We start from the raw sequence: 452,134 nt of genomic DNA, 5'->3' as shown, positions 1-452,134 counted from the left end.
GGTGCCCGGAGCCGGACTTGAACCGGCACGACCTCAAGGCCAGCGAGGTTTAAGCTCGCCGTGTCTGCATTCCACCATCCGGGCAGGGTGATGCGGGTCCGCGCGAAGAACTGGACGCTGTACCGAGCCTATCGGGAACGCCCTGGTCGGGAACGGGCTCTTGAGTCGATGTTGTCTGATTTTATTGGCGCTTGATAGCGCGTCAGGAGCGAGAAGGCGCGGTCGGCCCGTTTCCGGGGGCGATCACCTCCAAAACGGGAATGACGGGATTTCGATGGCCCGTCCGGGCCCTTGCGCCACCCCGGGCCACCCCACCCCCGAAAGCCCCCGTCCGGCCCGGTGCGCGACGCTGCGGGCGGCCTGCCCGCGGTCCCGTGCACCGGCCGGCGTCGGGGTCGCCGTCATACCAGAGGAGGACGTGGGCCGCCCCCCGATCAGACTCCAGTGGGCCGTCGAACGGGCACCTCGGCTGATCCCCCGCCAGGTTCCCGCGGTGACGATGGAAGAGTCCCGCCGTCCCCTGCGGACCGCAGCCCGGTCCGCCGCCCGAGGAGTCTCTTGCCGTGACCGCCATGAACTACGCCGCCCCGCACACCGCCCTCGCCGTGGCGGCCCGGGCCACCGGCCTCTCCAAGGTGTACGGCCAGGGAGAAACCCAGGTGGTCGCCCTCAACAACGTGTCCGTGGACTTCGGCCAGGGCCAGTTCACCGCGATCATGGGCCCCTCGGGCTCCGGCAAGTCGACCCTGATGCACTGCGTCGCCGGACTCGACACCTTCTCCTCCGGCTCCGTGCGCATCGGCGACACCGAGCTCGGCAGCCTCAAGGACAAGCAGCTGACGCAGCTGCGCCGGGACAAGATCGGCTTCATCTTCCAGGCCTTCAACCTGCTGCCGACCCTGACCGCGCTGGAGAACATCACCCTCCCGATGGACATCGCCGGCCGCAAGCCCGACCAGCAGTGGCTCGACAACGTCATCGACATGGTCGGCCTGTCCGGCCGCCTCGGCCACCGACCCACCCAGCTCTCCGGCGGCCAGCAGCAGCGCGTCGCCGTCGCCCGCGCCCTGGCCTCCCGTCCCGAGATCATCTTCGGTGACGAACCCACCGGTAACCTCGACTCCCGCTCCGGCGCCGAGGTCCTCGGCTTCCTGCGCAACTCCGTGCGCGAGCTGGGCCAGACCGTCGTCATGGTCACCCACGACCCCGTCGCCGCCTCCTACGCGGACCGCGTCATCTTCCTCGCGGACGGCTCCATCGTCGACGAGATGATCAGCCCCACCGCCGACGGGGTCCTCGACCGCATGAAGGCCTTCGACGCCAAGGGCCGCACCAGCTGACGTCCCGGCCCTCCGGGCCCTCCCGGCCTCCCGCACGCGCACGCCCGCGCCGCGCCGCGCCGCCCGGCCGCGTCTCCTGCCCGCCCTCCCGGCGGACCACCTCGACTTCTGGATTCCCCATGTTCCGTACCGCCCTGCGCAACGTGCTCGCGCACAAGGCCCGCCTGCTGATGACGGTGCTCGCCGTCATGCTCGGCGCCGCCTTCGTCTCCGGCACGTTCGTGTTCACCGACACCGTCAGCAAGGCGATGTCCGACCAGTCCCGCAAGAGCTACGACGGGGTCGCCGTCTCCGTCACCCACTACGGCCCCGGCCGCGCCGAGGACGGCACCCGCGAGGAGGGCGAGCCCGGCATCAGCCAGCAGACCCTCGACAAGGTCGCCAAGCTGGGCGGCGTCGACTCCGTCTCCGGCCGGGTCTCCGGCTTCGCCGGCGTCGCCGACCCGAGCGGCAAGCTGATCGGCACCGGCTGGGCGAACCAGGGCGCCAACTTCGCCCCCGTCAAGGACGGCAAGGACCCCCGCTACGCCTTCACCGACGGCCACGGCCCGGCCAAGGCCGACGAGATCGCCCTGGACAGCGCCTCCGCGAAGGCCGGCCGCTACTCCGTCGGCGACAAGGTCCGCGTGGCCACCAACGGCCCGGTCAAGGAGTACACCCTGGCCGGCGTCTTCACCACCGAGGACGGCGCGGTCAACGCCGGCGGCTCGCTCGTGCTCTTCGAGGCCAAGGTCGCCCAGGAGCTCTACCTGGCCCCCGGCTACTACTCCGAGCTCGCCGTCGCGGCCAAGCCCGGCGCCGACGCCGGCAAGCTGCTCGCCGAGGTCACCCCGGTCGTCGGCAAGGACGCCAAGGCCCAGACCGGCGCCGCCCTGGCCGAGCGCAACGCCAAGGACATCGAGAAGGGCATGAGCGGCGTCAAGACGGGCCTGCTCGCCTTCGGCTTCATCGCCCTCTTCGTCAGCATCTTCCTCATCTACAACACCTTCACCATGCTGGTCGCCCAGCGCACCAAGGAACTGGCCCTGCTGCGCGCCGTCGGCGCCACCCGCGGCCAGGTCCGCCGGTCCGTGCTGAGCGAGTCCCTGCTGGTCGGCGTCGTCGCCTCCGCCCTCGGCCTCGCCCTCGGCGTGGGCCTGGCCGTCGCCCTGCGCAGCGCCATGGGCAGCTTCGGCGCCAAGATCCCGGCCGGCCCGCTGGTCGTCTCCCCGACCGCCGTGATCACCGCGATCCTCGTCGGCGTGGTCGTCACCGTGCTCGCCGCCTGGCTGCCCGCCCGCCGCACCTCCAAGATCCCGCCCGTCGCGGCCATGGGCAGCGCGCACCTGCCGCAGAGCGCCAAGGGCCTGGTGGTCCTCAACAGCATCGGCGGCGTCCTGACCGGCATCGGCTTCGCGCTGATCCTGTGGGGCTCCTCGAAGGGCGGCGAGACGGGCCGCTGGATCATCGGCGGCGGCGCGTTCTTCACCCTCCTGGGCGTCGCGGTGCTGATCCCCATGCTGTCGCGGCCGCTGATCGCCGTCGTCCGCCCGCTGCTCAACCGGGTCTTCGGCGTCGCCGGCAACCTGGCCGCCCGCAACGCGGTCCGCAACCCGCGCCGCACCGGCGTCACCGCCGGCATGCTGACCATCGGCCTGACCCTGGTCACCGGCCTGACCGTGCTCGGCGTGACCGTCGGCAAGGCCGTCGACCGCTCCACCACGGACCAGATCCGCGCCGACTACATGCTCACCATGGCCAGCGGCGGCGACCTGGACCCGTCGGTGCTGACCGCGCTGGAGAAGACGCAGGGCGTCACGGCCGTCTCCGGTCAGCAGGCCGGGTTCTTCAAGGGCTCCGACGGCCGCTTCCACGCCGCCTCCGGCGTCAACCCGGCCACCATCGACAAGCTGGTCAACTTCAAGGTGGTCAACGGCTCGGTGGCCGGTCTGGCCCAGGGTCAGGTCGCCGTCGCCGACAAGACAGCCGACAAGGCCGGGCTCAAGGTCGGCAGCACCGTCGAGGCCGTCTTCGACGGCGCCGCGGCCAAGAAGACCCTGAAGGTCGCCGCGATCTTCGAGGAGAGCGAGCTCGTCTCCCCGTTCGTCCTGGACGCCAAGCTGCTGCCCGTCCCGGAGGGCGAGAAGGCGCAGGTCCGCGAGGTCTTCGTGAAGATGGCCGGCGGCGAGTCCAAGGCCAACGAGCAGAAGGTCATCGACGCCCTCGGCAACAACCCCGCCATCAAGATCGCGGACAAGCAGGACATCCGCAACGAGATGGGCGGCATGATCAACACGATGCTGAACCTGATGTACGGCCTGCTGGGCATGGCCCTGGTCATCTCGGTCCTCGGCGTCGTCAACACCCTGGCGATGTCGGTCTTCGAGCGGACCCAGGAGATCGGCATGCTGCGGGCGGTGGGCCTCGACCAGGGCCGGGTCAAGAACATGATCCGCCTGGAGGCCGTGGTCATCTCGCTCTTCGGCGCGGTGCTCGGCATCGGCCTCGGCACCTTCCTCGCCTGGGCGCTGGGCCGCACCTTCAAGTCCACGATCCCGCACTACGAGCTGGTGATCCCGTTCGACCGGATCGGCGTCTTCCTGCTGCTGGCCGCCGTGGTCGGCATCCTGGCCGCCATGTGGCCGGCGCGCAGCGCGGCGAAGCTGAACATGCTGACGGCGATCAAGACCGAGTAGCCGCCGCCCGACCGTCGCCGGAACGGCGAGGGACCAGCACGGGCCCCGGGGCACCCCGCCCCGGGGCCCGTCCGCGTATCCGGCGCCGGGCGTACGGCGTACGGGCCTCACGCGCTCCAGGTGCGCAGCCGCAGCGGCAGTCCCGACGCCCCGCCCCGCTCCGGGCGCACGGCCAGCACCTGGTTGACGCCCAGACGGCCCCGCTCGAAGCCCAGTGCGCAGGCAGCCATGTACAGCAGCCACACCCGGGCCCGGCCGGGCGAGGTCAGCCGGACGACATCCGCCCAGTGCTCCTGCAGGCGGGTCACCCAGGCCCGCAGGGTGAGGCCGTAGTGCTCGCGCAGGGCCTCCACGTCCCGGACCTCGAAGCCGGCCCGCTCCAGTTCGCCGACGGTCGTGCCGAGCGGCGAGAGTTCCCCGTCGGGGAAGACGTACGCGTCGATGAACTCGTCGACGCGGTAGGCGGCCTCGTCCGGCTCGGGCCGGCGCGCGATCTGGTGGTTCAGCAGCCGGCCGCCGGGGGCGAGCAGGGCGTGCAGGGCGAGGGCGTAATCGCGGTAGCGGTCGGCTCCCACGTGCTCGGCCATCCCGATGGACGAAATCGCGTCGTACGGGTCGTCCTTGACGTCCCGGTAGTCCTGCACCCGGATCTCGACCCGGTCCGCCAGCCCCTCCTGCGCGACCCGCTTGCGGGCGTACAGGGCCTGTTCGCGGGAGAGCGTGATGCCGGTGACGCGGACGTCGTACGAGCGGGCCGCGTGCAGCGCCATGGAGCCCCAGCCGCAGCCGACGTCGAGGAGCCGTTCGCCGGGCCGCAGGCCCAGCTTGCGGCAGACGAGGTCCAGCTTGTCCCGCTGGGCCTGCTCAAGGGTGGAGCCGGGGCTCCAGTAGGCGCAGGAGTACACCATGGAGGGACCGAGGACCCGCTCGTAGAACTCGTTGCCCACGTCGTAGTGGTGACTGACCGCCCGTCGGTCGCGGTCCTTGCTGTGCACCGCCCCGCCGCGGCGGACGGCCTCCTCGGGCGGCGGCGCGGGCGCCGGCCAGGGCCGGGCCAGGGCCACCAGGTCGCGTACGGCGGCCCGGGCGGCCGGGTCGCGCAGCATCGAGGCGGTGCCGGCGGGCCCGTCGGCGAAGCCGTTCGAGTGAGGCTTCAGTGCGCTCGGGCGCAGGGCGGTGAGCTTGGCCAGACCGGAGCGGCGGGCCGGCGGCCGCATCCCGTTGACCGCGCCGGCCACCGGGACCACCGCGGCCGGGGTGGCGGCGGGGGCGGCCGGGAGTGCGGCGTGTCCCCGCTCCCAGAGCAGGCCGGACACCTTGTCCAGCAGCTCGTACAGGTCCCCGTCGACGGTGATGTCCCCGGCCACCCAGGCGCGGGCCAGGCCCAGTTCGCCGGGCCGCCACAGGATCCGGCGCAGGCCTCGGCGGCGGGCCAGGACCAGGACCGGCCCGGACGGCGGTCCGGCCTCGCTCCCGTCCCAGGCCCGGATCCGGACGGGCAGCGGGGCACCCAGCAGGGTCTCGGTGACAGCGGCCAGCCGCGGCGCGGCGTCGGTCATCGGCGGCACCTCCAAACCATCCGACGAAACGGCTTACCCATCTGGCGTCGGCGCCATGCGGGGCGGTTCGCCAGGGCCCCCGGAAGCCGTAACGCCGCTACCGCGAATGCCCACCGGCGGCGCCCGGGAGGCGGAGGACCGGATGCCGGGTACGCCGAAGGGGCCGCCCGCACCACGGATGGCGGGCGGCCCCTTCGGGGACGTGCTGCACGTACGGGACGTGCGGCCGGTCGGTCAGGACCGGGTCAGGAGGCCTTGGCCTTCTCGGCCGGCGCGGCGGCCGGGGCCGGAGCGGGCTTGGCGGCCTCGTAGAACTCCTCGCGCGGGGTCTCCAGAGCACCGAGGGAGACGACCTCGCGCTTGAGGAACATGCCGAGGGTCCAGTCCGCGAAGACGCGGATCTTGCGGTTCCAGGTCGGCATGGCCATGCCGTGGTAGCCGCGGTGCATGTACCAGGCGAGACGGCCCTTGAGCTTGATCTTCATCCCGCCCATGACGATCATCGCAACGCCCTTGTGGACGCCGAGACCGGCCACCGCACCCTTGTTGGAGTGCGAGTACTCCTTCTGCGGGAAGCCGCGCATGCCGGCCACCACGTTGTCGCCGAGGACCTTCGCCTGGCGCAGCGCGTGCTGGGCGTTCGGCGGGCACCAGGCGTTCTCGACCCCGGCCTTGCGGGCGGCGACGTCCGGGACCTGGGCGTTGTCGCCCGCGGCCCAGATGTAGTCGGTGCCCTGGACCTGGAGGGTCGGGGCGGTGTCGACGTGGCCGCGCGGGCCGAGCGGCAGGCCGAAGCGGGCCAGCGCCGGGTTGGGCTTGACGCCCGCGGTCCACACGATCGTGTTGGAGTCGACCTCGAGGCCGTTCTTCAGCACGACGTGGCCGTCGACGCAGGAGTCCATCGAGGTGCCGAGGTAGATCTCGATGCCGCGGGACTCGAGGTGCTCCTTGCCCCAGGTGCCGAGCTTGGGCCCGACCTCGGGGAGGATCTTGTCGGCCGCGTCGACCAGGATGAAGCGCATGTCCTCGCGCTTGATCGTGGAGTAGTACTTGGCGGCGTCGCGGGCCATGTCCTCGACCTCGCCGATCGTCTCGGCGCCGGCGAAGCCGCCGCCGATGAAGACGAAGGTGAGGGCCTTGCGGCGGACGTTCTCGTCCGTCGTGGACTCGGCCTTGTCGAGCTGCTCGAGGACGTGGTTGCGCAGGCCGATGCCCTCCTCGACGCCCTTCATGCCGATGCCCTGCTCGGCGAGGCCGGGGATCGGGAAGGTGCGGGAGATGGCGCCGAGCGCGATCACCAGGTAGTCGAAGGGCAGCTCGTACGCCTCGCCGACCAGCGGCGTGACGACGGCGACCTTGCGGTCCTGGTCGATGGTGGTGACCCGGCCGGTGAGAACCTCAGCCTTGGGCAGCACGCGTCGCAGCGGGACGACGACGTGCCGAGGCGAGATGCTGCCTGCGGCCACTTCGGGGAGGAAGGGCTGGTAGGTCATGTACGACCGGGGGTCGACGACCGTGACGGTCGCCTCGCCGTAGCGCATCTTCTTCATGATGCGCTTGGCCGCGTACAGGCCTACGTACCCACCTCCTACAACGAGGATCCTGGGACGCTCCGTGGTGCTCATGGAACGAGTATCCAGCACCCCAAGGGGTGATGCTCGTGAGCCCCTTCACAAGAACCGACAGGGCCTCTGCTACACTGCGCCGCCCACGTGACCCAGGTCATGGTGCGAAACGGGAACCAGGGTGTAACGGGATTCGTTGTTCACCCGCCCTGAACTGGCCTCCAGGGCCTCGGGCGGAGTAGACCACCGGGTTCGTGGCTCCATACCGGCCATGCGTGGCGCGTTCGCCGGTTCGCACGAACGCGCACACAAAAGGGACCCCCGGCCCCCGCAAACCCCCCGAACGGCCCTCCACTTGACCCGGTCGGGCCTTTTTCCTTGTGAAGAACTTCACGAAGTTTCTTCGGGGTGAGGGACGTAAGACCTCCGTAAAGGCCCCTCAACCCCCTTGAGCCCCTTACATTCCTCTGCCCCGCCGCCAGCCCTCGGGTTCACCCCTCTCCGGGCGCCCGAAGTGGTGAACCGGCAGCTGCCCCGCACCGAGACCGGCCCGTGTACACACCCACGCGTACACTGCTGTCATGAGTGAGAACGCTGTGACCGTGCGCGAGGCCCGCGCCCATCTCGCGGACCACATCAACCGGGCCGAACAGGGCGCGCCGACCATAATCACCCGTAACGGCGCTCCGGTGGCCGCCCTGGTCCCCATCGCGGACTTCAACGCGCTCGAAGAGGCGGCCGACGAACTGCTCGCCCGCGAGGCGGAGGCCGTGCTGGCCGAAGGCGGTCCGACCGTGACCATGGCCGAGCTGCTGGCCGACCTGTTCAGTGAGCGGGGTGACGGCGCGGCGTGAAGTACGCGTTCCGGTTCACGACCGCGGCGCAACGGCAACTCCGGGCGATCGACAAGCCGGCCGCGATGCGCATCCTCACCGCGCTGACCATGCTCGGTGACGATCCCTTCCGTGAGGATGCCGAGATCAAGAAGCTCAGCGGGCCCTCTGGTCTCTATCGACTCCGGGTCGGCAGCTACCGGATCGCCTATCAGGTACTGGACGGCGAACTCGTCATCCTCGTCGTCAAGGTCGGCGACCGGCGCGACGTCTACCGCTCCGCCTGAGCAGCGCGGAAGCGGAAGAGCGCCCCCGGTGGGGGCGCTCCTACGGGTCAGGCGACGGACCAGGCGATGCCGTCCAGGATGTCGTGTTCCGAGACGACGACCTCCTCGGCTCCGATGCGTTCCATGATCGCCAGGAGGACCAGGGCGCCGGCGCCGATCACGTCGACCCGGCCCGGGTGCAGGACCGGGATGGCGGCCCGCTCGGCGTGGGTGGTGGTCAGCATCCGCTCGGTGATCTCCCGGACGGTGGCGTACGGGACGCGGGCGTGGTGGATCTCCGAGGAGATGTACTCCGGCAGGCCGAGGGCGATCCCGGCGACCGTGGTCACCGAGCCCGCCAGGCCGACCAGGGTGCGGGCCTCGCGCAGCGGGACCGTCTGCTCGGCCAGGTCCAGGGCCGCCTCGATGTCGGCCCGTACGGCGGCGATCTGCTGCGCGGTCGGCGGGTCGGTGACCTCGCCGTCGACGACCAGGTGGCGCTCGGTCATCCGTACGCAGCCCACGTCGACGGAGCGGGCCGCCCGGACGTGCTCCTCGCCGACGACGAACTCGGTCGAGCCGCCGCCGATGTCCACGACCAGGAACGGCTTGTCCATGTGGTCCGTGCCCGCCAGCTCCTTGGTGGCGCCGACGAAGGAGAACTCCGCCTCCTCGTCACCGGAGATCACCTCGGGCTCGACGCCCAGGATCTCCACGACCCCGCGGACGAAGTCCTCGCGGTTCTCGGCGTCGCGGGAGGCCGAGGTCGCCACGAAGCGCAGCCGCTCGGCCCCGAGCTCCTTGATCACCTGGGCGTACTCGCGGCAGGCCGCGAAGGTGCGCTCCAGGGCTTCCGGGGCCAGCCGGCCGGTCCTGTCGACGCCCTGGCCGAGCCGGACGATCGTCATCCGACGGTCCAGCTCCACCAGCTCGCCGGTGGCCGGGTCGCAGTCCGCCACCAGCAGGCGGATGGAGTTCGTACCGCAGTCGATGGCGGCGACCCGGGTCACGCCTCCGGCTCCTTCTGCTCCGCGGCCGCGCCACCGCCGCCGCACGGGGTGACGCAGGGGCCCTTCGCCCACCACTCCGGCAGCATGGCGAGGGCCTCGTCGCCGAACGGGTTGACGCCGGGGCCGGCGGCCAGCGAGTGACCGACGAGCACGTGCAGGCACTTCACCCGGTCCGGCATGCCGCCGGCGCTGGGAAAGCCCTGGAGCACCTCGATGGCGTCGCGGCGCTGGATGTAGTCCTCGTGCGCGGCCCGGTAGGCGGCGGCGAGTTCGGGGTCCTCCGCGAGGCGGGCCTGCATCTCCTTCATCACGCCGTTGGCCTCCAGCGTGCCGATCGCGGAGGCCGCGCGCGGGCAGGTGAGGTAGTACAGCGTGGGGAAGGGCGTCCCGTCGGGCAGTCGGGGCGCGGTCTCCACCACGTCGGGCTGGCCGCAGGGGCAGCGGTGGGCGATGGCCCGCAGCCCGCGCGGCGGGCGTCCGAGCTGCTGCTCGAACGCCTCGATGTCCGCGTCGGTCGGCTCGGTCCGGTCGGTCTGGGGCGGGGGCGTCTGCATGCCTGGAGGAAGTCTTTTCGTTCTCGTCGTTCGGGTGGGGTGGTGCTCTGGTGCTGCTGCCGGTCGGCGGTGCGTCAGTCGCCGGGGCGGTCGGCCTTGTCGACGCCGTCCCAGACGTTCGAGTACCAGGGGCGGTCGGCCCCGGCCTGTCCGGTGCGCCGCTGCTCGGCCACCTCGGCCCCGGGGTCGTTCATGATGTAGCTGATCTCGCCCGGGCGCACGAAGTGCAGGTGTTTGCGGGCCTGCTGCTCCGCGTACGCGTCGTCCTGCCAGCGGGCCTTCTCGTCGCGCAGTCGTTCGAGGCGTTTGCCGGCCGCCGCGGCCGCCCGCTGCTGCTCGGCGATCTCCGAGCGCTGGGAGACGTACTGGCGCATCGGGTACGCCAGGGCGACGACCAGCGTACAGAGGACCAGCGCGAGCAGGGCCGCCCGCCCGGTCAGTCGGCTGCGGCGGACCTGGCGGCGGCTCTGCGAGCGGTAGACGTGGGCCGCGGTCCGCTCGCCGAGCTGCTTGAGCCTGGTCGCGGTGGAGAAGGTGGAGAACCGATCCCGGTTCCCGGCCATTGGTCCGCCTCCCCTGGTGTCCGCGCGCCGACGCGCGCCCTCGTACTCCTACGCACTACGCACTACGTCCCCGCACACGGTACGGGACCGAGTGCGGGGACGTACGGAGGCTCAGGGCCGTCGGCCCTCGAAGCTCTCGGGGCCGTCAGCCCTTGAAGCGGGGGAACGCGCTGCGGCCGGCGTACACCGCGGCGTCGTCGAGGATCTCCTCGATGCGCAGCAGCTGGTTGTACTTGGCGACGCGGTCCGAGCGGGCCGGGGCGCCGGTCTTGATCTGACCGCAGTTCACGGCGACGGCGAGGTCGGCGATGGTGACGTCCTCGGTCTCGCCGGAGCGGTGCGACATCATGCACTTGAAGCCGTTGCGCTGGGCCATCTCGACGGCGTCGAGGGTCTCGGTCAGCGAACCGATCTGGTTCACCTTGACGAGCAGGGCGTTCGCGGAGCCCTCCTCGATGCCGCGGGCCAGACGCTCGGGGTTGGTGACGAAGAGGTCGTCGCCGACGATCTGGACCTTGGAGCCCAGCTTGTCGGTGATGGTCTTCCAGCCGGCCCAGTCGTCCTCGAACAGCGGGTCCTCGATGGAGACCAGCGGGTACGCCTCGACGAGCTCCGCGTAGTACTCGGTCATCTCGGCGGCCGAGCGGGACTGGCCCTCGAACTCGTACTTGCCGTCCTTGTAGAACTCGGACGCGGCGACGTCGAGCGCGAGCGCGATGTCCTTGCCCGGGGTGTAGCCGGCCTGCTTGATGGCCTCGACGATGAGGTCGAGCGCGGCGCGGTTGGACTCCAGGTTCGGGGCGAAGCCGCCCTCGTCGCCCAGGCCGGTGGACAGGCCCTTGGTGTGCAGGACCTTCTTGAGGGTGTGGTAGACCTCGGCGCCCCAGCGCAGGGCCTCGGAGAAGGACTCGGCGCCGATCGGCGCGATCATGAACTCCTGGATGTCCACGTTGGAGTCGGCGTGCGAGCCGCCGTTCAGGATGTTCATCATCGGAACGGGCAGCAGGTGCGCGTTCGGGCCGCCGAGGTAGCGGAAGAGCGGGAGGTCGGAGGCCTCGGACGCGGCGTGCGCGACGGCGAGGGAGACGCCCAGGATGGCGTTGGCGCCGAGCGAGCCCTTGTTGTCGGTGGCGTCCAGGTCGAACATGGCCTGGTCGATCAGGCGCTGCTCGGTGGCGTCGTAGCCGACGAGCTCCGGGCCGATCTGCTCGATGACCGCGAGGACGGCCTTCTCCACGCCCTTGCCCATGTAGCGGTTCGGGTCGCCGTCGCGGAGCTCAATGGCCTCGAAGGCACCGGTGGAGGCGCCGGACGGAACGGCAGCACGGCCGGTGCTGCCGTCGTCGAGGCCCACCTCGACCTCGACCGTGGGGTTGCCTCGGGAGTCCAGGATTTCCCGGGCTACGACGACGTCGATGGACGGCACGAGCATCTCCTTCTGGGATGTGACGCTGGGTGTGCGGTGGCGGGTCAGGCCGTGGCCGGCCTTGCCGCCTAGAGCCTAACCGGCTCCGGGCGGTCGGCTGGCCGACCGCCCGGACCCTGGGACGAAAAAGGGCCCGAATACCCCGCTTCCGGGACATACGGACCCTCATTCGGGCTGCCTCCGACCGCTGTCGGGGGCGCACGCACCACCGCCCGGCGCGTGGGGGGATACGCGCCGGGCGGTGTGCTTCACACGTGCGGTGACCGTCCGCGGAAGTCCGCGCGGGTCACGCACGCGGGGCTTCGCGGGATGTTCAGCCGAGCTTCAGCTTCTGGCCCGGGAAGATCAGGTCGGCGTCGGAGACGATGTCCTTGTTGAGCTCGAAGAGCTTCTCCCAGCCGCCCTTGACGTTGTGGGCCTCGGCGATGGTGCCGAGGGTGTCGCCGGCCTTGACCTCGTAGGAGCCGTTGCCGGTCTTCGGGGCGGGGGCCTCGGAGCGCTCGGACCGGGTCGTGGGGACCTCGGTGCGGGAGGTCTCCTTCTTGGTCTCGGTCTTCTTCGGCTGGGTCTTCTTGGTCGTCTCGGTCTTCGGAGTCGACTTGGTGGTGGTGCTGTTGGTGGTGGTCGAACCGCCACCGGTGTAGGCCGAGTTGGACAGGCCCTTGCCGCAGACCGGCCAGGCGCCCTTGCCCTGGCCCTTGAGGACCTTCTCCGCGATGGCTATCTGCTGCGCCTTGGAGGCCTGGTTGGCCTGCGGGGCGTACGCCTTGCCGCCGTAGCCGGCCCAGGTGGAGGCCGAGAACTGCAGGCCGCCGTAGTAGCCGTTGCCGGTGTTGATGGACCAGTTGCCGCCGGACTCGCACTGCGCGACGCGGTCCCACTCCGAGGACGTGGCGGCGGAGGCGGTGCCCGCGGCCATGAGCGGCGCGGCGACGGCGACACCGGCGACACCGGCGAGGGTCACGATGCGGGTGGTCCGCTCGATGGCGGTGGCGCGACGGTGCTTGCCCTTGCCCGAAAGCAGCATGGAGTTCTCCTCACCGACGCCTGCGAGGTGAGCTGTCGGGTTCGGGCGGATGAGTGCCCGGCCGCGCTGTGACGCGCTGCTTCACCCCAAGCCGGTTCGCGCCGTCTTTCAACGGCTCTTCCCGGCACCTACGTTGGTTCCCCCGCTCCTGCCTTCGGCGCTTGACGCGACGTGTGTTCCCTCCGCCCGCCGGCAGGATTCGGCGATGCGGTCGAAGGGGCCCGCGGTGGCGAGCGGTTCAGACCGTAGACATGACTCTCCCCGATGTTCAACGAGGAACATCGGGGAGAGAAGGCCCCTACTTGCGCTGCTTTTCGGGGTGTTTGCGCAGGTGGGGGCGGGGTTTGCCCAAGCCTTCAGGCGGGACACGCCAGTTGACCGGAAGAGATGCATGTCTCATTTGAACGAACCGGACATTCGACGCTTTCCAGGTGACCCAACTGCACCTATTGCCCGTTTAGATCCAGATTCTGCCCCGGCTTGATCAGGTTGGCGTCACCACCGATGACCTGCTCGTTGGCCTTGTACAGGGCCCCCCAGCCGCCCTTCACGCCCTTGGTGTTCGCGATGGTCGCCAGGCTGTCACCCTCCTTGACCGTGTACGAGGCCGGCGAGGCCTCGACGGCCGCCGCACCACGGTGCTTGCCGGTGCCGAGGGTGCTCGGGACGGCTCCCGGGTCGGTCGAGGCGCCCGGTGCGCCCGGCGTGCCCGGCGCCGACGGGGCGGAGGGGTTCGCCGGATCGGCCGGGCTGCCGCCCGGGGAGCCGCCCGGGTTCGGGGACCCCGGCGTACCGGGCGCGGAGGCGTCCGGGGTGCCGGGGGTGCCCGGCGCGGTCGGGGTGGGCGTGACCGGGTTGGCGGTCGGGTCGCCGGGGAAGACCGGCGGGACCGTCGGGGCCGTGGTGGTCCCGTCCGGGTCGGGCATGACGGGCAGCCCGGTGGACGGTCCCGTGGGCGCGGGCGGGAGCGTGTAGTCCGGCGCGGGGGTCGGGGCGCCGTAGTCCGTGGCCCGGTTGCCGGAGCCGTTCTTGGGCACCTCGGAGTCCGGGCGGCTCTGGGACTGGCCGACGGCCCGGTACTGGCCCTTGGCGCCGGGGTCCACGTCCGCGGCGGGGGCCTCCTTGGACAGCCCGGCCTGGGCGGCGCAGTTCTGCCAGGCCTCGGGGCCCTGGCCGCCGAGCACCCGCTCGGCGACGGCTATCTGCTGGGACCGGCTCGCGAGGTCGGCGCGCTCGGCGAACTCCTCGCCGCCCGCGCTCTTCCACTCCTCCTGGGTGAACTGGAGCCCGCCGTAGGCGCCGCTCCCGGTGTTCGCGCTCCAGGTGCCCCCGCTCTCGCACTCGGCGACCTTGTCCCAGGTGGCGGCTTCTGCCGCGCTCGCACCGGTGGCGGCCAGCAGGGGCATGGCCAGTGCGGAGCCTGTGACTCCGGCGGTGACGACAATCGCGGGTACCTGGCGGGGGCGTCTGTGGCGGCCGTTCCCGGAACGCATGTGCAGCACCTTTCGCATAACGGCTGGGTAACGGCAGAACCTAGCGGCCTTCGAACGATTGTCACAAGTTGAGCAAGAACCTGACTTTCCTTCAGGAAGTGTTCAGATGTTTCGGGGTGTGAATCGGACGGGAAGCGTGCGCAGGCCACGCATGATCAGACCACCGCGCCATCGAAGGTCAGTTGACGGAACCGCAAGTTCCAGATCGGGCAGACGCGTCAGCAAAGTCGCAAGCGCCGTCTGTCCTTCGAGTCGGGCGAGCGGAGCGCCCAGGCAGTAGTGGATCCCGTGCCCGTACCCCAGGTGCTGGTTGTCGGCGCGGGAGAGGTCCAGGGTGTCCGGGTCCGCGAACCGCTCCGGGTCCCGGTCCGCGGCGGCGAGCACCACGAGGACCGGGTCGCCGACGGCGATGTCCCGGCCCCCGAGGGTCAGCGGTCGGGTGGCGAACCGCCAGGTGGCCAGCTCCACGGGGCCGTCGTAGCGCAGCAGCTCCTCGACCCCGGTCTGCAGGAGGTCGCGCTCCCCGGCGGCGAGGGATTCCTGCAGGCGGGCGCGCTGGCCGGGGTTCATGAAGAGGGAGTGGACGCCGTTGCCGATGAGGTTCACGGTGGTCTCGAAGCCGGCGAACAGCAGGATGAAGGCCATGGCGGTGGCCTCCGCCTCCGTCAGGTGGTCCCCGTGGTCGCTCGCCCGGATCAGGTCGGAGATGAGGTCATCGCCCAGATCGTCCCGCTTGCGGTGGATGAGTTCCCCGAGATAGGTCCGCATCTGCTTCACCGAACGGGCCACCCCGCCCCGCGGGCCGCCGCCGTGCCGGATCATCATCCCGGCCCAGTCGCGGAAGTCGTCCTGGTCCTCGCGCGGTACGCCGAGCATCTCGCAGATGGCGTAGATGGGCAGCGGGAAGGCGAACTCGTGGATGAGATCCGCCTCACCCCGCCCGGCGAACGCGTCGATCAGCTGGTCCGTCAGCTCCTGCACCCGCGGTGTGAACTCCGCCACCCTGCGCGGGGTGAACGCCTTCGACACCAGCCGCCGCAGCCGGGTGTGGTCCGGCGGGTCGATGTTCAGCAGGTGCGTCATCAGCTCCGCCTTGCGCTCCCCCGGGATCCCGGTCTTGCCCTTGGCGTGCGCCGGCTCCGCGTGGTGCGCCGGGTTCTTGCTGAGCCGCTGGTCGGCGAGGGCCTGACGGGCGTCGGCGTACCGGGTGACCAGCCAGGCCTCGACCCCGCTGGGCAGTTTCGTGCGGTGCACCGGGGAGTGCTCGCGCAGCCAGGCGTACGCGGGGTAGGGGTCGGTCGCGAACTCCCAGTCGAACAGGGTCGGGCCCTGGGAGGGAGCGGGGTCTTCGGGGGCTGCGGGGGTCGGCTCGTGCACCCGTCGACGGTATCCCGGCCGCCGGACGCCGTCCCCTATGGGCCTTTCGTCGCGACTATCCGCAGATCTGCTGATGCTTGACGCCGCCCCGTCCGCCGTTCCTACTTCCCTCCTGTGGATGTGAGGATCTTGAAAAGCAGCTTCGCGGTGGTGGAGAGGCGGGCCGAGCACGCAGTCAAGTACTTCTACTCCCACCTCTTCTGGCACAACCCCGCCCTCCGCGCGCTCTTCCCGTCCTCCGCCCACGACATGCAGCGCCAGCGCGACCGGCTCTTCGCCGCCCTCACCCATGTCATCGCCCACCTGGAACACGAGAGCCTGCTCCCCTACCTCCACGACCTCGGCCGGGACCACCGCAAGTTCCTCGCCCGCCCCGAGCACTACGCGGCCGTCGGCGCCAGCCTGCTCGCCTCGCTCGCCGAGGCCTCCGGCGCGGCCTGGACCCCGGACGTGGAGAAGGCCTGGTCCGAGGCCTACCAGGTGATCGCCGACGCGATGACCGCGGGCGCCGCCGCCGGCGAGGACCCGCCCTGGTGGGACGCGGAGATCGTGCGCCACCTCACCTACGGCGAGGACATCGGCGTCCTGACCCTGCGCCCCGCGGCCCCCTTCCGCTACCGGCCCGGCCAGTACACGAGCGTGAGCAGCGCGCGCGTCCCGCGGACCTGGCGCACGTACTCCATCGGCAACGCCCCGCGCCCCGACGGCACCCTCGACCTGCACGTCAGCCGCATCGAGCACGGCCGGCTCAGCACCGCCCTGGTCCGCGAGGCCCGTCCCGGCGAGATGCTCCGGCTCGGCGCGGCCGGCGGGGCGCTGACCCTCCGCCGCGGCGACCGGCCCGTCAGCCTGATCGCCGCCGGAACCGGCTGGGCCCCCGTCCGGGCCCTCCTGGAGGAGCTCGCCGACCATCCCCCCGACCGGGCCGTACGGCTCTTCGTCGTGGCCCGGGACGCCGCACACCTCTACGACCGCCCGCTGATCGACGCCTACGCCGCCGCCTTCCGCTGGCTCGCCGTCACCTACATCACGCCCGCCCCCGGGCGGCACCGCGACGAGGCCACCGCCCGGCTGGCGACGGCGCTCGGCCACCGCGGGCGCTGGCCCGACCAGGACGTCTACCTCAGCGGCCCGCCCGTGTTCGTCGACGAGACCGTGCACCTGCTCCAGGAGCTCGGCGCCCGGCCCGGCCGGATCTTCCACGACACCCTGCCCGCCGCCGGCTCCGGCCGCGGGCCGCAGGGGCGGCCGTCGGGCTTCGGCGAGTGGTTCCTGCACCGCCCCGACCCGCACTGGCTGGACCCGTCACGGCGTGCCCCGTGCCACGGCTGAGCGCCCGTACCGCGGGCCGGGCCCGCGCCGCCACCGGTTCCGCGCCGCCGCCGGCCCCCGCCCGTTCCGGGCGCTACGCCTCGACGCCCTCCGCCGCGCGGATCGCGTCCCGGTAGGCGCGGGCCGCGGCGCGCAGCGCCGTCTCGGGGTCGACGCCCGCCGCCTCGGCGCGCGCCGCCATCCGCAGCAGCTCGTACCCGATGCCCTCGCCGTCGGGCAGTTCCACGGCCACGCCGCCCGCCCGGACCCGCCCGGCCAGCTTGGCCGCGAGGGCCAGGCCCGGCTGGCCCAGCGGGACCCCGTCGGTGACCGACTCCCGCTGCTTCTCCACCGCCTTGGTGCGCTGCCAGTGCTCGGCCACGTCCTGCGCGGTCCGCGCCTCGGCGTCCCCGAAGACGTGCGGGTGGCGGTGGATCAGCTTCTCCACGAGGCTGCCGGCCACGTCGTCCACGGAGAACGGCTCGTCCGGGTGCTCCTCGGCGATCCGCGCGTGGAAGACCACCTGGAGCAGGACGTCGCCGAGCTCCTCGCGCAGCTCCTCCCGGTCCCCGTCCTCGATGGCCTCGACCAGCTCGTACGCCTCCTCCATCGCGTACTTCACCAGCCCCTCGTGCGTCTGGCGCGAGGTCCAAGGGCATTCGCGGCGCACCCGGTCCATCACCTGGACCAGGTCGAGCAGCCGCGCGCCGGGCAGGTCGTACGAGCCGGGCAGCAGTTCCAGGTCGGGCATCGCGACCCGGCCGGAGCCGGCCATCCGGGCCAGGCCGTCGGTGAGCCGCTTCTCGCCCTCGCCGGCCGGTATCAGCACGACGGTGCGCCCGCCGGCGCAGGCCTCGACCAGGCCCTGCGCGTCGGGGCTGTCGATGGCGACCTCGACTCCCGCCTCGCGCAGGTACGGCAGCTGCGGGTGGTCCGGATCGGTGCACAGCACCCGGTCCGCGGCGTGCAGGGTCTGCCAGGCCGGCCAGGACAGCAGGCCGGGGGCGACCCGGTGGCTGGCGGTGAGCAGGACGATCCGGCCGGCGGCGGTCTCGTCGGCCGGCTCGGGGGCGGGGGCGGGGGCGGCGGCGTGGGAGTTCACCCTCCGAACCTACCTCCCTCCCCGCCGCCCGCGGCCGGGCCCCGGGCGCTCAGGCCCCGGCGGGGGCCAGCCCGGGCCGGGTCCGCTGGGTGACCCAGGGGGTGACCTGGTCGCCGAGGATGATCTGCTGCGCGTCCCACACCCCGTAGCGCGGGTTCACCTCGATGTGCAGGTCCTTCGCGGCCGAGGCGAGCTGCTCCACGGCCTTGGTCTCGCTGCCGTAGTGGGCGAAGAGCCTGTCGCGCAGCAGCTTGAAGCGGAGGTCCGCCTCCACCTGGCCGGGGGCCAGGTAGGCCTGTTCGAGGGCGGAGGCCTCCAGCCGCTCGGCGCCGCCCGCCCTCTGCAGTTGCTCGTCGCGGAACTCCTCGAGCTCCCGCCGGCTGACGGTGATGCCCGCGTCCTTCGCGGCCCGCTCCAGGACGGCCGCCTGCAGCATCTTGTTGAGCTTGACCCGCTCCAGGCCCGGCGAGGACTGGATCAGCTGGGCCGCGGCCCCACCGGTCCGGTTCTGCGCGGCGCGGACGTCGTTCACCTGGGCCTGGAGCGCGGAGGTGGTGATCCGTTCGCCGCCGACGACGGCCGCGGTACCGGGGTGCGCCCCGCCCGAGCAGGCGGAGAGCAGGGGGGCCGCCGCGAGCAGGGCGGCGGAGACGGAGAGCGCAGTGCGACGGTGCAAAGGAGCCTCCAGGGCCGGGAGATTGTGCGTCGGTGCACAAAGGCCGTGCGGTGATCGATGGTATGCAGTCCGGGTGGTCCGAGCCACCGGTTCGACCAACGATTCCCGGGGTGTCGCGGTACGCCCGCGGCGGCGTCCGGCGCGCGTGTCGGCGTCCAGGGTTGGTGTCCGGGCCACCCTGCGGCCACCCCCGGGTCCCCCGCGGGTGGCAGGGTCGGCCCACCATGCCGACACCGCTCCGCTCCCCGCACCGCCCGCCGCTCCGGCCGCCGGTCCGGTCCCGGCCGGAATCCGCGCGCCGCTCCCCGCGCCGCCCCAGCCTGGCGGGCTCGGCGCTCGCCGCCCTGCTCACCACGGTGGCCGTCTGCGCCGGGGACGCGGCCGCCCGCGTCTTCCCGTACGGGCACCGCCACCGCAGCGTCAACGACCTCGGCAACCAGTTCGTCCCCTTCCACGCCCACCTGTGGGACCTGCTGCACGGGCGGGCCCGCGGCGGGCTGCTGCTCAACTGGCAGTCCGGCTACGGCACGAGCTTCCTGCCGGACTTCGGCACCTACCTGGCGAGCCCGTTCGCCCCGCTCGTCGCCCTCTTCCCGCGGCAGGACATCGACCTCGCGGTGTACGTCGTCACCGTCTCGAAGACGGCGGCCGCGGCGGCGGCCATGGCCTGGCTGCTGCGCACGCAGGCCCGCGGCCCGTGGTGGGCGGCGGGGCTGCTGGGGGCCTCGTACGCGCTGTGCGGCTGGTCGGTGATCGAGGCCGCGTACAACCCGATGTGGCTGGACGGGCTGATCGCGTTTCCGATGCTGTGCCTGACCGGCGAATGGGCGCTGCGCCGGCGCCGGTTCACGGTCGCCGTGCTCGTCGCCGCGGTCTGCTGGACCGCGAACTTCTACACCGCCTACATGGCCACCCTGGGCGCCGCCCTGGTGCTCCTGGTACGGGTGGTGCTCACACGTCCGGAGGTACGGGAGCGGCTGTCGGTGGTGGTCCGGGCGGCGGCCGCCACCCTGCTGGGCATCGCCGTGTCCGCCCCGGTGCTGGCGCCGCTGTTCCTGAGCTCCCGGCAGGCCTACCCCGGGTGGAGCCGGGAGTTCCGGCCGGTGCCGTGGGCGGACGTGTTCGCCCGCCTGCTGCCCGGCACCTACTCCTTCTCCTCCCCCGCGGTCTTCGTCGGGACGGGCACGCTGCTGCTGGTGACCGCCCTCCCCTTCCACCGCGGAGTGCCGCTGCGCTCCCGGCTGTGGTGGACGGGCCTGGTCGCGGCGGTGCTGGTCTCCTTCCAGTGGACGCCGACCCACCTGGCCTGGCACGTGTTCTCCACCCCCAACGGCAGCCCGTACCGGCAGACCTTCGTGCTCGCCGGGATCGCCGTCATCGCGGCCTGGACCGCGCTGGCCGGCGGGCCGCCGGGGCCGCGGGCGCTCGCGGCCGGGGCCGCGGTGCTGGGTGCGGCGGCCCTCGCGGCGAGCGGCAGCCCGCTGGCCACGGGCTGGGGGCTCGCCCTGTTCTGCGGCGGCCTCGCGCTGGCCGCGGCGGCCTGGTGGCTGCTGCGGCCCGCGCCCGCCGCTCCCGAACCGCCCGGCCGGGCATCCTCCCCCGGCCGGGCGCCCTCGCCCGCGCGGCGCCGGCTCACGGCGCCTGCCGTGGCCGTCCTGGCCGCCGTCCTGGCCGGACAGGCCGCGGCCACCACCGCGTTCGGCCACCGGGGCAAGCTGGGCGGGCTGGACGACTACCCCTCCTGGGGCCGTGCCCACACCGCCCGGGCCGCCGCCCTGGCCGGGGCCGACGGCTGGCCCGCGTACCGCACCGACCCCAGCCGCCCGGCGCTGTCGGGCAACGACCCGCTGCTGCTGGGCGGGGAGGGCGGCGCCTACTACAGCAGCCACACCCCGGACGTGTTCACCCGCACCATGGCCGCCCTCGGCGCCGGCTGGACCTCGCGCGGGCGCAACGTGCAGAGCATCGACAACCCGGTGACCGACGCCCTCTTCGGGGTCGGCGCCCGGCTCCGGCCGGACGGCACGGTCGCCCGCCCCGACACGCTCCCGCTGGTCACGCTCCGCCCGCCCGGCCCCGCCCCCGCCTACGGGGAGTCGCCCTTCGCCAACCAGGAACTCCTGTTGGGCGCCCGGGTGTACGAGGACCCGGTCGGGCCCGCGGTGTGCCGCGCGGGCACCGAGGCCTTCCTGTGGGCCCCCGAGTACAACGCGAAGGCCCGCCTCGCCGACGGGCCCGCCTTCCGCCTGAACGGCAACGCGCCCCGCAACCGGGCGGCCCTGCAGCCCCTCGGCCCCTCGCACGGCGTGTCCTCCGCGCTGGTCTTCGAGGCCCCGGCCCCGCCCCGCTGGACGCTGTCCTGCCTGGACCGCGGACGACTGGACGCGGCCGTGGCCGGGCTGCGGGCACGGGCCGCCGAGTCGGTGCGGATCGGCCCGGCGGGCGTCCGCGCCACCCTGCCCCCGGCGTCCGAGGGCACGGCGGTGCTGGCCGCGCCCGCCATCGCCGGCTGGACCTGCAACGGCCGCCCGGCGGCGGCCCACCTGGGCCTGGTCGCCGTGCCCGTGGCCCCCGGCACCACCGAGGTGGTCTGCACGTTCCGGCCGCCGGGCCTGCTACCGGGTACGGCGGCCGCCGCGGCCGCCCTGCTGGCGGTGGCCGGCCTGGCGGTGGGGCGGCGGCGGCGTCAGCGGACCCGGCCCAGCCACTGAAGGGTGCGGCGGACCTCGGCGGAGAACGGGTGTCCGGGGCCGTGCACCCGCTCGGCGTCGAACAGCAGCCGGGCCAGGGTGTCGTGGGCGGCCGCCCGGTCGCCCAGCGACAGCAGCAGGTGCGCTATCCGGCGGCGGACCTCCAGCGGCAGCCCCGGGTCCGGGTTCGCGTAGTGGTTCTCGAACAGCGGCAGCAGCGAGCGGTACTCCGCCAGCGCCGCGGCCGGTTCCCCGAGCTGCTCCAGGCACTGGGCCGCGTCGTAGCGGAACCGCAGCGCCTGCGCGTCACCGGCCGGGAACTCGTCGGCCAGGCGGCGCAGTTCGGGCAGGGCCCGGCGGTACTGGCCGTCGTCCATGAGCGTGGCCGCGTACTGCTTGCGCAGGCTGCGGACCACCGGCGAGTGCTCCCCGTGCTCCGCGGCGGCCGCCGGCAGGATCCCGCCGAGGATGTCCACGGCCTGGGTGAGCCGGCCCTGGTCGAGCAGGCTGCGGGCCTCGTCGACGGCGGCCGGGATGTCCGGCCGGGACGGCGGCGCGGTCGGCTGCGGCGGGATCGCCGCGGCCCGGTCCGGCCAGGGGGCGTGCGGGCGCAGGAAGGGACGGGTGGGGTCGAGGGTCGCGGCCGGGGCGCCCTGCTTGGGCAGCAGCGGCGCGAGGGCCTCGTACACCTGCTGCGCGGACGCGGGCCGGTCCTGCGGGTCCTTGGCCAGCAGGTGCAGCAGGACCGCCTCCAGCTGGTGCGGGATCTCCGGGCGGGTGCGGCGCACCGGGACCGGCGGCTCGTACAGGTGCCGGTGCAGCACGCCGAGCGCGGTGGACCCTGCGAACGGGACGTTCCCGCTGAGGAGTTCGTACAGCAGCACGCCCAGGGCGTACAGGTCGGTGTACGGGCCGACCGCGCCGCCCATCGCCTGCTCGGGCGCCATGTATGCCGGGCTGCCGATCGGCGTGCCGGTGCTGGTGAGGCGGGTGGTGTCGGTGTCCATCACCGAGGCGACACCGAGGTCGAGGACCAGGACGGTGCCGTCGGGGCGGATCATCACGTTCCGCGGCTTGAGGTCGCGGTGCACGATCGGCACCGCGTGCACGGCGGACAGCACCCCGCACAGCTGCGCGACCACCGCCACGGCCCACTGCCACGGGTAGGTGTCGCGGGCGGCGAGGTGGTCGGCCAGGTTCTCGCCCTCGACGTACCCCATGACGAGGAACAGCTCGTCGCCGTCACTGCCCGCGTCGTGGACCGTTACCAGGCCCGGGTGGTCCACCTGCGCGGTGACCCGGCACTCGCGCACGAAGCGGCGGCGCAGCTCGTCGGCGACCGAGCCGGGCCCGGCCACCTTGTCCGGGCGCAGCAGCTTGACAGCCACGCGCCGGTCCAGGCGCTGGTCGTACGCCGTCCACACCTGGCCCATGCCGCCCTGGCCGAGCAGCGAGGCCAGCTGGTAGCGCTCGCCGATGATCCGGTCGTCGTCCGTCACCGGGCCTGGCCCTCACCCTCGGGGCGGGGCGGCGTGGGCGGCGGGGTCTGCTTGCGCAGCAGCTCGCTCAGCTCGTCGAGTTCGGCGCGGACCTGTCCGATGCGCGGCGGGTTGACGGGGCCGGGGCCCGGGGCCGGCGTCTGCGGCTGGGACTGCGGCTGCGGCGGCATGGGCCGGGTCTGGAGGCGGGGCTGCATCGGCTGGGTCTGCGCCTGCGGGTAGCCGTACCCGGGCTGCGAGGGCTGGGTCTGCTGCGGCGGCACGTACGGGGCGGACTGCGACGGGTACCAGGCGGCGCGGGCCGCCCTGTTCTCGTAGTGGCGGATGTCCGCCACCAGGAAGTAGATGCACGTCACCACGCCGGTGCAGATCACGCCGAGGGCACCGGTGTTGCCCTGCCAGCCGTCGGTGTCGGGCGTCGGGTCCGCACCGATCAGCGCGATCCAGCCGACGGTCAGCAGGAAGTTGACGACCAGCAGGACCCAGTCCGCGGTCCGGCGGGTGAGGATCGCCAGCCGAAGCAATGCGGCCCACCCGAGGAAGCCGCAGCTCAGGACGGGAATCAGGGCGAACAGCACGCGCAGTGCCACCACACCCCCGGAGGTGGGCTGGGGGCCATGCTGCGGCGGGAGGCCGGGGCCGTGCATCGCTGCTCCTGACGGACCGTGTCGACAAGTTCAGGTCTGAGGGTATACAGCGTTTCCGGCCGCCATCGAGGGGATGCGCGCAACCGTTGCAGGCTTGCCGCACTGGCGCCCGCGGCGGCGCGTCGCACCCCCGGGCGCGCTCCGGGCCGGCGCATTCTCCGCGCTCGGGCACCGGGCTGCGGCCCGCGACCCGGACATCCGGTCGACGGGGGAACGTACCCGCGGGTTGATCTCGGCGCCTTCGACCATTCGCCCGGGGGGAACTCGCTTTGCCCACCAGGAAATCCGGAGCCGCCGCGCTCGTCGGCGCAGCGCTGCCCGCCTGCGCCGCCTGCGGGCCGCAGCCGGGGAAGGCCGCGTCGGCCTCCGCTTCCGCTTCCGCCTCGTCGTCGCCGTCGCCGTCGCCGGCCGCGACGGCCGACGTCCTGGCGGGCCGCGATCCCGCCGCCGTCCTGCGCGACGCGTACGAGGCCACGGGGCAGGCCCCGGTCAGGACGGCGCAGGTGCGGCGTCCTCCTCCTCAACGGCGACCTCGGCTTCCTGCACGACCACTACGCGCACCGGCCGGGCGGCGACGCGGAACGGGCGGCGGCCCGGGCCGGGCCGCCGCCCGGGCCTCAGGAGCCCAGGACCGTGGTGAGGAACTCGCCCGTCCAGGCCAGCAGCTCGCGGCCGACCAGCGGCTTGCCGCCCACCCGGGCGGTCTTCGGCCGCGGGACCAGCACCTGGGAGGCCGCGGCCTTGACGACCGTCCCCGGGTAGAGGCGCTTGAGGCGCAGCTCCTGCGATTCGCGCAGCTCCACCGGCGAGAAGCGGATGTTGTTGCCCTGGAGGGTGATGTCCCCGACCCCGCAGGCCCGGGCGAGCATCCGCAGGCCGGCGACCAGCAGCAGGTTCTCCACCGGCTCCGGCAGCTTGCCGTAGCGGTCGGTGAGTTCCTCGCGGACCGCCTTGATGTCGTCCTCCGAGTTGGCCGACGCGATCGACCGGTACGCCTGCAGGCGCAGCCGCTCGCCCGGCGCGTAGTCGTGCGGGACGTGCGCGTCGACCGGCAGCTCGATCTTGACCTCCAGCGGCGGCTCCTCCTCCACCCCGCCCTCCAGGGACGCCCGGTAGTCCGCCACCGCCTCGCCGACCATCCGCACGTACAGGTCGAAGCCGACGCCCGCGATGTGGCCGGACTGCTCGCCGCCGAGCAGGTTTCCGGCTCCGCGGATCTCCAGGTCCTTCATCGCCACGTACATGCCCGCGCCCATCTCCGTGTGCTGGGCGATGGTGGCCAGGCGCTCGTGCGCGGTCTCGGTGAGCGGCTTCTCCGGCGGGTAGAGGAAGTAGGCGTACCCGCGCTCGCGGCCGCGGCCGACGCGGCCGCGCAGCTGGTGCAGCTGGGAGAGGCCGAAGTTGTCGCCGCGCTCGACGATGAGGGTGTTCGCGTTGGAGATGTCGATGCCCGACTCGACGATCGTCGTCGAGACGAGCACGTCGAACTTCTTCTCCCAGAAGTCCACCACGACCTGCTCCAGGGCCTGTTCGGACATCTGGCCGTGGGCGGTCGCGATCCGCGCCTCGGGCACGATCTCGCGCAGCCGGGCCGCGGCCCGGTCGATGGACTCGACCCGGTTGTGGATGTAGAAGCACTGGCCCTCGCGCAGCAGCTCGCGCCGGATCGCCGCGCCGATCTGCTTCTCCTCGTACGGGCCGACGAAGGTGAGCACCGGGTGCCGCTCCTCCGGCGGGGTGGTGATCGTCGACATCTCGCGGATGCCGGTCACCGCCATCTCCAGGGTGCGCGGGATCGGCGTCGCGGACATCGTCAGCACGTCGACGTTGGCCCGCAGTTTCTTCAGCTGCTCCTTGTGCTCGACGCCGAAGCGCTGCTCCTCGTCGACGATGACCAGGCCCAGGTCCTTGAACCTGGTCTCCTGGGAGAAGAGCCGGTGGGTACCGATGACGACGTCCACCGCGCCGTCCTTCAGGCCCTCCAGGGTGGCCTTGGACTCGGTGTCGCTCTGGAACCGGGACAGCGCCTTCACGTTGACGGGGAACTGGCTGTAGCGCTCGGAGAAGGTCCCGTAGTGCTGCTGCACGAGGAGCGTCGTCGGGACGAGGACGGCGACCTGCTTGCCGTCCTGGACGGCCTTGAACGCGGCCCGCACCGCGATCTCGGTCTTGCCGTAGCCGACGTCGCCGCAGATCAGGCGGTCCATGGGGACGGACTTCTCCATGTCCTCCTTGACCTCGGCGATGGTGGTCAGCTGGTCGGGCGTCTCCGCGTAGGGGAAGGCGTCCTCCAGCTCCCGCTGCCAGGGCGTGTCCGGGCCGAAGGTGTGGCCGGGGGCCGCCATCCGCGCGCTGTACAGCTTGATCAGGTCGGCGGCGATCTCCTTGACCGCCTTCTTGGCGCGCGCCTTGGTCTTGGTCCAGTCGGCGCCGCCGAGGCGGTGCAGGGTGGGCGCCTCGCCGCCGACGTACTTGGTGACCTGCTCCAGCTGGTCGGTCGGGATGTACAGGCGGTCGCCGGGCTGGCCGCGCTTGGCGGGGGCGTACTCGACGAGGAGGTACTCGCGGGTGGCGCCCTGCACGGTCCGCTGGACCATCTCCAGGTAGCGGCCCACGCCGTGCTGCTCGTGGACGATGTAGTCGCCGACCTCCAGGGTGAGGGGGTCGACGGACTTGCGGCGCCGGGTCGGCATCCGGCCCAGGTCCTTGGTGGCGGTGCGCTGCCCGGTGAGGTCGGTCTCGGTGAGGACGGCCAGGCGCAGCGCCGGGTCGACGAAGCCGGTGGCCAGGGAGCCGCAGGTCACGTGGACCAGGTGCGGCTCCAGGGTGCCGAGGTCGGCTTCCAGGCGGGCCGCGATGCCCTCCCCGCCGAGGACCTCGACGGTGCGGGCGGCCGGGCCGTGGCCCTCGGTGAGGTAGACGGTGCGCCAGCCGTCGGCGAGCCAGGCCTTGGTGTCGGCGAGGGCCCGGGCGGTGTCCCCGCGGTAGGTCTCGGGGGCGTGCATGCCCAGCTTGAGCGTGTCGGCGGCGAGGTCCTCGGCTTCGGCGGCGGCGAACGGGGAGACCGACCACCACATCATGCCGAGCTCGCGGGCCCGGTCGCGGACGTCGGCGATCCCGCGCAGGGAGGCCGCGCCGACGTCGATGGGGGCGTCGCCGCCACCGGCGGTGGCCGCCCAGGAAGCCATGAGGAACTCCTGGCTGGTGGCCACCAGGTCGGCGGCCCGGGTGCGCACCCGCTCCGGGTCGCAGACCACGGCCATGGCTCCGGCCGGGAGGACGTCGACGAGCAGTTCCATGTCGTCGACGAGGACGGGGGCGAGGGACTCCATGCCCTCCACCGCGATCCCCTCGGCGATCTTGTTCAGGAGTTCGCCGAGCTCGGGGTGGTCCTCGGCGAGGGCGGCGGCGCGCTCGCGGACCTGCGGGGTGAGCAGCAGCTCACGGCAGGGCGGGGCCCACAGGCCGTGCTCGGCGACCTCCAGGGACCGCTGGTCGGCGACCTTGAAGTAGCGGATCTCCTCGACCTCGTCGCCCCAGAACTCGATGCGGAGCGGGTGTTCCTCGGTGGGCGGGAACACGTCGAGGATGCCGCCGCGGACGGCGAACTCGCCGCGCTTCTCCACCAGCTCGACGCGGGCGTACGCGGCTGCGGCGAGGGCCTCGGTGACCTCGCCGAGGTCGGCGCTCCCGCCCTGCCGCAGGCTCACGGGAACCAGGTCGGCGAGCCCCTTGACCTGCGGCTGGAGCACGGAGCGGATCGGTGCAACCACCACGGAGACGGGTCCCGCCGCCGGGTCGTCCTTGCTCGGGTGGACCAGCCGGCGCAGCACGGCCAGGCGTCGGCCGACGGTGTCACTGCGCGGCGAGAGCCGCTCGTGGGGCAGCGTCTCCCAGGAGGGGTACTCCGCCACCTCCTCGGGCGGCAGGAACGACCTCAGTGCGGCGGCCAGGTCCTCGGCCTCCCGGCCGGTGGCGGTGACCGCGAGCACGGTCCGGCCGGTCCGTGCGGCCAGCGCGGCGATCGCGAAGGGCCGGGCGGCGGGCGGGCCGACGAGGTCCACGTGCATGCGGTTGCCGTCCCCGGCCGCGGTGACCGCCTCGGCGACGGCGGGGTCCCGGGTGACGGCGTCGAGCAGTCCGTGCAGGCTCATGAAGGAGGCTTTCCGTCCGGTGGAGGGGCAACGCGAAGGGCCCGACACGCATGCGGGCCGGGGTTTCCCACCCTACGCCCGCGGCCCCGACCGGACCTCCCGCAAACGGCAACGGACGGCGTCGGCGGGCGGCGCGGGGCGGGCGTACGGCGCAGGCCCCGGCCACCCTTTCGGGTCGCCGGGGCCTGCGCGCCCCCGTGACGACCGGTGTCCGAGGCGCTCGCCCGGCCGGAGCTGCTCGCGGACGCCGCCGCCGGCCGCGCGGGGCCGTGGCCGCACTGCTCGTCCTGACCCGCCCGCGCTTGTCATGGACGCTGCCGCGGGAGTACACCTCTGGGGTTGGAGATCCGCGTCGTCACCCGGGGGAAGAGATGGCTTCGACACTGCTCGCGCTCGTCTTACTGGCCGCCGTCACGGGACCGGTCGGCTGGCGGCTGCGCCGCCGCCCCGCGCTCGTCACCGGCCGCGACGGCCGCCTGTCCACCTCGACCGCCCTCGCGCTCGCCTGGACGGTCATCCTCGTCTGGCTGCTGCTGACGATCCTCGCCTACGGGCTCACCGCGGGCGGCGGCACCCGCTACTTCACCGGCGAGCCCGGCCCGCTGTCCTCCCTGACCTCGGTCTACCTGCCGCTGCTCGGCGGCCCGTACGTGGCCCTGATCGCCGCCAAGGCGGTCGTCGGGATCCGGCTGGAGAACGGCTCCCTCGCCAAACCCGCGGCGCAGCCGACCGCATCGGGACGACGGCCGCTGCGGGAGCTCATCGCGAACGACAGCGGGCGCACCGACCTCGTCGACCTGCAGTACGTGGCCCTCAGCGTGGTCACCATGCTGTACGTGGTGCTGTTCTTCCTCTCGGACGTGGGCCGCGGGCTGCCGGAACTGCCCGCGCAGATCTGGGCGCTCACGGGGGCGCCGGCCGGCGCGTACCTGGTGAACAAGATGGCGACGCGGCCGAACCCGGTGATCACCGGGGTGACGGTGGCGGACGGGGCCGCCGTCGTCCGGGGCGGGGGCTTCACCCCCGACGCCCGCGTGGAGGTCGACGGGCAGGCCCTGCCGACGCGGTACGACGCGGACACGGGAGTGCTGTCCGCACCGCTGCCCGAGGGGACCGCCGCTCCGGGCGGCGGCACCCTCGCGGTGGTCGTGGTGGCCCGGGGGCTGCGGAGCGACCCGTACGCGTACGCCGGCGCGGCGGCCTGACGCGGCACGCGGCGGAGCGGCGGCCGGTCAGGGGAGCTTCGCGAGGAAGTCGGCGATCAGGGGCGTGATGGCCGGGAGGTGGGTTTCGAGGGCGAAGTGGCCGGCTCCCTCGAAGACGTGGACCTCGGCGTCGGGGGCGTCGCGCAGGTAGGCCTTGGCCCCGGCGGGGGTGAAGAAGGGGTCCCCCGCCCCCCAGACGACCAGTACCGGGACGCGGGAGCTCCGGAGCCAGGCCTGCCAGACGGGGTAGTGGGCCAGGTTGGAGGCGTAGTCGAAGGCCAGGTCGGCCTGCGCGTCGTTGCGGCCCGGCAGGTTGATGTAGTGCAGGTCGAGGGTCTGGTTGTCGGGGTTGAGCAGGGCGGGTTCGGCGACCCCGGTCTCGTACTGGAAGCGGATGCCCTCGGCGGTGAACAGCCCGCGGACCTGCTCCTCCGCGCCGGGGTCGGCCCGCCGGAGGGCGATGAACGCGCGGGCGGCGTCCGAGAGGCCCTCCTCGTAGGCGTTGCCGTTCTGGACGATCAGGCCCGACACCCGCTCGGGGCGCCGCGCGGCCAGGCGCAGGCCGACCGGCGCGCCGAAGTCGAAGACGTACAGGGCGTACCGGTCGAGGCCGAGGGCGTCGGTGAAGCCCTCCAGGACGTCGGCGAGCCGGTCGAAGGTGTAGGTGAAGCCGTCCGGGGCCTCGGTGCGGCCGAAGCCGGGGTGGTCGGGGGCGATCAGCCGGTACGGGATGTCGCCGAGCGCGTCCATGAGCCGGGCGAACTGGTGCGAGGAGGTGGGGAAGCCGTGCAGGAGGAGCAGGACCGGCCCGTCGGCGGGGCCGCTCTCGCGGTAGGCGACGCGGACTCCGTCCACATCGGCGGTGCGGTGGCTCACGTGCTGCTGCATCACATGCCTCCCAAGATGACTTTCCCATTAGTTTTACCGAGGGCGTGTAATGGGTCAAGGGCATCAACTACCGTTAGCCTCATGAACGTCTTCCCGCTCCTCGGTGAACCGCTGGCCCTGGACCTGCTGAACACCCGGCCGGCCGGGCGCGGAGACCTGATCGCCGATCCGGCGGGGCTCGCGGCCTGGCTGGACGAGCAGGCGGGGCGCCTCACGGCCGTCGACCCGGTGGGAGCGGCGGAGGTGGCCGCCGTGCACGCCGTACGGGAGGCGGCGGGGCTCGCCCTCGCGGCCGTACGGGCCGGCGAACGCCCGCCCGTGGCCGCCCTGCGGGCACTGAACGAGGCCTCGGCCGCGGCCCCCGCCCACCGCGAACTGCTCTGGACCCCGGAGTCCGGCCTGACCGCCGCCCCCCGCCGTGACGCGGCGACCGCCGACCGGCTCGCGGCGGAACTCGCCGAGGCCGTCGCCGCCCTGCTCACCGACCCCCGGGTCCGGGAGATCCGGCAGTGCGAAGGCGCGAACTGCGTCCTGCTCTTCCTGCCGGCACACCCCCGCCGACGCTGGTGCGTCGCCTCGGCCTGCGGCAACCGGGCCCGCGTGGCCCGCTACTACGCCCGCCACAAGCCCTGACGGACGTTCCTTCGTTCGAGGGACGGGCCCCGCGGCCGTCAGCCCCCGGCTCCGTCGGCGCTCGGGGCGGCCCGGGGCCGCACCCCGCAGCCGCGCCCCGGTCAGCCCTCCGCCGCGGCCCGCCCCGTCAGCGCGGCGAGGCTGGCCCGCACATGGCTCATGTGCGCCCGCATCTCGTCCTCCGCCTCCGCGTGCTCGCGCAGCACCCGCTCCGTCTCGCGCCCGATCCGCTCCTCCTGCACCCGCGCCTGCGCGATCAGGTCGGCGGCCTGCGCCTCCGCGTCCTCCTGCCCGTGCCGCGCCGCCTCCTCGGCCTCGGCGTACCCGCGGCGCGCCTCCGCGAGGCGGGCCTCGGCCTGCCGTTCGAGCTCGGCGAGCCGTTCGGCCACGTCGGCCTCGCGCCGGGCGATCTCCCGCTGGGCGGCCTCCCACCGGTCGGCCTGGTCCTGCTCCCGCTCCGCGAGCAGTTCGTGGGCCCGCCGCCGCGTCTCCACGAGCCCGGCCTGCGCCTGGGCCCGCCAGGCGGCGCCGTCCTCACGGGCCTCCGCGAGGAGTTCCTCGGCCTCCCGTTCGGCGGCCTGCAGCCCCTGCCGCGCGCGGACCTCGGTCTGTTCGCGGACGGCCTCGGCGTCCTGCCGGGCCAGTTCGGCCGACCGCTCGGCGTAGGCCTCGGCCGCGCTGATCGCGTCGGCCGCGTCGGCCCGCGCCTCGGCGTGCAGCGCCTCCGCTTCTTCGACGACCAGCGCGAAGATCCGGCGGGCGCGCTCGGTGAGGTCCTCGTACTGGTGGGGGACGAGGGAGGCCACGGCTTCCCGTAGCCGCTCGGCCTCCTCCTCCATCTGCTTGGCGAGGACGGTCAGCCGCGCCACCCGCTCCCATGCCTCGTCACGGCCGGCGAACAGCCGTGCGACGTACCGGTCGACCTGGTCGGTCCGGTAGCCGCGACCTCGTACGATCGCGAAACCCTGTCCGTGAGGGGACCATTGTGCAGCCATGCTGGGAGCGCCTCTCTCGCGGGGATTCCTGTCAAGGATGCGTCATTTGCGGCCAGAAGCCGGAATGGCCGGGCCGGGACCCCGTTCCAGGGTCCCGGCCCGGCCACTGAACCGATCATCCGATCAGAGCAGTCCGTCCCACATCTGCTCCAGCAGCACGGACCACCAGCTCTCGGGCGAGGTCAGGGCCGCGGTGTCCAGACCGGCGAGGTTCGCCTGGAAATCGACGGTCCAGCGGCCCGCCTGTTCGGGTGTCAGATGCTGGCGCAGCCGCCACATGTGACCCAGCATCGCCAGCGACCGCACGAACTGCGGCAGGCTCGAATTGACGAACTGCGGCGGCACCGGGGCTCCGCCGGGACCGCCCTCCACCGGAACCGCGACGATGTGCGCGGTCCCGTACTGCACGCACAGCGCCTTGCCGAAGTCACTGCCGATGACGAGGTACGAGCCCGCGTCCGACGCGGGCTGCACCTGCCGCTGCGCGGCGAGCTCGGCCAGCGTCGGCACCGGCTGCCCCGGCACCGCCTGCGCCCAGAAGAACGGCCCGAAATCGACGGGCAGGCCCGCCCACACCAGGGTCTGCGCCACGATCTCCGGCACGCCCTGGCGGGACACGGCCCGCTGGTCGAAGCGGAACACGCCCTGCGGGCCGAACGCCCCGACCAGTTCCGAGCCGATCGCGTCGAGCGGGATCGCGGGCTGCAGTTGGACCTGCGGCAGCGGGGCCCGTACCGGCGCGGGGCGCGCCGGGCCGTCGGCAACCTGGTGCAGCTCGCCCTGATGGGTGAGCAGGTGCCGCATGCCGGCCTGGCGTCCGGCGTGGTCCTTGCCGTACGGGGCCACGCTGGTGATCCGGACCTGCGGCCAGGTCTCCCGGATCATCCGGGCGCAGTAGCCGCCGGGCAGTTCGCACGACTCCAGCTCGGTGTGCAGTTCGAGCACCTGCTGCGGCGGCACGTTCATGGCGCGCAGCTCGTGCAGGATCTGCCACTCCGGGTGCGGGGTGCCGGGCGCCGAGCGGCGGATGATCTGCTGCTCGGAGCCGTCGGGCGCGCGGTAGCGGAGCACGGCCTGGTAGCCCGGGCCGACGGTGGGTGCGCCGGTGGGTGCCGCGGGCCCCGGCACGGGGCCGGGAGACGGGGGCGGTCCGCCGACGACGGCGGGACCGGCCAGCATGGTCGCGGCGTGGTCGATGCCGTGCGGGGGTGTACCGGGCGCACCGGGCCCGCCCGGGGCTCCGGGCGGGCCGGGAGGCGCGGGCGGCTGACCGGCCCCGGGGGCTCCGGGCGGGCCGGGAGGGGCCGGGGGGCCGCCGGCGACCACGGCCGGACCCGCCAGCATGGTCGCGGCATGGTCCAGCCCACGACCGAGCGAAGCCGGAGCACCCGGCGGCCCGGGCGGAGCCGGCGGCTGACCCACACCCGCACCGTTCGACCCACCCGGAACACCAGGCGGACCAGGAGGCGCCGGAGGCCCACCCGCGACCACGGCCGGACCCGCCAGCATGGTCGCGGCATGGTCCAGCCCACGACCGAGCGAAGCCGGAGCACCCGGCGGCCCGGGCGGAGCCGGCGGCTGACCCACACCCGCACCGTTCGACCCACCCGGAACACCAGGCGGACCAGGAGGCGCCGGAGGCCCACCCGCGACCACGGCCGGACCCGCCAGCATGGTCGCGGCATGGTCCAGCCCACGACCGAGCGAAGCCGGAGCACCCGGCGGCCCGGGCGGGACCGGCGGCTGACCCGGCGCGGGAACGGCGGGAGCAGCCGGAGGCGCGGGCGGCGCGGACGGCGCGACGGGGGCCCGGTCGGTGGGCTCCTGGGCCAGCGCCTCGGCGGAGGCGGGCAGGGGCCCGGGCGCGGGCGCACCGGGAGGTGCGGGCGGCACCGGCGGCATCGCCGACGGCGTGGCGGGGGCCCCGCCGGTGGGCTCCTGGGCCAGCGCCTCGGGGGTCCCGGGGCCGGGCAGCGGCGGTGCGCCCGCCCCGAGGTCGACCGCGGGGGCGATCGCCGTCTTCGGGAGCTGGCTGCCGCCGGCCATCAGCGTGGTCTTGGCCTCCGGGGAGACGCCGGCGGGCGGCGCGAGCTCCTCCAGGTCCGATCCGGACAGCGGCGGGGCGAACACGGTCGCCGGCAGCGGCACCGAGCCCTCGTCCGCCCCGGGGTTCACATCCGTTCCGGCCCACGGGGTCGCTCCGGCGGGCACGCCGTCATTGGCCGTCGGCTCGTACGGCACCTCGCGCCGCAGCGGCACCGGCTCCGGCCCGGCCGCGGAGGCGGCGGCCGGCACCGGACCCGCCGGAGTCGCGGACTCCGCGGCCGACCCCACGCCCGAGCCCGGGCCCGAGCCCGAAGAGGCCGGTCCGCCCGGGATCCCCGCCCGGTCCGCGGCCTCCTGCAGCCACTCCGGCGGGCTCAGCATGAACGACGTCTGCTCCGAGTCGATCCGCGGCGACGGCACGGAGGCCTCCGCCGCCGGAGCGGCCGCAGCCCCGTACTCCTCCTCGTACCGGCGGATGACCTCGCCCACCGGCAGCCCCGGCCACAGCGTCACCTCACCGCTGTCCCGGGCGATGACCAGCCGCTGCCGGCCACCCGCGGACACGGGGCCGCCGGGACGGTCCTCCGCCCACACCACGAAGCCGAGCCCGAACTCCCGCACCCGCACCTCGCGGTGCTGGTAGGGGGGCACGTCCCCGTTGATCCACTCCTCGGCACGCTCCTGCGCCTGCGCAAACGTCACCATCGCGCTGTCATCCCTCCACCGGTGCCGCACCCGGCACCGGAACCGGCCCCTCCACGGGAACCGAGCGTGCGAATCCGCCGTCCACCATCAGACCGGCGACGGTCTCCAACTCCGGTGGATTTCCGGCCAGTCGTTCGAGAAAGGCATCGAAATCTGCACCGCACGGCAGCAACAGCCGCTCCACGCGCTCCTGGACGGACCAGCCGTCCCGGTCGCGCCCGTCGTCGTACGGGGAGAACCAGACCGAACCGAGGCCCTCGCCCTTCACCTTCAGTGCGAGCAGGCCGCCCTGCGCGAACGCGACGCACAGGTAGTCCTTCGTCAGGTGGTCGCGCAGACACTTGTTGACGTACACCAGGTCGTTGATCGCCGCCTCCTCACGCACGGTGAAGAACGGCTGGTCCACCAGCACGCCAAGCTCCACGTCCAGGCCGACGCCGACCGGCGCGCAGCCGCCCGCCGCCTTCAGGAACGAGCGGTACGCCTCCGGCAGCCGGTAGCCGAGGTCCTCCTCGATCCCCTGGACCTGCTGCTCCGACACCGAGACCACCGACTTCGGCAGCCCCATGTGCACCGGGCGCAGCTCCTGCAGCGGCCGCGTCCCCCGCTTCTCGTGGTCGACGGGCGCCGTCGCCAGCCCGGCGTGGTGCCGCAGCAGCGCCTTCACCTCGACGGGGACCAGCTCCATCCGCCGTGTCCCGGCCACGTGGTGCCAGGTCCAGCCGTGCGGGGTCGCCACCGGCCCGACGGTGTCCCACAGCGGGTGGCCCGCCGCGCGCATCGCCGCGTTCGCGGACACGTAGTCCGTCAGCCGCAGCTCGTCCACGCCGAAACCCTCGGGCGGCTCGGCGATCTCCACCGCCGCGCGCGCGTACGCGGAGAAGTCGGGATGTCCCTGCGCGCCCATCCGCACGCCGTGGGGATGCCGAGCGGCCCGGACCGGGTCCGGGAAATGCACGACCTGCCCCGAGTACGCGGCGTTGGGTGGCGCGGCGTGCTGGCCGAGCCGACCTGTCGTCATGGCAGTAGCCCCCTGCTGGATCTGGCTGGTTCACCACAGCCTATGTGCTCCGGCAAGGGGGGCAGCCGCCCCCGAGCCACGCACCCACCCGACGGCCGGGAACATCCGAATTGATACGAATATTCGACCCCCGTTCCACACCACCGAGGACATTTGACAGGCTGTCCCCACGGCACGGGGGCGTGCGCGACAGCAGCCATCACCGCAGCCACGGGAGGGAAGACGCGACATGCAGAACACGGCAACACGCACAACGGCAGCCGACACCGGCCCGGAAGCCGCCGGACCCGCCTCGGACCCGCGCCTGCGCTGGAGCGCCGCCGGCGGCCGTTCCGCCGTGCCCGTACCCCGCTTCCGCCGCGACGGCATCCTCCCCACCGTCGCCGCCGCCCTCTCCGTACGCGGCGAGACCCTCACCGGCACCGCGGGCAAGGCCGACCAGCCGCCCGCCCTGCATCCGCTCGTCCAGGACTTCCTCGACACCCTCACCAGCAGCCAGCGCGAACGCTTCACCGGCCGCTGCCCCGAGGCGATACTCCTCTCCCGGCACCTGACCGCCACCGAGCAGGCCCGCAGCAAGCGGGCCTCCCGCAAGCCGCTCACCGCCGGCGAGGCCCGCCGCTCGCTGAAGAACGCCAAGATCACCGCCCGCCGGATCCGCGAGGACGGCGACCCGCTGCACGGCAGCTACGCGCCCCCCTGCCGGTCCTGCGAGGCCCTCCTCGCCCACTTCGGCGTACGACCCGTCGACCTCACACCCGCCTCCGAGAGGGCCTGACCCCCGCCACCATGACCACCTCCTCCGCCTCCTACGACCGTTCCTCGGCCACCCGCTTCCCGGCCGTCGTGGACACCGCCCTGCGCACCGCCGGCTGGGAGCCGGGCCGCTGGGACATCAAGCAGGCCGAGTACTGGGCCGACGCGCTCCGGGACCACGCCACGCCCGCCGGGCACCGGCACACCGTCTTCCCCGCCGCGGTCGAGGCCTGGGCCGAGTTCGGCGGCCTCTCGGTCACCGCGCCCGGGCCCGGCCGCCAGATAGCGCCCGTCCCGGTGCGCCTGGACCCGCTCACCGGGCTGCACCTCGCCCGTACCTTCGCCGACCTCGGCCGCGCCCTGTCCACCCAGCTCTGCCCACTGGGCGTCGACTCCGACGGCGCCTCCCACCTGGCCATCGACCGGGAGGGCCGGGTCTACGCCGTCGACCACACCGGCGACTGGTACCTCGGCTCCGGCATGGACGAGGCCCTCACCCTCCTGCTGACCGGCCTCCAGCCGGCCCGCCTCACCGCCGCCTCCTGACCCGCCCGCCCCGGCGCACCGCACCCCGTGCGCCGGGGTGCGGTGCGCCGGGGCACGGCTCCGGCGGGCGGCCCCGACGCGGCCCTGCGCGGTCATCCCTGTGCGGTCGTCCCTGTGCGGCCGTCCCGTGCGGTCACCCGTGCCCGGCGGCGCCCGGCAGTACCGCCGACACCCGGAAGCCGCCGGCGTCCGTCGGGCCGGACACGAACACCCCGCCCAGCCCGAGCACCCGCTCCCGCATCCCGACCAGTCCGTTGCCGCCGCTGGGCAGCTCGGGCCGGGCCACGTCCGCCGCACCGGGCCCGTTCTCCACCTGCATCGCCACCTCACCGTCCCGGTGGGCGAGGCGCACCACGACCTTCGCGCCCGGCGCGTGCTTGTGGCAGTTGGTGAGCGCCTCCTGCACCACCCGGTACGCCGTCTGCTCCACCTCGGCCGGATACGCACCGCCCGCACCGCGGACGTCGAGGTCCACCGCCATCCCGGCCGCCCGGGACTGCCCTACCAGCGCCTCCAGCTCCGCGAGCGTCGGCCCGTCCTCCGGGCCCTGCGCCGCCGCGACCGCGACCGCCGCCGCCACCGCCGCCGGGGCCGCCCCGGCCGCCCCGGCCGCCCCGGCCGCGGGCGGCTTCGCCGCCGGCGCCGGTGCGCGCAGCACTCCGAGCATCTCCCGCAGTTCGGTGAGCGCCTGCCGGCCCATGTCCCCCACCAGCGCCGCGTTCCGCGCCGCCTTCACCGGGTCCTTGGCCGCCACGGCCTGGAGCGCCGCCGCGTGCACCACCATCAGCGACACCCGGTGCGCGACCACGTCGTGCATCTCGCGGGCGATGCGGGTGCGCTCCTCGCGGCGGGCCCACTCGGCCCGCTCCTCCGCCCGCTCCGCCAGCAGCAGCAGTTCCCGTTCGAGGGAGTCGGCCCGCTCGTGCAGGGATTCCATCAGCCGCCGCCTGGCCCCCATGTAGAGGCCGAGGAGGACCGGCACCACGTTGAGCGCCACCGCCAGGACCCCGGACAGCACGAGCACGACCCCGTGCGTGGCCCCGACGTCCCCGCTGGTGCGCACGTACAGGACGACGAAGGTCGCCACCAGCGCCAGCACGGTCAGCGTGGCGGTGATGCGGCGCGGCACCTCGCTGACGGCGAGCGTGTACAGCCCGACGACGCCGAGCACCATGCCCATCGCCGCCGGTGCCACGGCGATCCCCACCAGCACCACGGCGACCGGCCAGCGCCGCCGCAGCAGCACCACCGACCCGGCGAGGACGCCGAACAGCGCCCCCGCGGCCGCCGGGATCCCGGTTTCATGTGCGAAGGCCACCCCCTGGGCCGCACATTCCGCGGCCGACACCACCGCGATCCCCCCGTCGAGCACCGCGGACCGCGGGCGCTCCCACCACAGGGGCCCGGCACGCCCGGCCCCGCCCTGCAACTCCCCCGTACTGGTCATGCCGTCCAGCGTACGCAGCGGCCCCGTTGCGCCCTTGACCGGAATTCGCCCACCGGTTTCGACTGGGGAACTGCTTGATCGTCCGCTTGTGCGCCGGCTGCGACTAGTACCGTCGCGTCGAAGGCACTTGGTGCGGCATAGTGGGGTCCGTCGGTTCAACCGACGGGCCAAATGTCCAATTTGGTCAGTTTTACCATCCCCTGTGGTGTAATGGCAGCACTGAGGTTTTTGGTACCTTATGTCCGGGTTCGAATCCTGGCGGGGGAGCACGTACGGGTTCGGGCCCTGACCGGAAGGTCAGGGCCCGCCCTCGTTCACGGCCCCTGACCCCCCGGTATCCTTCGGGAGTCCACCACCCGAAGCCGAAGGGCACACCCGTGAGCGCCAACCGCCCGGCAGCCGTCGTCGTACTCGCAGCGGGTGAGGGCACCCGCATGAAGTCGGCCACTCCCAAGGTCCTGCACGAGATCTGCGGGCGGTCGCTCGTGGGGCACGTCGTCGCCGCCTCGCGCGAGCTCGACCCCGAGCACCTCGTGGTCGTCGTCGGCCACGCCCGTGAGCAGGTCACCGCGCACCTCTCCGCCATCGACGCCGGCGTCCGCACGGCCGTCCAGCACGAGCAGAACGGCACCGGGCACGCCGTCCGCATGGCGCTCCAGGAGCTCGGCGGTCCGATCGACGGCACCGTGGTCGTCGTCTGCGGCGACACCCCCCTGCTGACCGGCGAGACCCTGTCGGCCCTGGTCGCGACCCACGGCGCCGACGGCAACGCCGTCACCGTCCTGACCGCCGAGGTCCCGGACTCCACCGGCTACGGCCGCATCGTCCGCGACGCGGAGAGCGGCGCGGTCACCGCGATCGTCGAGCACAAGGACGCCACCGAGGAGCAGCGCGCGATCCGGGAGATCAACTCCGGTGTGTTCGCGTTCGACGGCGCCCTGCTGGCCGACGCCCTGGGCAAGGTGCGGACGGACAACAGCCAGGGCGAGGAGTACCTCACCGACGTGCTCGCCATCCTGCGGGAGGCCGGCCACCGCGTGGGCGCGTCCGTGGGCGGCGACCACCGCCAGATCCTCGGCATCAACAACCGGGTGCAGCTGGCCGAGGCGCGGGCGCTGCTGAACGCGCGGCTGCTGGAGCGGGCGATGCTCTCGGGCGTGACGGTCGTGGACCCGGCGAGCACGTTCGTGGACGTCACGGTGACCTTCGGGCAGGACGCGCTCGTGCACCCGGGCACGCAGCTGCTCGGCTCGACGCACGTCGCCGAGGGCGCCGAGGTCGGCCCGAACACCCGGCTGAAGGACACGCAGGTGGGCCCGAGGGCCCGGGTGGACAACACGGTGGCGGACTCCGCGGTGATCGGCGAGTCCGCGTCGGTGGGCCCGTACGCGTACCTGCGCCCGGGCACGAACCTCGGCCTGAAGGCGAAGGCCGGTACGTACGTCGAGATGAAGAACGCGACGATCGGCGAGGGCACGAAGGTCCCGCACCTGTCGTACGTGGGTGACGCGACGATCGGCGAGTACACGAACATCGGCGCGGCGAGCGTGTTCGTGAACTACGACGGCGAGCACAAGCACCACACCACGGTCGGCTCGCACTGCAAGACGGGCTCGGACAACATGTTTGTGGCGCCCGTCACGATCGGGGACGGCGCCTACACGGCGGCCGGATCCGTGATCACCAAGGATGTGCCGCCCGGCGCACTGGCCGTCGCACGTGGCCAGCAGCGGAATATCGAGGGCTGGGTGGCCCGCAAGCGTCCGGGGAGTGCTGCTGCGTCGGCGGCACAGTCGGCGGCCCAGGACGGGTCCGCGGAGGGCTGAGAAAGCCCTTCCGGGTGAACTGTCCGGAAACAAGTACGCCCGAGACGGCGTACCGTGATAGGTGCACGCAATTCGGCTGGCTCACCGTGTGCGGGACGGACGCACGCGGGGGCGAGCAGCTTTCAACACGTCTGAGGAGACTGTGCTGTGACCGGGATCAAGACGACCGGCGAGAAGAAGCTGATGCTCTTCTCCGGCCGCGCCCACCCCGAGCTGGCCGAGGAGGTTGCGCACCAGCTGGGCGTCCAGCTCGTGCCGACCAAGGCTTTCGACTTCGCCAACGGTGAGATCTACGTCCGCTTCCAGGAGTCGGCGCGCGGTGCGGACTGCTTCCTGATCCAGAGCCACACGGCTCCGATCAACAAGTGGATCATGGAGCAGCTGATCATGCTGGACGCGCTGAAGCGCGCGTCGGCCCGCTCCATCACGGTGATCATCCCGTCGTACGGGTACGCCCGCCAGGACAAGAAGCACAAGGGCCGCGAGCCGATCTCGGCCCGCCTGGTCGCCGACCTGCTGAAGACCGCGGGCGCGGACCGCATCCTGACGGTCGACCTGCACACGGACCAGATCCAGGGCTTCTTCGACGGCCCGGTGGACCACCTGTCGGCCCTCCCGGTCCTCGCGGACTACGTGGGCGCCAAGGTGGACCGCACCAAGCTGACGATCGTCTCCCCGGACGCCGGCCGCGTGCGCGTCGCCGACCGCTGGTGCGACCGCCTGGACGCGCCGCTGGCCATCGTGCACAAGCGCCGTGACAAGGACGTCGCCAACCAGGTGACCGTCCACGAGGTGGTCGGCGAGGTCCGCGGCCGCGTCTGCGTCCTGGTCGACGACATGATCGACACCGGTGGCACGATCTGCGCCGCCGCCGAGGCGCTCTTCGCGCACGGCGCGGAGGACGTCATCGTGACGGCCACGCACGGCATCCTGTCCGGCCCGGCTGCGGACCGCCTGAAGAACTCCAAGGTCAGCGAGTTCGTGTTCACGAACACACTGCCGGACCCGTCCGACCTGGAGCTCGACAAGATCACGGTGCTGTCGATCGCCCCGACGATCGCGCGCGCCGTGCGCGAGGTGTTCGAGGACGGCTCGGTGACGAGCCTCTTCGAGGAGCAGCAGTAAGGACCGGACGGCGGGCCCCGCTCCGGGGCCCGCGGTAGATCCTTTTGGGCGCGGCCTCCCCGCCGGGTAGACTCGACGAGTTGCTCGGCGAGGGAGGCCGCGCCTTTTTCGTGAAGGTGCCGGTGCTCCGTTATCGACGCGCTCTTCGTAGCAGGCCGTTTCGTGGCCGGGTGACCGTTGTCCGTTTTCCGTCACCCACGAGGAGTGATCATGTCCGAGGTCAAGCTCTCCGCTGAGATCCGCACCGAGTTCGGCAAGGGTGCCGCCCGTGCGACCCGCCGCAACAAGCAGATCCCCGCGGTCATCTACGGCCACGGCGAGGCCCCGAAGCACGTCGCCGTCGAGGGCCACGCCCTCACCATGGCGCTGAAGACCCCGAACGTCCTGATCTCCCTGGACATCGCGGGCGACGGCACCGAGCTGGTCATCCCCAAGGCCGTCCAGAAGGACCCGCTGAAGCGCACCGTCGACCACGTCGACTTCCTCGCCGTCAAGAAGGGCGAGAAGGTCACCGTCGAGGTTCCGGTCCAGGCCGAGGGTGAGCTGGCCGCCGGCGGCAACCTGCTGGAGCACGTCCTCGCCACCGTTTCGGTCGAGGCCGAGGCCACCCACCTGCCCGAGGCCCTGACGGTCTCCGTCGCGGGCCTGGAGGCCGGTGCCTCCGTCCACGCCCAGGACATCGCGCTGCCGTCGGGCGTCGCCCTGGTGACCGAGGCCGACGCCGTCGTCCTGCAGGTCGTCGCCGCCCAGGTCGAGGCGCCGGCCGAGGTCGAGGCCGAGGGCGCCGAGGCCTGAGCCTCGCCCTTCCCTTTCAGCTGATGCTGAACGACCGCCGTTCTGTTCCACTGGAGCAGGGCGGCGGTCGTCCACGTTAAGGAGCTTTGTGATGTCGGACGACGCGGCACCCTGGCTGATCGTCGGCCTGGGGAATCCCGGGGCGGAGTACGCGGGCAACCGCCACAACATCGGGTTCATGGTGGTCGACCTGCTGGCCGACCGGATCCGGGGGAAGTTCAAGGCGCACAAGGCGCGGGCGCAGGTGGTCGAGGGCCGGATCGGGCCGCCGGGACCGGCGAACCGCCGCGTGGTGCTGGCCAAGCCGATGTCCTTCATGAACCTGTCGGGCGGTCCGGTGACGGCTCTGCGGGACTTCTACAAGGTGCCGGTGGACCGGATCGTGGCCGTCCACGACGAGTTGGACATCGACTACGCGACGCTGCGCCTGAAGCTGGGCGGCGGGGACAACGGGCACAACGGCCTGAAGTCGATGACGAAGTCGATGGGGCCGGACTACCACCGGGTGCGGTGCGGCATCGGTCGCCCGCCGGGCCGGATGCAGGTGGCCGACTTCGTGCTGAAGGACTTCTCCTCCACGGAGCGCAAGGAGCTGGACTGGTTCGTGGACCGGTCGGCGGACGCCGTGGAGTGCCTGATCACGGAGGGTCTGGAGCGGGCGCAGTCCGCGTACAACTCCTGACGGCTACAGGTCGTTGAGCCCTTCGAAGTCGATGTCGACGGCGAAGGGCCGGTCGACGCTGAACGGCTTGGTGTGGATCCCCTGGCAGACGTAGGCGCGGGTGTGGGGGTCCAGCTCATAGACGTACACGACCGGTTCGATGATCTCGTCGCCCTCGATCTTGACGATCCAGTAGTTCGGAATCCCGGCGGCAGCGTACTTGTGCAGCTTGGTCTGCGTGTCCCGGGCTTCGGACTCGGGCGAGACCACCTCGACGGCAAGCAGGACGTCGGCGGCGTGGAAGTGGGTCTGCATGGGGCTCGTACAGGCGTCTCGCCGTACGACCGAGACGTCCGGCTCGGGCCCGTTGCGTTTGTCGATCACCACGGTCATCTCACGCGCGACCGTCATGTACCGAGGGGTGGTCATACGCAGTCGGGCGACGAGGAAGTCGGTCAGCGCGGAATGGATGAACCGCTGCGGACTCACGAAGACCAGGCTCCCGTCGATCAGCTCGGTGTGGCGCGGGAGGTCCGGCAGCGTCAGCAAATCGTCCACGGTGTACCCGTCCAGCGGGGGCCGCGACCAGTCGTGGACGGACTCAGCGGTCATGGTTGCTCCCATGGACGGAAGTGTGGCCCTGGAGCACAACGGTAGCGGCCGGTATCCGCCTGCGTCATCACGTCGTGTGACGGACGCGGATACCGGCCGTTCGTTCGACCGTACGGGTCAGCCGGTGTTGCGCAGGCCCGCCGCCACGCCGTTGACGCTGAGGAGCAGCGCGCGGGAGAGGACCGGGTCGGCTTCCTCGCCGCGGGCGGCCGCCGCGCGCTGGCGGGCCAGCAGGGAGACCTGGAGGTAGGAGATCGGGTCCAGGTAGGCGTCGCGGACGGCGAAGGTCTGCTGGAGGACGGGCTGCGAGTCGAGGAGGCGCTCGCCCCCGGTGATGCGCAGGACCTCACGGACCGTGAGCTCGTGCTCGGCGCGGATGCGGTCGAATACGTGCTTCAGCTCGTCGGGGACGAGGGTGTCCACGTAGTGGCGGGCGATCCGCAGGTCCGTCTTGGCGAGGGTCATCTCGACGTTGGACAGGAAGTTGCGGAAGAAGTGCCAGCGCTCGCCCATCTCGGCGAGGACGCCTTCCTGGCCGGCCTCGCGGATCGCCCTGAGGCCGGAGCCGACGCCGTACCAGCCGGGGACGATCTGGCGGGACTGGGTCCAGCCGAACACCCACGGGATGGCGCGCAGGCCGTCGAGGCCGGCGCCGGAGTCCGGGCGGCGGGAGGGCCGGGAGCCGAGGTGGAGGTCGGCGAGCTGGTCGACCGGGGTGGACGCGAAGAAGTAGGCGGGCAGGTCGGGGTCCTCGACGAGGGCCCGGTACGCGGAGTGGGCGGCGTCGGAGGCGATGTCCATGGCCGCGTCCCAGCGGGCGAGGTCGTCGTCGGACTGGCGGGGCGCCGTGTGCAGGGCGGAGGCCTGCAGGGTGGCGGCGACGGTCAGTTCGAGGTTCTCGCGGGCGAGGGACGGCACGAGGTACTTGTCGGAGATGACCTCGCCCTGCTCGGTCACCTTGATCTCGCCCTCCAGGGTGCCCCACGGCTGGGCGAGGATCGCGTCGTGCGAGGGGCCCCCGCCGCGGCCGACGGTGCCGCCGCGGCCGTGGAAGAGGCGCAGCCGCACGCCGTAGCGGTGGGCGACGTCGCGCAGCCGGCGCTGGGCGCGGTGGATCTCCCACTGGCTGGTGGTGATGCCGCCGAACTTGGAGGAGTCGGAGTAGCCGAGCATGACCTCCTGGACGTCGCCGCGGAGGGAGACCAGGCGCCGGTAGGAGGGGTCGGCGAGCATCTCGTCGAGGATGACGTCGGCGGCGCGCAGCTCGTCGGTGGTCTCCAGCAGCGGCACGATGCCGATCTTGGCCCAGCCGGCGTGCAGGTCGACGAGCCCGGCCTCGCGGGCGAGGACGGCGGCGGCGAACACGTCGTCGGCGCCCTGGCACATGGAGATGATGTACGACTCGATGACCTCGGGGCCGAACTTCTCGAACGCCTCCTTGATCGCGAGGAAGACGCCGAGGGTCTTGTGGCCGGCCGCGTCGAGCGGGGCCGGGCTCGGGGCGAGGGGGCGGCGGGAGCGGAGCTCCTTGGCGAGGAGCCGCTGCCGGTACTCGCGGGGCATGTCGGCGTAGCGCCAGGACTCCTCGCCGAGGCGGTCGAAGAGCTGGCCGAGGGCGTGGTGGTGGGCGTCGGCGTGCTCGCGGACGTCCATGGTGGCGAGCTGGAGTCCGAACGCGGCGAGGGTGCGGATGGTGCGGTCCATCCGGCCGTCGGCGAAGAGGCCGCCGCGGTGCTCGCGCAGGGAGGTCTGGATGAGGGTGAGGTCGGTGAGCAGCTCGGCGGTGCCGAGGTAGTCGCGGCCCTCCTCGTGCGGGGTGCCCTTGGCGAGGCGTTCGCGGGTGTTCAGCAGCTTCTGCCGGATGCAGGTGACCTTGAGGCGGTACGGCTCCTCGGCGTTCAGCCGCTTGTAGCGCGGGCTGATCTCGGGGAGGCGTTCGAGGTCGGCCTGGAGGGAGGAGAGGAGCTCCTCGGTCGCTCCGGTGTAGCGGATGGAGTTGGACAGCAGGCTGCGCAGGAAGTCGACGAGTTCGAGGGCGTCGGTGATGCCGTGCTCGTGCTGGAGGATCAGCACTTCGCGGGTGACGTTCGGGGTGACGTTGGGGTTGCCGTCGCGGTCGCCGCCGATCCAGGTGCCGAAGGTGAGGGGGCGGGTGCCCGGCGGGAGTTCGACGCCGACGCGCTGGAGTTCGGCGGCGAGGTCCTCCAGGACGTCGCCGACGGCTCCGGCGTGCAGCTCGTCGAGGTAGTAGATGGCGTTGCGGGCCTCGTCGGCGGGCTCGGGGCGGACGACGCGCAGTTCGTCGGTCTGCCAGACGAGGTCGATGTTCTCGGCGAGGCGGAGGTCCTGGCGGCGGCGGTCGCCCGCGCCCGCGGCGGTCTCCTCCAGGAGGGCGGCGATGCGGCGCAGCTTGTTCAGGACGCTGCGGCGGGCGGCCTCGGTGGGGTGCGCGGTGAAGACCGGGCGCACGTTGAGGTTCCGTACGGTCTCGCGCAGGTGCTCGGGGTCGGCGTCCTTGAGCATGTCCGCGGTGCGGGCCAGCAGGCCGCCCTCGGCGGCGCGGTGGGCGCGCAGCTCGCGGCCGCGGTGCACCTGCTCGGTGACGTTGGCGAGGTGGAAGTAGGTGGAGAAGGCGCGCACCAGCTTGGCGGCGGTCTCCAGGTCGGTGTCGCCGAGGAGGGCGGCGGCGGCCTCGCCGTCGGTGCGGGTGAGGGCGCGGACGCGCTCGACGAGGTCGAGGAGGTCGCGGCCCTCCTGGCGGACGATGGTCTCGCCGAGGAGGTCGCCGAGGCGGCGGATGTCCGCGCGCAGCTCTGCGTCGACGGCGGCGACGGCGGCGGACGGGGCCCGGCCCGGGGTGTGGGCGGTGGAGGCCTGGTCGGCACTGCTCACAGGTGCGGCTCCTTGCAGTGGTCGAGCGCTACGGGGAGGTGGGCTCCGGCGTGCGCGCGTGGTGGTACCGCCGCCCGGACGGGTAGGGGTCCCGTTGCGGGGGTGCCTTCTGCGGCGCAGCTCGGCTGCCCGTGCGGACCGCGCTGTCCGACGACACCAGGATAGGTGTCCGGGCCTCGTGCCTCGGTAAACGTCTCGACAGGCGGGCGCCGGCACCGTGCGGCGGGGCGCGCGGGGGTGAGTGTGCCCGCGGGCGCGCCGTGCCGTGTCGTCGCGCTCCCCTTGCCGGGGGGCCGCACTTTGCCATACTTACGTTGCCGTAGGTTACGCATCCGTAGCCGGGGTGCCTGCCTCCTCCCTCCTCCTTCAGGGGACGCCCATGACCACCGGTCCCGACCTGATCGAGGGCGTCTCCGTGCCCTCGGACCCGCCCTCCGAACCGTCCTCCGCATCCTCTTCCGCCTCCCCGCTGCAGTCCGCGACCCGCGGTGGTGAGCACAAGCGGTCGGTGGAGCAGATCGCACTGCTGCTGTTCATCACCGTGCCGTTCCTGGCGCTGCTCGCGGCGGTGCCGCTGGCCTGGGGGTGGGGGGTGAGTTGGCTGGACCTCGGCCTGATGGCCGCCATGTACTTCCTGACCTGCCACGGCATCACGGTCGGCTTCCACCGCCACTTCACGCACGGCTCGTTCAAGGCGAAGCGGCCGCTGCGGCTCGTGCTGGCGGTCATGGGGTCGATGGCGGTGGAGGGGCCGCTGGTGCGCTGGGTGGCCGATCACCGCAAGCACCACCGGTTCTCCGACCAGGAGGGCGACCCGCATTCGCCGTGGCGGTTCGGGGAGAGCCTGCCGGCGCTGGTGAAGGGCCTGTGGTGGGCGCACGTCGGCTGGCTGTTCGACACCGAGCAGACCGACCAGCACAAGTACGCCCCCGACCTGATCAAGGACCCGGCACTGCGGCGGATCTCGCGCGACTTCGTGTTCTGGACGGTGGTGTCGCTGGCGGTCCCGCCGCTGGTGGGCGGCCTGGTGACGCTGTCGTGGTGGGGCGCGTTCACGGCGTTCTTCTGGGGTTCCCTGGTCCGGGTGGCGCTGCTGCACCACGTGACGTGGTCGATCAACTCGATCTGCCACGCGGTGGGCAGGCGTCCGTTCCGGTCCCGGGACCGGTCGGGGAACGTGTGGTGGCTGGCGGTGCTGTCGTGCGGCGAGTCCTGGCACAACCTGCACCACGCGGACCCGACGTCGGCCCGGCACGGGGTGCTGCGCGGCCAGGTGGATTCCAGTGCGCGGCTGATCCGCTGGTTCGAGCGGGCGGGCTGGGCGTCGGACGTACGTTGGCCGTCCGGGGCCCGGATCGACGCCCGACGCAGGGAAAACGCGTCGCACGCGGCATGATGGGGGGCGTGGCGATCGACGGCAGCACTTCCAGCAGCGACAAGCCCAGGCGCGGCCGCCGGGTTCGGATGACGGGCGCGGAGCGGCGCCAGCAACTGCTGGACATCGGCCGGGCCCTGTTCGCCGAGAAGGGTTTCGAGGGCACTTCGGTGGAGGAGATCGCGGCGAAGGCCGGGGTCTCCAAGCCCGTGGTGTACGAGCACTTCGGCGGCAAGGAGGGCCTGTACGCGGTCGTGGTGGACCGGGAGATGCGCCAGCTGCTGGACATGGTGACGGGCGCGCTGACGGCCGGGCACCCGCGGGAGCTGCTGGAGCAGGCGGCGTTCGCCCTCCTGGACTACATCGAGTCCTACACGGACGGGTTCCGGATCCTGGTGCGGGACTCGCCGGTGGCCCAGTCGACGGGTACGTTCGCGTCGCTGATCAGCGACATCGCCACGCAGGTCGAGGACATCCTGGGTCTGGAGTTCAAGACGCGCGGGTTCGATCCGAAGCTGGCCCCGCTGTACGCGCAGGCGCTGGTCGGGATGGTGGCGCTGACCGGCCAGTGGTGGCTGGACGTGCGGCGGCCGAAGAAGGCGGAGGTCGCGGCGCACCTGGTGAACCTGGCCTGGCACGGGCTGGACGGGCTGGAGGCGAAGCCCCGGCTGGTCGGCCACCGCAAGAGCTGAGTACGCATGCGCGGGCTCCGACGGGAGCCCGCGCGGACGGCTCCGACGGCGCCCCGTCACCGCGGCCGCGGTGACGGGGCGCCGTCCCGTTTCCGGGGCGCCTCACCCCGCCGGGTGGGACGGTTCGGGGGTTCGAGCCGGTTGCCGGTGGTCAGCGCTCCTTGACGGCGACGGCGAAGACGCGGCGGAAGGGGAAGACGGTGCCGCGCGGGCCGGGCGGGTAGGCGGTGCGCAGCAGGTCGCGGTATTCGGCGAGGAAGGCGTCGACGGCCCGGGGGTCGTCTTCGAGGGCGGTCAGGACCGGGCGCAGGGCGGTGCCCTTGACCCAGTCGAGGACGGGGTCGGTGCCGGGCAGCAGCTGGAAGTAGGTGGTCTCCCAGGTGTCGGCGGCGCAGCCGAGCTCGGTGAGCCGGTCGAGGTATTCGGCGGCGTCGAGGACGTGGGTGTAGCGGGAGCCGTGGCCGGCGAGCCGGTCGCGCCAGCGCGGGCTGTCGCAGAGCCCGGCGAGGAGGGCGTGGCTGGGGGCGGCGTGGTTGCCGGGGACCTGGAAGGCGAAGGTGCCGCCGGGGCGCAGGCCGTTGATCCAGGAGGCGAAGGAGCCGGGGTGGTTGGGCACCCACTGGAGGGCGGCGTTGGAGACGATCAGGTCGTAGGTCTCGTCGGGGAGCCAGTCGGCGAGGTCGGCGCGGCGGAAGTCGAGGGTGCCGCCGCCGGGGGTGGGTCCGGCGTGTTCGGCGTCGGCGCGCCGGAGCATCTCCGCGGAGAGGTCGAAGCCGGTGGTGTGGGCCCGGGGCCAGCGGTCGACGAGGAGGGCCGTGACGTTGCCGGGACCGCAGCCGAGGTCGGCGATGCGGGCGGGGTCGGCGGGGAGTTCCGGTACGCGGTGCAGGAGGTCGAGGAAGGGGCGCGTGCGGTGTCCTGCGTGCCGGAGGTACTGCTGCGGGTCCCAGGTGGGTACCGCGCGGGTGGCGGCGGAGGGGACGCGTGTCGTGCCACGGATGTCGGAATGCATGGTCGAGCCTCCCTGCTGGCGGGGCGGTCGGAAACGGAAGCCGTTACGGCCCTCTCCATGCCCGCGGCCGCCCCGAATATATCTTGACGCCAAGATTCACGCTCTCAAGATATACCCCTCCGAGACTCTTGCATTCAAGAGACTTCACATCGACAGACCCCTTACACTGATCGGCATGGAGGACGAGGTCGACCGGTTGGTCGCGGCATGGCGGCGGGAACGCCCTGACCTCGACGTGGAACCGCTGGAAGTGTTGAGCCGCGTGAGCAGGCTCGCCCGCCATCTCGACCGCGCCCGCAGGCTGGCCTTCTCCGAGCACGGCCTGGAGCCGTGGGAGTTCGACGTCCTGACCTCGCTGCGCCGCGCCGGCGCGCCCTACCAGCTGTCCCCCGGCCAGTTGCTGACGCAGACTCTGGTCACCTCCGGCACGATGACCAACCGCATCGACCGGCTCGCCAAGAAGGGGCTCGTCGAGCGGCTGCCCGACCCCAACGACCGGCGCGGGGTCCTGGTCCGGCTGACCCCCGAGGGCCGCGACCGCGCCGACGAGGCCCTGGCCGGGCTGCTGGCCCAGGAGCGGGCGATCCTGGCCCAGCTCTCCCAGGCCCAGCGTGCCGACCTCGCCGCCCTGCTACGCCGGTTGACCGCTCCGTTCGACAACATCCCCGGGTAGGTCCGCCGGCCGGACGCCCGCCCGCCGGGCCAGCGCCACGGCCGCGAGCGTGGAGTGCACCCCGAGCTTGCCCAGCACGTTCTGCATGTGCGTGCGGACGGTGTGCGGGGACAGGAAGAGTCGGGCCGCCACGTCCTTGCGGCCAAGCCCCGCCACCATGCAGCGCAGCACCTCGTGCTCGCGCGGCGTCAGGGACTCCACGAGCCGCTCGCTGTCGCTGCGGTGCTTGCGCGCGGCGGTCAACTCCCGCAGGACGCCGGTGAGCAGAGCGGGCGGCAGGTGCGTCTCCTCGCGCAGCACCCCCCGGATGACGGCCAGCAGCCGCGAGAGCGAACAGTCCTTCGCGACCCAGCCCGACGCGCCCGCCTGGAGGGCGTACGCGGCCCGGCGCGGGTCGTCGCGCTCGGCGAGGACGACGGTGCGGACCGCGGGATGGGCCGCCCGTACGCCGGCGACGAGCGCGATGCCGTCCGAGCCGGGCGGAGGGGCCCCGGACCCGTCCCGCTGTGCGGGCACCGTCCCGGCGGCGGCGCCGAGGTCGGCGTCCACCAGCAGCACGTCGAAGCGGCGCCCCTCCGCCACCGCGCGTTCCAGGCAGCGCAGGGCGGCCGGGCCGCTGCCGGCCGCGGACACGTCGACGTCGGGCTCGGCCGCCAGAGCGGCGGCCAGCGACTCGGCGAAGATGCGGTGGTCATCGACCACGAGAACACGGATGCGAACCACAAAACCCCCAAGGGTCGGGGACGGACGACTGCGGGTACGGCGCCCGGACCGGGTGACGGAAGCTGCCGCGGCCGCCGCCGAGACATCTCTGCACTACCCCGGTCCGGACGCCGTACCCGGCGTGTCTCGACCCCTGAATCAACACCGGCCCCCACCGGCGTCACGCATCAGCGTAGAGCGGGGTGCGGCTCGCGGTTGGCCGAATAGCAGAACTTTTCCGAGCGGTTTTCTGGTGGGACCCTCCCGAAGGGCCGTCGACATGGCCTGAATTGAGCGGTTCGAAGGCCCTCTAAGACCCTTTCCGGCCCGGTAGGCGCTCCGGGCAGATGCACGGGGGGCATTTCACCCGGCGTGTGCACGCTGAGCGCCCGCGCGCTGCGCCCGCCCGCGGCGCTCCCGGCCCGGCGCGCTCCCCCGGTGGCCGCCCGGCAACGCACCGCGCCCCCCGCACGGCGGCGTGCGGGGGGCGCGGTGGACCGGCGCGTCCGGTGCGGCCGCTGCGGGCCGCTGCGGGTCGGGGCTTCAGCCGCGCAGGTCGCGGGTGAAGTTCCACGCGTCGGCGATGATGCCCTCGAGGTCGGGGCGGGACGGGGTCCAGCCGAGCTTCTCGTGGGCGGCCTTCGCGGAGGCGACGAGCACGGCCGGGTCGCCGGCCCGGCGCGGCGCGACGACCTCGGGGATGTCCTTGCCGGTGACCTTGCGGACGGCCTCGACGACCTCACGGACCGAGAAGCCGTTGCCGTTGCCCAGGTTGCAGATCAGGTGCTCGCCCTCGGTGGCGGCGTCCAGGGCGGCCAGGTGGGCCTCCGCCAGGTCGGCGACGTGGATGTAGTCGCGCACGCAGGTGCCGTCCGGGGTGGGGTAGTCCTCGCCGAACACCGAGATCGACTCCCGCTCGCCGAGGGCGACCTGGAGGACCAGGGGGATCAGGTGGGTCTCGGGGTCGTGGCGCTCGCCGTACCGGCCGTAGGCGCCGGCCACGTTGAAGTAGCGCAGCGACACCGCCGCGACGCCGTGGGCCGCGCACTCGCCCGTGATCATGTGGTCGACGGCCAGCTTGGAGGCGCCGTACGGGTTGGTGGGCCGGGTGGCGGACGCCTCCGTCAGCAGGCTCTCGGTGGGCTCGCCGTAGGTGGCGGCCGTGGAGGAGAACACCAGCTTGCGCACGCCGGCCGAGCGCATGGCGCCCAGCAGGGCGAGGGTGCCGCCGACGTTGTTGTCCCAGTACTTGGCCGGGTTCACGACGGACTCGCCGACCTGCGAGAACGCCGCGAAGTGCAGGACCGCGTCGTAGGAGGGGTCGAGGTACCGCTCGGCGTCCTGGATGCGGCCCTCGATGAACTCGGCCCCGGCCGGGACGCCCTCGCGGAAGCCCGTGGAGAGGTCGTCGAGGACGGTGACCTCGTGTCCGGCCTCCAGCAGGTGCGCCGCGACGACGCTGCCCACGTATCCGGCGCCGCCGGTGACCATGTACTTAGAAGACGGCGTCTTGCTCACTGGTCTGCTACCTCTCGCAGGGGAACGCACGCGCGACGGTGCGCATGCCGGTCACTGGCTTACCGGATTACGGGCCTCCGGGGAAATCGGCGTCGGTCCGCGGGAGTGCCGCCCGGTCCAGCAGGCCGGTCCGGGCGGCCAGCGCGGCCGCCTCCAGCCGGGAGCCCACGCCCAGTTTCATCAGCACCCGCTGCACGTGCGTGCGCGCCGTGCTCGGTGCGATCTCCATGCCCGCGGCGATGAGCCGGGTGTCCTCGCCCTCGGCGACCCGGACCAGCACCTCCACCTCGCGCGGGGTGAGCAGCCGCAGCAGCCGGCTGCCCTCGTCGTCGGGCGCGGCCGCGGGGTTGAGGAGCTCCGCGAACGCCGCCTGGAGCAGTTGCGGGGAGACCGCGGCCTCCCCCGCCCGGGCCTTGGCCAGCGCCCGCTCGACGCCCTCGATCCGCTCGTCCTGGCGTACGTACCCGCAGGCGCCGGCGGCGAAGGCGGCGGCGATGCCGCGCGGGCTCGGCACGGGGCCGAGGACCACGACCGCGGTCTGCGGCCGCTCCCGTCTGATGCGGACCACGGGCTCGAAGACCCCCGGCTCCGCGGGTGTGGCCGTGCCCAGCAGACAGACCTCCGGAGCGCGGCTGATGACCAGGTCGGCGGCGCCCGCGGCCGGTGCGGCCGCGGCGAGCACCCGGTGTCCGCGCAGTTTCAGGGCCGAGGCGAGCGCCTCGGCCAGCAGCCTGTGTTCGTCGACCACCATGACCCGTACGCCCATTGGGCCCCCACCCTCTCCCCTTCTGCCCCGGCAAGCTACACGCTTGTTCGACGGCGCGCGGCGGATACGGCACGAAAGCCCCCGGAAGGCGGACCTTCCGGGGGCTTCGGCGGGCCGGGACGCGGCCGGGGATCAGCTGGCGCTGAAGGACACGAACAGGTACTCGGGATCCGACTTGTCGGAGAACGGCTTCTTCACGTTGGTGCGGGAGATGAAGAGCTTGCCGTTGTGGTAGCGGAACTCGGAGAACTCGGGCGAGAAACCGGTCTCGGCGGTGCGGCTCGCCTTCTCCGCCGGGTTCTCCATCAGGAGGGTCTCCTTCATCGTCGTCCCGTTGATGGAGACGATCTGGCCGCCCTTGTCGTAGGGCGGCACCTTGTAGGCGATGATGTTCGACCCGTCCATGCGGAGCGGGAACATGGTGTACCGCTCGCCGGCGTCGGCGCGGTCACTGGTCTGCTTGCCGGTCTCCAGGTCGAAGGAGAGCAGCTCGTTGGTGCGGGCCAGCGAGGAGTCCTTGCCCTGGTGCTCGATGGAGGGCAGGTAGACCTTGCCGTTGCCGACCACGATGTTCGTGCACTTCTCGATCTCCGTCGCCCGGCACTTGCCGCCGAAGTTGCCGGAGGCGAGCGAGATGCGCGCCTTCAGCTCGCCCTTGGGGTCGACGACGAACAGGTCGCTGATGCCCGTGGCGTTCTTGGCGGTGCCGCCGACGTCGGCGGCGACGACCAGCGGCTTGGTGGAGATGATCGACGCCCACTCGATGCCCTCGGAGAGCTTGTACGAGGCGGTGGGTGCGCCGGTGGTCGGGTTCAGGCTCTGCGCGTACAGGGTCTGGCTGGGGTAGCGACCGCACTTGCGGATGACGGCGAGGCCCTCACCGCCCGCGTAGCCGGCGTCGTAGCAGCCGTCGGGGTCGACCTTGGGCGTCCACAGCGACTTGCCGTCGGCGAGGTTCCAGGCGGCGCCGCCGCTGGTGCCGGCCGCGGCGACGGTCTGGCCGCTGATGGTGACCTCGTTCAGCGAGGCCGGCTGGTCACCGGTGGCGCTGCCCTTGGCGTTGCCGGACCACAGGAGCTTGCCGGTGTTCAGGTCGATGACGCCGACCTCGGTGCACGGCGGGTACTTGTTCTGCGGCGTGGCCGCGGCCGCCTTGTACAGCACGGCCGTCTTGTCGTCGCTGACGTGCTTGGTCGCGCCGCAGACCTCGCCCGGGAACGGCAGTTCCCACTTCTTGCCGCCGTCGACCACGTTGTACCCGACGACCTTGGACACGTCGGTCTTCACGTAGGTGGAGTCGGTGAGCCAGGAGCCGGGGACGGAGGTGATCTCCTCCGGCGCCGGGCTCGGCTGGTTGTACAGCGGCCGCGACTTGGTGTTGGCGGGCACCTTCTCCGAGCCGGACGCGCCGGCCGGGGCGCTGCTCCCCCCGGACGTGGGGCTCGCCGCGGGCTCGTCGCCGCCGCCGCTGCCGGAGGCGTACCAGAGGCCGCCGGCGACGATCAGGACGACGGCGAGCGCCGCCGCACCGATGATCATCGTCTGGGTGCGCTTGTCACCGCCGCCGCCCGCGCCGGAGGGGACCGGCTGCGGCGGGGCCGCCTGCATGGGCGCCGTGGGGGCGCTGTACGGGTTCGGGGCGGCGGGGCCTTGCTGCGGGTAGCCGTAGCCCTGCTGGGGGTAGCCGTACGCCGGCTGCCCGGGCGGCGCGGCCTGCGGCGGCACGGCCGGCCCGCCCGCGGGCATGGTCGGCGGCACGGCGGGCGGCGGGGCCTGCGGCGGCGCGCCGGCCGGCTGGCGCGGGTCCACCGGCGGCTGCGGCGGGGCGCCGGCCGGGGGCTGCTGCGGCGGGACGGGCGGCGCCGTGGGCGGCGGTGCGCCGAAGCCTCCGGGCGGGGGGCCCTGCGGCGCGCCGAAGCCGCCGGCGGGCGGCTGCTGAGGGGGCGGCGGGGTACTCATCGGTTGCTGTTGCCTCTCGGTGGCGGCTCGGTGGACTCGTTCACTTGCCGAAGACCATCAGGAGCTTCTCGTCCTTGTTCTGCGCGCGCAGGTGGGTGACGGAGATGTACAGGCGGCCACCCACGTAGTCGATCTGCGGGGAGTAGAAGGAGGCCTCGATCGGAGCGGCGGTACCGGACGGGTTGCGCAGCAGGGCGGTGGGCGCGCCGCCGGCGGCCGGGATCGCGACGACCTCGCCGCCCTTGTCCTGCTCGGCGGACCGGTAGGCGATCAGCTGCCCGTTCTCCATCCTGATCGGGGTCAAGATGCGGCTGTCGCCGGCCGGGGTGCGCCACTTGGCCTTGCCGGTGCTCAGGTCGAAGGCGACGATCTCGTTGGCCTTTTTGACGTCCGCGAAGGTCGGCATGTAGAGGGTGCCGCCGTCGACGACGGTCTTGTTGCAGATCTCAAGGGATCCCCCCGCCGCGGGGATGCACTCGTTGGCCCACTTGCCCTCGGCGCTCAGGGTGGCGCTGTGCTTCCCGTCGGGCCCGAGGACCACGATGGCGCGCTGGTTCTTCTCCTGGTTGGCGATGTCGAGGACGACCGGGTCGAGGGAGTAGACGTTGACGGCCTTGTAGCCGTCGGGCAGCTGGTAGGTCCAGGTCTTCTTGCCGGTGACCGGGTCTGCGCCCGAGACCTCGCCCTTGCCGTCCTTCTCCTTGCAGCCGGAGATCGCGATCATCTTGTTGTTGTGGAGGGTGTACGCGCCGGGCTTGCAGCCCTCGGCGGACCCGCTGCCGAACAGCTTGTCACCCGTGCTGATCTTGAAGGCGCTGGCGGAGCCGCCGCGGCTGACGGCCACGGTGTCGCCCGTCATCCCCAGGGTGGGGCTGGTCATGATGTCGAGGAAACCCTCCGAGGGGATCTCCTTGGACCAGCCCTCCTTGCCCGTCTTCAGGTCGACCATCCGCATCCGGCTGCAGAGGGCACCCTCGGTCGTGCTCTCCCTGTACAGGACGACGGTCTTGGCGTCGGCGGTGGTCTGCGGGGTGACGGAGCAGATCGGCGCGGGGAAGGCGAGGGTCCACTGCTCCTTGCCGTCGCCGGCCCCGTAGGCGGTGAGGTTGTTCCACAACCGCTTGACGACGGTGTCGCCGACGACCCACTGGCCCTCGGCGTCGACGCCCATGCCGGGGCCGTCGACCTTGGGGGCCTTGAGCCAGAGGACCCTGTCCTCGCCCTGCTTGCGCCCGGCGTTGAGGTCCTCGTTGACCTGGGAGCCGTTGCCGTTGCCGTCGCCCTTGTCGGGGGTGGCGGACGCCTGGGCGTCGGCGGGCGGGGAGCTCTGGGCGACCGGCGTGGCCGGATCCTTCTCCCCGCCGCCCGCGAGGAGGGCGTACCCGCCGGCACCCAGGACGAGGACGCCGGCGACCGCGACCGCGGCGACGGCGGCGGTCCGTCGGCGGCCGGGCGGGGTGCCGGGGCCCGGGGTCGCGCCCGGCTGCGGGAAGGAGTACGCGGGCTGCCCCGTCGGCGCGGTGGGGGGCTGCGGCTGGGCGTACGGGTTGGGGCCCTGCGGGGGCGCGCCGTACGAGGACTGCGGGGGGCCGGGGAGGTGCCCGTAACCGTCCGGCGCCGGCGGCTGGTTCGGCGGCTGGGGCTGCTCGGTCATCAGCGCGTACCTTCGGCGTCGGGTGTCAGGGTGGGGGAGATGACCTTTCTACCACTGCCGCCGGGACGGCACCGGGCCGGTCGCACCCCTGTTCCCAAGGGCGGACCGGCCTGTGACAGCGTCGTTATCAGGCCAGTTCGGCCACCGCACCCGCGGACCGTCAGGCCTCCTCGGCCAGCTCCAGCCAGCGCATCTCCAACTCGTCCCGCTCCGCGATGAGTTCGCGCAGCTCGGCGTCGAGCTTGGCCACCTTCGCGAAGTCCGTGGCGTTCTCGGCGATCTGGGCGTGCAGGTTGGTCTCGCGGTCCGCCATCTTGTTGAGCTGCCGCTCGATCCGCTGCAGTTCCTTCTTCGCGGCGCGGGAGTCGCCGGCGGACGTCGACTTCGGTGCGGCCGGGGCGGGCGCGGGCGCGGCCGCCTCGATCATCTTCTGGCGGCGCTCCAGGTACTCGTCGAGGCCGCGCGGCAGCATCCGCAGGGTCGCATCGCCCAGCAGCGCCATCACCGTGTCGGTGGTGCGCTCGATGAAGAACCGGTCGTGCGAGATCACGATCATCGAGCCGGGCCAGCCGTCGAGGAGGTCCTCCAGCTGCGTGAGGGTCTCGATGTCGAGGTCGTTCGTGGGCTCGTCGAGGAAGAGCACGTTCGGCTCGTCCATCAGCAGCCGCAGGATCTGCAGTCGGCGGCGCTCACCGCCGGAGAGGTCGCCGACCGGCGTCCACTGCTTCTCCTTGGTGAAGCCGAACTGCTCACACAGCTGACCGGCCGTCATCTCGCGGCCCTTGCCGAGGTCGACGCGGTCGCGGACGCGCTGGACGGCCTCCAGGACCCGCAGGGACGGGTCGAGTTCGCCGACCTCCTGGGAGAGGTAGGCCAGCCTGACGGTCTTGCCGACGGTGACCCTGCCGGCCGCCGGCTGCACGTCGCCCTGGGTACGGGCCGCCTCGGCCAGGGCCCGCAGCAGCGAGGTCTTGCCGGCGCCGTTCACGCCGACCAGGCCGATGCGGTCGCCGGGGCCGAGGTGCCAGGTGAGGTGCTTGAGCAGGGTCTTCGGCCCGGCCTGGACGGTGACGTCCTCCAGGTCGAACACGGTCTTGCCGAGGCGGGCGTTGGCGAAGCGCATCAGCTCGGAGGTGTCGCGCGGCGGCGGCACGTCCGCGATGAGGGCGTTGGCGGCCTCGATGCGGAACCGCGGCTTGGAGGTGCGGGCGGGAGCGCCGCGGCGCAGCCAGGCCAGCTCCTTGCGCATCAGGTTCTGCCGCTTGACCTCCTCGGTCGCGGCGATCCGCTCCCGCTCGGCGCGGGCGAAGACGTAGTCGCTGTAGCCGCCCTCGTACTCGTAGACGCTGCCGCGCTGGACGTCCCACATGCGGGTGCAGACCTGGTCGAGGAACCAGCGGTCGTGGGTGACGCAGACGAGCGAGGAGCGGCGCGTCTGGAGGTGCCGGGCCAGCCAGGAGATGCCCTCGACGTCGAGGTGGTTGGTGGGCTCGTCGAGGACGATGAGGTCCTGGTCCTCGATGAGCAGCCTGGCGAGGGCGATGCGGCGGCGCTCGCCACCGGAGAGCGGGCCGATGACGGTGTCCAGGCCCTGGGCGAACCCGGGCAGGTCCAAGCCGCCGAACAGGCCGGTCAGCACGTCGCGGATCTTCGCGTTGCCGGCCCACTCGTGGTCGGCCATGTCCCCGATGATCTCGTGCCGGATCGTCGCCGTGGGGTCGAGCGAGTCGTGCTGGGTGAGGACGCCCATGCGCAGGCCGCCGCTCTGGGTGACCCGGCCGGTGTCGGGCTCCTCCAGCCGGGCGAGGATCCGGATCAGGGTGGTCTTGCCGTCGCCGTTGCGGCCCACGACACCGATCCGGTCCCCCTCGGAGACGCCGAGGGAGATGCCGTCGAGCAGGGCACGGGTGCCGTACACCTTGCTCACTGCCTCGACATTGACCAGATTGACGGCCATCAGACGCGCTCCAGGTGGGGTACCCCCGGAGGGGTCCGGGGGAGGGTGTGGATCAGCCCCTCAGCCTAACGCTCCGGGACGGGGCGGAGCGTTCCACCAGGTACCAGCCGCCGAGCGCCATGGCGATGGCGGCGGGAGCGGTGACGGGGAGCGCGACGAGGGTGGCGGTGCGGCCCTCGAACAGCCCGCCCAGGCCGGTCATGGACAGGCCGAGGATGCCGAGCAGGCACAGGGTGGTGCCGGCGGCGGCGCGCGGCGACGAGCCGGTCGCGGCGGGGGCGGACACCGGGACGGGGGCGGGGGCGGGTGCAGGTGCGGAGGCGGGGGCTTCGAAGCGGCGGAAGGCGGCGACGAGCAGCCCGGTCAGCGCGGCGGCGAGCAGCAGCCGTGCGGGCACCTGGGCCCACCAGTCGGCCGAGGCGGGCTCGGGCAGCCGCAGCCCGAGGGCGAGCTGGGCGGCGTACACGGCGAGCATGGCGGTGAGGTGCCACAGGAAGGCGGTCATGGCGATCCCGTTGGCGGCGACCACGCCCCGCCACACCCGGGGCCGGGCCAGCAGCCGAGCGGCGGGCGCCCCGAGCAGTTCGACGGCCCCGACGAGCCACAACCCGTGGCAGAGCAGGGCGAGGGTGGGCGGCGCCATGTTGGACAGCTTCTCTCCGGGCATCCCGACCATGGACAGCGGGTACGGCCCGTACGCGACGAGCAGCGCGGCCCCGCAGAGTCCGGCGGCGGCGAGGGCGGCGGGACGCAGGAGCCGGGACCGGCGGTGCGGCGCCCGGCCGGCGGGGGTGAGGCGGCCGTCGGCGCGCAGGAAGCCGAGCTGGTGCACGGCGAGCCAGACGAAGGCGAAGTTCAGGAACTCGACGTAGGGCACTCCGGCCCCGAACCGCAGCAGGTCGACGGCGGCCGCGGCCCCGGCGAGCGCGGTGAAGGCGCCCCAGCCCCACCGCCGGTGCAGCCGGAGCAGGGGCGGGGTGAGGGCGACCATGGCGAGGTAGACGCCGATGAACCACAGCGGCTGGGTGACCATCCGCAGGGCGGCCCCGGAGAGCCGCCCGTCCCCGCGGCCCGCGGCCTGGACGGCGAGCGCGGCGGCCGTCCAGACGAGGACGAAGACGAGGGTGGGCCGCAGCAGCCGCCGCAGCCGGGCCTGCAGGAACACGGCGTAGACGCCGTCCCGCCCGTCGGCCTTCCGTTCGAGCGAGCGGTACGACAGGGCGTGGGAGAAGCCGCCGACGAAGAAGAACACCGGCATGACCTGCAGCACCCAGGTCAGGGCCTGGAGTCCGGGGACGAGGGCGAGCAGGTTCCCTATTCCGTCCCCGGTCACCGCGGCCATCAGCCAGTGCCCGAGGACGACGGTGGCGAGCGAGGCGACGCGCAGCAGATCGACGTACCGGTCCCGCGTCGCGGGGGTCGCCTCGGCCAGGTCCCGTGCACTGATGTCCATGCCGGTACGCTCCCGCGCGCCCGGGGCCCCGGACCAGGGTGCTGCTACTCATTTCCGCTCTGGGTAGCGCGGCTCCCGGGCCCGGACCCGGGCGGCCGGGTCAGGAGTTGAGGACGGCCGCGACGACGGGTCCGGCCGCGTCGCCGCCGTGGCCGCCGGCCTCGACCATGGCGGCCGCGGCGACGTCGCCGCTGAAGCCCGTGAACCAGCTGTCGGGGCTGCCCGCGCCGTCGACCTCGGCGGAGCCGGTCTTCGCGCCCTTGTCGGAGCCGCGTACGGTGCCCATCACCTCGGCGGCGGTGCCGCTGGAGGCGGTCAGCTTCATCATGCGCACCAGTTGCTGGGCCACGGCGGGCTTCATGCGGCGCTCGGCGCGGGCGATCGGGCGGCCGTCGAGGTCGGGCGCGACGATCACCGGCTGGTGGAACTGGCCGCTGCGGGCGGTGGCCGTGAGCGAGGCGACGTTGAGGGGGTTCATGGTGATCTGCCCCTGCCCGATGTAGGCCGCGGCGGCGGACGCGCCGGTGGCTTCGGGGACCTTGCCGTCGGCCGAGCGGACGCCGGTCTTCCAGTCGAGTCCGATGCCGAAGACCTCCCGCGCCTCCTTCGACAGGGCCGCGTCGTCGTGGACGTCGTCGATCCGCTTGATGAAGGTGGTGTTGCAGGAGCGGGCGAAGCCGGTGGCGAAGGTGGCGTCGGCGGGCAGGTCGAAGTTCTTCAGGTTGTGGAAGGAGCGGCCGCCCCAGGAGGCCTCCTTGGTGCACTCCGCCGGCTGGTCCGCCCCCGCCTTGCCGCGGTCGATCAGCATCGCCGCCGTGACGATCTTCATGGTGGAGCCGGGGGCGCGGGCGCCTTCCATGGCCGCGTTGAAGCCGTCCCTGCGGTGGTTGGCGACGGCCAGGATGTCGCCGTTGCTCGGCTTGACGGCGGCCACCGAGGCCTCGGGGTACCGGGCGACGGCCTTCTCGGCCGCGGCCTGCACCGCGGCGTCGAGGGTGGTCCGCAGCGTGCCCGGCTCGCCCTCGGCCAGGGTCAGCAGGGTGCGCTTCGGCGCGTCCTGGGCGGCCGGCTCGATCCACAGCTCGGCCCCGGCCCGGCCGCCGGCCTTGCCGCCGTACGTCTGCCGCAGCTGGTCGAGGACCGGGCGCAGCGAGGGGTACTTCTCGGCGGTGAGCTCCTCGCCGTTGCGGTCGACCGCCTTGACCGGCGGGGTGGCGGGGGCCCCGGCGCGCAGCTTCTCGTCCTTGCCGAGCTGCGGGTGGATGACCGAGGGCTGCCAGTCGACGAGGGGCTTGCCGCTGGTGACGCCGCGGACGACGGTCAGCGTGGACGCGTAGGCGAGCGGCTTGGTCGCGCCCTCGTAGGTGACCTCCGCGGCGACGGTGAAGGGGACGCTGGCGCCGGTCGCGGCGCCCGGCGTGATGACGGCCTTGGAGACGTGGGCCCGGTCCCGGTAGTCGGCGACCGCGGTCTGGGCGGCCTGCTGGTTGTTGGTCAGCCGGGCCGCCGCGGCCGCGTCCCCGGCGGCCCAGGCGTCGAGGAAGGCCTTGGCGGTGCCCGCGGCCTCCCGTTCGGTGATCGGGCCGCTGCCCTGCGCGGCCCGGCTCTCGGCGCCCTTGCCGTCGCCGCCGTGGCTGCCGGCCCCGTCGACCATCGCGTAGACCCCGTACCCGGCTCCGCCCATCATCGCGAGGAACACCCCGCCGATGACCGCCCCCTTCGCCGCCCCGTTCACGTCACGTCCTCCCCTTCGGTCCCCCGGAACCCTGAACGCGTTCAAAGCCCCCTTGGCACGGACCTTACGCGGCGTACGCGTGTCGTGCACATCTTGTTACGGGAGGGAGATATTCCGGAGGGCCGGCACCGACCCGGCACCGGCCCTCGATCCTGCCTCGCGAGCCCGCTAGACCCAGGTGTCCAGCCACATGCGGCTGCGCCAGGAGTCCATCGGGATCGTCTCGCCCGTGTAGACCGGCCAGAAGTAGATGAAGTTCCAGACGATCAGCAGCACCAGCACGCCCGCCGCGATCGCGCCCAGCGCCCGCCTGCGCTCCGACGAGCCCGCCGGGCCCAGCAGCGCCCCGATCGTCATCGTCACCGCCAGGCACAGGTACGGGACGAAGACCACCGCGTAGAAGAAGAAGATGGTCCGCTCCTGGTAGTTGAACCAGGGCAGCAGGCCCGCGCCCAGCGCGCAGGCGATCGCGCCCGCCCGCCAGTCGCGGCGGAAGAACCACCGCCACAGCACGTACAGCAGCGCGAAGCAGCCCGCCCACCACAGCAGCGGCGTGCCCAGGGCCAGCACCTCGCGGGCGCACTTGCCGGCCTCGGTCGCCGGGCAGCCGTCCGTGCCGGGGTCGGGGGACTCGTAGAAGTAGGAGACCGGGCGGCCCAGGACCAGCCAGCTCCACGGGTTCGACTCGTAGGTGTGCCCCGAGGTCAGGCCGACGTGGAACTGGTAGACCTCGGTCTCGTAGTGCCACAGGCTGCGCAGCCACTCCGGCAGGAACGACAGGGCGCTGCCCTGGTCCTGCTTGGCGGCCCAGTCGCGGAAGTAGCCGCCCTTGCCGTCGTCCGGGCTGAGGATCCAGCCCGTCCAGGAGGCCAGGTACACCGCGATCGCGACCGGGACCGTGGAGACGAACGCCGGCAGCGCGTCCCGGCGCAGCATCGCCGCGTACGGGGCCCCGGCCCCGGCGGTGCGGCGCGCGGCCGCGTCCCACAGCACCGTGAGCACGCCGAAGAAGGCGAGCACGATCAGGCCGTTCCACTTGGTGCCGAAGGCCAGGCCCAGGCAGACGCCCGCCAGGATCCGGTACGGGCGCCAGCCCAGCCGCAGCGTCTCGGCGACGGCCGCGTCCGGTCTGGTCCGGCCCTCGTCGTCCACCGGCAGCGCGGCCGCCAGCGCGGCCCGCGCCCGGTCCCGGTCGATGAGCAGCGCCCCGAAGGCGGCCAGCACGAAGAACATCAGCACCAGGTCGAGCAGGGCGGCGCGGCTCATCACCAGGTGCAGGCCGTCCACGGCGAGGAGCGTGCCCGCCAGGCAGCCGAGGAAGGTGGAGCGGAACAGCCGGCGCCCGATCCGGCACAGCATCAGCACCGACAGGGTGCCGAGCAGGGCGGTCATGAACCGCCAGCCGAAGGGGTCGAAGCCGAACATCCACTCGCCGAGCCCGATGACCCACTTGCCGACCGGCGGGTGCACCACGTAGCCGGGGTCCGCGGGCAGGGCGACCCCGTCGGGGTTGGCGAGGATCGACTTGTCGATGTCCTTGGGCCAGCTCGCCTCGTAGCCCTGCCGGATGGTGGCCCAGGCGTCCTTGGCGTAGTACGTCTCGTCGAATATCACCGCCTTCGGGCTGCCCAGGTTCACGAACCGCAGCACCCCGGCGACCAGCGCCACCAGCACCGGCCCGAGCCACGCCATGACGCGCTGCCAGGTCCCCGCCGCCGTGGCGGGGATCCCGAGCGCCGCCCACAGCTGCGCGGAGGGCCGGGTGTACGGGGGCACCAGGCGGGCGCGGACATCCGGCCGCGGCGCGCCGGCGGGCGGCGCGTAGCCGAAGCCGCGCAGGCGGCGCAGCCAGGAGGACGGCTCTTCTTCGCGCTCCCCGACCGGGGCGGGCGGGGCCCCCGCGGGGCTGGGCGGCGGCGTCGCGGTACTGGTCACCGGGTCATGGTAGGGAACGCGGCTGTGCGAACCCCAGTGCCGCAGACCGCCGGTGCCCGCGCCGGGCGGTGGGGCGGGGGCGGCCGGCCCGGCTGAGAGGATGGACGGGTGACGACTGACCAGCCCCTCGGCTCCGAAACCCCCGCTCACCCCGCCGCCTCCCGGGCCTCGGGCGGCGCCCGCGATTCCGGGGCGGGCGTGCTCGTCCTCGCCGGCACCCCGATCGGCGACCTGGCCGACGCCCCGCCCCGGCTGGCGGCCGAGCTGGAGCGGGCCGACGTCGTCGCCGCCGAGGACACCCGGCGGCTGCGCCGGCTGACCCAGGGCCTCGGCGTGCACACCACGGGGCGCGTCGTGTCGTACTTCGAGGGCAACGAGTCGGCGCGCACCCCCGAGCTGGTGGAGGCGCTGCGGGACGGCAAGCGGGTGCTGCTGGTCACCGACGCGGGCATGCCGTCCGTCTCCGACCCCGGGTACCGGCTGGTCGCCGCCGCCGTGGAGCAGGACGTCCGGGTCACCGCCGTGCCGGGGCCGTCGGCCGTCCTCACCGCGCTCGCCCTGTCCGGGCTGCCCGTCGACCGGTTCTGCTTCGAGGGCTTCCTGCCCCGCAAGGCCGGCGAGCGCCTCGGCCGGCTGCGCGAGGTCGAGGGCGAGCGGCGCACCCTCGTCTACTTCGAGGCCCCGCACCGGCTCGACGACACCCTCGCCGCCATGGCCGAGGTGTTCGGCCCCGACCGGCGGGCAGCGGTCTGCCGCGAGCTGACCAAGACGTACGAGGAGGTGAAGCGGGGCGGTCTCGGCGAGCTCGCCGCCTGGGCCGCCGAAGGCGTGCGCGGGGAGATCACCATCGTGGTGGAGGGCGCCCCCGCCGCCGGACCCGGCGACGTGGACGCCGAGGAGCTGGTGCGCCGGGTGCGGGTGCGCGAGGAGGCGGGAGAGCGGCGAAAAGAAGCCATCGCGGCGGTCGCGGCCGAGGCCGGAGTACCCAAGCGAGAGGTCTTCGACGCAGTGGTCGCGGCAAAGAATGCGGCCGGAAACAGGCCGCAGGATGGTAAAGAGCTAATCTGAAAAGCAAAGCTCAGGCCCCGTGCCGGGCACTTTGGGCATGAGTCGCCCAAGGACCGTCCAACACTGGACATGGCCTGATGCGCTCCCGCCCGAAGAGGCGTCCACTGGCAATGGCACAGTGGAAGCAAGAGGAGCTGGCATGAGTGAGATCGCAGACACCTCGATACCCGCCCCCGCACCCGTACCGACCCCGGCACACCCGCCCGTGGCCCCCGATGTGCGGATCGTGCACGAGGCCTACTCCTTCGCGTGCATGAAGTGCGGTTTCGGCTGGGAGCAGGGCTACGAGATCGAGCACCACACCGACGGCCAGGGCCGGCCCTTCATCCTGTACACGGTGGAGGGCGAGCGGGTGCCCTCCCCGCTGTCGAACCCGACCTGCCAGAACTGCGGCGGCCACGTCGTCCGGATCATGCGCGCGGGGCAGGTATCGACCGTCCTGGGCACGATCGACAAGCTGTGGCACCACCGCATCGCCCCCGGGATCGCCGGCCCCGTGCCGGCCGGGGCGAACGAGCCGCGATCCCCGAAGCAGCACCGCAGGCCGGCGCACGACAGCCCCGGCCCGGTGCCCGTGGACGCGGAGCTGAACGGCGAGCAGAAGCGCCGCGGACCGCTCGCCCGCCTGCTGCGGAAGCTGCGCCGGTCATAAGATCGGCCGTATGAGCCCTGCCAGCCCCTCCGCCTCCGCCAAGGGCACCCGGAACGACCGGGACGCCCGCGACACCCCGCCGCCGCTGCCGGAACCGCTCCGCGTGGCGGTGGCGGATTCGCACACCCACCTGGACATGCAGTCCGGCACCGTCGAGGAGGGTCTCGCCAAGGCCGCCTCGGTCGGGGTGACCACCGTCGTGCAGGTGGGCTGCGACGTGAAGGGGTCCCGCTGGGCCGCCGAGACCGCCGCCGCGTACGAGAACGTCCACGCGGCGGTGGCCCTGCACCCGAACGAAGCCCCGCGGATCGTCCTGGGCGACCCTGGGGGCACCTCCCAGCCCCCTGGGGCTGGGGGAGGCTGGTCGCGTCAGGGCGCCCGGGCGGGCGGCGGCGAGGCCGCGCTCGACGAGGCGCTGGCCGAGATCGAGGCGCTCGCGAAGCTCGACCACGTGAAGGCCGTCGGCGAGACGGGGCTGGACTACTTCCGCACCGGCCCGGAGGGCATGGCGGCGCAGGAGCGTTCGTTCCGCGCCCACATCGAGATCGCCAAGCGGCAGGGCAAGGCCCTGGTCATCCACGACCGCGACGCCCACGCGGACGTCCTGCGCGTGCTGCGCGAGGAGGGCGCGCCGGAGCGGACGGTCTTCCACTGCTACTCGGGCGACGCCGACATGGCCCGGGAGTGCGCGGCCGCCGGCTACTACATGTCCTTCGCCGGGACCGTCACCTTCAAGAACGCCCAGCCGCTGCGGGACGCCCTCGCGGTGGCCCCGCTGGAGCTGGTCCTGGTCGAGACGGACGCCCCGTACCTCACTCCGGCGCCGTACCGCGGACGGCCGAACGCGCCGTACCTCGTTCCGCTGACGGTCCGGGCGATGGCCGCCGTCCGCGGGATCGACGAGGACGCGATGGCCACCGCCCTGGCGGCGAACACGGCCCGCGCCTTCGCCTACTGAAGCCCCGACACGCTGTGTAGCTGCACGACTTGGGAGAGTCACGACGGCTCCGCTAGGGTGCCGTGCCCGAAACCGAAGGCGGGCCGGACCAGTGGAGCGAGCGTCGTGAGCGAGAGTCCTTACACCGGGGCCTACGGGCCCGCCGCCGACCCCCGCCTCCCCTGGCCTCCCTACGCGGCCCCGCCCGGGAACGCGGCGCCGCCCCCCGGCCCGGCCACCACCGCCCTCCAGGCGGCCGGCCCCATCCTGGACGAGGGCCCGTCCTGGCTCGCCGACCCCTGGCCCCGCCGCCGCGTGCCGGCCGGCACCGCGCCCGCCGGCACCGTACGCCCCCCGGCGACCGCACCGGATCCGGCCCGGGACAAGGGCGCGGCCACGGCACCCGGATGGCATCCCACGGCCGGAACCGGAGCGGGACCCGGCCCGGGCCGCCGCCCGGCCAGTGCGGGACCGGGCGGCGGTGCGGGAGTGCCGGCCGGGCCGCCCGGCGAGGCCCTGGCGGTGGCGCTGGACCTGGCGCTGGATCCCGGGCCCGGGGCCGACCCGGGCGGCGGGCCCGGGCGGGGTCCCGGGCCGGCACCGGATCCGGGCAGCGGTAACGGTTCGGCGGGAGCGGCCGAGGGCGGCCTCCCCGGGCCGCGACGGGCCGCCCGCCGGCGCAAGCCGCCGGAGCCGGCCCTGCCGGGGCGGCGGGCCCGCGGGCGGACCGGGCCGGCGGAGGCCGTCGCCCCGGTGGCCCTGGCCGTGACCGCACCCGGGACGGGCCGCCGCCGCGCGGGAGCACCACCCGAGACCCCGCACGGGCCCGGCGCCCCCGGCACCGCAGCCCCCGGCACCGGCCGCCGACGGCGCGCCCCCGCACCGGACGAGCGGGACGAGCCCGCCACCGCCGGCCACGCCACCGGGCCCGGCTTCGGCCCCCCGCCCGGCCCCGCATCCGCACCCGCCCACGGCCCCGCACCCGCCCTCGGCCCCGCACCCACCCACCGCGCCGTCCCCGGCCCGGTCCCCGGCTCCGTCGCGGTCCCCGCCGCCTGGCGGCGGATCGTTCCGCAGGCGCTCGTCGTCGCCTTCCTCGCCGGCGGCACCACCGCCTTCGTCGCCGCCGACAAGTCCGTCCGCCTCACCGTCGACGGCCAGTCCCGGACCCTCCACACCTTCGCCGACGACGTCGGGGAACTCCTCGCCTCCGAGGGCCTCGGCGTCGGGGCCCACGACCTCGTCGCCCCGGCCCGCGGGGCCGCCCTCGACGACGGCGACGAGGTCGTCGTCCGCTACGGCCGCCCCCTCCAGCTCACCCTCGACGGACAGAGCCGCCAGGTCTGGACCACCGCCGACACCGTCGAGGGGGCGCTGCGCCAGTTCGGGATCCGCGTCGAGGGCGCCTACCTCTCCGCCCCGCGCACCGCGCCCGTCCCCCGCGCCGGCCTGACCCTCGCCGTCCGTACCGAGCGCAGCGTCACGTTCATGGCCGACGGCGACGAGACCACCGTCCGCACCAACGCCGCCACCGTCCAGGAGGCCCTCAGCCAGGCCGGGATCACCCTGAACGGCCAGGACACCACCTCCGTCCCGCCCGACTCGTTCCCCCGCGACGGCCAGACCGTCACCGTGCTGCGCATCACCGGCACCCGCGAGGTCCGCGAGGAGCGCATCCCGTTCGAGACCGAACGCGTCGAGGACGACACCCTGTTCGCCGGCACCGAGGTCGTCGAGCAGCCCGGCCGCGCCGGCACCCGGCGCGTCACCTACGTCCTGCGCACCGTCAACGGCGTCCGCCAGACCCCCCGCCAGGTCGCGGAGGAGACCGTGCGCGAGCCCGTCACCCAGCTCGTCAAGGTCGGCACGAAGCCGCTGCCGCCGTCCGTCGCGGGCGCGGACCACCTCGACTGGGACGCGCTGGCCCAGTGCGAGTCGGGCGGTCGGCCCGACGCGACGGACCCGTCGGGCACGTACGGCGGCCTGTACCAGTTCGACGTCCGCACCTGGCAGGCGCTCGGCGGCAGCGGCCGCCCGCAGGACGCCTCGGGCGCGGAACAGACGTACCGGGCGAAGAAGCTGTACGTGCAGCGGGGGGCGACTCCGTGGCCGCACTGCGGCCGTAGGCTTTACCGGTGAGCACCGCAGAGCAGCAGCCCGACAGAACCCCTGACGCCCCTGACGCCCTCCTCGGCGCGGCCGACATCCGCGAGCTGGCCGACGCCCTCGGCGTGCGTCCGACCAAGCAGAAGGGCCAGAACTTCGTCATCGACGCCAACACGGTGCGGCGCATCGTGCGCACCGCCGACGTCCGGCCCGACGACGTGGTCGTCGAGGTCGGGCCGGGCCTGGGCTCGCTGACGCTCGCGCTGCTGGAGGCCGCCGACCGGGTCACCGCCGTCGAGATCGACGACGTCCTCGCCGCCGCGCTGCCGGCGACGATCGCGGCGCGCATGCCGCAGCGCAAGGACCGCTTCGCGCTGGTCCACTCCGACGCGCTCCTCGTCGAGGAGCTGCCGGGCCCGCCGCCCACCGCGCTGGTCGCGAACCTGCCGTACAACGTGGCCGTGCCGGTGCTGCTGACGATGCTGGACCGGTTCCCGAGCATCGAGCGGACCCTGGTCATGGTGCAGTCCGAGGTCGCCGACCGGCTGGCCGCCCGGCCGGGCAACAAGGTGTACGGGGTGCCGTCGGTCAAGGCGAACTGGTACGCGGACGTGAAGCGGGCCGGAGCGATCGGCCGCAACGTGTTCTGGCCCGCGCCGAACGTGGACTCGGGCCTGGTGTCGCTCGTCCGCCGCGCCGAGCCGATCGGGACGACCGCCTCGAAGGCGGAGGTGTTCGCCGTCGTGGACGCGGCGTTCGCGCAGCGCCGCAAGACGCTGCGGGCCGCACTGTCCGGCTGGGCCGGGTCCGCCGCCGGAGCCGAGGCCGCCCTGGTCGCCGCCGGGATCTCCCCGCAGGCGCGCGGGGAGTCGCTGACGGTGGAGGAGTTCGCCGCCATCGCCGAGCACAAGCCGGCCCACGCGGAACGGCCGGCCCTGTGAGCGCCGCGGCCGGTACGGCGGCGGGCGTGACGGTACGGGTCCCCGCGAAGGTGAACGTCCAGCTGGCGGTGGGCGCGGCCCGGCCGGACGGGTTCCACGACCTGGCGAACGTCTTCCTCGCGGTGTCGCTGTTCGACGAGGTGACGGTCACCCCGGCCGACGAGCTGACGGTGACCTGCTCGGGCCCGGACGCGGACCAGGTCCCCCTGGACCGGACGAACCTGGCGGCGCGGGCCGCACAGCTCCTCGCGGCCCGCGCCGGCCGCCCGGACGACGCCGTCCACATCCACATCGCGAAGAACATCCCGGTGGCGGGCGGCATGGCCGGCGGCAGCGCGGACGGCGCGGGCGCGCTGCTGGCCTGCGACATCCTCTGGGGGCTGAACACGCCGACCGAGGACCTCCTCGACATCTGCGCGGAGCTGGGCAGTGACGTGCCGTTCAGCCTGATCGGCGGGGCGGCGCTCGGCACCGGGCGCGGTGAAGTGCTGACCCCGGTCGAGGCGGGTTCCTTCCACTGGGTCTTCGCGGTCGCCGAGGGCGGCCTGTCGACCCCGGCGGTGTTCCGCGAGTTCGACCGGCTGGCCGAGGGGCGGGACGTCGCCGCGCCGCAGGCCTCCCCCGCCCTGCTGGCGGCCCTCGCCTCCGGTGACGCGGACGCCCTGGCCGCGACCCTGGCCAACGACCTCCAGCCGGCGGCGCTGTCGCTCCGCCCGGACCTGGAGCGCACGTTGTCGACGGGCGTCGAAGCGGGCGCCCTGGCGAGCCTGGTCTCGGGCTCCGGCCCGACGACGGCGTTCCTGGTACGGGACGAGGAGGCTGCGGCCAAGGTGGCCGCGGCCCTGGAGGCCTCGGGCACCTGCCGGGCCACCCGCACCACCACCAGCCCGGCCCCCGGCGCCGCCCTCCTCCCCTGACGCGGGTCCGCCTCAGACGCCGGCGGGGCCGCCTCGGCCCGCACCCGCCTCCGGGCGCGGTTCACCGCTCCGGCGGCACCGGGCACGCCACCGCCGGCTGGCTGAATCTACCCGCCCCCGGCAACGGCCGGACCGGGTCCGGGCGGAGCCCGGGGAACGGGGGAAGGGCGGGGAGGGGAACAGCCCCGCAGGGCCGCACTCCCCGGGTGGTGTGTCGGGCCCCCGCCTCGACCGGGCTCCGCCCGGCTGGCCGCGGGTCCGGCAGGGTGGGTCGGCCCGACGGGGCTGCCCCGGACCGGGCCCGGCACCGGAGGCGGCGGGGTCCCGAGGCGGCGGGCTAGAGGCAGGTACGGAGGGCGCGGAGCAGCGCCTGGGCCCGGGGGTCGGCGGTGACCGACGTGGCCAGGGCGTTGGTGACGTAGCCGAAGCCGATGCCGGCTTCGGGGTCGGCGAAGCCCAGGGAACCACCACGGCCCGGGTGGCCGAAGGAGGCCGGGGTCAGCATCGGCGAGGCGGGGCTGTGGAGCATGTGGCCCGGCCCGAAGCGGGTGTTGACCACCAGGACGCGGTCGGGGCCGGACGAGAGTTCCCGCCCGGCCAGGGCCGCCGTCTGCGGGGTGAAGAGGCGCGGGCCGTCCTCCGTGTCGCCCAGCAGCGCCGCGTACAGCCCGGCCAGGGCACGGGCGGTGCCGATGCCCGCGGAGGCGGGGAGTTCGGCGGCCCGGTACTCGGGGGCGTTCTCGTCGGCGAGCGGCGTGATCGCGGCGAAGGCGCGCCGGGTCAGCGATTCGGGGTCGGCGTACGCCTCGGAAACGTTTCGCCGCGGCCGCGTGCGCAGCGCCCCGGCCGATTCCGGCGCCGCGACGGCCCCGACCCGGCCGACCCGCCCGGACGCCGCTTCCGCTTCCGGCAGCCCGATCCAGAAGTCGAGGCCGAGCGGTCCGGTGACCTCCTGGGCGAGCCATTTGCCGAGCGAGGCGCCGGTGACCCGCAGCACCAGTTCGGAGAGCAGCCAGCTGTAGGTCTGCGCGTGGTAGCCGTGGTCCGCGCCCGGCTCCCAGAACGGCCGCTGTTCGGCGACGGCCCGCGCCCCGGTCAGCCCGTCCGCGGCCTGCTGCGGCGTCAGCGGCACGTCGAGAGCGGGTACGCCCGCCCGGTGCGCGAGGAGGTCCCGGACGAGGGCGCGCTCCTTGCCGCCCGCCTTGAACTCCGGCCAGTACGCGCCCACGGGCGCATCGAGGTCCAGCAGGCCGCGCTGGTGCAGCAGCAGCGGAACGACGGCGGCCACGCCCTTGGTGGCCGAGCGGACGATCTGGGCCGTGCCCCCGCTCCACGGCACGGCCCCGGCACCCTCGGCACCGGCGCCGTCCGCGTCCACGTCCCGGACGCCAGCCCACAGGTCGACGACCCGTCGGCCGTCCCGGTAGACGGCGACCGCCGCGCCCCGGTCGCCGAGCACCTCGAAATTGCGTATGAAGGCGTCCCGGACGGCCTCGAAGCCCTCCGCCACCTGACCTTGGATGTCCACGAGCGGTCCAACCACGACGGGCCTGCGGTTATGCCGCGGGCACCGAGCGCGGGTCGAAGCCGAAGGGAAGCTCCAGGCGGTGCTTGCGCATGAGCTGCTCGTCGCACAGCAGGTCCTGGGTGCGTCCGTCGGCGGCGATGACGCCCTCGCTGAGGACGACGGAGCGGGGGCACAGTTCCAGCGCGTACGGGAGGTCGTGGGTGACCATCAGCACGGTCACGTCGAGCGAGCGCAGGATGTCGGCGAGTTCGCGCCGCGACGCCGGGTCGAGGTTGGAGGAGGGCTCGTCGAGGACGAGGATCTCGGGCCGCATGGCGAGGACGGTCGCCACGGCGACGCGCCGCCGCTGCCCGAAGGACAGGTGGTGCGGGGGCCGGTCGGCGAAGCCGGCCATGCCGACCTGTTCCAGGGCCTCCCGGACCCGCTGCTCCAGCTCCGGTCCGCGCATTCCGGCGGCGGCCGGGCCGAAGGCCACGTCCTCTCGGACGGTCGGCATGAACAGCTGGTCGTCGGGGTCCTGGAAGACGATGCCGACCCGGCGCCGGATCTCGGCGAGGTTCCGCTTCTCGACGGGCAGGCCGGCGACGGCCACGCTGCCGACGCCGCCGTCGAGGATGCCGTTGAGGTGGAGGACGAGGGTGGTCTTGCCGGCGCCGTTGGGCCCGAGCAGGGCGACCCGCTCGCCGCGGCCGACGGTCAGGTCCACGCCGAAGAGGGCCTGGTGGCCGTCGGGGTAGGCGTAGGCGAGGCCGGAGACCTGGAGGGAGGGGGCGGCTGCCGTCGGGGCGGAGGAGGCGGGAGAGGCGGGAGGCGTCACAGGGTCCATCCGATCACACAGACGGCGAGGGCCGCCGCCGGGAGTACGGCCGCCCGCGCCCACTGGGTGCGGGTGGCGACGACTTCGTCGATCACCGGCATGGAGCCGGTGTAGCCGCGGCTGACCATCGCGAGGTGGACCCGTTCGCCGCGTTCGTAGGAGCGGATGAACAGGGCACCGGCCGTCTTGGCGAGCACCCCCCAGTGCCGGACGCCGCGGGCTTCGAAGCCGCGGGAGCGCCGGGCGACGGACATCCGCCGCAGCTCGTCGGTGACCACGTCGCCGTAGCGGATCATGAAGGAGGCGATCTGGACGAGGAGGGTCGGCAGCTTCAGCCGCTGGAGGCCGAGCAGCAGCTCCCTCAGTTCGGTGGTCGAGGCGAGGATGACGGAGGCGGCGACGCCGAGGGTGCCCTTGGCCAGGACGTTCCAGGCGCCCCACAGACCGGAGACGCTCAGCGACAGCCCGAGCACCTCGGTCCGCTCTCCCTGTGCCACGAAGGGCATGAGGACGGCGAAGAGGACGAACGGGACCTCGATCAGCATCCGGCGCAGCAGGAGCCCGGCCGGGATGCGGGCGGTGGCGGCGACGGCCGCGACTAGGACCGCGTACAGGCCGAAGGCCCACACCGCCTCGCGCGGTGTGGACACGACGACCAGGACGAACGCGAAGACCGCGACGATCTTGCAGTGCGGCGGCAGCGCGTGGACGGGCGAGTCCGCGTGCCGGTAGAGCCGGTGGGCGTGGCCCGCTCCCACGTCAGCCGGCCGAGGGGGTGGCAGCGGTGGGGGCGGCGGTCTGCGCGGGGGCGGCGGTGCGGCGCCGGCGCACGGCCCAGAAGACGCCGGTGCCGACGGCGACGGTGGCGCCGACGCCGATCACGCCGGCGAGGCCGCCGGAGAGGCGGGCGTCGTCGACGTCCTTGACGCCGTAGTCGGCGAGCGGGGAGCCGGCCGCGGCGTGCTCGCGGACGTTCTGGTCGATGCCCTGGTCGGCGGCGACCTTCTCCAGGCCGTCGGGGGCGGCGGAGGCGTAGAACGAGACGAAGCCAGCCAGGACGAGGGCGGTGGCCAGGCCGGCGCCCCACACCTTCCTCGCCGAGCGGCCGGCGGGCGCGGGCGCGCCCGGGGCGGGCGTCGCGCCCGGGGCGGGCGTCGCGCCCGGGGCGGCGGTCTGCGCCGGGGCGTCGACGAGCTCGCCGCCGACGCGCAGCTTCAGCGGGGCGGTCAGCCCGCGCGCCCCGTGGACCAGGTCGGGCCGGACGGCGAGGACGGCGCCCACGGTCGCGGCGGTGATGGCGGCCTCGCCGATGCCGATGAGGACGTGCACGCCGACCATGGCGGTGAGCACCTTGCCGAGGGGCACGTCGGTGGTGCCGCCGAGGGCGTACTGGAGGGTGAAGACGGCCGCGGAGGCGGGGACCGAGACGAGCGCCCCCGCGAAGGCGGCGACGGTGACGGAGCGCCGGGTGCGGGGCAGGAGCCGGGCCAGGCCGCGGAAGACGGCGTAGGCGACGACGACGGTCACGACGGCCATGTTGACGACGTTCACGCCGAGGGCGGTGAGCCCGCCGTCGGCGAACAGGACGCTCTGCATGAGCAGGACGACGGACACGCAGAGCACGCCGGTCCAGGGGCCGACGAGTATCGCGGCGAGCGCCCCGCCGAGGAGGTGTCCGCTAGTGCCGGCGGCTACGGGGAAGTTCAGCATCTGGACGGCGAAGATGAAGGCGGCGACGAGGCCGGCGAGCGGGGCGGTCCGCTCGTCGAGCTCCCTGCGGGCGCCACGGAGGCTGACGGCGACCGCGCCGGCGGCGGCGACGCCGGCGGCGAGGGAGACGGGGGCGTCGATGAATCCGTCGGGCACGTGCATGAGGCTGGCTCCGCTTCCTGCGGTCCTTGAGCTGACAAAATCTTTAACCGTTCAAGAATAGTCCCTACTTGCAAACTGCTGGCAAGAGCGGCGGCACGACAAATGCCTGTTCGCAGCTTCGTGGGAATGTGCGAGGCTGAAGGGAATACGGACTGCTTTGTTCCGATTCGAGGAGTCTTGTCGATGTCTGCCACCGCCGAGAATCCCCCCGGGCCCGCCACCGCCACGGCCGCGACCGCCACCGCGACCGCCGCCGCCACGACCGCCGTCGAGGAGCGCGTCACCGCCCGCGTGATCACCGACGACCCGCTCTACCGGAAGATCCCGGTCGCCCTGCGCTTCGCCCCCGCCGAGCCGCTCGCCGTACGGATCGTCTTCCCCGCGGGCCTCTCGCCCGAGGGCACCGACAACGAGTGGGTCTTCCCGCGGGCCCTGCTGGAGGCCGGCCTCCAGGCCCCGTCCGGGACGGGCGACGTGCGCATCTGGCCCTGCGGCCGCGTCCAGGCGGTCGTGGAGTTCCACTCGCCGGAAGGGGTGGCGGTCATCCAGTTCGACAGTGCCGCGCTGCGCCGCTTCCTGCGTCGCACGTACGCCCCCGCCACCCGGTCGGCGTAACGGGCCCGCCCGGGCCGGAACACGCCGAAGGGCCCGGCCCCGCACCCGGCGATCCCCTCGGATCGTCCGGGTACGGAGCCGGGCCCCGTGCGGTACGCACCCCGGCACCGGCACCGGCACCGGCACCGGCACCGGCACCGGCACCGGTCAGGCGTTGACCAGCTCGCGGTCCCCGTCCCGGCCCCCGGCGTCCCGACCGTCGGCGGAGCCGGTGGCCTCCAGGTGCTTGCGCAGACTCTCGCCCTCGACGTCCACGTTCGGCAGCAGCCGGTCCAGCCAGCGAGGCAGCCACCAGGCCTTGTGGCCGAGCAGGGCGAGCACCGCCGGGACGACGGCCATGCGGACGATGAAGGCGTCGAAGAAGACGGCGACGGCCAGACCGAAGCCGATCATCTTCACCATCTGCTCACTGGCGCCGATGAACCCGGCGAACACCGCGATCATGATCACGGCGGCGGCCACGACCACCCGGGCGCTGTACTGGAAGCCGGTCACGACGGCCTGGCCCGGACGCTCGCCGTGGACGTACGCCTCGCGCATCCGGGTGACGAGGAAGACCTCGTAGTCCATGGCCAGGCCGAAGACGACGCCCACCATGAAGATCGGCATCATGCTCATGATCGGGCCGGTCTGCTCCACCCCGAAGACCGAGCCGAGCCAGCCCCACTGGAAGACCGCGACGACCGCGCCGAGGGCGGCGACGACGGACAGCAGGAAGCCGAGGGCCGCCTTGAGCGGGACCAGGATCGACCGGAAGACGACCATCAGCAGCAGGAAGGCGAGGCCGACGACGAGCGCCAGGTAGGGCAGCAGGGCGTCGTCCATCTTCTGCGAGAAGTCGATGTTCATCGCGGTGGCGCCGGTGACGAGGACGTCGTCCCCGCTGCCCTCGCGGATCTCGTGGACGAGGGCCTCGGTCTGCACGGAGGACGGGCGGTCCTTCGGGATCACGGTGATCACGGCGGCGTCGCCGGCCTGGTTGGGCGTCGGCGGCACGACCACGGCCACGCCGTCCAGACCCTTGATGCGCGCCTCGGTCTCGTCGGCGAGCCTCTTGTCGCCGTCGACGACGACCAGCAGCGGGCCGTTGAAGCCCGGGCCGAAGCCCTCCGAGAGCAGGTCGTACGCCCGGCGCTGGGTGGTGGAGACCGGCTGGGCGCCGTCGTCGGGCAGGCCCATCTCCAGCTTGCCCGCCGGGACGGCGATGGCGCCGAGGCCGATCACGCCGACGAGCAGGACGATCACCGGGCGGCGCAGCACGAAGCGGGCCCACCGGGTGCCGGCGTTGGCCCTGGACTCGGCGCCGGCCGGGCGGCCCTTGCCGAACAGCTTGCTCTTCGTACCGGCCGGCAGCACCTTCTTGCCGGCGAAGCCCAGGATGGCCGGGACCAGGGTGAGGGCGACGAGGACGGCGATGACCACGGTGCCCGCCGCGGCGAGGCCCATCTTGGTCAGCATCGGGATGTTGGCGACGGCCAGGCCCACCAGGGCGATGACCACGGTCAGGCCGGCGAAGACGACGGCGGAGCCGGCGGTGCCGACGGCCCGGCCGGCGGCCTCGTCCCGCTCGCGGCCCTCGGCGAGCTCCACGCGGTAGCGGGAGACGATGAAGAGGGCGTAGTCGATGCCGACCGCGAGGCCGATCATCATCGCGAGGGTGGAGGTGGTGGTGCCGAGGTCGAGGACGTTGGCCAGGGCGGTGATGGTGGAGACGCCGATGCCGACGCCGATCAGCGCGGTCAGCAGCGGCAGCCCGGCGGCGACCAGCGAGCCGAAGGTGACGACCAGCACGATCGCCGCGATGGCGATGCCGATGACCTCGCCGGAGCCCGTCTCGGGGGCCGTCATCAGGGCGTCGCCGCCGATCTCGACGGTCAGTCCGGCTGCCTTGGCGGCGTCACCGGACCCGGTGAGCGCCTCGCGCGTGTCGTCCTTCAGCTCCATGCCGCTGACGGTGTACTTCACGCTGACGTAGGCGGTGGAGCCGTCCTGGCTGACGGCCTGCACCTGGAAGGGGTCGGCGACCGTGGCGACCTGGGCCTTGCCCGGTCCCTGCTGGAGGCCGGAGACGATCTTCTCGACCTGGGCCTTGTTCGCCGCGTCGGTGATCTTGGCGCCCTGCGGCGCCTTGACGACGATGCGGGCCGAGGCGCCGTCGGCGGACATGCCGGGGAACTTCTCGTCGAGCACGTCGAAGGCCTTCTGGGCCTCCGTGCCGGGCATCGAGAACGAGCCGGAGGTGGGCGCGCCGGCCGACGCCGCGCCGAAGCCGGCGGCGAACAGCAGCGCCACCCATATGAGGGCGACGAGGCCGCGGCGCCGGAAGGCGCCCCGGCCGAGGCGGTAGAGGAAGGTGGCCACGGAGGCGGTCTCCCGTTCTGGTCGTGGGATGTATCCGGGTACGGATCAGGGCATGGGGAGCCGGCCCGACGACGAGAGCGGCGTGTCAGGAGCAGCAGGAACGGTGTTGCGGGTGGCTCAGACGCCGAGGGCGGGGAAGACCACGGCGTCGAGGAACTCGGCGAGGAAGACCCGGTCGACGGACCGGTCCTCGATCAGCGGGAGCGCGATGAAGGACCCGATGAGCAGGTGCGGTACGAAATCGAGGGCCGGACAGTCCGGGGCGATCTCACCCCGGTCGACGGCCCGTCGGAGCATGACCTGGAGTCCGGTGATCTCCGGGTCGATCAGCAGCTCCCGCAGGGCCTGGTGGAGTTCCGGGCTCGTGTGGACGGCATGGGCCAGGCCCCGGATCAGGGCGGTGTCCTTGGCCATCTGCGCGTCGTCGGAGTGCTGGACCATGAGGCCGAAGTCCCCGCGCAGGCTGCCGGTGTCGATCTCCCCGAGGGAGACCGGCTGCGTGCAGCGCAGGGCCCGCGCGACCAGCTCCGGCTTGCTCCCCCACTGGCGGTAGAGGGTGGCCTTGCTGGACTTGGTGCGGGCGGCGACGGCGTCCATGGTCAGTGCGTCGTAGCCGACCTCGCGCAGCAGGTCGAGGACCGCTCCGTGGAGTTCGGCCTCCCGTTCGGGGGTGATGCGGCTGCGCCGCGACGAGACCTCGTCGGACACCACGGCAGCTCCCTTCGAACGAAACCGTTTCATACTTCACGTCGTACAGGTACGACGATACCTCCACCCCGAACGAAACGAAACCGTTCCGTTTCGCTTCCGGTGGTGGCGTGGATCACCTGTACGAGTTGCCGGGGCCCTCCCGCGCGGAAAGCATTGTGGGGTGAGTCATGACCTCGCATACCTCCGCTTCCCGCACCTCCACGACGACCGGCTGTGCTTCGCCGCCGAGGACGACCTGTGGATCGCACCGCTCGTCCCCGAGGGCGAGAGCCCCGGCCGGGCCTGGCGGATCACGGTCGACCGCACCCGCGTCGGCCACCCCCGCTTCTCCCCCGACGGCCGCCACATCGCGTACACGACCTGGCGCAGCCTCGATCCGGAGATCCACCTCGCGCCCGTCGAGGGCGGCCCGGCCCGCCGGCTCACCTACTGGGGCGCCACCGACACCCGGGTCTGCGGCTGGACCCCTCCCGACAGCGACGGCCGCAGCGACATCCTGGCCGTGTCCTCGCACGGGCAGCCGTTCTCCTACTTCGCCTGGGCCTACCGCGTGCCCACCGACGGCTCCCCCGGCGGCAAGCTCCCCTGGGGCCCGGTCTCGGACATCGCGGTGCACGAGGAGGAGCACAACGGCGAGGGCCCCGGCGGGCGGCGCACCCTGCTGCTGACCGGCAAGCCCCCGCACGAGCCGGCCTCCTGGAAGCGCTACCGCGGCGGCGCCACCGGACGGCTGTGGCTGCACGGCAAGCGGCTGCTGGAGGACCTCGGCGGCCACCTCGACGCGCCCATGTTCGTCGCCGGCCGGATCGCCTTCCTCTCCGACCACGAGGGCATCGGCAACCTGTACTCCTGCCTGCCCGACGGCACCGACCTGCGCCGGCACACCGACCACGAGGAGTTCTACGCCCGCCACGCCTCCAGCGACGGCTCCCGCGTCGTCTACCAGTGCGCCGGCGAGCTCTGGCTCGTCGACTCGCTCGCCCCCGGCTCCGCCCCGCGCCGACTCGACGTCCGCCTCGGCGGCCCGCGGGCGGGCCGGCGCACCTACCAGGTGCCGGCCGGCAGCCACGTCGACTCGCTGTCCGTCGACACCACCGGCCGGGCCAGCGCCGTCGTCGTCCGCGGCAGCCTGTACTGGCTCACCCACCGCGACGGCCCCGCCCGGACGCTCGCCGACACCCCGGGTGTACGGGTGCGGCAGCCCGAGATGCTCGGCACGGGCGGGCAGGTCGCGTACGTCACGGACGCCGAGGGCGAGGACGCCGTCGAGATCGCCTACCTGCCGCGGGCGTCCGGCGACCGGGAGCCGCGCCGGCTGGCCTCCGGGCAGCTGGGCCGCGTACTGGAGATGGTGGCCGACCCGGCCGGGGAGCGGCTCGCGATCGCCTCCCACGACGGGCGGCTGCTGCTCATCGACGCGACGGAGGAGTCGACCGGCGAGGTCACCGAGCTCATCCGCTCCGTCAACGGGCCCGTCACCGACCTGGCGTTCTCCCCCGACGGCTCGTTCCTGACCTGGTCGCACCCGGGCGTCGGGCACGCGCTGCGGCAGATCAAGATGGCCCGGATCTTCGGCCCCGGCGCGCGGAACATCGTGGACGTCACCAGCGGCCGCTTCGTGGACGAGAACCCGGTCTTCACCCGCGACGGCCGCTACCTGGCCTTCCTGTCGTGGCGCGGCTTCGACCCGGTCTACGACGTGCACACCGGCGACCTGTCGTTCCCGCTGGGCTGCCGCCCGTACCTGGTGCCGCTGTCCTCGGCGACGCCCTCGCCCTTCGCGTTCACCCCCGACGGCCGCCCCGCGGCGGGCGGACTCGACCCGGCGGAGGGGGTGTCCGGCGAGGAGGGCGACGGCTCGGTGACCGTGGAGGTGGAGGGCCTGGAGAGCCGCGTCACCCCGTTCCCGGTGACGGCGTCCAAGTACTCGGCCCTGTACCCGGTGCACGGCGGCGGGCTGGTGTGGCTGCGCTGGCCGATCTCCGGCGCGCTCGGCGAGACCTTCGCCAACCCGGCCGACACCAGCGGCAAGCCCACCCTGGAGCACTTCGACATCACCAAGGCCCGCAAGACCGAACTGGCCTCCGGACTGGACTGGTTCGCGGTCAGCGGCGACGGCACCCGGCTCGTCCTCAACGACGACGGCGACCTGCGGGCCGTCCCCGCCACCGAGGCCGGCGACGGCGACTCCACCGTCTACCTGGACCTGCGGCGCATCCACCACGAGGCGGACCCGGCGGCCGAATGGCGGCAGGCCTACGAGGAGGCGGGCCGGCTGATCCGCGCCTACTTCTGGGAACCGGACATGTGCGGCATCGACTGGGACGGCGTGCTGCGCCAGTACCGGCCGCTCGTCGAACGGGTCGCCTCCCCCGACGAGTTCGCCGACCTGCTGCGCGAGGTCCTCGGCGAGCTCGGCACCTCGCACGCGTACGTCTCGCCCGCCCGCCGCAACGAGGGCCCGCCGCACTACCAGCGGCCCATCGGGCTGCTCGGCGCCGACCTCGTGCCCCGCGACGGGGGTTGGGTCGTCCGCCGGATCCTGCCCGGCGAGGCCTCCGACTCCAAGGCCCGCTCCCCGCTGGCCGGCACCGGCATCCGGGAGGGCGCCGTCCTCACCCACGTCGACGGGCGGCCCGTCGACCCGGTCACCGGGCCCTACCCGCTGCTGGCGGCGGCCGGCGGCACCACCGTCGAGCTGACCTTCGCCCCGGCGGAGGGCGAGGGCGCGGCCCGCCGCGTGGCGGTGGTCCCGCTGATCGACGACCGGCCGCTGCGCTACCAGCACTGGGTGTCCAAGCGCCGCGCCGTGGTCCGCGAGGTCAGCGGCGGCAAGTGCGGCTACCTGCACATCCCCGACATGGGCGGCTCGGGCTGGGCGCAGTTCAACCGGGACCTCAGGATGGAGATGACCCGGCCCGCGCTGATCGTGGACGTCCGCGGCAACGCGGGCGGGCACATCAGCGAGCTGGTGGTGGAGAAGCTCACCCGCTCGATCCTGGGCTGGGACCTCACCCGCAACGCCCAGCCGGTGAGCTACGCCTCCAACGCGCCCCGCGGCCCGATCGTGGCCCTGGCCGACGAGGCCACCTCCTCCGACGGCGACATGATCACCGCGGCCTTCAAACTGCTGGGCCTGGGCCCCGTCGTCGGCCAGCGCACCTGGGGCGGCGTCGTCGGCATGACCGGCCGCCACACGCTGGGCGACGGCACGATCATCACGGTGCCCATGAACGCCGCCTGGTTCCCGGAGTACGGCTGGTCGGTGGAGAACCACGGCGTGGAGCCGGACTTCGCGATCCTGCGGACCCCGCTGGACTGGGCGGAGGGACGCCACGCGCAGCTCGACGACGCCGTGCACCTGGCCCTGGAGCTCCTCGAACAGGAGCCGGCCGCGGTCCCGCCGGGCTACGAGGACGTCCCCGACCTGCGGCGGCCGAAGCTGCCGCCGCGCTAGTGCGGTGAGCGGGGCGGGGCGGGGCGGCGGTACGGGCCTCAGGCCTGCGTACTGCCGCTGCGCTCCCGCTCGTCGGCGGCTCCGCCGGCCCCGACGAGCCCCTTGGAGACGCCGGCCAGCCTCGGCTCGAACCGCTCCACGTCCCGCCGGCCGCCGACCGCGACGAGCCCCGGCAGCCAGCCCCGTACGCCCTGCATCGCGCGCAGCCACCCCTGGGCGTACACGTGCGCCGAGCGCCGCTCGATGCCGGCGACGATGCGGTCGACGGCCGGGCCCAGCGGGTAGGTGCGGTTCGCCGGCCACGGCAGTCGCTGCCGCAGCTCCCGCATCACGTCGTTCTCGTCGGCGCCGCGCACCATGTCGGTGTCGGTCCAGGACAGGTAGCCGACGCCCACCTTGACGCCCTTGTGGGCGACCTCGGCCCGCAGGCAGTGGGCGAAGGCCTCGACCCCGGACTTGGAGGCGCAGTACGCGGTCATCATCGGCGCCGGGGTGATCGCGGCGAGCGAGGCGATCTGCAGGAAGTAGCCGCGGCTCTCGGTGAGCACGGGGAGGAAGGCCCGGCCCGTGACGGCGCTGCCGATCAGGTTGACCTCGATCACCCGGCGCCAGGCCTCGGGGTCGGAGTCGGCGAACGGCCCGCCCGCGGCCACCCCCGCGTTGGCGACGACGATGTCGACCTTGCCGAAGCGCTGCTTGACCTCCTGCGCGACCCGGGCCATGGCCTCGTGGTCGGTGACGTCGGCGTGCCAGTGGTCGCTGTCGGTGTGCAGGCGCTCGGAGACCTCCTTCAGGCCCTGCGGCTCCAGCCCGACCAACGCGATCCGCGCGCCGCGCGCGGACAGCTTGCGGGCGAGCAGCTCGCCGACGCCGCGGGCGGCGCCGGTGACGACGGCGACCTGGCCTTCCAGACTCCTGTGCGGGCTCACGTCGTCTTCTCCTTCGCGGGTGTGCCGGTGTCGGTGCCGGTGCTGGTGCCGGTGCTGGTGCCGGTGCCGGTCCCGGTCCGTGTCCGGGTGGCGGGGCCGAGGTACGCGGCGGTCAGCTCGCGCACCGCGTTGACGACGGCCTCGGGGGCTTCGATCGGGGTCATGTGCCCCATCCCGGTCAGCTCGGTCAACCCGACGCAGTGCGGCAGCGCGGCCGCGATGCGCCGGGCGTGCACGATCGGGGACAGCCGGTCGGCCGTGCCGCCGAGGACCGCGGTGGGGGCGGTGAGGGCGGGCAGGTTCTCGTCCACGTCCAGCTCGGCCAGCACCTGTGACCAGGCGTGCCGGACCGGGGTCGGGCAGGCGTGCACGATCCGGGCGCAGGCCTCGACCCGGTCGGGCGCCGAACCGGGGCCCATGGTGGCGTACTTCAGCACGCGTTTGGCGGGCGGGGTGACCGGGCCGAGCGGTGCGCGGGAGCCGAGGAGCACGCGGGTCAGTCTGGTCCGCAGGGGCCCGGGGCGCAGCGGCACCACGAGGGCCTCGGCGGCCAGCCGGGAGCTGCCGGTGCTGCACAGCAGGACGGCGGCGGCGTGCTCGGTGAGTTCGGGGCGCCCGGCGGCGGCCATGATCGTCATGCCGCCCATGGAGTGCCCGGCCAGGACGGCCCGCTCGCCGGGGGCGAGGGCGGCCCGCAGCACCGCGGCCAGGTCGTCGGCGAGGGCGGTGGTGGAGTATCCGGAGGCGGCGGGGCTGCGGCCGTGGCCGCGCTGGTCGTAGGCGATGACCCGGTGGTCGGCCGCGAGGTCGCGGATCTGGGCGGCCCAGAAGGCGGTGGAGCAGGTCCAGCCGTGAGCGAGCACGACGGGCGGCGCGTCCGGTTCACCGTGCTCCTCCACGTGCAGCCGCGCCCCGTCGGCGGACACGGCGACCAGCTCGCGGCGGGCCGCGGGCGGCGCGTACCGCCCGCTGGTGACGTGCGTCAGACGGCTCACGCGGAACCCTCCTCGGCGGAGGCGGAGGCGGAGGCGGAGGCCGAAGGGGCCGGGGCGGAGGCGGAGGAGCCGGCCGTCCTCGGGGCGCCGGCCCGGGCGGGAACCCGCTCGCCGCCGGGCTCCCGGAGGCGGACGACCTCGTACTCGCTCATGTCCACGGTCCGCGTCAGCCTGCGGAACTCCCCCGTGGTGCCCGGCCAGACGGTGGTGTTGCGGCCCTGCGCGTCCAGGTACCAGCTGGTGCAGCCGCCGGTGTTCCACACCGTCCGCTCCATCCGGGCCTGGACCTGCCGGTTCCACCGGTGCACGGCCGAGGGGCGGGCCGCGAGGGCGACCCGCCCGCCGAGGACGTCCAGCTGGCGCAGGTAGTCGGCCATGTAGTTCAGCTGGGACTCGATCATCAGGATCATCGAGCTGTTCCCGAGCCCGGTGTTCGGCCCGATGATCGTCATCCAGTTCGGGAAGCCGGCGGCGGTCGCCCCGCGCAGGGCCTGCATGCCGTCCTTCCAGTGGTCCGCGAGGGTGCGGCCCTCCGCGCCCACGACCCGGTCGGCGATCGGCATGTCCGTGACGTGGAAACCGGTGCCGAAGACGATCGCGTCGGCCTCGGTCTCGGTGCCGTCGGCGGCGACGAGGACGTTGCCCCGGATCTCCTTCAGCCCGGAGGCGACCAGGTCCACGTCGGGGCGGGCGAGCGCCGGGTAGTAGTCGCTGGAGAGCAGGATCCGCTTGCAGCCGATCCGGTACGAGGGCGTCAGCTTGGCCCGCAGCGCCGGGTCCTTGATCGAGCGCGCCATGTTGGCCTTGGCCAGGGACTCGATCAGCCCGAGCTGGTTCGGCCGCTTGGTGAAGGCGCTGACCTGTAGTTCCCTGATCCCCCACAGCAGCCCGCGGCGGGCGGCCCGGGTGAACGGCAGCTGCCGGTGCAGCCAGCGCTCGACGGTGCTGACGGCACGGTCGGTGCGGGGCATCACCCACGGCGCGGTGCGCTGGAAGAGGGTGAGCCGCTCCACCTCGGGGGCGATGGCCGGGACGATCTGGATGGCGGAGGCGCCGGTACCGACCACGGCGACCCGCTTGCCGCGCAGGTCGTAGCCGTGGTCCCAGCGCGCGGAGTGGAAGACGGTGCCGGGGAACTCGGCGAGCCCGGGGATCTCGGGCAGCTTCGGGTCGGACAGCGGCCCGGTCGCGGAGACGACGACGTCGGCGGTGAGCGTGCCGGCGGAGGTCTCCAGCTCCCAGCGCAGTTCGGCGGCGTCCCAGCGGGCCGTCAGCAGCTCGGAGTCCAGCCGGATGTGCGGGCGGAGCCCGAAGGTGTCGGCGACGTGCTCCAGGTACGCCCGGATGTGCGGCTGGCCGGAGAAGGTCCGCGGCCAGTCGGGGTTGGGCGCGAAGGAGAACGAGTACAGGTGGGACGGGACGTCGCAGGCGCAGCCCGGGTAGCTGTTGTCCCGCCAGGTCCCGCCGACGGAGTCGGCCCGTTCGAGGACGACGAAGTCCGTGATCCCCTCGCGGCGCAGCCGGACGGCCGCGCCGAGCCCGCCGAAGCCGGACCCGATCACCGCCACCCGGACGTGCTCGCGTCCGCGCTCGCGCACGTCGCCGCTTCCGTGCCCGCCCTCGCGCCTGCCTGTGCCGCCCATGCCGCCTCCCAGCCCACACAACACACCATCGCGCCACGCTGCCAGCAATCACTGGCACAATCGGGAGGGTAGAGCAGCTCCGTACCGCTGGGTAGGGGTCGCACCCGGAAAGTTACTGCCGGTACGCCATAGGCTTCGGCCGTGGCAGACACGGAAGCGGGGACGACAGTGCGCGAATACCGTACGGAGGAGCTGGCCGAGGCCGCCGGCATCTCCGTCCGCACCCTGCGCTTCTACCGCGAGCGCAGGCTCCTGCCGCCGCCGCGCCGCGAGGGCCGGATCGCCTGGTACGACGACCACCACCTGGCCCGGCTGCGCACCATCACCGCCCTCCTCGAACGCGGCCACACCCTCGGCGGCATCGCCGAGCTGACGGCCGCCTTCGAGAACGGCCGCGACGTGAGCCAGCTCGGCGAACTGCTCGGCATCGGCTGGTCCGAGGAGACCCCCGTACGCCTGACCCCGGAGGCGCTGGCCGACTACTTCGAGGGCGAGGTCACCCCGGAGAACCTGGCGGCCTCCCTCGACCTCGGCTACCTGGCCACCGACGGCGACGAGATCGTCCACGTCAGCCGCCGCCTCCTGGACGTCTCCTCGGCGCTGGTGCGCGAGGGGGTCCCGCTCGCGGCCGTCCTGGAGACCGGGCGCCGGGTCCGCGAGCACGCGGACGCGCTCGCAGCCCTGTTGGCCAGCCTCGTCACGGAGCACCTGGACGAGGACGCGGTCGGCCGTCTGCGCCCGCTGGCCAAGAGCGTGGTCGAGGCCGAACTGTCCATGGCCATGGACCGCCTACTGGCCGCGGCGTCCGCCCCGCCCCAGCCCGAGACGACCGCATCGTCCGAGACGACCGGGACCCCGGAGGGCCCCCGCTCCCCTCAGACCCCGGCCCCGTAGACGACGGTCACCGGCGCGTGGTCCGACCACCGCTCCGGGTGCGTCTCGGCCCGCTCCACGAAGGCCTTCACGGCCCGCTCCGCCAGCCCCGGCGTCGCGACCTGGAGGTCGATGCGCCAGCCGGCGTCGTTGTCGAAGGCCCGCCCCCGGTAGGACCACCAGGAGTACGGCCCCTCCGCGTCGGGGTGCAGCTCGCGGACGACGTCCACGTAGCCGGCCTCGGAGTAGACCTTGCCGAGCCACTCCCGTTCCTCGGGCAGGAAGCCGGCGCTCTTGCGGTTGGTCCGCCAGTTCTTCAGGTCCGCTTCCCGGTGGCAGATGTTCCAGTCGCCGCACACGACGACCTCGCGCCCGTCGGCCGCCGCCTTCTCCTTCAGGGCGGCCAGGTAGGGCAGGAACTCCGCCATGAACCGGTACTTCTCGTCCTGCTTCTCGGTCCCGGCCTCCCCGGAGGGCAGGTAGAGGCTGGCGACGACCACGCCGGGCAGGTCGACCTCCAGGTACCGCCCGGAGGCGTCGAACTCGTCGCTGCCGAAGCCCACCTGCACCCGCTCGGGCTCCCGCCGCGCGTACACCGCGACCCCGGCCCGCCCCTTGGCGGCGGACGGCGCGAAGACGGTGTGCCAGCCCTCGGGTTCCCGCACCTCGTCCGGGATCTGCTCCTCCTGCGCCCGCACCTCCTGCAGGCACACGACGTCGGCCTCCGAGCCGGCCAGCCACGGGGAGAACCCCTTCTTGGCGGCGGCGCGGATCCCATTCACATTCACGGAGGTCACGGTGAGCATCCCAGCACCATAGCCGGACCCTTCCGTACGATGGCCGGATGTCTCACGGGATAGACCTGCGCGCGGTGCCGTACGACCACCCGGACGCGATCAGGCTCAACGACCAGGTTCAGCTCGAATACCAGGAGCGGTACGACGGCGAGGGCGACGCGACCCACCTCGACCCGGCGATGTTCCTGCCGCCGTATGGCCTGTACCTCGTCGCGTACGACACGTCGGGGAGCCCGTTGGCCACCGGCGGCTGGCGTGCCCAGGACGAGAACGACGAGGGCTACTCGGACGGCGACGCCGAGCTGAAGCGCATGTACGTCATCCCCCGGGCCCGCGGCCTCGGCCTGGCCCGCCGCATCCTGGCGGAACTGGAGGCCGACGCCCGCGCGGCCGGCCGCACCCGCATGGTCCTGGAGACCGGCGACAAGCAGCCGGAGGCGATCGCCCTCTACCTCTCCGAGGGCTACACCCCGACGGAGAAGTTCGGCTACTACCGCGACTACGCATCCAGCCGCTGCATGGCCAAGTCCCTCACCTGACGCCCGGCCGAGGAATCGGGATCCCGCCCGGACGCCGACCGGGCAGGATCCTTTCGCTGCCCCGGCCCCGGCCCTGCCCCGGCCCCGGCCCCGGCGGACGGAAAGAAGCCCGGCCGTGACCGAAACCGGTCCGGCTGCGGTCCTCGCGCCCCAAGGACGTCATTCGGCTCACCGGGTACGTCGGCAGCACCGTGTTCTTCACCCCCAGCCGGGCCCGACCGTACGGGTGAGCCCGACCGGCCCGGACGGGCTTGCGTCCGGGACCTGGAACGGGCGGCCGTCGGCGTCCAGGCTAGTGAAAATGCCCCGCCACGTACGGACGCGGACGCACCGTCGCCGACGCCCTGGGAGGCTGGGCCGAGGACCTTCCGGCGCCGATCACGGGTTCGGCCGGAGGGCGGCCGCCAGTGGTGCCGGATGCGCATCTACGCCTCCGGTCCGGGCCGCACGGGCCGGCCGTGACAGGGCGGGCGGGAAGCGGCCCGGTTGCGGTCGGCCGACGAGCGGTCGGCCCTGGCCGACCTACGGAGGGCGCTACTGTGTCGACTGCGGATACGCGATCCATCGTCTCGTTTCTTCCGACCATCACGGGACTCTCCCTCGCTTTCGCGGTCACGGCCATCGACCCGCTGGTGCTCAGCCTGAACATGCCGCAGATCAGCCGGGCCCTCCACGTGCCGCCCGAAGTCGTCGGGTTCCTGGGGGGCGCGGCGACACTGGTCGTGGCCGCCGCCGTGCTCGCCGTGGGCACTCTCGGGGACGCCTTCGGGCTCAAGCGGCTGTTGATGCTGGGGCTGGTCGGCGACATCGTCGTCAACCTGCTCTCCGCGTTCTCCCCCGGCTACACGTTCCTGCTGGTGATGCGCCTCCTCGACGGCCTGGCGCTGGCCGCGATGCTGGGAGTGTCGCTGGCCCTGCTCAAGGTGTCGGTGCCGGCGGAAAAGCGGCCGGCGGCCATCGGCATCTTCATGGCCATCGAGATGGTGCTGTGCGGGGTGACCCCCGCGGCCGGGGGCTGGCTGACGGAGACACTCGGCTGGCGGTGGCTGTTCCTGCTCGCCCCACTGCTGTCGCTGATCGCGCTCGGGCTGACGGCCCGGTACGTCACCGAGCCCCCTGTCCTGCAGCGCCGCAGAGTCGACGTCGTCGGCATCAGCCTGGTCGGCCTCGCCCTGCTGACCCTCGTCCACGGCATCGCCGAGGCGGAGAACGGAATCACCCGGATCGAGGCCTGGCTGCCGTTGGTGGTCAGTGCGGTCGCCGGCGTGCTGTTCGTGTTCCATGAGCGCCGGACACCGGAACCGGTTCTGGAGCTGTCGCTGTTCCGCAGCGGCCCGTTCACCGTGGCCGCGCTGGCCAGCCTGACGCTGAACTTCGTCATCGCGGGGTTCAGTTTCGTCCTGGCGCAGTTCGGCAGTGTGATCCTGGCGCTGCCCCCGCGCACGATCGGCCTGCTGTACCTGCCCGGCACCCTGCTGATCGCAACGGCCGTCGTCCTCGCCGGGCGCCTGATCGCCAAGTACACCCCCCGGCCCGTCCTCATCACCGGCCTGTCGCTGATGGCCGCGAGCGGGCTGCTGATGGCGGTCACCGCCAGGCCCACGATGGCCGTGTGGATCCTCGTCCTGGCCACCTGGCTCGCCAACCTCGGCTCGCTGGTGTCCTCCGCCTCGGTGGCCGAGACCATCCTCTCGCACGCTCCCCCCGGGAAGTCCGGCGCCGTGGCCTCCGTCCAGCCTGCTTTCGGCATGACCGGCTACGCGCTCGGCCCCGCGCTCTACCTGCTGCTGCTCAACCTCTTCTTCCAGCGACAGTGGCTCAACGAAGCCGATGAGCGCGGTATGGCGGCGGCGCAGGCCGAGCAGGCCGTGGACGCGACACGAAGCGCGATGGCGCACAGTCCGGGCACCGCCGGATACGACCCGAACCTGCTCCGGCAGTCCGGCCTGGACCTCGGGCTGGACTTCACCAACGGCCTGAGGCTCACCATGGCGGTCACGAGCCTCGCGCCGCTCGCCGTGGCCGTGGCGGCGTACCTGCTCATGCCCCGCCGGAGCCGGACCGCACCGCAGGACCGACCGGAGTGACGGATCGAGCGGCTGTTTTCCCGGCAGGGTCCTGAACCGGGGACCGACAGGTGCCCGCCAGGTCCGGCACGGGCTGCGGAGGCGCATGCGGTGGGTCAGCATGGCAGAGGGGGATGTTCCCGAGTGGAGGTTCCCATGGCTGACAACGAGACTCTCGTCCGCGATCTCTTCCGGGCATGGAACGACCGGGACTACGACGCCATCGCCGGGGCAGTCGCTCCGGACTGCACGCTCACCGACAAGGGCAGCGGGAGGAAGCTGGAGGGCCCAGAGGGGTTCACCTGGCTCGCCAAAACCATGTTCGACGCGATGCCCGACGGCACGTTCACCCTCGACCGCCTCACGTCCCAGGGAGACACGGTCGTCGTCGAGTACACGGGCAGCGGGACCCAGACCGGGGACCTGGTCCTGCATGCGGGCACCGTGCCCGCCACGGGACGTCACGTCACGCTGCACGCGTGCGATATCTACGAGGTCAGGGACGGCAGGATCCAGGAGGGTCGGGCCTATCTGGACACCGGCGCGATCATGAGCCAGCTCGGTCTGACCGAGCAGCTGCGAGCCTGACCGCGATAAGCGCCCCGCCCGCCGGGCGAAAACCGGCACGGACACCCGACACCCGACACCCCAGTACCACACAGCACAACGGGCTCACGCGCGTCCGACAGCAGCACCGACGCCCCTACGCGGCCGAACCTCCCCACGCCCCGGCCGATCCCGGACAACCACCCGAGGCCGCACCCGCGTGGGGACACCGCCTCGAACAGGCCCCGGAAACGCATCTCGCGACGATTCCCGGCAGCTATCCGAGAACTGCCGTCTGCGGACTGTTCACGAGTGCAGGTGACGTGCGGCGACCACAGGACCCTGAAGATCGTTTCCCGTACCATCGAAATCGTTCCGCAGCGACGAGGGGCGCCGAACCGGTGGCCGGCGATCCGCCCCTCCGCCCTCTTCTGGGTGATGGCGCCAGGGCCAGTTTCGAAGTAATTTCAAAGTTATGGGTATCGAGAACTCGGCCGTGAACTTCTCCGAGCTGGTGAACAAGAACAAGCAGACGCTTGCCCGGCTGCAGGAATCGCCGAGACTGCTCTTGCACCGCAGAGACGGCGAGGATCTGGTCCTCACCACCGCGGCCCGGGCCGAACAGGACCAGACCGTGGTGTCGGCAGCCACCCGAATGCTGGCCGCGATGGCACGCCGGGAGCCAGGCAGCATGGAGCTGCTCCTGGACATACTGCCGGACGCCTTCCCGTGGGTCCGTTTCCTGCCTGAGCCCGATCTCCACGCTTTCGCCGTCGAACTGGTCGACACCATGCGTGCCGCCGACTCGCTCGGCAACAGCGCGTCCGTCGCCCAGTTGCTGATCGCCTGGCAGCACACCGCCGAGGTCTACTCCGACCCCGAACTGCTGGCCGCACTGACCAGGGAGCACGGCGAAGACTACGGCCTGGTGCCGGACCCGCAGGGCGCCGTATGAGCGCGGGTCGCGGCGAGCGCGCCGCACCACCGGCGCCATCAGGCCACTGGGAAGTCCGCTTCGCCGACGCGGCCTCGGCCAAGGGCTGGGAGAGCCTCGCCCAACAGGCCCGGGAGAACACCTACCGCGCCTGGGTCACCATGCGCACGAACCCCAGACCAGCCACCGAGACGCCCCGGCACCACCGGCTCAAGGGCGCTCTGGGGCATGGCACCCACCGCGGACAGACCTGCGAGCAGTGGCAGATCGAGGTGACCGGCGGCGGTCGCATCTGGTACCTCCTGGACACCGCCCGCGAAACCTGCTGGATCAGCTTCGCAGGTACAGGGCACCCTCGCGCCACAGACCACCACTGAGCCCGTACGGCGACGCGAGACCACGAAACGAGGGCGGCGGGCACCGCGTTGTCCTCGCTGCCGCGGCCTGCTGATCACCTCACCAGGGCCGCGTGCCTCAGAGGCCATATGGGGTGCCGACACCGGTCGGTCCGTCGTAGCCGGGCACGGCGGTGCACGGGCGGGAGCCGCCACGGGTGGTGCGGACGCAGGTCGGGCGGGTGTGGCCGGTTGGCGCCCTGCACTCCCCCCCCCTGCGATCTTGCTGCGGCTCGCCCCACGTTCGGCTGGGGCTTCGAGGGACGTGTGGTTGCGCAACGAGGTCACGGAACTCCCGGGAAGCGCTTCGTCCGCCATCACTGCGAACGGGCTTTCCCCGCCCCACCACCAGCGGCGGTCCGCCCGAGCGCCCGACAACCCAGCACCGCACAACGGGCTCAGGCACGTCCGACAGCAGCACCGACGCCCCTACGCGGCCGAACCTCCCCACGCCCCGGCCGATCCCGGACAACCACCCGAAGCCGCACCCGCATGGGGACACCGCCTCGAACAGGCCCCGCAAACGCCGAGATCCCCGCCCCGCCTTTCGGCGGAACGGGATCTCGTGACGATCCTTGAGAGCTACTCAAGAACTGTCGTCTGTGGACCTGTGGGGATTTGAACCCCAGACCCCCTCGATGCGAACGAGGTGCGCTACCAGACTGCGCCACAGGCCCTTGCGACGTGTGAAACATTAGCATCCTCGCGTCGCTGCACCAAAATCCGTTCCCCGGAACGGTCGCGAGGCCGTCATTCGTTGGCCGCGCGGGGGCGCTCGTCGCTCTCGTACTGGTCGAACAGCGGGGTGCGTCCGCGGTCCCGGCCGCGCGGGCGGGCGCCCTGCTGGGGCGCTACGGCGTCCGGCTTCGCCGGGGCTCCGGGCTGGGCGCGCAGGCGGGGGTCGGTCGGCTCGGCCGTGCTGGAGCGGGCGGCGCTCCAGCCGTCCGGCGCCGCCGGGCCGGTGGCGCGGGGGGCGACCGGGGCCGTCACGTACGTGGGGAGCGGGACCGGGACCGGCTCCCAGCTCTCGCCGCGGCCGGGGCCGCGTTCGCGCTGCTGGTCCACCCATTCGGCGTGGTCGGTCTGCTCGACCAGGGCGCGCCGCCCGGCCTCCTGCGGGGAGACCGCCGCCGCGGCCTCCGGTTCGGCGCCCGCCGCCTCCTCGGCCTCGCGGCGGCCCGAGCGGTTCTCGCGCAGCTGGCGGGCGGCCGCCTCGGCGCGCCGGCGGTCCATGGTGAACTCGTAGCGCCGCCGCTCCTGGGCGCGCAGGTACGCGATGTACGCGCTCAGCATCACGGCCGGCAGGCCCGGCGCCCACAGGTAGGCGACACCGCCGACCGCGGCGACGACGGCGCCCAGCGTGAAGACGAGGAAGAGGAGCGCGGTGGTGCGCCGGCGGCGGGCGAGCACCTGCAGGCGCTGTTGGCGCCGCTGCCGCTCGGCCACGGCCTGCCGCTCCACGACGGCCGACCTCGGCTCCGTCCTGGTCGCGGGCATGCCGACGGGCCGGACGTCGGCGTCCACGGAATTCACCGTTTCCGTCGCGGCGTCCGGATCAGCAAGGTACTGGGGCTCCGCCTCCTGGTCGGCCCGCTCACGCAGCCCCTTGGCGTAACGGCGCTCCATTCCCGCCCGACCGGAAAGCAGCCGGATGGCAGTGGAGAAGCGTTCCGTCGGACGGGCCTCGTTCAGCTCGTCCTGCCTCCGGAGCCACATGGGCACCAAGTAGGCGGCCCAGGCCCCCACAATGACTGCGTAGATGAGGCCGCTGCTGCTCACACCTCACACCGTAGAGGGATACGGCCGGGAGGATCCGCCAATTGGACCGGTGTGTCGCACGAACCGGCTGATATCAACGACTTTTTTTGTGATTCTTCGGATCAGGATATGGGCGAATCGGATCCCGACCACAGGAATTCGAACATATATTCGGTTCGGGTTTGGCGGCGGTCCGCCCGCCGTTTATGGCGCCCCCGGCTCCGGCCCCCGGTCCCGCGTGCGGTGCCAGCGGTTCACCAGCCCGTCCTGGACCTCCTCCGCCGTCAGCGCGTACACCAGGTGGTCCCGCCAGGCGCCGTCGATGTGCAGGTAGCGCGGCCGCAGCCCCTCCTCGCGGAAGCCCAGCTTCTCCACCACGCGCCGGCTCGGCCCGTTCTCCGGCCGGATGCACACCTCGATCCGGTGCAGTCCCACCCGCGCGAAGCAGTGGTCCACCGCGAGCGCCACGGCGGTGGGCATCACGCCCCGCCCCGCCACCTCCCGGTCCACCCAGTAGCCGACGTGGCCCGCGCACATGGAGCCCCAGGTGATCCCGGCGACCGTCAGCTGGCCGACCAGCCGCCCCTGGTACTCGATGACGAAGGGCAGCATCCGCCCCGCGTTGGCCTCCGCCCGCAGGTGGCGGACCATCTGCCGGTACGTCGGGCGCTGGATTACCGGCCCCCAGGGCGCGGGCGGCGGAATCGTTGCTTCCCACGGTCGGAGCCATTCGCGGTTGCGGCGGTTCACCTCGCGCCAGGCGCTCTGGTCCCGCATTTTTATCGGCCGGAGGGTGACGTCGCCGTCGGTGAGCGCCACCGGCCAGGTGGGTCCGTTCAGCTCGGGCTCCCCGACGGTGCCGGGTGGTCTCCGCCCCGGATCTGGTCCACCGCGTGCGGGAGGATCCGCGCCAGCACCGCGAGCCCGTCGCGGACGCCCCCGGTGGAGCCGGGCAGGTTCACGATCAGGGTGCGCCCTGCCACGCCCGCACGGCCCCGGGACAGCGCCGCGGTCGGCACCTTCGCCAGACCCTCGGCCCGGATGGCCTCCGGGATGCCCGGGACCTCGTAGTCCAGCACCCGCGCGGTGACGTCCGCGGTGCGGTCGGTCGGCGAGATGCCGGTGCCGCCGGTGGTGAGGATGACGTCGTACCCCGCGGCCACGCCCTCGCGCAGCGCCTGCTCGACGGGGTCGCCGTCCGGGACGACGCGCGGGCCGTCCACGGTGAAGCCGAGCGCGAGCAGCCCCTCGGCCAGCAGCGGGCCGCCCTTGTCGGCGTAGACGCCGGCCGAGGCCCGGTTGGAGGCGGTGACCACGAGCCCGCGCACCTGGCGGGAGCCGGACTCGCCGGCCGGCGCCGGCGCCCCGGCGGGACCCTCGGCCGCGTCCCCGCCATGGGCGTGGCTGTGGCTGAAGGCGTCGCCGCCGCGCGGGGCGTTCACGCGCGGGTCCAGTCGCCGGACTTGCCGCCGGTCTTCTCCTCCACCCGGACGTCCGTGATGACGGCGCCCTTGTCGACGGCCTTGACCATGTCGATCACGGTGAGCCCGGCGACCGCGACCGCGGTCAGCGCCTCCATCTCCACGCCCGTGCGGTCGGTGGTCCTGACGGTGGCGAGGATCTCGACGGCGTCGTCGGCGACCGACAGGTCCACCTTCACCCCGGAGACGGCCAGCGGGTGGCAGAGCGGGATCAGGTCGGGGGTCTTCTTCGCGCCCATGATCCCGGCGATCCGCGCGGTGGCGAGGGCGTCGCCCTTGGGTACGCCCTCGCCGCGCAGCAGCCCGACCACCCGGGGGGAGACGAGCACGCGCCCGCTGGCGCGCGCCGTCCGCGTCGTGACGTCCTTCTCCGAGACGTCCACCATCCGGGCCGCTCCGGCCTCGTCGATGTGCGTCAGCCTGCTCTGCGTGTTCATGGGTCCGTGCCGCTCCCGCTCCCGGGCCCCGAGGGGGCCTGTGTCGTGCAACACGCTACCCGCACCTGCCGGGACGGGGGCGCCGGGGGAACGGGTCCGGCGCCCCGCCGGACCTGCGGCTCAGCCGAGCGGGATCACGTCCAGCTCGGTGCCGGGCTCCACGGAGGTGGTGTCCTCCGGTACGACCATCAGCGCGTCGGCATGGGCCAGTGCGGCGATCAGGTGGGAGCCGGTTCCGCCGACCGGGCTGACGGTGCCGCTGTCCGCGTCGTACGCGCCGCGCAGGAACTGGCGGCGGCCGGCCGGGGAGCCGAGCGCCTCGTCCGCCTTCAGGACGGCCCGTACGCTCGGGCGGCTGACGTCCTGCAGGCCCATGAGCGCGCGGATCGCGGGCCGTACGAACAGTTCGAAGGAGACGTACGAGGACACCGGGTTGCCGGGGAGGGCGAGCAGCGGGGTGTGGTCGGGGCCGACGGTGCCGAAACCCTGCGGCTTGCCCGGCTGCATCGCGAGCTTGCGGAAGTCCACCCGGCCGGTGTCCGGTTCGTCGGGGCCGGTGCCGATCGAGGACAGGGCCTCCTTGACCACGTCGTACGCGCCGACGCTGACGCCGCCGGTGGTGACCAGCAGGTCGGCGCGGACCAGTTGGTCCTCGATGGCGGCCTTCAGGGTCTCGGCGTCGTCGGCGACGGCCCCGACCCGGTAGGCGATGGCTCCGGCGTCCCGGGCGGCGGCGGCCAGCGCGAAGCTGTTCGAGTCGTAGATGGCGCCCGCGGTCAGCGCCTCGCCCGGCTGGACCAGCTCGCTGCCGGTGGACAGGACGACCACCCGCGGGCGCGGCCGGACCCGTACGGTGGCGCGCCCGATGGCTGCCAGCAGCGCGATCTGGGACGGGCCGAGCAGGGTGCCCGCGGCGAGCGCGAGGTCGCCGGCCTGGACGTCGCTGCCGCGGGCGCGGACGTGCGCCCGCGCCCCGGCCGGCCGGTGCACGCGGACCTCTCCGCCCGCGCCCTCGGGGGCCGCGCTGGCCGGGGCCATGCCGGCGGCGGCGCCGCCGCCCGTGCCGCCGTCGGTCCACTCGACCGGGACGACGGCCTCCGCGCCGGGGGGCAGCGGCGCCCCGGTCATGATCCGGGCGGCCTGGCCGGGGCCGACGGTGGGCAGCTCGCCGCTGCCCGCAGCGACGTCCCCGATGACCGTGAGCACCGCGGGGAACTCCTTGCTGGCGCCCTGGACGTCGGCCGTGCGGACCGCGTACCCGTCCATCGAGCTGTTGTCGAAGGGCGGGAGGGCGACGGGGACGGTGACGTCCTCGACCAGGACACAGCCCTGGGCATCGAGCAGCTGGAGTTCGATCGGCTCCAGCGGGCGGACGGCGGCGAGTACGTCCGCGAGGTGCTCGTCCACCGACCACAGGCGCTGCTGGCCGGAGGAGGCGCCGGTGTCCCGGGGTGCCTCTGCCGCCGCGTCCGTCGCCTGCGATGCCTCAGGGCTGCTGCTCAAGGTGCTACATCTCCTCCGTGACGTAACGGCGAAGCCAGGTGCGGAACTCCGGGCCCAGGTCCTCACGCTCGCACGCGAGGCGGACGATGGCCCGCAGGTAGTCGCCGCGGTCCCCGGTGTCGTAGCGACGGCCCCGGAAGACCACGCCGTGCACCGGGCCGCCCACGGTCTCGTCGGCGGCCAGCTTCTGCAGGCCGTCGGTGAGCTGGATCTCCCCGCCGCGGCCCGGCTCGGTCTCCCGCAGTATGTCGAAGATCGCGGGGTTGAGGACGTAGCGTCCGATGACCGCGTAGTTGCTCGGCGCGTCCTGGGGCTCCGGCTTCTCGACGAGGCCGGTGATGCGGACGACGTCCGCGTCGTCGGTGGGCTCGACGGCGGCGCAGCCGTACAGGTGGACGTTGGCCGGGTCGACCTCCATCAGGGCGATGACGCTGCCGCCGGTGCGCGCGTGCACCTCGGCCATCTGGCGCAGCAGCGGGTCGCGCGGGTCGATGAGGTCGTCGCCGAGGAGGACGGCGAAGGGCTCGTCGCCGACGTGCGGCTCGGCGCACAGGACGGCGTGGCCGAGACCGCGCGGGTCGCCCTGGCGGACGTAGTGCATGGTGGCCAGGTCGCTGGACTCCTGGACCTTCTTCAGGCGGTCGTCGTCGCCCTTCGCGGCGAGCGCCGACTCCAGCTCGTAGTTGCGGTCGAAGTGGTCTTCCAGGGCCCGCTTGTTACGCCCTGTGATCATGAGGACGTCGTCCAGACCGGCCGAGACGGCCTCCTCGACGACGTACTGGATGGCCGGCTTGTCCACGACGGGGAGCATTTCCTTGGGCGTCGCCTTCGTCGCCGGAAGGAAGCGGGTGCCGAGGCCGGCGGCAGGGATGACTGCCTTTTTGATCACGGGGTGCAACTGAGTCATGGGCAGAACCATAGTGGGTGATGCCCTGGCCTCCGTTTGGAAACCGGTAAGTAGATCAACGTTTGATCGTCTTTGAGAGGATATTCGAGCCGCCCGTGGTCACCACCCCGCCGAACCCCGCCCGCCCGCCGCAGCCGTCCCCCAAGACGCTGCTGCGCCGCGAACTGCTGGCCGCCCGCCGCGCCCTGTCCCCCGAATCCCTGCGGGCCTCGGCCCGCGCGCTCTCCCGCTCCGCCCTGGCCCTGCCCGAGCTGGCCGGCGCCGGGACCGTGGCCGCGTACGTCTCGGTCGGCAGCGAACCGGGCACCCGCGACCTGCTGGACGCGCTGCGCGCCGCCGGGAAGCGGGTGCTGCTGCCCGTCCTGCTGCCGGACAACGACCTCGACTGGGCCGCGTACGAGGGCCCGGGGTCCCTGGCCGAGACCGCCCACGCGGGGAAGATGCCGCTGCTGGAGCCCTCCGGGCCGCGCCTCGGGCCGGGGGCGGTCACCGGCGCCGACACGGTCCTGCTGCCCGGGCTGGCGGTCGACGGGCGCGGGATGCGCCTCGGGCGCGGCGGGGGCTCGTACGACCGGGTCCTCGCGCGCCTGGAGCGTGCCGGGGCGCATCCGGCGCTGGTCGTGCTCCTCTACGACGAAGAGGTGGTCGCGCGGGTCCCGGAGGAACCGCACGACCACCCCGTTCAGGCGGTGGCCACCCCCTCGGGGGTGGTGCGTTTCACGGATTCAGCGTGAGCCGGTACACCGTCGCCTTGTCCACGGCCTCCTTGCCGAACGGCCAGTCGAGCATGTCGCCCTTGGCCCACAGCGTGGTCTGGTCCGTGTAGTTGTCGTGGTACGCGTGCCCGGAGGCGCCGGTGAGGTTGATCCAGCGGGACTTGTCCAGGTCGGCCAGGTTCACGACCATCCGCATGGACGGGACCCAGGTGACCCCGTAGCCGCCGGCCGCGTTCCAGCCGGTCGCGTTCACGGTGGCCTCGCCGCCGCCCAGGTTCCACGGGCCGCGGTTGAGCACGAACCGCAGGAAGTCCGGGCCCTGCGTGCCGATGGTCTGGTTCTTCAGCGTCAGCTGGTGCATGCGGCCCCAGCTCCAGGTGGACTGGTCCTTGCCGAGCTTGGCGGTCAGCTCCCAGCGGGCGTCGACCATGGCGCGCGCGAACAGCTCGTCGCGGGTGGTGGTCGCCGGCTTGTTGCGGACGGCGGGCGACTGCCACCAGGCCGACTTCTCGTCCTTGACCAGGCGGCGGACCACCTCGAACCAGCGGTCGCCGCCGTCGGGCTGCGCCGAGTCGGCGTCGCGCGCACCACATTCGCGGACGGTCTTGGCCAGGTCGTCGGCCGGGCCGCTCGTCGCCTCGCGGACGTTCATGCAGCTGCCCTGGATGCGCAGCTCCTTCGGCAGCTTGTCGCCGAAGGCCAGGCGGAGGATGTTGCTCCAGACCGCGTTGAAGTAGGCGGCCGCGGCCGAGTCCGGCTCCTGGGTGTAGTTCCAGCCGTCCAGCAGCTTCTGGGCGTCGCGGACGTCCGGGTCGGCCATCTCGATCTTGGCCAGGATCGGCGTCAGCAGCGCGGCGATCTCGCTGCTGTTGTCCATCTGCATGGCGCGCATGTCGTCGCTGGAGACCTTGCCGCTGTCCTTGATCTTCGCCTCGATGAGGTCGTTGATCCGCTGGCTGCGGGCGCCGTAGCCCCAGTCGCCGGTCAGCAGGTGCGGGTACTTGCCGGCGCCGGTGCCGTTCTCGACGACGGCCTGGTTCGCGGTGACGATGAAGCCGCGCGCCGGGTTGTAGTCGTACGGCATCTCGTCCTGCGGGATGTAGCCGGCGGCGCCGTCCTTGCCGCCCTTCCAGGCGTACTTCGGGTCCCAGCCCGGGGCGGGCATGCGGCCGTCGCCGGCGCCGCGGACCGGGATGCGGCCCGGGGCCTGGTAGCCGATGTTGCCGTTGGGGCCCTTGTTGTCGGCGTAGATCAGGTTCTGCGAGGGGACCTCGAAGTCGCGGGCGGCGGCCCGGAAGGTCGCGAAGTCCTTGGCCCGGTCGAGCTTGAAGACGGCGTCCATCGACTTGCCCGGGTCCAGGGCGGTCCAGCGCAGGGCCACCGCGTAGCCGTCGCCGCGGTCCGGGGCCGAGCTGGGCACCGGGGCGCGGCCGCCGACCGTGCCGAGCTCGTCGCTGCGGTCGGAGACCAGCGGGCCGTTGTTGGTGGAGCGGATGGTGATCTTCTTGGAGGCGCCGCCGGCGACCTTGATCTCCTCCACGCGGGTCGTGAAGGGGACCACCTTGTTGTCGTAGACGTAGCCCTCGGGCCGCACCTGCTCCAGGTAGAGGTCGGTGACGTCGGCGCCGAGGTTGGTCATGCCCCACGCGATGTCCGCGTTGTGGCCGATGACCACGCCGGGCATGCCGGAGAAGGTGTAGCCGGCGACGTCGTACTGGCACTGGGGCGAGACGGTGCGGCAGTGCAGGCCCATCTGGTACCAGACCGAGGGCAGCTGCGGGGACAGGTGGGGGTCGTTCGCCAGCAGCGGCTTGCCGGTGGTCGTGTACTTGCCCGAGATGACCCAGGAGTTCGAGCCGATGCCGCTGCCGTTGGGGCCGAGGATGGCCGGGACCTGGTCGAGGGTGTTGGCCAGGGCGCTCAGCGAGGTGCGCAGGCCCGCGGTCGCGCCCTGGGCGCTGGCGTCCCCCGCGAGGCCGGACTTCGGGGCGGTGGAGGCCTGGTTGGCGTTGGAGGCGCCCGCGGCGCCGGCGCCGGCGCCCGCGGAGCCGGCGCCCGACGTCGAGCCGGAGCCCGCGCCCTTGGCGCTGTCGGAGCCGGCGGCGGCGGTGCCCTGCGGCGTGAACTTGCCGCCTTCGATCTTGCCGCCGTCGACGATCGGCTTGTTCCGGTCGAAGGGGTACGGCGGGTAGAGCTCGTCGATCTGCTGCTGCGAGAGCTTGTTGGTCATCAGCGCGCGGTCGATCTCGTCCTGCATGTTGCCGCGCAGGTCCCAGGCCATGGCCTTGAGCCAGGCCACCGAGTCGACCGGCGTCCACTTCTCGGGCTGGTAGTCGTCGCTGAGCTTGAGGGCCGCGTGCTCGACGGAGAGGTCCTTGCCGGACTTCCCCTTCAGGTACGCGTTGACCCCGTCGGCGTAGGCCTGGAGGTACTTCTTCGTCTCGGCGGAGAGCTTCGAGTCGAACTCGGCCTGGGCGACCTGGCGCCAGCCGAGGGTGCGCAGGAACGCGTCGGTCTCGACCTGGCCGTCTCCGAACATCTCCGAGAGCCGCCCGGAGGTCATGTGGCGGCGCACGTCCATCTCCCAGAAGCGGTCCTGGGCGTGGACGAAGCCCTGGGCGCGGAAGAGGTCGTCGTCGTTGTCGGCGTACAGCTGGGGAATGCCGTTGGCGTCGCGCTTCACCTCGACGGTCCCGGTCAGGCCGGGGACCTTCAGGGAGCCGGTGGTCTGCGGGAAGGAGGCCCGGACGGTGTCCAGGCCCCAGTACGTCCCGTATCCGAAGCCCGACAGGAGCGCCAGGACCAGAACGAGCACGAGCAGGCGGGCGCGTCGCCCCTTCTTCTTGACGGAAGGGGCGGTTTCTTTCTCGGGCATCGCTGTCCTTAGAGGGGCAGGGTGGTCCTGGCAGTACTGGAAGCAACCATAGGCGCAGGACCGCTCCCGTTGATCCGCCAGGGGTCGAGGTCCTCAGGACAGGGGCGGACCGGCGTTTCACAATGTGACTATCGCGTAAAGGAACCGTCAAATATTAGGTAAGGTAACGAACTAATCGTCGATCCGATCGCCAGGGGGACCGATCCGCCAGGCGTGTTGAGGAGGGCCGCCCACTGACCGTCCACACGCTCAACGAACTTCTGCTGGTCTGCTCGCTCGTCCTGCTCGTCGCGGTCGCGGCGGTGCGCCTCTCCTCGCGCAGCGGCCTGCCCAGCCTGCTCATCTACCTCGGCATAGGCATCGCGATAGGCCGGGACGGCATAGGCCACGTCGTGTTCAGCAACGCCGCGCTGACGCAGGTCATCGGGTACGCGGCCCTGGTGGTGATCCTCGCCGAGGGCGGCCTGGGCACGAAGTGGAAACAGATCAGGCCGGCGCTGCCGGCCGCGGCGGCCCTGTCGCTCGTCGGCGTGGCGATCAGCGTCGGCGTGACGGCGGCGAGCGCGTACTACCTGGTGGGGCTGGACTGGCGGCAGTCCCTGCTGATCGGCGCGGTCGTCTCGTCGACCGACGCTGCGGCCGTCTTCTCCGTCCTGCGCAAGATCCCGCTGCCCGCCCGGGTCACGGGCGTGCTGGAGGCCGAGTCCGGCTTCAACGACGCCCCCGTCGTCATCCTCGTCGTCGCGTTCTCGACCATCGGCCCGATCGAGCCCTGGTACCTCCTGATCGGCAAGATCGCGCTGGAGCTGGCGATCGGCGCCGCGACCGGCCTCGCCGTGGGCTTCCTGGGGGCGTACGGCCTGCGGCACGTGGCCCTGCCCGCCTCGGGCCTCTACCCCATCGCCGTCATGGCCATCGCCGTGGCCGCGTACGCGGCCGGCGCGCTGGCGCACGGCTCCGGCTTCCTCGCGGTGTACCTCGCCTCCGTGGTGCTCGGGAACGCGAAGCTCCCGCACTGGCCGGCGACCCGCGGGTTCGCGGACGGGCTCGGCTGGATCGCCCAGATCGGCATGTTCGTCCTGCTCGGCCTGCTGGTCACCCCGCACGACCTGGCCGAGGACTTCTGGCCGGCGGTGGTCATCGGGCTGGTGCTGACCATGGTGGCGCGGCCGCTGTCGGTGTTCGTCAGCCTCGTGCCGTTCCGGATCTCCGCGGCGGAGAAGACGCTGATGGCGTGGGCGGGCCTGCGCGGCGCCGTACCCATCATCCTCGCGACCATCCCGATGGTGACCGGGATCGAGGGCAGCGACCACATCTTCAACATCGTCTTCGTGCTGGTCGTCGTCTACACGCTGGTGCAGGGGCCGACGCTGCCCTGGCTGGCGCGCAAGCTCAACCTCGGCCGGGCGGACGAGACGGCCGCCGACCTGGGGATCGAGTCGGCCCCGCTGGAGAAGCTGCGCGGACACCTGCTGTCCTTCGCCGTCCCCGAGGCCTCGCGGATGCACGGCGTCGAGGTGAGCGAGCTGCGGCTGCCGCCCGGGGCCTCGGTGACGCTGGTGGTCCGGGACGGCAAGAGCTTCGTACCGCTGCCGGCGACCGTGCTGCGGCGCGGGGACGAGCTGCTGGTGGTGGCCACCGACCCGGTGCGTGACGCGGCGGAGGCCCGGCTGCGGGCGGTGGCCCGGGGCGGGAAGCTGGCCGGATGGCTGGGAACGGGGAACGGGACGCCACCCCGCTGACCGGATTCCCTTGCCTCAGGCCGGCGCGACCCGTCAATCCCATGGGTCTCACCGGCCCCAGACATTAGAGCGTCGCTCTAGTTCGCGGGCTTTCCATGGAAACTGCGGGCCTTCACCCCGGTTCGAGGGATTCTGGAGGGGCGAACTTCACGTCAAACGCAGGCGAAGTCACAGCTTGTCGGCGGAATCACAGGGCGTAATAGCACACCTGCCTGTACGATAAAGGCACACCACATCGAACCAACTCTGCCTGATGCAGAGCTGGCGCGACCGCAAAGCGGCCGTGGCTCCCTCACGCAGTGGGCGCCCAGGTATCACTCGGTTCTGCGCAAGAGGACAGCTCTCGGGGTTCCCGCGTACGGGTGCGGCCGCTCACCAGCGAAACACCTCCGCAAGCCGGGATCCCTACCAGGCAGCGGAAAGGCCAGGCCGTGACATCCGCGGTCACGACCGACACGTCCGCCCGGCCCGGATACGGAGCGCTCCTGCGCACCCCCGGCGCCCTGGGCTTCGTCCTCCCGGGATTCGCCGCCCGCCTCCCCTTCGGCATGCTGACCATCAGCATCCTGCTCCTGGTCCAGCACACCACCGGCTCCTACGCCTCCGCCGGCATCGTCTCCGCCGTCACCGGCGTCTCGATGGCGCTGTCCGCACCGGTCATGGGCAAGTTCACCGACCGCCGCGGCCAGAGCGCCGTCCTCGTCCCGGTCGTCCTCGCGCACGCCGCCGCCGTCGCGGCCCTCGTGACGCTGGCCCTGATGGACGCCCCGCTGTGGGCGCTCGCCCTCTCCGCCGTCCCGACCGGCGCCTCGGTCCCGCAGGTCGGCCCGATGGTCCGGGCCCGCTGGACCGCCCGCCTGGAGGGCTCCCCGCTGCTGCCGACCGCGGCCGCCTTCGAGTCCGTCACCGACGAGTTCACCTTCGTCGTCGGCCCCGTGCTCGCCACCGCGCTGTGCACCGGCGTCCACCCCGCCGCCGGCCTGACCACCGAGGCCGCACTGACGCTGGTCGGCGGCCTGGTGTTCGCCGCCCGCCGCTCCACCCAGCCCAAGGTCCTCGCGTCCGCGGCGACCGGCGAGAAGCACGCCTCCGCCCTGTCCTACGCCGGCCTGCGCGTCCTGATCGCGGCCTTCCTCGGGATCGGCGCCGTCTTCGGCGGCATGCAGGTCTCGCTGGCCGCCTTCTCGAACGAGATCGGCAACCCCGGCGCGAACGGCCTGCTGTACGGCGTCTTCGCGGCCGGCAACATGACCGCGGGCATCGCCTGCGGCGCCATCGCCTGGAAGATCGGCCCGCGCCGCCGGCTGCTGCTCGGCTACGCCGGCCTGACCGTCACCGCCTCCGTCCTGTGGACCGCCCACTCGGCCGTCCTGCTGGGCGGCCTCGGCCTGCTCGTCGGCCTGTGCATCGCCCCGGCCCTGATCACCGGCTACACGATGGTGGAGTCGCTGGTCCCGGCCCACACCCGGACCGAGGCCTTCACCTGGCTGACCGGCGCCGTCGCCTTCGGGCAGGCCGTGGCCGTGATCGCGGCCGGCCGCCTGACCGACGCGCACGGGTCCTCGTACGGCTTCCTGGTGCCGATGGCGGGCACCGTCCTGGCACTGGCCACGCTGCTCGCGCTGCGGTCGAGGCTGGCGCCCAGGGCGCCGAGCCGGGTCATCAACTCGTCCGCCCCCGCCGACGAGCGTGGGATGGGTCACCGAGTGCCGGTGACGGTGGACTGATCCGCCGGAATACGTCACCATGGAGCATCGTTAGCACTCATCGAGTCAGAGTGCCAGGAGGAAATTCGTGCCGACCTACCAGTACCAGTGCACCGAGTGCGGTGAGGGCCTCGAGGCCGTGCAGAAGTTCACGGATGACGCTCTGACCGAGTGCCCGAACTGCCACGGACGCCTGAAGAAGGTGTTCTCCGCGGTCGGCATCGTCTTCAAGGGTTCCGGCTTCTACCGGAACGACAGCCGCGGCGCCTCGTCGAGCAGCACCCCTGCCTCGAAGCCGGCTTCGTCGTCGAGCACCACCTCGACGGCCTCCGCTGCGCCGGCCGCGTCGTCCGCCCCCTCCGCGGGCGGCTCCACCTCGGCCGCCTGACCGAGCCGCATCGTCGCCAGGCCCCGCCGCCCCTTCGGGCAGCGGGGCCTCGCGCATGCCCCGGTTAGGGTGACGGCATGGCTAACGCAGAGATCGGTGTCATCGGCGGCTCGGGCTTCTACTCCTTCCTGGAGGACGTCTCCGAGGTCCGGGTGGACACCCCGTACGGGCCCGCCAGCGACTCCCTCTTCCTCGGCGAACTGGCCGGGCGGCAGGTCGCCTTCCTGCCTCGCCACGGCCGGGGCCACAAGGTCCCGCCCAACAAGATCAACTACCGGGCCAACCTGTGGGCGCTGCGCTCGATGGGCGTGCGCCAGGTGCTCGGGCCCTGCGCGGTCGGCGGGCTGCGCGCCGAGTACGGTCCGGGGACGCTGCTCGTCCCCGACCAGCTCGTCGATCGAACGAAGTCCCGCACCCAGACCTTCTTCGACGGGGAGCCGCTGCCCGACGGGACCGTCCCGAACGTGGTGCACACCGCCTTCGCCGACCCGTACTGCCCGGTGGGCCGCTCGGTGGCGCTGGCCGCGGCCCGCGGCCGCGGCTGGGAGCCGGTCGACGGCGGCACCATGGTCGTGATCGAGGGCCCCCGCTTCTCCACCCGGGCCGAATCGCAGTGGCACGCGGCCATGGGCTGGTCGGTCGTCGGCATGACGGGACACCCCGAGGCCGTCCTCGCCCGGGAGCTGGGCCTCTGCTACACCTCGATGGCCCTGGTCACCGACCTGGACGCGGGTGCGGAGACCGGCGAGGGCGTCTCCCACACCGAGGTGCTGAGGGTGTTCGGGGAGAACGCCGGCCGACTGCGCGAGGTCCTCTTCGACGCGGTGGCGGCGCTGCCGGCCACGGACTCCCGGGACTGCCTGTGCACGCATGCCCACGACGGCTGGGACCTGGGCATCGAGCTGCCGTAGGAAGGCCCGCCCCGGGCGGGCGGCCGTGGGGCGGTCCGCCGCGGCGGCGCCACCCGCGGTACGACGCGGCCCCGCTCGCCCGTTGCGAGGGGGGCCGCGCCACGTCCGGGTGACGCGGTTGTCCACAGGCTGGGGACGGTCCACAGGCGGGAGCGGGAGCGGACGGGGCGGCGGATCGTGGGGGTGTCCGGACGCCCGTCCGGGCACCGGAACCCACGCGAACCGGCGGTGCCGCCATGTCCAGGACCTCGCAGCCCTCGTCCTTCCCCTCCTCCTCCTTCCCCTCCTCCTCTTCGACTCCCTCCCCCTCCTCGACGCCCGTCCCCGTCCCCGTTCCCGTTTCCGTTCCCGCTTCCGTCCCCTCTGCTCCTCCGTGCCCGCCGGCGCATGCGGTCCCGTCCTTTCCGCCGCTGCGGGTCGGGCGCGGCGGGGACCGGCTGCGGCGGGCGCTGCGGAGGCGCCGGCGGGCGGCCTCGGCCGCGCTGGCCGTCGCGGCGGCCGCGCTCGCGGTGGCGGGCGGCCCCCAGGCCCAGGCGTCCCGGGGCGCCGGGCCGCCCGCGAAGGAACCACCACCGCCGCCGCCCGTACGGATGGTCTCGGCGCCGGTGCGGATCGCGGACGCGGCGACGGTGCGGCTGCTGCGGCCCGGTGACCGGGTGGACGTGGTCGCGGCGGAGCGGGCGGGGCCGCCGCGGGTGGTGGCCGAGGGGGCCCGAGTGGTGGGAGTGCCCGATCCGGAGAAGGACGGCGCGGACGCCGGGGCCGGAGGGGCGCTGGTGGTGCTGTCCGTGCCCCGGGACACCGCGCGGGCGCTGGTCGGGGCGGGTGCGGCGGCGCGGCTGGCGGTGACGCTGTGTTGATCCGGAATCGGACGCGCGTACCTGCTGGTCACCGTGGTCCGGACCCGGACTGGACACGCCGGGCCCCGACTGCCGTAGTTTTCGGAACCGTTGGCTCCATTCCAGACGGATTCGAAGAGAGGCTCAGCAGTGAGCGAGAAGAAGGAGAGCGTCCTGGCGGGCTTCAAGGCCTTCCTGATGCGCGGCAACGTGGTCGACCTGGCGGTCGCGGTGGTCATCGGCGCCGCGTTCACGAACATCGTGAACTCGGTCGTGAAGGGGATCATCAGCCCGATCGTCGGCGCCGTCGGCACCAAGAGCCTGGACGGCTACAGCTCCTGTCTGAAGGGCCCCTGCGGCGTGGACGCGAAGGGGGAGGCCATCGGCGTCAACATCCTGTGGGGCTCGGTGCTGAACGCCGCGCTGACCTTCCTGATCACGGCCGCGGTCGTGTACTTCCTGATGGTGCTGCCGATGGCGAAGTACCTGGCCAAGGTCGAGGAGCGGCGCAAGGCCCGGGAGGGCGCCAAGGAGACCATCGAGGTCACGGAGCTGGTGGTCCTCAAGGAGATCCGGGACGAGCTCGTCGCGCAGCGCGGCCGGACGCCCGGCTACGGCAACGGGTACGGCAACGGCGGCCCGGCGGCGCCGGGCTCCCAGCACCACCAGTACTAGCAGTACCGGCCGGACCGCCGGCGGTCGGTCAGAGGTGGTGGGGCGGCTTCTCGTCGAGGAAACGGGCCAGGTCGGCGCTGCTCCCGGCGGCGGGGGCCCGATCGCCCCACCCGTGGTCGGTGTCGTCCCGGGACTGCTGGTCCAGCGGGTCGTCGAAGTCGAGCCGCGGCCGGGGCTTCCGCGGGCCCGCGGATCCGGTCGGGGACTCCGTCGGGGATTCGGCCCCGGCCGGGGCCGCCGGTGCGGCGTGCGCGGACTGCGGGTCGGAAGCGGGGACGGTGCTCATGCCCCCCAGGGTACGGCCGCCCGCGCCGCCGCCCCCGCCCGGCCGGGGCGGCCCCGGCGCCGGGATACGGGGTCAGCGGTCCCCGGGGTCCAGCCGCCGCAGGCCGAGGACGGCGAGGAAGGACAGGGCGAGGAAGCCCACCCCCGACCAGGCGGTGGCGGTGTTGCCCCGCATCCACGCGTCGACGGTCACCGTCAGCCCCCAGAGCTGTCCGGTGACGACCGTCAGGGCCAGGACCAGGCGGGCGGACAGTTTCCAGGAGCTCTCCGGCTCCTGTTCGGTGCCGGCCGCCGGGCCGGGGCCGGTGTGCCGGATCCGCGGGTCGCCGTAGCCGCTGGTGGGGCGGCTGCGGGTACCGTTCCCGCACCGGCCGGTTCAGCCGGGGTTCGGCGCTGCCGGGTGGTACTCCGGGCCGGGCGGCGGGGCGTCGCTCATGTCCGCCGCCGCCCGGTGGTGCCGGCCGCGCCGGGGCAGCCCGGCCTGCGGGCCAGCGGGTCCCGCGGCTCGCCGATCTGCCGGCACAGGGCGCCTTTGCCGGGTTCCCCCGACCGGGCGGTCGCCAGGGCCCAGATGCTGCCGTCGGGGTCCTCGGCCGGGAAGACCCTGGGCAGCGGGCGGGGTGGCGGCCCGGCGGCCACCCCGCCGGTGCGGGAGTCGAAGACGCCCTCGTGGCAGGGGCGGTACGACTGCCCGTCGGCGCCGCGGTCGGCACGCCACAGCACGGCGCAGGCCAGGTGCGTACGGACGGCGGAGTAGCCGACGGGGGACCCGTCGGGCGGGCGTACGGCGAGCGTGGGGTCCTCGTCCCCGGGGAGACGGAAGGCCGCGGACCGGCCCGGGGCCAGCCGGTCGGCGACGTTCTCGACCAGCCCCGGGTCAGCGGGAAGGTGATCAGCGCGGCCAGCACGCAGCCCCGGAAGACCAGCTGGTGGGCGATCCACCGGGCGCGGGAGCGGGCGCCGAGGAACTTCTGCAGGCCGGGGTAGGTGGCGGCCGTCCTCGGCACCGCGGTGTACCGGTAGGCGACGCCGAAGGCGAGGAAGACGGTGGCGACGGCGTACGGGAGCAGGGCCGAGCCGAGGTCGCGCAGGAGCCGGCTGCCCGGCACGGTCGCGGCGACGAGCAGCAGCGAGACGGCCGTACCGGCGGGGGTGGCCCGCGCGGCGACGGACGGCCCCGTCGGCGGGAGGGCCGCGTCCGCCCCGGGGGGAGGCACGGGCCGGGCGGCCCCGCCCGCGGGCGGGGGCGGCGCGGGGCCGCGTACGTCTGCGGGCTCGGGCTCGGGCACAGCACCACGCTAGGCGTTTCATCCCGTTCAAGCCCGCCTCGATGGGGTCGTAGCGGGGCCGTACAGGTGAAGGCGTACCCCTCCGGCCGCCGCCAAGGTCCTACCGGCCGGCCCCGGGCTGCTGTGCTGGGCGGTATGACGTACGTACCGATGACGGCCCGCGACCGGGACGAGGGCCATCGGTCCGCCACCGCGCTGGAGCTCTTCTTCGACCTGTGCTTCGTCGTGGCGGTGGCGCAGGCCGGCCGCCAGCTGGTGCACGCGCTGGCCGAGGGCCACGTCGGCGCCGGGGTGAGCGGCTACTTCTACGTGTTCTTCGGGGTGTGGTGGGCGTGGATGAACTTCACCTGGTTCGCCTCCGCCTACGACGTCGACGACGTCCCGTACCGGATCGCGACGCTCGTGCAGATCGCCGGCGTGCTGGTCTACTCGGCCGGGATCCCGGAGGCCTTCGACGCCAGCGACTGGACCGTCGCCGTCATCGGGTACGTGGTGATGCGCCTGGCGCTGACCGCGCAGTGGCTGCGGGCCGCGGCCGGGGAGAGCGGCCCGGCCCGTGGCTGCGCGCTCGGGTACGCGACCGGCCTGGTGGTCTGCCAGGCCGGCTGGGTGGCGCTGCTCTGGGCGCCGGCGGCGAGCAGGAGGTGGCTGTTCCTCGTCCTCGTCATGGCGGAGCTGCTGGTGCCGGTCGTCGCGGAGAGCCACCACCAGACGCCGTGGCATCCGCACCACATCGCCGAGCGCTACGGCCTGTTCACCATCATCGTGCTCGGCGAGACCATCGCCGCCAGCACGGTCGCGGTGCAGTCGGCGATCGCCGAGCACGAGGCGCTGGACGTGCTCCTGCCGATCGCGGGCGGCGGCCTGCTGCTGGTGTTCTCGGCGTGGTGGATCTACTTCGCCGCCCCCGTCCACGACCGGCTGCGCAGCAACCGGGAGGCCATTCCGTGGGGCTACGGGCACTACGTGATCTTCTCTTCGGCCGCCGCGATCGGTGCGGGCATCGAGGTGGCGATCGAGTACACCGTCGGCAAGGCGCACGTCTCCCAGTTGACGGCCAACCTGGCGGTGGCGGTGCCGATGGCGGTGTACCTCGCCTTCGTCTGGCTGCTGCACTCCCGCCACTTCAAGCACGGCACGGTCCAGCAGCTGCTGCTGCCGGTGTCGGCGGCGGCGGTCCTCGCCTGCGCCTGGACGGGTCCGTACGCGGTGCTGTGGGCGGGGCTGGTGGCCGCGGCCACGGTGGCGGCGGGCGTGACCTTGGCGGAGCGGGAGCGTTCTGGTGCGTGAGGAGCGCGGGCGGCAGCGGCCGCGGCCAACGCGCCGGCAGAAAGAAGAAGAAACGATGAAGGTCCCGGTACAGCGGTACGGGCAGGCCGACCCGGCGGTGGCGGAGTGCGGAGAGCTCGCCGACCCGGCGTTCTGGCAGCAGCCCCCGGCCGCCCGGCTCGCGGCGTTCGCCCGGCTCCGGGCGCTGGACGCCCCGGTGTTCGTGCCCGAGGGCAGGGGGCGGGGCCACTGGGCCCTGGTCCGGCACGCGGACGTGCAGGAGGCGAGCCGGCTGCCGAAGGTGTTCGCGAGCGCGCCCGGGGTGACCACGCCCGAGCCCGCGCGGTGGGTGCGGGCCCTGTTCGGGGACTCGATGGTCAACCTGGACGGCGCCGACCACGCCCAGCTCCGCAAGATCGTGCAGCGGGCGTTCACGCCGCGGCTGCTGGCGGCGGCGGAGGCGGACATCCACGCGGTGGCCGCCCGGATCGTGGACGACGTGCTGACCGACCGGCCCGACGAGTTCGTCTCGGCCGTGGCCTCCCGGCTGCCCCTGGAGGTCATCTGCAACATGATGGGCATCCCGGAGCGCCACCGGGCGGAGATCGCCGACCGCGTCAACCACGCCTCGGAGAACATCGGCGTCGAGCGGGGCCTGACGGCACGGCTGCGGATGCCCGGGCGGGGCCTGCGCGCCCTGGCCCGGATGCAGCGGATGGTCGCGGGGATCGGGCGGGAGCGCCGCAAGAACCCCTCCGACGACCTGATCTCGGCGCTGGTCCGCGCGGACGTGGACGGTCAGGCGCTCGGGGCGCGCCAACTGGGCGCGTTCTTCTCGCTGCTGATGGTCGCGGGCGTGGAGACCACCCGCAACGCGATCACCCACGGCCTGTCCCTGCTGACCGACCACCCGGAGCAGCGGGACCTGCTGCTGGAGGACTTCGAGGAGCACGCGGACGGGGCGGTGGACGAGATGATCCGGCACTCGACGCCGATCATCCAGTTCCGCCGGACGGTGGTGGCCGAACACGCCCTGCGCGGTCACCTCTTCGTGCCGGGCGACAAGGTCGTGCTCTACTACGCCTCCGCCAACCGCGACGAGGCGGTCTTCCCCGACCCCGACGCCTTCGACATCACCCGCTCCCCCAACCCGCACCTGGGCTTCGGCGGCGGCGGGCCGCACTTCTGCCTGGGTGCGCACCTGGCCCGGGTGGAGATGAAGGCCTTGTTCCGCGAGTTGCTGACCCGGCCGGTCGGGCTGCGCGCGGTGGGCCTGCCGGACCTGGCGGGGTCGAACTTCGACAACCGCGTCCGCTCGCTCCGGTTCGCCTTCGAGCCGCCGCGGCAGTAGCCCACGGCGTCCGCGGCCGCCCGGTCGGCGCCGCCGACACCCGTCGGCGCGGCGCGGACGCTCGGAACCGGCCGCCGGGCGGGCTGGGGCCCGGCGGCCGGAGCGGGCGCGGGCCGCCGCCGGCATCGTGCGGTGCTGGCGCGGTTGCTACTGCAGGCGCCGCACGGCGAGGAGGCAGTGGGCGCAGGTCGCGAGCACTTCCTCGTCGCTGGCGAACGCCTGGAGCGTCTCGGCGTCGACCGGGCGGCCCGGGACGGCCTCGGGCCAGGGGCGCGTGGCGAACAGGAAGTACGCGTGGCCGCTCTCGTTCGCCGCCTCGACCCACTCGTCCGGGACGGTGCAGGTGGCGTTCAGTCCGGGCAGGGTCAGCGCGACCTGGTTGTCGGCCAGGACGATCTGCACGGGGAATCCCGCCGGGTCCTTCCGGCCGTCCTCGACCTTGTCCCCGACGGACAGCTTGTTCTCCGCCAGCAGCGCCCGCGCGGCCTCCTCGGCGGCCTCCGGGCCGTGCGGTCCGTCGCCCAGCGAGTAGGCGAGGAGGTACGGCATGTCGTGGCCCTCGGCGGGGTCGCCGATCCAGGCGAGCACCGAGAGGGTACCGAGCCGGACCCGGTCGATTTCGGCTTGAGTTGAAGTCATGCGCCGCACCCTAATGGCCTTCGCACCGGGCCCTTCACGGCCCGTCACCCGCGCGGGCTACACCGCCCAGAATCCTTCTCGGGAATTCGACCGGATGTTCGCATCCTCGTACTGGAGCCGAACAATGCGCGTATTTTCCGGAATTTCGAACACGACCCACCCGTCCACCTGTTCCCCGACGGCCAGCGAATCGAATACGAGGGGCTTTCCGGTGGTCAGTTCGCCCGTCCGCACCATTGGGTGGCGCTTCCCGGCGCTGTCGTACGCCCACATGCGCCCGAGAGCCCCGTAGGGGGCCCCGCCGACGTTGACGAACGACATCGAGGCGGCCACCCAGCGCTTCCCCGCGGGCGGGGCGAAATTCTTCTCCACGCTGACCGCGGGGTCGACGTACGCGGTGAGCACCGCTTGGAGGTGCCGGCCGACCTGACGGCCGTGCACCCGGACGGAGTCGCCCACGTGGGCGTCCTTCGCGGCAGGGGCGCCCTCGGCGCCCGGCGCGGCGTCGTCCACCGGGACGGCGGGCGCCGCGGCAGGGGCGAGGGCGCCCCCGTCGGACGGTGCGGAACAGGCCGTGGCCCCGAACAGCAGGAACGGCAGGAGGACGGCGGCGAGGGTGGAAGCGGCGGCGGGAGCGGACTGGCGCATGCGCGATCCCTTCGGGGACCTTCGAGGGGTTTTTCCGGCCAGTCTCACGCGCCCGAGCGGGGAATTGCACACACCGACACGGGTGTACGGAGCGAGATGCCGCCCATCTGCCAGCACAATGCGTTCCGACGGAATTCCGACATCGGCATCCACCTGGAGGAAGAATGCGCACGTCCGGCAGCCGCATCACCCTGGCGGCCTTCTCCGCCCTGGCAGCGACCACGGCATTCACCGCCCCGGCCGCGGCCACCGTATTCAATCAGACTGTTTCCGTACGGTCCGAAGCACACATCGACGCGGACGGCACGATCACCCTTTCCGGCACCTACCGCTGCGAGCAGCCGTCACCCGACGGGACGATCCAGATCAAGGCCGCACTCGTCCAGGGCGACGTCCACCTCGGCATCGGCGCCGGCAGGGCCGTCTGCGACGGCAAGGACCACGACTGGCACGCGCACGCCACGCTCGCCTACACCCCGCAGGTGCACGCCGGCCCCGCCAGGGTCACGGCGGAACTCCAGGAGATCCGCCTCTCCGGCCTCATGCCCTCGTCGCTCGACACGGTGGCGGCGGACGAGAAGGCCGTCGAGGTCGTCGACCACCGCTGAGCCGCGGCGGCAGGGCGCCGGCCGCGCTACCGGCAGGACGGCGCCACCCCCGTCATCGACATGAACGCCACGGTCCGGCACCCCGGATCCGCGTGCCGGTGCCCCGTGGCGAGGTCGACGGCCAGGTCCACGGCCGCCGGCACCGCGGCCCCCAGCAGGAGCAGCGCCAGCAGGCCGCCGGCCGTGCGCCCGCTCAGGCGGCGCCGCACGGGGCGATCCGTTCCACACGCGTCCGTTTCATGGACCGCATCATCACGCCGCACTCCCTCTACCACAACTCGAAGCGCACGGGCGCTCACACGGTGCCACGGGGGCTGCCCGAGGCGTCGAACTCGCACCACACCGCCTTGCCGTCGCCCCGGGACTCCACCCCCCAGTGCGTGGCCAGCGCGTCCACCAGCAGGAGCCCGCGCCCGGTGGTGGCGGCCTCCCCCGGAGTGCGCCGGCGCGGCCACACGCTGGAGCGGTCCTTGACCCACAGTCTGATCCGCCGCACCGGCTCCGGCAGCACCTCCATGGTCAGCACCGCCCCGCCGTCGGTGTGCAGCAGGGCGTTGACCAGCAGCTCCCCGGCGGCCACCTCCACGTCGTCGGCGAGCTCCGGCATGCCCCAGTCCCGCAGCGCCTGCCGCAGGGCGAAGCGGGCCTCGGACAGCCCCTCCGGGTCGGCCTGGTGGATGTACTGGTGGATGCGCGGAGCCCGGTGGGTGCCCGGGTCGGGGGCTCGGCGCAGCACCAGCAGGGCCACGTCGTCGCCGGAGCCCCAGCGCTCCCAGAGCCGGTCCGAGAGGTGGTCGGCGAGCGCCCCCGCCTCCTGCGGGCCGCTGCGGACCACCTGGGCGAGGGCCTCCATGCCCTGGGTGATGGCGGTGCCGGGCTCCTCCACCAGGCCGTCCGTGCACAGCACGAGGGTCTCTCCGGGGACGAGGTCGAGCCGGGTCTCGGGGAAGTCCTCCTGCTCGAAGACGGAGGCCAGGCCGAGCGGCAGCCCGCCGCGCACGTTGGGCCAGCCCGTCCGCCCGTCGGTGTGCCGGATCAGCGGGCCGAGGTGGCCGGCGCGGACGGCCCGTACGCCGCCCGTCTCCAGGTCCACCTGCGCGTACATGCAGGTCGCGAAGCGCTCGGTGTCGAGCTCGGCGAGGAAGCGGGAGGCCCTCGCCAGCACGGTCGACGGCGGGTGCCCCTCGCCCGCGTAGGCGCGCAGCGCGATCCGCAGCTGGCCCATGATCGCCGCGGCGTGGGTGTCGTGCCCCTGGACGTCGCCCACCACGATGCCGACCCGGTCGCGGGGCAGCGCGATCACGTCGTACCAGTCCCCGCCGACCTCGCGCCCGCTCCACGCCGAGTGGTAGCGCACGGCGATCTCCCCGCCGCTGATCTCCGGGATCCGCCGCGGCAGCATCGAGGCCTGCAGGCCCGTCGCGAACTCCCGCTCCTGGTCGAAGAGGAGCGCCCGCTGGAGGGACTGCGCGACGATGCCGGCCAGGCCCAGGCAGAGGTTGCGCTCCTCGGGGCTGAACTCGGTGCGCTTGCGGTAGAAGAGCACCAGCCCGCCGATGGCCCGGGCCTGGGCGATCAGCGGGAGGTAGGCGGCCGCGTCGAACCGGATCCGGTTCAGGTAGTCGGCGAGCAGGGGGAACTCGTCGGCCAGGTCGCTCAGCGAGGTGGCGAACCGGGCCTTGCGGGTGAGCACCGCCTGGGACAGCGGCAGGGTGCCGTCCAGCCGGGTGAACCTCCGCTCGCTGAGGATCTCCAGGGACTCCCCGCTCAACGCGATGATCTTGATGGCGCCGTTCTCCACCAGTCCCAGGGCCAGCCCGTCCGCGCCCAGCCGCTCCAGCGCCCCCGCACCGGTCAGCGTCGCGGTCACGTCGTCGACGGTCACCGCCCGCGAGAGGGCCTCGGTGGTCCGCTGCACGATCGTCGCCTGCTTGGCCCGCGCCGACTCCAACTTCCGCAGCACGGTGGCCTGGGCCAGCTCGGCCGTCGCGTCCCGGACGATCCCGACGATCCGGTCGGGCTGCCCCGCGGCGTCCCGCAGGATCCTGCCCTGGGTGTGGGTCCACTGGTCGACGCCGTCGCGCCGGCGGACCGTGAAGTACGAGCCGTGCGTCTCGGCGCCCTCGTCCACCGCGGTGCGCACGGAGTCCGCCAGGCGCGCGCTGTCGATCTGCGGGATCCGCAGGCCGAGGCCCTCCGGGGTCCGGTCGAACTCCTCCGGGTCCAGGTCGAGGACCGCGTACCCGGCTTCGTCCAGCTCGAACGTACCCGCGCGCAGGTCCCACTCGAAGCTGCCCATGCCGTTCAGGGCCAGCCGCTCGCCGGGACCGGTCGCCGGGCCGGATCTGTCACGCTCCGCCGCTGCCACCAGACAACACCACCTAACGTCCGGGCCAGCACGGCTGGGAGATCAGGCGCTCCCACTCCTCGTCCGGATGCCCCGGGAGGGTGCGCCCGGCCTCCCGCCAGCGCTTGACCAGGGAGAGGTAGATCGTCGAAGGGTCCGCCGGGGCGGGCGCGGGAGGACCGTACGGGGCGGTCCGGGGCGCAGTGGTGTGCTGTTCCGCGCGACTGGCCGGGATGCGCACCCAGCCGCGGCCCTGTGCTCGCTGCTCCGCAGTCATCGCGGACCCCTCTCACCTCACCGCAGAGACGTCTTCGGATGCCCCGCGTCGGCCCGGGCGGGCCGCGGGGTTCCGAGGGAGCCCGTCGGCCGGCGCCGGGCGCCGAGGCGCCTGTGGACTCCTTTCACCAGTCTCCCCGCCGTGAACCCCGCACCGTGCACGAATCGCATGGAAGGGCCGAATGAGGGAGCCGTCAGCAGCCCGGCGAAGAACAGTCCCGGCCACGACGACTCGAATCCGGGGCTCAGCTCCGGCGTGCCGCCGCTGCCGACCGTGTCGAGGGCGGCGCGCAGCCGGGCGTCCAGCAGGCCCAGCCGGGCCAGCTCCGGGTGGAACCCGGTGGCGGCGATGACGTGCGCGACGTCCAGCACGACGGACTTCCCGCCCGCGCCGGTCAGCCCCAGCCTGGTGTGGTCCCCCACCGCGACGGCCCGGTGCACCCGGTGCCCGAGCAGCGTCGGGACGCTCCGCTCGAAGCGGTCCCGCAGCCACCAGGCCCCGGCGGGCCCGAGCGCGGTGGCCGCGATCCGCTCCCGCCGGGCCGCGGGCAGTCGGTGCACCGCCCACGGCAGTTCGGACCACGCCCAGGTGCGCCAGCCGCTGCCCAGGCCGCTGTGCGGGCGGCGCAGCGCCTCCAGGGCCGGGCGCTCCAGCGGCGGGGGGACGGTGTTCCAGTCGATCCGGGGCCGCCGGGCGACCAGGCAGGGCCGGGCGCCGTTCTCGGCGAGGAGGACGGCGGTCTCCAGGGCGGCCTGCCCGGCTCCCATCACGGCGACCTCCCGGCCCGCGAACCGGCTGAGGTCGCGGTGGGCGCTGCTGTGCGAGTAGTGCCCGGGCGGCAGCTCGCGCAGCGCCTCGGGGTGGCGGGCGAAGGGCATGACCCCGACGGCGACGGCCACCGTCCGGGCGAGCAGCGGGGGCCCCTCGGCGGTGCGGATGCGGAAGCCGTCGCCCTGGGGGGTGACCTCGGTGACGGTCACCTCCTCCACCTCCGGCACCGCCCGGCGGGCGAACCACATGCCGTACGCGCTGAACGCGCCGATCGGCAGCGGCCGGCCGTGCTCGGCCGACAGCCCCCGGCCGGCGCAGTACTCGGCGAGGGTGTGGCGGCCACCGGGCGCCGAGAGGTTCGAGGACCAGGGCTCGGACTTCAGGTACATGCCGTCGGGCATGTGGTCCCGCCACGAGGCCATGGGGCGACCGAGCACCCGTACGCCGATACCCGCCGCCACCGCGTGCGCGGCGATCGACAGCCCGTACGGGCCTGCGCCGACCACGACGAGGTCGTCCATCCGAGTCACCGCTGTCCCTCCGCTCTCATGGGTCCCCCATCGTTCGCCGGGGCGGTACGGGGCTGGCCGGAGTCGTGCGCGCCGCCGTCTCCGGCTTCCCGGAGCCCGGCGGCTCAAACGCCGACACGGCCCGTGTCGCCCGCAGGGGGCACGGCCCCGCCTCCCGGCCGGTCACCGCGTCACCAGCTCGTCCTCGGCGGCGGCCGCCGGCGGGCCGGGCGGGTGCGGCACGACCGGCGTCGCCGACCCGGGCGCGGCCGGTGGGGCAGCCGCGCCGGGCGCGGGTACGGGCGCCGGGGGCCCGCCCGGCGCCCCTGGCGCACCCGGTACGCAAGGCGTCGGCGGCGGGGCCGGTACGGCGGGCTGCCCGGGCACCGCCCGGTCGCCGTCGCGCTGGCGCGGGGCACGCTGGCGCGGGGCACGCACCACCGCGCGCGCCGTGCGCCGCCCGTGCGCCGGGATCCCGCGCAGGACGCGCGCCCCCTTGTCCGCGCCCCGCCCGAGGAACGCGGTGAGCATCGCCAGGAACGGCAGCAGGTCGTCCGCCGCGAACCAGGCAGCCTCCGTACGCCCCTTCGCGCTCCCCCGCCCCGGCCCGCGCCCGGCGCCCGGCTCCTCGGCCGGACCGCGCCGCCGTCCGCGCCGCAGCAGCGGCAGCTGCCGCCCGCGCAGCGACGCCAGCAGCGCGTAGTTCTCCGCGACGAACACCCGGCCCGGCCCCCCGGACTGCCCGGGCACCTGCTGGCCCGTCAGATCGAGGTACATGGCCTGGACGACGTCCAGCCCGGCCTCGTCCGTGAACAGCCGGAACTGGGCCCCGGGCCGCGGGTTGAAGTCCACCAGCCGGAAGCAGCCGCTCTCGTCCTGCCGGAAGTCCAGGTCCAGGATGCCCTGGTAGCCGAGGCGTTCGGCGATCCGCAGCCCCGCCTCCTCCACCGCCGGGTCGGGCAGCCAGCGCCCCACCGCCGTCAGCCCCGTCCGCACCGGCCAGGACAGCTCCTTGCGGCCCGAACCCGCGAGCAGCGGCCGCCCGCCCCGGCCGAACGCGCCGTGGAAGAACCAGTCCGTGTCGGCGCCGGCGGGCAGGAACCGCTGCAGCAGCAGCCGGCTCCCGGCCTCGGCGGAGCGGTCGTACAGCCGGCGCGCCTCCGCGGCGGTGTGCACGAGGGTGGTGCTGCGCAGGCCGGAGCCCGTCGGCAGCAGCCAGGGCCGGCTCCACTTGGCGACCGCGGGCAGCCCGAGCCGCCAGGCCGCCTCGGCCGCCTCCGCCCCGCTCCCGGGGACCACGGTCTCCGGGTGCGGGATGCCCCAGCGCGCGCAGAGCAGCGACAGCTCGGCCTTGTCGGCGACCCTGGCCGGCAGGCCGTCGGGTTGGTGGGGGATCCGGAACCGCCCCTCCAGCATCGGCGCGATCCGCGCGACGGCGATGGCGCTCAGGTCGTCCATCGCGATGAGCACGGCGGGCTGCCCGATCCGCTCCGACACCCTCGCCAGGCACTCCCCGAGCGCCTCCGGCGCCTCCGGGTCGAGCCCGCCCGGCGGACCCTCGTGCAGGGCGCGCACGTACCGCGAGCGCCCCATGGGACCTCCCCCGGACTCGACGACGGCATGGACCTCCACACCCTTGCGCCCCAGGGACCTGACGGCGCCGAGGGTTCCGTGGTGGAACGGATTCCGGTCGAGTCTGAGCACGACAGCGGGCACGTGGCCGGAGAACTCGTACATGGGAAGGGTGTCTTTCACCTAGTCGGACCAAGCAGGGATGGTGCGCAACTGCGAATGGCCTACGGAGGCCGTCACCGGACAGGCCGTTCGTCGGATGTGATGCCTAACGTCTTGGGCAAGCACACCGATTCAGGAAAGCCCTGGAGATGCCATGCCCAGAACACATCGCCGCCTGGCGAGCACCTGCATCGGTACGGTCACGGCCGGGCTGCTCGCCACCGGGGCCGCGCTCGCGGCCCCCGACGACGAGCAGCCGAAGGTCCCGGACACCGCGATGGGGGCCTACCTGGACTTCGGCCCGAACGGGGTCGCGCGGATCCCGTTGCTGTCGAACTGGCTCGGCGGCAAGGAGATCCGCGTCGGCCACACCTATCTGCCGGGCGACCGCTGGGCCGGCATCGAGGGGAACGTCGCCTTCCTGGACGACTGGGCCGACTGGCGCCGGGCCAAGTCGGACCGGCTCTTCGTGCTCAACGTGCCCATGCAGGAACGCAACGAGGGCCGGGTGCCGGACCAGCAGGTGGCCCGGCTGATCCGGGAGGGCGCCGCGGGCCGGTTCGACGGGCACTTCAGGAAGCTCGCCGAACGACTGGTGGACCTGGGCGTGCAGGACACGGTGATCGTGCTCGGCTGGGAGATGAACGGCGTCACCTACACCCACCGGTGCGCGCCGGACCCGGACAACTGGAAGGCGTACTGGCGGCGCATCGTCACCACGATGCGCTCCGTCCCCGGTCAGGAGTTCACCTTCGACTTCGCCCCCAACCGCGGGTCGGACGCGATCGGCTGGACCCTCTGCTACCCGGGTGACGACGTCGTCGACGTCATCGGCATGGACTCCTACGACCAGGGTCCGGGCCGCACCTTCGACGAGTACGTCACCCAGCCGTACGGGCTCCAGCACCAGGTCGACTTCGCGAAGGCACACGGCAAGCGGATCTCGTACCCGGAGTGGGGGCTGTTCCGCCGCGGGGACAACCCGGAGTACGTGCGGCGCATGCTCCGGTGGGTCGAGCAGCAGAAGCCGCTCTACCACACCATCACGGACTACTGCCCGCACGGCGTGTGGCAGTGCAAGCAGAACCCGCTGTCGGCGAAGGCGTTCCGCAAGGCGCTCACGCCCGAGGTCCCGGACCCGGTGGTCCCGACGCCCGTGGTCCCGACGCCCGTGGTCCCGACGCCGGTCATCCCCACGCCGGTCGTGCCGACCCCCGTGGTCCCGACGCCGGTGGTCCCGACGCCGCTCGTCCCGACGCCGCTCGTCCCGACGCCCGCCGTGCCCACACCGCACGTACCGACCCCGGCCGTGCCCACACCGGTCGTGCCCACACCCCAGGTCCCGGTCCCGCTCCCGACACCCGTCCTGCCGGTGCCGAAGCCCACGCCGCTGGTGCCCTCGCCCGAGGCACCCGCCGTGACCCCGGCCCCGGTCGAGACCACCCCCGGGTCCCCCGAGCCGAAGCCCGAGCCCGAGCCGGAGCCCTCGTCCGAGGAACCCGAGAGCCCGGCACCCGAGAGCCCGGCGGCGTCGCCCGTCGCGCCGAGCCCCGCCACGCCGAGCCCCGCGGCACCGAGCCCGGCCGTGCCCGACCCGGTCGGCCCGGTGCCGCCCCGGCCGACGCCCGTGAACAGCACGCAGTGGTGCGTGCCGCTCACCTTCGGCGACTGGCTCTCGAAGCTGGTCGGCAAGCAGTCGGTCTGCATCACCCTCGACTGGGACCGGGACTCCGGTTTCTGGCCCTGGTAGACCCGTCATCGCACCCGCAGTTCGTTGAGCCGTGCCCGCCAGTCCCGGGCGGCCGGCAGCGCCTCGCGCAAGGCATCCACCGCCCGCTCGCGCCCCGTCACCTGCGACTCGTGCAGTCGCAGCAGGGGCGCGAGCGCCGTCCGGGCCATCAGGAACCGCTGGTTGACGACGGTGTCGGGCCGCCAGTGGTTCTTGTACGGTTCGCTGCCGCGCAGGAAGCTCACCACCGGGCGGCCCTCCGCCAGGGCCCGGCGGGCCTCGTAGCGCAGCAGCAGCGTCGCCACGTCCACCTTCCGCGCCCGCAGGTCCGGGTCGGCCCCGTACAGGTACCCGCCGCTGAGCGTCCCCGACAGCAGCGTGACGTTGGCCGCCACCACCTTCCCTTCGAGCCGGAACTCGGTCAGCCGGCCCTCCCCCGCGCGCACCATCCGCCGGGTGGCCCGGGTCAGGTGCTCGGCGAAGCGGGGCTTGAGGTGCTCGGGCGTCACCCCGCGGCCGCGCCACTGCTTCTCGTGGAGCCGCAGCAGGGTCCGCACGGCCCCGGGCACCTCGTGCTCGCTGACCTCGTGCTCCTCGATACCGGCCGCATCCGTCTTGCGGAGCTTGGCCCGCACCCGCTGGGCCCCGGAGGCCGGCATCCGCCTGACCAACTCGTCGAAGGGCAGAGCGGGCAGCTCCATGCAGGTGGAGTCGGCGAGCTTGCTGCGCGCGCCCGGCCACTGCTCGTACACCGCCTCCGCGGACGCCCCGGGCCGCACCTCGCGCAGGTCGACGACGGCGCCGCGGGCCGCCCGGTGCAGCCCCCGGGCCAGCGCGGGCACGACCTGGTCGGCGTGCTCGTCGGCCACGAGCACGTCGGAGTGGTCGGTGATGCCGCCGCCGAGCGGCACCAGCAGCGGCAGCGGCCGGTGGACGAGCATCAGCGGGGCGGCGCCGACCAGTTCCCCGTCGCGCCGCACGAGCACGATCCGCAGCCGCCCGTCCCGGCCGTACGACAGCCACCACGAATGCAGCCAGGCGTGGCTCTGGAAGGGGGTGGCGGTACGACAGGAGCGGAACAGTCGGTTCCAGGGCTCGGCCAGTGCGGCGAACTGCCGGGGGTCACGGCACAGCGTCACCGACAGGACCCCGCCGCGGCACGGCCCCGAGCCCTGCGTCATCGCACGGACTCCTTCTCCTTGGCTTCCGTGTGCTCGCCCTGGGCCGGCAGGGTGGGCGTGGCGGTGACCTCGACGGCGGCCTCCTCCTGCCGCAGCGGCTCCTCCTGCCGCCGCTCCTCCTGCCGCGGCTGCTCCTCGTCCTCCTGCCTGCGCCCGCGGCCGGGTCGGGCGAGCAGCCACAGCCCGCCGAGCAGGCCGCCCGCGCACAGTCCGACGGCACCGGCGACCGGGGCCGACGGCGAGGCCGGGTCGGCCGGGGCGACGGCCTGGCTGAACAGCAGCAGCTGCACACCGGTGTTCTTGGCGGCCTGGTTGCTGCTCAGCGACAGCGCGTCGGCCACCGAGTTGGCGATGTCGGCGGCCTCGGCGGCGCTCGTGGAGGTGCCGGTGATGGCGATCATCGGGGACTCGGGGGAGGTTTCGGCGCGGACCTGGGTGCGCAGCCGGCGGGCGTCCAGGCCCGCGCGGGGCTGGGCGTACGCGAGGGTGGAGCTGCTGGTGGCGATGCGGCCGTAGGCCTGGGCGAAGCCGAGGGCGGTGGCCGGCTCGGTGGTGTCGTCCGGCACGGCGACGACATAGCTCGTGGCGGCGTACTCGGGCGCCTTGAGGACCCCGTACGCGCCGCCCGCGGCCAGCCCCAGCAAGGCGGCGGCGGGCAGCGGCCACCAGGAGGGCAACGGCAGCAGCCGTACCCGGCGACGTCGGTGGTCGGACTTCTTCTGCTCGGCGGTGTCGGCCATGTGCGTGCTCACTTCCTGGGTGAAGAGGTGTTCCGCCCGGGCCCGTTCGGGACCCGGGGCATGCGGTTCAGTCCCGGTCGCCGGGTGCCGGCCGCGGCTCGTGCGCGGGGCCCGGCGTCCCCGCCGACGCGGACGCCCGGTCGGCGGCCCGGTCGGTGGCCGCCGCGGCAGAGGCGGCAGCGGCAGATGCAGTGGAGGCGGCGACCGTGGCCTCCGCACCGGACGCCGGGTCCGGGTCCGGGTCCGGCGCCGCCGACGCCACCGCCGCGGGGCGGGGGACGCGGGGGGCCGGCACCCGGTCCGCGAGGGCCAGCCGGTAGACGTCGAGCAACTGCTCCGCGCTGCGCGCGATGTCGTAGCGCCGGACCACGGGCGGCGGCGGCAGCCGCGTGGCCCCCGCCTCCATGTGCCCGCGCAGGGCGGCGACCAGTTCCTCCGCCCCGGTGCCGATCCGCCGCGCGCCCGGCGCCTGCGCCGCCGGCAGGTCGTCGATCGCCGGGCAGGTGACGTGCAGCACCGGCAGCCCGGCCGCCAGCGCCTCCACCACAGCCAGCCCGAACGCCTCCTCCCGCGAGGGGGACACGAACACGTCCATCGCGGACAGCAGCGCCGGGATCCCGGGCGTGCGCCCGTCCGGGCACTCGCCCAGCGGGTCCCGCTCCCCCAACAGGTGGATCCGGTTCTGCGCGCCGAGCTCGGCGGCCAGCCGGCGCAGCGCGGCCCGCTCGGGCCCCTCCCCGGCCAGCAGCAGGTGCGCGCCCGGCAGCGCCGCCACCGCCCGGACCAGCGCGTCGAACCGCTTGCCGGGCACCAGCCGGCCGACGCCGCCGACGACGAACGCCCGCTCCGGCAGCCCGGTCCGGGCCCGCGCGGCCCGGCGCGCGCCCGCGTCGAAGCGGAACCGGGCGGCCTCGATCCCGTTCGGCACGACGCGCACCCGGGCCTCGGGCACGCCCCAGCCGGCCAGCCGGGCCGCGACCGTGTCGGACACGGCCACCGTCGCGGCGCCCAGCCGCTCGCTCGCCAGGTACAGGGCCCGGACCCCGCCCGTGAGCGGCCGGCCCTCGATCTCGGCGTCGCCGAGGGAGTGCTCGGTGGCGACGATCGCCCCGGCGCCCGCGAGCCGGGCCGCGAGCCGCCCGTACACGCAGGCCCGGTACAGGTGCGTGTGGACGAGGTCGTAGCCGCCCCGCCGGATGAACCGGGCCAGCCGGGGCAGCGCCCCCAGGTCCCGGTTGCCCTGCATGCCGAGGTGCACCACGCGCACCCCGTCGGCCCGCAGCCCGTCGGCCACCGGCCCCGGGTTGGTCAGGGTCAGCACGTCGCAGCGCATCGGCAGGTGCCGCAGCAGCAGCCGGAGCTGCTGCTCGGCCCCGCCGACGCCGAGCCCGGTGATGACGTGCAGCACCCGCAGGTCCTCGATCGGCGGCAGCGGCTTCACCGGTGCACCGCCCGGCCCAGCTCCCGCACCCGGTGCCGCAGCTGCTTGATCCGCAGCCGCCCGCCGCCGTCGGCCTGGCTGACGTGCGTGCGCGGCAGGGCGTGCGGGCCGGCCAGCCGGCCGGGGTCGATGGCGCAGGCGTACGCGTACCCGGCGGCCCGCGTCGCGTCGACGACCCGCGCGTCGAGGTGGCCGTACGGGTAGCAGAAGCCCTCGGGCAGCGTCCCGGTCAGCTCCCGCAGCAGCTCCCGGCTGCCCCGCAGCTCCTGCTGGAGCACGTCGTCGGAGACGGTGGTGAGGTCCTGGTGGAGCAGCCCGTGGGAGCCGATCTCCTGACCGGAGGCGGCGACCTCCCGGATGCCCTCCGCGGTGAGCAGTGATTTGCGCGGCCCCAGCGGATCCCACACGTTGTCCACGCCGAGCCGCCCGGGCAGCACGAACAGGGTGGAGGTGCACTCGTGGTCGCGCAGCAGCGGCAGTGCCCCGGTCAGGTAGTCGGTGTAGCCGTCGTCGAAGGTCAGCCCCACCAGCCCGGTGCCGCGGCCGGCGGCGCGGGCCCGCAGCAGTTCGCCGACGGAGACCCCGCGCAGGCCGCGCGAGCGCAGCCACTGCAGCTGGGCCTCCAGGGTGCGGGGGGTGACGGTGATGCCGTACGGGTCCTCGGCGGGATCGGTGAACTCGGTGACCGAGTGGTACATCAGGACCCACGGCGAGGCGGCGGTCCGGCGGCCGGGAGCCATCGCGGCGGCCGGTGCCGTGTCGGTGTCAGCGGACATTGCGGAACCTCTGGGTCGTGTAGGCGATCTGGGCGGACAAGGTGGTGATTTCGAGCGCCCGTATGGCCGTGGCTGCGGCCGCGAACATGGCGGGGACCAGCAGGCAGCCGAGCGCGGCGCTGAGCAGCGGGTCGGGGATCATCGGGCCGGCGATCCAGCCGGTGCCGCCGGCGGCGAGGGAGGCGACGGTGAGCCGGACGATGCTGAGGGCGACCCTGCGGACCTGGATCGCGATGATCCGCCGGCCGATGCCGAGGAGCAGCAGCACGGCGGTGGTGGAGATCCCGGCCGCGTTGGCGCCGGCGAGGCCGTAGACGCCCCACCAGCGGACCGCGGCGGCCCCGCCCGCGATGTTGACGAGGAGTCCGGCGCCCATCGCGAGCGCCGGGAACCAGGTGGGCCGGGCGGTCGCGAAGAAGGGCCGGCTGAGCGCGCCGACGAGGCAGTGGCCGAGCAGCCCGAGGCCGTAGACCCGCATGACGGCGGCGGTGGCCCGGGTGTCCTCGGGGGTGAAGGCGCCCCGTTGGAAGAGGACCTCGATGATCTGCGGGGCGTAGCCGATGACCAGGGCGGTGCCCATGAGGACGGCGAGGCAGGCCAACGCCAGGTCCTGTTCGACGCGCCGGCGGGCCTTCTCGCGTTCGCCGCCGGCCATGGCCTGCGCGACGACGGGGAAGGTGACGGTGCAGATCATCAGGGACAGCACCATCGGCATCTGCGCGACCTTCTGCGCGTAGTTCAGGTGCGAGATGGCGCCGGGCGGCAGGGACGCGGCGAGGAACCGCTCGACGAGCACCTGCGACTGCCGGAACACGGCGAAGCAGATGACGGGGGCGATCACGCCGAGGGCGATCAGGGTGGGCCGGTCCCGGTCGCGCTGGCTGCGCGGAGCGGCGGCCTTGGCCCGCGGCGCACCGAAGCCCACGTTCCGGACGAAGGAGGGCAGTTGGACGGAGACCATCAGCAGCCCGCCGACGGCGACCCCGGCGGCCGCGGCCCGCACGCCCCACGCGGCGTGCAGGGCGATCATCGTCCCGATGATCCCGACGTTGTACGAGAGGTAGATCGCGGCCGGTGGCACGAAGGAGCGGTGGGCCCGCAGGGCGGCGCTGAAGTAGCCGGCCAGCCCGAAGGACAGCACGGTCAGCGCGGAGAACCGGGTGCATTCGACGGCGAGGCCCGGGTCCGGCAGCCCGGGCGCGATGACGGAGACGACCAGCGGGGCGGCGACGACCAGGACGGACGCGACGACGGCCAGGAGCACCGCCAGCCGCGGCAGGGTGGCCCGCACCAGCAGCCGGACCGGGTCCTGGGCCCGGGCCTCCGCCCGGCTGAGCCCGGCCCGACCGGCCGCCCGCCGGGCCAGGGCATGACTGAACGCGGGCACCATCAGCAGCGCCATGGCGTCCTCGATCAGCAGGGTCGAGGCCATCTCCGGGACGGTCCAGGAGACGAGGAAGGCGTCGCTGTCGTGTCCGGCACCGAAGAGGTGGGCGATGGTCTGGTCCCGGACCAACCCGAGCACCGAGCCCGCGGCGGTCAGCCCGGCGGTGACGGCGGCGGCCTTCGCCAGGAACCGGCCGAGCGGAGCGGACGCGCCGCGGTCGGGCCCGGAGCCGCAGCCCGGGCCGGGGGGCGCCTGGGCGGGCTGCGGGCCCCCGGGCGGGCACGGCGGACGGCCCGCAGCCGCGGCAACGTCGGTCGCCGCGGCTGCGGGCCGCCTCCAGGGCGTCGTATCGGTCACCGGCCGGCCGCACCGGAAGCGGCGCGCGGGCCCGCCGGGGACGGCAGGGCCCACCAGGCCGCCAGCCCGATGATCACTCCGGTGAGGACGGTGGACGGCCCGCCGATGTCCGCGTAGAGGAAGTCGGTGAGCTGCCACACAAGGAGCCCGATCGCGATCAGCCCGCAGTCGCGCATCGCGCGGCCCGAGCGGTCCGAGGCACCCGTACCGCCCGTGTCGCCCGTGCCGGGTGCGCGCACCGCGGCGTACCGGCGGAGCCCGGCGACCAGCAGCGCCGCCCAGCCGCCCGCCAGCGCGAGCAGCCCGATCAGCCCCTGCTCGCCGAGGACGAGCAGGTACATGTTGTGCGGGGAGAGCAGCGGCTGGCGCACGTACCCCTGCCCCGCGCCGGCGGTGTCACTTCCGGAGGACAGCCCCAGCGAGGCGTGTCCGTCCCGGTGCGCCGGGAACCCCTTGAGGCCCACGCCCGCCGCGGGCCGCTCCTGCCACATCGCCTCGGCGGCGGCCCACATCGTGTAGCGGTCGGTCACCGACTGGTCGGGGGCGCTGGAGACCTGCGTGATCGAGGTCAGCCGCTCCGCCACCATGGCGGACCCGACCCCGAGCCCGCCCACCAGCACCACGCCGAGCGCGGTGAGCGCCAGCAGCACCCGCACCGCCCGCCGGATCCCGGCCAGCAGCATCACCAGCACCGCGGTTCCGGCCGTGGCGATCCACGAACCCCGGCTGAACGACAGCACCAGCGGCACCACCAGCAGCAGCGCCGTGCCCCCCGCCACCCGGCGCACCGGTCCCGGCAGGCCCGGGGCCAGCGCCGCGGCCGTCGCCACGACCAGCCCGTACGCCACCACGGTGGCCATGCCCATCACGTCGCCGGGGCCGAAGGTGCCGACGGCCCGGACGTCCGCGCCCTGGTAGGAGGCGCCGGTGTGGGTCAGGTACTGCACGACACCGACCGCGCCCTGCACCAGGGCCAGCACCGTGAAGCACCCGGCGGCGACCCGGAACTCCCCGGCGTCGCGCACCAGCAGCACGACCGCCACCGGCACCAGCACGAACACCTGGAGGTAGCGCACGAACCCCGGCAGGGCCGCGTACGGGTCCCCCGCGGTCGCGGTCGCCACGGCCAGCCCCACGGCGGGCACCCCCAGCACCGCCACCGCGAGCGGGCTCAGCACCCGCACCCGGCCGCGCAGCGCCTGCAGCGCGCACACCAGCACCAGCACCAGCGAGGCCGCGTCGGCCGGGCCGACCTTGCCGGAGGCGCTCGCATCGCCGGCGGGGACCGGGACCAGCAGCATCAGGACGGTCGCGGCGAGCGGCAGCAGCGGCCAGTGCCGGCGCACCAGCCGCGGCAGGTCCGGCCGGGCTCCGGCGCCGCCGATCGTCGTCACGGCGAGGCTCATGGTCAGCTGCCCCCCAACCGGAAGCGGAAGAAGGAGGCCGCGGTGCGGGCGAGGATCCACAGGTCCTGCCACAGCGACCAGGTGTCGATGTAGTGGTTGTCGAAGCGGGCCCGGTCCTCGATGGAGGTGTCCCCGCGCAGCCCGTTGATCTGCGCGAGCCCGGTGATCCCGACGGGCATCCGGTGCCGCGCCTCGTAACCGGGGTGGACGCTGCTGAACTTCGCGACGAAGAAGGGCCGCTCCGGCCGGGGGCCGACCAGGCTCATGTCGCCGCGCACCACGTTCCACAGCTGCGGCAGCTCGTCCAGCGAGGACTTGCGCAGGAAGGACCCGACCGGGCTCATGCGGTTGTCGCCGGCGACGGTCCACCGGGTGGCGGACTCGTGCTCGTCGGCGCGCAGGGTGCGGAACTTCAGCAGGGTGAAGGGGCGCCCGTACAGGCCGACCCGCTCCTGACGGAAGAGCACCCCGGGCCCGTCGGCGATCCGTACGGCCAGCGCGCACACCCCCATCAGCGGTGCGACGGCGATCAGCGCGCACAGGGCGAGGGCGCTGTCGAGGCCCCGCTTCGCCCAGCGCTCCAGCTGCCGGGCGGGGCGCGGCAGCAGCGGCTGGACGGCGTACCCCCACAGCTGGTCGGCGGGCTCGGCGACCCGCATCCCGGTGACCTTGGCGGTTCCGGCGGGGTCGGCGAGCCAGAGCCGGCAGCCGTGGTCGTGGAAGAGGCGGACGAGGGAGGCGGTGTGCTCGTCCGCCTCCGGCGGCCGGGTGAAGACCGCGTCCCGGACCGAGTTCTGGATGACCGCGCGCCGGACGTCCTCGTGGGTGGCGAGGACGGGCATCGCTCCGTCGCCGTCGGCACCGGCACCGGTGGCGGCGAGCCCGACGGGCCGCAGCCCGTACTCGGGGTGCCCGTGCAGGGCGGCGGCGACCGCGGCCGCCCCTGCACCCGGGCCGACGACGAGGGTCGAGGCGGGCCGGCGGCGGCCGGAGCGGCGCCGGAGCTGGTTGACGAGCCCGCGGCCCGCGCACGCCAGGGCGGTCTGCAGGCAGACGGCGGCCAGGAGCGCCCACCAGCCCAGCGCCTGTCGGGGGTCGGCGGCGGCGACCGCGGCGGCGGCCACGCACCACAGGGCGGCCGCCCGCGCTGCCAGCGCGGGCAGTTCGAGCAGGGCGGACGGCGCCAGGCGCGGCCGGTACAGCCCGGCCTGCGCGTGCAGCAGGGCGACCAGGACGGCGAGCGGTCCGGCCGCCTCGCCCGGGAGTTCCAGCCCGGGCGAGGCGGCCGTGGTCAGTGCGGCGGCCAGCGCGTCGGCGGCCAGCAGCGGGATCGCCCCGTGGCGGCACCGGTCCCGCCGCTGCCGCACGAGCGGCCCGGCCTGGTCGGCCCGGGGGCGGCGCGGGGGGTGGATTGCGGTGACGGTCCGTCGGACGGCGGCCGTGCCGGCGGCACCGGCCGCGTGCCCCGTGCCGCCCTGTCCGGTGTGCCGGGGGGGTGCGCTGTCCATCGTCATCGGCTGATGCGCTCCTGGTTCGAGAGCCGGGGCCTGCCCAGCAGTTCGTGGTACAGACCGGTGACCGCGTCCGTGGTCCGCCGCACGTCGAATTCGGTCCGGGCGTGCTGCTGGGCCTGCTCGCCGAGTTCGGCGAGCAGCCGCGGTTCGGCGAGCAGCCGTCCCAGGGCCTTGGCCAGGGCCGTCGGGTCCTCCGGCGGCACCAGGCAGAGCCGTCCCTGGCCGGGCGGCAGGCTCTCCCGGGCACCGCTGACGTCGGAGACCAGGACCGGGCGGCCGCAGGCCATGGCTTCCAGCGGGGCGAGCGCCATGCCTTCCCACCGCGACGGCAGTACAACGAGATCGGCGGCCCGAAGCCACGGTCGGATGTCGGCGGCCCCGCCGGCGAAGAGCACTCCGGGCGGGGCCGTACGGCGCAGTCTCTCGGTGTCGGGCCCGTCCCCCACGAGGGCGAGTCGGGCCTCGGGAAGGTTGCCGCGCACCTCCCGCCAGGCGCGCAGCAGCACGTCCTGGCCCTTCTGCCGGCAGAGCCGGCCCACGCAGACGACGAGCGGCCCGTCACCCAGGAACGCGGCGGGCAGCGGGAGCTCGGCGCGGGCCGCGCAGCGGTCCTCCGCCCGGTCCGGGGCCCCCGGTCGGTAGTGGTCCAGGTCCACTCCGTTGCGGATCACCGACCAGCGGGCGGCGATCCCCTCGGCCTCGCCGACCCGGCGCTCGGCCTCGCTGACGCAGAGCACCCGGTCGGCCCAGCGGACGCCGTAGCGCTCCCAGCGCCGGGCGAGGGCGCCGGTGGCGCCGCCGACCGCGTCGAACGACCAGGCGTGCGGCTGGAACACGGTGGGGACGCGCCCGCGGGCGGCGAGCCGGCCGGCCAGCCCGGCCTTGGCGCTGTGCGCGTGCAGGACGTCGGGGCGGGCACGGCGGATGACCCGGCGGGCGCCGACGACCTCGGCGGCCAGGTCGGGTCCGGGGGCGCGGCCGGCCCGCCAGGCGAGTACCTCGGCGCCGGCGGCGCGGGCTTCCTCGGCGAGCCGGCCCTCGCGCGGGCAGCCGACGACGGCGCGCAGGCCGGCGGCCGTCTGGGCGCGTACGAGGTCGACGACGACGCGGGCGACCCCGCCGTCGACGGGCTGGACGAGGTGCAGGACGGTCAGGGCGGGTGCGGTCGGGGGCTGCGCGGGGCAGGGTTGTTCGGGGGCAGGCTGTGTCGGCACGCGGAGCGGTCTCCTACGTTCAGCGGCGCGCGTCGGTCTGAACGAAGAGCACGCCGAGGAATTGGCCCTGGCTTTCGCCCGTGAACCTGAAGTTCAGGCTGTGGGCGCCACCGGAGAGGGCGGGACTCAGGTCGAACACGTCCGCGTCATATCCGAGGTTGTTCAGGTGTTCGGGCTGTCGCACGGACGAGGGGCGTCCGAATTCAGTGATCGTGGAATTCATGACGTCGTTGAAGGGGTTTTCTTCGTCACTGACATCGGTCCGGCGCCCGGAGTCGGCGGTCACGGTGAGTGAGTCCCCGAGGGTGCCCCGGTCGCCGTCGTACGCCACGACGCCGGCCTTGCCCGAGGCCCCCGCCGGCGCGTCCACCCCGGCGACCTCGATGGCCTCGCCCGCCGCCTCCCCGGCTCCGGCGCCGAGGCCCTTGAAGCCGTCCCACAGCGAGATCCGGCGCAGCGGCTCCTGCGGGTGCTCGTAGGCGACGACCAACGTCCAGCCGCCCCAGGCACCCACCTCGGAGTGGCCCATCGCGATGTTGAGCTGGGCCACCGTCCACATCCCGGCACCGCCCTTGCGGACCAGCGGGGTGACGTCGGCCGAGGCCTGGTACGCGTCGCTCCCCTCGTCCGTGCGGTGCCCGATCACGGTGTCGGCCAGCACTTCCTTGTACGCGCCGCCCGGCTCGGCGACCAGCACCCGCCCGTTGTCCTCCGGCGGCTTCTGCTCACCGACGCGCAGGTTCCCGCCCCAGTACAGGCGGGCGTACGAGACCTTCGCGCCCTGCGGGACCTTCAGTTCGGCCCGGGTGGAGTTGTAGGTGTCGGGGTCCTTGTCGACCTCGCTGTAGAACATCTCGAAGTCGCTGTTGACCGCGGTCGCGCCCTTCTTGACCTCGGCGCACGGCGCGGCGTCGGGGGCCGCCTCCTTGCGGCAGCTGATCGAGGAGTTGGAGGCCCGGACCAGCCCGCCGTGCTGCACGGCCTGATAACGCTGGGTGAACGGGACCTGGGGTGCCTCCCTGGGACCCGGCGGGGCCTCGGCGCCCGCGGCGGGGACGGTGGCCGAAAGTGCGAGGCAGGACAGGAGGCCGAGCGTGCCGAGGATTCTGCGGGAGGAACCCATGATCCTGTCTCCATTTTCGATCAAGGGGGACAAAACAGGAATGAACTTTGTCAGAAACCCGACCCGGAATCACGCTGGACTCGCACGTACGGCCTTTTGGGCGATAGCACGCACCCTTACAGGGGGCGAGTCGTTATGCAGATGCGCCGCTGTTCGAACCGAAACGGAAACCGGACACAGTGCTCGACGACACCTGCACCACTCCCACCCCGCCCCGGGCGCACACCGACCGTCAACCGCGCCCACCGAAACGGCGACATCCGGGTGAAGCCACGCAACCCGGACCGACGGCACCGCGTTGACCCGGGTGCTCAAGTACCGGGCAATCCTGCAAAAAAGGGACCATAATGATCAAGAAGATGATGGCCACGGCGGCGGCTGCGGCCTCGGTCGTGGGCATCGGTGCCGCCATGGCGCCGCAGGCGATGGCCATCGGGAACGACAACGGCATCAACACCGTCAACGGCAACGGCGCGTCGCAGATCTACGGCAACCAGGCCACCTACGGGAACATGAGCCCGCAGATGGCGCTGATCCAGGGCTCCTTCAACAAGCCCTGCATTGCCCTGCCCGCCAAGGTCAACGCCCAGTCGCTCCTCGCCGGGGGCCTCGGCCTCCAGGACGTCCCGATCCTGTCCAACCCGATGAACCAGCAGTGCACCGAGAACTCCACCCAGGCCAAGGGCGACGAGGCTCTCTCGCACATCCTGGACAACATCCCGATCCTCTCCGGGAACGCCGCCGTCGGCAGCTGACCCGCCCCCGCACCGTCGAGGCCGTCGCACCCCCGGGTCGCGGCGGCCTCGCCGCGTACGGAACCGCCCCGCCCTCCCCGTTCGGAAATAGCCGCAGAAATCGCGCCACATTTCCACCCGCGGCCCCGACATCCGGGGAAAATCAGGAGGCACCCGGAAAACCGGGGGTTTCCTTTCCCCCACCCACTCGTTGTTGTTTCTGCAGTGGACGAGCCGCTGCGGGAAAGGATCGAAATCTCATGATGCACAAGAAGGCAGTGGTGCTGGCCGCCGGCGTTCTGATGGCCGCCGGTGCCGCCTCCCCCGCCATGGCCGACTCCACGGCCGAGGCCGCGGCCGTGGGTTCCCCCGGCGTCGCCTCCGGCAACCTGTTCCAGGTTCCGGTCCACATCCCGATCAACGTCTGCGGCAACACCTTCAACGCCGGCGGCCTGCTGAGCCCCTCGTTCGGCAACACCTGCGTCAACGCCTGACGAAGCATCTCCGCCCGCAGGGGCGAACCTCCTCGGGGTGGCCTCGGAGTGCACGGCGGTGCACTCCGAGGTCACCTTCGATTCAGCACCGGCCCCCGCGCCGGTAGACAGGGAAGGACCCATGCGACAGGTACTGAGCCGACAGGTACTGAGCAAGGGGGCGCTCACGGCCGCGGCCGCCTCAAGCCTGCTGTCGATCGCCACCGGCGCGGCCGTCGCGCACCCCGGGGCGGTGGCCGAGGCCTCGCACTCGCCGGGCGTGCTGTCCGGCAACAGCATCTCGGTACCGCTCACCCTCTCGCCGAACGTGTGCGGCAACAGTGTGGGCGGCGGCGCGGCGCTCAACCCCTCGTTCGGCAACACCTGCGCCACCACGAGCGGTTCGGACGGGCACCACCACGGCGACCGCGGCGGACACGCCTACGACCGCCACCTGAGCCCCGAACACGCCGAGGCCTTCGAGCGCTACCTCCAGGAGCGCGAGGGACGGCACGACCTTCCGGGGCAGCGCGGCGAGGAGGCCAGGCACGGCGGCCCCCGCGCGGAGGAGTCCCGCCCCGCCGCGCCGCGCCACGCGGCCCCGCGCCACGAGGAGCCCCGCCACGGCAAGCCGGTGGAGGAGGAATGCGACGACCACCCCCAGGGCCGGCCGGTTCCGGAACCCGCCCCGGTCGAGCATCCCGCACCCTCGGCACCGCAGCCCACCCCCGCGGAGGAGGCGCCGCGGCCGCTTCCGGCTCCCGCCCCGGTCGTGGAGGGCCCCACCCCCGCGCCGCCGCAGGGCGGCATGCCCGTCACGCTCCCGGCTCCGGCCCCCGCCCCGGAGTCGGCACCTCCCGCCGACCAGCCGCCGGCCGTCCCCGCCGGTGACACCCCGGTCCACGCGGTCCCCCTGCCGGCCCCGGCGCCCCTCCCCGTACCGCCGCCCGCGCGGGCGGCGTCCCCCGTACCCGTTCTCGCCGAGACCGGCGCGGGCCAGGCCGGCACCGCGGCGCTCCTGGCCTCCGCCCTCGTCCTGGGCGGCGCGGTCCTGTACCGCAGGTCCCGTACCGCCTGAGCGCCGGAGGCAATCGGAAGAAAAACCGGCCGGAGAATCTCCTGACGGATTCTCCGGCCGTTCACGTGCCCTCGCACGCGTTTCCGCCGTGGCACGGAATCGTTAGGCAGGGCAAAAGTGGTGCGACGGTCACCGCTGGAAAAGGAATTCGTCAATGAAGCTCACGAAGGTCGCCGCTGTCGTAGCCGGTTCCGTTGCCGCCCTCGGGGCCTCCGCTCCGGCGTTCGCCGCCGGGGGCTCGGCCGCAATGCCCCCCATGAGCCTGACGAGCGGGGCGACACAGGCCGTCGACTCGCTCGGCCCGGTCACCGAGAACCTGCCCCAGACGCTCGGCAACGGCCTGGCCGAGCAGGGCCAGACCGTCGACAAGGTCGTGGGCACCGCCCAGCGGGTCAACGAGATGCGCAACGACGCCCCGGGTGAGGTGCTGGGCCTGGCGAACGGGGCCACGAAGACCTCCCCGCTCCTGGGCGGGGTGCAACTCAACGGCGACGGCAAGCACTCCTGACCCCCCTGCTCCCGCCGCGAAAAAACCTTGGGCGCCACCGGCGAGGCCGGTGGCGCCCAAGGTCCGATGCCGTCGCCACGAACGCGGCGCCAGGCTCAGGCGTTGACGCAGGTGTTCCCGAACACCGGGTTCAGCAGGCCGGCGCCGCCGAAGGCGTTGCCGCAGACGTTGATCGGGAAGTGGAGCGGGATCTGCACGACGTTGCCGGAGGCGACGCCGGGGGAACCCACGGCCGCGGCCTCGGCCGTGGAGTCGGCGAGGGCGGTGCCCGCGACGCCGGCTGCGATGAAACCGGCGGAGGCAAGGACCAGGGCGGCCTTCTTGGCAGAGTTCATGGAAGCTGCACCTTCTGTTCGACGTTACGCCCCGACCGGGGCTCACACGGAGAGAAACGGCCCGGGCTCCCCAACGGATACGGCCTCGGGCAGGATCAGACCTGTTCAGCCCAATCCCTCGCGCCACAGGCGGGTTTCGACCGCTCACCCGTGCCCGCACGCTCCCCTACGGGAGTGGGGGAGCGTCCGGGATCTCCGGGATCTCCGGGATCTCCGGGATCTCCGGGATCTCCGGGATCTCCGGGATCTCCGGGATCTCGGGGATCCCGGGGATCCCGGGGACCGTCGGCAGGCCGCCCGTCGGCGGCGGAGTGACGGGCAGACCGGGGATCGTGATCGGCAACTCCGGCACAGGCGGCAGATCGGGGAGGGGCGGCAGCGTCACCCCGGGCAGCAGTCCCGCGAGGCTCTTGAGCAGCCCGTCCAAGGTGGTGGAAATGCCCGTGAGCAGGTCGCCGAGAGGGCCTGCCGGGGCCGCGGCCTGGCGCTCGTCCACTTCCTGCCGGACCGCCGCCACTCGTTTGCGCAGGGACACGGCGGTCTCACGGTCCGCGGCGCCCGCGGGGGCGGCCGCGCCGGTGAGTATGACGGCGACGAGGGCCGACGGGGCGAGGACGCGGGCGCGGAAGCGGAACGACACGGAGCAGTGCATGGGGTTCCTTCGCTGGTCACAGAAAAACGGACCCGAGCGATCCGCTTCATTGCCCACCGTGGTGACGGTGTGCACGGACTGCAACCGGAGCCGGGCCGAACGCAGGAACCGCCGCGCAGGACCTTGCCCCCGGCTGCGTACGGGCTTCGCGCACGCGTCCGGGCCGGACTCACCCGAGCCGGGGAAAAGGCCTCCGGGCGCGGGCCGTTCGAGTGAAGCCCCGGAACCAACCCGGTGGAGGGGCAGTTGACCAGGGCGCTCCACTAGCGGGCACTCATGCGAAAAAAGGACCAATCATGCTCAAGAAGATCATGACTGCTGCCGCGGTCACCGCCGCCGCCCTCGGTGCGGGCGCCGCCCTTGCCGCCCCGGCCATGGCCATCGGCGACGACAACGGGGTCAACACCCTCAACGGCAACGGCTCCCAGCAGATCTACGGCAACCAGAAGACCGCCGGCGACATGAGCCCGCAGCTCGGCCTGGTCCAGGGCTCCCTCAACAAGCCCTGCATCGGCCTGCCGGCGAAGATCAACACCCAGACCCTCGCCAGCTCGCTGGTCGGCGTCCAGGACGTCCCGATCCTGTCCAACCCGATGAACCAGCAGTGCACCGAGAACTCCACCCAGGCCAAGGGCGACGAGGCTCTCTCGCACATCCTGGACAACATCCCGATCCTCTCCGGCAACGCCGCCGTCGGCAGCTGATTCCCCGCTCCCTTCCCAACCCCCACGGTTCGGGCCTGCGCCCGTGGAGCGATGCGACGAGGGCCCCGACAGCCTCCGGCTGCCGGGGCCCTCGCACGCGCGTCCGTCCGCCGTCAGCTCGTCCAGAACTCCCACCACCGCGTCAGTACCAGCATCCCGATCACCCCGGTGTGCAGGACGGGCGGCACCCAGCCGAACTCGGCGAGGAAACCCCGCACCGGCCCGGGAGCGGGCAGGTACCCGCTGCGGACGCTGTGCGCGGTGACCGCCCAGAACATCACGAGCGTCGCCACCCACGTCAGGCAGCACCACAGGCACAGTGCGTTGATCTCGTACAGGGACTGGACCATCAGCCAGGTGCAGAAGCCGACGCCGAAGGCCGTGCCCGCGTTCAGTCCCAGCCAGAACCAGCCGCGGTACCGGGCCCCCGCCAGCAGGCCCGCGCCGGCGCACACCACGGCGCCGAACGCGACCAGCCCGAGCATGGGGTTGGGGAAGCCGAAGGCCGCCGCCTGCTCGCTCTGCATGACGCTGCCGCAGGAGACCACCGGGTTGAGGCTGCAGGCCGGCTTGAAGTCCGGGTCCTCCAGCAGCAGGAACTTGTCGAGGGTGATCACCCACGAGGCCAGCACCCCGGCGGCCCCGGTGAGGATCAGCAGCCTCGCCAACGCCCTTGGTGCGGCGGCCGGTTCGCCCTCGTGTCGAGTGCTGGGCCGCCCCTGCTGGCGGGGGACGCCCACTGTGTTCGTAGCCATAGCGCCCATCGTCCCGCGCTCCGGGACAGACCCGGGCGAACCATGAGTATTCCGCCGCAAGTTGACCTGAAGGGGTGGCGGGAACCCCTGTTGCTTCCCGGACGTTTTACCGAACCCCGGACGTGATGTCAGAGCCAGGGGCTACGTTGAGCTTCCGCGAAGTCACTAGCTGCGACGGCCTGGAGACCCACCTTGAGCGATCCGTACGAGACAACCGAGGCGCACCTCGAGCGACTCCTGGGCCGCGCCCTCAACTCCTACGACCTGCCCGACCGGTTGGTCGAGCGCCTCGGGACGGCGCTCGCCCACAGTTCTTCGCTGTACACCACGAGCCACAGCCCGGCGGCGGGGCGGTGGCGGGAGACCCATCGGCACACCTACCTGCTCGCGGACGGCGGATCGGCGTCCCTGTGGGAGCTCGTGTACCGGCACGAGGGCGACCGGGCCATACGGCACGAGGTCTTCGCGAGCCGGCCGGAGGCCCGCCTGGCCGTGGCGCGGCTGTTCGGCGAGACCCCGGAGGAGGACCTCTTCGACCCGGCGGCCTTCGAGCCGGAGGAGGAGACGGAGCTGGCCGAGCGGGACGCGGTCGCGCTGAGCGCCCTGCTCACCACCCCGACCGCGGCGCAGCGGTACCGGGAGTACGCGGTGGAGCAGTCGGCCGACCACGCCCGGCGGGTGCTGCGGCGAGCGGAGAACCCCGACCGGCCCGGGGAGCGGACGGCGCTGCTGCTGAAGTCGGCGTACGCGCACCGGATCACGCAGGCGTTCGGCACCCTGCAGGTCCTGGCAGGCGGACGGGACGCCGGGTTCCGGCTGTACGAGCACGCGTTCGTCCTGCTGGACGGGGGCGAGATCAGCCTGTGGGAGGTCGAGCACACGGCGACGCCGGACGGGCGCCACATGTGCGAGGTGTACGAGACGGAGGCCGCGGCCCGCGGGGCGATGGAGGTCCGGGCGCACGGCTGAGCCGTCCGCCGCGTCAGACGGCGGTCGGCTCGACCTGCCCCGTCGGGTCCGTCGGCTCTGTCGGGTCCGCGGGCGGGCCCGCCGACTCCACCTGCACCGCGGACCGGCTGCCCGGCACTCCTGGGACGGCCGGCTCGCTCAGGTACCGGTCCAGCGGCGGCCGCAGCGTGATGCGGACGGCCTCGGGGCGCAGGTCCGCCGGGGCCGGCATGGCGCTGCCCGGGAGGCGGACCGCTGCCGCGCCGTGGGCCAGGGCGGAAGCGAGGGCCTGTGGGCCGCAGCCGCCCGCGACGAGGAAGCCGGCCAGTGCGGCGTCTCCGGCGCCGGCGGTGCTGCGGACCGCCGCCACGGGTGCGGTGCCGTGGAGGATCCCCTCGGCCGAGACCAGCAGCTGCCCGTCCGCGCCGAGCGAGGCCAGGACGGCGCCCGCTCCCCGGGAGCGCAGCTGCTGCGCGGCGGCGGCGACGTCGCCGAGGGTGTACAGCGGGCGGCCTGCCGCTTCCGCGAGCTCGGCCGCGTTCGGCGCGACCAGGTCCGGGCGGGCCGGGAGTGCCTGCGCGAGGGCCGGACCGGAGATGTCCAGGGCGATCCGGGCGCCCGCCGTGCGGGCCCGGGCGACCAGATCGGCGTACCAGTGGGGCGGCAGGCCGGGCGGGAGGCTGCCGCAGCCCGCGATCCAGGCGGGGCGCTCCGCGTCGGTGGGGACGGTGGCGAGCAGGAGCGCGGATTCGGCCGCGGTGAGGGCCGGGCCGGGGGTGTTGACCTTGGTGAGGGTGGCGTCCGGTTCGACGATCGAGACGTTCGAGCGGGTGTGTCCTGAGATCGAGACGGCGGTGACGTCCACGCCCTGCGCGGCCAGGAGTTCGGCGAGCAGGGTGCCGTCGGGGCCGCCGAGCGGGAGGACCGCCGTCGTCCGTACGCCGGCCGCGGCTACGGCGCGCGAGACGTTGACCCCCTTGCCGCCGGGGTCGAGCCGGTCGGCGGCTGCGCGCAGCACGGCGCCCCGCTCCAGCACGGGGACCTCGTACGTGCGGTCGAGGGAGGGGTTCGGGGTGACGGTGAGGATCATACGAGCACGTCTTCCTTGGATTCTTCCTCACCGTACGCCCGATATGCCCGGAATAAAAAGCGGCGGGCACGCCTGCTCGGAGGAGCGGACGTGCCCGGGTGCGAGGCGACCACGGTCCGACTAGCCGGCCGGAACCTTCTCCGCGGCCTGCTCGACGGCGCCCTCGCGCTGCTCCGCCGGCACCGACTTGGGCGGCAGCATGAACATCACCGCGAAGATCAGGACCAGGACGGCCGCGATCCACCACAGCGCCCCGTGGAAGGCCTCCACGTACGGCGGACCGAAGACGGAGTCGTCCTCCAGCTGCCCGAAGAAGACCACCGAGGTCAGGGCGAGGCCCAGGGCGTTGCCCATCTGGCCCGTGGTGTTGATCAGTCCGGAGGCCGAGCCGGCGTGCTCGCGCGGCACCTGGGACAGCACGGTGTCGGTGAGCGGGGCGACGATCAGGCCCATGCCGAGACCCATGACGACCAGGGGGGCGGCCATCTGCCAGGAGGCGATCTCCATGCCGAAGTGCCGCGCCTCCCAGATGTAGAGCAGGATGCCCGCGGCCATGGTCAGCGCGCCCGCCTGGAGCACCTTGCGGCCGAAGCGGGGGACGAGCTTCTGCACCGACAGGCCGGCGGCGACCGAGACGGCGATGGAGAACGGGACGCCGGTGAGACCGGCCCGCAGGGCGCTCCAGCCGAGGCCGACCTGCATGTACAGGGTCCAGACCAGGAAGAAGATGCCGGTCACGAGCCCGAAGGTCAGCTGGACGGCGATGCCGCCCGCAAAGCTCTTGATCTTGAAGAGGGAGAGCTCGACCAGCGGGGAGCCGTCCTTGCGGATCTTGTGCTTCTCGTACGCGATGAAGGCGGCGAAGACGAAGGGCACCAGGGCCATGGAGACGAAGCCCCACAGCGGCCAGTCGTTCTCCCGGCCGTGGGTCAGCGGGAAGATCAGCATGACCAGGCCGAGGGTGACGAGGACGACGCCGCCCAGGTCGAGGCGGAGCGCCTTGGGGGCCTTGGACTCGGTGATGAAGGCGCGGCCGAGCAGCACGCCGGCGATGCCGACGGGCAGGTTGATCAGGAAGATCGGGCGCCATTCGAGACCGAAGAGGTTCCACTGGGTCAGCAGGGCGCCCAGCAGCGGGCCGGAGACGGCGCCGAGGCCGACGATCGCGCCGAACATGCCGAAGACCTTGCCGCGCTCGTGGGGCGGGAAGGTGACGTGGATGATCGCCAGCACCTGCGGCACCATCATGGCCGCCATGCCGCCCTGGAGGATGCGGGCGCCGACGAGCACGTCTGGGTCGGGGGCGATGCCGCAGAGCAGCGAGGCGACGGTGAAGCCCGCGATGCCGATGAGGAAGACCTTTTTGCGGCCGTAGATGTCGCCGAGGCGGCCACCGGTGATCAGGCCGGCGGCGAAGGCCAGCGCGTAGCCGGCGGTGATCCACTGGACGGCGCTGGTCGAAGCACCGAAGTCGCCGCGCATGCTCGGTATCGCGATGTTGACGATCGTGACGTCGACCAGGTCCATGAAGGCCGCGGTCATCACGATGGCGAGCGCCAGCCAGCGGCGCCGGTCGGCGCCGGAGGTCTCCCGATCGGGTGAGACGGGTGCGGGTGCCGGTGTCCCGGCGGGGGCGGAGCTCCGCTCTTCGGATGCGGGCCCGGTCTTTCCTCCGGGCGCTGTCATGGTCGTCTCGCTGCTCATGGGGAGAACGCTAGACCTCGTCTAGGTCAGATGGTGTCCTATTCCGCTGGCAGCCTGGATGCCATGACCGACACCCCGGCACGGCTCCTCACCCTGCTCTCCCTGTTGCAGACCCCGCGCGAATGGCCCGGCAGCGAACTGGCGGAGCGACTGCGGGTGAGCACGCGCACGATCCGCCGCGACATCGACCGGCTGCGGGAACTCGGGTACCCGGTGGAGGCCACTTTGGGCCCGGACGGCGGGTACCGGCTGGTGGCGGGGGCGGCGATGCCGCCGCTGCTGCTGGACGACGAGGAGGCCGTCGCGATCGCGGTGGGGCTGCGGGCGGGGGCCGGGCACGCCGTGGAGGGCGTCGAGGAGGCTTCCGTACGGGCGCTCGCCAAGCTGGAGCAGGTGCTGCCGGGGCGGCTGCGGCACCGGGTGGGCGCGCTGCAGTCGGCCACGATCGCGCTGACCCGGGGCGACGGGGCCACGGTGGACCCGCACGCGCTGACGACGATGGCCTCGGCGGTGGCCGGGCGGGAGCGCCTGCGGTTCGCGTACCGGGCGCGGGACGGGGCGGGTACGCGGCGGCTGGTGGAGCCGTACCGGCTGGTGAGCACGGGCAGCCGGTGGTACCTGGTGGCCTTCGACATGGACCGGGAGGACTGGCGGACCTTCCGCGTGGACCGGGTGGCGGAGCCCTTCGCGACGGGCGCCCGCTTCGCCCCGCGCGAGCTGCCGATGGACGCCGTGGACTTCGTCCGCCGCGGGCTGCACGGGCGACAGAGGTACGCGGTGGAGGTCGGCTTCGGGGTGGGGGCGCAGGAGCTGCCCGGCTGGCTGCGGGGTGACGCCGTACCCGCGGACGGGGACGGGGCTGCGGGCGGGGACGGGGCTGGGGGCGCGGGCTGCCGCGTGCGGTTCGAGACCGGCGACTCACCGGAGTGGCTCGCGGCCCGGCTGGCGCTGACGGGGTTGCCGTTCACCGTGCACGCGCCGGAACTGCTGGCCGAGGCGGCCCGGTCGCTGGCCGCCCGGCTGGCGGCGGGGGCCGGAGGCGGGACCGGGGCGGGAACCGGCGCCGGGACCGCGGCGGCCGGGTAGCGGCGGGCGCACGCGGGCAGCGGGAGCCCCCGACACCTGAGGGGGTGGTGCCGGGGGCCGCTGCCGCAACCCGGGCCGCGCCGGGGCCGGGGCCGGTCAGGCCACGGCGTCGAAGCCCGTGTCGTGCGCCATGCGCTTCAGTTCCAGCAGGGCGTGCTTCTCGATCTGGCGGATCCGCTCACGGGTCAGGCCGTGCTGCTTGCCGACCTCGGTCAGGGTCCGCTCCCGGCCGTCGTCGATGCCGTACCGCATCTTGATGATCGACGCCGTGCGCTGGTCGAGCTTGCCCAGCAGGTCCTCCAGCTCCTCACTGCGCAGCAGGGAGAGGACGGACTGCTCCGGGGAGATCGCGGAGGTGTCCTCCAGGAGGTCGCCGAACTGGGTCTCGCCCTCGTCGTCCACGGACATGTTCAGGCTGACCGGGTCGCGGGCCCAGTCCAGTACGTCACCCACGCGCTGCTCCGTCGAGTCCAGCTCGGCGGCTATCTCCGCGTGCTCGGGGTCACGGCCGTTCTCCCGGTTGAACTCGCGCTGGACGCGGCGGATCCGACCGAGCTCCTCGACGAGGTGGACGGGGAGGCGGATGGTGCGGGACTGGTCGGCGATGGACCGGGTGATCGCCTGGCGGATCCACCAGGTCGCGTACGTGGAGAACTTGAAGCCCTTGGTGTAGTCGAACTTCTCGACCGCGCGGACCAGGCCCGCGTTGCCCTCCTGGATCAGGTCGAGCAGGGGCAGGCCGCTGCGCGGGTAGCGGCGGGCGACGGCCACCACGAGGCGCAGGTTGGAGCGGATGAACGTCTCCTTGGCCCGCTCCCCCTCGGCGGCCAGCACCTCCAGCTCCTCGCGGCTGGGGGCCACCCCGTCACGATCCACCTCGCCGTCGAGGATCTGCCGGGCGTACACGCCCGCCTCGATGATCTGTGACAGTTCCACTTCCTTGGCCGCGTCGAGCAGCGGGGTGCGCGCGATCTCGTCCAGGTACATGCCGACCAGGTCGCGGTCGGCGATCTCCCCGCCCACAGCGCGGGCGCTGCCCTCGGACTGGTGGCGGGCGACGGCGCGGGTTGCCATGCGTGCTCCCTTGCAATGTGTGAGGTCGCGGTGCGGCTGCTGGAACGCGGCTCTGCGTCCCTGGACACTCTCCCGAGTGCCCGCTTCCTAGGGAGACAACGGCTGGAATCAGGACAGAATTCCCACGCCGGTCTCTCTTTTTCGCGATCTTGCAGTATCCTGCCCCGCCACGCCCCGATAGAGCGCGGCGCCGGGCCTGCCGGAACGCGAGGAGTCGCAGGTCAGGCGGGGGGCGAGGGTGACCGGAAAGCCCTCGCCGGCCGCACGCGGACCGGGCCGGCGCAGCGCCTGTGAGACCACCGTCACACGGACGGCGGAAGCACTCCTGCCCCAGAAGACGACTCCGGACGGCTCCTGGTTGCTACTGCCGCGAACGCACTAGCCGAACTGGACGGAACGCTTCGACAGCCCCATCCAGAAACCGTCCACCGCGTCCGTCCGGCGGCCCAGGTCGCCGGCGGCGTCGGCCGCGCCGAGGGTGACGAAGAGCGGGGCGAAGTGCTCGGTCCGCGGGTGGGCGAGGCGGCCCGCGGGGGACTTGGCCTCGAAGTCCAGCAGGGCGTCGACGTCGGAGGCCTCCAGCGCTTCGCGGCCCCAGGCGTCGAACTCCGCGGACCAGCCCGGCACCCCGGGCCCGGTGTGGCGCAGCGCCGCCAGGTTGTGGGTGAAGAAGCCGCTGCCGACGATCAGGACGCCCTCGTCGCGCAGGGGCGCCAGCCTGCGGCCGATGTCCATCAGGCGCTTCGGGTCGAGCGTGGGCAGGGAGATCTGGAGGACCGGGACATCGGCGTCAGGGTACATCTCCACGAGCGGGACGTACGCCCCGTGGTCGAGGCCGCGGTCGGGGACGTCCTGGACGGGGGTGCCGGGGGCGCGCAGCAGGGCCCGTACGGAGGCGGCGACGTCGGGGGCGCCGGGGGCGTCGTAGCGGACCCGGTAGTAGTGCTCGGGGAAGCCCCAGAAGTCGTACACGAGCGGTGCACGCTCGGTGGCGCCGAGGGCGAGCGGGGCCTCCTCCCAGTGCGCGGAGACCATCAGGACCGCCCGGGGTCGGGGCAGGGCGGCGGACCAGGCGGCGAGTTCGCCGGGCCAGACCGGGTCGTCGGCGAGCGGGGGCGCGCCGTGGCTCAGGTAGAGCGCGGGCATGCGGACCGGGCCGGGGGACGTGGCGTCCGCGGCGACGGCCGCGGCCCCTTCCGGGTGCGGGGGCAGGGGCGGGTGCGGGGGCGGGGTGGGGGTCATGGTGTCGCTCCTCGGTCGTCCTCGCGGAGCCCTGGACATGACTGACCCCGCGTCGTTCAAATTTGAACGATGCGGGGTCGATCGTCATTCCCGGGGACCCCCGCGGCCCGTCAGTGGGCGATCACCGGGACCTTCACCTCGGCCTCGGCACCGGCACCGGAGCCGGAGGCGACCGGGCCGCCGGCGCCGGGACGGCCCGTGTTGACCAGGACCGCGACCGCGGCCGCGCTGGCGAGGAGGATGCCGACGGCCCACCAGATGGCCGCGGAGTAGCCCTCCACCATCGCCTGGGCCTGGAGCAGCTCCACCGCGGCGCCGCCCGCCGCGCCCTCGGCCGCGTGGTCGGTCAGGTACGCGGTGGTCGCCGAGGCGGCGATGGTGTTCAGCAGGGCGGTGCCGATCGCACCGCCGACCTGCTGCGAGGTGTTGACCATGGCGGAGGCGACACCGGCGTCGGCCGCGGCCACCCCGTACGTGGCCAGCGACATCGCCGGCATGAAGGCCGTGCCCATGCCGAGGCCCAGCAGCAGCTGCGCCGGCAGGATCAGCGCCGGGTAGGAGGAGTCGACCTCCAGCCGGGTCAGCATCAGCATGCCGGTGGCGGCGACGAGGAAGCCCGGCCCCATCAGCAGCCGGGGCGGGACCCGGGTCATCAGGCGGGCGCCGATCTGCGTGGAACCCGTGATCATGCCCGCGATCATCGGCAGGAAGGCGAAGCCGGTCTTGACCGGCGAGAAGCCCTTCACGACCTGGAGGTAGTAGGTGAGGAAGAGGAACAGGCCGAACATCGCGATGACGGCCAGGCCGAGGGAGAGGTAGACACCGCCGCGGTTGCGCTCCAGCAGGACGCGCAGCGGCAGCAGCGGGGACTTCACCCGGGACTCGGTGAAGACGAAGGCCGCCAGCAGCGCCGCCGACCCGATGAACATGGCCGCGGTCACCCCGTCCGTCCAGCCGGCCGATTCGGCGCGGGTGAACCCGTACACCAGCGCGACGAGGCCGAGCGTGGACAGCACGACGCCGGGGATGTCGAGCGGAGCACGGTTGCGACTCCCGGCGGGCTCACGGATGACCAGCCAGGCACCCGCGGCCGCGACGACGGCGAACGGGATGTTGACGAAGAAGGTCCAGCGCCAGTTGAGGTACTCGGTGAGGAAGCCGCCGAGGATCAGACCGACGGCGCCGCCGCCGCCCGCGATGGCACCGTAGATACCGAAGGCCTTGGCCCGCTCGGTGGCGTCGGTGAACATGACGGCCAGCAGGGACAGGGCCGCCGGGGCGAGCAGCGCGCCGAAGGCGCCCTGGAGCGCGCGGGCGCCGAGCATCATCGCCTCACCGGTGGCGGCACCGCCGAGCGCGGAGGCGAGGGCGAAGCCGACGAGTCCGACCACGAACGCGTTCTTGCGGCCCCACTTGTCGGCGATGCGGCCGCCGAACAGGAGCAGGCCGCCGAACGCGAGCGCGTAGGCGGTGATGACCCACTGTCGGTTGCCGTCGGAGATGCCGAGGTCGGTCTGGGCGGACGGCAGCGCGATGTTCACGATCGTCACGTCGAGGACGACCATCAGCTGCGCCAGGGCTATGAAGACGAGCGCTTTCCAACGGTTGGAATCGGCAGCCGGCGCCGGGGAGGGCGCGGCCGACGCGCTCGTCGCGGCCGTTTTTGGCATGGGGGTACCCACTTCACTGGTTCAACGTGCGGAATGACGGATATGGCGTGCTTGACGCAATCAGCAAGGATTCAAGGCGCTTTGCCGCGATTTACGACGCTAGCGGGCCCGGCCCGGAAGGTCACACGGTTTTCTGTCTGAGGTCTTCGAGGGTGGCCGCCTCACCGGGCAGCACGGAGCGGGCCGGAGCCCGCAGCCCGTCGAGGAGGAGCTGGAGGTGACGGTGGACGAACGTGTCCACGTCGACGCACGGGACGCCCGGGAGGGGGCGGCTGAGCTGGGACAGGGCGACCATCAGATCGCCGACGGCGATGTCGGTCCGGATCAGGCCCGCGTTCTGCCCGGCGGCCAGCAGTCCTTCGACCGCTTGCGCCAACTCATCACGGGCGGAGAGGAGTTCGGGGTGCTCACGGTCGAAGTCGCCGCTGAGCATGGCGCACAGGGCGCCGATCCGCTCGTCCGCCGCGGTGTGCGTGAAGCGGCACAGCGCGGCGAACGCGTCGGGTTCGTCGGTGAGCGACCGCCGCGCCTCGGCCGTGACCCGCTCCATCACGAACAGCACGACGTGGTGGACCAGGGCGGCGCGGTCGGGGAAGTGGCGGTACAGGGTGGCGTTGCCGACGCCGGCCCGGCGGGCGACCTCGTCGAAGGGCGCACCGGAGCCGTGCTCGACGAACACCTCCCGCGCCGCGGTCAGGATCCGCTCGCGGTTGCGCACGGCGTCGGCGCGGGGGCGCGGGGCCGCCGCGGTGGCGGTGGTGCTCTTCATCCGCGGCCTCCTCGACCTGGACTTCGTACGGACCGGTACCGGCTCACCCCGCCGAAACGGGGAGCTGGTCCCCGGTTCGGGGACACCTGTGCAAACGGGGAGCACGTCCCCGGTTATTTCATCCCCCAGTGTGACCTGGGACACGCTCGTGTTCCCGTTCGGCGCACCCGGCGCGCGGGCGTGCCGCCCCCGACGGAGGGTGATCGCACGGAGCGCAGTCCGGGTCGGGCCGGCTGCCGCGGACCCGAAGGCGATCTCCATGCCGCAGACCCGCCACCGGATACGCAGACCACACCGCGCCGGCGCCTACATCGGCCTCACCGCGCTGGCCCTCGGGGTCGCCGCCACCGCCAGCACGGGGATGGCGGGCCGCGGACCGTCCACGTCGGGGCCCGCCGCCACGGCCGTCGAGTCGGCACTCGCGCCCTGCCGGATCACCGGCGCGACGGGCGTGCAGATGTCCGAGGGCCTGCCGACACCGCCCGGCTACTCCCGCTCGACGGGCGAGGTCCGCGCACTGAACCTGATGGTCGACTTCCCGGACGCCAAGGGCGAGGGAACCGCCCTGGACCGGCTGGCCGAGTTCTTCCCGCAGACCGCGGACTGGTTCCGCACCAGCTCCTACGGCCGCCTCAGCTACCGCGCCGAGGCCCCGATCAAGACCTGGCTGCGGATGCCGATGCCGTTCGCCGCGTACGGGATCGAGCGCGGGTCCCCGTACGAACCGGGCTACCGGCAGCTGGTCGAGCACATCGTGCAGGCCGCCGACCCCGACGTGGACTTCCGGGCGTACGACCTGGTCAACATCCTGGTCACCCCGAACGCCGGGCCCTCGGCCCTGGACACCGTGCTGTCGGTGACCTTCTCCGGCAACGCCGAGGCCCCGGTCGCGGACGGCGTGCCGCTCGCCAACACGTCCTTCGTCTACAGCCGGCAGGACGACGGCTCCGGCTCCTACCGGGAGACCGGCTTCCGGGTGCTGCCGCACGAGAACGGGCACGTCTTCGGCCTGCCCGACCTCTACACCGCCGACGGCGGGGGCGCCGTCGGGCACTGGGACATCATGAGCGAGGACTGGGGCGCCAACAACGACCTGCTGGGCTGGCACAAGTGGAAACTGGGCTGGCTCGACGGCACGCAGATCAGCTGCGCCTCGAAGTCCGGCGTCAGCGACCACGTCCTGTCCCCACTGGCGGTCGAGGGCGGCACCAAGCTGGCCTTCGTCCCGCTGTCGGACAGCTCCGGGTTCGCGGTCGAGGTGCGGACCCGCGGCGGGAACGACGAAGCCGTCTGCAAACCGGGCGTCCTCATCTACAAGGTGGACTCGCTGGTCGACACCGGACAGGGCCCGGTCACGGTCCTGGACAGCGCGGCCGGCAGCGGCGGCTGCACCCGGCGGCCCAACGTGCACGGGGAGCTCTCGGACGCGCCGTTCCAGCCGGGCGAGACCTTCACCGACGAGAAGTCGGGCGTCAGCGTCTCGGTGGTGGGCGAACTGCGCGACGGCAGCTTCCAGGTGCGCATCACCCGCCCGTGATCCGATCACGAGGCGGGTGAGCCGCTCCCCGACCGGTGAGCCGTTCGCCGTCGGGTGAGCCACCGTCCGCGGCGGTTACGCGCCGCCCCCGCCCGCGTACTCCTCCCACGTCCACAGCAGCTGCCGGCGGGCCAGGACGCCGACGGCGTGGCGCCGGTACTTCGCGGTGCCGCGGACGTCGTCGATCGGGTTGCAGGACGCGGCGGCGAGATCCCCGAACTGCCGCACGAGGGAAGGCGGGAGCGGCTGCCCGGACTCCCAGAGACCGCCCTCCTCCAGCGCCGCGCACAGGAACTCCTCGGCGACCCGGGCCCGCACCGGGGTGGGCGCGGCGGACCCGATGCCGGTCCGGACGGTCCGGCTGCGCGGGTGCAGGGCCATCCCGAACGCGCACACCGCGATGACCATGGCGTTGCGCGTGCCGACCTTGGAGAACTGCTGGGGCCCGGTGGCGTTCGCGATCCGGATCGTCCTGATCAGCTCGTCGGGGGCGAGCGCGTTGCGCTTGACGCCGGTGAAGAAGGCGTCGATCGGGATCAGCCGGGTTCCCCGTACGGACTCCGCCTCGACCTCGGCTCCGGCGGCGAGCAGCGCCGGGTGGGCGTCCCCGGCGGGGGAGGCGGTGCCGAGGTTGCCGCCGACGCTGCCGCGGTTGCGGATCTGGGGGGAGGCGACGGTGTGCGAGGCGAGGGCGAGCCCGGGCAGCGGGCCGCGCAGCCGCTCGACGATGTCGGTGTACGGGACGGCCGCGCCGAGGACGGTGGTGTCCTCCCCGACCTCCCACTCGCGCAGCAGCCCGATGCGGTTGAGGTCCATGAGGTACTCGGGCCGGCGGTGGTCGAAGTTGATCTCGACCATGACGTCCGTCCCGCCCGCGATCGGCAGGGCCGCGGGGTACGCGGCCTTGGCGGCGAGGGCCTCTTCCCAGGTGGCGGGGCGCAGGAACTCCATGTCCGGCTCGCATTCGTCGCGGGGCGGGGAGGCGTCGCGGGGGCGGAGGAGGCCCCGCCCCCTACCGGACCCTTGAACCGCGCACCCGGCCCGCAAACCGGATCCCGGGGATTTTCCCCCGACACGCCGGTCGGATCGCGGCGGAGAGGGTACCGGCGAGTAATCTGATCATGACTGTTCTGAACAAGTTCAACAAACACTGGGGGGCCGGTGCACCGTCACCGCATCATGATCTCCGCTGCCGTCGTCGCAGCAGCCGTGGGCTTCGTACCGGGCGTGGCGCAGGCGGCGGGCCCGTCCGCCGACCGCACCCCGGCCGCGACGGCCACGCCCGGCCCGGCGCAGGGGGGCGCCGGCAAGGCGGGGGCCGCGAAGTCCGGCACCGCGAACGACCCGTCGAAGGCCGCGGCGGCGAAGGCCGAGATGGAGAAGTCCACCTTCTTCAGCCCCGCAGAGCGCGCGGTCCGCACCACCCCGTCCGGCGCGCCCGCACCGAAGGGCGGGCCGGCGTCGGCCCAGCGCACGGACGGCGCCGCCGCCCCGTCGGGCGACCCGTACCTCGGCGTCACGATGGGCGCCAGCAACACGAGCGCGCGCGGCATCACGCTGACCGCCTACGTCATGAACATCAGCGACACGCCGACCATGGCCGATGTGACCGTCGACTGGGGCGACGGCTTCACCCAGACGGAATACATCGTCAAGGGCGAGTACCCCTTCCTGCACCTCGACCACGTATACGCCGAGGTCGGGGCGCACAAGGTCACCGTCACGGCGAAGGACGTCATCAACAAGCTGACGACGACCAACACCCTGGACGTCGTCGTGGCCGGCTCCGAGTTCACCCCGCACGCGCCGACCCGCCTCCTGGACACCCGCAACGGGACCGGCGCGCCGGGTGCAGGGGCCGTCGCCCCGTACGGCACCACCCGCGTGAAGGTCGCCGGCACCGGCGGCATCCCGGCGGGGGTGTCCGCCGTGGCCCTCAACCTCACCGCCACCAACACCACCGCCGCCGGGCACGTCAGCGCGTACGCCGCCGGCACCGAGCGGCCGGTCACCTCGAACGTCAACTTCACCGCGGGGCAGTCCGTCCCCAACCTGGCGATCGTCCCGGTCAGCGAGGACGGCCACGTCGAGCTGGCCAACCGCAGCGACGGCAGCACGGACCTGGTCGCGGACGTCACGGGCTACTTCACGCGCTCCGCGGCCGGCGGCTACACCTCGCTGACCCCGACCCGCCTCGTCGACACCCGGGCGGGGCTGGGCACCGCCCGGGGCCAGGTCGCCGGACAGCAGACGTTCGGCACGCAGATCGCCGGCCAGGGCGGCGTGCCGGCCGCGGGCGTCACCGCCGTGGCCCTCAACGTCACGGTCACCGGCCCCAAGGACGCCGGCCACCTGACCCTCTTCCCGAGCGGGCAGCAGACGCCGACCACGTCGAACCTGAACTTCACCGCCGGGCAGACGGTCGCCAACTCGGTGATCGTGCCGGTGGGCCCCGACGGAAAGATCAACGTCCGCAACGGCTCCTGGAGTCCGGCCGACGTGATCGTGGACGTCGTCGGCTACTACAGCGCCGACGGCAAGGCCGCCTACCTGCCGCTCACGCCGACGCGCCTGTCGGACTCCCGCGAGTGGAAGTGGCCGCTCGCCGGGCAGGACTACCGCAAGCAGGACCTGCCCGCGGGCAAGTCCGTGCTCGAAGGCGCGGTCCTGAACGCCACGGTCACCAACACCGAGGGCAGCGGCCACCTCACGGTCGCCCCGGACCCGAACAGCTGGGACCAGTACACCAACGGCACCGCCGTCCGGCCGACCCCGCCCAACTCCTCCAACCTCAACTGGACGAAGGGCGCGACCGTCTCGAACCTGGTCCAGACGAGCACCGGCAACCACGCCCTCCTGGACTTCTGGAACCGGGGCTGGGAGCCGACCGACCTGATCATCGACATGTTCGGCGTCTACGACCGCCGCTGACCCCCCGCCAGGAGCGGGCCCGGCCCGCTCCTGGCGCATGATCCGCACGCCGGGGAATCTCCGCGTACGGATCATGCACCACCCGCTACACTGAGCGCGGTGGCCAAGCCCTCACGGGCTGCTGCCGCGCCCACGCCTTCGTAGCTCAGGGGATAGAGCACCGCTCTCCTAAAGCGGGTGTCGCAGGTTCGAATCCTGCCGGGGGCACCGCAGCACGAGCCGCTGACCCGGATTTCCCTCCGGGACTCGGCGCTCGGGCCGCAGATCGCGCACCACGGCCCCGGACTCCCGTCCGGGGCCGTTCGCGCGCCCGCCCGCCTACCGGCCGGCCGCGGTCATGGCCGCCGCGATCAGGTCGGCCGCCTCCACCTCGTCCAGCCGCACCAGGCCGTACTCCGCCGCCTTCTCCCGGGGCCCCGGCAGCGGGCCGGCCGGCTCCCAGCGCAGGCTCTCCCGGCCGAACGCCTCGTCGTGCGTCCCGGTGCGCAGCACACGCCGCCGCAGCACCGGACCCCGCCGCTCGTCTGCGGTGTAGTAGGTGATGCGCCCCGGCGCGTCCACGGCGTCGAGAACGGCACCGTCGACGGAGCGCAGCGCGGGGGTGCCCAGGTGTCCCCGCAGGCTTCCGGGGCGCAACTGCACCCCGGCCAGGTCGACGAACCCCGCGTGGTCCTGGAGGAACTCGCCGCCCCGCTCGTAGAAGAGGATCAGCGGCTCGTAGGGGTCGGGCAGCGCGGGCTGGGCGGGCGGATGCCGCGCACGGTACGCCGCCAGCTTCACCGCACCGGCACAGGTGCGCTTGACCGCGGCGTCGACCGCCGCCCCGGCCAGATACGCGCGGAGCTCCTCGGCGGTGTCCGGGGAAAGCGCGAACCCGGGGTCCACGTGTTCCATGACGTCGAAGAAGGGCCACGCCCCCTCGGCCGCACAGGACCGCGCCCACAGCCCCGCCCGCCGCAGGTACTCGCGCATGAGCAGCCGGCGGGACATGACCCGGGATGACGCGGCCTCCCAGTCCCCCGCCCATTCCACTGCCCGCAGGCGCTCCAGCACCGCGGAAGGGCTCATCGGGAGCTGCTGCGCTGCTCCGAGACGGCTTCGATGAGGGCGGCGGCCTCGATGTCGCTGATCCGGACGTGGCCGGCGCCCTCGGGGTCGGGGCCGGAGAGCTCCAGTTGCCGGGTGGGCTCCCAGCGCAGGTCGGCGGTGAAGACCTCGTCGTACGTACGGTCCTCGTCGGTGCGGCGCCGCAGGATGCCGCCCGGCGCCTGCCGCGGGTGCCCACCGTCGACCTCGGCGTAGTAGGCGATCTCGCCCTCGGCGTCGAGCGCGTCGAGCGTGGTGGGAGCGAGCGTGAGGAACGGCGTCGCGGAGGCGTTGCCCTCCACGTCTCCCAGCCGGATCATCGTGCCGTTGAGGTCGAGGTACTCCTCCAGGTAGTACCCGCCGCCGCGCTCGTACATGAGCAGCAGCGGCTCGTACGGCTCCGGCAGGCCGGCCGGCAGCTCCTGACCGGCGCTCCGTACGGCCGCCCAGCGCACGGCGGCGCGGCAGGTGGTCCGCAGCGAGGCCGGGGCGAGCCCGTCCAGGAGCTCCTCCAGCTCGGCCGCCACCTCGGGCGGGGTGCCCGGGGCCTGCGCGCCGAGGTGCTCCGCGACGTCGAAGAACGGCCACGCCTCCTCGGCGCCGCACACCCTGGCCCACAGCGCGGAACGGCGCAGGTACTCGCGCATGAGCAGGGCACGCGAGGGGGCGTGCTCCCAGGCCGCCGCCTCGTCCTCCCAGTCGATGGCGCGCAGCCGTTCCAGCACGGTGCGTGACGTCGTCTCGGTCACTTCAGGTCCAGCCCCTTAGCTCGCAGCTCTCGGAAAACATCCTTGACGAAATCGTCGATGTTGGACAAGTCGTGGGCGAGGACGGTCTTCGGGTGCTTCAGACCGAGCTTCTGCCAGGCATAACCGAAGCCGCCCCGGACGGGATTCGGCGACAGGTCGTGCGCGCCGGCGGCGCTCAGGCTCTTCGGCGAGTACCGGCCGCCGCCCTGGTAGGTGCCGTCCGGCTCCTTGCGCCACAGGCCCGCCTCGTCGCGTAGGTAGGGCAGTCCGGACTTCATCAGCTTGCTCTCCACGTACTCATGGGTCATGAGGTTGCGGAACTCCTTGAGCTGGGCCTCGGTGAGGGTGCCCTTGCGGGCGCCGTCCCACAGGTCGGCGATGTCGTCGCGCGGCGTGAACCGTCCGCGCCGCCAATCGCCCGGCCCGATGACGACGTCGTGCTGCGACCTGATCATGTGGGACTTCACGTCCCTGATCACGGACTCGGAGAGGCCGGTGTTCCTGGCCATCACCGGAACGTCGATGTGGTTCGGGGTGGACCGCAGCGAGTCGTAGATCGCCGCACCGTACTCCGACGGCTTCTCCACCCAACCGGCGCCGCTCCAGCCGCCGTCGGGGCCGTGCGTGTACGGGCCGCCGGCCGCGTCGTCGCCCGCCCGGGCCGCGTCGTCCGCGCCGTCGCCGAGGTCGTCCGCGCCACCCGCGCCCGGGCTCTCCGAGTGGCCCCCGCCCGTGGACGGTCCGTCCGGGTGGCCCGCGCCGCCCGGGGTTCCGGGGTGGCCGTCTCCGGTGGACGGGCCGTCGGTACGGGGGCCCGGGACGTCCGCGGGCCCACCGGTGGACGGGGTGTCCGCGTGGCCCCCCGGGGACGGGGCGTCCGGGCGGGGTCCGGGGGCGGTGGGGCCGTCCACGCTGTTGCGGGGCATGTTGTCCGGGGCGTGGCCGCCGGGGGTGGTGTCCGGGCGGGGGCCCCCGGGGGTGTGGTCGCCGGGGACGTGGACCGGCTCGGACGTGTCGGAGCCGAGGCGGATGCCGTCGTCGCCGCGGCCGCCCACGCCCGTCAGGACGCGGTCGGGCGCCTTGACCGGAGCCGGGGTGTCCGCCTTCGGTACGTCGGCCTTCGGCGTGCCCGGGTCCGCGCCCGGTTTGCCGACCGGGGCGTCGTCCGCGCGCTGGATGGCGTTGCCGGCGGCGTCGTACAGGTTGCCCTTGGGGTCCATGAACTGCGGCGGGCCGTCCACGGGCAGCTTCACCGTGCCCTCGGGGAGGGTGACGGTGCCTTCGGGCAGCTTGACGGTGCCGTCGGCCAGCTTGATCGCGCCTTCGGGGACGGAGCTGCCCGAGGGGAGGTGGATGGATCCGTCGGGCAGCATCTTCGCGCCGTCGGGCAGGGCCACCGCGCCGTCGATGTTGATGCTCGGCGTCTCGATCTTGCCCATGCCCCGCAGACCGGCCATCACATCACCGATCTTCGAGAACCCGGCACCCGCGCCCTTGAAGACGTACGTCATCGGGTCGACCACCCGACCCGCCTTGCCCGCGAAGGACAGGGCCTTGGCGACCGCACCCGCCTTGCCCGCCCCCGACACCGCCCCACCACTACCGCCCGTGAACACCGTCGTCAACACGTTGAAGGTGACCGCACCGGCGGCACGGGACGGGTTCGAACCCCACTGGTCCCACGCCAGCAGCGCCTTGCCCGTCTCCTTCATCGCCGTACGCGAATCCCGCAGCCAGGACGGCAGCTTGTCCGACGGAGCCGCCAGGAACAACGGCCCCACACCAGGTATCGAGGAGATCGCCAGACCCGTCCCGAGCTTCGCCAGACCCGTCCACGACTGCTTGAACGTGTCCCACCCCTGCAGGCCCACCAACCCGCCCAGACCCTTGATCGTCCCCCACACACCGTCGACGACGAAGCCCTTGCCGAAGTCCCAGGCGTGCTCCCACACCTGCCACGCCGGCACCGACTCCTCCACCGCATCACCCCACGGCAGGGACTTCGCCTGCTTCAGCGCCTCCCCGTCGTAGCCGTACATGTCCGCGGCGTTGGAGCCGTCGTTCACCTTCAGCGGCTTTCCGCCCACCAGCGCGACGATCTTCGCGTACGCGGTCCGCTCCACCGCCTGGAACTGCGCCCACACCTCGGCGATCTCGTTGCGGCGATCGAGGTTCTCGTCGATCAGGTCGCCGTCCTCGCGCCACTTCTCGTCGTCCGCCACCTTCGAACGAAACGTTTCCGCCTCGCGCTTCAGGTCCTCCAGCTTCTTCTTCAGCGGAGCGACGTCACGCGCGTACGCACCCAACGCACCCGCGATCGTGCACATGTCACCACTCAGCTTCAGACCCAGGTCCGAGACCGGCTTCGTCGTCGCGAACAGCTGATCCGCCTCCGGCGCCCGGTAGAACGCCTGAAGACCGCCGAAGCTGGAGTGGACGTCCCCCGCCTTCGTCGACACCGCGGCCCCGCCCGACGAGATCGCCTTGATCTGCGCGTCCAGCTCCACCAGATCCCCGGTGAAGACCGGCACCTCCGCCGGATCGACCGGCGCGTTGTCGCTCATCGCCGGCCCCCCTGCCGCCGCTCGGCCCCCGACCACCCCGTCATCAGCGTCCCACTCCCCCGTCGAACCCGATTTCCCTGCTCCAGCAGCCCGTTCAACCGATGTCGGCGACCGCTGTCCCCACACTCCGCACTCGAACGGTTCAGACCGTCAGTTCACTCGAAAGTATGTCTACTTCTATCAACCGACGTCGCAGATGCAACACCCAACACGCAAGCCGCAACCGGCACATGACGAGCGGACGGGCACTCCCCGGACACACGAAAGCCCTCCCGGTCGGGGCCGGGAGGGCTGGTCGCGACGGATCGCGACGGGTCAGCTCAGGCCTTTGCTGCGTTCGCCGATGCGGTCGCCCTGCGGAGTGCCGGCCCGCTTGAGGCTGGCCTTCGTGTGCAGACCGCCCTTCACCTTGCTGGGCACCGGCCCGTCGAACCCGTGCCCCATGGACCGCGGCGCCCGGCCCGGCTCCGTCGTCTCGAGAATCCGCTTCTGGCGCTCGTTGCTCATCCCGGCGTCAACTCCCTCGGGAAGCATCCAATCGGTCTATTTACAGATTATGGGGATCGTACGCACATATGCCACGGGTCGCACCCGGGCGGACCGCCCTACCAGGCGGTAGCGCCGGCTCGGCCCCGGTCAGCGGCCCGCGGGGGCCGGCCCCTGCGCCGTCCCGAGCACCATCTGCAGCAGTTCCTCCGGGCAGGGCGTGCCCCGGGGCAGCTGGTACTTCGCCGCCACCCGGTACTCCCCCGGCGCCGGGGCCAGCAGCTCGGTCCACACGTCCCCGAACCCGTCCGGATCCGCCTTGAACAGGCAGCCGGCGGTGTTCGCGTACTCCTTCGGCAGCGCTCCCGCGCCACCGCTCCCGCCGACACCCCGGGCCCGCGACGCGAACGTCTCCTGCGGCGGCGGCACGGCCTCGCCCGCGGAATCCACCAGCCCGAGCCACGGCGAGTGCGGGATCCGCACCAGGACCCGCCCGGGGGCCTTCACGTCGACGACCAGCTGGTCGGCACCGGCCCGGACCACCGTGGCCGGCCCCGCCACCAGGTCCGTCGGCCGGTCGACCTTGAACAGCTGCCAGTTCGGGTCGCCCCACACCAACTGCAGGTACGGCAGCCCCTCGCGCAGCAGCTTCGCCTCCGCCTCGCCGCCCGAGTCGGGTTTGTCGGCGGGCAGCACCACGTAGTGCACGGCCCAGCGCTCCAGCCAGGCCCGGTAGCTCTCGGCGGTGAGGGTGTCGTCGTAGAAGAGCGGGTTCCGCTCCAGGTCGGCCTGCCGGTTCCAGCCGCGCGCCAGGTTCACGTACGCCGGGAAGGCCGAGGACTCGCGGTGGCTGCTGGCCGGGACCACCTCGACCCGGCCGCGGTCGGCGCCGGCCTTGCGGAGCTGGTCGACCAGCGGGGCGAGCTCCCGGTTCCAGGCGGCCACCGGGGTGGTGCGGACGATGTCGGTGATGCTGTTCGAGGTGATCCACAGGGTGACCCCGGTGAACGCGGCCGCCACCGCGTACCAGTGCCGCGAGCGCCGCGCCGAGTACGGCAGCGCCGCCAGCAGCACGGCCCCGCCGAACAGCATGACCATCCGCGTGACGTTCGACCCGACCTGCGAGTCGATCACCCAGGTCAGGAACACGCCGAGGAGGTAGACCGCCGAGGCGAGCCGGACCGTCTTCCACCGCTTCGGTACGAGGAGCAGGATCGCCAGCGCGCTGAGGAACGGCGGCACGGCCGAGCCGAGCTTCATCGGCTGCGTTCCGGAGAACGGGAACAGCCACGCCGACAGCCCGACGACCGCCACCGGGGCCAGCCCCAGGGCGTACGCCCCCGGCCGCCGCCGGCTCAGGAACAGCGCGGCCGCGACCACCCCGAGGAACAGTCCCGCGACGGGGCTGGCGGCGGTCGCGAGCCCGGCCAGCGGGGCCGCCACCGCGGCCTTGGCCCAGCGGCGCCGGGCCCAGCTGCGGGGCCAGCAGAACACCGCGGCCACGGCGCCCAGCGCGAACATCGCACCGAGCCCGAAGGTGACCCGGCCGGAGAGGGCGTTGCAGAACAGCCCGTACACCCCGGCCAGGGCCGGCCACAGCGGCTGGCGCACGGCCCCGCGGCAGCGGGTCAGGATCAGCGCGAGCAGCCCGGCCGAGACCGTGCCGGCGATCATCATCGTGGTCCGGACACCGAGCATGTACATCACGTACGGCGAGACCACGCTGTACGAGACGGGGTGCATGCCCCCGTACCAGGCCAGGTTGTACGCCGAGTCCGGATGGCGGCCCACGAACTCGGCCCACGCGTCCTGGGCCGCGAGGTCGCCGCCGCTGTTGGCGAAGACGTAGAACCACACGACGTGCAGGACGGCGGCGGCGACCGTGGCGACGGCCACCGGATGCCGCCGGGCCCACTCCAGCGGCCCGCCGGGGGCAACGGAAGCGACGGCAGGGGCGGGAGCAGCGGCAGGGGCCGCAGGGGCTTCAGCAGGGCCGCCGACGGCCTCCGATCCGCTGCGGCCGCCCTGCTGTTCAGCGGTGGTCACTGCTCTGCCATTCGTTCGTTCCGTCCCGTCGCGGTGCCGGTTCCGGGTCCTAGACGCGCACCGGCGCCCCGGGGTTGCCCGGGGCGCCGGTCACAGATCACCGGTGTCGGCGGTGATCAGCCGATACGGGTCAGTTTGCTGCCGGTGCTCGGCGCGGCCAGGTCGCTCTTCAGCGCCACCGGCACCTTCACCTGGCTGGCCCCCTCGCCGACGGTCAGCATGCCGACCTCGGTGCCCGCCGTGGCGGTCTGCGGGAGCTTGCCGTCACCGCCGCTCAGCTTGAGCTTGACGGTGAGCGACGGCCAGCCGACCGCCTGCACGTCCGCGGTGGCCACGACCGGGGTCCGGCCGCCGAGCCCGTCGTCCACGTACCCGACGACGTCGCCCTTCTTCACCACGGTGGCATTGGTCAGCGACTTCTGCGTGGTCACCATGAGGTTCTTGCTGTGGTTGATCGCGGTGCCGAGGATCGGCGTGCCGTACTGGGCGAGGACCGCGCCGACGATCAGCTGGTTGGTGTTGCCGACCTTCTTCTCCGCGGCGAAGAGCAGGTTGCCGCCCGCCTTGGTGGTGGAGCCGGTCTTGATGCCGAGCGCGCCGTTGCCCGGTGCGATGAGGTCGTTCCAGTTGCGCCACCACTTGCCGTACTGGTCCGTGAAGCCGTTCAGCCGGGTGATGGCGATGAGCTCCGGCATCTCGACGACCTTCAGGCCGAGCTTGACCTGGTCCTCGGCGGTGCTGACCGTGGTCGCCTCCAGACCCGAGGGGTCCGTGTACGTCGTCTTGGTCATGCCGAGTTCCTTGGCGGCGTCGTTCATCTTCCTGACGAACGCCTCCTGGTCGCCGCTGTCCCAGCGGGCGAGCAGCCGCGCGACGTTGTTCGCCGACGGGAGCATGAGCCCGGCGAGGGCGTCGTACTGGGGGATCTTGTCGCCCTCCTTCAGGTTGTTGATCGTCGACTCGTTCTCGACGTCCTTCTTGCCTTCCTCCACCGCGGTCTTGTCGATGTCGATCATCTGACCCTTTTCACCCTTCTTCATCGGGTGGTTCTTCAGGATCACGTAGGCCGTCATCGTCTTGGCGACACTGCCGATGGGAACGGGCTTCTGCTCGCCGAAGCTGCCGACGGTGCCGAGGCCCGACGCCGCCATGAACGCCTGGCCCTCCTTGGGCCAGGGCATGGCGGGGGCGGCACCGTCGAAGGTGAACGTCTCCTTCGCGGTCATCTTGAGCTGCGGCTCGGGCAGCGGGCGCACCAGCTGCACGACGGCCAGGACGACCAGGAGCAGGGCGGCGATCGGCGTGTAGATCTTCAGCCGCCGGACGAACGTCCGCAGCGGGCTCGGCGGCGGGGGCGGGTTGTTCGTGAGCTCCGCGAGCAGGTCGAGCGGCGGCCGCGGCGGCAGCGGCTGCTGCGTGGTCCGCTCGGTCCGCTCGGGAACCGCGGTCGGGGCGCCGGCCGCGGCCGACCCCGGCGTCGAGGCCGGGGTCCGGGGCGGGGTGGCGGTCCGGGCCTGAGCCGGCTCGGCGGGCGCGGCAGCGGCCCCGGCGGGCTTCGGCGTCGCCGACCCGGAACCGGAGGCACCCCGCGCGGGCGCGTCGTCCGTGCGCAGCGGCACGAACGTGCTGGGCTTCCCCCCGGCGGCGGCCTTCGGCGGTACGGGCCGGGAGGCGCCGGGCGCACCGGCGGCGGGGCCGGCGGCGGGGCCGGCGGCCGGCGGCTTGACGGCACGGAAGACGGTGGTGCGCTCACCGTCGGAGTCCTCCGTCGACGGCTTGGCGGGAGCGGCCGGGCCCGAAGCCCCGGCGGGCTTGGGCGCGCGGAACACGGCGGTGCGTTCGCCGTCGGAGTCACCCGCGGCGGCGGACGGCTCGGCCGGCCCACCCTCGCCGGGCTTGGCGGAGCCGGAACCCGAACCCGGCCGCACGGCACGGAAGACGGTGGTGCGCTCATCGCCGTCCGACGACGCACCCGCCCCGTCCTTCTCGCCCTTCTCGCCCTTCTCGTCCTTCTCGTCCGCCGCCGGCTTGCCGGAAGCGGCGGCACCGGTCTTGGCCCACGACGGAGCGCGGTCCGCGGACCCGTCAGCCGACGGCCGGTCACCCTGCCGGGCAGGCTCCTTGCCGGCAGCCGGCTTCACGGCACGGATGACGGCGGTGCGCTCGACGGTGAGCTCGCTGTCGAACTTCTCCTCGACCGGCTCGGCGGACGCCTCGTCGGCACCGACCGGCTCCGAATCGGAACCCGAACCGGAACGCGATCCCGAATCCCGTTCGGCGTCTACGTCAACGTCGGAGTCGGCATCTGCTTCGTCATCCGCAGCCGCGGCCGCAGCCTTGGCCGAGTCCTGGCCCCTACCCGCGGGCTTGGCCTCCCCGGCGTCCCCGCCGGACTTGCCGGCATCCTCGACGCCGGAAGACGCGTCGTCACCCTGCACGTCGCCGTCAGCGTCGGCGGTGGCGTCGTCGGCAGCGGCACCCCTGCCCGCGCCCTCACCCTCGCCCCCGCCCCGCACAGGAGCAGAAGCGGAGGAGGAGGAAGCAGAAGCGGAACCCGGAACCGAGTCCACCTTGGGCGCGCGGAACACCGCCGTGCGCTCACTGTCGGCGGCCGTACCCGCACCGGAGTCCGTGTCCGCACCGGAGTCCGCATCCACATCCGTCTCCGCATCCGCGTCGGACTCCACCCGTCCGGAGGACCCGGACTCCGCCGCCTCACGAGCGGTGGAACCGTCGCCCACAGCGTCGGCGTCTCCCTTGCCGGATTCGGGTCCCCGCGGACGGAACACCGACAGCCTCGGGTCACGTTCCGCGGAGGACCTCGCCACCCCCGGCGTTCCTTCATCAACCGACTTGTCGGGGGACTCGCCCGCCACCAGTTCCTCCTCGATCGCGCCGCGTCCGGCTGTCCGAATGTCTAACAGTGTCCCGCGTCGGGAGCATCGCTCACGTGCTAGACGAGAACGACATAGCGCTGGTTCCCCCACAAAGCGACCAGGCGCTCTCGACAGATGAATGTGAGAGGCGTCACCCTGTCACTCATCCACGCGGGGAGGCATGGATGGGCAGGAGCCGCAGAACAATTCCGGAGGAGCTTCTGCTGCTCGCCTTGGACCCGGCCACGGGTACCACGGCGCAGCCGCAGTCGCTCGACCTCGGCCTGGCCGGGGCACAGCTAGTGGAGCTGGCTCTGGCAGGACGGATAGCCCCTGACGGGGATCGTATCGCCGTGGTGATGCCACGGCCGACAGGAGATCCGACTCTGGACTCCGCACTGGAACTGCTGCGCAGGCGCGGCAGCCCGGTTCGGGCCGTCCACTGGATCGGCGGACCCCGGCTGGGGCTCCGCCAGGTGTACCTCGCTCACCTGGAGCGCTGCGGCATGGTCCATGCCGTCGCGGGCCAGATGTGCGGTGTGCTGCCGACGACTCGCTACCAGGCGACGGACACGGCCATCAGCCGGGAGATCCGCGCCCGGCTCGACAGCGCGATCCGCACCGGCGTTCCGCCGGACCCGCGGACCGCGGCGCTCGCCGCCCTGGCCCATGCGGTCGGACTCGGCAAGCACCTGTACCCCGGCAACGAGGGCCGGTCGTCGAGGTCCCGGCTGCGGGACCTGATCCGGCACGACCCGATGGGCGGTCTCGTGGCGCACGCCGTCATGGACGTCCAGAACGGCGTGGCCGCACAGCCGCGCCGGGACCGCGCCTCGGCGCCGCCCGCCGCCCGGGCCACGGCGAACGGCGTTCCGATGCAGGCACGCCGCGCGGGAACGATGGCCCGCGCCGCCGCACACTGACAGCAGTCCCACGCACGAACGACGGCAGCCCACGCACAAAAGATCCGCAGATCGACCACAGGTCCCACAGCTCCACCGCATCGCCGTCCGCAACGCGGGGTGGCGGGGCCGGTTCCGCCGGCCCCGCCACCCCGCGCACCTGTATTTTCCTGGCCGTTTACCGGCGCCGCCCCGCCTTTCGGTGGCAGTCTGCTCACCAGTAGACACGCAGAGAGACGCAATCAGAGAAGGCGGAGGTGCCGTTCACGTGGCGTCCAATGTCAATCCCACCGTCCGACGCCGCCGACTGGGCATGGAGTTGCGCAAGCTCCGCGAGGACAAGGGCATGACGGCCGAGCAGGTCGCCGAGCGCCTGCTCGTCTCCCAGTCGAAGATCAGCCGGCTGGAGAACGGCCGCCGGTCCATCAGTCAGCGCGATGTCCGTGACTTGTGCGACGTGTACGAGGTCGAGGACCGCAGACTCGTCGAATCCCTCATGCAGATGGCCAAGGACTCCCGCCAGCAGGGCTGGTGGCACGCCTTCGGTGACATCCCGTACAGCGTCTACATCGGCCTGGAGACCGACGCCTCCAGCCTGCGCACGTACGAGCCCCAGATGGTGCCCGGCCTGCTGCAGACCCCGGAGTACGCGCACGCCCTCATCCGGGGTGCCGCGCCCGAAACCGGCCCGGCGGACGTGGAGAAGCGCGTCCAGGTACGGATGCACCGGCAGAAACGGTTGTCGGAAACGGACAACAACAACCCCGAGGTGGGACCGCTGCGACTGTGGGCGGTCATCGACGAGGCGGCGCTGCGCCGGCACGTCGGCGACGCCCAGTTGATGATCGACCAGCTCGAGTACCTGATAGAGCAGTCGGAGCAGCCGTACATCACGGTGCAGGTGATGCCGTTCTCGATGGGCGCCCACCCGGGCATGAACGGCCAGTACGCGATCCTCGAATTCCCGGACGCCACCGACTCGACGGTCGTCTACATCGAGGGCGTCACGAGCGATTTGTACCTGGAGAAGGCCAATGACGTTCAGAAGTACAGCGTGATGTACGAGCACCTGCGTGCGCAGGCCCTCAATGTGGACCAGACGCGGCAGTTCATCTCGGACATCATCGCCGATTATGCGGGCAAGGCGAAGTAAAAGGGGAGCAAACCGGGCAGGTGGCGAGGGGGGCGGTTACGGTACACCGTCGCTCCCCAGCCACAGAAGTCCTGAATGGAATATGCCACCCGGTCGGGTGAATCACCTCATCGCCCGTCGGAAGGTGCCGGTAGCGTCGATCACGTCGGCCCGGGGAGGAACCGGACGGCCGACAACCACCCCCACCCACCGGCACTTCCTGCTGCATCGGAGAGAAACATGGCTATTCGTCAGGGCGCCACGGACAACTGGACCAAGTCGTCCTACTCCGGCGGAAACGGCGCTTGCGTCGAGGTCAAGTCCCCCGTCATGGAGACCATCGCGGTCCGCGACTCCAAGGTGCAGGACGGCCCTTCCCTCGCCTTCACCCCCGACTCCTGGGCCTCGTTCGTCACGGGCGTCACCGAAGGCCCGCTCGCCTGACTGCTGACTGCAGACCGCCACAACACCCCATATCGCCCGCACACCCGTACTCCCGTGTGCGGGGCCGCCTGAAGCCCTCTCGACTGGCCCGCCGTCCCGGCCGAGGGGGCTCGGTCGCGTCCGGGGGCGGGGACGCGGCTACCTCAACTGGTCGACGTACCGATCGGTCCCCGGCACCGTCGGGACGAACGGCGCCACCAACTCCACCCGCCCCATCCCGGCCTCCGCGACCTCGGCATCGAGCCCCCGGAACGCCTCCCAGCACACACGCGGATCGGCCTCCAGGAACCACAGCAGCGTCAGCCGGCTGTCGACCCCCTCGACCTGCTTCACGTACGTCATCCGGTCGACGGGCAGCGGCGTCGGCCGGAACACCGTCACCATCGCCGCCGGCGAACCCGCCAGCCGCCCCGGCAGGGCCCGCGACCGCAGCCACTCCAGCAACACCGCACGACCGTCCGGCCCGTCGGCGTCGACGACCTCCAGGACCAGCCCGGCATACGGGTGGTCGAGGGCGTGGAAGTCCCGCGGACCGGCGGCGCCGTCGCGGTAGACGGTCGCCTCGTGGTCCTGGAACGCCGTGAAGACGTGCGTCCGGTCCCGGTAGACCCGCCCGTCCCGGTTCAACCGCTTGTTGATCCCGACGGTCCACTTCATGTGCTCGTCGTAGCGCCCCTCGGTCACCCAGTACGTCGACAGGTAACACCCGGCGGTCACGGGCTGCGCCACGGCCGACTTCTCCGGGTAGCGCAGCTCCTGGAGGTCCCGCGTGGCCACCCAGCGGCGCCCGGCGTACATCCAGGGCATGGCCATGGCACCCGCATAGTAATGATCGTCCTCGTACCAGCGGTTGTACGCGTACTCGTGGCCCGGGTGCGGCTCGACCATGGTGATCAGCGCATGACCGGGCCGCACCCCGTACGGCCCCACGCCGGCGAGCGCGGCGTACGCCTCGGCTCCCGACTGCTGCTCTGCGTTCGACATGCCCTGGGAATACCTGACAACCCGTCAATTGGCGAGCCCTGCGCACGCCCGACCCACCACCGACCCCGGAAAATCAGAAAGCCGGACACCGCCCCCGTCAGGGGGCCGCCCCGTCGCGTTCGGCGTGGAGGACCTCGCGGGCCTGCTCGGCGGCGCGGAGGATGCTCTCACCGATGAAGTCGAGGAAGCGCGCGATGTTCTCCAGCCGGGCGGCGGCAGCGGAGTCACGGCCGAGGACGGCGACACCCTGGCGCGCGGTCTGCACGAGCTGCTCGTTGGCCCGGGCGGCGGCGAGCGTCGACTGGTAGAAGAGTTCGTCGTCGACGATGTAGCGGTCACGGCGGCGTTCGTCGCGCTCCCGGCGGACGAGGCTCTGGCTCTCCAGGAAGGCAATCGCCTTGGAGATGGACGCCGGACTGACCTGGAGCCGCTGGGCCAGCTCGGACGCGGTGACGCTGCCGGCATCCGTGGTGAACAGACAGGTCAGCACCCGGGCCGTCATCTTGGGCAGGCCCTGTCCCATGAGGACGGTGGTGAACGTCTCCTCGTACTCGGCCACCGCCTCGGCGTCCCGCCCGTGCTGCTGCGGGGTCGCCCCCACCCCCCGGGAGGCGGCGGGCTTGCGCCGATGGGCACGCCGCTCCGTAGCGCGCTGGGCGAGGTCGGCACGATAAGCGGTGGGCCCCCCGTTGCGCATCACCTCACGCGTGACCGTCGAGGTCGGACGTTCGATGCGGCGGGCGATCTCGGCGTAGGGGAGGCTGTCGGCCAGCCCCAGCGCGATCTGCTGGCGTTCCTGCTGAGTGAGCCTGCCTCCCGGCATCGCAATCTCCTCGCTGATCCTTACGTGGTGCGCCCACTATAGCGTTCACCCTCCATCCATTGCAACGAACCACTCGCTGACGTTGCATTACACCTCCATCAGTTGCAACGATTAATGCCACTTGGCCTGCACAAACGCCACTCCGCCGCAACGAACATGTTGCCGCCTCCAGAAAAGCAACGTAGCTTTTCCGTCATCAGAAACAACGACCGAGCACCGGAGCCCCTGATGCAGAAGTTCGACACCCCCGCCACGATCTCCGCCGTCCTGGAGATCCCCGCGGGACGCGTCCAGTTCATCGCCGCCAACCGCACCGACACCACCGTCGAGGTCCTGCCCGCCGACCCCTCCAAGAGCCGCGACGTCCAGGCCGCCGAGCAGACCACCGTCACCTACACCGACGGCGTCCTGCGCATCCACGCCCCCGAGCCCAAGAACCGGCTCACCGGTTCCGGCTCCCTGGAGGTCACCGTCCAGCTGCCCGCCGGCTCGCACGTCGAGGCCAAGGCCGCCGCCTCCGAACTCCGCTCGGTCGGCCGCCTGGGCGACGTCACCTTCGAGGGCGCGTACCGCCAGATCAAGATCGACGAAGCGGCGAGCATCCGCCTCACCGCGACCGACGGCGACGTCGAGGTCGGCCGCCTCAACGGCCCGGCGGAGATCGGCACCCAGCGGGGCGACATCCGGATCACCGAGGCCGTACGCGGCACGGTCGCACTCCAGACCCAGTCCGGCAGCATCTCCATCGCCGCCGCCCCCGGCACCTCGGCCACCCTGGACGCCGGCACCGGCTACGGCCGCATCGACAACAGCCTCAGGAACGACGGCAGCGCCGAACTCGCCATCCGCGCCACCACCACCCACGGCGACATCACCGCCCGCAGCCTCTGACCAGCCGCCGCCCACAAGCTGCCGCCCCTCACCCGGGGGACGCCGAAGAGAAGGCCAACGGACCGACGCCGGCACCCCACGTCGGTCCCCACGCCCCTCCACAGCGCAAATGCGCCACCGCTCGCCATCACCCGACGCCAAGTGATCGTCGGCCGCCAACTGACCCTCACCCACGCCGGTCTGAGGCGCTGCTCGGCCCACGACGGCGGACGGCCGCCGAGACGCGAGGAGCGCGTAGCGATCTGGGGCGCTGGCGGGGGTCGGGCTGGGGGCGGGCTGGGGGTGGTGGTCCTGAGGCCGGGGGCGTGGCAGGTCAGGGCCTTGCCCGATGCTTCTCTGGCGGGGCCGTCGTTGAAGGGTCCCCCATGCCGTTCCTCCGGGGGCTTCCCGGCAGTCTTTCGGCATTCCGGTTCGGGTCGCCCTGTCAGGGGTGGCCGCAGGCCATCGCGCAGCGGCGCGACGACGAAGGAGGAGCGCCCTTGACGGGGCGGCCCGAACCGGGAGGACGATGGGACTGACGGGAAGCCCCCGGCCACTCCTCCGACCCCGACCGAGGAGATCCCGCTCCACCCGCCCGACCGAAGCCGGGCCCGCCCGACCGAAGCCCGGCCCGCCCGACCGAAGCTCCTCCTGCTTCAGTCTCCCGAGCGGCCGTCGGCGTAGCGGGGCAGGTCGTTGGTGGAGATGGTCCACTCGGCGATGGTCACGTCCTCGCCGTAGACGAAGTCCTTGCGGGTGGCGTACCGGGGGCCGTCCGGGGTCGAGTGGATATCGGACATCACGGCGCCGGTGCCGTGGCGCGGATCGAAGATCACGTAGATGGGGACGCCCATGAGCGGGTAGTCCCGCATCTTGCCGACCCAGTCGTTGTCAGGGTTGGAACGGGAGACGATCTCGACGGCGGCGATGAGTGTGCGCGGGTCGAAGGAGCCCTCGCCTTCCATGTCGGCAAACGCGATCACCATGACATCGGGGTGCCGCATGACGCCTTCGGGCTCGTCCTCGACGTCCGGCTCGCCGGTGTACGCCCAGATCCCCTCGGGCATCACCCTCTCCAGGCGGCGGCTGACGAGCCCGGCGGTGACTTCGTGCGGGCGCCCCGGCGACGTCGTGTCGTGGACGATCCCTTCTTTGGTGATCTCGAACTTGCCGGGAATGGTGTCGTCCAGCGACTGCAGGAGCCCACGCATCGTCGTATAAGGGGTTGAGCCCTGCCTCGAACCGTCCGGTGCGATGGTCATCGTGCTGGCTCCTCGTCTGCGCCCCGGGGCCCGAGTCATCACCAACATGCTAGGCAGGCAGCATCCTTCTCCTCGCGCTTGCACGGATTGCACAGGCCCGGCTCCGCGGCGCGGAAGGAAATGCTGTCGCAGCGCACGCACACCTGGAGGGGGTGGGGGCGGGGGCGGTCCCCGGGAAGGTTGGGGGGTGAGGGCGGGCCTGAAGGCGAAGCCGGGGCGGGGGTGGGGGCCGGCAGTAGCTCGCGGAGGCGGTACGCGACCAGGCCGGCGGGGTGGCGGAGGTCCGGCGGGAGGTCGTCCGAGAGGGCGAAGGTGATCGCGAACGGGAGGACCCCGCGCTCCAGCCAGAGGGATACGGCCGGGGTCAGCCGGACCACGTCCCGCTCGGACAGCATCAGGCGCGCATCGACGGCGCGGAGGGTGGAGAGGATGTGGCGGGCGGCGGGGGTGAGGTCGGACGGAACGAGCTCGGCCGGAGCCAGCCCCGACGGAACGAGCTCGGCCGGAGCCAGCCCCGACGGAACGAGCTCGGCCGGAGCCAGCCCCGACGGAACGAGCTCGGCCGGAGCCAGCCCCGACGGGGAGGCCACCGCGGCGGCGTCCGGATCGGGCTCGGGATCCGGCGGGTTCGCGGGGTCCCGCTCGGCCCGCGGCGGTGAGGTGTCCGGGGGCGTCCCGTCAGCCCATTGTCCTCCCGGTGCGGGCCGGTCCCTCAAGGGCGCTCCCTCCGGTCGCGTCGCTGCGCGAGGGCCTTCGGCCCCCCTTGACCGACCGTCCCGCCCCGGAATGCCAAAGAGCTGCCGGGAAGCCCCCGAAGGATGGCCAGGGGGGACATGTTCAGGGACGGGCCCGTCAGAGAAGCAGGGGGCGGGAGGGGCTGCGGTGGTCCCCTGTGCCGGTGGCGGCTTCCCTTCCCCCTTTGGCTTCGGGCCCGGCTCCAGGTCGGTGGTCGCGTCCCCTGCGTCTTCCGGTGCGGCGCGACGCTGTCGTGGTTCGCCGTCGCCGTCCTCTGCTGGTGCCGGGCTCGGGTTCGTGTCCGGTTGCGGTGCTGTGTCTGGTTTCGCGGTCGTGCCTGGTGCTGGGGTCGTCCCTGGCGACGGCTGCGGCCGTCGCTCCGTCTTCGCCGCCTTGGGTGTCGTCGATGTGTGGCGCGGGGTCGTCTGCGGGCGGTTGTACGAGATCGTGCGCGTCACGATCTGCCCCGACGGCAGGCGCTCCCGTACGCGGGCGAGGTAGCCGTGTTCCTCCAGCTCGCGCAGGGCCTTCGCGATGCGGTACTCGCCCTCCTCCAGCTGCCAGGCGAGGGCCTTGATGTTGATCGGCGCACCTTGGGGAAGGGACTGGATGTAGAGGGCCAGTCCGCGTGCGGCCAGCGACAGTTCACGGTGCTGGGCGAGGTGGTTGCCGACCACGACGAAGTGAGTGTCGTGGGGGACGTTGACGTGCATGACACCGGATCGGGGGGTCCCGGCCGGAATGCGCGACTGCGCGCGCCTGCCCGCGCTAGGGTGCTGCAAAGCCATCGGGAAGATCGCTTCTCTTCCTTGTGGTCAGGCCCTCGTCGGGATTGCCGTCCCGGCGGGGGCTGACATGCGTGTGGGGTTGTCGTCGCGGCGAGCATATGCCCGCAACCGGTGCGTATTTCCAGCTGAGTTGGCACAGTTCACCCGTGTGAGCGACGGGCGCCCGCGGTGGTGACGTGGTGGGTTGGTTGGTTGGTTGGTTGGTTGGTTGTTTTCCCCGTTTCTTGAGAAGGGGTAGGCGTCCCCACGCACCGCGGCGCGTGTCACCCGCGTCGCGGTCACCGCGACGCGGTACGCCGAGCAAATCCGTTGCGGCGACGCAGAATCGACTGGCAGGGTGCGGGCCGGGATGACGATCTACTTCTACGGCGCCGACGAGGTGCCCTACGGCTGCTTCTCCAACTTCTCCGCGCACGGTCTGGAGCTCGACGGCCACTGGTGGCCGACCGTCGAGCATTACTTCCAAGCGCAGAAGTTCCTCGGCACGCGCCATGCACACGTGATCCGCCAGGCCTCCACTCCGCTGCGGGCGGCGGAACGGGGTCGTGACCGGTCCAAGCCGCTGCGCCGGGACTGGGAGCGGGTGAAGGACGACGTGATGTTCCGCGCCGTGGACGCCAAGTTCCGTACGCACGAGGACATCCGCGAGATCCTCCTGTCGACCGGGGACGAGGAGATCATCGAGGACACTACTTCCGACCACTACTGGGGTCGCGGTAGGACCGGCACGGGCAAGAACATGCTCGGTCGCATCCTGATGCGCACCCGCACCCGGCTCCGCGCGTAGGACCTGTCCACGGCACCGACCGGACGGGGGCGAATCTTCGAGCCATCGCCTCAGGGAACGTGACGGCTTTCGCAGAGCCGGAAGACTTCGACCTGGGTCTCGCACGCCGCAACCGGATGTACCGGCTAAGCCCGGCGGGCTGGCTCGCCGTCACCGGCTGCCGGTATCGAGCTCCGCCCAGACCGTCTTCCACGGCGCGGGGCCGAGGTCGACTCCCCACCGATCCGCCAGCTCCGCGACGACCTGTAGCCCCTTCCCACCCGCCTGCGGGTCGGGCAGCCGGTCGGCCCGGGTGTCGGTCAGTTCGATACGGAGCGTGCCGACCCCGTCGACGGACAGGGTCAGCCGAAAGTCGCGGCCGGGCACGCGGCCGTGGGTGACGGCGTTGGCGATCAGCTCGGCGATCACCGGCTCCGCCTTGTCGAACCGGACGCCCCAGGAACGGAGTTGCTCGACGGCGAGCAGCTGGCCGAGGCGGGCCCCGCGGGGGGTGGCGGACAGCTGGAAGACGCAGGAAGGAAGTTGTGGAATCACGTCACCCAGCGTGGCCGTACGTGCCTACGCTGAACAGCGACGACGCCTGTGCGTACCGCGACTGTCCGGCCGTTGTCCGGTCTTGTCCTGCCTGTCCGCAAGTACTGCGGGGGTACCGGGCGTTGAGTAGGTCAGGTACGTCGGAAGTGGGTGCGCATGAGCGTGGACAGCGACGGAACGGAAGAGCCGGGCTGGGAGGTCGACCCGGAAGACGAACAGGGCGCGGCAGTCGTCGCCGCCGTCGGCCGCCAGCTGAAGGTCTGGCGGGAGACGGCCGGCTTGCGGGTCTCCGACTTCGCCGCCCGGATGGGGTACGGGGAGGACCTGGTCCGCAAAGTCGAGTCGGGCAAGCGGATTCCCCGCCCGGAGTACCTGGACAAGGCGGACGAGGTCCTACGGGCCGAGGGCCGCATCGCGTCCATGAAGAAGGATGCAGAACAGGCTTGCTACCCCAAGCAGGTGCGGGACCTAGCCAAGCTGGAGGCTCGCGCGGTAGAGCTGCTGGCCTACGGCAACCACAATTTGCACGGGCTGCTTCAGACAGAGGAGTACACCCGTTCTCTGTTCAGGACATGGCGGCCTTCGTACGAGCCCGACGAGATGGAGCGCATGCTTGCCGCGCGCATGGCCCGGCGGACCATCTACGACCGTACTCCCCCGCCCGCGCTGAGCTTCGTCCAAGAAGAGGCCACGCTTCGGCGGCCCATCGGAGGCACAATGGTTCTGCGCCGGCAGCTCGAACACCTACTGGAGGTAATCGAATTGCCGAATATCGAGTTTCAGGTGATGCCGACCCACACCGAAGACCACGCCGGCATGGGCGGTCTCATCCAGGTACTCAAGTTCGCAGACGGAACGGCAGTGGGCCGCTCGGACGGCGCCTTCTACGGGCGCCCTGTCTCCGACCCGAAGCAGCTCCATGTCCTCGAACTGCGATATGGCATCATCCGGGCCCAGGCTCTCACGCCACGGGAGTCGCGGGCCTTCGTCGAGCAAGTTCTGGGAGAAACATGATCCACGACCCCGAGCTGAAGTGGTTCAAGAGCAGCTACAGCGACAGCAGTGATGGAAACGACTGCGTCGAAGTAGCCTGGCGGAAGAGCAGCTACAGCGACAGCAGCAACATCAACGACTGCGTCGAAGTAAGGCGCACCCCCGCTGCCGTCCTCGTCCGGGACTCCAAGGACACCGCCATCCCGCACCTCACCTTCTCCCCCTCCGCCTGGGCCGGTCTGCTCACCCTGGCTCGGCGGTAGCAGCTCGCCGGAGCGGGGGCGGTAGGGGCGGGACCCGGCCGGATGTGAAGTGGTCCCTCCAGGCCGTCCCTCCCCCGGGGGCCGCCCGACAGTCCTTGTCGTTCCGGGGCGGGCGTCGGGGTCAAGGGTGGCCGGAGGCCATCGCGCAGCGACGCGACCGGAGGGAGCGCCCTTGACGCCGGCGCCCGCCCCGGGATGACGATGGGACTGACGGGCAGCCCCCGGGCACCTCACCACCCCGGTCCCGGCGAAACCCCGACCCCGACGCGACCGGGCCCGCTGCGCAACGCCACGGGCCCGGCCCTCACACCCAGCCAGCAACGTCAGACGCGGTCCGCCGCGATCAGCACGTACTGGAACGAGCCGTCCTCGTACGACTTGATGAAGGCCTCCTCGATGCCCGTCACCAGCGACGACGTGGCACGCAGCTTCCAGTACGGCAGGGTCTCCGGTGTCAGGTCGATGATCGCCTGGGGGACGAGGCGGTTGTCGGCCATGGCGCGGAGGTACTCCCGCCGGGAGTGGATGTTGCACTCGAAGTGGGCGTTGATCTGCGAGACCCACTTCGACGGCTGGCCGTAGCGGGGGTTCCAGCAGCCGGTGATGGTGACGTAGCGGCCGCCGACGGCGAGGACGCGGGAGTGCTCGGCCATGAGGTCGTGCAGGTCGACGTACATGCTGGACTCGTTGTTCCACGAGGCCGCGGCCTGGCCGGTCTCGAAGGGCGTGTCGAGCATGTTGCAGACGCGGGAGCGTACGGAGTCCGCGATGCCCAGTTCCCGCGCACGGTTGTTGCCGAAGTCGGCCTGCTTGGCGGACAGCGTCACGCCCTCGACCTTGCAGCCGAAGCGCTGGTGGGCCATGACCATGGTGCCGCCGCGGCCGCAGCCGGCGTCGACGAGGAGGTCGTCGCGGCCGATGGCGCCGAGGTTGTCGAGGAGGACGTCCGTCTGGGCCGACTCCAGGCGGTGGAGTTCGGCGATCAGCTTCTTCTCGTAGGCGCTGTCGGCCGGGTCGCCGAGGGCCTCGTGGTCGATCGCGCCGATGCCGTAGTGGTGGTGGTAAAGGCCGTCGACGTCGCCGAGGCGCAGGTTCACGGGCCTGGCCTCTTCGTTCCAGTAGCGGGCGATGTCGCCCTGGTAGGGGGTCGCCGGGGCCGGGATGAAGGCGGCGGTGGGGGCGGAAGCGGGAAGGTCGACGCTCGTCATGGGTAAATCCATTCTGCTTACCAAAAGTCGGGCAGGCTGTAGCGATAGGTGTTGGTCATGTGCCAGTAGTGGTTGCCGTCGACCCATACGGCCACGCCCCGCAGGAAGCGCGCGACGCGCGGGTCGGGGCAGGTGGCGGCGAGTTCGGCGGCGGCGGCCTCGAACTCGTGCATGAGCTCGTTGTGGACCTCGACGGCCTTCAGGTAGGCCTCCTTGCCGGAGAGGCCCTCCCGTTCGGCGATCACCACGGGCAGGTTCAGGTGCTTGCCGCGGGCGTCGAGTTCCTTGGTGTACGAGTACAGGTCGTTGGAGATGGTGGTGGCGTTCCCCGCGAGCGCGATCACCCGCTGCATGGCGGGCAGGGCGTGCAGTTCCGCGGGGAGTTCGTAGCCGCCGACCGTGTCGGTGATGGTGGGACACGGGCGGAAGTTGTTGAACTGCCGCATCGCCAGGTACTCGGACACCTCGGGGAGGTAGTCCGTCTCGGCCCAGGCGGCCTCCGCCAGGTAGCCCATGTGGAGGCGGGCCATGTCGTGCCGGAACCGGTCGGCCTGCGACGGCGAGGCCGCCCGTACGAAGTACTCCATGGCGGAGCGGTAGGAGCGTCGGGCGGCGTCCGAGAACAGTGACTCCGCCCAGGCCGGCTGGTACTCGCCGGTGGTGTGCACCGGGTCGAGGGCGGTGTGCGCCAGTAGCAGCCTCCCGCCCAGGCCGACGGGTGAGCCGCCGTGGTCCTCGCAGTAGACGTCGTCGACGACGTTCTCGGCGACCATCAGCCGCGTGGCCAGCATCAGGTGGTCGACGGTCGGGGCGTCCGGGTGGCAGGCGACCATGTAGCGGCCCACGGAGAAGCCGTCGAACTGGTCCTCCCACTCCGGCGGATAGGCCTCGACCTCGTCCACCGCCCACCGCTTGATCCGGTGGCTGACCTCCGCCACGCGGACGGGGTCGGGCTCGGGGACCGGGTGGTAGTAGAGGCCCGGGATCGGGCGGCCCTCCGCCGGGGCCGCCGTCGGCTCGGGCACCGCGGACGGGCCCGACGGGGCGGGCGGCCGGTCCGACAGCACGGCCAGCGCCAACGGGTGGGACCGTGCCACGGCGAGTGCCAGCGCCGGCACCGACGCCGACGCCGACGCAATGGCCGGCTCCGGCAGCCCGGGCAGTGCCGGCGCCTCCGGCGGAGCGACCGGGTTGGCCCGGCGCCCGACGTGGAGGCTGTCAGTGCCCAGGCCGCTGGGGCCGGACAGGATCCGCGCCAGCGCCGAGCCCGGCTCTGGCACTGGCACTGGGCCGGGCGTCGTCACCGCGTCCGGCACTGCCGACGCCGCCGACGCCGCCGGCGCGCGGGTGAACGGCGGCGAGGGCGGCCCGGAAGGCAGTCCGGTCCGGCCCGCGGCCGCGCTGCGGCCGAGGCCGTGAGCCGCGGCAGCGGTGGGCGGGCTCGACGGCAGAGGGGAAGGCCCAGGGTCGGGCATCCGTGTCTCCTTGGTGGGGTAGGGGGACCGTCCCGGATCCCCGGCGGACCCGGCCGGCCCGGAAGGGTCCGGCCGACCGGTGCCTCCGGGCGCGGGCCCAGGCGCAGGCCCGCGCCCGAGCCCAGGCGAGACGGCCCGAGCCCAAGTCCGAGCCCGGGCGAAGGGCCCGAGCCCAAGCCCGAGCACAGGGCCCGGGCGTCAGCGGGCCGGGGCGGGCCCGGGCTGCCGGAGGGGCTAGTCCTGCCTGCGGGCGATCTGTACGTTCTCCAGCACGCCGAGGGCGTCGGGTACGAGGACGGCCGCGGAGTAGTAGGCCGTGACCAGGTACGAGATGATCGACTTCTCGTCGATGCCCATGAACCGCACGGACAGCCCCGGCTGGTACTCCTCCGGCAGACCGGTCTGGTGCAGGCCGATCACGCCCTGGTTGTCCTCGCCGGTACGCATGGCGATGATCGAGCTGGTGTTCTCCTTGCTGATCGGGATCTTGTTGCAAGGGAGGATCGGGACGCCGCGCCAGGCCGGGACGGACTGGCCGCCCATGTCGACGTGGTCCGGGTAGAGCCCGCGGGCGTTGAACTCGCGGCCGATCGCCGCGATCGCCTTGGGGTGGGCCAGGATGAGCTTGGTGCCGCGGCGGCGGCAGAGCAGCTCGTCCAGGTCGTCGGGGGTGGGCGGGCCGGAGTGGGTCTGGATCCGCTGCTTGAAGTCGGCGTTGTGGAGCAGGCCGAACTCGCGGTTGTTGATCAGCTCGTGTTCCTGGCGCTCGCGCAGCGCCTCGATGGTGAGCCTGAGCTGCTCCTCCGTCTGGTTCATCGGCCCGTTGTAGAGGTCGGCGACCCTCGTGTGGACCCGCAGCACGGTCTGCGCGATGGAGAGCTCGTACTCGCGCGGGTGGAGCTCGTAGTCGACGAAGGTGGCGGGCAGCTCGGGCTCGCCGGTGTGGCCGGACGACATGGCGATCTCGGCTTCGCCGTGGCGGTTCTGCCGCTGGTGCGGGAGCGCGGTGAACCGTTCGATGTGGCCGCGCAGGGCCGGCGCCGAGGCCATGACGGCCTCGAAGTCGGCGCGGGAGAGGGTGAGCAGGGTGCCGGAGGTCTCGGCGGTGGCCGTGTAGTCCCAAGTGCCCTGGCCGTCCAGCAGGGCGTGCTCGCCGAACCGGTCGCCGTCGGCGAGGACGGAGACGGAGACCTCGTCGCCGTACTTGCCCTCGCCGGTCTGGCTGACCCGGCCGTGGGCGATCAGGTGGATGTGCTCCGCGCGGCCGCCGCGCTCCACCAGCACCTCTCCGGCGCGGAAGTCGCGCTGGACGCACCGGCCGGCGATCGCGGTCAGCACCTCCGTGTCGTCGAAGCCGCGCAGCATGGCCAGTTCGTTGAGCTCGCGGGGGATCACCCGGACCGTTGCGCCGTCCTGGACGAACTCGATCCGTCCGTCTCCGACCGTGTAGCTGAGCCTGCGGTTCACCCGGTAGGCGCCGCCCTTGGTTTCGACCCAGGGGAGCGTCTTCAACAGCCAGCGGGAGGTGATCTCCTGCATCTGCGGGGCGGACTTGGTGGTGGTGGCGAGGTTGCGGGCAGCTGCCGTGCCCAGGCTGGTCTGCTGCGGGGGTTCCAGCTGAGTCTCGGGGCTGCTGTCAACGGTCATCGACGAGCTCTCCTTCGCAAGGGGCGGCGACCGGCGCGTACCCGCACGTCACCGGTGAAAGAGGAGGAAAGGGGGCGTATATCCGGGAATCCGGCCAGATCACGGGGAACAGTAACGGCCTGCCGCATCGGCCGGGCCTTGTGAAGCCGCCGGAGTCGCCCGATGCGGTGATCTTGACCCGGTCGACGTTTAGCGGCTGATGGCGATTCGGTCGCCGGGCGGCCTGATCATGCTCCCGCACGCCCCGCGCACCCGCGCGCCCACGGGGCGTACGCGGGCACCGCTCCGCCCCTTCCCTCCGCGGCGACCGCACCCTAATCTGACGCACCGTCAGTCACGGGCTCGTGCCGGGAGGCGATCGCGCATGCTGCTGCAGGGAAAGACCGTCATCGTCTCCGGCGTCGGGGCCGGACTCGGCCACCAGGTCGCCGCGGCCGTCGTACGGGAGGGCGGGCGGGCCGTGCTCGGTGCACGGACCGAGGCGAATCTCGCCAAATCCGCCGCCGAGATCGACCCCGAGGGCGCCCACACCGCCCACCGCGCCACCGACATCACCGACGAGGACCAGTGCGCGGCCCTCGCCGCCCTCGCCGTCGAGCGGTTCGGCGGCATCGACGCCGTCGTCCACGTCGCCGCCTGGGACTCCTACTTCGGCGGCATCGAGGACGCCGACTTCGCTACCTGGGCCCAGGTCCTCGACGTCAACCTGCTCGGCACCCTCCGCATGACCCGCGCCTGCCTGCCCGCGCTCAAGCAGCGCGGCGGCTCCGTCGTCATCATCGGCACCCAGTCCGCCGTCGCCGCACCCAACGAGGTGCAGCAGGCCGCGTACGCCGCCTCCAAGGGCGCCCTCACCTCCGCCATGTACTCCATGGCCCGCGAACTCGGCCCGCACCGCGTCCGCGTCAACACCGTCCTGCCCGGCTGGATGTGGGGGCCGCCCGTCCAGGCCTTCGTCACCTTCACCGCCCACTCCGAGGGCGTCCCCGAAGCCGAGGTCCGCGACCGGCTCGCGGCCCGCATGGCCCTGCCCGACCTCGCCACCGACGGGGACGTCGCCGACGCCGCCGTGTTCCTCGCCTCCGACCGGGCGCGCGCGATAACCGGCCAATCCCTGCTGGTCAACGCCGGGGAGCTGATGAGATGACCGCCGGTCGACGCCCCGCCGGCGGGCCGCCGGATCGTATGCTCACCGCATGACCACTCCGAGTGACGCCCCGACCCAGAACGCGATGCGCCGCGCGCTCCGGCGCGCCCGCGACGGCGTCGCGCTCGACGCGACCGAGGCGGCCGTACTGCTCCAGGCGCGCGGCGAGGACCTGCAGGACCTCGCCGCGTCCGCCGCGCGCGTCCGCGACGCCGGGCTCGCGGCGGCCGGCCGCCCCGGTGTGATCACGTACTCGAAGAGCGTCTTCATACCCCTCACGCGCCTCTGCCGCGACAAGTGCCACTACTGCACCTTCGTCACCGTCCCCGGGAAGCTCCGCCGCGCCGGCCACGGGATGTACATGTCGCCGGACGAGGTCCTCGACATCGCCCGCCGCGGCGCCGCCCTCGGCTGCAAGGAAGCCCTCATCACCCTCGGGGACAAGCCCGAGGACCGCTGGCCCGAGGCCCGCGAATGGCTCGAGGCGCACGGCTACGACGACACCATCTCCTACGTCCGGGCCGTCTCCATCCGCATCCTGGAGGAGACCGGGCTGCTGCCCCACCTCAACCCGGGCGTGCTGAGCTGGGCCGACTTCCAGCGGCTCAAGCCGGTCGCCCCGTCCATGGGCATGATGCTGGAGACCACCGCGACCCGTCTGTGGTCCGAGCCCGGCGGCCCCCACCACGGCTCCCCCGACAAGGAGCCCGCCGTCCGGCTGCGCGTCCTGGAGGACGCCGGACGCTCCTCCGTCCCCTTCACCTCCGGCCTGCTGATCGGCATCGGGGAGACCTACGAGGAGCGCGCCGAGTCGCTGTTCGCGCTCCGGCGCACGGCCCGCGCGTACCACGGCATCCAGGAGCTGATCATCCAGAACTTCCGCGCCAAGCCGGACACGGCGATGCGCGGCATGCCGGACGCCGACCTCGACGAGCTCGTCGCCACCGTGGCCGTCGCCCGGCACATCATGGGCCCGTCTGCCTGCCTCCAGGCCCCGCCCAACCTCGTCGACGGGGAGTACGCCCGCCTCATCGGAGCCGGCATCGACGACTGGGGCGGCGTCTCCCCGCTGACCATCGACCACGTCAACCCCGAGCGGCCCTGGCCCCAGATCGAGAGGCTCGCCGAGCAGTCCGCGGCCGTCGGCTTCGAGCTGCGCGAACGGCTCTGCGTCTACCCGGAGTTCGTCCGCCGCGGCGAGCCCTGGCTCGACCCGCGCCTGCTGCCGCACGTACGGGCCCTCGCCGACCCGGAGACCGGCCTCGCCCGACCCGACGCCGAGGTCGTCGGCCGGCCCTGGCAGGAACCGGAGGAGGCGTTCACCGCCACCGGGCGCACCGACCTGCACACCGCCATCGACACCGAAGGACGCACCGGCGACCGCCGCGAGGACTTCGACCACGTCTACGGCGATTGGGAGGCCCTGCGCGAGGCCGCCGCGCCCGGCATGGTCCCCGAGCGCATCGACACCGACGTACGGGCCGCCCTCGCGCAGGCCGCCGACGACCCGGAGCGGCTCACCGACGCACAGGCACTGGCCCTGCTGCACGCGGACGGGCCCGCGCTGGACGCGCTGTGCCGCATCGCGGACGAGCTGCGCAGGTCGGTGGTGGGCGAGGACGTCACGTACGTCGTCACGCGGAACATCAACTTCACCAACGTCTGCTACACCGGCTGCCGTTTCTGCGCCTTCGCGCAGCGCCGCACCGACGCCGACGCGTACACGCTGTCGCTGGACCAGGTCGCCGACCGGGCCGCGCAGGCGTGGGACGTGGGCGCGGTCGAGGTGTGCATGCAGGGCGGCATCCACCCGGACCTGCCGGGGACGGCGTACTTCGACATCGCGCGGGCGGTGAAGGCGCGGGTGCCCGGCATGCACGTGCACGCCTTCTCCCCGATGGAGGTCGTCAACGGCGCCACCCGCACCGGCATGTCCGTACGGGACTGGCTGACCGCGGCCAAGGAGGCCGGCCTGGACTCCATCCCGGGCACGGCCGCGGAGATCCTCGACGACGAGGTCCGCTGGGTCCTCACCAAGGGCAAGCTGCCGACGGCCGACTGGATCGACGTCGTCACCACCGCCCACGACCTCGGCATCCGGTCCTCCTCGACCATGATGTACGGGCACGTCGACCAGCCGCGGCACTGGCTCGGGCACCTGCGCACCCTGGCCCGCATCCAGCAGGAGACGGGCGGGTTCACCGAGTTCGTGACGCTGCCGTTCATCCACACCAACGCTCCCGTCTACCTGGCGGGCATCGCCCGGCCCGGCCCGACCGTCCGCGACAACCGGGCGGTGACGGCGATGGCCCGGCTGCTGCTCCACCCGCACATCACCAACATCCAGACGAGCTGGGTGAAGCTGGGTGCGGAGGGCGCGGCGGAGATGCTCCGCTCGGGCGCCAACGACCTGGGCGGCACGCTGATGGAGGAGACCATCTCCCGCATGGCGGGGTCGGGCTACGGCTCGTACAAGTCCGTCCAGGACCTGGTCGCGGTCGCCGCGGCCGCGGGCCGCCCGGCCCGGCCCCGCACCACGCTGTACGGGGAGGTGCCGCAGGAGCGGCAGCGCGCGGCGGCCGCCTCGGACGGGCACCTGCCGGAGCTGCTGCCCGTCCTGGACTGAGGACGCGCCGCACCGGGGCGGGCCGCCGCGGCCGGCGGGGTGGACCGCGGCGGTACCGCGGTGTACGGCGGTCAGCCGACGAGGAGGTCCTTCTTCAGCTGCCTCACCTCGCGGGCTCGCGGCGGTCGTTGCCGGCCGGGTAGTCGGCCCGCACGCTCTCGCGCGGCACGCCGAGGGCGGTCAGCAAACGGGGCGTGGCCGAAAACGACCACCCCGAAGGCAAGCGACAAAACACGCCACTAGCGCATCACCGCACATCGGGCACCCCCTGCCCCCGGCGTCCCGCCCCCGCCCACACCCACCCCAGGACGCGATCCGGCCTTTCTCTGCTCACTTACGGGTCTCTTGATCGCCTTCTTCCGGTTCTGATCAGGCGTGTCCACTACAGTGCGCGCCAGAACACGCGGGGCAGTCGGGGGGCACCACGATGGACACGGCAACGAACGCGGCAACGAACACCACCACAACACCGCCCACAGCAACGCCCACACCAGGAACAACAGCACGACCCACCACCCAGGGCGGCACCCTCGGCGGCCGCTCCCCCCTCGCCACCGGCCTGTGGGGCCGCACCGAACAACAGGACTTCCGCAGCCGCGTCCGCGGCACCCTCCTCGGCTCCGCCATCGGCGACGCCCTCGGCGCCCCCGTCACCGGACTCTCCCTCGACGACATCCGCAGCGCCCACGGCCCCGCCGGCCTGACCGAGCCCGCGCCCGCGTACGGCCGCCCCGGCACCGTCACCTCCCGCACCCAGCTCACCCTCTTCACCGTCGACGGCCTGATCCGCGCCCACGTACGCCGCGACGCCGGCGCCTGGCACCCGCCCACCGACGTCCACCGCGCCTACCTGCGCTGGGCCGCCACCCAGCACGACTGGGGCCCTGACGAACGCCGCGAGGACGACGGCTGGCTCGCCCGCCAGGAATGGCTCTACGCCCGCCGCGACCCCGACCGCACCTGCATGACCGGCTTCGCCGACACCACCCGTGGCACCCTCGACCGCCCCAAGAACCCCACCGCCCGCGACACCGCCGCCACCACCCGCTCGGCCCCCTTCGGACTCCTCGTCGGCTGGGAGCCCGCCCTCGTCCTCCAACTCGCCGTCGAATGCGCCGTCCAGAGCCACGGCCACCCCACCGCCTACCTCTCCGCCGCCGCCCTCGCCGTCATCGTCCACGGCCTCACCCGCGGCGACACCCTCGACACCGCCACCCAGCGCACCCTCGGCCTCCTCGGCAGCCGCTCCGGACACCAGCCCGTCACCGACGCCCTCCAACGCGCCCTCACCACCGCCGCCTCCCGGGCCACCCCCTCCCCCGAAACCGTCGCCTCCCTCTCCCCCGGCGAGGGCGGCGACGCCGAGGACGCCCTCGCCGTCGCCGTCTACTGCGCCCTCGTCGCCGAAGACGTCCCGCACGGGCTGCGCCTGGCCGTCAACCACGGCGGCGACTCCTCCGCCACCGGCACCCTCTGCGGGGCCCTCCTCGGCGCCCTCCACGGTGAAACGGCCCTCCCGGCCGCCTGGCTCGCCGAACTCGAAGGCCGGGCCACCGTGCTGGAACTCGCCGACGACTTCGCCCTCGAAATGACCCAGGGCCCCGCCCTCCACGGCCCCGCCGTCTCCGCCCCCGCCTGGCTGGCCCGCTACCCCCGCGCCTGACCGGCCCGCCCCCTGCCGCCGACCGGCCGATCCCCGTAGCGTGTGTCCCACCCGTCACGGAGGTGCCCACGCCCATGCGGATCGCCACGACCGTCTTCCTGACCGACCGGACCGTCACCCCCGTCCGTCTCGCCCGCAGCCTGGAGGAACGCGGCTTCGCCGGCCTCTACCTGCCCGAGCACACCCACATCCCGGTCTCCCGGGACACCGCGGCCCCCATGGGCGGCGAACTCCCCGAGATGTACGGGCGCACCCTCGACCCCCTCGTGGCCCTCGCCCAGGCCGCCGCCGTCACCGAACGGCTCCGCCTCGGCACCGGCATCACCCTGGTCGCCCAGCACGACCCGATCGTCCTCGCCAAGCAGATCGCCACCCTCGACCACGTCTCCGGCGGCCGCCTCACCTTCGGCGTCGGCTACGGCTGGAACGTCGAGGAGGCCGCCGACCACGGCGTCGACTGGCCCACCCGCCGCGAACTGGTCCGCGACCGCATGGCGTTGATGCGCTCCCTGTGGGCCCCCGAGCCCACCGCGTACGTCGGCCAGTTCTCCTCCGTCCAGGCCAGCCAGGCCCACCCCAAGCCGGCCCAGCCCCCGCGCGAACTCGGCCCCGGCCAGCCCCTCCACGGCCCGCGCACCCTCCTCGGGGGCGCCGCCGGGCCCAAACTGTTCGCAGCCATCGCCGACCACGCCGACGGCTGGCTCCCGATCGGCGGCGGAGGCCTGACCGAATCACTGCCGGCCCTGCGCCAGGTCTGGGAGGCCGCGGGCCGCGACCCGAAGACCCTCCAGGTCGTCCCGTACGCGGTCCACCCCAACCCGGGCAAGCTCGCGCACTACCGGGACCTGGGCATCGAGGAGGTGGTCCTCCAACTCCCCTCGGCCGACGAACCGGAGATCCTCCGCACCCTGGACACATACGCCCAGTACCTCTGACCACCCCAGGAGGCCGCCGGGAGGAGGCCGCGGGCGGGGACGGAGGGCGGGAGAACCCGGGGAGGGCGCGGGGGCGCGGGGAGGGCGGGGAGGGCGGAAGCCGACGGCCCGGCAGCGCGCCCTCCTCTCGCCCCGTCACCCCGCCTCACCCCACCCCGCCCCACCCCGACCCCGGTCCTCACCCCCGCCCAGCCCTCACCCGTACCCTCACTCCGTGATCACTTCTCGTACCCACGTTCGTGTCGCGCGCCCCAGCCTCGACCTCGGGGCGGCCGAGCGGTTCTACGTCGGCGGGCTCGGGCTCGCCGTGCTGTGGCGGAACAGCGAGCCGGGGCCCGGGGAGCACGAGCTGCTCATGGTGGGTCCGGCCGACGGCGGCTGGCACTTCGAGCTCACCCGGGACCCCCGCAGCCCGCTCGCGCCCTCACCCACCGTGGACGACCTGTTCGTCGTCTACCTCGGCGAGCCGCCCGACGAGGCACTCGTCGAGCGGCTCCTCGCCCACGGCGGCACCCGGGTCACCGCCCACAACCCGTACTGGGACGAGTACGGCGTCACCATCGCCGACCCGGACGGCTACCGCCTCGTCCTCTGTTCCCGCGCCTGGGGCTGACGACCGACGACCGAGCCCCGCCACCGCCACCGCCACCGCCACCGCCCCTACGGGAGCGCGCTCCGGCCCGGCCAGAACTGGGACAGGGCCGCCTCCTTGTACGGGGCCGGGCTCACGCTCAGTTCCCCCGCGAACGGCCGGTCCAGGACCATCACCAGCAGCAGGCTGAAGCCGATCAGACCGGCCACCGCCGAGACGAACAGCAGCTGCATCTTCAGGCTGCGCAATCCGAAGAGGAAGGTGAGCGGGAGGATCACCAGCGCGCCCCCGTACACCAGCAGCTGGAGCAGCATCGGCAGGGAGGTCCCGGCCATGTCGAGGCGGGCCCGGCGCTGGGCGGCGACGTCGTTGAGGCGGTCGGCGGCCTGCTCGTAGAAGGTGGTCGTCCGGGTGCCGGTGGGCTCGTACGCCTGCAGCGCCTGGTAGAGGCCGTGGGTCTGTTGCGCGGTGGCGTCGTAGCTGGGGCGGCCCTCGCGCATCAGCGGCCACTGCACTTCGACGACGGAGTGGACGTACGCGCCGACCGCCTGCTCGACCCGGGTACGTTCCTCCGGCGGGAAGGCCTCGGCGCTGCGGACGATCAGGGCCAGGTCGGTGGCCTCGCTGGAGACGACGCCCTGGGCGTTCTCGAGCTGGGCCCACAGGGTCACGACCACGAACGCGAGGATGATGCCGTAGATCGCGCCGAACATGCCGAGCGCGACGCCGACCATCTCGTTGTGCTCGCCGCCCGCGAGGTGCGGGAAGCGGCGGCGGGCGGCGAGGCTGCCGGCCACGGCCAGGCTCGTGAAGCCGCCCACCACGAGGAGGCCGAGGGTGAGGGTGGAGCAGGAGTTGAGCAACCACAGGAGCATGCGCTGATCAACGAGCCGGCGCCCGCGAGGTCAGTGCTCGGGCCGGCTGTTCCGGCCCGCCGCCGCCCCGGTGCCGCCCCCGCCCGCCGAGCTACTTGACCGACGGCGCCTGCGGCATCGTCTGGAGGGCGCTGCCCGCGCCCGCGAGGGAGGTGTTGGTGGACCGGGCGGCGGAGCCGGTCACGGCGCCGGTGACGGCCAGGGCGGTCTTGGTGTCCTCCACGGCCTGGCCCGGGTGGTCGACGATGCCGCCGACGCGCTTGGCGAGCGGGGCGGCCGCCTGGAGGCTGGCGTTGTCGGCGTGGGCGGCGCCCGCGGCGAGGCCGAGGACTCCGGAGGTGAGGGCGAGGGCGGCGAGGCCGCGCCGCACGGCGCCTGCGGTGCCCGCTGCGGTCTTGGCGTGCTTCGCGTGCTTGGGGTTCTTGGCGTCCATGCCCGGTCCAACGACCTGCCGGGCCCGGGGGTCACCCCCGGGCCCGGCAGATCGGGCGGCTCACGCCCCTGCGTCAGTCCTCGGTCCGCAGCCCTCGATCCTCATGCTCAGTGCTCAGTGCTCAGTGCTCAGTCCTCCACGACCAGCGACGGCGTCGACTTCGTCAGGACCTCGCCCCGGAAGAAGGCCGGGCTGCGGCGTTCGGTGACCGCCATGACGACCAGGCCGAGGCCCAGCAGGCCGACGCCGATGACGAAGACGCTGCCGACGCCGAGGACGGTGGAGCCGGAGCCGTAGGCCGGGTCCCACATGTCGATCAGGGTCTTGAAGAAGACGGCGGCGAGCAGCAGTCCGCCCAGGACCGGGAAGACGCCCTTGAGGAAGAGGTCGCGGGTGCTGCGGCGCAGCTCGCCGCGGAAGTACCAGGCGCAGGCGAAGGCGGTCAGGGAGTAGTAGAAGCAGATCATCAGGCCGAGCGCGAAGATCGTGTCGGTGAGGACGTTCTCGCTGACCAGGGTCATCACGGTGTAGAAGGCGCCGGTGGCGACGCCCGCCATGACGGTGGCGCGGCCGGGGGTCTTGAACCGGGGGTGGACCTTGGCGTAGGAGGGCGGCAGGGCCTCGTACGTGGACATGGCGAGGACCGTGCGGGCGACCGGGATGAAGGTGGTCTGGAGGGAGGCGGCGGCCGAGGCGAGGACGGCGACGAAGAGCAGGATGCCGAGGACGGGGCCCATGACGGGTCCGGCGAGGGCGGCGAAGACGTTGCCGGAGGTGTCGGCGTTGGCGAGGCCGAGGCCGGTGGTGCCTGAGCCGACGGCCATCTGGGCGGCGATGCCGGTGGCCAGGTACGAGCCGACGAGGACGACCATGGCGATGAGCGAGGCGCGGCCGGGGGTCTTGGCGGAGCCGGTGGTCTCCTCGTTGGTGGCCAGGCAGGCGTCCCAGCCCCAGTACATGAAGATCGAGAGGGAGAGTCCGGCGGTGAAGGCGCCCATGGACTCGACCGCGAAGGGGTTCATCCACTGCCAGGAGAAGTCCAGCCCGGTGTCGAAGGCCGCGGCGCCGGATCCGCCGGCGCCGCCGGTGGTGGCCTTCTGGAAGGCCATGACGACGAACACGGCGAGGACGGCGAGTTGGAGGCCGACCAGGGCGTACTGGACGCCCTTGGTGGCGGTCATGCCGCGGTAGCTGATGGCGGTGGCGACGGCGACGAGGGTGAGGCAGGTCGCGATGTGGACGAGCTTGTCGTCGTCGAGGGCGGCCACCGAGTCGCTGCCGGTGATCTCGCCCGCGAGGAGCCAGAAGTAGGAGGTGGCGACGCCGGCGAGGTTGGAGAGGACGATGATCGTGGCGATCACCAGGCCCCAGCCGCACATCCAGCCGATCCGCGGACCGAAGGCCTTCACGGTCCAGGTGAAGGAGGTGCCGCAGTCGGGCATGGCCTTGTTGAGCTCGCGGTAGGCGAAGGCCACCAGGAGCATCGGGAGGAAGCCGGCCAGGAACACGGCGGGCATCTGGACGCCGACCTCGCCGGCGGTGGAGCCGAGGGTCGAGGTCAGGCAGTAGACGGGGGCGACGGTGGAGATGCCGATGACGGCGCTGCCCACCAGTCCCACGGACCCCTTGCCGAGGCCCTTGCCGCGTACGTCGGCGACGTCGCGTGCCGTGTCTTCGGCTCGGGGCCGAACGTCCAGCTGAGTCATGCCACAGGACGGTAGATCCTGCGATTTCCATATCCGGAGGTCTTAGATCCGGATCTCGGAACGGTAAATCCCCTTGGAATCCTGCGGCGCGACGCGTTCACCAGTCGGCAATGAAAGGTTCACATGCGGGTGTTACCCCCGGTTCAGAGGGGCCCGGAACGCCTTTCCGATATACGGAAACCGCAGCCCTGCCCGTTTTGCCCCTTCCAAAACTTTCCCGTGCCGGTTTTCGGCCGCGAAGTTTGGCGCGGACATGCCGGTCGACCTAGGCTCCGACGATCAAGGTCATCGACACGGGGGACACATCGTCATGCATTCCAGGACGGCCGCCAGAACGGCCACCGCCGCGGCCACGGCTCTCGCCGCCCTCCTCACCCTCACCGCCTGCGGAGGCGACGACGACGCGGCCGTCGGGTCCGGCATCGCCGCGATCGGCGGCCTCGAGGGCGGGAGCGGAAGCAACGGCGGGGCCGCGAAGAAGGGCAACGGCCTGGGCTTCAAGGGGCTCGTCAAGGCCGGCTCGATGGCGGAGGCCGCCCGCATCATCAACGGCTACACCAAGTGCGACCGGATCAGCTCCACCAAGAGCGACTCGTCGAGCTCCGACAGCGAGGACGCCAAGTACGACAGCAAGACGTACTCCGTCAGCGAGCGCGGCTACTGCGGACGCCGCAACGCCACCACCATCTTCATGATCAGGGACCCCAAGGTCTTCCAGGCCGCCTTCAAGGCCGAGGTCGACAAGGACCACGCGGACGGCAAGACCGGCAACATCAACAGCGGCCCCATCGTCGGCCAGGACTTCGCCACCGGATCCGAAAGCTCGGACGCCATGAGCGCCCTGCTCGCCCCCGGGAGCGGCATGCTGGTGCTCAACTGCCACCCCGGCTTCAACCCGCCGAGCGGATTCCGCAAGGAGCCGGCCCTGGTGAAGGGCTGCGTCCTCACCGACTACTACAAGGACTGAGGCGGGGCGAGGCGGGCGGGCCCGGGCGGAGAGCCCCCGCCGGGCCCCACCCCGGCCCCCGGCCCTCAGCCCTCAGCCCGCCCAGACGATCGACTGGACCTCGCTGTACGCGTGCAGTGCGTACGAGCCGACGTCGCGGCCGACCCCGGAGCGCTTGAAGCCGCCGAACGGCGCCTCCATGTTCCGGCCGATCGTGTTGACCCCGACCCCGCCCGCCCGCAGCCGGCGCGCCACCCGGAACGCGCGTGCCGCGTCCCCGGACCACACGTAGCTCAGCAGCCCGTAGTCGCTGTCGTTGGCCAGGGCGACGGCCTCGTCCTCCCCGCCCTCGAACGGCACGACGACGACCACCGGCCCGAAGATCTCCTCCCGGACCACCCGCATGTCGCTCGTGCAGTCCACCAGCAGCGTCGGCGCGACGTAGAACCCGCGCCCGCGGCCCGCGGCGCCCTCCACCACCGGGCGCGCCCCGCCGTACGCCAGGCGCGCGCCCTCCTTGCGGCCCAGCTCGACGTACGCCTCGATCCGGTCCCGGTGCGCGGCCGAGATCACCGGGCCGACGACCGTGCCCGGCGCCGCCGGGTCGCCGACCTTCATGCGGCCCAGGTAGGCGGTCAGCTTCTCGACCAGCTGCGCGTACACCGCCCGGTGCACGATCACCCGGGTCGGGGCGGTGCAGATCTGGCCGCTGTAGAAGGAGAAGGTGGTGCCGATCCCGGACACCGCCGCGTCCAGGTCCGCGTCCTCGAACACGACCGCGGCGCCCTTGCCGCCCAGCTCCATCAGCTGCCGCTTCATGGAACGGCCGCAGACCTCCGCGATGCGCTGCCCGACCGCCGTGGAGCCGGTGAAGGACACCATGTCCACGTGCGGGGAGGCGACCGCGGCCTCGCCGACCTCCACCGCCTGCCCGCCGACGACGTTGACCACGCCCCGCGGCACGCCGGCCTCGGCCAGCGCCTCGGCCATCCGGAACACCGACAGCGGGTCCTGCGGGGCCGGCTTGACCACCACCGTGTTGCCCATGGCCAGGGCCGGGGCCACCTTGCCCGCCGGATTCGCCCAGGGGTTGTTGTACGAGGTGATGCAGGTGACCACGCCGACCGGCTGGCGCACCTCCAGCGCCCCCAGCACGGCCGCCCTCCCCATCGGCCCCGCCTCGGTGACCTGCGGCGGGAGGCCCCGCTCGACCGGCTCCAGGGCGCCCTTCGCGTACCGCCGGAAGCGGGCCACCCCGACCCCGACCTGCATGCCGCGTGCGATGCCCGTCGGGGCGCCGGTCTCCGCCCGGGCCAGCTCCGCCCAGGGCTCGAACTCCCGCTGGACGATGTCCGCGGCCCGGTCGAGGATCGCCGCCCGCTGCTCCGGCCGGGTACGCGACCAGCCCTCGAAGGCCTCGGCGGCCGCCTCGGCCGCCTCCAGGACCTGCGCGGGCGAGGCCTCCGGCGCGAGGCCGACGACCGACTCGTCCGCCGGGTTGACCACCTCGTAGTGGCCGCCCGCCGGCTCCACCCAATCGCCGCCGATGAACAGGCGCTGCCCGTCCCGGTCCTGCCCGCCGCGGCCCTGCCCTGCGCCGGTCCCCGTCACCGGGTGCTCACCGTCCTCGTGTCCCGGCCCGACCGCAGCACGGTCCCCGGGACCGCGCCCGTCACCCGGTCGTCGCGTACCGTCTCGACCCCGTTGACCCGCACCGACACGATCCCGACCGCCCGCGCGTCCAGCCGCGGGCTGTCGCCCGGCAGGTCGTGGACCAGGGTCGCCGGCCCGGCCTCGATCCGCTCCGGGTCGAACAGCACCAGGTCCGCGTGCCACCCCTCGGCGATACGGCCGCGCTCGCGCAGCCCGAACAGCCGGGCCGGGTCGTCGGTGAGCATGCGTACCGCCTGCTCCAGCGGCAGCAGCTTGCGGCCGCGCAGGCAGTCCCCGAGGAACCGGGTCGTGTACGGGGCCCCGCACATCCGGTCCAGGTGCGCGCCCGCGTCCGAGCCGCCCAGCATGACGTCCTCGTGCTGCCAGGTCTCGGCGCGCAGCGCCCAGCTCGCCGGGTCGTTGTCGGTCGGCATCGGCCACAGCACCGTGCGCAGGCCGTCGTTGGCGCAGATGTCCACCAGGCAGTGGAAGGGGTCCTGGCCGCGCTCGGCCGCTATGTCGCGGACGACCCGGCCGGTGAGCCCCTCGTTCTCCTTGCTGTACGTGTCCCCGATGACGTACCGCCCGAAGTCGGCCAGGCGGCGGAACACGCCGGCCTCCTTGCTGTCGGCGCGGCGCAGCATCTCCGCCCGTACGTCGGGGTCGCGCAGCCGGGCGATCCGCTCGGGCACGGGCAGGCCGAGGACCTCGCCCCAGCCCGGGATCAGGTTGAGGGCGCAGAAGGTGCCGAGGGACATGTTCATGGGGGTGAGGATCGGCATCGTCAGTGCGACGATGCGGCCGCCGGCCTTGCGGGCGCGTTCGCTGGGGACCAGTTGGCGCGGGACGCGCTCGGGGACGGCGGCGTCGATGGTGAGCACGTTCCAGTTGAGGGGGCGGCCGGCGGCGGCGCTCATCTCGACGAGCAGGTCGATCTCGGCGTCGGCGAACTGGTCGAGGCAGCCGGCGACGATGGCCTCCAGCTGGGTGCCCTCGTGTTCGCCGACCGCCCGGGACAGGGCGATGAGTTCGGCGGGCTCGGCGTGCCGGGAGGCGACCGGGGCGCCGTCCCCGTCGGAGTGGGTGGCGGACTGGGTGGTGGACAGACCCCAGGCGCCCGCGTCCATGGCCTCGTGCAGGAGGGCGGTCATCTGCTCCAGCTGGGCGGGGGTGGGCCGGCCGCCGGTCGCCTCCGCGCCCATGACGTGGCGGCGCAGTGCGCAGTGGCCGACCATGAAGCCCGCGTTGACGGCGATCCGCCCTTCCAGGGCGTCGAGGTACTCGCCGAAGGAGGACCAGGTCCAGTCGACGCCCTCCTCCAGGGCGGCCAGGGCCATGCCCTCGACCTTGCTCATCATCCGGCGCGTGTAGTCGGCGTCCTCGGGGCGGGCCGGGTTGAGGGGGGCGAGGGTGAAGCCGCAGTTGCCGCCGGCGACGGTGGTCACGCCGTGGTTCATGGAGGGCGTGGCGTACGGGTCCCAGAACAGCTGGGCGTCGTAGTGGGTGTGCGGGTCGACGAAGCCGGGGCAGAGGACGAGGCCGGCGGCGTCCTCGCTGGTGCGGGCCTCCTCGGTGACGGAGCCGGGGGCGCCGATGACGGCGATGCGGCCGTCGCGGATGCCGACGTCGGCGGTGAACCGGGGGGATCCGGTGCCGTCGACGACGGTGGCTCCCCTGATCAGGTGGTCGAGCATGACGGGTGACGTCCCTTCTCCTCGGTTCCGTTCCCGGCCGGGGCGGGGGCAGGCCGCTGCCCGCGCGCCCCGGCCGGTTCCGCGGGGCCGGGGGCCCCGGGACGGCGGTCCGGGAAACCGCCGTCCCCGCTGCACCGCCGGTCAGGCGCCCGCGTCGGCGCCCTGGCGGAAGCGGGTGGTGCGGTGCACCGGGTCGGTGTCGATCTCCGGGATGACATGCTCGCCGATCAGCTTGATCGTCGTCATCGTGTCCTCGTACGAGACCCCGGTCGGCAGGCCGAACGACAGCTGGTCGGCCCCGGCCTGCTCCCAGCGCTTGCACTGGGCGAGGACCTCGGAGGGGTCACCGCAGATCAGCAGTTCCTCGGCGATGAGGAGCTCGATGATCTCCGCGTTGTACTCGGGCAGGATCTCGGGCCACTGCGGGATCGCCTCGGGCCGCGGGAAGGTGTCGTGGTAGCGGAAGACCAGCGACTGGAAGCGGTTCATGTTCGCGTTGACCGCGATCTCGACCGCCTTGTCGTGGGTCTCGGCGCAGATCGCCGTCGAGGTGACCATCACGTTGTCGTTGACGAAGGCGCCGATGGCCTTCGCCTCCTGGATCGCGGTCTTGTACTGCTCCAGCACCCACTCCATGTCGGAGACCTTCTGGACGCTGAAGCCGAGGACGCCGAGGCCCTTCTTCGCCGCCATCGCGTACGAGGAGGGGGACCCGGCGGCGTACCACATGGCCGGGTGGGCCTTGCCGTACGGCTTGGGGAAGACCTTCCGCGGGGGCAGCGACCAGTGCTTGCCCTGGAACCCCTCGTATTCCTCCTGGAGGAACATCTTGGGGAACTCGGCGATGGTCTCCTCCCATATCTCCTTGGTGTGGTTCATGTCCGTGACGCCGGGCAGGAAGCCGAGGATCTCGTGGCTGCCGGCGCCGCGGCCGGTGCCGAACTCGAAGCGGCCCTTGGAGAGGTGGTCGAGCATGGCGACCTTCTCGGCCACCTTGACCGGGTGGTTGACGGGCGCCAGGGGGTTGAAGATGCCGGAGCCGAGGTGGATGCGCTCGGTGGCGTGGGCGAGGTAGGCGAGGAAGACCTCGTTCGCCGACAGGTGCGAGTACTCCTCCAGGAAGTGGTGCTCGGAGGCCCAGGCGTACTTGAAGCCGGACTTGTCGGCCTGGATGACGTACTCGGTCTCCTCGATCAGCGCCTTGTGCTCTGCCTCGGGGTCGACCCTGGACCGCGCCTCAGGCACGTATCCCTGCACGAAGAGCCCGAATTCCAAGGGGGTTCACCGTCCTCGCTCATTTCTGACGCTCCGTCAGATCGGATGGGTCGACTGTTCCACCGCGGGGCGGGAGCGTCAATACCTGATGAACCGTCAGAGCACGCTGACGCCGGCCGTCCAGCCGCCGTCGATGACGAACGGCTGCCCGGTGATGTACGAGGAGTCCTCGCCCGTCAGGAACAGCGCCAGCCGGGCGACCTCCTCCGGCCGCCCCACCCGCCCCAGCGGCACCACCCGCCGGTACAGCTCCCCCATCGCCTCGCGCGCCTCCTCGCTCACGCCCGCCGGGTCCAGCAGCCCCGGATTGGCCATCGGGGTGTCCACCGCGCCCGGGCACATCGCGTTGACCCGGATGTTCTTCGCCGCCAGCTCCAGCGCGGCCACCCGGGTCAGCCCGATGACCGCCGCCTTGGTCGCCGCGTACGCACCCACGTACGCCATGCCCGTCAGACCGGTGTACGAGGAGGTGTTCACGATGGTCCCGCCGCCGGCCGCCTCGATCTCCGGGGCCAGCGCCCTGATCCCGAGGAAGGTGCCGACCTGGTTGACCTGCACCAGCTCCTGGAACTCCGCCAGCGGGGTCGAGGCCAGCTCGTTGAAGCGCAGGATGCCCGCGTTGTTGACCAGGCCGTCGACCCGGCCGAAGGCCTCCCTGGCGGCCGCCACCGCAGCCGCCCACTCCTCCTCCCGGCTCACGTCCAGCCGGACGTACCGGACCCGGTCCTCCCCGACCTCCTCGGCGATCTGCTTCGCCACGGCCGCGCCCCGCTCGTCCAGCACGTCCCCGAGGAGCAGCCGCGCCCCCTCGGCGGCGAACAGCCGGGCCTCCTGCTCGCCCTGGCCGCGGGCGGCACCGGTGATGAGGACGACGCGGCCGTGGAGCCTGCCGGTGGATATGCCCATGTCCGTACTCCCGCTAGTCGTGGAGGAGGGGCGCCACCTCGGCGCCGAACGCGGTGATCTGGTCGGTCAGCTCGGCGCGGTCGCGGCTGCGGAAGCGGACCTGGATCTGGTCGACGCCCAGCGCCCGGTACGCGCGCAGCGACTCGGCGAGCACCTCCGGCTTGCCGGACAGGGTGCGGCGGCCGGTGTCCCAGGCGGGCTCGCCGACGTACAGCGCCTCGGTGATCGCCCCGAACTCGAACGGCTCCGTGACGCCGGCCTGCTCCCGGAGTTCTCTGATCCGGGCGATCTGCGCGGGCAGCCGGTCCCGTGGATCGCCCTGCGGGAGCCAGCCGTCGCCGCGGACGGCCGCCCGCCGCACGGCGGCGGGCGAGGAGCCGCCGACCCAGACGGGGATCCGGGGCTGCGCGGGCCGGGGCCGCTGGCCGAGGTCGCGGAAGGAGAACCGCTCCCCCTCGAAGGCCGGGAACTCCTCGGGCCCGAGGGCGGCGCGCAGCGCGTCGAGCGTCTCGTCGAGGAGGGCGCCGCGCCCGGCGAAGTCGACGCCGAGGGCCTCGAACTCCTCCCGGACGTGGCCCGCGCCGACGCCGAGGATCAGCCGGCCGCCCGAGAGGTGGTCGACCGTCGCGTACTGCTTGGCGCCGAGCAGCGGGTGCCGCAGGCCCAGGATCGCGACATGGCTCAGCAGCCGCACGCGCTCGGTCACCCCGGCGAGGAAGGCCAGGGTCGCCACCGGGTCGTACCAGATGGTGCTCATGGGGCCGGCGAGGCGGCGCGGTATGGCCACGTGGTCACAGGTGGCCACGTAGCCGAACCCGGCCCGGTCGGCGGCCCGGGCGACCTCGGCGAGGTCGGCGGGGCCGGCCGAGGCCTCCCAGGCCTCGGCGTACAGGGTGCTCTGCGACTGGATCGGGAGCTGCATCCCGTACACCAGCCGGCCTTCCGGAAACACGCGCGCCATGGGGTCCCCGCCTCGAAGCTCTGTCCGGCTCGTCCGGGGGCCATCGTCTTATCTGACGATCCGTCAGGCAATAGGGCCGTCAGAAGCCGTGCGGGCCCATCACGATGACCGGCTTGGCCGCCGGGTCGAGCGTCCTCAGCACCCTGTGCATGGCCTGCTTCGAGATGCCCACGCAGCCCTGCGAGGGCCCGTCGTGGTCCACGTGCAGCCAGATGTTGCCGCCCTTGCGCTCCCCCTCCGGCTTCGTCGGGTCCAGCGGCGACACGCCCCGCTTGCGGTTGAAGTCGATCGCCACGACGTAGTCGAAGGAACCGGCCAGGGACTCCCCCTCGACGCCGTGACCGGAGGCGGTGAACGCCCTACTGCGGTCGTACGGCAACCTCGTCCCCGGCGGCTTCGGCAGCAGACCGCCGGCGTCACTCAGCGAGAACACCCCTACGGGGGACGTGAGATCTCCGTAACTACGCTCCGTGGACCACCCCCTGGCCCCGTTGCGCGCGGGCCAGCGCTCCGCCAGGACCCAGTCGGCTCCGGCGGCGGGCCGCGTGTAGAGGGCGGCGGTCGCGTACGAGGAATCCCTCGCCTTGCCCGTGACCAGGATGAGCTGGAGGGAATCCGCCGGGATCCGCGCCAGGGTCTGCTCACTGATGCCGGAGAGCCCCTGCATGTCGTACCGCCAGGCCTCACGCGCGGCACGGCCGTCGGCGGTAAGGGCGGGGCGGTCGTCGGTGACGGTGTGGGCACGCGCCTCGGCGTTGCCGGGGGCGTCCTGGACGGCATGGAACCAGGCCGCCGTGCAGGCCAGCAGACCGGCGGCGGCAGCAGCGCCGACCCCGGCCCCGGCACGCGCGGCCACACGGGGCCGAGGAAAGCCGACTCGGGCGAACTTGCTCATTCCACCGACCGTACACAGCCCGGACCCCCCACGCCGTGGACGTCAACCTCCCGGGGGGTGTCGAGGCGCGAGGGTGACGCGGGGCGGCGGGCGGGAAGGCAGACGGAACGGAACCGACCCTCAGGGCCGAGCCACCGCCGCCACCAGCACCCCCACGACGACGGCGCACGCCGCGACCATCACGGAAGGAGCAGGACACCACCCGACCCGAGTCGCACCCGGGGCCGGGCCGTCGACCCCCGACAACGGTCGGTCGCCGAGACGAGAGGAGCGCGTAGCGATCCGGCGCGCTCGCGGGGACAGGACGGGGTCCTCGCCCACACTTCCGGCAGGCCGGGCGACCGCGCGCCCGCCGCCACCCGGGAACTGGTGGCCCTGGCGGCACGGAGGCGCCGCGAGGCGGAGCCGGGGGCCTGCGTCGCTGACGGTACCCGACCCTCGAACCGTCCCCCTGGCCATCCTTCGGGGGCTTCCCGGCAGCTCTTTGGCATTCCGGGGCGGGACGGTCGGTCAAGGGGGGCCGAAGGCCCTCGCGCAGCGACGCGACCGGAGGGAGCGCCCTTGAGGGACCGGCCCGCACCGGAAGGACGATGGGCGGCCGGGAAGCCCCCGAACACACTCCCGACTCCGAGTGCGGGCGTCCGGCCCCACCCCCTTCTCCCCTCCGCGGCGTACGCTCGGGGGATGAGAACTCCCAGGCACGCAGCGCGCATTGTGGTTCTGGATCCCGGTGGGGCGGTGTTCCTGTTCCGGGAGAACAACATCGAGGTCGGCATCCACTGGCTGCCGCCGGGCGGGGGGATCGATCCGGGTGAGACGCCCGAGGAGTGTGTGCGGCGGGAGCTGCGGGAGGAGACCGGCTGGACCGACCTCCTGCCGCAGCGGCTGCTGTGCACCTGGGAGCACGACTTCACGCACGAGGGCGTACCCGTGCGCCAGCACGAGCACATCTACGTGACGACCGGCCCCCGCCGCGACCCCGTCCCCGAGGACCCCGGGGCGCACTGGCGGTGGTTGTCACCGGCGGCGCTGGCCGGGCTCGGGGAGCCGTCGTGGCCGCCGCGGTTGGCGGAACTACTGGCAGCCGAGCGAAGCGGGGAGCCCGTTCACCTGGGCCTCGTGGTCTGATTCACACCCGCACCCACCCCAGCACCCGCACCCGCACCAGCACCCGCACCAGCACCCGCGCCAGCACCAGCACCAGCACCAGCACCAGCACCCACCCCAGCACCAGCACCCGCCCCACCAGTAGCCCGGGCGTACAGCGCGGCCGCGTAGTCGCCGAGGACGGTGCTGGTCGAGACGTCGTCGGTGTCGCCGCCGGTCAGGATGCCCACGATCTTGCCGTCGCGGGCGAGCCAGGCGCTGCCGCTCGTGCCGCCCGGGAAGTCCGCGCAGTCGAAGCGCTGCTGGGTCGCCGACTCGCGGACCGCCTTGGCCGTGCAGGTCCGCGGGACCTTGCGGTCGGCGGGGTAGCCGGTGACGGTGACCTCCTCGCCTGCGCGGCCCGTGGTGTCGAGGGGGGCGGCGCCGACGACGTCCTCGATGTTGCGGCCCGTGGCGTCGGGGGCGAGGCGGGCGAAGGCGAGGTCGTAGTCGTCGTCGGAGTCGTCGGACCAGCGGCCGTCCTCGAAGACCTCTTCGATCTTCCAGGCACCGTACGGGGCGGCCCCGTTCCCGTACGCGGGTGCGAAGAGGGCGCCGCCGCCCGCCACCTTGCCGGCGAGCAGACAGTGCCCGGCGGTGACGATGAGGTTCTTGCCGGGGCTGCGGACCACGGTGGCGGTGCAGAAGTGATCACCCTGCACATCGCCCTCGAACAGGGCTCCGGTGAAGGCGGCCGACGTGCCCGGCTTCGGTATGCCGGCAGTGGTCAACTGAGGCTGCTTGGGCGATTGCGTTCGCGAAGTCGGACTCGGTGAGGGCTGCGTCGGGGCCGCCGCCTCGGTCCGGGTCGCCGGTCGACTCCCCGGGTCCGGCACCACCTTGGTCATGGCGGCGGATGCGCCGATCGCCGCTATCGCGCACAACACGCCGGTCACCACGGTCCGCTTGTCCATCACTGCCGCCCCTTCAGCTTTGCTCTGGCGAAGCATGCCTTGGCGGTCCGGTCACCCGCAAGGGGACGGCCGTTCACCGTCCGCTACGCCCGGGCCCGAGCGGCCGTTCGCCGTCCGCCACACCCGAGGCCGAGCGGCCGTTCACCGTCCGCTACGCCCCGGGCCAGAGCCCCTCCGGCGTCAGCCCCAGCAGCTCGATCGCGTTGCCGCGGACGATGCGTTCGACCACGTCCGAGTCAAGGTGGCCCATCTGGGCCTCGCCGACCTCGCGGGACTTGGGCCAGGTGGAGTCGGAGTGCGGGTAGTCGGTCTCGTACAGGACGTTGCCGGCGCCGATGGCGTCGAGGTTGCGCAGGCCGAAGGCGTCGTCGAAGAAGCAGCCGTAGACGTGTTCGGCGAAGAGCTCGGACGGCGGGCGCAGCACCTTGTCGGCGACTCCGCCCCAGCCGCGGTTCTCCTCCCAGACCACGTCGGCGCGTTCCAGGATGTACGGGATCCAGCCGATCTGGCCCTCGGCGTACATGATGCGGAGGTTCGGGAAGCGTTCGAACTTGCCGCTCATCAGCCAGTCGACCATCGAGAAGCAGCAGTTGGCGAAGGTGATCGTGGAGCCGACGGCGGGCGGGGCGTCGGCGGACGTCGAGGGCATGCGGCTGGAGGAGCCGATGTGCATGGCGATGACGGTGCCGGTGTCGTGGCAGGCCTGGAGGAAGGGGTCCCAGGCGTCGGTGTGGATCGACGGCAGTCCGAGGTGCGGGGGTATCTCGGAGAAGGCGACGGCGCGTACGCCGCGCGCCGCGTTGCGTCGGACCTCGGCGGCGGCGAGTTCGGCGTCCCAGAGCGGGATGAGGGTGAGGGGGATGAGGCGGCCGCGGGCCTCGGGACCGCACCACTCCTCGACCATCCAGTCGTTGTAGGCGCGCACGGCGAGGAGCCCCAGCTCACGGTCCTTGGCCTCGGTGAAGGTCTGGCCGCAGAAGCGGGGGAAGGTGGGGAAGCAGAGCGCGGACTGGACGTGGTTGACCTCCATGTCGGCCAACCGGTCGGGAACCGAGTAGGAGCCGGGGCGCATCTGCTCGTACGTGATGACCTCCAGCCGGATCTCGTCGCGGTCGTAGCCGACGGCGGTGTCGAGGCGGGTGAGGGGGCGGTGCAGGTCCTCGTACACCCACCAGTCGCCGATCGGTCCGGGGTCGCCCTCGGCGCCCATGACGGGGGCGAACTTGCCGCCGAGGAAGGTCATTTCCTTGAGGGGGGCGCGGACGATCCGGGGTCCGGTGTGGCGGTAGCGGGACGGGAGCCGGTCCCGCCAGACGTGAGGAGGTTCCACGGTGTGGTCGTCCACCGAGATGATCTTCGGGAAGGTCTCCATGGCCCTCACGGTAGCGTCAATCTGACGAACCGTCAGCCAGTCGAGGAGTGATCGGTTCGACACGGGCTGACGGGTACGAGCAAGACAGGGCAGACTGACCCTTACACCGACGGAAGGCAGGGGGGACGACAGATGGAGGGCATACCGGCCATCCCGCACCAGCGGAACCACCCCGACGCAGCCCGGCGCGCACCCGGAACGGCCCAAGCCGCCCCCGGCAGCCCGCAGGCCGCCCCCGGGCCCGAGGCCGTGCCCGCGACCCCCGCGACCCCCGCAACCCCCGCGACCTCAGCGCCCTCCGCGACCTCCGCGACCTCCGCGACACCCGCGACCTCAGCGTCCTCCGCGACCCCCACGACACCCGCGCCCCCCGGAGCCGCCGGCCCCGCCCCCGCCTCCCGCTTCGCCGTCCTCGGCCCGATCCGCGCCTGGCGCGGCGGCGAGGCCCTGCCCTCCGGCACCCCCCAGCAGCGCGCCCTGCTCGCCGTGCTGCTGCTGCGCGGCGGCCGCACCGCCACCGCCCCCGAGCTGATCGACGCCATCTGGGGCGACGACCCGCCGCAACAGGCCCTCGCCACCATCCGCACCTACGCCTCCCGGCTGCGCAAGGTCCTCGACCCCGGCACCCTGGTCACCGACGCCGGCGGCTACGCGATCCGCACCCCCACCGGCACCCTCGACCTCGGCGTCGCCCGCAGCCTCGCCTCCGACGCCGACCAGGCCCGCACCGCCGGCGACCGGGGCCTCGCCCGTACCCTCCTGGCCCGCGCCCTCGACCTGTGGGACGGCGAACCCCTCGCCGGGGTCCCCGGCCCGCACGCCGAGACCGAGCGCGCCCGGCTCGTGGAGTGGCGCCTGCAGCTGCTGGAGACCCGCCTCGACCTCGACCTGGAGGTCGGCCACCACGCCGAGGCCGTCTCCGAGCTCACCGCGCTGACCGCCGCCCACCCCCTGCGCGAGCGGCTCCGCGAACTGCTCATGCTCGCCCTGTACCGCAGCGGCCGGCAGGCCGAGGCCCTCGCCGTGTACGCCGACACCCGCCGCCTCCTCGCCGACGAGCTCGGCGTCGACCCGCGTCCCGAACTGGCCGCGCTCCAGCAGCGCATCCTGCGCGCCGACGCCGAACTCGCCTGCGCCGAGGCCCCGGCCCCGGCCACCGCGCCCGTCCACGTCCGGCCCGCCCAGCTGCCCGCCACCGTGCCCGACTTCACCGGCCGCACCACCTTCGTGGGCGAGCTCGGCGCCATCCTGTCCGCCGCCGACGGCCAGGTCATGGCCGTCTCCGCGCTCGCCGGCATCGGCGGCGTCGGCAAGACCACCCTCGCCGTGCACGTCGCCCACGCCGCCCGCCCGCACTTCCCCGACGGCCAGCTGTACGTCGACCTCCAGGGCACCGAACCGCGCCCCGCCGAGCCCGTCGCCGTCCTCGGCTCGTTCCTGCGCGCCCTCGGCACCCCCGACACCGCCATCCCGGACACCGCCGACGAGCGGGCCGCGCTCTACCGCTCCACCCTCGACGGCCGCCGCGTCCTGGTCCTCCTCGACAACGCCCGCGACGCCGCCCAGGTCCGGCCGCTGCTGCCGGGCACCGCCGGCTGCGCCGCCCTCGTCACCAGCCGGGTCCGCATGGCGGGCCTCGCCGGGGCCCATCTCGTCGACCTCGACGTGATGAGCCCCGAGGAGGCCCTGCAGCTGTTCACCCGGATCGTCGGCGCCGAACGCGTCGCGGCCGAACGCCAGGCCGCCCTCGACGTCGTCGGCGCCTGCGGCTTCCTCCCGCTCGCCATCCGCATCGCCGCCTCCCGGCTGGCCGCCCGCCGCACCTGGACCGTCTCCGTCCTCGCCGCCAAGCTCGCCGACGAGCGCCGCCGCCTCGACGAACTCCAGGCCGGCGACCTCGCCGTCAAGGCCACCTTCGAGTTGGGCTACGGCCAGCTCGAACCCGCCCAGCAGCGCGCGTTCCGCCTGCTCGGCCTCGCCGACGGCCCCGACGTCTCGCTGGCCGCCGCGGCCGCCGTCCTCGACCGGCCCGAGCACGACACCGAGGACCTCCTGGAGGCTTTAGTCGACTGCTCCCTGCTGGAATCCGCCGCACCCGGCCGCTACCGCTTCCACGACCTCGTACGCCTCTACGCGCGTGCCTGCGCCGAGCGCGACGAGCAGCCCGCGAGCGAGCGGGACGCCGCCCTCGACCGGCTGCTCGACTTCTACCTCGCCACCGCCTCCGCCGTGTACGCCGTCGAACGCCCCGGCGACCGGCTGCCCGCCCACCTCGCGGCCACCCACCACCCCGGCCTGCGCTTCACCGAGCCCCGCGCCGCCCTGGACTGGCTGTATGCCGAGGCCGACCCGCTGCTCGCCTGCGTCCGGCAGTCCTCCGTACGCACCACCGGGCGCGCCGACGTGCTCCGCCGGGCCGTGGACCTGCTGTGGGCGGCCAAGGACCTCGCCGAGTCCGGCGCCAACTCCAAGCAGTACGAGTCCGCCGCCGCGGCCCTGCGCGACGCGGCCCGCACCGCCGCGGACCCGCACGCCGAGGGCCGCGCCCGCACGGCACTGACCAGCGTCCACCTCGTCGCCGGCCGGTTCGCCGAGGCCGACGACGAGGCCCGGCAGGCCACCGTCCTGGCCCGCGCGGCCGGCGACCCGCTGCCCAGCTGCTGGGCGCCCAACGACCGCGGGATCATCGCCCTCTACCAGGCCCGCTACGCTGACGGCGAGCGCTACCTGCTGGAGGCCATCGAGAACTTCCGCGCCGACGGCAACCACATCGGCGAGGCCAGCGCCCTGTGCAACCTCTCCCGCATCCACGTGGAGCTGGGCCGGCTGACCAGCGCGATCGAGCTGGCCGAACAGGGCATCGCCATATACGACCGGATGGGCCTGACCCTGCGCCTGGCCAACGGCCGGTACGCGCTCGGCATCGCCCTCACCCAGGCCGGGCGGCTCGCCGAGGCGCAGGCGCAGCTCACCGAGGCGCTGTCCCTCTTCCACGACAACCGCCAGCCCCTGTGGGAGGGCGTGACGCACTTCCGGCTCGCCGAGGCTCACCTGGCCGCGCACCGGCCGACGCTGGCCGCCGCCCACGCCGAGCAGGCCATCGCACTGCGCGGCATCGGCGGCGAGTGGCGGCGGGCGACCGTGCTGACGGTGCTGGGCAAGGCCCTGCAGCGGCTGGGGCAGCGGGACCGGGCGCGGGTGTGCTGGCGGGACGCGGAGGCCGTCTTCGCGGGGCTCGGATCGCCGGAACTGGCCGAGGTGCGGGCACTGCTGGCATCGGAGATCGCGGCCTGATCCCGCGGCCGGCGGGAGTTGAACGAGGCATTCATCGTTCGTTTATCGCCTTCGGCCACGATGGACACATCGACTCACCGCGTCGGGGGGCGCGGGAGTCCGCTGGAGGACCGCCCGTTCGGCGGTCCGCGGGGGAATCGCCGAACGGGCCCTACCCATCCATCAGGAGATCCGATGACGACGAACGAGAACATCCTGCCGAACGAGAGCGACATCATCCCGCTCGACAACCACGCCTCGGGGATCGGGATCAAGCCGGTCGACGGCCCCGCCGCGGGCGACGTCGACATCACTCCGATGGACAACCACGCTTCCGGCATCGCGATCAAGCCGGTCGACAAGCCGGCTGCGGACGAGGAGATCGTCTCGCTGGACAACCACGCGTCCGGCCCGCGTCCGTAACCGATCGGTCCCCGCACGGCCGTCCCACGGGGGATACGGGGGATACGGGGGACGGCCGTGCACGGGGGACACGGGGGAAACAGGGGGGTGCGCCGGGGTCACGGGGGGACCACGGCGCCACAACGGGGGAAGCACCACCACGGGGGAGCACTACCACGGGGGAAGCAGGACAACGGGGGAGCACAACGCAGGAACGGCGGCCGCGGTGGCCCGGAGGGGGAGCCACCGCGGCCGCCGCGTGCGTGCGCACGCAGATGCGGAGGCAGATGCGGACGCGGATGGGGCCGGCCGCACGGGGCGGGCGCCGGTCCGTGGCTAGGCTGGGAGCGTGTTCACCTCACAGGGGCCGAGCCTGCGCGAGCTCGCCGTCCAGGCCTTCTCGTCGGTCGAGCGGGGCTACGACCTGCTCGCGCCGAAGTTCGACCACACGCCTTTCCGCACCCCGGACCGCATGCTCGACGCCGTCGAGGAGGCCCTCGCCGGGCACGAGGGGTCCTTCGGCTCCGGCCTGGACGTCTGCTGCGGCACGGGCGCGGCCCTCGGGATGCTCCGCCGGCTGTGCCGGGACCGGGTGACCGGAGTGGACCTCAGCGCGGGCATGCTGGCCGAGGCCGAGCGGCTGTACGGCGGCGGCGCCGGGGCCGGCGGCGTCGACCTGGTGCGGGCCGACGCGCGGGCCCTGCCGCCCGGGCTGGCGGACACGTACGACCTGGCGGTCAGCTTCGGGGCGTTCGGGCACTTCCTGCCGGCCGAGCGGCCCGCCCTCTTCGGCGGTGTCCACCGGGCACTGCGCGCGGGCGGGGTGTTCGCCTTCCCGATCGGGGCGCCGATACCGCCGACCTCCCCGCTGTGGTGGGCGGCGGCCGGCTTCGACGCGGTGATGCGCGTGCGCAACGCGGTGTGGCGGCCGCCGTTCGTCATGTACTACCGGACGTTCCCGTGGGGCGGGGTCCGCGCGGACCTGCGGGCGGCCGGCTTCACGGTGGAGACCGTGCCGCTGGAGCCGTTCGGGAAGCGCCCGGACGGCACCCCGCGCTGGCGGCTCGTCCTCGCCCGCAAGCCCGCCCGGTAGCACTCGGGCGGGCGTCAGACGGCGGGCGACGGGCGGCAGGCGACTGGTGGGCGGCGGGCGTCAGCGGGCGCGGAGCTCCCGTTTGAGGACCTTGCCGCTCGCGTTGCGCGGGAGCTCGGGGACGAACTCCACGGCGCGCGGGACCTTGTAGTTGGCCATCTCCCGCCGGGACCAGGCGATCAGGTCGTCGGCGGTGAGGGTGGAGCCGGGGCGGCGCACCGCGTACGCCTTGCCGACCTCGCCGAGGCGGGGGTCGGGGATGCCGACGACCGCGACGTCGGCGATGTCCGGGTGCAGGCCGAGGAGTTGCTCTATCTCGGCGGGGTAGGCGTTGAAGCCGCCGACGATGAACATGTCCTTGATCCGGTCGGTGATGCGCAGGTTGCCGCGCTCGTCGAGGACGCCGACGTCGCCGGTGCGCAGCCAGCCGTCCGGGGTGATGGCGAGGGCGGTCTCGTCCGGTTCCTCGAAGTAGCCCTGCATGACGTGGTGGCCGCGCACCCACACCTCGCCCGCCCCGCCGGCGGGCAGGGCCCGGCCGTCGCCGTCCGCGATGCGGATCTCGGTGCCGGGGACGGCCCGTCCGGAGGTGGCGGCGATGACCTCGGCGGGGTCGCCGCGGCGGCACATGGAGACGATGCCGCCGGCCTCGGAGAGCCCGTACGCGGTGAGGACGGTGTCCACGCGCAGTTCGGAGCGGAGCCGCTCGACGAGCCGGAGCGGGACGACGGCGGCGCCGGTGACGACCAGGCGGAGGGTGGACAGGTCGTGGTGGCCGCGCTGGGGGTGGTCGAGGAGGGACTGGTGGAGGGTGGGCGGGCCGGGGAGGACGGAGATCTGCTCGGCGGCGATGTTGGCGAGGGCGGTGTCCACGTTGAAGACGGGCTGGGGGACCATCGTGGCGCCGCGCATGAGGCAGGCGAGGATGCCGGCCTTGTAGCCGAAGGTGTGGAAGAAGGGGTTCACGATCAGGTAGCGGTCGCCCTCGCGGAGTCCGGCGAGCTCGCTCCACACCTCGTAGCAGCGCAGGGACTGGGCGTGGGTGATGACGGCGCCCTTGGGTCTGCCGGTGGTGCCCGAGGTGAAGATGATGTCGGAGGGGGCTTCGGGGCGGATGGATGCGGCCCGTCGGCGGACGGCCTCGGCGGGGACGGTGTCGCCGCCGGCCAGGAAGTCCTTCCAGGTGCGGAAGTCCTCGGGGGCGTCGTCGGCGAGGACGACGACCTGTTCGAGGTGCGGCAGGCTTGGCAGCGGGCCGCGTCCGGCGGCGCCTCCCTGCGCGGCCGGGGCCGGCGCGGTGCCTCCCTGCGCGGCGCCTCCCTGCGCGGTGGCCCGGCGCAGGGAGGCGACGTAGGAGGTGCCGAGGAAGGTGCCGGTGACGAACAGCAGGCGGGCCCGGCTGCGGTCGAGGACGTACGCGGCTTCCGTTCCCTTGAAACGCGTGTTGAGCGGGACGAGGACGGCGCCCGCGCAGACCGCGCCGAGGGCGCAGACGATCCAGTCGAGGGTGTTGGGGGCCCAGACGGCGACCCGGTCGCCGGGCTCGATGCCGGCTGCGAGGGTGGCTGCGGCGGCGCGCTCGACGCGCTCGCCGAGCTGCGCGTAGCTCAGCCGGGTGCGGCCGTCGACCACGGCCTCGCGGTCGGCGTGGCGGGCTGCGGCCGCGCGCACCAGGCCCGCGATGCTGCCCCAGCGCAGGTCGCCCCGCACGCCCTCGTCCGTGGCGCCGGGACCCGCCGCGGGACCTGTCCCGGTGCCCGCCACGGGTTCCGCAACGGCTCGTGCGGCTCCGGAGCCTGCCTCCGCTCCCGTGCCGGGCCTTGTGCCGGGTTCTGTGTCCGGCCCTGCGTCCGGCCCGGCTGCGCTTCCCGCCCCGTGTCCCGCCCCGGTTCCGGTTCCGGGACCCGGTCCGTGCCCGGACATGCGTACGCCCTCGCCCATCGTCCGCCTCCCCACGACACCAGTAGCTGACTATCCGTCAGATTAGCTGTAGCCTTCGCGGCTGTCAGCACTGGCGCGGCCCCGGAGGTGGCGGATGGCGGCAACACTCAAGGACGCTACGGCGATCGTCGGAATCGGCCAGACGCCTTTCGCCAGACGGCTGCCCGGGTCCGAGAAGGAACTCGCCTGCCGGGCGGTCCTCGCCGCCCTCGACGACGCCGGGATCGCCCCCGCCGAGGTCGACGCCTTCGCCTCCTACACCATGGAGGAGACCGACGAGGTCGAGGTCGCCAAGGCGATCGGCGCCGGCGACGTCACCTTCTTCTCCAAGGTCGGCTACGGCGGCGGCGGCTCCTGCGCCACCGTCGGCCACCTCGCCGCCGCCGTCGCCACCGGCCAGGCCACCGTCGGGGTCGCCTGGCGCTCCCGCAAGCGCGGCTCCGGGCCCCGCCCCTGGACCGACACCGCCGTACAGCTGCCCACCCCCGGGCAGTGGACCCGCCCCTTCGGCCTGCTGCGACCCGCCGACGAGATCGCCATGCTGGCCCGCCGCTACATGCACGAGTACGGGGCCAGCCGCGACCACCTCTTCAACGTCGCCATGGCCTGCCGCAACCGGGCCAACGAGAACCCCGCAGCGATCATGTACGACCGGCCGCTGACCCGCGAGATGTACATGACCTCCCGCATGATCAGTGAACCGCTGTGCCTGTTCGACAACTGCCTGGAGACCGACGGGGCGCTGGCCTGCGTCATCGTCTCCGCCGAGCGCGCCCGGGACTGCCGGCAGCGCCCCGTGTACGTGCACTCCGTGGCCCAGGGCCTGCCCGCCCAGCACCACGGCATGGTCAACTACTGGAACGACGACCCGCTCACCGGCCCCGCCTGGACCGCCGCCCGGCACCTGTGGAAGCACGCCGACTTCGGCCCGCAGGACGTCGACGTCGCCCAGATATACGACGCCTTCACCCCGCTGATCCTGCTCTCGCTGGAGGGCTACGGCTTCTGCGGGCGCGGCGAGGGCGCCGCGTACACCGAGGGCGGTGCCCTGGAGACCGGCGGTCGGCTCCCGATCAACACCGGCGGCGGCGGCCTGTCCGAGGCCTACGTCCACGGCTTCAACCTGATCAACGAGGGCGTCAAGCAGCTGCGCGGCATCTCGACCGCCCAGGTGCCCGACGCCACCACCTGCCTGGTGACGGCCGGCGAGGGCGTCCCGACGTCCGCGCTCCTGCTGCGCGCCTGAACCGCCCCCGCGACGACCGAGGAGACGAGGTACCACCGTGACCGCGGCCCCCGAAGAACTGCTCCTGCCCGTCCCGGACGCCGACGGCGCCCCCTTCTGGGAGTACGCCGCCCGCGGCGAGCTCCGCGTCCAGGCCTGCGCCGCCTGCGGCCGGCTCCGCTTCCCGCCCCGCCCGTGCTGCCCGCACTGCCGGTCCTTCGACTCCGAGTGGCGGCCCACCAGCGGCCGGGGGCGCATCTGGTCGTACGTCCGGCCGCATCCGCCGCTGCTGCCCGCCTACGCGGCGCAGGCCCCGTACAACGTCGTCCTCGTGGAGCTCGCGGACGCGCCGCGCATCCGGCTCGCCGGGAACCTCGTCGCCTCGGCCGACGCCCGGCTGGACTCGGTGGACCCCGCCCGGCTGCGCATCGGCGCGCGCGTCCAGGCGGTGTTCGCCGATGCGGGCGGGATCACCGTGCCGCGCTGGGTCCTGGAGAAGCCGTGACGCTGCGGGTGGAGCGGGACGGGGCGAGCGGGGTCGCGGTCGTCACCCTGGACCGGGAGCACCGGCACAACGCGATCGACCTGGCGACCGCCGCCGAACTGACCTCGGTGTGGCGGGGGTTCCGGTACGACGACGCGGTGCGCGCGGTGGTGCTGACCGGGGCGGGCCGGGCCGCGTTCTGCACCGGCATCGACCGGGACGCGGCCGTCCCGCAGCCGGGCTCCCCGTACTCGGTCGACGACCCGCTGGCCGCGATCGGCCCGAAGGCGGCCGACCTGTGGAAGCCGGTGGTCGCCGCCGTCAACGGCATGGCCTGCGGCGGGGCGTTCTACCTGCTGGGCGAGGCGGAGTTCCTCATCGCCTCCGACACGGCGACCTTCTTCGACCCGCACACCTCGTACGGGATGGTCAGCGCCTACGAGGCCGTGTACATGGCCCAGCGGATGCCGTTCGGCGAGGCCGCCCGGATGTCCCTGATGGGAACCGAGGAACGGCTGTCGGCGCGACGGGCGTACGAGATCGGGCTGGTCTCGGAACTGGCCGCGCCCGCCGAGCTGGCCGGGGCGGCCCTGCGGGCGGCGCGGACCCTGGCCGGTTTCCCGACCGAGGCGGTGCAGGGCACCGTACGGGCGCTGTGGTCGGCGAAGCAGGCGGCACTCCAGCAGGCGCTGGCCCAGGCCCCCGCGCTGATCGCGCTGGGCAACCTGCCGCCGGACCGGCAGGCGGCTCTGTTCTCGGGCCGCCGGACGACGCCGGAGCCGCGCGTGCGCTGACGGGTATCGGCCAGTCGGCGGTTGGCGAAAACCCGCAGCTCGGACGGCATCTGGCGGGCCGTCCGTCTTCCCCTCGCCCCAGTGCGCCCGGCCCCGGGAGCCCCACCGTCCCCTTCCCGGGGTGCGGGACTGCTTGGCCGGTTCACAGTTGCCATGCATATGATCAGCGCCAGCCGACGGGGAGCGCAGACATGGCAGATGAACTCGGTCCGGACCAGCAGGTGAGCATGCGGCTGAACAGCGAGGGGCCGCTGGCCCCCGGCGCGACCGCACCACCCCCACCGCTGCTGCAGTCACCCGGCACGGCCCACCCGCCGCTGCTGGCGACGGGCACGAACCCGCCGCCGCCCCTGCTGCAAGCCCCCGGCGGGCAGGACTTCGCCTCCACCCCGGCCGAGAAGAAGGCCGCCGCGAACACGATCGAGACCGAGCTCCAGCCGAACACGAAGACGGCCGCGGACCACGCGGACGACTCGACCGGCGCCGCCCAGAAGGGCTTCGACGGCTGGGAGACCGCCGCCGGCCTGAAGAAGGTCGCGGAGACCTGGGACCAGCAGGTGAAGAACCTGATCGCCCGGCTCGAAGCGGAGAAGGGCGCCCTACGCGGCGCTTCGGGCCTTTTCGCCCGCAACGACGTCGGACTGGGCAACGACTTCCTCACCACCAAGTCGAAGCTGAACGGCCTGTAGGGGGAGCTGAGCTGTGGCACTGAACTACCACGAGGTCATGGGCACGAACTTCGGGCTGCTCGGCACGGCCGCCGGCAAGTGGGAGTCGATGGCGGGCGAGCTGGGGAAGGTCGAGACCCGCTACGGCGAAACCGTCCAGAAGATCACCATGACGAACGGCTGGGCCGGCCACAGCGCCGTGAGCGCCGAGAAGGGCTTCGCGGCGACCCGCTACGAGTACGCGGCGGCGCAGGTGCAGGCGAAGGCGATCGCGGGCCTGCTGCGGGACGCCCAGGAGAAGTTCACCGACCTGAAGAAGAAGCTCGAAAGCGCCCGCGACGACGCGATAGCCGCCGGCATGACCGTCTCCGAGCAGGGGTACGTCGCCTTCGACTGGTCGAAGCTCACCCCGGGCGAGCGCAGCGCCTACCACCACGACCCCGACGGCCAGAAGACCATCGGCGAGGCCGTCGGCAAGTGGCAGAAGCACATCGACGACCGGGTGAAGGCCGTCGCCGAGCTCGACCAGAACATCAAGGCCGTCCTCGAAACGGCCGTCACCGACAGCAACAAGGACGCCCTCGGCAAGGGCGCCGACATGTCCCTCGCCGGCTTCAACGCCGGCGCCACGGGCGACCTGGACCAGGCCCTGAAGGACGAGAAGGCCGCACGGGAGCGGGCCGCCAAGGAGGCGGAGGCCGCCAAGAACGGTCCGAAGTCCGAGGGCGGCCTCACGATCACCGGTCCGAACGCGGGCGTCTCGACCAGCGGCCAGAAGTACGGCAAGGAGGGTTCGGCCAAGGCGTACGCCGACCTCTTCAAGATGACCGCGCAGGGCACGTACCAGAACGGGGACCTCACGCTCTCCGGCATCGACGACATCACCCTGGGGGCCAGGGCCAGCGCGAACTACGGCATGACCCAGGACGGACTCGTGGGCAAGGCCGAGACCTCGGCGGGCGTCAGGACCCTGCTCGAGGGACGCGCCGACTACAGCCACTGGGTCGGCGGCTACGCACGCTCCGAGGGGTTCGGCGGCGGGGAGGCCGCGCTCAGCGGCTCGGCACGCTGGGACGGCGTCAGCGCCGGAGCCAAGGCCTTCGCCGGAGGCAAGCTCAGCGTCGCCGGAGGCGGCGAGGTCGCCGGCCTCGGCGCCGGCGCCACGGCCGAGGGCTGGGCCGGGGCGGGCGCGGAGGCCAAGGCGACCTTCGGCAAGGGCGACGACGGCAAGTGGCACGTCGGCGGCAAGGTGGGTGTCGCCCTGGGCATCGGCGGCTCGGTGGGCGCCGAGTTCACCATCGACACGGACAAGTTGAGCAAGTCCGCCGGCGACGCCGCCGACTGGGTGGGCGACACGGCCGGCGACATCAAGGACGGCGTCGTCGGGCTGTTCGACTGATGCACTGTCCCGCAGAAGGAAGGAGGGCCTGAGACAACATGCCCACGACACTGCCGATTCCGATCGAGTTCGCCCTGCCGGAGGGCTGGCGGCCCGCCCCGCCGGACGAGGTCGGCGCCCCGGGCGTGGCGTTCGTCGCCCTGCACCCGGAACCGGACGCCGGATTCACCGCCAACATCACCATCGACGGCGACTTCTGGACCGACGAGGAAGAGACCCTCGCCGACATGGCCGAGGGGTCGGTGGAACGGCTCCGCCAAGCCGCCGCCGGAGCCGTGGAGGTCGCCGCCCGCCGCGAGCTCGGCTCCCCGGACGCGCCCGGCCTCGCGCAACGGCTGACGTTCACCGCCGTCGTGGGCGGCGTGCCGCGCGAGCTCGTCCAGTCCCAGGTCTACCTGTCCATGCAGGACGTGACCGACCCGCACAAGCGCGTGGTGATCCGGCTCATCCTGACCGTCACCGCGGCCCAGGAGGACGCCGTGCGGGGGGACTTCCAGGAGTTCCTGCGCTCGGTCGCACCGGACACCGGGACCGCCCGCACGGACACCGGCACGGACGCCGGCACGGACGCCGGCACGGACGCCGGGCCGGACGCCGGGCCGGACGCCGGGTCCGGGGCGTGACCATGGGCTTCAAGGACAGGCTGACCGGTACGCGGCGCCCCGACGGCGGCGTCCCGCCCGAGCCGGCCGCGGAGGTCCGGGCCGCACTGCTCGCGCTGGGTGGGCCGGACGTGCCCTACACCGTGCGCAACGCCCTTCCCGCGGAGGACGCCGACCTGGTGGCGGAGTGGCGGATGCGGGAGCCCGCCTGGCACGAGTTCTTCCTCCGCCACCAGCTGGAGCGGCAGGTACAGATCCGGATGCGGATCGACCCGGACGGGCACGAGGTGCGGACCGCCGACCGGCAGTGGGAGGTCTCGTGGGTCGGCGGTACGCCGCGGCTGGCGACGTCGGGCGAGTACTCCCGGGGCCAGGTGACGACGGTGTCGAAGCAGTGGACCATCGGGCGCGGCAAGGACGGCCGCACCGAGGCCACGGAGACGTTCCGCTTCGCCACGTCGGACCTGAAGGCGCCGCTGCAGAAGGTGGTCCTCGGTGCGGGCTGGACCTGGCGCGGCGTGCTGTTCGGCCGGCTCTGACCGGCCGGCGATGACGGGCACGACGCGGCGGAGGCCCCGCCCTTAGAAGGGGCAGGGCCTCCGGCCGTACCGGGCGCGCCCGGGAAACGGAAGGGATCAGGCCTCGACGACGCCCGAAGCCGCGACCTCGATCTTGGCGCGGGTGGCGCCGGACGGCGAGCCCAGCTTCTCGATCGCGTCGACGACCTCGGTGCCCTCGACGACCTCGCCGAAGACGACGTGCTTGCCGTCCAGCCACGGGGTGACGACCGTGGTGATGAAGAACTGCGAACCGTTGGTGTTGCGGCCGGCGTTCGCCATCGACAGCAGGTACGGGCGGTCGTGCTTCAGGTCGAAGTTCTCGTCGGCGAACTTCTCGCCGTAGATGCTCTTGCCGCCGGTGCCGTTCTGGTTGGTGAAGTCACCGCCCTGCAGCATGAACTGCGGGATGACGCGGTGGAACGGCGAGCCGGCGTAGCCGAAGCCGTGCTGGCCGGTGGCCAGCTCGCGGAAGTTCTTGGTGGTCTTCGGGACGACCTCGTCGAAGAGGCGGAAGACGATCCGGCCGGCGGCCTCGCCGTTGATGTTGATGTCGAAGTAAACGTTGCTCATGGGGTCCATCCTGTCACTCCCGGTGCCGTACGCGACCCGGCGGGGCCGCGGAACGGCCCCGCACCCCGTCCGAGCCGGTCACCCGCCGGTCGCGCCGCAGGTCAACCGCCCCGGTCGGCGCCCGCCGCTCATCCGCCCGTGCGCGTCCCCGTTCCCTTGGCCGCGTCGAGCGCGTACACGCAGCGGTCCTTGCTGCACGCGTACACCACGCCACCCTCCGCGACCGGCGCCCCGGTGATCTCGCCGCCCGTGGCCAGCTTCCAGCGGAGCTGCCCGCCGGCCGCGTCGAGGGTGTACAGGCAGTGGTCGGCCGAGCCGAAGTGGACCCGGCCGTCGGCGACCGCCGGCGAGCCGGTGATCTCGCCGCCGGCCGCGAACCGCCACTTCGGGGTGCCGGTGACCGCGTCCAGCGTGTACAGGGCGCTGCCCGCGCCGAGGTGGATGCTGCCAGCCGCGATCAGCACCGGGTCCGCGGACGAACGGGCCTCGGTGGCGATGCGCCAGCGGTCCTTGCCGGTGATCGCGTCCAGCGCGTACACGGTGCCCAGGTAGTCCACGAGGTAGACGCCGCCGCCGGTGACGGCCGCGCCCGGCGCGAACGCGGGCGGGGCCAGGAACACGGCAGGGGCCTCGAAGTGCCAGCGGACCCGGCCCGACGCCCGGTCCACGGACAGCACGCGGGTGCCGGCGGTGACGTAGGTGTTGCCGTCCGGGGCCGGGGTGACGCGTACGGGCACGTTGCCGCAGGAGGCCGCGTCGCCGACCGGGTACGACCAGGTCTCCAGGCCGCTGCGGGCGTCCAGGGCGCGCAGCCGCGCGTCCTGCCACACGTACACCGTGCCCTCGTGCAGGACGGGGGCCGCCTCGGGGGTCTCGAAGTCGCTCTGCGCCCCGGCCAGCTCCCACAGCTTCTGGCCGCTGGACGCCTCCCAGGCCTGTACGCCGCCGCCCCGGGTGGCGGTGACGACGGTGCCGCGGTCGGCGCGCAGGCCGTACACCCAGGCGTCGGTGGACAGCCGCCACCGCTCGGAGCCGTCGGAGGCGTCGAGGGCGTACAGGGAGGGTCCGTCGGAGGCGTGGATGCGGCCGTCGGAGACGGCCATGGACCAGGCGACGTCGCGGGTCTTGAACTGGCGGCGGCCGGTGGCCACGTCCAGGGCGTGCACCTCGAAGGAGGTGACGTAGAGCAGGTCGCCGGCGACGGTCGGGGTGCCCCAGACCTCGTTGGACATGCGGAACCGCCAGGGGCGCCAGCGGCCGCTGTCGGGGGCCGGGCCGGGGTTCGACGCGCCCGCGGCCGAGGTGACCGCGGAGGCGGGGCCCGCGCCGGCCGGGGCCGGGGTGCCGCCGGGCGGGCGGACCCAGCCGGTGACGGAATCGGCGGCTCCGGCGTGGGCGGCGGGCGCCGACGCGGTGGCGCGCGGGCCGGGGCCGATCGGTACGGGGGAGCCGCCGAGGCGCACCGGCTCGCCGGAGGGCGCGGGTACGGCGCCGGGCGCCGAGGAGGGCGCCGACGTGGGCCGGGGCGGGTGCTGGGGGCGCTGCGGGATGGCGTGGCCGGTCCGCGGGTCGACGCCGGGCTCGGCGAGGCCGCGGGGCGCGTGGCGGTTCGTGGGCACGTCGGCGGGTCGTCCCTGGGCGCCGGGGCCGGGGCCGCGGCCGGGCGCCGGGACCGGTGCGGCCACCGTGCGCTGGCCGGCCCGCCGGGTCTCGATCATGGCGACGGCCCGACCGGGCAGCCAGGCGGACGCGGTGCCGCTGTCGTCGCCGCCGTCGAAGAGGTGGGGGGCGAGCTGGGCCTGGAGGTCGGCCGGGGTGGGCCGCTGAGCGGCCTCCATCTGCATGCAGGACTCGATGAGGGGGCGCAGCTCCTCGGGCAGCCCGTCGAGGTTGGGCTCCTCGCGCAGCAGCATGAACACCGTCTCCACCGGGTTCGCGCCGTGGTAGGGCGGGTGCCCGGTCGCGGCGAACACGAGGGTGGATCCGAGCGAGAAGACGTCGCTGGCGCCCTTGACGCTCCGCGAGTCCTTCGCCTGCTCGGGCGACATGTAGGCGGGGGTGCCGACGGCGACGTTCGTCATGGTCAGGCGGGTGTTGGAGACGCCGCTCGCGATACCGAAGTCGATCACGCGCGGGCCGTCCTCGACGACGAGCACGTTCGACGGCTTCAGGTCGCGGTGGACCAGGCCGGCCCCGTGGATGGACTGGAGCGCCTCGGCGATGCCGGCCGCGAGCCACCGTACGGCCTGGACGGGCATCGGCCCGCACTCGTTGACGATCTCCTCCAGGGAGGGCGCCGGGACGTACGCGGTCGCCAGCCACGGCACGGCGGCCCGCGGGTCGGCGTCGACCACGGCCGCGGTGTAGAAGCCGGACACCGCGCGGGCCGCCTCCACCTCGCGGGTGAAGCGCACCCGGAACAGCTGGTCCTCGGCGAGCTCGGTCCGCACTGTCTTGATCGCCACCCGGCGTCCGGACGCCGACCGTGCGAGATAGACCAGCCCCATGCCGCCGGCGCCGAGCCGTCCCAGCACCTCGAAGGGGCCGATCCGTCTCGGGTCGTGCTGCGTCAGCTGCTCCACCACTCGCCTCACACCTCCCCGTACGGGCCTTGGCCTGGCCCGTTTCCACCTACACGCGCGCCGGCACGGCGGTCGGCCTCCGTGCAGCGTTGCATTCCGGGCGCCGCCCGGAGTCGCGCAACCCCGATTCTGTCAGGCCCGCGCCCAGGCCGTGTCGTCACAGTCGGGGCCGTGCCCGGACGCGCCGCTTCCAGCGGCCCGGGGAGGGCGTTCCGGGCGGGCCGCGGGGGGCGTCCCGGGCGGTCCGCGGGGGGCGTCCCGGGCCGGTCCGGGCGGTCCGCGGGGGTGCTTGCTCAGGCCGGTCCGTGCGGTCCGGCCTGCTGCCCGGGGGACTCCGAGAGGAGGGCGAAGACCGCGCCCTGGTTGTCCGCGACGACCGCGATCCGCCCGTAGGCCGTGTCGAAGGGGTCGGCGGTGACACGGCCGCCGAGCCGCTCGACCGTCTCGACGGACCGGTCGCAGTCGGGGACGGCGAAGTACGCGAGGAAGTGCGCCGGCATGACCTCCGGGAAGGCGTCGGTGATCAGGCTGCGCCCCAGGACGGCCGTCTCGGCCCCGGGGGTGCTGCCGGGCGGGGACCACAGCCGGTACTCGACGCCGGAGCCGTCGTCGTCCTGGTCCTCGGGGACGAAGCCGAAGACGTTGGCGTAGAAGACGTCGACCGCGTCGCGGGCCCGCGTGTAGAGCTCCGCCCAGCAGTAGGTGTACGGCTCCTGGTGGGCCTCGAAGCCGTGGTGGGTGCCGGGCTGCCACAGGCCGAAGACGGCCCCGCCGGGGTCGGCGGCCAGGGCCGCGGTGCCGTACGGGCCGACGGGCTGCGGGTCCATCACCATCTGGCCGCCGGATGCGCGGATGCGGGCGGCGCAGGCGTAGGCGTCCTTGGTGGCGAGGTAGATCCCCCAGACGGTGGGCATGCGGCCGTCGGGCTTCGGGGCGAGGGCGGCGACGTTGCGGCCGCGGCTGTAGGCCTGGGTGTAGCCGCCGTACGCGGCGCCGGCGCTCTCGCTGAAGGTCCATCCGAAGAGCTCGCCGTAGAAGCGCTTGCCCGCCTCGACGTCGGGGAGCGAGGCGTCCACCCAGCAGGGTGTGCCTTCCGCGAATACGGCCATGGCCCGTTTCCTTCCGTTGTGCGGGGGTGTGTACCCTCCGTACGCGCCTGCGCAGCTCCCGGCGATGCCCGTTTCGGCCATGATCTGCCCGAAGACTTGTCCACAGCCTGTTGATAAGACTAATCGGGGGATACTGGAAGAAAGCGACCACCCCCCTCGGGCGGCCGGACAGGACCGTGCCCGCAGCCGGAACCAGGCCGGAAACCGCCCGCCGGAACCACCGGGAGCGGCCATTGCCCAGGCCGGGGACCACGTAACCCCATTTGCAGGCGGCCGAATCGCGCCCAGATCACCCCTCGGTAAGCTGACGGCATGACAGGACAAGTACGCACCGTCGACGGCCGCGTTGCCGGCCGACGCGGTCAGGCGACGCGGCAGAAGCTGCTCGACTGCCTCGGCGAGATGCTCAGCTCCTCGCCGTACCGCGACGTCAAGGTCATCGACGTCGCCCGCAAGGCCGGAACCTCCCCCGCGACCTTCTACCAGTACTTCCCGGACGTCGAGGGGGCCGTCCTGGAGATCGCCGAGCAAATGGCCACCGAGGGTGCGCAGTTGACCTCGCTCGTCGAGGGGCGCAGCTGGGTCGGCAAGGCCGGCTGGCAGGCGGCCGAGGAGCTCGTCGAGGGCTTCCTGGACTTCTGGCGGCGCAACGACGCGATCCTGCGCGTCGTCGACCTCGGCGCGGCCGAGGGCGACAAGCGCTTCTACAAGATCCGCATGAAGATCCTGAACTCCGTCACCAACTCCCTCACGGAGTCGATCAAGGAGCTTCAGGCGAAGGGCAAGGTCGACAAGGAACTCAGCCCGGCGGCGATGGCGGGCTCGCTGGTCGCGATGCTGGCCGCGGTCGCCTCGCACCAGAAGGGCTTCCAGACCTGGGGCGTCAAGCAGGCCGAGCTCAAGCCGAACCTGGCGCTCCTCGTACACCTGGGCATGACCGGCAAGAAGCCGACCAGGTAACGGCGGACCTCCGGACCACCTGCCACCACCGGGGTCCGCCTCGATCAACGACGTTCCAGGCGGAACAGCCGGATCTCGCGCTCGATGCGTGCCTGGTACGTCGCGTACGGCGGCCAGAACCCCAGCACGGCCTGCCACGCCGCGGCGCGCTCCGCGCCCTGCAGCAGCCGTGCCCGAACGGCGATGTCCTGGCCCTTCCAACTCACCTCGGCGTCGGGGTGCTTGAGCAGGTTCGCGGTCCACGCCGGATGTCCGGGGCGGCCGAAGTTGGAGCCGATCAGGATCCACCCGGCGCCGGACTCCTCCGGCATGCACGCGAGGGGCGTGCTGCGGGGCTGCCCGGTCCTGGCTCCCCTGGCGGTGAGGATCACTCCGGGGAGCATGCGGGCGCTGGGGATGACCCTGCCGCGGGTGAGCCGGTGCACGGTCCTGTCCAGGGCGGGGATGACGTGCGGTGCGATCCTCGCGAACAGCCTCGTCGAAGAGACCTTCTGGATGAGCTTGACGCCGAGAGCCATCAGACGGCCGCCTTCTCGCTCGGGTGGAGGGGGGTGGCGGGGGCGGGTGCCGCGGGTGGTGCGAGTGGTGCTGGTGGTGCGGGTGCGGGCGCCCCGGGGGAGAACAGTCCTGCCCGGTGGGCCGCGTGCGCGCGCAGCCGGTGGGCCGGCCCGAAGAGCAGCTCGTCGGCCGCGGCCCGCTTGAAGTACAGGTGGGCGTCGTGCTCCCAGGTGAAGCCGATGCCGCCGTGCAGCTGGATCGCCTCGCCGGCCGTGAGCCGCAGGGCCTCCAGGGCCTGGGCGAGGGCGAGGCCGCCCTGCTCCGGGTCCCAGGCGGCGTAGTACGCGGCCGAGCGGGCCGCCTGGACCTGTACGTACAGGTCGGCGAGCCGGTGCTTGACCGCCTGGAAGGAACCGACGGCCCGGCCGAACTGCTCCCGGGTGCGCACGTACTCCACCGTCCGGTCGAGCGCCCGGCCGGCGGCCCCGGCCGCCTCGGCGGCGAGCACGGCGGCGGCGGTGCGGCCGGTCGCGGCGAGGGCGCGAAGCACGCGACCGCCGTCGGCGGCGGCGCCGTGGGTGTCGGCGGCGGCATGGGCGTCGGTGGCGGCATGGGTGTCGGTGGCGGCTTCACCGGTTCCCCCGCCCAGCAAGTCGGCCTCTACGTGACGCAGTTGGACGCACGCCTGCGGCCGGGTCTCGTCCAGGGCGGTCTGCCGCAGCCGGACGAGCCCGGCCGCGTCCCCCCGTACGAGGAACAGCAGGGTCCGGCTCCGGGCGAAGCCGCCCGTGTGCGCGGGGACCACCAGCAGGCCGGCGCTGTGCCCGTCGAGCACCTGGACGGCCTCCCCGTACAGCCGCCAGCCGCCCTCCTCGGCCCGGCGCGCCTGCACCCCGCCGGCGCGGCCCCCGCCGGCCCAGTCGGCGGGGGCGTTGTCCGCGGTCAGCCCGAGGGCCGTGGACAGGGCCGGGCCGGGTACCGCGAGCGCGGCGGTGAGCCCGCCGGAGGCGAGCCGGGGCAGCAGCGCGGAGCGCTGGGCGGCGCTGCCGAGGGCGGTGATCAGCGGTACGGCCAGTGCGGCGGTGGCGAACAGCGGCGAGGGCAGCAGGGCCCGCCCGGTCTCCTCGCAGGCCAGCGCCAGGTCGCCGGGGGTGCAGCCCACGCCCCCGTACTCCTCGGGCACCGCGATGCCGGGCAGGCCGAGCTGCCGCGCCAGCTGCCCCCACAGCTCGCGGTCGTACCCGTCGGGGGTGCGGACGGCGGTCTTGACCTCGTCGGGGCCGCAGCGTTTGGCCAGGATCTCGCGCAGGGTGCGGCGCATGCCGTCCTGCTCCGCGGTGAAGGCGGCATCCATCATCGGGCTCCTCCCCGTATCTGACGGCGCGTCATATTAGGGCGGGCGGCCACAGATGCCCAGGGGTGCAACGACGCGGGAAGCGGGCGGCAGGCCCGCGGGCACACCCTGGAACTGACGGCCAGTCAGATGTACGGTCCTCCCATGCCTGGACCCCTCTCCGGACCTCCGCCCGGGCCCCTGAGCGGCCCCGCTCCCACCCCCGACGCCCCGCGCCGCAAGGTCGCGGTCGTCGGCGTCGCCCTTTCGGACTGCGGCCGCGTCGACGGCCCCACCCCGTACGCCCTCCACGCACAGGCCGCCCGGCGCGCCCTGGCCGACTCCGGCCTCGACCGCTCCGTCATCGACGGCTTCGCCTCGGCCGGCCTCGGCACCCTCGCCCCGGTCGAGGTGGCCGAGTACCTCGGACTGCGCCCCTCCTGGGTCGACTCCACCACGGTCGGCGGCTCGACCTGGGAGGTCATGGCGGCGCACGCGGCCGACGCCATCGCCGCCGGCCACGCGCGGGCCGTCCTGCTGGTCTACGGATCCACCGCCCGGGCGGACATCAAGGCCCGGCGCCGCACCTCGAACCTCTCCTTCGGCGCGCGCGGGCCGCTGCAGTTCGAGGTCCCGTACGGGCACACGCTCGTCGCCAAGTACGCGATGGCCGCCCGCCGCCACATGCACCAGTACGGGACCACCCTCGAACAGCTCGCCTCGGTCGCCGTACAGGCCCGCGCGAACGCCGCCGCCAACCCGGACGCGATGTTCCGCGACCCGATCACCGTCGAGGAGGTCCTGTCCGGCGAGATGATCGCCGACCCCTTCACGAAGCTGCACTGCTGCATCCGCTCCGACGGCGGCTGCGCCGTCCTGCTGGCGGCCGAGGAGTACGTACCGGACACCGCCAAACGGCCCGTCTGGATCCTGGGAACGGGCACCGCCGTCTCCCACACCACCATGTCGGAATGGGACGACTTCACGGTGTCCCCGGCCGCCGTCTCGGGCCGCCTGGCCTTCCGGCGGGCGGGCCTCACCCCGGCGGACGTGGACGTCGCCGAGCTGTACGACGCCTTCACGTACATGACCCTGGTGACCCTGGAGGACCTCGGATTCTGCGCGAAGGGGGAAGGCGGAGCCTTCGTCGAGAAGGGCCGCCTGCTGAGGGAGGGCGAGCTGCCCGTCAACACCGACGGCGGCGGCCTCTCGGCCTGCCACCCCGGCATGCGCGGCCTGTTCCTGCTGGTCGAGGCGGTCCGCCAACTCCGCGGCGAGGCCGGCCCGGGCCAGGCGACCCGCCGCGACGGCACCCTCCCGGAGGTGGCCCTGGCATCCGGCACGGGAGGCTGGTTCTGCTCCTCGGGGACGGTGGTGTTGGGCCGGGGGTGAGAAAACCGGGGCGAAGGGAGGGGGCGGCCGGCCGGGGGCGAGGGGACGGGCGGGAACGGAACCGCGCGGCCCACCACCCCCGGGGGGCCTCGCGCCCCCCTACCCTGGCCCCATGCCCCCTGAGACGGACGAGTTCCACCGCACCCTGCACTCCCTGCGCGTCTGGGACACCGAGCTCCCCGGCTTCGATCCCGAAGCCGTGCCCGACGCGCCGGTGCCGCTGTTCCGGGAGTGGTTCGTGCACGCAGCCCGGGCGGGGCAGGTCGAGCCGCACACGATGAGCCTGGCCACCGTGGACGCCGAGGGGCGGCCCGACGTGCGGATCCTGATGCTGCACGACGCCGACTCCCGCGGCTGGCACTTCGCCTCGCACGCCACCAGCGCCAAGGGCCACCAGCTGGCCGGGCAGCCCGGAGCGGCGCTGGCGTTCTACTGGCCCGCGGTGGGCCGCCAGGTCCGCGTCCGGGGCCCGGTCACCGCGTGCGGCCCGCAGGAGAGCCGCGCGGACCTGGCGGTCCGCTCTCGGGGCGCGCTCGCCGCGGCGCTGACCGGCCGGCAGAGCGAGGTGCTCGGCTCCGTACGGGAGCTGGCGGAAGCCTCGGCCGCCGCCTGGGAGCGGGCCGGTGCGGAACCGGACGCTCCCGCCCCGACCTGGACGCGGTACGTCCTCGCCCCGGCCGAGGTCGAGTTCTTCCAGGGCGACGCCGCCCGCCGGCACGTCCGCCTGCGCTACCGCCGCACCCCGGACGCCTCCGCATGGGTCCGCGAGCTGCTCTGGCCCTGACCCCGGTTCACCGCGGCCGGAACACGGCCACCCACACGCCCTCCGCCGCCTCGCGGAACGCCACCTCCAGCGGCATCCCGATGCGGAGGTCCGCCGCGCCGCAGTCCACGACCTCCGTCATCATCCGCGGCCCTTCGGCCAGGTCGACGACCGCGGCCGTGTACGGGACGCGCTGCCCGAAGGGCGGCAGGTCGTTGCGGTGGACGACGGACCACGTGTAGAGGGTGGCGCTTCCGCCGGCCCGCTCCCAGACGACCTGCTCCTCCCCCGCCCAGCAGAACGGGCAGAACTCCCGCGGGTAGTGGTGCGCCCGCCCGCACCGCGTGCAGCGGCGCAGCAGGAGCCGTCCTTCCGCGGCCGCCTCCCAGTAGGGGCGGGTGAAGTCGTCCGCGTCCGGCAGGTCGAACCGCACCCCACCCCCACCCGAGCCCGCGCCCGCGCCCGCGCTCACAGGAACAGTCCCAGCGCCGAGTCGAGGGACCAGACCTGCCAGCCCATGGTGAGGAGCGCGACGAGGGAGATGAGCATCATCATCGCGTTCTGCCCCTGCTCGGCCCAGTCGTGGATCATCAGCAGCAGGTAGAGCAGGTTCAGCAGCAGCCCGCCGACCAGCGCTATCGGCGTGAGGAACCCGAGCACCAGACCCAGGCCGAGTGCGAGTTCCGCGTAGACGACGACGTACGCCATCAGCCGGGGCCTGGGCCGGACCACCTTCTCGAAGCCGCCCTTCACGAACGGCCAGCGGTGCTTGCCCGCGACGTCGGCGGCCCAGGCGATGCCGGTGCCGCGTTCGAACCAGCCCTTCTTGTCCTTGTGCCGCCAGCTCTCCAGCCACCACAGGCCGAGGCCTATCCGGAGCACGGCGAGCCACTCGGCGCCACTGAGCCAGACGGTCCGCATCGGCAGTCCCCGCCTTCCCTCTCACCCGATCTGACGGTACGTCAGTTGAGCGGATCCAGGTCGATCCCGCAAGGCCCCGCGTCCGCACGGCGCCCGCGGCGGGACCGCGCCCCGCATCCTCCGTGACCGATCCGCAATCGATTTCCCTCCTTCTCCGAGACCCAACAACGCTGTGTGTCGATACGCTCACTCCTCATGCCCGGAGACGCCACCGCCCCTGACATGACCACCCAGCCCCGACCCGTGTACGTGATCGGTGCCGGGCCCGGTGGCCTCGCCGCGGCCGCCGCGCTGCGCGCCCGCGGGATCCGCGCGGTGGTCGTCGAGAAGACCGACACGGTCGGCTCCTCCTGGCGCGGCCACTACGACCGCCTCCACCTGCACACCACCCGCCGGCTCTCGGCGCTCCCGGGCCTGGCCATGCCCCGCCGGTTCGGCCGGTGGGTGTCCCGCGACGACGTGGTGCGCTACCTGGAGAAGTACGCCGAGTTCCACGAGCTGGAGCTCGTCACCGGCGTGGAGGTGACTCGCATCGAACGCGCCCCGCACCCCGCCGACAGCGGACCGGAAGCCGGCACCGGCACCGGCCGCAAGGGGAAGGGCAGGCGCAAGGCCGGCGCCAGGTCCAAGGCCGAGCACGACCCCGAGGCCAACGCGTGGCTCCTGCACGCCAGCGGCGGGCGCGTGCTGACCGGCCGGGCCGTGGTCGTCGCCACCGGGTTCAACCACACGCCCGCGCTGCCCGACTGGCCGGGCCGGGACTCGTACGGCGGCCGGCTGCTGCACGCCCGCGACTACCGGAACGCGGAGCCGTACACCGGCCTGGACGTCCTCGTGGTCGGCGTCGGCAACACCGGCGCCGAGATAGCCGTCGACCTCGCCGAGGGCGGCGCCGCGCGGGTGCGGCTCGCCGTGCGGACCGCCCCGCACATCGTGCGCCGCTCCACCGCCGGCTGGCCCGCCCAGCGCAGCGGGATCCTGGTGCGGCGACTGCCCGCGCCCATTGTGGACCGGGTCGGCGCACTCATCGCCAGGGCGTCCGTCCCGGACCTGTCGGCGCACGGGCTCCCCCGCCCCACCACCGGCCTGTACAGCAGGGTCAAGCAGGGGGCGATCCCGGTACAGGACGTCGGCCTGATCGACGCCGTCCGCACCGGCCGGGTCGAGCCGGTCGCCGCGGTGGACTCGTTCGACGGCGGGGAGGTGGTGCTCGCCGACGGCTCGCGGATCACCCCGGACGCGGTGATCGCCGCCACCGGCTACCGGCGCGCCCTGGAGGGCCTGGTCGGGCACCTGGACGTGCTCGACGAGCGCGGCCGGCCCCGTACGCACGGCGCGCGCACCCTGCGGCACGCTCCGGGCCTGTACTTCACCGGCTTCGGCAACCCCATCAGCGGGATGCTCCGCGAGATGGCGCTGGACGCCGAGAAGATCGCCAAGGTGCTGGCCCGCCGCCTCGGCGTCCGCTCCGAAGCCCGGGCCAAGGTCCGGGAGGAGGCCCTTCAGGACACCGGCCTCCGCCCGGTCGACCCCCTCGCCTGACGGGGCGGCAGGCGCGACGCGCAGGTGCCGGCGGAAGCGAGGAGCCGCCCCGGCAGCCCTCCCGCGACGCCCCTCCCGCGCCCCTCTCCCGGCTGCTCCCACGCCCCTGCCCCAACCTCGACCGAATCCACCCCTGGACCCGCGCCTCCCGCATCTGCCACCGTTCCCTTCCACACATCTCCTCCACCACCTTTCCTGCGCAGCAGTGTTCCTGACGGCATGTCAGTTCAGTAGTCTGGGTCACGGCGGCGATCTGACGACGCGTCAGTAACCGCCTTCGAGGCTGATCGTCCATCGAGCAGGGAGCGGGCGAAGCGATGCTTGGATCTACTCACGGCACCCTGACCACCGACTTCCGCGCGCGTGTGGAGGCCTGCGGGGAAACACCCCGGGAGGCCGTCCATTCCACCGCGCCGGCCTCCGCCGAGGACGCGGTCGCCCTGGACGTGAGCGGCCGGCCCCTGGACGCCGAGGTGCCGGACCTGGACCGGTTCTTCCGACCCGAGTCCGTCGCCGTCGTCGGCGCGTCCGATGCCGAGGGCAGGCCCAACACCGGCATCACCCGGCAGCTGATCGCCTGGGCGGAGCGCGTCGGCGCCCGTATCCACCCCGTGCACCCCACCCGCACCAGCGTCTTCGGGCTGCCCTGCCACCCCTCGGTGACCGCGCTGCCCGAGCCGGTGGACCTCGCGGTGCTGCTCGTCGGCGACCCGGTCGCGGTGATCGAGGAGCTGGCCGAGTCCAAGGTGAAGTTCGCCGTCGCCTTCGCCTCCGGTTTCGCCGAGACCGGCGAGACCGGGGCCGCCGCCCAGGCGCGGCTGGCGGCCGCGGTCCGGCGATCGGGCCTTCGCCTCCTCGGCCCCAACACCAACCTCAACGCCTTCCAGGAGTTCCGCGACGACCTCCGGGGCCCGGCCATCGCGCTGATCACCCAGTCCGGCCACCAGGGGCGGCCCGTGTACACCCTCCAGGAGCTGGGCATCCGGCTCTCCCACTGGGCTCCCACGGGCAACGAGGCGGACCTCGAAACCGCCGACTTCATCTCCTACTTCGCCGAGCAGCCCGACGTCGGCGCGATCGCCTGCTACGTGGAGGGTCTGAAGGACGGCCGGTCGTTCCTCCTGGCCGCCGACCGGGCCGCCCGCAACGGGGTCCCCGTCGTCGCGGTCAAGGTGGGCCGCACCGAGACCGGCGCCCGGACCGCCGCCTCCCACACCGGCAAGCTGACCGGCGCCGATGCCGTCGTCGACGCCGCGATGCGCCAGTTCGGCGTCATCCGCGTCGACGCCCTGGACGAGCTCCAGGACACGGCCGCGCTGCTCGCCCGGGCCCGCCCGCCCCGGGCCGACGGGGTCGTCGTCTACTCCATCTCGGGCGGCACCGGCGCCCACTTCTCCGACCTCGCCACCGAGGCCGGCCTGCACCTGCCCGCACTCTCCCGGGCCAAGCAGGACGAGCTCCACCAGTGGATCCCGGACTACCTGAACGTCGCCAACCCGATCGACAACGGCGGCCACCCGGTCGGCGACTGGCGCGGCCGGAAGATCATCGACGCGATCCTCGCCGATCCCTCCGTGGGCGTGCTGATCTGCCCGATCACCGGCCCCTTCCCGCCGATGAGCGACCGGCTCGCCCAGGACCTGGTGGACGCCGCCGAGCAGACCGACAAGCTGATCTGCGTGGTCTGGGGCTCGCCCGTCGGCACCGAGGAGGCCTACCGCACCACCCTGCTCGGCTCCTCCCGCGTGGCCACCTTCCGCACTTTCGGCAACTGCATCACCGCCGTGCGCGCGTACCTCGACCACCACCGCTTCACCACCGGCTACCGGTCTCCCTTCACCGACGCCCCGCGGACCCCGTCCCCCTCGTACCGCAAGGCGCAGGCACTGATGCGCCCGGGCCAGCAGCTCAGCGAGCACGCGGCGAAACAGCTGCTGCGGGCCTACGGGATCCGGGTCCCGCGCGAGCAGCTCGTCACCAGCGCGGCCGCCGCGGTCCGCGCGGCGGGCCTGGTCGGCTACCCGGTGGTGATGAAGGCCTCGGGCCCGCAACTCGCGCACAAGACGGAGCTGGGACTGGTCAAGGTGGGGCTGACCTCGGCGAGCCAGATCCGGGACGCCTACCGGGAGCTCACGGACATCGCGCGGTACGAGAACATCCCGCTGGACGGGATCCTGGTCTGCCAGATGGTGCAGCGCGGCGTCGAGATGTTCGTCGGCGTCACCCAGGACGCGCTCTTCGGCCCGACCGTGACGGTGGGGCTGGGCGGGGTGCTGGTCGAGGTGTTGCACGACGCGGCCGTACGCGTACCGCCGTTCGGCGAGGACCAGGCCCGGGCGATGCTGGCCGAGCTGCGCGGCCGGGCCCTGCTCGACGGGGTCCGGGGAGCGCCCCCGGCCGATGCCGACGCGCTGGTCGAGGTCGTGCTGCGGGTGCAGCGGATGGCGCTGGAGCTGGGCGGCGTGCTGTCGGAGCTGGACATCAACCCGCTGATGGTGCTCCCGCGCGGGCAGGGAGCGGTGGCCCTGGACGCCCTGGCCGTCTGCCGCTGACACGACCGCCTTCGCCATCGCCCCCGCCGCTACTGCCCCCGCCGGCGGCGGCACCCCTGCGGTCGTCGTCGGGGCGCGGAGCCCGCCCGGGCCCCGTAGGCGCTGCACGTCCCGTGAGCCTCGCAAGCCCGGCAAGCCGCGCAAGTCCCTTAAGCCGCGCGAGTCCCGTAAGCCGTACAGGTCCCGTAAGCCGTGCGAGTTCCGTGGTACGACGCGCAGGTCGGGCACCGTGCGCGTGAGCCGCACGACCGCCCGTACGGCCCCTGCGGCCCGTCCCGTCCACACAGCGAACCGGAGCTGCTCCCCCATGACCGACTCCCCCCAAGCCGAACCCGAAGCCGAACCCGAAGCCGAACCCGAAGTGGCGACGCGCCCCCTCGATACATGGGTACAGCACCGCACTGACAACGGGGTCTCGTGGATCACCCTCAACCGCCCCGAAGCCATGAACGCCCTGACCTGGGACCAGCGCGAACGCATCATCGCACTGCTCGCCGGGGCCTCCGCCGACCCGGCCGTCCGGGCCGTCGTCCTCACCGCCACCGGCAGGGGCTTCTGCGCGGGCGCCGACCTGCGCGGCGCGCCCGCCACCGGCGGCGAGCGCGTCGCCGGCGACGTGGCCCGGATGATCCGGCTCGGCGCGCAGCGCCTGATCACCGCCGTGCTCGACTGCGAGAAGCCGGTCATCGCCGCCGTCAACGGCACCGCGGCCGGCATCGGCGCGCACCTCGCGCTCGCCTGCGACCTGGTCGTGGCGGCCGAGTCGGCCCGCTTCGTCGAGGTGTTCGTCCGTCGCGGCCTGGTCCCCGACGGCGGCGGCGCCTACCTGCTCCCCCGGCTGGTCGGCCCGCAGCGGGCCAAGGAACTGATCTTCTTCGGGGACGCCGTCGCGGCGGCCGAGGCCCAGCGGCTCGGCCTCGTCAACCGGGTCGTCCCCGACGGGGAGCTGGAGGCCCGCGCGCGGGAGTGGGCCGAGCGCCTGGCGCAGGGCCCGACGCGTGCGCTCGCGCTGGCCAAGCAGCTGGTCAACGCCTCCCTGGACGGCGACCGGGCGGCGGCCCTGGCCGCGGAGGCCGCCGCCCAGGAGATCAACATGACCACGGTCGACGCCGTGGAGGGCGTGGCGAGCTTCGTGGAGCGCCGCACGCCCAAGTACCTGGGCCGCTGACCGGACGGGGCGACGGGCGCCGCCGGCTACATCTGCGGGTTGGGCTTCAGCAGGGCGAACACCGCGCCGAAGGGGTCCGCCAGCCAGGCGATCCGGCCGACGTCCGGCACGTCCGTCGACGGCATCAGCACGGTCCCGCCCGCCTTCACCGCCGCCGCTTCGGTCGCGTCGGCGTCCGCGACATTGAAGTACGGCACCCAGCGCGGCCGCTCCCCGCCGCTCTCGCCGCCCGCCCCGTCGCCCATCGGGGCGATCCCGCCGAACGAGGCCGCCTTCTGGTCGCCCTCCTCGGTGCTCAGCACCCGGTACGTCATCCCGGGCGTCTGCATGTCCTCGCCGCGCCAGCCGAAGAGCCCGCCGTAGAAGGCGAAGGCCGCGGCGGGGTCCGGGACGTGGAGCTCCGCCCACAGCAGCGAGTTCTCGGCGGACGCCACCTCGAACCCGGCGGTCTTCCCCGGCTGCCACAGTGCGAACTCCGCGCCCTGCGGGTCGGTGGCCTGCGCGAGCCAGCCCTCCGCCATGGCGTCCTCCGGCTCCGTGCGGATCGTCCCGCCGCCCGCCTTGACCGCGTCGACGGTGGCCCGGATGTCCGGGGTCATGAAGTAGACCATCCAGGCCGACCTCGCGCCCTCCTGGGTCAGCTGCCCGAGCCCGGCGACGGTCTTGCCGTCGCGCTGGAGGAGCCCGTACCCACCGGCGTCGGGCCCGGCGGACTGGTGGGTCCAGCCGAAGACCGCGCCGTAGAAGGCGGCGGCCGCTCCGGTGTCGGGGCTGCCGAGGTCGAGCCAGTTGGGCGAGCCCTTGCGGAAGTCGGTTCCGAGCACGGTTCCTCCTGCGAGTGGTCCAGGGTTACGGGTGCGGGTGCGGGTGCGGGTGCGGGTGCGGGTACAGGTACGCGTACGGGTGCGAGTGCGCGACGGGCCGGACGGTGTACGGGCCCGGGGATGCGGTCCGGGGCCACCTTGCCCAGCCCGCCCGGCGGGGTCGCTCCGCCTGCGCGCACCGCCCCGGCCGATTCACCCGTTCGGCGGAACCCCGGCGCCGCACGCCCCCAGGGGCCGCGAGGCCCACCCGCACCGGCCTGCGCACACGCCTTCCCATCTGACGAGCCGTCAGTTTCAATCGGGAGGGTGATGGGACACGCAGGGATGGCGGCCACCGTCGTCCGATACCTCAGGTCAGTCGGCGCACCGGGTTCCGGCCCCGGCTCCGCCGCACACGCGCCGGAGCCCTCCGTTCTGCCCCGTCCCGACCTGCGGGCCGTCGGCGAGGACGAGCGCGCCCCCGTCGGCCCCGCCGAGTTCCGGGCCGTGCTCGGGCACTTCGCCAGCGGTGTCACCGTCGTCACCGCCCCGCCCGGCGACGGGGAGGACGGCCCGGCGGGCTTCGCCTGCCAGTCCTTCGCCTCGCTGTCGCTGGACCCGCCGCTGGTCGTCTTCATGGTGGGCCGTACGTCGACCAGCTGGCCGCGGATCGCCCGCGCGGGCGTGTTCTGCGTCAACATCCTGGGCGCCGGGCAGGGCGAGCTGTGCCGCCGGTTCGCGGTCAGCGGTGCCGACAAGTTCGCCGGGGTCGCCCACTCCCCCTCCCCCGCGACCGGATCCCCGCTGCTCGACGGGGTGTCCGCCTGGGTCGACTGCCGGATCCACGCCGTGCACACCGGCGGGGACCACCTGATCGTGGTCGGCCGGGTGGAGGCACTGAGCGCGGCCGGCGACGAGGGGCCGCTGCTGTTCCACCGGGGCCGCTTCGGCCGGATCGCGGACACGGACGACGCCTGAGCCCCCGGCCCCGCCCAGCGCCTCCCTGTCCCGCCCCCACCCCGCCACCGGGCGCGTCCCGGCAGCCGTACGCCCCTCCGGCCCGCCGGAGGGGCGTACGCGGACGGCGCCGCGCGGGCGGGCACCCGGGAGCGCGGGAGCGGCCCCGCACCAGCCCGTGCACCAGCCCGCCCCGCCGCGCGCCGGTGCGCCGCCTCAGAAGGTGAGCACCCCCCGCGCCACCCGCCCGTGCTTCGCGTCGTCCGCCGCCTTCGCGAAGTCCTCGACCGGGTAGACCTCGGTCACCAGCTCGTCGAGCAGCAGCTGCCCCTTGCGGTACAGCTCCGCGTACAGGGCGATGTCCCGCTGCGGCCGCGACGACCCGTACCGGCAGCCCATCACGGTCTTGTCGAGGTACATCGACGACACCCGGAAGGACGCCTCCTCCTCGAAACCGGGCACGCCCAGCAGCACGGCCTGCCCGTGCCGGTCCAGCAGGTCGATCGCCTGGCGGATCAGCCGGACGTTGCCGACGCACTCGAAGGCGTGGTCCGTGCCGGTCGGGAGGATCTCCTTCACCGCCGCCGGCGCGTTCGCGACCGCCGAGGCGTCGACGAAGTGCGTGGCCCCGAACTGCCGGGCCACGGCCTCTTTGGCCGGGTTCGCGTCGACCGCCACGATGGTCGTCGCACCCGCGATCCGCGCGCCCTGGAGCACGTTGAGCCCGATGCCGCCCGCGCCGATGACGACCACCGACTCGCCCCGGTCGACGCGCGCCCGGTTCAGCACCGCGCCGACACCGGTCAGCACGCCGCAGCCGATCAGGGCCGCCGATGCCATCGGGATGTCGTCGGGGATCTTCACCGCCTGCACGGCCTTGACGACCGTGCGCTCGGCGAACGCGGAGTTCGAGGCGAACTGGAACAGCGGCTTCCCGCCGCGCGAGAAGGGCTGCCCCGGCCTTCCGATCGCCTTGCGGCACATGGTCGGCCGGCCCCGGTCGCAGTCGGCGCAAGCACCGCAGTTGGCGAGCGTCGACAGCGACACGTGGTCCCCGGGCGCCACGTGCGTTACCCCCGCCCCGACCGCTTCGACGACCCCGGCCCCCTCGTGCCCCAGCACCACCGGCGGGGGGAACGGGATCGTGCCGTCGATCACCGACAGGTCGCTGTGGCACAACCCGGCCGCCGCTATGGCCACCAGGACCTCCCCCGGCCCCGGACCGCGGACCTCCAGATCGTCCACCACCCGGGCCTGCTCGCCGTCGAACACGACGCCCCTCATACCTTCACCGCGCCTCTCTGGGCAGGCCGAGCACCCGCTCGGCGATGATGTTGCGCTGGATCTCGTCCGAGCCGCCGTAGATCGTGTCGGCGCGGGTGAACAGGAACAGGCGCTGGTCCTCGTCGAGCCCGGGTCCGTACGGCAGGTCCGGCGCCCAGGCCGCGGGCCCGGCCGTGGCGGCCGCGCCCCTGACCGCCACCGCCAGCTCGCCGAGCCGCCGGTGCCAGCCGCCCCACAGCAGCTTGGCGACACTGGGCGCACCCGGATCGCCGCCACCGCCGTCGCCGCTGATTCCGCCTTCTCCGCCGTCCGGGGCGGCGGTGCCGAGCGTGCGCAGGGCGTTCCAGCGCATCGTGCGCAGCTCGGCCCACTGCCGGACGAGCCGGTCGCGCAGTACGGGGTCCCCGGCGCCGGGTGCGCCGAAGGCACGGGGCGCACCGGGCGCACCGGGCGCATCGTGTGCGCCGTGTGCGCTGGCGTACGCGGCCAGGACGCGCTCCAGTTCCGCGGCGAAGCCGATCTGCTGGACGAGGGTGGAGACCCCGCGTTCCCGTGCCAGCAGGCCCATGGCCACGGTCCAGCCGTCGCCCTCTCCGCCGACGACCTCGGCGGCGACCGCCCCGTCGAAGAAGACCTCGTTGAACTCGGAGGTCCCGGTCATCTGCCGGATCGGCCGCACCTCGATCCGGCCCGGCTGGTCCATCGGCACCAGGAGGAACGACAGCCCCCGGTGCCGCCGGGAGCCGGGCTCGGTGCGGGCGAGGACGAAGCACCAGTCGGCGTCCCGGGCCATCGAGGTCCAGGTCTTCTGGCCGGTGACGCGGAACGACCCGTCGGCGGTGTCGCGGACCGCTGCCGTCCGTACGCCCGCGAGGTCGGAGCCGGCGCCGGGCTCGCTGTAGCCCTGGCACCACAGCTCCTCGCCGCGGGCGATGCCGGGCAGGAAGCGGTCCTGCTGCTCGCGGCTGCCGTACGCGACGAGGGTGGGGGCGAGGAGGTTCTCGCCGATGTGGCCGACGCGGGCGGGGGCGCGCGAGGCGGCGTACTCCTCGGCCCACACCACCTGCCCGGTCAGCGAGAGCCGCTGCTGCCCGTACGTCCCGGGCGGCGCGTCCCAGCCCTGGCCGATCCAGCCGCCGCGGCCGAGTTCGCGTTCCCAAGCGCGGCGCACCCCCACTCCCTCGTGCTCGCTGCCGGGCCCGCCGAGTCCGGCGGCCTGCGCGTACGGGCCCGTGAGGTGCTCGGTGAGCCAGGCCCGGGCACGGCCGCGCAGCTCCTCGTCCTCGGCGCCGAAGCTGAAGTCCACGGTGTGCCGCCCCTTCTAGGCGTTGGGGCGGTCCTTGGCGGCCGCCGCCCTGGCCATGGCCTCCAGCTGCGCGAGCATCGGCATCGGGTCGGTACCGACGGTGCCGGGCAGGAAGTCGGCGATCTTCTGGGGGGTCCAGGGGCCTTCGGCGTATCCGGCGCGCAGTTCGCGCGGCTGGGCCCAGACGGCGATCTTCGGGCCGGCGACCGTGTAGACCTGCCCGGTGATGCGCTCGCCGCCGGGGGCGACGGCCTTGTCACTGAGCAGGTAGGTGACGAGGGCGGCGACGTCCTCGGGCTCGCCGATCTCCTTGAGTTCCATGGGGACGTTCGCCGACATGCGGGTGCGGGCGACGGGGGCGACGGCGTTGGCGGTGACGCCGTACTTGTGCAGCCCGAGGGCGGCGGAGCGGACGAGGGAGATGATGCCGCCCTTGGCCGCGCTGTAGTTGGCCTGGGAGACGGAGCCCTGGTGGTTGCCGCTGGTGAAGCCGATGAGGGTGCCGCAGCCCTGGCGGCGCATCACGGCGGAGGCGGCGCGGAAGACGGTGAAGGTGCCCTTGAGGTGGGTGGCGAGGACCGGGTCCCACTCCTCCTCGGACATGTTGAACAGCATCCGTTCGCGCAGGATGCCGGCGACGCAGACGACGCCGTCGATGCGTCCGTACCGGGTCAGCGCGGTGTCGACGACGCGCTGGCCGCCGTCCATGGTGGAGATGTCGTCGGCGACGGCGACGGCCTCGCCGCCCGCGGCGAGGATCTCCTTCACGACGGCCTCGGCTATCTCGCTGGTCGGTGCGCCGCCGTCGATGCCGACGCCGTAGTCGTTGACGACGACACTGGCGCCCTCGGCCGCGGCGGCGAGTGCGACGGCGCGGCCGATGCCGCGCCCGGCGCCGGTGACCGCCACGACCTTGCCTGCCAAGAAGTTCCCCACGCCGACCCCTTCCCGCGGTTTCTGACGGACCGTTAGATTTTATGGGCAGTCGGACGCCGCCGCACAAGCCCGCCGCAGCCGCAATCACGGCCGAGGAGTTGATGGACCGTGGCCCTGCCCGCCGAGTTCCACGAGATCGCCAAGCGCGTCAACAACTGGGGGCGCTGGGGCGCCGACGACGAGATCGGCACCCTGAACCTGATCACCGACGGGGTGGTCCGGGCCGCGGCCGCCGAGGTGCGGACGGGGCGCCGGATCCCGCTGGCGGTCCCGCTCAAGGAGGACGGCGTCCAGGCCGGACTGATCCCCGGGCGGATCAACCCCCTGCACACGATGGTGCAGATCAACCAGGAGCTGTTCGGCCCCGGCACGGTGGCCTGCAGCGACGACGCCGTGACCATGGGGCTCCAGGCGGGCACCCACTGGGACGCCCTCACCCACGTCTCCCACTCCGGCCGCATCTACAACGGCCGCCCCGCCGGCACCATCACGGCGCACGGGCGGGCCGCGTTCAGCGGGATCGACAAGGCCGCCCCGATCGTCTCGCGCGGGGTCCTGCTCGACGTGGCCCGAGCCAAGGGGCTGGACCGGCTGCCGGGCGGCCACGCGGTGACCCCGGAGGACCTGGCGGAGGCGGAGGAGTTCGGCGGGACGACCGTCCGGGCGGGCGACGTCGTCCTGGTCCGCACCGGTCAGATCCAGGTCTTCCTGGCCGGGGACAGACACGGCTACGGCTTCCCGTCCCCCGGCCTGTCCGTCCGCACCCCGGAGTGGTTCCACGCCCGTGACGTGGCGGCCGTCGCCAACGACACCCTGACCTTCGAGGTCTTCCCGCCGGAGATCGAGGACCTCTGGCTGCCGGTCCACGCCCTGCACCTGGTCGAGATGGGCATGCACCAGGGCCAGAACTGGAATCTGGAGACGTTGTCCACAGCCTGTGCAGAAACGCGCCGCTACGCCTTCCTGCTCTCCGCCATGCCGGAACCCTTCGTCGGCGCGGTCGGCACCCCGGTCGCCCCGGTGGCCGTCCTCTGACCGGGCGGGCAGGCCCCCGACCGGGCGGGCAGGCCCCACCTCCCGCGCCGCGCGCGCCACGCCCGGCCCGAGTTCACGGGCCGGGTCGAACAGCCCGGGACGCTTCCGCCAGACATCTGGCGCTAGTCACACAGCTCGCTCCGACACCGCCCGGGCGGCCTCGTCCTCCACAGCCCGGAGCTCGTCCACGGCCGGTCTGAAAGCGGGGTCATCGCGGCTGGCGGTTCCCTGGACGGCCGCCAGGGCGCGGCTGCGGCGTGCGGCCAGCTCCGGCCGGCGCTCGATCTCCACCTCGGCAGCCCAATGAGTGAGCCAGTGCTGGAGGTGGCCGATCTTGTCACTGCTGACGGCTGCGGCGAGGGCGCGGTTCTCGCACCTCTCCATCTCGTCCAGGCGGTGCGGGGCGATACGGGCCAAGGCGACGCGAACGGCGTCAGGCGTGCGCTCGGGACGTGGAACGAGTTCGCCCCGGTGGTCGGGCTGCGTCGTCATGCTGTCCTCCAGGTAGGACACCAGCCAGCGCAGCCAGCCGCGGGTTGCGGCGGCGGGCTTGGCGGCGAGCCCTGTACGGGCCACCTCCACCTCACGGGGAAGGAATCCGCGCCCGGCAGCTCACGCCAGCCGGAACCACACCGCCTTGCGGTCCGGCCGGGCGCTGACGTCCCAGCCGTCGGCGTACGCCGCGACGAGCGCGAGACCGCGGCCGTGCGTGTCGAGCAGACCCGGGCGGCCGCCGCCGTCCCCGTCCGGCGGCCGGTGCCCAGCCGCGGAGTCGTACACGGACACCGTGACGCGGCCTCCTGACAACACCACCTCCACGGCGATCTCCCGCGTGTCCGTGTGCCGGTGGGCGTTGGTCACCACCTCCGAGGTGCACAGCCGCGCCCGGTCGGCGAGCTCCGGATGTCCGGTACCGCGCAGGACCGACACCACCCAGTCGCGGGCGATGCGGGGGGTGTCCGGGCGGCTCGGAGCCACCATCCGGTAGGTGAGTGCGTCCTCCGCCGCAGGCTCGGCGGGGACCAAGACACTCGTCTTCATACTGCTTCTCCCAACGCGGTACGAGTTCACGCGCCCCGCCGTGCGCTGAATGCCGTGGCTTTGGCCGCCCCCGGGCGAAACGCCCCGCGTCAAGGCGCGTTTCAGCGACTGCACTTCGACCTCCTGACGCACGAAGCGGTGCACCACCGACTGTAGCGGGTTGCGTACAACGCGTTGTACGGCTTTCCGTAACTTGCGGTGTAAGTGGACCTCGTGTCGACCTGAGGCCAGACTGATCCCCCGACAGAAGGGGAAGGCGATGCCGCCAAGGAAGGCCCCGACCGCGCGGCAGTGTCGGTTGGGTTCCGAGCTTCGGAAGATCCGTGAGAAGGCAGGGATTTCACTCACCGAAGCCGCAGCGCAGCTAAGCACCGACCGCACGACGATGAGCAATGTCGAAGCGGGCAGATTCGGCGTCAGCAGCGAGCGCGTGCGGACGTGGGCGAACCACTACGGCTGCCCGGACGCGATGTACGTCGACGCTCTGGCCGCGATGGCCGCGGAACGCGTACGCGGCTGGTGGGACGACTACCGTGACGACCTGCCGGCCGGGCTACTCGACATCGCGGAACTTGAGCACCACGCCGTTGCGTTCCGCCAGTCGCAGATCCTGCACATCCCAGGACTCCTCCAGACCGAGGACTACGCACGCGCCGTCTTCGCGGAGGCTGTCCCCGCTTTGCCGCCGACGAACCTCCGCCGGCTGGTCTCCTTTCGGATGCGACGCCGCGATGTACTGGACCGGAAGGATCTACCAGAGTGCACTTTCCTGATCCACGAGGCCGCCCTGCGCATCCAGTTCGGCGGCCGGAAGGTTGCCGTCCATCAGCTCGGCTACCTACTGGAACAGACCGAGCGCGAGAACGTGACGGTCAGGGTGATCCCCTTCGAGGCCGGGGGATTTCCGAACGCCGGAGTCTCGACCGTCTACGCGTACGGACGGGTCCCCCAGCTCGACACGGTGCAGACCGACACCGCCAGATCCTCGGAGCTTCTTGATGCCGAGCTGCCAATGGCCAACTGCCGTGCAGCGCTGGACCGGATCGAGGAACGGTCGTACGACCCCGAACAGTCCCGCGAGTTCATTCGCAGGATGACACAACGAGCGTGAGGCGTGAGAGCTGTGGACATCAAGTGGCGCAAGTCCTCCAAGTCGGACGACGTTGCCAACTGCCTCGAAGTGGCAGTACAGAACGGCGAGGTCCTGATCCGCGAGAGCGATGACCCCAGTGTCATCATCCGGACCACCCGGGCGAAGCTCCGGGCGTTCATCGACGGGGCCGCGGCCGGCGAGTTCGACGACCTGGCCTGAGCCCGAACAGCGCGACCACCCCGACCCCCTCGCCCACCCGGGCCAGGGGGTCGGGCCTTCATCCCTCGCGTCACCGCGGCATGTGCCAGTCTCACCCGTTAGACGTCAAACGCTTGATACTCATCCGTCGCCAGCGTTAGCGTCTGCCGTGCGCGGCCCGGGCCGCCCCGGAGCCGCGCAACCCTCCTCGACCCTGCGCCAGTCGGGGAGGGCGCACCGTTGCCCCCTCCCTGCTGCTCGCACCGGCCCGGAGGGGGTAACCCTCCGCACGGGCAGGAGTACCGCGCATGTGCCGCATCCACTACGACCACTCGTCCCGGACGCCGCAGGACTACATGGCGGGGATCCACACCGGGTACTGGTTCGAGGCCGTCTGCTACCGGGACGGCCAGGACCGGCTGCCCGAACTGCTGTACCGGACCATGCTGGAGACACCCGAGAGGGCGGTCCGGCTGGTCCGGACGCAGATCCGGACCACGCACCCCTTCGCCCTGTCCCCCGCCGAGGTCGACCGCGCGCTCGCCTGGGCCGATGGCGGCGGTCGGGTCCAGGCGCTGGCCGCCCTGCACCGCGGCGAGCCCGCCGGCTTCGGCATCGCGCTCCGCGACGGGCGCCGGCCCGAGTGGCGCGTCCTACCCGTCGCCCACCTCACCCTGACTCCCACCCACCGCTGACCGGCAGTCACTCCGCCCTCGGGATGCAGCCCGCAGGCCGATGTCCCCGTCATGGAGCGGTGATTAAGTACAAGGCATGGAAACCTCACGGGGGAAGGCAGAAGGCGGTGCGCGGCAGGTCGGGGCCGGGGCCGGGCACCGGTGGCAGACGGCTGCGCTCTGGGTCGGGGCCGGGCTGGTCACGCTCGTGCTGTCGAACATAGTGCTGCGCGTACCGCTCGGGGTCGGCGACCAGATCTTCGGACCGGGCCCGCTGCTCATCGTGATCGGGCTCGCGGTCGCTGCGGTCCTGGTGCGGCGCGCACCGGTCGCCACCCTTTCGCTGATGCTGGTCACCGCGTGCGCGCTGATATTCGTCACGAACACGCCGCAGATGACGTTCGTCCCGGTGGTGGCCGGCGCGGTCGCGCTCGGACGTGTCGCCTCCTCCCGGCCCCGGCGGGTCGCACTGACCGCCGTCGCCGTCACGGTGCTGGCCGTGCTGCTCGGGCAGCTCGCCCGGCCCGTCCTCGGCGGACCCGGCCTCGTGCTCGCGCAGAGCCAGCTGCCGATCGTCGTACTGGCCTGGCTGATAGGCGACTCCATGCGGCGCAGCCGCGAGTCCGCCGCGCAGGAGCAGGCCCGCGCCACCGAACAGGCCCTCGCCGAGGAGCGGCTGCGCATCGCCCGCGAACTGCACGACCTGGTCGCCCACAGCATCGGCATCATCGCCATCCAGGCGGGCGTCGGCAGCCGCGTCATCGACAAACAGCCCGCACAGGCCCGCGAGGCACTACAGGCCATCGAATCCACCAGCCGGGAGACCCTGGCGAGCCTGCGCCGCACACTGGTGGCACTGCGCCGCAGCGAACCCGCACCGCTGGCCCCCACACCCGGCCTCGACGGGCTGGAGCAGCTCGCCGCCGCGACCGGGAGCGACACCGGGGTCCGGATCGAGGTGGTCCGGTCGGGAGAGCGGCGGCCCCTGCCGCCGGACATCGAGCTGGCAGCGTTCCGGATCGTCCAGGAGTCCCTGACGAACGTCGTCCGACACGCCGGCGCGGCCACCTGCCGGGTGGCCGTCGGGTACGGGGACGGGGAGCTGGCCCTGGAGATCACCGACGACGGACGGGCGACCGCGGTGGCGCACTCCGGCAGCGGATTCGGCATCACCGGCATGCGGGAGCGCACCGCCCTGCTCGGCGGCCGGTTCGAGGCCGGGCCCCTACCCGGGGGCGGCTTCCGGGTGGTGGCCGGCCTGCCCGTCGACCCGGCCGGGCAGCCCGAGTCCGCCGAACCGCAGCATCGTGGGGGCGACCGTGCGGACGAGCGCAGGGACGAGTACGTGAAGGAAGGGGAGCGATGAGCGGCAGCATCCGCGTTCTGCTTGCCGACGACCAGCCGCTCGTGCGGTCGGGGCTGCGGGTCCTGATGGCCGACACCCCGGACATGGAGGTCGTCGGCGAGGCGGCGAACGGCGCCGAGGCGGTCCGGCTCACCGCAGAGCTCGACCCGGACGTGGTGGTGATGGACATCCGGATGCCGGAGATGGACGGCATCGAAGCCACCCGCCGGATCACCGCCGGCCGCCCCGGCGGGCGCCCCGGCCGCGGCGGGACGGAGAGCGGCCCCTCGGGCGGGACGTCGGGCGGGGCCCGGGTGCTCATCCTGACCACCTTCGACGAGGACGACCACGTCTACGGGGCGCTGCGCGCCGGCGCGAGCGGCTTCGCCGTCAAGGACATGGCGCTGGACGACATCCTGGCGGCCGTCCGCGTCGTCGCCGCCGGTGACTCCCTGCTCGCACCGGGCGTCACCCGGCGGCTGATAGCGGACTTCGCCGCGGCCCCGGCGCCCGCCCCGGAACGGGTGCCGGTCGTCACGGAGCGGGAGCAAGAAGTCCTGACACTCGTCGGACGAGGACTGTCGAACAGTGAGATCGCGGAGACCCTCTTCATCTCCATCGCCACCGCCAAATCACATGTGGCGCGGCTGCTGACGAAGCTGGACGCCCGCGACCGGGTCCAACTGGTGATCAAGGCCTATGAGATGGGGCTCGTCAGCCCGCCCGGGTGACGGCCGGCCGGCAGTCGGCGGAGGCCGGGCGCGCCCGGATGCGGTACAGCGGGTGGCGGCGTACAGTCGCGCACGCCCCGAGCGCGGCACGGCAGCCGCCACCCCCGCGACCCGCACTCGTCAAGGCCTGCCCTTGGCGTCCCCTCGCGACGAATCGCTCCACACCAGGGTGATCAACAGTTGACGAACCGTCAACACCTCGTTAGAGGTACACGCGCGGTTCCCGGATCGACCCGACATTCTCGCGCGGCCCGTCCGTGCGCGTGGAAGCGCGCCCCTTGGCGCCGTCCGCACGGTCGACCTCGCACCAGATCCGTTTGCCGCCGCCCTCGCGCTGCCAGCCCCACCGGTCGGCGAGCCCGTCGACCAGCTCCAGCCCACGCCCGCCGGTGTCCTCCCCGCAGGCCTGCCGCCGGGACGGGGCACGGTCACTGGCGTCGGCGACCTCCACCCGCACGCCCGGCCCACCGAACAGCATCCGCAGCACCGCCGGGCACCCGGTGTGCACCACGGCATTGGTGACCAACTCGGAGATCAACAGGATCAGCGTCTCGGCGAGCGGCTCGTCGTCCTTTATCCCGCACCCCGCCAGCCGGGAACGCGCCCACCGGCGGGCCCGGCCGACCTCCGCCGGGTCCGGTCCTACCTCCAGCTGCACCTGAAGCACCTGCACCGCTCACACCATCCGAACCGGCGGACACGTCGCCTTGTGACAGGACGGGATCACCGAACGTGACCCCTCTGCGCAGCAGCATGGTTGACATACAGTCACCGCGACAAGCGCTTCAGGCATATTCCAGCGCGAAGATGAAGGCGTGGTGCATACTGTGCGGCGCTCACGCCGCGCTACCGCTCGCATTCCCGGGAGCGTACCGGAGCAGTCCCCCGCATTCGGGCCGCTTCGGGCCCCGCCAAGGACACAAACCGATATCAACTCTCCGTAATCGGACATGCGTGCCGCGTCAGACCCCGCCAGTGGCGAGCAAATCGGCCGCCAGCACCTCCTCCGCCTCGCCCGCCGTCCGCCACTGTGCGGCCCCCAGCCACGCCCGCTTCAGGTGCAGGTGGACGTCAGCCTCCCAGGTGAAGCCCATGCCGCCGTACACCTGGAGACAGTCGCGCGCGTTGCCGCCGGCGGCCTCGTCCGCGAGCAGCTTCGCCCCGGCGATCTCCCCCGGGTCCGCCGTGACCGCCGCCGCGTACACCGCCGTACGGGCGAGCTCCGCGCGCACCAGCATCCCCGCGCACAGGTGCTTCACCGCCTGGAACCCCCCGATCGGCTGCCCGAACTGCTCGCGTTCCTTCGCATGGCGCACCGCCAGCTCCAGGGTGCGCAGGGCGCTGCCGAGCTGGAGGGCCGCCGTCAGGAGCGCCCCCTCGTCACGGTACGGAGCCACCTCCGCCCCGTCCGCGGGGGCGGGCACGCGGTGCAGCGGGGTCAGGGGGTCCGCCGAGCGGACCGGCTCACCCGTGCGGAGCAGCACCGCCGGGTCCACGCCCGACCCGAGGACGGCGTCCGCCTCCCCCAGGTGCGCCACGAGAGCACCGCCCGGTGCTCCCGGTGCTCCCGGCCCGCCCCCGCCGCCCAGGTCGAAGGCCGTGACCACCGCGGTGCCCTCCGCCGCGCCCGGGACCGCCCCGGCCGCCAGGTGCGTCGCCACCAGCGGCCCCGGCAGCAGCGCCCGCCCGGCCTCCTCGAAGACGAGCACGGCCTCCGCGAGCCCGAGCCCGACCCCGCCGGCCGCCTCCGGCAGCCGCAGCGCGAAGAACCCGGCCGCGCCCAGCTCCCGCCACAGCCCCCGGTCGAGCACCGCCGCCGGGGCGTCCACGGCGTCCACTGCGGCCCGCAGCACCTCGCGCCCGTACCACCGCGCCAGCAGCGCCCGTACGCCCGACCGCAGGTCCCGCTGTTCCTGCGTCGGCTGGAAGTCCATGTCCCTCACCGGCCCTTCGGGAGGCCGAGGATCCGCTCGGCGACGATGTTGCGCTGGATCTGCGAGGTGCCCGCGGCGATCGTGTACGAAAGGGAGGACAGCCGCTCGCGCACCCACTCCTCCTCCAGGACGAGCGAGCCCGCGCCCAGCACCTCGGCGGCCGTGTCGTACAGCTCCTGCCGCGCGTGCGAGTAGGCCAGCTTGAACACCGATCCGCCCGTCCCCGGGACCCCGCCCGTACGCTGGGCCGCGCTCACGTTCCACTGGGTGAGCCGCCACAGCGCGCCGAACTCCGCGTGCAGCCGCCCGAGCCGGCGCCGCAGCACCGGGTCGTCCCAGCGGCCGTTCGCCCTGGCCGCGCGGGCGAGCTCGCCCAGGGTGCGCCGGCAGGCCACCACCTCGCCGACGAAGGCCGTGCCCCGCTCGAAGGAGAGGGTGACCATGGTGACCCGCCAGCCGTCGTTCTCCTCCCCGACCCGGTTGGCCACCGGGACCCGCACCCCGTCGAGGAACACCTCGGCGAACTCGGTGCTCCCGACCAGGGTGCGCAGCGGCCGGACCGTCACCCCGGGCGCGTCCATGGGCATGGCCAGCCAGGAGATGCCCCGGTGCCGCGGGGCGCCGGGGTCGGTGCGGACGAGGAGTTCGCACCAGTCGGCGATCTCCGCGTGCGAGGTCCACACCTTCGAGCCGGTGATGACGTACACGTCGCCGTCGCGGACCGCGCGCGTCCGCAGGGAGGCCAGGTCGGAGCCGGCGCCGGGCTCGCTGAAGCCCTGGCACCACAGCTCTTCGCCGCGCAGCACGGGCGGCAGCCAGCGGGCCCGCTGCTCGGCGGTGCCCTCGGCGGCGATGGTCGGGCCGGCGTGCAGCAGGCCGACGAAGTTCGCGCCGACGTAGGGGGCCCCGGCGCGCTCGGTCTCCTCCAGGAAGATCAGGTGCTGGGTGGGGGTGGCGCCGCGCCCGCCGGCGTCGACGGGCCAGTGCAGGCCCGCGTACCCGGCGTCGTACAGCCTGCGCTGCCAACCGAGGTCGTGGGCGCGGCGGCCCGGCCAGTCGTCGGGGGACGGCTTCGGCGGCAGCTCGGGCAGCACCTTGGCGAGCCACTCGCGCAGCCGCGCCCGGAACTCCTGCTCCTCCTGCGTGTACGCGAGGTCCACTACCGTTACCGTGCCGTCCCGGCGCCGGCCGCGGCCCGGTCGCGGTCCAGGTCCAGGTCCAGGCCGAGCATGCGGATGGCGTTGCCGCGCATCAGCTTGTAGACGGTCTCCTCGTCGAGGCCCTTCACGTGGTCGAGGGCGACCTCCTTGGTGTGCGGGAAGGTCGAGTCGACGTGCGGGTAGTCGGTCTCGAAGGTGGCGTTGTCGCGTCCGACGACGTCGAGCGAGGCGATGCCGTGCTTGTCCCGGAAGAAGCAGCAGAACATCTGCCGGTAGTAGTACGTGGACGGCGGCTCCGGGATCAGGTCGCGGACCCCGCCCCAGGCGCGGTGCTCCTGCCAGACGTCGTCGGCGCGTTCCAGGGCGTACGGGATCCAGCCCATCTGGCCCTCGCTGTAGGCCAGCTTGAGCTGCGGGAACTTCACCAGCACCCCGCTGAAGAGGAAGTCCATCATCGAGGCCATGGCGTTGTTGAAGCTCAGCGACGCCTGGACGGCGGGCGGGGCGTCGGGGGAGGCGGCCGGCATCTGGGACGAGGACCCGATGTGCATGTTGACGACGGTGCCGGTCTCCTGGCAGACGGCGAAGAACGGGTCCCAGTAGCCGGAGTGGATGGAGGGGAGCCCGAGGTAGGTGGGGATCTCGGAGAAGGTGGCGGCGCGGACCCCGCGGGCGGCGTTGCGGCGGATCTCGGCGACGGCCAGGTCGATGTCCCACAGCGGGACGATGCACAGCGGGATCAGCCGGCCGCCGCTGTCGCCGCACCACTCCTCGACCATCCAGTCGTTGTAGGCGCGCACGCAGGCGAGGGCGACCTCCTTGTCGTGGGCCTCGGCGAAGGTCTGCCCGCAGAAGCGCGGGAAGGTGGGGAAGCAGAGTGAGGCCTCGACGTGGTTGAGGTCCATGTCGGCGAGCCTGGCCCGGGGGTCCCAGCAGCCACGGCGCATCTCGGCGCGGGTGATGCCCTCCAGGGTCATGTCGTCGCGGTCGAAGCCGACTGCGGCGATGTTCCGCTTGTACGGGAACTTCAGGTCCTCGTAGATCCACCAGTCGGTCGGCGGGCCGTCGGGGTCCATGGAGATCACGTACTTGCCGCCGCGGTACTCCAGCTCGCCGATGCCGGCGGTGAGCGGCCTGGGTCCGCGGTCGCGGTACTTGGCGGGCAGCCAGACGTCGAAGAGGTGGGCGGGTTCGATGACGTGGTCGTCGACGCTGATGATCCGAGGCAGTTCCATGGTGTCCCCTCACCGCGAGCCGGATCGAGCCTGATCCGGTGAGCCGAATCCGTCGGAGCCGATCTGATGGACCGGAGCTGATCTGATGGACCGTCAGGAAAAGCGGTCGCCCCACGCTAGCCCCGCCACCCCTGGACCGACAAGCGCCCCGGCCCTACGCTCTGCCCATCATCTGACTACCCGTCAGCAATGACCGGTCGAACGGAGGGCTGCCATGCCGGGAACGACGCGGACGCCGGCCGACACCGCGCACGAACTCGACGGCTCCCCCACCCTCTGGGCACTCGTCGCCCGGCGGGCGGAGCTGACCCCCGACGCCCCCGTCCTCATCCAGGCGGCCCCGGACCCCGCCGACGACCGGACGATCACCTTCGGCGAGCTGCGCGACCGCGCCGAGCGGGTGGCCGCGGGCTTGTACGGGATGGGGGTGCGCCCGGGCACGGTCGTCGCCTGGCAGCTGCCCACCCGGATCGAGACGGTCCTGCTCTCGCTGGCCCTGGCCCGGCTCGGAGCCGTCCAGTCCCCCGTGATCCCCTTCTACCGGGACCGCGAGGTGGGCTTCGCGCTGCGCGAGTCCAAGGCCGAGTTCTTCGCCGTCCCCGGCCTCTGGCGGGGCTTCGACCACACCGCGATGGCCGGGCGGCTCGGCGCCCGCGGCGTCTTCACGGTGTACGAGGCCGCCGACCTCCCGGACGGGGACCCGGCCGGGCTCCCCGCACCGCCCACCGAAGGGACCTCCGTACGCTGGATCTACTGGACCTCCGGCACCACCTCGGACCCCAAGGGCGTCCTGCACACCGACCGCTCACTGATCGCGGGCGGCTCCTGCCTCGCGCACGCCCTGCGGCTCGGCCCGCAGGACGTCGGCTCGATGGCGTTCCCCTTCGCCCACATCGCCGGCCCCGACTACACGGTGATGCTGCTGCTGTACGGGTTCCCCGCGGTGCTCTTCGAGAAGTTCGCGATGCCGGACGCACTGGACGGCTACCGGCGCCACGGGGTCACGGTCGCGGGCGGCTCGACCGCCTTCTACTCGATGTTCCTCGCCGAGCAGCGCAGGAACCCGTCCGAACCGCTCATCCCGACCCTCCGCCTGCTCGCCGGCGGCGGCGCCCCGAAGCCGCCCGAGCTGTACCACGCGGTGGTCCGGGAACTGGGCTGCCAGCTCACCCACGGCTACGGCATGACCGAGGTACCGATGATCACCATGGGCGCCCCGGACGACACCGCGGACCACCTCGCCACCACCGAGGGCCGCCCCCCGGCCCGCATGTCCATCCGCATCACGGCCCCCGACGGCACCCCGCTGCCCGCCGGCACGGACGGCGAGGTCCGACTGCGCGGCGAGGCGGTCTGCCGCGGCTACCTCGACCAGGCCGGACCGGCGGACGACGGCCCCTTCGACGCGGACGGCTACCTCATCACCGGCGACCTCGGCCGCCTGACCCCCGACGGCTACCTCGTCCTCACCGGCCGCAGCAAGGACGTCATCATCCGCAAGGGCGAGAACATCTCGGCGAAGGAGATCGAGGACCTCCTCCACCTGCTCCCGGAGGTCGGCGACGTCGCCGTCATAGGCCTGCCGGACCCGGACCGCGGCGAACGCGTCTGCGCCGTCGTGGAACAACCCCCGGGCACCGCCCCCCTGACCCTGCACCGGCTGACGGACCACCTCCGCGCCCAGGGCCTGGCCCCGCACAAGCTCCCGGAACAACTGGAGCTCCTCGACGCACTCCCCCGCAACGAGGCCCTCCGCAAGGTACTCAAATACCAACTCCGCGAACGCTTCGCCGGGGCCTGACGGAACCGGCCCGCCCCCGCCGGCCCCCGTGGCGGGCGTCTCATTCCGCTCGGGCCCGCCCGGCCCGGCACGCGCCGCGTGTCACAATCGTCAGTCTCCCCCATCCGTCAGAGCGCCCCTTCGGGTCCCGTTCTCGAGAGGCGTCATCCGCATGCGCGATTCCCGCCAGAACCGTTTCCGCTGGTCCCACGGAAGCGTGGCGGAGCTGTTCTCGGGCCGCGAGAACAGCCTGGGCCTGCTCCGGCTGCTGCTGGCCTCCGCCGTGGTCCTGTCGCACGCACGCATCCTCGGCTTCGGGAAGCGCGAGTTCGGCTACGCCTTCGCCGCCGGGCAGACCGACCTGGGCAAGCTCTCCGTGTTCGGGTTCTTCATCCTCTCCGGCATCCTCGTCACCCGCAGCGGCAACCGGCTCCCCGTCGGCCGCTTCCTGTGGCACCGGGCCCTGCGCCTGCTGCCGGGGCTGTGGGTGTGCCTGGTGGTGACGGCCTTCGCCGTCGCGCCGTTCCTGTACTGGCGCCAGCACCACGGCCTCGCCGGCTTCCTCGGGCACGGCGAGGGCCCGCTGGACTACCTCCGGGCCAACTTCGCCATCCGGGTGCACCAGTGGGGCATCTCGGGCGTCCTCGACACCGCCCAGCACAAGGGACTCACGTTCAACCGCAGCTTCGACGGCGCCCTGTGGTCCCTGGAGTACGAGGTCCTCTGCTACCTCGGCGTCGGCCTCCTCGTCCTCGCCGGAGCGCGGGCCGGCGGCGTGGTCCGAGCACGGCGCGCCATCCTGGCGGTCGCCGCGGTCCTGGGCTGCTACGTGCTCGGCGAGGCACTCACCGACCCCCGGGTGAACGCCACGGAGATCCCGATGCGCGACGGCATGCCGGACGTGCCGATCGTCGGCGGCTACGTCGTGCCCTGGGTCTTCTACCTCGGCTTCGCCTTCGCCCTCGGCGCCCTCATCGAGGTCTACAAGGAGCGGGTCCCGGTCAGCGACCCGCTGGCCCTGCTGAGCGGCCTGACCCTGCTCGCCGCCCTGCACTACGGCTGGTTCTACGTCCTCGGCGTTCCGGCCCTCGCCTACCTCCTGCTGTGGCTGGCCATCCGACTGCCCGCGCCATTCCGCAAGGTGGGCCGCAAGCACGACTACTCGTACGGCATCTACATCTACGGCTTCGTCGTCGAACAGGCCGTGGCCGCGCTCGGCGGGGCGCGCTGGGGCTTCGCCGCCTACCTCGCGCTCAGCGTCGCCGGCACCCTGGTCGCGGCGGTGCTGTCCTGGCACCTCGTCGAGCGCCCCGCCATGCGGCTGAAGGACATCGGCCTCCCCCGTCCCGGCCTGCCGCGGCAGGCCGACGACGGCGCCGACCGGCGCACGACCACGGACCAGGAACGGGAGCCGGTCCGGGCCGGCACTCAGGCGCCGTAGCGCACGGGCCGGGGCGGGTCAGGCGTCCGGGGCTTCCACGCCGCAGTACGACGCGAAGGCGGTGAGGAGGCCGTCCTCCGAGAGGCGGCCGTCGCCGTCCGTGTCCAGGGCCGCCGCCACCGGGCCGGCCACCTCCGCCGGGGTGCCCAGGACCCGCAGGACACGGGCCGCCTCGGCCGGGGTCACGCCGCCGCCGTCCACGTCGGCCACCGCGATCACCGCGTGCAGGAACGGCCGCGCGATCTCCGCGAACCGCTGCGGGCTGTCCCGCAGCCGCTTCGCCGCCCCGGTGATGAACTCCTGCCGGGTCACCCGCTGGTCGCCGTCGACGTCCGCGATGCCCGCCATCCCCTGCCAGAACGCCTCCGCGCCCGCGAACACGGCCTGGCCCTTCTCCGACCGCGGGGCCGTGCCGAATTCGGCCAGCACCGCCTTGGCGGCCGCGCTGAAGTCCTGGCGGTCGATATATCCGTTGCCGTCCTGGTCGAAGGTGGCGAATCGGGCGGCGATCTTGCGCTCGTATTCTGCGCTGTCCATATCGGGGGTTCCGCCTTCACGTGTGCGGTGGGGTGCAGTTCAAGACAAGCGGGAGCGTAAGCCCTTTGCGGCCCGCACGTTAAGCGAAGGCGTCAAGGAGGCGGCCGCATCGAACCCGCGCACGGGAAGCGCGACGGGGCGCGCACATCCGTGCCCATGTGCCGGCCCCATGTGCCGCGCCGCGCCCCTGCGTTCACACCCCGTCACAGCCCGTCCGCGGCCCGCCACTCTTCCAGGCGAGGTTGCCGCAAAACAGGCGAGCACCGGCCCTTGCCCATTACATTCGATGCGTCGACACACGGCTGGGGGCACGATGCCGAAGGACGCACCACCGCGCTGGGACCGCCGCATGCAGCAGCGGCTCGCCCGCGGCGAGGCCGCCGCACTCGGCGAACTGTACGACCGCTTCGCCTCGCTCGTGCACAGCCTGGCCCACCGGGTGCTCGGCGACGAGAGGGCCGCCGACCGGATCACCCGCGAAGTGTTCGGCTACATCTGGGAGAACCCGGACGCCTACGACCCCAAGCAGGGCTCCCTGCGCTCCTGGGTCGCCCGGGTCACCCAGTGCCAGGCCGTCGCCCGGCTGCGCCAGACCGAGGTCGGCCGCGGCTCCCGCGAGGAGATCGAGCAGAAGGTCCGCAGCGCCAGCGCCGCCGCCCGCGCCGACTACATCGTCACCTCGATGCCCGCGCCGCTGCGCGCCGCCCTGGAACTCGCCTACTTCAAGCGGCGCGACTACCGGCAGGCCGCCGCCGACCTGCAGATCAGCGAGGACGAGGCGCGGCGCCGGCTGCGCCTGGGACTGCAGCTGCTGTCCACCGCCAACGTCCTCACCCCAGGGGACGCCAGCCCGCCCGGCTTCGGCCCGCCCGGATATGGAACGCCCCGATGAACGGTCCCGACGACGGACGCGACGGACCCGACGGCCACGACGGATCCGACGGCCGCGAGGAGCGGCAGATCGGCAGGCCGCCGCGGATACCGGGCCCGCGCGGTCCCGCCGATAACCTCGACCCGCGGTACGCGCCCCGGCCACTGCCGGAGCCACCGCGGCCGCCGGCGCCCGTACGGCCCGAGCGGGCCCCCGAGCCCCGCTCGCACGCCGTGCTGAAGTCGCTGCTCGGCGCGTGGGCGCTGGCCGCCTGCTCCCCCGAGGAGATCCAGGCGGTGGAGGCGCACCTCACCGAGTGCGCGCCGTGCGCGGAGGAGGCGCTGCGGCTGCGCGACGCGGTGGGGCTGCTGCACCCGGCGGAGAGCCTGGACCTCAAGCCGCTGCTGCGCTCGCGGGTGCTGGAGGACTGCCTGGGCAAGCGTCCGGCCCGGATCCCGCTCCCGGCGTGGGCGAGCCCGTACGACACGGAGACCGCGCGGCTGGACGCGCTGCTGCGCGACTTCGGGGACTCCGAGTGGGAGACCCCGGTCCGGCTGAAGTGGTTCGAGGAGGAGCGCCGACAGACCCGCCGCACCACGGTCGCCGGGGTGATCGGCCACCTGCTCACGGTGGACGGGATGATCGCGGGCGCCCTGGGCCTGGACGACCCGCTGGGCCCGGCCGCGGCGCGGGAGCGGGGACCGGCGGCCCGTACGGAGCTCTACTGGAACTCCGTCGAGCAGCCGATCACCCGCCAGGTCCGCGAGCCGTGGCGGGAGCAGGGCCACACGCTGGTGCGGACGGTGTCGTTCGCGGGCCGGGGCGTGGCCGAGCTGTCCGTGGACTACGGGCACTTCGCGCTGCCGCTCGGGGACGCGTTCCTGGAGCGGGCCTTCGAGTGCTGGGTGCACGCCTGGGACATCGCGGAGGCGGTGGACTACCCGTACGACCCCCCGTCGGGACCACACCTGCACCGGATGATCGACCTGGCGGCCCGGCTGCTGCCGAGCGCGCTGGCGCACCGCCGCCGGGCCGGGCTGGCGGCTCCGGCGCGCGGGCTGGTCGCGGCCGGGGCGCCCGGCCGGACCCTGCACCTGGAGATCGAGGGCTCGGGCGGCGGGAGCTGGGACATCGCCCTGGACTCGCCGGCCGCGAAGCCGTCGGCGGAGCAGACGGTGGCGCGGATCGCGCTGGACGGGGCCGAGTTCTGCCAGCTGGCCGCCGGGCACATCTCGCCGGAGGAGGCAGCCGTCGGGCAGCACGGTGACCGGGAGGCGATCCGGGACGTGCTGTTCGCGGCCGCCTCCCTCAGCCACCTCTAGCCTCCGGCCCCCGCGGCCCGCCGGGCCCCGCCCGGCCGGGGGCATCGGCCCCCGGACCCGTGGGCCGGAGCCCGGTGCGGCCCCGTCGTGCCGTGTGCCGGGGCGCTGCCCGGACCCCGCGCCTCAAACGCCGGCGGGGCCGAACAGGTCAGGCGAAGACGACCGTGCGGGTGCCGTTCAGCAGGACGCGGTGCTCGCTGTGCCACTTCACGGCCCGCGCCAGCGCCTGGCACTCCACGTCCCGGCCGATCGCGACGAGCTGGTCCGGGGTGACCTCGTGGCCGACCCGCTCGACCTCCTGCTCGATGATCGGCCCCTCGTCGAGGTCGGCCGTCACGTAGTGCGCGGTGGCACCGATCAGCTTCACACCGCGCGCGTGTGCCTGGTGGTACGGCTTGGCGCCCTTGAAGCTCGGCAGGAAGGAGTGGTGGATGTTGATGATGCGGCCGCTGAGCTCCTTGCACAGGGTGTCCGACAGCACCTGCATGTAGCGGGCCAGGACGACGAGCTCCACGTTCTCGTCGCGGACCAGCTCCAGCAGCTGCGCCTCCGCCTCGGCCTTGGTGTCCTTCGTCACCGGGATGTGGTGGAAGGGGATGTCGTACGAGCGGACCAGCTCTTCGAAGTCGGTGTGGTTCGAGACGACGGCGGCGATCTCCACCGGCAGGGCCCCGATCCGGGTGCGGAACAACAGGTCGTTGAGGCAGTGCCCGAACTTCGACACCATCAGCACGACCCGCATGCGCTCGTCGGAGCGGTGGATCTCCCAGTCCATCCGGAACGAGTCGCCGATCGCGGCGAAGCTGGCCCGCAGCTTCTCCACGGAGACGGGGGGCTCGGCCGAGAAGTGCACCCGCATGAAGAAGAGGCCGGTGTCGCGGTCGCCGAACTGCCGGCTGTCCTCGATGTTGCATCCGGTCATGAACAGGTAACTGGACACGGCGTGCACGATGCCCTGCTTGTCGGGGCAGGACAGGGTCAGTACGTACTGCTGGGGTGCCTGGGGCTGCGGGTCGTCGCTCATGGCACCACAGCCTTTCACACCGGGCGGGTGAGCATCCTCAGCAGTTCCAGCGAACGCGGCGCGGCATCCGGGTCCTCGCCGTCCGCCTGCGCCAGCCGTACGTGCGCCTCTCGCGCGGCGCGCACCGCCTCGGGCCAGCCGTGGTGTTCCAGATAGGCGGACACGGGGGCGTCGGGTCCGACCTGGTGGAGGATGCGCAGCACGCGGAGGACGGCGACGTCGACGAGGGTGGCCTCCTGCACGTCGCGGAAGATCGTGCCGACGTACTTCTCCGCGGACCAGCTGTCCAGCCAGGTGTCCTCGACCAGCCGGTAGACGGCGTCGGTGACGTCCCCGTATCCCTCGGCGCCCGCGAGCCAGACCTCTTCCTGGAAGGCGGGATCGGAGAGCATGTGCAGCGCCGAGCGCACGTTGCTGCGCCAGCGCCACCACGGCATGTCGTTCAGGGGCATGCCGCCCATGGTGGAGGAGCGGCCGCCGCGTCGGGAAGAGTTCTTCGAAGCTTGGGCGAATGTCACGCTTTCGATCGTACGTTCCGGTCTGGAGCGATCTTCAAGCACCTGTGGAGGACCACGCCCCCGCCATTTCACCTGAATGTCACGCCCTGTTACGCCGATCTCACTGCCGATTTCCCCGTGAGGCGGAAGGGTGCTGGGACATGACCGATCGGAGACGCACAACTCCCCGCTTCCGTACCGCCACTGCCGCCGCGACGGGCGTCTGCCTCCTCGCCGGCTGCGGCGTGCTCCCCGGAAGCTCGGGCGGCCCCACGGACACCATCACGGTCATGACCTTCGCCCCGCAGGACACCAGCGCCACCAACATGCCGGGAATGACCGGTATGGCCAAGGCGTACGAGGACTGGGTCAACACGTCGGGCGGGATCAACGGCCACAAACTGCGCGTGCTCACCTGCAACGAGAAGAACACCCCGTCGGGGGCGGCCGACTGCGCCCGCAAGGCCATCGCCGAGAAGGCCGTCGCCGTCGTCGGCTCCTACAGCCAGCACGGGCGTGCCTTCATGGCCCCGCTGGAGGTCGAGGGCATCCCCTTCATCGGCGGGTACGGGGTCTCCGCGGAGGAGTTCCAGAGCAACCTCTCCTTCCCCGTCAACGGCGGCCAGCCCGTACTCCTCGCCGGCGCCGGACGCCAGCTGGGCCGCGCCTGCAGCCATGTGGCGCTGGTCCGGCCCGACACACTCGCCGGCGACTCGATGCCGATCCTGCTCAACGCCGGCCTGCGGTCCGACGGCGCCGGCAAGGCGGGCGAGGCCGCCGACATCCGCGCCGCCGAGGACTCCGCCGACTACACGCCGCAGGCCCGCGAGGCCCTGACGAACTCCTCCGGCGGCAAGGACCGCGGCTGCGTGACGGCCGTGCTCGGCCAGCGCACGGAGACGTTCTTCGACGCCTTCCGCCGGGCCGACGACAAGCGCCGGAACCCGCAGATCGCCTCCGTGCTGGGCAGTGTCAGCCAGGCCCTCATCGACCGCACCGGCGGCCGGGAGAGCCCCTTCGAGGGCGCGCTCGTCACCAGCTGGTACCCGGTGTCGAGCGACCCGGTCTGGAAGCCGATGCGGAAGGTGATATCCGAGCACGCCTTCGGCAACGACGCCGTCGACCCGGACGACAGCGGGACGCAGACCGCCTGGATCGCCTACACCGTACTCAGCGAGGCCGTCAAGCGTCTGAAGTCCGGCGAGGACGTCACCCCGCACAGGGTGACGCGCGCCCTGAACCAGTCCGACCCCGTCAAGACCGGCGGCCTGACCCCCGACCTGAACTGGCGCTACGAGAACATGCGCGCCCTGGCCGGCTTTCCGCGCATCGTCAACGGGCAGGTCACCTTCCAGGTCGTCCAGTCCGGCCGGCTCGTCGCCCAGCAGGGCGAGCAGCCGATGGACATGACGCAGACGCTGGAGCAGGCCCCGCGCGCCACGTGACGTAGGCCGGTGACGTACCCGGCCCGCAGGCCCGCGCCTGCGGGCCGGGGCCTGCGGGGGGCCGGGGCTACAGCTGGGACTTGTCCCGCTTGGTGAGGTTGTACTTGGCCGCGATCGTGTTCCACAGGGGCGCGGCCGTCTCCTTCGCCCGGGTCGCCTCCCCGCTCGACTTGTTGCCGTCGCTCGCGTCGTCGGTGTTCCGGGCCCGACCGTCCTTGCAGCCCTTCTTGTCGCCCTTCTCCCCGGCGAGGTCGTCCGCCCAGGCCGCGTAGCTGTTGTCGGCGTCCGCCGAGGCCTTCCAGGCCTTGTTGAGCGCCGCGGACAGCCTCGCGTTGTTCGGGAGCTGGTCGATCTTCACGTCCTGGAGCCGGGTGACCAGCTCCTCGCGCTGGCGGGCCGCGTCGCGCAGGTCGCTCGCGGCCGTGTCCAGGTTGCGGCAGCTCTTGATGTCGTCGACGGCCTTGATCACGCTGGACCGGCTGTCGTTGCTGTCCGCGAGGAGCTTGTCCAGCTGGATGGCCTGGGACCGGGCCGGGTCGACCGGCGCCTCGGCGGCCGCGGCCGAGCTGCCCGCGGACGGGGTGGGGGCGTCCGCCGCCGCGGCCGGGTCGTTGTTCTGCTTCTTGCCGTCGCTGAGCAGCGCGCCGACCCCGAGCCCGACCACCGCCAGGCCGACCACCACGGCCCCGATGACCGCCGGCGGCACGCGCCGGGCCGGCTCGGGCGGGGGCGGCGGGGCGAACTGCTGCTGCCCCGGCCCGCCCGGCTGGAACGACTGCTGCGGGTGCTGCCCGCGCGGCGGGTACGGGCGCGGCGGCGGCTGCCGCAGCACCGGCTCCTGGATCGGCGGGAGCTGCTGGGTGTGCCCGTCGCTGCCGACGACACCCCCGTCGCCGTCGCGGAACAGCCCGTCGAAGCCGTCGGTCACCGGCGGGATGTACTGGGTGGCCGCCTCGTCGAACGAGGGGGCCGGTGCCGCCTGGCCCGCCGGCACCGGCGGGATGTACTGCGTCGCCGCCTCGTCGTGCGCGGGCCCGGCCGGGACGGGCGGGATGTACTGCGTCGCCGCCTCGTCGTGCGCGGGGGGCGCGGGCCCGGCCGGGACGGGCGGGATGTACTGCGTGGCCGCCTCGTGGTGCCCGGGGGCCGCCGGCCCGGCCGGGACGGGCGGGATGTACTGCGTCGCCGCCTCGTCGTACGCGGCGGCCGCCTGCGGGCCCGGGACGCCCGGGACCGGCGGGGCGTACGGCGCCCCGGGCGGGGTGTACGCCGTGCCGGGCGGGGCGGAGTCCGGGCCGGCCGGGACGGGCGGGATGTACTGGGTCGCGGCCTCCGGCAGCGGCGGGTAGCCGTAACCGTGCGGCTGGCCGGGGCCCTCCCAGCCGGGCCCGAGCACGTGCCCGGACTGCACCGGGCCGGGCTCCGCCTGCCCGGGCTGGGGCGGCAACTGGCCGGGGGCCGGCGGCCGCGCGTACGCCGGATCGGGGCCCCACGGCGCTCCGGGCTGCGGGGCCGCCTGCGGGGCGTTCCCCTGTCCGTTCTCCGTCACCGGGACTCCTTCGCCGACTACTCCGAACACACCGAACCTACGGAACGCCGACTCACGCTACCCGGACCCCGCCCTCCCCGTCAGGCCCACGTTGCCGGATGATTCACATCACACCCGGGCATATCCTCCGTCAGGCGACCGCCTCCAGCCGCGCCGAGAACTCGCGGACCGCCGCCTCCTCCCGGTACGGCTGGAGCCGCGCCCGGAAGTCGTCCAGGTATTCCGCACCCCGGCTGGAGCGGATCCCCGACAGCAGCTCCGCCGCCCGCGCCGCGGTCTGGCAGGCCTGCTCCACCTCCCGCTGCTGCACCTGGGCCGCCGCCAGCAGCAGCATCCCGATCGCCCGGCGCCGCTCCTTCCCGGCGGGCAGTCCGGCCAGCGCCTCCCGGGCCTGCTGGGCCGCCTGCTCCGCCTGCCCCAGGTCCCGGTGGCAGTGAGCAAGCTCATCCGCGAGGTACGCCTGGTCGAAATGTCGGATCCACGCCGGATCGTCCCCGGATTCCGGTTCTGCCCGCACCAGTGCCGTGACCGCCCGCGAGGACAGCACCGCCGCCGCCCGGGCATCGCCCAGCAGCGCGTGCCCGCGCGCCTCGGCCGCGTAGAACATGGCCTCCACCCGCGGGGTCACCTGCCCGCGGGTGCCTTCCTGGGCAGCCCGCGCCAGCTGGGCGATCTCCCGCGGATTGCCGAGTTCCGCGGCGAGGTGGCTCATGGACGCCGCCAACACGTACCCGCCGTACGCCCGGTCCCCGGCCGCCTGCGCCAGCCGCAGCGCCTGGATGTAGTAGCGCTGCGCCAGGCCCGGCTGCCCGGTGTCCACCGCCATGTACCCGGCGAGCTCCGTCAGCCGGGCCACCGCCGCGAACAGGGCGCGCCCGACCGGCTCCCGGTACGAACCCCCGATCAGTCCGGACACCACGGAGTTGAGGTAGTGCACGACGACGGGCCGGACGTGCCCGCTGCCGAAACGGTGGTCGAGCTCCTTGAGGGCCTCGGTGGTGGCCCGTACCGCCTCCACGTCCGACATGCCGACGCGCGAGCCGCCGTTGCGGGCCACCTGCGCGTCGGCCCCGGTGATCAGCCAGTCCCGGCTGGGCTCGACCAGCGCGGACGCGGCCACGCTCGACCCGGACAGGAAGTCCCGCCGCCCGACGTCGCTCCGCCACAACTCGCTGACCTGCTCGATGGCACCGCCGACGGTCGGGGAGAACTGCAGGCCGATCCCGGAGGCGAGGTTCTTGCCGTTGGCCATGCCGATCTCGTCGATGGTGACGGTCCGGCCGAGTTTGCGGCCGAGCGCCTCGGCGATGATTCCCGGGGCCCTGCCCCGCGGTTGCTGGCCGCGTAGCCAACGGGCCACGGACGTCTTGTCGTAGCGGAGATCGAGGCCGTGCTCGGCCCCGCACATGTTGACGCGCCGAGCGAGCCCGGCGTTCGAGCACCCGGCTTCCTGAATCAGTGCCTGCAGCCGTTCGTTCGGCTGGCGGGCGAGGAGAGGCCTGGCTGCCATGAAAACCCCCAGAGGCCGCGGGTGATCGTTGGAATGATCACTTCCCGCCTGATGTGCGGAGAATCATCCGCTCTGCGTCGTGTCGCTACCCAACTCCGGCGCCCCGGCCTCCCACGCGCCCCCATCCGTGCACCAGTGCGCCCCGCATGCAGGATCGATGCAGCGCCCACCGGCCGGTTTACCCCCGTAACCCCGCCTGACCGCGGGAGTTGTGATGGTCGTGGAAGAGACCATCGGAGTCACGGAGACCGCACCCATCCCCAAGCAGCGCTCCGAGCTGCTGCTGGACCATGCCGTGCGGTACACGGAAGAACGGCACTGGGACGTCTTCGCCGGCACCTGGCTGGAGCACGCGGAGGGGCGGGAGCTGTGCTCCTGCGGGGCCGCGGACTGCCCCGCTCCGGGCGCGCACCCCGCGGTGCAGGAGTGGGCGACGCTCGCCACGGGCAGTGCGGTGCGGGTCCGACAGCTGTGGGGAAAGCGGCCCGAGGCCTCGATCCTGCTGCCGACGGGCCGCACGTTCGACGCGCTCGACGTCCCGGACTCCGCGGGCTTCCTGGCGCTCGCCCGGCTGGAACGCATGGAGCGCACCCTCGGACCGGTCACCCTGACGCCCGACCACCGGATGCTGTTCTTCGTGCTGCCCGGCGCCTCCGCCAAGGTGCCGGAGATGGTCCGCCGGTACGGCTGGTCGCCGTCCGCGATCGACCTTCGGGTGCGCGGCGAGGGCGAGTACGTGGCCGCCCCGCCGACCCGGTTCGGTGGCCGGGGCTCGGTCCAGTGGGCCCGCCGCCCCACCCCCGCGAACCGCTGGCTGCCGGACGCCGAGGAGCTGATCGACGCCCTCGCGTACGCGTGCGGGCGCGAGGCCGCGGCGGACCGGACCGCCCGCCGCACGCCCTGACGGCCTCTCACACCCGTGGACACCGGCCCGGACCAGGTGCGTTTCGCGGCCCGAAGTCATGACATACGTAACTGCCCCGCCTCTCGGGGCCGCCCTATGGTGAAACGGTAGGACCACGGGGACGAGAACGAGAGGCAGACGCATGCCGAACCAGGGTGATGCGACGGGCGGGACGTCCGGGACGGGTGGCGCAGCGGCGCCGTCCGACGGGCGGGCGGCGGTACGGGTGGAAGGCCTGTGGAAGCGCTTCGGCGACCAGGTCGCGGTCGCGGGGATCGACCTGGAGCTGCCGGCGGGGAAGTTCATCGGCCTGGTCGGCCCGAACGGCGCGGGGAAGACGACGACGCTGTCGATGGTGACCGGGCTGCTGCGCCCGGACATGGGGCGGGTCGTCGTGGCCGGCCACGACGTGTGGACGGACCCGGTCGAGGTGAAGTCCCGGATCGGCGTGCTGCCCGAGGGCCTGCGCATGTTCGAGCGGCTGTCGGGCCGTGAACTGCTCGGCTACATGGGCCGGCTGCGCGGCCTGCCGGGCGAGGAGACCGACAAGCGGGCGACGCAGCTGCTGGAGGTCCTCGACCTCGCGGGCTCGCAGCACAAGCTGGTCGTCGACTACTCGACGGGCATGCGCAAGAAGATCGGGCTGGCCGCCGCCCTGCTGCACAACCCGGAAGTGCTCTTCCTGGACGAGCCGTTCGAGGGCGTGGACCCGGTGTCGGCGCAGACCATCCGCGGGGTGCTGGAGCGGTACACCTCCTCGGGCGCCACGGTCGTCTTCTCCTCCCACGTGATGGAGCTGGTCGAGTCGCTGTGCGACTGGGTCGCCGTCATGGCCGGCGGCCGGATCCGCGCCGCGGGCCCGCTGGCCGCCGTACGGGGCGACGCGCCCTCGCTGCAGGCCGCGTTCCTGGAGCTGGTCGGCGCCGGCGGGCGCTCCGCGGGCGAATCGCTGGACTGGCTGGGCGGGCAGGCCGCCCGATGAGCAGCACCGCATCCGCCTCCGCCTCCGCTTCCGGGCCCCTGCCGGGGTCGGCGCCCGCCTCCGAGGCGGCCGGGCCGGCCGCCGCCGCGGTGGACCCCACCGCCGTGTTCGTCCGGCTGAAGCTCTCGCTGATTCGCAACGGCCTCAAGGGGTCCTCGAAGCGCAAGGCCGCCTACTTCACCTCGCTGGCGTTCGCGCTGGTGGTGGCCTTCTTCCTGACCTTCGGCCTGGCCATGCTGCACGGGCACGCGCACGCCGACACCGTCGTCGTCCTGCTGGCCGCGATCCTCGCGCTCGGCTGGACGTTCATGCCGCTGTTCTTCCCCACCGGGGATGAGACGCTCGACCCGAGCCGGCTGGTCATGCTGCCGCTGCGGCCGCGCCCGCTGGTCCGGGCCCTGCTGGCCTCCTCTCTCATCGGCATCGGGCCGCTGTTCACGCTGTGCGTGGCGGTCGGCTCGGTGGTGGCCGTCGCACGGGGGTCGGCGGGCATCGTGGCCGGTGTGGTGGCCGCACCACTGCTGCTGCTCGGCTGTGTCGCCCTGGCCCGCACCGTCGCCACGGCCAACGTCGGGCTGCTGAGCAGCCGCAAGGGCCGCGACCTCGCCGTGCTCAGCGGCCTGGTGATCGCAGTGGGGGCGCAGCTCGCCAACTTCGCGAGCCAGCGCCTGATGGAGGCCGGCGGCCTGGCCCAGCTGGAGCCGGCCGCCGCGGTGGTGCAGTGGCTGCCGCCCGCCACGGCCGTCGGCATGGTGGACTCGGCGAGCAGGGGCGCGTACGGGACGGCGGCCGCCCAGCTGGCGCTGACCGTCCTCGCGGTGGTGCTGCTGATGTGGCTGTGGGAGCGCAGCCTGACCCGGCTCATGGTCACCCCGGACGGCTCGACGATCGCCGCGGCCGGGGGCAGGGAGAAGCGGGAGTCGGCGGGCGCGGGCATCTGGTCGTGGCTGCCGGCGGGGCGCACGGGCGCGACCCTCCAGCGCACCCTGCGCTACGCGGTGCGGGAACCGAAGACCAAGATGTCGTGGGTGTCGGCCCTGGCCGTCGGCCTGATCATCCCGGTGTTCAACGCCCTGCAGGGCACCGGCTCGGTGTACCTGGCCTGCTTCGGCGCGGGCATGCTGGGCGTGCAGATGTACAACCAGTTCGGACAGGACACCTCGGCGTTCTGGATGGTCGCGCAGACCATCGGGGGCACCCGGGACGCCTACGTGGAGCTGCGGGCCCGTGCCTACGCCCTGGCCCTGGTCACCGTGCCGTACACGGTCGTGGTCACGGCGGTCACGGCCGCGCTGGTCGGCGACTGGCAGGGCTTCCCGGCCGGTCTGGGCATGGCGCTGGCCCTGCTGGGCTCGATGCTGTGCACGGGCGCGCTGGCTTCGGCCCGCTTCCCGTACTCCATCCCGACGGACGGCGCCTTCAAGAACGTCGCCCCGGGGCAGGGCGGTCTGGCGTGGTCGGGCATCTTCGCCGGCCTGCTGGCGTCGGCGGTGATCTGCTCGCCGGTGATCGCGCTGACGATCTGGTTCAAGGCTGCGGACGGGATGGAGTCACTGTCCTGGACGGTGCTCCCGCTGGGCGTGGTCTGGGGCGCGGCGGCGGCCTGGGCGGGTGTCCGGCTGGCGGCTCCGGTCGTGGCCCGGAAGCTGCCGGAGATCCTGCAGGCGGTCAGCAAGGGCTGAGCGCCGGCTGTACGGTGAGGGGGTGACCGGCCGGGGAGGCCGGTCACCCCCTCACCCCTTTTTCCCGTCTTCCCGTCGCAGGACCTGGGCCGGGGCCCGGTACGGGGCTGGGGCGGATCAGTGGGACACCTGCGGGCGGAGGCTGTCGAGGAAGGGTTCCAGGACGGCCCGCCAGGCGGTCGGCTGGTCGAAGTGGAGGTAGTGGCCGGCGTCGGGGATCTCGGCGTACCGGCCCTCGGGCAGGACGCGGACCATCTCCTGGGCTTCGGCGCGGCCGAGTTCGCCGTCGAGGCCCCGGACGACCAGGGTGGGGCAGCAGACCTGGGCGAGCTCCTCCCAGTGGGCGTCGTGGACCCAGGTCTCACGGGCCGTCAGCATGTCGCTGCGGGAGAACAGGGGCCGCCAGCCGTCGGGGGCACGGTGCATCACCTCGGCGAAGAAGGCGCCGCGGCCGGGGTCGGGTTCCTCCACGCGGGGGTCGTCCTCGCCGAACCAGCGGCGGGCGGCGTCCTGGGTGGGGAACGGCAGGGGCCAGCGGTGGAACCACTCCGCCCATTCGCGCTGGGAGGCCTCGCCGAGGGCGGAGGCGCGCATGTCGCAGATGACCAGGGCCTCGACGAGGTCCGGGCGGCGGGCCGCCAGCTGCCAGCCGGTGAGGGCGCCCATGGAGTGGCCGACGAGGGTGACGGGGGCGAGGCCGAGCTGTTCGACGGCCGCCTCGGCGTCGGCGACGAAGGCCTCACGGCCCAGCGGGGCCTGGACGTCCGGGCCGGCGGCGGGGCGGTCGCTCTCGCCGTGGCCGCGCTGGTCCAGGGCCACGACCCGGCGGCCGGGGGCGAGCCAGCGGGCGGTGCCGGCCCAGTGGAAGGCGCGGCCCATCAGGCCGTGCAGTAACAGCACCCGGGGCGCCGGCAGATCGGGCGGCGGGGAGGCGTCCGGTTCCCCGAACTCCCAGGCGGCCAGGCGAACACCGTCGGCCGCTGTCACATCGATGCGCCGTACCACCGAGGAGGCACCCCCTTCGCTTCGCCGCCACACTATCGAACCCACATTCGAAAATCGGCTTCCCGCGGTCAACACCGCTCTTTCGAGTGACCTTGCTCAAGGATTGACGGCCCCTGCCGACGGAGATCCTTTGAACAGGGAGGCGGGCCGCTCGGGGAAGACGGTCCGAAGGGGATGACCTTGAGAGCTCGGGGCTCCAGGTCAGCACAGGGGAGGACGGTCCCGGCGCCGCAAGGCGCCGGGACCAACTTCTTCCCCGGTCAGGCCTTCGCGACGAACACGTGCGAGGCGATCTCCGCCTCCAGCTCGGCCGCCTCGCCACCGCTGCCGACCAGCACACCGCCGGGCGACTCGGTCACGCTCACCACCGAACCGGGCTGCACGCCCGCACGGCGCAGCGTGTACATCAGCTGGGCGTCCGTCTGGATGGGCTCGCCGATCCGGCGCACGACCACCGTCTTGCCCTCGGTGCCCGGCTCCAACTCAGAGAGGCTGACCATGCCGTCCTCGATGAACGGGTCGACCTCGGCCTTCTCGCCCAGCTCCTCCAGACCCGGGATCGGGTTGCCGTACGGCGACTCGGTCGGGTGGCGCAGCAGCTCCAGCACCCGCCGCTCCACCGCCTCGCTCATCACGTGCTCCCAGCGGCAGGCCTCCGCGTGCACCTGCTCCCATTCCAGGCCGATGACATCGACCAGCAGGCACTCCGCGAGACGGTGCTTGCGCATCACACGCGTGGCCAGGCGGCGGCCCTCATCCGTCAACTCCAGGTGCCTGTCGCTCGCCACGGCCACCAGGCCGTCGCGCTCCATCCGCGCCACCGTCTGGCTCACCGTCGGCCCGCTCTGGTCGAGCCGTTCGGCGATCCGGGCGCGCATGGGGACCACGCCTTCCTCTTCCAGCTCGAGGATGGTGCGGAGATACATCTCCGTGGTGTCGATCAGTCCGGACATTCGTGCCCCTCGGATATCGTGCGCTGGCCCTGCCCCCAATTCTGACGCATCGCACCGACAACCGTCCCGCGCCTTCGCCAAGCCTCCCGGCCGCAGTGTGGGCCGCGGGCCCGTATTGACGGCCGTATTGACACGCCCTTGGTCCAGACCGCACGGTGAGCGGCGGACCCGGACGCCCCCCGTCCCACCGTCTCCCTGGAAGGGCCTCGGCAATGAGCGAGAGCAAGCTGGCCGGTCAGTTCTTCGATGCCGCGATCGGCCTGCTCCAGCGGGTGCGGGACGAGGAGGGCGGACGCATCGCCGAGGCCGGGACCGCCGTCGCCGACGCCGTCGCCGCCGGGAACCGGCTCTTCGCCTTCGGCGCCGGCCACTCCTCGCTCCCCGCCCAGGACGTGGTCTACCGGGCCGGCGGGCTCGCCCTGATGAACTTCCTCGCCGTCCCCGGCACCGCCGGCGTCGACGTCATGCCCGCCACCCTCGGCAGCGCCCTGGAACGGGTCGACGGGCTGGCCGGGGCCGTCCTGGACAGCAGCCCCGCCACCTCCGGCGACGTCCTGGTGGTCATCTCCCTGTCCGGGCGGAACGCCCTGCCGGTGGAGATGGCCCTGAACGCCCGCGCCCTCGGCCTCACCGTGATCGGGGTGACCTCCGTGGCGTACGCGCGGGAGACCCGGTCGCGGCACGTCTCCGGCACCTTCCTCAAGGACCACTGCGACATCGTCCTCGACAGCAAGATCGCGGTCGGGGACGCGGAGCTGAGCATCGACGGGATCGCCGCCCCCTTCGCGCCCGCCTCGACGGTGGTGACCGCCGCCATCATGCAGGCGGTGATGGCGGCGGCCGCCGGCGAGCTCGCCGCGCGCGGCATCGAGCCGCCGCTGCTGCGGTCCGGCAACGTCGACGGCGGCCACGAGTGGAACGGCCGCGTCATGCAGGAGTACGGCGACCGGATCTTCTTCCGCCACTGAGGCCCGCACCGTCCCGCTACGGCTTGTCCGGCGCGGAGCGGGCCAGGTCCAGGTCGGCGGCGACCCGGGCGGCGACCTCCTCCGCGTACTCCGCGTCCGCCCGCTCGAAGACGGCCCGCGAGGACGCCCGTACGAACGTCAGCACGCCCAGGGTCCGCCCCCGGCTCCGCAGCACCGTGCACAGCACGTGCGCGGCGTTCTCGGGCCACTGCCGGTCCCGCGCCCACACCTCGGCCGCCTCCCCGCGCGGGGCGGTGGCCCGCACCGAGCCGATCCGGTCCAGGGCCTGGAACGCGGGGTGTCCCGGCTCGTACCGCACCGGGATCCCGCCCTGCCCCGACAGCGGCGGCGGCGACGCGGCGTGCCGGACCAGCCGCGAGGGGCGGTCCGGGTCGGCCGACGGCTCCAGCACGTCGAGCAGGGCGTGGTCGGCGAAGCCGGCGAGGGCGAAGTCCAGCCGCACGGCGGCCGCCTCGCCCGGGTCCTCGCACTCGGCGGCGGACCGCCCCGCCCGGTACAGCTGGCCGGCGCGGAACCGCAGCTGCGCCGTGTCCAGCGCCGTCCGACGGGCCTCGGTGACGTCCTGGAACAGCCAGCCCACCCCGAGCGGGACCGGCTCCTCGGCGAGCGGGGAGCCCAGCCTCAGGAACCCGCACCGCCAGCAGCGCCGCCGCACCCCCTCCGGGGTGCGCACGGACACCCACAGCTCCAGCGGCGCCTGCGGGGAGCCCTCGGCCAGCACGTGCTGGAGGGCGCCCTCCAGCTCCTCGGCGCCCTGGGCCAGCAGGTCGCCCAGCGGCCGGCCGAGCAGGTCGGTGCGCCCGGCGCCGAAGGCGCGGGCGGCGTGCGCGTTGACCACGGCCGGGCGCAGGTCCACGTCGACGAGGACCACGCCCCAGGAGGCGTCGTCCATCAGCGCCTCGCTCAGCGCGATGGACCGCTCCAGGTCGATCTGGGCGTGGACCTCGGTGAAGGCGCAGTACACACCGGCGGGCCTGCCGTCCGTGCCCGGCACCCCGGCGGACTGGGTGCGCACCAGGACACGTCCGCCGTCCTTGGTGAGCAGGGCGAACTCGTGCACCTGCCGGCCGGAGACGTCCTGGACGCCCATGAGCCGGTCCTCGACGTCCTGGGCGTCGGCGGCCCGGGCCGCCCACCCGGCGAACCCCTTGCGGCCCACGGCCTCGGCGGCCGTCCAGCCCAGGATCCGCTCGGCCTCGCGGTTCCAGTGGGTGATCACCCCGTCGGAGTCGAAGGCGCACAGGGCCGCGTCCATCCCGTCCAGCAGCGCTGCGAGCAGATCGTCGGTGGGTTGTCCACGTCCGGAAGCATTCACCTGGCACCCCCTGCAGGTGTTCGCGTGTGCGCACGTCAGATCATTGAACTGGAACGTGACGCAGCCCACACCGCATTCCCCGAATCGTCCCGAAATAAATAACTTGAGACCGCCGCGGAAGGGTCCTAATGTCTGCGGTACACGAGAAGGGAGGTGGTTCCGGAAATGTACAAGTACCGGACGCGTGAGGTGACTGCGGGCTAAGGGCCCGTCGTCGCAACGCACCCAGTGCGGTGCCCGGCGGAACGCCCGGCGCCAATCCCAAGCAGTCACCCGACCCGCGGGCTCGCCGGCACGTCCGGCCGGCTTCTCTTACCTGCAGGAGAGAACCCGAGCCCGCGGGTCGTCTGCTGTCCGGGCGCGGCTACGGGCACAGGCGCTCGATGCGCCACTCCCCCCCGTCGCGGACGTAGTGCAGCCGGTCGTGGAGCCGGTTCTCGTGGCCCTGCCAGAACTCCACCTCCTGCGGGACGACGCGGATGCCGCCCCACTCCGGCGGCACCGGGACCTGCTCGCCCTCCGGATGCCGGGCCGCTAGCTCCGCGTACCGCCGGTCGAGCTCGGCCCGCGAGGCGATCACCCGGGACTGTTCGCTGGCCCAGGCGCCCAGCTGGGAGCCGTGCGGCCGGGAGCGGAAGTAGGCGGCGGTCTCGTCCCGGGCGGTCCGCTCGGCCGTACCGGTGACGATGACCTGGCGGGCGATGGGGTGCCAGGGGAACAGCAGGGCGATCTGCGGGTTGGCGTCGAGCTCGCGGCCCTTGCGCGAACCGTAATTGGTGTAGAAGACGAAGCCCCGCTCGTCGAAGGCCTTCAACAGCACCGTGCGGGAGCTCGGCCGGCCGTCGGGCGTCGCGGTGGAGACGACCATCGCGTTGGGCTCGAAGAGGTGGGAGTCGGCGGCCTGCCCGAACCACACGGCGAACTGCCGCATGGGGTCCCCGTCGAGGTCGTCCTCGAGGACGACCTCCGAGCGGTACTGCTTGCGCATGGTGGAGGGATCAAGATCCATGTCGGTCACGCGTGCCATCCTGCCGCAGGAGTGCTCCTGCGAGTGTGCCGTATGTCACGCTTCCGCCTGGCATCCCCAGCCGCCAAAATCTTGGGGCCGGTCAGGAGGCACCCGCGCGGGTGGCCCCCGGCCGTACCGGGCATCAACGGGGATGACCGCGCCGGACCGCAGCGAGTCACGCCGGGAGCCGCGCGTGTTCGCACTATCTGAGGGAGCCGCCTGATGTCCGACTTCGTACCCGGGCTCGAAGGAGTCGTCGCGTTCGAGACGGAGATCGCCGAACCCGACAAGGAAGGCGGAGCGCTCCGCTACCGCGGAGTCGACATCGAGGACCTGGTCGGCCACGTCTCCTTCGGGAACGTCTGGGGCCTGCTGGTCGACGGGGCGTTCAACCCCGGCCTGCCCGCCGCCGAACCCTTCCCGATCCCCGTCCACTCCGGGGACATCCGGGTCGACGTCCAGTCCGCGCTCGCCATGCTCGCCCCCGTGTGGGGCCTGAAACCGCTCCTGGACATCGACGAGCGGACCGCCCGCGACGACCTGGCGCGCGCAGCCGTGATGGCGCTGTCGTACGTCGCCCAGTCCGCGCGCGGGCAGGGCCTGCCGATGGTCCCGCAGCGGGAGATCGACAAGGCGGAGTCCGTCGTCGAGCGGTTCATGATCCGCTGGCGGGGAGAGCCGGACCCCAAGCACGTCAAGGCCGTCGACGCGTACTGGACCTCCGCCGCCGAGCACGGCATGAACGCCTCCACGTTCACCGCCCGCGTGATCGCCTCCACCGGCGCCGACGTCGCGGCCGCCCTGTCGGGCGCGGTGGGCGCCATGTCCGGACCGCTGCACGGCGGGGCGCCGTCCCGCGTCCTCGGCATGATCGAGGAGATCGAGCGCACCGGCGACGCGGTGGCGTACGTGAAGAAGGCCCTCGACCAGGGCGAGCGGCTGATGGGCTTCGGGCACCGGGTCTACCGGGCCGAGGACCCGCGCGCCCGCGTGCTGCGCCGCACCGCCAAGGAGCTGGACGCGCCGCGCTACGAGGTGGCCGCCGCGCTGGAGAAGGCCGCGCTGGAGGAACTGCACGCCCGTCGCCCCGACCGGGTGCTCGCCACGAACGTGGAGTTCTGGGCAGCGATCATGCTGGACTTCGCCGAGGTCCCGGCGCACATGTTCACCTCCATGTTCACCTGCGCCCGTACCGCCGGCTGGTCGGCGCACATCCTGGAGCAGAAGCGCACGGGCCGCCTGGTGCGCCCGTCGGCCCGCTACATCGGGCCGGGCAAGCGCGACCCGCGGGAGATCGAGGGCTACGCGGACATCGCCACGACGGCCTGACGGCTGACGGCCGACGGCCGGCGCTCGCCGGGGCTGACCGCCGAGGGCGCCGTATCCGGACGACGGATGCGGCGCCCTCGGCGCGCGTACGGCCCCCAGGGCCGGCGGCGGCCCGGGTCAGCCCAGGGTGGCGTCGAGGATGCGGGTCCACTGGGCGACCACACGGGCCCGCCGGGCCGCGTCGTCGGTCAGGACGTTGGCCAGGCCCAGGCCGCGGGCCATGTCGAGGAACCCCTGCACGGTCTCCCGCACACCGGGCACCGACTCGTCCGCACCCAGCAGTTGCACGGCCATCCGGTGGGTCTCGCGGCCCAGGCGGGCCTCCAGCTCGGCCACGCGAGGCCGCAGCTGCTCCTCGTGGGAGGCGGCGACCCAGAGCTGGAGGGCGGCCCGGAACATCGGCCCGGTGTACAGGTCGACCAGGGCCTCGACGACGGCGGCGCGGCCGCTGCCGGGCGCCCCGCCCGGGCCGGTGCTCTCGCGCAGGAGTGCGGGCAGGGCGGCGGAACGCTCCTCGGCCATGAACTCCACGGCCGCGGTGAACAGGTCCTCGCGGGTGCGGAAGTGGTGCTGGGCGGCGCCCCGGGAGACTCCGGCGCGTTCCGCGACGACGGCGACGGTGGAGCCGGCCCAGCCGTGCTCGGCGAGGCAGGTGATGGCGGCGTCCAGCAGGTGGCGGCGGGTGACCCGGCTGCGGGCCTGCTTGGGCAGGATCACTGCGCCCCCAGGGCCCACGCGGGGGGCCGGCGCTCGAAGCGGGCGCTGATGCCCTCGCGGGCCTCGGCGGAGCCGAAGTGGTGGGCCGAGAGCCGGGTCAGGGCCTCGCCGTCCTGCTCCAGGGCGGCCCGTACGGAGGCGGTGACCAGGCGTTTGGTGGCGGCGAGGGCCTCCGGGCCGGCCTTGCGCAGCCCGGCCAGGACGGGGGCCAGGGCCTGGTCCACGTCCTCGCCGTGCAGGGTGAGCAGGCCGATCCGGGCGGCCTCGGCGGCGTCGAAGGCCTCCGCGGTCAGCAGGTAGCGGGATGCGGCGCGCGGGTCCAGGCGGGGCAGCAGCGGCGCGGAGATCACGGCGGGGACCACGCCGAGGTGGGTCTCGGTGAAGGAGTACGAGGACTGCGGCCCGGCGGCGGCGACGTCGCAGACGCCGAGCAGGCCCAGGCCGCCCGCCCGGACGTGGCCGGTGACCCGGGCCACGACGGGGCGGGGCAGTTCCGCGATCTCCTGCAGCAGGGCGAGGAAGTCGGCCGGGTCGCAGGGGGACTTCAGGTCGGCCCCGGCGCAGAACGTGCCGCCGGTGTGGGTGAGCACGACGGCCCGGACGGCGGCCTCGGCGCCCGCTGCGGCGAGGGCCGCGCGGAGCTCGCCGACGAGGGCCGCGGAGAGCGCGTTGCGGTTGGCCGGGGAGTCGAGCGTGAGGGTGGTGATGCCGTGCGCGTGCGTGGCCTTGACGAGGGGCTCCATGCCGCTCCTTCTCAGCGGGTCGGGTCGGGCCGGGCCCGGCGCCGGGCTGGGTTTCGGGTCCGGTTCCGGTTCCGGCGGGCCGGTACGGCGGCCGCACCGGGCGGTCGGCGTACCGGCCCGGCCGGCTGGTGCGGGCTAGTACGACCTGGGCAGGCCCAGGGTCTGGTGCGAGACGAAGTTGAGGATCATCTCGCGGCTGACGGGGGCGATGCGGGACACCCGGGAGGCGGTGATGAGGGAGGCCAGTCCGTACTCGCGGGTGAGGCCGTTGCCGCCCAGCGTGTGGACCGCCTGGTCCACCGCCTTCACGCAGGCCTCGCCGGCAGCGTACTTGGCCATGTTGGCGGCTTCGCCTGCGGCCAGGTCGTCGCCCAGGTCGTAGAGGCGGGCGGCCTTCTGCATCATCAGGCGGGCCAGTTCCAGGTCGATGTGGGCCGCGGCGAGGGGATGGGCGATGGCCTGGTGGGCGCCGATCGGCTCCTTCCAGACCTGCCGGGTCCGGGCGTAGTCGACGGCGCGGGCGAGTGCGTAGCGGCCCATGCCGATGGCGAAGGCGGCGGTCATGATGCGCTCGGGGTTGAGGCCGGCGAAGAGCTGGAGCAGGCCCGCGTCCTCGTCGCCGACCAGCGCGTCGGCGGGCAGCCGCACCTCGTCCAGGACGAGCTCGAACTGCTTCTCGGCCGCCTGGAGTTCCATGTCGAGGTGTGACCGGCCGAAGCCGGGGGCGTCGCGGGGGACGATGAACAGGCAGGGCTTGAGCTTGCCGGTGCGGGCGTCCTCGGTGCGGCCGACGATCAGGGTCGCGTCGGCGATGTCGACGCCGGAGATGAAGACCTTGCGGCCCGTCAGGACCCAGGTGTCGCCGTCTCGGCGGGCGGTGGTGGTGATGCGGTGCGAGTTGGATCCGGCGTCGGGCTCGGTGATGCCGAAGGCCATGGTGCGGCTGCCGTCGGCGAGGCCGGGGAGCCAGGCGCGCTTCTGGCCGTCGGTGCCGAAGCGTGCGATGACGGTGCCGCAGATGGCGGGTGACACGACCATCATCAGCAGCGGGCAGCCGGCCGCGCCGAGTTCCTCCAGGACGATGGAGAGTTCGGCGATGCCGCCGCCTCCGCCGCCGTACTCCTCGGGGAGGTTGACCCCGAGGTAGCCGAGCTTGGCGGCGTCGGCCCACAGTTCGTCGGGGTGGCCGCCCTCACGGGTGACGCGGGCGTAGTAGTCGCGGCCGTAGCGCTGCCCGAGGGCGGCGACGGCGGCGCGCAGGGCCTGGTGCTCCTCGGTTTCGAGGGGGGCTGCGGTGGCGGGGCTCATGGCTGCGGTTCCTCCTGTACTACGGCGAGCAGGGCGCCGAACTCGACCTGGTGGCCGAGGCCGGCGTGGAGCGCGGTGAGCGTGCCGGAGGCGGGCGAGACGATGCGGTGCTCCATCTTCATGGCCTCCAGCCAGAGCAGGGGCTGCCCGGCGGTGACGGTGTCGCCGGGGGCGAGGCCCTCGGCGACACGGACGACGGTGCCGGGCATGGGGGCGAGCAGGGAGCCGGGCAGGGTGCGGTCCTGGGGGTCGGTGAACCGCGGGACCGGGACGAGGGTGTGGGCGTTCGGGGCGGGGTGGGCGGGGGTGGGCGCGGTGTCGACGTAGACCTCCTCGGCTTCCGCCGCACCCGAGTTGTTCGATTTTTGTTTCACGTGGAACAGGCGCCGGACGCCGTCCACTTCGAGGGCGACGCGGTGCGGCTCGACGGCCAGGACGCGGACGCCGGGCTGGTCCACGAGCTGCGGGGGGCCGCTGCGGGAGGGCAGGTAGCGGACCTCGTACGGGGTGTCGGTGCCGTCGGGGCCCCCGCCGCTCACGCGGTAGCTGCGGGACTGCGGGGCGGAGCGGACGTTGCGCCAGCCGCCGAGGCGGGCGGCGAGCGGGGCGTCCGCGGCGGGTGCGGCGGCGGCCAGCGCGGCGGCGGCCGCGGCCAGCGCGGCCGCCCGGCCGGCGTCCGGGGCGGGCTCGGTGAGGGCGCCGAGGTGGCGCTCGTAGAAGCCGGTGTCGAGGCGGGCCGCGGTGAACTCCGGGTGGGTGAGGGAGCGTACGAGGAGTTCGCGGTTGGTGGCGACCCCGTGGATACGGGCCGCGGACAGGGCCCGGACCAGGGCGCGGACGGCCTCGGCGCGGGTCGGGGCGTATGCGATGACCTTGGCGAGCATGGCGTCGTAGTGGACGCCGACGGGGTCGCCGTCGGCGTACCCGGTGTCGACGCGGACCGCGGCGGGCGCGGGCGGGAGGACCGGGGGCGCCGGGACGTGGAAGGTGGCCAGGGTGCCGGTCTGCGGGCGCCAGTCCTGCGCGGGGTCCTCGGCGTAGAGGCGGGCCTCGACGGCGTGCCCGGCCGGCTCGGGGGGCGCGGGGGGCAGGGCCGCGCCCTCGGCGACCCGGAACTGGAGGGCGACGAGGTCGAGGCCGAAGACGGCTTCGGTGACGGGGTGTTCCACCTGGAGGCGGGTGTTCATCTCCAGGAAGTACGGCCGGCCGTCGGCGGTGACGAGGAACTCGACGGTGCCCGCACCCCGGTAGGCGACGGCCCGGGCGGCGGCGACCGCGGCCTCGTGGAGGGCGGTGCGCAGGGCGTCGGGCAGGCCGGGCGCCGGGGCCTCCTCGATGACCTTCTGGTGGCGGCGCTGGAGGGAGCAGTCGCGGGTGCCGAGCGCCCACACGGTGCCGTGGCCGTCGGCGAGTACCTGCACCTCGACGTGGCGGCCGCCTTCGACGTAGGGCTCGGCGAACACCTCGCCGTCGCCGAACGCGGACCGGGCCTCGGCGGCCGCGGCGTCGAGTTCGGACTTCAGCTCGTGCAGGTCGCGGACCACGCGCATGCCGCGCCCGCCGCCCCCCGCCGCGGCCTTCAGCAGCAACGGCAGGTCGTCGCGGGTGGCACCGGTCGGGTCGACGGGTTCGAGGAGCGGCACCCCGGCGGCCCGCATCAACTCCTTGGCGCGGGTCTTGGAGGCCATGGCCTCGATGGCCGCGGGCGGCGGCCCGATCCACACCAGGCCGGCTGCGAGGACGTCCCGGGCGAAGTCGGCGTTCTCGGAGAGGAAGCCGTAGCCGGGGTGGACCGCGTCCGCGCCGGCGGCCAGTGCGGCCTCGATGACGAGGTCGCCGCGCAGGTACGTGTCCGCGGGGGCCGCACCGGGCAGGCGTACGGCCGCGTCGGCCTCGCGGACGTGCAGCGCGTCGGCGTCGGGGTCGGAGTGGACGGCGACGGTGGCCAGGCCCAGGGCACGGGCCGTGCGGAAGACGCGGACGGCGATCTCCCCCCGGTTGGCCACCAGGACCGAGGTGATCGAGGGGGGCGGGGAGCCGGCCGGGGTGGGGGCGGTGGACGGGGTGGAAGCGGTCGTGGTCATGACGGGCTCACATCCGGAAGACGCCGAAGCCGCCGCGGGCGCCCTCGACGGGGGCGTTGTGGACGGCCGAGAGGCACAGGCCGAGGACGGTGCGGGTGTCGCGGGGGTCGATGACCCCGTCGTCGTACAGCCGCCCGGACAGGAACATCGGCAGGGATTCGGACTCGATCTGCGCCTCGACGAAGGCGCGCATCCCGGCGTCCGCCTCCTCGTCGTACGGCCGGCCCTTCGCGGCGGCGGACTGGCGGGCCACGATCGACAGCACGCCGGCCAGCTGCTGGGGGCCCATGACCGCGGACTTGGCGCTGGGCCAGGCGAACAGGAACCGGGGCTCGTAGGCGCGGCCGCACATGCCGTAGTGGCCGGCCCCGTAACTGGCGCCGATGAGCACCGACAGGTGCGGGACGCGGGAGTTGGATACCGCGTTGATCATCATCGAGCCGTGTTTGACGATGCCGCCCTGCTCGTACTCCTTGCCGACCATGTAGCCGGTGGTGTTGTGGAGGAACAGCAGCGGGATGTCGCGCTGGTTGGCGAGCTGGACGAACTGGGCGGCCTTCTGCGACTCCTCGCTGAACAGCACGCCCTGGGCGTTGGCGAGGATGCCGACCGGATGGCCGTGCAGGGCCGCCCAGCCGGTGACCAGGCTGGGCCCGTAGAGGGGCTTGAACTCGTCGAAGTCGGAGCCGTCGACGATCCGGGCGATGACCTCGCGCGGGTCGAAGGGGGTCCTGAGGTCCTCGGGGACGATGCCGAGGAGCTCCTCCGGGTCGTACAGGGGCTCCGGCGCGCGGGGCGGGGCGGGGACGGCGCGCCGGTGACCGAGTCGGGCCACGATCCGGCGGGCCTGGCGGACGGCGTCGTGCTCGTCGACGGCGTGGTGGTCGGCGAGGCCGGAGGTGCGGGCGTGCATGTCGGCGCCGCCGAGGGACTCGTCGTCGCTCTCCTCGCCGGTGGCCATCCTGACCAGCGGCGGGCCGCCGAGGAACACCTTCGACCGGTCCTTGATCATGACGGTGTGGTCGGACATCCCGGGGATGTACGCGCCTCCGGCGGTGGAGTTGCCGAAGACGACGGCGACGGTCGGGATGCCGGCGGCCGAGAGCCGGGTGAGGTCGCGGAAGACCGCACCTCCCGGGATGAAGATCTCCTTCTGCGAGGGCAGGTCGGCGCCTCCGGACTCGACGAGGCTGACGAGGGGCAGGCGGTTCTGCCGGGCGATCTCGTTGGCCCGCAGGGCCTTCTTCAGGGTCCAGGGATTGGAGGCGCCGCCGCGGACCGTCGGGTCGTTGGCGGTGATCACGCATTCGACGCCCTCGACGGTGCCGATGCCGGTGACGATCGACGCGCCGACGGGGTAGTCGCTGCCCCAGGCGGCGAGCGGGGACAGCTCCAGGAACGGGGTGTCCGGGTCGAGGAGCAGCTCGACCCGTTCCCGGGCGAGGAGTTTGCCGCGGGCGCGGTGGCGGGCCGTGTACTTCTCGCCGCCGCCGAGGAGGGCCTTGGCGTGCTCCGCGTCGACGGCGGCGAGGCGTTCGAGGGCGGCCGTGCGGGCGGCCCCGTATTCGGGGGAGCGGGGGTCGAGGGCGGTGCCGAGACGGGTCATGGGCCGGTCTCCTCCGGGGCGGGCAGGAGCTGGACGGGGATGTCGAGGTGCCGGGCGCGCAGCCATTCACCGAGGGCCTTGGCCTGCGGGTCGAAGCGGTGGGCCGAGGCGGCGCCGGCGCCGAGGATGCCGGTGACGGTGAAGTTGAGGGCGCGGAGGTTCGGCAGCACGTGCCGGGCGACGGGCAGGCCGCGGGTCTCGGGGAGCAGCTCCCGGAACCGCCCCACGGTGAGGGTGGCGTGCAGCCAGTCCCAGGCCGCGTCGGACTCCGCCCAGACGCCCACGTTGGCGTCGCCGCCCTTGTCGCCGCTGCGGGCCCCTGCGACCAGGCCGAGCGGGGCCCGGCGGGTGGGCCCGGCCGGGCTGCCGATCGCCGTTCCGCTTCCCGGGTCCGGGGGTCCAGGGTCGGGGGCGCCCGGGTCCGGGGCCCCTCCCCCGGCTGCCTGGACCGGGGCGGGGGCCGGGGGCCCGCCCGGCGGGACCGGGGTGCGGGTGCCGTCCGGGAGGACCGCGACCGCGGCCACCGCGTCCGCCGGTACGGAGGCCGACTCGAAGACCCCGTACGGCTGGGCGGGGCCCGGCGGGGCGGTCACGTGGAAACCGGGGTAGCTGGCGAGGGCGAGTTCCACGGCCCGTGCGGTCAGGGCGCGGCCGACCCGGTCGGCAGACGGGTCGCGCACCACCAGCCGCAGCAGGGCGCTGGCGGTCTCCTGGGTGTCGGCGTCCGCGCGGTCGGTGCGGGCCAGGGTCCACTCGGCGGCGGCCACACCAGCGAGGGCGTCGGCCATCTGCGCCCGCACCAGGGCGGCCTTGGCCTCGACGTCCAGGCCGGTCAGGACGAACACCACCTCGTTGCGCCAGCCGCCGATCCGGGTGACGCCCGCCTTGAGCGTGTCCGGCGGCGGCTCGCCCACGACCCCGGTGACGGCGACGCGGTCGGGCCCGGCACCGGCCAGGCGGACGGTGTCCAGGCGGGCGGTCACGTCGGGGCCCAGGTAGCGCGCGCCCTGGGTCTCGTACAGCAGTTGGGCCGTGACCGTGCCGACGGTGACGGCGCCGCCCGTCCCCGGATGCTTCGTGATCACCGACGAGCCGTCCTCCGCAACCTCCGCCAGGGGGAAGCCGGGGCGGCGGACGTCGTGCGCGGTGAAGAAGGCGTAGTTGCCGCCGGTGGCCTGGGTCCCGCACTCCAGGACGTGGCCCGCGACGACGGCCCCCGCCAGCCGGTCGAGGTCGTCGGGCGCCCAGTCGAACCACCAGGCGGCCGGCCCGCTGACCAGGGCCGCGTCCGTCACCCGACCGGTGACCACCACGTCCGCGCCCGCCCGCAGGCAGGCGGTGATGCCGGCGCCGCCCAGGTAGGCGTTGGCCGTGAGGGCCCCGCCGGCCCCGTCGCCGTAGGGCATCAGGTCGTCGCCCTCGACGTGGGCGACCGAGACCGGGAGTCCCGCCTTCGCGGCCAGTTCGCGGATCGCGCCCGCGAGGCCCGCCGGGTTCAGGCCGCCGGCGTTCGCGACGATCCGCACGCCCTTCTCGTGGGCGAGGCCGAGGCAGTCCTCCAACTGGCGCAGGAACGTCCGCGCATACCCGGCGGCCGGGTCCTTCAGGCGGTCCCGGCCGAGGATCAGCATGGTCAGCTCGGCCAGGTAGTCACCGGTCAGCACGTCCAGGGGGCCGCCGACCAGCATCTCTCGTACCGCGTCGAAGCGGTCCCCGTAGAACCCGGACGCGTTGCCGATGCGCAGCGGCCGGCGCGGCGCCGGTATGCCCGCCCTGCTCGTTGCACCCACCCCGCCCACCCCGCCCGGCCCGATCGCCCCGTCGGCGCTCATCGGGCGGTCCCGGGGGCGCGGCCGGGGCCCGCCGGGCCCGCGAAGGCCTGCGCGATGTCCAGCCAGCGGTCGGCGTCCGGGCCGACCGCCGTCAGGGCCAGGTCGGTGCGGTGGGCGCGCTGGGTGACCAGCAGGCAGAAGTCGAGGGCCGGGCCGGTGACCCGCTGGGCCGCGTCCGGCGGCCCGTACGCCCAGGGCTCCCCGCCGCCCGGGGGCTCCAGCTCGACCCTGAACCCGTCGGCGGGCGCGGGCAGTCCCCGTACCCCGAACGCGTAGTCGCGGGCCAGCACGCCGATCCGCGCCACGTGCCGCAGCCGGGCCGTCGGGGTGCGGCGTACGCCCAGCGCGTCGGCGACGTCCTGACCGTGGGCCCAGGTCTCCATCAGCCGGGCGCTCGCCATGGAGGCGGCCTTCATCGGCGGCCCGTACCAGGGGAACCTGGCCTCGGGTGCGGCGGCGGCGAGCGCGGTGTCGAGTGCGGCGCGGCCGGCCCGCCAGCGGGCCAGCAGGTCCGCGGGCGGCAGGGCCGCGCCCTCCTCGGCGCCCTCGTCGACGAAGGAGTCGGGGGCCTGCACGGCCTCCTCCACCATGCGGGCGAAGCCGGCGGCATCGGTGAGGGAGAGCAGTGCGGCCCGGTCGGTCCAGTGCAGGTGGGCGATCTGGTGGGCGATGGTCCAGCGGGGCGCGGGCGTGGGCTTCGCCCAGGCGGGGGCGGGCAGTTCGGACACCAGGGATTCGAGGTCCCGCCCCTCCTCCCGCAGGTCGAGGAAGACGGCGGACACGGCGGACGGATCGAGCACGGTGGGGCTCCCCTCTCGGCGTGGGGGGAAGACTGGCAGCCCCGTCCAAAACAATCAAGCATGCTTGCATCATTTGGCCGAGGAGCGCCGCCTTCCCGCCAGGCACGCCAACCTGCCTGCCAGGCAGGGCATTTGAGGCGAAGGGGCGACCGGGCTGGTACGGACCTGCGCGGCCCGGCCGCCGGGCAGGGGGTGGTTCAGGCCGTACGCGGCGAACCCGCGAACGCCGCCGCGGGCCACGCCGATACTGAACGCTTCGGCCCCCCGCTCCGGGTCCCGGCCGGGTCCCGGCACCGCACTGCACCGACGTTCAGATCACTCGACGCAATCGAAGTAATCGACGTACTCGACGCAGAGGATGAACCGCCGTGGACTCAGCAGCCTTCTCCCTCTACCCCGAACTCGACGCACCCGCCCTCACCGCCTTCGTCGCCGCCCTGGAGAGCGGCGACACCGGCCGCCTCGCCCCCGCCCGCGCCGCCCAGGTCGCCGAGGCCCGCTCGGTCGCCGTCTTCTCCCGCACCAAGGTCGCCGGCGCCGAGGGCGACCTGATCGACGCCGCGCTGTGGCGGCACACCCGCCCCGACCCGCGGCCGGTGATCGTGATGCCCTCGCCGTGGACGGACTTCGGCTGGCTCCCGTACGCCGTCCAGGGCAGCGTCTTCGCGGCTCGCGGCTACAACGTCCTCGCCTACAGCGCCCGCGGGTTCGGCGGCTCCGAGGGCGAGGTCGACGTGGCGGGCCCGCTCGACGTCGCCGACGGCAGCCGGGCCCTGGACCACCTCATCGAGCGGACCGCCGGCCCGGTGACCAGGATCGGCTTCCTCGGCGACAGCTACGGGTCCGGCATCAGCCAGCTCGTCGCCGCGCACGACGCCCGCGTAGACGCAGTGGTCGCGCTCAGCACCTGGGGCGACCTCGGGGAGGCCTTCCTGGAGAACCGCACCCGGCACGTCGGCGCCGTCGAAGCGCTGCTCAGGGCGGCCGGCCGGGCGCGGCTGAGCCCGCAGACGCAGAGCGTCTTCGAGAACGTCCTGGCGAACCGCGACATCGAGGCCGCCCTGCGGTGGGCCGGGCCGCGGTCGCCGTTCACCCACGTCAAGGAGCTCAGCCGGCGCCAGGTACCGGTGTACTTCTCCCACGCCTGGCACGAGACGCTGTTCCCGACCAACCAGACGCTGAAGATGTTCAACGAGCTCGCCGGGCCCAAACGGCTCGACCTGTCCGTCGGCGACCACTCCGGCCCCGAGACGTCCGGCATGACCGGCCTGCCCAACCGGATCTGGACCACCGCCCACCGCTGGTTCGACCACCACCTCAAGGGCGTCGACAACGGCATCGCCGACGAGGGCCAGGTCCTCGGCGAGATCATGTGGAGCCGCACCCTGGAACCCCGCCCCACCTGGCAGTCGGTCACCGAACACGTCCGCCGGCTCTACCTGGTCGCCGGCGGGGAACTGGCCGACACGCCCGAGGCCGGTTGGAGCACGCGCGTGCTGTGCGGGGTGGACACGCCGACGACCGTCGCCGACGCGGTCGTGCGGTCCGGGTACGACGAGATGGCCGGCCGGCCGCAGGCCTACCGGACCGGCGACATCGACCGCACCGTGGCCGCGGTGTGGGTCGCGGACCCGGAGCCGGAGACGGCGCGGCTGCGGGGTGTCCCGCGGCTGCGGGTCACCTACCGGGCGGCCAACTCGAAGTCCACGTTCGTCGCGTACCTGCTGGACGTGGCGCCCGACGGGACGGGCCGGATCATCACGCACGCCCCGTACACCGACCTCGCCTCGCCGCCGGACAGCCTGGTCCGCGCGGACATCGAGCTCCAGGCGACCGGCTACGACGTGCCGCGCGGGCACCGGCTGATGCTGGTGGTGGACGGCCGTGACCCGTTCTACGGCGACGCGAACCTGCCGCGCGCCACGCTGGGGTTCACCTCGCCGGAGGCCACGCCGTCCTGCCTGGACCTCCCGCTGGGCTGACGCCCGTCCGCCGGCCCCGCCCGGCCGCCGCCCCGCCCGGCCGCCGCCCCGCCCGGTCGCCGGCCGACCCCGGCCGGGCGGGGTTCCGGCGCCGCGGGTGGTGGGCAGTCTGCGGCCCGGGGGCTGGGGATCCCGGCTCCGCCGGGCACCGGGCTCTGCCCGGACCCGCGCCTCAAACGCCGGCGGGGCTGGACGGGGACGGCCGGTCCAGCTCCGACAACCCAGTGGATCCGGAAACCGCAAGGCTGGATCAGGCCCGCCACCGGCTGCGGCGGCCCCACGGATCCTGAAACCGCACAGCCCCACGGGCCCCGCGGGGACGAACGGCCCGCGGGGCGGGTCGGGCAGGCCTCGCCGCCTGGGTCGGCGGGGCGGGATTCGGCCGGACCCGGCTTCGGCGGCCCCGCGGGACCGGAAAGGGCAGGGCTGGATTCGGCACCGGCTCCGGCAGCGCCGCGGGGCGGGTGGGTGCCGCGGGGCAGGTGGACGGGGTGGTCAGGGGTGGGGTTGGGAGCGGACCGCGCCCATGCTGGCTGCGATGACCAGGGCGATGGCCAGGGCGTCCTGTGCCGACAGGGCCTGGCCGAGGACGAGGAAGCCCGCCGTGGCCGCGATCGCCGGCTCCAGGCTCATCAGGATCGCGAAGGTCGGCGCGGGGAGCCTGCGCAGCGCCAGCAGTTCCAGGGTGTACGGCAGGACGGAGGACAGGACCGCCACCGCCACGCCGAGCGCCAGCGTCCCGGGCACCAGCAGCGCGGAGCCGGCCTCGGCCACGCCCAGCGGCAGCGAGATCACCGCCGCGACCGCCATGGCCAGGGCCAGCCCGTCCGCCTGCGGGAAGCGGCGGCCGGTCCGGGCGCTGAAGACGATGTACGCCGCCCACATCACGCCCGCTCCGAGCGCGAAGGCCGCGCCCAGCGGGTCGAGGCCGCCGAAGCCGCCCCCGCCGTGCCCGGCCAGCAGGGCGACCCCGGCCAGGGCGAGGACGGCCCACAGCAGGTTCACCAGCCGGCGCGAGACGACGACCGACAGGACGAGCGGGCCGAGCACCTCCAGGGTGACGGCCGGGCCGAGCGGGATCCGGTCGACGGCCTGGTAGAACAGCCCGTTCATGCCGGCCATCGCCACGCCGAAGGCCGCGACGGTGCCCCAGTCGCCCCGCGAGTAGCCGCGGATCCTGGGGCGGCACAGGAGCAGCAGCACGAGCGCGGCGGCCGCCAGCCGGAGCGTGACCACGCCGGCCGCGCCCGCCCTCGGCATGATCATGACCGCGAGGGCGGCGCCGAACTGCACCGAGATCCCGGCCGTGATCACCAGGGCGACCGGGCCGAGGCGCGCTCGCCGGCCTGCCGCTGCGGTGGTGGGGGCCGTCTGCGAGGGCTTGGGCGCGGCCGACGCGGCCGACGCGGCCGAGAGGGCAGTGGGGGTATTGGCGGGTGGTGCGGGCATTTATCCAGACTAAGCCGTGCGTAAGGAGCGTCGCAGCGGGTGCTGCCTTACCTCTGCTCACGACGCCTTACCCCCGCTGCTCCCGCAGGGGCTCCGCCAGGACCTCCGCCAGGTGCCGGGCCCGGACCCCGGCCAACTCCGCGATCTGCGTCCGGCACGAGAACCCGTCCGCCAGGACCACCGCCCCCTCCGGGGCCCGGCGCAGCGACGGCAGCAGCTGCTCCTCTGCGCAGGCCACCGACACCTCGTGGTGGCCCGGCTCGAAGCCGAAGTTGCCGGCGAGACCGCAGCAGCCGCCGCTGAGCCCGCCGGTCAGCCCGGCCCGCTCGCGCAGCCGCCGGTCGGCCGCGTCCCCGAGGACCGCGTGCTGGTGGCAGTGGGTCTGCCCGGCCGCCGGCCGGTCCAGCCGGGGCGGCCGCCAGTGGGGGGCGTACTCCTCCAGGGCCTCCGCGAAGGTGCGCACGGCCGCGGCGAGCCGGGCCGCGCGGGGGTCGTCGGGCAGCAGCGCGGGCAGGTCGGTGCGCAGGGCCGCGGCGCAGCTCGGTTCGAGGACGACGACCGGCTCCGGGGCGTCGCCGACGGCGTCCAGGGTGCGGCGCAGCACACCGCGGGCCCGGTCGAGGCGGCCGGTGGACAGGTACGTCAGCCCGCAGCACACCCGCCTCGCCCGCCCCACCCGCCCTGGCAGCCCCGCCCGCCCGGCACCGGCCAGGTCCACCCGCAGGCCCGCCGCCTCCAGCACCTCCACCGCCGCCCGCCCGGCCCCCGGGGCCAGGTACTCGGTGAACGTGTCGGGCCACAGCAGCACCCCGTCCCCGGCCGCCCGCCCTGCCGGGGTGCGCCGCGCCCGCCACCAGTGGGTGAACGGCTGCGCGACCGGGGCCGGCAGGCTGCGGCGCGGCTCCAGGCCGGCCAGGCGGGCCGCGCCGGGGAGCCGGGCCAGGGCGCCGGCGGCCCGGGTCAGGCGCAGCCGGTCGAGCAGCCGGAGCCAGTCCGGCAGGCCGCCCAGCGTGTAGTGGGCCAGGGGCCGGATGCGGCCCGTCCAGTGGCGGTGCAGGAACTCCGCCTTGTACGCGGCCATGTCCACGCCCACGGGGCAGTCGCTGCGGCAGCCCTTGCAGCCCAGGCACAGGTCCAGCGCCCCGGCGACCTCCGCGGAGCGCCAGCCGTCGGTCAGCAGCTCCCCGGCCAGCATCTCGTGCAGCAGCCGGGCCCGGCCGCGGGTGGAGTGCTGCTCCTCGCCCGTGACCCGGTACGAGGGGCACATCACCGCGGGGCCGCCGGGCTGCACCGTCCGGCACTTGGCGACGCCGACGCAGCGGGCGACCTCCGCGGCGAACTCCCCCGCGGGGCCGGTCCGGGGCAGCACCTCGAAGCGCAGGTTCTCGTCCAGCCGGGCCGGACGGACCAGGATCCCCGGGTTCATCCCGCCGCGCGGGTCCCACACGTCCTTGTACGCGCCGAACAGGTCGATCACCCGCGGCCCGTACATCCGCGGCAGCAGCTCCGCCCGCGCCTGCCCGTCCCCGTGCTCCCCGGACAGCGAGCCGCCGTGCGCGACGACCAGGTCGGCGAGCTCCCCCGAGAAGGCCCGGAAGCGCCCCACCCCCGTCGGCGTGACCAGGTCGAAGTCGATCCGCACGTGCACGCAGCCCTCGCCGAAGTGCCCGTACGGGGTACCGCGCAGCCCGTGCGCGGCGAGCAGGGTGCGGAAGTCCCTCAGGTAGGCGCCCAGCCGGGCCGGCGGCACCGCGCAGTCCTCCCAGCCCGGCCACGCCATCGCGCCCCCGGGCGTCCGGGTCGCGGTGCCGGCCGCGTCCTCGCGGATCCGCCACAACGCGCGCTGCGCCGCCGGGTCGGTGACGACCACCGCGTCCAGCGCGTCCGCGGCCCGTACGAGCTCCCGGGCCGCCCCCTCGTCCCAGGCCTCCGCGAACAGCCAGGCCCGGCCCCGCGGCAGGCCCGCCGCGGCCGCACCGGGCACCAGGTCCTCGGCCATCCCCTCGACCGTCAGCGGCCGGTGCGGCAGCAGTCCGGCCGCGGCGTCGGCGGCCGCCCCCTCGTCCGCGTACCCGAGGACCGCGAGCGCGGGTGCGGGCGGCAGCTCCACCAGGCGGACCACCGCTTCGGTGACCACGCCGAGGGTGCCCTCGCTGCCGCAGAAGGCGCGGGCGAGCTGCACGCCGCGCTCGGGCAGCAGCGCGTCGAGGCCCCCGTAGCCGGAGATCCGCCGTGCGAACCCGGGCCCGGTCGCCATCCCCGTGCGCAGCACCTCCAGGTTCCCCGCGACCATGTCGCGCAGCCCCGCCGGGGCTCCCGCCCAGCCGGTGCCGATCCGGTGCACGGCTCCCCCGTACGCGACCACCTCCAGCTCGGCCACGTTGTCCGCGGTGGTGCCCCAGGCCACCGAGTGGGCCCCGCACGCGTTGTTGCCGATCATGCCGCCGAGGGTGCAGCGGGAGTGCGTGGACGGGTCGGGTCCGAAGGTCAGCCCGTACGGGCGCACCGCCTCCCGCAGCCGCCCGAGCACCAGGCCCGGCCGGACGACCGCCGTACGGGCCGTGGGGTCCACCGACACCAGGGCGTCCATGTGCCGGGTCAGGTCCAGCACCACCCCCGTCCCCGTGGCCTGGCCGGCGATCGAGGTGCCCCCGCCGCGCGGTACGACCGGAACGCCGGCCGCGGAGCAGATCCGCAGCGCGGCCGCCACGTCGGCGGCGTCCCGCGGGGTGACCACACCGAGCGGTACGCGCCGGTAGTTGGAGGCGTCCATGGTCACCAGGGCCCGTGCGGCGGCCCCGAAGTCGACCTCCCCGCTCAGTCCGTCCCGCAATGTCCGTTCGAGTTCCGCGGAGTCACTCATCCGCACACCTTCCCACCAGGCCCGTCCGTCTCATCGGGTGGACGCGCCTCCGGCGCACGGTCCCCGACCCGATACGCTCCGCTCGTGGCTGAGATCCAGATTCCTGCTGACATCAAGCCCGCCGACGGACGCTTCGGCGCGGGCCCCTCCAAGGTGCGGATCGAGGCGCTGGACGCCCTCGCCGCCACCGGTACCTCCCTGCTCGGCACCTCCCACCGCCAGGCGCCGGTCAAGAACCTGGTCGGCTCCGTCCGCCAGGGCATCCGCGACCTGTTCTCGCTGCCCGAGGGCTACGAGGTGGTCCTGGGCAACGGCGGCTCCACCGCCTTCTGGGACGTCGCGACCGCCGGCCTCATCGAGCGGAAGTCGCAGCACCTCACGTTCGGCGAGTTCTCGTCCAAGTTCGCCAAGGCCGCCAAGCTCGCGCCGTGGCTGGACGAGCCGTCCGTGATCTCCTCCGAGCCCGGCACGCACCCCGACCCGGTCGCCGAGGCGGGCGTGGACGTGTACGCGTACACCCACAACGAGACCTCGACCGGTGTCGCGGCGCCGATCAAGCGTGTCGCGGGCGCCGACGCCGGCTCGCTGGTGCTGGTGGACGCGACCTCGGGCGCCGGCGGCCTGCCCGTCGACATCACCGAGACCGACGTCTACTACTTCGCCCCGCAGAAGTCCTTCGCCTCCGAAGGCGGCCTGTGGCTGGCGGCGTTCTCCCCGGCGGCCCTGGAGCGGGCGGCGCGCGTCCACGCCTCCGGCCGGCACATCCCGGAGTTCTTCTCGCTGCCGACCGCGATCGACAACTCGCTGAAGAACCAGACGTACAACACCCCGTCGCTGTCGACGCTCTTCCTGCTGAACCAGCAGCTGGAGTGGATCAACGGCCAGGGCGGCCTGGAGTGGGCGACCGCCCGTACCGCGGCCAGCGCCCGCACCCTGTACGGCTGGGCGGAGGCGTCGAAGTACGCGACCCCGTTCGTCGCGGACGCCGACAAGCGGTCCGCGGTCATCGGCACGATCGACTTCTCGGACGACATCGACGCGGCCGCCGTCGCCAAGGTGCTGCGCGCCAACGGCATCGTGGACACCGAGCCGTACCGCAAGCTCGGCCGCAACCAGCTGCGCGTCGCGATGTTCCCGGCGGTCGACCCGGCGGACGTGCAGGCCCTGACCGCCTGCATCGACCACGTCATCGAGAACCTCTGACCGTCACGGCGCCCGCCGTCCCCCGACAACACCGGGAGAGGGCGGGCGCCGCACGCGATACCGTCAAGACCTCGGCAATTCTTGGAGGAAGCGGCGTGAGCGTGCGAGTGACGGCGGCGCAGGACGGCACGGACCCCTTCGGCACGGCCCGGCTCCGGCGCGGGGTCATCGATTCCTGGGCGGCGGGCCCGTCCCGCTTCCGCGAGGACGCCAACGCCGAGGAGGACCTGGCCCTCGGCGGCTACCGCGACCGCCTCGTCGTCGAACTCGCCCAGAACGCCGCCGACGCGGCCGCCCGCGCGGGCGTACCCGGCCGGCTGCGGCTGACCCTGCACGCCGGGAACGACGAACCGCCCGTCCTCGCCGCCGCCAACACCGGCGCCCCGCTCGACGCGACCGGCGTCGAATCGCTGAGCACCCTGCGCGCCTCCGCCAAGCGGGAGTCCACCGCCTCCGGCGACACCGTCGGCCGCTTCGGCGTCGGCTTCGCCGCCGTCCTCGCCGTGTCCGACGAGCCCGCCGTCCTCGGCCGGCACGGCGGTGTCCGCTGGTCCCTGGCCGAGGCCCGTGAGCTGGCCCGGGAGGCCGCCGCCTTCAGCCCCGGCCTCGGCGACGAACTGCGCCGCCGCGACGGGCACGTGCCCCTGCTGCGTCTGCCGCTGCCCGCCGAGGGCACCGCGCCCGAGGGCTACGACACCGTCGTCGTCCTCCCGCTGCGCGACGCCGCCGCCGAGGACCTGGTGCAGCGGCTGCTGGCCGGCATCGACGACGCCCTGCTCCTCACCCTGCCCGGCCTGCACGAGATCACCGTCGACACCCCGGCCGGGGGCACCCGAACGCTGCGCCGCACCGCCGAGGGCCCGTACACCGTCATCGAGGACTCCCGCGACGCCGCCGGCACCCCCGCCGCCTCCGGCACCACCGGGCAGACCCGCCGCTGGCGCACCGTCCGCCACACCGGCCCCATCGAGCCCGCCCTGCTCGCCGACCGGCCGGTCGAGGAGCGGCTGCGGCCCTCGTGGACCGTGTCCTGGGCCGTGCCCGTCGACCCCGCCGGCGCACCCGTACGCCCCGCCACCGCGCCCGTCGTCCACGCCCCGACCCCGACCGACGAACCCCTCGGCATCCCCGCCCTGCTCATCGCGACCCTGCCGCTGGACACCGCCCGCCGCCACCCCGCGCCCGGCCCGCTGACCGACTTCCTCGTGGAGCGCGCCGCCGACGCGTACGCCGAACTGCTGGGCGGCTGGGAGCCGGTGGCCCCCGAACTGGTGGACCTCGTCCCCGGGCCGCTCGGCAAGGGCCTGCTGGACGGGGCACTGCGCTCCGCCGTCCTCCAGCGGCTCCCCCGCACCGCCTTCCTCGCCCCGGCCGCACCCGCCGAGGACGCCGCCGAGGCCGGGGAGCGGATCGCGCTGCGCCCCTTCGAGGCCGAGGTCGTCGAGGGCGCGGGCGCCGACACCGTACGGGTCCTCGCCGAGGTGCTCCCGACCCTGCTGCCCGCCGGGCTGGAGCGGCGCCCCGAACTGCGCACCCTCGGCGTGGGCCGGCTGCCGCTGGGCGACGCCATCGAGCGGATCGCCGGCATCGAACGCACCCCCGCGTGGTGGCACCGGCTGTACGACAGCCTCGCCGGCGTCGACCCGGACCGGCTCTCCGGCCTGCCCGTGCCGCTCGCCGACGGCCGCACCACCATCGGCCCCCGCCACGTGCTGCTCCCCGAGGCGGACACCCCGAAGGACCTGGCCCGGCTGGGCCTGAAGGTGGCCCACCCCGATGCGGCGCACCCGCTGCTGGAGAAGCTGGGCGCCCTCCCGGCCACGCCCCGCGCGATCCTGACGACCCCGCAGGTGAGGGCCGCGGTGGCCGCCTCCCTCGACGCCGGCGAGGTCTGGGACGAGGACGAGGCCGCGCTGGACGCCGACGAACTGGCCGAGGTGGTCCTCGGCCTGGTCCGCGACGCCGACCTGGCCCCCGGCGACGAACCGTGGCTGGGCGCGCTCGCCCTGCCCGACGAGGACGGGGAACTCGCCCCGGCCGGCGAGCTGCTGCTGCCCGGCTCGCCGCTGGCCGCGGTCATCCGCGAGGACGAGGTGCCGTACGTCGACGCCGACCTCGCCGCCCGCTGGGGCGAACAGCCGCTCACCGCCTGCGGGGTGCTCGCCGGCTTCCAGCTGGTCCGCGCCACCGACGTGGTCCTCGACCCGGACGAGCTGGAACCGCGCGAAGGCGACTTCGCCGAGCCCGACGACGTGGGCCTGCTCGACGCCGTCGACGTGTGGTGCGAGGACGTCCTCGACCAGCTTCCCGACACCCCGCTGCCGCCGGTCGCCACCGAGATCGTCGCCGTGCGCGACCTCGACCTCGTCGACGACGACTGCTGGCCGCAGGCCCTCGCCATGCTGGCGCAGCCGCCGCTGCGGGACGCCCTGACCCAGCCGATGCGGATCCTGCTGCCCGACGGCACCACCCGGTCGGTGCGCCCGTACACCGCCTGGTGGCTGCGCGGCCACCCGGTCCTCGACGGGCGCCGCCCGGCCGGACTGCGCGCGGCGGGCACCGACCCGCTGCTCGCCGGCCTGTACACCTCGGCGGACGCCACCGGCTTCCAGGACGAGCAGGTCCTGCGGGCCCTCGGCGTCCGGACCTCCGTGGCCGCCCTGCTCGACGAGCCCGGCGGCGCCGCCGAGCTGCTGGGCCGGCTCGCCGACCCCGAGCGGCCGGTCACCGACCGGCAGCTGCACGCCCTGTACGGGGCCCTGGCCGACCTGGATCCCGAGCAGGTCACCCTGCCCGACGAGCTGCGCGCCGTTGCCGACGGGGAGCCGGTGGTCGTCGACGCCTCCGACGCGGTCATCGCCGACGCCCCGGACCTGCTGCCGCTGACGGCGGGCCTGCCGCTGCTGCCGGTGGCCCCCGCCCGGGCGGCCGACCTGGCGGACCTGCTCCAGGTGCGCCGGCTGTCGGAGACGGTCCCGGCGGAGGTGAGCACGCCGGGTGAGGAGCACGAGGTGCCGGAGTCGGTACGGGTCCTGCTGGGCCCGGCGACACCGCGCACGTACCTGGAGCACGAGGAGCTGGTGGCGGGCGGCGTCGAGCTCGACTGGCGGCTCACCCGGGACGGGGTGCTGCACGCCTCCACCCTGGAGGGCGTGGCGGCGGGCCTGGCGTGGTCGGCGGGCCAGTGGCCGCGCCGCTTCGAGGTCGCGGCCCTGCTGGAGGACCCGTCGCGCACGGCGGAACTCGCCCGGGACCGGTGGTTCGACTAGAGCCCCGCGATCGGGCCGTGCCGGGGCCGGTACGGGGCTGGCCGGGGGGCGGGCCCCGGCCCCCGGTCACGCCGGGAAGCGGCGGTCCACCCAGCGGAAGGTGACCTCGATCAGGGCGGCCGCCGCCACGGCGATGCCGACCGCGGTCCACGGCAGCTGCGTGCCCACCAGCTTCAGCTGGAAGAAGTCCTGCAGCCAGGGGACGGCCAGGACCAGCAGGAAGGCCCCGCCCATCGACCCGACCAGGGCGATCCGCCACCACGAGTACGGGCGGGCGACGATCGCCAGGACCCACATGGAGGTCAGGAACAGGGTCAGCGTCGCCGCGCTCGTCTCGGCGTCCAGGGCCTCCGGGCCCGTGTAGTGGTGGCGGGCCACCAGGTACGTGACGAAGGTGGCCACCGCCGCGATCACCCCGCCCGGGATCGCGTACCGCATCACGCGTCGCACGAAGTGCGGTTTGGCGCGCTCCTTGTTCGGGGCGAGGGCCAGGAAGAACGCGGGGACGCCGATGGTGAGCGTCGACAGCAGGGTCAGGTGCCGCGGCAGGAAGGGGTACTCCACCTGCCAGCAGACCACCAGGATCGCCAGCAGCACCGAGTAGACGGTCTTGGTCAGGAAGAGGGTGGCGACGCGGGTGATGTTGCCGATGACCCGGCGGCCCTCGGCGACGACCGACGGCAGGGTGGCGAAGCTGTTGTTGAGCAGGACGATCTGGGCGACGGCCCGGGTGGCCTCGGAGCCCGAGCCCATGCTGACGCCGATGTCGGCGTCCTTCAGGGCGAGCACGTCGTTGACGCCGTCGCCGGTCATGGCGACCGTGTGGCCGCGGGACTGCAGCGCACCGACCATGTCCCGCTTCTGCTGCGGGGTGACCCGCCCGAAGACCGTGCTCCGGTCCAGCTCCTCGGCCATCGCGGTCGGCTCGGCGGGCAGCCGGCGCGCGTCGACGGTGTCCTCCGCGCCGGACAGGCCCAGCTTGCCGGCGACCGCGCCGACCGACACCGCGTTGTCGCCGGAGATCACCTTCGCGCGGACGCTCTGCTCCTCGAAGTAGCGCAGGGTCTCCGCGGCGTCGGCGCGCAGCCGCTGCTCCAGGACGACCAGGGCGGTCGGTCTGGCGCCGACGGCGACGGCGTCGTCGTCGAGCTCGCGGGCGGCCCGGGCGAGCAGCAGGACGCGCAGGCCCTGCTCGTTCAACGCGTCGACCTCGTCGAGGGCGGGGTCGCCGGTGGGCAGCAGTACGTCGGGGGCGCCGAGCAGCCAGGTGGAGCTCTCGCCGTCGCCCTCGCTGAAGCTCGCCCCGCTGTACTTGCGGGCCGAGGAGAACGGCAGCGACTCCGTGCACCGCCAGTCCACGCTGTCCGGGTAGGCGTCGATGATCGCCTGGAGGCTGGCGTTGGGGCGCGGGTCGGACTCGCCGAGGGCGCCGAGGACGCTCCTGACGTACGTGGTCTCCGCGCCGCCGAGCGGGCGGAGCTCCGTGACGTCCATGCCGCCCTCGGTGAGGGTGCCGGTCTTGTCGAGGCACACCACGTCGACCCGGGCGAGGCCCTCGATGGCGGGCAGCTCCTGCACCAGGCACTGCTGGCGGCCGAGCCGGATGACGCCGATCGCGAAGGCCACGGAGGTCAGCAGGACCAGGCCCTCGGGGATCATGGGGACGATGCCGCCGACGGTCCGGGCGATGGAGTCCTTCAGGTTGGTGTCCTTGACGACCAGCTGGCTGACGATGAGGCCGATGGAGGTCGGGATCATCATCCAGGTGACGTACTTGAGGATGGTGGAGATGCCGGAGCGCAGCTCGGAGTGGACCAGCGTGAAGCGGGTGGCCTCCTCCGCGAGCTGCGCGGCGTAGGCCTCGCGGCCGACCCTGGTGGCGGTGAAGGCGCCGCCGCCGGCGACGACGAAGGACCCGGACATGACCGGGTCGCCCGGCTTCTTGAGGACCGGGTCGGCCTCGCCGGTGAGCAGCGACTCGTCGATCTCCAGGCCGTCGGCCTCGCCGACGACCCCGTCGACGACGACCTTGTCGCCGGGTCCGAGCTCGATGACGTCGTCCAGGACGATCTCGGAGGTGGAGACCTCGGCGGTGCGTCCGTCGCGGCGGACGCTGGGTTTGGCCTCGCCGATCACCGCGAGGCCGTCGAGGGTCTTCTTGGCGCGGAGCTCCTGGATGATGCCGATGCCGGTGTTCGCCAGGATGACGTAGCCGAAGAGGCTGTCCTGGAACGGGGCGACGATCAGCATGACCACCCACAGGACGCCGATGATCGCGTTGAAGCGGGTGAAGACGTTCGCCCGGATGATGTCGACGGTGGAGCGGGACGAGCGGACGGGGACGTCGTTGACGGCTCCGCGCGCGACGCGCTCGGCAACCCCGGCGGTGGTGAGGCCGCCCGGTTCGAACGGGGGTGCGGGCGGGCCGGCCGGGGGTACGGGGGCCGTCCCGGCGCCCGGCTCCGGACCGTTGGGATCGATCTTCGCCCGCTGCGTCATGTTTTCGACGGTAAAGGCGGACCCCGTGGTTCACCCGCCGAGAAGGGTGAGGTTCCGACTTCGGGATGAGGGAAATCGTCCTCCGGTCGGGCCGCCCCCATCCGGCGAGCGGCCGCCCTATCCGACGTGCGGCGCGGCCTCGGCCCGCTCGGCGGCCTCCGCGGCGTGCCGCTTGAGCGCGGCGTCGCGGCCGCGGACGTACCAGATGCCGATCAGGCCGAGGCCGCCGCCCGCGGCGCAGCACCAGACCCACCACAGCAGGTCGCGGTCGGCGAACCACCCGTAGAAGGGCAGCTGGACGAGGAAGAGGACGAACCACACGATCGTGCCACCGGTGATGGTCGCGACGACCGGGCCCTCAAGGGGCTCGGGAGCCTCGTGCTTCGCAGTCCATTTCGCCATGCCCACAAGTCTAGGCGGCGGAATTCACGGTCTACGCGCGGAGATGGACGGGCTTTCGTTCATGTGTTCATACTGAAACGGTTCCGGGCCAGGCCCTTTTTGATCATTTGATCATACGAACACCACCCCCCGCCACCGATGCCCCGACATTCCGAGGACCGCATGAGCACGTCGGCCCCCGCCCCGGCCTCCACGCCGGACGCGCAGCCCCAGGCCCCCGGCCCCCAGTCGGGCCTGGACCGCTTCTTCAAGATCACCGAGCGCGGCTCGACCGTCGCCCGCGAGGTCCGCGGCGGTTTCGCCACCTTCTTCGCGATGGCCTACATCATCGTGCTGAACCCGATCATCCTGGGCAGCGCGAAGGACATGTACGGCCACCAGCTCGACGGCGGGCAGCTGGTCACCGCCACCGTCCTGACGGCCGCCTTCACCACCCTCCTCATGGGCGTCATCGGCAACGTCCCGATCGCCCTCGCGGCCGGCCTCGGCGTCAACACCGTCGTCGCCCTGCAGCTGGCCCCGCGTATGAGCTGGCCCGACGCCATGGGCATGGTGGTCCTGGCCGGCTTCGTGGTGATGCTGCTGGTCGCGACCGGCCTGCGCGAGCGGGTCATGAACGCCGTCCCGCTCGGCCTGCGCAAGGGCATCGCGATCGGCATCGGCCTGTTCATCATGCTGATCGGCCTGGTCGACTCGGGCTTCGTCACCCGCATCCCGGACGCGGCGCACACCACCGTGCCGCTCCAGCTCGGCACCGGTGGCCAGCTGCACGGCTGGCCCGTGCTGGTCTTCGCCGTCGGCGTGCTGCTGACCCTCGCCCTGCTGATCCGCAAGACGCCCGGCGCGATCCTGATCTCCATCGTGGCGATGACCATGGTCGCCGCCGTGGTCCAGGCCGTGCTGCAGCTGCCGGCCACCGGCTGGGGCCTGACCGTCCCGGAGTGGCCCGGCAACCCCGTGGCCGCCCCCGACTTCGGGCTCGTCGGCCAGGTCAGCCCGTTCGGCGGCTTCGGCAAGGTCGGCCTGCTGACCGGCTGCCTGTTCGTCTTCACCGTGCTGCTGTCCTGCTTCTTCGACGCGATGGGCACGATCCTCGGCGTCGGCGACGAGGCCAAGCTGATCGACGAGGACGGCACCTTCCCCGGCATCAACAAGGTCCTGCTCGTGGACGGCCTGGCCGTCGCCTCCGGCGGCGCGACCTCCTCCTCGGCCACCACCTGCTTCGTGGAGTCCACGGCCGGTGTCGGCGAGGGAGCCCGTACGGGCCTGGCCAACGTGGTGACGGGCGGCCTCTTCGCCGTGGCCCTGTTCCTCACCCCGATCGCCACGATGGTCCCGTCCCAGGCGGCCACGCCCGCCCTGGTGGCGGTCGGCTTCCTGATCCTCGCGGGCTCGGTGAAGGACATCGACTGGAGCGACTTCACCATCGCCGTCCCGGCCTTCCTGGCCATGGTGACGATGCCGTTCACCTACTCGATCACCAACGGCATCGGCATCGGCTTCATCAGCTTCAGCGTGCTGCGGCTGGCGACCGGCCGGGGCCGCGACGTCCCGGTGGCCATGTACGTGGTCTCGGCGGTGTTCGTCTTCTACTACGCGATGCCCGCCCTCGGCCTCACGTGACCCCGTAGAACTTCTCCGTCTCGTCGACCGCCGCCTTGAAGCGCTCGTCGAAGTCATCGCGAATGAGCGTCCGGACGACATAGTCCTGGACGCTCATTCCGCGTTTGGCGGCGTGGATGCGGAGGCGGTCGAGCAGCTCCCCGTCTATGCGCATGCTGAGCACCTGTGTCCCCATGCGGACAGAGTCCTGGCACGGGGCGTGGACGCGCGCCGCTTTTCCCGGCCCGCTCACCCGTATGAGTGATGGGCGGGTGTCGCACACGCGTGACGGCGCGCGACGCGGGCGCGACGCGGGTGCGACGGCAAACCCGATGTTACTTAGCCAGAGTAATGAGTTACTCTAAAGACATGCTTGACCTCAACCATGGCGACGACGCCGCCGCCGTGAACGACCTGCGCTCCGCCGTCATGCGGCTGGGCCGACGCCTGAAGCACCAGCGCGTCGACGAATCGCTGAGCCCGACCGAGATGTCGGTCCTCGGCACCCTCGCCCGGTGCGGCCGGGCCACCCCGGGCGAACTCGCCCGCCGTGAGCACGTCCAACCGCCGTCGATGACCCGCATCGTCGCGCTGCTGGAGGCCAAGGGCCTGGTCAAGCTGGAACCGCACCCCGAGGACCGCCGCCAGAAGGTGGTCAGCCAGACGGCAGAGGCCGAGGCGATGCTCGAACAGAGCCGCCGCAAGCGCAACGCCTTCCTGGCCGGGCTCGCGGCAGAGCTGACCGAGGACGAATGGGCCAAGCTGCGCGCGGCCGCGCCCGTCCTGGAGAAGCTCGCCCACCTGTAGGAACCACACCAGGAGGCGAACGCCCTTGAGTACGGGAAACGGAGCATCCTCCGCACCCGGCCATACACCCACCCCTACCACTCGCACCGCGAGTGACACGCGCACCGCGAGCCGGACACCGAGAACCTCACGGCACTCGATGTTCAGCTCGCTGAGGATCCGGAACTACCGGCTCTTCGCCACGGGACAGGCCGTCTCGAACACCGGCACCTGGATGCAGCGCATCGCCCAGGACTGGCTGGTCCTGTCCCTGACCGGCTCGGCCTCCGCCGTCGGTATCACCATCGCGCTGCAGTTCCTGCCGATGCTGGTCCTCGGCCTCTACGGGGGCGTCCTCGCGGACCGGCTGCCGAAGCGGCCGCTGCTCGTCGCCACCCAGAGTCTGATGGGGCTGACCGGCGTCGCGCTGGCCGTACTCACCCTCGCCGGACACGTCCAGGTCTGGCACGTGTACCTGGCCGCGCTCCTGCTCGGCCTGATCACGGTCGTGGACAACCCCGCCCGGCAGACCTTCGTCTCCGAGATGGTCGGCCCCGTGCAGCTCGCCAACGCCGTCAGCCTGAACTCGGCGAACTTCCAGTCCGCGCGGCTGGTCGGCCCGGCGCTCGCCGGTGTGCTGATCACCGCCGTCGGCTCCGGCTGGGCCTTCCTGCTGAACGGGCTGTCCTTCGCCGCACCCGTCGCCGGGCTGCTGCTGATGCGGACGGCCGAACTGCACCCGGTCCGGCCGCAGCCGCGCGCCAAGGGCCAGCTGCGGGAGGGCCTGCGCTACGTCGCCGGGCGGCCCGAGCTGGTCTGGCCGATCGTGCTGGTCGGGTTCATCGGGACCTTCGGCTTCAACTTCCCGATCTGGCTGTCGGCCTTCGTCGGGGACGTCTTCCACGAGGGCGCGGGCACGTACGGGTTCCTCAACACCCTGCTCGCCGCCGGCTCCCTGGCCGGCGCCCTGCTGGCGGCACGGCGCGGGACCTCGCGGCTTCGGCTGCTGGTCGCGGCGGCGGTGCTGTTCTCCGCGCTGGAGGTCGTGGCCGCGTTCGCGCCCGGCTTCTGGCTGTTCGCGGCGCTGCTCGTACCGATCGGGATGTTCGGACTGACGGTCAACGTCACCGCCAACGCGAGCGTCCAGACCGCCACCGATCCCGAGATGCGGGGCCGGGTGATGGCCCTGTACATGATGGTGTTCACCGGCGGCACCCCGCTGGGCGCGCCGGTGGTCGGCTGGGTCACCGACACGTACGGGCCGCGGGTCGGCATGGCCGCCGGTGGCGCCGTGTCGCTGGCCGCGGCCGCCGGTATCGCGGTGGTCCTGTCCCGGATCGGCAACCTCCGGCTGAGCGTCAGCCGCCACGGGGTGACCTTCGTCCCGTCGCGGCCCGGCACGGTCCTGGTCAAGGCGGCGTAACCGCCGCCCGAGCAAGGCGCAGCCCCGCCGAGCCGAGGGCCGGCGCAGCCCCGCCGAGCCGCCGAGGGCCGGGTCCCGCCGCCCACCAGGGCCGCGGACCCGGCCCGCCGGCCGTGACGCGGGGGGCGCCCCGCCGGGCCCGTCCGCCGCCGCACGGCCGCGGACCGTGCGTGGCCGCTCGCGCAGTTCCCCGCGCCCCCTGCCCCCGGGCGGCCGGCGGCCCTGCCCGCCAGCAGGCGCCGAGGCCGCCGCAAAGGGCCGTTCCCGCCGCTGTCCCCCTCCACCCGGTGGACGCCTGAGCGCGCAGTTCCCCGCGCCCCTGAGCCGGATCCCCGGGGCGCCAGAGCACTGCAAGCCCGGGGCCCCGGCCGCCGGAGCCCCCAGGGGCGCGGGGAACTGCGCGACCCACCACACGCGACCCGCACCCGCCCACCGGCGGGCGGAACCCCGGGGCGCGGGGAACTGCGCGAGCAGGCGGGCGCGGCCCGCAGCCGCCCAACGGTGGGCAGAACCCAGGGGCGCGGGGAACTGCGCGAGCAGCCACACGCGGCCCGCAGCCGCCCAACGGTAGGCGGAACCCAGGGGCGCGGGGAACTGCGCGAGCAGGCGGGCGCGGCCCGCAGCCGCCCGGCGGTGGGCGGGAGCACAGGGGCGCGGGGAACTGCGCGAGCGAGCCAGTGGGTCAGGAGGGCGGGCGGCGGCGGAGCAGGCGCTTGGCGGCCAGGACCCCGAGCCCGCCCAGCAACAGGACGGCCGCGCCCTTGGTCAGGCCACCACCCCCCTGCGGCTGCGGGGCCGCCGCGGCACCCGGCGGGGTCCCCGGGGCGGTCGGCCCCGGGGACCCGGCCGGACCACCCGCCGCCGGCTTCACCGGCACCGCCACCACCCGGCTCCCCTCCCCCTCCGCCCCGAACAGCAGCGTCGACCCGTCCGGCGAGTACGTCACCGACTCCGCCTGGCCCTGCCACGGCGCGTCCACCCGCTCCCCCTCGCCCTCCGGCCGCCCGTCCTTCCACGGGTAGGTCCGTGCGAAGAAGTACCCCCGCAGCGTGAGCCGGTTCCCGTCCGGCGAGAACGCCCCGTCCGTCACCCACGGCACGTCCGCCACCCGCCGGAACACGTTCGTCCCCGACCCGGTCAGCCGCTCCGGGCCCTCGTACAGCCCGCCCTTGTCCTCGCTCTTGCTCGCGATGTACACCCGGCCCGTCACCGGATGCACCATCAGCGCCTCCGCGTTGCGCGGCCCGTCGGCGTACTGCACCGTGAACTGCTCCGCCTCCACCGTGGCGTCCGCCAGCTGCTTCGGCTCCGGGAAGCGGTAGATCCACACGTGGTCCCAGGTGCCGTTGCGGTTGTCGCCGATGTCGCCGACGTACACCTTCCCGTCCGGCCCCACCGAGATCGCCTCGACGTCGCGCGGCCTGCCGATGCCGGTCAGCGTCAGCCGCGCCACGGTCCTGCCCGTCGCCGAGTCCACCGCGTACACGTACGGGCCGTCGTCGCTGTCGTTGTGCGTCCAGTACACGCCCGGATGGCTCCGGCTCGCCGCCAGCCCGCTCGACTCCTTGATCCGCGGATCGGCGAGGGTGAACCCGGTCGGCGCGGCCGCGGGCGTCGGGGTGGGCGCGGCGGCCGCGCCGGACGGTGCCAGGGCGAGGACGACGGCGGCCGCTACACCGGCGGCAGGGAGGGCGAACGGCGACGGCAGCGGCGACGGCAACGGGAGGCGCATGACCCCAGCCTGCCAAAGCGGGCCGCGTGTCCGGCATCACAGGGGCGCGCGGCGCGTGATCCGCGATGATGACCGGATGCGTTTCATGTTCGTCGGCGACTCCATGACCATCGGACGCGCCGGCGACTACACCTGGCGCTACCGCATGTGGCAGCACCTCAACGCCACCTTCGGCGGCCCCTACCGGATCGTCGGCCCCCGCTGCGAGCTGTACGACACCGCCGCCGACGCGCCGACCAGCCACGCGTACGCCGACCCCGGCTTCCCCGAGCGCGCCCGCCGCCACCTCGCCGGATGGGGCGAGGGCTGGCAGCACATGGCCCCCGCCATCGGCCCCGCCGTCGCCGCCGGCCGGGCAGACGTCCTGCTCGTCTCCCTCGGCCTCATCGACCTCGGCTTCTACACCGGCGCCGAGGAAACCGCCGCCAACATGCGCCGGTTCGTCGCCGAGGCGCGCGCCGCCCGACCCGGCATACGGATGGTCCTGCTGCCGGTCATACCGAACAGCCGGGCCGACGAGGACGAGCTCTTCGCCGCCGAGGTCGCCCGGTTCAACGAGCTCCTCGCCAAGGCCGTCGCCGACCTGTCCACCGACGCCTCGCCGATCCTGCTGGGCGCGCGCCCTGACGCGTACGACATCCACCGCGACACCTACGACGGCACCCACCCCAACGCCTCCGGCGAACACCGCCTGGCCGGCGAGTTCGCGGCCGTCCTGCACCAGGCCTGGGGCATCGGCGGCCCCTACCGGCACGCCGACGCGGCCTGACGGCCCGTAACACGCCCTATGTCCGGGACCTTGCCTGGAGTGCACTCCACCCAGTTGGCTGGTGCCCATGAAGTACACACAGCTCGGGCGCACCGGCCTCAAGGTCAGCCGACTTTTAACGCCAGCTTGAGTAGGAGGTGGTCGCCGCCCAGAGTGAGGGGACGACGACCACCGTACGTATGGCTACCTGATCACCAGGCGAAGGCCTCTGGGGACGGTCCCGGTCCGGGGAAGATCTCGTTCAGTCCGGCCAGCACCTCCTCGCTCAGCTCCAGTTCCAGGGCGCGCAGGGCGCTCTCCAACTGTTCGGCGGTGCGCGGGCCGACGATGGGGCCCGTAACACCCGGCCGGGTGAGAAGCCAGGCCAGGGCCGCCTCGCCGGGCTCCAGGCCGTGCTTCTCCAGCAGGTCCTCGTACGCCTGGATCTGCGCTCGTGTCGAGCTGTTGGCCAGCGCGTCCGCGGAGCGTCCGGAGGCGCGGCGGCCGCCCTCGACCTCCTTCTTGATGACCCCGCCGAGCACGCCGCCGTGCAGCGGTGACCACGGGATGACCCCGAGGCCGTACTCCTGGGCCGCCGGGATGACCTCCATCTCGGCGCGCCGCTCGGCGAGGTTGTAGAGGCACTGCTCGCTGACGAGGCCGACCATCCCGCGCCGGGCGGCCGTCTCGTTCGCCTGGGCGATCTTGTAGCCGGGGAAGTTGGAGGAGCCCGCATAGAGGATCTTGCCCTGCTGGATGAGCACGTCCACGGCCTGCCAGATCTCCTCGAAGGGAGTCCGGCGGTCAATGTGGTGGAACTGGTACAGGTCGATGTGGTCGGTCTGAAGCCGCTTGAGGCTGGCCTCGACGGCCCGGCGGATGTTCAGCGCCGACAACCGGTCCTCGTTCGGCCAGGTCTTGCCCTCACGGGACATGGAGCCGTAGACCTTGGTGGCCAGGACCGTTTTCTCGCGCCGGCCACCGCCCTGGGCGAACCAGGTGCCGATGATCTCCTCGGTGCGGCCCTTGTTCTCGCCCCACCCATACACATTGGCGGTGTCCACGAAATTCAGACCTGCGTCGAGGGCGGCGTCCAGGATGCCGTGGCTGGTCGGTTCGTCTGTCTGCGGACCGAAGTTCATCGTGCCGAGTACGAGTCGGCTGACCTTGAGTCCGGTGCGTCCGAGCTGCGTGTACTTCATGGGACCCAAGCCAACTGCTTCGAGTCCACTCCAGGCAAGAGCGGCCCGCACAGCCCTCGATTTATGCATCAACGCGCATGGTCGCGTTGATGCACAGACGGCTGACCACCGCCCTTCGTACGGTCTTGGCGGTCGGCCCCTCATGCGGCATCGACCAGCCGGTAGAAGCCCTTGGTGTCGACCGGGGAGACGGGCAGGAGCCTGATGTCGTCGACGGTGATCAGGTCGATGGACATCAGCAGAAGCATCGCTGAGCAGTTCGGCGGCGTTGAGCCGGCGGCCTCGGAGGAAGAGGTCGCCGAGGCATGCTCAAGAAGTCGGCAGAGTTCGCGGCCTCGGGCAACCGCGTCTACCTCCCGCTGGGTGACTGACCTGGAACCACCGAACGGGCCCGCGACCTCATGGGGGAGTCGCGGGCCGGTCCGTTTGTGGCTGTCCGGCAAGCCGGCCCGGCCATCCGCTACTTGAGGAATGAGCGGATGAGGTCCTGTGTAAATGGCTGGCGCTTAAGGCGGTCTGGAGTTGGGAGTTGACCTCCACCAGCCGCAGCCACCATCTCTGCAACGGTGCGGAATACGGGTACCTGCTCGGGCTTCTTGAGCGCGGCGATAATTTCCAAGCTCTGCTCTTCGCACTTCTTGTCATCAAGAAGTGCAGAGTTCTTGCCAAGTACGTGGTACTTGTATGCCATAAGAATGTGGTAACGCGCGGGCTTGAAGATCGAGTCCAAGCCCGTTCGGAATGCGTTCTCAAGCTTGTACGCCGCAAAAGCGCTCGCCACGTAGGGGAGGAGTCTGTGGTCATCCCGAAAGATGGAATCCCCTACGTCACCGTAGAGTCGGTGTGCATATCGTGCTGCTGCGTGAGGCGAGTCAAGGAACATTGCGGTGATCGCTCGCATCTGATCCGCAATGGTGACGATCCTTGTTTTGGTTACTTCCTTCTTGTAGAACTGCCCTGAGCGTCGTTCGTAGGTGAGCTTCACGTCGGCCGTGTCTAGAAGGTAGAAGTCTTCAAGCTTCTTCTGGATCTTCGTCAGAGCCACTAGGTCGTTTTCTTGGACTGCGGTCTGAGAATTTGTTGCGCGGATGATCTGTGTTGCTACTTCCTCATCGCCCGTTACAACCAAGCGGATGGGGACGTACACAGTGGAAATTGCCTCGCCGAGAGACTCTTTCGAGAGATGAAGGCAATGGCTGGTTTGGCAGCCATTCACGATTTGGTAGCCGGATACGGCAACGGCGTCACCAGGCTTGGGTGAGTACTCCGAGGCCACGACGGTGACGCCGTTGTTGAGGACGGGGAGTAGGTTTCGCTCTGCTGACGTCAATGTGGTCATGATCTGCTTGTTGACGGGGTTGTCTTCTCCCTTGAACCCGCGCACGTTGTCGTAGAAGACTCGCTCATCCAGGGATCCGTCGTCGCTGTTCTCGATCAACTTCAAGAGTTCTGATACCGAGACAACTCCGAGAATTGCCTGGTCTACGCCGGGCATCTTGGGGAGGTTAACCTGCTTCTCAAGCTGAATCTCCACCTCGTTGGCGTGATTCCTCTTGACCCATGCGTCGTGGATGTCGTCTGCGCCTAGGACGGACATCGTTACCTTGCCGACAAATCCGAGGTTGGAGATTTGTTCGGCTACAGTGGCGATCTTACCTTTAGTACTCTCGGCTGCTGTCGATGGCTTGGGGGCGGTCGTCACAAAGGACAGCAAGACTGCTGGGGAGGTCTTGAGTCGGCTCGCGTAGTTCTCAAAAATAGAACCGAGCGCTTCGGACAAAGATTCAATTCGAGGATATCCGGGGAACCCTTCATTCTTGAGGAATTTTCGAACAGTGTCCCCGAAGTTCAGGATCTCAGACCCTGAAACCGACCCGGACTGCTTCGCCTGAATGAAGTGGAGTGAAACCTCCAGTTTTGCTGTAGCGTCGCAGATCTCCTTGACGTCGTCGACGTCCCATGCGAGTTGGCCGTTGATTTCGAGTGCGATGACGTCGACTCCGGCCGTGCCCTTGTCGAGCAGTAGATCGCTCTTCTGTGTTTGTGAAATAAGATCGCTTGGGAGGATCAAGCTTGCAGCGAACAGCTCGAAGGCGTCCGAGTCCTTAAGTTTCAGGAGTTCTTCTTCCTCGCGAAACTTCTTGAAAAGCCCCTGGATGAGAGGGTTCATGAACTGTCCACCCCAAACTCGTCGCTCGCATGCCACTCGTGCAGTTGCGTCACATTATGGTCGCAAGATCGGATTGCGGGGAGTGGTTCGAGGATCTAGCGCTCGGTGAGGGTGTGGCCAGTGTTACGGTCCGCTGGCGGCCCGAGGTGGGGTTTGGGTTTCCCGTTGCGGAAACCAGGAGCCCTTGTCTTCCCCTCGCGGGAGCCGGAACGATGAGCCCTGACCAGACGGCAACCGCAGCAAGGGGGCACGGCGTGGAGGTCAGGAAGCTCGTAACGACCTGTGAGAACGGGGACTGTCCCACGCTGTACGCGACTGACCGGGACACCCTTCTCGTGCAGGGTGGGGTGCCGGCCGACCACGGGCTGGCGATCCCGGCGCACGAGACCCTGGTGGAGATCCCCATCGAACTCATCCGGAAGGCCATCCGTGATCAGCTCATCTAGCAACCTGACTGAGCGGTTCAAGACCTTCGAGCGAGAAGCGTTCCGGCTGGAGATCCTGGACGACTACAACGTGCCGTCGAGCGCAGAGAACCTGCGCGCGTTCCTCGCGGGTGAGCCGCAGCCGGAGGACTACAACGAGGGGTGGGTCGAGACCGTCCGAGCCGCCACGCAGGCCGGCAGACGGATGTACCGGGTGCACATCGTCTCCCGACCGTTGACGGCCTACCTACGCTACGAGCTCGGCTGGGGGTACATGAAGAACATGACGGGCGGTGAGGAGTTCTTCATCTTGGACATCACCGAGAAGCCGAACCCTGTGGAAGGGGCGCCGGACTTCTGGCTGTTCGACGAGACCTCCCCGGTCGTCATGAACTACGACGACACGGGTGCGTTCCTCGGGCCGGACTTCCTTGAGGCCGGGCGTGCGGCGGACTTCGTCCGCTACCGAGACACGGCTCTCGCTCACGCCGAGCCGTTCCCCGAATGGTGGGCGAAGTACGGCGGGTGAACAGAACCGAACTGGGATCGGCGCTGCGGGCGCTCCGGCAGGCATCCGGCAAGGAAGCCAAAGCCGTCGCACGCAGCGCCGTCATGTCCACCGCCAAGCTGTCGAAGATCGAGAACGGCCACATGGCGCCCAGCGTGGTGGACGTGGAGCGCATCCTTACGTCCTTGGATGTGTCCGAGCAGGTCAAGGCCGAGTACATGGCCGCGGCACGCGCTCAGGCCACCGAGGCGACGGCCTGGCGGCTGTTCCGACGCATGGGCTTCCATCGGAAGCAGGAGGAGATCCGGGCCCTGGAAGCCTCGATGAAGCTTCTGCGGCTGTTCCAGCCGTCCCTGGTCCCCGGTCTGTTGCAGACACCCGAATATGTACGCGCCGTGCTGCAAGGCAAGGGACTGAGCGAGGACCAGCTCGCCCGAACCATCGGGGCTCGGATCGAGCGTCAACGAGTGCTGTACGACACCGGAAAACAGCTCCGCTTCGTCATCACGGAACCCGTGCTGCGCTGGCGTCTTCTTCCGCCCGCGATGATGGCCGGACAGCTGGACCGCATCGCCTCCGTCTCCCGCCTGCCGAACGTGGACGTCCGAGTCGTTCCCCTGGACCGTCCGCAGACCGACGTGCCGGGGCACTCCTTCGTCATTCGGGACGACCGCATGGTGACGGTCGAGACCACGCACGCCGAGGTGATCGTGACCGATCCCAGGGATGTCGCCTTGTACGTCGACAAGTACGAGCGCTTCGCCTCAGTGGCCACCGTCGGCGACGCCATGCGAGCGATGCTCGATGACATCCGGGACGGATTCTTGCGTGAACGGGAAACGGGCTAGATCCCGCTGATCAACGGCTGGACCATCGTCTCTACCGATTGAACGAGCGGGGAGGCGCACGGCGTGAGCAGAGCGAAGACGACGATGTCGGGGCCGATGTACCTGTCGTTGCCGAACGTGCCGCCGAAACCGGCGGACGGGTGTGGGGTGTGCAGAGCGCTGGTCGCGCAGCGCCAGGAGGCTCGGGATCTGGGTGACCTGTCGGCGGCGACGGACGCCGACGTGGAGATCCGCAACCATCCGCACCGGACTCGGAGGTCGTGATGACGCGCTCGGTCCTGCGGTACGTGGAACACCGCATCACTCGGCACCTGGGGTCGGACATGACTTTCGAGGCCGAGTGTTTGCGCTGCGCCTGGCAGGCGCCGGCCTCGGACGACGGAGCAGCGGTGGACATCGAGTGCATGAGCCACACAGGTCGAACGGAGCACCAAGGTTTCCGCCGCTGGTGCACGTCCTTCGCGTGGGTCGAGCGCACGGGATAGCCCACGGCCGCATCGTGGGAAGCGGTGCCTCAGACGTCCTCGGACGGACGGCGGCGAAGGGGTGGGGTATGACCCCCTGAGCCTGGCAAGGCAGACCGCCACGTCTTGGCCGCTGAAATCCTGCCACAGTTCCCAAGGCCCTCAGACAGCGGCGAAGGAGGCGACTGGGAAGAATACGCAGGTCAAGCCGCCTCACCCCATCCGGCCGGTGGTCAGGAGGCTGCACAAGAGTGCAGCCCCTTGAGGCTTGTCCTTCGTGGCTTCGCTCCATTGGGGGCGCGCAGCGCCCCACCTGGTTAGCTTTCCCGACCTTCGTTTGGGCCCCTGCGGGGCCGCTCTCTCGAAGCAGGCTCGGGCTACGACGGCCTGACGGCCGCCCCTTGCCTTTGCCGCTGAGGGCGCTGCCGCGCCTCGCTTCCCTTCGCCGTTGCTGAGCATGCCGCTTTGCACTGTCGGCCCCGGCAGGGGCCGCACTGTGAGGGCAAATAGATAAGAGAGGAAGCGTCTGTTTCCGCAGCTCAGAGGCATTGTGGGTACACGTGAGGCGTGTGTCGACTACACGCGGGAGCGGTGCCTATCGGTCTTGGTGGATGCGGCAGGGGACCGGTGCGCCCTTCCTCTTCTGGAAGAGGTGTGGAGGGACGACGAGGCAAGCGGCCCCGGATCGCGGTGACACGAGGTCCAGCCGCTTCGCTCGGATGACGGCATTGGTCGCGCTCTGGTCCGACAGAGGCTGGTCCTCCTTGCCCAGTAGAGCGGCCAACTTCCCCGGACCGAAGCTCGCGTGGCCCTGGCAGTCGGCCCACCCGAGGGCGGCGAAGTGGACGCGGTACGCGAGCTGGTGCCGGGAGTCCTGGGCCATGCGCCGGTACTCATGCTGGGAGATTCCGCCCCAAGAGCGGCCAGTACCGAAGTGGATAGCCACTGAGCGCGGCTCCTTCCTGTGCGGCGCACGGGTACGCCAGTTACCCCCGCCTGGTGGCGGGACATGTGCCTCCCTTTCTTCGCGGGGGTGGACCAGCCACGGCCGGCATGGTCCTCACAGGGTGCCCAGGCTTCGGGCCCGGACTCGGTCTCGTGCAGTCGGGAGCGACGGCGGCGACCTGGCAGGAATGCTACAGAGCAGAGGAGGGCCCGCAGCCGGGCCCTCTTGTCATCCAAGAGGAGACAATCAGCTCTCGCTGTGCACCGCCGCCAAATCCCGGACCCGGCGCTTGAAGTCCATCGGGATCAAGACCTGCACGCGGCCCTTCCCTTCCTGCCACATGCCGTCATGTCCTTCTGGGGACATAGATTGCACGGCAGTCATGGGTGGCAGCTTCTCGGCGTGGATGACCGCCCTGACTCCGGCTGCCCGGAGTTCCTTGCCCTTCTCGTGCTGGGTCGACAACTTCGCCCAGCGCTCCCGGTAGGTCTCATTCGTCGGGATCTCCTCCCAGCCGTCTGGCCGGGTGGGCTGGGCCATGAGTTGCTCGCGGCGTGCGTCCAGCCGCTTGTACGTCTCCCGGTACTCCTGCTTGCCCAGCTCGCTGGAGTAGAGACCGGCTTCGCGGTCCTCTCGCAGCTCGGCCAGCGCGCGGTTCACCTCCTCGATGTCCCGCGTGAAGTCGATGCCCGGGCGGAAGACCTTCCGCACGATCTCGACATCGCCGGCCGCGCGTAGGAAGACCTCCTCGACGGCTCCCTCCAGCACATGAGCCGCAATGCCCTTGCTGCCCGTAGGGCAGGGCTTGTGCGTGGTCCGGGACGCACAGCGGTAGTAGGGCCAGTTCCGCCCCGGGCCGAGGTAGGCGGGTTCACCGCAGGTACAGAAGGCGATCCTGAGCATCGGGGAGCCGCCCTTCCGGTTGCCGTTGCGCTTGCTGGTGTTCTCGTCCAGCTTCTTGTTCGCCAGCTCCCACTCCTCTTGAGTGATCAGCGGCTCCGCCCGCTGGAGAGGGCGCCCTTCCGTGTCACGGACAACGCGGGTTCGCTTCGTCTTCTGGCCGTCGATGACAACTTCCTCCGTCACCTCCATCTGACCGAGAACGTTCAGGGAGCGCACCACCTTGGCTGTGTTTGCGGCGGTCCACCGGCCGCCCTTCGGGGGCTTGCCGTTCCTGATGAGCTGAGCGTCGAGCGATACCGGAGTCTTGGTCGGGTCCTCATTGAGCCACTGGGCGATGCTGTTCGCCGACTCGCCCTCGATAAGCCGGCGGACGATCTCGCGCAGCGTCCCGGCGGTGTCTGTTCCGTAGTCGTCCGGGACCAGCCGCCAGCCGTCACCGGTGTCCTGCTTCTCCGCCCGGTAGCCGTACGGGATTCGGCCACCGCGCCAGCGCCCCTCCTTCACCAGGTGGTTGTACGAGGACTTTGCCCGGGCCTTGATGGCTTCGAGCTCCCCTTCCGCGAAGGAAGCGATCAGGCTGAACAGCAGCTTGCCCATCTGCGTGTTCAGGTTGATCCCGTCCTCGACGGTGGCGACCTCCTTGCCGTGCTTTTCGCACCACTCCACGAGCGTGTGCACGTGGAGCACACGCCGTGAGAGGCGGTCGAGCTTCACCGCGCAGATGATGTCGTACTCGTCGGCCCGGGACTCCTCCAGCGCGATCCGGTGCTCGATCGAGCTGGCCTCCTTGCCGATGGTGGACGGCAGCCACTTGCTGAAGTCAGGGCGCTTCCACGGCTCGACACCGCCGGATACATCGATGTCCTCGACCCACCCGACAACGACGTGCCCTTCCTGGTCGGCCCATCGTTGAATCGATCGGCGCTGGCGCTCCGGCGATGTGGTCTCGTCCGACACCTTCGACAGACGGACTACTCCCAGGAGTCTTGCCACTTGCTCTCCCCATCCCCTGTGGTCCTTGGGGATCGACGCTAGGGTCCCGGCGGGCACGGCGTCAAAATAGATTGTTTGGTACCGCCAACGTGTACGGCTGGGGCGAGAACAAGGGCCGCACCGAGGAGATCCTCGGCACCTGGTTCGCGCAGGGCGACCGCCGCCGCGAGAAGACCGTCCTCGCGACCAAGGTCTACGCCAGCATGGCCCCCGAGGGCGCGCCGTGGCCCAACTACGACCGCCTGTCGGCGCTGAACATCCGGCGGGCCGTCGACGCCAGCCTCAAGCGGCTGAACACCGACTACATCGACCTGTACCAGTTCCACCACGTGGACCGGCAGACCCCCTTCGAGGAGATCTGGCAGGCCGTCGAGGTCCTCGTCCAGCAGGGCAAGATCCTCTACGCCGGCTCCTCGAACTTCCCCGGCTGGAAGATCGCCCAGGCCAACGAGACCGCCGCCCGGCACGGCCGGCTCGGCCTCGTCAGCGAGCAGTGCCTGTACAACCTGGCCGAGCGGCGCGCCGAGATGGAGGTCATCCCGGCGGCGCAGGAGTACGGCCTCGGGGTCATCCCCTGGTCCCCGCTGCACGGCGGGCTGCTCGGCGGAGCCATCCGCAAGGCGGCCTCCTTCGGGCGGAGCGCCTCCGGGCGGTCGGCGGACGCGCTGGCCAACACGGCCGTACGGGCGCAGGTGCAGGCGTACGAGGACCTGCTCGACAAGCACGGGCTGGAGCCGGGCGAGACGGCCCTGGCATGGCTGCTCACCCGGCCCGGCGTCACGGGGCCGATCGTCGGCCCGAGGACGCCGGAGCAGCTCGCGTCCGCGGTGCGGGCGGTGGAGCTGGAGCTGTCGCAGGAGGTCCTGGACGGGCTCGACGAGGTGTTCCCGGGCCCGGGAACCTCCCCGGAGGCCTTCGCCTGGTAGCGCGGCAGGGCGCGGCCGCCGTAGGGCCCTGCAGGGCCCGCGTGGCCTGTCGGGTCGCTGTCGGGGCCGGCCGGCTGCAGCTACTGCCCGACGGCGGCCGCCACGGCCACGACGACGAACATCAGCACGAGCACGCCGGCCATCACACGGTTACGGGTCTTGGGATCCACCCGTCGAGCCTAACGCGACCGCCGCCGCTCCCCGTACGGAGGGGCGCGGTGGCGGGCGGTGGGTGGGGTGCGTCGGCGGGGTCAGTCGGCGGGGGCGGCCGGCGGGGCGCCGCCCAGGGCCCACGCGCCCACGACCTCGTAGCGGGGGCGCTCCCCGGGCACGCCGCCCGCGGGCAGGTTGCTGCGGACCAGGCTCAGCTCGGTGACCTGCCAGGGGCTGCCCTCGAAGTCGGCGAGGGCGTCCAGGTACGGGCGCATCGGGGTGCCGCCCTGGCCGCGGGCCAGGGTGAGGTGGGCGGTGTACCGGCGGTGCTCGTCCATCGGCACCCCCGCCCGGCGGGCCGCGGCGTCGGCCCGCTCGGCCAGCAGCCGCATCGTGTCCAGCCCGCCGGCGGCGCCGGTCCACAGGGCGCGGTCGCCGAAGTGGCCGATGCCGTGGAGGCGGAGCGGGAAGGGGTCCGTGCGGTGGGCTGCGCGGGCCAGGCGGGCGTGGAGGTCCGGGAGCAGCTCGTCCCGGACCTCGCCCATGAAGGCGAGGGTGAAGTGCCAGCCCGGCTCCGAGGTCCAGCGGAGCCGGCGGTCCCGGACGGGGTCCACGGCCCGGCGGAGCTCTTCGAGGGCCGCGGGGGGAGGCAGGACGGCGGCGAATAGCCTCATGCCGCCGAGCCTAAGCGCTCCGCCGGCCCGCGACCCCTCCGGCGCGGTTCCCCGCGCCCCTGCCCGGCTGATGGCCCCGGGGGCCACCGCCCGGCCCACCGGCCCCGGCCCGGGCACGACCCGCCCGCCCACCCGCCGAGGGGCGAGTGCGGGCCGTGCGTGGTTGTTCGCGCAGTTCCCCGCGCCCCTGGGTGCTCGGGCCTGGGCACGAGGGCTCGGCCCTGCCGTGCGGCTGCCGGCCCGGGGACTGCTGCCCGGGGGCGCGGGGAACTGCGCACGCACGGTCTGCGGCCGACCGCCCCGGGGGCCCCGGCCCCGCCGTGCGGCTGCCCGGCCCAGGGGCTGCCGCTCAGGGGCGCGGGGAACTGCGCGCTCGGCCACGGTGGCCCGCAGGCAGCGCGCCGCGGGTCAGGGTTCCGTGATGGGGATCGGGGTCGGGGCCGGCTGCGGCTGCGGCTCCGGCGACGGCTGCGGCTCCGGCGACGGCTGCGGCTGCGGCTGCGGCTGCGGCTGCGGCTGCGGCTGCGGCGGGGACATCGTGGACAGGAGTTGGCGGGCCAGGCCCAGGCCGGCGCCACCCATGGTCAGGGCCTTAGTGAACATCTCCGACATGCCCTCGGCCCCGTTCAGCAGGACCATGTGGTCCACGTTCTCGAACGCTCCGGCCCCCGCCCGGACGATCGCCGGCCAGTTCTCGGCCAGCTGCTGCGCGACGACCGCCTCCTGGTTCTCCGCCAGCGCGGCGGCCCGCGCCTTGATCCCCTCGGCCTCCGCGAGGCCCCTCGCCCGGGCCGACGCCGCCTCCGCGAGGCCCTTCGCCTCCGTGGCGGCGGCCTCCGCCTCACCGGTGACGCGGGTCGCCGTCGCCGCGGCCGTACCCCGCGCCTCGGTCGCCGCCGCGTCCGCCTTCGCCGCGGTCGTGACCCGTGTCGCCTCCGCGGCCGCCGCCAGCTCGGTCTCCCGCGCCAGCGCCTCGGCGGCGGAGATCCGGGCGTCGCGATCCGCCTCGGCACGGGTCCGGATCTCGTACGCCGCCGCGTCCGCCGGCTTGCGGACGTCGGCCTGGAGCTGCTGCTCGCGCCGGTACGCCTCCAGTTCCGCGACCCGCGTCTCCTGGACGACGACCTCCTGCCGGGCGGCCGCCTCGGACAGCGGTCCGGCCTGCCGGGCGGTGGCCGCGGCCTTGTCCCGTTCGGCCTGGTAACCGGCCTGGAGGATCTCGCTGTCGCGGGTGGCTTCGGCCATCCGCGCGGACGCGGTCTGCTCGGCCTCGGTCGCGAGCCGGTTGGCCTCGGCCTGGGCGATGCGCGCGTCCCGCTGCACGGCGGCGGCGTGCGGCATGGCCAGGTTCTTGATGTAGCCGGTCGGGTCCTCGATCTCGTGGATCTGCAGCGAGTCGACGATCAGGCCGAGCTTCTCCATCTCCGTACCGCAGGCGGCCCGGGTCTGCCCGGTCAGCTTCTCCCGGTCGCGGATCATGTCCTCGACCGTCAACCCGCCGACGATGGCCCGCAGATGGCCGGCGAAGACGATGTGCACCCGCTCCGGCATGATCTTCTGCTGGTCCAGGAAGCGGCGCGCGGCGTTGGCGATCGACACGAGGTCGTCGCCGATCTTGAAGATGACCACGCCCTTCACCCGCAGCGGGATGCCCTGGTGGGTGACGCAGTCCACCGACAGCTGGGTCTCGTTCAGGTCGAGCGACAGCTTCCGCACCGCCTGGACGCCCGGGACGACCAGCGTTCCGCGCCCGGTGACGATCCGGAACCCCATGCCGTCGCCCAGGCCCTCGGTCTTGTGCGCCGAACCGGAGATGACCAGCGCCTCGTTGGGTTCGGCCACCCGCCACATGAGTTTGAACAGGCCGATCAGGGCAAGGACCGCAGCGAGAACGATTCCCGCGATGACGCCGACGTCCATCGGCAACTCCCCCCTCCGCGCAGTGCCGTTCGGCACTGACGAGGGTGCGAGTGTGCGCCCGCCCCGGCGCCGCGCAGAAGACGTCTGCACGGTGTTGTCGCCGTCTTGGTACGGAGTCACAAACGGGCGCTGCCGGGTTTACCGGCGTCACCCCGTCGTGGCTCAGTGCCCGTACGCGGCCATCACGTACACGGTGCGCGGCGGCTGGTACTCGACGACCGTGACCACGGTCCCGACCGGCAGCCGGCGGGTCCCGGGCGCCGGGTACGCGAGGAAGTGCTCGGCGCCGCCCCGGATCCGCACGATGACCTCGCCCACCAGGCCCGGTCCGACGGTGCCGGTGACCCGGCCCTCGCGCCCGACCATGCCGCGCTCCCCGTCCCCCGCCGCGTTCCCCGCGATGCCCCCCATGCGCCGAGGGTACGCCGTGCGGGCCGGTGGGCCGAGGGGCTGCGGTGCGCGTCCCGGGCGGGGGTTACGAGTGCCCGAGGTCCGCGGCGGGCAGGTCCGCCGACGGCACCGATCCGGTGTCGGGGGCGGGCCGCAGCGGGAACTCGTCCGCGGCCATCGAGTCCAGGACGGGCGGTGCGGGCCGCAGCGGCTTCGGCATGACCGCGGCCTCGGAGTGGCCGCCGCAGCCGTACGAGAGGGAGACCAGGTGCCCGTCGGCGGGGCCGAACTCGTTGGCGCAGATGCCGAAGGCCTGGCCGAGGGAGCCGCCGATCGCGACGAGGAAGCCGCAGGAGACGCAGGATGCGGGCGCGGCCTGCGCCATCGGGGTCTTGGCGCCGTAGCCCTCGTCCCAGCGGTCGGCGGCGGTGTGCAGGCCGTAGCGGGACAGGACGCGGGCGCGCCGCATGCCGAGTTCCTCGGCGACGGCGGTGATCGAGCCGCGGGCGGGGACGACGGTGCGGTCGGTGACGTCGGCGTCCTCGGCCTCGACCAGTTCGGCCATCTCGTGGGAGACGGCGGAGTTCGGCGGCGGGGCGTCCTCGCCGGAGTAGCCGGGCTCCAGCCGCAGGTCGTCGGCGTCGGTGGGCAGCAGGTCGCCGGGGCCGAGGTCGCCGGGGCGCAGCCGCTCGCTCCACGGCACCCACTCGGGGGCGAGGAGGGCGTCGGAGCCGGGCAGGAGCACCGTTTCGTCGAGGGTGACGTTCTTCGCGCGGGAGGCGCGGGTGACGGTGACGGCCCACCGCCAGCCCCGGTAGCCGGGGTCCTTGCACTCGAAGAAGTGCGTGACGACGCGGTCGCCCTCCGCGATCACGGCCACGTGCTCGCCCACGACTCCGGGCGCGGCAAGTTCCTCGGCCGCCCCGCGGGCGAGGTCCACCGCCTCGGCGCACAGGCGGTCGGGGGTACGGCTTCGCGTCGTCGCAGCACTCACAGGTCTCGTTCTCTCCTACGCCGTCTCACGAGTGCGCCGTCCGTACTGTCGTCCACAACGACCCGTCGGTCCTGTCCGTACGTGGCGCGAGCGGAGCGGACCTGAGGGCCGCGTCGACGTCCGCGCCCGATCGGCCTCGGGCACACCCACCTGCAATCCATTCTGCGGGATCGCGAAGAGGCGCGCGGCCAAGAGCAACCGCCGGTGGCGCGCTACGCACGCTACCTCCTTCGACGCCCGTGGCCCACATGCAAGGTCCGATTCGCGGACAACCCTGCGACGCGACCGTAACCGGAACGCGGTTCCGGGCTCTCTGCGAGGCCGGCCGGGCCGCGGCCGCGGAACGCGCCGGGAAGGGACCGCGGCAGGCGTGTGGGGCACTATGTCGAGTGTGGCACCCGCACGGTCGTCGCGTGACGGCTCGGGACCGGCCAGACGGGCCGGCCGGGCGGTGGGGCGTGCCCTGCACCTCCCCGTCACCGGTACGGCGCGCGGGATCCGACGGGCGACGCACGCGCACGGGGCGGGCGAGTCGGGGCTCGGCAAGCTGATCGAACTGCACGCCGTGAACGGCGCCGGCGATGTGATGATCACGGTGGCGCTGGCGTCCACGGTGTTCTTCTCGGTACCCACGGACGAGGCACGCGGCCGGGTCGCCCTCTACCTGGCCATCACCATGGCCCCGTTCGCCGTGCTGGCCCCGGTGATCGGGCCGCTGCTGGACCGGCTGCCGCACGGGCGGCGCGCGGCGATGGCCGCGGCGATGCTGGCACGGGCGGTGCTCGCGCTGCTGATGTCGGGCGCGGTGGCCACGGGCAGCCTGGAGCTGTACCCGGAGGCGCTGGGCGTACTGGTGGCCTCGAAGGCGTACGGGGTGGTGCGCAGCGCGGTGGTGCCACGGCTGCTGCCGCCGTCCTTCTCCCTGGTGAAGGCCAACTCGCGGGTGACGCTGGCGGGACTGCTCGCGACGGGCGCGGCGGCGCCGGTCGCGGCCGGGCTGAACACGGTGGGACCGCAGTGGCCGCTGTACGGGGCCTGCCTGATCTTCCTGGGAGGTACGTTCGCGGCGTTCACGCTGCCGCACGGGGTGGACGACGCCAAGGGCGAGCGGCGGGCCCGGCTGTCCACGCACGAGCCGCACTCGAAGAAGCCGGGGCTGCGCACGGTCAGCCGGTCGGTGCTGTGCGGCCTGCTGGCCAACGCGGCGATGCGCGGCCTGTCCGGGTTCCTGATCTTCTTCCTGGCGTTCCTGCTGCGGGAGCACCCGCTGTCCGGGCAGAGCGCGGCGGTGTCGCTGGGCATCGTCGGTGTCTGCGCGGGGCTCGGGAACGCAAGCGGAACGGCGGTGGGCGCCTGGTTGAAGGCACGGGCCCCCGAGGGCATCGTCGCGGCCGTGCTCGCGCTGGCCCTCGGGGTCGCGGTCCTCTCGGCGGTGTTCTACAGCGGGCTGATGGTGGCGGTGCTGGGGACGACGGCCGGGTTCTGCCAGGCGCTGGCGAAGCTGTCGCTGGACGCGATGATCCAGCGGGACGTGCCGGAGGCGGTGCGGAACTCGGCGTTCGCCCGGTCCGAGACGCTGCTGCAGGTGGCGTGGGTGCTGGGCGGGGCGATCGGCATCGTGCTGCCGCTGAACGGGGTGCTGGGGATGGCGGTGGCCGCCGCGATCGTCGCCGCGGGCACGGCCATGGCCGTACGCGGCCTGCTGTCGGCCCCCCGCCACCACTCGGACTCCCCGCGGCCCCGCGTGGCCTGACCGGGGCGCTGGAGGGGCCCCGGGACGGGCTCCGGGGGTGTCGGGCGGGCCTGGCCGGGTGGGCCCTCGGCGGCGCGCCGCAGGTCGGCGGGACCCCGTGCGGCGGGGGAGCGCACGGGCCCGATAGCCTTCGGCTCATGACCGCACCGCTTATCTCGGGTAAGGGCCGCCGCAGCGTCGCGGCCCTCGCTGCCGTGTCCGCCGGCCTCCTCGTCCTCTCCGCCTGCGACAAGCCGACCCCGCTGGCGACCGTGACGGTCGGCACCTCGTCGGTGTCCTCCGAAGCCGTCTGCCAGGACGGCGGGGAGCTGTCCATCGAAAAGGTCCAGGAGTGCCTGACCGACGCGAAGGACGCCAAGTCCGTCGAGTACGGCCGCGGTGACACCCTGCGCCTGGGCGTCGAGCCCGAGATCGTCGAGGACGGCAACCGCTGGCAGGCCGTCCTGGACGGGCAGCCCATCACCGAGCCGTCGTCCAACACGTACCGCAGCTTCCCGGGCGCCGACATCTTCGCCACCGGCGGCCAGGGCGAGGCCCCGTCCTCCAAGAAGCTGAACATCGTCCAGGTCAGCGGGGAAGGCAAGCCGCTCGCCGTCTGGGCCTTCAACATCAAGCTCAAGTAGCACCGCGCAGGCGACCGTGCGCGCGCTGATCGTGACCGCGGTGGCGGCGGAGGCCGACTCCGTCGCCGCCGGACTCACGCCCCACCCGGACCCCGCCACGCCGGAGCCGCGCGCGCTCCCGGGCGGCTGGCTCCTCGCCCGCCGCGACCTGCCCGGCCTCGCCGCCGACGTGCTCGTCGCCGGTGTCGGTCCGGCCGCGGGCGCCGCCGCCACGGCCACCGCCCTCGCGCTGGCCGACTACGGCCTCGTCGTCTCCGCCGGCATCGGCGGGGGCTTCCAGCCCGCCGCACCGCCCGGCTCCCTCGTCGTCGCCGACGCGATCGTCGCCGCCGACCTCGGAGCCGAGACCCCGGACGGCTTCCAGGACGTGCAGGAGCTCGGCTTCGGCCGCAGCGCACACCTGCCGCCGGCCGAGCTCGCCGCCCGCGCCGCCGAGGCCACCGGGGCGCTGCTCGCGCCCGTGCTGACCGTCTCCACCGTCACCGGCAGCGCAGCACGCGCCGCCGAACTCGCCGCCCGGCACCCGCTGGCCGGGGCCGAGGCCATGGAGGGCTTCGGGGTCGCCGAGGCGGCCGCGGCGCACGGCCTGCCCGTCCTGGAGATCCGCGCCGTGTCCAATGCCGTCGGGCCGCGGGACCGGGCCGCCTGGCGCATCGGCGACGCGCTGGCCGCCCTCACCGCGGGATTCCGCGCGCTGGGGCCCGTACTCGTCCACTGGGGAGAACGCCATGAGCACCGACCTGAGCACGGCCGCGCATCCTGACGGGGCGCACCCGCTCACGATCGCCTACTCGCCCTGCCCGAACGACACCTTCGTCTTCGACGCCTGGGCGCACGGACGGGTGCCCGGGGCTCCCGCCCTCGACGTCACCTTCGCCGACATCGACCTCACCAACGGCATGGCCGAGCGCGGCGAGCTGGACGTGCTGAAGGTGTCGTACGCCGTCCTGCCGTGGGTGCTCGGCGAGTACGCGCTGCTGCCGTGCGGCGGGGCGCTGGGGCGGGGCTGCGGGCCGCTGGTCCTGGCCCGGGAACCGGGGCTGGACCTGGCCGGGCGGACGGTCGCGGTGCCCGGCGAGCGGTCCACCGCCTACCTGCTGTTCCGGCTGTGGGCGGCCGACGTGCTGCCGGACGGCGTCGGCAAGGTCGTCGTGCTGCCGTTCCACGAGATCATGCCGGCGGTGCGGGACGGCCGGGTGGACGCCGGGCTCGTCATCCACGAGGCACGGTTCACCTATCAGGACTACGGGCTGCACTGCCTCGCCGACATGGGAGAGCACTGGGAGCACACCACCGGCCTGCCCATCCCGCTCGGCGCGATCATCGCCAAGCGGTCCCTGGGCGCCGAGACCCTGCGGGCGCTGGCCGAATCCGCCCGCGCCTCGGTCCGGATGGCCTGGGACGACCCGGAGGCCTCCCGCCCGTACGTGCGCGCCCACGCGCAGGAGCTGGACCCGGCCGTCGCCGACCAGCACATCGGGCTGTACGTGAACGAGTTCACCGCCGACCTCGGTGACGACGGCTACGCGGCCGTGCGCGGGCTCCTCACGCGGGCGGCGGCGGAGGGGCTGGTCCCGGCCATCGCGCCGGACGCACTGTCCTTCCCGTAACGGGGCCGCGAACGGCGGCGCCCCGCCACTCGGGAGAGCGACGGGGCACCGTGGGACACGGGGGAACCTCAGACGTCGAGCTGGTCCGCGACCGCGCGCAGCAGGCCGGCGATCTTCGTGCCGTGGCCCTTGTCGGGGTAGCGGCCGCGCTCCAGCATCGGGGTGATGTTCTCCAGCAGCGTGGTCAGGTCCTGCACGATCGAGGCCAGCTCGTCGGGCTTGCGGCGCTGCGCGGCAGCCACGGAAGGAGCGGGGTCCAGCACCGTCACCGAAAGAGCCTGGTCCCCGCGCTGGCCTGCGACGACACCGAATTCGACACGCTGGCCGGGCTTGAGCGCGTCGACCCCGGCCGGGAGTACCGACGAGTGGACGAAGACGTCCCCGCCGTCGTCCCGGGAGAGAAAGCCGAAGCCCTTCTCACTGTTGAACCACTTGACCTTGCCGGTGGGCACGTCTGTCCTCTGTCCTTGCTCGTCGGGTCCGGTCGGCCGCCTCTGCGGCTCCGGATAACAGCGCAGCGGGCCATGGGTGACCCGCCGACTCCAGGCTAGTGGGCGATGGGCAGGTGACAAGACGATCCCCGGTCCTTCGCCGGCTCTTCGCTGTCGGCTGCTCAGGCCAGGGAACTACCCTGGTCGGGTGACTGTTACTCCTCACACCGACGAACCGCGGCCCGGCGACGGCCTCGTGCGGGCCGGTGGCATCGTCTTCATCCTCGGCGCCGTGGCCACCCTCGCGACGATGGCCCCGCTGTTCCTCCACACCGAGCCGCTGCCGTCGTACGCATGGGCCATGTGCATGCTGATGGGCGTCGGCTTCGCGATCTCCGCGGCCGGTGTGCTCCGCTCCGCGGCGGCCCAGCGCCGGGCCGCCCGCGCGGCGACGGCACCGTCGCAGACGGCCCCGACGGAGCGCTGAGCGTCGGAGCGTTGGGCGTCGGAGCACCGGGCCCCGTTCAGCCCACCTGCGCGGCCACGGCGGCCCGCCCGTTCCCGACGTACTCCGCCAGCCAGTCCGGCAGCGTGGTGAGGTCCGGCAGCACCACGTCCGCGCCCGCCTCCCGCAGCTGCGGCTCCGGGCACGGGCCGGTGGGGACCGCGACCGACAGCGCGCCCGCGGTCCGGGCGCCGCGCACGTCGCCGACGTGGTCGCCGACGTACACCTGCGCCCCGTAGGCGCGCAGCGCCTCCGCCTTGGCCTCGGCCCACAGCCAGCCGATCACCGCGTCCGCGCGGATGCCGAGGTGGTCGAGGTGGAGGCGGGCGTTCGGCTCGTGCTTGGCCGTGACGACGATCGCCCGGCCGCCGAGCGCCTGCACGGCCGCGACGGCCTCGCGGGCACCTGGCATCGCCAGCGTCGGCTCGATCGCGTACGCCGGGTACAGCTCCCGGTACCGGTCGGCCATGGCCCCGATCCGCGACTCCGGGAACCAGTGGGCGAGCTCCTGTTCGAGCGGCGGCCCGAGCCGGGTGACCGCCTCGTCGGCGTCGATGAACGTCCCCGTCTCGGCCGAAAGCGCCTGGTAGGCGGCCCGGATGCCGGGCCGCGAGTCGATGAGCGTCATATCGAGGTCGAAGCCGACGGTCAGCGGGGCGGGCACGGAGGTCTCGGAGGTCATGCGCCCCATTCTGCCGAGCCGGCCCCGCCCGGAACCGAACCCCCCGCAACCCCGCCGCGAACCCCGGGCGAACACCCCGCACCGGCCGGGGACACGGGCCCCGCACGGCAACCGCCGGCCCCGCCGGCGGGGAGGGCGGGCGGGGCCCGGGGGGGGTCAGCGGCGGCGGGCGCGCCAGATCAGGTACGCCGCGGAGGCCAGGGCCGCGCCGCGGGCCAGCCAGGGCCACATGCCCTGGAAGACGCCGCCCAGCCCCTCGTCCGTCAGCGGCTCGCCCCAGCGCCCCTCCAGTCGGCCCCACAGCCACACCACCGCCCCGGCGAACACCGCACCCGGAAGCCCGAACACGACCGCCTTCCGCTCGGTCGGCCCGAGCACCCGGGACGCGTACGCCAGCACCCAGCCGCCGATCAACAGCAGCCAGAAGCCGGTCACCACCCCGGCCACCAGGACGGCCGCGGCCAGGAGGAGGAGAGCGTGGGGCCGCAAAGGCGCCGCCGCCGCCGGGGCCTTGGCCGGGGCCGCCTCCGGGGCCGCGGCGGCCTCCTTCTTCGCGCGCCGGCGCTCCCGCACGTAGCGGGCCAGGGTCTGCTTCGGCGCGGCCTCCCCGACGGCCTTGGCGTCCTTGGCGTTCTCGGTGTTCTCGGTGGCCCCGCCGGGCCGTTTCCCGGCCTCCGCCTCCGCTTCCTCGCGGTCCTCCGGGCGCACCAACAGCTCCGGGATCTCGATCCCGCCCGTGAAGCCCTCCACCTGCGGCCCCCGCCCCTGCACCGCACCGCCGTACGGGCTCGGGGTGACGCGCCACCAGTCGGGCTCGGCCCGGTCCGCCGCGGGCGCCACCCGGCGCGGGGCCCGCTGGGCCGGGACCGCCCCCGCCTCCGCCCGGGGCGCCGCGTCCTCGCCCGACGGCGTGCCGACACCGTCCAGGACGTCCTCCGGCGTGCCGATCCGCCGCAGGATGTGCCGGACCGCGTCCGGCGTCTCCGGCTCGTACTTGGCGCGCCGACGGTCGATCTCGTCCCGCAGCCCCGCCACCAGGCGCATCCGGTCACCGGACGGCATCTGCCGCTGCTGCGCCAAGTCCCCGACACGGCTCAGGTATTCGTAGACGAGGTGGTCGCTCTCGATCTCCATGCCCGGCTCCTCCCGTACCGCCCCGTACCGCCCTTCCGAAAGGTAGCGCGTGCGGCCCGTGGAGCCGTCGAGGGCGCAGCGGATACCGTTGGCCGGATGGGGACCGGCCGACGCGACCAGGAGGCGACCGTGCCTGAGCCGAGCAGCGCCACAGCAAGCAGCAGCGCCCCGCGCTCCCTCGCCGAGGCGCTGCGCGCCCGCGACGACGCGGCGCTCGCCGCCCTGCTGCACGCCCGCCCGGACCTCCTCACCCCCGTGCCGGGCGACGTGACGCAGCTGGCGACGCGGGCCGGGACCCGCGCGTCGGTGGTGCGCGCCCTGGACCGGCTCGACCGGTTCGCGCTGCAGACCGCGGAGGCCCTGGCGGTGGCCCCGGACCCGTGCCCGTACGAGGTCCTGGAGTCGCTGCTGGCCGGCACCCACACCCCGGGCGACACCGGAGCCCCCGCGCCCGCGGACAACGGCACCCGCGCCGAGCTGCCCCGCGCCGTCGCCACCCTGCGCGACCAAGCCCTGGTGTGGGGCGACGACGACCGGCTGCGTCTGGTCCGCACCGCCCGCGAGCTCCTCGCGCCCTCCGCCTCCCGCCCCTCGCCGACCGGCCTCGGGCCGACCGTCGCCGAGGCCACCGCCGGCATGTCCCCGACCCGGGTGCAGGAGATCGTCGCGGCGGTCGGGCTGCCCGCCACCCATGACCCGGTGTCGGCGGTGGCGGCCCTGACCGGCCTGTTCACCGACCCGGCGCGGATGGCGGCCCTGCTGGCGGCGGCCCCGCCGGAGGCCCGGCAGGTGCTGGACCGGCTGGTGTGGGGGCCGCCGTACGGGGAGGTCACCCCGGACCCGGCGCCGCCGGTGCGCTGGCTGCGCGACCACGGGCTGCTGCTGCCGGCGTCGGCGCGGACGGTGGTGCTGCCGCGCGAGGTCGCCCTGTACCTGCGCGGCGGTCTGGCGCACCGCACCCCGGAACCGCTCGCACCGCAGGTGACGGCGCAGCGCGAGCACCGTCCACAGCTTGTGGACGCCAACGCGGCCGGGCAGGCCCTGGCGGCCCTCGCCACCGTCGAGGACCTGGTGAAGTCCTGGGAGCACGCCGGCCCCCCGGTACTGCGCGCGGGCGGACTGTCCGTACGCGACCTCAAGCGGACCGCGGCCACCCTGGACACCGACGAGCCGACCGCCGCGTTCTGGGTCGAACTCGCCTACGCCGCCGGACTGCTGGCCAGCGACGGCGAGGCCGACGAGCGGTACGCCCCCACCCCCGCCTTCGACGACTGGCTCGAGCTCCCGCCCGCCGAGCGCTGGTCGGCCCTCGCCACGGCCTGGCTGTCGGCCACCCGCACCGCCGGCACGGTCGGCGAGCAGGACCCCAAGGGCCGCTCCCTCGCCGTCCTCGGACCCGGACTCGACCGCTCCGGCGCCCCCGAGGTGCGCCGCCGGGTCCTCGACCTCCTCGCCGCCCTGCCCGAGGGCGGCGCCCCCGATCCGGAGGTCCTCCTCGACCGGCTCGCCTGGGAGCGGCCGGTCCGCGGCACCAGCGAACTGCGGGCCCGCCTCGCCCGCTTCACGCTCACCGAGGCCGAGGTGCTCGGCGTCACCGGCCGCGGCGCGCTCTCCGCTCCCGGCCGCGCCCTGCTGGAACACCGGGACCCGGCGCCACTGCTGGCCCCGCTGCTGCCCGAACCGGTCGACCACGTGCTGCTCCAGGCCGACCTGACGGCGGTGGCGCCCGGGCCGCTGCGCCGGCCGCTCGGCGAGGTCCTGGCCGTGCTGGCCGAAGTGGAGTCCAAGGGCGGGGCGACGGTCTACCGGTTCACTCCCGGCTCGGTCCGGCGGGCCCTGGACGCCGGGCGGACCGCCTCCGACCTGCACGCCTTCCTCTCCCAGCACAGCATCACCCCGGTCCCGCAGCCGCTGACCTACCTGATCGACGACGTGGCCCGGCGCCACGGCCACCTGCGGGTGGGGGCCGCCTCCTCGTACGTGCGCTGCGACGACGACGGCATGCTGAACGAGATCCTGGCCGACAAGCGGTCCGCCGGGCTCGGGCTGCGGCGCCTCGCCCCGACCGTGCTGGCCGCGCAGGCCGACCCCACCGCCCTGCTCGACGGGCTGCGGGCGATGGGCTACGCCCCGGCCGCCGAGTCCCACACCGGCGACGTGCTCGTGGCCCGGGCCGATGCCCGCCGCACCCCGGCGCGCGCGAAGCCCGTACCCGTGCCGGAGGGGCCGCCGGTGCCGGACGAGACCCTGCTGGGGGCGGCCGTACGGGCCATCCGCGCGGGCGACCACGCGGCGACGGCGGTCCGCAAGGAGCCGGCGGGCGCGGGCGCCGCCGCGAACGGGTCGACAGCCGCGCCGGCAGCGGGCGAACTCCCGCGCACCAGCGCCGCGGAGACCTTGGCGACGGTGCAGGCGGCCGCGCTGACCGGATCGTCGGTGTGGATCGGCTACGTCAACGCTGAGGGCGCGGCGAGTCAGCGGGTCATCGCCCCGGTGCGGGTGGAGGGCGGCTTCGTCACCGGCTACGACCACACGGCCGACGAGGTGCGGACGTACGCCCTGCACCGGATCACCGGGGTCGCGGAACTGGAGGAGGAACACCTGTAGCCGGGGCCGGGGCCGGGGCCGGGGTCGCGGACGCGGCGGCCGGGGAAAACCGCTGGCCAACGCCCGTGCGTACGGCGCAGGCTGATGCCATGTCCGACAGCACGCCCTCGCGGGCCCCGGAGGCACGGAAGGCGCAGCCGGCGCCCCACCGGCAGGTCCGCGCCGCCCACACCGACACCACGGTCACCGTCTACCAGGCGTACGCGCCCCGCATCGGCCTCCCGGCGGCCCGCGACGGCCGGTTCCCGCCCGCCTGGAAGCGGGAGCGGATGACCTGGATCAAGCCGTCGTTCCTGTGGATGATGTACCGCTGCGGCTGGGCCACGAAGACCGACCAGGAGACCGTCCTGGCCGTCGAGATCACCCGCGCGGGCTTCGACGAGGCGCTGCGCCGCGCCTGCCTGTCGCACTACGAGCCCGGCACGCACGCCGACCGCGAGGCCTGGCAGCGGTCCCTGCGCGACTCCCCCGCCCGCGTCCAGTGGGACCCCGAGCGGAACCTGCACCTGAACCCGCTGCCGTACCGCTCGCTCCAACTGGGCCTGTCCGGGCCGGCGTCGCGGGCGTACGCGGACGAATGGACGGTCTCCATCCGCGATGTGACGCCGCTGGCCCGGGAGATCCACGCCTTGGTGCAGACGGGCGACGACGCTGCGGCGCGGGCGCTCCTGCCTGCGGAAACGCCCTATCCGACGGGTCCGCTGACGCACCTCGGGGCGTAGCCGGGCGACCGGTCGGACCGGACCGAAAGCGGAGCCATTCATACCTGTTAGCGCAGGTCAGGGCGGTTGGGAATGGCCCCCGGGGTACTGTTGCACGGCAGTGACACACGGGGGATGCATTGCCCATGCACATTATGTGAAGATCGGTTGATCTCAGCAGCGGCCGAGGGGAAGCGGCACAGCAGACAGCAGCACCGCCCCGCGCCCGTCACTCGCACTTCCCGTCGCCTTCCCGCCGACGCCCGTTCCACGCGGAGCGCCGGCCCGTCCGTTCCTTGGGGGGAATCCGCAATGCCCGCTCGCACCGCCGTCCGTCGCCCCGTCCGCGCCGCTGCCGCTGCCGCAGTGGTCGCAGCGGTCGCCGGCACCGCCCTCGCGCCGCTGTCGGCGTTCGCCGCTCCGGCCGAGGACGGCGGCGTCCTGCAGATCACGATGGGTGCGCCGGACCACGACGGCAAGCTGAAGCCCGGCGGGACGCCGGGGACCTTCGAGCTGACGGTGACCAACCCCTCGGACAAGGTCCGCGCCTTCCACCCGTCGATCAGCGGCATCCCCACGGGGCCGAGCCCCCTCCAGCAGAACGACGTGACCTTCCAGGTCGAAGCGGTCGGCGACACCCCGGCGTCGGAGTCCGCCGTCCTCCAGCAGGACAGCGTCTGGCGGCGCGTGCTCCGCCCGACCGGCAAGACCGGCGGCTTCGAGGTACCGGCGGGCGGCAAGCTGACCTGGAAGGTCACCGTCGGCCTCGGCGCGAGCTACCCGACCAACCTCGGCGACTTCGAGCTGCGCGCGTCGACGACGCCCGAATCCGAGCTGGCGAAGGACGGCGGGGCCTCCCTCACCTTCAAGAGGGACCCGGCCGTCAAGGTGGGCGAGTTCAACACCTGGATCGACGGCATCGGCGCATGCGAGGGCAGCACCGCGCCCGACTGCCGCGAGCTGAACATGAAGTACGTCGCCACCGGCGAAGGCAGGTTCAACACCGCGCTGGGCTCCCGACTGGTGCTGAAATCCCCGGAGCTCGACTCGGCCGACCTCCAGGTGCGGGCGCAGGTCGACGGCAAGTGGCAGGACGCCAAGGCCGACTCCGGCAAGTTCACCCTGCCGGTCGCCTTGAAGGACTTCGGCGCGGCCTCCGGCGAGCGCTCCACCCGCGTCCAGATCAAGCTGGGCCCGAAGTCGAAGCTGACGAAGGTCACCGCGTTCGAGATGGCGACCGACGTCTTCCTCAACGAGGGCAACACCTACCCGTTCACCGGGATCAAGGGCGGGAAGATCGACCTCGCCCCGGCGCAGGGCGCCTCCTCCCCGTCGCCGTCGCCGAGCACCTCCGCCTCCCCGTCGCCTGACGAAGGTCACCGCGTTCGAGATGGCGACCGTCTTCCTCAACGCCTCCGCAAGGGCGGGAAGATCGACCTCGCCCCGGCGCAGGGCGCCTCGGCCTCGCCGTCGGCGTCCGCCTCGACGACCGCCGCGGCGGGCACCACCACCGGCACCACGGGCTCCTCCGGCTCCCTCGCCAGCACCGGCGCCGACTCCAACACCGGCCTGTACTCCGCGCTGGCCGCGGCCCTGGTCGCCGCCGGCGGCGCCGCGGTCTGGCTCGGCGCCCGCCGTCGCAGGGCCGCGTCCCAGGCCTGATCCGCACGACACCCCGAAGGGGCCCGGCGCACGCCCGTGCGCCGGGCCCCTTCGGCCGTACCGGGCACCGCCCGGACGTCTCCCGCGCCCGCTCAGCGGGCCGCGTACACCACCCGCCCCGGCTCGAAGGGCCAGACCTCCGCGAGACAGCGGGAGACGGCCTCGTACAGCGGCCCGTCCAGCGCCGCCCGGTCGGCCCGCACCCAGGAGCCGACGTGCACCGGCCGCGGGCTGCCGCCCTCCTTCGCGATGCTGCCGCCCCAGGCGACCGGGTCCCGCTCGTCGTGCTGCTCCCCCAGCGGCTCCAGCCGGACCCCCTCCCCGACCAGCTCCAGGGGCACGGCGAAATCCCCGGGCACGAACGCTTCTTGATCACTCATGTCCCGACCCCGGGCACCTGCCCGCCGCCCCCCGCCATCACATCGCCGCCGGGCCCGGCAGCCGACGGCCCGCGGAACCGCCCCGGCCGCGCGGCGATGCGGCAGACTGGAGGTTTGGCCGTCCGCGCCCGGGCGGCCACCCGACGCCGGAAAGGGACGTGTGTGAACGGGCCCCTCATCGTCCAGAGCGACAAAACCCTCCTGCTGGAGGTCGACCACGAGCTCGCCGCGGCGGCGCGCCGTGCCATCGCGCCCTTCGCCGAACTGGAGCGGGCGCCCGAGCACATCCACACCTACCGGATCACCCCGCTCGGCCTGTGGAACGCCCGGGCCGCCGGGCACGACGCCGAGCAGGTCGTCGACGCGCTCGTCGAGTACTCCCGCTACCCCGTCCCGCACGCCCTGCTCGTCGACGTCGCCGAGACCATGGCGCGCTACGGCCGCCTCACCCTCTCCAAGCACCCCGTGCACGGCCTGGTGCTGACGAGCACCGACCGGCCGGTCCTGGAGGAGGTCCTGAAGTCCAAGCGGATCGCCCCGCTGGTCGGGGCCCGCATCGACGCCGACACCGTGGCCGTGCACCCCTCCGAGCGCGGCCAGATCAAGCAGACCCTCCTCAAGCTGGGGTGGCCCGCCGAGGACCTCGCCGGGTACGTGGACGGCGAGGCCCACCCCATCGAGCTGGAGGAGAACGGCTGGGCCCTGCGCCCCTACCAGCAGCAGGCGGTGGAGGGCTTCTGGCACGGCGGTTCGGGCGTGGTCGTGCTGCCCTGCGGCGCCGGCAAGACGCTGGTCGGCGCGGGCGCCATGGCCAAGGCCAAGGCGACCACGCTGATCCTGGTCACCAACACCGTCTCGGCCCGGCAGTGGAAGCACGAGCTGGTCCGGCGGACCTCGCTGACCGAGGACGAGATCGGCGAGTACTCCGGCACCCGCAAGGAGATCCGGCCCGTCACCATCGCCACCTACCAGGTCCTCACCACCAAGCGGAAGGGCGTCTACCCGCACCTGGAGCTGTTCGACTCCCGCGACTGGGGCCTGATCCTCTACGACGAGGTGCACCTGCTCCCGGCGCCGGTCTTCAAGTTCACCGCCGACCTGCAGGCCCGGCGGCGGCTCGGCCTGACGGCCACCCTGGTCCGCGAGGACGGCCGGGAGTCCGACGTGTTCTCGCTGATCGGGCCGAAGCGCTTCGACGCGCCGTGGAAGGAGATCGAGGCGCAGGGCTACATCGCCCCGGCGGACTGCGTCGAGGTCCGGGTGAACCTCACCGAGTCGGAGCGGCTCGCGTACGCGACCGCCGAGACGGAGGAGAAATACCGCTTCTGTGCGACGACGGCCACCAAGCGGAAGGTGACCGAGGCCCTGGTCCGCAAGCACCGCGGCGAGCAGACCCTCGTCATCGGGCAGTACATCGACCAGCTCGACGAGCTCGGTGCGCACCTGGACGCGCCCGTCATCAAGGGCGAGACCTCCAACGCGCAGCGGGAGAAGCTCTTCGACGCCTTCCGCGAGGGCGAGATCAGCGTGCTGGTCGTGTCGAAGGTCGCGAACTTCTCCATCGACCTGCCGGAGGCGACCGTCGCCATCCAGGTGTCCGGCACCTTCGGCTCCCGCCAGGAGGAGGCCCAGCGCCTGGGCCGCGTGCTGCGCCCGAAGGCGGACGGCCACGAGGCCCGGTTCTACTCGGTCGTCGCGCGCGACACCATCGACCAGGACTTCGCCGCGCACCGGCAGCGGTTCCTGGCCGAACAGGGCTACGCCTACAGGATCATGGACGCCGACGAGCTGCTGGCCGGCGACTGACCCGTCGCCCGCCCGCCCGGCCGGCGCACCGCCGGCCGGGCGGCCTGCCGCACACCGCTGCGCGCGGGCCCGGCCGTCCGGACGGGCCCGGCCGCCGGTCGTCGGGATACGGGCGCCGGAACCGGTACGGGCGCGGGCGCGCGGGTCGCCCTGAGCAGGAAGGCGAGCAGGGGGACGGCCCAGACCCACAGGTGCGGCCAGTACAGCAGCAGCGCCGGACCTGCGCTGCCGAGCAGGCGGTCCCAGAACTCGGCGGATTCCTGCGGCAGCACCAGCAGCCCGAGCAGCCCGGTGCCGGTGAACGCGGCCAGCGCCGTCACCCCCGCCCGGGCCCGCCCGGTCAGAAGCAGGTACGGAACGAGCACCACCGGAGCCAGGGTGATCCCGGCGGCCGTACCGAGCGCGAAGCCCTTGCCGAGGGCGGCCTCGCGGCGGCCCAGGTCCCACAGGACCAGGCAGGCGAGCCCCAGGTTGACCTGCCCGGGCAGCAGCCCCTGGAACAGCGGCTCCGCCCACAGCCCGACGATGGTGGCGGCCAGGACCGGGCCCGGCCGGGCCCGCAGCCCCGCGAGCCGGCAGGACAGCAGGACCAGCAGGGCGAGCAGGCCTGCGTTTCCGAGCACGAAGACGGCCTTGAGCACACCGGGCGGCAGCCACGCGGCCGGCGTGAACAGGATCGCGGCGAAGGGCGGGTAGACGGCGGGCGGGCGCCATTCCGTCCCCGGGATCCCGGCGACGGCGTCGCCGAGGGCATCGGCAACCGGAATGCGCAGGGCGATGCAGAGGACACCCAGCGCGAGCAGCGAGCCCGTGGCCAGCACGCCGGCCAGGGGCGACGGCGGGCGCAGGGGAGGCAGGGGGTGCAGACGCCGAATCACGGGCGTGACCCTAATGGATCATCGGGCGGGGTCCACCGGTATCCGGCCAGCGGGGCGGCCTCGCGGGCCTGCCGGGCCGGGATGCCGGCCTGCGCCGAAGCGGAACCGGCTCGGACGGCGGGCGCGGCAGCGGGGCCGGCCACCGCCGTCCGGTCAGCGGCGTATGACGCCCGTGTCCTCGCCGTACTCGCCGTACTCGCCGAAGACGATGACGCTCACGGCCGCCGCGGCGAAGACCTTCACGGCACGCAGGACGTCGCCGACGATGTGGCGGTGGTGGTGTTCGGAAGTGGCGGTGGCGCCGCTCGGGCGGCCACCGTGGACCGGAGTGAAGGTTGCGGTGCTCATGTCTCCATGGTGCGTGCAGGACCCCGTCCGGCGCATCGCTCCCGGGGCGGAATCCCCGGGGCCCCCGGCTCCTCCTCACGTCCCATGCCGTCCCCTACGGGCCCACTCCGAGGTCTGACGCCCCCGGGGACGACACCCGGTCGGTGCACGGCCCGCCCGGAACCTCCGGCCCGGGAAAACCGTTCGCGCCGCGCAGGGCCGCTGACTACAATCTCCGCTCTTGCCGCCTCCCGCCGCCGTATCGGGGAGAGCGCCCACCGGACGGAACCGGCGGGCACGCGTGGCCCGCCGGCCGCGCGACCGATCACGCAACCGACCCGCAGACCAGCCGCTGGAGGCCGTCCCGTGCCCGCGCACGCCCCCGAGCCCGCCGCCCCCGCCCCCGCCCCGGCCCCCGCGCCGGCCGCCGCGCACGCGCAGGACCCCGCAGCGGCCGCCGAGGCGAACCCCCTCGCCCGCGAGCAGGCCCACCTCGCCGCCTCCCGCGCCGCACTGCGCGCCATGCGCGCGGACGTCGAGGCCCTCGACATCCGCGACGTCACCGCGAACTGGGTCAACGCGATCGTCCTCCAGGCCCAGATCGACGACCGCATCAAGGCCCTCGCCGACCTCGCCCACACCCCCCTGTTCTTCGGCCGCCTCGACTACCAGCACGCCCCCGGCGCGGAACTCGCCGAGGGCGCCGAGGGCGAGCAGTTCTACATCGGCCGCCGCCACGTCCACGACGCCGACGGCGACCCCATGGTCATCGACTGGCGCGCGCCCGTCTCCCAGCCCTTCTACCGGGCCTCCAAGAAGGACCCGCAGGACGTCGCCCTGCGCCGCCGCTTCGGCTACACCGGCGGCGAGCTCACCGCGTACGAGGACGAGCACCTCTCCGACCCCGCCGAGGCGGCCGCCGTCAGCAAGCTGCTCCAGCAGGAGATCGAACGGCCGCGCGTCGGCCCGATGCGCGACATCGTCGCCACGATCCAGCCCGAGCAGGACGAGATCGTCCGCTCCGGCCTGTCCGGCTCCGTCTGCGTCCAGGGCGGCCCCGGCACCGGGAAGACCGCCGTCGGCCTGCACCGCGTCGCCTACCTGCTGTACGCGCACCGCGAGCGGCTCGCCCGCACCGGCACCCTCGTCATCGGCCCGAACCGGTCCTTCCTCCAGTACATCGAGCAGGTCCTGCCCGCGCTGGGCGAGCTGGAGGTCAAGCAGGCCACCGTGGAGGACCTGGTCACCCGCGACGGCCTGGAGGTCCGCGGCGCCGACGCCGCCGCCACCGCCGTCGTCAAGGGCGACGCCCGCATGGCGCGGGTGCTGCGCCGCGCGGTCCGCTCGCACGTCACCGAGCCCGCCGAAGCCCTGATGGTGGTCCGCGGCTCGCGCCGGTGGCGGGTCCCCGCGTACGAACTCCAGGAGATCGTGGCCGAGCTGCAGGCCCGGGACATGCGCTACGGCGCCGCCCGCGACGCACTGCCGCAGCGCGTCGCGCACGCCGTGCTCGTCCGGATGGAGCAGGCCGGCGAGGCCCCCGACGACCGGGTACAGGACGCGGTCGCACGCAACCCCGCCGTGAAGGCCCTGGTCAAGGCGGTCTGGCCGGCCGTGGAACCCGCGAAGCTGGTGCTGCGGCTGCTGTCCGACGCGGAGTTCCTCGCCGCCCACGCGGACGGGATCCTGTCGGAGGAGGAGCAGCGGCTGCTGCTGTGGGCCAAGCCGGCGCGGAGCGTGAAGTCCGCGAAGTGGTCGCCCGCCGACCTGGTCCTGATCGACGAAGCCGCCGACCTGGTGGAGCGCACGCCCTCGCTGGGCCACGTCGTCCTCGACGAGGCCCAGGACCTGTCCCCCATGCAGTACCGGGCGGTCGGCCGCCGCTGCACCACCGGCTCCGCGACCGTCCTGGGCGACCTCGCGCAGGGCACCACGCCGTGGGCCACCCGCGACTGGGCCGAGGCCCTCGGGCACCTGGGCAAGCCTGAGGCGGCCCTGGAGGAACTGACGGCGGGCTTCCGCGTGCCGCGCGAGGTGATCGCGTACGCCTCCCGGCTGCTGCCGTCGATCTCCCCCGGGCTGGCGGCCGTGTCGTCCGTCCGCGAGACACCGGGCTCGCTGGCCGTGACCCCGGTCCCGGAGGCCGCGGAACTGGCCGCCGCGGTGGTGGAGGCCTGCCGCCGCTCGCTGGAACGGGAGGGCTCCATCGGCCTGATCGCCGCCGACGCGCGGATCCCGGAACTGGCCGGAGCCCTGGAGGCGGCCGGGCTGGCCTGGCTGTCACCGGGTGAGGAGACCACCGCCCGGACCCGCCTCACCCTGGTACCGGCGTCGCTCGCGAAGGGCCTGGAGTACGACTACGTCGTGCTGGACGAACCCGCCGCGATCGTCGCGGGCGAACCGGACGAGCGGACCGGCCTGCGCCGCCTGTACGTGTGCCTCACCCGCGCGGTCTCCGGCCTGACCGCCCTCCACAGCACCCCGCTTCCCCCGGCCCTGACCCCGACCGCCTGACGCCCGCGTGCGAGGGGCGGGTCCGGGCCGTGCCCGTCGCCCGGCGGAGCCGGGATCCCCGGGGCCGGTCGGTCAGGACAAGGCGGCACGCCACTCTGCGACGGCGGCCGCCGAGACCGGGCGGGCCCACCCCTCCGGCCGGGCCGCGCCCCCGATGTGGAAGCCGTCCACCCCGGCCCCGCGCAGCACTGGCAGGTGTTCCAGCGTCAGCCCCCCGCCGACCAGCAGCCGCGCCCCGTACCCCGGCTCGCCGCGCCGCGCCGCCTCGGCCAGCAGCACCGGCAGGCCCTCCTCGACGCCCGCCGCCGACCCGGCCGTCAGGTACGTGTCCAGCCCGGGCAGGTCCGCGAGCGCCTTGCGCAACTGGTCGCGGTCGGCGGCCCGGTCGATGGCCCGGTGGAACGTCCACCGGCAGCCGGCCAGCTCGGCCGTGACCGCCTCGACGGCGGCCAGGTCCGGACCGCCGTCCGGGGCCAGGAACCCGAGGACGAACTCCTCGGCCCCCTCCGCCCGCAGCGCCCGCGTCTGCGCGGCGAGCCGGTCCAGGTCCTCGGCCGAGCCCGCCGAGAAGCCGTCCGACGCCCGGAGCATCACGCGCAGGGGGATGTCGACCGCCGCCCTGATAGCGGCGAAGGTCTCCCGCGAGGGGGTGAGCCCGTCGGCGGCCATGTCGCTGACCAGTTCCAGTCGGTCCGCCCCACCGGCCCGGGCCGCGACCGCGTCCTCCACGTCGAGGGCGATCACCTCCAGGACTGCACGGTTGCTCATTGGGCCCACTCCTCGGGAAGACTGCTGATAGGAAAAATAGGTCTAGTCCAATATCCAGGGTACGGGCCGTTCCCACCCTTCACCAGCACCTTCACGCCACCCCACAATGTCCGCATGGACATGCACAGGGACACGCACCCGGGCAGGGACACGACCGCCGGCACCACCGCCGATCCCGCCACGGCGCCCGCCACGGCCACCACCCCCGCCACCGCCCGGCTGCGCGACCGCTGGCACGCGACCGCCGCCTCGGCCGGCGCCCCCGCCGACCGGGACCCCGCCCCCTACGCCGACCGCCTCCTCGCCGCCTGGGCGGAGCCGCAGCGCCGGTACCACACCACCGCGCACCTGGCCGACGTACTCGAACGGATCGACGTCCTCGCCCCGCACGCCGCCGACCCCGCCGCCGTCGAGCTCGCCGCCTGGTTCCACGACGCCGTCTACCGTCCCGACCGCTCCGAGAACGAGGAGCGCAGCGCCGCCCTCGCCGAGCGCGCCCTGCACGAACTCGGCGTGCCCGGGCCCCGCACCGCAGAGGTGGCCCGACTCGTCCGGCTCACCGTCACCCACGACCCCGCGCCCGGCGACACCAACGGCGAGGTGCTCTGCGACGCCGACCTCGCCGTCCTCGCCGGGGACCCCGCCGCCTACGCGGCCTACGTCGCCGCCGTCCGCGAGGAGTACGGCTTCGTCCCCGAGGACAGCTTCCGCGCCGGCCGGGCCGCCGTCCTGCGCCGGCTCCTGGACCTGCCCCGGCTCTTCCGCACGCCGTACGGCACCGCGCACTGGGAGGCCCGGGCCCGCCGCAACCTGGCCGCGGAACTCGCCGACCTGGCGGACCCGGTGCCCCCGCACGGGGAATGAGATCCACTTCGGGCCGGTTCGTGAAGGACATGCCCGAAGCCCCCACCCCCGCCCCCACGCACGCACCCACCGACTCACCGATACCTACGCCCACACCCACCCGCATGCCGGTCGCCGTGTACGTCCTCGGCCTGTCCGTCTTCGCCCTCGGCACCAGCGAGTTCATGCTCTCGGGGCTCCTGCCGCCCATCGCCGAGGACATGGGCGTGACCATCCCGCAGGCCGGCCTGCTCATCTCCGCCTTCGCGATCGGCATGGTCGTCGGCGCGCCGCTGCTGGCCGTCGCCACCCTGCGGCTCCCCCGCCGCACCACCCTGATCTCGCTCATCGGCCTCTTCGGGCTCGGGCAGGTCGCGGGCGCGCTCGCCCCCTCGTACGAGCTGCTCTTCGCCTCCCGCGTCGTCTCCGCCCTCGCCTGCGCCGGCTTCTGGGCGGTCGGCGCGGCCGTCGCCATCGCGATGGTCCGGCAGGACCAGCGGGCCCGCGCCATGGCCGTGATGATCGGCGGCCTGTCCATCGCCAACGTCCTCGGCGTCCCGCTGGGCGCCTTCCTCGGCGAGCACCTGGGCTGGCGCTCCGCGTTCTGGGCGGTCGGCGCGGCCTCCGCGGTCGCCCTCGCCGGCATCCTCGCCCTGGTCCCGAGGATCCCGCTGCCCGCCGAACGGCCCGGCCTCCGGCGGGAGCTGCGCATCTACCGCGACCGCCAGGTGTGGCTGTCCATCGGCATCACGGCCCTGGCCGCCGGCGGTGTCTTCTGCGCCTTCAGCTACCTGTCCCCGCTGCTCACCGACGTCGCCGGCCTGGACTCCGGTTGGGTGCCGTGGGTGCTCGTCCTGTTCGGGCTGGGCGCCCTGGCCGGGACCACGGCCGGCGGACGCCACGCCGACGCGCACCTCTTCGGGGTGATGCTGTGGGGCGTCACCGCCTCGACGGCGTTCCTCGTCGCGCTGGCGCTGCTGGCCCCGGTGGCCGCGGCCGCCGTGGCCCTGTCCTTCCTGATCGGCTTCTCGACCTTCTTCACCGCCCCCGCCCTCAACGCCCGCATGTTCAACGTCGCCGGCGCCGCCCCGACGCTGGCCGGGGCGACCACCACCGCCGCCTTCAACCTCGGCAACACGGGCGGCCCCTGGCTCGGCGGCACCGTCATCGACAGCGGCCACGGCTTCGCCGCCACCGCCTGGGCGGGCGCCGCCATGACGGTCACCGCGATGGCCCTCACCCTGATCGCCCTCCGCCTGGACCGCCGCACCCCGCCCCGCCCCACCCGCGTGGTCACTTCGTCGACAGCCGTCGGCCGGCCGGAGCGGGCGTCGGCCGACCGCTCGCCGGCCGCCGGCTAGGCCGCGGCGCCACTGCAGGACGTCACTGCAGGACGAACCACTGGGAGTACCCCGTGACCGTGGCGTTGTCCGCGGCCTTCGGCGGGGAGGCGCCCTTCGCGGTGACGGACACGTGGACGTCGTACCTGCCGGGTTTGAGCTGCATGTTGCCGACCGGTGTCGACACCCGCTGGGAGGCCCGGCCGGCCGTCACGGTCTGCGCGTACGGCGCTGCCGGCGGATAGAGGTACGTGTTGCCGGGCGAGGTGCTCAGCCACAGGTAGACGGTCACGTCGGTGGGCTTGTCGGCGGTGACGTCCGCCGCCAGGGTGACCTTCCCGCCGTCAACGACGTAGCAGGGGCTCACCTTGACGGCCGGCATCTCGCGCACGGCCGCCTCGCTCCTGCACCCCCACAGGGCGCCGGAAGCCGGCGCCGCGGCAGGCTGGGTCGCCGGGACCGGGGTGCCCGACGGCGAGGGCGCACCCGCCCCGGGCGCCGTGCTGCCGAGCGCGGACGGGCTCGGCGAGGGCGAAGGAGTAGGCGAGGGGGCGGAGGGGGCTGCCGCGGACGCGGCGGCGGACGCTCCTGCACCTGCCGCCCCCGCCTTCCCGTCCGCCCCATCTCCCCGCCCCGGCATCCCGTTCAGGGCCACGGCAGCCGCGGCCGCCACCACCACCGCGGCGCCCGCCCCGGCCCACACCACGGCTCGCCTGCGGCCTGCCGGCCGGCTCGGGGCGGCGGCCGCGGGCGTGCGCAGGTCGGCAGCCGGGGCGGCAACCGGGGCCGGGGCTTGCCCACCCTCCTCGGCCGGGCCGGGGGCGATCTCCTCCGTGTCGCCGCCGAAGGACCGGATCACCCAGCTCACCGGCGTCTGAACGGGCCGTCGGCCGAGTCGGCGCCCGGCGAAGTGCTCCTTGACGTGCGCCACCAGCGCGTCGAGATCGGGGTCCAGGCCCGGCGAATGCCGCTCCAGCCACTCCAGGACCGCGGTCGAGAACACGCCCGTCTTGTCCGCCCCGGCCTGCACGGCCGCCTGCCCGGCCGCGGCGGCCAGCAGCACGAACTGCTCCACCGTCGCGCGCTGCCCCGCCGGGAAGGGGGCGACGGCCGGCGTGGCCACCTGCTTGCGGTTCTCGATGAACGTCGCGCACGCGTCCACCAGGAACATCTGCCGCCGGTACCCCGCGACGTCGGGCCGGCCGAGGTGCTCGCGCAGGTCGGTCAGGTCGATGCAGCGCGGATCCTGGTTGGTGACGTCCGGGCAGAGCAGCAGCCTGCGCTCCCCCCGCCCCAGCAGGCCGTGCCCGCCCCAGTAGACGTAGAGGACGTCGCCCTCGGGCGCGTCTTCGCGGCTCCTCGGCGCCAGGGCATTCATGATCACGTCACGGGATCCGGCGAACGTGATGGTGAGGTCCAGCTGCTGCGCCTGCTCGTTGAGCGCCTGCCACGACTCCTTCAGCGGCGTCAGCAGCAGCGTGACGTTGTCCTTCGGCACGCCGCGCATGCGCAGCCAGCGGGCGAACCGCATCGCGTCGGCGGCCGCGCCCGGCAGATCGAGGCCCTCGATGTGTTTGAAGTGCTCGATTCCGACCACGACGGCGTGCACGCGCGCCGGATCGGGAGCGGTCGTCTCCACCATGTCTCAGCTCAGCCACGTCTCGACGGCGTCCCAGACCTCGGGGTTCGACCAGTAGGTCGTGTGCGCCCACGGGAAGGGCTGGCGGTTGTCCACCCGATGGTCGCTCGCCCGGTCCGGGAAGACCTTCCCCGCCTGGTACGAGAGGAAGTCGCGCTCGTCGTAGATGTTCAGCCACTTCGCCGGGAAGTGCGCGGGCAGGGTCCCGGGGTGCTCCAGCGAGACGAGCGCGCCGATCTCGTAGAAGTACGGCGCCTGCGAGCCCACCGTGATCAGCTGGTCCACCCGCTCCAGCGGCTCCTGCACCAGCAGGTCGACACAGGCGATCCCGCCGAGGCTGTGCGCGATCAGGGTGATCCGGTCTCCCGGGGTGTTCTCCACCGTCCGTCGGATCTGGTCCCGTACCCCTTGGCCACGGGCCTGGTACCGCAGGATGTCCCCCAGTGCCGGGAGGGCGGCGTCGCCCCACGCCCCGCGCCGGCGGCGGCCCCGCCAGCCGACGGGCGCGAGCAGCGCCTTCCCCAGCAGCCCCTTGAGGGAGCGGCCTTCCGTGTACAGGTCGTCGCCGAGCGAGGCGAGCAGCGCATCGCGCACGATGCCGGAGACCTCCAGTCCCCGGTCGGACGCGAGCGTATGGGTCATGGCCATGACGGCACGGGCCACGGCACGCCGGTGTTCGAACCCGTCCTCGTCCACGGTCGCGGCCGCGTCCTGCAGTTCGGGCGCCCGCACCACCGCCCGTAACGCCTCCGCGAAGTCCTTCTCCAGGCCGCGCGCCGCGAAGGCGTCCAGGACCTCCGGCGAGGGCTCGTACTCGGTGATGTCGGCGAGGAACAGCTCGGAGGGCGCGAGCCCGACCCCGAGGCCCGCCTCACCGGCGGACTGCAGGCCCAGCAGCCGCAGCTCGTACCAGGGGTCCCCGTACAGGACGTCCCATACGGCGATCTCGTCGTCGTCCTCGCGCGTCCCGCCGCGCGACTGCCGGTAGCGGGGTACGGAGTCCCCGTCGAGCGCCATCGAGGCGCCCTGCTCCCGTCCCCAGAAGCAGCCGCGGACCTCCAACCCCAGCCGCATCCGGTCGAGGTTGTCCCGGACGGCGGCGAAGCCCTCCTTTGTACGAGGCCTCCCGGACTCCCGTCCCGTGTACGAACAGCACTGACCGACGCACGATCCCCCTCAGGCCGCAGCGAGTCGACGGACAGACGAAACGGCGGTCATCCTAATGCAGCAAATCCGCCTGGCCTCCTGGCATATGACAGATCGTCACACCGGCCGTCAGGCGGCGAGCACGGGAGACGCACGGCCGCCCGCCGCGGCACCCGGCAGAGCCGTGGGACCATGGCGGCCCGAGGGCCGTGCCGGGTCGCGCGGCTACGCCGGGCGGTGTTTCGGGCGGCGGAGGCCGGCCTTCACCAGGAGGCGGACGATCTCCTTGCTGCCGACCTCCACCGCGCCCGCCGCGACCGCGTCCGCGTAGCGGGACTCGGGCAGGTCGTAGTGGTCGCCGTCGAAGGCCCTCGGCGGACAGCCGATCGAGGCCGCGAAGGCGTGCAGTTCCTCGTACGAGACGTCGCTGACCAGGTGCGACCACATGCGGCCGTGACCCGGCCACGTCGGCGGGTCGATGTAGAGCGTCACCGGCGGCCGCTCACAGGCTTCCGCCGAAGCCGCCCGGGCCGATGACCGGGCCCAGGCCGCCCACCGCGGCGACCTTCACGCCCGCCTTGGCGCACACCCAGTGCGGGTCGGGCCCCAACTCCGGCTCCACGTCCAGCGCGTGCGGGTCGCCGTGCGAGCAGACCGGGCACAGCGGCCAGCGGCCGTACTTCTCCAGCAGCGCGTCCTGCACGTCCTGGGCCACGAGCCCGGCCAGGTAGTCGACGCCCTCGGGCCACTGCTCCACCCACCACCGGCGGTGCGTGACCGAGTCCTCGACGAGGGAGACGACATCGGCCTCGGCGACCTGGCCGGCGACGAGATCGGCGAGGACGAGGGCACGCGCGGCGTGCAACGCCTGCTCCAGGGGTGTTGCATGGTCCATGCGCCCATTGTGAACCCCGACGGGCCCGCTGGCGAAGACCCCCATTTGCTCTGGATTTTTTGGTTTTCCACTGGTTCAGGAGCCTTATGGCGTATTGACCCTGTTCCAGAGTCGAAAATACATTTCGGGGATGAGCGAGGCCGCGAAGTAGACCTTCAGCCCGGCCGCCGTGGCCGGCCGCACCGGGCAGCACCTCGTCGCCCACCGCCCGCCCGTCAGGAGAACGGCCTGTGACCGCCGACGCCGCCACCGACTCCGACCGCCCCCGTACCGGGCTCCGTGCCCAGCTCGACGGCCTGACCACCGAGGCCTTCCGACCCGACCTCGCCGAGATCGACCGCCGGACCACCCTCGAGATCGCCCGCACCATGAACGCCGAGGACGCCGCCGTCCCGACCGCCGTCGCCGCCCAGCTACCCCGGATCGCCGCCGCGATCGACGCCATCGCCGCCCGCATGGCCCGCGGCGGCCGCCTGGTCTACGCCGGCGCCGGAACCGCCGGCCGGATCGGCGTCCTCGACGCCAGCGAGTGCCCGCCCACCTTCAACACCGCCCCCGGCCAGGTCGTCGGCCTGATCGCGGGCGGCCCCGCCGCCGTGCTCCGGTCCGTCGAGGGCGCCGAGGACTCCGCCGAGCTCGCCGCCGCCGACCTCACCGCCCTGGAGCTGACCCGGGACGACACCGTCATCGGCGTCTCCGCCTCCGGCCGCACCCCCTACGCGGTCGGCGCCGTCGACTTCGCCCGCGCCCGCGGCGCCCTCACCGTCGGCCTGTCCTGCAACGCCGGCTCCGCGCTCGCCGCGGCCGCCGAGCACGGCATCGAGGTCGTCGTCGGGCCGGAGCTGCTGACCGGCTCCACCCGGCTGAAGGCCGGCACCGCGCAGAAGCTCGTCCTGAACCTCATCTCGACCATCACGATGATCCGGCTCGGGAAGACGTACGGGAACCTCATGGTCGACCTGCGCGCCTCCAACGAGAAGCTGCGGGCCCGCTCCCGCCGCATCGTGGCCCTGGCCACCGGAGCCGGCGACGAGGAGATCGAGGCCGCGCTCACCGCCACCGGCGGCGAGGTGAAGGCCGCCATCCTCGTCATCCTCGGCGGCGTCGACGGCCCGGCCGCCGCCGGACTGCTGTCCGCCGCGCGCGGACACCTCCGCGCGGCCCTCGCGGAGGCCGCCACCACCCGCCGCTGACCGCCTGCCGCCGGCCGCTCGCCTGCCGCTGAGCGTCTGCCGCCGACCGCCCGTCCCCGCCGTACCGCCGCCGTACCGCCCGCACTGACGAAGGCGACCGCCCATGCCCGAAGACAAGCACCGCGCCACAGCCGCCGCGATCCTGCCCCTGGTCGGCGGCCCGGACAACATCACCTCGATCGCGCACTGCATGACCCGCCTGCGCATCGGCCTGCGCGACCGCTCCCGCGTCGACGACGACGCCCTGAAGGCACTGCCCGCCGTCCTCGGCGTCGTCGAGGACGACACGTACCAGATCGTGCTCGGGCCGGGGGCCGTCGCCCGCATCACCCCGGAGTTCGAGGCACTCGTGGCACAGGCCCGCCGGGCCGGCCCGGCGGCGGCCACCGGGGCGGCGGCAGGCAGCAGCGCCGTTGCCCCCGGGACCCCGGTGACCGCCGCGGAGCTCGCCGACCGGGGCGCCACCCTCAAGCGGGCCCGGACGGCCAGGAACAGCACCCCCGTCAAACTGGCCCTGCGCCGCATCGCGAACGTCTTCGTCCCACTCATCCCCGCCCTCATCGGCTGCGGCATCATCGCCGGCCTGAACGGCCTGCTCACCAACACCGGCTGGCTGCCCGGCGCCGTCCCGGCGCTCGCCGCGATCTCGTCCGGCTTCATGTCCCTGATCGCCGTGTTCGTCGGCCACAACACGGCCAAGGAGTTCGGCGGCACGCCCGTCCTGGGCGGCGCCGTCGCCGCGATCATCGTCTTCCCCGGCGTCGCGAAGATCGACGCCTTCGGCCACCACCTCTCCCCCGGCCAGGGCGGCGTCCTCGGCGCCCTCGCCGCCGCCCTCCTCGCCGTCCAGATCGAGAAGTGGTGCCGCACCTGGGTCCCCGAAGCCCTCGACAACCTGGTCACGCCGACGCTGACCGTCCTCGTCGCCGGCCTGGTCGCCCTCTTCGGCCTGATGCTCGCCGCCGGGGAGGTCTCCGCCGCCATCGGCGCCTTCGCCACCTGGCTGCTGCGCACCGGCGGCTCCTTCGCCGGCCTCGTCCTGGGCGGCCTCTTCCTCCCGCTGGTCATGCTGGGCCTGCACCAGGCCCTGATCCCCATCCACACCACCCTCATCGAGCAGACCGGCTACACCGTCCTCCTCCCCATCCTCGCCATGGCCGGCGCGGGCCAGGTCGGCGCCGCCGTCGCCGTCTACTGCCGCCTCCCGCACAACCGCAGCCTGCGCACCACGATCAAGTCCGCGCTCCCGGCCGGCTTCCTCGGGGTCGGCGAACCGCTGATCTACGGGGTCTCGCTGCCGCTCGGCCGGCCCTTCGTCACCGCCTGCGTCGGCGGAGCGGCCGGCGGGGCGTTCATCGGCCTGTTCAACCAGCTCGGCGTCGCCTTCGGCTCCACCGCCATCGGACCGTCCGGGTGGGCCCTGTTCCCGCTGCTCGACGGCCGTTCCGGGATGGGCCTCACCATCGCCATCTACGCGGGCGGTCTGGCGGTCGGCTACCTGGTCGGATTCCTGGCCACGTACTTCTTCGGCTTCACCCGGCAGATGCTGGCGGACCTGAACGCCGACCCGGGTGCAATTCCGGCCACGGCCCCGCAGGCCACGCAGCCGGCTATGGCGTAAATACGGATCCGGCGGTGAAACTGCCCCCATGCAGCTCCCCGCCGAAGCCGTCGCCGCCACCGCCGTCGTAGAAGTCGTGCGCCTCACCACCCGTCCCGAGCACTACGGCGAACCCATGAGCGGCCCCGTCGTCACCCGCTGGACCGGCCGACAGGCCGCCGACTCCCTTGAGCTGATCTCGTCCATGCCCCCCGGCGACCCCCGCCTGTGCTTCGCGCCGGGCTGGGGCCTGCGGGCGTACGGCGCCACCCACGAGCCCCTGTTCGAGCTGATCTTCTGCTTCAGCTGCCACCACGGCTGGCTGTGGGGCCCCGCCGTCCCCGAAGAGCTGGCCTTCGACACCATCTCCGGCAACACCGCCGAGGCGGAGGCCCTGCTGGCCCACTTCCGCGACGCCGCCTGACCCCCACCAGCCCCTCCTCTCCCCACCCTCCCCCACGTCCCCCACATCCCCCTCGTCCCCCCACCCGCCGGGCCCGTCCGAACGACCAGTTCCGGGCCCGCACCCCTTCCCTACGGCCCCGCCACGGCGCCCGGCAGCTGCCGCCCGCACGCCCGTGGGAGCCGCTGTCGACCCCCTGACCGGGCGTCCGGCGAGCACTGCCGAGCCATCGATTTTCAGCCAGCCGCGGACCGGCTTGTTAACGAGCGTGAACCTGTGGCGCGCGGGCGCCCGGAGTCGTCGACCAGCCGGGCCGCCGGCCCGGCGGCGCTAGGCGCGGGCCGCGGCCACGAAGGCGCGGATCAGGTCCGGGGACTTCACGCCGCGCTCCCGCTCCACCCCGCTGGACACGTCCACGCCCCACGCACCCGTGGTCTCCACGGCCTTGCGGACGTTGTCCGGGCTCAGGCCGCCGGCCAGCAGCCAGTGCCCGCGGGGGGCGGTGAACTCCGCGGCGGCCCAGTTCCACGGCTTGCCGGAGCCGGGGTCGGGGGCGTCGATCAGCAGGAGGTCCTCCCCGTACTCCCCGCACCGCTCCACCCGCCGCGCGGTGGCCCGCAGCAGGGTGCGGCCCTCGGCGCGCAGGGCCTCGTAGAACTCCGGGCCCTCGTCGCCGTGCAGCTGCACGCCCCGGACCCCGCTCTCCTGCGTGAGCCGCCGGACCTCCTCCACCGACTGGCCGCGGAACACGCCGACCGTGAGCACCCCGGCCGGGACCCGCGCGGCCAGCTCGCGGGCCTCGGCGGCGCCGATCGTACGGGGGCTGCCCGCGGCGAAGACGAAGCCGACGGCATCGGCGCCGGCGGCCACGGCCACGTCGACGTCGTGCGCGGTCTTCAGACCGCAGATCTTCACGAAGAGGTCGCTCATGCCCCCAGTGAAACAAATCGCGAGGCCCCGACCCGGGCGGTCCCGAATACGGGGCACCACGACCGACACCGCGTGCTGCGGAGCGCCAGCCCCGCAGGGGTGGCGCTCCGCCCGTATCCGGGCACGGGGGCCGCTCCGCCCCTAGCCTGGAATGTGTACGCCCCAGCGCACGACGACCCCGATCCCGGGAGGACGACGGTGACGATCATGACCGAGCGGGACACCCCCATAGAGGCCCTGCGGGCGCCGACATTCGAGGACCTCCTGCGCACCGTCGAGGAGATGAACACGCCAGACGGCTTCAAGGCCGAGCTCATCCGGGGGAAGATCGTCGTGTCACCGTGGTCCAAGCTGCGTTACTACCGCCCCATGCGGGTACTGCGTGAGCAGCTCGGGGCCCACGCCCCCGAAGGGCACGTGGCAGACATTGCACCCTTCCTGTTCCGGTTCCCGGCAGCCGCACGAGCGTACGGCCCCGACCTCTTCGTGGCCGACGAGTCCGCCTTCGAAGAGGACGGCCGCCACGCTGACGCCGCTGCGCTGTCCCTGGTCGCGGAGTTCACCTCCGTGTCGACCCGGGACGCGGACTGGCAGGAGAAGCTGACGGTCTACGGCCGCCTGGTTCCGGTCTACCTGGTCGTGGACATGCAGGAAGCGGAGATCACCTGCTTCTCCGACCCCTCGCCGCACGGCTACCGCTCCCGGCAGACGGTGTCCTTCGGCAAGCCCCTGGACCTCCCCGAGCCGTTCGGGTTCACACTCGAAACCGCCGGGTTCGCCACCGGGGCGTGAAACGCCCGAGGGCGGTGCCCCCTCCGGATGGAGGGGGCACCGCCCTCGGTCGAGAACAGCCGATCAGCGCGGGGCCGATCAGAAGTCCATGTCACCGCCCGGCATGCCGCCCGGAGCGGCGGCGGCCTTCTCCGGCTTGTCGGCGATGACGGCCTCGGTGGTCAGGAACAGCGCGGCGATCGACGCGGCGTTCTGCAGGGCGGAGCGGGTGACCTTCGCCGGGTCGATGATGCCCTCGGCGATCATGTCGACGTACTCGCCGGTCGCGGCGTTCAGGCCGTGGCCCGGGGTCAGGTTGCGCACCTTCTCCACCACGACGCCGCCCTCGAGGCCGGCGTTGACGGAGATCTGCTTCAGCGGGGCCTCGAGGGCCAGCTTGACGGCGGCGGCACCGGTGGCCTCGTCGCCCTCCAGCTCCAGCTTCTCGAAGACCGAGGAGGCCTGCAGCAGGGCCACGCCACCACCGGCGACGATGCCCTCCTCGACGGCGGCCTTCGCGTTGCGGACGGCGTCCTCGATGCGGTGCTTGCGCTCCTTGAGCTCGACCTCGGTCGCGGCACCGGCCTTGATGACGGCCACGCCGCCGGCCAGCTTCGCGAGGCGCTCCTGGAGCTTCTCGCGGTCGTAGTCCGAGTCGGAGTTCTCGATCTCGGCGCGGATCTGGTTCACGCGACCGGCGACCTGGTCGCTGTCACCGGCACCGTCGACGATGGTGGTCTCGTCCTTGGTGATGACGACCTTGCGGGCGCGGCCCAGCAGGTCCAGACCGGCGTTCTCCAGCTTGAGGCCGACCTCCTCGGAGATGACCGTGCCGCCCGTGAGGATGGCGATGTCACCGAGCATGGCCTTGCGGCGGTCACCGAAGCCCGGGGCCTTGACCGCGACGGAGCGGAAGGTGCCGCGGATCTTGTTGACGACGAGGGTCGAGAGGGCCTCGCCCTCGACGTCCTCGGCGATGATCAGCAGCGGCTTGCCGGACTGCATGACCTTCTCCAGCAGCGGAAGGAGGTCCTTCACGTTGCTGACCTTGGAGTTGACGATCAGGATGTACGGGTCGTCGAGGGACGCCTCCATACGCTCCATGTCGGTGGCGAAGTACGCCGAGATGTAGCCCTTGTCGAAGCGCATGCCCTCGGTGAGCTCCAGCTCCAGACCGAAGGTCTGGGACTCCTCGACGGTGATGACGCCTTCCTTGCCGACCTTGTCCATGGCCTCGGCGATGAGCTCGCCGATCTGGGTGTCGGCGGCGGAGATGGAGGCCGTGGAAGCGATCTGCTCCTTGGTCTCGACATCCTTCGCCTGCTCCAGCAGGGCGCCGGAGACGGCCTCGACGGCCTTCTCGATGCCGCGCTTGAGGGCCATCGGGTTGGCACCGGCGGCCACGTTGCGCAGACCCTCGCGGACGAGCGCCTGGGCCAGGACGGTGGCGGTGGTCGTACCGTCGCCGGCGACGTCGTCCGTCTTCTTGGCGACTTCCTTGACCAGCTCGGCGCCGATCTTCTCGTACGGGTCCTCGAGCTCGATCTCCTTGGCGATGGAGACACCATCGTTGGTGATCGTCGGGGCGCCCCACTTCTTCTCAAGGACGACGTTGCGACCCTTGGGGCCAAGGGTGACCTTGACGGCGTCGGCGAGCTGGTTCATGCCGCGCTCGAGACCGCGCCGGGCCTCCTCGTCGAACGCAATGATCTTGGCCATCTGAAGTGGTCCTCCAGGACTGGGGTTCCCCCTGCGCCGCGAGGCGCGCGGGGAGGGTGGATTGCTCCGGACCGCGCCTGCGCCCGCGACGGACGGCCTGCGTGCCCGGCGGTTCCTTCCCGCCGGACGCTGCGGGCCTCACCGACCCGGTCCCGTGTAGTAGCACTCTCCTCGGGAGAGTGCTAACCAATGATTAGCACTCGACCCCCGCGAGTGCAAGCGGCTTCGGCCATCCCCGGCCATGCCGCCGGCCGGCTCCCGGCGCACCGGCGGCCGCCGACCCCGGACGCACGAAGGGTCCGCACCCCTCCTCAGGGTGCGGACCCTCGTGTACGCGTCGGTGCGGTCGATCGCGCCGGTCTCAGACGGCGAGCTTGACCATGTCCGCCTGCGGGCCCTTCTGGCCCTGCGAAATCTCGAACTCGACCCGCTGACCCTCTTCAAGGGTGCGGTACCCGTCCATCTGGATGGCGCTGTAGTGGACGAACACATCCGCACCACCGTCGACCGCGATGAAGCCGTAGCCCTTCTCCGCGTTGAACCACTTGACGGTGCCCTGAGCCATGCCTAACTCCCCTATTACTGGCCCTTGCGCGGGACCGCACTTCGCGGTCCCGGGTCAGAACTTGCGCCGGAACGCCTCGACCGCGGCTGAATGTATCTGCACCGGTGCTGTCTGCAACAGGTCAATCCGACGAGAATTCCGGTCACACCGAAGTTGCCAAATAGGCCGAAAATTCAACGTATTCCCGGGCAACTCGGACCCGGCATATCACGCCAAAGCCCCATACCGCACGCCCACATTGACTCAATGTCACCCCTCACGGGGCCCGCTCATATGCGGCGGGCAAGAACAGCGGAGGGGGCTTCCCCAACTCTACCGCGCCCAACCAAGCAGAATTACCCCCTCCGCTTAACGGCGGAGGGGGTAATCCCGGTACGACGAATCAGCAGCCGCCGGCTACGGCGGGAATGATGGAGACACCCGCACCGTCCGGGGTCGCCGCCTGCAGGCCGCCCTCGAAGCGCACGTCGTCGTCGTTCACGTAGACGTTCACGAAGCGGCGCAGCCTGCCCTGGTCGTCGAGGACGCGCGCGGCGATGCCGGGGTGGTCCTGCTCCAGCGAGGCGATGACCTCGGCGAGGGTCGCGCCCTCGGCCGGGACCTCGGCCCGGCCGCCCGTGTAGGTGCGCAGGATGGTGGGGATGCGGACGTTGACGCTCATGGCACTACTGCCCTTCCGGTAGAGCGGGGGGGGATGGTCGGGTCAGGCCAGGCCGGCGGCGCGGAACGCGTCCAGGCTGGGGCGGATGGTGGCGGTCTGCCCGCTGTCCGCGGCCACCGCCTCCAGGGTCTTCAGGCCGTCACCGGTGTTGAGGACGACGGTGGTCAGCGCGGGGTCGAGCCGCCCGTTCTCGATGAGCTTCTTCGTCACGCCGACGGTCACGCCGCCCGCGGTCTCGGCGAAGATGCCCTCGGTCCGGGCCAGGATCCTGATGGCCTCGACGACCTGCTCGTCCGTCACGTCCTCGACGTAGCCGCCGGTGCGGCGCGCGATGTCCAGGACGTAGGGGCCGTCAGCCGGGTTGCCGATGGCGAGCGACTTGGCGATCGTGTTCGGCTTCTGCGGGCGGACCACGTCGTGCCCGGCCTTGAAGGCGGTCGACACCGGGGAGCAGCCCTCGGCCTGCGCACCGAAGATCTTGTACGGCTTGTCCTCGACGAGGCCCAGCCTGATCAGCTCCTGCAGGCCCTTGTCGATCTTCGTGAGCTGGGAGCCGGAGGCGATCGGGACGACGATCTGGTCGGGCAGCTGCCAGCCCAGCTGCTCGCAGATCTCGTAGGCGAGGGTCTTCGACCCCTCGCCGTAGTACGGGCGCAGGTTCACGTTGACGAAGCCCCAGCCCTCGCCCAGCGGGTCGCCGATCAGCTCGGAGCAGAAGCGGTTCACGTCGTCGTAGTTGCCCTCGATGCCGACCAGGTCGCCGCCGTACACGCCGGCCATGACGACCTTGCCCTGCTCCAGGTCGTGCGGGATGAACACGCAGGAGCGGAAGCCGGCCCGGGCGGCCGCGGCGCCGACGGCGCCGGCCAGGTTGCCGGTGGAGGAGCAGGAGAGCGTGGTGAAGCCGAACGCGCGGGCGGCCTCGACGGCGATCGCGACGACGCGGTCCTTGAAGGAGTGCGTCGGGTTGCCGGAGTCGTCCTTGACGTAGAGCTTGCCGGTGATGCCGAGCTCCTTGGCCAGGTTCTCGGCGTCGACGAGCTGGGTGAAGCCCGGGTTCAGGCTGGGCTTTCCGGCCACGTCGGCGGGGACGGGCAGCAGCGGGGCGTAGCGCCAGATGTTGCTCGGGCCGGCCTCGATCGCGGCGCGCAGGGCCTCGGGGTCGCCGACCGGGAGCTCGTACGCGACCTCCAGCGGGCCGAAGCACTCGACGCAGGCGAAAACGGGGCCGAGCTCGAAGCGGGTACCGCACTCCCGACAGGACAGACCCGAGGCGGGGCCGAGGTCGACGGCGGAGGAGCCGGCAGAGGGTGCGGCGGAAGGGGTGGCAACGGTCTGTGCAGCCATGATGGCGAGGCCCTTTCTCCTCATCTTCCTCATGGCGCACTTCGCCATGAGACGGAATTGGCACCTTCCCTAGCCGGGGACCTCGCTGCTGCTGCACGCAGTCGCGGGAAACCGACTGGAGGGTTGCCGGGGCTTCAACGGGCCGTGTCCCTCTGCCCCTCTGGATGAGCGGTATGGCGCCGTTCCGCGCGCTCGTGGCGCGCCGACGCGTTTGTCCGAAGGACCCCCGGCATGCGGCGGTCCTTCGCGTTGTTCAAGACTGTAACCGAAGGCTCGGGCGGTTGAGACGGCTGTCCGATGCGCGAGATGGATCGCTTTTCGGCCGGAACGGCCCGGTGAACAGCCGACGAAACAGGGAGTGCCGAACGTGCTGGAAGAGGTGGAGCGCTGGCTCGCGGACCGTTCCTGGTCCGTTGCCGACCGACCGCTCGACCAGCTCCTCGCCGCGAAACGGGCGTCGGGCACCAGGGTCAGCGTCGTCCTGCCCGCGCTCGACGAGGAGGCGACGGTCGGCGCGATCGTGGAGGTGATCCGGCGCGATCTCGTCGAACGGCCCGCCTTCCCGCTCGTCGACGAACTGGTCGTGGTCGACTCCGGTTCCACCGACCGCACCGCCGAGGTCGCCGCGAAGGCCGGCGCCCGCGTCGTCCACCGTGACGACATCCTGCCCCGCATCCCGGCCGTGCGCGGCAAGGGCGAGGTGCTGTGGCGCTCGCTGCTGGCCACGACCGGCGACGTCGTCTGCTTCGTCGACGCGGACCTGCGGGACTTCTCGGCCGCCTTCGTCACCGGGATCGTCGGCCCGCTGCTGACCGAGCCGGACGTGCAGTTCGTCAAGGCGATGTACGACCGCCCGCTCGGCGACACCCCCGGACAGGGCGGCCGGGTCACCGAGCTCGTCGCCCGGCCCCTGCTCAACCTGCACTGGCCGCAGCTGGCCGGCTTCGTCCAGCCGCTGGGCGGCGAGTACGCCGTACGCCGCTCGCTGCTGGAGCGGCTGCCCTTCCCCGTCGGCTACGGCGTCGAGCTGGGCCTGCTGGTGGACGCGCTGCACACGGTCGGGCTGGACGCCCTCGCCCAGGTGGACGTCGGGGTACGGCTGCACCGCCACCAGGACGGGCAGGCGCTCGGCCGGATGGCCGCGGCGATCTACCGGACGGCGCAGCTGCGGCTCTCGCGCGGGCACTCCCCCAGCTACCGCTGGGGGTACCCCCAGGTGCGGCCGGTGCTGACGCAGTTCGAGCGCGGGCCGGCCGGGTTCGAACCGCGCACCCACGCCGTGGACACCGAGGAACGGCCGCCGATGCTGGAGATCGAGGAGTACGCGGTGCGGCGCGTCGCCTGACGCCCGGTACCACCCGTTCCGACGGTGTCAGGGGCGCGTCAGGGACCCGCCGGGGGCGGGAACGGACGTTTGAGGCGGGGCGGGCCGGGCTAGGTTCGCCGCATGGCTTCCCACGTTCTCGTCGCAGCCAACCGCGGTCCGCTCTCCTACGCCCTCGACGCCGACGGCACCCTCGGCGCCCGGCGCGGCGGGGGCGGCCTCGTCTCCGGCCTGTCGGCCGCGCTCGCCGAGCAGCCGGACGCCCTGTGGATCTGCGCCGCCCTGTCGGACGCGGACCGCGAGGCCGTCCGCCGGGGCGTCGCCGAGCCGGGCGTGCGCATGCTCGACATCGACCCGGCCGTGTACGACGCCGCCTACAACGACATCGCGAACTCGGTGCTCTGGTTCACCCACCACCATCTGTACGACATCCCGCGCACCCCCGTCTTCGACGCGGCCTTCCGGCGCCAGTGGGAGGCGTACACCGCCTACAACCTGGCCTTCGCCGAGGCCCTGGCCGAGGAGGCGGCCGACGGCGCCTGCGTACTGGTCCAGGACTACCACCTGGCGCTGGTGCCGGGGCTGCTCCGCGAGCTGCGGCCCGACCTGCGGATCGCCCACTTCACGCACACCCCGTGGGCGTCGTGGGAGTTCCTCGCCATGCTGCCCGACGGCGTCCGGCGGGAACTGCTCTGGGGCATGCTCGGCGCCGACCTGCTCGGCTTCCACACCTGGGCCTGGGCGCACTCCTTCCTCGACTGCGCCCGCCTGGACGACGAGCGGGGCACGGCCGAACCGCTCGTGCCCTCGGGAACGGGCGGGGAGCGGTACGTCCGCAAGGCCATGCTCGGCCCGGTGCAGCACCGGCGCACCGACGTCGTCGCCTACCCGCTCGGCGTCGACGGCGACGAACTGCGGCGGCTCGCGCACCGGCCGGAGGTCGACGACCGGCTGGCCGGACTGCGTGCCGAGATCGGGGACCGCAAGGCGATCGTCCGGGTGGACCGGACGGAGCTGTCGAAGAACATCGTGCGCGGCCTCCTCGCCTACCGGGAGCTGCTGATCGGCCACCCCGAATGGCGCGGGCGGGTGGTCCACCTGGCGTCCGCGTACCCGTCGCGGCAGGACCTGGAGGTCTACCGGTCGTACACGACGGCCGTCCGGGACCTGGCCGCCGAGATCAACGCGGAGTTCGGCACGGAGGACTGGCAGCCGGTGCTGCTGTCGGTACAGGACGACTTCGCCCGGTCCCTGGCCGCGTACCGGCTGGCGGACGTGGCGCTGGTCAACCCGGTGCGGGACGGGATGAACCTCGTCGCGAAGGAGATCCCGGTGGTGTCGGAGCAGGGCTGCGCGCTGGTGCTGTCCACCGGGGCGGGGGCGTACGGGGAGCTGCGGGGCGATGCGGTGACGGTGAACCCGTACGACGTGACCCAGACGGCGGAGGCGTTGCACGAGGCGCTGTCCATGCCGGGTGGGGAGCGGCTGGACCGGACGAAGCGGTTGGCCGCGGCCGCCACGGCCATGCCGCCGGCGCGCTGGTTCACGGCCCAGCTGACCGCCCTCCGCACCACCTCGGCCTGACCCCGCCGCCCCGGCCCGGCGGCGCCGGGCGCCGCTGCGCGGGCTGGAAAATCCAGCCCCGCCTGCGTTTGAGGCGCGGGGGTGTGGGGGCGGAGCCCCCGCAGGGGTCCGGGCGGAGCCCGGTTTCTGGAAAATCCAGCCCCGCCGGCGTTTGAGGCGCGGGGGTGTGGGGGCGGAGCCCCCGCAGGGGTCCGGGCGGAGCCCGGTTTCGGGAAGGGGCGGGGTGGGGAACCGGCTCCGCGCAGCGGCAACCGGCAGCCCGGCAGCGGGGCGGGGTGTCAGGCGTGGAGGGAGGCGGCGAGGGCCGACAGGAAGGACGTGATGGCGGCGGGCCCCGGCAGGACCAGGTCGGCCCGGGAGGCCAGCTCCGGAACCTCTTCCGAACCACTGCACACCAAAAGCCCCGGCAGCCCCTCGGCCCTCCGCTTCTCGACGGCCGCGTACGCCGCGAGATCGCCCAGGTCGTCCCCGGCGTAGACCACCGCCTCGGCCCCGGTCGCCTCCAGGTACTCGGTCAGGGCGACGCCCTTGTCCATACCCGGGGGCCGCAGCTCCAGCACGGCCCGCCCCGGTTCCACGATCAGCCCGTGCCGGGCGGCCAGGTCGGACAGCGGCTCCCGCAGCGCGGCGAAGGCGGCGGCCGGGTCCTCGGCGCGGCGGGTGTGGACGGCGAGGGCGCGGCCCTTCTCCTCGATCCAGGTGCCCTGCCAGGCACCGATGGAGTCCAGGAACCCGGGCAGCTCGGCCCGTACCGCGGCCACCCCCGGGTGTTCGGCGGGGGCGTGGACGATGCCGGTGACGGCGTCCCAGCGCTCGGCCCCGTAGTGGCCGAGGACGACGAGGTGCTCCAGGCCCGGCACCCCGGCGAAGCCCCCCAGCCGGACGGCGACGCCCGCCGGCCGGCCGGTGATCACGGCCACCGAGGCCACCTCGGGGGCCAGGGCGCTGAGGGCGGGGACGGCGGCGGGGTGGGCGCGCGCCTGGTCGGGGTCGGGGACGATCTCGGCGAGGGTGCCGTCGAAGTCCAGGGCGACCACGCCGCGGCGTGGTGCGCGGAGCAGGGCCGCGAGCCCTTCGCGGCCGGCGGCGGTGACGGGCATCGGCAGGTCGTGCGGATGGCTCCCCATGGGCACGACCCTAACGGCCCGGCCGGGCCACGGCTACGGCACGCGAGGACTCGTACGGCACTCGTACGCCTCGCTCAGCGGCGGGCGCGCTGGCGACTCGTACGGCACTCGTACGCCTCGCTCAGCGGCGGGCGCGCTGGGCCTCGCGGATGCGGCGCAGGCGGTTGACGGTGCCCGGGGCGTGGGCGAGGGCCCGCGGGTCGTCCATCAGGGCGTTGAGCAGCTGGTAGTAGCGGACGGGGGTCATCCCCAGTCCTTCGCGTATCGCCCGCTCCTTGGCCCCGGGCCCGGGCCAGGTGCGTCCCTCGTACGCGAGCACCGCGGCCTCGGCGGCCGTGAGCTGCCCGTCGTCCGTCATACGGCCAGATTAACGCCGCCCACCGACACCCACGGGGCCGCCAAGCTCGGGTGGGTGTCGGGGGGCGGGGGTCAGGGGCGCCGGCCCGGGCCGGCAGCAGCAGGCAACGGCCGGCAAGGGCCCGCCGCCGTCAGCCGCCGTCAGCGGTTGTCGGCGGTGCGGGCCTGGGCGGCGATCTCCTCCAGGACCTTCTGCGGCTGCGCGTTGGGCTGCACGGCGCGGCCGATGTTCTGCTTGATGTTCTCGCTCACCGCGGACCAGGACTTCTTGCCGACCGGGTACAGCCGCGAGTTCGGCAGAGCCGTGAGGAAGGTCTTCATCTGGGTCGAGGACCCGCCGCTGCCGGCCTCCACGGCCCGGTAACCGCTGGTGGTGACCGGCAGCAGGTCGTACTTCTTGGTGAAGGACGTCTGGTTCTTCGACTCGTAGAGGTAGTCGAGGAACTTGCCGGTCGGCGCGCGGTGCCCGTTCTTGAAGGCCATGACCCAGTCCGCGACGCCCATCGCCGGCTGGTCGGTGCCGTCGACGGTCGGCAGCGGCACCATGCCGAACTTCACGCCCTTCGCCGCGGCCTGCTTCATCAGGGTCGGGTGGCCGTTGAGCATGCCGACCTCGCCGCGGGTGAAGGCGTCGAAGGCGGCCTGCCGGTCGGTCTTGCCGGGCTCGGTCGGCCCGGTCAGGCCCTGGCCGACCAGCTTGTCGCGGAGGAACTCGAAGGTCTTGACGTTGGGCTGGGCGTCGATCGCGTAGCCCTCCTCGTTGTCGGTGTAGCCGCCCCCGCCCGCGAGGAGCCACTGCATCGTCTCGGCCTGCGCCTCCTCGCGGCCCAGCGGCAGGGCGAAGGGGGTGCTGACGCCCGCGCCCTTGAGCTTCTTCGCAGCGGCCTCCAGGTCGGCCCAGCTCTTGGGCTGCCAGCCGCCCTTGGCGTCCTTGGGGATGATCCCGGCGTCCGCGAACAGCTTCTCGTTGTAGAAGAGCAGGCGGGTGCTGGCCACGAACGGCATGCCGTACTGGGTGCGGCGGATCTTGCCGGCGTCCGCGAGCGGCGCGAGGAAGTCCGCTTCGGTCTTCACCGACAGGAGCTCCTCGGCCGTGTACAGCTTGCCGGCGGCCGCGTAGTCGGCGTAGGCGCCGATCTGGGCGATGTCGGGGGCCTTTCCGGCCTTGACCATCTCGGCGACCTTGGCGTCGACCTCGGACCAGTTGTAGACGCTGACCTCGACCTTGATCTCGGGGTGGTCCTTCTGGAAGCCGGCCGCGAGCTCCTTCCACCAGGTCGTCGAGGAGTTCTGTGGATTGTCCCCGTAGTCGGCCGCCACGACCCGGAGGGTCACCTCGTTGTCCCCGGTGACGCTTCCGCATCCGGTCAGTGCCGCCGCGGCCAGGCTCAGTGCGGTTCCGGTTGCGGCCAGGCGCAGGTAACGGCCCTTCACAGTTCTCGATCCACCCAAGGTTGTACGTACGATCCACGTAAGGTCTACACCACTTTGGCCTCTCTTCCACATTCGGAGCCGATTCGGGGCCGGAATTTGTATGGCAGCTCAACAATCCCCTCCAATGGACTAGACCTTTCCCGACCGAGCGAGCGAGACTGTCGACTGTGAAACCCGTGAAACACGTCATCGCCCTCGATGTGGGCGGCACCGGGATCAAGGCCGCCCTCATCGCCGAGGACGGCACCCTGCTCCACGAGGCGCGCCGCGCCACCGGCCGCGACCGGGGCCCCGAAGCCGTCGTCGAGACGATCCTGGAGTTCGCCGCCGAGCTGCACGTACTCGGCCGCGAGCGCTTCGCAGCGCCCGCCTCCGCGGCCGGCGTGGCCGTACCCGGCATCGTCGACGCCGCGGCCGGGACCGCCGTCTACGCGGCCAACCTCGGCTGGCGCGACGTGCCGATGCGCGAGCTGCTCAGCGCCCGCCTCGACTCCCTCCCCGTGGCCCTGGGCCACGACGTGCGCACGGGCGGGCTCGCCGAGGGCCGGATCGGGGCCGGTCGGGGCGCCGACCGCTTCCTGTTCGTCCCGCTCGGCACCGGCATCGCGGGTGCCATCGGCATCGCCGGCCGCATCGAGGCCGGCGCCCACGGCTACGCCGGCGAGATCGGCCACATCGTGGTCCGCCCGGGCGGCCTCCCCTGCGGCTGCGGGCAGCGCGGCTGCCTGGAGACCCTGGCCTCCGCTTCCGCCGTGAGCCGCGCCTGGGCGGCCGCCTGCGGCGCCCCGGACGCCGACGCGGCGGACTGCGCCAAGGCCGTGGCGTCCGGCGACGCGGCGGCCCGGGAGGTGTGGCTCACGGCCGTCGACGCGCTCGCCGACGGCCTGGTCACGGCGATCACCCTGCTGGACCCGGGCACGCTGATCATCGGCGGAGGACTCGCCGAGGCGGGGGAAATTTTGTTCGCACCGCTCAGGGCGGCCGTCGAGGAGCGCGTGACGTTCCAGCGGCTCCCCGACATCGTCCCGGCGGCCCTCGGGGACACCGCCGGATGCCTGGGCGCAGGGTTGCTCGCCTGGGACCTACTCGCCACGGAGGTACCTGCCTGATGGCCGGAAGCGCACACAGCACCGTTCTCTCCGGCGCCCGGGTGGTGCTGCCCACCGGGATCGTGGCGGGCGGGCGCGTCATCGTGGAGGGCGGCCGGATCGCCGGCAGTGCCCCCGAGGACGCGGCCGTCGTCGACCTGTCCGGCCACTGGGTCGTGCCCGGTTTCGTCGACATGCACAACCACGGGGGCGGCGGCGCCTCGTTCACCTCCGGCACCGCCGAGGAGGTGCTCAAGGGCGTACGGACGCACCGTGAGCACGGCACCACCACCCTGGTCGCGTCCACGGTCACCGGAGACCTGGACGAACTGGCCCGCCGGGCCGGGCTGCTCGCCGAGCTGACCCAGCAGGGCGAGATCGCGGGCATCCACTTCGAGGGCCCGTTCATCAACCCCTGCCGCAAGGGCGCGCACAAGGCGGAGCTGCTGCGCGACCCCGACCCGGCCGAGGTCCGCAAGCTGGTCGACGCCTCCCACGGTGCCGCCCGCATGGTCACCCTCGCCACCGAGCTGCCCGGCGGGCTGGACTCCGTACGGCTGCTGGCGGAGCACGGGGTGATCGCCGCGATCGGGCACACCGACTCCACGTACGACCAGACCCGCCAGGCCATCGACGCGGGCGCCACGGTGGCCACGCACCTGTACAACGCGATGCCCGGCATGGAACACCGCGCCCCGGGCCCGATCGCCGCGCTACTGGAGGACGAGCGGGTCACCGTCGAGCTGATCAACGACGGCACCCACCTGCACCCGGCGATGCTGGAGCTGGCCTTCCACCACGCCGGCGCCCACCGCGTCGCCCTGATCACCGACGCGATGGACGCGGCCGGCTTCGGCGACGGGACCTACCACCTCGGCCCGCTGGAGGTGGAGGTGAAGCAGGGCGTGGCACGGCTCGTCGAGGGCGGCTCGATCGCGGGGTCCACGCTGACCCTGGACACCGCGTTCAAGCGCTCGGTGACCCTGGACCGGCTGCCCGTCGAGTCGGTGGTCCAGGCGATCTCCGCCAACCCGGCCAGACTGCTCGGCCTGTACGACCAGGTGGGCTCCCTGGAGCCGGGCAAGCACGCCGACCTGGTGGTCCTCGACGCCACGTTCGACCTGAAGGGCGTCATGCGGCGCGGCGAATGGATCGTCAACCCGCTGGAGGCGCACCCGTAGCGCCCGCACCACCCCTAGCAGCAGTGCGGCGCGGCGGTGACCGCCGATCGGGGGTTTCGGACGACGGGGGCGGGGGCGGAGGGCCCGCAGGACTGGGCGGCCCGCCCCGTCTTTGACATGATCCCGGCACACACCGAGACCGGGACCTGAAGAACCATGATCCTGACCGTGACGCTCAACACCGCACTCGACGTCACCCACCGCGTACCGAGGCTGACTCCGCACGCCACGCACCGGGTCACCGCCGTGACCGAGCGGCCCGGCGGCAAGGGCCTCAACGTGGCCCGCGTACTGGCCGCGCTGGGCCGGCCGGTGACCGCGACCGGCTTCGCGGGCGGCCGCACCGGCGCCGCCGTCCGCGAACTGCTCGCCGACTGCCCCGGCGTGACGGACGCCCTGGTCCCCTGCGCGGGCCCCACGCGCCGCACCCTGGCCGTGGTCGACGAATCGTCGGGCGACACCACGCAGTTCAACGAGCCGGGCCCGCTGATCGGTTCCGGGGAGTGGGCGGAGTTCGTGGAGCGGTACGGGGCCCTGCTCGCCGGCGCCGAGGCGGTGGCCCTGTGCGGCAGCCTGCCGCCGGGCGTGCCGGTCGGCGCGTACGCCGTCCTCGTACGGGCGGCGCGCGCGGCCGGGGTGCCGGTGCTCCTGGACACCAGCGGCGAGGCCCTGCGCCGCGGGATCGCCGCCCGGCCCGAGATGGTCAAGCCGAACGCCGCCGAGGTAGCCGAACTCACCGGCTCCCGCGAGCCGGTGCAGGCCAGTCGCGACGCCCGCCGCCGCGGCGCGCACGCCGTGGTCACCTCGCTCGGCCCGGAGGGCCTGCTGGCCGCCACCCCCGAGGGCACCTGGCAGGCGGCGCCGCCCCGGCCCCTGTCCGGGAATCCGACCGGGGCCGGCGACTCGGCGGTGGCTGGCCTGCTGTCGGGCCTGGTCGAGGGGCTGGACTGGCCGGACCGGCTGAGTCGCGCGGTCGCCCTGTCCGCCGCCACGGTCCTCGCTCCGGCGGCGGGGGAGTTCGACCCGTGCACGTACGAGGAGCTGCGCAGGAAGGTCTGCGTCACCGGCTGTTGAAGGTCCGTCAACCCGCGCACGCGAAACCGGCCCCGCCGCGGTTGCGACGGGGCCGGCCGGGTTCACGAGCGGGTCAGCGCTTGACCCAGCCCTGGCCCAGCGAGAGCTGGTCGAAGATGGCCTCGCACTGGTTGCCGGCCTCGCACGAGATCTTCATCGTGTTGGTGCCCTTGTTGAGCTTGATGAACGCGTAGGTGCGCGTCCACCCCTTGTCCCAGGCACCGGCGTCGGCCTTGGCGAAGTTCGCCAGGTTCAGGGACTGCGTCGGGTTCTGACCGTTGACCGTCAGGGTGACCTTCGCGTCCTTGCCGGGCACCGCGTAGTTCACGAAGAGCGTGTAGTCCCCGCCGTTCGGGATGTCCGCGGTCCAGGTCAGCGCCGCACCGGTCTGGTTGAAGTTGCCGACGTACTGGCCGCCGGCCCCCTTCCCGCCGGGCACCGTGTTCTGGAGCAGGGCGCCGCCGGTCAGGGCCATGCCCGCGCCCGCGGCGTCCCCCTTCGGCAGCTGCACGTCGGGGGAGGCCGAGGGGCTCGGGGCCTCCGACGCGCCGGAGTTCTGCGGCTGCGGCTGCTGCTGCTGGCTCTGCGTGCCGCCCTTGTCGGCGGTGTTCTTGTCGCCCTTGTCGCCGAAGGCCACGGCGGCGCCGATGCCGATCGCGACCGCCGCGACCACGGCGACCGCCGCGATGAGCATGCCGCGCTGGCTGGAGCTGCTGCTGCCGCGGCCGCCGCGGGCGGAGCGGGCGCCCGAACCGCCGCCCTGCGCCTGCATCGACGCCGTCGGGGGCTGCTGCTGCGGCACGCCGTAGCCGCCCGCCTGCAGCGCCTCCGGGGCCTGGTACTGGGCCTGGTAGCCGGGCTGCTGCTGGGGCGGAACCTGGCCGCGCTGGCCGCCGTACGTACGCTCGCCGACCGTGCGCACCTGGTTGTACGACGTGCGGGGAACACCGCGCGCCGCTCCGGCCCCGGTTTCCGCAGCCTGACCGTCCGCGTAGAGGTAGCCGAACGGATCGTCGTCCTCGGGCTTGTTCGCCCCGCTGTTCGGGCCGTTGTTCGCGGGCGTCGTCATCGCAGGTCACTCCTTTCAATCCTGGGGAGCCTACCCCGAACACGTGCGCCCACGGGCGGCCGACGGCCTCAGCCCGCCCTGCGATGTGCTTTGGAACGAGACCGTTTCTCGATGTACATACGCTGGTCGGCCGAGCGCAGCACCTCGTCCGCCGACATGCCGCAGCTGGCCCATCCGATGCCGAAACTGGCGCCGACACGCACCGCACGGCCGTCCACCCGGATCGGCGGGATGATCGCGTTGCGCAGCCGGACGGCGAGGTCGGCGGCGTCGGCGGCGCCCAGTCCGTCGGCGAGGACGACGAACTCGTCACCACCCAGCCGAGCGACGGTGTCACCGTCGCGGACGCCCGTCGTCAGTCGGCGGGCCACTTCGATCAGCACCGCGTCGCCGGTGTGGTGCCCGAACCGGTCGTTGATCGACTTGAACCCGTCGAGGTCGCAGAAGAGCACTGCGAGCCCCTTGGTCCCGTCGTCGACCTCGGAGGCGGGCGCCACCGCGTGTACGTGGTGGTCGTACGGGTCCACACCGCCGGAGAGGTCGAAGGGCTCGGGGAAGCCGTCGTACCGGAAGCCGGGGTCGCCGGGGTCGCCGGCGCCCGGGGGGCCGCCCGCCAGGACGGCGGCGTCGACGCCCCGGCCCTCGTACGCGGCGTCGAGCGCCTCCACGGCGGCGGAGCGCATCGTCTGCTGTGGCATGCGGCACAGCCGGGCCGAGAGCCGGGCGCGCAGCTCGGCGCTGTTGGGCAGGCCGGTGAGGGAGTCGTGGCTGGCCCGGTGGGCGAGCTGGAGCTCGTGGCGCTTGCGCTCCTCGATGTCCTCGACGTGCGTGAGGAGGAACCGGGGGCCGTCGGCGGCGTCGGCGACCACGGAGTTGCGCAGCGAGACCCACACGTAGGTGCCGTCGCGGCGGCCGAGGCGCAGTTCGGCGCGGCCGCCCTCGGCGGAGGTGCGCAGCAGGGTGCCGATGTCCTCGGGGTGGACCAGGTCGGAGAAGGAGTACCGGCGCAGGACGGAGGCGGGCCGGCCGAGCAGCCGGCACAGGGCGTCGTTGGTGCGCAGCAGCCGGCCGTGCTGGTCCCCGCCCATCTCGGCGATGGCCATGCCGCTGGGCGCGTACTCGAAGGCCTGCCGGAAGGACTCCTCGCTGGCGCGCAGGGCCTGCTGCTCGCGTTCGAGGCGGACCAGGGCGCGCTGCATGTTCGCGCGGAGCCGGGCGTTGCTGATCGCTATGGCGGCCTGGAAGGCGTACATCTGGAGCGCCTCGCGCCCCCAGGCGCCGGGGTGGCGCCCGTTGCGCGGCCGGTCCACGGAGATCACGCCGAGGAGTTCCCCACCGGTCGCGTACATGGGGGCGTAGAGCCGGTCCTCGGGGTGCCACTCGTCCTCGAACCGCGGGTCGGGGCCGTCGGTGTGCCACTGGGGCACGTCGTCCTCCAGCAGGACCCAGCCCTCGGTGTGCGGGATGAAGCGCAGGCCGTCCCAGTCCTCGCCCATGGCCAGGCGGCGCTCCCAGGAGGCGCGGGAGCCGACGCGGCCGGTGATCAGGGCTTCCGCGGCGGGGTCGCCGGCGAAGGCGGCGACGACGAGGTCGCCGTCAGGGCGTACGAGGTTGACGCAGGCGAGTTCGTAGCCGAGGCCGGTGACGATGCCGTCCACGACGGTCTGCAGGGTGTCGGCCAGACTCCTGGCCGTGTTGAGATCGGCCACCACCCGGTGCAGCTGCCGCAGGGTCGCAAGACGGACGTACGGCTCTGACTCGGTCTCCATCGCTCGCTCTCCCCGAGACCTCGACAGCAACTCCAGTTTTGTCATCGGCGTTTCGTTGCGGTGTCCCGTCCACTGAATCACAGTGAGCTGTGCGGCAGGTACACAGGGTCAACAAATCTTGCCCTCTGTGACTTAAGTCACATCAGATGAATAAAGGCGCCAGCTGACGGCTTCTGCGCCCGCGAGCGCTCCCCCGCCATTCCGGCGGCACACGATACGCGTGAGGCCTAGGCCAAGGGTCCGGGACACGACTCGGCCCCGGGTCCGATGTGCTCCTGGGGAGGGCGAGACTAGCGTTCCAGGCGTGCCGAAGACGACCCCCGTACCCGTACCGACCACCGCGAGCCTTCATCCTGAAGGTGTGAGCCACGACGAGTTCCGCGCCGCGCTGTCCCGACTCGCGGCGGGCGTCTGCCTGGTCACCGCCCACGAGCCCCCGCTGACCGAGGACGGTCCGCGCGGCGAGGACGTCGGGATGACGGCCACCGCCTTCCTGTCGGTGTCCCTCGACCCGCCGCTGGTCCTCGTCAGCCTGCGGGAGGGGTCGCGGATGGACGACCTGCTGGCGGAGCAGCCGCTGTGGGCGGTCTCGCTGCTCGCCGACCACCAGGTGCAGATCGCGAGCCGCTTCTCGATGAAGGGCCGGATCAGCGACCGGCTGCTCTTCGCCGACCTGCCGTACGTGCGCGGCGAGGTCTCCGGGGCGCCGCTGCCCGCGGGGGCACTGGCCACGCTGGAGTGCCGCACCGAGGACCGGGTCCCCGCCGGCGACCACACCCTGGTCATCGGCCGCGTGCTCACCTCGTCGCTGCCGGCGCCCGACGCCGCGCCGCTCGCGTACTTCCGCGGCCGCTACCGCAGGCTGGCGCCGTAGCGACCGGGCCGCCCGGCGACCGCCGGCCGCTGCCGTCCGACCGCCGACCCCGGCCGCCCGGCCGCTACCAGTCTCGGCCCGAGCGGCCGCGCTTCGTCTCGCCACGCGCCTTCTTCTCCCGCAGCCGCCGCTCGTTGATCCCGCGCGGGATCTTCGTCGCGCGGCGCTGCCTGGGCGGCGGGGCCGTCGCCTCCGCGAGCAGGGAGGCCATCCTGACCAGCGCCATCTCCCGGTTGCGCAGCTGCGAGCGGTGCTCGGAGGCCCGTACCGCCAGCACCCCGCCCACCAGGCGCGCGGCGAGGCGCTCCAGCGCCCGCCCCTTCCACACCTCGGGCAGCGCCTTCGTCGCGGCCAGGTCGAACAGCAGCTCCACCCGGGAGTCCGAGGTGTTCACGTGCTGGCCGCCCGGCCCGGAGGAACGCGAGAACCGCCACGAGAGTTCGGCCTCGGGGAGCACGACGGAGCCGCGGATGACATAGGGACCAGGCATGGCCCCATGATCCCGCCCCGTTCACGCCCCCGTCACCCGTATTTGCGTACCGTCGGACCGCGCACCGTCCGAAGGAGAGCCGCAGGAGAAGGCCCGACGGAATCCCGCGGAGGAAATCCGGGCGGAACGCGGCGGGCTGGAACCTGCGGGGCCCCTCCCCGCGTTATGAAGGTCAGCGGTACCTTGACCGCACATCTCGCGGTCAGCGACGAGGAAGGGACACCAGTCACAATGGCAGTAAGCCTGTCCAAGGGCGGCAACGTCTCGCTCACGAAGGAGGCCCCCGGCCTCAGCGCCGTCACGGTCGGCCTCGGCTGGGACACGCGGACGACGACCGGTGTCGACTTCGACCTGGACGCCTCCGCCATTGCGGTCAACGCGATGGGCAAGGTCGTCTCGGACAGCCACTTCGTCTTCTTCAACAACAAGTCCACCCCGGACCAGAGCATCGTGCACACCGGTGACAACCGCACCGGCGAGGGCGCGGGCGACGACGAGGCCATCAAGGTCAACCTGGCCGCCCTCCCGGCCGACGTCGACAAGATCGTCTTCCCGGTCTCGATCTACGACGCCGAGACCCGCCAGCAGAACTTCGGCCAGGTCCGCAACGCCTACATCCGCGTCGTCAACCAGACCGGCGGCGCCGAGATCGCCCGCTACGACCTCTCCGAGGACGCGGCCACCGAGACCGCCATGGTCTTCGGCGAGCTCTACCGCAACGGCGCCGAGTGGAAGTTCCGCGCGGTCGGCCAGGGCTACGCCTCGGGCCTGGCCGGCATCGCCCAGGACTTCGGCGTCAACGTCTGAGCCGGCGCCCGAGCCACCCCGGCCCGAAGCCCCCTCCCGGCCGCCGGCCGGGGAGGGGGCTTCGCCGCACCCCGCCGGCCCGCGCAAACCGGTGCGCGCACCACGACGGCCTCCGCTAGCGTGCCGGAGATGATCATCGAACCGCTGGTGCCGGCGGACCACGCCCTGCCGGGGCCCGTCCTCACCGAGATCACCGACCTCTACGCCACGAACCACGCCTTCTTCGAACTCAGCGGCGACTTCCCCGACCCGCACCGCATCACGGTCGGACAGGTCGCCCGCGCCCTGGCCGACGAACTCGCCCACGACGGCGCCGAGGTCCTCCTCGCCCGCTCCGCCGGCCGGCTCGTCGCCCTGGCCGCCGTCCTCGCCCACCACCCGGACCCCGCCTCCGGCGACCCGGACCCGTGGATCGGCCTGCTGATCGTCGACGCCGGCGCGCACCGGTCGGGTCACGGCAGCGCCCTCGCGGACCACGTCGAGGACCGCTTCCGGGCCGCGGGCCGCGAGGCCGTACGCATCGCCGTACTGGACGGCAACGCGGGCGCCCTCGCGTTCTGGACGGCCCGCGGCTACGCCTTCCTGCGACACGCGAAGGACCGGGAACTGGGCCGGGACTGCACGGTGCTGCGCAAGGAGCTCCGCCACCGCCGCCCGCCGGCCCCCTGACACCCGCCGGCGGCGCGGGTCAGGGCCTGGGCAGGGCCTTCCTGCCGTACAGCCAGGCGTCCCAGACCCGCGACAGGTCCGTGCCGGTCTTCCGCTCCGCGTAGGCGGTGAAGTCGGCCGTGCTCGCGTTGCCGTGCCGGTGGTCGGCTACCCAGCCGCGCAGCAGCGCGAAGAACCTCTCGTCACCGACCTCCTGCCGGATCCGGTGCAGCACCATCGCGCCCCGGTAGTACACCGGGCCCGAGGAGATGTCCCCCGGGCCGGGCGGTGCAGCCGGCGGGAACTCGTCCCAGTCGGAGTCGGCGGCGGGGTCGACGGAGTCGTCGCCGGCCACGAAGGCGTCGAAGCGGCGCTGGACGGACGGGCCGCCGTGGTCCTCGGACCACAGCCACTCCGCGTACGTGGCGAAGCCCTCGTTGAGCCACATGTCCTTCCAGGACTTCGGCGACACCGAGTTCCCGAACCACTGGTGCGCCAGCTCGTGCAGGACCAGCTCCTCGTCGGGGGCGCCGGAGAAGACCGGCCGGGTCTGCGTCTCCAACGCGTACGACAGGGTCTCGGACGGTGCCACGATCGCACCCGCGGCCGCGAACGGGTACGGGCCGAACCGTCCCGCGGCCCACTCCACCATCTCCGGCAGCCGCGCGAGGGCGGGCCCGCCGCCCTCCGGCTCCCCGGGGGACACGGCCGTGTACAGCGGCAGACCGGACGGGGTCCGACCGGTCGTCACCCTGAACTTCCCGACGGCCGCCGTGACCAGGTAGCTCGCGACCGGGTCGGCGCTGTGCCAGGCGAACGCGGTCCGGCCGTCGCCGGTGTCGGTGCGCGAGCCAAGCAGCCCGTTGGACACCGCCTCGTAGCCCTTCGGGACGGTGAGGGTGATGTCGTAGGCGGCCTTGTCGCTGGGGTGGTGGTTACCGGGGAACCAGGTCATGGACCCGACCGGCTCGCCGACCGCGAACGCCCCGTCCGCGACGGGGATCCAGCCCTCCGCCGAGCCGTCCGGATCGGAGAGGGCCTTGGGCCTGCCGCCGTACCGGACCTCCGTGCGGAAGACCTCCCCGTTCCGCAGGTCCTTGGCCGGGCGCACGGTCAGCTCGTTGCCGGTGCGGTTGAACCGGGCACCGGCGCCCTGCACCGTGACGGCCTCGACCTTCAGGCCGCTGAAGTCGAGGTTGAACGAGCTGAGCCCCTGCTCGGCCCGGGCCGTGATCACGGCCTTGCCCTGCAGCAGCCCCTTCTCGGGGTCGTACGACAGGTCCAGGCCGTAGTGGTCGACCTCGTAGCCGCCGTTGCCCGCCTTCGGGAAGTACGGGTCGCGCAGGCCCGACGCGCCCGGCCGCCCCTGCACCGTGCTGCCCGTGCACGCCGTGGTGAGCGCGAGCAGGGCGGCTACGGCAGGGGCGCCGAGGCGGACGGCACGGGCGAGGCGGGGAAGGCGGGGGAGCCTCGCCCGACCGGAAGGGTGCGGGGCCGCGCCGGTTTCCACGCGGCCGATGCTATGGGGCATCTCGTCACACTACAGCCCGATTGGAACTGTGGTGCGGCCCCGCCCGCCCCGGTCCGTCCGGACTACTTCTCCAGGGCCTCGACGCCGGCCTTGGCGAACTTCTCGTCGAGGTCACCGCTCGGGGCGCCGGCGACGCCGATGCCGGCCACCGGGGCACCGCCCGCCTGGACCGGGACACCGCCGCCGAGGAACAGGGTGCCGGGGATGTCCTTCAGGTTCGGGGCCTGGGCGAGGCGGCCCACGAGCACCGAGGTCGGCGCGTTCCAGGACACGGCGGTGAAGGCCTTGCGCTGTGCCGACTCGTACGACTGCGGGCCGGCGCCGTCGCCGCGGAGGGTGACGATGGTGTTGCCGTTGCGGTCCACGACCGCGACCGTCACCTTCTGGTTCTCCTTGCGGGCGGCCTCCAGCGCACCCTGGGCGGCGCGGGTGGCTGCGTCGACGGTCAAGTGGGTCGAGGTGGTGAAGTTCTTCTCGCCCACCTCGTTCTTAGCGGTCGCGGCGGCCGGCGCGGCCTGCACCTCGGCCTGCGCGGCGTTCGCGCTGACCGCGCCGAAGGTGCCGGCGCCGAGCGCGACGGCGAGGGCGGTACCGGTGAGAACGCGGGTGCGGGTCTTCATGCTGCTGCTCCTTGGACGTCGGGCCGGGCGCCGGTGGCCGTCGGCCGTCCGCCGTCCGCCGTGCACCGGATCGTTCGCCGGCCCGTTATCCAGCGGCCCGGCGTGGTGCTTCCAGCCTGCGGCCGCAACCCCCGCGCACCCGTCCCCGTACCGGCTCGCGACGGCTGCCGCTCCGGTCGACCCCGGGGTCGTCCGATCGGTTGATGCGCACCGGCCGCGGATGCGGCTTGGCTGGTCGGCGCCATCCCCCGCGACCGGGCACGATGGAGCCGACCGAACGATCCGCACCGGGAGCCCGCCGTGAGCCACCTCAGCCGAGCGCCGTCGCGCAAGGGGGACGCGGACACCCGGATGCTGGCGGCGGTCATGCACACGGCGTTCTTCCTGCTCCTGGCCGCCTCCGTGGCCCGCTATCTGCTCCGCCACCCCGGCTCGCCCGACACCCCGTGGATCATCGCCCTCGGCACCGCGCTCGCCCTGCTGTACGTGCTCGGCCCCGCCCTCGGCGCCGCGCCCACCGCCCGCCGACTGGCCTGGCTCGGGCTGGTCGTCGGCGTGTGGGTGGTGCTGGTCGTCCTCGCCCCCAGCTTCGCCTGGTGCGCCGTTCCGCTCTTCTACACGGCCCTGCGCACCCTGCCGCCGCGCGCGGCGATCGTCCTGGTCGCCCTGCTGACCGTGTTCGTCGTCGCAGCCCAGCTCAAGCTGTCCCGCGAGTTCGACCCGAACCTGCTGCTCGCCCCGCCGGCCATCGCCGCCCTGTCCACCGCCGTCTTCGTCCACATGGAACGCCAGGCCCAGGCGCAGCGGGAGCTGATCGACGACCTGATCCGCACCCGGCGGGAGCTGGCCGCCACCGAACGCCGCGAGGGCACCCTCGCCGAACGGCAGCGGCTCTCCATGGAGATCCACGACACCCTCGCCCAGCACCTGTCCAGCCAGCAGATGCTGCTCCAGGCCGCCGACCGGGTGTGGGACGACAGCCCGGCCACGGCGCGCGCGCACGTCCGTACCGCCACCGGCATCGCCGCACGCGGCCTGGCCGAGGCCCGCCGGCTCGTCCACGACCTCGCCCCGCCCGAGCTCGCGGGCGGGGCCGGCCTCGCGGACGCGCTGCGCGCCCTCGACGCCGGCCCGGACGTCGAGGTCCGCTTCCACCTGGAGGGCACGCCCGTGCCGCTGCCCGACCGGGTCCAGTCGGCGCTGCTGCGGGTCGCCCAGGGGGCCCTGGCGAACGTACGGGAACACGCGGGCGCGCGGACCGCGGCCCTGACCCTCAGCTTCCTCGGCGACCAGGTCGTCCTGGACGTCGCGGACGACGGCGCGGGCTTCGACGGGACCCGGCCGCCCCGCGCGAGCGGCGAGGAACGCGGCCACGGCCTCCCCGCGATGCGCGCCCGGGTCGGCCAGCTCGGCGGCACGCTCACGATCGAATCCGCCGAGGGCGAGGGCACCGTCCTGTCCGCGGCCATCCCCCTGGAGCACCAGCCATGACCACCACGCCGACGACGCTCCTGCTGTGCGACGACCACGCGGTGGTCCGGGCCGGGCTGCTGGCCCTGCTCGGCAGCGCCCCCGACATCGAGGTGATCGGCGAGGCGGGCAGCGGGGAGGAGGCCGTCGCGCTGGCCGCCCGGCTCCGGCCCGACGTGGTCCTGATGGACCTCCAGCTGGGCGAGGGCATCGACGGCGTCGAGGCCACCCGCCGGATCACCTCCGCCTCGGCCCGACCGCCGCACGTCCTCGTCCTCACCACGTACGACACCGACGCCGACATCACCCGTGCCATCGGAGCGGGCGCCACCGGCTACCTCCTCAAGGCGGAGCGGCCGGAGGAGCTCTTCGCCGCGATCCACGCGGCCGCGGCCGGGCGCACCACGCTGTCGCCGCCGGTGGCCAGCCGGGTGATGGCCCGCATGCGGGGCTCCCGGCCCACCCTGACCGACCGGGAGCTGGACATCCTGGGCCAGTTGGCCCGCGGCCTCGGCAACCGGGAGATCGCCCGCGCCCTGTTCATCAGCGAGGCCACGGTCAAGACCCACCTGGGCCGCATCTACGACAAGCTGGGCGTCGACACCCGCGCGGGCGCCGTCTCGGTCGCCAAGGAACAACGCCTCCTGCCGTAGACCGCGGAGCAGGGGCGGACGGAGGCGGGGCGGGGAGCGGGCCGGGGGGGGCGGGGCGGGGCGGAGTCGAACTGCCTGGTCAGGGCATTACATTGCAGCTCTTCGCGTCGGGACCGCCCGGCACCCGTCGAAAGGCCGATGACCGCATGCCCACAGCCCTGCGTGCCGCGCTCGCCTGCGTCCTCACGGTCGGTGCGCTGACCGCCTGCTCGGCGGAGGAAGACGCCGTGGAACTGAAGTACGTCCAGGACTACAGCGGCCATCCGCCGCTCGCCGTCGTCGGGTTCCCGTCCACCGGATCGCTGGGGATCACGCAGGAGGTGGTGTGGCGGATAGCCGACGGGGACGCCGGAGGGCTGGCGTCCCTCGTGCGCGACGGTCAGGACAACGGCGTTGCGCGGAGGACCGCCGAGAACTGGATCGCCGCGTTCCGCAAGGGCGCCGGCGGGAAGGTCACCGCAGAGTTCTACGACGACGGTTCGTACCGGCAGACGGTCGTGCTCTACCTGCACGACACCGACCAGATCAAACAGCTCCACGTCCTGCCGGCATGGGCGGAGGGCAAGGACGTCTGGCGGGTCAGCATGGGCGAGCCGGATCCCGCCGAAGCCACCGCCGTCTCCTCCTGGATCCCGAAGACCCCCGGCGCGCTCGGGTCGAAGTCACTGCCGTGACCCGGTCCGGGTCACGCCCCATGCCTCCGGTCACAACCGAGCCGGTCCCGCCCGGGGCGGGGCCGGCAGGGCGGGCCGGGCGTGGGACCATCAAGGGGTGCTCGACATCGGCTACTCCCTCTCCCGGCGCTTCCCCGACCCCCCGCAGACCGACTACCGGACGGCGGACGTCCACTCCCTGCGCCACGACCTGTTCTGCGGGGACGTCTACCTCGCCGACACCGATGCGGACCGGGAAGTGTCCACAGCCTGGGGATGGGTACCCGTCCTGGACTTCGCCTGGGCGCTCTGCGACATCGCCGAGCAGCTCGACCGGGACCCGCGCGGCAGCCGCTCCGCCGACCGGCAGTACGCCGAACTCGACTTCACCGAGTCCACCGACCGCATGCTCTTCGAGCGCCGCTTCGGCTGGGTCGACATCGAAGCCGACTGGATGCCCGCCGAGGAAGCCCCGCTGACCTTCAGCCACGCGGTGCTGCGCCGCGAGGCCCGCGACTTCCTCCACGACCTGATCGCGGACCTCGTCGACATGCACGAGGACCTCGGCGACAACCCGGCCGTCTGGAGCCTCCAGGCCCGCTTCCCCCGCGTCCCCGCGTAGCCGCAGCCGCCCCGCCGGGCCTCGCGCGGTCAGGGGACCACGCGCAGGCCCAGGTGCGCCGCCAGGGCCGGGGCCAGCGACAGCAGCTGGGCCGGTGTGACCGCCGCGCCGGCCAGGGCCTCCACCCCTCGCGCGAAGTCCAGCTCGGCCGCGCCCCGCAGGTCCACATCCGTCATACGGGCCCCGGAGACGTCCGCGCCCCGCAACACGCACCCGCGGAACTCCACCCGTTCCAGCACCGCCCCCGCGAAGTCCGGCTCCACCAGCACGCATTCCTCGAAGACCACGTCCCGCAGCCGTGCCTGCCGCAGGTTCAGGTAGTCGATCTTGCCGCCGCGGAACTCGACCCGCTCCAGCACCGCCCCGTGCAGGGCCGTGCCGCCCAGCCGGGCGTCGACCAGCTCCACGTCCCGCAGCGAGGCCCCGGCCAGGTCCGTGCCGACGCCCCGCACCCCCTCCAGCAGCGAGTCCAGGATCCGTGCGTTGGCCAGCCCCGCCTCGTCCAGCGTGCAGCGTCGTACCGCGCAGTCCATGAACCGCGCCCCGACGCCCTCCTGCCCCGACAGGTCCAGGTCCGCGAGCTCCAGCCCGTCGTAGTCCCCGTCGGGTTCCAACCCCCCGCCCGGCCAGGGGTGCAGGTCCGGCGGCAGCCCCACCAGCGGCCGCCGCGCCGCCTTGACCTGCTGCGCCCTGCCCGGGGCCTGCCGTCCGTTCCGCGCCACGCCCCCATCCTGCCCTACGGGACCGACACGGCCCGCCCCCGGCACCCGCACCGCCCCGCCCCCTTGAGGTGGAGGCCCCCGGCGCCCTCCACCTCATCTTCGGCCGGTCCGGCGGTCCCCTCGCACTCGGCGAAGCCGACCGCGCCGACCTCGCCGCCCGCGGCATCAGCCCCCACCACGTCCTCGGCCCCGCCGTGCTCCGGCGCGCCGGGGCGACGATCCGATCCGGGTCCTGGAAACCCGGGCCCTCGCCGAAGCCGCGGCCGCCCACCGCGCCCTGGAGACCCGCGGCACCACCGGCAAGGTCGTCCTCGAACCCTGAGAGGGAGCGGGCGCAGGCCACCGGCCGGGCCGGCCGTCAGGGCCTCAGGGCCTCAGGCCGTGCCCAGCCCGCGCAGGGCGTCGTCCGTCAGCCGGTACACCGTCCACCCGTCCTGCGGCCGCGCGCCCAGGGCCTCGTAGAAACCGATCGCCGGCTCGTTCCAGTCCAGCACCGACCACTCCAACCGCTCGTACCCCCGCTCCACGCAGATCCGGGCCAGCGCGGCCAGCAGCTCCCTGCCGTAACCGCCGCCGCGGGCGCCGGGGCGCACGTACAGGTCCTCCAGGTAGATGCCGTGCACGCCGCGCCACGTCGAAAAGTTCAGGAACCAGATCGCGAACCCCACCGGCTCGCCGTCAGGAGCCTGGGCGACGTGCGCGAAGGCCGCCGGCCGCTCCCCGAACAGCGCCTCCCGCAGCTGCTCCTCGGTGGCCCGCGCCTCGTGCGGCACCCTCTCGTACTCCGCCAGCTCGCGGATCATGGCATGGATGGCCGGGACGTCCCCGGCGACAGCGCTACGGATCATGCCCGCAGCCTAAGCCCGCCCCAACAGCACCTCCGCAACGAGCAGTTGCTCCCCGTCCAGCTCCGGCACACCGCCCCGCGCGTCCTCCACGTCCCACAGGCAGTTCTGCAGCACCCGCCCCAGCGTCCACGCCCGCGCCCGGTCCCGCTGCCCCGCCAGCCCGAGCACCTCCGTCAGCAGGTCGAACCGCCACCGCACCTGGTCCGCACGGAAGCTGTTCCGGATCGCCGGCAGCAGCTCGAACCCCGGATCGCCCGCGAGCGGCTTCGGATCGATCGCCAGCCACGGCTCCCGCCCGCCCGCCAGCACGTTGTCGTAGTGCAGGTCCCAGTGCAGCAGCCGGTCCCCGGGCTCCCCCGCCACCTCCGCCAACACCGCTGCACAGTCGGCCACCAGCCCCCGCTCCCGCGCGTCCGGGATCCCCGCCAGCGCCTCCGGCGCCCGCTCCAGCATCCCGGCCGCCAACGGCCCCAGCCCCCGCACCCCGGCCGGCGCCCGCACCGCCGTCAGCCGCGCCAGCAACTCCCCCACCACACGCACCGCCTGCCGTGGATCCCGCTCCGCCAGCCCCGACAGCGGCCGCCTCTCGTCGAGCCGCTCCAGCAGCAGGGTGCCCGTCCCCTGATCGTGCTCCAACAGCCGTACGCAGCCGCGCCCCGCCCACGCACGCAGCGCGACCGGCTCCCCCGCGCTCTCCTCGTCCGGCAGCAGCAGCTTCAGCACCGCCTCCGCCCCGTCCGACCGCCGCACCGGCACCACCAGCGCCGTCATCCCGTGCATCGCCGGCCCCGCCGGCCGCAGCGCCCACTCCTGGAGGAACCGCTCCGTCCGCGCCGGCAGCCCCGCCAGGAACTCCCGCCCCGCCTCCCCGTTGAACAGGACCTGCGCCTCGACCAGCCCCTCCGGAATCTCCACCACACCCCGACCGTAGACCGCACCGCCCCGCCACCACCTCCCCCGCACGGGGGAGCCCGCCCCCGCATCCGGCAAAAGGCCTGGTCCCCAGCGCCGGAACACGACATCCGGCCCTCTGGACACCCCTCCGGCCCCGGTGTACCAACTCCCCCATGACGATCAACGGCGGCATCTCCTTCTGGTACGCGACCGACGCCACCGGCGGCGCCGCACCGCCCCGCGCGCCCCTCACCGGCGACGCCACCGCCGACGTCGTCATCGTCGGCGGCGGCTACACCGGCCTGTGGACCGCGTACTACCTCAAGACCTCCGCACCCGACCTGCGCGTCACCGTCCTGGAGCAGAAGTTCTGCGGCTACGGCGCCTCCGGCCGCAACGGCGGCTGGCTCTACAACGGCATCGCCGGCCGCGACCGGTACGCCCGCCTGCACGGCCGGCCCGCCGCCCAACGGCTCCAGCAGGCGATGAACGCCACCGTCACCGAGGTCATCGACGTGGCCGCGAAGGAGGCCATCGACGCCGACGTCCACCGCGGCGGTGTCCTGGAGGTCGCCCGCACCCCCGCCCAACTCCGCCGCCTCAAGGCCTTCCACGAGGCGGAACTCGCCTTCGGCGAGACCGACCGCGAGCTCCTCGACGCCACCGCCACCCGCGCCCGCATCGACATCGCCGACGCCGTCGGCGCCACCTGGACCCCGCACGGCGCCCGCATCCACCCCCTCAAGCTCGCCACAGGACTCGCGCAAGCCTGCGAACGCCTCGGCGTCACCATCCACGAGTCGACACCGGTCACCGAGATCACCCCGCGCCGCGCCACCACCCCGTACGGCACCGTCCGCGCCCCGTACGTACTGCGCTGCACCGAGGGCTTCACCGCCTCCCTCAAGGGCCAGAAGCGCTCCTGGCTGCCCATGAACTCGTCGATGATCGCGACGGCCCCGCTGCCCGAGTCGGTCTGGGACCGGCTGGGCTGGACCGGGGCGGAGACCCTCGGCGACATGGCCCACGCCTACATGTACGCGCAGCGCACCGCTGACGGCCGCATCGCGATCGGCGGCCGCGGCGTCCCGTACCGCTTCGGCTCCCGCACGGACACCGACGGCACCACCCAGCCGGCGACCATCGCCTCGCTGACCCGGCTGCTGGAGTCCTTCTTCCCCGCCCTCACCGGGGTCGAGATCACCCACGCCTGGTCCGGCGTGCTCGGCGTGCCCCGGGACTGGTGCGCCACCGTCACCCTCGACCGCGCCACGGGCCTCGGCTGGGCGGGCGGTTACGTCGGATCCGGCGTCGCCACCTCCAACCTCGCCGGCCGCACCCTGCGCGACCTGGTCCTGGGCGACGCCACCGAGCTGACCGCCCTGCCCTGGGTGAACCACCGCGTGCGCCGCTGGGAGCCGGAGCCCTTCCGCTGGCTCGGCGTCCAGGCCCTGTACGCCGCGTACCGCGAGGCGGACCGCCACGAGGCCGCCACCCACACCCCGGCCACGGCCCCACTGGCCCGCCTGGCCGACCGGATCTCGGGCCGCCACTGAGCCCGGCGCCGCACCCGCACAGACGCGGAAGGCCCCGGAGTATCACTCCGGGGCCTTCCGCTTCTGCGCGAATTCCCGGGCCGGAAATACCTCCGACCTGGAACGGAGCCCCCTGTCGGATTCGAACCGACGACCTACGCTTTACAAGAGCGGTGCTCTGGCCAGCTGAGCTAAGGAGGCCTGTGACGCTGCGCGCACGCCAATCGCCTTCACTTTACACAGCCGACGGGCCCGCTCGCGAAGGGCATTTCCGGCCCGCATCCGCGCACCGCCCGCCCCGGGAAAGGGCTCCCGCCGCCCGTGGGCGCGTCGTACGTCACCCCCGGCCGGGTGCTGACAGAACGCGCCCCGCCGGGTACCGTCGGGCGGAAGTCCAGACCCTGGACCAGACCAACACTTCCTTCCACTCGGATCGTCCGGCACGTTCCTGCCGGTAGAAGGGATGCACCCCCATGGCTTCTGTCACCTTCGACGCGGCTACCCGCCTCTACCCCGGCGCCGACAAGCCCGCCGTCGACGCACTCGACCTGCAGATCGAGGACGGCGAGTTCCTCGTCCTCGTCGGCCCCTCCGGTTGCGGCAAGTCCACCTCCCTGCGCATGCTCGCCGGCCTGGAGGACGTCAACGGCGGCGCCATCCGCATCGGCGACCGCGACGTCACGCACCTGCCGCCGAAGGACCGGGACATCGCGATGGTGTTCCAGAACTACGCGCTCTACCCGCACATGACCGTCGCCGACAACATGGGCTTCGCCCTGAAGATCGCAGGCGAGGACAAGGCGACCATCCGCCGCAAGGTCGAGGACGCGGCGAAGATGCTGGACCTCACCCAGTACCTGGACCGCAAGCCCAAGGCCCTCTCCGGAGGCCAGCGGCAGCGCGTCGCCATGGGCCGCGCCATCGTCCGCAAGCCGCAGGTCTTCCTGATGGACGAGCCGCTGTCGAACCTCGACGCCAAGCTCCGCGTCTCCACGCGTACGCAGATCGCGGCGCTCCAGCGCGACCTCGGCATCACCACCGTCTACGTCACCCACGACCAGGTCGAGGCCATGACGATGGGCGACCGGGTGGCGGTCCTGAAGGACGGCCTCCTCCAGCAGGTCGACACCCCGCGCAACATGTACGACCGCCCGGCGAACCTGTTCGTCGCCGGCTTCATCGGCTCCCCCGCCATGAACCTGGTGGAGGTCCCGATCGCCGACGGCGGCGTGAAGTTCGGCGACAGCGTCGTGCCCGTCTCGCGCGAGGCGATCGCCGCCGCCGCGGACGCGGGCGACCGCACCGTCACCGTCGGCGTGCGCCCCGAGCACTTCGACGTCGGCACCGAGGGCGGCCTGACCATCACGGTCAACGTCGTCGAGGAGCTCGGCGCCGACGGGTACGTGTACGGCCGCACCGCCCAGGCCGACGGCGGCCAGGACATCGTCGTCCGTGTCGGCGGCCGCCAGGTGCCCGAGAAGGGCGCCACCCTGCACGTGGTGCCGCGCCCCGACGAGATCCACGTCTTCTCGACGTCCTCCGGCGAGCGCCTCTCCGGCTGACACCGGCCGCGGGGGCGCTCCCACGGGAGCGCCCCCGCGGGCGTGCGGGCCCGTTCGCCGCCCCCGTCAACCGACTATTCGAAAAACCACGTCGAACCATCCCCCAACCGGGTGACTAACTGTCGTCCGATCTTCACCGAGCGCTACTCTCGCCCTCGTGACCCACACTGCCCGCCGTATCGGCCGATCCCTCGCCCTGGTCCTGCCCGTCGTCCTGGTCCTGTCCGGGACCCTCGCGGTCACGATGGTCCCGTGGGCGGACAACTCGTCGTCCCGGATCCTGACCGCCTCCGCCGAGGACGTCTCCGTCCCCGCGAAGCCGCGCGCACCGCAGGACCTGCTGCGCGACAAGCTCCTCTCCGAGCTCCAGCAGGGCGAGATGCCGGGTGACGTCCTGACGCACCTCCAGCAGGAGGTGGACCGGCGGCCGTCGCTCGCCGACCACTGCGTGGGCATCGCGCGGGCCCTCGGGCGGGCCGCCGTCGAGGCGTACGGGCCGACGAAGGCCCAGTCCTTCTCCCGTCCGGTCTGCGACACCTCGTACGCGTCCGGCGTCGCCTCCATGGGCTGACACCCGGGCCGGCGGCGGGGCGGGCCCTACGCTGGCGCCCATGACCGACGCACCCCCCGCACCCCCTTCCCCGTACAGCACCGACTTCGCGGCCGCGGTCCCGGCCGCCCTTGCCCAGGCGCCCACCCAGGCGGTGGTCCTGGCGGGCGGCCAGGGGTCGCGGCTGCGGCCGTACACGGACGACCGGCCGAAGCCGATGGTCGAGATCCCGGGGACGGGGGTCCCGATCATCGGGCACCAGCTGAACTGGCTCGCCGCCGAGGGGGTCACCGACGCCGTCGTCTCCTGCGGGCACCTCGCCGAGGTGCTCCAGGAGTGGCTGGCCGGGGCGGACCTACCGCTGCGCGTGACCACGGTGGTGGAGGAGGAGCCGCTCGGACGCGGCGGCGGGTTGAAGTACGCCGCGCGGCACCTGCCGCACGCGGACCGGCCGTGGTACGCGACGAACGGCGACATCTGGACCCGGTTCTCGCTGCGGGAGATGGCCGCGTTCCACACCGAGCGGGCGGCGACCGCGACGCTGGCGCTGGCACGGCCGCGCATCCCGTGGGGCGCGGTGGAGACCAACGAGTTCGGGCAGGTGCTGGACTTCATCGAGGCGCCGCCGTCGCCGTACCTCATCAATGCCGGCGTGTACGTCTTCTCGCCCGAATTCACCTCTCTGCTCCCGGATTTGGGCGACCACGAGCGGACCACCTTCCCCCGGCTGGCCCGGGAGCGGCGGCTGGCCGGTTTCCCGATCCCGCAGGGCGCGTACTGGCGGGCGATCGACACGGCGAAGGACCTGACCGAGGCGGCGCGCGAACTGGCGGCGCAGAGGGCCTCCTGACGGCTCCACGGACTTCCGCACGGAAAGAGGAACGGAAAGGGAAGGGCCCGGGGCCCGGTACGCGTTTCGCGTGCCGGGCCCCGGGCCGTTCGGGCCGTTCGGGTCGGACCGTCAGCCGAGGAGGCCTCCGACGAGGCCGGGCTTCGTCGACGGGGCGTCCCCGCCGCTGCCCGCGCCGCTGCTGCGGTTGGTCGTGGACGACGGGGCCTTCGGGCTGGACTGCTTCGGTGCGGTACCGGAGCTGGTGCCGGTGCCGCTCTGGCTGCTGCCGGTGCTGCGGGTGGTGGGCGGCTGCGAGCCGGTGCCCGTGGTCTCGCGGGCCGTGGAGCCGGCGCGGCTGGGCTTGGTCGACGGGGTGGCGCTGGCGGCGGGCTCCGCCGGCTTCGAGGGCTGCTGGGAGGCGGGCTGCTGCGGTTGCTGCTGCTGGTGCTGCTGCTTGGACGGCGGCACCGGCAGCGGGGAGCCGGGCAGGTAGTTGCTCGGGGCCTGGCCCGGGCCGGGCACGGTGACGACGGTGCTGGAGCGGACGGCCCCGCCGAGCAGCGAGCCGATGAGCAGGGTGAGTCCGCAGACGAGGGTGGCCATGACGGCCCCGCGGCGCAGCACCCGCCGCCGCAGTGCCCACAGGTCGGAGCGCGGGCCGAGGGTGCGCCAGGCCTCGCCGGCGAGGCGTCCGTCCAGGGAGTAGACGGGCGCGCCGGCGATGATCAGGGGGCTCCAGGCGGCGAGGTAGATGATGTCGGGGGCGTCGTAGGCGGGGACGGTCTTCCAGCTGACGGTCATGAGCAGGGCGGCCGACAGCAGTGCGCCGAAGCAGGCGGCGAACCGCTGCCAGAGCCCGAGGACGGTCAGGACACCGACGACGACCTGGAGGAAGGCCACGCTGAGCCCGGCCCCGACGGGGTGGGCGAGGGCGAAGTCGCGCAGCGGCTCGGCCAGGGCCCAGGGTTGGAGGGTGCGCAGCCAGGTGACCATGGAGCCGCGCTCGCCGCCGTCGAAGTAGACGGGGTCGCAGAGCTTGCCCATGCCGGCGTAGATGGAGATGAAGCCGAGGAAGACCCGCAGGGGGAGCAGGACAACCCCGAGGTTCATGCGGCGGCCGGGGTAGTACGAGGCGTGGCCGCGGCTGTCGGAGGGGGCGCGGCGGCCGGCGTCCTGGCTGCCGGGTCCGCCGTCGTAGGGGAACGGGCCGGCGTGGCCGCCGTGGCCGCCGTGGCCGCCGGGGGGCAGGTCCCGCACGGGGGCGAAGGCGCGGGTCTCGTCCCGGGCGCCGTACTGGCGCTGGCCGATGACGGTGGGGGTGGGGACGGTGTCGTCGGCTCGGTCGTGGGCGAGGTCCACGCGGGGGATGACCTGCGTGGCGCCGGAGTCGCCGGTGTCGTAGTCGTCGTGGCCGAGGCCGCCGCCGTGTCGGCGTACGGCCTGGAGCAGTCCGCCCATGGCGGCGGTGTCGCCTGGTGCGGATTTGCCGCTCCAGACGACGGGGGCCCTGCGACGGCGGGCGGCGGCTCCGGCGGCGGTGACGGCGCCGCCGAGGACGGGCATCCGGCCGGGGGTGCTCGCGGCCTTGGAACGCGCGCTCGGGCTCGGTGCGAGCCGCACGCGGAAGCTGGCGTGGTTGACGATGACCTGTGCGGGGTCGCACGGCACCTTGACCATGCTCAGCGCGGGCTGGTCGTCGAACCCTGACGTTCTGGTGTCCACACTCATCTAACCGAGTGATCAGTGTTTAGGACACTGCCTTGACAGCAGGGATGTGTCCGAGACCCGTCAAGATCAAGCCACCCCGCCCGAAACGGGCGGGGTGGCACGCTCACGGGTCACGCTCCGTGAGCCGAGTGGATCACGCAGGGTGCTCCGGACGGGTGGCCGGGCGGGCGGCCCGGGCACCGCCGCCGGTGCGGTCAGGCGCGGCGGCGGGCCGCCTCGTACAGGACGACGCCCGCGGCGACACCGGCGTTGAGCGACTCGGCGCCGCCCGGCATCGGGATGCGCACGAGGTAGTCGCAGGTCTCGCCGACGAGCCGGCCGAGGCCCTTGCCCTCGGAGCCGACGACGATCACGACCGGGCCGGCCAGGGCATCGAGGTCGGCGACGCTGTGCTCGCCCTCGGCGGCGAGGCCGACGACGGTCAGCCCGGCCTTCTTGTAGTCCTGGAGGGCGCGGGTCAGGTTGGTGACCCGGGAGACCGGGGTGCGCGCGGCGGTGCCGGCGGAGGTCTTCCAGGCACCGGCGGTCATGCCGGCCGCACGGCGCTCGGGGATGACCACGCCGTGGCCGCCGAAGGCGGAGACGGAGCGGACGATCGCGCCGAGGTTGCGCGGGTCGGTGACGCCGTCGAGGGCGACGATCAGCGGCTGCTCGCCGTTGTCGTAGGCCGCCTCGGTGAGGTCCTCGGGGTGCGCGTACTCGTAGGGCGGGACCTGCAGGACGAGGCCCTGGTGGTTGAGGCCGCCGGTCATCCGGTCGAGCTCGGGGCGCGGGGCCTCCATCAGGTTGATGTTGCCGCGGGCACCGGCGAGCTGGAGGGCCTCGCGGACGCGCTCGTCGTTGTCGATGAACTGCTGGACGTACAAGGTGGTGGCGGGCACGCCGTCGCGCAGCGCCTCGAAGACCGGGTTGCGGCCGACGACCATCTCGCTCGCGCCCTTGGGGCCGCCGCGGCGCGGGGCGGGACGGCGGCGCGCGGCCGCCTTGGCGGCGGCGTTGGCCATGCGGAACGCCTTGTGGCCCTTGCGTTCCTCGGCCTTGGGCGTGGGGCCCTTGCCTTCCAGGCCCTTGCGCCGCTGACCACCGCTGCCGACCGTCGGACCTTTCTTGTTGGACGTGCGGCGTCCCCTGCGCTGGCTGTTCCCGGCCATGACCTCTACCTGTTTTCGTCGGTGCTGCGATATGTACGTATGAAGAGTGTGCCGCCCGGGGCACCGGGCGGCACAACGTGGCCGGTCAGGCCGGGTCCGGTCAGCGCGGGCCGAGTGTCCAGCGCGGCCCGGACGGGCTGTCCTCGATGACCAGCCCCGACTGCTGGAGCTGGTCGCGGATGGCGTCGGCGGTGGCCCAGTCCTTGCGGGCGCGCGCCGACTCGCGCTGGTCGAGGACCAGCCGGACGAGCGTGTCGACGGCCCCGTGGAGCTCGGCGCCCCGGTCGGTCTCCTCCGACCAGCGCTCGTCCAGGGGGTCCAGGCCGAGCACGCCCAGCATGGCCCGCACCTCCGACAGGCGCGCCACGGCCGCGTCCTTGTCGTCGGCGGCGAGCGCGCTGTTGCCCTGGCGGACGGTGGTGTGGACGATGGCGAGCGCCTGGGGGACGCCCAGGTCGTCGTCCATGGCCTCGGCGAAGGCCGGCGGGACCTCGGCGGCCGGGTCGACGGCCTTGCCGGCCTTCTCCACGACGCGCTGGCAGAAGCCCTCGATGCGGGCGAACGCCGACTCGGCCTCGCGCAGGGCCTCCTCGCTGTACTCGATCATCGAGCGGTAGTGCGGGGTGCCGAGGTAGTAGCGCAGGACGATGGGACGCCAGTTCTTGACCATCTCGGAGACGAGCACCGAGTTGCCCAGGGACTTGGACATCTTCTCGCCGGACATGGTGACCCAGGCGTTGTGCAGCCAGTACGAGGCGAAGTCGTCACCGAAGGCCTTGGCCTGGGCGATCTCGTTCTCGTGGTGCGGGAAGATCAGGTCCAGGCCGCCGCCGTGGATGTCGAAGGCGCTGCCGAGGTACTTGTGCGCCATGGCCGAGCACTCCAGGTGCCAGCCGGGCCGGCCGCGGCCCCACGGGGTCTCCCAGTCGGGCTCCCCGGGCTTCGACGCCTTCCACATGGCGAAGTCGCGGGGGTCGCGCTTGCCGCTGATGCCCTCTTCGGCGGGCTGGATGAGATTGTCCAGTTCCTGGTTGGAGAGCTTCAGGTAGCCGGGGTACGAGCGCACGTCGAAGTAGACGCTGCCGTCGGCCTCGTAGGCGTGGCCGCGCTCGATCAGGCCGCGCATCATCTCGATCATCTCGGTGACGTGGCCGGTGGCGCGCGGCTCGTAGGTGGGCGGCAGGCAACCGAGGGCGTCGTAGCCGTCGTTGAACGCGCGCTCGTTCTCGTAGCCGATGGACCACCAGGGGCGGCCCTGCTCCGCGGACTTGGCGATGATCTTGTCGTCGATGTCCGTGACGTTCCGTACGAAGGTCACGTCGTAGCCGCGGTACGCGAACCAGCGGCGCATGATGTCGAAGTTCAGCCCGGAGCGGATGTGCCCGATGTGCGGCGCCGCCTGCACGGTGGCACCACAGAGGTAGATCGAGACACAACCCGGCTTGAGGGGGGTGAAGTCGCGGATCTGCCGGGCGCTGGTGTCGTACAGGCGAATAGTCACGGCATCCAGGGTAGTGGGCCCGGGGCAGTGCCCCGCGACCCTTTCCGGGGCGCGGGGCCTCCTGCCGGTCCGGGGGCGCGCCGTGGCGGACGCCCCCGACGGGGGATCAGGCCGGGTCCGTCCGGTAGACCAGGGCGGTCGCGATCGCGGCGAGTCCCTCGGCGCGGCCGGTCAGGCCCAGGCCGTCGGTGGTGGTGCCGGACACGGACACCGGCGCGCCGGCGGCCTCGGAGAGCGCCTTCTGCGCCTCGCCGCGCCGCTTGCCGATCTTCGGGCGGACGCCGATCACCTGGATGGCGATGTTGCCGATCTCGTAGCCCTCGGCGCGGACGATCCGGGCGGCCTCCGCCAGAAGGGTGACGCCGGCGGCGCCGGACCACTCGGGGCGGGAGGTACCGAAGTGCGCGCCGAGGTCGCCGACGCCTGCGGCGGAGAAGAGGGCGTCGCAGGCGGCGTGCGCGGCGACGTCGCCGTCGGAGTGCCCGGCGAGGCCGTCCTCCCCTTCCCACAGCAGGCCGGCGCACCACAGTTCGCGGCCGGCCTCGAAGGCGTGCACGTCGGTGCCGATGCCGACCTGGGGGATCAGCGGCGCGGCGGGGGTGGGGCTAGTAGGCATCGGTGGCCCTCCTGCGGGCGAGTACGGCCTCGGCGAGGACCAGGTCGAGCGGGCGGGTGACCTTGAAGGCCTCCTCGTGGCCGGGGACCACCATGACGGTGGTGCCGAGCCGTTCCACCATCCCGGCGTCGTCGGTGGCGCCCTCGCCGACCGCGGCGACGGTCTCGTGGGCGTGCCGGAGGGTGGCGAGGTCGAAGCCCTGCGGGGTCTGCACGGCGCGCAGTCGGGCGCGCTCGGGCGTGGCGACGACCGGCTCGGGCTCGCCGGGCCTGCCGGGCTCGACCTCCTTGACGGTGTCGGCCAGCGGCAGTGCGGGGACGACGGCCGGGGCGCCGGCGCGGACGGCCTCGATCACGGCGTCGACGGTGTCGACGGGGACGAGCGGGCGGGCCGCGTCGTGGACGAGGACGGAGGTGACGTCCGCGGGGAGGGCGGCGAGGCCGGCGGCCACGGACTCCTGGCGGGTGTCGCCACCGGGGACGACGAGGAGTTCGGTGCGGTCGGGCAGCGGGTGCTCGTCCAGCAGGCGGCGCACCTCTGCGGTGCCGTCGGCCGGGGCGACCACGACCACGAGGGAGACGGCCCGGGAGCGGGCCATCGCGCGGACGGCGTGGATGAGCATCGGCGTGCCGCCCAGGGCCCGCAGGGCCTTGGGGGCGCCCGGGCCGAGGCGTACCCCGCGGCCGGCGGCCGGGATCACCGCGGCGGTGCGGTGGGGGCGCGATTGGTCAGACATGTGTGGTAGCTCCGAGCCAGGTTTGTGACTTCGGCCGACATGGGTATGGCCCTGGGGAGTGCCGGGTGCGACGCCCTCGCCCCCTTCCGTGACGACCGGTCGAGCCGGCTGCCCGGGCCCGGTACGGCGTGCGGTGCGGGACGTGTTCACGGCCGGTGGGGCGTGGACAGCGGGGACGACGTGAGTCGTGGGTGGCGTGGGTACAGACATGCCGCAGCGCCCGGCAACGGCCCCCTCGTGGAGGCTGTCATCGGGCACCGCGGCACAACTGTGTACGGGGTTGTCGCGTCAGGACGCGAGAACCTCGTCGAGGAGGGCCTCTGCCTTGTCCTCGTTGGTGTTCTCAGCGAGGGCGAGCTCGCTGACCAGGATCTGACGCGCCTTGGCGAGCATGCGCTTCTCACCTGCGGACAGTCCGCGCTCGCGCTCACGCCGCCACAGGTCGCGCACCACTTCGGCGACCTTGATGACGTCGCCAGAAGCGAGCTTCTCCAGATTTGCCTTGTAGCGACGGGACCAGTTCGTCGGCTCCTCGACCTGCGGCGAGCGCAGGACCTCGAAGACCCGGTCCAGCCCGTCCTGGCCGACTACGTCGCGGACGCCGACGAACTCTGCATTGTCGGCAGGCACACGAACCGTCAGGTCGCCCTGGGCGACCTTGAGCACCAAGTAGGTCTTGTCCACGCCTTTGATCTGGCGAGTTTCGATGGCCTCGATCAGCGCGGCCCCGTGATGGGGATAGACCACGGTGTCGCCAACCTTGAACGTCATGTGACAGGTACCCCTTCCGTGGCTATCCAGGGTAACACGAGAACTGACTGTTATGAATGGCGTTTTCGCAGGTCAGAGCGCATCTCGGGGCTTGACAACCACGACAGGAACGTGCTGCGGAGGGCTTGCGGAAGGGGGTATTCGCAGGTCGGAGCCACTGTGCGGACCGGGCGAAACGGCCACGTTACACCCGGGCGAGAGGCGGGCCAGTGTGACGTACGTCCCGTTTTGCCGGTTTCGGAGACGGGGAACCGAAGCACTCCACTCGACTGGAGGCCACCCGTACGGAGTGGTTCAGGCCCAATCCTGGAATTGATCACGGAGAGCCGTTCGAAGGAATCCCGGAATTGATCACGGGAGCCCCTCCGGGCGATATAGCGGACGGCACGTGAACGGCATGCGAAGGGCGTGCGGAATGCAAGATCGCGGAGCGGCCAGGGGGCCGCCCGCGCGCTGCGGAGGGTCGGGTGCGGGGCCGGGGCGGCGGCTCGGTAACCTAAGCGCGCTGACACACCCTTAGGACGGCTTTACCTCGGCCGTCCGACAGACCGCCGTCCTTCCGTTCCGTACGTCCAAGGAGTTGCCGCCGCCGTGAGCCGCAGCCTTCGACGCGGCGCCCTCGCCGCCACCGCCGTCGTGTTCTCGATCGCCTCGCTGGCCGCCTGCGGTGCGGGCAGCGACGCGCAGACGCTTCAGATCAAGCCGGACAACGCCTCCGCCAGCAAGGGCGAGATCGAGATCCAGAACGCGCTGGTGATCACCCAGGGCACCAAGGAGCGCACGGGCGGGGCCGTGGTCTCGGCGACGCTCTTCAACAACAGCATGAAGCCCGAGGTCCTGGAGTCGATCGCCCTCCCGGGCCGCGGCAAGGTCACGCTGAAGCCCGCCGAGGGCTCCGGCAAGGTCGTCGTGCCCTCCGGCGGCTCCATCGTCATCGGCGGCAAGGGGAACGCCTCCGCCGTGATCGAGGGCCCGAGCGAGGCCGTCCGGGACGGCGCCGCACAGGAGCTCGTCTTCAAGATGAGCAGCACCGGCGAGATCCCGCTCCAGGCGTTCGTCGTCCCGAACACCGGCGCGTTCGCCTCCTTCGGCCCGTCCCAGGCGCCCGCCGCGGGCCCGAGCGCCCCGGCCAGCCCCGCCGCCCCGTCGGGCTCGCCGTCCGGTTCGCCGGCAGCCTCCCCCTCGCCCGCCGCCTCGGGCTCCCCGGCCGCGGGTGCCTCCCCGGCCGCGTCCGCGTCCGGCACGCCTGCGGCCTCCGCCTCGCACGCCGCCGGCCACTGACGCGCCGCGCGCCCCGTACGAACGGGAAAGGGCCCCGTCCGCTGCTGCGGACGGGGCCCTTTCCCGTCGTCCTCCCGTGGGCCGTCGTCCTCCCGTGGGCCGCCGTGCGGCCGGAGCCCGGCGGGACCGGGTCTACGGCTCGAACTTGTAGCCGAGGCCGCGGACGGTGACCAGGTAGCGCGGGGCGCCCGGGTCGGGCTCGATCTTGGCCCGCAGCCGCTTGACGTGCACGTCGAGGGTCTTGGTGTCGCCGACGTAGTCCGCGCCCCACACACGGTCGATCAGCTGCATGCGGGTCAGGACGCGGCCCGCGTTGCGCAGCAGCATCTCCAGCAGGTCGAACTCCTTCAGCGGGAGGTCCACCTTGGCGCCGCCAACGGTGACCACGTGCCGGTCGACGTCCATCCGTACCGGGCCGGCCTCCAGCGCGGCCGGGGCGACCTCCTCCGGCTCACCGCGGCGGCGCAGGACCGCGCGGATGCGGGCGACCAGCTCCCGCGAGGAGAAGGGCTTCGTGACGTAGTCGTCGGCTCCTATTTCCAGCCCGACGACCTTGTCGATCTCGCTGTCCTTGGCGGTGACCATGATCACGGGGACGTTGGAGCGGCCCCGCAGCTGCCGGCAGACCTCCGTGCCCGGCAGGCCCGGGAGCATCAGGTCGAGGAGGACGAGGTCGGCGCCGTTGCGCTCGAACTCGTCGAGCCCGTCGGGCCCGGTCGCGGCGATGGCGACCTCGAAGCCCTCCTTGCGGAGCATGTAGGACAGGGCGTCGCTGAAGGATTCCTCATCCTCGACGACGAGCACTCGGGTCACGGAAGGACCTCCGGGGCAGGAATGGCTGGTTCTCTGGTTCAGGCTGGGGTCGGGTGGCCGGGGGTGGCGGCGGCCGGGGTGACGGGCGGGGCGGGCGGGGTGCTGTTCGACGGTGCGGCCGCCTCGGGCAGCCGCAGGGTGAACGTGGAGCCCTGTCCCTCCGAGCTCCACACGGACACCTCGCCGCCGTGGGACGCGGCGACGTGCTTGACGATCGCGAGACCGAGACCGGTCCCGCCCGTGGCACGGGAGCGGGCGGGGTCCACGCGGTAGAAGCGCTCGAAGATCCGCTCGCGGTCCTTCTCCGGAATGCCGATGCCCTGGTCGGTCACGGCTATCTCGATCATGTCCCCGCCGGGGGCGGCCACCTTGCGGGCGGCGATGCCGACGCGGGTGCGGGCCGGGCTGTAGTTGACCGCGTTCTCCACCAGGTTGCCCAGGGCCGCCGCGAGCTGGCCGCGGTGACCCCAGACGAACAGTTCGGAGGTGCCGCCCGCGGCCATGGTGATCTGCTTGGCGGACGCCGTGTGGCGGCAGCGGTCCATCGCCTCCGCCACGAGCGTGTCCACGCGGACGGGCTCGGCGTCCTCCAGCAGCTCGTCGTTCTGCACCCGCGAGAGGTCGATGAGCTCCTGGACGAGGTTGATCAGCCGGGTGGCCTCGATCTGCATGCGGCCCGCGAAGCGGCTGACCGCCTCGGGGTCGTCCGCGGCGTCCATGACGGCCTCGGACAGCAGTGAGATCGCCCCCACCGGTGTTTTCAGCTCGTGCGACACGTTCGCGACGAAGTCGCGCCGGACGGCCTCGATGCGGCGGGCCTCGGTGAGGTCCTCGACCAGCAGCAGCACGAGCCGCGAGCCGAGCGGGGCGACGCGCGCCGATACCGCCAGGGCCTCGCCGCGGCCGGTGCCTCGCCGCGGCAGATCGAGCTCGACCTGCCGTATCTCCCCGTCCCGGCGGGTGTCGCGGGCCATGTGGAGCATGGGCTCCACGGCCAGCTTGCCGCCGCGGACCAGCCCGAGGGCGTACGCCGCCGAGCTGGCCTTGACCACCGCGTCCCCCTCGTCGAGCACGACGGCGGAGGAGCGCAGGACGGACAGGACGGTGTCGACCCCGGGGGGGAGCACCGCGTTGATGTCCGGGCGCATGGAACTCCGGGTGGGGCGGGCCTGGTCACGCTCACTCCAGCGGAACGCCAGCGTCGCGACCGCACCGGTGCACGCACCGGCGATCGCTGCAGCTGCGGCGACCGCCGCGTTCACGTCCATGCATCCAGGTTAAGCAGCCGCAACGGCACTTCCACAGCCGTTCGGGTGGCGCCTCGAACAGTCGTCGCCCAGAGTTCACCGTGGCGACGGTACTGATTCACTTGAGGTGCCGGAGTCGGACGCGTTTGCGGCCGACGGTGTCGACGTGGGGCAGGAGGCCGCCCCCACCCGCCCGTGCCAGGGGCAGAAGCGCAGCAGGCCAAGAGAGGGACACCCATGCGTGACGCGTACCACGAGGAACTGGATTCGATCGGGGAAAGCCTGGTCGAGATGGCCCGGCTGGTCGGTTCCGCGATCGGGCGGGCCACGACGTCCATGCTCGACGCCGACCTGAAGCTCGCCGAGAGCGTCATCGCGGCCGACCAGAAGATCGACGACCTCCAGCACGACCTGGAGGCCCGCGCCATCGCCCTGCTGGCCCGCCAGCAGCCGGTCGCGACGGACCTGCGGATCGTGGTGACCTCGCTGCGCATGAGCGCCGACCTGGAGCGCTCGGGCGACCTGGCGCAGCACGTCGCGAAGCTGGCGCGGCTGCGCTTCCCGGCCTCGGCGGTGCCGCGGGACCTGCACGCGACCATCCTGGAGATGGGGCAGCTCGCCCAGCGGCTGATGGCCAAGGCGGCCGAGGTCATCATCACCAAGGACGTCGACCTGGCGATGCAGCTGGAGACGGACGACGACGAGATGGACCAGCTGCACCGCACCCTCTTCCAGCACCTGATGGACGACCGCTGGAAGCACGGCATCGAGACCGCGGTGGACGTGACCCTGCTGGGCCGGTACTACGAGCGCTTCGCCGACCACGCCGTGTCGGTGGCCAAGCGCGTGGTGTACCTGGTGACCGGCGAGCACGCGGACGATCTGCAGCCGCCGATCGAGGCGGTCTGAGCCGGAGCCGGTGAGCGGGCCGGCCCGCTCACCGGCTCCGACGGGACGGCGAGCCCCAATGCGCCGTTGACGCGCCGGTACCGCTGGGCATGAATGAGGGCGAAGGCACGTACGACCCGCCAGCCCGTACCCCGCCTCCGAGGAGGATCCATGCCAGATTCCCCCGTCCCCGTCACACCGGAGCAGGAGCTGTCTGCGAAGCCGGAGCCGCTGCGCCTGCCCCTGCTCGGGGCCTGCGGCTGCGGCTCGGGCTGCGGCTGCGGCTGCCAGTCCGGCGCCCCCTGCCAGTGCGGCGGCTGACCCGCCACCACCCGGCCCACACGCCGAGAAGGGCCTCGTCCCCGCCGGGACGGGGCCCTTTCGATCACCTTCCCGCGCAGACCCACCCGGTCGCGCTCGGCCGGAGTGGCGCACACCCCGAGGCACGGCACGCGACGAAATGACGTGCCGTGACGGGAGGGACCCGGCCGGAGCGGCCCGGGCCTGCACACGCGAGAGCCCCCTTCCGATGGGCGGGACCACGGGAAGGGGGCTGTCGCGCGAGCAGTACTACTTCTTCTTGCCCTGGTTCTTGACGGCCTCGATGGCGGCCGCGGCGGCCTCCGGGTCGAGGTAGGTGCCGCCCGGGTTCAGGGGCTTGAAGTCAGCGTCCAGCTCGTAGGAGAGCGGGATGCCGGTCGGGATGTTCAGGCCCGCGATGTCGGCGTCGGAGATGCCGTCGAGGTGCTTGACCAGGGCGCGCAGGGAGTTGCCGTGCGCGGCGACCAGGACGGTGCGGCCGGCCAGCAGGTCCGGGACGATGCCGTCGTACCAGTACGGCAGCATGCGCTGGACGACGTCCTTCAGGCACTCCGTCTTCGGGCGCAGCTCCGGCGGGATGGAGGCGTAGCGCGCGTCGCCCGACTGGGAGAACTCGGTGCCGTCCTCGAGGGCCGGCGGCGGGGTGTCGTACGAGCGGCGCCACAGCATGAACTGCTCCTCGCCGAACTCGGCGAGGGTCTGGGCCTTGTCCTTGCCCTGGAGCGCACCGTAGTGGCGCTCGTTCAGCCGCCAGGAGCGGTGGACGGGGATCCAGTGGCGGTCGGCGGCCTCCAGCGCGAGCTGCGCGGTGCGGATGGCGCGCTTCTGGAGGGACGTGTGGACCACGTCGGGGAGCAGGCCGGCGTCCTTGAGCAGCTCACCGCCGCGGACCGCCTCCTTCTCGCCCTTCTCGTTGAGGTTGACGTCCACCCAGCCGGTGAACAGGTTCTTCGCGTTCCACTCGCTCTCGCCGTGGCGGAGCAGGATCAGCTTGTACGGTGCGTCGGCCATGCGTACGAGCCTAATGGACGCGCCGGGGCGGCCGCGCGGGGCCGTCCCGGCCGCCGGACCGGCCGCCATCCGGGGCCGCGGATTGACGGTACGCGTCAATCGAGTGGCTTGGAAACGACGGCCCTCGTAGGGTGCCAGCAGCCAGAGGGGTACTTACATCGCCGGGGGGATTCCGTATGTCCGTGGGAAGTCTGAGACGTGCCGTGCACGAGAGCGTGTCGGGTCTGCCGCGGGCCTTCTGGTGGCTGTGGACGAGCACCCTGGTCAACCGGCTCGGGGCCTTCGTCGCCACCTTCATGACCCTGTACCTCACCCAGAAGTGGGGCTACTCGGCCTCCTTCGCCGCCCTGGTGGTCGCCCTGCACGGGCTCGGCGGCGTGGTCTCCTCGCTGGTCGCCGGGGTGATGACGGACCGGCTCGGGCGCCGGCCCACCCTGTTCGCCGCCCAGGCCTCCACCGCCTTCGCGGTGGCACTGCTCGGCTTCCTGGAGCACCCGGCGGCCATCGCCGCCGGGGCCGCGCTGGTCGGCTTCACCTCCAACGCCTCCCGCCCGGCGGTGCAGGCGATGATGGCGGACATCGTCCGCCCGGAGGACCGGGTGCGGGCCTTCGCCCTGAACTACTGGGCCATCAACCTCGGCTTCGCGGTCAGCTCGGTCGCCGCCGGCCTGATCGCCGAGCACAGCTACCTGGCGGGCTTCCTGGTCGAGGCCTCGCTGACGCTGGTCTGCGCGGTGCTCGTGTGGTTCAAGCTGCCGGAGTCCCGGCCCGAGCGGGCCGCCGACGGTTCCGGCGGGGCCGTCGAGGAGGAGATCGGCCTCGGGACGGTGCTCCGCGACGGCCGGTTCATGGGCGTGGTGGCGCTGTCCTTCCTCATCTCCATGCTGTTCATGCAGGCCTCGGTGGGCCTGCCGGTGGCCATGGCCCTGGCCGGCTTCTCGGCCGGTGACTACGGGCTCGCGATCGCCGCGAACGGCGTGCTGATCGTGGCGCTGCAGATCCCGGTCACGCGGTTCATCGAGCACCGCGACCCGCAGAAGCTGCTGGTGGCCTCGGCCCTGCTGGCCGGGTACGGGTTCGCGATGACGGCCTTCGCCGGGTCGCTCGCGGTGTACGCGCTGACGGTGTGCGTGTGGACCCTGGCCGAGATCATCAACTCGCCGACCCAGATGAGCCTGGTGGTCCGGCTCTCCCCGCTGCACGGCCGGGGCCGCTACCAGGGCGTGTACACCCTGTCGTGGTCGGTGGCCGCGGTGCTGGCCCCGCTGCTGGCCGGCCATGTGATCGACACGTACGGGGCGGACTGGCTGTGGGCCTCGACGGCGGTGCTGGGCACGGCGGCCGCCGCCGGGTACTGGGTGCTGATGCGGGGGCTGCCGCGGACGGCGTCCGAGGGGGAGGAGCAGCCGAGCCCGGCCGCGCCGGCCCCCGGCGCGCCGGCTCCGGGCACCCCGGGTTCCGTCCCGGACCCGGCCCCGGCGGCCTGAGGCGGGCGTCCCAGGCTCAGCGGAGACCGGCGAAGGTCGCGGCGAGCACGACGCCGCCCGCGAGGAAGAGGACCGCCAGCGTCGCCGTGCCGGTCTTCCGCGCCCCGGTCACCTCCGGCTCCGGCATGGCGGCCATGCCGCCCGGGTGCTCGGGGCGACAGGACGGCCAGGACGGCCAGGCGTACACGAGGGCGCCGGCTGCGGTTCCGCTCGTCCCGCCACGGTGCCGCGCGCGGCCGCCGGCGGCCGGGGCGACAGACCTCCCGGGTCGCCGCCGCGTCCCGTTCGGCGCGGTGCGTCAGCCGGTCGGGCCGCCGGGCTCGCCCTCGGGCCGGGTCAGGTGGCGGAACGCGTCCAGGTTGAAGGTCGGTTCGCCGCGCGAGACCCGCCACTCGTACTCCCGCTTGATGGCGCCGGCGAAGCCCAGCTCCAGCAGGGTGTTGAAGGCTCCGTCGGCCGCTTCGAGGACGGTGCCGAGCAGCCGGTCCAGCTCGTCCGGGGTCACCACGGACAGCGGGAGCCGGCCCACCAGGTAGATGTCGCCGAGGGCGTCCACCGCGTAGCCCAGCCCGTACAGCTTGAGGTTGCGCTCCAGCAGCCAGCGGTGGACGCCGGCCTCGTTCTCGTCCGGGTGGCGGATGACGAAGGCGTTGACCGACAGCGAGTGCCGGCCCACCTTGAAGGAGCAGGTCGTGGACAGCTTGCGGGTGCCGGGGAGCTGGACGACGTAGGTGCCCGGGCGGGGGCTCTCCCAGCTCAGTTCCGCGCCGTTCAGCGCGCTCTCGATGATCGCGGCGGTGTCAGCCATGGTGGGAGCGTACGCGACGGCGGTGATCATGCATGGCGGCCGTGTACACGTCGGCCGTGCCGCTCGCGGCGGTGTCCCAGCCGAAGAACTGCGCGTGCCGGGCGGCCTCGGCGCCCATGCGCGCGGTGAGCTGCGGGTCGTCCATGAACCGCCGCAGCTCGCGGGCGTAGTCCACGGGGTCGTGACCGGGTACGAGGATGCCGGTGGCGCCGTCGTTGACGGCGACCGGCAGGCCGCCGACCTCGGCGGCCAGCACCGGCGTGCCGGTGGCCTGCGCCTCGATCGCGACGAGCCCGAAGGACTCGTTGTACGAGGGCATGACGAGCACGGAGGCCGCCCGGAACCAGTCGGCGAGCCGGTCCTGGGCCACGGGCGGGTGGAAGTGGACCAGGTCGGCGATGCCCAGCTTCGCGGCGAGCTTCTGCAGGCCCTCCGGTTTGGCGAGCCCGCTGCCGCTGGGACCACCGACGACGGGTACGAAGAGCCGTCGGCGCAGCGCCGGGTCCTGCTCGACGAGCACGGCGACCGCGCGGAGCAGCACGTCGGGGGCCTTGAGCGGCTGGATCCGGCCGGCGAACAGCGGTATGACGGCGTCCTGCGGCAGGCCGAGGCGGGCGCGGGCGGCGGCCCGGCCGTCGCCGACGGTGAAGCGCTCCAGGTTCACGCCGGGGTGGACGACGGCCACCTTGGCGGGGTCGGCGTCGTAGTGCCGTACGAGCTCCTCCGCCTCCTCGGCGGTGTTGGCGATGAGCCGGTCGGCGGCGGACACGATCTGGGTCTCGCCGATGACGCGGGCGGCGGGCTCGGGGGTGTCGCCCGCGGCCAGGGCGGCGTTCTTGACCTTGGCCATGGTGTGCATGGCGTGGACGAGCGGGACGCCCCAGCGTTCGGCGGCGAGCCAGCCGACGTGCCCGGAGAGCCAGTAGTGGGAGTGGACGAGGTCGTAGTAGCCGGGGCGGTGGCCGGCCCAGGCCTGCATCACGCCGTGGGTGAAGGCGCACAGCTGGGCGGGGAGCTCCTCCTTGGCGAGGCCTTCGTACGGGCCCGCGTCCACGTGCCGGACGAGCACGCCGGGAGCGAGCTCGACCACGGGCGGCAGGCCGCCTTCGGTGGCCCGGGTGAAGACCTCGACCTCTATGTTGATCGCGGCGAGGCGCTTGGCCAGCTCGACGATGTACACGTTCATGCCGCCGGCGTCGCCGGTGCCGGGCTGGTGCAGCGGCGAGGTGTGCACGCTGAGCATGGCCACGCGCCGCGGCTTGCGGTGGTGGCCCACGGAGGGCAGGCGCAGCCGGGGCGGATCGTGGCGGGTGCCGCGGACGGCGGCGATCCGGCCGCCGATGCTGCCGCCGAGGCGGGACACGTACTGGCTCAAGGGAGCAGTTCCTCTCGCTCGGACCGAAGTCGCTCGACGACTCTGGCGCCGCCGTGCGGGCACGGCGGTGCAGCGGCGGCTGCTCGACGGCGTCGGCGGGCATGCCGGATGGAGCGCACCGGGCGCCCTCAAGGAGTGCAACCCGGTCGGCTGCCCCGCGCATTCCACGACCCGGCGATTTTCCTCCGCCCTCGGGCGGCTTTTCCTCCGGCGGCCGCCCTCCGCTTACCCTCGGCCCATGTCCCAGCGCCCTCCCGTGCCCTCCGTCCGTGCCGCCGGATCTGGTGGAGCCGGCCGTTCCGGCACCGGTTCCGGCGGTGCTTCGGGCACTCGGTCGCGCCCCGTGGGCACGGTGACGCGCGGGACGACGAACCCGAACCGGCTGCGCCGCATGGACCGCTGGATCGCCGCCGTGCACGGGCCGGCGCTGCGCCGCGCGGAGTCTCCGGTCGCGGTGGACCTCGGGTACGGGGCCGCGCCGTGGACGGCGGTCGAGCTGCTGGCGCGGCTGCGGGAGGCGGCGCCGCGGGTGCGGGTGGTCGGCATCGAGATCGAGCCGGCGCGGGTCGCGGCGGCGAAGCCGTACGAGCGGGACGGTCTGGGCTTCCGGCACGGCGGGTTCGAGGTGCCGCTGGACGGCGGCGAGCGCCCGGCGCTGATCCGGGCGGCGAACGTGCTGCGCCAGTACGACGAGGAGCAGGTGGCCGCGGTCTGGGAGCGGCTGTGCGCCCGCCTGGCCCCGGACGGCCTGCTGGTCGAGGGGACGTGCGACGAGATCGGGCGGCGGCACGTATGGGTCGCGTTGGGGCCCGAGGGGGCGCGGACGGTGACGTTCGCGACCCGGCTGGGCTCCCTGGAGCGCCCGTCCGATCTGGCGGAGCGGCTGCCGAAGGCGCTGATCCACCGCAATGTGCCGGGGGAGCCGGTGTACGCGTTCCTGCGCGACTTCGACCGGGCCTGGGCTGCGGCGGCCCCGTACGCCTCGTACGGGGCGCGGCAGCGCTGGATCCGGACGGCGCGGGCACTGGCGGGCGACTGGCCCCTGACGGACGGTCCGGTGCGGTGGCGGCAGGGGGAACTGACGGTGCGCTGGGAGGCACTGCGCCCGGAGGGGTGAATCCGCGCGGCGGGGGAACCGGTTGCCGGGGCGGCCCGTTGAGCCGTCGGGACTGTCCCTGGGACCGGTGGGGGTCGTTGTCGCGGCAGCCAAGATCGGCAGTACGCCCGGAAGGGTGTTGGAATCCGCCGAGTCGTGGCACCATCCCGAGGGCAGCCAATGTTACTGATGGATAGTCAGATCCGGTGGGGTGTCTGGCATCGGATCGGACTCGGGGTACCTGGGGGGACCATGGGAACCGTGGAGCCGAAGCGGCGGCGCGGTCGCGCGCACGCCCTGACGCTGCTGTGCGCGACGGCCCTGCTCGCGGTGACGGCACTGGGCGGCGTGGCCCAGGCGGCACCGGCGCCGGAGCCGGGCGCCAAGTCCCTGGAACAGGTGCGCAAGGAGATAGAGGACCTCTACCGCCAGGCGGGCACGGCGACGGACGCCTACAACCTCGCCGAGAGCGAGGCCAAGGCGCAGTCCGACCGGATCGTCGAGATCGCCAAGCAGGTCGCCGCCGGCCAGGAGCGGATCTCCGCGCTGAAGAACCGCGCCGGCGCCGCCGCCCGCGCCCAGTACCGCTCGGGCGGTCTGCCTGCCGGGGCCCGGCTGGCGCTGAGCAGCAGCCCGGTCCAGTTCCTCGACGGCACGGACCGGATCCGCCGCGGCGAGAAGGCCGCCACGGACCTGCTCTCCGACATGAACCGCACCCAGACCGACCTGCAGCAGCACGCGAAGGACGCGAAGGCGGAGTGGGAGAAGCTCGAAGCCAACCGGATCAAGAAGGAGGCTTCCAAGAAGGAGGTCGAGGAGAAGATCAAGGCGGCCGAGGAGCTGGAGAGCAAGCTGGAGGCCGAGGAGAAGGCCCGGCTGCTCCAGCTGGAACACGACGCGCAGTACAGGGCTCAGACGGCCTGGCTGTCGACGGGCGTGCTGAAGGAGATCAACGGCTCGGCCACCGAGGCCGGCAAGAAGGCCGTGCAGTTCGCCACGCAGCAGATCGGCAAGCCGTACCGGTGGGGCGCCGAGGGCCCCGACTCCTTCGACTGCTCCGGGCTGACCTCGCAGGCCTGGCGGGCGGCCGGCCGGGGCATCCCGCGCACCTCCCAGGAACAGCTGCGGCTGCTGCCCAAGGTCGCGATCAAGGACATGCGGCCCGGCGACCTGATCATCTACTTCGACGACGCGAGCCACGTCGGCATGTACGTGGGTGACGGCGCGATGGTCCACGCCCCGCGCCCCGGCCGGCAGATCACGCTCGCCGGCGCCGGCTCCATGCCGATCAGGGCAGTGGTCCGCCCCGACGCCTGACCGGTGGCGCGGGAGGGGGAACCTCCCGCGCCCCACCGACGTCTCGTGGACCGGGACGAGGACGTCCTCCGCCGTGACGTTCATCATTCGGCGAGGCGGAATTTCCCCCGCGATATGGCATATGCCTCTGTCCCTGGCGCGGAACGGCATTCCGTTCGCCCGCCACGGACCGCTAGGGTCGGCCCGGACGAGCGCACCCTCGGGGGGAGGGAAGGAACCGGAGACGATGCCCGTACCCGTACCGCGGCAGAGGGAGACCCCCGCCACGGAGAACGGTCAGGCCGTACTGCCCCAGGCGTCCCTGACCCTGCTGGTGATCGAGGACGACCCCGCGGGCGGGCTCACCGTTCCCGAGATCCTCGACGCCGACCGGCACCGCATCCGGCTGCGCACGGCCCGCAACCTCACCGAGGCCAGCCGCCTGCTCACCCCGGACGTGCACTGCATCCTGCTGGACCTGGCCCTGCCGTCCGGCGGCGCGGCCTCCCGCACGGCTGCCGGCGGCGGCACGGACACGGTGGACCAGCTCGACACCCTCCGCCAGGTGCTGCGGATCGCGCCCCGCCACGCCGTCCTCGTCCTCACCGCCGAGGCCGACGCCGAGCGCGCCGCCGAGGCGGTCCGGGTGGGCGCGCAGGACTTCCTCTTCCGCGACGAGCTGGACGGCCGGCTGCTGAGCCGCGCCATCCGCTACGCGGTGGAGCGCAAGCGGGCGGACATCGCCCAGTACAAGCTCGCAGAATCGAAACTGCGGGCCCAGGAGAACGCCCGGCTGGAGCGCGGCCTGCTCCCCACCCCGCTGCTGGAGGGCTCCGACCTCCGCTTCGCCGCCCGCTACCGGCCCGGCCGCAGCCGCGCCCTGCTCGGCGGGGACTTCTACGACACCGTCCGCACCCCCGACGGCACCGTCCACGCGATGATCGGCGACGTCTGCGGCCACGGTCCGGACGAGGCCGCCCTCGGCGTCGAGCTGCGCATCGCCTGGCGCGCGCTGACCCTGGCCGGCCTGTGCGGGGACGAACTGCTGGCTACCCTCCAGGAGGTACTGGAGGTGGAACGGCCCTGCGAGGAGATCTTCGCGACGCTGTGCACCGTGGACATCTCCCCGGACGGCCGCCGGGCCGGCCTGTGCCTGGCCGGGCATCCGGCCCCGCTGATATCCCGGCCGGGGCGCCCGGCGCGGCTGCTGCCGTACGAGAACAGCGGGCCGGCGCTCGGCCTGCTGCCCAAGGCCCGCTGGCCCCGCCGCCAGGTGGAGCTGGGCGGGGCCTGGAGCCTGATGCTCTACACCGACGGGCTGATCGAGGGCCGCGTCGGCGACGGCCGGGAGCGGCTGGGGCAGGACGGCATGGTCGAGATGATCAACCGGCACCTGGACCGCGGGCTGAGCGGCGAGGCCCTGCTGGAGGCCTCCGTCACCGAGGCCCGGCGCCTGAACGGCGGCGAGCTCACCGACGACGTGGCCGTGGTCCTGCTGTCCCGCGGCACGTCCTGAGGGCTGCTTGCTAGTGCTGTGACCGCACTAACGGCCGCCGTTGTACGGACCGTACGGGCCGTCGCTGCTGCTGCCGCCGCGGCGCCGGCCACCGCCCGAGACCTGCTTGAGGGCGGGTCGGACGTCGACCAGGAAGACGATCGTCGCCACGAGGCCGGCGATCTGCAGGAACAGCATCCCCAGGAAGAAGTCGACGACCACGGTCACGCCCAGGATGACCAGCCAGAACGTCTTGGTCTGCTTGTCGGCCGCACGGTAGGCGTCCTCGCGGGCGAGCAGCGCGAGGACGAAGGCCACGACGGCGAGCGCCAGCATGGCGAACCCGAGCAACGGGAGCACCCCGTTATCGAACCCGTTCATCAACATCGACTCTCGACCGCCTTCTCACACGTGGCACGCCTGATGTCCTCTGCCTCCACGCTACCGGCAGAGCGGCCTTCACCCACCCCAACGGGCCGGACACCCCGCCGGTGCCCGGCCCACCGTCATCCGCCGTGCGGATCCGGCTCGCGCCGGCTCACACGTCGGCCGGCTCGCCCTGCTCGGCGGCGGCCTTCTTCGCGGGGGTCTTGCGCGTGGTGGTCTTGCGGGCGGCGGCCTTGTCCTCGCCCTCGCGGGCCGGCTCGACGGCCACGGCGATGTCGACGATCTCCTCGGAGACCTCGCCCCGCCACGCCCTTACCGCCTGCTCGCCGTGCTCGGCGACCCGGTCGTAGGTCTCCTTGGCGCGCACCGCGTACTCGGCGGCCACGCCGACCCCGCGCAGCGCAAGGTCCTGCGCCTGCTCGCCGATCTTCTTGGGGTCGATCTTCGCGTCGAGGGCGCCGAGCATTTCGGCGACCTTGGCCGTGACGACCTCCTGCGCCTCGCGCGCCTTCTGCTGCACGACCTTCGGGTCGGTGTTCTTCACGGCCTCGAACCGCGCCGGGGCCTCGGTGCGCAGCTGCTCGATGAGGGCGGGCACCTTCTTGGCCTGCTGCATCGCCAGGTCGGCGGTGCCGGCGGCGAAGTAGAGCGGGGTCGGGTCGGCGAGGGTCTTCTTCAGGTCATCGGCGATGGCCATGTGGCTGGTCCTCCCGGATCACAGTTCAGTTCGTGGAGTACTTGTCGTCGTCCGCGCCGGACGGCCCGCCCGGCCGGGCGGTGGCCGGGGGCGCCTCCGCGGCCCCCGTCTCGGCCTCGGCCGCGTTCTCCTTGCGGAACGACTCGTAGATCTGGAGCAGCACCTGCTTCTGCTGCTGGTTGATGGACGGATCGGCGAGTATGGCGGCCCGCGTCTCCACCTCGTCCCGGTCCCGCTCGTCGAGGATCCCGGCCTGCACGTAGAGCGTCTCCGCGGAGATCTGCAGGGCCTTGGCGAGCTGTTGCAGGATGTCCGCGCTCGGCTTGCGCAGCCCTCGCTCGATCTGGCTCAGGTACGGATTCGACACCCCCGCCGCATCGGCCAGCTGCCGCAGCGAGAGCTGGGCCTGCCGCCGCTGCTCGCGGAGGAACTCGCCGAGGTTCCCGACGTTGAGCGATGCCATGCTCCGATCCTGCCGCACCGCGCTAACTATTGCAAGCAGTCGCTTGCAGCAGCTCCCACCCCGGCCGGTCGCCCCTCCGGCCGGAAGCCCTTGACGGTCAGCCAGGCCGCCAGGACCAGCTCCCAGGCGAAGACCGGGAGGGCTGCCAGCGAACCCCAGACGGAGAGCTGCCCGTACGCCCCGAACAACACGGCGGTCGCCGAGGCGAAGATCAGCGGACCGCCGACCAGCCCCAGGGCGGCGATGGGCCGCGGCACCAGCCGCGAGCGGTACAGCAGGGAGGCCACCAGCACCGTGTTGGCGCCCAGGACGAAGTTCGGGCCGAGCAGGAACGTCCAGTCGTGGACCGCGACCAGCGCCTGTGCCGCGGCGAGCAGCGCGGACGGGTCCGCCCCCGGCGCCGGCTCCCGGCGCAGCGTGACCACCGCGAGCAGGCTGACGATGCCCACGCAGATGACGGCGGCCTCCAGGGTGCGCAGCCCCAGGTAGCCGGCGGCGGCGCCCGCACCGTACCGCTTGACCACTGGGTGGAGCGCGAGGGCGGTGCCGACGACCGAGAGCGCGAGCAGCACCTCGAAGAAGGCGCCCAGCAGCACGCGGGCGTCGGACCCCGGGCCGGCGACGTAACCGGGGTCGCCCAGGACCGGGCCGTACAGGACGAGCCCGCCGATCGAGGCGACGTGGGTGACGAAGAAGCAGACGCCCGCCGCGGCGGCGAGCTTTCTCGACGGTGACACCGGGAACCCCCTTGGATCCAGAGCCGAGGTGTACGGCGTACACCTATGGCCGCCACGGTAGGGTGTACGCCGTACACTCGTCAAACAGCGGGAGGCGGACGACAGATGACCCGGCCCACCGGCGGCACGAGCCGCCGGACCCCCCTCAGCACGGACCGCGTGCTGCGCGCCGCCGTCGCGTACGCGGACCGCAGCGGCATCGAGGCGCTGAGCATGCGCGGCCTCGCCCAGGAGCTGGGCGTCGTGCCGATGGCGCTCTACAAGCACGTCGCCAACAAGGACGAGCTCCTCGACGGCATGCTCGACGCCGTCGTCGCCGAGATCGACCCGCCGGCTGGCGCCGGGGGCGGCGCCTGGAAGGGCGAGGTGCGGCAGCGGGTCCTGTCGGCCCGGCAGGTGCTGCTGCGCCACCCGTGGGCCGCGCGCGTCATCGAGACGCGCACCGGTCCCACGCCCGGCGTCCTCGCCTACCTGGACTCGGTCATCGGGATGTTCCGCGCGGGCGGCCTCTCCGCCGACCTCACCCACCACGCGATGCACGCGCTGGGCGGCCGCGTGTGGGGGTTCACCCAGGAGCTGCTGCCGACCGGGCCGCAGGACCAGGACCAGAACCAGGACCAGGCGGCCGAGGCCGCGGCGGCGGTGGCCGCCCTGGCCGCCCGCTACCCGCACATCGCGGAGATCGCCGCCTCCCGACCCCACGACGGTTCGGCGGTGGTGGGCCACGGCTGCGACGACACCTTCGAGTTCGAGTTCGCCCTCGACCTCCTCCTGGACGGCTTCGAGCGCCTGCACGCCCAGGGCTGGAGCTCCGCCGCACGGCCCACCGCAGCAGCCGGCGGACCGGCCGGCCTCAGCCCCGAACCCGGCCGCCCCGCCCGCGGATCCGGCGGTGGTACGCCAGGGTGAGCGCGCCGAGCAGCGGCCCCCAGGCGATCAGCGGCAGGTACAGGAACCCGACGACGGTGTGGCCCAGCGGGGTCATGTCCGGGTGCGGGAACGTCCACCACAGCGCGAACGGCGTCCACACGAAGGTCAGCAGCACGGCGGCCGACGCCGCCACCACCGTGACCGCCCGGACCGGCACCCGCCGGCCGCCCCACCACGGTATTCGGCGCGGCACCACCTCTCCCCAGGGCCGGACCAGCCCCAGCGCGAGCAGCGCCAGCACCTCGCTCCCCACGCTGACACCGGCCGTGTACACCCGGCCCCACCCCGGGATGCCGGCCGCCACGTACCCCGCCTGCGTGTAGCCCGCCAGCAGGCCCGCCGCGAGCAGCAGCCGCCAGATGCCGGACGGCACGGCGAGCAGCGTGACGACACGGGCAGCGCGGACCGCCCAACGGGGCACCTCCGCGGCAGGAGCGGAAGCCGGAACCGAACCAGAGGCCGGGGCCGGGGCGGGAACCTGCTGTCGATGCGTCATGCACACCATCGTGTCGGCCGGTTCGGACCCCGGCATCGGCCCACGGAACCCTCGCCCGCGCAGCCCCCGGGCGGAGTCCGCACCAGCCTTCTCCCCCGCGCGGGGGAGAAGGCGTACACCCACTAGGCAGGGCGCGTGCCGACCACCACGGTCGCCCAGTACTCCTCCGACACCGCCGTCCGCACCGTGAGACCGCCCTCCTCCAGCGCCCGCGCCGTCCGGGGGGCCTGACGCTCGCTCGTCTCGATCAGCAGCCGCCCGCCCGGCGCCAGCCAGGGCAGCGCACCCGCCGCGACCCGGCGGTGGACGTCCAGCCCGTCCGGGCCGCCGTCCAGGGAGACCGCCGGCTCGTGCTCCCGCGCCTCGGCCGGCAGCAGCGGCAGCTCCCCCGTCGGCACGTAGGGGGCGTTGACCACCAGCACGTCCACCCGGCCCCGCAGCCCGTCCGGGAGCGCGCCGTACAGGTCGCCCTCGTACACCCGGCCGCCGTAAGGGGCCACGTTCAGCCGCGCGTACGCCAGCGCGGCCGGATCGATGTCCGCCGCGTGCAACTCCACCCCGCCGCCCAGCCGGGCCGCGACCGCCGCGCCGAGCGCACCCACCCCGCAGCACAGGTCGAGCACCACCCGGTCCGGCCGGCCCGGCGCGCCCGCCACCGCCTCGGACACCAGGAACTCGCTGCGCCGGCGCGGCACGAAGGCCCCCGCGCCCACGCGCACGCGCAGCCCGCAGAACTCCGCCCGTCCGACGACGTGTTCCAGCGGTTCGCCGCCGGCCCGGCGGGCCACCAGGGCGGCCAGGTGCGCGGCGTCGTCGGCGGCAGCCGTGAGCAGCTCCGCCTCCTCCTCCGCGAAGACACAGCCCGCCGCACGCAGGGCCTCCACCACGTTCACGTCCACATTCACGTCCACGGCGACGTCCTGGTGCAAATCCGCGCGCTCATCCACATCCGTGCTCTCGTCCACGTCCGCGCTCTCGTCCACGTCCGCCCCGCTCAGAACACGTCCGGGCACCACGGGCGCCGCGCCGTCCGGAACACGGCGTCGGCCAGCTCCAGCGCGCCCGGCCGCTCCTGCGCCACCTGCCCGAGCGCACCGAGCCGCACCGCGGACGCGTCACCGAGGTACAGGGAACCCAGCGCCGCCACGCCCAGGCGCAGGTCCGCGGGCTCGTCGGTGGGCGTGCACTCCCCCGCGCCCGCGTCGAGCCGGTAGCGCCCCGCGGCCGGACCGTCCGGGTCGGCGACCTCCAGGACGAGGACCCCGGGCACCGGGTACGTCCGTGCCCGCAGGGCCCGTACGACGTCCAGCAGCCGCACCCACATGAAGTCCGAGGAGGTCACGAGCCGGGCCGCGCGCGGGTCGGGGAGCAGGTGCGGGACCAGGTCGTCGGGGGCGCGGTAGCCGGTGCGGACCGTCTGCACCCAGTCGATGGAGCACAGGAAGTGCCACAGGGCGCGCTCGGCGTCCGGGGTGGCGGCGAGCAGTTCCTTGACCTGGAGGGTGTTCTGCGGGGTCTTCGCGTCCGTCCAGCGGTCGTCGGCGGTGTACGACACCAGGCCGGCCACCTCGCCCTCCGCCGTCCGGTACACCGCGTGGAACCGGTCCCGGTACGGCCGGAAGGACATCTCCTCCTCGCCGGTCGCAAGGCTCCACCAGCGCGCGTCGCGGCTCACCGCGCCGTGCCGGGACAGCCGTATGCGGTCGTGCAGGGCCGGGCCCACCCGGCGTGCCTCGGCCACGTCCACGATGTCGATCCGGCCGCCGTCCCCGGGCTTCGACCAGCGCGGGTCCAGCCCGGTGCGCCTGACGTCGATCTCCCATTCCGCGACGGTCACCGCGGGCCCGTACCCGTACCGCCCGTAGATCGGGTACTCGGCGGCGATCAGCGTCGACAGCACGTCGCCGCGCTCGACGGCGGCCGCCAGCTCCCCGGCCATCATGCGGCTCAGCAGGCCCTGGCGGCGGTGCGTGGGCATGACCGCGACGTTGGTGATCGCGGCGGACGTGACCACCGCCCCGCCGGGCACGGTGAGCTCCTGCCGGAAGGAGCGCAGGGTTCCCACGCACGCGCCGGTGGCGGCGTCGAAGGAACCCCACACCCGGGCGGGGTCGCTGTGCTCGGCGCGCTGGGCGACGTCGGAGTCCGTCACCCGGGTCGCGGTCAGGAAGCCGGTGTTCACGGCCCGCATCCAGGCGGGGAATTCGGATGCGGCGATCAGCCGCACGTCAGCTTCAGCAGTCATAACCCGCCACGCTAATCCGCCCGTCCGCACCGCGTCGCGGCAATTTCCGCCGCTGCGCCGCGCTCACACCAGGAGGTCGTCCACCTGTGCCTCGCCCTCCCGGTAGCGCCGCGTGATCTCCGCGCTGCAGTCGTCCACCGTGCGCTGCAACTGCTGCCGGCGGCGCGAGACCTGCTGCTCGTACCGCACCAACCGACCCATCGCGTCGTGCAGTTCGCCGTCCGTGCGGGCCTGGAGGTCCGACAGCTCCACGTCGGCCAGCATCTCCGCCGCCAGCAGCCGGTACTCCTCTCCGTGCGGGGTCCCGAGCGTGACGTGCCGGGCGGACGCGCTGCGGCTGGAGGGTGCGTCGGCGAGGATCTCCGAGAGCCGGTCCACCACCGGCGGCTCGGGCGCCACGGGCGCCTCCGGGTCGCTGCGCCGGGCCAGTTCGGCCCGCAGGATGTCGATCCGGCCCTGCAGGAGTCTGCGGATGTAGCTGAGGTCGGCCTCGTCGCGCTGCGCCTCGCGCCGCAGGGTGCGCAGTTCCGGCAGTCCGAGCGCGGTGGCGGGCGTGGTCGGCGCCTGCTCCTCCGCGGTGCGCTGCGCGGGTGGTCGGACCGCGCCGGCCACCGGAGCGGCCGCGACTGATGGGACTGGAGTGGCCGGAGCGGGCGCAGCGGCTGATGTGGCCGACGCAGATACGGAGGTACCAGAAGTATTCATGTGAACGTGTCCGTCCCCTCGACCGGTGCATGGGGTCTCGCCCGGCCCGTGGGGCCGGGGGAAGCACCGCCTGCGTGCATGGTGCCACTGTCCGTGGTGCCGGCGCAGTCCCGGTCCACCCGATCGGCCCCGGACGGGTGCACGCCTGGTACACAGGTGGTATGCGAGCAGTGGTGCAGAGGGTGGACGGCGCGAGCGTCGTCGTGGCCGGCGAGACCGTGGGCGAGATCGTCGGCGAGGGATTGTGCGTGCTGGTGGGCGTCACCCACGACGACACGCCGGAGAAGGCGGCGCAGCTGGCGCGCAAGCTGTGGTCCGTACGGATCCTGGAAGGGGAGAAGTCCTGCAGCGACGTGGCCGCGCCGCTGCTGGTGATCTCGCAGTTCACGCTGTACGGGGACGCCCGCAAGGGCCGCCGCCCCACCTGGAACGCGGCAGCGCCGGGCGAGGTCGCCGAGCCGCTGGTGGACGAGGTCGTGGCCCAGCTGCGCTCGCTGGGGGCGACGGTGGAGACGGGCCGGTTCGGGGCGGACATGCGGGTCTCGCTCACCAACCACGGCCCGTTCACCATCGTCATCGACGTCTGACGGCACCGGCAGGGGCGCAGGCCAGGGCACGTCGGGGAAGGCCCGGGGAAGGTCAGGGCGCGACGACGACCTCCTGCGAAGCGGCCGTCTTCCCGACCAGCAGCGGCGCGTCCACCGGCACGTTCCGCTTGACCAGCGCGAGGGCGATCGGGCCCAGCTCGTGGTGGCGGACCGCGGTGGTCACGAAGCCGAGCTGGCGGCCCTCCTCCCCGTCCGCGGCGAGCCGGACGGGCGCGCCGTGCGACGGGAGGTGCACCTCGGAGCCGTCCAGGTGCAGGAAGACCAGGCGGCGCGGCGGCTTGCCCAGGTTGTGGACGCGGGCCACCGTCTCCTGGCCGCGGTAGCAGCCCTTCTGGAGGTGCACGGCGGTGCCGATCAGGCCGATCTCGTGCGGGATCGTGCGGTGGTCGGTCTCCAGGCCGAGCCGCGGCCGGTGCGCCTCGACGCGCAGGGCCTCGTACGCGAGGAGGCCGGCGGCCGGGCCGTGCGCGGCGGCGAAGGCCTCCAGCTCCGCGCGGGGCAGGAAGACGTCCCGGCCGTGCGGGGTCTCCCGGACCACGTACTCCTTCGGGACCTCGGCGATGGAGCCGGCCGGCAGGTGGACGACGGCGAACTCGGCGGTGCGGTCGGCGACTTCGACGCGGTAGAAGAACTTCATCGACTCCAGGTAGGCGATCAGCGCCTCCTGGGTGCCGGGCTCCACGTGCGCCCACACGGTCTCGCCGTCGTCGACGAGGTGCAGCTGGTGCTCGATGTGGCCGTTGGCGGAGAGGATCAGGGCCTCGGTGGCCTGCCCGGGCGGGAGTTCGGTCACGTGCTGGGTGATCAGCAGGTGCAGCCAGCTCAGCCGCTCCGGTCCGGTGACGGTGACGACCCCGCGGTGCGAGAGGTCGACGAAGCCGCGGCCTTCGGCGAGGGCGCGCTGTTCGCCGTAGAGCTCTCCGTAGTGGGCGGCGACGCCCTCGTCACGGCCTTCGGCCTGAACGGCGCCGGGGAGGTTCAGCAAAGGGCTGGTCATGGGACCAAGCCTACGACCCTGCTATGCGGGTTCGGCACGGTGTTCGGCGGCGCACCCGCGGCACAGACCGAAGATCGCGAAGTGCTTCATGTCGGTCTCGAACCCGAAGGCGGAGCGGAGCTTCTCGGTGAACTCGGAGGCGACGCCGAGGTCCGCCTCGATCACGTCCCCGCAGTCGCGGCACACCAGGTGGATGTGGTGGTGCCGGTCGGCGAGGTGGTAGGTGGGAGCCCCGTGCCCGAGGTGGGCGTGGGAGACCAGCTTCAGCTCCTCCAGGAGCTCCAGCGTGCGGTAGACGGTGGAGATGTTCACCCCGGAGGCCGTCTTGCGCACGTGGGCGAGGATCTCGTCCGGCGTCGCGTGCTCCAGGGTGTCGACCGCTTCGAGCACGAGCTGGCGCTGCGGGGTCAGCCGGTATCCGCGCTGCCGCAGGTCGCTCTTCCAGTCGGTGCCCGAGGCACGGTCGGGGCTTTCGGCGCTCACCACCCGGCCAGTGTAAGCGCGGGAAGGGGACCGCGGGCGGGCCTGCGGTCCCCTTGTCCGATGTGCGCGGTCGGGACGGCTCAGCGGAAGAACGCGATGCCGTCGTCCGGCATGTCCGGGAGGTTGCGCGCCATCTCGGCGACCTCCTCGGGCGTGACGACCTTCTTGAGCTGGGCCGACATGTAGGGGCGCAGCTCGACGTCCGGGGTGGCCTTCTCGCCGACCCACATCAGGTCGCTCTTGACGTAGCCGTAGAGCCGCTTGCCGCCGCTGTACGGGCTGGCGCCGGCGGTGCGGGCGACCGCGTCCGTGGCCAGGTCGATCTGGGGCTTCTTGTCGGCGAGCTCGCCGTACCAGACCTCGATGACGCCCTGGTCGCGGACCATGACGACCTCGACCTTGCGGTGCTGGTCGATGCGCCAGTAGCCGGACTCCGACTCCAGCGGCCGCACCTTCTTGCCCCCGGCGTCGAGGGCCCAGGTGCGGGAGGTGTACTCCAGGAAGTCCCGGCCGTCGTGGGTGAAGACGACTTCCTGGCCGAAGTTGCACTTCTCCTCGCCGGGGAAGTCGAAGACGCCCGCGCCCTCCCAGGTGCCGAGGAGGAAGGCGAGGGGGACGAGGCCGGGGTTCAGGTCGGACGGGATCTGGATCATGGGTGGCTGCTCAGGCGATCTCTGGGAGGGGGATTCCGGTGGTCCGTGGGGCGGCCGATCGAAGGATCAGCGCTGGCCCTGGTACAGCTTCTTCACGGCCAGGCCGGTGAAGGCCATGACGCCGACGCAGACCAGGACCAGCAGAGAGGTGAAGAATGCCTCAAGCACGGGGTGCTCCTCGGAGGTTTCGGGTGGCGGGTACGGGGCCGGTCCCCAAGCCTACTGGCCTGGGGGCCGGCGCACTCCGTGAGGTAGGCCGCAGCCGTCGTCTCCGGCGCGGCGCGGCGTCCGGCGGCGGGCCGGGCGGAGCCGCGGGGCGGGCCGCGGGCCCCTCAGCCCAGCAGCTGGCTCTGCAGGATCACCGTCTGGTGGAACGGGACGGCCGCCACTGCCCCCTTGCGGCTCTGGAACACCGCGGCCTGCACGTCACCCGCCTGGACGCACCCGATCCGCACCTCCTCGTCGCCGACCGGCGCCGCCTCGGCGAACAGTTCCAGCGAGCCGCGCTCCGGCCGCGGCTGCACGAGCGCGACCTTGGTCCAGTCCTCGTCCTCGTCGATCCGGTTGACGCCCTTCACGTTCATGTTGATGCCGCACCGCTCGCGGCTCTCCGCGAACCCGGAGGAGGCGAAACGCAGCAGGTAGACGCGGGTCCGGGTGCCGTCGGGCATGGTCCAGCCGCGGCCGACGATCTGGCGCAGGCCCTCGTCGGTGAACTCCTGCTTCATCTTCGGTCGGACGGTGGGCTCGAACTCCTCCAGGAAGGTGTCCTCGGACACCTTCTGGTCCTGCTCCACCTTGAGCTCCCGGTCCGGGGCGGACCCGGCCGGCGTCGGCAGGAGCAGTTGGAACAGCGCGGCGTAGTGGATGCCGTCCTCGTCGTCGGAGGCGAAGGGCTGCGGTGCGCCGGGAGCCAGGGTGGGCTTGGCGAGGGTCGGGTAGTCCCAGCGGCCGTCTCCAGCGGTGGCGAGACCGGGCAGGTCGGTGCGCTCGGCCCGGCTGATCCCGTACGCGGTCCCTGTCCCGAAGGCGGCGAAGGCGACGATCGCGGCGAGCCACCGCAGTGCCGTGCCCGTCCTGCGCCGGCCCGGGCTCGCGGACGGCTCGGCGGCGGGCGGCTCGGCGGCGGGCGGCTCGGCGGCGGGCGGCTCGGCGGCGGGCTGGGGCCCCTGCGTGGCCGTGTCGGTGGTGTGGTGCTCGGTCACACGGACTCCCCGGGGGACTTCAGGTGGCTCAGCTGGTTCTTGAAGAAGGAGACGGCGTCCGTGGGCGAGAAGGGCTTGGGCCCGAACGCGCGGAAGTTGACCAGGACGTCCCCCTGGACGGCCACGCAGTCCATCGAGTCGATCTTCTCCTGCTTCTCCTCGCCGATGGCCAGCAGCACGCACTTGGCCTCCGGGTGGCCCTCCACCGCAGGGGCGCCCCGACCGTCGCCCGTCAGCTCCAGCAGCTTCTTCGTGACCTCGGAGAACTTGCCGACGGCCTGGGGGTCGGCCTGCATGATGCGGACCGAGTAGACGGCCGTGCCGCCGCTCCTGGTGTAGCTCCGGCCCGCGAGGCCCCTGAGCTTCAGACCCTCCAGCACCTCGTCGCGCTGCTTGCGGGCGCCACTGGACAGCCCGCCGCGGGCGTCCTTGAAACCCTGCACGGCCTTGTCGCCGGCGACGGAGAAGTCGTTGCCGTCCTGCCCCAGGTCGGGGCCGAGCGAGAAGCCGGACGGGACCGGCAGCAGCTTCCCGGACAGCTCGCCCGCCGGGACGGGGGCGGGCTCCTCCGGGGCCGCGGGGTGCTCGCCCTCGGCGACCCAGTAGCGGGTCGGCACGGTCCGGTCGGCCTTCTCCAGCGCGGCGGACGCCGCGATCCCGCCGCCCGCGAGGACGGCGATGCCGACGGCTCCCGCGACCAGGGCCGCGGCCCTGCGCCCGCTCCGGCGCCCGGCGCCGGCCGCGGCACCGGGCGCGGCCCCTTCGCCGGCCTTCGGGACGTCCGTGTTCAGCGGCTCGGTCACAGTCGCTCCAACTGTCGCTTGGCCAGGTCGACGACATCGCTCTCCGCGACCTTGCCGCGGTTGTCGAAGTAGTCGATCTCCATGACGATGTCGCCCCGGCGGGCGATGGCGCGGGCTCCGCGCACGGGGTGGTACCCCGGCTTCTGGTCGGCCTCGGAGTCCACCCACACGTGCCCGAGGTCGGCGGGGGTGCCCGGGATGGCCACGCCGGGGTTGCCCGCGTACTCCTTGCGCGGCATGAGCTCGGCCTGCGCGTGCTGGTAGACGTCCGCGCCCGTCCGGTCGCGGAACTGGATCAGCCGCACGTCGACGAAGACGCGGTCGTCCTGGGACCAGGCCGTGGCGGCGATCCGCCGGACCCCATCCTCCGCGAAGCTACTCAGGGCCTTGTCCGGCTGCTCGAAGCCGACCGCGAAGACGTCCAGACTCTGGTAGCCCGCGCCGAGGGCCTTGGCGCCGCCCGGCGTCTCGACCAGCAGCTTGCTGATGTCGCCGTCCGTCTTGTGGCGGCGGTTGGCGTTGACGGTCTCGCGCGTGGTGCCGGCGTCGGGCGCGAGCGCCTTCGGGGTCTTCAGCTTCTGCTGGGCCAGCGGCGGCAGCGGCGTCGGCGGGCGGCCGTACTGGACGGCGTACCCGGTGACCGTGCCGGCGAGGATTCCGAGCGCGGCCCCGCCGGCGATCAGCAGGGCGGTACGGCGGCCTCGGCGGCGGGTGCCCGCTCCGTGCGCGGTGGTCTGTTCGCGCAGCTCGGAAGCGGTCTGTTCATGTTGCAAGAGTGTCCCCCACGGACTGTCCACGCGGGTGATCACCCGCGCAGTCTTGACATGTACCGGAGGGGAACGGTTGTACGGAAGTGCATTGTGTTCCGCGCTGGCGGAAAGTCATTCGTCCCGGCGCCGCTTTCCGTCGAGTTCGTCCCACCACTCGTCGGACTTCGGATCGCCCGAGGGGTCGTCCCACCAGCGGTCGTCCGGGCCGCGCCGGTTCGCGACCATGGCGGCGACCGGCGGGATGACCATGGCGACCACGCACAGGGCCACGGCCGCCTCGACCGAGAACAGGCGCACGAAGGACCAGGCGGAGACGAAGAGGAAGAGGCATCCGCCCATGAGGAGGAAGTAGACGCGGCGCCGCCGGGCGTACATGCCTCCAGCGTAGGACCGGGGACGGCCCGCACGACAGCGGGACGGCACGAAGGGCCGCACCCCGCTCCAGTGGCGTCCAACCCCCTGGGGTGCGGCCCTTCGGCCGGTTCGCGGGCCACCGGCGGCTGCCCGTGGCAGCGCCGGTGGCAGGAGCGGTGGCGGTCAGACCGCGATCGCCACGTCCGTCACGCCGCCGGCCTCGGAAACGACCACGGCGCGGTCCGCCTGGGCACCCGGGACGAGCGCCCGCAGCGTCCAGGTACCGGTCGCCGCGTAGAAGCGGAACTGGCCGGTCGCCGAGGTCGGGACCTCCGCGGTGAACTCGCCGGTCGAGTCGAGCAGCCGCACGTAGCCGCTGACGGGCTCGCCGTCCTTGGTCACCTGTCCCTGGATGGCCGTCTCACCGGGCTTGAGCGTGGAAAGGTCCGGTCCGCCGATCTGTGCTCCGCACATGTTCCTCTGTCCTGTCCTCGAGAAGTGGTTCTGCTGGGCGTCGCGTGCCCGGGATTACTTGTTGGCGCCCAGCTCGATCGGCACGCCGACCAGGGAGCCGTACTCGGTCCACGAACCGTCGTAGTTCTTGACGTTCTCCTGGCCCAGGAGCTCGTGGAGCACGAACCACGTCAGCGCGGAGCGCTCGCCGATGCGGCAGTAGGCGATGGTGTCCTTCGCCAGGTCGACCTGCTCGGTCTCGTAGAGGGCCTTGAGCTCCTCGTCGGACTTGAAGGTGCCGTCGTCGTTGGCGTTCTTCGACCACGGGATGTTGCGGGCCGACGGCACGTGGCCGGGACGCTGCGACTGCTCCTGCGGAAGGTGCGCCGGGGCGAGCAGCTTGCCGGAGAACTCGTCGGGCGAGCGGACGTCGACCAGGTTCAGGGAGCCGATCGCGGCCACGACGTCGTCGCGGAAGGCGCGGATCGAGGTGTCCTGGGGCTTCGCCTTGTACTCGGTGGCCGGGCGGTTGGGGACCTCGGAGCCGTCGACCAGGTCGCGGGAGTCCAGCTCCCACTTCTTGCGGCCGCCGTCGAGGAGGCGGACGTCCCGGTGGCCGTACAGCTTGAAGTACCAGTATGCGTAGGACGCGAACCAGTTGTTGTTGCCGCCGTAGAGGACGACGGTGTCGTCGTTGGAGATGCCCTTGGCGGACAGCAGCTTCTCGAAGCCCTCCTGGTCCACGAAGTCACGGCGGACCGGGTCCTGGAGGTCCTTCTTCCAGTCGATCCGGACGGCGCCGGTGATGTGGTTCTTGTCGTAGGCGGACGTGTCCTCGTCCACCTCGACGATGACGACGTCGGCGTCGTTCAGGTGGGCCTCGACCCAGTCGGCGTCAACGAGGACGTCGCTGCGGCTCATGGTGTTCTCCTCCGGGGCAGTGTGCGGCGGGGCGGTGCGGGTGCTGCTGCGGGCGGCGCGGAGCGCTCCCGTGGACACTGCGCGGGGAGGCGTCAGTGGACAGGGAGGAAGGGCTGCACGCGGTCACGCGGGAAGGGACGGTCGTCCGAACTGGTGGAGCGGATGCGCTCTCAGGTCACATGGATCGACAGAGCATGGCGGCGACGCGACACAGGTCTACTGCCCGTCGCTTCGTGAGGTCCGCCTGCTGATGCTTCATGCCTGGATCGTAGGGACGAACGGGCCGCCCTGTCACCGGTGTGTCATATATCGAGACAGGAACGTCCGGATCGCGGGATGGCAAACCCCCCGGACGACCTCCCCGCACCCCGCCGGGGCCTGCGCGCGGCCCGTCCTTCTACGGATCGGACCTTCCCGTCTCACGATCCGGCCAGCGACACGTCCGAGCCGCTCAGCTCCAGGTGCACCCCGGCCTCGTCCGCGGTCAGCCCGGTCAGCCGCAGCCCGGCCGGCAGCCCGTCGTCGAGGCGCCGCTCGAAGTCGGTCTTCTTGCGGATCGCGGCCTCGATACCGGGGATGCCCTCCCCGGGCACCTCGTCGGCCCGTACCCGGACCGTCTTGGCGCCGCCCTTGCCGTTCCCGCCGCCCTTCGCGTCGACGAGCTCGACGGTCGACACCACGCTGCGGGTGAACGTCCTGCCCAGGACCTCCGCGGACGCGGTCACCTTCACCTTGCCCGGCGCCCCTCCGTAGGTGAGCTTCGCCCCGGTCTGCGAGGCGGCGGTCAGGTCCGGGTACGTGATCAGCGCCGAGCCCGTCGCGTTCCGGGCGGTGCCCCCGCTGTAGTCCCCGTTCAGCCGCACTCCGCGAAAGCTCGCCCGGAGCTGCGAGAGCCGCGTCTTGCGGCCGTCCGCGACGGCGTCGACGCCGTCCAGCCGGACGTCGACCCGGTCGAGCTCGCGGCTCAGCGCCTGGGTCAGGAACGGGAAGCCGTGGATCTCCACCTCGGCGGACCCGGCGAGCCCCGACTGCGCCCGTATTCGCTCGGCGAGCCTGTTCTCGGCGTAGCCGACCGCCCAGCGGTCCGCCCCGGCGGCCAGCGCGCCCAGCACCACGACGACGATCACGACGAAACGCAGGAATCGCACGCGTCTCTCCCCCCTGTAGACCGGTACGTCCGCCTCTAGTTGACCATGTACAGACGTACGGAGGCCGTCAGCGATGCCGACGGCCTCCGTGACGCGTGTCCCACGGTTCCTGCCCGGGCCTCAGCCCACCACCCGTCCCATCAGGTAGACGGCGGGAGCGGCGGCGGCCAGCGGCAGCGCCACACCGGCCGTCATGTGCACGAACTTCGACGGGTAGTCGTACGCGGCCACGCGCAGGCCGATCAGCGCACCCACCCCGGCGGCCAGGCCGAGCAGCGCCCCGCCCGCCCCGACGGAGGTCAGCCCGCCGACCGCGACGCCCGCACCGGCGGCCGCGGCCACCGACACACCGGCGGACGGCAGCGGCGGCAGGGGCAGCGCCCGGACGAACACGGCGACCGCGACGGCCGCCGCGCCGACCGTCACGGCGGCGGAGTCGGCGGCCAGGTAGCCGGTGCAGACGATGGCGAGGGCGGCGGAGGCCACCGAGGCCATCAGGCCGTACATCCGCTCGTCGGGGTCGGCCTGGCTGCGCAACTGGAGGACCAGCGTGAGCAGCACCCACACGCCGAGGGTGCCGATGATCGCGCCGGCGCCGTACGTGTCGTCCACCGCGAGCACGGCGGCGTCCGCGACGAGGGCTCCGGCGAAGGCGAGGGCGATGCCCTGGCGGGCGGGCCACATGCCGTTGAGCCGGAACCAGCCGGCCGCGGTGAGGCCCTGGAGGGCGATCAGCGGCAGGAGCAGGGCGTAGTCGCCGGCTATGGCGGCGACGGCGAGCAGCAGCCCGAGCGCGGCGGTCAGCACCGCCGACTGCGGACCGGGGTCGATGATCGGCGAGCGGCCCTCGGCGCGGGCCTGGGCCGGGTCGACCGCGCGCATGGTGTTGCCGCCGAGGGTGGGCGGGGACCACTCGGGCTCCCCGGCCGGGTCGGCGGGCCCGCCGGGGGCGGGAGCGGCGTGCCGACCGGGCGCGGCGGCGGGCGCCGCTTCGGAGCCGGCCGCGGCCGGCCGCACGGGCTGCGGGGCGGCCTGCGGAGGCAGGTAGGCGGTGGTCTCCGCCCAGGCCTCGGCGGGAGCGGTCGGGGCGGCGGGGGCGTGGGTCGCGGGAGCGGGTGCCGCGTCCCGGAACCAGCCCTCCGGGACGCCGCTCTCCGTGACCGGCGGGAGGTACGCCGTCTCGGCGGCGGCGTTCTCCGTGACCGGCGGGAGGTACGCCGTCTCGGCGGCGCTGTCCGTCACCGGCGGGAGGTACGCCGTCTCGGCAGCGGCCGCCGCGCTCTGCTGCGGCTGCACCGGCTGCTGCGCGGCCGGCACGGGCGGCAGGTACGCCGTCTCGGCAGCGGCGTTCTGCGGCACCGGCGGGAGGTAGGCGGTCTCGGCGGCCCAGTCGTGCTCGGGCGCGGCGGCCGGGGCGGCCGCGGCCGGAGCCTGCGCGGCCGGGGCCTCGTCGCGGAACCATCCCTCGGGCGCCACGGAAGCCTGGTGCGCCTGCGCCTGGTACGCCCGCGCCTGGGGCGGCATCGGCTGCTGGTACTGCTGAGGCTGGGGCTGCGGCTGGAACTGGTGCTGCGGCTGGTGCAGCGGGTCGGCCTGGCCGGGGTACGGCGTCGGGTAGCCGGCCTCCGCCCAGTCACCGCCCGGCGCCGGGGCCGGGGCCTGCCCGGGCGCGGCCGCCGGAGCGGCGGTGGCCTGGTCCCGGAACCACCCCTCGGGCGCCGCGGACTGCTGCGGCTGCACCGGCTCGGCGGGCCGGTGCACCGGCTGGTAGCTGGTGTCCCAGGTGTCCGACTGCCAGGTCTGCGTCGCGTACGGGTCCTGCGGCTGCTGGCCGGCCTGCCCGGCCTGCTGCTGCTGTTCCTCGGGAGTGCTCATCGGTTTCCGCTCACCCGCCCGCGAACGGCGGGAGCACCTCGACGGTGCCCCCCTCGGTCAGCAGGACGGCATCGTGCGGGCGCTTGCCCACGGGTTCGTCGTTCACGAGGAAGGAGCAGCGCAGCAGGACCCGGGTCAGCTCCCCGGGGTGGCGTTCCCGCACCGCGTCGAGTGCCTCGGCCAGTGTCCGCGCCGAGTACGGCTCCTCCGCCGTGTGGGCCGCGGCTTTGGCCGCCGCCCAGTAGCGGATGGTTCCGGTTGCCACTGCAGCTCCTATCGTCGGCTACCTACCGTCGGCCTCCATGATGGCCCCTCCCGGCCCCTGCTCCCGCGTCCCTCCGCGCGCTCCGGACGCCCCCGGGGTGCGCCCGGAGTGCACCCGGACGGCCCACGACCGGCTTCCGGAAGCCCGCCGATCCTCCGAAACCGGGGCATACGCTGGTTCCGGGGGTGGCGCGAACCACAGAAGGTGCGATCCCGAAGCCTCGGCCGGGCGTCGGCAGGTGGGCTATTCTGCTGGCGAAGGATCCGGGCAACGTTGCCCCCGGGTCCTTTTGTGCTTTCAGTACGTTGAACGGAACGAGAACAAAGGCGCCGGACCGGCTCCCGGGGCGCGGGGACCGGCCGACGCCCGCAGCGACCGGGCACGGGGCACAGCGCCGCGCCCGGCACGCACCCCGTACGAAGCAGTACCGCGAAAGTCCTCGACGGGACCGAGGAGGAACCGACGTGACGGACCAGCGAACCGTGCACCACCGACCGACCCGGGCAGGGGGTCGGGCATGAGCTCCCTCCTGCTGCTGACCAACGCCCTCCAGCCGTCCACCGAGGTGCTGCCGGCCCTCGGCCTGCTGCTGCACAACGTGCGGGTGGCCCCCGCCGAGGGCCCGGCCCTCGTCGACACCCCCGGGGCGGACGTCATCCTCGTCGACGGCCGCCGGGACCTGCCGCAGGTGCGGTCGCTGTGCCAGCTGCTGCGCTCGACGGGGCCGGGCTGCCCGCTGATCCTCGTCGTCACCGAGGGCGGCCTGGCGGCCGTCACCGCCGACTGGGGCATCGACGACGTCCTCCTCGACACCGCGGGCCCCGCCGAGGTCGAGGCGCGGCTGCGGCTGGCCACCGGCCGCCAGCAGCTGGGCGCCGACGACTCCCCCATGGAGATCCGCAACGGGGACCTCTCGGTGGACGAGGCGACGTACTCGGCGAAGCTGAAGGGCCGGATCCTGGACCTCACCTTCAAGGAGTTCGAGCTCCTCAAGTACCTCGCCCAGCACCCGGGCCGGGTCTTCACCCGGGCCCAGCTGCTCCAGGAGGTCTGGGGCTACGACTACTTCGGCGGCACCCGGACGGTGGACGTCCACGTCCGGCGGCTGCGCGCGAAGCTCGGTCCGGAGCACGAATCGCTCATCGGCACCGTACGGAACGTGGGCTACCGTTTCGTCACACCGGAGAAGGCCGAACGGGGCGCGGGGGAGGCCGCGGACCGGGCGGCCGCGCAGGTAGCGGCCGACGCCTAGGGGGCCGTCCCCCGTACGGCGGAAGCCAGTGTGACCGTGCACTCCGCAGGATGCCCTGCCCAGAGCACGGTCACCCCGCGTAGACTCCCTGCGTGGCCAAGGTGACGCGGGATGATGTGGCGCGACTTGCGGGTACTTCAACCGCCGTCGTGAGCTACGTCATCAACAACGGACCCCGGCCGGTCGCCCCGGCCACGCGCGAGCGTGTCCTCGCCGCGATCAAGGAGCTGGGCTATCGCCCGGACCGGGTCGCCCAGGCGATGGCGTCCCGGCGCACGGACCTCATAGGCATGATCGTTCCGGACGCGCGCCAGCCCTTCTTCGCGGAGATGGCGCACGCGGTCGAACAGGCGGCCGCCGAGCGCGGGAAGATGGTGCTGGTCGGGAACTCCGACTACCGGGACGAGCGCGAGGTCCACTACCTGCGCGCCTTCCTCGGCATGCGGGTGTCCGGTCTGATCCTGGTCAGCCAGGGCATGAGCGAGCGGGCCGCCTCCGAGATCGAGGCCTGGGACGCCCGGGTCGTGCTGCTGCACGAGCGTCCCGAGGCCATCGACGACGTCGCGGTGGTCACCGACGACATCGGCGGCGCCCAGCTCGCCACCCGCCACCTCCTCGAACACGGGCACGAGTACGTCGCCTGCATCGGCGGCATCGAGAACACCCCGTCGGTCGGCGACCCCGTCGCCGACCACGTCGAGGGCTGGCGCCGGGCCATGCTGGAGTCGGGCCGGTCGGTGGAGGGCCGCCTGATCGAGGCCCCGTACAACCGCTACGACGCCTACCGGGTGGCGCTGGAGGTCCTGTCGGGCCCCGACCGCCCGCCGGCCATCTTCTGCGCCACCGACGACCAGGCCATCGGCGTGCTGCGGGCCGCCCGGGAGCTGCGGATCGACGTGCCCGGGGAGCTGGCGGTCGCCGGGTTCGACGACGTGAAGGAGGCGGCGCTGACGGACCCGCCGCTGACCACCGTCGCCTCGGACCGCCCGGCGATGGCGCGCGCCGCCGTGGACCTGGTCCTCGACGACGGGCTGCGGGTGTCGGGCTCTCGCCGGGAGCGGCTCAAGCAGTTCCCGTCGGCGCTGGTGATCCGCCGCTCCTGCGGCTGCCTCTGACGGCTTCGTCCGGCCCCGCCCCGCCGCCTGCGGCAGGGCGGGGCCGTCCTTATATCGGGCATACAAGGTTCTGTCGGGCTTCTCAGCGGGCACTCAGAAAGCTCTCATGATCCGCGGACAGAGTCATAGGCATGACCGAGAGCTTCCGCCGCGAGGGCGGGTACCCGCAGGAGTACAGCACGTCCCCGAGCGCGCCCCTCGACGGGTCCGGCGGGTCCTACCCGCCGCCGCCGGCGTACCCGCCCGTTGCCGACGGCCCGGCGCCCGGGTGGTTCGAGGCTCACCGACCGGCGGTGATCGGCGGCGAGAGCGCTCCCCCGGCCGACCCTGCGGCCCCCGCGCCCGAGGGGCCGGCGCACGCCGCCCGGGCCAAGCGCCCGGTGGCGCTGCTCGCCGCCGTCGCGATCGCGGCGGCGGTCATCGGCGGCGGCACCGCCGCGCTGGTGCAGCAGCTGCTCGGCGACCGGGCGGGGGCCCCGGGCGGCTTCAACGGCACGGTGGTCTCGCAGTCCAACAGCGGTACGGTCGCCGGGGTCGCCGAGCAGGTCAGCCCCTCCGTCGTGCGGATCGACACCCGTACCGGGTCGGGCCAGGGCACCGGCTCCGGCTTCGTCCTCACCGCCGACGGCGAGATCGCCACCAACAACCACGTGGTCAGCGGCGCGTCCGAGATCCAGGTCACGCTGCACGACGGCCGGAAGTTCCCGGCGAAGATCGTCGGCACGGACCCGGACAAGGACCTCGCGCTGATCAAGCTCCAGGGCGCGTCCGGCCTCAAGCCCGTCCGGCTCGGCAACTCCGACGGCGTCCGGGTCGGCGAGCAGGTCGTCGCGATCGGCTCCCCGGACCGCCTCACCGGCACGGTCACCAGCGGCATCGTCTCGGCGCTGAACCGCGAGGTCAACGTGCCCAAGTCGGAGCAGGCGCCGCAGCGGCAGCGCGGCGGCGAGGGCGGCTGGCCGTTCTCGTTCGACGGCCGCCAGTTCAACGGGAACACCGGCTCGAACACCACCTCCTACAAGGCCATCCAGACGGACGCCTCCCTCAATCCCGGCAACTCCGGCGGCGCCCTCGTCAACATGAACGGCGAGATCATCGGGATGCCGTCCGCGATCTACTCGCCCGCCACCGACACCTCCGCCGCCGGCAGCGTGGGCCTCGGCTTCGCCATCCCGGTGAACACGATCAAGGCCGATCTGGACGCCCTCCGCAAGGGCGGCAGCGGCGGGAGCGGTGGAAGTGATTCCGCCGACGGCTTCGGCACGGTCTTCTAGCCGGCGGGCCGTGCGACGCTGGAAGGCACCGCCGGCCGCCCGCCGCCGGCCGCCGACCGCCGCACACCACCCCTGGGGGACCGTATGAAGCCCGTCGAAGGCGACCAGCAGCGCATCCTCGTCGTCGACGACGAGCCCGCCGTACGGGAGGCCCTGCGCCGCAGCCTCGCCTTCGAGGGGTACGCGGCGCAGACCGCCGTCGACGGACTCGACGCCCTCGACAAGGCGGGCGCGTACGCCCCCGACCTGATCGTCCTCGACGTCCAGATGCCCCGCATGGACGGCCTGACCGCGGCCCGCCGGCTGCGCGCCGGCGGGAGCACCACCCCGATCCTGATGCTCACCGCCCGCGACACCGTCGGCGACCGGGTCACCGGCCTCGACGCGGGCGCCGACGACTACCTGGTCAAGCCCTTCGAGCTGGACGAGCTCTTCGCCCGCGTCCGGGCCCTGCTGCGGCGCAGCGCGTACGCCGCTCCCGTGCCCGGACCGGCCCAGGAGCCCGGGAACCACCTCGTCTTCGGGGACCTGCGGATGGACCTCGCGACCCGCGAGGTGACCCGGGCCGCGCGCCCGGTGGAGCTGACCCGGACCGAGTTCACGCTGCTGGAGATGTTCCTGGCGCACCCGCGGCAGGTGCTCACGCGCGAGCAGATCCTCAAGACCGTGTGGGGCTTCGACTTCGAGCCCAGTTCCAACTCCCTGGACGTGTACGTGATGTACCTGCGCCGCAAGACCGAGGCCGCCGGCGAGCCCCGCCTCGTCCACACCGTACGCGGCGTCGGGTACGTCCTGCGCACGTCCGGAGCCGGTGATTCCGGAGGTTCGGAATGAGCCCGGCGGCCCGGTTCCGCGGACTGCCGCTGCGCTCCCGGCTCGCCCTGCTGGTGACGTTGGCGGTGGCGGTGGCCGTCGCGGCCGTGGCCGCGGTGTCGTGGGTGATGGTGCGCACGCAGCTGAGCGAGCAACTGGACCGCGCGCTGGTCGCGACGAACCCGTCCGCGGAGGTCGTGCAGACCCTGCGCAACGGGATCTGCGTCAGCGCACCCGCCCGGCCGGCCCCCGAGATCGCCGGGAACCTCAACGCGACCGTGCAGATCGTCCTGCCGAACGGCGCGCACTGCTGGGTGGGCGGCCGGACCGACCTGCCCGTGGTGCCGGCCGACCGGGACGTCGCCACCGGGCAGCGGCCGAACGCGCTGCACGACGTGCGGACCGCCTCCGGGGCCCGGATGCGGGTCTACACCTTCCAGGCGCAGGCCCAGCCGGACTCGCAGGTCTTCGGGATCTCCGTGGCCAAGCCGCTGGCCGACATAGACAAACCGCTGTCCACGCTGACCTGGGTGCTGCTGCTGGTCTGCGGGGTCGGTGCGGTCGGTGCGGGCGCGGCCGGCCTGTGGGTGGCCCGGACCGGGCTGCGGCCGGTGGACGAGCTGACCGGGGCGGTCGAGCACATCGCCCGGACCGAGGACCTGACCGTGCGGATCCCCGACGAGGGCGACGACGAGATCGCCCGCCTGTCCCGGTCGTTCAACTCCATGACGGCGGCCCTCGCCTCCTCCCGGGAACGGCAGGCCCGGCTCATCGCCGACGCCGGCCACGAGCTGCGCACGCCGCTGACCTCGCTGCGGACCAACATCGAGCTGCTGGCGCGCAGCGAGGAGACCGGCCGGGCCATCCCGGCCGAGGACCGGCGGGAGCTGCTGGCCTCGGTCAAGGCGCAGATGACGGAGCTGGCCTCGCTGATCGGCGACCTCCAGGAGCTGTCGCGGCCGGACGCGGGCCCGCGCGCCCGGTTGGAGGTCGTGGCCCTGCACGAGGTCACCGACAGCGCCCTGTCACGGGCTCGGCTGCGCGGCCCGGAGCTGGTCTTCGAGTCCGCGCTGGAGCCCTGGTACGTGCGGGGCGAGGCGTCGGCGCTGGAGCGGGCCGTGGTCAACGTGTTGGACAACGCGGTGAAGTTCAGCCCGCCGGGCGGGGTCGTCTCCGTCGCCCTGCGGGCGGGCGGGCTGACCGTACGGGACCGCGGGCCCGGTGTGCCCGCCGAGGACCTGCCGCACGTGTTCGAGCGGTTCTGGCGGTCCTCGTCGGCCCGGGCGCTGCCCGGCAGCGGGCTCGGCCTGTCCATCGTGGCCCGTACGGTGCAGCGCGCGGGCGGCACCGCCGAGCTGCGGGCCCCGCGCGACGGCGGCCCGGGCACGGAGGCGGTGCTGCGGATCCCCGGCGCGCCGACACCACCCCCCGCGGCGGCGGCCGAGGCGGCCGGGGCGGCCGCGATGGCGTCAGTTGTGGCGGATCAGTGAGGCGACCAGGCCGGAGCGGGTGTTAGGGAAGTCCATGGGGACGATGCCGAGCCCGGTCCGGCCGGCCAGCTCGGCGCCGTCGACGAAGGCGTGCACCTGCGGGTTGAGGCGGTCGGAGTTCCAGCGCGGCGGCAGGTAGGCCGAGGTGCTGGTGTGGTTCACGAAGAGCCTGCCGGGCTGCTGGACGGCCTTGCGGAAGTGGTTCTCGATCAGGCCGCGCTTGGCGAAGGGCTCCGCGTTCCAGTCGTCCTGGACGTCGAAGACGCTGCCGTCGCCGTACCGCAGGCCGGGCAGGCCGCCGTTGTCGGCGAGGAGCACGACCGCGCCGCGGGCCCGGCCGAGGGTGGGCAGGGTGTCGGCGATCCGGAACAACGGCCGCCAGCCGCGCCGGTCGAGGTAGTCGTCGAAGACGGCGCGGAAAACGGCGTCGCCCTCCGTGGAGTACTCCTGTCTCACCCGCATCAGGACCGTCTCTCGGGGGTGGGCGGCGAGGAAGTCACGGCAGGCGACGAGCACGTCTCCGAACATCAGGCCCTGGTAGAAGGAGCCGTGGTGGATGGCGAACGAGCCGCCCGTCACCCGGCAGCGCACGTCGAGGAAGCGGATGCCGGAGTCGAGCTGTTCGGCGATCGAGGTGTTCTGGCAGGCGACGTAGAGCCCGCCCTGGCGGGCGCCGGAGTCGTGGGTGCCCGGGATCGTCATCCGCTGCAGGGCCGTGGAGTCGGCGAGTGCGGCCATCCAGTCCTGGGTGCCGAGTTCGCGTGCGGAGGCGGGTACGCCGCCCGCGTGTGCGGAGGCGGGTGCCCCGCCCAGCGCGAGGGCCGCGCCCGCGCCCACCGCCACCGCCCCGACCAGAAACGTCCGACGATCCGCAGCCATCCCAGCCCCTTTGCCGGTCCCGTTGGTGGGACCGGATTATGGCGTGCGGGACCGGGGGTTACTACCCATCGGTAGCCGCCGGTTCGCCGAGCAGCTCCACCATGGCGCGCAGCCCACGGGCGAGCCCCTGCCCGGTCGGCGCCCCCTCCGGGTCGGTGAGGGCCTGCACCATCACCCCGCTGAGCAGCGCGATGTGCAGCGCGCCCAGACTGGCCACGTCCTCCTCGGAGACTTCCTGCACCGGCACCCCGCGCAGCACCGCGGCCACCATCCGCCGGTTCTTGCGCTGGCTCTCGGCGAGTAGGGCGAGCAGCTCGGGCGAGGACTGCGCGTGGACGAAGGCCTCCACCGAGGCGAGCCACAGCCAGCGCATCTCGCCGAAGTCCCGGATCTTGCGGTCCCAGGTGTCCGCGTACCGCTCCTCGGCGGTGTCGCCCTGCCCGGTGAGCCGGCCGGAGCCGGCGGACCATTCGTCCATGGCGGCGAACAGTGCCTGGTTGAGCAACGCCTCGCGGGAGCCGAAGTGGTAGCCGATCGCGGCCATGCTCACCTTCGACGCCGCGGCGATGTCCCGCACCGTGGTGCGCAGATAGCCCTTCTCCTCCAGGCAGCGGCGCGCTCCGGCCAGCAGGTCCTCGCGATTTCCCATGGCGGGATCGTATCCGCGCCCCGTTTTGCGCAAGTGCGCAAAACAAACGTATTGCGCAAGCGCCCAAACGGTGGCAGGCTCATGCCGTCACCGCAGTACGAGCAGCACCCGCACACGCCGCACCCGAACGTGCGGCACCCAGTACGTGCACGACGACACGGGGAGAACCGAAAGCATGCGCAACACGCTGACCATCGACGGCCGCGCTCTGTCGTACCTGGACTCCGGAGGCACCGGGCGCCCCCTGCTCGCGCTCCACGGCGGCCTCTCCGAAGGCGCCGCCTTCGACGGCCTGGCCGCCGCACTCGCCGGCCGGTGGCGGGTCATCGCCCCGGACCAGCGGGGCCACGGCGACTCCGACCGCGCCCCGCACTACCGCACGGAAGGGTTCGTCGCCGACGCCGTCGCCCTCCTCGACCACCTCGGCCTCGACGCCCCGCTGCCCGTCCTCGGCTACTCGCTGGGCGGGATCAACGCCGCCCACCTCGCCGCAGCCCACCCCGGCCGGATCTCCGCGCTGATCAACGCCGAGTCCACCGTCGAGGTCCCGCTCGCAGGAGCCCCCGGAGCCGGGCAGGCCCCCGCCGGGTTCGAGTTCCTGCACACCATGCGCTACACCGCCGCCACCCGGGAGGAACTCCTCGAAGCCGCCGGGCCGGTCGGCTCGCAGTTCGTCGCCCCGGCCCTGCGCCCGCTGCCCGACGGGACCGGCTGGCGGCTGCCCTTCCACCCGCAGGACGTGCTCGACGCCATCGCCGGGGTCCGCGGAGACCACTGGGACGCCTGGCTCGGCAGCCACTGCCCCGCCCTGCTGATCCACGCCACCCACAGCGCGAGCCTCCCGCAGGCCACGGCCGACGCCATGGTCGCGCGCCGCCCGGACACCGCGTACGAGGCCGTCGAAGGGGACCACTTCGTCCCCTTCACCCGGCCGGACGCCTTCCACGCCGCCGTGGAGAAGTTCCTCTCCGGCCTGTGAGCCCGCCACCCGCGCCACGGGGGTGCGCGGGTACGGCGGAGGGGGCGGCGGGCGCTCTCGCCCACCGCCCCCTCCGGGGAGTCACGTCCGGCCCGGCGGCCCGCCACGGGGACTGCCGCCTACTGCCCTACTGCCGGATGTCCGCTGCCCGCTGCCCGCTGCCCGCTGCCCGCTGCCCGCTGCCTACTTGACGACCGTGATGCGGTCCGCCGCCGGCGGGGCGATCGGCGCCGCCGCGGTCGACTTCGCCAGCAGGGCGTTGAAGGCCTCCAGGTCGGGCACGCCGACCAGCTTGTTCTTGTGCTCCTTCAGGACGGTGAAGCCGTCACCGCCGCCCGCGAGGAACTCGTTCATCACGACCCGGTAGGTCTTGGCGGGGTCGATCGCCGCACCGTTCAGCTTCACCGAGTCCACGACGATGCGGTCCGCGCCCGACCTGGTCATGTCCAGGGTGTAGGTGAAGCCCTTCGAGACCTGCAGGATCTTCGGGTTCGCACCGTTGACCGGTCCGCTGACCTGCTGCTGCAGGGCCGTGATCAGCTGCGCGCCGGTCAGGTCCACGACGTTCAGCAGGTTGTTGAACGGCTGGACCGTGTAGGACTCGCCGTACGTCACGACGCCGTCGCCCTCGTCACCGGCCGCCTTGTACGCCAGGTCGGCGCGGATGCCGCCCGGGTTCATGATGGCCAGCTGCGCGCCGCCCTTGGCCGCCGGGGCCGTGGCCTCCAGCTGCGCGTCCGCGATCAGGTCGCCGAGCGGCTTCTCCGGGGCCTCCGAGCCGCGGCCGGCGATGTCCCCCGAGATGTAGCCCATCGGACGGTTCGCGACCGGCGCGGCCAGCGCCTTCCAGCGGTCGATCAGCGCGGTCATGTCCGGGGCCTTGGGCACCTCGCGGCTGACGACCTTGTTGACCGGCTTCGGCGCGAGGGCGGCCGTGCGGACGATGTCCTTGGTCTGCCGGTCGTACGTCAGCGTGGTGTCCGTGAACAGCCGGCCGTACGAGGCGGCCGAGGTGACCATGCGCGGGTTGCCGGCCGGGTCCGGGATGTTGCAGGCGTAGGCCTGGTGGGTGTGGCCGGTGACCAGCGCGTCGACCTTGGGGTCCACGTTCTTCGCGATGTCCACGATCGCACCGGAGATGCCGGCGCCGGCACCCGGGACGTTGCAGTCGTAGTTGTACGCGCCGTTCGCCGGCAGGCCGCCCTCGTGGATCAGGGCCACGATCGAGTTCACGCCCTGCTTGCTCAGCTCGGCGGCGTACTTGTTGATCGTCTCGACCTCGTCGCCGAACTTCAGGCCCTTGACGCCGTCGGCCGTCACGACGTCCGGGGTGCCCTCCAGGGTGACGCCGATGAAGCCGATCTTGACGTCCCCCTTCTTCCAGATCCAGGTGGGCGACATCAGCGGACGCTTGGTCTTCTCGTCCACGACGTTCGCGGCGAGGTACTTGAACTCGGAGCCGGTGAACTCCTTGCCCATCTCGAAGCAGCCCTCGACCGGGTGGCAGCCGCCGTACGCCATGCGGCGCAGCTCGGTCTTGCCCTCGTCGAACTCGTGGTTGCCGACGCTGGAGACGTCCAGCTTCAGGTTGTTCAGCGCCTCGACGGTCGGCTCGTCGTGGAAGAGACCGGACAGCATCGGGCTGCCGCCGATCATGTCGCCCGCCGCAGCGGTGATGGAGTACTCGTGGCCCTTGCGGGCCTCGCGCAGGCTGGTGGCCAGGTACTCGACACCACCGGCCGGTATGGCCTTGGTGGAGCCGTCCGCCTGACGCTCGGTCACGGTGCCGGAGGAGCCCTGCGGGGGCTCCAGCGTGCCGTGGAAGTCGTTGAACGACAGCAGCTGCACGTCGACGGTGCGGCTCTTGCCCGCACCGCCGCCACTCGTGGCACCGGCCGGCAGTGCGGCGGCGACCATCGCACCGGAAGCAACCGTCGCGGCTGCTGCGATGAGGGCCAACCGGCGGGTTCTGCGGTGCCGTTGCGGCGTCGCTGACATTTTGTCCCCTTATGAAACAGCGGTAAAGCATGGAGGTCTGGCGCAGCCTACGGTCAACGCGCGTAGCACCAACAGGGGGGTGGGGTATCGAGCTGGTTAACACCCCGACACCACCGCCCGCGCCCCGGGCCGCCGTACGCTCGGAGCATGACTGACGACGCAGCAGCGGCCCTGGAGCCGGGACGCCAGATCCAGACCCTCGAAGAACTGACGGAGGAACAGGCCGACGCCGTCCTCACCCTGATCGAGGACGCGGCCCGCACCGACGGCACCACCGCCGTCTCCGAGCAGGGCCGGCTCCAGCTGCGCGGCGGCCGCCGCGAGGGCATCCGGCACTTCCTGCTCACCGAGAAGGGACGACTCGCCGGCTACGGCCAACTGGAGGAGACCGATCCGGTGGAGGCGCCCGCCGCCGAACTCGTCGTGCACCCCGCACTGCGCGGCCGCGGCCACGGCCGGGCCCTCGGCTCGGCCCTCCTCGCCGCCTCCGGCAAGCGGATCCGGGTCTGGGCGCACGGCGGCAAGTCCGCCGCACGCCACCTCGCCCAGGTCCTCGGCCTCACCCTGTTCCGCGAGCTGCGCCAGCTGCGCCGCCCGCTCGGCCCCGACTCGCCCGCACTGCCCGAACCGGTACTGCCCGCCGAGGTCACCGTGCGCACCTTCGTGCCCGGCCAGGACGACGCGGCCTGGCTCGCCACCAACGCGGCCGCCTTCGCCCACCACCCCGAGCAGGGCTCGCTCACCCAGCGCGACCTCGACGACCGGATGGCGCAGCCCTGGTTCGACCCGAAGGGCTTCTTCCTCGCCGAGCGGGAGGGGGAACTCGTCGGCTTCCACTGGACGAAGGTCCATGCCGCCGAGCAGCTCGGCGAGGTCTACGTGCTCGGCGTCCTGCCCGGCGCCCAGGGCGGCGGCCTCGGCAAGGCCCTCACCGCGGTCGGCCTCCAGCACCTGGCCGCCGCCGGCCTGCCCACCGCGATGCTCTACGTCGACGCCGACAACACGGCGGCCCTCGCCGTCTACGAGGGCCTCGGCTTCAGCACGCACGAGGTCGACCTGATGTACCGAACGGAGAGCTGAGCGTCACCACCCGTACGGGCCCACCGGGCGCACCGGGGCCCGTACGGGTGCATTCCGGAGCGAAGCTGACGCACTCGTGCGCGATCCGGAGCCTGGAAGCCACACGCCATTCACCAGCCCTTAAGACGCGCTTGCGACTCTCCGGGCATGCGACCCCGACTCCGGCTGACCGCGGCCCCGTCCGACGCGCCCGTCCTGCCGCGCGCGCGGAACAATGGAGTCATGAGCCACCAGCCCAGCGCAGGGCCCACCGAGGTCCCCGCCCAGCACCCGTCGTCCACGTCCGCCGCGGCCCCTGCCGGCTCGTCCGCCGCGCCGGCCCGACTCGGCTCCATCGCCGCGCACCGGCCGCACGCCAGCGGCCTCGAAGCCGGCCTCGCGCCCGAGATCGACACCGACATGGACTCCTACGACGACAAGGACGACGCGGAGCTCCCGCCCGAGCGCTTCCTGGACCGCGAGCGCAGCTGGCTGGCCTTCAACGAACGGGTCCTGGAGCTGGCCGAGGACCCCACCACCCCGCTCCTCGAACGCGCCAACTTCCTGGCGATCTTCGCGAGCAACCTCGACGAGTTCTTCATGGTCCGCGTCGCCGGCCTCAAGCGCCGCATCGCGACCGGCGTCGCCACCCGTTCGGCCTCCGGCCTCCAGCCCCGCGAGGTCCTCGACCTCATCTGGACCCGCTCGCGCGAACTCATGGCCCGGCACGCCGCCTGCTACCAGCACGACATCGCCCCCGCGCTCGCCGAGGAGGGCATCCACCTCATCCGCTGGCCCGACCTCACCGAGAAGGAGCAGGCCCGCCTCTTCACCCTGTTCCGCAACCAGATCTTCCCGGTGCTGACGCCGCTGGCCGTGGACCCCGCGCACCCGTTCCCGTACATCTCCGGCCTGTCCCTGAACCTGGCCGTCGTCGTGCGCAACCCCGTCAGCGGGCACCGCCACTTCGCCCGCGTCAAGGTGCCACCGCTGCTGTCGCGGTTCCTGGAGGCCTCCCCGCAGCGCTACGTCCCGCTGGAGGACGTGATCGCCGCACACCTGGAGGAGCTCTTCCCCGGCATGGAGGTCCTCGCGCACCACATGTTCCGGGTGACGCGCAACGAGGACCTGGAGGTCGAGGAGGACGACGCCGAGAACCTCCTCCAGGCCCTGGAGAAGGAGCTCATGCGGCGCCGCTTCGGCCCGCCGGTCCGCCTGGAGGTGGAGGAGTCCATCGACCCCGGCGTCCTCGACCTGCTGGTCCAGGAGCTGAAGATCTCCGCCGCCGAGGTCTACCCGCTGCCCGGCCCGCTGGACCTGACCGGCCTCTTCGGCATCGCCTCCCTGGACCGGCCCGAGCTGAAGTACCCCAAGTTCGTCGCCGGCACCCACCGCGACCTCGCCGAGGTCGAATCGGCCTCCGCGCCCGACATCTTCGCCGCGCTGCGCGAGCGCGACGTCCTGCTGCACCACCCGTACGACTCCTTCTCCACCTCCGTACAGGCGTTCCTGGAGCAGGCGGCCGCCGACCCGCACGTTCTCGCGATCAAGCAGACGCTGTACCGCACCTCCGGCGACTCCCCCATCGTCGACGCCCTCATCGACGCCGCCGAATCCGGCAAGCAGGTCCTCGTCCTCGTCGAGATCAAGGCCCGCTTCGACGAGCAGGCCAACATCAAGTGGGCCCGCAAGCTGGAGGAAGCCGGCTGCCACGTCGTCTACGGCCTCGTGGGGCTCAAGACGCACTGCAAGCTCTCCCTCGTCGTCCGCCAGGAGGGCGACACGCTGCGGCGCTACTCCCACGTCGGCACCGGCAACTACCACCCCAAGACCGCCCGCCTGTACGAGGACCTCGGCCTGCTCACCGCCGACCCGCAGGTCGGCGCGGACCTCTCCGACCTCTTCAACCGGCTGTCGGGCTACTCGCGCCGCGAGACCTACCGCCGCCTCCTCGTCGCGCCCCGCTCGCTGCGCGACGGCCTCGTCGCCCGCATCGACAAGGAGACCGCCCACCACCGGGCCGGCCGCCCCGCGTACGTGCGGCTGAAGATGAACTCCGTCGTCGACGAGGCCCTCATCGACGCCCTCTACCGGGCCTCCCGGGCCGGGGTCCCCGTCGACATCTGGGTCCGCGGCATCTGCGCCGTGCGCCCCGGGGTCCCCGGGCTCTCGGAGAACATCCGGGTCCGTTCCGTCCTCGGCCGCTTCCTGGAGCACTCCCGGGTCTTCGCCTTCGGCAACGGCGGCGAACCCGAGGTGTGGATCGGCAGCGCCGACATGATGCACCGCAACCTCGACCGCCGCATCGAGGCTCTGGTCCGGGTCACCGACCCGGCACACCGCGCGGCGCTGGACCGACTGCTGGAGACCGGCATGTCCGACTCCACCTCCTCCTGGCACCTGGGCCCGGACGGCGAATGGACCCGGCACAGCACCGACCACGAAGGCCAGCCGCTGCGGCACGTTCAGGAGATGCTCATAGACGCCCGGAGGCGCCGGCGTGGCTCTGCCAAACCATGACCTGACAGCGACCGCGAGCGGCGGGGGATCCGCGGGGGACGTGCTCGGCGCGTACCTGCGGGCCCAGGCCACCGCATTCCTGCGCGGCCTGAGGCTGCACGAGGAATGCGGGGCCGACGCCGCGGACGGCGCCGACGCGGCGCGCAGCCTGCGGGGGGCTGCGCGCCGGATCAGCGGATCCCTGGCGACCTTCCGCACGGTCACCGACTCGTCCTGGGCCGACGGACTGCGCGGCGAACTGGCCTGGCTGGCCTCGACGCTGGCCGACGAGCACGCGTACGCCGCCCGGCTGACCCGGCTGCTGGACGCGCTGCACCGGCTGTCCGGCTCGCCGGAGGTCCCCGCCCCGCGCGGCACCCCGGGCGCGCTGACCGTGGGCTCGGCGCGGGCCGCCGCCCTGCTGGAGCGGCGGCTCACCCTGGCCCGGACCCGGGCCCACTCCGCGACACTGCACGCGCTCGGGTCGTCCCGGTTCCACGCGGTGGCCGACGCGGTGGCCGTCCTGGCCTCCGAGGTTCCGCTGGACGTGATCGCCGCCCGGGGACGGGTCGAGCACGTCCTGGTCCCGCTGGCGGAGGTGACGCGGACCCGGCTCACCGCGGCCGTCGACGCACTGCCGTCCAGCGCGGAGGTCCACCCGTACCTGCCCGACCACGACGGCCTCTGGCACGAGGTGGGCCGCCTCCTGCGGATCCACCGCTACGCCCGGGAGGTCCTCGGCGAGGACGTGGCCCGGCTGGCCACGGCCGGCGAGGCCCTGGACCGGCACCTCGACGCCGCCGAGGCGGCCGCCGCGTCGGCCGCCGCCGCCCGCACCCCGCGCATCGCCCCGGCCACCGCGTACGCCCTCGGGGTGCTCCACGCCGCCCAGCGGCACGAGGTCGGGTCGGCCCGCCTCGCCTTCCACACCCACTGGCACCCGGTCGCCACGGCCGCGGCCTCCTGACCCAGGACCGGTCCGGGCCGGTCCCGCCGGCCCGGACCGGCCGCCGCCGACGACGACGCACCGCACCCCGCGACGAGGAATTCGCCGCGGGGTGCGGTGCCACTCATTTTCGGCCAAGCTGGTCTCGGTGCCCTGTCCGGACTCCGGTCACCCGCAGTGATCGCGACGCTGGACGTCGCCGCAGGGCCAAAGACCGTGCACGTGCTCCAATGACTTCGATGTCGCCGTGAGTCCCCTGGACACGAACCGGAGCCCGCCGTCGGCGCCGCTATCCCGCACGGCAGTCGGGAGCGGCCAGAACTGTGCGCCCGCAGGACGTATGGTTCCCGCCGGTCGCGGAGCAGCGGTAAAGGTCGCGTTGCAGATAGCGTCCGTCGGAATCCCGCCGAAAGACGGGCAGGTGTCGATCTCGCCGCAGGGTGGCGCGGCCGTTGGTTTTCCGGCCACGCCGAGGAGGGCGATCCGCGTGCAGGAACCCTTAGCCACACGCCCCGCGGAAACTCAGGTCACCGTATCCACCGCTTGCCGTATGCGTGATCGCCTTCACGTTGATGCATTTGCCAGGCGCCCTGACCGAGACCGGTCCGGCCATCTGAGAAAAATTGCCGGCATCCGTGAACACCGACCCTCCGTCGGCCCAGACGCTCACCTCAAGCCACGCCTTTTTACCGAACTCGCCCAACGCCGTCCGCCTGTTAACAACACAGTTCACGCCGGTCGCGGGATCGTAGTAAACGATCACATTACTAAGCTTGGTACCCGAGTTCCTCTCGAAGATGGAGTGTGCAATGACACTGTAACCCTCGCAACCGTACTGCGAAGCACTCGCAGCCGGCGCCAGCATGATTCCTCCTGCAATAATTGCAGAAAGTGCTGACATGACCGAAACAACGCGCTTAAGCAACAAGCAAACTCACCCCCTATTTGAACCAATCACAAGGACGGCCAGCCTCGTCGGAAGATTCCACGCCGTCAAGGCAATTAACGGCCATCACCAAACAGGCCACGCCCATGAGTTCCACTTGTTCACGCAAAGGGCGCCCACAGGGAGTCGGAAATTTGAACAGGCGCAGCCTGCATCAGCCGACAGCGGCCCGCCGGAGCGACCGGGTAGCACCCACGGCGCCCCAGGGATCAGATTCCGCATGCCGATCACCGGTTGGCCGCGGCGGCAGAGCGCCACGCCGTCTCGCACCCGGCCGTCCGTCGAGGTTCACCTTCCGTTCACCTTGCCCCGTCGATCGCTTCACCTGATCTGCCTAATTTCAGTGATGCGACGAGCGTGCCGCTGGCCAGATCCGGCGGTAGCCCGCGCATCCGACGTAGTCCTCTTCGCACGCCGCCCCGATTACCGAAAGCGGCCGGCGGCTTCTGGAAGGAACACCCGAAAAGTGAAGCTTCAGCGCAAGAACATGCTTCGTGCCTCCGCCCTCGGCGCGCTTGTCGTGTCCGGCGCCCTGGTCCTCACGGCGTGCGGCTCGGACGACAACACCAACACCGGCGGCAACGCCAGCGGCAAGCCGTCCGTCGCGGCGGGCGACATCAAGTGCGGCGACGCGAAGGGCAAGCTGCTCGCGTCCGGCTCCTCCGCGCAGAAGAACGCCGTGGACCTGTGGGTCAAGAACTACATGGCCGCCTGCCAGGGCGTCGAGGTCAACTACAAGTCCTCCTCCTCCGGTGAGGGCATCGTCGCCTTCAACCAGGGCACCGTCGGCTTCGCCGGCTCGGACTCCGCGCTGAAGCCCGAGCAGGCCGAGGAGTCGAAGAAGATCTGCACCGGCGGCCAGGGCATCAACCTGCCGATGGTCGGCGGCCCGATCGCCATCGGCTTCAACGTCGCCGGCGTCGACAAGCTCACGCTCGACGCCCCCACCCTCGCGAACATCTTCAACGACAAGATCAAGAAGTGGGACGACGAGGCGATCAAGAAGCTGAACCCGGGCGTCAACCTGCCGTCCACGGCGATCCAGGCCTTCCACCGCTCCGAGGACTCCGGCACCACCGAGAACCTCGGTAAGTACCTGAAGGCCGCCGCCCCCGACGCCTGGACCTACGAGGCCTCCAAGAAGTGGCCGGCCCCCGGCGGTCAGGGCGCGTCCAACTCTTCCGGTGTCGCCTCCCAGGTGAAGACCGTCGACGGCGCGATCGGCTACTTCGAGCTGTCCTACGCCAGCTCCCAGAACATCAAGACCGTCGACATCAACACCGGCGCCTCCGCCCCGGTCAAGGCCTCCGCCGACGCCGCCTCCAAGGCCATCGCGGCCGCCAAGGTCGCCGGCACCGGCTCCGACCTGGCCCTGAAGCTCGACTACGCGACCAAGGCCGAGGGCGCCTACCCGATCGTCCTGGTCACCTACGAGGTCGTCTGCGACAAGGGCAACAAGGCCGAGACCCTCCCGACCGTGAAGTCCTTCCTCGGCTACGCCGCCTCGGACGCCGGCCAGAAGGTCCTCTCCGAGAACGGCTACGCCCCGATCCCGGCCGAGATCAACACCAAGGTCCGCGAGGTCATCAACTCGCTCTCCTGAACCCCTGAGCCCCGGACCGCCGGGCAGGTCACCGACCTGCCCGGCGCCGGGGCCCCTCCCCCGCCCGGGGGAATCCGGTGCACCGCCGCCAGGGGGCTGGTCCCCCACCCAGACCGGAAAGATCATGGCTACCACCACACCCACCCAGATAGACACGCCTCCGCCTGTCTCCGCGAGCGGGAAGACCACCGGCCGCGCCGGTGACAAGATCTTCGCGGGGCTCTCCAAGGGCTCCGGCATTCTGCTCCTGGTGATTATGGCGTCCATCGCCGCCTTCCTCACCTACCGCGCCTCGATCGCGCTGTCGAAGAACGAGGGCAACTTCCTCACCACCTTCGACTGGAACGCGTCGGCGAACCCGCCCGTCTTCGGCATCGCGGTCCTGCTCTTCGGCACCGTCGTCAGCTCGATCATCGCGATGGCCATCGCGGTTCCGATCGCCGTCGGCATCGCCCTGTTCATCTCGCACTACGCGCCGCGCAAGCTGGCCGCCCCCCTCGCCTACGTGGTCGACCTGCTGGCCGCCGTGCCGTCGATCATCTACGGCATCTGGGGCGCCCTCTTCCTCGTCCCGCAGCTGGCCGGACTGAACCTCTGGCTGGACGAGTACATGGGCTGGACCTACGTCTTCGACAAGACCCAGGTCGGCGTCGCCCGCTCCCTCTTCACCGTCGGCATCCTGCTCGCAATCATGATCCTGCCGATCGTGACCAGCGTCAGCCGCGAGGTCTTCCTCCAGGTCCCGCGCATGAACGAGGAGGCCGCCCTGGCCCTCGGCGCGACCCGCTGGGAGGTCATCCGCATGGCGGTCCTGCCCTTCGGCCGCTCCGGAGTCATCTCCGCCTCCATGCTCGGCCTCGGCCGCGCCCTCGGCGAGACCATGGCCGTCGCCACCGTCCTCTCCCCGAGCTTCCTGATCTCCGGTCACATCCTGAACCCGGGCGGCGGCACGTTCGCCCAGAACATCGCCGCGAAGTTCGACGAGGCCAACGAGTTCGGCCGCGACGCGCTGATCGCCTCCGGCCTCGTCCTCTTCCTCCTCACCCTGCTGGTCAACGGCGCCGCTCGCATGATCATCGCGCGCCGCAAGGAGTACTCGGGGGCGAACGCCTGATGAGCCACGCAATACAGGACCGTCCCACCCGGGCCGACCGGTCCCCCGCCCGCGGCAGCCTCACCCGGGGCGGCCTGCCCCGCTGGTCCCCCGCCGGCATCGCAGTGCTCTCCGCCGTCCTCGGCTCCGGCATCGGCCTCGCCTTCGACCTCCACAGCAAGGTCCAGTGGGGTCTGATCGCCGCCCTGCTGTTCGTCGCCATCACGTACGGCGCCAGCGCCGTGGTCGAGAACCGTCGCCAGGCCAAGGACCGCGTTGCGACGTCCATGATCTGGGTCTGCTTCCTGCTCGCGGTCGTCCCGCTGCTGTCGCTGATCTGGACCACGATCAGCCGCGGCGTCAAGGCCCTCGACGGCAACTTCCTCAGCCACTCGATGAACGGCGTGACCAGCTTCGAGGCCGGCGGCGGCGTCTACCACGCCCTGCTCGGCACGATCGAGCAGATCGCCCTGGCCACCCTGATCGCCGCGCCGATCGGCCTGCTGACCGCCGTCTACCTGGTCGAGTACGGCAAGGGCCGGCTCGCCAAGGCCGTCACCTTCTTCGTCGACGTCATGACCGGCATCCCGTCCATCGTCGCGGGCCTGTTCATCCTGACGACCTGGAACCTGATGCTCGGCTTCGGCCCCTCCGGCTTCGCCGGCGCCATGGCCCTGTCGATCCTGATGATGCCCGTCGTGGTCCGCTCCACCGAGGAGATGCTCAAGCTCGTCCCGAACGAGCTGCGCGAGGCCGCCCTCGCCCTCGGTGTGCCGAAGTGGCGCGTGATCCTCAAGGTGGTCCTCCCCACCGCCATCGGCGGCATCGCCACCGGCCTGATGCTGGCCGTCGCCCGCATCGCCGGCGAGACCGCGCCGATCATGCTGCTGGTCTTCGGCTCCCAGCTGATCAACGGCAACCCCTTCGAAGGCGCCCAGTCCTCGCTCCCCCTCTACATCTGGGAGCAGTACAAGGTCGGCAGTGACGCCTCCTACGACCGGGCATGGGCCGCAGCGCTCGTCCTGATCGCCTTCGTCATGATCCTCAATCTGGTGGCCCGCGGCATCGCCCGCTGGAAGGCCCCGAAGACCGGTCGCTGACGCGACTGCATGAAAGCGAAGTGACCCTCATGGCCAAGCGAATCGACGTCAGCGGTCTGTCCGCCTTCTACGGCGCCCACAAGGCCATCGACGACATCTCGATGACCGTCGAGCCCCGCTCCGTGACCGCCTTCATCGGCCCGTCCGGCTGCGGCAAGTCCACCTTCCTGCGCACCCTCAACCGCATGCACGAGGTCACCCCCGGCGGCCGCGTCGAGGGCAAGGTGCTCCTGGACGACGAGAACCTGTACGGCCCCGGCGTGGACCCGGTCGCGGTCCGCCGCACGGTCGGCATGGTCTTCCAGCGCCCGAACCCCTTCCCCACCATGTCGATCTTCGACAACGTGGCGGCGGGCCTGCGCCTGAACGGCAAGCACAAGAAGTCGGAGCTCGGGAACATCGTCGAGCGCTCCCTCAAGGGCGCCAACCTGTGGAACGAGGTCAAGGACCGCCTGAACAAGCCGGGCTCCGGCCTCTCCGGCGGCCAGCAGCAGCGCCTGTGCATCGCCCGCGCCATCGCGGTCGAGCCCGAGGTCCTGCTGATGGACGAGCCCTGCTCGGCCCTCGACCCGATCTCCACCCTCGCGATCGAGGACCTGATCGGCGAGCTGAAGGAGCGCTTCACGATCGTCATCGTGACGCACAACATGCAGCAGGCCGCCCGCGTCTCGGACCGCACCGCGTTCTTCAACCTCGCGGCGGTCGGCCAGCCCGGCAAGCTCATCGAGATCGACGACACGGACCGCATCTTCTCCAACCCGTCCGTCCAGGCGACCGAGGACTACATCTCGGGCCGCTTCGGCTGATCCACAGACCGCGGCTCTGCCGCACTGACGTCCTGCGGTGCTGCATGGCGGTGCCACCGCAAGGCGAAGGGCCGGCTCCCCCTGGGTGGGGGGAGCCGGCCCGATCTCTTTCCCGCCGCGGCCGCGGGCCGGGGCCCGAAGGCCCCCGCACCGCTAACCGACGGCCAGGTTCACGACCCAGAAGCACGCCGCGGCGACACCCGCCGCGGCCGGCATGGTGATGAACCAGCCCATGATGATGTTCTTGGCGACGCCCCAGCGGACCGCGTTGACCCGCTTGGTCGCACCCACACCCATGATCGCCGAGGTGATCACGTGGGTGGTGGAGATCGGCGCGTGGTAGAGGTACGACGCCGTGTACATGATCGAAGCGCCCGTGGTCTCCGCGGCGAAGCCCTGCGGCGGGTCCAGCTCGATGATCTTGCGGCCGAGGGTGCGCATGATGCGCCAGCCGCCCGCGTACGTACCGAGCGACAGCATCACCGCACAGGCCACCTTCACCCACACCGGGATCGGGTCGCCGGGCTTCTCGATGTCGGCGATGACCAGCGCCATCACCACGACGCCCATGGTCTTCTGGGCGTCCTGCAGACCGTGGCCGAGGGCCATGCCGGCCGCCGAGACGGTCTGTGCGACGCGGAAGCCGCGCTTGGCCTTGTGCGGGTTGGACCGGCGGAACAGCCACATGATCACGACCATGACCAGGTAGCCGACGATCAGACCGACGATCGGGGACAGGAACATCGGGATGACGACCTTGTCCACGACGCCCGACCAGATGACCCCGATCCCGCCGGCCAGCGCCGCGCCCACCATGCCGCCGAACAGGGCGTGCGAGGAGGAGGACGGCAGGCCGAAGTACCAGGTGATCAGGTTCCAGACGATGGCCCCGACCAGCGCGGAGAACAGGATCCACATCCCGGTCTTGCCCGTGGGGGTCTCGATGAGCCCCTCGCTGACGGTCTTCGCCACGCCGCTGCCGAGGAAGGCACCGGCGAGGTTCATCACCGCGGCCATCGCGAGGGCGGCGCGCGGGGTCAGGGCCCGGGTCGAGACCGAGGTCGCGATCGCGTTCGCCGAGTCGTGGAAACCGTTGGTGTACGTGAAACCGAGCGCGACACCGATGGTCACGATCAGAGCGAAGGTGTCCACGGGGTTCAGGACTCCTTGACGGCGATGGTCTCCACCGTGTTCGCCACGTGCTCGAACGCGTCGGCGGCCTCTTCGAGGACGTCGACGATCTGCTTGAGCTTCAGCACCTCGATCGCGTCGTAGTTGCCGTTGAAGAGCTGGGCGAGCAGCTTGCGGTGGATCTGGTCGGCCTGGTTCTCGAGGCGGTTGACCTCGATCCAGTACTCGGTCAGGTTGTCCATCGTGCGCAGGTGCGGCATGGCCTCGGCCGTCAGGTCGGCCGCCCGCGCCAGGACCTCGATCTGCTGCTCGACGCCCTTGGGGAGCTCTTCGATGTTGTAGAGGACCACCAGGTCGACGGCCTCCTCCATGAAGTCCATGATGTCGTCGAGCGACGAGGCGAGGGCGTAGATGTCCTCACGGTCGAACGGCGTGATGAAGGAGGAGTTCAGCTGGTGGAAGATCGCGTGGGTGGCGTCGTCCCCCGCGTGCTCGGCCGCACGCATCCGCTCCGCGATCTCGGCCCGGGCGGAGGGGTCCGCTCCGAGCAGTTCCATCAGGAGCTTCGAGCCCGTGACGATGTTGTCCGCGGATGCGGCGAACATGTCGTAGAAGCTCGTCTCCCTGGGGGTCAGACGAAATCGCACGTGGGGTCCTCGGGGTGCATCGGATTCGGTCAGGCTGATGCTAGGCGTATACCCCGGCCACGGCTAACCGGCCATTCCACGGTGTCCTCCATCAGGCACAGTGGGCACCGGGGACCGCTGCCAGCTCGGGCGCGGCCCGCTACCCTATACCCAACGGGGGTATATCCCCCTCGTTCCGGACCACGGGAGGACCCATGACGGCCATCGAGGCGGAAGGCTCCGGAGCCGGCGTCGCCACCGGTACGGCCCCTGGCGCTGCGGTGCACGGGTATCACCACCGGAAGGACGAGCACCTCAAGCGGCTACGCCGGATCGAGGGGCAGATCCGGGGCCTGCAGCGGCTCGTCGACGAGGACGTGTACTGCATCGACATACTCACCCAGGTCTCGGCCAGCACGAAGGCCCTGCAGTCGTTCGCGCTCCAGCTCTTGGAGGAGCACCTGCGGCACTGCGTGGCCGACGCGGCCGTCAAGGGCGGGGCGGAGATCGACGCCAAGGTCGAGGAGGCGACGAAGGCGATCGCGCGGCTCCTGCGGACCTGACCGCGCGCGGCGCACCCGCGGGCACACACCGGCGTACGGGCCCCCGCAGGCGTACGGCGCGGGAGGAGGGGCGGCGGCTACCGGGCGAAGCCCATCAGGACCTCGTCGATCCGGTCCTGGCTGAGCCGCTCCTCGTCCGCCGCGGAGGCCGCGATGATCAGCTCGCCGCACAGTTCGATCTCGGCGAGCGCCACGTGGTCCTGCACCGTCGTACCGCCAGCCGGAGTCACGCGTGTCACCTCAATCTGCCGCCATCGGACGGGGGACGTGGATCTGCGGTCTCCCAGCGTAGGGAGGGCGGGGCGGTGTGCGCATGACACGGATGGACCATTTCCGGATACCCCGCCATGACCCGATCGCGCCGGGCCGGGACCGTCCTACCGGCTAGTCGGCGATCTTCCCGGCGTAAATGTCCCTGCTTGCGGGCAATACGACGGTCACCGGCGTCCCGAACGCGTAGAGCAGCGTGGTCGAGGAGACATCGATCACGCCATTGTTGACGTAGGTGAACCGGTGCCGGACCTTCCGCAGCCGCCCCTCCTCGTCGAGGCCATGACCCGATCGCGCCGGGCCGGGACCGTCCTACCGGCTAGTCGGCGATCTTCCCGGCGTAAATGTCCCTGCTTGCGGGCAATACGACGGTCACCGGCGTCCCGAACGCGTAGAGCAGCGTGGTCGAGGAGACATCGATCACGCCATTGTTGACGTAGGTGAACCGGTGCCGGACCTTCCGCAGCCGCCCCTCCTCGTCGAGGTAGGCGTCGAACGGCACGGTGTCCTTGCTGAACCCTTTCGCCGCGGCCTCCAGGGCTCCCCTGACCGCCGGGGAGGCGCTTTGCGCGGCCCGCCCGATGTCGGTGGTCCCCTGGTAGTGCCGCACCTTCTCCCCGGCCAGCTCGGTCTCGCCCACGTACCGGACGTCCTGCGCACCGCGCAGCAGCTCGGCCGCGGCCTGCGGGTCCGTCGCACCGCCGGTGACCAGGTTCCCGTCGGCGAGGGCGGTCGTGTCCACCCGGACCCACTTGTCGGCGGGCACGCCCGCGCCCCGGTTCTTCATGTACAGGGCGCCGGGCACGAGCAGCTCGGTGATGGGCCGGTGCTCCTCCTTGCCGGCGGCGTCGGCCGGGAGCATGACCAGGAGCTGGCCCATCCGGTTCCTGAAGTCGACGCCGCCCTCGCCTCGGATGGTGACCCGGGTGCCGCCGGTGGCCATCTCCATCGCCGTTCGGGCCCGCGCACTGCCCGCCCTGGCCAGGGCGTCCGCGGCCGCGCGGACCGCGGCCGCCGGGTCGCCGGGGGGCCGGTCGTCGCCCGCGGAGGCCGGGCCGCCGCAGCCGCTCACCGCGGCGAGGGTCGCGGCCATGCCGGCGGCGAGCGCCACCCCGCCCGCCCGCCCGCGCCGCCAACCGTGCTGATGCACCACCATCGCCTGCCAACCCCCAACGCATGACCGCTGTTCGACCGAGGCCCCCACCCGTTCCGGATAACGAGGTCCGCGGTTTCCCGTCACGGCCCGGGAAGGGCTCCGGTCCCCGGTACCGTTGTGGCGTGGACCTGCATTCCGAGGCGTCACCCCTGGCCCTGCCCGACGGCGTCGAGCTGCCCCGCCCGGCGGAGGTGCTCCCCGCCGGGCATTCCACCGACACCGTCGAGCGCGGCTCGTTCTGCCTGGCCGTGTGCAGCTGCGGCTGGACGGGACCCGCCCGCCGCTCCCGGGACCTGGCCCGCAAGGACGCCGCTCGGCACTCCGCGGGGTAGTCCGGCGGGACCGGGGCCGCCGGCCGGCACCCGGGCCCCGGGTCGCCCGTTCGGACGCTCCCGGCTGGCCGGCCCGCCTGCGTGCGGATCCGCTGGAGGCATGCCAGGACCCGCACCCCGCCTCGCAGCCCTCCTCTGGGCCCTGCTCCTCGCGCTCACTCCCGCCGCCGCGGCCTACGCCCGGCCGGCGGCCTCGGCCCGGCCGCTGGGCAACGACCGGCCGACGGGCACCGCGGACGGGCCCGCCGACGTGGCCCTGGCCGTCGGGCTGACCGGCGCCGCCGCCTTCGCCACCGGCCTGTGGCTGCGCTCCCGCCACCGCCGTGACGGGGTGTCCGACGCCGGCGGGCGGTCCGACGGGGGCGACCCGTGACGCCGCGGTCCCGGCCGACGGCGGTGCTGGTGTGCTTCGGGGTGGCGGCCCTGTGCCTGCTGGCGGCGGTCCTGATCGCCGTACGGGACGCGTACGGGCAGTCCTAGGCTTCCGGGAGCGGCGGTCCCGCGCGGGGCACGCCCCTTGGCCGGTCCCCTCGCCGGTCCCTTCGCCCGCCTCCGCCCGTGCCGCCGCCCGTGCCGCCCGTGTCGTCAGGCGGCGAGGTCCTTGTCCCGCGTGCCGGCGCCCGCCGCCTCCGCGAGGTCCACCGGGCAGGGCCGGGCGCGGTGTCCGGCCCGGACCAGCCGGCCCAGCCGCGGGGAGCGGGCCACCGCCCGTACCACCGGGGTCAGCAGTGCCATCGCGAGCGGGGCGAGGACGAGGACGACGGCGGTGCCGAGGGCGTAGCCGCCGATGACGTCGGTCGGGTAGTGGACGCCCATGTACACGCGGCAGAGACCGTCGGCGAGGGCCAGGCCGATCCCGACGAGGCCGAACTTGCGGCGGGCGAGGAACAGGCCGATGCCCAGCGCCATGGTGAGGGTGGCGTGGTCGCTGACGAAGGAGTAGCCGTGCAGGCCCAGCCCGGGGTCGATCACCTGGAGACCGCTGTGCTCGTCGAAGGGGCGGGGACGGGCGACCAGCCGGCGCAGCGGGACGTTCGCCATCAGGGCGAGGGCGGCCGCGAGGGGAGCCCACACCAGAGCGGCGAACGACTCCGCGGCCGAGGTCTCGTCCTGCCGGCGCGCGCCGCGCCAGCACCACAGCACGAGGAGCACCAGGGTCAGGGGGATGCCGTAGTCGCCGACGAGTGCGACCGCCCGGTCGACGCCCGCCGGGGCATGCCGGGCCAGCGCATTGACGTCGTACAGCAGGCCGACGTCCACGTTCGACCCACCGGTTGCGAGTGCAGCCATGACGATGCGGCACCTTGCCCTTGCTCGGTTCCCTTCGGGCGCACCCGTGTGTGCGCCCCGCGAACCCCCCCTTGTGACCCTTCCCCGTGTCCATGGAACGCACGTTCTGTCAGCGCGGTTCCACTCTCCACCGAATGATCACGTCAACGTTATCCAAGAGTGATTCGTCGCCGCAGCCCAGGGCCATGACCTGACTGGAAGTCATCATGGCGCCGTGGCCTCGACGGTGCGGTCCGGCAGGGCCTCGGCGCCGTCCTTGGTGACGCGGGTCGCACCGAAGTAGTCGGGCGTGTCGATCTTGTCGAAGCGGATCACCGCGCCGGTGTACGGGGCGTTGATCATGTAACCGCCGCCCACGTACAGCCCGACGTGCCGGATCTCCCGCGAGTTCGTCAGATCGTCGGAGAAGAACACCAGATCGCCCGGGAGCAACTCGTTGCGCGCGGGATGCGATCCGGCGTTGTACTGGTCGTTCGCGACGCGCGGCAGCGTGATCCCCACCGACTCGTACGCCGCCTTGGTCAGCCCCGAGCAGTCGAACCGCCCGTCCTGGTCGGGAGTTCCGTTGCCGCCCCACAGGTACGGCGTGCCCAACTGCTTCTGCGCGAAGTAGATGGCCGCGGCCGCCTGCTGGGAGGGGGCCACCCTGCCGACCGGCTTCTCGAAGCTCTTCGCGAGGGTGGTGATGGCCTTCACGTACCCCTGCGTCTCGCGGTACGGGGGCACGCCCTGGTGCTGGAGCACCGCGCCCGGACCCGCGTTGTAGGCCGCGAGCATGTTGGCGACGGGGTCGCCGGGGACGCCCTTCACGTCCTTGGCGAGCGTGCAGTCGTACGAAGCCGCCGACGGGATGGCGTCGTTGGGGTCCCAGATGTCCCGGTCGCCGTCACCGTCCCCGTCGATGCCGTGCGTCGCCCACGTGCCCGGGATGAACTGGGCGATGCCGCGGGCGTCGGCCGGACTCACGATCGTGGGGTTCCAGCCGCTCTCCGAGTACAACTGCGCCGCCAGGACGGCCGGAGAAAGGGTGGGACACAGCACCCCCCACTTCTGCACCAGCGCCTGGTACTTCGCCGGCACCGCCCCCTTGGTCAGGCCCAGCGCACGGCCGCCGCCGCCCGCGATGCCCGCGGCCGCCGAGTACGTGCCGACCACGAGGAGGGCGAGAAAGCACAGGCACACCCCGAAGCCGATCCCGCCGATCACCCAGAATCTGCGCACCCGTCAACCCTCCCCCATCGAGCAGACTTTCACAGGGATTCACCAGTACGTGTCGGAATCATCCCTTTTGCGGACCGGAATCGAAGCCGTCGCACACCACGCTCTTGTGTTGGTTATCCGAGACCGCGTGGCGGAACACCACCGTCCACCCACCCGGATCCTGTGCCAGCGGCGGCGCCGGCACCCGCTTGCCGTCCCCCTCCATCGAGAAGTCGTCCGGGTAGAGCGCGTACTTCCACTGCGTCTCGTCCCCCTCGTACAGGTCCCGCGCCTTCGCCACGAAGCCCAGCTGGCGGTTGTCGGTCACCGCGGTCGACCGGCCGCCCGGGTCGACCTCGTGCTGCGGCTTCACCACGACCGCCACGTAGTACGGCGGCGCGTCCGCGAGGGGGAACTTCAGCCGGAAGCCGATCCGGACCTGCCCCGGCTTCAGTTCCTTCAGGTAGTCGCTCTCGGCCGTCGTCACCGAGGTCTGGAAGTTCCCCAGCCCGGGCTCCTCCCCGACCGGGTTGTGGCACTGCTTCAGGATCGGGTTGTAGTCGTCCAGGTTCGGGGCCGTCTGCTTGATGAACGTGGGCGGCCCGGCCGGCGACTGCGCCGCCGCCGACGGGGCGGCGGATCCCTGGCCGGCCGGAGCCTGACCAGCGGGCGCCTGCCCGGAGGGGCCCTGCGCCGACGGGCCTGCGGCCTTGCCGTCCCGGCCGTCGCCACCACCACCGCCACCGCCCAGCGGCGTCAGCTGCCACAGCGCCGCACCGCCCACCACCGCCAGCGCGGCCCCCGCCGCCACCCAGCCGGCCGCCCGCCGCCCGCCGCGGCCCGGGGGCGGCTCGGGTACGGCGGTCCCCGCCGGAGCGGTCGGCACGTACCCGTACGGCACCGCCCCGGGCCCCTGCGTCCGCATCTCGTGCAGCGGCACCGCCTCGCCCAGCGCCCCCAGCCCCACGTACACCGGATCGTCGACCAGCGCGTCGCGCACCGCGCACCGCTCCACGACCTCCGACAGCTCCGGCCGGGCCGCCGGGTCCTTCGCCACGCAGGCCTCGATCAGGGCCGCCAGCCCCGGCTCCACCCCGGCCACGTCCACCGGCTCGTGCACCGCCCGGTAGCTCACGGTCGTCGCCACGCCCGTACCGAACGGCGGCCGCCCCGTCGCCGCGAACGCCAGCGACGCCCCCAGCGCGAACACGTCGGCCGCCGGCCCCGCCTCCGCGCCCAGCAGCACCTCCGGCGCCGTGTACCCCGGCGTGCCCGGAGCCTGGCCCTCCTGGGTCAGCGCCGTCTCCCCGACGCCCCGCGCGATCCCGAAGTCGATCAGCTGCGGCCCCTGCGCGCCCAGGATCACGTTCTGCGGCTTGAAGTCCCGGTGCGTCACCCCGTACGCGTGGACGCTCGCCAGCCCCTCCGCCAGCGCCGCGAACAGCCGGCGGCAGGTGTCCGCGGGCAGCGCGCCCCGCTGCGCCACCGCACGGGCCAGCGTCGGCCCGGCCACGTACTCCGTCGCCAGCCAGAAGGGGGCCGCCGCCAGCGAGGCGTCGATCAGGTTCGCCGTGTACGCCGACCGCACCGCCCGCACCGTCTCGGCCTCGCGCCGGAACCGCGCCAGCGCCTCCGGATGCCCGACGATCTCGTCCCGGATCACCTTCACGGCCACCAGACGACCACCGGGCGAACGCGCCAGGTACACCTGTCCCATACCGCCCGCGCCGAGCCGGGCCAGCAGCGCGTGTGCCCCGATACAGGCGGGGTCGACGTCTCTCAGGGGCTCCATTGGCACGAGACTGCCACACCGACTTCCCCGCCGCGCACGGGGGTTGACTAGGGCCGCGGCGCGACGAACAGGCTCTGCGCGCCCCGCCCCACGGGCCCCTTCTCGTCGTGCAGAACGGCGTCCGCGAGCCCGATCCCGGCCGGGTCCACACTGGTGCGGGCCTGGACCGCCACCCACTCGCCGACCGCGTGGCGGTGCAGGTGCACCGTCAGGTCGCTGTTGACGAACAGGTACCGCTCGAAGTCCACGGCGGCGCTGATCCCGTTGCCGGAGTCCGCGGCGACGAGGATACGGTCCAGCGGCCGCGTCCCCTCTCCGGCGATCAGCGGCACCCGCATCCGCATCCAACAGGTGCCCGGCCCGAGCTCGGTGAACGCGCCGTCGGTGAACCGCATCTCCATCGCCGTGTGGTAGCCGCGCTCCCACGACACCGCGAAGAACGGCGTCCGCGCCACCTCCCCGGGCGGCGGCAGTTGCGGCCCCGGCAGCACCGCCGGCACCACCCCGTCGGCCACCCGCACCCGCAGCGCCCGCGCCAGCACCACCGGCGCCGTCGACCCCACCGGGTACAGCGCGGCCTCGACCACCTCGGTGCTGCGGCCGCTCCGCAGCTCCTTCAGGACGACCTGCACCGGCCCGATCGGCACCGGCCGCAGGATCTCGTACGTGATCCTCGCGATCCGCATGTCCGCCCGGGCGCCGGCCCGCTCCTCGATCACGCGGGCCATCAGGGCGGCCGGCGGACCGGCGTGCTGGGCGCCCGGGTCCCAGGGGCCGCGGGTGTCCTCGGTGGCCAGGAACCGCTGCTCGTCGATCCGCTCGTAGAACGCCATACCCCCGGACGCTACCCGCGGGTAACCGCGGCCGCCAGGCCCCGGCGCCCGGAACCAGGCCGACGCGGGTCCCGGACCGCGCCGCGACCGCCCGACCCGGGACGGGGGACAATGGGACCGTGTCCGACCGCGCCACCACCCCCGCCAGCCCTGCCGGCCCCGCCGCCACCCCCGACCTGCACGCCGACTGCGCCAACTGCTTCGCGCTGTGCTGCGTCGCCCTGCCCTTCGCCAAGTCCAGCGACTTCGCCGTGAACAAGGCCGCCGGGACGCCCTGCAAGAACCTCCGGCAGGACTTCCGCTGCGGCATCCACACGCAGCTGCGCAGCAAGGGCTTCCAGGGCTGCACCACCTTCGACTGCTTCGGCGCGGGACAGCAGGTCTCCCAGGTCACCTTCGGCGGCCGCGACTGGCGCACCCACCCCGGCACCGCGGGCCGCATGTTCGACGTCTTCCCCGTCATGCGGCAGCTCCACGAGCTGCTCTTCTACGTCACCGAGGCACTCGCCCGCCCCGCCGCCCGCCCCGTCCACCGCGCACTCCGCCAGGTCCTCGACGAAACCTCCGGGTGGGCCGCCGCCGACGCCGAGGCCCTGACCGGCCTGGACGTCGGCGCCCTGCGCCAGCGGATCAACACCCTGCTGCTGGAGACCAGCGAACTCGTCCGCGCCAAGGCCCCCGCCCGCAAGAAGAACCACCGCGGCGCCGACCTGATGGGAGCCCGCCTGGCCGGAGCCGACCTGCGCGGCGCCAACCTGCGCGGGGCCTACCTGATCGCCGCCGACCTCAGCCGGGCCGACCTCCGGCTCGCCGACCTGATCGGCGCCGACTTCCGCGACACCGACCTGCGCGGCGCCGACCTGCGCGACGCCCTCTTCCTCACCCAGGCCCAGCTGAACGCAGCCCGCGGCGACGCCCACACCCAGATCCCGGACGGCCTCACCCGCCCCGCCCACTGGTCCTGACCCGGCAGCCCCAAAGGCCCACAGCCCCCACGCCCCGGCCGCCGGCCCGCTCACCCCGCGGCCGGCGGCTCCAGCGGCCCGAGCCGGTCCTCGACCCGCTTCCGCAGCAGCAGGTACTCCTCCCAGCGCCTCGGCAGCCGCCCCTGCGGCCGCGGCCCCATCAGCCGCCCCTCGGTCACCACCTGCCCCCGCCGGAACTGCTCCCTCGTCAGGTCCACGGGTATCCCACCGGGCAGCAGGTTCCAGGTGTGGTAGCCGTGCTGCTCGCCGTCAAGCCACACCTCCCCGACCAGCAGCCCGCCGCCCATCAGGTCCTGGATCACCAGCGAGGTGATGTCGCAGTGGCCCCATGCCGGGTTGTCGGCGCTCCAGGGCTCCCGCTCGACGTCGTCGGGGGAACAGGTCTCCGCGGACCAGCCGGCCCGGACGGCCGCCTCGATGTCCGCCAGCGCCCAAGGGGCGACACGGTCGATGCCGCTCTGAGTAGTCGTCACCGTTCCAGCCTGCCCGCCACCACTGACAACCGTCCGGCCCGAGCCGTCCCGACCCGATGGAACGACTGACGGAACGTCGGACAAACATCGACAGTTCGGACCAACCGCCGTACGTCGCCGCGCATATGACGACGGCGTTCATTGCCCGGGGTCACCCTCCGTGATACACAGAGTGACCCCACGACCTTCCGGGAACCCGCCGCCCCCGCCCAGGTCAGAGCGCCCGAGCGGTCCGACTTCCGGGACATCGGGCAAAGAGAGGCGTCAAGTCGACATACGACGGCGGTTTCATCAGGGAAGATAGTGCGTGACCCCTGCCGTCGGGCACGGGCTACCGGAACTACCCGTACAGGGGCGGTGAGTTACATGATCCTGGCAGCTGAAAAGGGCGACATCACCACCATCATCGGCGGAATCGCCCCGAACTGGGGACCGTTCGGCAGCCTCGGCAATGAAGCGAAGGTCATGATCGAAGTGATCATGGCCGTCGCGATCCTGCTCTGCCTGGGCATCGCCATCTGGGGCGCGGCCAAGCAGCGGATCGGCGCCACCGCCCTCCGCGACACGTTCAGCGCCGAACAGGGCAAGGGACTGATCGTCGCCGGACTCACCGGAGTCTTCATCATCGGCTCCCTCGGCACGCTGTTCACGATCGTCTACGGAATGGCCGTATAACCGGGTCCGCCCGCCGGAACCCGTACCCGAGGACGATCCACCACACCGCGGAGGGGGCGGACAGGCAATGAGCAACGAGGACCAGTACGGCGGCGGCGGATACGGCGACGTCGGCGGCACGGGCCAGACCCGTACCCGCCTCCCGGAAACCCCCGCCGACCCGTACGGCACCCCCCGCCGCACCCCGCGCGCCTCGCGCAGCCTGGTCACGGTGGTCGGCGTGGTGGTCCTGCTGATCGCGGCCATCGCCTTCGCGAACCAGTCGGGCAGCGGCCCCGAAACCCCGTCCGCGGAAGCCCGGCCGTCCACCGCGCCCACCCAGCCCACGGGCACCCGCCCGGTCGACGGCAAGAACGCCGGCATCCCCACCGGCTTCGCCCACGACGAACAGGGCGCCCAGTCCGCCGCATCGAACTATGCGGTGGCGCTGGGTTCTGACGGCATGTTCAGCCCGGCGCGCAGACACGCGATCGTGGACGCCGTCGCGGACGAGGGCGCGCGCACCAAGCTCCAGGCCGGCTTCGACGCCGACTACTCGGCCGCCCTGCTCTCCCAGATCGGCCTGACCAAGGACGGTCTGGCCCCGGCCGGCGCCACCTTCGTCAGCCGGACCGTTCCCGTCGGCACCAAGGTCAAGAGCTTCGCCAGCGGCACCGCCTCGGTCGACGTGTGGTGCATTGGCATGTTCGGCCTGACCGGCGAGAAGTCCACCCGTCCCGTGACCAGTGGCTGGTTCACCATCTCCATGACCCTGAAATGGAACGGCTCCGACTGGAAGGTCGTCGAAACGACCCAGAAGGACGGTCCCACCCCGGTGACCGGAGACAACCCCGTGTCCACCTCCGACGACATCGGCAAGGCCGTCACCGAATTCGGAGGGTTCACCTATGCCCGCTAGCCGCACGCTCTCGCTCCGCAGCATCGGCGCCACCACGGCGGCCCTCCAAGCCGCAGCCGTCCTCCTGGCCACCCGCGCAATGGCAGCACCGACCCCGCTGCCCTCGACGACGACGTCGCCCAGCCCCTCCCCTAGCGCCAGCAACGACCCCTGCGCCCTGATCGCAGGACCGGCACGGGACTACTGCGAGCGCGGCCAAGGCGCAGCCACCGGCGGAGCCCCCCGCACCGGCCTCGCCCCCTCCGACCCCGCCGACGCCCTCAACCCCCTCGCCTCCCTGGCCCGCGGCTGCGCCGACGCGGCCGCGTGGATCGTCACCGAGCTCAGCAAGGCCGTCAAGGGCTCCGCCAACGTCGACTTCACCAACGGCGCCTTCCTCAAGCAGTACGCCATCGTCTTCGCCGCGTCGACCGTCCTCACGCTCGTCCTGTGGCTCCTGGCCGTCGCCAAGCGCGCCGTCCGCGGCGTCCCCCTGGCCACCGCCCTCGGCGAAGCCATCGGCTTCCTCTGGCTCACCGTCCTCGCCTCCGCCTTCACCCCGCTGATCCTCTACACCGTCGTCTCCGCAACCGACGGCGTCACCGAGGTCATCGCCTCCGCGAGCGGCGGCCAGACCGACGTGTTCTTCGGCTCCTTCATCGAGGCCCTCAAGAAGGGCGACTCCATCGGCGGCGGCCCGATCATGCTGATCGTCGTCTCGCTCGTGACGGTCCTCGCCGCCGGCATCCTCTTCCTGGAGCTGTTCATCCGGGCCGCCCTCCTCTACGTGGGCGCCCTCCTCGGCGTCGTCGTCTACGCCGGCCTCGTCGACCGCAACCTGTGGGGCCACGTCCGCCGCTGGGCCGGCATCATGATCGCCGTCATCCTCGTCAAGCCGGTCATCGTCATCGTCCTCGGCCTCGCCGGGGCCCTCGCCGGCGACAAGGGCCCCAACGCCTTCTCCGCCGTCGTCTCCGGCCTCGCCATCATCCTCCTCGCGATCTTCGCCTCCGCGATGATCTACCGCTTCGTCCCCGGCTTCGGCGACGACATCGCCGCCGCCCGCGCAGGCCGCAGCAAGGCCACCGACGGCGCCCAGGCCGCCGCCGTCATCAGCTCCCCGGCCTCCCTCGTGTCCCAGGGCATCAAGGCCCACAGCAGCCGCGGCGCCCACCGCTCCGGCGGCGGCGACAGCGCCCCCCGCCCGGCCAACCCCCTCTCCGGCGGAGTGGCCGCCCACAGCAGCCGCCCCACCGGCGGCGGACCTGCCACACCCGCGCCCCGTACGGGCTCCAGCACGAGGAACACAGGAGGTGACGGGCGTTGACGGCCCAGTCCCACCAGCTGCACCCGGTCGCGCCCCGCCGCACGTACCTCATCGGCCGCGCCCGGCCGAACGCGATCGTCGGCAAGAACCGCGAGAACGGCGAGATCGCCCTGATCATCGCCGGCGCGTTCCTCGGCATGATGAGCGGACTCCTCGTCCCCGACCTCACCCTGCGTATCGTCACCCTGGCCGGCTTCCCCGTGCTCGCGCTCGCCGCCGTGTACGTCCCCTACCGCGGCCGCACCTTCTACCGCTGGTTCGAGATCAACCGCAGCTACAAGCGGATCCTGCGCCGCGGCACCGCCTACCGCTCCGGCGCCATGGAAGCCGGCACCCGCGCCGCCGACGGCCGCGAGGTCGAGATCGGCCCGCCCCCCGGCATCGGCCGCATCAGCTGGCTCTCCGCCCCCTTCGGCCCCGACGAGATCGCCGTGCTCCTGCACGCCGACCGCAGGACGGTCACCGCCGCCATCGAGATCGAGGGCCCCGGCGTCGGCCTGCGCGACAGCGAGGACCAGGAAGCCCTCGTCGACCGCTTCGGCACCCTCCTCAAGCACGTCGCCAACGGCGACGGCTTCGTCACCCGCCTGCAGATGCTGGCCCGCACCCTCCCCGCCGACCCCGACGCCCACGCCAAGGACGTCGCCCAGCGCGGGGACCCGACCTCCCCCGTCTGGCTGCGCGACTCCTACGACCAGCTCCAGTCGATGGTCTCCACCTCCTCCGAGCAGCACCGCGCCTACCTCGTCGCCTGCATGCACTACACGCGCGAACTCGCCGCCGAGGCCAACACCATCGCCCGCGCCGGCTCCCGCAAGGGCCGCAAGCTGGACCGCGACACCGGCCTCGCCATCGTCATGGCCCGCGAGCTCACCGACATCTGCGCCCGCCTCGCCGAGGCCGACATCCGCGTGCGCCAGCCCCTCGGCCAGGGCCGCCTGGCCTCCCTCGTGCACTCCATGTACGACCCCGACCACCCCATCGACCACATCCAGGCCATGACCAAGCGCAACGCCTGGCCGGCCGAGCTCGACGCCGTCGAACCCACCTACCTCCAGGCCAAGACCCGCGAGTCCTCCACCCGCGCCCCCTGGTGCCACGCCACCGCCTGGATCAAGGAATGGCCGATGACCCCGGTCGGCGTGAACTTCCTCGCCCCCCTCCTCGTCCACACCCCCGACGTCATCCGCACCGTCGCCGTCACCATGGACCTGGAGCCCACCGAGATCGCCATCGAGCGCATGCTCACCGAGAAGACCAACGACGAGGCCGACGCCTCCCGCGCCGCCAAGATGAACCGCACCGTCGACCCCCGCGACATCGCCGCCCACGGCCGCCTCGACCAAAGAGGTGAAGATCTCGCCAGCGGTGCGGCGGGAGTCAACCTGGTCGGGTACATCACCGTGTCCTCCCGTTCACCGGAAGCCCTCGCCCGCGACAAGAGGACGATCCGCGCCTCGGCCGGCAAGTCCTACCTGAAGCTGGAGTGGTGCGACCGCGAGCACCACCGCGCATTCGTCAACACCCTGCCGTTTGCCACCGGCATCCGAAGCTAGCTGGAGGGAAAGGCCGCCCATGCGAGATCCGCTGTCCGCTCTGACGGACGCCTTCACCAGCTTCCTGTTCGGCAGGGTCGAGACCACCCGCCTGCCCGTCCGCACCTCCACCGGGCAGGCCCAGGCCGTCTACCTGCCCACCGCCGCCCCCGGACTCGGTGACTCGGGTGTGATCATCGGCCGCGAGGTGTACAGCGGCAAGGGCTACATCTACGACCCCTTCCAGCTCTACGGCCAGCAGCTCCCCGCCCCCCACTGGCTGGTCCTCGGCGAGTCCGGCAACGGCAAGTCCGCCCTGGAGAAGACGTACGTCCTGCGCCAGCTCCGGTTCCGCGACCGCCAGGTCGTCGTCCTCGACGCCCAGGGCGAGGACGGCGTCGGCGAATGGAACCTGATCGCGCAGGAGCTGGGGATAACTCCCATCCGCCTCGACCCCATCGCCGCCAACGACGACGGGATCCGCCTCAACCCCCTCGACCCGGCGATCACCACCACCGGGCAGCTCGCCCTGCTGCGCACCATCATCGAGGTGGCGTTGGGCCACGGCCTCGACGAGCGCGCCGGCTTCGCCCTCAAGGTCGCCCACGCGTACGTCGTCGACACCATCCGCGACCGCCAGCCCGTCCTCACCGACATCGTCGAGCAGCTCCGCCACCCCGAGGCCGAGTCCGCCGAGGCCATGAACGTCGACATAGACGACGTACGGGCCTGGGGCCTCGACGTGGCACTCGTCCTCGACCGCCTCGTCGACGGCGACCTGCGCGGCATGTTCGACGGCCCCACCACCGTCGGCATCGACCTCGACGCCCCGCTCATCGTCTTCGACCTGTCCCACATCGACCGCAACTCGATCGCCATGCCGATCCTGATGGCGATCGTCGGCGTGTGGCTGGAGCACACCTGGATCCGCCCCGACCGCAAGAAGCGCATCTTCCTCGTCGAAGAGGCCTGGCACATCATCAACAGCCCGTTCGTGGCCCAGCTGTTCCAGCGCCTGCTGAAGTTCGGCCGCCGCCTCGGCCTGTCCTTCGTCGCCGTCGTCCACCACCTCTCCGACGTCGTCGACGGCGCCGCCGCCCGTGAGGCGGCGGCCATCCTCAAGATGGCCTCGACCCGCACCATCTACGCCCAGAAGGCCGACGAGGCCCGCGCCACCGGCCGGGTCCTCGGCCTGCCCCGCTGGGCCGTGGAGATCATCCCGACGCTCACGCCCGGCATCGCCGTCTGGGACGTCAACGGCAACGTCCAGGTCGTCAAACACCTCGTCACCGAAGCCGAACGCCCCCTGGTCTACACGGACCGCGCCATGACGGAGTCCTCCGCCCCGCCCCCGCTACCCGACGACCTGCTCGCGGCCGAATGGGAGGCGGAACAGCGGGCCCTCCTCGCCGAACGCCGCCAGGGCGGCGGACCGGGATCCGCGACCACGGTGGCCTGACCGTGCACGACAGCGGCACGAGACGCCCGGCGCCCGCCGCCCCCTCCCGGGGCGGGATCCCGGACGGCGTCCTGGTCGGCTTCCTCGCCTTCCTCCTCGGCCTGGCCGCGCTCGTGTGGACCTCCACCGGCCTGGCCGCCCTGCTCGCCCACGGGTCCTGGCCGGGCACCGTCACGTTCATGCGCACCCCGAGGGCCGTCCGCGCCCTGATAACGCAGCCGCACGACGTGGCCGCCGCCTGGCCCGACACCGACCCCGCGGCCCTCTCCGGCTGGGGGCTGTACTGGGGCCTGTTCGTGGGGCAGCTGCTCGTCCTGTTCGTCCTGACCGTCTTCGTCATCGGCGTCGTCGCCCGTACGAAGTCCCGCCGCGCCCTGGCCGCCCAGCCGACCGCGGACGCCACGGCAGCCCCGGTGCCCCGGCCTGCCTTCGAACCGCAGCCGAAGACCCCTGAGCCGGTCCCGGCGACGTCGGCACCGGCATCGGCGGGCACACGGCCCGCCGGCGCCCCACCCCCACCGGTGGACGACGCCCACCGCTACCGCTTCGGCTACGCCCCGCCCCGCACCCCGCCCGCCGCCGGGCCGGCGCCCGCACCGTCGGCGGAACCTCTGGTCTACGGCAGCACCGCCGAGCGCCACCGCCTGGCTGCGGGGCGCCTGGCCACCGCGGAGGGCGCGGCCCTCGTCGTCACGTCCTCCCCCGCTCTCTGGGCGGAGACCAAGGACGCCCGCGCCAAGCTCGGCCCGGTCCTCCTCTACGACCCCACGCACCTGTGCGACACCCCGGCCCGCCTACACTGGAACCCGGCCGACGCCTGCGCCGACCGCGACACCGCGGCCGCCCGCGCCGCCGCCCTCCTCGCCCCCGTACGTCCGCGGGCCCCCCGGGACGCGGCCGTGGCCGGCACCGCCGAAACCCTGCTGCGGAGTTGGCTCCAGGCGGCCGCCCTGGACGAGCGCCCCTTCAAGCAGCTCCACCGCTGGGTGCTCGGGACGGCCGTCCAGGACCCGGTCCGCATCCTGCGCACCCACCCCCAGGCGGCTCCCGGCGCGGCCGGCGAACTGGAGTCCGCCCTCACCGCGCACCCCGAACGCCGCGAAGAGGCGCTCCGGCTGACGGCCAGGGCCCTGTCCTGCCTCACGTCGGTCCACATCCGCGAGGCGTGCACCCCGAACCGAACGGATGCGCTCGCACTCGCATCGTTCCTGCAGGAGGGGGGCACCCTTTATGTGGTGGGTGAACCCTTGGAAGACCCCCGCACCCACCCGAGTGCGATGCCCCTGCTCACCGCACTCGCGTCGAGCGTGGTCGAGCACGGCCGCCGCATGGCCGCACGGTCATCCCACGGCCGGCTCGACCCACCACTCACGCTGGTCCTGGAGGACGTCGCGGCCGTCGCCCCGGTCCCCCAACTGCCCGAGCTCCTGCGGGAGGACCGGCTCCCCCTGCTCGCCCTGTGCCGCAGCCGGGAACAGGCCCGCGCCCGCTGGCCCGAGCTCTAGCCGACCGGTCGTGAGCCGACCGGTCGTGCGAAGACGTACTCCAGTTCCTTGGAGGCCGGATCCCCCGGCTTCGGGATGACGACACCGCTCGGCTCGAACCCGAACCGCCGGTAGAAGGCGCCGGCCCGCGCGTTGCCCTCGTGCACGAAGAGCCGTACGCGCTCCAGCTCCGGCTCGTCCAGCGACCACGCCCACTCCAGGGCGGCCGTGAACAGGGCGTCGACGATCCCGGTCCCCCGCTGCTCGGCGCGCACGAACACGCCCACGACGTGCCCCTGGTTCTGCTCGACCTCCTGCTCCAGAAAATCGGTGGTTCCGACCCCCTCGATGAACAAGGTCACCGAGCCGTCCCACCGCCCGTCGGGGGCCTCCGCCACGAACTGCCGCACGCCCCGCCCTTCCGCGGCCCCACGGGCTCGGTCCTGCCAGAACGCGTCCGGCCTCTCCGCGGCGTCGGCCGCGGTCTCCAGGAAGGCCACGGGTGCCAGGGGATCGCTCAACGCGACCAGCCGCAGCTCCTTGACCTTCTCCCATTCGTCGGCACGCACGGGCCGGATCACATGATCAGTCATGGCCCGGATCCAACCACGCACGGCCTCCTCACCGCACCCGGATAAGGAACCCACCACGCATATGCGGCCAAACGCAGAAAAGCCCCGCACCGAGCCCTTGACGGGTTGGTGCGGGGCTTCCCGCAATGATTGTTCGGCGGCGTCCTACTCTCCCACAGGGTCCCCCCTGCAGTACCATCGGCGCTGAAAGGCTTAGCTTCCGGGTTCGGAATGTAACCGGGCGTTTCCCTAACGCTATGACCACCGAAACACTATGAAGTTGAACTCAAGCCGGCATGGCGAGTTCGTTGCTTCAGAACTAACACAGTGGACGCGAGCAACTGAGGACAAGCCCTCGGCCTATTAGTACCAGTCAGCTCCACCCGTTACCGGGCTTCCACATCTGGCCTATCAACCCAGTCGTCTACTGGGAGCCTTACCCTCTCAAGGAGGTGGGAATACTCATCTTGAAGCAGGCTTCCCGCTTAGATGCTTTCAGCGGTTATCCCTCCCGAACGTAGCCAACCAGCCATGCCCTTGGCAGGACAACTGGCACACCAGAGGTTCGTCCGTCCCGGTCCTCTCGTACTAGGGACAGCCCTTCTCAATATTCCTACGCGCACAGCGGATAGGGACCGAACTGTCTCACGACGTTCTAAACCCAGCTCGCGTACCGCTTTAATGGGCGAACAGCCCAACCCTTGGGACCGACTCCAGCCCCAGGATGCGACGAGCCGACATCGAGGTGCCAAACCATCCCGTCGATATGGACTCTTGGGGAAGATCAGCCTGTTATCCCCGGGGTACCTTTTATCCGTTGAGCGACGGCGCTTCCACAAGCCACCGCCGGATCACTAGTCCCGACTTTCGTCCCTGCTCGACCCGTCGGTCTCACAGTCAAGCTCCCTTGTGCACTTACACTCAACACCTGATTGCCAACCAGGCTGAGGGAACCTTTGGGCGCCTCCGTTACCCTTTGGGAGGCAACCGCCCCAGTTAAACTACCCATCAGACACTGTCCCTGATCCGGATCACGGACCGAGGTTAGACATCCAGCACGACCAGAGTGGTATTTCAACGGCGACTCCACAACCACTGGCGTGGCTGCTTCAAAGTCTCCCACCTATCCTACACAAGCCGAACCGAACACCAATATCAAACTGTAGTAAAGGTCCCGGGGTCTTTCCGTCCTGCTGCGCGAAACGAGCATCTTTACTCGTAGTGCAATTTCACCGGGCCTATGGTTGAGACAGTCGAGAAGTCGTTACGCCATTCGTGCAGGTCGGAACTTACCCGACAAGGAATTTCGCTACCTTAGGATGGTTATAGTTACCACCGCCGTTTACTGGCGCTTAAGTTCTCAGCTTCGCAACCCCGAAAGGTCACTAACCGGTCCCCTTAACGTTCCAGCACCGGGCAGGCGTCAGTCCGTATACATCGCCTTACGGCTTCGCACGGACCTGTGTTTTTAGTAAACAGTCGCTTCTCGCTGGTCTCTGCGGCCACCCCCAGCTCAGAGTGCAAGACTCATCACCAAGCGTGGCCCCCCTTCTCCCGAAGTTACGGGGGCATTTTGCCGAGTTCCTTAACCATAGTTCACCCGAACGCCTCGGTATTCTCTACCTGACCACCTGAGTCGGTTTAGGGTACGGGCCGCCATGAAACTCGCTAGAGGCTTTTCTCGACAGCATAGGATCATCCACTTCGCCACAATCGGCTCGGCATCAGGTCTCAACCTTCATGAGGGACGGATTTGCCTACCCCTCGGCCTACACCCTTACCCCGGGACAACCACCGCCCGGGCTGGACTACCTTCCTGCGTCACCCCATCGCTTACCTACTACAAGTCTGGTCCGTCGGCTCCACCACTCCCCTCAACTCCGAAGAGATCAGGGCGGCTTCACGGACTTAGCATCGCTCGCCTCGATATTGGGCGTTTCAAAGCGGGTACCGGAATATCAACCGGTTGTCCATCGACTACGCCTGTCGGCCTCGCCTTAGGTCCCGACTTACCCTGGGCAGATCAGCTTGACCCAGGAACCCTTAGTCAATCGGCGCAAGAGTTTCTCACTCTTGTATCGCTACTCATGCCTGCATTCTCACTCGTGAACCGTCCACAACTACCTTCCGGTGCTGCTTCACCCGGCACACGACGCTCCCCTACCCATCACAGCAGGCGTTGGCCCTATTGCTGCAATGACACGACTTCGGCGGTACGCTTGAGCCCCGCTACATTGTCGGCGCGGAATCACTTGACCAGTGAGCTATTACGCACTCTTTCAAGGGTGGCTGCTTCTAAGCCAACCTCCTGGTTGTCTCTGCGACTCCACATCCTTTCCCACTTAGCGTACGCTTAGGGGCCTTAGTCGATGCTCTGGGCTGTTTCCCTCTCGACCATGGAGCTTATCCCCCACAGTCTCACTGCCGTGCTCTCACTTACCGGCATTCGGAGTTTGGCTAAGGTCAGTAACCCGGTAGGGCCCATCGCCTATCCAGTGCTCTACCTCCGGCAAGAAACACACGACGCTGCACCTAAATGCATTTCGGGGAGAACCAGCTATCACGGAGTTTGATTGGCCTTTCACCCCTAACCACAGGTCATCCCCCAGGTTTTCAACCCTGGTGGGTTCGGTCCTCCACGAAGTCTTACCTCCGCTTCAACCTGCCCATGGCTAGATCACTCCGCTTCGGGTCTAGAGCGTGCAACTCAATCGCCCTATTCGGACTCGCTTTCGCTACGGCTTCCCCACACGGGTTAACCTCGCTACACACCGCTAACTCGCAGGCTCATTCTTCAAAAGGCACGCAGTCACGAAGATCCGAAGATCTCGACGCTCCCACGGCTTGTAGGCACACGGTTTCAGGTACTATTTCACTCCGCTCCCGCGGTACTTTTCACCATTCCCTCACGGTACTATCCGCTATCGGTCACCAGGGAATATTTAGGCTTAGCGGGTGGTCCCGCCAGATTCACACGGGATTTCTCGGGCCCCGTGCTACTTGGGAGATGAGCAAGCAAGCCGTACAGATTTCAGCTACGGGGGTCTTACCCTCTACGCCGGACCTTTCGCATGTCCTTCGCCTATCCATACGGTTTCTGACTCGCCTCACAGCCGGCAGACTGTGAAAGCTCATTCCCACAACCCCACATGCGCAACCCCTGCCGGGTATCACACGCATACGGTTTGGCCTCATCCGGTTTCGCTCGCCACTACTCCCGGAATCACGGTTGTTTTCTCTTCCTGAGGGTACTGAGATGTTTCACTTCCCCTCGTTCCCTCCACACTGCCTATGTGTTCAGCAGTGGGTGACAGCCCATGACGACTGCCGGGTTTCCCCATTCGGACACCCCCGGATCAAAGCTCAGTTGGCAGCTCCCCGGGGCCTATCGCGGCCTCTCACGTCCTTCATCGGTTCCTGGTGCCAAGGCATCCACCGTGCGCCCTTAAAAACTTGGCCACAGATGCTCGCGTCCACTGTGTAGTTCTCAAACAACGACCAGCCACCCATCACCCCACCCGACAAGCAGGTGAGTTCACTGGGGCCGGCACTGAAGACTGACCAACGGCCGTGCCTTCAGGACCCAACAACGTGCCAAGCACGGTCGACCATCCGTGTTCTCGTTCCACGCCCGAGGGCAGTACTAGAGGAACCATCCGGTTCAACCGCGCCAACTAATCAACGTTCCACCCATGAGCTGACCGTGCAGAACGTTTGCCTGCAATCGGTACTGTGCTCCTTAGAAAGGAGGTGATCCAGCCGCACCTTCCGGTACGGCTACCTTGTTACGACTTCGTCCCAATCGCCAGTCCCACCTTCGACAGCTCCCTCCACAAGGGTTGGGCCACCGGCTTCGGGTGTTACCGACTTTCGTGACGTGACGGGCGGTGTGTACAAGGCCCGGGAACGTATTCACCGCAGCAATGCTGATCTGCGATTACTAGCGACTCCGACTTCATGGGGTCGAGTTGCAGACCCCAATCCGAACTGAGACCGGCTTTTTGAGATTCGCTCCACCTCACGGTATCGCAGCTCATTGTACCGGCCATTGTAGCACGTGTGCAGCCCAAGACATAAGGGGCATGATGACTTGACGTCGTCCCCACCTTCCTCCGAGTTGACCCCGGCGGTCTCCTGTGAGTCCCCATCACCCCGAAGGGCATGCTGGCAACACAGGACAAGGGTTGCGCTCGTTGCGGGACTTAACCCAACATCTCACGACACGAGCTGACGACAGCCATGCACCACCTGTATACCGACCACAAGGGGGGCACTATCTCTAATGCTTTCCGGTATATGTCAAGCCTTGGTAAGGTTCTTCGCGTTGCGTCGAATTAAGCCACATGCTCCGCCGCTTGTGCGGGCCCCCGTCAATTCCTTTGAGTTTTAGCCTTGCGGCCGTACTCCCCAGGCGGGGAACTTAATGCGTTAGCTGCGGCACCGACGACGTGGAATGTCGCCAACACCTAGTTCCCAACGTTTACGGCGTGGACTACCAGGGTATCTAATCCTGTTCGCTCCCCACGCTTTCGCTCCTCAGCGTCAGTAATGGCCCAGAGATCCGCCTTCGCCACCGGTGTTCCTCCTGATATCTGCGCATTTCACCGCTACACCAGGAATTCCGATCTCCCCTACCACACTCTAGCCAGCCCGTATCGAATGCAGACCCGAGGTTAAGCCTCGGGCTTTCACATCCGACGTGACAAGCCGCCTACGAGCTCTTTACGCCCAATAATTCCGGACAACGCTTGCGCCCTACGTATTACCGCGGCTGCTGGCACGTAGTTAGCCGGCGCTTCTTCTGCAGGTACCGTCACTCTCGCTTCTTCCCTGCTGAAAGAGGTTTACAACCCGAAGGCCGTCATCCCTCACGCGGCGTCGCTGCATCAGGCTTTCGCCCATTGTGCAATATTCCCCACTGCTGCCTCCCGTAGGAGTCTGGGCCGTGTCTCAGTCCCAGTGTGGCCGGTCGCCCTCTCAGGCCGGCTACCCGTCGTCGCCTTGGTAGGCCATTACCCCACCAACAAGCTGATAGGCCGCGGGCTCATCCTTCACCGCCGGAGCTTTCCACCACAGGAGATGCCTCCCGCAGTCGTATCCGGTATTAGACCCCGTTTCCAGGGCTTGTCCCAGAGTGAAGGGCAGATTGCCCACGTGTTACTCACCCGTTCGCCACTAATCCACCCCGAAGGGCTTCATCGTTCGACTTGCATGTGTTAAGCACGCCGCCAGCGTTCGTCCTGAGCCAGGATCAAACTCTCCATGAATGATTACCCGTAATCGGGTGCACACATCACGGTGAGCGGGTCAGCCACGGTCGGAATATGACCGACTGACCACTGCGTCCTCGCTGTGTTTATCGCCTACAAGCGCCCCACCAGGGGGCCCTGCAGGTCTTTTCAAAGGAACCTCATCCACCGGAGTGGACGGGGTATCAACTTCTGGCGTTGATTTTTGGCACGCTGTTGAGTTCTCAAGGAACGGACGCTTCCTTCGTACTCACCCTCTCGGGCTTTCCTCCGGGCTTTCGTTCTTCGTTTCCGACTCTATCAGACTCTTTCGTGTCCGATTCCCGGTCGAAGCGGGTTTCGCTTTCCAAGGACCCGCTTTCGCGTTTCCCTTTCCGGCGAGACCGACTCTATCAGAGATTTTCCACCGGATTTCCCGGCTTCGCATTTCTGAACGAAGAGTCGACTCCACGCCCGAGGAATCAGATTCACCGGGTGTGAGGATCTTGCTGTGGGTTGTCGCCGAACTCTTCCGTTCCAGGCAACCGCTACATCCTACAACCTGCCCCAGTGGGTGTCAACGGCCGCCACACCACCCCCACCAGCCCCAGGCTGCACCCGACTCCCGGGGTCTGGCCAGCCGGCCATGGGCGCCTTCGGGCGACCGGACCGCGGCCGTCGTCCGCCGTCACGGCGCACCCGGCGAGCGGTCGGCTTCGCCGGCCGCTACGACCTCGACATCGCCACCCTGGCCGCCAACCGGCCCAGCGGTGAGGGCAGGGGCGAGCACCTGGTGCTGATCGCCCACGACCGCGTTCCCTCCGGCCGCCCCTTCCCGTCCGTCGAGGCGATGGACGCCGCCTTCGCGGCTCGGGTGCCACGACGTCGTCGGCGAACGGGCGGCCGAGGATCACCGGGCTCTCAAGCTCCTGCCGCCGCAGCAGCTGCATCAGGTGGGCACTTCGAGCCGCTGGAAGACCGTGGAGAACTCGTCGGTCTCGATCAGTCCGGCTGTCACCTGACTCGTGCTGTCGATACCGGGATCCTTAACGATCAAGCCGTCCGAGACCCGGAAGTAGCGGCCGCCAAGAGCCTCGCCGCCTCCTGCACAGACCTCCATCAGGCGTTCGACTTCTGCGACCGTGAAGACAGTCGCGGTCCACCGGGAGCCGTCCTGGAGGTCCACGAGGACATCGACGTTGCACACCGAGTCCAGGTCCTCGTCCGGACTGGGCAGGAACGACGCCTCGAATGCCACCGCGCGGACGCGGTACCAGGGCCCGTGCCACCCTCGCTGCACTGCTTCGGTGCCAGACATGCTCTGGATCACCGTGCGAGCGTCCCGGGGCGGCGTGTCTGGCTCAACCATCTTCTGCGAGCCAGACCGGCGACGAGCGTCTCCGCGGAACGCAACGGCGTCCTCGCCGATCCCGACTGCCTCCAGGGGGCTGGCGTTGCCGGTGCACCCCGCCTGTTATCGGCCTTGAAGGCGAGAAGAGCTGACCAAGAGCCCTGGCCGCGCATGGCCGGCCAGACCGCAACACATAGCGCCGACTCCGACACGGCCTCCGCCAGGCGCCTGGGCCAGCATCCGGTTGATGGCTCGGTTGCGGTCTGCGGCGAGGTCGGGCCGGCGACCGGTGAGGACCTCCAGGTCCACCGCGACGTCGTCCCATTCATGCAGCGGCTGCAGGTGTCAGCGCATCCGTGCCTGATCGGCAATGACGTGGGCGCCGTTTCACGACGGCCTTGCCGTCTCCGCGGTAGCCACGGCCGGGGCGGTGGACGGCTCGGCCAGGAATGTAGAGCAGCGACTGACCATGGCTGGTCAGCAGGGCGCCCGCCGGCGTTCAGGTCGACGGCCCAGGTCACCGGGCTGTCCTCGGCCAGCGCAAGGCCGCCGCCTATCAGCTCCAGGAGCTCGGGCTCGTTGGTGGGAACCGGCGCGACAGCGCGCCGGCATCCGTCTCCGTCCGGGGCTCGGGCACCCGAGCCTCCCTCGTCGATCGGCTGACTGGTCCGTGCAGACGACCACGGCGACGCGTCCAGCGGACCACGGGCCTCGCGGATCAGCGGGCCCGTAGACCAGGGCGAGGTGTCCCCTTCCCAGACGGCGGACTGGTCGCGCGAGCCGCGGCGGCCACCCGGGCTCGGCCTCGGTCGGTCAGAGGTTGACGCGCTTGAGGTAGACGCGGCTGCGGTGCGGGATGGTCTGGTACCAGAGCATCAGGTGCTCGTCCTCGTACGTACGCAGCCGCATCGGGTTCGGGTCCTCGTACAGGCTGCCGTCCTTGGGGTCGATGCCCATGGACGCCAGGTCCACCAGACCGTCCATGACGGCGCCCACGAGTCCCTGCTGCGCCGACGGCATGTCCCCCAGGACCCACACCCGGCTGGGGTCGCACTCCCACGCCCACCCGTTGTCGCTCTCGACGCCTTCGCCCCGCGGGCTCACAGACCGATTTCCTGCTGCGCCTCGGCGAGGATGCGGCTGCTGGCCGCCATCGCGGCCTGGAACTCCTGCTCCGTGGAGGCCGGGTCGCCCGCGATGCGCTCTGCTTCACGGAGGGCCGCTGCACGCGCCGGCCAACGGTGGATCGCGACGTGGGTGGCCCACTTGATGAGGAAGAACCGCAGGGGGTTGATCGCTCCCGTTTCGGCCGCCCGGTCGAAGGCCTCGTTGCACTCCCGGTCGAGCACGACGAGGCTCGCCATGTCGATCCGCCGTACGGCGTCCCGCAACGCTTCCCGCGTCATGGCCGGCTGGGGGATGAGCGGACCGCCGTCTTCCACGTGCTGTGCTGTCATCGACTCCTCCGGGGAACGCCGCCAGGATACCGACCGGGCCCCTGGTCTGCCGGTAAACGCAGAAAAGCCCCGCACCGAGCCCTTGACGGGCTGGTGCGGGGCTTCCCGCAATGATTGTTCGGCGGCGTCCTACTCTCCCACAGGGTCCCCCCTGCAGTACCATCGGCGCTGAAAGGCTTAGCTTCCGGGTTCGGAATGTAACCGGGCGTTTCCCTAACGCTATGACCACCGAAACACTATGAAGTTGAACTCAAGCCGGCATGGCGAGTTCGTTGCTTCAGAACTAACACAGTGGACGCGAGCAACTGAGGACAAGCCCTCGGCCTATTAGTACCAGTCAGCTCCACCCGTTACCGGGCTTCCACATCTGGCCTATCAACCCAGTCGTCTACTGGGAGCCTTACCCTCTCAAGGAGGTGGGAATACTCATCTTGAAGCAGGCTTCCCGCTTAGATGCTTTCAGCGGTTATCCCTCCCGAACGTAGCCAACCAGCCATGCCCTTGGCAGGACAACTGGCACACCAGAGGTTCGTCCGTCCCGGTCCTCTCGTACTAGGGACAGCCCTTCTCAATATTCCTACGCGCACAGCGGATAGGGACCGAACTGTCTCACGACGTTCTAAACCCAGCTCGCGTACCGCTTTAATGGGCGAACAGCCCAACCCTTGGGACCGACTCCAGCCCCAGGATGCGACGAGCCGACATCGAGGTGCCAAACCATCCCGTCGATATGGACTCTTGGGGAAGATCAGCCTGTTATCCCCGGGGTACCTTTTATCCGTTGAGCGACGGCGCTTCCACAAGCCACCGCCGGATCACTAGTCCCGACTTTCGTCCCTGCTCGACCCGTCGGTCTCACAGTCAAGCTCCCTTGTGCACTTACACTCAACACCTGATTGCCAACCAGGCTGAGGGAACCTTTGGGCGCCTCCGTTACCCTTTGGGAGGCAACCGCCCCAGTTAAACTACCCATCAGACACTGTCCCTGATCCGGATCACGGACCGAGGTTAGACATCCAGCACGACCAGAGTGGTATTTCAACGGCGACTCCACAACCACTGGCGTGGCTGCTTCAAAGTCTCCCACCTATCCTACACAAGCCGAACCGAACACCAATATCAAACTGTAGTAAAGGTCCCGGGGTCTTTCCGTCCTGCTGCGCGAAACGAGCATCTTTACTCGTAGTGCAATTTCACCGGGCCTATGGTTGAGACAGTCGAGAAGTCGTTACGCCATTCGTGCAGGTCGGAACTTACCCGACAAGGAATTTCGCTACCTTAGGATGGTTATAGTTACCACCGCCGTTTACTGGCGCTTAAGTTCTCAGCTTCGCAACCCCGAAAGGTCACTAACCGGTCCCCTTAACGTTCCAGCACCGGGCAGGCGTCAGTCCGTATACATCGCCTTACGGCTTCGCACGGACCTGTGTTTTTAGTAAACAGTCGCTTCTCGCTGGTCTCTGCGGCCACCCCCAGCTCAGAGTGCAAGACTCATCACCAAGCGTGGCCCCCCTTCTCCCGAAGTTACGGGGGCATTTTGCCGAGTTCCTTAACCATAGTTCACCCGAACGCCTCGGTATTCTCTACCTGACCACCTGAGTCGGTTTAGGGTACGGGCCGCCATGAAACTCGCTAGAGGCTTTTCTCGACAGCATAGGATCATCCACTTCGCCACAATCGGCTCGGCATCAGGTCTCAACCTTCATGAGGGACGGATTTGCCTACCCCTCGGCCTACACCCTTACCCCGGGACAACCACCGCCCGGGCTGGACTACCTTCCTGCGTCACCCCATCGCTTACCTACTACAAGTCTGGTCCGTCGGCTCCACCACTCCCCTCAACTCCGAAGAGATCAGGGCGGCTTCACGGACTTAGCATCGCTCGCCTCGATATTGGGCGTTTCAAAGCGGG

Annotated in this window: 397 protein-coding genes, 5 tRNA genes, 5 rRNA genes, 4 pseudogenes and 2 riboswitches (2 of these 413 only partly in view); of the genes and pseudogenes, 177 read left to right on the top strand and 234 right to left on the bottom strand. The window is 72.8% G+C overall.

What is annotated here, in order from left to right:
* A tRNA-Leu gene (locus tag ACSHWO_RS20620) sits at nt 1-84 on the bottom strand (it extends 1 nt beyond the left edge of the window).
* A 488-nt stretch (nt 85-572) separates the two neighbouring features.
* On the opposite strand from ACSHWO_RS20620, the gene ACSHWO_RS20615 reads away from it, so the two are divergent.
* Nucleotides 573-1,340, top strand: a complete 768-nt coding sequence (locus ACSHWO_RS20615; protein ID WP_438319187.1) for an ABC transporter ATP-binding protein — start codon at nt 573-575, stop codon at nt 1,338-1,340.
* 119 nt (nt 1,341-1,459) lie between these two features.
* On the top strand, nt 1,460-4,015 hold the full coding sequence (locus ACSHWO_RS20610) for an ABC transporter permease (RefSeq protein WP_438313643.1): 2,556 nt from the start codon (nt 1,460-1,462) through the stop codon (nt 4,013-4,015).
* A gap of 107 nt (nt 4,016-4,122) precedes the next feature.
* On the opposite strand, the gene ACSHWO_RS20605 is transcribed toward ACSHWO_RS20610, so the two are convergent.
* Nucleotides 4,123-5,574: a class I SAM-dependent methyltransferase gene (locus ACSHWO_RS20605; RefSeq protein ID WP_438313641.1), complete on the bottom strand. Its 1,452-nt coding sequence runs from the start codon at nt 5,572-5,574 to the stop codon at nt 4,123-4,125.
* Nucleotides 5,575-5,819: 245 nt separating this feature from the next.
* Nucleotides 5,820-7,199: an NAD(P)/FAD-dependent oxidoreductase gene (locus ACSHWO_RS20600; RefSeq protein WP_438313639.1), complete on the bottom strand. Its 1,380-nt coding sequence runs from the start codon at nt 7,197-7,199 to the stop codon at nt 5,820-5,822.
* Between the two features lie 521 nt (nt 7,200-7,720).
* On the opposite strand from ACSHWO_RS20600, the gene ACSHWO_RS20595 reads away from it, so the two are divergent.
* Together ACSHWO_RS20595 and ACSHWO_RS20590 are read left to right on the top strand one after the other, a co-directional pair.
* Nucleotides 7,721-7,993: a type II toxin-antitoxin system Phd/YefM family antitoxin gene (locus ACSHWO_RS20595; RefSeq protein WP_134073792.1), complete on the top strand. Its 273-nt coding sequence runs from the start codon at nt 7,721-7,723 to the stop codon at nt 7,991-7,993.
* Nucleotides 7,990-8,259: a type II toxin-antitoxin system RelE family toxin gene (locus tag ACSHWO_RS20590; RefSeq protein WP_438313636.1), complete on the top strand. Its 270-nt coding sequence runs from the start codon at nt 7,990-7,992 to the stop codon at nt 8,257-8,259. The genes ACSHWO_RS20595 and ACSHWO_RS20590 overlap by 4 nt, the downstream gene beginning before the upstream one ends.
* 47 nt (nt 8,260-8,306) lie before the next feature.
* Here ACSHWO_RS20590 and ACSHWO_RS20585 read toward each other — a convergent pair whose 3' ends face one another.
* The 7 genes from ACSHWO_RS20585 to ACSHWO_RS20555 all read right to left on the bottom strand — a co-directional run bounded on the left by ACSHWO_RS20585 (nt 8,307) and on the right by ACSHWO_RS20555 (nt 15,688).
* Complete coding sequence (locus ACSHWO_RS20585; RefSeq protein ID WP_361098990.1) at nt 8,307-9,248, bottom strand: Ppx/GppA phosphatase family protein; 942 nt, start codon at nt 9,246-9,248, stop codon at nt 8,307-8,309.
* Nucleotides 9,245-9,802, bottom strand: a complete 558-nt coding sequence (locus tag ACSHWO_RS20580; RefSeq protein ID WP_438313634.1) for a DUF501 domain-containing protein — start codon at nt 9,800-9,802, stop codon at nt 9,245-9,247. Before ACSHWO_RS20580 ends, ACSHWO_RS20585 begins: the two co-directional genes overlap by 4 nt.
* Before the next feature lie 74 nt (nt 9,803-9,876).
* The gene (locus ACSHWO_RS20575; RefSeq protein ID WP_385844715.1) at nt 9,877-10,365 is read right to left on the bottom strand and encodes an FtsB family cell division protein; all 489 of its coding nucleotides are present in this window, start codon (nt 10,363-10,365) and stop codon (nt 9,877-9,879) included.
* A 145-nt stretch (nt 10,366-10,510) separates the two neighbouring features.
* Complete coding sequence (eno, locus tag ACSHWO_RS20570) at nt 10,511-11,797, bottom strand: phosphopyruvate hydratase (RefSeq protein ID WP_361098981.1); 1,287 nt, start codon at nt 11,795-11,797, stop codon at nt 10,511-10,513.
* A gap of 307 nt (nt 11,798-12,104) precedes the next feature.
* Entirely contained in the window at nt 12,105-12,818 is a 714-nt protein-coding gene (locus ACSHWO_RS20565; protein ID WP_385844722.1) for a transglycosylase family protein, read from the bottom strand.
* 2 nt (nt 12,819-12,820) lie between these two features.
* Nucleotides 12,821-12,988, bottom strand: a riboswitch (cyclic di-AMP (ydaO/yuaA leader).
* Between the two features lie 276 nt (nt 12,989-13,264).
* Nucleotides 13,265-14,311 (bottom strand): transglycosylase family protein, encoded by a 1,047-nt coding sequence (locus ACSHWO_RS20560; protein WP_385844725.1) that lies wholly within the window; start codon nt 14,309-14,311, stop codon nt 13,265-13,267.
* Between the two features lie 102 nt (nt 14,312-14,413).
* Nucleotides 14,414-15,688: a cytochrome P450 family protein gene (locus tag ACSHWO_RS20555; protein ID WP_361098973.1), complete on the bottom strand. Its 1,275-nt coding sequence runs from the start codon at nt 15,686-15,688 to the stop codon at nt 14,414-14,416.
* 120 nt (nt 15,689-15,808) lie between these two features.
* Between ACSHWO_RS20555 and ACSHWO_RS20550 the strand changes: the two genes are divergently transcribed.
* Nucleotides 15,809-17,020: a globin domain-containing protein gene (locus tag ACSHWO_RS20550; protein WP_385844731.1), complete on the top strand. Its 1,212-nt coding sequence runs from the start codon at nt 15,809-15,811 to the stop codon at nt 17,018-17,020.
* 73 nt (nt 17,021-17,093) lie between these two features.
* Here the strand turns inward: ACSHWO_RS20550 and ACSHWO_RS20545 are convergent, their stop codons facing one another.
* Nucleotides 17,094-18,101, bottom strand: a complete 1,008-nt coding sequence (locus ACSHWO_RS20545; protein ID WP_385844734.1) for a nucleoside triphosphate pyrophosphohydrolase — start codon at nt 18,099-18,101, stop codon at nt 17,094-17,096.
* Nucleotides 18,102-18,150: 49 nt separating this feature from the next.
* Complete coding sequence (locus ACSHWO_RS20540) at nt 18,151-18,777, bottom strand: SurA N-terminal domain-containing protein (protein ID WP_385844737.1); 627 nt, start codon at nt 18,775-18,777, stop codon at nt 18,151-18,153.
* A gap of 224 nt (nt 18,778-19,001) precedes the next feature.
* Here ACSHWO_RS20540 and ACSHWO_RS20535 point away from each other — a divergent pair, with 224 nt between their 5' ends.
* The gene (locus tag ACSHWO_RS20535; protein ID WP_438313629.1) at nt 19,002-21,488 is read left to right on the top strand and encodes a YfhO family protein; all 2,487 of its coding nucleotides are present in this window, start codon (nt 19,002-19,004) and stop codon (nt 21,486-21,488) included.
* Here the strand turns inward: ACSHWO_RS20535 and ACSHWO_RS20530 are convergent.
* The 3 genes from ACSHWO_RS20530 to mfd all read right to left on the bottom strand — a co-directional run bounded on the left by ACSHWO_RS20530 (nt 21,464) and on the right by mfd (nt 27,767).
* A complete protein-coding gene (locus ACSHWO_RS20530) occupies nt 21,464-22,966 on the bottom strand; it encodes a serine/threonine-protein kinase (RefSeq protein ID WP_361098957.1) in 1,503 nt (500 codons plus the stop codon). The genes ACSHWO_RS20535 and ACSHWO_RS20530 overlap by 25 nt on opposite strands.
* Nucleotides 22,963-23,613, bottom strand: a complete 651-nt coding sequence (locus ACSHWO_RS20525) for a hypothetical protein (protein ID WP_385844745.1) — start codon at nt 23,611-23,613, stop codon at nt 22,963-22,965. Before ACSHWO_RS20525 ends, ACSHWO_RS20530 begins: the two co-directional genes overlap by 4 nt.
* 617 nt (nt 23,614-24,230) lie before the next feature.
* Nucleotides 24,231-27,767, bottom strand: a complete 3,537-nt coding sequence (gene mfd, locus ACSHWO_RS20520; RefSeq protein ID WP_438313626.1) for a transcription-repair coupling factor — start codon at nt 27,765-27,767, stop codon at nt 24,231-24,233.
* 371 nt (nt 27,768-28,138) lie between these two features.
* On the opposite strand from mfd, the gene ACSHWO_RS20515 reads away from it, so the two are divergent.
* Nucleotides 28,139-28,972 (top strand): hypothetical protein, encoded by an 834-nt coding sequence (locus ACSHWO_RS20515; RefSeq protein WP_438313624.1) that lies wholly within the window; start codon nt 28,139-28,141, stop codon nt 28,970-28,972.
* A gap of 27 nt (nt 28,973-28,999) precedes the next feature.
* On the opposite strand, the gene ACSHWO_RS20510 is transcribed toward ACSHWO_RS20515, so the two are convergent.
* Nucleotides 29,000-29,860: an alpha/beta fold hydrolase gene (locus tag ACSHWO_RS20510; protein WP_438313622.1), complete on the bottom strand. Its 861-nt coding sequence runs from the start codon at nt 29,858-29,860 to the stop codon at nt 29,000-29,002.
* A gap of 81 nt (nt 29,861-29,941) precedes the next feature.
* Here ACSHWO_RS20510 and ACSHWO_RS20505 point away from each other — a divergent pair, with 81 nt between their 5' ends.
* On the top strand, nt 29,942-30,493 hold the full coding sequence (locus tag ACSHWO_RS20505; RefSeq protein WP_438313620.1) for a CGNR zinc finger domain-containing protein: 552 nt from the start codon (nt 29,942-29,944) through the stop codon (nt 30,491-30,493).
* A gap of 101 nt (nt 30,494-30,594) precedes the next feature.
* On the opposite strand, the gene ACSHWO_RS20500 is transcribed toward ACSHWO_RS20505, so the two are convergent.
* The 3 genes from ACSHWO_RS20500 to ACSHWO_RS20490 all read right to left on the bottom strand — a co-directional run bounded on the left by ACSHWO_RS20500 (nt 30,595) and on the right by ACSHWO_RS20490 (nt 35,260).
* On the bottom strand, nt 30,595-31,488 hold the full coding sequence (locus ACSHWO_RS20500; RefSeq protein ID WP_385844760.1) for a cellulose-binding protein: 894 nt from the start codon (nt 31,486-31,488) through the stop codon (nt 30,595-30,597).
* A gap of 123 nt (nt 31,489-31,611) precedes the next feature.
* Entirely contained in the window at nt 31,612-34,239 is a 2,628-nt protein-coding gene (locus tag ACSHWO_RS20495; protein WP_438313618.1) for an SUKH-4 family immunity protein, read from the bottom strand.
* A gap of 7 nt (nt 34,240-34,246) precedes the next feature.
* Nucleotides 34,247-35,260, bottom strand: a complete 1,014-nt coding sequence (locus ACSHWO_RS20490) for an SMI1/KNR4 family protein (RefSeq protein WP_385844766.1) — start codon at nt 35,258-35,260, stop codon at nt 34,247-34,249.
* A 229-nt stretch (nt 35,261-35,489) separates the two neighbouring features.
* Here ACSHWO_RS20490 and ACSHWO_RS20485 point away from each other — a divergent pair, with 229 nt between their 5' ends.
* Both ACSHWO_RS20485 and ACSHWO_RS20480 read left to right on the top strand, forming a co-directional pair.
* Entirely contained in the window at nt 35,490-36,038 is a 549-nt protein-coding gene (locus ACSHWO_RS20485) for a YwqJ-related putative deaminase (RefSeq protein WP_361098931.1), read from the top strand.
* An 11-nt stretch (nt 36,039-36,049) separates the two neighbouring features.
* On the top strand, nt 36,050-36,562 hold the full coding sequence (locus ACSHWO_RS20480) for an SUKH-3 domain-containing protein (RefSeq protein ID WP_385844771.1): 513 nt from the start codon (nt 36,050-36,052) through the stop codon (nt 36,560-36,562).
* Between the two features lie 133 nt (nt 36,563-36,695).
* Here the strand turns inward: ACSHWO_RS20480 and ACSHWO_RS20475 are convergent, their stop codons facing one another.
* Nucleotides 36,696-38,009: a sensor histidine kinase gene (locus ACSHWO_RS20475; RefSeq protein WP_438313615.1), complete on the bottom strand. Its 1,314-nt coding sequence runs from the start codon at nt 38,007-38,009 to the stop codon at nt 36,696-36,698.
* Between the two features lie 196 nt (nt 38,010-38,205).
* Between ACSHWO_RS20475 and ACSHWO_RS20470 the strand changes: the two genes are divergently transcribed.
* The 5 genes from ACSHWO_RS20470 (at nt 38,206) to pth (ending at nt 42,437) form a co-directional block, all read left to right on the top strand.
* Nucleotides 38,206-38,276, top strand: a tRNA-Gln gene (locus tag ACSHWO_RS20470).
* 110 nt (nt 38,277-38,386) lie between these two features.
* On the top strand, nt 38,387-39,835 hold the full coding sequence (gene glmU, locus ACSHWO_RS20465; RefSeq protein ID WP_385849933.1) for a bifunctional UDP-N-acetylglucosamine diphosphorylase/glucosamine-1-phosphate N-acetyltransferase GlmU: 1,449 nt from the start codon (nt 38,387-38,389) through the stop codon (nt 39,833-39,835).
* Nucleotides 39,836-39,982: 147 nt separating this feature from the next.
* Nucleotides 39,983-40,960, top strand: a complete 978-nt coding sequence (locus ACSHWO_RS20460) for a ribose-phosphate diphosphokinase (RefSeq protein ID WP_179175499.1) — start codon at nt 39,983-39,985, stop codon at nt 40,958-40,960.
* A 210-nt stretch (nt 40,961-41,170) separates the two neighbouring features.
* On the top strand, nt 41,171-41,755 hold the full coding sequence (locus ACSHWO_RS20455) for a 50S ribosomal protein L25/general stress protein Ctc (protein WP_361098919.1): 585 nt from the start codon (nt 41,171-41,173) through the stop codon (nt 41,753-41,755).
* 91 nt (nt 41,756-41,846) lie between these two features.
* A complete protein-coding gene (pth, locus tag ACSHWO_RS20450) occupies nt 41,847-42,437 on the top strand; it encodes an aminoacyl-tRNA hydrolase (protein ID WP_385849931.1) in 591 nt (196 codons plus the stop codon).
* Nucleotides 42,438-42,440: 3 nt separating this feature from the next.
* On the opposite strand, the gene ACSHWO_RS20445 is transcribed toward pth, so the two are convergent.
* Together ACSHWO_RS20445 and ppc are read right to left on the bottom strand one after the other, a co-directional pair.
* Entirely contained in the window at nt 42,441-43,028 is a 588-nt protein-coding gene (locus ACSHWO_RS20445) for a Uma2 family endonuclease (RefSeq protein ID WP_438313612.1), read from the bottom strand.
* 117 nt (nt 43,029-43,145) lie between these two features.
* Complete coding sequence (ppc, locus tag ACSHWO_RS20440; RefSeq protein ID WP_385849929.1) at nt 43,146-45,920, bottom strand: phosphoenolpyruvate carboxylase; 2,775 nt, start codon at nt 45,918-45,920, stop codon at nt 43,146-43,148.
* A gap of 379 nt (nt 45,921-46,299) precedes the next feature.
* On the opposite strand from ppc, the gene ACSHWO_RS20435 reads away from it, so the two are divergent.
* Together ACSHWO_RS20435 and ACSHWO_RS20430 are read left to right on the top strand one after the other, a co-directional pair.
* Nucleotides 46,300-47,316 carry an acyl-CoA desaturase gene (locus ACSHWO_RS20435; RefSeq protein WP_385849928.1) on the top strand — a complete coding sequence of 339 codons (1,017 nt, stop codon included), beginning with the start codon at nt 46,300-46,302 and terminating at the stop codon, nt 47,314-47,316.
* On the top strand, nt 47,313-47,987 hold the full coding sequence (locus ACSHWO_RS20430; protein WP_361098907.1) for a TetR/AcrR family transcriptional regulator: 675 nt from the start codon (nt 47,313-47,315) through the stop codon (nt 47,985-47,987). Before ACSHWO_RS20435 ends, ACSHWO_RS20430 begins: the two co-directional genes overlap by 4 nt.
* Nucleotides 47,988-48,138: 151 nt before the next feature.
* Here the strand turns inward: ACSHWO_RS20430 and ACSHWO_RS20425 are convergent, their stop codons facing one another.
* Complete coding sequence (locus ACSHWO_RS20425; protein ID WP_361098904.1) at nt 48,139-48,999, bottom strand: trans-aconitate 2-methyltransferase; 861 nt, start codon at nt 48,997-48,999, stop codon at nt 48,139-48,141.
* A gap of 175 nt (nt 49,000-49,174) precedes the next feature.
* Here ACSHWO_RS20425 and ACSHWO_RS20420 point away from each other — a divergent pair, with 175 nt between their 5' ends.
* On the top strand, nt 49,175-49,672 hold the full coding sequence (locus ACSHWO_RS20420) for a MarR family winged helix-turn-helix transcriptional regulator (RefSeq protein WP_385805920.1): 498 nt from the start codon (nt 49,175-49,177) through the stop codon (nt 49,670-49,672).
* Here the strand turns inward: ACSHWO_RS20420 and ACSHWO_RS20415 are convergent.
* From ACSHWO_RS20415 to ACSHWO_RS20375, 9 genes are all read right to left on the bottom strand, one after another.
* Entirely contained in the window at nt 49,631-50,395 is a 765-nt protein-coding gene (locus ACSHWO_RS20415) for a LuxR C-terminal-related transcriptional regulator (RefSeq protein ID WP_438313609.1), read from the bottom strand. The genes ACSHWO_RS20420 and ACSHWO_RS20415 overlap by 42 nt on opposite strands.
* A gap of 522 nt (nt 50,396-50,917) precedes the next feature.
* Entirely contained in the window at nt 50,918-51,865 is a 948-nt protein-coding gene (gene galE / locus ACSHWO_RS20410; protein WP_385806215.1) for a UDP-glucose 4-epimerase GalE, read from the bottom strand.
* Between the two features lie 94 nt (nt 51,866-51,959).
* The gene (locus tag ACSHWO_RS20405; protein ID WP_361098895.1) at nt 51,960-52,658 is read right to left on the bottom strand and encodes a response regulator transcription factor; all 699 of its coding nucleotides are present in this window, start codon (nt 52,656-52,658) and stop codon (nt 51,960-51,962) included.
* 132 nt (nt 52,659-52,790) lie between these two features.
* A complete protein-coding gene (locus ACSHWO_RS20400) occupies nt 52,791-54,617 on the bottom strand; it encodes an outer membrane protein assembly factor BamB family protein (RefSeq protein WP_361098892.1) in 1,827 nt (608 codons plus the stop codon).
* Nucleotides 54,618-54,657: 40 nt separating this feature from the next.
* Nucleotides 54,658-56,271: an outer membrane protein assembly factor BamB family protein gene (locus ACSHWO_RS20395; RefSeq protein ID WP_438313606.1), complete on the bottom strand. Its 1,614-nt coding sequence runs from the start codon at nt 56,269-56,271 to the stop codon at nt 54,658-54,660.
* Nucleotides 56,272-56,431: 160 nt separating this feature from the next.
* Entirely contained in the window at nt 56,432-58,228 is a 1,797-nt protein-coding gene (locus tag ACSHWO_RS20390) for an ABC-F family ATP-binding cassette domain-containing protein (RefSeq protein WP_438313604.1), read from the bottom strand.
* A 52-nt stretch (nt 58,229-58,280) separates the two neighbouring features.
* Nucleotides 58,281-59,681, bottom strand: a complete 1,401-nt coding sequence (locus ACSHWO_RS20385) for an acyltransferase family protein (RefSeq protein WP_438313602.1) — start codon at nt 59,679-59,681, stop codon at nt 58,281-58,283.
* Between the two features lie 100 nt (nt 59,682-59,781).
* Complete coding sequence (locus tag ACSHWO_RS20380; RefSeq protein ID WP_438313600.1) at nt 59,782-61,416, bottom strand: penicillin-binding transpeptidase domain-containing protein; 1,635 nt, start codon at nt 61,414-61,416, stop codon at nt 59,782-59,784.
* 168 nt (nt 61,417-61,584) lie between these two features.
* Nucleotides 61,585-63,351: a dolichyl-phosphate-mannose--protein mannosyltransferase gene (locus ACSHWO_RS20375; protein ID WP_438313598.1), complete on the bottom strand. Its 1,767-nt coding sequence runs from the start codon at nt 63,349-63,351 to the stop codon at nt 61,585-61,587.
* A gap of 198 nt (nt 63,352-63,549) precedes the next feature.
* On the opposite strand from ACSHWO_RS20375, the gene rsmI reads away from it, so the two are divergent.
* From rsmI to ACSHWO_RS20345, 6 genes are all read left to right on the top strand, one after another.
* The gene (gene rsmI / locus ACSHWO_RS20370; protein ID WP_361099821.1) at nt 63,550-64,419 is read left to right on the top strand and encodes a 16S rRNA (cytidine(1402)-2'-O)-methyltransferase; all 870 of its coding nucleotides are present in this window, start codon (nt 63,550-63,552) and stop codon (nt 64,417-64,419) included.
* 139 nt (nt 64,420-64,558) lie between these two features.
* Nucleotides 64,559-65,071 (top strand): hypothetical protein, encoded by a 513-nt coding sequence (locus ACSHWO_RS20365; protein ID WP_385805931.1) that lies wholly within the window; start codon nt 64,559-64,561, stop codon nt 65,069-65,071.
* 10 nt (nt 65,072-65,081) lie between these two features.
* Nucleotides 65,082-66,029, top strand: a complete 948-nt coding sequence (locus tag ACSHWO_RS20360) for a TatD family hydrolase (RefSeq protein ID WP_361099702.1) — start codon at nt 65,082-65,084, stop codon at nt 66,027-66,029.
* Nucleotides 66,030-66,767: 738 nt separating this feature from the next.
* A complete protein-coding gene (locus tag ACSHWO_RS20355; RefSeq protein WP_438319184.1) occupies nt 66,768-68,147 on the top strand; it encodes a ubiquitin-like domain-containing protein in 1,380 nt (459 codons plus the stop codon).
* Nucleotides 68,144-69,055, top strand: a complete 912-nt coding sequence (gene rsmA, locus ACSHWO_RS20350) for a 16S rRNA (adenine(1518)-N(6)/adenine(1519)-N(6))-dimethyltransferase RsmA (protein WP_404241020.1) — start codon at nt 68,144-68,146, stop codon at nt 69,053-69,055. Before ACSHWO_RS20355 ends, rsmA begins: the two co-directional genes overlap by 4 nt.
* Entirely contained in the window at nt 69,052-69,972 is a 921-nt protein-coding gene (locus ACSHWO_RS20345) for a 4-(cytidine 5'-diphospho)-2-C-methyl-D-erythritol kinase (RefSeq protein ID WP_385805938.1), read from the top strand. The genes rsmA and ACSHWO_RS20345 overlap by 4 nt, the downstream gene beginning before the upstream one ends.
* A 337-nt stretch (nt 69,973-70,309) precedes the next feature.
* Here the strand turns inward: ACSHWO_RS20345 and ACSHWO_RS20340 are convergent, their stop codons facing one another.
* From ACSHWO_RS20340 to ACSHWO_RS20325, 4 genes are read right to left on the bottom strand one after another with little or no spacing between them, the layout of a single operon-like run.
* Nucleotides 70,310-71,500: a serine hydrolase domain-containing protein gene (locus ACSHWO_RS20340; protein WP_438313595.1), complete on the bottom strand. Its 1,191-nt coding sequence runs from the start codon at nt 71,498-71,500 to the stop codon at nt 70,310-70,312.
* A 28-nt stretch (nt 71,501-71,528) separates the two neighbouring features.
* Nucleotides 71,529-72,326: an energy-coupling factor ABC transporter ATP-binding protein gene (locus ACSHWO_RS20335; RefSeq protein ID WP_438313593.1), complete on the bottom strand. Its 798-nt coding sequence runs from the start codon at nt 72,324-72,326 to the stop codon at nt 71,529-71,531.
* Nucleotides 72,314-73,075, bottom strand: coding sequence for a cobalt ECF transporter T component CbiQ (cbiQ, locus tag ACSHWO_RS20330; protein WP_385805944.1), 762 nt, complete (start codon nt 73,073-73,075; stop codon nt 72,314-72,316). Before cbiQ ends, ACSHWO_RS20335 begins: the two co-directional genes overlap by 13 nt.
* A gap of 1 nt (nt 73,076) precedes the next feature.
* A complete protein-coding gene (locus ACSHWO_RS20325) occupies nt 73,077-74,189 on the bottom strand; it encodes an energy-coupling factor ABC transporter permease (protein WP_438313590.1) in 1,113 nt (370 codons plus the stop codon).
* 183 nt (nt 74,190-74,372) lie between these two features.
* Here ACSHWO_RS20325 and ACSHWO_RS20320 point away from each other — a divergent pair, with 183 nt between their 5' ends.
* Nucleotides 74,373-74,804 carry an SsgA family sporulation/cell division regulator gene (locus ACSHWO_RS20320; RefSeq protein ID WP_385805948.1) on the top strand — a complete coding sequence of 144 codons (432 nt, stop codon included), beginning with the start codon at nt 74,373-74,375 and terminating at the stop codon, nt 74,802-74,804.
* Between the two features lie 147 nt (nt 74,805-74,951).
* Here ACSHWO_RS20320 and ACSHWO_RS20315 read toward each other — a convergent pair whose 3' ends face one another.
* Together ACSHWO_RS20315 and ACSHWO_RS20310 are read right to left on the bottom strand one after the other, a co-directional pair.
* The gene (locus tag ACSHWO_RS20315; protein WP_438313588.1) at nt 74,952-77,165 is read right to left on the bottom strand and encodes an MMPL family transporter; all 2,214 of its coding nucleotides are present in this window, start codon (nt 77,163-77,165) and stop codon (nt 74,952-74,954) included.
* Between the two features lie 117 nt (nt 77,166-77,282).
* Nucleotides 77,283-77,873, bottom strand: coding sequence for a TetR/AcrR family transcriptional regulator (locus tag ACSHWO_RS20310; protein ID WP_361099826.1), 591 nt, complete (start codon nt 77,871-77,873; stop codon nt 77,283-77,285).
* A 163-nt stretch (nt 77,874-78,036) separates the two neighbouring features.
* On the opposite strand from ACSHWO_RS20310, the gene ACSHWO_RS20305 reads away from it, so the two are divergent.
* Nucleotides 78,037-81,333 carry a S41 family peptidase gene (locus tag ACSHWO_RS20305; RefSeq protein WP_385805953.1) on the top strand — a complete coding sequence of 1,099 codons (3,297 nt, stop codon included), beginning with the start codon at nt 78,037-78,039 and terminating at the stop codon, nt 81,331-81,333.
* A gap of 38 nt (nt 81,334-81,371) precedes the next feature.
* Here the strand turns inward: ACSHWO_RS20305 and ACSHWO_RS20300 are convergent, their stop codons facing one another.
* The 3 genes from ACSHWO_RS20300 to ACSHWO_RS20290 are packed head-to-tail and all read right to left on the bottom strand — an operon-like array spanning nt 81,372 to nt 84,900.
* Nucleotides 81,372-82,262: an SDR family oxidoreductase gene (locus tag ACSHWO_RS20300; RefSeq protein WP_438313586.1), complete on the bottom strand. Its 891-nt coding sequence runs from the start codon at nt 82,260-82,262 to the stop codon at nt 81,372-81,374.
* The gene (locus ACSHWO_RS20295; RefSeq protein WP_438313584.1) at nt 82,259-83,257 is read right to left on the bottom strand and encodes an alpha/beta fold hydrolase; all 999 of its coding nucleotides are present in this window, start codon (nt 83,255-83,257) and stop codon (nt 82,259-82,261) included. The genes ACSHWO_RS20300 and ACSHWO_RS20295 overlap by 4 nt, the downstream gene beginning before the upstream one ends.
* Nucleotides 83,254-84,900 (bottom strand): flavin-containing monooxygenase, encoded by a 1,647-nt coding sequence (locus tag ACSHWO_RS20290; RefSeq protein WP_438313582.1) that lies wholly within the window; start codon nt 84,898-84,900, stop codon nt 83,254-83,256. Before ACSHWO_RS20290 ends, ACSHWO_RS20295 begins: the two co-directional genes overlap by 4 nt.
* A gap of 141 nt (nt 84,901-85,041) precedes the next feature.
* Between ACSHWO_RS20290 and ACSHWO_RS20285 the strand changes: the two genes are divergently transcribed.
* A complete protein-coding gene (locus ACSHWO_RS20285; RefSeq protein WP_438313580.1) occupies nt 85,042-85,794 on the top strand; it encodes a MerR family transcriptional regulator in 753 nt (250 codons plus the stop codon).
* Here ACSHWO_RS20285 and ACSHWO_RS20280 read toward each other — a convergent pair.
* Nucleotides 85,776-86,579, bottom strand: coding sequence for an exodeoxyribonuclease III (locus tag ACSHWO_RS20280; protein ID WP_361099742.1), 804 nt, complete (start codon nt 86,577-86,579; stop codon nt 85,776-85,778). The genes ACSHWO_RS20285 and ACSHWO_RS20280 overlap by 19 nt on opposite strands.
* Nucleotides 86,580-86,617: 38 nt before the next feature.
* Between ACSHWO_RS20280 and ACSHWO_RS20275 the strand changes: the two genes are divergently transcribed.
* The 5 genes from ACSHWO_RS20275 (at nt 86,618) to ACSHWO_RS20255 (ending at nt 91,032) form a co-directional block, all read left to right on the top strand.
* Nucleotides 86,618-87,109 carry a GNAT family N-acetyltransferase gene (locus ACSHWO_RS20275; protein ID WP_438313578.1) on the top strand — a complete coding sequence of 164 codons (492 nt, stop codon included), beginning with the start codon at nt 86,618-86,620 and terminating at the stop codon, nt 87,107-87,109.
* Nucleotides 87,110-87,648: 539 nt separating this feature from the next.
* Nucleotides 87,649-89,196 carry an MFS transporter gene (locus tag ACSHWO_RS20270; protein WP_438313576.1) on the top strand — a complete coding sequence of 516 codons (1,548 nt, stop codon included), beginning with the start codon at nt 87,649-87,651 and terminating at the stop codon, nt 89,194-89,196.
* A 135-nt stretch (nt 89,197-89,331) separates the two neighbouring features.
* On the top strand, nt 89,332-89,763 hold the full coding sequence (locus ACSHWO_RS20265) for an ester cyclase (RefSeq protein ID WP_438313574.1): 432 nt from the start codon (nt 89,332-89,334) through the stop codon (nt 89,761-89,763).
* Between the two features lie 433 nt (nt 89,764-90,196).
* Nucleotides 90,197-90,676 carry a hypothetical protein gene (locus ACSHWO_RS20260; protein WP_438313572.1) on the top strand — a complete coding sequence of 160 codons (480 nt, stop codon included), beginning with the start codon at nt 90,197-90,199 and terminating at the stop codon, nt 90,674-90,676.
* Nucleotides 90,673-91,032, top strand: a complete 360-nt coding sequence (locus ACSHWO_RS20255; RefSeq protein ID WP_438313570.1) for a hypothetical protein — start codon at nt 90,673-90,675, stop codon at nt 91,030-91,032. The genes ACSHWO_RS20260 and ACSHWO_RS20255 overlap by 4 nt, the downstream gene beginning before the upstream one ends.
* Before the next feature lie 621 nt (nt 91,033-91,653).
* On the opposite strand, the gene ACSHWO_RS20250 is transcribed toward ACSHWO_RS20255, so the two are convergent.
* The 7 genes from ACSHWO_RS20250 to galU all read right to left on the bottom strand — a co-directional run bounded on the left by ACSHWO_RS20250 (nt 91,654) and on the right by galU (nt 97,136).
* Nucleotides 91,654-91,727, bottom strand: a tRNA-Ala gene (locus tag ACSHWO_RS20250).
* A 73-nt stretch (nt 91,728-91,800) separates the two neighbouring features.
* Nucleotides 91,801-92,829: a divisome protein SepX/GlpR gene (gene sepX, locus ACSHWO_RS20245; protein WP_361099748.1), complete on the bottom strand. Its 1,029-nt coding sequence runs from the start codon at nt 92,827-92,829 to the stop codon at nt 91,801-91,803.
* A gap of 183 nt (nt 92,830-93,012) precedes the next feature.
* Nucleotides 93,013-93,627 (bottom strand): GNAT family N-acetyltransferase, encoded by a 615-nt coding sequence (locus ACSHWO_RS20240; protein WP_438313567.1) that lies wholly within the window; start codon nt 93,625-93,627, stop codon nt 93,013-93,015.
* Between the two features lie 17 nt (nt 93,628-93,644).
* Nucleotides 93,645-94,136, bottom strand: a complete 492-nt coding sequence (locus ACSHWO_RS20235) for a MogA/MoaB family molybdenum cofactor biosynthesis protein (RefSeq protein ID WP_361099829.1) — start codon at nt 94,134-94,136, stop codon at nt 93,645-93,647.
* 110 nt (nt 94,137-94,246) lie between these two features.
* Nucleotides 94,247-94,726 (bottom strand): cyclic pyranopterin monophosphate synthase MoaC, encoded by a 480-nt coding sequence (gene moaC / locus ACSHWO_RS20230; RefSeq protein WP_361099754.1) that lies wholly within the window; start codon nt 94,724-94,726, stop codon nt 94,247-94,249.
* Nucleotides 94,727-94,846: 120 nt separating this feature from the next.
* A complete protein-coding gene (glp, locus tag ACSHWO_RS20225) occupies nt 94,847-96,133 on the bottom strand; it encodes a molybdotransferase-like divisome protein Glp (RefSeq protein ID WP_438319181.1) in 1,287 nt (428 codons plus the stop codon).
* Nucleotides 96,134-96,233: 100 nt separating this feature from the next.
* Complete coding sequence (gene galU, locus ACSHWO_RS20220) at nt 96,234-97,136, bottom strand: UTP--glucose-1-phosphate uridylyltransferase GalU (RefSeq protein WP_361099757.1); 903 nt, start codon at nt 97,134-97,136, stop codon at nt 96,234-96,236.
* 95 nt (nt 97,137-97,231) lie between these two features.
* Between galU and ACSHWO_RS20215 the strand changes: the two genes are divergently transcribed.
* The gene (locus ACSHWO_RS20215) at nt 97,232-97,870 is read left to right on the top strand and encodes a 5-formyltetrahydrofolate cyclo-ligase (RefSeq protein WP_438313565.1); all 639 of its coding nucleotides are present in this window, start codon (nt 97,232-97,234) and stop codon (nt 97,868-97,870) included.
* On the opposite strand, the gene ACSHWO_RS20210 is transcribed toward ACSHWO_RS20215, so the two are convergent.
* Entirely contained in the window at nt 97,854-100,727 is a 2,874-nt protein-coding gene (locus ACSHWO_RS20210; RefSeq protein ID WP_438313563.1) for a penicillin acylase family protein, read from the bottom strand. The two genes, ACSHWO_RS20215 and ACSHWO_RS20210, sit on opposite strands and share 17 nt — an antisense overlap.
* 233 nt (nt 100,728-100,960) lie before the next feature.
* Here ACSHWO_RS20210 and ACSHWO_RS20205 point away from each other — a divergent pair, with 233 nt between their 5' ends.
* From ACSHWO_RS20205 to mscL, 6 genes are all read left to right on the top strand, one after another.
* On the top strand, nt 100,961-102,469 hold the full coding sequence (locus ACSHWO_RS20205; RefSeq protein WP_438319179.1) for a potassium/proton antiporter: 1,509 nt from the start codon (nt 100,961-100,963) through the stop codon (nt 102,467-102,469).
* 431 nt (nt 102,470-102,900) lie between these two features.
* Nucleotides 102,901-104,196 carry an MFS transporter gene (locus ACSHWO_RS20200; protein WP_438313561.1) on the top strand — a complete coding sequence of 432 codons (1,296 nt, stop codon included), beginning with the start codon at nt 102,901-102,903 and terminating at the stop codon, nt 104,194-104,196.
* 67 nt (nt 104,197-104,263) lie between these two features.
* Nucleotides 104,264-104,563: an FmdB family zinc ribbon protein gene (locus ACSHWO_RS20195; protein ID WP_361099768.1), complete on the top strand. Its 300-nt coding sequence runs from the start codon at nt 104,264-104,266 to the stop codon at nt 104,561-104,563.
* Nucleotides 104,564-104,640: 77 nt separating this feature from the next.
* On the top strand, nt 104,641-105,474 hold the full coding sequence (locus tag ACSHWO_RS20190; protein ID WP_438313559.1) for an S-methyl-5'-thioadenosine phosphorylase: 834 nt from the start codon (nt 104,641-104,643) through the stop codon (nt 105,472-105,474).
* Between the two features lie 236 nt (nt 105,475-105,710).
* Nucleotides 105,711-106,334: a hypothetical protein gene (locus ACSHWO_RS20185; protein WP_438313557.1), complete on the top strand. Its 624-nt coding sequence runs from the start codon at nt 105,711-105,713 to the stop codon at nt 106,332-106,334.
* A gap of 129 nt (nt 106,335-106,463) precedes the next feature.
* The gene (mscL, locus tag ACSHWO_RS20180) at nt 106,464-106,988 is read left to right on the top strand and encodes a large conductance mechanosensitive channel protein MscL (protein WP_361099777.1); all 525 of its coding nucleotides are present in this window, start codon (nt 106,464-106,466) and stop codon (nt 106,986-106,988) included.
* Nucleotides 106,989-107,016: 28 nt separating this feature from the next.
* Here the strand turns inward: mscL and ACSHWO_RS20175 are convergent, their stop codons facing one another.
* From ACSHWO_RS20175 to ACSHWO_RS20160, 4 genes and pseudogenes are all read right to left on the bottom strand, one after another.
* Nucleotides 107,017-107,274 (bottom strand): hypothetical protein, encoded by a 258-nt coding sequence (locus ACSHWO_RS20175; protein WP_361099780.1) that lies wholly within the window; start codon nt 107,272-107,274, stop codon nt 107,017-107,019.
* A 72-nt stretch (nt 107,275-107,346) separates the two neighbouring features.
* Nucleotides 107,347-107,743, bottom strand: a pseudogene (locus tag ACSHWO_RS20170) (hypothetical protein); the annotation flags it as partial.
* Nucleotides 107,706-108,215, bottom strand: a complete 510-nt coding sequence (locus tag ACSHWO_RS20165) for a Rieske (2Fe-2S) protein (RefSeq protein WP_438319349.1) — start codon at nt 108,213-108,215, stop codon at nt 107,706-107,708. The gene ACSHWO_RS20165 and the pseudogene ACSHWO_RS20170, both read right to left, overlap by 38 nt.
* Nucleotides 108,119-108,562 (bottom strand): annotated as a pseudogene (locus ACSHWO_RS20160) (MFS transporter); the annotation flags it as partial. The gene ACSHWO_RS20165 and the pseudogene ACSHWO_RS20160, both read right to left, overlap by 97 nt.
* Before the next feature lie 135 nt (nt 108,563-108,697).
* Between ACSHWO_RS20160 and ACSHWO_RS20155 the strand changes: the two are divergent.
* Both ACSHWO_RS20155 and ACSHWO_RS20150 read left to right on the top strand, forming a co-directional pair.
* Complete coding sequence (locus tag ACSHWO_RS20155; RefSeq protein ID WP_438313554.1) at nt 108,698-109,852, top strand: low temperature requirement protein A; 1,155 nt, start codon at nt 108,698-108,700, stop codon at nt 109,850-109,852.
* A 55-nt stretch (nt 109,853-109,907) separates the two neighbouring features.
* Nucleotides 109,908-111,182, top strand: coding sequence for a cytochrome P450 (locus ACSHWO_RS20150; protein WP_361099786.1), 1,275 nt, complete (start codon nt 109,908-109,910; stop codon nt 111,180-111,182).
* A 147-nt stretch (nt 111,183-111,329) separates the two neighbouring features.
* Here ACSHWO_RS20150 and ACSHWO_RS20145 read toward each other — a convergent pair whose 3' ends face one another.
* Complete coding sequence (locus ACSHWO_RS20145) at nt 111,330-111,821, bottom strand: DUF5949 family protein (RefSeq protein WP_438313553.1); 492 nt, start codon at nt 111,819-111,821, stop codon at nt 111,330-111,332.
* Nucleotides 111,822-111,878: 57 nt separating this feature from the next.
* Nucleotides 111,879-112,469 carry a DUF4352 domain-containing protein gene (locus ACSHWO_RS20140; RefSeq protein ID WP_438313552.1) on the bottom strand — a complete coding sequence of 197 codons (591 nt, stop codon included), beginning with the start codon at nt 112,467-112,469 and terminating at the stop codon, nt 111,879-111,881.
* A gap of 164 nt (nt 112,470-112,633) precedes the next feature.
* Between ACSHWO_RS20140 and ACSHWO_RS20135 the strand changes: the two genes are divergently transcribed.
* Nucleotides 112,634-113,077, top strand: coding sequence for a DUF6299 family protein (locus ACSHWO_RS20135; protein WP_438313550.1), 444 nt, complete (start codon nt 112,634-112,636; stop codon nt 113,075-113,077).
* A gap of 26 nt (nt 113,078-113,103) precedes the next feature.
* Here the strand turns inward: ACSHWO_RS20135 and ACSHWO_RS20130 are convergent, their stop codons facing one another.
* The 5 genes from ACSHWO_RS20130 to ACSHWO_RS20110 form a co-directional block, all read right to left on the bottom strand.
* Nucleotides 113,104-113,286 (bottom strand): hypothetical protein, encoded by a 183-nt coding sequence (locus tag ACSHWO_RS20130; RefSeq protein ID WP_361099798.1) that lies wholly within the window; start codon nt 113,284-113,286, stop codon nt 113,104-113,106.
* A gap of 86 nt (nt 113,287-113,372) precedes the next feature.
* Nucleotides 113,373-115,445, bottom strand: a complete 2,073-nt coding sequence (locus ACSHWO_RS20125) for a SpoIIE family protein phosphatase (protein ID WP_438313548.1) — start codon at nt 115,443-115,445, stop codon at nt 113,373-113,375.
* A 13-nt stretch (nt 115,446-115,458) separates the two neighbouring features.
* Nucleotides 115,459-115,701, bottom strand: a complete 243-nt coding sequence (locus ACSHWO_RS20120; protein WP_361099804.1) for a hypothetical protein — start codon at nt 115,699-115,701, stop codon at nt 115,459-115,461.
* A 17-nt stretch (nt 115,702-115,718) separates the two neighbouring features.
* Nucleotides 115,719-116,993, bottom strand: a complete 1,275-nt coding sequence (locus ACSHWO_RS20115; protein WP_438313546.1) for an NAD(P)-binding domain-containing protein — start codon at nt 116,991-116,993, stop codon at nt 115,719-115,721.
* A 171-nt stretch (nt 116,994-117,164) separates the two neighbouring features.
* Complete coding sequence (locus ACSHWO_RS20110) at nt 117,165-118,718, bottom strand: carboxylate--amine ligase (RefSeq protein ID WP_438313544.1); 1,554 nt, start codon at nt 118,716-118,718, stop codon at nt 117,165-117,167.
* Between the two features lie 151 nt (nt 118,719-118,869).
* Here ACSHWO_RS20110 and ACSHWO_RS20105 point away from each other — a divergent pair, with 151 nt between their 5' ends.
* Complete coding sequence (locus ACSHWO_RS20105; RefSeq protein ID WP_438313540.1) at nt 118,870-120,465, top strand: glycoside hydrolase family 26 protein; 1,596 nt, start codon at nt 118,870-118,872, stop codon at nt 120,463-120,465.
* 5 nt (nt 120,466-120,470) lie between these two features.
* Here ACSHWO_RS20105 and ACSHWO_RS20100 read toward each other — a convergent pair whose 3' ends face one another.
* From ACSHWO_RS20100 to ACSHWO_RS20060, 9 genes are all read right to left on the bottom strand, one after another.
* Nucleotides 120,471-121,625 carry a GNAT family N-acetyltransferase gene (locus ACSHWO_RS20100; RefSeq protein ID WP_385806013.1) on the bottom strand — a complete coding sequence of 385 codons (1,155 nt, stop codon included), beginning with the start codon at nt 121,623-121,625 and terminating at the stop codon, nt 120,471-120,473.
* On the bottom strand, nt 121,622-122,365 hold the full coding sequence (locus tag ACSHWO_RS20095) for a lipopolysaccharide biosynthesis protein (RefSeq protein ID WP_438319177.1): 744 nt from the start codon (nt 122,363-122,365) through the stop codon (nt 121,622-121,624). Before ACSHWO_RS20095 ends, ACSHWO_RS20100 begins: the two co-directional genes overlap by 4 nt.
* Before the next feature lie 67 nt (nt 122,366-122,432).
* Complete coding sequence (locus ACSHWO_RS20090; RefSeq protein WP_438319175.1) at nt 122,433-123,779, bottom strand: glycosyltransferase; 1,347 nt, start codon at nt 123,777-123,779, stop codon at nt 122,433-122,435.
* Between the two features lie 23 nt (nt 123,780-123,802).
* The gene (locus ACSHWO_RS20085) at nt 123,803-124,582 is read right to left on the bottom strand and encodes a polysaccharide deacetylase family protein (protein WP_385806015.1); all 780 of its coding nucleotides are present in this window, start codon (nt 124,580-124,582) and stop codon (nt 123,803-123,805) included.
* Nucleotides 124,572-126,326, bottom strand: a complete 1,755-nt coding sequence (gene murJ / locus ACSHWO_RS20080) for a murein biosynthesis integral membrane protein MurJ (RefSeq protein WP_438313538.1) — start codon at nt 126,324-126,326, stop codon at nt 124,572-124,574. Before murJ ends, ACSHWO_RS20085 begins: the two co-directional genes overlap by 11 nt.
* On the bottom strand, nt 126,323-127,732 hold the full coding sequence (locus tag ACSHWO_RS20075) for an O-antigen ligase family protein (RefSeq protein ID WP_438313536.1): 1,410 nt from the start codon (nt 127,730-127,732) through the stop codon (nt 126,323-126,325). Before ACSHWO_RS20075 ends, murJ begins: the two co-directional genes overlap by 4 nt.
* A gap of 2 nt (nt 127,733-127,734) precedes the next feature.
* Nucleotides 127,735-129,246 (bottom strand): exopolysaccharide biosynthesis polyprenyl glycosylphosphotransferase, encoded by a 1,512-nt coding sequence (locus ACSHWO_RS20070; RefSeq protein ID WP_438313534.1) that lies wholly within the window; start codon nt 129,244-129,246, stop codon nt 127,735-127,737.
* Nucleotides 129,243-130,460: a glycosyltransferase gene (locus ACSHWO_RS20065; protein WP_438313532.1), complete on the bottom strand. Its 1,218-nt coding sequence runs from the start codon at nt 130,458-130,460 to the stop codon at nt 129,243-129,245. The genes ACSHWO_RS20070 and ACSHWO_RS20065 overlap by 4 nt, the downstream gene beginning before the upstream one ends.
* 19 nt (nt 130,461-130,479) lie before the next feature.
* Entirely contained in the window at nt 130,480-131,583 is a 1,104-nt protein-coding gene (locus ACSHWO_RS20060; protein WP_438313531.1) for a DUF3344 domain-containing protein, read from the bottom strand.
* 347 nt (nt 131,584-131,930) lie between these two features.
* Here ACSHWO_RS20060 and ACSHWO_RS20055 point away from each other — a divergent pair, with 347 nt between their 5' ends.
* The 4 genes from ACSHWO_RS20055 (at nt 131,931) to ACSHWO_RS20040 (ending at nt 134,376) form a co-directional block, all read left to right on the top strand.
* Nucleotides 131,931-132,338: a rodlin gene (locus ACSHWO_RS20055; RefSeq protein ID WP_361101674.1), complete on the top strand. Its 408-nt coding sequence runs from the start codon at nt 131,931-131,933 to the stop codon at nt 132,336-132,338.
* 239 nt (nt 132,339-132,577) lie between these two features.
* Nucleotides 132,578-132,811 carry a chaplin gene (locus ACSHWO_RS20050; RefSeq protein WP_385806028.1) on the top strand — a complete coding sequence of 78 codons (234 nt, stop codon included), beginning with the start codon at nt 132,578-132,580 and terminating at the stop codon, nt 132,809-132,811.
* Between the two features lie 121 nt (nt 132,812-132,932).
* Nucleotides 132,933-133,868 carry a chaplin gene (locus ACSHWO_RS20045; RefSeq protein ID WP_438313528.1) on the top strand — a complete coding sequence of 312 codons (936 nt, stop codon included), beginning with the start codon at nt 132,933-132,935 and terminating at the stop codon, nt 133,866-133,868.
* Nucleotides 133,869-134,022: 154 nt separating this feature from the next.
* Nucleotides 134,023-134,376 carry a hypothetical protein gene (locus ACSHWO_RS20040; RefSeq protein ID WP_438313526.1) on the top strand — a complete coding sequence of 118 codons (354 nt, stop codon included), beginning with the start codon at nt 134,023-134,025 and terminating at the stop codon, nt 134,374-134,376.
* A gap of 95 nt (nt 134,377-134,471) precedes the next feature.
* On the opposite strand, the gene ACSHWO_RS20035 is transcribed toward ACSHWO_RS20040, so the two are convergent.
* Entirely contained in the window at nt 134,472-134,711 is a 240-nt protein-coding gene (locus ACSHWO_RS20035) for a chaplin (RefSeq protein ID WP_361101665.1), read from the bottom strand.
* Between the two features lie 166 nt (nt 134,712-134,877).
* Entirely contained in the window at nt 134,878-135,363 is a 486-nt protein-coding gene (locus ACSHWO_RS20030) for a hypothetical protein (protein WP_438313524.1), read from the bottom strand.
* A 296-nt stretch (nt 135,364-135,659) separates the two neighbouring features.
* Here ACSHWO_RS20030 and ACSHWO_RS20025 point away from each other — a divergent pair, with 296 nt between their 5' ends.
* Nucleotides 135,660-136,067: a rodlin gene (locus tag ACSHWO_RS20025; RefSeq protein ID WP_385806035.1), complete on the top strand. Its 408-nt coding sequence runs from the start codon at nt 135,660-135,662 to the stop codon at nt 136,065-136,067.
* Between the two features lie 113 nt (nt 136,068-136,180).
* Here the strand turns inward: ACSHWO_RS20025 and ACSHWO_RS20020 are convergent, their stop codons facing one another.
* Nucleotides 136,181-136,822: a vitamin K epoxide reductase family protein gene (locus tag ACSHWO_RS20020; protein WP_361101656.1), complete on the bottom strand. Its 642-nt coding sequence runs from the start codon at nt 136,820-136,822 to the stop codon at nt 136,181-136,183.
* A gap of 192 nt (nt 136,823-137,014) precedes the next feature.
* On the opposite strand from ACSHWO_RS20020, the gene ACSHWO_RS20015 reads away from it, so the two are divergent.
* Nucleotides 137,015-137,791: a DUF6227 family protein gene (locus ACSHWO_RS20015; protein WP_438313521.1), complete on the top strand. Its 777-nt coding sequence runs from the start codon at nt 137,015-137,017 to the stop codon at nt 137,789-137,791.
* A 13-nt stretch (nt 137,792-137,804) separates the two neighbouring features.
* On the opposite strand, the gene pfkB is transcribed toward ACSHWO_RS20015, so the two are convergent.
* Complete coding sequence (pfkB, locus tag ACSHWO_RS20010) at nt 137,805-138,860, bottom strand: 1-phosphofructokinase (RefSeq protein WP_438313519.1); 1,056 nt, start codon at nt 138,858-138,860, stop codon at nt 137,805-137,807.
* A 120-nt stretch (nt 138,861-138,980) separates the two neighbouring features.
* Nucleotides 138,981-140,564 carry an MFS transporter gene (locus ACSHWO_RS20005; protein ID WP_438313517.1) on the bottom strand — a complete coding sequence of 528 codons (1,584 nt, stop codon included), beginning with the start codon at nt 140,562-140,564 and terminating at the stop codon, nt 138,981-138,983.
* Nucleotides 140,565-140,627: 63 nt separating this feature from the next.
* Here ACSHWO_RS20005 and ACSHWO_RS20000 point away from each other — a divergent pair, with 63 nt between their 5' ends.
* Nucleotides 140,628-141,650, top strand: a complete 1,023-nt coding sequence (locus ACSHWO_RS20000) for a helix-turn-helix transcriptional regulator (RefSeq protein WP_438313515.1) — start codon at nt 140,628-140,630, stop codon at nt 141,648-141,650.
* A 96-nt stretch (nt 141,651-141,746) separates the two neighbouring features.
* Here ACSHWO_RS20000 and ACSHWO_RS19995 read toward each other — a convergent pair whose 3' ends face one another.
* The 4 genes from ACSHWO_RS19995 to ACSHWO_RS19980 all read right to left on the bottom strand — a co-directional run bounded on the left by ACSHWO_RS19995 (nt 141,747) and on the right by ACSHWO_RS19980 (nt 146,405).
* Nucleotides 141,747-142,724 carry a sigma-70 family RNA polymerase sigma factor gene (locus tag ACSHWO_RS19995; protein WP_438313513.1) on the bottom strand — a complete coding sequence of 326 codons (978 nt, stop codon included), beginning with the start codon at nt 142,722-142,724 and terminating at the stop codon, nt 141,747-141,749.
* Between the two features lie 378 nt (nt 142,725-143,102).
* Entirely contained in the window at nt 143,103-143,870 is a 768-nt protein-coding gene (locus tag ACSHWO_RS19990; protein WP_385806236.1) for a dioxygenase family protein, read from the bottom strand.
* 206 nt (nt 143,871-144,076) lie between these two features.
* Entirely contained in the window at nt 144,077-145,636 is a 1,560-nt protein-coding gene (locus ACSHWO_RS19985) for an MFS transporter (protein WP_438313511.1), read from the bottom strand.
* A 121-nt stretch (nt 145,637-145,757) separates the two neighbouring features.
* A complete protein-coding gene (locus ACSHWO_RS19980; RefSeq protein WP_438313509.1) occupies nt 145,758-146,405 on the bottom strand; it encodes a TetR/AcrR family transcriptional regulator in 648 nt (215 codons plus the stop codon).
* 259 nt (nt 146,406-146,664) lie between these two features.
* Here ACSHWO_RS19980 and ACSHWO_RS19975 point away from each other — a divergent pair, with 259 nt between their 5' ends.
* Entirely contained in the window at nt 146,665-147,942 is a 1,278-nt protein-coding gene (locus ACSHWO_RS19975; protein ID WP_438313507.1) for a M6 family metalloprotease domain-containing protein, read from the top strand.
* A 75-nt stretch (nt 147,943-148,017) separates the two neighbouring features.
* Here the strand turns inward: ACSHWO_RS19975 and ACSHWO_RS19970 are convergent, their stop codons facing one another.
* Entirely contained in the window at nt 148,018-148,893 is an 876-nt protein-coding gene (locus ACSHWO_RS19970) for an FAD binding domain-containing protein (RefSeq protein ID WP_385806054.1), read from the bottom strand.
* A gap of 228 nt (nt 148,894-149,121) precedes the next feature.
* Here ACSHWO_RS19970 and ACSHWO_RS19965 point away from each other — a divergent pair, with 228 nt between their 5' ends.
* Together ACSHWO_RS19965 and ACSHWO_RS19960 are read left to right on the top strand one after the other, a co-directional pair.
* The gene (locus ACSHWO_RS19965; protein ID WP_438313505.1) at nt 149,122-150,873 is read left to right on the top strand and encodes a hypothetical protein; all 1,752 of its coding nucleotides are present in this window, start codon (nt 149,122-149,124) and stop codon (nt 150,871-150,873) included.
* 134 nt (nt 150,874-151,007) lie between these two features.
* Nucleotides 151,008-151,080, top strand: a tRNA-Arg gene (locus ACSHWO_RS19960).
* A gap of 111 nt (nt 151,081-151,191) precedes the next feature.
* Here ACSHWO_RS19960 and ACSHWO_RS19955 read toward each other — a convergent pair.
* The 6 genes from ACSHWO_RS19955 to ACSHWO_RS19930 all read right to left on the bottom strand — a co-directional run bounded on the left by ACSHWO_RS19955 (nt 151,192) and on the right by ACSHWO_RS19930 (nt 160,545).
* Entirely contained in the window at nt 151,192-151,941 is a 750-nt protein-coding gene (locus ACSHWO_RS19955; RefSeq protein ID WP_438313503.1) for a hypothetical protein, read from the bottom strand.
* The gene (locus ACSHWO_RS19950) at nt 151,938-152,708 is read right to left on the bottom strand and encodes a hypothetical protein (protein ID WP_438313501.1); all 771 of its coding nucleotides are present in this window, start codon (nt 152,706-152,708) and stop codon (nt 151,938-151,940) included. The genes ACSHWO_RS19955 and ACSHWO_RS19950 overlap by 4 nt, the downstream gene beginning before the upstream one ends.
* Nucleotides 152,705-155,272: a hypothetical protein gene (locus ACSHWO_RS19945; RefSeq protein ID WP_438313499.1), complete on the bottom strand. Its 2,568-nt coding sequence runs from the start codon at nt 155,270-155,272 to the stop codon at nt 152,705-152,707. Before ACSHWO_RS19945 ends, ACSHWO_RS19950 begins: the two co-directional genes overlap by 4 nt.
* Before the next feature lie 315 nt (nt 155,273-155,587).
* On the bottom strand, nt 155,588-155,779 hold the full coding sequence (locus ACSHWO_RS19940; protein ID WP_361095486.1) for a hypothetical protein: 192 nt from the start codon (nt 155,777-155,779) through the stop codon (nt 155,588-155,590).
* A 129-nt stretch (nt 155,780-155,908) separates the two neighbouring features.
* Nucleotides 155,909-157,804 (bottom strand): MFS transporter, encoded by a 1,896-nt coding sequence (locus ACSHWO_RS19935; protein ID WP_438313497.1) that lies wholly within the window; start codon nt 157,802-157,804, stop codon nt 155,909-155,911.
* Between the two features lie 116 nt (nt 157,805-157,920).
* Nucleotides 157,921-160,545: a hypothetical protein gene (locus ACSHWO_RS19930; RefSeq protein ID WP_438313495.1), complete on the bottom strand. Its 2,625-nt coding sequence runs from the start codon at nt 160,543-160,545 to the stop codon at nt 157,921-157,923.
* A gap of 320 nt (nt 160,546-160,865) precedes the next feature.
* Between ACSHWO_RS19930 and ACSHWO_RS19925 the strand changes: the two genes are divergently transcribed.
* The 3 genes from ACSHWO_RS19925 (at nt 160,866) to ACSHWO_RS19915 (ending at nt 163,158) form a co-directional block, all read left to right on the top strand.
* The gene (locus ACSHWO_RS19925) at nt 160,866-161,603 is read left to right on the top strand and encodes a GOLPH3/VPS74 family protein (RefSeq protein ID WP_438313493.1); all 738 of its coding nucleotides are present in this window, start codon (nt 160,866-160,868) and stop codon (nt 161,601-161,603) included.
* Nucleotides 161,604-161,850: 247 nt separating this feature from the next.
* Nucleotides 161,851-162,735, top strand: coding sequence for a helix-turn-helix domain-containing protein (locus ACSHWO_RS19920; protein ID WP_361095495.1), 885 nt, complete (start codon nt 161,851-161,853; stop codon nt 162,733-162,735).
* 219 nt (nt 162,736-162,954) lie between these two features.
* Complete coding sequence (locus ACSHWO_RS19915) at nt 162,955-163,158, top strand: DUF397 domain-containing protein (protein WP_385806073.1); 204 nt, start codon at nt 162,955-162,957, stop codon at nt 163,156-163,158.
* A 138-nt stretch (nt 163,159-163,296) separates the two neighbouring features.
* Here ACSHWO_RS19915 and ACSHWO_RS19910 read toward each other — a convergent pair whose 3' ends face one another.
* Both ACSHWO_RS19910 and ACSHWO_RS19905 read right to left on the bottom strand, forming a co-directional pair.
* Nucleotides 163,297-164,142, bottom strand: a complete 846-nt coding sequence (locus ACSHWO_RS19910) for a hypothetical protein (RefSeq protein ID WP_438313491.1) — start codon at nt 164,140-164,142, stop codon at nt 163,297-163,299.
* A 97-nt stretch (nt 164,143-164,239) separates the two neighbouring features.
* Complete coding sequence (locus ACSHWO_RS19905) at nt 164,240-164,965, bottom strand: helix-turn-helix domain-containing protein (RefSeq protein ID WP_438313489.1); 726 nt, start codon at nt 164,963-164,965, stop codon at nt 164,240-164,242.
* 228 nt (nt 164,966-165,193) lie between these two features.
* On the opposite strand from ACSHWO_RS19905, the gene ACSHWO_RS19900 reads away from it, so the two are divergent.
* On the top strand, nt 165,194-165,856 hold the full coding sequence (locus ACSHWO_RS19900; RefSeq protein WP_438313487.1) for a DUF4097 family beta strand repeat-containing protein: 663 nt from the start codon (nt 165,194-165,196) through the stop codon (nt 165,854-165,856).
* Nucleotides 165,857-166,491: 635 nt separating this feature from the next.
* Here the strand turns inward: ACSHWO_RS19900 and ACSHWO_RS19895 are convergent.
* Both ACSHWO_RS19895 and ACSHWO_RS19890 read right to left on the bottom strand, forming a co-directional pair.
* Complete coding sequence (locus tag ACSHWO_RS19895) at nt 166,492-167,097, bottom strand: Uma2 family endonuclease (protein ID WP_438313485.1); 606 nt, start codon at nt 167,095-167,097, stop codon at nt 166,492-166,494.
* Nucleotides 167,098-167,135: 38 nt separating this feature from the next.
* Nucleotides 167,136-167,813: a hypothetical protein gene (locus tag ACSHWO_RS19890; protein WP_438313483.1), complete on the bottom strand. Its 678-nt coding sequence runs from the start codon at nt 167,811-167,813 to the stop codon at nt 167,136-167,138.
* Nucleotides 167,814-168,969: 1,156 nt separating this feature from the next.
* Between ACSHWO_RS19890 and ACSHWO_RS19885 the strand changes: the two genes are divergently transcribed.
* On the top strand, nt 168,970-169,407 hold the full coding sequence (locus ACSHWO_RS19885; protein WP_404243861.1) for an NADAR family protein: 438 nt from the start codon (nt 168,970-168,972) through the stop codon (nt 169,405-169,407).
* 150 nt (nt 169,408-169,557) lie between these two features.
* Here the strand turns inward: ACSHWO_RS19885 and ACSHWO_RS19880 are convergent, their stop codons facing one another.
* Nucleotides 169,558-169,950, bottom strand: a complete 393-nt coding sequence (locus ACSHWO_RS19880; protein ID WP_438319173.1) for an ATP-binding protein — start codon at nt 169,948-169,950, stop codon at nt 169,558-169,560.
* A 147-nt stretch (nt 169,951-170,097) separates the two neighbouring features.
* On the opposite strand from ACSHWO_RS19880, the gene ACSHWO_RS19875 reads away from it, so the two are divergent.
* The gene (locus ACSHWO_RS19875; RefSeq protein WP_438313481.1) at nt 170,098-170,955 is read left to right on the top strand and encodes a helix-turn-helix domain-containing protein; all 858 of its coding nucleotides are present in this window, start codon (nt 170,098-170,100) and stop codon (nt 170,953-170,955) included.
* Entirely contained in the window at nt 170,952-171,197 is a 246-nt protein-coding gene (locus ACSHWO_RS19870; RefSeq protein ID WP_438313479.1) for a DUF397 domain-containing protein, read from the top strand. The genes ACSHWO_RS19875 and ACSHWO_RS19870 overlap by 4 nt, the downstream gene beginning before the upstream one ends.
* A 323-nt stretch (nt 171,198-171,520) precedes the next feature.
* Here ACSHWO_RS19870 and ACSHWO_RS19865 read toward each other — a convergent pair whose 3' ends face one another.
* The 3 genes from ACSHWO_RS19865 to ACSHWO_RS19855 form a co-directional block, all read right to left on the bottom strand.
* Nucleotides 171,521-172,405 carry a geranyl diphosphate 2-C-methyltransferase gene (locus ACSHWO_RS19865; RefSeq protein WP_385806089.1) on the bottom strand — a complete coding sequence of 295 codons (885 nt, stop codon included), beginning with the start codon at nt 172,403-172,405 and terminating at the stop codon, nt 171,521-171,523.
* A 17-nt stretch (nt 172,406-172,422) separates the two neighbouring features.
* On the bottom strand, nt 172,423-173,880 hold the full coding sequence (locus tag ACSHWO_RS19860; RefSeq protein WP_438313477.1) for a family 2 encapsulin nanocompartment cargo protein terpene cyclase: 1,458 nt from the start codon (nt 173,878-173,880) through the stop codon (nt 172,423-172,425).
* A 234-nt stretch (nt 173,881-174,114) separates the two neighbouring features.
* Nucleotides 174,115-175,527, bottom strand: a complete 1,413-nt coding sequence (locus tag ACSHWO_RS19855; protein WP_385806094.1) for a family 2B encapsulin nanocompartment shell protein — start codon at nt 175,525-175,527, stop codon at nt 174,115-174,117.
* A gap of 364 nt (nt 175,528-175,891) precedes the next feature.
* On the opposite strand from ACSHWO_RS19855, the gene ACSHWO_RS19850 reads away from it, so the two are divergent.
* The 5 genes from ACSHWO_RS19850 (at nt 175,892) to ACSHWO_RS19830 (ending at nt 182,511) form a co-directional block, all read left to right on the top strand.
* Nucleotides 175,892-176,674, top strand: a complete 783-nt coding sequence (locus tag ACSHWO_RS19850) for an SDR family oxidoreductase (protein ID WP_385806096.1) — start codon at nt 175,892-175,894, stop codon at nt 176,672-176,674.
* Between the two features lie 49 nt (nt 176,675-176,723).
* On the top strand, nt 176,724-179,300 hold the full coding sequence (locus ACSHWO_RS19845) for a bifunctional FO biosynthesis protein CofGH (protein WP_438313474.1): 2,577 nt from the start codon (nt 176,724-176,726) through the stop codon (nt 179,298-179,300).
* Between the two features lie 559 nt (nt 179,301-179,859).
* Nucleotides 179,860-180,963 carry an ADP-ribosylglycohydrolase family protein gene (locus tag ACSHWO_RS19840; RefSeq protein ID WP_438319171.1) on the top strand — a complete coding sequence of 368 codons (1,104 nt, stop codon included), beginning with the start codon at nt 179,860-179,862 and terminating at the stop codon, nt 180,961-180,963.
* A gap of 74 nt (nt 180,964-181,037) precedes the next feature.
* Nucleotides 181,038-181,898 carry a TIGR03619 family F420-dependent LLM class oxidoreductase gene (locus tag ACSHWO_RS19835; protein WP_385806100.1) on the top strand — a complete coding sequence of 287 codons (861 nt, stop codon included), beginning with the start codon at nt 181,038-181,040 and terminating at the stop codon, nt 181,896-181,898.
* A 214-nt stretch (nt 181,899-182,112) separates the two neighbouring features.
* Nucleotides 182,113-182,511 carry a VOC family protein gene (locus ACSHWO_RS19830; protein WP_361095532.1) on the top strand — a complete coding sequence of 133 codons (399 nt, stop codon included), beginning with the start codon at nt 182,113-182,115 and terminating at the stop codon, nt 182,509-182,511.
* Between the two features lie 47 nt (nt 182,512-182,558).
* Here the strand turns inward: ACSHWO_RS19830 and ACSHWO_RS19825 are convergent, their stop codons facing one another.
* From ACSHWO_RS19825 to ACSHWO_RS19815, 3 genes are all read right to left on the bottom strand, one after another.
* On the bottom strand, nt 182,559-183,365 hold the full coding sequence (locus tag ACSHWO_RS19825; protein WP_438313472.1) for a DUF4239 domain-containing protein: 807 nt from the start codon (nt 183,363-183,365) through the stop codon (nt 182,559-182,561).
* Nucleotides 183,366-183,456: 91 nt separating this feature from the next.
* A complete protein-coding gene (locus ACSHWO_RS19820) occupies nt 183,457-183,798 on the bottom strand; it encodes a hypothetical protein (protein WP_438313470.1) in 342 nt (113 codons plus the stop codon).
* Nucleotides 183,799-183,926: 128 nt separating this feature from the next.
* Nucleotides 183,927-185,504, bottom strand: a complete 1,578-nt coding sequence (locus ACSHWO_RS19815; protein ID WP_438313468.1) for an APC family permease — start codon at nt 185,502-185,504, stop codon at nt 183,927-183,929.
* Nucleotides 185,505-185,814: 310 nt separating this feature from the next.
* On the opposite strand from ACSHWO_RS19815, the gene ACSHWO_RS19810 reads away from it, so the two are divergent.
* Complete coding sequence (locus tag ACSHWO_RS19810; protein ID WP_361095544.1) at nt 185,815-186,471, top strand: hypothetical protein; 657 nt, start codon at nt 185,815-185,817, stop codon at nt 186,469-186,471.
* Between the two features lie 72 nt (nt 186,472-186,543).
* On the opposite strand, the gene ACSHWO_RS19805 is transcribed toward ACSHWO_RS19810, so the two are convergent.
* The 6 genes from ACSHWO_RS19805 to ACSHWO_RS19780 all read right to left on the bottom strand — a co-directional run bounded on the left by ACSHWO_RS19805 (nt 186,544) and on the right by ACSHWO_RS19780 (nt 193,834).
* Nucleotides 186,544-188,061 (bottom strand): aldehyde dehydrogenase family protein, encoded by a 1,518-nt coding sequence (locus ACSHWO_RS19805; RefSeq protein WP_438313466.1) that lies wholly within the window; start codon nt 188,059-188,061, stop codon nt 186,544-186,546.
* Nucleotides 188,058-189,797: an N-acyl-D-amino-acid deacylase family protein gene (locus ACSHWO_RS19800; protein WP_438313464.1), complete on the bottom strand. Its 1,740-nt coding sequence runs from the start codon at nt 189,795-189,797 to the stop codon at nt 188,058-188,060. The genes ACSHWO_RS19805 and ACSHWO_RS19800 overlap by 4 nt, the downstream gene beginning before the upstream one ends.
* A 141-nt stretch (nt 189,798-189,938) precedes the next feature.
* A complete protein-coding gene (locus ACSHWO_RS19795; RefSeq protein ID WP_385806118.1) occupies nt 189,939-191,072 on the bottom strand; it encodes an LLM class flavin-dependent oxidoreductase in 1,134 nt (377 codons plus the stop codon).
* A 96-nt stretch (nt 191,073-191,168) separates the two neighbouring features.
* On the bottom strand, nt 191,169-191,978 hold the full coding sequence (locus tag ACSHWO_RS19790) for an SDR family NAD(P)-dependent oxidoreductase (protein ID WP_438313462.1): 810 nt from the start codon (nt 191,976-191,978) through the stop codon (nt 191,169-191,171).
* 13 nt (nt 191,979-191,991) lie between these two features.
* Nucleotides 191,992-192,939, bottom strand: a complete 948-nt coding sequence (locus ACSHWO_RS19785) for an LLM class F420-dependent oxidoreductase (protein ID WP_385806122.1) — start codon at nt 192,937-192,939, stop codon at nt 191,992-191,994.
* A gap of 79 nt (nt 192,940-193,018) precedes the next feature.
* Complete coding sequence (locus ACSHWO_RS19780; protein WP_361095562.1) at nt 193,019-193,834, bottom strand: hypothetical protein; 816 nt, start codon at nt 193,832-193,834, stop codon at nt 193,019-193,021.
* A gap of 684 nt (nt 193,835-194,518) precedes the next feature.
* On the opposite strand from ACSHWO_RS19780, the gene ACSHWO_RS19775 reads away from it, so the two are divergent.
* Entirely contained in the window at nt 194,519-194,962 is a 444-nt protein-coding gene (locus tag ACSHWO_RS19775) for an NUDIX hydrolase (protein ID WP_438313460.1), read from the top strand.
* On the opposite strand, the gene ACSHWO_RS19770 is transcribed toward ACSHWO_RS19775, so the two are convergent.
* A complete protein-coding gene (locus ACSHWO_RS19770) occupies nt 194,941-195,711 on the bottom strand; it encodes a trypsin-like serine peptidase (protein ID WP_438313458.1) in 771 nt (256 codons plus the stop codon). The genes ACSHWO_RS19775 and ACSHWO_RS19770 overlap by 22 nt on opposite strands.
* 334 nt (nt 195,712-196,045) lie before the next feature.
* Nucleotides 196,046-197,266, bottom strand: coding sequence for an amidohydrolase family protein (locus ACSHWO_RS19765; protein ID WP_438313456.1), 1,221 nt, complete (start codon nt 197,264-197,266; stop codon nt 196,046-196,048).
* Between the two features lie 132 nt (nt 197,267-197,398).
* On the opposite strand from ACSHWO_RS19765, the gene ACSHWO_RS19760 reads away from it, so the two are divergent.
* From ACSHWO_RS19760 to ACSHWO_RS19750, 3 genes are all read left to right on the top strand, one after another.
* Nucleotides 197,399-200,560, top strand: a complete 3,162-nt coding sequence (locus ACSHWO_RS19760; protein ID WP_438313454.1) for a BTAD domain-containing putative transcriptional regulator — start codon at nt 197,399-197,401, stop codon at nt 200,558-200,560.
* 174 nt (nt 200,561-200,734) lie between these two features.
* Complete coding sequence (locus ACSHWO_RS19755; RefSeq protein ID WP_361095577.1) at nt 200,735-200,962, top strand: hypothetical protein; 228 nt, start codon at nt 200,735-200,737, stop codon at nt 200,960-200,962.
* Nucleotides 200,963-201,290: 328 nt separating this feature from the next.
* A complete protein-coding gene (locus ACSHWO_RS19750) occupies nt 201,291-202,034 on the top strand; it encodes a class I SAM-dependent methyltransferase (protein WP_438313452.1) in 744 nt (247 codons plus the stop codon).
* A gap of 60 nt (nt 202,035-202,094) precedes the next feature.
* Here ACSHWO_RS19750 and ACSHWO_RS19745 read toward each other — a convergent pair whose 3' ends face one another.
* The gene (locus ACSHWO_RS19745; protein ID WP_361095819.1) at nt 202,095-203,744 is read right to left on the bottom strand and encodes a fatty acid--CoA ligase family protein; all 1,650 of its coding nucleotides are present in this window, start codon (nt 203,742-203,744) and stop codon (nt 202,095-202,097) included.
* Between the two features lie 325 nt (nt 203,745-204,069).
* Between ACSHWO_RS19745 and ACSHWO_RS19740 the strand changes: the two genes are divergently transcribed.
* The 7 genes from ACSHWO_RS19740 (at nt 204,070) to ACSHWO_RS19710 (ending at nt 209,686) form a co-directional block, all read left to right on the top strand.
* Nucleotides 204,070-205,221 carry a lipid-transfer protein gene (locus tag ACSHWO_RS19740; RefSeq protein WP_438313450.1) on the top strand — a complete coding sequence of 384 codons (1,152 nt, stop codon included), beginning with the start codon at nt 204,070-204,072 and terminating at the stop codon, nt 205,219-205,221.
* Nucleotides 205,222-205,258: 37 nt separating this feature from the next.
* On the top strand, nt 205,259-205,705 hold the full coding sequence (locus ACSHWO_RS19735) for a Zn-ribbon domain-containing OB-fold protein (protein ID WP_385806139.1): 447 nt from the start codon (nt 205,259-205,261) through the stop codon (nt 205,703-205,705).
* Nucleotides 205,702-206,478 carry an enoyl-CoA hydratase/isomerase family protein gene (locus tag ACSHWO_RS19730; protein ID WP_438313448.1) on the top strand — a complete coding sequence of 259 codons (777 nt, stop codon included), beginning with the start codon at nt 205,702-205,704 and terminating at the stop codon, nt 206,476-206,478. The genes ACSHWO_RS19735 and ACSHWO_RS19730 overlap by 4 nt, the downstream gene beginning before the upstream one ends.
* Nucleotides 206,479-206,669: 191 nt before the next feature.
* Nucleotides 206,670-207,167, top strand: coding sequence for a hypothetical protein (locus ACSHWO_RS19725; protein ID WP_438313446.1), 498 nt, complete (start codon nt 206,670-206,672; stop codon nt 207,165-207,167).
* Nucleotides 207,168-207,180: 13 nt separating this feature from the next.
* Nucleotides 207,181-208,545, top strand: a complete 1,365-nt coding sequence (locus tag ACSHWO_RS19720) for a hypothetical protein (RefSeq protein ID WP_361095595.1) — start codon at nt 207,181-207,183, stop codon at nt 208,543-208,545.
* Nucleotides 208,546-208,583: 38 nt separating this feature from the next.
* Nucleotides 208,584-209,168 carry a hypothetical protein gene (locus ACSHWO_RS19715; protein WP_438313444.1) on the top strand — a complete coding sequence of 195 codons (585 nt, stop codon included), beginning with the start codon at nt 208,584-208,586 and terminating at the stop codon, nt 209,166-209,168.
* Between the two features lie 2 nt (nt 209,169-209,170).
* On the top strand, nt 209,171-209,686 hold the full coding sequence (locus ACSHWO_RS19710; protein WP_385806148.1) for a hypothetical protein: 516 nt from the start codon (nt 209,171-209,173) through the stop codon (nt 209,684-209,686).
* A 96-nt stretch (nt 209,687-209,782) separates the two neighbouring features.
* Here ACSHWO_RS19710 and ACSHWO_RS19705 read toward each other — a convergent pair whose 3' ends face one another.
* From ACSHWO_RS19705 to ACSHWO_RS19695, 3 genes are all read right to left on the bottom strand, one after another.
* Nucleotides 209,783-210,277, bottom strand: a complete 495-nt coding sequence (locus ACSHWO_RS19705) for a peptidylprolyl isomerase (protein ID WP_385806150.1) — start codon at nt 210,275-210,277, stop codon at nt 209,783-209,785.
* 128 nt (nt 210,278-210,405) lie between these two features.
* Nucleotides 210,406-212,859: a serine/threonine-protein kinase gene (locus tag ACSHWO_RS19700; protein WP_438319169.1), complete on the bottom strand. Its 2,454-nt coding sequence runs from the start codon at nt 212,857-212,859 to the stop codon at nt 210,406-210,408.
* A 293-nt stretch (nt 212,860-213,152) separates the two neighbouring features.
* On the bottom strand, nt 213,153-213,968 hold the full coding sequence (locus ACSHWO_RS19695) for a VOC family protein (protein ID WP_438313442.1): 816 nt from the start codon (nt 213,966-213,968) through the stop codon (nt 213,153-213,155).
* Between the two features lie 312 nt (nt 213,969-214,280).
* Between ACSHWO_RS19695 and ACSHWO_RS19690 the strand changes: the two genes are divergently transcribed.
* The gene (locus ACSHWO_RS19690; RefSeq protein WP_179176458.1) at nt 214,281-214,928 is read left to right on the top strand and encodes a TetR family transcriptional regulator; all 648 of its coding nucleotides are present in this window, start codon (nt 214,281-214,283) and stop codon (nt 214,926-214,928) included.
* Between the two features lie 44 nt (nt 214,929-214,972).
* On the opposite strand, the gene ACSHWO_RS19685 is transcribed toward ACSHWO_RS19690, so the two are convergent.
* Both ACSHWO_RS19685 and ACSHWO_RS19680 read right to left on the bottom strand, forming a co-directional pair.
* Nucleotides 214,973-215,446, bottom strand: coding sequence for a nitroreductase family deazaflavin-dependent oxidoreductase (locus tag ACSHWO_RS19685; RefSeq protein ID WP_361095609.1), 474 nt, complete (start codon nt 215,444-215,446; stop codon nt 214,973-214,975).
* Nucleotides 215,446-216,780 (bottom strand): acyl-CoA dehydrogenase family protein, encoded by a 1,335-nt coding sequence (locus tag ACSHWO_RS19680; RefSeq protein ID WP_438319167.1) that lies wholly within the window; start codon nt 216,778-216,780, stop codon nt 215,446-215,448. Before ACSHWO_RS19680 ends, ACSHWO_RS19685 begins: the two co-directional genes overlap by 1 nt.
* A 144-nt stretch (nt 216,781-216,924) precedes the next feature.
* On the opposite strand from ACSHWO_RS19680, the gene ACSHWO_RS19675 reads away from it, so the two are divergent.
* Both ACSHWO_RS19675 and ACSHWO_RS19670 read left to right on the top strand, forming a co-directional pair.
* On the top strand, nt 216,925-218,151 hold the full coding sequence (locus ACSHWO_RS19675) for a thiolase C-terminal domain-containing protein (RefSeq protein WP_361095612.1): 1,227 nt from the start codon (nt 216,925-216,927) through the stop codon (nt 218,149-218,151).
* A 112-nt stretch (nt 218,152-218,263) separates the two neighbouring features.
* On the top strand, nt 218,264-218,935 hold the full coding sequence (locus ACSHWO_RS19670; protein ID WP_438313439.1) for a pyridoxine/pyridoxamine 5'-phosphate oxidase: 672 nt from the start codon (nt 218,264-218,266) through the stop codon (nt 218,933-218,935).
* 7 nt (nt 218,936-218,942) lie between these two features.
* Here the strand turns inward: ACSHWO_RS19670 and ACSHWO_RS19665 are convergent, their stop codons facing one another.
* Nucleotides 218,943-219,347 (bottom strand): Zn-ribbon domain-containing OB-fold protein, encoded by a 405-nt coding sequence (locus ACSHWO_RS19665; RefSeq protein WP_438313437.1) that lies wholly within the window; start codon nt 219,345-219,347, stop codon nt 218,943-218,945.
* Nucleotides 219,348-219,382: 35 nt separating this feature from the next.
* Nucleotides 219,383-219,835: a DoxX family membrane protein gene (locus ACSHWO_RS19660; protein ID WP_438313435.1), complete on the bottom strand. Its 453-nt coding sequence runs from the start codon at nt 219,833-219,835 to the stop codon at nt 219,383-219,385.
* A gap of 195 nt (nt 219,836-220,030) precedes the next feature.
* Between ACSHWO_RS19660 and ACSHWO_RS19655 the strand changes: the two genes are divergently transcribed.
* The 3 genes from ACSHWO_RS19655 to ACSHWO_RS19645 all read left to right on the top strand — a co-directional run bounded on the left by ACSHWO_RS19655 (nt 220,031) and on the right by ACSHWO_RS19645 (nt 225,097).
* On the top strand, nt 220,031-221,377 hold the full coding sequence (locus ACSHWO_RS19655; RefSeq protein ID WP_438313433.1) for a flavin-containing monooxygenase: 1,347 nt from the start codon (nt 220,031-220,033) through the stop codon (nt 221,375-221,377).
* A 317-nt stretch (nt 221,378-221,694) separates the two neighbouring features.
* A complete protein-coding gene (locus tag ACSHWO_RS19650) occupies nt 221,695-223,929 on the top strand; it encodes an acetate--CoA ligase family protein (protein ID WP_438313431.1) in 2,235 nt (744 codons plus the stop codon).
* Nucleotides 223,930-224,236: 307 nt separating this feature from the next.
* The gene (locus tag ACSHWO_RS19645) at nt 224,237-225,097 is read left to right on the top strand and encodes an enoyl-CoA hydratase/isomerase family protein (RefSeq protein ID WP_438313429.1); all 861 of its coding nucleotides are present in this window, start codon (nt 224,237-224,239) and stop codon (nt 225,095-225,097) included.
* A 26-nt stretch (nt 225,098-225,123) separates the two neighbouring features.
* Here ACSHWO_RS19645 and ACSHWO_RS19640 read toward each other — a convergent pair whose 3' ends face one another.
* A complete protein-coding gene (locus tag ACSHWO_RS19640; protein WP_438313427.1) occupies nt 225,124-225,921 on the bottom strand; it encodes a VOC family protein in 798 nt (265 codons plus the stop codon).
* A 324-nt stretch (nt 225,922-226,245) separates the two neighbouring features.
* Here ACSHWO_RS19640 and ACSHWO_RS19635 point away from each other — a divergent pair, with 324 nt between their 5' ends.
* Nucleotides 226,246-226,878: a flavin reductase family protein gene (locus tag ACSHWO_RS19635; RefSeq protein WP_385806247.1), complete on the top strand. Its 633-nt coding sequence runs from the start codon at nt 226,246-226,248 to the stop codon at nt 226,876-226,878.
* A gap of 195 nt (nt 226,879-227,073) precedes the next feature.
* Here ACSHWO_RS19635 and ACSHWO_RS19630 read toward each other — a convergent pair whose 3' ends face one another.
* The 3 genes from ACSHWO_RS19630 to ACSHWO_RS19620 are packed head-to-tail and all read right to left on the bottom strand — an operon-like array spanning nt 227,074 to nt 230,383.
* Nucleotides 227,074-228,141 carry a Zn-dependent alcohol dehydrogenase gene (locus tag ACSHWO_RS19630; RefSeq protein ID WP_404241277.1) on the bottom strand — a complete coding sequence of 356 codons (1,068 nt, stop codon included), beginning with the start codon at nt 228,139-228,141 and terminating at the stop codon, nt 227,074-227,076.
* A 4-nt stretch (nt 228,142-228,145) separates the two neighbouring features.
* Nucleotides 228,146-229,447, bottom strand: a complete 1,302-nt coding sequence (locus ACSHWO_RS19625) for an acyl-CoA dehydrogenase family protein (protein WP_438313425.1) — start codon at nt 229,445-229,447, stop codon at nt 228,146-228,148.
* Nucleotides 229,448-229,462: 15 nt separating this feature from the next.
* The gene (locus ACSHWO_RS19620; RefSeq protein ID WP_361095642.1) at nt 229,463-230,383 is read right to left on the bottom strand and encodes an SDR family NAD(P)-dependent oxidoreductase; all 921 of its coding nucleotides are present in this window, start codon (nt 230,381-230,383) and stop codon (nt 229,463-229,465) included.
* Nucleotides 230,384-230,491: 108 nt separating this feature from the next.
* Here ACSHWO_RS19620 and ACSHWO_RS19615 point away from each other — a divergent pair, with 108 nt between their 5' ends.
* The gene (locus tag ACSHWO_RS19615) at nt 230,492-231,418 is read left to right on the top strand and encodes a cyclase family protein (RefSeq protein WP_438313423.1); all 927 of its coding nucleotides are present in this window, start codon (nt 230,492-230,494) and stop codon (nt 231,416-231,418) included.
* 126 nt (nt 231,419-231,544) lie between these two features.
* Here the strand turns inward: ACSHWO_RS19615 and ACSHWO_RS19610 are convergent, their stop codons facing one another.
* On the bottom strand, nt 231,545-231,994 hold the full coding sequence (locus ACSHWO_RS19610; protein WP_438313421.1) for a hypothetical protein: 450 nt from the start codon (nt 231,992-231,994) through the stop codon (nt 231,545-231,547).
* Nucleotides 231,995-232,030: 36 nt separating this feature from the next.
* Complete coding sequence (locus ACSHWO_RS19605; protein WP_404241281.1) at nt 232,031-232,459, bottom strand: ATP-binding protein; 429 nt, start codon at nt 232,457-232,459, stop codon at nt 232,031-232,033.
* A gap of 259 nt (nt 232,460-232,718) precedes the next feature.
* Here ACSHWO_RS19605 and ACSHWO_RS19600 point away from each other — a divergent pair, with 259 nt between their 5' ends.
* From ACSHWO_RS19600 to ACSHWO_RS19580, 5 genes are all read left to right on the top strand, one after another.
* A complete protein-coding gene (locus tag ACSHWO_RS19600) occupies nt 232,719-233,570 on the top strand; it encodes a Scr1 family TA system antitoxin-like transcriptional regulator (protein ID WP_385806181.1) in 852 nt (283 codons plus the stop codon).
* A gap of 3 nt (nt 233,571-233,573) precedes the next feature.
* Nucleotides 233,574-233,771, top strand: coding sequence for a DUF397 domain-containing protein (locus tag ACSHWO_RS19595; protein WP_385806183.1), 198 nt, complete (start codon nt 233,574-233,576; stop codon nt 233,769-233,771).
* Nucleotides 233,772-234,058: 287 nt separating this feature from the next.
* Complete coding sequence (locus ACSHWO_RS19590; RefSeq protein WP_438313418.1) at nt 234,059-234,445, top strand: hypothetical protein; 387 nt, start codon at nt 234,059-234,061, stop codon at nt 234,443-234,445.
* Between the two features lie 76 nt (nt 234,446-234,521).
* On the top strand, nt 234,522-235,790 hold the full coding sequence (locus ACSHWO_RS19585) for a sensor histidine kinase (RefSeq protein ID WP_438313416.1): 1,269 nt from the start codon (nt 234,522-234,524) through the stop codon (nt 235,788-235,790).
* Nucleotides 235,787-236,500 carry a response regulator gene (locus ACSHWO_RS19580; RefSeq protein ID WP_438313414.1) on the top strand — a complete coding sequence of 238 codons (714 nt, stop codon included), beginning with the start codon at nt 235,787-235,789 and terminating at the stop codon, nt 236,498-236,500. The genes ACSHWO_RS19585 and ACSHWO_RS19580 overlap by 4 nt, the downstream gene beginning before the upstream one ends.
* A 202-nt stretch (nt 236,501-236,702) precedes the next feature.
* Here ACSHWO_RS19580 and ACSHWO_RS19575 read toward each other — a convergent pair whose 3' ends face one another.
* From ACSHWO_RS19575 to ACSHWO_RS19560, 4 genes are all read right to left on the bottom strand, one after another.
* Entirely contained in the window at nt 236,703-237,173 is a 471-nt protein-coding gene (locus tag ACSHWO_RS19575; RefSeq protein ID WP_385806190.1) for an ATP-binding protein, read from the bottom strand.
* 289 nt (nt 237,174-237,462) lie between these two features.
* Nucleotides 237,463-238,434 (bottom strand): acyl-CoA dehydrogenase family protein, encoded by a 972-nt coding sequence (locus ACSHWO_RS19570; RefSeq protein ID WP_438313412.1) that lies wholly within the window; start codon nt 238,432-238,434, stop codon nt 237,463-237,465.
* Between the two features lie 5 nt (nt 238,435-238,439).
* Nucleotides 238,440-239,594: an acyl-CoA dehydrogenase gene (locus tag ACSHWO_RS19565; RefSeq protein WP_438313410.1), complete on the bottom strand. Its 1,155-nt coding sequence runs from the start codon at nt 239,592-239,594 to the stop codon at nt 238,440-238,442.
* 5 nt (nt 239,595-239,599) lie between these two features.
* A complete protein-coding gene (locus ACSHWO_RS19560; RefSeq protein ID WP_438313408.1) occupies nt 239,600-240,829 on the bottom strand; it encodes an amidohydrolase family protein in 1,230 nt (409 codons plus the stop codon).
* Nucleotides 240,830-241,043: 214 nt separating this feature from the next.
* On the opposite strand from ACSHWO_RS19560, the gene ACSHWO_RS19555 reads away from it, so the two are divergent.
* Both ACSHWO_RS19555 and ACSHWO_RS19550 read left to right on the top strand, forming a co-directional pair.
* Complete coding sequence (locus ACSHWO_RS19555; RefSeq protein WP_438313406.1) at nt 241,044-242,630, top strand: class I adenylate-forming enzyme family protein; 1,587 nt, start codon at nt 241,044-241,046, stop codon at nt 242,628-242,630.
* A 151-nt stretch (nt 242,631-242,781) separates the two neighbouring features.
* Nucleotides 242,782-244,050 (top strand): acyltransferase family protein, encoded by a 1,269-nt coding sequence (locus tag ACSHWO_RS19550; RefSeq protein WP_438313404.1) that lies wholly within the window; start codon nt 242,782-242,784, stop codon nt 244,048-244,050.
* A gap of 18 nt (nt 244,051-244,068) precedes the next feature.
* On the opposite strand, the gene ACSHWO_RS19545 is transcribed toward ACSHWO_RS19550, so the two are convergent.
* The gene (locus ACSHWO_RS19545) at nt 244,069-244,587 is read right to left on the bottom strand and encodes an EF-hand domain-containing protein (protein ID WP_385806200.1); all 519 of its coding nucleotides are present in this window, start codon (nt 244,585-244,587) and stop codon (nt 244,069-244,071) included.
* A gap of 313 nt (nt 244,588-244,900) precedes the next feature.
* Here ACSHWO_RS19545 and ACSHWO_RS19540 point away from each other — a divergent pair, with 313 nt between their 5' ends.
* Nucleotides 244,901-245,479 carry a sigma factor gene (locus tag ACSHWO_RS19540; protein WP_385806202.1) on the top strand — a complete coding sequence of 193 codons (579 nt, stop codon included), beginning with the start codon at nt 244,901-244,903 and terminating at the stop codon, nt 245,477-245,479.
* Nucleotides 245,476-246,780, top strand: a complete 1,305-nt coding sequence (locus ACSHWO_RS19535; RefSeq protein ID WP_438313401.1) for a zf-HC2 domain-containing protein — start codon at nt 245,476-245,478, stop codon at nt 246,778-246,780. Before ACSHWO_RS19540 ends, ACSHWO_RS19535 begins: the two co-directional genes overlap by 4 nt.
* A gap of 148 nt (nt 246,781-246,928) precedes the next feature.
* Here the strand turns inward: ACSHWO_RS19535 and purU are convergent, their stop codons facing one another.
* Together purU and ACSHWO_RS19525 are read right to left on the bottom strand one after the other, a co-directional pair.
* The gene (gene purU / locus ACSHWO_RS19530) at nt 246,929-247,804 is read right to left on the bottom strand and encodes a formyltetrahydrofolate deformylase (RefSeq protein ID WP_438313399.1); all 876 of its coding nucleotides are present in this window, start codon (nt 247,802-247,804) and stop codon (nt 246,929-246,931) included.
* A 14-nt stretch (nt 247,805-247,818) separates the two neighbouring features.
* Nucleotides 247,819-248,265 carry an SCO4402 family protein gene (locus ACSHWO_RS19525; protein ID WP_361095840.1) on the bottom strand — a complete coding sequence of 149 codons (447 nt, stop codon included), beginning with the start codon at nt 248,263-248,265 and terminating at the stop codon, nt 247,819-247,821.
* A gap of 197 nt (nt 248,266-248,462) precedes the next feature.
* On the opposite strand from ACSHWO_RS19525, the gene ACSHWO_RS19520 reads away from it, so the two are divergent.
* The gene (locus ACSHWO_RS19520) at nt 248,463-249,746 is read left to right on the top strand and encodes an ABC transporter substrate-binding protein (RefSeq protein ID WP_361095694.1); all 1,284 of its coding nucleotides are present in this window, start codon (nt 248,463-248,465) and stop codon (nt 249,744-249,746) included.
* A gap of 67 nt (nt 249,747-249,813) precedes the next feature.
* Here ACSHWO_RS19520 and ACSHWO_RS19515 read toward each other — a convergent pair whose 3' ends face one another.
* A complete protein-coding gene (locus tag ACSHWO_RS19515; protein ID WP_438313397.1) occupies nt 249,814-251,295 on the bottom strand; it encodes a hypothetical protein in 1,482 nt (493 codons plus the stop codon).
* Nucleotides 251,296-251,425: 130 nt separating this feature from the next.
* Nucleotides 251,426-252,805, bottom strand: coding sequence for a transcriptional regulator (locus tag ACSHWO_RS19510; protein ID WP_438313395.1), 1,380 nt, complete (start codon nt 252,803-252,805; stop codon nt 251,426-251,428).
* A gap of 220 nt (nt 252,806-253,025) precedes the next feature.
* On the opposite strand from ACSHWO_RS19510, the gene ACSHWO_RS19505 reads away from it, so the two are divergent.
* The 3 genes from ACSHWO_RS19505 to ACSHWO_RS19495 all read left to right on the top strand — a co-directional run bounded on the left by ACSHWO_RS19505 (nt 253,026) and on the right by ACSHWO_RS19495 (nt 256,373).
* Nucleotides 253,026-253,709, top strand: coding sequence for a bifunctional DNA primase/polymerase (locus ACSHWO_RS19505; protein ID WP_385806211.1), 684 nt, complete (start codon nt 253,026-253,028; stop codon nt 253,707-253,709).
* A gap of 142 nt (nt 253,710-253,851) precedes the next feature.
* Nucleotides 253,852-254,691, top strand: a complete 840-nt coding sequence (locus ACSHWO_RS19500) for an ABC transporter ATP-binding protein (RefSeq protein WP_361095707.1) — start codon at nt 253,852-253,854, stop codon at nt 254,689-254,691.
* Entirely contained in the window at nt 254,688-256,373 is a 1,686-nt protein-coding gene (locus ACSHWO_RS19495; RefSeq protein WP_438313392.1) for a transporter, read from the top strand. The genes ACSHWO_RS19500 and ACSHWO_RS19495 overlap by 4 nt, the downstream gene beginning before the upstream one ends.
* 117 nt (nt 256,374-256,490) lie before the next feature.
* Here the strand turns inward: ACSHWO_RS19495 and ACSHWO_RS19490 are convergent, their stop codons facing one another.
* Together ACSHWO_RS19490 and ACSHWO_RS19485 are read right to left on the bottom strand one after the other, a co-directional pair.
* Nucleotides 256,491-257,378, bottom strand: a complete 888-nt coding sequence (locus tag ACSHWO_RS19490) for an alpha/beta fold hydrolase (protein ID WP_385848820.1) — start codon at nt 257,376-257,378, stop codon at nt 256,491-256,493.
* Nucleotides 257,379-257,638: 260 nt separating this feature from the next.
* Nucleotides 257,639-258,331, bottom strand: a complete 693-nt coding sequence (locus ACSHWO_RS19485) for a metal-dependent transcriptional regulator (protein WP_438313390.1) — start codon at nt 258,329-258,331, stop codon at nt 257,639-257,641.
* Nucleotides 258,332-258,543: 212 nt separating this feature from the next.
* On the opposite strand from ACSHWO_RS19485, the gene ACSHWO_RS19480 reads away from it, so the two are divergent.
* The gene (locus ACSHWO_RS19480) at nt 258,544-259,299 is read left to right on the top strand and encodes an SIS domain-containing protein (RefSeq protein ID WP_385848819.1); all 756 of its coding nucleotides are present in this window, start codon (nt 258,544-258,546) and stop codon (nt 259,297-259,299) included.
* A gap of 16 nt (nt 259,300-259,315) precedes the next feature.
* On the opposite strand, the gene ACSHWO_RS19475 is transcribed toward ACSHWO_RS19480, so the two are convergent.
* Nucleotides 259,316-260,635, bottom strand: coding sequence for a PAS domain-containing protein (locus tag ACSHWO_RS19475; RefSeq protein ID WP_438313388.1), 1,320 nt, complete (start codon nt 260,633-260,635; stop codon nt 259,316-259,318).
* A 364-nt stretch (nt 260,636-260,999) separates the two neighbouring features.
* Complete coding sequence (pdxH, locus tag ACSHWO_RS19470; RefSeq protein ID WP_438313386.1) at nt 261,000-261,662, bottom strand: pyridoxamine 5'-phosphate oxidase; 663 nt, start codon at nt 261,660-261,662, stop codon at nt 261,000-261,002.
* Nucleotides 261,663-261,866: 204 nt separating this feature from the next.
* On the opposite strand from pdxH, the gene ACSHWO_RS19465 reads away from it, so the two are divergent.
* The gene (locus tag ACSHWO_RS19465) at nt 261,867-262,973 is read left to right on the top strand and encodes a citrate synthase 2 (RefSeq protein ID WP_361095728.1); all 1,107 of its coding nucleotides are present in this window, start codon (nt 261,867-261,869) and stop codon (nt 262,971-262,973) included.
* Between the two features lie 117 nt (nt 262,974-263,090).
* Here the strand turns inward: ACSHWO_RS19465 and ACSHWO_RS19460 are convergent, their stop codons facing one another.
* The 7 genes from ACSHWO_RS19460 to ACSHWO_RS19430 form a co-directional block, all read right to left on the bottom strand.
* Nucleotides 263,091-263,708, bottom strand: a complete 618-nt coding sequence (locus ACSHWO_RS19460) for a TetR/AcrR family transcriptional regulator (protein WP_361095731.1) — start codon at nt 263,706-263,708, stop codon at nt 263,091-263,093.
* On the bottom strand, nt 263,687-264,433 hold the full coding sequence (locus ACSHWO_RS19455; RefSeq protein ID WP_385848816.1) for an enoyl-CoA hydratase family protein: 747 nt from the start codon (nt 264,431-264,433) through the stop codon (nt 263,687-263,689). Before ACSHWO_RS19455 ends, ACSHWO_RS19460 begins: the two co-directional genes overlap by 22 nt.
* 135 nt (nt 264,434-264,568) lie before the next feature.
* Nucleotides 264,569-265,741 (bottom strand): acyl-CoA dehydrogenase family protein, encoded by a 1,173-nt coding sequence (locus tag ACSHWO_RS19450; RefSeq protein ID WP_385848815.1) that lies wholly within the window; start codon nt 265,739-265,741, stop codon nt 264,569-264,571.
* Entirely contained in the window at nt 265,738-267,825 is a 2,088-nt protein-coding gene (locus ACSHWO_RS19445; protein ID WP_438313383.1) for a biotin carboxylase N-terminal domain-containing protein, read from the bottom strand. The genes ACSHWO_RS19450 and ACSHWO_RS19445 overlap by 4 nt, the downstream gene beginning before the upstream one ends.
* Nucleotides 267,826-267,832: 7 nt before the next feature.
* The gene (locus ACSHWO_RS19440) at nt 267,833-269,431 is read right to left on the bottom strand and encodes an acyl-CoA carboxylase subunit beta (protein ID WP_438313381.1); all 1,599 of its coding nucleotides are present in this window, start codon (nt 269,429-269,431) and stop codon (nt 267,833-267,835) included.
* Complete coding sequence (locus ACSHWO_RS19435) at nt 269,428-271,119, bottom strand: acyclic terpene utilization AtuA family protein (protein ID WP_438319165.1); 1,692 nt, start codon at nt 271,117-271,119, stop codon at nt 269,428-269,430. The genes ACSHWO_RS19440 and ACSHWO_RS19435 overlap by 4 nt, the downstream gene beginning before the upstream one ends.
* A 140-nt stretch (nt 271,120-271,259) precedes the next feature.
* Nucleotides 271,260-272,063: a TIGR03084 family metal-binding protein gene (locus ACSHWO_RS19430; RefSeq protein WP_438313379.1), complete on the bottom strand. Its 804-nt coding sequence runs from the start codon at nt 272,061-272,063 to the stop codon at nt 271,260-271,262.
* Between the two features lie 368 nt (nt 272,064-272,431).
* Between ACSHWO_RS19430 and ACSHWO_RS19425 the strand changes: the two genes are divergently transcribed.
* Nucleotides 272,432-274,045 (top strand): alpha/beta fold hydrolase, encoded by a 1,614-nt coding sequence (locus tag ACSHWO_RS19425; protein ID WP_438313377.1) that lies wholly within the window; start codon nt 272,432-272,434, stop codon nt 274,043-274,045.
* Between the two features lie 495 nt (nt 274,046-274,540).
* On the opposite strand, the gene ACSHWO_RS19420 is transcribed toward ACSHWO_RS19425, so the two are convergent.
* Both ACSHWO_RS19420 and ACSHWO_RS19415 read right to left on the bottom strand, forming a co-directional pair.
* Entirely contained in the window at nt 274,541-275,494 is a 954-nt protein-coding gene (locus ACSHWO_RS19420) for an EamA family transporter (protein WP_385848810.1), read from the bottom strand.
* A 67-nt stretch (nt 275,495-275,561) separates the two neighbouring features.
* Nucleotides 275,562-278,357 carry an FAD-binding and (Fe-S)-binding domain-containing protein gene (locus tag ACSHWO_RS19415; protein WP_438313375.1) on the bottom strand — a complete coding sequence of 932 codons (2,796 nt, stop codon included), beginning with the start codon at nt 278,355-278,357 and terminating at the stop codon, nt 275,562-275,564.
* A gap of 84 nt (nt 278,358-278,441) precedes the next feature.
* Between ACSHWO_RS19415 and serC the strand changes: the two genes are divergently transcribed.
* Nucleotides 278,442-279,560: a phosphoserine transaminase gene (gene serC / locus ACSHWO_RS19410; protein WP_361095761.1), complete on the top strand. Its 1,119-nt coding sequence runs from the start codon at nt 278,442-278,444 to the stop codon at nt 279,558-279,560.
* A 95-nt stretch (nt 279,561-279,655) separates the two neighbouring features.
* Entirely contained in the window at nt 279,656-282,829 is a 3,174-nt protein-coding gene (locus ACSHWO_RS19405; protein ID WP_385848808.1) for a sacsin N-terminal ATP-binding-like domain-containing protein, read from the top strand.
* A gap of 66 nt (nt 282,830-282,895) precedes the next feature.
* Here the strand turns inward: ACSHWO_RS19405 and ACSHWO_RS19400 are convergent, their stop codons facing one another.
* Together ACSHWO_RS19400 and ACSHWO_RS19395 are read right to left on the bottom strand one after the other, a co-directional pair.
* Nucleotides 282,896-285,328 carry an HAD-IC family P-type ATPase gene (locus ACSHWO_RS19400; RefSeq protein WP_438313372.1) on the bottom strand — a complete coding sequence of 811 codons (2,433 nt, stop codon included), beginning with the start codon at nt 285,326-285,328 and terminating at the stop codon, nt 282,896-282,898.
* Nucleotides 285,329-285,445: 117 nt separating this feature from the next.
* The gene (locus ACSHWO_RS19395) at nt 285,446-285,730 is read right to left on the bottom strand and encodes a DUF2530 domain-containing protein (RefSeq protein WP_404241318.1); all 285 of its coding nucleotides are present in this window, start codon (nt 285,728-285,730) and stop codon (nt 285,446-285,448) included.
* Nucleotides 285,731-285,892: 162 nt separating this feature from the next.
* On the opposite strand from ACSHWO_RS19395, the gene ACSHWO_RS19390 reads away from it, so the two are divergent.
* A complete protein-coding gene (locus ACSHWO_RS19390; RefSeq protein WP_438313370.1) occupies nt 285,893-287,353 on the top strand; it encodes an NCS2 family permease in 1,461 nt (486 codons plus the stop codon).
* Here the strand turns inward: ACSHWO_RS19390 and ACSHWO_RS19385 are convergent.
* Nucleotides 287,346-287,528: a ribbon-helix-helix protein, CopG family gene (locus tag ACSHWO_RS19385; RefSeq protein WP_360634584.1), complete on the bottom strand. Its 183-nt coding sequence runs from the start codon at nt 287,526-287,528 to the stop codon at nt 287,346-287,348. The genes ACSHWO_RS19390 and ACSHWO_RS19385 overlap by 8 nt on opposite strands.
* A gap of 173 nt (nt 287,529-287,701) precedes the next feature.
* Between ACSHWO_RS19385 and ACSHWO_RS19380 the strand changes: the two genes are divergently transcribed.
* Together ACSHWO_RS19380 and ACSHWO_RS19375 are read left to right on the top strand one after the other, a co-directional pair.
* Entirely contained in the window at nt 287,702-288,139 is a 438-nt protein-coding gene (locus ACSHWO_RS19380; RefSeq protein ID WP_361095777.1) for a MarR family winged helix-turn-helix transcriptional regulator, read from the top strand.
* 25 nt (nt 288,140-288,164) lie between these two features.
* Nucleotides 288,165-289,541 carry an MFS transporter gene (locus ACSHWO_RS19375; protein ID WP_438313368.1) on the top strand — a complete coding sequence of 459 codons (1,377 nt, stop codon included), beginning with the start codon at nt 288,165-288,167 and terminating at the stop codon, nt 289,539-289,541.
* A gap of 682 nt (nt 289,542-290,223) precedes the next feature.
* Here the strand turns inward: ACSHWO_RS19375 and ACSHWO_RS19370 are convergent.
* On the bottom strand, nt 290,224-291,273 hold the full coding sequence (locus ACSHWO_RS19370; protein WP_438313366.1) for a WD40 repeat domain-containing protein: 1,050 nt from the start codon (nt 291,271-291,273) through the stop codon (nt 290,224-290,226).
* Between the two features lie 76 nt (nt 291,274-291,349).
* Between ACSHWO_RS19370 and ACSHWO_RS19365 the strand changes: the two genes are divergently transcribed.
* On the top strand, nt 291,350-292,042 hold the full coding sequence (locus tag ACSHWO_RS19365; RefSeq protein ID WP_361095786.1) for a GDSL-type esterase/lipase family protein: 693 nt from the start codon (nt 291,350-291,352) through the stop codon (nt 292,040-292,042).
* A 191-nt stretch (nt 292,043-292,233) separates the two neighbouring features.
* Here ACSHWO_RS19365 and ACSHWO_RS19360 read toward each other — a convergent pair whose 3' ends face one another.
* The 3 genes and pseudogenes from ACSHWO_RS19360 to ACSHWO_RS19350 form a co-directional block, all read right to left on the bottom strand.
* Nucleotides 292,234-293,223, bottom strand: a complete 990-nt coding sequence (locus tag ACSHWO_RS19360; RefSeq protein ID WP_438313364.1) for an aldo/keto reductase — start codon at nt 293,221-293,223, stop codon at nt 292,234-292,236.
* A gap of 143 nt (nt 293,224-293,366) precedes the next feature.
* A pseudogene (locus tag ACSHWO_RS19355) lies at nt 293,367-293,453 on the bottom strand (ATP-binding protein); the annotation flags it as partial.
* A gap of 230 nt (nt 293,454-293,683) precedes the next feature.
* Complete coding sequence (locus tag ACSHWO_RS19350; RefSeq protein WP_438313362.1) at nt 293,684-295,393, bottom strand: AIPR family protein; 1,710 nt, start codon at nt 295,391-295,393, stop codon at nt 293,684-293,686.
* 254 nt (nt 295,394-295,647) lie between these two features.
* Between ACSHWO_RS19350 and ACSHWO_RS19345 the strand changes: the two genes are divergently transcribed.
* The 4 genes from ACSHWO_RS19345 to ACSHWO_RS19330 all read left to right on the top strand — a co-directional run bounded on the left by ACSHWO_RS19345 (nt 295,648) and on the right by ACSHWO_RS19330 (nt 297,659).
* Nucleotides 295,648-295,839, top strand: a complete 192-nt coding sequence (locus tag ACSHWO_RS19345) for a hypothetical protein (RefSeq protein WP_438319163.1) — start codon at nt 295,648-295,650, stop codon at nt 295,837-295,839.
* On the top strand, nt 295,823-296,347 hold the full coding sequence (locus ACSHWO_RS19340) for a DUF6879 family protein (RefSeq protein WP_438313360.1): 525 nt from the start codon (nt 295,823-295,825) through the stop codon (nt 296,345-296,347). Before ACSHWO_RS19345 ends, ACSHWO_RS19340 begins: the two co-directional genes overlap by 17 nt.
* The gene (locus tag ACSHWO_RS19335) at nt 296,344-297,174 is read left to right on the top strand and encodes a helix-turn-helix domain-containing protein (protein WP_438313358.1); all 831 of its coding nucleotides are present in this window, start codon (nt 296,344-296,346) and stop codon (nt 297,172-297,174) included. Before ACSHWO_RS19340 ends, ACSHWO_RS19335 begins: the two co-directional genes overlap by 4 nt.
* Before the next feature lie 263 nt (nt 297,175-297,437).
* The gene (locus tag ACSHWO_RS19330; RefSeq protein WP_438313356.1) at nt 297,438-297,659 is read left to right on the top strand and encodes a DUF7848 domain-containing protein; all 222 of its coding nucleotides are present in this window, start codon (nt 297,438-297,440) and stop codon (nt 297,657-297,659) included.
* Between the two features lie 1,171 nt (nt 297,660-298,830).
* On the opposite strand, the gene ACSHWO_RS19325 is transcribed toward ACSHWO_RS19330, so the two are convergent.
* The gene (locus ACSHWO_RS19325) at nt 298,831-300,480 is read right to left on the bottom strand and encodes a recombinase family protein (RefSeq protein ID WP_438313354.1); all 1,650 of its coding nucleotides are present in this window, start codon (nt 300,478-300,480) and stop codon (nt 298,831-298,833) included.
* 71 nt (nt 300,481-300,551) lie between these two features.
* On the opposite strand from ACSHWO_RS19325, the gene ACSHWO_RS19320 reads away from it, so the two are divergent.
* On the top strand, nt 300,552-301,406 hold the full coding sequence (locus tag ACSHWO_RS19320) for an aldo/keto reductase (protein WP_438313352.1): 855 nt from the start codon (nt 300,552-300,554) through the stop codon (nt 301,404-301,406).
* 251 nt (nt 301,407-301,657) lie between these two features.
* On the opposite strand, the gene thpR is transcribed toward ACSHWO_RS19320, so the two are convergent.
* The 4 genes from thpR to ACSHWO_RS19300 all read right to left on the bottom strand — a co-directional run bounded on the left by thpR (nt 301,658) and on the right by ACSHWO_RS19300 (nt 305,537).
* Nucleotides 301,658-302,233: an RNA 2',3'-cyclic phosphodiesterase gene (thpR, locus tag ACSHWO_RS19315; protein ID WP_438313350.1), complete on the bottom strand. Its 576-nt coding sequence runs from the start codon at nt 302,231-302,233 to the stop codon at nt 301,658-301,660.
* Between the two features lie 408 nt (nt 302,234-302,641).
* The gene (locus tag ACSHWO_RS19310; RefSeq protein ID WP_438313348.1) at nt 302,642-304,153 is read right to left on the bottom strand and encodes a flotillin family protein; all 1,512 of its coding nucleotides are present in this window, start codon (nt 304,151-304,153) and stop codon (nt 302,642-302,644) included.
* Between the two features lie 162 nt (nt 304,154-304,315).
* Entirely contained in the window at nt 304,316-304,519 is a 204-nt protein-coding gene (locus tag ACSHWO_RS19305) for a hypothetical protein (protein WP_438319161.1), read from the bottom strand.
* A gap of 109 nt (nt 304,520-304,628) precedes the next feature.
* On the bottom strand, nt 304,629-305,537 hold the full coding sequence (locus ACSHWO_RS19300) for a DUF3027 domain-containing protein (protein ID WP_404241325.1): 909 nt from the start codon (nt 305,535-305,537) through the stop codon (nt 304,629-304,631).
* Nucleotides 305,538-305,919: 382 nt separating this feature from the next.
* Between ACSHWO_RS19300 and ACSHWO_RS19295 the strand changes: the two genes are divergently transcribed.
* From ACSHWO_RS19295 to ACSHWO_RS19280, 4 genes are all read left to right on the top strand, one after another.
* Nucleotides 305,920-307,290: an MFS transporter gene (locus ACSHWO_RS19295; protein ID WP_438313346.1), complete on the top strand. Its 1,371-nt coding sequence runs from the start codon at nt 305,920-305,922 to the stop codon at nt 307,288-307,290.
* Between the two features lie 137 nt (nt 307,291-307,427).
* Nucleotides 307,428-307,913, top strand: coding sequence for a DUF2771 domain-containing protein (locus ACSHWO_RS19290; RefSeq protein ID WP_385848797.1), 486 nt, complete (start codon nt 307,428-307,430; stop codon nt 307,911-307,913).
* Between the two features lie 16 nt (nt 307,914-307,929).
* Nucleotides 307,930-308,676: a futalosine hydrolase gene (locus tag ACSHWO_RS19285; protein WP_438313344.1), complete on the top strand. Its 747-nt coding sequence runs from the start codon at nt 307,930-307,932 to the stop codon at nt 308,674-308,676.
* A complete protein-coding gene (locus tag ACSHWO_RS19280; protein WP_438313342.1) occupies nt 308,642-309,523 on the top strand; it encodes a 1,4-dihydroxy-6-naphthoate synthase in 882 nt (293 codons plus the stop codon). Before ACSHWO_RS19285 ends, ACSHWO_RS19280 begins: the two co-directional genes overlap by 35 nt.
* Nucleotides 309,524-309,591: 68 nt before the next feature.
* On the opposite strand, the gene ACSHWO_RS19275 is transcribed toward ACSHWO_RS19280, so the two are convergent.
* Nucleotides 309,592-309,975: a cold-shock protein gene (locus tag ACSHWO_RS19275; RefSeq protein WP_125548056.1), complete on the bottom strand. Its 384-nt coding sequence runs from the start codon at nt 309,973-309,975 to the stop codon at nt 309,592-309,594.
* A gap of 187 nt (nt 309,976-310,162) precedes the next feature.
* Here ACSHWO_RS19275 and ACSHWO_RS19270 point away from each other — a divergent pair, with 187 nt between their 5' ends.
* The gene (locus tag ACSHWO_RS19270) at nt 310,163-310,441 is read left to right on the top strand and encodes a hypothetical protein (RefSeq protein ID WP_438313340.1); all 279 of its coding nucleotides are present in this window, start codon (nt 310,163-310,165) and stop codon (nt 310,439-310,441) included.
* A gap of 37 nt (nt 310,442-310,478) precedes the next feature.
* Here ACSHWO_RS19270 and ACSHWO_RS19265 read toward each other — a convergent pair whose 3' ends face one another.
* Together ACSHWO_RS19265 and ACSHWO_RS19260 are read right to left on the bottom strand one after the other, a co-directional pair.
* Nucleotides 310,479-311,141: an HAD family hydrolase gene (locus tag ACSHWO_RS19265; RefSeq protein WP_438313338.1), complete on the bottom strand. Its 663-nt coding sequence runs from the start codon at nt 311,139-311,141 to the stop codon at nt 310,479-310,481.
* A 156-nt stretch (nt 311,142-311,297) separates the two neighbouring features.
* Complete coding sequence (locus ACSHWO_RS19260) at nt 311,298-312,275, bottom strand: hypothetical protein (protein ID WP_438313336.1); 978 nt, start codon at nt 312,273-312,275, stop codon at nt 311,298-311,300.
* 96 nt (nt 312,276-312,371) lie between these two features.
* Between ACSHWO_RS19260 and ACSHWO_RS19255 the strand changes: the two genes are divergently transcribed.
* From ACSHWO_RS19255 to ACSHWO_RS19245, 3 genes are all read left to right on the top strand, one after another.
* Nucleotides 312,372-314,882, top strand: a complete 2,511-nt coding sequence (locus ACSHWO_RS19255) for a helicase C-terminal domain-containing protein (RefSeq protein WP_438313334.1) — start codon at nt 312,372-312,374, stop codon at nt 314,880-314,882.
* 89 nt (nt 314,883-314,971) lie between these two features.
* Entirely contained in the window at nt 314,972-315,604 is a 633-nt protein-coding gene (locus ACSHWO_RS19250; RefSeq protein WP_438313332.1) for a DUF4291 domain-containing protein, read from the top strand.
* A 291-nt stretch (nt 315,605-315,895) separates the two neighbouring features.
* Complete coding sequence (locus ACSHWO_RS19245; RefSeq protein ID WP_438313330.1) at nt 315,896-317,245, top strand: LPXTG cell wall anchor domain-containing protein; 1,350 nt, start codon at nt 315,896-315,898, stop codon at nt 317,243-317,245.
* A gap of 92 nt (nt 317,246-317,337) precedes the next feature.
* Here the strand turns inward: ACSHWO_RS19245 and ACSHWO_RS19240 are convergent, their stop codons facing one another.
* Nucleotides 317,338-317,625: a hypothetical protein gene (locus tag ACSHWO_RS19240; protein WP_438313328.1), complete on the bottom strand. Its 288-nt coding sequence runs from the start codon at nt 317,623-317,625 to the stop codon at nt 317,338-317,340.
* 162 nt (nt 317,626-317,787) lie between these two features.
* Here ACSHWO_RS19240 and ACSHWO_RS19235 point away from each other — a divergent pair, with 162 nt between their 5' ends.
* A complete protein-coding gene (locus ACSHWO_RS19235) occupies nt 317,788-319,431 on the top strand; it encodes a DNA repair helicase XPB (RefSeq protein WP_361094800.1) in 1,644 nt (547 codons plus the stop codon).
* On the opposite strand, the gene ACSHWO_RS19230 is transcribed toward ACSHWO_RS19235, so the two are convergent.
* Entirely contained in the window at nt 319,389-320,309 is a 921-nt protein-coding gene (locus tag ACSHWO_RS19230) for a glycosyltransferase 87 family protein (RefSeq protein ID WP_438313326.1), read from the bottom strand. The genes ACSHWO_RS19235 and ACSHWO_RS19230 overlap by 43 nt on opposite strands.
* A gap of 153 nt (nt 320,310-320,462) precedes the next feature.
* Nucleotides 320,463-320,657 (bottom strand): hypothetical protein, encoded by a 195-nt coding sequence (locus tag ACSHWO_RS19225; protein WP_361094806.1) that lies wholly within the window; start codon nt 320,655-320,657, stop codon nt 320,463-320,465.
* Nucleotides 320,658-321,002: 345 nt separating this feature from the next.
* On the opposite strand from ACSHWO_RS19225, the gene ACSHWO_RS19220 reads away from it, so the two are divergent.
* Nucleotides 321,003-323,150 carry a HelD family protein gene (locus tag ACSHWO_RS19220; RefSeq protein ID WP_438313324.1) on the top strand — a complete coding sequence of 716 codons (2,148 nt, stop codon included), beginning with the start codon at nt 321,003-321,005 and terminating at the stop codon, nt 323,148-323,150.
* A 72-nt stretch (nt 323,151-323,222) separates the two neighbouring features.
* Here ACSHWO_RS19220 and ACSHWO_RS19215 read toward each other — a convergent pair whose 3' ends face one another.
* Complete coding sequence (locus ACSHWO_RS19215; RefSeq protein ID WP_438313322.1) at nt 323,223-323,918, bottom strand: copper homeostasis protein CutC; 696 nt, start codon at nt 323,916-323,918, stop codon at nt 323,223-323,225.
* A 114-nt stretch (nt 323,919-324,032) separates the two neighbouring features.
* Between ACSHWO_RS19215 and ACSHWO_RS19210 the strand changes: the two genes are divergently transcribed.
* Both ACSHWO_RS19210 and ACSHWO_RS19205 read left to right on the top strand, forming a co-directional pair.
* Nucleotides 324,033-324,782: an HD domain-containing protein gene (locus tag ACSHWO_RS19210; RefSeq protein WP_438313320.1), complete on the top strand. Its 750-nt coding sequence runs from the start codon at nt 324,033-324,035 to the stop codon at nt 324,780-324,782.
* Nucleotides 324,783-324,886: 104 nt separating this feature from the next.
* On the top strand, nt 324,887-326,122 hold the full coding sequence (locus tag ACSHWO_RS19205; RefSeq protein ID WP_438313318.1) for a Cmx/CmrA family chloramphenicol efflux MFS transporter: 1,236 nt from the start codon (nt 324,887-324,889) through the stop codon (nt 326,120-326,122).
* 22 nt (nt 326,123-326,144) lie between these two features.
* Here the strand turns inward: ACSHWO_RS19205 and ACSHWO_RS19200 are convergent, their stop codons facing one another.
* From ACSHWO_RS19200 to ACSHWO_RS19185, 4 genes are all read right to left on the bottom strand, one after another.
* A complete protein-coding gene (locus tag ACSHWO_RS19200; RefSeq protein WP_438313316.1) occupies nt 326,145-327,743 on the bottom strand; it encodes a caspase family protein in 1,599 nt (532 codons plus the stop codon).
* Nucleotides 327,744-327,746: 3 nt separating this feature from the next.
* The gene (locus ACSHWO_RS19195) at nt 327,747-328,814 is read right to left on the bottom strand and encodes an esterase/lipase family protein (RefSeq protein ID WP_438313314.1); all 1,068 of its coding nucleotides are present in this window, start codon (nt 328,812-328,814) and stop codon (nt 327,747-327,749) included.
* A 297-nt stretch (nt 328,815-329,111) separates the two neighbouring features.
* Nucleotides 329,112-329,378: a DUF4031 domain-containing protein gene (locus ACSHWO_RS19190; protein ID WP_361094824.1), complete on the bottom strand. Its 267-nt coding sequence runs from the start codon at nt 329,376-329,378 to the stop codon at nt 329,112-329,114.
* A gap of 10 nt (nt 329,379-329,388) precedes the next feature.
* Nucleotides 329,389-329,781 (bottom strand): hypothetical protein, encoded by a 393-nt coding sequence (locus ACSHWO_RS19185; RefSeq protein ID WP_361094827.1) that lies wholly within the window; start codon nt 329,779-329,781, stop codon nt 329,389-329,391.
* A gap of 230 nt (nt 329,782-330,011) precedes the next feature.
* On the opposite strand from ACSHWO_RS19185, the gene murQ reads away from it, so the two are divergent.
* From murQ to ACSHWO_RS19170, 3 genes are all read left to right on the top strand, one after another.
* On the top strand, nt 330,012-330,974 hold the full coding sequence (gene murQ, locus ACSHWO_RS19180) for an N-acetylmuramic acid 6-phosphate etherase (protein WP_438313311.1): 963 nt from the start codon (nt 330,012-330,014) through the stop codon (nt 330,972-330,974).
* Between the two features lie 103 nt (nt 330,975-331,077).
* Nucleotides 331,078-332,595 carry a PTS transporter subunit EIIC gene (locus ACSHWO_RS19175; protein ID WP_438313309.1) on the top strand — a complete coding sequence of 506 codons (1,518 nt, stop codon included), beginning with the start codon at nt 331,078-331,080 and terminating at the stop codon, nt 332,593-332,595.
* Nucleotides 332,596-332,623: 28 nt separating this feature from the next.
* Nucleotides 332,624-332,998 (top strand): hypothetical protein, encoded by a 375-nt coding sequence (locus tag ACSHWO_RS19170; protein WP_385840973.1) that lies wholly within the window; start codon nt 332,624-332,626, stop codon nt 332,996-332,998.
* A gap of 309 nt (nt 332,999-333,307) precedes the next feature.
* Here ACSHWO_RS19170 and ACSHWO_RS19165 read toward each other — a convergent pair whose 3' ends face one another.
* The gene (locus ACSHWO_RS19165; protein ID WP_438313306.1) at nt 333,308-333,907 is read right to left on the bottom strand and encodes a phosphoribosylanthranilate isomerase; all 600 of its coding nucleotides are present in this window, start codon (nt 333,905-333,907) and stop codon (nt 333,308-333,310) included.
* A 207-nt stretch (nt 333,908-334,114) separates the two neighbouring features.
* Here ACSHWO_RS19165 and ACSHWO_RS19160 point away from each other — a divergent pair, with 207 nt between their 5' ends.
* On the top strand, nt 334,115-334,699 hold the full coding sequence (locus ACSHWO_RS19160; protein ID WP_438319159.1) for a Uma2 family endonuclease: 585 nt from the start codon (nt 334,115-334,117) through the stop codon (nt 334,697-334,699).
* Nucleotides 334,700-334,777: 78 nt separating this feature from the next.
* On the opposite strand, the gene groL is transcribed toward ACSHWO_RS19160, so the two are convergent.
* The 4 genes from groL to thrC all read right to left on the bottom strand — a co-directional run bounded on the left by groL (nt 334,778) and on the right by thrC (nt 338,970).
* Nucleotides 334,778-336,397 carry a chaperonin GroEL gene (gene groL / locus ACSHWO_RS19155; protein ID WP_361094845.1) on the bottom strand — a complete coding sequence of 540 codons (1,620 nt, stop codon included), beginning with the start codon at nt 336,395-336,397 and terminating at the stop codon, nt 334,778-334,780.
* 361 nt (nt 336,398-336,758) lie between these two features.
* Nucleotides 336,759-336,962, bottom strand: a complete 204-nt coding sequence (locus ACSHWO_RS19150; protein WP_005315736.1) for a cold-shock protein — start codon at nt 336,960-336,962, stop codon at nt 336,759-336,761.
* Between the two features lie 382 nt (nt 336,963-337,344).
* Nucleotides 337,345-337,623 (bottom strand): MoaD/ThiS family protein, encoded by a 279-nt coding sequence (locus tag ACSHWO_RS19145; protein WP_438313304.1) that lies wholly within the window; start codon nt 337,621-337,623, stop codon nt 337,345-337,347.
* A gap of 42 nt (nt 337,624-337,665) precedes the next feature.
* Nucleotides 337,666-338,970 (bottom strand): threonine synthase, encoded by a 1,305-nt coding sequence (thrC, locus tag ACSHWO_RS19140; RefSeq protein ID WP_438313302.1) that lies wholly within the window; start codon nt 338,968-338,970, stop codon nt 337,666-337,668.
* Nucleotides 338,971-338,987: 17 nt separating this feature from the next.
* A riboswitch (SAM riboswitch) is annotated at nt 338,988-339,141 on the bottom strand.
* Nucleotides 339,142-339,337: 196 nt separating this feature from the next.
* Here thrC and ACSHWO_RS19135 point away from each other — a divergent pair.
* Nucleotides 339,338-340,315 carry a glucosyl-3-phosphoglycerate synthase gene (locus tag ACSHWO_RS19135; protein WP_438313300.1) on the top strand — a complete coding sequence of 326 codons (978 nt, stop codon included), beginning with the start codon at nt 339,338-339,340 and terminating at the stop codon, nt 340,313-340,315.
* A gap of 102 nt (nt 340,316-340,417) precedes the next feature.
* Nucleotides 340,418-341,878, top strand: a complete 1,461-nt coding sequence (locus ACSHWO_RS19130) for an alpha,alpha-trehalose-phosphate synthase (UDP-forming) (RefSeq protein ID WP_438313298.1) — start codon at nt 340,418-340,420, stop codon at nt 341,876-341,878.
* A gap of 278 nt (nt 341,879-342,156) precedes the next feature.
* On the opposite strand, the gene otsB is transcribed toward ACSHWO_RS19130, so the two are convergent.
* The 3 genes from otsB to ACSHWO_RS19115 form a co-directional block, all read right to left on the bottom strand.
* The gene (gene otsB, locus ACSHWO_RS19125) at nt 342,157-343,005 is read right to left on the bottom strand and encodes a trehalose-phosphatase (protein WP_438313296.1); all 849 of its coding nucleotides are present in this window, start codon (nt 343,003-343,005) and stop codon (nt 342,157-342,159) included.
* 121 nt (nt 343,006-343,126) lie between these two features.
* Nucleotides 343,127-343,363 carry a DUF3263 domain-containing protein gene (locus ACSHWO_RS19120; protein ID WP_404241356.1) on the bottom strand — a complete coding sequence of 79 codons (237 nt, stop codon included), beginning with the start codon at nt 343,361-343,363 and terminating at the stop codon, nt 343,127-343,129.
* Nucleotides 343,364-343,503: 140 nt separating this feature from the next.
* Nucleotides 343,504-344,796: an extracellular solute-binding protein gene (locus ACSHWO_RS19115; RefSeq protein WP_438313294.1), complete on the bottom strand. Its 1,293-nt coding sequence runs from the start codon at nt 344,794-344,796 to the stop codon at nt 343,504-343,506.
* A gap of 176 nt (nt 344,797-344,972) precedes the next feature.
* Here ACSHWO_RS19115 and ACSHWO_RS19110 point away from each other — a divergent pair, with 176 nt between their 5' ends.
* The 3 genes from ACSHWO_RS19110 (at nt 344,973) to ACSHWO_RS19100 (ending at nt 348,139) form a co-directional block, all read left to right on the top strand.
* Nucleotides 344,973-345,905 (top strand): ROK family protein, encoded by a 933-nt coding sequence (locus ACSHWO_RS19110; protein ID WP_438313292.1) that lies wholly within the window; start codon nt 344,973-344,975, stop codon nt 345,903-345,905.
* Nucleotides 345,905-347,065 (top strand): N-acetylglucosamine-6-phosphate deacetylase, encoded by a 1,161-nt coding sequence (gene nagA, locus ACSHWO_RS19105; protein WP_361094872.1) that lies wholly within the window; start codon nt 345,905-345,907, stop codon nt 347,063-347,065. Before ACSHWO_RS19110 ends, nagA begins: the two co-directional genes overlap by 1 nt.
* A gap of 156 nt (nt 347,066-347,221) precedes the next feature.
* Complete coding sequence (locus ACSHWO_RS19100; RefSeq protein WP_404241359.1) at nt 347,222-348,139, top strand: 1-phosphofructokinase family hexose kinase; 918 nt, start codon at nt 347,222-347,224, stop codon at nt 348,137-348,139.
* A gap of 73 nt (nt 348,140-348,212) precedes the next feature.
* Here ACSHWO_RS19100 and ACSHWO_RS19095 read toward each other — a convergent pair whose 3' ends face one another.
* Both ACSHWO_RS19095 and cdgB read right to left on the bottom strand, forming a co-directional pair.
* On the bottom strand, nt 348,213-349,208 hold the full coding sequence (locus ACSHWO_RS19095; RefSeq protein ID WP_361094878.1) for a CBM35 domain-containing protein: 996 nt from the start codon (nt 349,206-349,208) through the stop codon (nt 348,213-348,215).
* Nucleotides 349,209-349,276: 68 nt separating this feature from the next.
* Complete coding sequence (cdgB, locus tag ACSHWO_RS19090; RefSeq protein ID WP_438313290.1) at nt 349,277-350,977, bottom strand: diguanylate cyclase CdgB; 1,701 nt, start codon at nt 350,975-350,977, stop codon at nt 349,277-349,279.
* A gap of 304 nt (nt 350,978-351,281) precedes the next feature.
* Between cdgB and ACSHWO_RS19085 the strand changes: the two genes are divergently transcribed.
* Nucleotides 351,282-351,851, top strand: a complete 570-nt coding sequence (locus ACSHWO_RS19085) for a flavin reductase family protein (protein ID WP_385840910.1) — start codon at nt 351,282-351,284, stop codon at nt 351,849-351,851.
* A gap of 64 nt (nt 351,852-351,915) precedes the next feature.
* On the opposite strand, the gene arfB is transcribed toward ACSHWO_RS19085, so the two are convergent.
* Nucleotides 351,916-352,341 (bottom strand): alternative ribosome rescue aminoacyl-tRNA hydrolase ArfB, encoded by a 426-nt coding sequence (arfB, locus tag ACSHWO_RS19080; protein WP_438313288.1) that lies wholly within the window; start codon nt 352,339-352,341, stop codon nt 351,916-351,918.
* Between the two features lie 231 nt (nt 352,342-352,572).
* On the opposite strand from arfB, the gene ACSHWO_RS19075 reads away from it, so the two are divergent.
* Nucleotides 352,573-353,148 (top strand): TerD family protein, encoded by a 576-nt coding sequence (locus tag ACSHWO_RS19075; RefSeq protein ID WP_361094890.1) that lies wholly within the window; start codon nt 352,573-352,575, stop codon nt 353,146-353,148.
* Nucleotides 353,149-353,277: 129 nt separating this feature from the next.
* Nucleotides 353,278-353,817, top strand: a complete 540-nt coding sequence (locus ACSHWO_RS19070) for an N-acetyltransferase family protein (RefSeq protein ID WP_438313286.1) — start codon at nt 353,278-353,280, stop codon at nt 353,815-353,817.
* 19 nt (nt 353,818-353,836) lie between these two features.
* Here the strand turns inward: ACSHWO_RS19070 and ACSHWO_RS19065 are convergent, their stop codons facing one another.
* Both ACSHWO_RS19065 and ACSHWO_RS19060 read right to left on the bottom strand, forming a co-directional pair.
* Nucleotides 353,837-355,327, bottom strand: a complete 1,491-nt coding sequence (locus ACSHWO_RS19065) for a M1 family metallopeptidase (RefSeq protein ID WP_361094895.1) — start codon at nt 355,325-355,327, stop codon at nt 353,837-353,839.
* Between the two features lie 62 nt (nt 355,328-355,389).
* A complete protein-coding gene (locus ACSHWO_RS19060; RefSeq protein WP_361094898.1) occupies nt 355,390-355,947 on the bottom strand; it encodes a GlcG/HbpS family heme-binding protein in 558 nt (185 codons plus the stop codon).
* A gap of 351 nt (nt 355,948-356,298) precedes the next feature.
* Between ACSHWO_RS19060 and ACSHWO_RS19055 the strand changes: the two genes are divergently transcribed.
* The 4 genes from ACSHWO_RS19055 (at nt 356,299) to ACSHWO_RS19040 (ending at nt 359,345) form a co-directional block, all read left to right on the top strand.
* Complete coding sequence (locus ACSHWO_RS19055) at nt 356,299-357,438, top strand: sensor histidine kinase (RefSeq protein WP_438319157.1); 1,140 nt, start codon at nt 356,299-356,301, stop codon at nt 357,436-357,438.
* Nucleotides 357,435-358,070, top strand: coding sequence for a response regulator transcription factor (locus ACSHWO_RS19050; protein ID WP_361094901.1), 636 nt, complete (start codon nt 357,435-357,437; stop codon nt 358,068-358,070). Before ACSHWO_RS19055 ends, ACSHWO_RS19050 begins: the two co-directional genes overlap by 4 nt.
* Nucleotides 358,071-358,216: 146 nt before the next feature.
* Nucleotides 358,217-358,744 (top strand): hypothetical protein, encoded by a 528-nt coding sequence (locus tag ACSHWO_RS19045; protein ID WP_361094904.1) that lies wholly within the window; start codon nt 358,217-358,219, stop codon nt 358,742-358,744.
* Nucleotides 358,745-358,841: 97 nt separating this feature from the next.
* On the top strand, nt 358,842-359,345 hold the full coding sequence (locus tag ACSHWO_RS19040) for a hypothetical protein (RefSeq protein ID WP_361094907.1): 504 nt from the start codon (nt 358,842-358,844) through the stop codon (nt 359,343-359,345).
* A 29-nt stretch (nt 359,346-359,374) separates the two neighbouring features.
* Here ACSHWO_RS19040 and ACSHWO_RS19035 read toward each other — a convergent pair whose 3' ends face one another.
* Complete coding sequence (locus tag ACSHWO_RS19035; protein WP_385840870.1) at nt 359,375-360,067, bottom strand: pentapeptide repeat-containing protein; 693 nt, start codon at nt 360,065-360,067, stop codon at nt 359,375-359,377.
* Between the two features lie 77 nt (nt 360,068-360,144).
* Between ACSHWO_RS19035 and ACSHWO_RS19030 the strand changes: the two are divergent.
* A pseudogene (locus tag ACSHWO_RS19030) lies at nt 360,145-360,389 on the top strand (oxidoreductase); the annotation flags it as partial.
* A gap of 52 nt (nt 360,390-360,441) precedes the next feature.
* Here the strand turns inward: ACSHWO_RS19030 and ACSHWO_RS19025 are convergent.
* Entirely contained in the window at nt 360,442-360,915 is a 474-nt protein-coding gene (locus ACSHWO_RS19025) for a GNAT family N-acetyltransferase (RefSeq protein ID WP_361094913.1), read from the bottom strand.
* A gap of 9 nt (nt 360,916-360,924) precedes the next feature.
* Complete coding sequence (locus tag ACSHWO_RS19020) at nt 360,925-361,833, bottom strand: aminoglycoside phosphotransferase family protein (protein ID WP_438313282.1); 909 nt, start codon at nt 361,831-361,833, stop codon at nt 360,925-360,927.
* A gap of 149 nt (nt 361,834-361,982) precedes the next feature.
* Between ACSHWO_RS19020 and ACSHWO_RS19015 the strand changes: the two genes are divergently transcribed.
* On the top strand, nt 361,983-363,365 hold the full coding sequence (locus ACSHWO_RS19015; RefSeq protein WP_438313280.1) for an NAD(P)/FAD-dependent oxidoreductase: 1,383 nt from the start codon (nt 361,983-361,985) through the stop codon (nt 363,363-363,365).
* Nucleotides 363,366-363,471: 106 nt separating this feature from the next.
* On the opposite strand, the gene ACSHWO_RS19010 is transcribed toward ACSHWO_RS19015, so the two are convergent.
* A tRNA-Thr gene (locus tag ACSHWO_RS19010) sits at nt 363,472-363,545 on the bottom strand.
* 272 nt (nt 363,546-363,817) lie between these two features.
* Between ACSHWO_RS19010 and ACSHWO_RS19005 the strand changes: the two genes are divergently transcribed.
* From ACSHWO_RS19005 to ACSHWO_RS18995, 3 genes are all read left to right on the top strand, one after another.
* The gene (locus tag ACSHWO_RS19005; RefSeq protein ID WP_385840848.1) at nt 363,818-364,906 is read left to right on the top strand and encodes an ABC transporter ATP-binding protein; all 1,089 of its coding nucleotides are present in this window, start codon (nt 363,818-363,820) and stop codon (nt 364,904-364,906) included.
* 157 nt (nt 364,907-365,063) lie between these two features.
* Entirely contained in the window at nt 365,064-365,477 is a 414-nt protein-coding gene (locus ACSHWO_RS19000) for a hypothetical protein (RefSeq protein WP_361094925.1), read from the top strand.
* 40 nt (nt 365,478-365,517) lie between these two features.
* The gene (locus tag ACSHWO_RS18995) at nt 365,518-366,306 is read left to right on the top strand and encodes a nucleotidyltransferase family protein (protein ID WP_361094928.1); all 789 of its coding nucleotides are present in this window, start codon (nt 365,518-365,520) and stop codon (nt 366,304-366,306) included.
* A 111-nt stretch (nt 366,307-366,417) separates the two neighbouring features.
* On the opposite strand, the gene ACSHWO_RS18990 is transcribed toward ACSHWO_RS18995, so the two are convergent.
* The 6 genes from ACSHWO_RS18990 to ACSHWO_RS18965 form a co-directional block, all read right to left on the bottom strand.
* The gene (locus tag ACSHWO_RS18990; RefSeq protein WP_438313277.1) at nt 366,418-368,016 is read right to left on the bottom strand and encodes a DoxX family membrane protein; all 1,599 of its coding nucleotides are present in this window, start codon (nt 368,014-368,016) and stop codon (nt 366,418-366,420) included.
* A gap of 194 nt (nt 368,017-368,210) precedes the next feature.
* Nucleotides 368,211-369,167, bottom strand: a complete 957-nt coding sequence (gene rlmB, locus ACSHWO_RS18985; RefSeq protein WP_361094934.1) for a 23S rRNA (guanosine(2251)-2'-O)-methyltransferase RlmB — start codon at nt 369,165-369,167, stop codon at nt 368,211-368,213.
* A 100-nt stretch (nt 369,168-369,267) separates the two neighbouring features.
* Nucleotides 369,268-370,668 carry a cysteine--tRNA ligase gene (cysS, locus tag ACSHWO_RS18980; protein WP_438313275.1) on the bottom strand — a complete coding sequence of 467 codons (1,401 nt, stop codon included), beginning with the start codon at nt 370,666-370,668 and terminating at the stop codon, nt 369,268-369,270.
* Nucleotides 370,669-370,774: 106 nt separating this feature from the next.
* Nucleotides 370,775-371,284 carry a 2-C-methyl-D-erythritol 2,4-cyclodiphosphate synthase gene (gene ispF, locus ACSHWO_RS18975; RefSeq protein ID WP_385840821.1) on the bottom strand — a complete coding sequence of 170 codons (510 nt, stop codon included), beginning with the start codon at nt 371,282-371,284 and terminating at the stop codon, nt 370,775-370,777.
* On the bottom strand, nt 371,274-372,020 hold the full coding sequence (ispD, locus tag ACSHWO_RS18970) for a 2-C-methyl-D-erythritol 4-phosphate cytidylyltransferase (protein WP_438313273.1): 747 nt from the start codon (nt 372,018-372,020) through the stop codon (nt 371,274-371,276). The genes ispF and ispD overlap by 11 nt, the downstream gene beginning before the upstream one ends.
* A gap of 288 nt (nt 372,021-372,308) precedes the next feature.
* Nucleotides 372,309-372,791 carry a CarD family transcriptional regulator gene (locus ACSHWO_RS18965; RefSeq protein WP_179178388.1) on the bottom strand — a complete coding sequence of 161 codons (483 nt, stop codon included), beginning with the start codon at nt 372,789-372,791 and terminating at the stop codon, nt 372,309-372,311.
* 591 nt (nt 372,792-373,382) lie between these two features.
* Here ACSHWO_RS18965 and ACSHWO_RS18960 point away from each other — a divergent pair.
* Nucleotides 373,383-374,072: a DUF461 domain-containing protein gene (locus ACSHWO_RS18960; RefSeq protein ID WP_385840809.1), complete on the top strand. Its 690-nt coding sequence runs from the start codon at nt 373,383-373,385 to the stop codon at nt 374,070-374,072.
* 132 nt (nt 374,073-374,204) lie between these two features.
* Here the strand turns inward: ACSHWO_RS18960 and ACSHWO_RS18955 are convergent, their stop codons facing one another.
* On the bottom strand, nt 374,205-374,885 hold the full coding sequence (locus ACSHWO_RS18955) for a response regulator transcription factor (protein WP_099199155.1): 681 nt from the start codon (nt 374,883-374,885) through the stop codon (nt 374,205-374,207).
* Between the two features lie 38 nt (nt 374,886-374,923).
* On the bottom strand, nt 374,924-376,153 hold the full coding sequence (locus ACSHWO_RS18950) for a sensor histidine kinase (RefSeq protein WP_361094949.1): 1,230 nt from the start codon (nt 376,151-376,153) through the stop codon (nt 374,924-374,926).
* Nucleotides 376,154-376,369: 216 nt separating this feature from the next.
* Here ACSHWO_RS18950 and phoU point away from each other — a divergent pair, with 216 nt between their 5' ends.
* The gene (gene phoU / locus ACSHWO_RS18945) at nt 376,370-377,041 is read left to right on the top strand and encodes a phosphate signaling complex protein PhoU (protein ID WP_361094952.1); all 672 of its coding nucleotides are present in this window, start codon (nt 376,370-376,372) and stop codon (nt 377,039-377,041) included.
* Nucleotides 377,042-377,191: 150 nt separating this feature from the next.
* Nucleotides 377,192-377,341, top strand: coding sequence for a hypothetical protein (locus ACSHWO_RS18940; protein WP_361094955.1), 150 nt, complete (start codon nt 377,192-377,194; stop codon nt 377,339-377,341).
* Nucleotides 377,342-377,590: 249 nt separating this feature from the next.
* Here the strand turns inward: ACSHWO_RS18940 and ACSHWO_RS18935 are convergent, their stop codons facing one another.
* Entirely contained in the window at nt 377,591-378,352 is a 762-nt protein-coding gene (locus ACSHWO_RS18935) for a phosphoglyceromutase (protein ID WP_361094958.1), read from the bottom strand.
* Between the two features lie 176 nt (nt 378,353-378,528).
* Between ACSHWO_RS18935 and ACSHWO_RS18930 the strand changes: the two genes are divergently transcribed.
* Nucleotides 378,529-379,839: an MDR family MFS transporter gene (locus ACSHWO_RS18930; protein WP_438313270.1), complete on the top strand. Its 1,311-nt coding sequence runs from the start codon at nt 378,529-378,531 to the stop codon at nt 379,837-379,839.
* A 298-nt stretch (nt 379,840-380,137) separates the two neighbouring features.
* Here ACSHWO_RS18930 and ACSHWO_RS18925 read toward each other — a convergent pair whose 3' ends face one another.
* Together ACSHWO_RS18925 and mshA are read right to left on the bottom strand one after the other, a co-directional pair.
* Nucleotides 380,138-380,647 carry a YbjN domain-containing protein gene (locus tag ACSHWO_RS18925; protein WP_361094963.1) on the bottom strand — a complete coding sequence of 170 codons (510 nt, stop codon included), beginning with the start codon at nt 380,645-380,647 and terminating at the stop codon, nt 380,138-380,140.
* Nucleotides 380,640-382,022, bottom strand: a complete 1,383-nt coding sequence (mshA, locus tag ACSHWO_RS18920) for a D-inositol-3-phosphate glycosyltransferase (protein ID WP_404241378.1) — start codon at nt 382,020-382,022, stop codon at nt 380,640-380,642. Before mshA ends, ACSHWO_RS18925 begins: the two co-directional genes overlap by 8 nt.
* Before the next feature lie 343 nt (nt 382,023-382,365).
* On the opposite strand from mshA, the gene ACSHWO_RS18915 reads away from it, so the two are divergent.
* From ACSHWO_RS18915 to ACSHWO_RS18905, 3 genes are all read left to right on the top strand, one after another.
* Nucleotides 382,366-383,139: a class I SAM-dependent methyltransferase gene (locus tag ACSHWO_RS18915; RefSeq protein ID WP_438313267.1), complete on the top strand. Its 774-nt coding sequence runs from the start codon at nt 382,366-382,368 to the stop codon at nt 383,137-383,139.
* A gap of 231 nt (nt 383,140-383,370) precedes the next feature.
* Nucleotides 383,371-384,435 (top strand): C40 family peptidase, encoded by a 1,065-nt coding sequence (locus tag ACSHWO_RS18910; RefSeq protein ID WP_361094969.1) that lies wholly within the window; start codon nt 383,371-383,373, stop codon nt 384,433-384,435.
* 226 nt (nt 384,436-384,661) lie between these two features.
* Complete coding sequence (locus ACSHWO_RS18905) at nt 384,662-385,930, top strand: PP2C family protein-serine/threonine phosphatase (RefSeq protein ID WP_438313264.1); 1,269 nt, start codon at nt 384,662-384,664, stop codon at nt 385,928-385,930.
* A gap of 27 nt (nt 385,931-385,957) precedes the next feature.
* Here ACSHWO_RS18905 and ACSHWO_RS18900 read toward each other — a convergent pair whose 3' ends face one another.
* The 4 genes from ACSHWO_RS18900 to ACSHWO_RS18885 form a co-directional block, all read right to left on the bottom strand.
* A complete protein-coding gene (locus tag ACSHWO_RS18900; RefSeq protein ID WP_361094975.1) occupies nt 385,958-386,296 on the bottom strand; it encodes a DUF2516 family protein in 339 nt (112 codons plus the stop codon).
* A gap of 151 nt (nt 386,297-386,447) precedes the next feature.
* On the bottom strand, nt 386,448-386,993 hold the full coding sequence (locus tag ACSHWO_RS18895; RefSeq protein WP_438313262.1) for a hypothetical protein: 546 nt from the start codon (nt 386,991-386,993) through the stop codon (nt 386,448-386,450).
* A gap of 25 nt (nt 386,994-387,018) precedes the next feature.
* On the bottom strand, nt 387,019-387,456 hold the full coding sequence (locus ACSHWO_RS18890; protein WP_361094981.1) for a helix-turn-helix domain-containing protein: 438 nt from the start codon (nt 387,454-387,456) through the stop codon (nt 387,019-387,021).
* A gap of 26 nt (nt 387,457-387,482) precedes the next feature.
* The gene (locus ACSHWO_RS18885) at nt 387,483-388,193 is read right to left on the bottom strand and encodes a DUF4386 domain-containing protein (protein WP_438313260.1); all 711 of its coding nucleotides are present in this window, start codon (nt 388,191-388,193) and stop codon (nt 387,483-387,485) included.
* Nucleotides 388,194-388,298: 105 nt separating this feature from the next.
* Between ACSHWO_RS18885 and ACSHWO_RS18880 the strand changes: the two genes are divergently transcribed.
* Complete coding sequence (locus tag ACSHWO_RS18880) at nt 388,299-389,102, top strand: TetR/AcrR family transcriptional regulator (RefSeq protein WP_438313258.1); 804 nt, start codon at nt 388,299-388,301, stop codon at nt 389,100-389,102.
* On the opposite strand, the gene ACSHWO_RS18875 is transcribed toward ACSHWO_RS18880, so the two are convergent.
* The 4 genes from ACSHWO_RS18875 to ACSHWO_RS18860 all read right to left on the bottom strand — a co-directional run bounded on the left by ACSHWO_RS18875 (nt 389,047) and on the right by ACSHWO_RS18860 (nt 392,569).
* Nucleotides 389,047-389,619 carry a hypothetical protein gene (locus ACSHWO_RS18875; RefSeq protein ID WP_438313256.1) on the bottom strand — a complete coding sequence of 191 codons (573 nt, stop codon included), beginning with the start codon at nt 389,617-389,619 and terminating at the stop codon, nt 389,047-389,049. The two genes, ACSHWO_RS18880 and ACSHWO_RS18875, sit on opposite strands and share 56 nt — an antisense overlap.
* Nucleotides 389,620-389,741: 122 nt before the next feature.
* Entirely contained in the window at nt 389,742-390,518 is a 777-nt protein-coding gene (locus tag ACSHWO_RS18870) for a putative protein N(5)-glutamine methyltransferase (protein WP_438319155.1), read from the bottom strand.
* A gap of 95 nt (nt 390,519-390,613) precedes the next feature.
* A complete protein-coding gene (locus ACSHWO_RS18865; RefSeq protein ID WP_438313254.1) occupies nt 390,614-391,864 on the bottom strand; it encodes a GNAT family N-acetyltransferase in 1,251 nt (416 codons plus the stop codon).
* A gap of 63 nt (nt 391,865-391,927) precedes the next feature.
* On the bottom strand, nt 391,928-392,569 hold the full coding sequence (locus ACSHWO_RS18860) for an RsiG family protein (protein WP_361094992.1): 642 nt from the start codon (nt 392,567-392,569) through the stop codon (nt 391,928-391,930).
* A gap of 161 nt (nt 392,570-392,730) precedes the next feature.
* Between ACSHWO_RS18860 and dtd the strand changes: the two genes are divergently transcribed.
* Nucleotides 392,731-393,156: a D-aminoacyl-tRNA deacylase gene (gene dtd, locus ACSHWO_RS18855; RefSeq protein WP_361094995.1), complete on the top strand. Its 426-nt coding sequence runs from the start codon at nt 392,731-392,733 to the stop codon at nt 393,154-393,156.
* Nucleotides 393,157-393,208: 52 nt separating this feature from the next.
* On the opposite strand, the gene ygfZ is transcribed toward dtd, so the two are convergent.
* The 12 genes from ygfZ to ACSHWO_RS18795 form a co-directional block, all read right to left on the bottom strand.
* Nucleotides 393,209-394,174 (bottom strand): CAF17-like 4Fe-4S cluster assembly/insertion protein YgfZ, encoded by a 966-nt coding sequence (gene ygfZ, locus ACSHWO_RS18850; protein WP_361094998.1) that lies wholly within the window; start codon nt 394,172-394,174, stop codon nt 393,209-393,211.
* 21 nt (nt 394,175-394,195) lie between these two features.
* A complete protein-coding gene (locus ACSHWO_RS18845; RefSeq protein ID WP_361095002.1) occupies nt 394,196-394,660 on the bottom strand; it encodes a Fur family transcriptional regulator in 465 nt (154 codons plus the stop codon).
* 77 nt (nt 394,661-394,737) lie between these two features.
* Nucleotides 394,738-395,310: an FABP family protein gene (locus ACSHWO_RS18840; protein ID WP_438313251.1), complete on the bottom strand. Its 573-nt coding sequence runs from the start codon at nt 395,308-395,310 to the stop codon at nt 394,738-394,740.
* A gap of 332 nt (nt 395,311-395,642) precedes the next feature.
* Nucleotides 395,643-396,515, bottom strand: a complete 873-nt coding sequence (locus tag ACSHWO_RS18835) for a hypothetical protein (RefSeq protein WP_438313249.1) — start codon at nt 396,513-396,515, stop codon at nt 395,643-395,645.
* Nucleotides 396,512-397,318 (bottom strand): hypothetical protein, encoded by an 807-nt coding sequence (locus tag ACSHWO_RS18830; protein ID WP_438313247.1) that lies wholly within the window; start codon nt 397,316-397,318, stop codon nt 396,512-396,514. The genes ACSHWO_RS18835 and ACSHWO_RS18830 overlap by 4 nt, the downstream gene beginning before the upstream one ends.
* On the bottom strand, nt 397,315-398,091 hold the full coding sequence (locus ACSHWO_RS18825; protein ID WP_438313245.1) for a hypothetical protein: 777 nt from the start codon (nt 398,089-398,091) through the stop codon (nt 397,315-397,317). Before ACSHWO_RS18825 ends, ACSHWO_RS18830 begins: the two co-directional genes overlap by 4 nt.
* Nucleotides 398,092-398,199: 108 nt before the next feature.
* Nucleotides 398,200-398,463: a DUF3099 domain-containing protein gene (locus ACSHWO_RS18820; RefSeq protein ID WP_361095017.1), complete on the bottom strand. Its 264-nt coding sequence runs from the start codon at nt 398,461-398,463 to the stop codon at nt 398,200-398,202.
* Between the two features lie 162 nt (nt 398,464-398,625).
* The gene (locus tag ACSHWO_RS18815; protein ID WP_361095020.1) at nt 398,626-398,916 is read right to left on the bottom strand and encodes a DUF1416 domain-containing protein; all 291 of its coding nucleotides are present in this window, start codon (nt 398,914-398,916) and stop codon (nt 398,626-398,628) included.
* Nucleotides 398,917-398,970: 54 nt separating this feature from the next.
* A complete protein-coding gene (locus ACSHWO_RS18810; protein ID WP_438313242.1) occupies nt 398,971-399,816 on the bottom strand; it encodes a sulfurtransferase in 846 nt (281 codons plus the stop codon).
* Nucleotides 399,817-400,235: 419 nt separating this feature from the next.
* Nucleotides 400,236-400,964 carry an LmeA family phospholipid-binding protein gene (locus tag ACSHWO_RS18805; protein WP_438313240.1) on the bottom strand — a complete coding sequence of 243 codons (729 nt, stop codon included), beginning with the start codon at nt 400,962-400,964 and terminating at the stop codon, nt 400,236-400,238.
* A 120-nt stretch (nt 400,965-401,084) separates the two neighbouring features.
* Nucleotides 401,085-402,839 carry a hypothetical protein gene (locus ACSHWO_RS18800; protein WP_438313238.1) on the bottom strand — a complete coding sequence of 585 codons (1,755 nt, stop codon included), beginning with the start codon at nt 402,837-402,839 and terminating at the stop codon, nt 401,085-401,087.
* Nucleotides 402,840-402,849: 10 nt separating this feature from the next.
* Nucleotides 402,850-403,104, bottom strand: coding sequence for a MoaD/ThiS family protein (locus ACSHWO_RS18795; RefSeq protein ID WP_179173447.1), 255 nt, complete (start codon nt 403,102-403,104; stop codon nt 402,850-402,852).
* Between the two features lie 517 nt (nt 403,105-403,621).
* On the opposite strand from ACSHWO_RS18795, the gene ACSHWO_RS18790 reads away from it, so the two are divergent.
* The 5 genes from ACSHWO_RS18790 to ACSHWO_RS18770 all read left to right on the top strand — a co-directional run bounded on the left by ACSHWO_RS18790 (nt 403,622) and on the right by ACSHWO_RS18770 (nt 409,048).
* Complete coding sequence (locus ACSHWO_RS18790) at nt 403,622-404,356, top strand: response regulator transcription factor (RefSeq protein WP_438313236.1); 735 nt, start codon at nt 403,622-403,624, stop codon at nt 404,354-404,356.
* 92 nt (nt 404,357-404,448) lie between these two features.
* Entirely contained in the window at nt 404,449-405,471 is a 1,023-nt protein-coding gene (locus ACSHWO_RS18785) for a LacI family DNA-binding transcriptional regulator (protein WP_361095035.1), read from the top strand.
* A 131-nt stretch (nt 405,472-405,602) separates the two neighbouring features.
* Entirely contained in the window at nt 405,603-406,745 is a 1,143-nt protein-coding gene (locus tag ACSHWO_RS18780; RefSeq protein WP_438313233.1) for a S1C family serine protease, read from the top strand.
* Between the two features lie 84 nt (nt 406,746-406,829).
* Nucleotides 406,830-407,579 (top strand): response regulator transcription factor, encoded by a 750-nt coding sequence (locus ACSHWO_RS18775; RefSeq protein WP_385840675.1) that lies wholly within the window; start codon nt 406,830-406,832, stop codon nt 407,577-407,579.
* Nucleotides 407,576-409,048, top strand: coding sequence for a sensor histidine kinase (locus tag ACSHWO_RS18770; protein WP_385840669.1), 1,473 nt, complete (start codon nt 407,576-407,578; stop codon nt 409,046-409,048). Before ACSHWO_RS18775 ends, ACSHWO_RS18770 begins: the two co-directional genes overlap by 4 nt.
* Here the strand turns inward: ACSHWO_RS18770 and ACSHWO_RS18765 are convergent.
* Both ACSHWO_RS18765 and ACSHWO_RS18760 read right to left on the bottom strand, forming a co-directional pair.
* On the bottom strand, nt 409,028-409,927 hold the full coding sequence (locus ACSHWO_RS18765; protein WP_438313230.1) for a phosphatidylinositol-specific phospholipase C: 900 nt from the start codon (nt 409,925-409,927) through the stop codon (nt 409,028-409,030). The genes ACSHWO_RS18770 and ACSHWO_RS18765 overlap by 21 nt on opposite strands.
* Nucleotides 409,928-409,988: 61 nt before the next feature.
* Nucleotides 409,989-410,576: a TetR/AcrR family transcriptional regulator gene (locus ACSHWO_RS18760; protein WP_361095050.1), complete on the bottom strand. Its 588-nt coding sequence runs from the start codon at nt 410,574-410,576 to the stop codon at nt 409,989-409,991.
* 175 nt (nt 410,577-410,751) lie between these two features.
* Here ACSHWO_RS18760 and ACSHWO_RS18755 point away from each other — a divergent pair, with 175 nt between their 5' ends.
* Nucleotides 410,752-411,555 carry an alpha/beta fold hydrolase gene (locus tag ACSHWO_RS18755; RefSeq protein ID WP_438313228.1) on the top strand — a complete coding sequence of 268 codons (804 nt, stop codon included), beginning with the start codon at nt 410,752-410,754 and terminating at the stop codon, nt 411,553-411,555.
* A 183-nt stretch (nt 411,556-411,738) separates the two neighbouring features.
* On the opposite strand, the gene ACSHWO_RS18750 is transcribed toward ACSHWO_RS18755, so the two are convergent.
* Complete coding sequence (locus ACSHWO_RS18750) at nt 411,739-413,553, bottom strand: bifunctional metallophosphatase/5'-nucleotidase (RefSeq protein WP_385840659.1); 1,815 nt, start codon at nt 413,551-413,553, stop codon at nt 411,739-411,741.
* Nucleotides 413,554-413,700: 147 nt separating this feature from the next.
* On the opposite strand from ACSHWO_RS18750, the gene mshD reads away from it, so the two are divergent.
* From mshD to ACSHWO_RS18735, 3 genes are all read left to right on the top strand, one after another.
* Nucleotides 413,701-414,633: a mycothiol synthase gene (gene mshD, locus ACSHWO_RS18745; protein ID WP_361095059.1), complete on the top strand. Its 933-nt coding sequence runs from the start codon at nt 413,701-413,703 to the stop codon at nt 414,631-414,633.
* Between the two features lie 222 nt (nt 414,634-414,855).
* The gene (locus ACSHWO_RS18740; RefSeq protein WP_438313226.1) at nt 414,856-417,132 is read left to right on the top strand and encodes an RNA degradosome polyphosphate kinase; all 2,277 of its coding nucleotides are present in this window, start codon (nt 414,856-414,858) and stop codon (nt 417,130-417,132) included.
* Entirely contained in the window at nt 417,113-418,078 is a 966-nt protein-coding gene (locus ACSHWO_RS18735; RefSeq protein WP_438313224.1) for a CHAD domain-containing protein, read from the top strand. Before ACSHWO_RS18740 ends, ACSHWO_RS18735 begins: the two co-directional genes overlap by 20 nt.
* Before the next feature lie 478 nt (nt 418,079-418,556).
* On the opposite strand, the gene ACSHWO_RS18730 is transcribed toward ACSHWO_RS18735, so the two are convergent.
* On the bottom strand, nt 418,557-418,958 hold the full coding sequence (locus ACSHWO_RS18730; RefSeq protein WP_438313222.1) for a hypothetical protein: 402 nt from the start codon (nt 418,956-418,958) through the stop codon (nt 418,557-418,559).
* A 511-nt stretch (nt 418,959-419,469) separates the two neighbouring features.
* Here ACSHWO_RS18730 and pstS point away from each other — a divergent pair.
* The 4 genes from pstS (at nt 419,470) to pstB (ending at nt 423,605) form a co-directional block, all read left to right on the top strand.
* Entirely contained in the window at nt 419,470-420,606 is a 1,137-nt protein-coding gene (gene pstS, locus ACSHWO_RS18725) for a phosphate ABC transporter substrate-binding protein PstS (protein ID WP_438313220.1), read from the top strand.
* Between the two features lie 124 nt (nt 420,607-420,730).
* Entirely contained in the window at nt 420,731-421,720 is a 990-nt protein-coding gene (pstC, locus tag ACSHWO_RS18720) for a phosphate ABC transporter permease subunit PstC (RefSeq protein WP_438313218.1), read from the top strand.
* Nucleotides 421,720-422,799 (top strand): phosphate ABC transporter permease PstA, encoded by a 1,080-nt coding sequence (pstA, locus tag ACSHWO_RS18715; RefSeq protein WP_438313216.1) that lies wholly within the window; start codon nt 421,720-421,722, stop codon nt 422,797-422,799. Before pstC ends, pstA begins: the two co-directional genes overlap by 1 nt.
* Nucleotides 422,800-422,828: 29 nt before the next feature.
* Entirely contained in the window at nt 422,829-423,605 is a 777-nt protein-coding gene (gene pstB / locus ACSHWO_RS18710; RefSeq protein WP_385840633.1) for a phosphate ABC transporter ATP-binding protein PstB, read from the top strand.
* A gap of 153 nt (nt 423,606-423,758) precedes the next feature.
* On the opposite strand, the gene ACSHWO_RS18705 is transcribed toward pstB, so the two are convergent.
* On the bottom strand, nt 423,759-424,757 hold the full coding sequence (locus ACSHWO_RS18705; RefSeq protein ID WP_385840628.1) for an inorganic phosphate transporter: 999 nt from the start codon (nt 424,755-424,757) through the stop codon (nt 423,759-423,761).
* 5 nt (nt 424,758-424,762) lie between these two features.
* Nucleotides 424,763-425,383 carry a DUF47 domain-containing protein gene (locus ACSHWO_RS18700; RefSeq protein WP_179177074.1) on the bottom strand — a complete coding sequence of 207 codons (621 nt, stop codon included), beginning with the start codon at nt 425,381-425,383 and terminating at the stop codon, nt 424,763-424,765.
* A 194-nt stretch (nt 425,384-425,577) separates the two neighbouring features.
* On the opposite strand from ACSHWO_RS18700, the gene ACSHWO_RS18695 reads away from it, so the two are divergent.
* Nucleotides 425,578-425,925, top strand: coding sequence for a metal-sensitive transcriptional regulator (locus tag ACSHWO_RS18695; protein ID WP_385840623.1), 348 nt, complete (start codon nt 425,578-425,580; stop codon nt 425,923-425,925).
* Nucleotides 425,926-426,002: 77 nt separating this feature from the next.
* Here ACSHWO_RS18695 and ACSHWO_RS18690 read toward each other — a convergent pair whose 3' ends face one another.
* Together ACSHWO_RS18690 and ACSHWO_RS18685 are read right to left on the bottom strand one after the other, a co-directional pair.
* Nucleotides 426,003-426,155, bottom strand: a complete 153-nt coding sequence (locus ACSHWO_RS18690) for a hypothetical protein (RefSeq protein ID WP_179177070.1) — start codon at nt 426,153-426,155, stop codon at nt 426,003-426,005.
* A gap of 359 nt (nt 426,156-426,514) precedes the next feature.
* The gene (locus ACSHWO_RS18685) at nt 426,515-427,351 is read right to left on the bottom strand and encodes a hypothetical protein (RefSeq protein WP_438313213.1); all 837 of its coding nucleotides are present in this window, start codon (nt 427,349-427,351) and stop codon (nt 426,515-426,517) included.
* 122 nt (nt 427,352-427,473) lie between these two features.
* Between ACSHWO_RS18685 and ACSHWO_RS18680 the strand changes: the two genes are divergently transcribed.
* Both ACSHWO_RS18680 and ACSHWO_RS18675 read left to right on the top strand, forming a co-directional pair.
* Nucleotides 427,474-427,683 (top strand): hypothetical protein, encoded by a 210-nt coding sequence (locus ACSHWO_RS18680; protein ID WP_361095142.1) that lies wholly within the window; start codon nt 427,474-427,476, stop codon nt 427,681-427,683.
* A gap of 100 nt (nt 427,684-427,783) precedes the next feature.
* Nucleotides 427,784-428,056, top strand: coding sequence for a hypothetical protein (locus ACSHWO_RS18675; RefSeq protein WP_361095089.1), 273 nt, complete (start codon nt 427,784-427,786; stop codon nt 428,054-428,056).
* Nucleotides 428,057-428,268: 212 nt separating this feature from the next.
* On the opposite strand, the gene ACSHWO_RS18670 is transcribed toward ACSHWO_RS18675, so the two are convergent.
* From ACSHWO_RS18670 to ACSHWO_RS18655, 4 genes are all read right to left on the bottom strand, one after another.
* Nucleotides 428,269-428,973, bottom strand: coding sequence for a phosphatase PAP2 family protein (locus ACSHWO_RS18670; protein WP_438313211.1), 705 nt, complete (start codon nt 428,971-428,973; stop codon nt 428,269-428,271).
* A 204-nt stretch (nt 428,974-429,177) separates the two neighbouring features.
* Nucleotides 429,178-430,194, bottom strand: a complete 1,017-nt coding sequence (locus ACSHWO_RS18665) for a C40 family peptidase (protein ID WP_385840608.1) — start codon at nt 430,192-430,194, stop codon at nt 429,178-429,180.
* Nucleotides 430,195-430,252: 58 nt separating this feature from the next.
* Nucleotides 430,253-431,965 carry a serine/threonine-protein kinase gene (locus ACSHWO_RS18660; RefSeq protein WP_438313209.1) on the bottom strand — a complete coding sequence of 571 codons (1,713 nt, stop codon included), beginning with the start codon at nt 431,963-431,965 and terminating at the stop codon, nt 430,253-430,255.
* Between the two features lie 47 nt (nt 431,966-432,012).
* Complete coding sequence (locus ACSHWO_RS18655) at nt 432,013-432,798, bottom strand: thioesterase family protein (RefSeq protein WP_438313207.1); 786 nt, start codon at nt 432,796-432,798, stop codon at nt 432,013-432,015.
* A gap of 119 nt (nt 432,799-432,917) precedes the next feature.
* On the opposite strand from ACSHWO_RS18655, the gene ACSHWO_RS18650 reads away from it, so the two are divergent.
* Nucleotides 432,918-433,763 (top strand): pentapeptide repeat-containing protein, encoded by an 846-nt coding sequence (locus ACSHWO_RS18650; protein WP_385840595.1) that lies wholly within the window; start codon nt 432,918-432,920, stop codon nt 433,761-433,763.
* Between the two features lie 50 nt (nt 433,764-433,813).
* Here ACSHWO_RS18650 and ACSHWO_RS18645 read toward each other — a convergent pair whose 3' ends face one another.
* Nucleotides 433,814-434,257 (bottom strand): YunG family protein, encoded by a 444-nt coding sequence (locus ACSHWO_RS18645; RefSeq protein ID WP_438313205.1) that lies wholly within the window; start codon nt 434,255-434,257, stop codon nt 433,814-433,816.
* A 366-nt stretch (nt 434,258-434,623) separates the two neighbouring features.
* Here ACSHWO_RS18645 and ACSHWO_RS18640 point away from each other — a divergent pair, with 366 nt between their 5' ends.
* The 6 genes from ACSHWO_RS18640 (at nt 434,624) to ACSHWO_RS18615 (ending at nt 441,635) form a co-directional block, all read left to right on the top strand.
* Nucleotides 434,624-434,932 carry a hypothetical protein gene (locus tag ACSHWO_RS18640; protein ID WP_042818271.1) on the top strand — a complete coding sequence of 103 codons (309 nt, stop codon included), beginning with the start codon at nt 434,624-434,626 and terminating at the stop codon, nt 434,930-434,932.
* 67 nt (nt 434,933-434,999) lie between these two features.
* A complete protein-coding gene (locus ACSHWO_RS18635; RefSeq protein ID WP_438313203.1) occupies nt 435,000-435,830 on the top strand; it encodes a hypothetical protein in 831 nt (276 codons plus the stop codon).
* Nucleotides 435,820-437,136 carry a hypothetical protein gene (locus ACSHWO_RS18630; protein WP_438313201.1) on the top strand — a complete coding sequence of 439 codons (1,317 nt, stop codon included), beginning with the start codon at nt 435,820-435,822 and terminating at the stop codon, nt 437,134-437,136. Before ACSHWO_RS18635 ends, ACSHWO_RS18630 begins: the two co-directional genes overlap by 11 nt.
* Nucleotides 437,133-438,692, top strand: a complete 1,560-nt coding sequence (locus ACSHWO_RS18625; RefSeq protein WP_361095116.1) for an SCO6880 family protein — start codon at nt 437,133-437,135, stop codon at nt 438,690-438,692. The genes ACSHWO_RS18630 and ACSHWO_RS18625 overlap by 4 nt, the downstream gene beginning before the upstream one ends.
* Before the next feature lie 19 nt (nt 438,693-438,711).
* The gene (locus tag ACSHWO_RS18620) at nt 438,712-440,130 is read left to right on the top strand and encodes an ATP-binding protein (RefSeq protein ID WP_385840579.1); all 1,419 of its coding nucleotides are present in this window, start codon (nt 438,712-438,714) and stop codon (nt 440,128-440,130) included.
* Nucleotides 440,052-441,635 carry a type VI secretion protein gene (locus ACSHWO_RS18615; protein WP_438313198.1) on the top strand — a complete coding sequence of 528 codons (1,584 nt, stop codon included), beginning with the start codon at nt 440,052-440,054 and terminating at the stop codon, nt 441,633-441,635. Before ACSHWO_RS18620 ends, ACSHWO_RS18615 begins: the two co-directional genes overlap by 79 nt.
* On the opposite strand, the gene ACSHWO_RS18610 is transcribed toward ACSHWO_RS18615, so the two are convergent.
* From ACSHWO_RS18610 to ACSHWO_RS18570, 9 genes are all read right to left on the bottom strand, one after another.
* On the bottom strand, nt 441,632-442,207 hold the full coding sequence (locus ACSHWO_RS18610; RefSeq protein ID WP_438313196.1) for a GNAT family N-acetyltransferase: 576 nt from the start codon (nt 442,205-442,207) through the stop codon (nt 441,632-441,634). The genes ACSHWO_RS18615 and ACSHWO_RS18610 overlap by 4 nt on opposite strands.
* Nucleotides 442,208-442,338: 131 nt before the next feature.
* Nucleotides 442,339-442,455 (bottom strand): 5S ribosomal RNA (rrf, locus tag ACSHWO_RS18605).
* A 74-nt stretch (nt 442,456-442,529) separates the two neighbouring features.
* Nucleotides 442,530-445,645, bottom strand: a 23S ribosomal RNA gene (locus ACSHWO_RS18600).
* A gap of 284 nt (nt 445,646-445,929) precedes the next feature.
* A 16S ribosomal RNA gene (locus ACSHWO_RS18595) occupies nt 445,930-447,453 on the bottom strand.
* Together the 16S, 23S and 5S rRNA genes form the textbook arrangement of a ribosomal RNA operon.
* Nucleotides 447,454-448,363: 910 nt before the next feature.
* Nucleotides 448,364-448,732, bottom strand: coding sequence for a hypothetical protein (locus ACSHWO_RS18590; protein WP_438319153.1), 369 nt, complete (start codon nt 448,730-448,732; stop codon nt 448,364-448,366).
* Nucleotides 448,733-449,578: 846 nt separating this feature from the next.
* Complete coding sequence (locus ACSHWO_RS18585; RefSeq protein WP_361102474.1) at nt 449,579-449,869, bottom strand: hypothetical protein; 291 nt, start codon at nt 449,867-449,869, stop codon at nt 449,579-449,581.
* Nucleotides 449,866-450,222, bottom strand: coding sequence for a hypothetical protein (locus ACSHWO_RS18580; protein ID WP_385850016.1), 357 nt, complete (start codon nt 450,220-450,222; stop codon nt 449,866-449,868). The genes ACSHWO_RS18585 and ACSHWO_RS18580 overlap by 4 nt, the downstream gene beginning before the upstream one ends.
* Before the next feature lie 116 nt (nt 450,223-450,338).
* Nucleotides 450,339-450,455: ribosomal RNA gene (rrf, locus tag ACSHWO_RS18575) — 5S ribosomal RNA — on the bottom strand.
* Between the two features lie 74 nt (nt 450,456-450,529).
* A 23S ribosomal RNA gene (locus ACSHWO_RS18570) occupies nt 450,530-452,134 on the bottom strand (it continues 1,511 nt past the right edge of the window).

It is taken from the genome of Streptomyces pallidus (ex Mingjun et al. 2026), assembly GCF_051550185.1.
GTDB lineage: Bacteria > Actinomycetota > Actinomycetes > Streptomycetales > Streptomycetaceae > Streptomyces.
This window is presented reverse-complemented; position numbering and strand designations above follow the sequence as displayed.

What these genes read in the sequence shown, in the direction of transcription:
- ACSHWO_RS20615 (WP_438319187.1), top strand. Translation starts at nt 573, where the DNA reads ATGAACTACGCCGCCCCGCACACCGCCCTCGCCGTGGCGGCCCGGGCC.
- ACSHWO_RS20610 (WP_438313643.1), top strand. Translation starts at nt 1,460, where the DNA reads ATGTTCCGTACCGCCCTGCGCAACGTGCTCGCGCACAAGGCCCGCCTG.
- ACSHWO_RS20605 (WP_438313641.1), bottom strand. Translation starts at nt 5,574, where the DNA reads ATGACCGACGCCGCGCCGCGGCTGGCCGCTGTCACCGAGACCCTGCTG.
- ACSHWO_RS20600 (WP_438313639.1), bottom strand. Translation starts at nt 7,199, where the DNA reads ATGAGCACCACGGAGCGTCCCAGGATCCTCGTTGTAGGAGGTGGGTAC.
- ACSHWO_RS20595 (WP_134073792.1), top strand. Translation starts at nt 7,721, where the DNA reads ATGAGTGAGAACGCTGTGACCGTGCGCGAGGCCCGCGCCCATCTCGCG.
- ACSHWO_RS20580 (WP_438313634.1), bottom strand. Translation starts at nt 9,802, where the DNA reads ATGCAGACGCCCCCGCCCCAGACCGACCGGACCGAGCCGACCGACGCG.
- ACSHWO_RS20575 (WP_385844715.1), bottom strand. Translation starts at nt 10,365, where the DNA reads ATGGCCGGGAACCGGGATCGGTTCTCCACCTTCTCCACCGCGACCAGG.
- eno (WP_361098981.1), bottom strand. Translation starts at nt 11,797, where the DNA reads ATGCTCGTGCCGTCCATCGACGTCGTCGTAGCCCGGGAAATCCTGGAC.
- ACSHWO_RS20565 (WP_385844722.1), bottom strand. Translation starts at nt 12,818, where the DNA reads ATGCTGCTTTCGGGCAAGGGCAAGCACCGTCGCGCCACCGCCATCGAG.
- ACSHWO_RS20560 (WP_385844725.1), bottom strand. Translation starts at nt 14,311, where the DNA reads ATGCGTTCCGGGAACGGCCGCCACAGACGCCCCCGCCAGGTACCCGCG.
- ACSHWO_RS20535 (WP_438313629.1), top strand. Translation starts at nt 19,002, where the DNA reads ATGCCGACACCGCTCCGCTCCCCGCACCGCCCGCCGCTCCGGCCGCCG.
- ACSHWO_RS20525 (WP_385844745.1), bottom strand. Translation starts at nt 23,613, where the DNA reads ATGCACGGCCCCGGCCTCCCGCCGCAGCATGGCCCCCAGCCCACCTCC.
- mfd (WP_438313626.1), bottom strand. Translation starts at nt 27,767, where the DNA reads ATGAGCCTGCACGGACTGCTCGACGCCGTCACCCGGGACCCCGCCGTC.
- ACSHWO_RS20515 (WP_438313624.1), top strand. Translation starts at nt 28,139, where the DNA reads ATGGCTTCGACACTGCTCGCGCTCGTCTTACTGGCCGCCGTCACGGGA.
- ACSHWO_RS20510 (WP_438313622.1), bottom strand. Translation starts at nt 29,860, where the DNA reads ATGCAGCAGCACGTGAGCCACCGCACCGCCGATGTGGACGGAGTCCGC.
- ACSHWO_RS20505 (WP_438313620.1), top strand. Translation starts at nt 29,942, where the DNA reads ATGAACGTCTTCCCGCTCCTCGGTGAACCGCTGGCCCTGGACCTGCTG.
- ACSHWO_RS20500 (WP_385844760.1), bottom strand. Translation starts at nt 31,488, where the DNA reads ATGGCTGCACAATGGTCCCCTCACGGACAGGGTTTCGCGATCGTACGA.
- ACSHWO_RS20495 (WP_438313618.1), bottom strand. Translation starts at nt 34,239, where the DNA reads ATGGTGACGTTTGCGCAGGCGCAGGAGCGTGCCGAGGAGTGGATCAAC.
- ACSHWO_RS20490 (WP_385844766.1), bottom strand. Translation starts at nt 35,260, where the DNA reads ATGACGACAGGTCGGCTCGGCCAGCACGCCGCGCCACCCAACGCCGCG.
- ACSHWO_RS20485 (WP_361098931.1), top strand. Translation starts at nt 35,490, where the DNA reads ATGCAGAACACGGCAACACGCACAACGGCAGCCGACACCGGCCCGGAA.
- ACSHWO_RS20480 (WP_385844771.1), top strand. Translation starts at nt 36,050, where the DNA reads ATGACCACCTCCTCCGCCTCCTACGACCGTTCCTCGGCCACCCGCTTC.
- ACSHWO_RS20475 (WP_438313615.1), bottom strand. Translation starts at nt 38,009, where the DNA reads ATGACCAGTACGGGGGAGTTGCAGGGCGGGGCCGGGCGTGCCGGGCCC.
- ACSHWO_RS20455 (WP_361098919.1), top strand. Translation starts at nt 41,171, where the DNA reads ATGTCCGAGGTCAAGCTCTCCGCTGAGATCCGCACCGAGTTCGGCAAG.
- pth (WP_385849931.1), top strand. Translation starts at nt 41,847, where the DNA reads ATGTCGGACGACGCGGCACCCTGGCTGATCGTCGGCCTGGGGAATCCC.
- ACSHWO_RS20445 (WP_438313612.1), bottom strand. Translation starts at nt 43,028, where the DNA reads ATGACCGCTGAGTCCGTCCACGACTGGTCGCGGCCCCCGCTGGACGGG.
- ACSHWO_RS20435 (WP_385849928.1), top strand. Translation starts at nt 46,300, where the DNA reads ATGACCACCGGTCCCGACCTGATCGAGGGCGTCTCCGTGCCCTCGGAC.
- ACSHWO_RS20430 (WP_361098907.1), top strand. Translation starts at nt 47,313, where the DNA reads ATGATGGGGGGCGTGGCGATCGACGGCAGCACTTCCAGCAGCGACAAG.
- ACSHWO_RS20425 (WP_361098904.1), bottom strand. Translation starts at nt 48,999, where the DNA reads ATGCATTCCGACATCCGTGGCACGACACGCGTCCCCTCCGCCGCCACC.
- ACSHWO_RS20420 (WP_385805920.1), top strand. Translation starts at nt 49,175, where the DNA reads ATGGAGGACGAGGTCGACCGGTTGGTCGCGGCATGGCGGCGGGAACGC.
- galE (WP_385806215.1), bottom strand. Translation starts at nt 51,865, where the DNA reads ATGGTCACCGGCGGCGCCGGATACGTGGGCAGCGTCGTCGCGGCGCAC.
- ACSHWO_RS20405 (WP_361098895.1), bottom strand. Translation starts at nt 52,658, where the DNA reads ATGGGCGTACGGGTCATGGTGGTCGACGAACACAGGCTGCTGGCCGAG.
- ACSHWO_RS20400 (WP_361098892.1), bottom strand. Translation starts at nt 54,617, where the DNA reads ATGAGTACCCCGCCGCCCCCTCAGCAGCCGCCCGCCGGCGGCTTCGGC.
- ACSHWO_RS20395 (WP_438313606.1), bottom strand. Translation starts at nt 56,271, where the DNA reads ATGACCGAGCAGCCCCAGCCGCCGAACCAGCCGCCGGCGCCGGACGGT.
- ACSHWO_RS20390 (WP_438313604.1), bottom strand. Translation starts at nt 58,228, where the DNA reads ATGGCCGTCAATCTGGTCAATGTCGAGGCAGTGAGCAAGGTGTACGGC.
- ACSHWO_RS20385 (WP_438313602.1), bottom strand. Translation starts at nt 59,681, where the DNA reads ATGGACATCAGTGCACGGGACCTGGCCGAGGCGACCCCCGCGACGCGG.
- ACSHWO_RS20365 (WP_385805931.1), top strand. Translation starts at nt 64,559, where the DNA reads ATGAGTGAGATCGCAGACACCTCGATACCCGCCCCCGCACCCGTACCG.
- ACSHWO_RS20360 (WP_361099702.1), top strand. Translation starts at nt 65,082, where the DNA reads ATGAGCCCTGCCAGCCCCTCCGCCTCCGCCAAGGGCACCCGGAACGAC.
- ACSHWO_RS20335 (WP_438313593.1), bottom strand. Translation starts at nt 72,326, where the DNA reads ATGGACCCTGTGACGCCTCCCGCCTCTCCCGCCTCCTCCGCCCCGACG.
- ACSHWO_RS20325 (WP_438313590.1), bottom strand. Translation starts at nt 74,189, where the DNA reads ATGCACGTGCCCGACGGATTCATCGACGCCCCCGTCTCCCTCGCCGCC.
- ACSHWO_RS20320 (WP_385805948.1), top strand. Translation starts at nt 74,373, where the DNA reads ATGTCTGCCACCGCCGAGAATCCCCCCGGGCCCGCCACCGCCACGGCC.
- ACSHWO_RS20290 (WP_438313582.1), bottom strand. Translation starts at nt 84,900, where the DNA reads ATGGGCGGCACAGGCAGGCGCGAGGGCGGGCACGGAAGCGGCGACGTG.
- ACSHWO_RS20280 (WP_361099742.1), bottom strand. Translation starts at nt 86,579, where the DNA reads ATGCTCACCGTGACCTCCGTGAATGTGAATGGGATCCGCGCCGCCGCC.
- ACSHWO_RS20275 (WP_438313578.1), top strand. Translation starts at nt 86,618, where the DNA reads ATGTCTCACGGGATAGACCTGCGCGCGGTGCCGTACGACCACCCGGAC.
- ACSHWO_RS20265 (WP_438313574.1), top strand. Translation starts at nt 89,332, where the DNA reads ATGGCTGACAACGAGACTCTCGTCCGCGATCTCTTCCGGGCATGGAAC.
- ACSHWO_RS20260 (WP_438313572.1), top strand. Translation starts at nt 90,197, where the DNA reads ATGGGTATCGAGAACTCGGCCGTGAACTTCTCCGAGCTGGTGAACAAG.
- ACSHWO_RS20255 (WP_438313570.1), top strand. Translation starts at nt 90,673, where the DNA reads ATGAGCGCGGGTCGCGGCGAGCGCGCCGCACCACCGGCGCCATCAGGC.
- moaC (WP_361099754.1), bottom strand. Translation starts at nt 94,726, where the DNA reads ATGAACACGCAGAGCAGGCTGACGCACATCGACGAGGCCGGAGCGGCC.
- galU (WP_361099757.1), bottom strand. Translation starts at nt 97,136, where the DNA reads ATGACTCAGTTGCACCCCGTGATCAAAAAGGCAGTCATCCCTGCCGCC.
- ACSHWO_RS20210 (WP_438313563.1), bottom strand. Translation starts at nt 100,727, where the DNA reads ATGCCCGAGAAAGAAACCGCCCCTTCCGTCAAGAAGAAGGGGCGACGC.
- ACSHWO_RS20190 (WP_438313559.1), top strand. Translation starts at nt 104,641, where the DNA reads ATGGCTAACGCAGAGATCGGTGTCATCGGCGGCTCGGGCTTCTACTCC.
- ACSHWO_RS20185 (WP_438313557.1), top strand. Translation starts at nt 105,711, where the DNA reads ATGTCCAGGACCTCGCAGCCCTCGTCCTTCCCCTCCTCCTCCTTCCCC.
- ACSHWO_RS20175 (WP_361099780.1), bottom strand. Translation starts at nt 107,274, where the DNA reads ATGAGCACCGTCCCCGCTTCCGACCCGCAGTCCGCGCACGCCGCACCG.
- ACSHWO_RS20155 (WP_438313554.1), top strand. Translation starts at nt 108,698, where the DNA reads ATGACGTACGTACCGATGACGGCCCGCGACCGGGACGAGGGCCATCGG.
- ACSHWO_RS20150 (WP_361099786.1), top strand. Translation starts at nt 109,908, where the DNA reads ATGAAGGTCCCGGTACAGCGGTACGGGCAGGCCGACCCGGCGGTGGCG.
- ACSHWO_RS20145 (WP_438313553.1), bottom strand. Translation starts at nt 111,821, where the DNA reads ATGACTTCAACTCAAGCCGAAATCGACCGGGTCCGGCTCGGTACCCTC.
- ACSHWO_RS20140 (WP_438313552.1), bottom strand. Translation starts at nt 112,469, where the DNA reads ATGCGCCAGTCCGCTCCCGCCGCCGCTTCCACCCTCGCCGCCGTCCTC.
- ACSHWO_RS20135 (WP_438313550.1), top strand. Translation starts at nt 112,634, where the DNA reads ATGCGCACGTCCGGCAGCCGCATCACCCTGGCGGCCTTCTCCGCCCTG.
- ACSHWO_RS20120 (WP_361099804.1), bottom strand. Translation starts at nt 115,701, where the DNA reads ATGACTGCGGAGCAGCGAGCACAGGGCCGCGGCTGGGTGCGCATCCCG.
- ACSHWO_RS20115 (WP_438313546.1), bottom strand. Translation starts at nt 116,993, where the DNA reads ATGGACGACCTCGTCGTGGTCGGCGCAGGCCCGTACGGGCTGTCGATC.
- ACSHWO_RS20110 (WP_438313544.1), bottom strand. Translation starts at nt 118,718, where the DNA reads ATGTACGAGTTCTCCGGCCACGTGCCCGCTGTCGTGCTCAGACTCGAC.
- ACSHWO_RS20105 (WP_438313540.1), top strand. Translation starts at nt 118,870, where the DNA reads ATGCCCAGAACACATCGCCGCCTGGCGAGCACCTGCATCGGTACGGTC.
- ACSHWO_RS20100 (WP_385806013.1), bottom strand. Translation starts at nt 121,625, where the DNA reads ATGACGCAGGGCTCGGGGCCGTGCCGCGGCGGGGTCCTGTCGGTGACG.
- ACSHWO_RS20095 (WP_438319177.1), bottom strand. Translation starts at nt 122,365, where the DNA reads ATGGCCGACACCGCCGAGCAGAAGAAGTCCGACCACCGACGTCGCCGG.
- ACSHWO_RS20085 (WP_385806015.1), bottom strand. Translation starts at nt 124,582, where the DNA reads ATGTCCGCTGACACCGACACGGCACCGGCCGCCGCGATGGCTCCCGGC.
- ACSHWO_RS20075 (WP_438313536.1), bottom strand. Translation starts at nt 127,732, where the DNA reads ATGAGCCTCGCCGTGACGACGATCGGCGGCGCCGGAGCCCGGCCGGAC.
- ACSHWO_RS20070 (WP_438313534.1), bottom strand. Translation starts at nt 129,246, where the DNA reads ATGACGATGGACAGCGCACCCCCCCGGCACACCGGACAGGGCGGCACG.
- ACSHWO_RS20060 (WP_438313531.1), bottom strand. Translation starts at nt 131,583, where the DNA reads ATGGGTTCCTCCCGCAGAATCCTCGGCACGCTCGGCCTCCTGTCCTGC.
- ACSHWO_RS20055 (WP_361101674.1), top strand. Translation starts at nt 131,931, where the DNA reads ATGATCAAGAAGATGATGGCCACGGCGGCGGCTGCGGCCTCGGTCGTG.
- ACSHWO_RS20050 (WP_385806028.1), top strand. Translation starts at nt 132,578, where the DNA reads ATGATGCACAAGAAGGCAGTGGTGCTGGCCGCCGGCGTTCTGATGGCC.
- ACSHWO_RS20045 (WP_438313528.1), top strand. Translation starts at nt 132,933, where the DNA reads ATGCGACAGGTACTGAGCCGACAGGTACTGAGCAAGGGGGCGCTCACG.
- ACSHWO_RS20040 (WP_438313526.1), top strand. Translation starts at nt 134,023, where the DNA reads ATGAAGCTCACGAAGGTCGCCGCTGTCGTAGCCGGTTCCGTTGCCGCC.
- ACSHWO_RS20035 (WP_361101665.1), bottom strand. Translation starts at nt 134,711, where the DNA reads ATGAACTCTGCCAAGAAGGCCGCCCTGGTCCTTGCCTCCGCCGGTTTC.
- ACSHWO_RS20030 (WP_438313524.1), bottom strand. Translation starts at nt 135,363, where the DNA reads ATGCACTGCTCCGTGTCGTTCCGCTTCCGCGCCCGCGTCCTCGCCCCG.
- ACSHWO_RS20025 (WP_385806035.1), top strand. Translation starts at nt 135,660, where the DNA reads ATGCTCAAGAAGATCATGACTGCTGCCGCGGTCACCGCCGCCGCCCTC.
- ACSHWO_RS20020 (WP_361101656.1), bottom strand. Translation starts at nt 136,822, where the DNA reads ATGGCTACGAACACAGTGGGCGTCCCCCGCCAGCAGGGGCGGCCCAGC.
- pfkB (WP_438313519.1), bottom strand. Translation starts at nt 138,860, where the DNA reads ATGATCCTCACCGTCACCCCGAACCCCTCCCTCGACCGCACGTACGAG.
- ACSHWO_RS20005 (WP_438313517.1), bottom strand. Translation starts at nt 140,564, where the DNA reads ATGAGCAGCGAGACGACCATGACAGCGCCCGGAGGAAAGACCGGGCCC.
- ACSHWO_RS20000 (WP_438313515.1), top strand. Translation starts at nt 140,628, where the DNA reads ATGACCGACACCCCGGCACGGCTCCTCACCCTGCTCTCCCTGTTGCAG.
- ACSHWO_RS19995 (WP_438313513.1), bottom strand. Translation starts at nt 142,724, where the DNA reads ATGGCAACCCGCGCCGTCGCCCGCCACCAGTCCGAGGGCAGCGCCCGC.
- ACSHWO_RS19990 (WP_385806236.1), bottom strand. Translation starts at nt 143,870, where the DNA reads ATGCCCGCGCTCTACCTGAGCCACGGCGCGCCCCCGCTCGCCGACGAC.
- ACSHWO_RS19985 (WP_438313511.1), bottom strand. Translation starts at nt 145,636, where the DNA reads ATGCCAAAAACGGCCGCGACGAGCGCGTCGGCCGCGCCCTCCCCGGCG.
- ACSHWO_RS19980 (WP_438313509.1), bottom strand. Translation starts at nt 146,405, where the DNA reads ATGAAGAGCACCACCGCCACCGCGGCGGCCCCGCGCCCCCGCGCCGAC.
- ACSHWO_RS19975 (WP_438313507.1), top strand. Translation starts at nt 146,665, where the DNA reads ATGCCGCAGACCCGCCACCGGATACGCAGACCACACCGCGCCGGCGCC.
- ACSHWO_RS19970 (WP_385806054.1), bottom strand. Translation starts at nt 148,893, where the DNA reads ATGGAGTTCCTGCGCCCCGCCACCTGGGAAGAGGCCCTCGCCGCCAAG.
- ACSHWO_RS19965 (WP_438313505.1), top strand. Translation starts at nt 149,122, where the DNA reads ATGATCTCCGCTGCCGTCGTCGCAGCAGCCGTGGGCTTCGTACCGGGC.
- ACSHWO_RS19955 (WP_438313503.1), bottom strand. Translation starts at nt 151,941, where the DNA reads ATGAGCCCTTCCGCGGTGCTGGAGCGCCTGCGGGCAGTGGAATGGGCG.
- ACSHWO_RS19945 (WP_438313499.1), bottom strand. Translation starts at nt 155,272, where the DNA reads ATGAGCGACAACGCGCCGGTCGATCCGGCGGAGGTGCCGGTCTTCACC.
- ACSHWO_RS19940 (WP_361095486.1), bottom strand. Translation starts at nt 155,779, where the DNA reads ATGAGCAACGAGCGCCAGAAGCGGATTCTCGAGACGACGGAGCCGGGC.
- ACSHWO_RS19925 (WP_438313493.1), top strand. Translation starts at nt 160,866, where the DNA reads ATGGGCAGGAGCCGCAGAACAATTCCGGAGGAGCTTCTGCTGCTCGCC.
- ACSHWO_RS19915 (WP_385806073.1), top strand. Translation starts at nt 162,955, where the DNA reads ATGGCTATTCGTCAGGGCGCCACGGACAACTGGACCAAGTCGTCCTAC.
- ACSHWO_RS19910 (WP_438313491.1), bottom strand. Translation starts at nt 164,142, where the DNA reads ATGTCGAACGCAGAGCAGCAGTCGGGAGCCGAGGCGTACGCCGCGCTC.
- ACSHWO_RS19905 (WP_438313489.1), bottom strand. Translation starts at nt 164,965, where the DNA reads ATGCCGGGAGGCAGGCTCACTCAGCAGGAACGCCAGCAGATCGCGCTG.
- ACSHWO_RS19900 (WP_438313487.1), top strand. Translation starts at nt 165,194, where the DNA reads ATGCAGAAGTTCGACACCCCCGCCACGATCTCCGCCGTCCTGGAGATC.
- ACSHWO_RS19895 (WP_438313485.1), bottom strand. Translation starts at nt 167,097, where the DNA reads ATGACCATCGCACCGGACGGTTCGAGGCAGGGCTCAACCCCTTATACG.
- ACSHWO_RS19885 (WP_404243861.1), top strand. Translation starts at nt 168,970, where the DNA reads ATGACGATCTACTTCTACGGCGCCGACGAGGTGCCCTACGGCTGCTTC.
- ACSHWO_RS19875 (WP_438313481.1), top strand. Translation starts at nt 170,098, where the DNA reads ATGAGCGTGGACAGCGACGGAACGGAAGAGCCGGGCTGGGAGGTCGAC.
- ACSHWO_RS19870 (WP_438313479.1), top strand. Translation starts at nt 170,952, where the DNA reads ATGATCCACGACCCCGAGCTGAAGTGGTTCAAGAGCAGCTACAGCGAC.
- ACSHWO_RS19865 (WP_385806089.1), bottom strand. Translation starts at nt 172,405, where the DNA reads ATGACGAGCGTCGACCTTCCCGCTTCCGCCCCCACCGCCGCCTTCATC.
- ACSHWO_RS19860 (WP_438313477.1), bottom strand. Translation starts at nt 173,880, where the DNA reads ATGCCCGACCCTGGGCCTTCCCCTCTGCCGTCGAGCCCGCCCACCGCT.
- ACSHWO_RS19855 (WP_385806094.1), bottom strand. Translation starts at nt 175,527, where the DNA reads ATGACCGTTGACAGCAGCCCCGAGACTCAGCTGGAACCCCCGCAGCAG.
- ACSHWO_RS19850 (WP_385806096.1), top strand. Translation starts at nt 175,892, where the DNA reads ATGCTGCTGCAGGGAAAGACCGTCATCGTCTCCGGCGTCGGGGCCGGA.
- ACSHWO_RS19845 (WP_438313474.1), top strand. Translation starts at nt 176,724, where the DNA reads ATGACCACTCCGAGTGACGCCCCGACCCAGAACGCGATGCGCCGCGCG.
- ACSHWO_RS19835 (WP_385806100.1), top strand. Translation starts at nt 181,038, where the DNA reads ATGCGGATCGCCACGACCGTCTTCCTGACCGACCGGACCGTCACCCCC.
- ACSHWO_RS19825 (WP_438313472.1), bottom strand. Translation starts at nt 183,365, where the DNA reads ATGCTCCTGTGGTTGCTCAACTCCTGCTCCACCCTCACCCTCGGCCTC.
- ACSHWO_RS19820 (WP_438313470.1), bottom strand. Translation starts at nt 183,798, where the DNA reads ATGGACGCCAAGAACCCCAAGCACGCGAAGCACGCCAAGACCGCAGCG.
- ACSHWO_RS19815 (WP_438313468.1), bottom strand. Translation starts at nt 185,504, where the DNA reads ATGACTCAGCTGGACGTTCGGCCCCGAGCCGAAGACACGGCACGCGAC.
- ACSHWO_RS19810 (WP_361095544.1), top strand. Translation starts at nt 185,815, where the DNA reads ATGCATTCCAGGACGGCCGCCAGAACGGCCACCGCCGCGGCCACGGCT.
- ACSHWO_RS19800 (WP_438313464.1), bottom strand. Translation starts at nt 189,797, where the DNA reads ATGCTCGACCACCTGATCAGGGGAGCCACCGTCGTCGACGGCACCGGA.
- ACSHWO_RS19790 (WP_438313462.1), bottom strand. Translation starts at nt 191,978, where the DNA reads ATGGGCATATCCACCGGCAGGCTCCACGGCCGCGTCGTCCTCATCACC.
- ACSHWO_RS19785 (WP_385806122.1), bottom strand. Translation starts at nt 192,939, where the DNA reads ATGGCGCGCGTGTTTCCGGAAGGCCGGCTGGTGTACGGGATGCAGCTC.
- ACSHWO_RS19780 (WP_361095562.1), bottom strand. Translation starts at nt 193,834, where the DNA reads ATGAGCAAGTTCGCCCGAGTCGGCTTTCCTCGGCCCCGTGTGGCCGCG.
- ACSHWO_RS19775 (WP_438313460.1), top strand. Translation starts at nt 194,519, where the DNA reads ATGAGAACTCCCAGGCACGCAGCGCGCATTGTGGTTCTGGATCCCGGT.
- ACSHWO_RS19765 (WP_438313456.1), bottom strand. Translation starts at nt 197,266, where the DNA reads ATGGAGACCTTCCCGAAGATCATCTCGGTGGACGACCACACCGTGGAA.
- ACSHWO_RS19760 (WP_438313454.1), top strand. Translation starts at nt 197,399, where the DNA reads ATGGAGGGCATACCGGCCATCCCGCACCAGCGGAACCACCCCGACGCA.
- ACSHWO_RS19755 (WP_361095577.1), top strand. Translation starts at nt 200,735, where the DNA reads ATGACGACGAACGAGAACATCCTGCCGAACGAGAGCGACATCATCCCG.
- ACSHWO_RS19740 (WP_438313450.1), top strand. Translation starts at nt 204,070, where the DNA reads ATGGCGGCAACACTCAAGGACGCTACGGCGATCGTCGGAATCGGCCAG.
- ACSHWO_RS19725 (WP_438313446.1), top strand. Translation starts at nt 206,670, where the DNA reads ATGGCAGATGAACTCGGTCCGGACCAGCAGGTGAGCATGCGGCTGAAC.
- ACSHWO_RS19715 (WP_438313444.1), top strand. Translation starts at nt 208,584, where the DNA reads ATGCCCACGACACTGCCGATTCCGATCGAGTTCGCCCTGCCGGAGGGC.
- ACSHWO_RS19710 (WP_385806148.1), top strand. Translation starts at nt 209,171, where the DNA reads ATGGGCTTCAAGGACAGGCTGACCGGTACGCGGCGCCCCGACGGCGGC.
- ACSHWO_RS19705 (WP_385806150.1), bottom strand. Translation starts at nt 210,277, where the DNA reads ATGAGCAACGTTTACTTCGACATCAACATCAACGGCGAGGCCGCCGGC.
- ACSHWO_RS19695 (WP_438313442.1), bottom strand. Translation starts at nt 213,968, where the DNA reads ATGGCCGTATTCGCGGAAGGCACACCCTGCTGGGTGGACGCCTCGCTC.
- ACSHWO_RS19690 (WP_179176458.1), top strand. Translation starts at nt 214,281, where the DNA reads ATGACAGGACAAGTACGCACCGTCGACGGCCGCGTTGCCGGCCGACGC.
- ACSHWO_RS19685 (WP_361095609.1), bottom strand. Translation starts at nt 215,446, where the DNA reads ATGGCTCTCGGCGTCAAGCTCATCCAGAAGGTCTCTTCGACGAGGCTG.
- ACSHWO_RS19680 (WP_438319167.1), bottom strand. Translation starts at nt 216,780, where the DNA reads ATGGATGCCGCCTTCACCGCGGAGCAGGACGGCATGCGCCGCACCCTG.
- ACSHWO_RS19675 (WP_361095612.1), top strand. Translation starts at nt 216,925, where the DNA reads ATGCCTGGACCCCTCTCCGGACCTCCGCCCGGGCCCCTGAGCGGCCCC.
- ACSHWO_RS19670 (WP_438313439.1), top strand. Translation starts at nt 218,264, where the DNA reads ATGCCCCCTGAGACGGACGAGTTCCACCGCACCCTGCACTCCCTGCGC.
- ACSHWO_RS19660 (WP_438313435.1), bottom strand. Translation starts at nt 219,835, where the DNA reads ATGCGGACCGTCTGGCTCAGTGGCGCCGAGTGGCTCGCCGTGCTCCGG.
- ACSHWO_RS19655 (WP_438313433.1), top strand. Translation starts at nt 220,031, where the DNA reads ATGCCCGGAGACGCCACCGCCCCTGACATGACCACCCAGCCCCGACCC.
- ACSHWO_RS19650 (WP_438313431.1), top strand. Translation starts at nt 221,695, where the DNA reads ATGCTTGGATCTACTCACGGCACCCTGACCACCGACTTCCGCGCGCGT.
- ACSHWO_RS19645 (WP_438313429.1), top strand. Translation starts at nt 224,237, where the DNA reads ATGACCGACTCCCCCCAAGCCGAACCCGAAGCCGAACCCGAAGCCGAA.
- ACSHWO_RS19635 (WP_385806247.1), top strand. Translation starts at nt 226,246, where the DNA reads ATGGCGGCCACCGTCGTCCGATACCTCAGGTCAGTCGGCGCACCGGGT.
- ACSHWO_RS19630 (WP_404241277.1), bottom strand. Translation starts at nt 228,141, where the DNA reads ATGAGGGGCGTCGTGTTCGACGGCGAGCAGGCCCGGGTGGTGGACGAT.
- ACSHWO_RS19605 (WP_404241281.1), bottom strand. Translation starts at nt 232,459, where the DNA reads ATGAAGACGAGTGTCTTGGTCCCCGCCGAGCCTGCGGCGGAGGACGCA.
- ACSHWO_RS19600 (WP_385806181.1), top strand. Translation starts at nt 232,719, where the DNA reads ATGCCGCCAAGGAAGGCCCCGACCGCGCGGCAGTGTCGGTTGGGTTCC.
- ACSHWO_RS19590 (WP_438313418.1), top strand. Translation starts at nt 234,059, where the DNA reads ATGTGCCGCATCCACTACGACCACTCGTCCCGGACGCCGCAGGACTAC.
- ACSHWO_RS19585 (WP_438313416.1), top strand. Translation starts at nt 234,522, where the DNA reads ATGGAAACCTCACGGGGGAAGGCAGAAGGCGGTGCGCGGCAGGTCGGG.
- ACSHWO_RS19580 (WP_438313414.1), top strand. Translation starts at nt 235,787, where the DNA reads ATGAGCGGCAGCATCCGCGTTCTGCTTGCCGACGACCAGCCGCTCGTG.
- ACSHWO_RS19570 (WP_438313412.1), bottom strand. Translation starts at nt 238,434, where the DNA reads ATGGACTTCCAGCCGACGCAGGAACAGCGGGACCTGCGGTCGGGCGTA.
- ACSHWO_RS19560 (WP_438313408.1), bottom strand. Translation starts at nt 240,829, where the DNA reads ATGGAACTGCCTCGGATCATCAGCGTCGACGACCACGTCATCGAACCC.
- ACSHWO_RS19555 (WP_438313406.1), top strand. Translation starts at nt 241,044, where the DNA reads ATGCCGGGAACGACGCGGACGCCGGCCGACACCGCGCACGAACTCGAC.
- ACSHWO_RS19550 (WP_438313404.1), top strand. Translation starts at nt 242,782, where the DNA reads ATGCGCGATTCCCGCCAGAACCGTTTCCGCTGGTCCCACGGAAGCGTG.
- ACSHWO_RS19545 (WP_385806200.1), bottom strand. Translation starts at nt 244,587, where the DNA reads ATGGACAGCGCAGAATACGAGCGCAAGATCGCCGCCCGATTCGCCACC.
- ACSHWO_RS19540 (WP_385806202.1), top strand. Translation starts at nt 244,901, where the DNA reads ATGCCGAAGGACGCACCACCGCGCTGGGACCGCCGCATGCAGCAGCGG.
- ACSHWO_RS19535 (WP_438313401.1), top strand. Translation starts at nt 245,476, where the DNA reads ATGAACGGTCCCGACGACGGACGCGACGGACCCGACGGCCACGACGGA.
- purU (WP_438313399.1), bottom strand. Translation starts at nt 247,804, where the DNA reads ATGAGCGACGACCCGCAGCCCCAGGCACCCCAGCAGTACGTACTGACC.
- ACSHWO_RS19525 (WP_361095840.1), bottom strand. Translation starts at nt 248,265, where the DNA reads ATGGGCGGCATGCCCCTGAACGACATGCCGTGGTGGCGCTGGCGCAGC.
- ACSHWO_RS19520 (WP_361095694.1), top strand. Translation starts at nt 248,463, where the DNA reads ATGACCGATCGGAGACGCACAACTCCCCGCTTCCGTACCGCCACTGCC.
- ACSHWO_RS19510 (WP_438313395.1), bottom strand. Translation starts at nt 252,805, where the DNA reads ATGGCAGCCAGGCCTCTCCTCGCCCGCCAGCCGAACGAACGGCTGCAG.
- ACSHWO_RS19500 (WP_361095707.1), top strand. Translation starts at nt 253,852, where the DNA reads ATGCCGAACCAGGGTGATGCGACGGGCGGGACGTCCGGGACGGGTGGC.
- ACSHWO_RS19495 (WP_438313392.1), top strand. Translation starts at nt 254,688, where the DNA reads ATGAGCAGCACCGCATCCGCCTCCGCCTCCGCTTCCGGGCCCCTGCCG.
- ACSHWO_RS19485 (WP_438313390.1), bottom strand. Translation starts at nt 258,331, where the DNA reads ATGTCCGGACTGATCGACACCACGGAGATGTATCTCCGCACCATCCTC.
- ACSHWO_RS19480 (WP_385848819.1), top strand. Translation starts at nt 258,544, where the DNA reads ATGAGCGAGAGCAAGCTGGCCGGTCAGTTCTTCGATGCCGCGATCGGC.
- pdxH (WP_438313386.1), bottom strand. Translation starts at nt 261,662, where the DNA reads ATGGCACGCGTGACCGACATGGATCTTGATCCCTCCACCATGCGCAAG.
- ACSHWO_RS19465 (WP_361095728.1), top strand. Translation starts at nt 261,867, where the DNA reads ATGTCCGACTTCGTACCCGGGCTCGAAGGAGTCGTCGCGTTCGAGACG.
- ACSHWO_RS19455 (WP_385848816.1), bottom strand. Translation starts at nt 264,433, where the DNA reads ATGGAGCCCCTCGTCAAGGCCACGCACGCGCACGGCATCACCACCCTC.
- ACSHWO_RS19450 (WP_385848815.1), bottom strand. Translation starts at nt 265,741, where the DNA reads ATGAGCCCCGCCACCGCAGCCCCCCTCGAAACCGAGGAGCACCAGGCC.
- ACSHWO_RS19445 (WP_438313383.1), bottom strand. Translation starts at nt 267,825, where the DNA reads ATGACCACGACCGCTTCCACCCCGTCCACCGCCCCCACCCCGGCCGGC.
- ACSHWO_RS19440 (WP_438313381.1), bottom strand. Translation starts at nt 269,431, where the DNA reads ATGACCCGTCTCGGCACCGCCCTCGACCCCCGCTCCCCCGAATACGGG.
- ACSHWO_RS19435 (WP_438319165.1), bottom strand. Translation starts at nt 271,119, where the DNA reads ATGCTGGTCGGCGGCCCCCTGGACGTGCTGACCGGTGACTACCTGGCC.
- ACSHWO_RS19420 (WP_385848810.1), bottom strand. Translation starts at nt 275,494, where the DNA reads ATGCCCGCACCACCCGCCAATACCCCCACTGCCCTCTCGGCCGCGTCG.
- ACSHWO_RS19415 (WP_438313375.1), bottom strand. Translation starts at nt 278,357, where the DNA reads ATGAGTGACTCCGCGGAACTCGAACGGACATTGCGGGACGGACTGAGC.
- ACSHWO_RS19400 (WP_438313372.1), bottom strand. Translation starts at nt 285,328, where the DNA reads ATGACGCAGCGGGCGAAGATCGATCCCAACGGTCCGGAGCCGGGCGCC.
- ACSHWO_RS19395 (WP_404241318.1), bottom strand. Translation starts at nt 285,730, where the DNA reads ATGGCGAAATGGACTGCGAAGCACGAGGCTCCCGAGCCCCTTGAGGGC.
- ACSHWO_RS19390 (WP_438313370.1), top strand. Translation starts at nt 285,893, where the DNA reads ATGAGCACGTCGGCCCCCGCCCCGGCCTCCACGCCGGACGCGCAGCCC.
- ACSHWO_RS19385 (WP_360634584.1), bottom strand. Translation starts at nt 287,528, where the DNA reads ATGGGGACACAGGTGCTCAGCATGCGCATAGACGGGGAGCTGCTCGAC.
- ACSHWO_RS19380 (WP_361095777.1), top strand. Translation starts at nt 287,702, where the DNA reads ATGCTTGACCTCAACCATGGCGACGACGCCGCCGCCGTGAACGACCTG.
- ACSHWO_RS19370 (WP_438313366.1), bottom strand. Translation starts at nt 291,273, where the DNA reads ATGCGCCTCCCGTTGCCGTCGCCGCTGCCGTCGCCGTTCGCCCTCCCT.
- ACSHWO_RS19365 (WP_361095786.1), top strand. Translation starts at nt 291,350, where the DNA reads ATGCGTTTCATGTTCGTCGGCGACTCCATGACCATCGGACGCGCCGGC.
- ACSHWO_RS19360 (WP_438313364.1), bottom strand. Translation starts at nt 293,223, where the DNA reads ATGAAGTACACGCAGCTCGGACGCACCGGACTCAAGGTCAGCCGACTC.
- ACSHWO_RS19350 (WP_438313362.1), bottom strand. Translation starts at nt 295,393, where the DNA reads ATGAACCCTCTCATCCAGGGGCTTTTCAAGAAGTTTCGCGAGGAAGAA.
- ACSHWO_RS19330 (WP_438313356.1), top strand. Translation starts at nt 297,438, where the DNA reads ATGACGCGCTCGGTCCTGCGGTACGTGGAACACCGCATCACTCGGCAC.
- thpR (WP_438313350.1), bottom strand. Translation starts at nt 302,233, where the DNA reads ATGAGGCTATTCGCCGCCGTCCTGCCTCCCCCCGCGGCCCTCGAAGAG.
- ACSHWO_RS19310 (WP_438313348.1), bottom strand. Translation starts at nt 304,153, where the DNA reads ATGGACGTCGGCGTCATCGCGGGAATCGTTCTCGCTGCGGTCCTTGCC.
- ACSHWO_RS19305 (WP_438319161.1), bottom strand. Translation starts at nt 304,519, where the DNA reads ATGGTCGGGCGCGAGGGCCGGGTCACCGGCACCGTCGGACCGGGCCTG.
- ACSHWO_RS19295 (WP_438313346.1), top strand. Translation starts at nt 305,920, where the DNA reads ATGTCGAGTGTGGCACCCGCACGGTCGTCGCGTGACGGCTCGGGACCG.
- ACSHWO_RS19290 (WP_385848797.1), top strand. Translation starts at nt 307,428, where the DNA reads ATGACCGCACCGCTTATCTCGGGTAAGGGCCGCCGCAGCGTCGCGGCC.
- ACSHWO_RS19280 (WP_438313342.1), top strand. Translation starts at nt 308,642, where the DNA reads ATGAGCACCGACCTGAGCACGGCCGCGCATCCTGACGGGGCGCACCCG.
- ACSHWO_RS19265 (WP_438313338.1), bottom strand. Translation starts at nt 311,141, where the DNA reads ATGACCTCCGAGACCTCCGTGCCCGCCCCGCTGACCGTCGGCTTCGAC.
- ACSHWO_RS19260 (WP_438313336.1), bottom strand. Translation starts at nt 312,275, where the DNA reads ATGGAGATCGAGAGCGACCACCTCGTCTACGAATACCTGAGCCGTGTC.
- ACSHWO_RS19255 (WP_438313334.1), top strand. Translation starts at nt 312,372, where the DNA reads ATGGGGACCGGCCGACGCGACCAGGAGGCGACCGTGCCTGAGCCGAGC.
- ACSHWO_RS19250 (WP_438313332.1), top strand. Translation starts at nt 314,972, where the DNA reads ATGTCCGACAGCACGCCCTCGCGGGCCCCGGAGGCACGGAAGGCGCAG.
- ACSHWO_RS19245 (WP_438313330.1), top strand. Translation starts at nt 315,896, where the DNA reads ATGCCCGCTCGCACCGCCGTCCGTCGCCCCGTCCGCGCCGCTGCCGCT.
- ACSHWO_RS19240 (WP_438313328.1), bottom strand. Translation starts at nt 317,625, where the DNA reads ATGAGTGATCAAGAAGCGTTCGTGCCCGGGGATTTCGCCGTGCCCCTG.
- ACSHWO_RS19225 (WP_361094806.1), bottom strand. Translation starts at nt 320,657, where the DNA reads ATGAGCACCGCAACCTTCACTCCGGTCCACGGTGGCCGCCCGAGCGGC.
- ACSHWO_RS19215 (WP_438313322.1), bottom strand. Translation starts at nt 323,918, where the DNA reads ATGAGCAACCGTGCAGTCCTGGAGGTGATCGCCCTCGACGTGGAGGAC.
- ACSHWO_RS19210 (WP_438313320.1), top strand. Translation starts at nt 324,033, where the DNA reads ATGGACATGCACAGGGACACGCACCCGGGCAGGGACACGACCGCCGGC.
- ACSHWO_RS19205 (WP_438313318.1), top strand. Translation starts at nt 324,887, where the DNA reads ATGCCGGTCGCCGTGTACGTCCTCGGCCTGTCCGTCTTCGCCCTCGGC.
- ACSHWO_RS19200 (WP_438313316.1), bottom strand. Translation starts at nt 327,743, where the DNA reads ATGGTGGAGACGACCGCTCCCGATCCGGCGCGCGTGCACGCCGTCGTG.
- ACSHWO_RS19195 (WP_438313314.1), bottom strand. Translation starts at nt 328,814, where the DNA reads ATGCGGCTGGGGTTGGAGGTCCGCGGCTGCTTCTGGGGACGGGAGCAG.
- ACSHWO_RS19185 (WP_361094827.1), bottom strand. Translation starts at nt 329,781, where the DNA reads ATGGACCATGCAACACCCCTGGAGCAGGCGTTGCACGCCGCGCGTGCC.
- ACSHWO_RS19175 (WP_438313309.1), top strand. Translation starts at nt 331,078, where the DNA reads ATGCCCGAAGACAAGCACCGCGCCACAGCCGCCGCGATCCTGCCCCTG.
- ACSHWO_RS19170 (WP_385840973.1), top strand. Translation starts at nt 332,624, where the DNA reads ATGCAGCTCCCCGCCGAAGCCGTCGCCGCCACCGCCGTCGTAGAAGTC.
- ACSHWO_RS19165 (WP_438313306.1), bottom strand. Translation starts at nt 333,907, where the DNA reads ATGAGCGACCTCTTCGTGAAGATCTGCGGTCTGAAGACCGCGCACGAC.
- ACSHWO_RS19160 (WP_438319159.1), top strand. Translation starts at nt 334,115, where the DNA reads ATGACCGAGCGGGACACCCCCATAGAGGCCCTGCGGGCGCCGACATTC.
- groL (WP_361094845.1), bottom strand. Translation starts at nt 336,397, where the DNA reads ATGGCCAAGATCATTGCGTTCGACGAGGAGGCCCGGCGCGGTCTCGAG.
- ACSHWO_RS19150 (WP_005315736.1), bottom strand. Translation starts at nt 336,962, where the DNA reads ATGGCTCAGGGCACCGTCAAGTGGTTCAACGCGGAGAAGGGCTACGGC.
- ACSHWO_RS19145 (WP_438313304.1), bottom strand. Translation starts at nt 337,623, where the DNA reads ATGAGCGTCAACGTCCGCATCCCCACCATCCTGCGCACCTACACGGGC.
- thrC (WP_438313302.1), bottom strand. Translation starts at nt 338,970, where the DNA reads ATGGCTGCACAGACCGTTGCCACCCCTTCCGCCGCACCCTCTGCCGGC.
- ACSHWO_RS19130 (WP_438313298.1), top strand. Translation starts at nt 340,418, where the DNA reads ATGGCTTCCCACGTTCTCGTCGCAGCCAACCGCGGTCCGCTCTCCTAC.
- otsB (WP_438313296.1), bottom strand. Translation starts at nt 343,005, where the DNA reads ATGGGGAGCCATCCGCACGACCTGCCGATGCCCGTCACCGCCGCCGGC.
- ACSHWO_RS19120 (WP_404241356.1), bottom strand. Translation starts at nt 343,363, where the DNA reads ATGACGGACGACGGGCAGCTCACGGCCGCCGAGGCCGCGGTGCTCGCG.
- nagA (WP_361094872.1), top strand. Translation starts at nt 345,905, where the DNA reads ATGGCCGGAAGCGCACACAGCACCGTTCTCTCCGGCGCCCGGGTGGTG.
- ACSHWO_RS19100 (WP_404241359.1), top strand. Translation starts at nt 347,222, where the DNA reads ATGATCCTGACCGTGACGCTCAACACCGCACTCGACGTCACCCACCGC.
- ACSHWO_RS19095 (WP_361094878.1), bottom strand. Translation starts at nt 349,208, where the DNA reads ATGACGACGCCCGCGAACAACGGCCCGAACAGCGGGGCGAACAAGCCC.
- cdgB (WP_438313290.1), bottom strand. Translation starts at nt 350,977, where the DNA reads ATGGAGACCGAGTCAGAGCCGTACGTCCGTCTTGCGACCCTGCGGCAG.
- arfB (WP_438313288.1), bottom strand. Translation starts at nt 352,341, where the DNA reads ATGCCTGGTCCCTATGTCATCCGCGGCTCCGTCGTGCTCCCCGAGGCC.
- ACSHWO_RS19075 (WP_361094890.1), top strand. Translation starts at nt 352,573, where the DNA reads ATGGCAGTAAGCCTGTCCAAGGGCGGCAACGTCTCGCTCACGAAGGAG.
- ACSHWO_RS19070 (WP_438313286.1), top strand. Translation starts at nt 353,278, where the DNA reads ATGATCATCGAACCGCTGGTGCCGGCGGACCACGCCCTGCCGGGGCCC.
- ACSHWO_RS19065 (WP_361094895.1), bottom strand. Translation starts at nt 355,327, where the DNA reads ATGCCCCATAGCATCGGCCGCGTGGAAACCGGCGCGGCCCCGCACCCT.
- ACSHWO_RS19060 (WP_361094898.1), bottom strand. Translation starts at nt 355,947, where the DNA reads ATGAAGACCCGCACCCGCGTTCTCACCGGTACCGCCCTCGCCGTCGCG.
- ACSHWO_RS19055 (WP_438319157.1), top strand. Translation starts at nt 356,299, where the DNA reads ATGCTGGCGGCGGTCATGCACACGGCGTTCTTCCTGCTCCTGGCCGCC.
- ACSHWO_RS19050 (WP_361094901.1), top strand. Translation starts at nt 357,435, where the DNA reads ATGACCACCACGCCGACGACGCTCCTGCTGTGCGACGACCACGCGGTG.
- ACSHWO_RS19045 (WP_361094904.1), top strand. Translation starts at nt 358,217, where the DNA reads ATGCCCACAGCCCTGCGTGCCGCGCTCGCCTGCGTCCTCACGGTCGGT.
- ACSHWO_RS19025 (WP_361094913.1), bottom strand. Translation starts at nt 360,915, where the DNA reads ATGATCCGTAGCGCTGTCGCCGGGGACGTCCCGGCCATCCATGCCATG.
- ACSHWO_RS19015 (WP_438313280.1), top strand. Translation starts at nt 361,983, where the DNA reads ATGACGATCAACGGCGGCATCTCCTTCTGGTACGCGACCGACGCCACC.
- ACSHWO_RS19005 (WP_385840848.1), top strand. Translation starts at nt 363,818, where the DNA reads ATGGCTTCTGTCACCTTCGACGCGGCTACCCGCCTCTACCCCGGCGCC.
- ACSHWO_RS18995 (WP_361094928.1), top strand. Translation starts at nt 365,518, where the DNA reads ATGACCGACGCACCCCCCGCACCCCCTTCCCCGTACAGCACCGACTTC.
- ACSHWO_RS18990 (WP_438313277.1), bottom strand. Translation starts at nt 368,016, where the DNA reads ATGAGTGTGGACACCAGAACGTCAGGGTTCGACGACCAGCCCGCGCTG.
- rlmB (WP_361094934.1), bottom strand. Translation starts at nt 369,167, where the DNA reads ATGGCCGGGAACAGCCAGCGCAGGGGACGCCGCACGTCCAACAAGAAA.
- ispF (WP_385840821.1), bottom strand. Translation starts at nt 371,284, where the DNA reads ATGCCTACTAGCCCCACCCCCGCCGCGCCGCTGATCCCCCAGGTCGGC.
- ispD (WP_438313273.1), bottom strand. Translation starts at nt 372,020, where the DNA reads ATGTCTGACCAATCGCGCCCCCACCGCACCGCCGCGGTGATCCCGGCC.
- ACSHWO_RS18965 (WP_179178388.1), bottom strand. Translation starts at nt 372,791, where the DNA reads ATGACGTTCAAGGTTGGCGACACCGTGGTCTATCCCCATCACGGGGCC.
- ACSHWO_RS18950 (WP_361094949.1), bottom strand. Translation starts at nt 376,153, where the DNA reads ATGGACGTGAACGCGGCGGTCGCCGCAGCTGCAGCGATCGCCGGTGCG.
- phoU (WP_361094952.1), top strand. Translation starts at nt 376,370, where the DNA reads ATGCGTGACGCGTACCACGAGGAACTGGATTCGATCGGGGAAAGCCTG.
- ACSHWO_RS18940 (WP_361094955.1), top strand. Translation starts at nt 377,192, where the DNA reads ATGCCAGATTCCCCCGTCCCCGTCACACCGGAGCAGGAGCTGTCTGCG.
- ACSHWO_RS18935 (WP_361094958.1), bottom strand. Translation starts at nt 378,352, where the DNA reads ATGGCCGACGCACCGTACAAGCTGATCCTGCTCCGCCACGGCGAGAGC.
- ACSHWO_RS18930 (WP_438313270.1), top strand. Translation starts at nt 378,529, where the DNA reads ATGTCCGTGGGAAGTCTGAGACGTGCCGTGCACGAGAGCGTGTCGGGT.
- ACSHWO_RS18925 (WP_361094963.1), bottom strand. Translation starts at nt 380,647, where the DNA reads ATGGCTGACACCGCCGCGATCATCGAGAGCGCGCTGAACGGCGCGGAA.
- ACSHWO_RS18910 (WP_361094969.1), top strand. Translation starts at nt 383,371, where the DNA reads ATGGGAACCGTGGAGCCGAAGCGGCGGCGCGGTCGCGCGCACGCCCTG.
- ACSHWO_RS18905 (WP_438313264.1), top strand. Translation starts at nt 384,662, where the DNA reads ATGCCCGTACCCGTACCGCGGCAGAGGGAGACCCCCGCCACGGAGAAC.
- ACSHWO_RS18900 (WP_361094975.1), bottom strand. Translation starts at nt 386,296, where the DNA reads ATGTTGATGAACGGGTTCGATAACGGGGTGCTCCCGTTGCTCGGGTTC.
- ACSHWO_RS18895 (WP_438313262.1), bottom strand. Translation starts at nt 386,993, where the DNA reads ATGGCCATCGCCGATGACCTGAAGAAGACCCTCGCCGACCCGACCCCG.
- ACSHWO_RS18890 (WP_361094981.1), bottom strand. Translation starts at nt 387,456, where the DNA reads ATGGCATCGCTCAACGTCGGGAACCTCGGCGAGTTCCTCCGCGAGCAG.
- ACSHWO_RS18880 (WP_438313258.1), top strand. Translation starts at nt 388,299, where the DNA reads ATGACCCGGCCCACCGGCGGCACGAGCCGCCGGACCCCCCTCAGCACG.
- ACSHWO_RS18875 (WP_438313256.1), bottom strand. Translation starts at nt 389,619, where the DNA reads ATGACGCATCGACAGCAGGTTCCCGCCCCGGCCCCGGCCTCTGGTTCG.
- ACSHWO_RS18865 (WP_438313254.1), bottom strand. Translation starts at nt 391,864, where the DNA reads ATGACTGCTGAAGCTGACGTGCGGCTGATCGCCGCATCCGAATTCCCC.
- ACSHWO_RS18860 (WP_361094992.1), bottom strand. Translation starts at nt 392,569, where the DNA reads ATGAATACTTCTGGTACCTCCGTATCTGCGTCGGCCACATCAGCCGCT.
- dtd (WP_361094995.1), top strand. Translation starts at nt 392,731, where the DNA reads ATGCGAGCAGTGGTGCAGAGGGTGGACGGCGCGAGCGTCGTCGTGGCC.
- ygfZ (WP_361094998.1), bottom strand. Translation starts at nt 394,174, where the DNA reads ATGACCAGCCCTTTGCTGAACCTCCCCGGCGCCGTTCAGGCCGAAGGC.
- ACSHWO_RS18840 (WP_438313251.1), bottom strand. Translation starts at nt 395,310, where the DNA reads ATGATCCAGATCCCGTCCGACCTGAACCCCGGCCTCGTCCCCCTCGCC.
- ACSHWO_RS18820 (WP_361095017.1), bottom strand. Translation starts at nt 398,463, where the DNA reads ATGTACGCCCGGCGGCGCCGCGTCTACTTCCTCCTCATGGGCGGATGC.
- ACSHWO_RS18815 (WP_361095020.1), bottom strand. Translation starts at nt 398,916, where the DNA reads ATGTGCGGAGCACAGATCGGCGGACCGGACCTTTCCACGCTCAAGCCC.
- ACSHWO_RS18810 (WP_438313242.1), bottom strand. Translation starts at nt 399,816, where the DNA reads ATGAGCCGCAGCGACGTCCTCGTTGACGCCGACTGGGTCGAGGCCCAC.
- ACSHWO_RS18800 (WP_438313238.1), bottom strand. Translation starts at nt 402,839, where the DNA reads ATGAGCACTCCCGAGGAACAGCAGCAGCAGGCCGGGCAGGCCGGCCAG.
- ACSHWO_RS18790 (WP_438313236.1), top strand. Translation starts at nt 403,622, where the DNA reads ATGAGCTCCCTCCTGCTGCTGACCAACGCCCTCCAGCCGTCCACCGAG.
- ACSHWO_RS18780 (WP_438313233.1), top strand. Translation starts at nt 405,603, where the DNA reads ATGACCGAGAGCTTCCGCCGCGAGGGCGGGTACCCGCAGGAGTACAGC.
- ACSHWO_RS18775 (WP_385840675.1), top strand. Translation starts at nt 406,830, where the DNA reads ATGAAGCCCGTCGAAGGCGACCAGCAGCGCATCCTCGTCGTCGACGAC.
- ACSHWO_RS18770 (WP_385840669.1), top strand. Translation starts at nt 407,576, where the DNA reads ATGAGCCCGGCGGCCCGGTTCCGCGGACTGCCGCTGCGCTCCCGGCTC.
- ACSHWO_RS18765 (WP_438313230.1), bottom strand. Translation starts at nt 409,927, where the DNA reads ATGGCTGCGGATCGTCGGACGTTTCTGGTCGGGGCGGTGGCGGTGGGC.
- ACSHWO_RS18760 (WP_361095050.1), bottom strand. Translation starts at nt 410,576, where the DNA reads ATGGGAAATCGCGAGGACCTGCTGGCCGGAGCGCGCCGCTGCCTGGAG.
- ACSHWO_RS18755 (WP_438313228.1), top strand. Translation starts at nt 410,752, where the DNA reads ATGCGCAACACGCTGACCATCGACGGCCGCGCTCTGTCGTACCTGGAC.
- ACSHWO_RS18750 (WP_385840659.1), bottom strand. Translation starts at nt 413,553, where the DNA reads ATGTCAGCGACGCCGCAACGGCACCGCAGAACCCGCCGGTTGGCCCTC.
- mshD (WP_361095059.1), top strand. Translation starts at nt 413,701, where the DNA reads ATGACTGACGACGCAGCAGCGGCCCTGGAGCCGGGACGCCAGATCCAG.
- ACSHWO_RS18740 (WP_438313226.1), top strand. Translation starts at nt 414,856, where the DNA reads ATGAGCCACCAGCCCAGCGCAGGGCCCACCGAGGTCCCCGCCCAGCAC.
- ACSHWO_RS18730 (WP_438313222.1), bottom strand. Translation starts at nt 418,958, where the DNA reads ATGTCAGCACTTTCTGCAATTATTGCAGGAGGAATCATGCTGGCGCCG.
- pstC (WP_438313218.1), top strand. Translation starts at nt 420,731, where the DNA reads ATGGCTACCACCACACCCACCCAGATAGACACGCCTCCGCCTGTCTCC.
- pstA (WP_438313216.1), top strand. Translation starts at nt 421,720, where the DNA reads ATGAGCCACGCAATACAGGACCGTCCCACCCGGGCCGACCGGTCCCCC.
- pstB (WP_385840633.1), top strand. Translation starts at nt 422,829, where the DNA reads ATGGCCAAGCGAATCGACGTCAGCGGTCTGTCCGCCTTCTACGGCGCC.
- ACSHWO_RS18695 (WP_385840623.1), top strand. Translation starts at nt 425,578, where the DNA reads ATGACGGCCATCGAGGCGGAAGGCTCCGGAGCCGGCGTCGCCACCGGT.
- ACSHWO_RS18685 (WP_438313213.1), bottom strand. Translation starts at nt 427,351, where the DNA reads ATGGTGGTGCATCAGCACGGTTGGCGGCGCGGGCGGGCGGGCGGGGTG.
- ACSHWO_RS18675 (WP_361095089.1), top strand. Translation starts at nt 427,784, where the DNA reads ATGCCAGGACCCGCACCCCGCCTCGCAGCCCTCCTCTGGGCCCTGCTC.
- ACSHWO_RS18670 (WP_438313211.1), bottom strand. Translation starts at nt 428,973, where the DNA reads ATGGCTGCACTCGCAACCGGTGGGTCGAACGTGGACGTCGGCCTGCTG.
- ACSHWO_RS18660 (WP_438313209.1), bottom strand. Translation starts at nt 431,965, where the DNA reads ATGGAGCCCCTGAGAGACGTCGACCCCGCCTGTATCGGGGCACACGCG.
- ACSHWO_RS18655 (WP_438313207.1), bottom strand. Translation starts at nt 432,798, where the DNA reads ATGGCGTTCTACGAGCGGATCGACGAGCAGCGGTTCCTGGCCACCGAG.
- ACSHWO_RS18640 (WP_042818271.1), top strand. Translation starts at nt 434,624, where the DNA reads ATGATCCTGGCAGCTGAAAAGGGCGACATCACCACCATCATCGGCGGA.
- ACSHWO_RS18635 (WP_438313203.1), top strand. Translation starts at nt 435,000, where the DNA reads ATGAGCAACGAGGACCAGTACGGCGGCGGCGGATACGGCGACGTCGGC.
- ACSHWO_RS18630 (WP_438313201.1), top strand. Translation starts at nt 435,820, where the DNA reads ATGCCCGCTAGCCGCACGCTCTCGCTCCGCAGCATCGGCGCCACCACG.
- ACSHWO_RS18620 (WP_385840579.1), top strand. Translation starts at nt 438,712, where the DNA reads ATGCGAGATCCGCTGTCCGCTCTGACGGACGCCTTCACCAGCTTCCTG.
- ACSHWO_RS18615 (WP_438313198.1), top strand. Translation starts at nt 440,052, where the DNA reads ATGGGAGGCGGAACAGCGGGCCCTCCTCGCCGAACGCCGCCAGGGCGG.
- ACSHWO_RS18610 (WP_438313196.1), bottom strand. Translation starts at nt 442,207, where the DNA reads ATGACTGATCATGTGATCCGGCCCGTGCGTGCCGACGAATGGGAGAAG.
- ACSHWO_RS18590 (WP_438319153.1), bottom strand. Translation starts at nt 448,732, where the DNA reads ATGTCTGGCACCGAAGCAGTGCAGCGAGGGTGGCACGGGCCCTGGTAC.
- ACSHWO_RS18580 (WP_385850016.1), bottom strand. Translation starts at nt 450,222, where the DNA reads ATGACAGCACAGCACGTGGAAGACGGCGGTCCGCTCATCCCCCAGCCG.